The 461,373-nt window shown below is 60.6% G+C and carries 422 protein-coding genes, 8 tRNA genes, 1 other RNA gene and 1 riboswitch (1 of these 432 only partly in view); of the genes, 243 read left to right on the top strand and 188 right to left on the bottom strand.

Going from position 1 to position 461,373, the window contains the following annotated elements; translation table 11 throughout:
- The 17 genes from JNM85_02365 to JNM85_02285 form a co-directional block, all read left to right on the top strand.
- Positions 1–253 carry the end of an L-aspartate oxidase gene (locus JNM85_02365; GenBank protein MBL8086899.1) on the top strand. It extends 1,310 nt beyond the left edge of the window, so only the last 253 of its 1,563 coding nucleotides appear in the window; the start codon falls outside the window, past its left edge; its stop codon occupies positions 251–253.
- Positions 254–306: 53 nt separating this feature from the next.
- Positions 307–1,335 (top strand): LacI family DNA-binding transcriptional regulator, encoded by a 1,029-nt coding sequence (locus JNM85_02360; GenBank protein MBL8086898.1) that lies wholly within the window; start codon positions 307–309, stop codon positions 1,333–1,335.
- 33 nt (positions 1,336–1,368) lie between these two features.
- On the top strand, positions 1,369–2,214 hold the full coding sequence (gene nadC, locus JNM85_02355) for a carboxylating nicotinate-nucleotide diphosphorylase (GenBank protein MBL8086897.1): 846 nt from the start codon (positions 1,369–1,371) through the stop codon (positions 2,212–2,214).
- Positions 2,215–2,250: 36 nt separating this feature from the next.
- Positions 2,251–4,203, top strand: coding sequence for an arginine--tRNA ligase (locus tag JNM85_02350; protein ID MBL8086896.1), 1,953 nt, complete (start codon positions 2,251–2,253; stop codon positions 4,201–4,203).
- A 38-nt stretch (positions 4,204–4,241) separates the two neighbouring features.
- Entirely contained in the window at positions 4,242–6,803 is a 2,562-nt protein-coding gene (mutS, locus tag JNM85_02345) for a DNA mismatch repair protein MutS (protein MBL8086895.1), read from the top strand.
- 101 nt (positions 6,804–6,904) lie between these two features.
- Positions 6,905–7,681 (top strand): flagellar hook-basal body protein, encoded by a 777-nt coding sequence (locus JNM85_02340; protein ID MBL8086894.1) that lies wholly within the window; start codon positions 6,905–6,907, stop codon positions 7,679–7,681.
- A gap of 112 nt (positions 7,682–7,793) precedes the next feature.
- Complete coding sequence (gene flgG, locus JNM85_02335; GenBank protein MBL8086893.1) at positions 7,794–8,582, top strand: flagellar basal-body rod protein FlgG; 789 nt, start codon at positions 7,794–7,796, stop codon at positions 8,580–8,582.
- A gap of 3 nt (positions 8,583–8,585) precedes the next feature.
- Complete coding sequence (locus JNM85_02330; protein ID MBL8086892.1) at positions 8,586–9,782, top strand: hypothetical protein; 1,197 nt, start codon at positions 8,586–8,588, stop codon at positions 9,780–9,782.
- Entirely contained in the window at positions 9,779–10,390 is a 612-nt protein-coding gene (locus JNM85_02325; protein MBL8086891.1) for a flagellar basal body L-ring protein FlgH, read from the top strand. Before JNM85_02330 ends, JNM85_02325 begins: the two co-directional genes overlap by 4 nt.
- A gap of 174 nt (positions 10,391–10,564) precedes the next feature.
- The gene (locus JNM85_02320) at positions 10,565–11,758 is read left to right on the top strand and encodes a flagellar basal body P-ring protein FlgI (protein ID MBL8086890.1); all 1,194 of its coding nucleotides are present in this window, start codon (positions 10,565–10,567) and stop codon (positions 11,756–11,758) included.
- Positions 11,755–12,252, top strand: a complete 498-nt coding sequence (locus tag JNM85_02315) for a hypothetical protein (GenBank protein MBL8086889.1) — start codon at positions 11,755–11,757, stop codon at positions 12,250–12,252. Before JNM85_02320 ends, JNM85_02315 begins: the two co-directional genes overlap by 4 nt.
- Positions 12,249–12,725: a flagellar export chaperone FlgN gene (gene flgN, locus JNM85_02310; protein MBL8086888.1), complete on the top strand. Its 477-nt coding sequence runs from the start codon at positions 12,249–12,251 to the stop codon at positions 12,723–12,725. The genes JNM85_02315 and flgN overlap by 4 nt, the downstream gene beginning before the upstream one ends.
- 1 nt (position 12,726) lies before the next feature.
- On the top strand, positions 12,727–14,136 hold the full coding sequence (flgK, locus tag JNM85_02305; protein ID MBL8086887.1) for a flagellar hook-associated protein FlgK: 1,410 nt from the start codon (positions 12,727–12,729) through the stop codon (positions 14,134–14,136).
- An 18-nt stretch (positions 14,137–14,154) separates the two neighbouring features.
- Positions 14,155–15,039 carry a flagellar hook-associated protein FlgL gene (gene flgL / locus JNM85_02300; protein ID MBL8086886.1) on the top strand — a complete coding sequence of 295 codons (885 nt, stop codon included), beginning with the start codon at positions 14,155–14,157 and terminating at the stop codon, positions 15,037–15,039.
- Complete coding sequence (locus JNM85_02295; protein ID MBL8086885.1) at positions 15,040–15,507, top strand: flagellar assembly protein FliW; 468 nt, start codon at positions 15,040–15,042, stop codon at positions 15,505–15,507.
- A gap of 48 nt (positions 15,508–15,555) precedes the next feature.
- Positions 15,556–15,759: a carbon storage regulator CsrA gene (gene csrA, locus JNM85_02290; GenBank protein ID MBL8086884.1), complete on the top strand. Its 204-nt coding sequence runs from the start codon at positions 15,556–15,558 to the stop codon at positions 15,757–15,759.
- Positions 15,756–16,292, top strand: a complete 537-nt coding sequence (locus JNM85_02285; protein ID MBL8086883.1) for a hypothetical protein — start codon at positions 15,756–15,758, stop codon at positions 16,290–16,292. Before csrA ends, JNM85_02285 begins: the two co-directional genes overlap by 4 nt.
- Here the strand turns inward: JNM85_02285 and JNM85_02280 are convergent.
- Positions 16,289–17,302 carry an ROK family protein gene (locus tag JNM85_02280; protein MBL8086882.1) on the bottom strand — a complete coding sequence of 338 codons (1,014 nt, stop codon included), beginning with the start codon at positions 17,300–17,302 and terminating at the stop codon, positions 16,289–16,291. The two genes, JNM85_02285 and JNM85_02280, sit on opposite strands and share 4 nt — an antisense overlap.
- Positions 17,303–17,369: 67 nt before the next feature.
- Between JNM85_02280 and JNM85_02275 the strand changes: the two genes are divergently transcribed.
- On the top strand, positions 17,370–18,548 hold the full coding sequence (locus JNM85_02275) for a thiolase family protein (protein ID MBL8086881.1): 1,179 nt from the start codon (positions 17,370–17,372) through the stop codon (positions 18,546–18,548).
- Between the two features lie 129 nt (positions 18,549–18,677).
- On the opposite strand, the gene JNM85_02270 is transcribed toward JNM85_02275, so the two are convergent.
- From JNM85_02270 to JNM85_02250, 5 genes are all read right to left on the bottom strand, one after another.
- Entirely contained in the window at positions 18,678–19,658 is a 981-nt protein-coding gene (locus tag JNM85_02270) for a PEP-CTERM sorting domain-containing protein (GenBank protein MBL8086880.1), read from the bottom strand.
- A gap of 265 nt (positions 19,659–19,923) precedes the next feature.
- Positions 19,924–20,508: a septum formation protein Maf gene (maf, locus tag JNM85_02265; GenBank protein MBL8086879.1), complete on the bottom strand. Its 585-nt coding sequence runs from the start codon at positions 20,506–20,508 to the stop codon at positions 19,924–19,926.
- Between the two features lie 21 nt (positions 20,509–20,529).
- A complete protein-coding gene (locus JNM85_02260; protein MBL8086878.1) occupies positions 20,530–23,274 on the bottom strand; it encodes a phosphoenolpyruvate carboxylase in 2,745 nt (914 codons plus the stop codon).
- A gap of 11 nt (positions 23,275–23,285) precedes the next feature.
- Positions 23,286–24,293 carry a M28 family peptidase gene (locus JNM85_02255; protein MBL8086877.1) on the bottom strand — a complete coding sequence of 336 codons (1,008 nt, stop codon included), beginning with the start codon at positions 24,291–24,293 and terminating at the stop codon, positions 23,286–23,288.
- Positions 24,294–24,320: 27 nt separating this feature from the next.
- On the bottom strand, positions 24,321–26,129 hold the full coding sequence (locus JNM85_02250; protein ID MBL8086876.1) for a redoxin domain-containing protein: 1,809 nt from the start codon (positions 26,127–26,129) through the stop codon (positions 24,321–24,323).
- Positions 26,130–26,314: 185 nt separating this feature from the next.
- On the opposite strand from JNM85_02250, the gene JNM85_02245 reads away from it, so the two are divergent.
- Positions 26,315–28,273, top strand: a complete 1,959-nt coding sequence (locus tag JNM85_02245) for a HAMP domain-containing protein (protein MBL8086875.1) — start codon at positions 26,315–26,317, stop codon at positions 28,271–28,273.
- Between the two features lie 63 nt (positions 28,274–28,336).
- On the opposite strand, the gene aroF is transcribed toward JNM85_02245, so the two are convergent.
- The 3 genes from aroF to JNM85_02230 are packed head-to-tail and all read right to left on the bottom strand — an operon-like array spanning position 28,337 to position 31,545.
- Entirely contained in the window at positions 28,337–29,386 is a 1,050-nt protein-coding gene (gene aroF / locus JNM85_02240; GenBank protein MBL8086874.1) for a 3-deoxy-7-phosphoheptulonate synthase, read from the bottom strand.
- Complete coding sequence (locus JNM85_02235) at positions 29,383–30,495, bottom strand: histidinol-phosphate transaminase (GenBank protein ID MBL8086873.1); 1,113 nt, start codon at positions 30,493–30,495, stop codon at positions 29,383–29,385. The genes aroF and JNM85_02235 overlap by 4 nt, the downstream gene beginning before the upstream one ends.
- 45 nt (positions 30,496–30,540) lie before the next feature.
- A complete protein-coding gene (locus JNM85_02230) occupies positions 30,541–31,545 on the bottom strand; it encodes a hypothetical protein (protein ID MBL8086872.1) in 1,005 nt (334 codons plus the stop codon).
- A 99-nt stretch (positions 31,546–31,644) separates the two neighbouring features.
- On the opposite strand from JNM85_02230, the gene JNM85_02225 reads away from it, so the two are divergent.
- Positions 31,645–32,124: a purine-binding chemotaxis protein CheW gene (locus tag JNM85_02225; protein ID MBL8086871.1), complete on the top strand. Its 480-nt coding sequence runs from the start codon at positions 31,645–31,647 to the stop codon at positions 32,122–32,124.
- Here JNM85_02225 and tmk read toward each other — a convergent pair.
- Positions 32,121–32,714: a dTMP kinase gene (gene tmk / locus JNM85_02220; protein ID MBL8086870.1), complete on the bottom strand. Its 594-nt coding sequence runs from the start codon at positions 32,712–32,714 to the stop codon at positions 32,121–32,123. The genes JNM85_02225 and tmk overlap by 4 nt on opposite strands.
- A gap of 54 nt (positions 32,715–32,768) precedes the next feature.
- Here tmk and JNM85_02215 point away from each other — a divergent pair, with 54 nt between their 5' ends.
- Complete coding sequence (locus tag JNM85_02215) at positions 32,769–34,199, top strand: FAD-binding protein (GenBank protein ID MBL8086869.1); 1,431 nt, start codon at positions 32,769–32,771, stop codon at positions 34,197–34,199.
- Entirely contained in the window at positions 34,196–34,993 is a 798-nt protein-coding gene (locus JNM85_02210; protein ID MBL8086868.1) for an FAD-binding oxidoreductase, read from the top strand. The genes JNM85_02215 and JNM85_02210 overlap by 4 nt, the downstream gene beginning before the upstream one ends.
- Here the strand turns inward: JNM85_02210 and JNM85_02205 are convergent.
- The gene (locus JNM85_02205; protein ID MBL8086867.1) at positions 34,967–37,270 is read right to left on the bottom strand and encodes a response regulator; all 2,304 of its coding nucleotides are present in this window, start codon (positions 37,268–37,270) and stop codon (positions 34,967–34,969) included. The genes JNM85_02210 and JNM85_02205 overlap by 27 nt on opposite strands.
- A gap of 137 nt (positions 37,271–37,407) precedes the next feature.
- Here JNM85_02205 and JNM85_02200 point away from each other — a divergent pair, with 137 nt between their 5' ends.
- Positions 37,408–38,751 carry a phosphomannomutase CpsG gene (locus JNM85_02200; protein MBL8086866.1) on the top strand — a complete coding sequence of 448 codons (1,344 nt, stop codon included), beginning with the start codon at positions 37,408–37,410 and terminating at the stop codon, positions 38,749–38,751.
- On the opposite strand, the gene JNM85_02195 is transcribed toward JNM85_02200, so the two are convergent.
- Entirely contained in the window at positions 38,748–41,750 is a 3,003-nt protein-coding gene (locus JNM85_02195) for a caspase family protein (protein MBL8086865.1), read from the bottom strand. The two genes, JNM85_02200 and JNM85_02195, sit on opposite strands and share 4 nt — an antisense overlap.
- Positions 41,751–42,048: 298 nt before the next feature.
- Here JNM85_02195 and JNM85_02190 point away from each other — a divergent pair, with 298 nt between their 5' ends.
- Positions 42,049–43,899: an S-layer homology domain-containing protein gene (locus JNM85_02190; GenBank protein ID MBL8086864.1), complete on the top strand. Its 1,851-nt coding sequence runs from the start codon at positions 42,049–42,051 to the stop codon at positions 43,897–43,899.
- A gap of 109 nt (positions 43,900–44,008) precedes the next feature.
- Positions 44,009–44,434, top strand: a complete 426-nt coding sequence (locus JNM85_02185) for a hypothetical protein (GenBank protein MBL8086863.1) — start codon at positions 44,009–44,011, stop codon at positions 44,432–44,434.
- Here JNM85_02185 and JNM85_02180 read toward each other — a convergent pair.
- The gene (locus JNM85_02180; GenBank protein MBL8086862.1) at positions 44,431–44,994 is read right to left on the bottom strand and encodes a TetR/AcrR family transcriptional regulator; all 564 of its coding nucleotides are present in this window, start codon (positions 44,992–44,994) and stop codon (positions 44,431–44,433) included. The two genes, JNM85_02185 and JNM85_02180, sit on opposite strands and share 4 nt — an antisense overlap.
- A 158-nt stretch (positions 44,995–45,152) precedes the next feature.
- Between JNM85_02180 and JNM85_02175 the strand changes: the two genes are divergently transcribed.
- From JNM85_02175 to ychF, 3 genes are all read left to right on the top strand, one after another.
- Entirely contained in the window at positions 45,153–45,995 is an 843-nt protein-coding gene (locus tag JNM85_02175; GenBank protein MBL8086861.1) for an SDR family NAD(P)-dependent oxidoreductase, read from the top strand.
- A gap of 65 nt (positions 45,996–46,060) precedes the next feature.
- On the top strand, positions 46,061–48,148 hold the full coding sequence (locus tag JNM85_02170) for an Ig-like domain-containing protein (GenBank protein ID MBL8086860.1): 2,088 nt from the start codon (positions 46,061–46,063) through the stop codon (positions 48,146–48,148).
- 415 nt (positions 48,149–48,563) lie between these two features.
- Positions 48,564–49,622 (top strand): redox-regulated ATPase YchF, encoded by a 1,059-nt coding sequence (gene ychF, locus JNM85_02165; protein MBL8086859.1) that lies wholly within the window; start codon positions 48,564–48,566, stop codon positions 49,620–49,622.
- A 392-nt stretch (positions 49,623–50,014) separates the two neighbouring features.
- Here ychF and rpoN read toward each other — a convergent pair whose 3' ends face one another.
- The 6 genes from rpoN to JNM85_02135 form a co-directional block, all read right to left on the bottom strand.
- Complete coding sequence (gene rpoN, locus JNM85_02160) at positions 50,015–51,382, bottom strand: RNA polymerase factor sigma-54 (GenBank protein MBL8086858.1); 1,368 nt, start codon at positions 51,380–51,382, stop codon at positions 50,015–50,017.
- A gap of 90 nt (positions 51,383–51,472) precedes the next feature.
- Complete coding sequence (locus JNM85_02155; GenBank protein ID MBL8086857.1) at positions 51,473–52,855, bottom strand: diguanylate cyclase; 1,383 nt, start codon at positions 52,853–52,855, stop codon at positions 51,473–51,475.
- A 7-nt stretch (positions 52,856–52,862) separates the two neighbouring features.
- Positions 52,863–53,201: an Hpt domain-containing protein gene (locus JNM85_02150; protein ID MBL8086856.1), complete on the bottom strand. Its 339-nt coding sequence runs from the start codon at positions 53,199–53,201 to the stop codon at positions 52,863–52,865.
- Positions 53,202–53,303: 102 nt separating this feature from the next.
- Positions 53,304–55,610 carry a S8 family serine peptidase gene (locus JNM85_02145; protein MBL8086855.1) on the bottom strand — a complete coding sequence of 769 codons (2,307 nt, stop codon included), beginning with the start codon at positions 55,608–55,610 and terminating at the stop codon, positions 53,304–53,306.
- Between the two features lie 55 nt (positions 55,611–55,665).
- The gene (locus tag JNM85_02140) at positions 55,666–56,238 is read right to left on the bottom strand and encodes a hypothetical protein (GenBank protein MBL8086854.1); all 573 of its coding nucleotides are present in this window, start codon (positions 56,236–56,238) and stop codon (positions 55,666–55,668) included.
- Entirely contained in the window at positions 56,187–57,401 is a 1,215-nt protein-coding gene (locus JNM85_02135) for a PQQ-dependent sugar dehydrogenase (GenBank protein MBL8086853.1), read from the bottom strand. The genes JNM85_02140 and JNM85_02135 overlap by 52 nt, the downstream gene beginning before the upstream one ends.
- A 47-nt stretch (positions 57,402–57,448) precedes the next feature.
- Here JNM85_02135 and polA point away from each other — a divergent pair, with 47 nt between their 5' ends.
- Both polA and ftsY read left to right on the top strand, forming a co-directional pair.
- On the top strand, positions 57,449–60,058 hold the full coding sequence (gene polA / locus JNM85_02130) for a DNA polymerase I (protein MBL8086852.1): 2,610 nt from the start codon (positions 57,449–57,451) through the stop codon (positions 60,056–60,058).
- Positions 60,059–60,084: 26 nt separating this feature from the next.
- A complete protein-coding gene (gene ftsY / locus JNM85_02125) occupies positions 60,085–60,963 on the top strand; it encodes a signal recognition particle-docking protein FtsY (GenBank protein MBL8086851.1) in 879 nt (292 codons plus the stop codon).
- Between the two features lie 6 nt (positions 60,964–60,969).
- On the opposite strand, the gene JNM85_02120 is transcribed toward ftsY, so the two are convergent.
- Together JNM85_02120 and JNM85_02115 are read right to left on the bottom strand one after the other, a co-directional pair.
- A complete protein-coding gene (locus JNM85_02120; GenBank protein ID MBL8086850.1) occupies positions 60,970–64,062 on the bottom strand; it encodes a PD40 domain-containing protein in 3,093 nt (1,030 codons plus the stop codon).
- Between the two features lie 135 nt (positions 64,063–64,197).
- On the bottom strand, positions 64,198–64,920 hold the full coding sequence (locus tag JNM85_02115; GenBank protein ID MBL8086849.1) for a 50S ribosomal protein L1: 723 nt from the start codon (positions 64,918–64,920) through the stop codon (positions 64,198–64,200).
- A gap of 160 nt (positions 64,921–65,080) precedes the next feature.
- Here JNM85_02115 and JNM85_02110 point away from each other — a divergent pair, with 160 nt between their 5' ends.
- Positions 65,081–66,238: a saccharopine dehydrogenase NADP-binding domain-containing protein gene (locus JNM85_02110; GenBank protein ID MBL8086848.1), complete on the top strand. Its 1,158-nt coding sequence runs from the start codon at positions 65,081–65,083 to the stop codon at positions 66,236–66,238.
- A 69-nt stretch (positions 66,239–66,307) separates the two neighbouring features.
- Here JNM85_02110 and JNM85_02105 read toward each other — a convergent pair whose 3' ends face one another.
- The gene (locus JNM85_02105; protein MBL8086847.1) at positions 66,308–66,889 is read right to left on the bottom strand and encodes an iron-containing redox enzyme family protein; all 582 of its coding nucleotides are present in this window, start codon (positions 66,887–66,889) and stop codon (positions 66,308–66,310) included.
- A 59-nt stretch (positions 66,890–66,948) separates the two neighbouring features.
- On the opposite strand from JNM85_02105, the gene JNM85_02100 reads away from it, so the two are divergent.
- The 10 genes from JNM85_02100 (at position 66,949) to JNM85_02055 (ending at position 75,968) form a co-directional block, all read left to right on the top strand.
- Positions 66,949–67,509: a peptidylprolyl isomerase gene (locus JNM85_02100; protein MBL8086846.1), complete on the top strand. Its 561-nt coding sequence runs from the start codon at positions 66,949–66,951 to the stop codon at positions 67,507–67,509.
- On the top strand, positions 67,506–68,312 hold the full coding sequence (locus tag JNM85_02095; protein MBL8086845.1) for a nitroreductase family protein: 807 nt from the start codon (positions 67,506–67,508) through the stop codon (positions 68,310–68,312). Before JNM85_02100 ends, JNM85_02095 begins: the two co-directional genes overlap by 4 nt.
- Before the next feature lie 6 nt (positions 68,313–68,318).
- Complete coding sequence (locus tag JNM85_02090) at positions 68,319–69,536, top strand: hypothetical protein (protein MBL8086844.1); 1,218 nt, start codon at positions 68,319–68,321, stop codon at positions 69,534–69,536.
- A gap of 49 nt (positions 69,537–69,585) precedes the next feature.
- Entirely contained in the window at positions 69,586–71,382 is a 1,797-nt protein-coding gene (gene lepA / locus JNM85_02085; GenBank protein MBL8086843.1) for an elongation factor 4, read from the top strand.
- A 32-nt stretch (positions 71,383–71,414) separates the two neighbouring features.
- A tRNA-Tyr gene (locus tag JNM85_02080) sits at positions 71,415–71,500 on the top strand.
- A gap of 13 nt (positions 71,501–71,513) precedes the next feature.
- Positions 71,514–71,588: transfer RNA gene (locus JNM85_02075), tRNA-Thr, on the top strand.
- A gap of 517 nt (positions 71,589–72,105) precedes the next feature.
- A complete protein-coding gene (locus tag JNM85_02070; protein ID MBL8086842.1) occupies positions 72,106–73,917 on the top strand; it encodes a CocE/NonD family hydrolase in 1,812 nt (603 codons plus the stop codon).
- Between the two features lie 17 nt (positions 73,918–73,934).
- Positions 73,935–75,029: a Gfo/Idh/MocA family oxidoreductase gene (locus JNM85_02065; protein MBL8086841.1), complete on the top strand. Its 1,095-nt coding sequence runs from the start codon at positions 73,935–73,937 to the stop codon at positions 75,027–75,029.
- Positions 75,022–75,543 (top strand): hypothetical protein, encoded by a 522-nt coding sequence (locus JNM85_02060; protein MBL8086840.1) that lies wholly within the window; start codon positions 75,022–75,024, stop codon positions 75,541–75,543. The genes JNM85_02065 and JNM85_02060 overlap by 8 nt, the downstream gene beginning before the upstream one ends.
- Positions 75,540–75,968, top strand: a complete 429-nt coding sequence (locus JNM85_02055) for an acyl-CoA thioesterase (GenBank protein MBL8086839.1) — start codon at positions 75,540–75,542, stop codon at positions 75,966–75,968. The genes JNM85_02060 and JNM85_02055 overlap by 4 nt, the downstream gene beginning before the upstream one ends.
- Here the strand turns inward: JNM85_02055 and JNM85_02050 are convergent.
- Both JNM85_02050 and JNM85_02045 read right to left on the bottom strand, forming a co-directional pair.
- On the bottom strand, positions 75,949–76,641 hold the full coding sequence (locus tag JNM85_02050) for a hypothetical protein (protein MBL8086838.1): 693 nt from the start codon (positions 76,639–76,641) through the stop codon (positions 75,949–75,951). The two genes, JNM85_02055 and JNM85_02050, sit on opposite strands and share 20 nt — an antisense overlap.
- Complete coding sequence (locus tag JNM85_02045) at positions 76,638–77,336, bottom strand: hypothetical protein (protein MBL8086837.1); 699 nt, start codon at positions 77,334–77,336, stop codon at positions 76,638–76,640. The genes JNM85_02050 and JNM85_02045 overlap by 4 nt, the downstream gene beginning before the upstream one ends.
- Before the next feature lie 57 nt (positions 77,337–77,393).
- Here JNM85_02045 and JNM85_02040 point away from each other — a divergent pair, with 57 nt between their 5' ends.
- The 5 genes from JNM85_02040 to JNM85_02020 all read left to right on the top strand — a co-directional run bounded on the left by JNM85_02040 (position 77,394) and on the right by JNM85_02020 (position 81,855).
- A complete protein-coding gene (locus tag JNM85_02040; protein ID MBL8086836.1) occupies positions 77,394–78,125 on the top strand; it encodes an HAD-IA family hydrolase in 732 nt (243 codons plus the stop codon).
- Positions 78,119–79,135: a tRNA preQ1(34) S-adenosylmethionine ribosyltransferase-isomerase QueA gene (gene queA / locus JNM85_02035; GenBank protein ID MBL8086835.1), complete on the top strand. Its 1,017-nt coding sequence runs from the start codon at positions 78,119–78,121 to the stop codon at positions 79,133–79,135. Before JNM85_02040 ends, queA begins: the two co-directional genes overlap by 7 nt.
- 82 nt (positions 79,136–79,217) lie before the next feature.
- Positions 79,218–79,754, top strand: coding sequence for a helix-turn-helix domain-containing protein (locus JNM85_02030; protein MBL8086834.1), 537 nt, complete (start codon positions 79,218–79,220; stop codon positions 79,752–79,754).
- Positions 79,751–80,944: a glycosyltransferase gene (locus JNM85_02025; GenBank protein ID MBL8086833.1), complete on the top strand. Its 1,194-nt coding sequence runs from the start codon at positions 79,751–79,753 to the stop codon at positions 80,942–80,944. Before JNM85_02030 ends, JNM85_02025 begins: the two co-directional genes overlap by 4 nt.
- On the top strand, positions 80,941–81,855 hold the full coding sequence (locus tag JNM85_02020; protein MBL8086832.1) for a hypothetical protein: 915 nt from the start codon (positions 80,941–80,943) through the stop codon (positions 81,853–81,855). The genes JNM85_02025 and JNM85_02020 overlap by 4 nt, the downstream gene beginning before the upstream one ends.
- Here JNM85_02020 and JNM85_02015 read toward each other — a convergent pair.
- Genes JNM85_02015 through JNM85_02005 form a run of 3 tightly spaced genes read right to left on the bottom strand, consistent with a single transcriptional unit; the run spans position 81,836 to position 84,916 of the window.
- Positions 81,836–82,501: a dienelactone hydrolase family protein gene (locus JNM85_02015; GenBank protein ID MBL8086831.1), complete on the bottom strand. Its 666-nt coding sequence runs from the start codon at positions 82,499–82,501 to the stop codon at positions 81,836–81,838. The two genes, JNM85_02020 and JNM85_02015, sit on opposite strands and share 20 nt — an antisense overlap.
- Positions 82,498–84,177 carry a DUF4127 family protein gene (locus JNM85_02010; protein ID MBL8086830.1) on the bottom strand — a complete coding sequence of 560 codons (1,680 nt, stop codon included), beginning with the start codon at positions 84,175–84,177 and terminating at the stop codon, positions 82,498–82,500. The genes JNM85_02015 and JNM85_02010 overlap by 4 nt, the downstream gene beginning before the upstream one ends.
- On the bottom strand, positions 84,074–84,916 hold the full coding sequence (locus tag JNM85_02005) for a TatD family hydrolase (protein ID MBL8086829.1): 843 nt from the start codon (positions 84,914–84,916) through the stop codon (positions 84,074–84,076). The genes JNM85_02010 and JNM85_02005 overlap by 104 nt, the downstream gene beginning before the upstream one ends.
- A gap of 41 nt (positions 84,917–84,957) precedes the next feature.
- Here JNM85_02005 and serS point away from each other — a divergent pair, with 41 nt between their 5' ends.
- The 4 genes from serS to JNM85_01985 all read left to right on the top strand — a co-directional run bounded on the left by serS (position 84,958) and on the right by JNM85_01985 (position 91,684).
- Complete coding sequence (serS, locus tag JNM85_02000; protein ID MBL8086828.1) at positions 84,958–86,232, top strand: serine--tRNA ligase; 1,275 nt, start codon at positions 84,958–84,960, stop codon at positions 86,230–86,232.
- Between the two features lie 42 nt (positions 86,233–86,274).
- Positions 86,275–89,133 carry an isoleucine--tRNA ligase gene (gene ileS / locus JNM85_01995; GenBank protein MBL8086827.1) on the top strand — a complete coding sequence of 953 codons (2,859 nt, stop codon included), beginning with the start codon at positions 86,275–86,277 and terminating at the stop codon, positions 89,131–89,133.
- Positions 89,130–89,642 (top strand): signal peptidase II, encoded by a 513-nt coding sequence (lspA, locus tag JNM85_01990; GenBank protein ID MBL8086826.1) that lies wholly within the window; start codon positions 89,130–89,132, stop codon positions 89,640–89,642. Before ileS ends, lspA begins: the two co-directional genes overlap by 4 nt.
- A gap of 65 nt (positions 89,643–89,707) precedes the next feature.
- Positions 89,708–91,684 (top strand): hypothetical protein, encoded by a 1,977-nt coding sequence (locus JNM85_01985; protein MBL8086825.1) that lies wholly within the window; start codon positions 89,708–89,710, stop codon positions 91,682–91,684.
- Positions 91,685–91,736: 52 nt separating this feature from the next.
- On the opposite strand, the gene JNM85_01980 is transcribed toward JNM85_01985, so the two are convergent.
- From JNM85_01980 to JNM85_01970, 3 genes are read right to left on the bottom strand one after another with little or no spacing between them, the layout of a single operon-like run.
- Complete coding sequence (locus tag JNM85_01980; protein MBL8086824.1) at positions 91,737–92,096, bottom strand: YraN family protein; 360 nt, start codon at positions 92,094–92,096, stop codon at positions 91,737–91,739.
- Positions 92,075–92,713: a ribonuclease HII gene (locus tag JNM85_01975; protein MBL8086823.1), complete on the bottom strand. Its 639-nt coding sequence runs from the start codon at positions 92,711–92,713 to the stop codon at positions 92,075–92,077. The genes JNM85_01980 and JNM85_01975 overlap by 22 nt, the downstream gene beginning before the upstream one ends.
- Before the next feature lie 28 nt (positions 92,714–92,741).
- On the bottom strand, positions 92,742–93,752 hold the full coding sequence (locus JNM85_01970) for an NAD(P)-dependent glycerol-3-phosphate dehydrogenase (protein ID MBL8086822.1): 1,011 nt from the start codon (positions 93,750–93,752) through the stop codon (positions 92,742–92,744).
- 228 nt (positions 93,753–93,980) lie between these two features.
- On the opposite strand from JNM85_01970, the gene rpsO reads away from it, so the two are divergent.
- From rpsO to JNM85_01950, 4 genes are all read left to right on the top strand, one after another.
- Positions 93,981–94,262: a 30S ribosomal protein S15 gene (rpsO, locus tag JNM85_01965; protein ID MBL8086821.1), complete on the top strand. Its 282-nt coding sequence runs from the start codon at positions 93,981–93,983 to the stop codon at positions 94,260–94,262.
- Between the two features lie 13 nt (positions 94,263–94,275).
- Positions 94,276–96,705: a polyribonucleotide nucleotidyltransferase gene (locus JNM85_01960; protein ID MBL8086820.1), complete on the top strand. Its 2,430-nt coding sequence runs from the start codon at positions 94,276–94,278 to the stop codon at positions 96,703–96,705.
- A 269-nt stretch (positions 96,706–96,974) separates the two neighbouring features.
- The gene (locus tag JNM85_01955; protein MBL8086819.1) at positions 96,975–100,127 is read left to right on the top strand and encodes a hypothetical protein; all 3,153 of its coding nucleotides are present in this window, start codon (positions 96,975–96,977) and stop codon (positions 100,125–100,127) included.
- Between the two features lie 169 nt (positions 100,128–100,296).
- Positions 100,297–103,485, top strand: a complete 3,189-nt coding sequence (locus JNM85_01950) for a hypothetical protein (GenBank protein MBL8086818.1) — start codon at positions 100,297–100,299, stop codon at positions 103,483–103,485.
- A gap of 77 nt (positions 103,486–103,562) precedes the next feature.
- On the opposite strand, the gene JNM85_01945 is transcribed toward JNM85_01950, so the two are convergent.
- The 4 genes from JNM85_01945 to JNM85_01930 all read right to left on the bottom strand — a co-directional run bounded on the left by JNM85_01945 (position 103,563) and on the right by JNM85_01930 (position 106,883).
- Positions 103,563–105,209 (bottom strand): ribonuclease J, encoded by a 1,647-nt coding sequence (locus JNM85_01945; GenBank protein MBL8086817.1) that lies wholly within the window; start codon positions 105,207–105,209, stop codon positions 103,563–103,565.
- 78 nt (positions 105,210–105,287) lie between these two features.
- Positions 105,288–105,944 carry a sigma-70 family RNA polymerase sigma factor gene (locus JNM85_01940; protein ID MBL8086816.1) on the bottom strand — a complete coding sequence of 219 codons (657 nt, stop codon included), beginning with the start codon at positions 105,942–105,944 and terminating at the stop codon, positions 105,288–105,290.
- Between the two features lie 19 nt (positions 105,945–105,963).
- Positions 105,964–106,131 carry a hypothetical protein gene (locus JNM85_01935; protein MBL8086815.1) on the bottom strand — a complete coding sequence of 56 codons (168 nt, stop codon included), beginning with the start codon at positions 106,129–106,131 and terminating at the stop codon, positions 105,964–105,966.
- Positions 106,128–106,883 carry a hypothetical protein gene (locus JNM85_01930; GenBank protein ID MBL8086814.1) on the bottom strand — a complete coding sequence of 252 codons (756 nt, stop codon included), beginning with the start codon at positions 106,881–106,883 and terminating at the stop codon, positions 106,128–106,130. Before JNM85_01930 ends, JNM85_01935 begins: the two co-directional genes overlap by 4 nt.
- Positions 106,884–107,021: 138 nt before the next feature.
- On the opposite strand from JNM85_01930, the gene JNM85_01925 reads away from it, so the two are divergent.
- A complete protein-coding gene (locus tag JNM85_01925; GenBank protein ID MBL8086813.1) occupies positions 107,022–107,546 on the top strand; it encodes a hypothetical protein in 525 nt (174 codons plus the stop codon).
- Positions 107,547–107,608: 62 nt separating this feature from the next.
- Here the strand turns inward: JNM85_01925 and JNM85_01920 are convergent, their stop codons facing one another.
- The 6 genes from JNM85_01920 to JNM85_01895 are packed head-to-tail and all read right to left on the bottom strand — an operon-like array spanning position 107,609 to position 112,268.
- Entirely contained in the window at positions 107,609–108,808 is a 1,200-nt protein-coding gene (locus JNM85_01920; GenBank protein MBL8086812.1) for a glycine C-acetyltransferase, read from the bottom strand.
- Between the two features lie 7 nt (positions 108,809–108,815).
- Complete coding sequence (locus JNM85_01915; GenBank protein ID MBL8086811.1) at positions 108,816–109,502, bottom strand: lysophospholipid acyltransferase family protein; 687 nt, start codon at positions 109,500–109,502, stop codon at positions 108,816–108,818.
- Positions 109,499–110,590, bottom strand: coding sequence for a rhomboid family intramembrane serine protease (locus tag JNM85_01910; GenBank protein MBL8086810.1), 1,092 nt, complete (start codon positions 110,588–110,590; stop codon positions 109,499–109,501). The genes JNM85_01915 and JNM85_01910 overlap by 4 nt, the downstream gene beginning before the upstream one ends.
- Complete coding sequence (locus tag JNM85_01905) at positions 110,587–111,330, bottom strand: YebC/PmpR family DNA-binding transcriptional regulator (protein MBL8086809.1); 744 nt, start codon at positions 111,328–111,330, stop codon at positions 110,587–110,589. Before JNM85_01905 ends, JNM85_01910 begins: the two co-directional genes overlap by 4 nt.
- Before the next feature lie 9 nt (positions 111,331–111,339).
- On the bottom strand, positions 111,340–111,672 hold the full coding sequence (locus tag JNM85_01900; protein ID MBL8086808.1) for a hypothetical protein: 333 nt from the start codon (positions 111,670–111,672) through the stop codon (positions 111,340–111,342).
- Positions 111,673–111,698: 26 nt separating this feature from the next.
- Entirely contained in the window at positions 111,699–112,268 is a 570-nt protein-coding gene (locus JNM85_01895) for an RNA polymerase sigma factor (GenBank protein MBL8086807.1), read from the bottom strand.
- Positions 112,269–112,409: 141 nt separating this feature from the next.
- Here JNM85_01895 and JNM85_01890 point away from each other — a divergent pair, with 141 nt between their 5' ends.
- Positions 112,410–113,282 (top strand): hypothetical protein, encoded by an 873-nt coding sequence (locus JNM85_01890; protein ID MBL8086806.1) that lies wholly within the window; start codon positions 112,410–112,412, stop codon positions 113,280–113,282.
- Here JNM85_01890 and JNM85_01885 read toward each other — a convergent pair.
- The 4 genes from JNM85_01885 to JNM85_01870 all read right to left on the bottom strand — a co-directional run bounded on the left by JNM85_01885 (position 113,279) and on the right by JNM85_01870 (position 116,038).
- Positions 113,279–114,133 (bottom strand): hypothetical protein, encoded by an 855-nt coding sequence (locus tag JNM85_01885; protein ID MBL8086805.1) that lies wholly within the window; start codon positions 114,131–114,133, stop codon positions 113,279–113,281. The two genes, JNM85_01890 and JNM85_01885, sit on opposite strands and share 4 nt — an antisense overlap.
- A 24-nt stretch (positions 114,134–114,157) precedes the next feature.
- A complete protein-coding gene (locus tag JNM85_01880; protein MBL8086804.1) occupies positions 114,158–114,754 on the bottom strand; it encodes a sigma-70 family RNA polymerase sigma factor in 597 nt (198 codons plus the stop codon).
- The gene (locus JNM85_01875; protein ID MBL8086803.1) at positions 114,751–115,272 is read right to left on the bottom strand and encodes a DUF4446 family protein; all 522 of its coding nucleotides are present in this window, start codon (positions 115,270–115,272) and stop codon (positions 114,751–114,753) included. The genes JNM85_01880 and JNM85_01875 overlap by 4 nt, the downstream gene beginning before the upstream one ends.
- A gap of 61 nt (positions 115,273–115,333) precedes the next feature.
- Positions 115,334–116,038 (bottom strand): hypothetical protein, encoded by a 705-nt coding sequence (locus JNM85_01870; GenBank protein MBL8086802.1) that lies wholly within the window; start codon positions 116,036–116,038, stop codon positions 115,334–115,336.
- A gap of 44 nt (positions 116,039–116,082) precedes the next feature.
- Between JNM85_01870 and JNM85_01865 the strand changes: the two genes are divergently transcribed.
- Both JNM85_01865 and JNM85_01860 read left to right on the top strand, forming a co-directional pair.
- Positions 116,083–117,897, top strand: a complete 1,815-nt coding sequence (locus JNM85_01865; protein ID MBL8086801.1) for a M3 family oligoendopeptidase — start codon at positions 116,083–116,085, stop codon at positions 117,895–117,897.
- A gap of 8 nt (positions 117,898–117,905) precedes the next feature.
- Positions 117,906–118,496 (top strand): hypothetical protein, encoded by a 591-nt coding sequence (locus JNM85_01860; GenBank protein MBL8086800.1) that lies wholly within the window; start codon positions 117,906–117,908, stop codon positions 118,494–118,496.
- Here the strand turns inward: JNM85_01860 and JNM85_01855 are convergent.
- The 5 genes from JNM85_01855 to rpsU all read right to left on the bottom strand — a co-directional run bounded on the left by JNM85_01855 (position 118,493) and on the right by rpsU (position 122,930).
- Complete coding sequence (locus JNM85_01855) at positions 118,493–119,887, bottom strand: HlyC/CorC family transporter (protein ID MBL8086799.1); 1,395 nt, start codon at positions 119,885–119,887, stop codon at positions 118,493–118,495. The two genes, JNM85_01860 and JNM85_01855, sit on opposite strands and share 4 nt — an antisense overlap.
- 173 nt (positions 119,888–120,060) lie before the next feature.
- Positions 120,061–120,774, bottom strand: a complete 714-nt coding sequence (locus JNM85_01850) for a diacylglycerol kinase (GenBank protein MBL8086798.1) — start codon at positions 120,772–120,774, stop codon at positions 120,061–120,063.
- Entirely contained in the window at positions 120,767–121,147 is a 381-nt protein-coding gene (ybeY, locus tag JNM85_01845) for an rRNA maturation RNase YbeY (GenBank protein MBL8086797.1), read from the bottom strand. Before ybeY ends, JNM85_01850 begins: the two co-directional genes overlap by 8 nt.
- Positions 121,134–122,687: an HDIG domain-containing protein gene (locus JNM85_01840; protein MBL8086796.1), complete on the bottom strand. Its 1,554-nt coding sequence runs from the start codon at positions 122,685–122,687 to the stop codon at positions 121,134–121,136. The genes ybeY and JNM85_01840 overlap by 14 nt, the downstream gene beginning before the upstream one ends.
- Before the next feature lie 72 nt (positions 122,688–122,759).
- The gene (gene rpsU, locus JNM85_01835; GenBank protein MBL8086795.1) at positions 122,760–122,930 is read right to left on the bottom strand and encodes a 30S ribosomal protein S21; all 171 of its coding nucleotides are present in this window, start codon (positions 122,928–122,930) and stop codon (positions 122,760–122,762) included.
- Between the two features lie 206 nt (positions 122,931–123,136).
- On the opposite strand from rpsU, the gene JNM85_01830 reads away from it, so the two are divergent.
- Positions 123,137–126,088 carry a hypothetical protein gene (locus tag JNM85_01830; GenBank protein ID MBL8086794.1) on the top strand — a complete coding sequence of 984 codons (2,952 nt, stop codon included), beginning with the start codon at positions 123,137–123,139 and terminating at the stop codon, positions 126,086–126,088.
- 79 nt (positions 126,089–126,167) lie between these two features.
- Complete coding sequence (locus tag JNM85_01825; protein MBL8086793.1) at positions 126,168–127,265, top strand: aminopeptidase P family protein; 1,098 nt, start codon at positions 126,168–126,170, stop codon at positions 127,263–127,265.
- On the opposite strand, the gene JNM85_01820 is transcribed toward JNM85_01825, so the two are convergent.
- The 4 genes from JNM85_01820 to JNM85_01805 form a co-directional block, all read right to left on the bottom strand.
- Positions 127,255–128,079: a PEP-CTERM sorting domain-containing protein gene (locus tag JNM85_01820; protein MBL8086792.1), complete on the bottom strand. Its 825-nt coding sequence runs from the start codon at positions 128,077–128,079 to the stop codon at positions 127,255–127,257. The genes JNM85_01825 and JNM85_01820 overlap by 11 nt on opposite strands.
- A gap of 255 nt (positions 128,080–128,334) precedes the next feature.
- The gene (locus JNM85_01815; GenBank protein MBL8086791.1) at positions 128,335–129,057 is read right to left on the bottom strand and encodes a PEP-CTERM sorting domain-containing protein; all 723 of its coding nucleotides are present in this window, start codon (positions 129,055–129,057) and stop codon (positions 128,335–128,337) included.
- A 131-nt stretch (positions 129,058–129,188) separates the two neighbouring features.
- Positions 129,189–129,890, bottom strand: coding sequence for a ribonuclease III (gene rnc, locus JNM85_01810; protein ID MBL8086790.1), 702 nt, complete (start codon positions 129,888–129,890; stop codon positions 129,189–129,191).
- A 2-nt stretch (positions 129,891–129,892) separates the two neighbouring features.
- On the bottom strand, positions 129,893–131,089 hold the full coding sequence (locus tag JNM85_01805; protein ID MBL8086789.1) for a pyridoxal phosphate-dependent aminotransferase: 1,197 nt from the start codon (positions 131,087–131,089) through the stop codon (positions 129,893–129,895).
- Between the two features lie 25 nt (positions 131,090–131,114).
- Here JNM85_01805 and JNM85_01800 point away from each other — a divergent pair, with 25 nt between their 5' ends.
- Positions 131,115–132,134 (top strand): iron ABC transporter permease, encoded by a 1,020-nt coding sequence (locus tag JNM85_01800; GenBank protein ID MBL8086788.1) that lies wholly within the window; start codon positions 131,115–131,117, stop codon positions 132,132–132,134.
- Here JNM85_01800 and JNM85_01795 read toward each other — a convergent pair.
- From JNM85_01795 to JNM85_01765, 7 genes are all read right to left on the bottom strand, one after another.
- Entirely contained in the window at positions 132,127–133,260 is a 1,134-nt protein-coding gene (locus JNM85_01795; protein ID MBL8086787.1) for a rod shape-determining protein RodA, read from the bottom strand. The genes JNM85_01800 and JNM85_01795 overlap by 8 nt on opposite strands.
- Positions 133,260–133,880: a hypothetical protein gene (locus JNM85_01790; GenBank protein MBL8086786.1), complete on the bottom strand. Its 621-nt coding sequence runs from the start codon at positions 133,878–133,880 to the stop codon at positions 133,260–133,262. The genes JNM85_01795 and JNM85_01790 overlap by 1 nt, the downstream gene beginning before the upstream one ends.
- A 50-nt stretch (positions 133,881–133,930) precedes the next feature.
- Positions 133,931–134,686 carry a hypothetical protein gene (locus tag JNM85_01785; GenBank protein ID MBL8086785.1) on the bottom strand — a complete coding sequence of 252 codons (756 nt, stop codon included), beginning with the start codon at positions 134,684–134,686 and terminating at the stop codon, positions 133,931–133,933.
- Between the two features lies 1 nt (position 134,687).
- On the bottom strand, positions 134,688–135,443 hold the full coding sequence (locus tag JNM85_01780; protein ID MBL8086784.1) for a hypothetical protein: 756 nt from the start codon (positions 135,441–135,443) through the stop codon (positions 134,688–134,690).
- A gap of 2 nt (positions 135,444–135,445) precedes the next feature.
- Positions 135,446–136,585 (bottom strand): hypothetical protein, encoded by a 1,140-nt coding sequence (locus JNM85_01775; GenBank protein ID MBL8086783.1) that lies wholly within the window; start codon positions 136,583–136,585, stop codon positions 135,446–135,448.
- 84 nt (positions 136,586–136,669) lie between these two features.
- Entirely contained in the window at positions 136,670–138,355 is a 1,686-nt protein-coding gene (locus JNM85_01770) for a hypothetical protein (GenBank protein ID MBL8086782.1), read from the bottom strand.
- Positions 138,333–139,079 carry an ABC transporter ATP-binding protein gene (locus JNM85_01765; protein MBL8086781.1) on the bottom strand — a complete coding sequence of 249 codons (747 nt, stop codon included), beginning with the start codon at positions 139,077–139,079 and terminating at the stop codon, positions 138,333–138,335. Before JNM85_01765 ends, JNM85_01770 begins: the two co-directional genes overlap by 23 nt.
- A gap of 117 nt (positions 139,080–139,196) precedes the next feature.
- On the opposite strand from JNM85_01765, the gene JNM85_01760 reads away from it, so the two are divergent.
- On the top strand, positions 139,197–140,117 hold the full coding sequence (locus JNM85_01760; GenBank protein MBL8086780.1) for a MoxR family ATPase: 921 nt from the start codon (positions 139,197–139,199) through the stop codon (positions 140,115–140,117).
- On the opposite strand, the gene JNM85_01755 is transcribed toward JNM85_01760, so the two are convergent.
- The 7 genes from JNM85_01755 to JNM85_01725 all read right to left on the bottom strand — a co-directional run bounded on the left by JNM85_01755 (position 140,080) and on the right by JNM85_01725 (position 149,023).
- Positions 140,080–140,850, bottom strand: a complete 771-nt coding sequence (locus JNM85_01755) for a nucleotidyltransferase family protein (protein MBL8086779.1) — start codon at positions 140,848–140,850, stop codon at positions 140,080–140,082. The genes JNM85_01760 and JNM85_01755 overlap by 38 nt on opposite strands.
- The gene (locus JNM85_01750; GenBank protein ID MBL8086778.1) at positions 140,847–141,620 is read right to left on the bottom strand and encodes a sulfite exporter TauE/SafE family protein; all 774 of its coding nucleotides are present in this window, start codon (positions 141,618–141,620) and stop codon (positions 140,847–140,849) included. Before JNM85_01750 ends, JNM85_01755 begins: the two co-directional genes overlap by 4 nt.
- A 10-nt stretch (positions 141,621–141,630) precedes the next feature.
- The gene (thrB, locus tag JNM85_01745; GenBank protein ID MBL8086777.1) at positions 141,631–142,590 is read right to left on the bottom strand and encodes a homoserine kinase; all 960 of its coding nucleotides are present in this window, start codon (positions 142,588–142,590) and stop codon (positions 141,631–141,633) included.
- The gene (locus JNM85_01740) at positions 142,587–143,636 is read right to left on the bottom strand and encodes a threonine synthase (GenBank protein ID MBL8086776.1); all 1,050 of its coding nucleotides are present in this window, start codon (positions 143,634–143,636) and stop codon (positions 142,587–142,589) included. The genes thrB and JNM85_01740 overlap by 4 nt, the downstream gene beginning before the upstream one ends.
- A 7-nt stretch (positions 143,637–143,643) precedes the next feature.
- Positions 143,644–146,010, bottom strand: coding sequence for an MFS transporter (locus tag JNM85_01735; GenBank protein MBL8086775.1), 2,367 nt, complete (start codon positions 146,008–146,010; stop codon positions 143,644–143,646).
- Between the two features lie 45 nt (positions 146,011–146,055).
- Positions 146,056–148,407, bottom strand: a complete 2,352-nt coding sequence (gene lon, locus JNM85_01730) for an endopeptidase La (protein ID MBL8086774.1) — start codon at positions 148,405–148,407, stop codon at positions 146,056–146,058.
- Between the two features lie 67 nt (positions 148,408–148,474).
- Positions 148,475–149,023, bottom strand: coding sequence for a hypothetical protein (locus JNM85_01725; GenBank protein ID MBL8086773.1), 549 nt, complete (start codon positions 149,021–149,023; stop codon positions 148,475–148,477).
- Between the two features lie 102 nt (positions 149,024–149,125).
- Here JNM85_01725 and JNM85_01720 point away from each other — a divergent pair, with 102 nt between their 5' ends.
- Positions 149,126–149,710, top strand: a complete 585-nt coding sequence (locus tag JNM85_01720; protein ID MBL8086772.1) for a PilZ domain-containing protein — start codon at positions 149,126–149,128, stop codon at positions 149,708–149,710.
- Here the strand turns inward: JNM85_01720 and JNM85_01715 are convergent.
- Positions 149,707–149,955, bottom strand: coding sequence for a 4Fe-4S binding protein (locus tag JNM85_01715; protein ID MBL8086771.1), 249 nt, complete (start codon positions 149,953–149,955; stop codon positions 149,707–149,709). The genes JNM85_01720 and JNM85_01715 overlap by 4 nt on opposite strands.
- Positions 149,956–150,129: 174 nt before the next feature.
- Between JNM85_01715 and erpA the strand changes: the two genes are divergently transcribed.
- Complete coding sequence (erpA, locus tag JNM85_01710) at positions 150,130–150,519, top strand: iron-sulfur cluster insertion protein ErpA (protein MBL8086770.1); 390 nt, start codon at positions 150,130–150,132, stop codon at positions 150,517–150,519.
- Between the two features lie 68 nt (positions 150,520–150,587).
- Here the strand turns inward: erpA and JNM85_01705 are convergent, their stop codons facing one another.
- Positions 150,588–150,956 (bottom strand): PilZ domain-containing protein, encoded by a 369-nt coding sequence (locus JNM85_01705; GenBank protein ID MBL8086769.1) that lies wholly within the window; start codon positions 150,954–150,956, stop codon positions 150,588–150,590.
- 202 nt (positions 150,957–151,158) lie between these two features.
- Positions 151,159–152,559 carry a hypothetical protein gene (locus tag JNM85_01700; GenBank protein ID MBL8086768.1) on the bottom strand — a complete coding sequence of 467 codons (1,401 nt, stop codon included), beginning with the start codon at positions 152,557–152,559 and terminating at the stop codon, positions 151,159–151,161.
- Positions 152,560–152,695: 136 nt separating this feature from the next.
- Here JNM85_01700 and JNM85_01695 point away from each other — a divergent pair, with 136 nt between their 5' ends.
- A complete protein-coding gene (locus JNM85_01695; GenBank protein ID MBL8086767.1) occupies positions 152,696–153,850 on the top strand; it encodes a hypothetical protein in 1,155 nt (384 codons plus the stop codon).
- On the opposite strand, the gene queF is transcribed toward JNM85_01695, so the two are convergent.
- A complete protein-coding gene (gene queF / locus JNM85_01690) occupies positions 153,834–154,187 on the bottom strand; it encodes an NADPH-dependent 7-cyano-7-deazaguanine reductase QueF (GenBank protein MBL8086766.1) in 354 nt (117 codons plus the stop codon). The genes JNM85_01695 and queF overlap by 17 nt on opposite strands.
- Positions 154,188–154,216: 29 nt before the next feature.
- Here queF and JNM85_01685 point away from each other — a divergent pair, with 29 nt between their 5' ends.
- The 7 genes from JNM85_01685 (at position 154,217) to JNM85_01655 (ending at position 161,555) form a co-directional block, all read left to right on the top strand.
- Positions 154,217–155,107 (top strand): hypothetical protein, encoded by an 891-nt coding sequence (locus JNM85_01685; GenBank protein ID MBL8086765.1) that lies wholly within the window; start codon positions 154,217–154,219, stop codon positions 155,105–155,107.
- A gap of 21 nt (positions 155,108–155,128) precedes the next feature.
- Entirely contained in the window at positions 155,129–156,724 is a 1,596-nt protein-coding gene (locus tag JNM85_01680; GenBank protein ID MBL8086764.1) for an MmgE/PrpD family protein, read from the top strand.
- Positions 156,717–157,388, top strand: coding sequence for a histidine phosphatase family protein (locus JNM85_01675; GenBank protein MBL8086763.1), 672 nt, complete (start codon positions 156,717–156,719; stop codon positions 157,386–157,388). Before JNM85_01680 ends, JNM85_01675 begins: the two co-directional genes overlap by 8 nt.
- The gene (gene lnt / locus JNM85_01670; protein ID MBL8086762.1) at positions 157,357–158,802 is read left to right on the top strand and encodes an apolipoprotein N-acyltransferase; all 1,446 of its coding nucleotides are present in this window, start codon (positions 157,357–157,359) and stop codon (positions 158,800–158,802) included. Before JNM85_01675 ends, lnt begins: the two co-directional genes overlap by 32 nt.
- Positions 158,803–158,841: 39 nt before the next feature.
- Positions 158,842–159,552 (top strand): sugar transferase, encoded by a 711-nt coding sequence (locus JNM85_01665; protein MBL8086761.1) that lies wholly within the window; start codon positions 158,842–158,844, stop codon positions 159,550–159,552.
- A 51-nt stretch (positions 159,553–159,603) separates the two neighbouring features.
- Positions 159,604–160,734 (top strand): DegT/DnrJ/EryC1/StrS family aminotransferase, encoded by a 1,131-nt coding sequence (locus JNM85_01660; protein MBL8086760.1) that lies wholly within the window; start codon positions 159,604–159,606, stop codon positions 160,732–160,734.
- A 62-nt stretch (positions 160,735–160,796) separates the two neighbouring features.
- Positions 160,797–161,555: a transketolase gene (locus JNM85_01655; GenBank protein ID MBL8086759.1), complete on the top strand. Its 759-nt coding sequence runs from the start codon at positions 160,797–160,799 to the stop codon at positions 161,553–161,555.
- Here the strand turns inward: JNM85_01655 and JNM85_01650 are convergent.
- Together JNM85_01650 and deoC are read right to left on the bottom strand one after the other, a co-directional pair.
- Entirely contained in the window at positions 161,552–163,894 is a 2,343-nt protein-coding gene (locus JNM85_01650; protein ID MBL8086758.1) for an aldehyde dehydrogenase family protein, read from the bottom strand. The two genes, JNM85_01655 and JNM85_01650, sit on opposite strands and share 4 nt — an antisense overlap.
- A 3-nt stretch (positions 163,895–163,897) precedes the next feature.
- Entirely contained in the window at positions 163,898–164,875 is a 978-nt protein-coding gene (gene deoC, locus JNM85_01645; protein ID MBL8086757.1) for a deoxyribose-phosphate aldolase, read from the bottom strand.
- A gap of 50 nt (positions 164,876–164,925) precedes the next feature.
- Here deoC and purE point away from each other — a divergent pair, with 50 nt between their 5' ends.
- Positions 164,926–165,417, top strand: a complete 492-nt coding sequence (purE, locus tag JNM85_01640) for a 5-(carboxyamino)imidazole ribonucleotide mutase (GenBank protein ID MBL8086756.1) — start codon at positions 164,926–164,928, stop codon at positions 165,415–165,417.
- Here purE and nhaA read toward each other — a convergent pair.
- On the bottom strand, positions 165,414–166,718 hold the full coding sequence (gene nhaA / locus JNM85_01635) for a Na+/H+ antiporter NhaA (GenBank protein MBL8086755.1): 1,305 nt from the start codon (positions 166,716–166,718) through the stop codon (positions 165,414–165,416). The two genes, purE and nhaA, sit on opposite strands and share 4 nt — an antisense overlap.
- A 111-nt stretch (positions 166,719–166,829) precedes the next feature.
- Between nhaA and JNM85_01630 the strand changes: the two genes are divergently transcribed.
- From JNM85_01630 to JNM85_01600, 7 genes are all read left to right on the top strand, one after another.
- Complete coding sequence (locus tag JNM85_01630) at positions 166,830–167,243, top strand: biotin/lipoyl-binding protein (protein MBL8086754.1); 414 nt, start codon at positions 166,830–166,832, stop codon at positions 167,241–167,243.
- On the top strand, positions 167,240–167,569 hold the full coding sequence (locus JNM85_01625) for a hypothetical protein (GenBank protein ID MBL8086753.1): 330 nt from the start codon (positions 167,240–167,242) through the stop codon (positions 167,567–167,569). The genes JNM85_01630 and JNM85_01625 overlap by 4 nt, the downstream gene beginning before the upstream one ends.
- Before the next feature lie 6 nt (positions 167,570–167,575).
- Positions 167,576–168,940: an acetyl-CoA carboxylase biotin carboxylase subunit gene (locus JNM85_01620; GenBank protein MBL8086752.1), complete on the top strand. Its 1,365-nt coding sequence runs from the start codon at positions 167,576–167,578 to the stop codon at positions 168,938–168,940.
- The gene (nusB, locus tag JNM85_01615) at positions 168,933–169,550 is read left to right on the top strand and encodes a transcription antitermination factor NusB (GenBank protein MBL8086751.1); all 618 of its coding nucleotides are present in this window, start codon (positions 168,933–168,935) and stop codon (positions 169,548–169,550) included. Before JNM85_01620 ends, nusB begins: the two co-directional genes overlap by 8 nt.
- On the top strand, positions 169,525–170,394 hold the full coding sequence (locus JNM85_01610; protein MBL8086750.1) for a bifunctional 5,10-methylenetetrahydrofolate dehydrogenase/5,10-methenyltetrahydrofolate cyclohydrolase: 870 nt from the start codon (positions 169,525–169,527) through the stop codon (positions 170,392–170,394). Before nusB ends, JNM85_01610 begins: the two co-directional genes overlap by 26 nt.
- Positions 170,395–170,398: 4 nt before the next feature.
- The gene (locus tag JNM85_01605) at positions 170,399–171,250 is read left to right on the top strand and encodes an alpha/beta fold hydrolase (GenBank protein ID MBL8086749.1); all 852 of its coding nucleotides are present in this window, start codon (positions 170,399–170,401) and stop codon (positions 171,248–171,250) included.
- 105 nt (positions 171,251–171,355) lie between these two features.
- Entirely contained in the window at positions 171,356–172,102 is a 747-nt protein-coding gene (locus JNM85_01600) for a PEP-CTERM sorting domain-containing protein (GenBank protein ID MBL8086748.1), read from the top strand.
- An 82-nt stretch (positions 172,103–172,184) separates the two neighbouring features.
- Here JNM85_01600 and JNM85_01595 read toward each other — a convergent pair whose 3' ends face one another.
- Entirely contained in the window at positions 172,185–173,087 is a 903-nt protein-coding gene (locus tag JNM85_01595) for a zinc ribbon domain-containing protein (GenBank protein MBL8086747.1), read from the bottom strand.
- Between the two features lie 165 nt (positions 173,088–173,252).
- Here JNM85_01595 and JNM85_01590 point away from each other — a divergent pair, with 165 nt between their 5' ends.
- The 4 genes from JNM85_01590 to JNM85_01575 all read left to right on the top strand — a co-directional run bounded on the left by JNM85_01590 (position 173,253) and on the right by JNM85_01575 (position 175,682).
- Positions 173,253–173,543 (top strand): 30S ribosomal protein S6, encoded by a 291-nt coding sequence (locus JNM85_01590; GenBank protein ID MBL8086746.1) that lies wholly within the window; start codon positions 173,253–173,255, stop codon positions 173,541–173,543.
- 5 nt (positions 173,544–173,548) lie between these two features.
- Positions 173,549–173,956: a single-stranded DNA-binding protein gene (locus tag JNM85_01585; GenBank protein ID MBL8086745.1), complete on the top strand. Its 408-nt coding sequence runs from the start codon at positions 173,549–173,551 to the stop codon at positions 173,954–173,956.
- Positions 173,957–174,042: 86 nt separating this feature from the next.
- Positions 174,043–175,107, top strand: a complete 1,065-nt coding sequence (locus tag JNM85_01580; protein ID MBL8086744.1) for a bifunctional phosphoglucose/phosphomannose isomerase — start codon at positions 174,043–174,045, stop codon at positions 175,105–175,107.
- 8 nt (positions 175,108–175,115) lie between these two features.
- The gene (locus tag JNM85_01575) at positions 175,116–175,682 is read left to right on the top strand and encodes an isochorismatase family protein (GenBank protein ID MBL8086743.1); all 567 of its coding nucleotides are present in this window, start codon (positions 175,116–175,118) and stop codon (positions 175,680–175,682) included.
- On the opposite strand, the gene JNM85_01570 is transcribed toward JNM85_01575, so the two are convergent.
- From JNM85_01570 to JNM85_01535, 8 genes are all read right to left on the bottom strand, one after another.
- Complete coding sequence (locus JNM85_01570) at positions 175,679–176,533, bottom strand: M48 family metallopeptidase (protein ID MBL8086742.1); 855 nt, start codon at positions 176,531–176,533, stop codon at positions 175,679–175,681. The two genes, JNM85_01575 and JNM85_01570, sit on opposite strands and share 4 nt — an antisense overlap.
- A gap of 111 nt (positions 176,534–176,644) precedes the next feature.
- Positions 176,645–177,124 (bottom strand): chemotaxis protein CheX, encoded by a 480-nt coding sequence (locus JNM85_01565; protein MBL8086741.1) that lies wholly within the window; start codon positions 177,122–177,124, stop codon positions 176,645–176,647.
- Positions 177,125–177,144: 20 nt separating this feature from the next.
- Positions 177,145–177,510 carry a response regulator gene (locus JNM85_01560; protein ID MBL8086740.1) on the bottom strand — a complete coding sequence of 122 codons (366 nt, stop codon included), beginning with the start codon at positions 177,508–177,510 and terminating at the stop codon, positions 177,145–177,147.
- Complete coding sequence (locus JNM85_01555; protein ID MBL8086739.1) at positions 177,492–178,319, bottom strand: protein-glutamate O-methyltransferase CheR; 828 nt, start codon at positions 178,317–178,319, stop codon at positions 177,492–177,494. Before JNM85_01555 ends, JNM85_01560 begins: the two co-directional genes overlap by 19 nt.
- Entirely contained in the window at positions 178,309–179,343 is a 1,035-nt protein-coding gene (locus JNM85_01550) for a chemotaxis response regulator protein-glutamate methylesterase (GenBank protein MBL8086738.1), read from the bottom strand. Before JNM85_01550 ends, JNM85_01555 begins: the two co-directional genes overlap by 11 nt.
- Entirely contained in the window at positions 179,340–180,209 is an 870-nt protein-coding gene (locus JNM85_01545; GenBank protein MBL8086737.1) for an HDOD domain-containing protein, read from the bottom strand. The genes JNM85_01550 and JNM85_01545 overlap by 4 nt, the downstream gene beginning before the upstream one ends.
- Before the next feature lie 4 nt (positions 180,210–180,213).
- Positions 180,214–180,735, bottom strand: a complete 522-nt coding sequence (locus tag JNM85_01540) for a hypothetical protein (GenBank protein ID MBL8086736.1) — start codon at positions 180,733–180,735, stop codon at positions 180,214–180,216.
- Positions 180,736–180,737: 2 nt separating this feature from the next.
- Positions 180,738–181,364, bottom strand: a complete 627-nt coding sequence (locus tag JNM85_01535) for a chemotaxis protein CheC (protein MBL8086735.1) — start codon at positions 181,362–181,364, stop codon at positions 180,738–180,740.
- Positions 181,365–181,707: 343 nt separating this feature from the next.
- Here JNM85_01535 and JNM85_01530 point away from each other — a divergent pair, with 343 nt between their 5' ends.
- The 20 genes from JNM85_01530 (at position 181,708) to ribD (ending at position 214,518) form a co-directional block, all read left to right on the top strand.
- Positions 181,708–182,736 (top strand): prepilin peptidase, encoded by a 1,029-nt coding sequence (locus JNM85_01530; protein MBL8086734.1) that lies wholly within the window; start codon positions 181,708–181,710, stop codon positions 182,734–182,736.
- 64 nt (positions 182,737–182,800) lie between these two features.
- Positions 182,801–183,628, top strand: a complete 828-nt coding sequence (locus JNM85_01525) for a prepilin-type N-terminal cleavage/methylation domain-containing protein (protein ID MBL8086733.1) — start codon at positions 182,801–182,803, stop codon at positions 183,626–183,628.
- A gap of 83 nt (positions 183,629–183,711) precedes the next feature.
- Positions 183,712–185,598 (top strand): hypothetical protein, encoded by a 1,887-nt coding sequence (locus JNM85_01520; protein ID MBL8086732.1) that lies wholly within the window; start codon positions 183,712–183,714, stop codon positions 185,596–185,598.
- Positions 185,595–187,907, top strand: coding sequence for a prepilin-type N-terminal cleavage/methylation domain-containing protein (locus tag JNM85_01515; protein MBL8086731.1), 2,313 nt, complete (start codon positions 185,595–185,597; stop codon positions 187,905–187,907). Before JNM85_01520 ends, JNM85_01515 begins: the two co-directional genes overlap by 4 nt.
- Positions 187,908–187,920: 13 nt before the next feature.
- A complete protein-coding gene (locus JNM85_01510) occupies positions 187,921–191,067 on the top strand; it encodes a hypothetical protein (protein ID MBL8086730.1) in 3,147 nt (1,048 codons plus the stop codon).
- The gene (locus JNM85_01505) at positions 191,064–195,659 is read left to right on the top strand and encodes a hypothetical protein (GenBank protein MBL8086729.1); all 4,596 of its coding nucleotides are present in this window, start codon (positions 191,064–191,066) and stop codon (positions 195,657–195,659) included. The genes JNM85_01510 and JNM85_01505 overlap by 4 nt, the downstream gene beginning before the upstream one ends.
- A 15-nt stretch (positions 195,660–195,674) precedes the next feature.
- On the top strand, positions 195,675–202,631 hold the full coding sequence (locus JNM85_01500) for a PQQ-binding-like beta-propeller repeat protein (GenBank protein ID MBL8086728.1): 6,957 nt from the start codon (positions 195,675–195,677) through the stop codon (positions 202,629–202,631).
- Between the two features lie 224 nt (positions 202,632–202,855).
- Complete coding sequence (pilM, locus tag JNM85_01495) at positions 202,856–204,109, top strand: type IV pilus assembly protein PilM (GenBank protein ID MBL8086727.1); 1,254 nt, start codon at positions 202,856–202,858, stop codon at positions 204,107–204,109.
- Between the two features lie 9 nt (positions 204,110–204,118).
- Entirely contained in the window at positions 204,119–205,075 is a 957-nt protein-coding gene (locus tag JNM85_01490) for a hypothetical protein (protein ID MBL8086726.1), read from the top strand.
- A gap of 6 nt (positions 205,076–205,081) precedes the next feature.
- Positions 205,082–205,903, top strand: a complete 822-nt coding sequence (locus JNM85_01485) for a hypothetical protein (protein ID MBL8086725.1) — start codon at positions 205,082–205,084, stop codon at positions 205,901–205,903.
- Entirely contained in the window at positions 205,903–206,646 is a 744-nt protein-coding gene (locus JNM85_01480; GenBank protein ID MBL8086724.1) for a hypothetical protein, read from the top strand. Before JNM85_01485 ends, JNM85_01480 begins: the two co-directional genes overlap by 1 nt.
- A 34-nt stretch (positions 206,647–206,680) precedes the next feature.
- Positions 206,681–207,364: a hypothetical protein gene (locus tag JNM85_01475; protein ID MBL8086723.1), complete on the top strand. Its 684-nt coding sequence runs from the start codon at positions 206,681–206,683 to the stop codon at positions 207,362–207,364.
- Between the two features lie 42 nt (positions 207,365–207,406).
- Positions 207,407–209,059 carry a hypothetical protein gene (locus tag JNM85_01470; protein MBL8086722.1) on the top strand — a complete coding sequence of 551 codons (1,653 nt, stop codon included), beginning with the start codon at positions 207,407–207,409 and terminating at the stop codon, positions 209,057–209,059.
- A 66-nt stretch (positions 209,060–209,125) separates the two neighbouring features.
- Positions 209,126–209,647, top strand: coding sequence for a shikimate kinase (locus tag JNM85_01465; protein ID MBL8086721.1), 522 nt, complete (start codon positions 209,126–209,128; stop codon positions 209,645–209,647).
- On the top strand, positions 209,644–210,666 hold the full coding sequence (aroB, locus tag JNM85_01460) for a 3-dehydroquinate synthase (GenBank protein ID MBL8086720.1): 1,023 nt from the start codon (positions 209,644–209,646) through the stop codon (positions 210,664–210,666). Before JNM85_01465 ends, aroB begins: the two co-directional genes overlap by 4 nt.
- Positions 210,663–210,866: a hypothetical protein gene (locus JNM85_01455; GenBank protein ID MBL8086719.1), complete on the top strand. Its 204-nt coding sequence runs from the start codon at positions 210,663–210,665 to the stop codon at positions 210,864–210,866. Before aroB ends, JNM85_01455 begins: the two co-directional genes overlap by 4 nt.
- Positions 210,863–212,614, top strand: a complete 1,752-nt coding sequence (locus JNM85_01450) for a PASTA domain-containing protein (protein ID MBL8086718.1) — start codon at positions 210,863–210,865, stop codon at positions 212,612–212,614. The genes JNM85_01455 and JNM85_01450 overlap by 4 nt, the downstream gene beginning before the upstream one ends.
- On the top strand, positions 212,611–213,252 hold the full coding sequence (locus JNM85_01445) for a ribulose-phosphate 3-epimerase (GenBank protein MBL8086717.1): 642 nt from the start codon (positions 212,611–212,613) through the stop codon (positions 213,250–213,252). Before JNM85_01450 ends, JNM85_01445 begins: the two co-directional genes overlap by 4 nt.
- Positions 213,243–213,566 carry a hypothetical protein gene (locus JNM85_01440; GenBank protein ID MBL8086716.1) on the top strand — a complete coding sequence of 108 codons (324 nt, stop codon included), beginning with the start codon at positions 213,243–213,245 and terminating at the stop codon, positions 213,564–213,566. The genes JNM85_01445 and JNM85_01440 overlap by 10 nt, the downstream gene beginning before the upstream one ends.
- Entirely contained in the window at positions 213,517–214,518 is a 1,002-nt protein-coding gene (gene ribD, locus JNM85_01435) for a bifunctional diaminohydroxyphosphoribosylaminopyrimidine deaminase/5-amino-6-(5-phosphoribosylamino)uracil reductase RibD (protein ID MBL8086715.1), read from the top strand. The genes JNM85_01440 and ribD overlap by 50 nt, the downstream gene beginning before the upstream one ends.
- A gap of 133 nt (positions 214,519–214,651) precedes the next feature.
- Here the strand turns inward: ribD and pdxT are convergent, their stop codons facing one another.
- Positions 214,652–215,224 carry a pyridoxal 5'-phosphate synthase glutaminase subunit PdxT gene (gene pdxT, locus JNM85_01430; protein ID MBL8086714.1) on the bottom strand — a complete coding sequence of 191 codons (573 nt, stop codon included), beginning with the start codon at positions 215,222–215,224 and terminating at the stop codon, positions 214,652–214,654.
- A 46-nt stretch (positions 215,225–215,270) separates the two neighbouring features.
- On the opposite strand from pdxT, the gene rocF reads away from it, so the two are divergent.
- The 3 genes from rocF to ftsZ all read left to right on the top strand — a co-directional run bounded on the left by rocF (position 215,271) and on the right by ftsZ (position 218,448).
- Positions 215,271–216,236, top strand: coding sequence for an arginase (gene rocF / locus JNM85_01425; protein MBL8086713.1), 966 nt, complete (start codon positions 215,271–215,273; stop codon positions 216,234–216,236).
- Positions 216,217–217,203 (top strand): KpsF/GutQ family sugar-phosphate isomerase, encoded by a 987-nt coding sequence (locus tag JNM85_01420; protein MBL8086712.1) that lies wholly within the window; start codon positions 216,217–216,219, stop codon positions 217,201–217,203. The genes rocF and JNM85_01420 overlap by 20 nt, the downstream gene beginning before the upstream one ends.
- Before the next feature lie 120 nt (positions 217,204–217,323).
- Positions 217,324–218,448, top strand: a complete 1,125-nt coding sequence (ftsZ, locus tag JNM85_01415) for a cell division protein FtsZ (protein MBL8086711.1) — start codon at positions 217,324–217,326, stop codon at positions 218,446–218,448.
- 115 nt (positions 218,449–218,563) lie between these two features.
- Here the strand turns inward: ftsZ and JNM85_01410 are convergent, their stop codons facing one another.
- Complete coding sequence (locus JNM85_01410; protein MBL8086710.1) at positions 218,564–219,568, bottom strand: polysaccharide deacetylase family protein; 1,005 nt, start codon at positions 219,566–219,568, stop codon at positions 218,564–218,566.
- A 27-nt stretch (positions 219,569–219,595) separates the two neighbouring features.
- Here JNM85_01410 and JNM85_01405 point away from each other — a divergent pair, with 27 nt between their 5' ends.
- Positions 219,596–220,675 carry a DUF5009 domain-containing protein gene (locus JNM85_01405; protein ID MBL8086709.1) on the top strand — a complete coding sequence of 360 codons (1,080 nt, stop codon included), beginning with the start codon at positions 219,596–219,598 and terminating at the stop codon, positions 220,673–220,675.
- On the opposite strand, the gene JNM85_01400 is transcribed toward JNM85_01405, so the two are convergent.
- The gene (locus JNM85_01400; protein MBL8086708.1) at positions 220,672–221,043 is read right to left on the bottom strand and encodes an RNA-binding protein; all 372 of its coding nucleotides are present in this window, start codon (positions 221,041–221,043) and stop codon (positions 220,672–220,674) included. The two genes, JNM85_01405 and JNM85_01400, sit on opposite strands and share 4 nt — an antisense overlap.
- A 56-nt stretch (positions 221,044–221,099) precedes the next feature.
- Here JNM85_01400 and JNM85_01395 point away from each other — a divergent pair, with 56 nt between their 5' ends.
- From JNM85_01395 to JNM85_01380, 4 genes are read left to right on the top strand one after another with little or no spacing between them, the layout of a single operon-like run.
- Positions 221,100–221,993, top strand: a complete 894-nt coding sequence (locus JNM85_01395) for an alpha/beta fold hydrolase (protein MBL8086707.1) — start codon at positions 221,100–221,102, stop codon at positions 221,991–221,993.
- A gap of 19 nt (positions 221,994–222,012) precedes the next feature.
- On the top strand, positions 222,013–222,564 hold the full coding sequence (locus JNM85_01390; protein ID MBL8086706.1) for a hypothetical protein: 552 nt from the start codon (positions 222,013–222,015) through the stop codon (positions 222,562–222,564).
- Positions 222,565–222,584: 20 nt separating this feature from the next.
- Positions 222,585–223,481: a phosphoribosylaminoimidazolesuccinocarboxamide synthase gene (locus JNM85_01385; GenBank protein MBL8086705.1), complete on the top strand. Its 897-nt coding sequence runs from the start codon at positions 222,585–222,587 to the stop codon at positions 223,479–223,481.
- The gene (locus JNM85_01380; protein MBL8086704.1) at positions 223,465–224,718 is read left to right on the top strand and encodes a hypothetical protein; all 1,254 of its coding nucleotides are present in this window, start codon (positions 223,465–223,467) and stop codon (positions 224,716–224,718) included. Before JNM85_01385 ends, JNM85_01380 begins: the two co-directional genes overlap by 17 nt.
- Here JNM85_01380 and rimO read toward each other — a convergent pair.
- Positions 224,715–226,100, bottom strand: a complete 1,386-nt coding sequence (rimO, locus tag JNM85_01375) for a 30S ribosomal protein S12 methylthiotransferase RimO (protein MBL8086703.1) — start codon at positions 226,098–226,100, stop codon at positions 224,715–224,717. The two genes, JNM85_01380 and rimO, sit on opposite strands and share 4 nt — an antisense overlap.
- Positions 226,101–226,162: 62 nt before the next feature.
- On the opposite strand from rimO, the gene JNM85_01370 reads away from it, so the two are divergent.
- The 14 genes from JNM85_01370 to JNM85_01305 all read left to right on the top strand — a co-directional run bounded on the left by JNM85_01370 (position 226,163) and on the right by JNM85_01305 (position 238,027).
- Complete coding sequence (locus JNM85_01370; protein ID MBL8086702.1) at positions 226,163–227,689, top strand: MFS transporter; 1,527 nt, start codon at positions 226,163–226,165, stop codon at positions 227,687–227,689.
- A 424-nt stretch (positions 227,690–228,113) separates the two neighbouring features.
- The gene (locus tag JNM85_01365; protein MBL8086701.1) at positions 228,114–229,430 is read left to right on the top strand and encodes an adenylosuccinate synthase; all 1,317 of its coding nucleotides are present in this window, start codon (positions 228,114–228,116) and stop codon (positions 229,428–229,430) included.
- Entirely contained in the window at positions 229,427–230,893 is a 1,467-nt protein-coding gene (purF, locus tag JNM85_01360) for an amidophosphoribosyltransferase (GenBank protein MBL8086700.1), read from the top strand. Before JNM85_01365 ends, purF begins: the two co-directional genes overlap by 4 nt.
- A gap of 44 nt (positions 230,894–230,937) precedes the next feature.
- Complete coding sequence (gene pyk / locus JNM85_01355; GenBank protein MBL8086699.1) at positions 230,938–232,347, top strand: pyruvate kinase; 1,410 nt, start codon at positions 230,938–230,940, stop codon at positions 232,345–232,347.
- A gap of 58 nt (positions 232,348–232,405) precedes the next feature.
- A complete protein-coding gene (locus JNM85_01350; protein MBL8086698.1) occupies positions 232,406–233,191 on the top strand; it encodes a hypothetical protein in 786 nt (261 codons plus the stop codon).
- Between the two features lie 10 nt (positions 233,192–233,201).
- Positions 233,202–233,642 carry a hypothetical protein gene (locus JNM85_01345; protein ID MBL8086697.1) on the top strand — a complete coding sequence of 147 codons (441 nt, stop codon included), beginning with the start codon at positions 233,202–233,204 and terminating at the stop codon, positions 233,640–233,642.
- 27 nt (positions 233,643–233,669) lie between these two features.
- The gene (locus tag JNM85_01340) at positions 233,670–234,605 is read left to right on the top strand and encodes a Mu-like prophage major head subunit gpT family protein (GenBank protein MBL8086696.1); all 936 of its coding nucleotides are present in this window, start codon (positions 233,670–233,672) and stop codon (positions 234,603–234,605) included.
- Positions 234,605–234,835, top strand: a complete 231-nt coding sequence (locus JNM85_01335; protein ID MBL8086695.1) for a hypothetical protein — start codon at positions 234,605–234,607, stop codon at positions 234,833–234,835. Before JNM85_01340 ends, JNM85_01335 begins: the two co-directional genes overlap by 1 nt.
- Positions 234,832–235,107: a hypothetical protein gene (locus tag JNM85_01330; protein MBL8086694.1), complete on the top strand. Its 276-nt coding sequence runs from the start codon at positions 234,832–234,834 to the stop codon at positions 235,105–235,107. The genes JNM85_01335 and JNM85_01330 overlap by 4 nt, the downstream gene beginning before the upstream one ends.
- Entirely contained in the window at positions 235,092–235,508 is a 417-nt protein-coding gene (locus tag JNM85_01325; protein ID MBL8086693.1) for a hypothetical protein, read from the top strand. Before JNM85_01330 ends, JNM85_01325 begins: the two co-directional genes overlap by 16 nt.
- On the top strand, positions 235,505–235,810 hold the full coding sequence (locus tag JNM85_01320) for a hypothetical protein (GenBank protein MBL8086692.1): 306 nt from the start codon (positions 235,505–235,507) through the stop codon (positions 235,808–235,810). The genes JNM85_01325 and JNM85_01320 overlap by 4 nt, the downstream gene beginning before the upstream one ends.
- Positions 235,811–235,913: 103 nt before the next feature.
- The gene (locus tag JNM85_01315) at positions 235,914–236,309 is read left to right on the top strand and encodes a DUF2089 domain-containing protein (GenBank protein ID MBL8086691.1); all 396 of its coding nucleotides are present in this window, start codon (positions 235,914–235,916) and stop codon (positions 236,307–236,309) included.
- The gene (locus tag JNM85_01310; protein ID MBL8086690.1) at positions 236,306–237,505 is read left to right on the top strand and encodes a DUF4097 family beta strand repeat protein; all 1,200 of its coding nucleotides are present in this window, start codon (positions 236,306–236,308) and stop codon (positions 237,503–237,505) included. Before JNM85_01315 ends, JNM85_01310 begins: the two co-directional genes overlap by 4 nt.
- A gap of 48 nt (positions 237,506–237,553) precedes the next feature.
- Positions 237,554–238,027 carry an EVE domain-containing protein gene (locus JNM85_01305; GenBank protein MBL8086689.1) on the top strand — a complete coding sequence of 158 codons (474 nt, stop codon included), beginning with the start codon at positions 237,554–237,556 and terminating at the stop codon, positions 238,025–238,027.
- Positions 238,028–238,057: 30 nt separating this feature from the next.
- Here the strand turns inward: JNM85_01305 and JNM85_01300 are convergent, their stop codons facing one another.
- From JNM85_01300 to JNM85_01265, 8 genes are all read right to left on the bottom strand, one after another.
- Positions 238,058–239,308 carry a Glu/Leu/Phe/Val dehydrogenase gene (locus JNM85_01300; GenBank protein ID MBL8086688.1) on the bottom strand — a complete coding sequence of 417 codons (1,251 nt, stop codon included), beginning with the start codon at positions 239,306–239,308 and terminating at the stop codon, positions 238,058–238,060.
- Between the two features lie 3 nt (positions 239,309–239,311).
- The gene (gene mreD / locus JNM85_01295; GenBank protein ID MBL8086687.1) at positions 239,312–239,785 is read right to left on the bottom strand and encodes a rod shape-determining protein MreD; all 474 of its coding nucleotides are present in this window, start codon (positions 239,783–239,785) and stop codon (positions 239,312–239,314) included.
- Positions 239,782–240,447, bottom strand: coding sequence for a rod shape-determining protein MreC (locus tag JNM85_01290; GenBank protein MBL8086686.1), 666 nt, complete (start codon positions 240,445–240,447; stop codon positions 239,782–239,784). The genes mreD and JNM85_01290 overlap by 4 nt, the downstream gene beginning before the upstream one ends.
- A gap of 152 nt (positions 240,448–240,599) precedes the next feature.
- On the bottom strand, positions 240,600–241,616 hold the full coding sequence (locus JNM85_01285) for a rod shape-determining protein (protein MBL8086685.1): 1,017 nt from the start codon (positions 241,614–241,616) through the stop codon (positions 240,600–240,602).
- Positions 241,617–241,650: 34 nt separating this feature from the next.
- Positions 241,651–241,917 carry a DUF370 domain-containing protein gene (locus JNM85_01280; GenBank protein MBL8086684.1) on the bottom strand — a complete coding sequence of 89 codons (267 nt, stop codon included), beginning with the start codon at positions 241,915–241,917 and terminating at the stop codon, positions 241,651–241,653.
- Between the two features lie 18 nt (positions 241,918–241,935).
- Positions 241,936–242,256 carry a hypothetical protein gene (locus JNM85_01275; GenBank protein ID MBL8086683.1) on the bottom strand — a complete coding sequence of 107 codons (321 nt, stop codon included), beginning with the start codon at positions 242,254–242,256 and terminating at the stop codon, positions 241,936–241,938.
- A 38-nt stretch (positions 242,257–242,294) separates the two neighbouring features.
- The gene (gene purH / locus JNM85_01270) at positions 242,295–243,830 is read right to left on the bottom strand and encodes a bifunctional phosphoribosylaminoimidazolecarboxamide formyltransferase/IMP cyclohydrolase (protein MBL8086682.1); all 1,536 of its coding nucleotides are present in this window, start codon (positions 243,828–243,830) and stop codon (positions 242,295–242,297) included.
- On the bottom strand, positions 243,827–245,452 hold the full coding sequence (locus JNM85_01265; protein MBL8086681.1) for a hypothetical protein: 1,626 nt from the start codon (positions 245,450–245,452) through the stop codon (positions 243,827–243,829). The genes purH and JNM85_01265 overlap by 4 nt, the downstream gene beginning before the upstream one ends.
- 46 nt (positions 245,453–245,498) lie before the next feature.
- On the opposite strand from JNM85_01265, the gene JNM85_01260 reads away from it, so the two are divergent.
- A complete protein-coding gene (locus JNM85_01260; protein MBL8086680.1) occupies positions 245,499–246,689 on the top strand; it encodes a hypothetical protein in 1,191 nt (396 codons plus the stop codon).
- A 45-nt stretch (positions 246,690–246,734) separates the two neighbouring features.
- Positions 246,735–248,357 (top strand): CTP synthase, encoded by a 1,623-nt coding sequence (locus JNM85_01255; protein MBL8086679.1) that lies wholly within the window; start codon positions 246,735–246,737, stop codon positions 248,355–248,357.
- Positions 248,358–248,426: 69 nt separating this feature from the next.
- Here JNM85_01255 and JNM85_01250 read toward each other — a convergent pair whose 3' ends face one another.
- Positions 248,427–248,675, bottom strand: a complete 249-nt coding sequence (locus tag JNM85_01250) for a hypothetical protein (GenBank protein ID MBL8086678.1) — start codon at positions 248,673–248,675, stop codon at positions 248,427–248,429.
- 99 nt (positions 248,676–248,774) lie between these two features.
- On the opposite strand from JNM85_01250, the gene alr reads away from it, so the two are divergent.
- Positions 248,775–249,869: an alanine racemase gene (gene alr / locus JNM85_01245; protein MBL8086677.1), complete on the top strand. Its 1,095-nt coding sequence runs from the start codon at positions 248,775–248,777 to the stop codon at positions 249,867–249,869.
- Here the strand turns inward: alr and JNM85_01240 are convergent.
- The 9 genes from JNM85_01240 to JNM85_01200 all read right to left on the bottom strand — a co-directional run bounded on the left by JNM85_01240 (position 249,866) and on the right by JNM85_01200 (position 256,748).
- Positions 249,866–250,579, bottom strand: coding sequence for a C40 family peptidase (locus JNM85_01240; protein MBL8086676.1), 714 nt, complete (start codon positions 250,577–250,579; stop codon positions 249,866–249,868). The two genes, alr and JNM85_01240, sit on opposite strands and share 4 nt — an antisense overlap.
- Positions 250,580–250,614: 35 nt before the next feature.
- Positions 250,615–251,280 carry a phosphoribosylformylglycinamidine synthase subunit PurQ gene (purQ, locus tag JNM85_01235; GenBank protein MBL8086675.1) on the bottom strand — a complete coding sequence of 222 codons (666 nt, stop codon included), beginning with the start codon at positions 251,278–251,280 and terminating at the stop codon, positions 250,615–250,617.
- Positions 251,277–251,513, bottom strand: coding sequence for a phosphoribosylformylglycinamidine synthase subunit PurS (gene purS, locus JNM85_01230; protein ID MBL8086674.1), 237 nt, complete (start codon positions 251,511–251,513; stop codon positions 251,277–251,279). The genes purQ and purS overlap by 4 nt, the downstream gene beginning before the upstream one ends.
- A gap of 22 nt (positions 251,514–251,535) precedes the next feature.
- The gene (locus JNM85_01225; GenBank protein ID MBL8086673.1) at positions 251,536–253,230 is read right to left on the bottom strand and encodes a hypothetical protein; all 1,695 of its coding nucleotides are present in this window, start codon (positions 253,228–253,230) and stop codon (positions 251,536–251,538) included.
- 65 nt (positions 253,231–253,295) lie between these two features.
- Positions 253,296–253,679 (bottom strand): fluoride efflux transporter CrcB, encoded by a 384-nt coding sequence (gene crcB, locus JNM85_01220; protein MBL8086672.1) that lies wholly within the window; start codon positions 253,677–253,679, stop codon positions 253,296–253,298.
- Positions 253,676–254,062: a hypothetical protein gene (locus JNM85_01215; GenBank protein ID MBL8086671.1), complete on the bottom strand. Its 387-nt coding sequence runs from the start codon at positions 254,060–254,062 to the stop codon at positions 253,676–253,678. The genes crcB and JNM85_01215 overlap by 4 nt, the downstream gene beginning before the upstream one ends.
- Before the next feature lie 69 nt (positions 254,063–254,131).
- A complete protein-coding gene (gene cadA / locus JNM85_01210) occupies positions 254,132–256,285 on the bottom strand; it encodes a cadmium-translocating P-type ATPase (protein ID MBL8086670.1) in 2,154 nt (717 codons plus the stop codon).
- Complete coding sequence (locus tag JNM85_01205; protein ID MBL8086669.1) at positions 256,245–256,448, bottom strand: heavy-metal-associated domain-containing protein; 204 nt, start codon at positions 256,446–256,448, stop codon at positions 256,245–256,247. The genes cadA and JNM85_01205 overlap by 41 nt, the downstream gene beginning before the upstream one ends.
- 9 nt (positions 256,449–256,457) lie before the next feature.
- A complete protein-coding gene (locus tag JNM85_01200) occupies positions 256,458–256,748 on the bottom strand; it encodes a metal-sensitive transcriptional regulator (GenBank protein ID MBL8086668.1) in 291 nt (96 codons plus the stop codon).
- Positions 256,749–256,815: 67 nt separating this feature from the next.
- On the opposite strand from JNM85_01200, the gene JNM85_01195 reads away from it, so the two are divergent.
- Complete coding sequence (locus tag JNM85_01195; GenBank protein MBL8086667.1) at positions 256,816–258,039, top strand: hypothetical protein; 1,224 nt, start codon at positions 256,816–256,818, stop codon at positions 258,037–258,039.
- Here the strand turns inward: JNM85_01195 and JNM85_01190 are convergent.
- On the bottom strand, positions 258,036–258,908 hold the full coding sequence (locus JNM85_01190; protein ID MBL8086666.1) for an ATP phosphoribosyltransferase: 873 nt from the start codon (positions 258,906–258,908) through the stop codon (positions 258,036–258,038). The genes JNM85_01195 and JNM85_01190 overlap by 4 nt on opposite strands.
- 33 nt (positions 258,909–258,941) lie before the next feature.
- Positions 258,942–259,634, bottom strand: coding sequence for a phosphohydrolase (locus tag JNM85_01185; protein ID MBL8086665.1), 693 nt, complete (start codon positions 259,632–259,634; stop codon positions 258,942–258,944).
- 37 nt (positions 259,635–259,671) lie between these two features.
- On the opposite strand from JNM85_01185, the gene leuC reads away from it, so the two are divergent.
- Positions 259,672–261,060, top strand: a complete 1,389-nt coding sequence (gene leuC, locus JNM85_01180) for a 3-isopropylmalate dehydratase large subunit (protein ID MBL8086664.1) — start codon at positions 259,672–259,674, stop codon at positions 261,058–261,060.
- Positions 261,061–261,072: 12 nt separating this feature from the next.
- Entirely contained in the window at positions 261,073–261,990 is a 918-nt protein-coding gene (locus JNM85_01175; protein MBL8086663.1) for a hypothetical protein, read from the top strand.
- On the opposite strand, the gene tdh is transcribed toward JNM85_01175, so the two are convergent.
- From tdh to hslU, 6 genes are all read right to left on the bottom strand, one after another.
- On the bottom strand, positions 261,987–263,024 hold the full coding sequence (gene tdh, locus JNM85_01170) for an L-threonine 3-dehydrogenase (GenBank protein MBL8086662.1): 1,038 nt from the start codon (positions 263,022–263,024) through the stop codon (positions 261,987–261,989). The genes JNM85_01175 and tdh overlap by 4 nt on opposite strands.
- A gap of 86 nt (positions 263,025–263,110) precedes the next feature.
- Positions 263,111–264,424 carry a sigma-70 family RNA polymerase sigma factor gene (locus tag JNM85_01165; protein MBL8086661.1) on the bottom strand — a complete coding sequence of 438 codons (1,314 nt, stop codon included), beginning with the start codon at positions 264,422–264,424 and terminating at the stop codon, positions 263,111–263,113.
- A 153-nt stretch (positions 264,425–264,577) separates the two neighbouring features.
- A complete protein-coding gene (locus JNM85_01160) occupies positions 264,578–265,774 on the bottom strand; it encodes a type II secretion system F family protein (GenBank protein ID MBL8086660.1) in 1,197 nt (398 codons plus the stop codon).
- 155 nt (positions 265,775–265,929) lie between these two features.
- Positions 265,930–267,633, bottom strand: coding sequence for a S8 family serine peptidase (locus tag JNM85_01155; GenBank protein ID MBL8086659.1), 1,704 nt, complete (start codon positions 267,631–267,633; stop codon positions 265,930–265,932).
- Positions 267,634–267,692: 59 nt separating this feature from the next.
- Positions 267,693–269,525 carry a tetratricopeptide repeat protein gene (locus JNM85_01150; protein MBL8086658.1) on the bottom strand — a complete coding sequence of 611 codons (1,833 nt, stop codon included), beginning with the start codon at positions 269,523–269,525 and terminating at the stop codon, positions 267,693–267,695.
- Positions 269,526–269,566: 41 nt separating this feature from the next.
- Positions 269,567–270,952, bottom strand: coding sequence for an ATP-dependent protease ATPase subunit HslU (gene hslU, locus JNM85_01145; protein MBL8086657.1), 1,386 nt, complete (start codon positions 270,950–270,952; stop codon positions 269,567–269,569).
- A 143-nt stretch (positions 270,953–271,095) separates the two neighbouring features.
- On the opposite strand from hslU, the gene JNM85_01140 reads away from it, so the two are divergent.
- From JNM85_01140 to JNM85_01125, 4 genes are read left to right on the top strand one after another with little or no spacing between them, the layout of a single operon-like run.
- Positions 271,096–271,365 (top strand): MerR family transcriptional regulator, encoded by a 270-nt coding sequence (locus JNM85_01140; protein ID MBL8086656.1) that lies wholly within the window; start codon positions 271,096–271,098, stop codon positions 271,363–271,365.
- Between the two features lie 12 nt (positions 271,366–271,377).
- Complete coding sequence (locus JNM85_01135) at positions 271,378–272,886, top strand: tetratricopeptide repeat protein (GenBank protein ID MBL8086655.1); 1,509 nt, start codon at positions 271,378–271,380, stop codon at positions 272,884–272,886.
- 18 nt (positions 272,887–272,904) lie between these two features.
- A complete protein-coding gene (locus tag JNM85_01130) occupies positions 272,905–273,747 on the top strand; it encodes a M55 family metallopeptidase (GenBank protein ID MBL8086654.1) in 843 nt (280 codons plus the stop codon).
- 15 nt (positions 273,748–273,762) lie between these two features.
- Positions 273,763–274,521, top strand: a complete 759-nt coding sequence (locus tag JNM85_01125) for a hypothetical protein (protein ID MBL8086653.1) — start codon at positions 273,763–273,765, stop codon at positions 274,519–274,521.
- Positions 274,522–274,577: 56 nt separating this feature from the next.
- Here JNM85_01125 and JNM85_01120 read toward each other — a convergent pair whose 3' ends face one another.
- Positions 274,578–277,544, bottom strand: a complete 2,967-nt coding sequence (locus JNM85_01120; GenBank protein MBL8086652.1) for a cadherin-like domain-containing protein — start codon at positions 277,542–277,544, stop codon at positions 274,578–274,580.
- Positions 277,545–277,711: 167 nt separating this feature from the next.
- Between JNM85_01120 and JNM85_01115 the strand changes: the two genes are divergently transcribed.
- From JNM85_01115 to JNM85_01080, 8 genes are read left to right on the top strand one after another with little or no spacing between them, the layout of a single operon-like run.
- On the top strand, positions 277,712–278,317 hold the full coding sequence (locus JNM85_01115) for a hypothetical protein (protein MBL8086651.1): 606 nt from the start codon (positions 277,712–277,714) through the stop codon (positions 278,315–278,317).
- The gene (locus tag JNM85_01110) at positions 278,314–279,258 is read left to right on the top strand and encodes an HTTM domain-containing protein (protein MBL8086650.1); all 945 of its coding nucleotides are present in this window, start codon (positions 278,314–278,316) and stop codon (positions 279,256–279,258) included. Before JNM85_01115 ends, JNM85_01110 begins: the two co-directional genes overlap by 4 nt.
- Complete coding sequence (locus JNM85_01105) at positions 279,255–280,130, top strand: hypothetical protein (GenBank protein MBL8086649.1); 876 nt, start codon at positions 279,255–279,257, stop codon at positions 280,128–280,130. The genes JNM85_01110 and JNM85_01105 overlap by 4 nt, the downstream gene beginning before the upstream one ends.
- Positions 280,123–280,584 (top strand): GAF domain-containing protein, encoded by a 462-nt coding sequence (locus JNM85_01100; GenBank protein MBL8086648.1) that lies wholly within the window; start codon positions 280,123–280,125, stop codon positions 280,582–280,584. The genes JNM85_01105 and JNM85_01100 overlap by 8 nt, the downstream gene beginning before the upstream one ends.
- 32 nt (positions 280,585–280,616) lie before the next feature.
- On the top strand, positions 280,617–282,518 hold the full coding sequence (locus tag JNM85_01095) for a 1-deoxy-D-xylulose-5-phosphate synthase (protein MBL8086647.1): 1,902 nt from the start codon (positions 280,617–280,619) through the stop codon (positions 282,516–282,518).
- A gap of 24 nt (positions 282,519–282,542) precedes the next feature.
- Entirely contained in the window at positions 282,543–282,986 is a 444-nt protein-coding gene (locus tag JNM85_01090) for a response regulator (GenBank protein ID MBL8086646.1), read from the top strand.
- Positions 282,983–283,894 carry a polysaccharide deacetylase family protein gene (locus JNM85_01085; protein MBL8086645.1) on the top strand — a complete coding sequence of 304 codons (912 nt, stop codon included), beginning with the start codon at positions 282,983–282,985 and terminating at the stop codon, positions 283,892–283,894. Before JNM85_01090 ends, JNM85_01085 begins: the two co-directional genes overlap by 4 nt.
- Positions 283,891–285,306, top strand: coding sequence for a putative N-acetylmannosamine-6-phosphate 2-epimerase (locus JNM85_01080; GenBank protein MBL8086644.1), 1,416 nt, complete (start codon positions 283,891–283,893; stop codon positions 285,304–285,306). Before JNM85_01085 ends, JNM85_01080 begins: the two co-directional genes overlap by 4 nt.
- Here JNM85_01080 and JNM85_01075 read toward each other — a convergent pair.
- The 4 genes from JNM85_01075 to JNM85_01060 are packed head-to-tail and all read right to left on the bottom strand — an operon-like array spanning position 285,303 to position 291,851.
- On the bottom strand, positions 285,303–288,866 hold the full coding sequence (locus JNM85_01075; protein ID MBL8086643.1) for an efflux RND transporter permease subunit: 3,564 nt from the start codon (positions 288,864–288,866) through the stop codon (positions 285,303–285,305). The two genes, JNM85_01080 and JNM85_01075, sit on opposite strands and share 4 nt — an antisense overlap.
- A 5-nt stretch (positions 288,867–288,871) precedes the next feature.
- Entirely contained in the window at positions 288,872–290,323 is a 1,452-nt protein-coding gene (locus JNM85_01070) for an efflux RND transporter periplasmic adaptor subunit (GenBank protein ID MBL8086642.1), read from the bottom strand.
- Positions 290,320–291,609: a TolC family protein gene (locus JNM85_01065; GenBank protein MBL8086641.1), complete on the bottom strand. Its 1,290-nt coding sequence runs from the start codon at positions 291,607–291,609 to the stop codon at positions 290,320–290,322. The genes JNM85_01070 and JNM85_01065 overlap by 4 nt, the downstream gene beginning before the upstream one ends.
- Positions 291,606–291,851, bottom strand: a complete 246-nt coding sequence (locus JNM85_01060; GenBank protein ID MBL8086640.1) for an AbrB/MazE/SpoVT family DNA-binding domain-containing protein — start codon at positions 291,849–291,851, stop codon at positions 291,606–291,608. The genes JNM85_01065 and JNM85_01060 overlap by 4 nt, the downstream gene beginning before the upstream one ends.
- Before the next feature lie 108 nt (positions 291,852–291,959).
- Here JNM85_01060 and JNM85_01055 point away from each other — a divergent pair, with 108 nt between their 5' ends.
- From JNM85_01055 to JNM85_01040, 4 genes are read left to right on the top strand one after another with little or no spacing between them, the layout of a single operon-like run.
- Entirely contained in the window at positions 291,960–292,586 is a 627-nt protein-coding gene (locus JNM85_01055) for an HAD-IA family hydrolase (GenBank protein ID MBL8086639.1), read from the top strand.
- Positions 292,587–292,614: 28 nt separating this feature from the next.
- Positions 292,615–294,435 carry a bifunctional homocysteine S-methyltransferase/methylenetetrahydrofolate reductase gene (locus JNM85_01050; protein ID MBL8086638.1) on the top strand — a complete coding sequence of 607 codons (1,821 nt, stop codon included), beginning with the start codon at positions 292,615–292,617 and terminating at the stop codon, positions 294,433–294,435.
- Positions 294,432–295,244, top strand: coding sequence for a metallophosphoesterase (locus JNM85_01045; protein MBL8086637.1), 813 nt, complete (start codon positions 294,432–294,434; stop codon positions 295,242–295,244). The genes JNM85_01050 and JNM85_01045 overlap by 4 nt, the downstream gene beginning before the upstream one ends.
- A 13-nt stretch (positions 295,245–295,257) precedes the next feature.
- Positions 295,258–296,061, top strand: coding sequence for a metallophosphoesterase (locus JNM85_01040; protein ID MBL8086636.1), 804 nt, complete (start codon positions 295,258–295,260; stop codon positions 296,059–296,061).
- A gap of 54 nt (positions 296,062–296,115) precedes the next feature.
- On the opposite strand, the gene JNM85_01035 is transcribed toward JNM85_01040, so the two are convergent.
- The 4 genes from JNM85_01035 to JNM85_01020 all read right to left on the bottom strand — a co-directional run bounded on the left by JNM85_01035 (position 296,116) and on the right by JNM85_01020 (position 299,056).
- Positions 296,116–296,811 carry a PEP-CTERM sorting domain-containing protein gene (locus JNM85_01035; protein ID MBL8086635.1) on the bottom strand — a complete coding sequence of 232 codons (696 nt, stop codon included), beginning with the start codon at positions 296,809–296,811 and terminating at the stop codon, positions 296,116–296,118.
- A 146-nt stretch (positions 296,812–296,957) separates the two neighbouring features.
- Positions 296,958–298,085, bottom strand: coding sequence for an ATP-grasp domain-containing protein (locus JNM85_01030; protein ID MBL8086634.1), 1,128 nt, complete (start codon positions 298,083–298,085; stop codon positions 296,958–296,960).
- Positions 298,086–298,119: 34 nt separating this feature from the next.
- Positions 298,120–298,602, bottom strand: coding sequence for an NUDIX domain-containing protein (locus JNM85_01025; protein MBL8086633.1), 483 nt, complete (start codon positions 298,600–298,602; stop codon positions 298,120–298,122).
- A 4-nt stretch (positions 298,603–298,606) separates the two neighbouring features.
- The gene (locus JNM85_01020) at positions 298,607–299,056 is read right to left on the bottom strand and encodes a hypothetical protein (protein ID MBL8086632.1); all 450 of its coding nucleotides are present in this window, start codon (positions 299,054–299,056) and stop codon (positions 298,607–298,609) included.
- Positions 299,057–299,168: 112 nt separating this feature from the next.
- On the opposite strand from JNM85_01020, the gene JNM85_01015 reads away from it, so the two are divergent.
- The gene (locus JNM85_01015; GenBank protein ID MBL8086631.1) at positions 299,169–299,660 is read left to right on the top strand and encodes a nuclear transport factor 2 family protein; all 492 of its coding nucleotides are present in this window, start codon (positions 299,169–299,171) and stop codon (positions 299,658–299,660) included.
- Here JNM85_01015 and JNM85_01010 read toward each other — a convergent pair.
- From JNM85_01010 to JNM85_00995, 4 genes are read right to left on the bottom strand one after another with little or no spacing between them, the layout of a single operon-like run.
- Complete coding sequence (locus JNM85_01010; GenBank protein MBL8086630.1) at positions 299,657–300,364, bottom strand: glycosyltransferase family 2 protein; 708 nt, start codon at positions 300,362–300,364, stop codon at positions 299,657–299,659. The genes JNM85_01015 and JNM85_01010 overlap by 4 nt on opposite strands.
- A gap of 5 nt (positions 300,365–300,369) precedes the next feature.
- Entirely contained in the window at positions 300,370–301,884 is a 1,515-nt protein-coding gene (locus tag JNM85_01005) for a YifB family Mg chelatase-like AAA ATPase (GenBank protein ID MBL8086629.1), read from the bottom strand.
- Positions 301,885–301,889: 5 nt separating this feature from the next.
- A complete protein-coding gene (locus tag JNM85_01000) occupies positions 301,890–302,630 on the bottom strand; it encodes a hypothetical protein (protein ID MBL8086628.1) in 741 nt (246 codons plus the stop codon).
- Between the two features lie 33 nt (positions 302,631–302,663).
- Positions 302,664–302,924 (bottom strand): hypothetical protein, encoded by a 261-nt coding sequence (locus tag JNM85_00995; GenBank protein ID MBL8086627.1) that lies wholly within the window; start codon positions 302,922–302,924, stop codon positions 302,664–302,666.
- 154 nt (positions 302,925–303,078) lie between these two features.
- Here JNM85_00995 and rplU point away from each other — a divergent pair, with 154 nt between their 5' ends.
- Both rplU and rpmA read left to right on the top strand, forming a co-directional pair.
- Positions 303,079–303,396: a 50S ribosomal protein L21 gene (gene rplU, locus JNM85_00990; protein ID MBL8086626.1), complete on the top strand. Its 318-nt coding sequence runs from the start codon at positions 303,079–303,081 to the stop codon at positions 303,394–303,396.
- A 6-nt stretch (positions 303,397–303,402) separates the two neighbouring features.
- Positions 303,403–303,660 (top strand): 50S ribosomal protein L27, encoded by a 258-nt coding sequence (gene rpmA, locus JNM85_00985; GenBank protein MBL8086625.1) that lies wholly within the window; start codon positions 303,403–303,405, stop codon positions 303,658–303,660.
- Between the two features lie 57 nt (positions 303,661–303,717).
- On the opposite strand, the gene JNM85_00980 is transcribed toward rpmA, so the two are convergent.
- From JNM85_00980 to fabZ, 3 genes are read right to left on the bottom strand one after another with little or no spacing between them, the layout of a single operon-like run.
- Entirely contained in the window at positions 303,718–304,806 is a 1,089-nt protein-coding gene (locus JNM85_00980; protein ID MBL8086624.1) for a hypothetical protein, read from the bottom strand.
- Positions 304,803–305,591 carry an acyl-ACP--UDP-N-acetylglucosamine O-acyltransferase gene (lpxA, locus tag JNM85_00975; protein MBL8086623.1) on the bottom strand — a complete coding sequence of 263 codons (789 nt, stop codon included), beginning with the start codon at positions 305,589–305,591 and terminating at the stop codon, positions 304,803–304,805. Before lpxA ends, JNM85_00980 begins: the two co-directional genes overlap by 4 nt.
- Before the next feature lies 1 nt (position 305,592).
- A complete protein-coding gene (gene fabZ, locus JNM85_00970; GenBank protein ID MBL8086622.1) occupies positions 305,593–306,033 on the bottom strand; it encodes a 3-hydroxyacyl-ACP dehydratase FabZ in 441 nt (146 codons plus the stop codon).
- 115 nt (positions 306,034–306,148) lie between these two features.
- Between fabZ and JNM85_00965 the strand changes: the two genes are divergently transcribed.
- Both JNM85_00965 and dapF read left to right on the top strand, forming a co-directional pair.
- The gene (locus JNM85_00965) at positions 306,149–308,107 is read left to right on the top strand and encodes a hypothetical protein (GenBank protein MBL8086621.1); all 1,959 of its coding nucleotides are present in this window, start codon (positions 306,149–306,151) and stop codon (positions 308,105–308,107) included.
- Entirely contained in the window at positions 308,104–308,985 is an 882-nt protein-coding gene (gene dapF, locus JNM85_00960; GenBank protein MBL8086620.1) for a diaminopimelate epimerase, read from the top strand. The genes JNM85_00965 and dapF overlap by 4 nt, the downstream gene beginning before the upstream one ends.
- Here the strand turns inward: dapF and uvrA are convergent.
- The gene (gene uvrA / locus JNM85_00955) at positions 308,938–310,947 is read right to left on the bottom strand and encodes an excinuclease ABC subunit UvrA (protein ID MBL8086619.1); all 2,010 of its coding nucleotides are present in this window, start codon (positions 310,945–310,947) and stop codon (positions 308,938–308,940) included. The genes dapF and uvrA overlap by 48 nt on opposite strands.
- Before the next feature lie 46 nt (positions 310,948–310,993).
- Complete coding sequence (locus tag JNM85_00950) at positions 310,994–312,094, bottom strand: DegT/DnrJ/EryC1/StrS family aminotransferase (GenBank protein ID MBL8086618.1); 1,101 nt, start codon at positions 312,092–312,094, stop codon at positions 310,994–310,996.
- Positions 312,095–312,184: 90 nt separating this feature from the next.
- Between JNM85_00950 and fabD the strand changes: the two genes are divergently transcribed.
- The 3 genes from fabD to JNM85_00935 all read left to right on the top strand — a co-directional run bounded on the left by fabD (position 312,185) and on the right by JNM85_00935 (position 314,703).
- Entirely contained in the window at positions 312,185–313,138 is a 954-nt protein-coding gene (fabD, locus tag JNM85_00945; protein ID MBL8086617.1) for an ACP S-malonyltransferase, read from the top strand.
- Positions 313,135–313,875: a 3-oxoacyl-[acyl-carrier-protein] reductase gene (gene fabG, locus JNM85_00940; GenBank protein ID MBL8086616.1), complete on the top strand. Its 741-nt coding sequence runs from the start codon at positions 313,135–313,137 to the stop codon at positions 313,873–313,875. The genes fabD and fabG overlap by 4 nt, the downstream gene beginning before the upstream one ends.
- Before the next feature lie 390 nt (positions 313,876–314,265).
- Positions 314,266–314,703 (top strand): MerR family transcriptional regulator, encoded by a 438-nt coding sequence (locus JNM85_00935; protein MBL8086615.1) that lies wholly within the window; start codon positions 314,266–314,268, stop codon positions 314,701–314,703.
- Between the two features lie 8 nt (positions 314,704–314,711).
- On the opposite strand, the gene JNM85_00930 is transcribed toward JNM85_00935, so the two are convergent.
- A tRNA-His gene (locus tag JNM85_00930) sits at positions 314,712–314,787 on the bottom strand.
- A 97-nt stretch (positions 314,788–314,884) separates the two neighbouring features.
- Here JNM85_00930 and folK point away from each other — a divergent pair.
- The 4 genes from folK to JNM85_00910 all read left to right on the top strand — a co-directional run bounded on the left by folK (position 314,885) and on the right by JNM85_00910 (position 319,237).
- Positions 314,885–315,382, top strand: a complete 498-nt coding sequence (gene folK, locus JNM85_00925) for a 2-amino-4-hydroxy-6-hydroxymethyldihydropteridine diphosphokinase (protein MBL8086614.1) — start codon at positions 314,885–314,887, stop codon at positions 315,380–315,382.
- Positions 315,372–316,775, top strand: a complete 1,404-nt coding sequence (locus JNM85_00920) for a type II secretion system F family protein (protein ID MBL8086613.1) — start codon at positions 315,372–315,374, stop codon at positions 316,773–316,775. The genes folK and JNM85_00920 overlap by 11 nt, the downstream gene beginning before the upstream one ends.
- Before the next feature lie 63 nt (positions 316,776–316,838).
- Positions 316,839–318,113 (top strand): type II secretion system F family protein, encoded by a 1,275-nt coding sequence (locus JNM85_00915; GenBank protein MBL8086612.1) that lies wholly within the window; start codon positions 316,839–316,841, stop codon positions 318,111–318,113.
- Complete coding sequence (locus tag JNM85_00910) at positions 318,113–319,237, top strand: DnaJ domain-containing protein (GenBank protein MBL8086611.1); 1,125 nt, start codon at positions 318,113–318,115, stop codon at positions 319,235–319,237. Before JNM85_00915 ends, JNM85_00910 begins: the two co-directional genes overlap by 1 nt.
- Here JNM85_00910 and JNM85_00905 read toward each other — a convergent pair.
- Positions 319,234–321,234 (bottom strand): hypothetical protein, encoded by a 2,001-nt coding sequence (locus JNM85_00905; protein MBL8086610.1) that lies wholly within the window; start codon positions 321,232–321,234, stop codon positions 319,234–319,236. The two genes, JNM85_00910 and JNM85_00905, sit on opposite strands and share 4 nt — an antisense overlap.
- On the opposite strand from JNM85_00905, the gene JNM85_00900 reads away from it, so the two are divergent.
- The 4 genes from JNM85_00900 (at position 321,212) to JNM85_00885 (ending at position 325,052) form a co-directional block, all read left to right on the top strand.
- Entirely contained in the window at positions 321,212–322,408 is a 1,197-nt protein-coding gene (locus tag JNM85_00900) for a hypothetical protein (protein ID MBL8086609.1), read from the top strand. The two genes, JNM85_00905 and JNM85_00900, sit on opposite strands and share 23 nt — an antisense overlap.
- Positions 322,405–323,169 (top strand): GNAT family N-acetyltransferase, encoded by a 765-nt coding sequence (locus JNM85_00895; protein MBL8086608.1) that lies wholly within the window; start codon positions 322,405–322,407, stop codon positions 323,167–323,169. The genes JNM85_00900 and JNM85_00895 overlap by 4 nt, the downstream gene beginning before the upstream one ends.
- Positions 323,170–323,201: 32 nt before the next feature.
- Positions 323,202–324,053 carry a type II secretion system protein gene (locus JNM85_00890; GenBank protein MBL8086607.1) on the top strand — a complete coding sequence of 284 codons (852 nt, stop codon included), beginning with the start codon at positions 323,202–323,204 and terminating at the stop codon, positions 324,051–324,053.
- Between the two features lie 72 nt (positions 324,054–324,125).
- Positions 324,126–325,052, top strand: a complete 927-nt coding sequence (locus tag JNM85_00885; protein MBL8086606.1) for a hypothetical protein — start codon at positions 324,126–324,128, stop codon at positions 325,050–325,052.
- A 61-nt stretch (positions 325,053–325,113) separates the two neighbouring features.
- On the opposite strand, the gene mscL is transcribed toward JNM85_00885, so the two are convergent.
- Entirely contained in the window at positions 325,114–325,464 is a 351-nt protein-coding gene (mscL, locus tag JNM85_00880) for a large conductance mechanosensitive channel protein MscL (GenBank protein MBL8086605.1), read from the bottom strand.
- 123 nt (positions 325,465–325,587) lie between these two features.
- On the opposite strand from mscL, the gene prfA reads away from it, so the two are divergent.
- Together prfA and JNM85_00870 are read left to right on the top strand one after the other, a co-directional pair.
- Positions 325,588–326,667, top strand: a complete 1,080-nt coding sequence (gene prfA, locus JNM85_00875) for a peptide chain release factor 1 (GenBank protein MBL8086604.1) — start codon at positions 325,588–325,590, stop codon at positions 326,665–326,667.
- Between the two features lie 25 nt (positions 326,668–326,692).
- Complete coding sequence (locus tag JNM85_00870) at positions 326,693–327,799, top strand: AI-2E family transporter (GenBank protein ID MBL8086603.1); 1,107 nt, start codon at positions 326,693–326,695, stop codon at positions 327,797–327,799.
- Here the strand turns inward: JNM85_00870 and glgP are convergent.
- Positions 327,763–329,913 (bottom strand): alpha-glucan family phosphorylase, encoded by a 2,151-nt coding sequence (gene glgP, locus JNM85_00865; GenBank protein MBL8086602.1) that lies wholly within the window; start codon positions 329,911–329,913, stop codon positions 327,763–327,765. The two genes, JNM85_00870 and glgP, sit on opposite strands and share 37 nt — an antisense overlap.
- A gap of 96 nt (positions 329,914–330,009) precedes the next feature.
- Here glgP and JNM85_00860 point away from each other — a divergent pair, with 96 nt between their 5' ends.
- Positions 330,010–330,957 carry a WD40 repeat domain-containing protein gene (locus tag JNM85_00860; GenBank protein ID MBL8086601.1) on the top strand — a complete coding sequence of 316 codons (948 nt, stop codon included), beginning with the start codon at positions 330,010–330,012 and terminating at the stop codon, positions 330,955–330,957.
- A 69-nt stretch (positions 330,958–331,026) separates the two neighbouring features.
- On the opposite strand, the gene JNM85_00855 is transcribed toward JNM85_00860, so the two are convergent.
- A complete protein-coding gene (locus JNM85_00855; GenBank protein ID MBL8086600.1) occupies positions 331,027–331,788 on the bottom strand; it encodes a PspA/IM30 family protein in 762 nt (253 codons plus the stop codon).
- 128 nt (positions 331,789–331,916) lie between these two features.
- On the opposite strand from JNM85_00855, the gene JNM85_00850 reads away from it, so the two are divergent.
- From JNM85_00850 to JNM85_00830, 5 genes are all read left to right on the top strand, one after another.
- Positions 331,917–332,570, top strand: a complete 654-nt coding sequence (locus tag JNM85_00850) for a redoxin domain-containing protein (protein ID MBL8086599.1) — start codon at positions 331,917–331,919, stop codon at positions 332,568–332,570.
- Positions 332,571–332,633: 63 nt separating this feature from the next.
- Positions 332,634–333,578, top strand: coding sequence for a class II fructose-bisphosphatase (glpX, locus tag JNM85_00845; GenBank protein MBL8086598.1), 945 nt, complete (start codon positions 332,634–332,636; stop codon positions 333,576–333,578).
- A 27-nt stretch (positions 333,579–333,605) separates the two neighbouring features.
- The gene (locus tag JNM85_00840) at positions 333,606–334,487 is read left to right on the top strand and encodes a hypothetical protein (protein ID MBL8086597.1); all 882 of its coding nucleotides are present in this window, start codon (positions 333,606–333,608) and stop codon (positions 334,485–334,487) included.
- 5 nt (positions 334,488–334,492) lie between these two features.
- Positions 334,493–335,806, top strand: coding sequence for a fumarylacetoacetase (gene fahA / locus JNM85_00835; GenBank protein ID MBL8086596.1), 1,314 nt, complete (start codon positions 334,493–334,495; stop codon positions 335,804–335,806).
- A 3-nt stretch (positions 335,807–335,809) separates the two neighbouring features.
- Positions 335,810–337,291, top strand: a complete 1,482-nt coding sequence (locus JNM85_00830; protein ID MBL8086595.1) for a DUF2779 domain-containing protein — start codon at positions 335,810–335,812, stop codon at positions 337,289–337,291.
- Here the strand turns inward: JNM85_00830 and JNM85_00825 are convergent.
- Entirely contained in the window at positions 337,285–337,800 is a 516-nt protein-coding gene (locus tag JNM85_00825) for a hypothetical protein (protein MBL8086594.1), read from the bottom strand. The two genes, JNM85_00830 and JNM85_00825, sit on opposite strands and share 7 nt — an antisense overlap.
- 37 nt (positions 337,801–337,837) lie before the next feature.
- Between JNM85_00825 and JNM85_00820 the strand changes: the two genes are divergently transcribed.
- The 10 genes from JNM85_00820 to JNM85_00775 all read left to right on the top strand — a co-directional run bounded on the left by JNM85_00820 (position 337,838) and on the right by JNM85_00775 (position 347,312).
- Complete coding sequence (locus tag JNM85_00820) at positions 337,838–339,556, top strand: DUF5107 domain-containing protein (protein MBL8086593.1); 1,719 nt, start codon at positions 337,838–337,840, stop codon at positions 339,554–339,556.
- Positions 339,543–339,959, top strand: coding sequence for a tRNA (adenosine(37)-N6)-threonylcarbamoyltransferase complex ATPase subunit type 1 TsaE (tsaE, locus tag JNM85_00815; GenBank protein ID MBL8086592.1), 417 nt, complete (start codon positions 339,543–339,545; stop codon positions 339,957–339,959). Before JNM85_00820 ends, tsaE begins: the two co-directional genes overlap by 14 nt.
- 8 nt (positions 339,960–339,967) lie before the next feature.
- Positions 339,968–340,951, top strand: coding sequence for a Gfo/Idh/MocA family oxidoreductase (locus JNM85_00810; GenBank protein ID MBL8086591.1), 984 nt, complete (start codon positions 339,968–339,970; stop codon positions 340,949–340,951).
- Entirely contained in the window at positions 340,948–341,790 is an 843-nt protein-coding gene (locus JNM85_00805) for a deoxyribonuclease IV (protein ID MBL8086590.1), read from the top strand. The genes JNM85_00810 and JNM85_00805 overlap by 4 nt, the downstream gene beginning before the upstream one ends.
- Before the next feature lie 20 nt (positions 341,791–341,810).
- On the top strand, positions 341,811–342,806 hold the full coding sequence (lpxK, locus tag JNM85_00800; protein ID MBL8086589.1) for a tetraacyldisaccharide 4'-kinase: 996 nt from the start codon (positions 341,811–341,813) through the stop codon (positions 342,804–342,806).
- Positions 342,807–342,870: 64 nt separating this feature from the next.
- Positions 342,871–343,701 (top strand): lysophospholipid acyltransferase family protein, encoded by an 831-nt coding sequence (locus tag JNM85_00795; protein ID MBL8086588.1) that lies wholly within the window; start codon positions 342,871–342,873, stop codon positions 343,699–343,701.
- Positions 343,698–344,660, top strand: coding sequence for a glycosyltransferase family 9 protein (locus JNM85_00790; GenBank protein MBL8086587.1), 963 nt, complete (start codon positions 343,698–343,700; stop codon positions 344,658–344,660). Before JNM85_00795 ends, JNM85_00790 begins: the two co-directional genes overlap by 4 nt.
- A gap of 12 nt (positions 344,661–344,672) precedes the next feature.
- Positions 344,673–345,146: a 6-carboxytetrahydropterin synthase gene (locus tag JNM85_00785; GenBank protein ID MBL8086586.1), complete on the top strand. Its 474-nt coding sequence runs from the start codon at positions 344,673–344,675 to the stop codon at positions 345,144–345,146.
- A gap of 67 nt (positions 345,147–345,213) precedes the next feature.
- Positions 345,214–346,950 (top strand): Flp pilus assembly complex ATPase component TadA, encoded by a 1,737-nt coding sequence (gene tadA / locus JNM85_00780; GenBank protein MBL8086585.1) that lies wholly within the window; start codon positions 345,214–345,216, stop codon positions 346,948–346,950.
- A 35-nt stretch (positions 346,951–346,985) separates the two neighbouring features.
- Positions 346,986–347,312, top strand: a complete 327-nt coding sequence (locus tag JNM85_00775; GenBank protein ID MBL8086584.1) for a hypothetical protein — start codon at positions 346,986–346,988, stop codon at positions 347,310–347,312.
- Here JNM85_00775 and JNM85_00770 read toward each other — a convergent pair.
- The gene (locus JNM85_00770; GenBank protein MBL8086583.1) at positions 347,309–348,610 is read right to left on the bottom strand and encodes a dicarboxylate/amino acid:cation symporter; all 1,302 of its coding nucleotides are present in this window, start codon (positions 348,608–348,610) and stop codon (positions 347,309–347,311) included. The genes JNM85_00775 and JNM85_00770 overlap by 4 nt on opposite strands.
- Before the next feature lie 49 nt (positions 348,611–348,659).
- Here JNM85_00770 and JNM85_00765 point away from each other — a divergent pair.
- The 25 genes from JNM85_00765 to JNM85_00645 all read left to right on the top strand — a co-directional run bounded on the left by JNM85_00765 (position 348,660) and on the right by JNM85_00645 (position 373,665).
- Positions 348,660–348,736, top strand: a tRNA-Pro gene (locus JNM85_00765).
- A gap of 115 nt (positions 348,737–348,851) precedes the next feature.
- The gene (locus tag JNM85_00760; protein ID MBL8086582.1) at positions 348,852–349,595 is read left to right on the top strand and encodes a DUF2231 domain-containing protein; all 744 of its coding nucleotides are present in this window, start codon (positions 348,852–348,854) and stop codon (positions 349,593–349,595) included.
- Between the two features lie 25 nt (positions 349,596–349,620).
- On the top strand, positions 349,621–350,292 hold the full coding sequence (locus tag JNM85_00755; protein ID MBL8086581.1) for a hypothetical protein: 672 nt from the start codon (positions 349,621–349,623) through the stop codon (positions 350,290–350,292).
- Positions 350,289–350,624, top strand: a complete 336-nt coding sequence (locus JNM85_00750; GenBank protein MBL8086580.1) for a P-II family nitrogen regulator — start codon at positions 350,289–350,291, stop codon at positions 350,622–350,624. The genes JNM85_00755 and JNM85_00750 overlap by 4 nt, the downstream gene beginning before the upstream one ends.
- A 110-nt stretch (positions 350,625–350,734) precedes the next feature.
- Positions 350,735–352,486, top strand: coding sequence for a tetratricopeptide repeat protein (locus JNM85_00745; GenBank protein MBL8086579.1), 1,752 nt, complete (start codon positions 350,735–350,737; stop codon positions 352,484–352,486).
- Positions 352,487–352,610: 124 nt separating this feature from the next.
- Complete coding sequence (locus tag JNM85_00740; GenBank protein MBL8086578.1) at positions 352,611–355,052, top strand: extracellular solute-binding protein; 2,442 nt, start codon at positions 352,611–352,613, stop codon at positions 355,050–355,052.
- Positions 355,049–356,788: a carbohydrate ABC transporter permease gene (locus JNM85_00735; protein ID MBL8086577.1), complete on the top strand. Its 1,740-nt coding sequence runs from the start codon at positions 355,049–355,051 to the stop codon at positions 356,786–356,788. Before JNM85_00740 ends, JNM85_00735 begins: the two co-directional genes overlap by 4 nt.
- Positions 356,789–356,836: 48 nt before the next feature.
- Positions 356,837–357,292 carry a 6,7-dimethyl-8-ribityllumazine synthase gene (locus tag JNM85_00730; GenBank protein ID MBL8086576.1) on the top strand — a complete coding sequence of 152 codons (456 nt, stop codon included), beginning with the start codon at positions 356,837–356,839 and terminating at the stop codon, positions 357,290–357,292.
- Between the two features lie 5 nt (positions 357,293–357,297).
- Positions 357,298–359,649, top strand: a complete 2,352-nt coding sequence (locus JNM85_00725) for an endonuclease MutS2 (GenBank protein ID MBL8086575.1) — start codon at positions 357,298–357,300, stop codon at positions 359,647–359,649.
- Entirely contained in the window at positions 359,646–360,059 is a 414-nt protein-coding gene (cdd, locus tag JNM85_00720) for a cytidine deaminase (protein ID MBL8086574.1), read from the top strand. Before JNM85_00725 ends, cdd begins: the two co-directional genes overlap by 4 nt.
- A gap of 15 nt (positions 360,060–360,074) precedes the next feature.
- The gene (locus tag JNM85_00715) at positions 360,075–360,581 is read left to right on the top strand and encodes a hypothetical protein (GenBank protein MBL8086573.1); all 507 of its coding nucleotides are present in this window, start codon (positions 360,075–360,077) and stop codon (positions 360,579–360,581) included.
- A 58-nt stretch (positions 360,582–360,639) separates the two neighbouring features.
- Complete coding sequence (locus tag JNM85_00710; GenBank protein ID MBL8086572.1) at positions 360,640–361,905, top strand: adenylate/guanylate cyclase domain-containing protein; 1,266 nt, start codon at positions 360,640–360,642, stop codon at positions 361,903–361,905.
- 26 nt (positions 361,906–361,931) lie between these two features.
- The gene (locus tag JNM85_00705) at positions 361,932–363,188 is read left to right on the top strand and encodes a PD40 domain-containing protein (GenBank protein ID MBL8086571.1); all 1,257 of its coding nucleotides are present in this window, start codon (positions 361,932–361,934) and stop codon (positions 363,186–363,188) included.
- Positions 363,185–363,982: a peptide chain release factor N(5)-glutamine methyltransferase gene (gene prmC, locus JNM85_00700; protein MBL8086570.1), complete on the top strand. Its 798-nt coding sequence runs from the start codon at positions 363,185–363,187 to the stop codon at positions 363,980–363,982. Before JNM85_00705 ends, prmC begins: the two co-directional genes overlap by 4 nt.
- A 9-nt stretch (positions 363,983–363,991) precedes the next feature.
- On the top strand, positions 363,992–364,531 hold the full coding sequence (gene def / locus JNM85_00695) for a peptide deformylase (GenBank protein ID MBL8086569.1): 540 nt from the start codon (positions 363,992–363,994) through the stop codon (positions 364,529–364,531).
- Positions 364,528–365,451 carry a methionyl-tRNA formyltransferase gene (locus tag JNM85_00690; GenBank protein MBL8086568.1) on the top strand — a complete coding sequence of 308 codons (924 nt, stop codon included), beginning with the start codon at positions 364,528–364,530 and terminating at the stop codon, positions 365,449–365,451. Before def ends, JNM85_00690 begins: the two co-directional genes overlap by 4 nt.
- Positions 365,452–365,609: 158 nt before the next feature.
- Positions 365,610–366,341 (top strand): PEP-CTERM sorting domain-containing protein, encoded by a 732-nt coding sequence (locus tag JNM85_00685; GenBank protein ID MBL8086567.1) that lies wholly within the window; start codon positions 365,610–365,612, stop codon positions 366,339–366,341.
- 74 nt (positions 366,342–366,415) lie between these two features.
- Positions 366,416–367,600 carry a DUF1343 domain-containing protein gene (locus tag JNM85_00680; protein MBL8086566.1) on the top strand — a complete coding sequence of 395 codons (1,185 nt, stop codon included), beginning with the start codon at positions 366,416–366,418 and terminating at the stop codon, positions 367,598–367,600.
- A 9-nt stretch (positions 367,601–367,609) separates the two neighbouring features.
- Complete coding sequence (locus JNM85_00675) at positions 367,610–367,939, top strand: cyclic-di-AMP receptor (GenBank protein MBL8086565.1); 330 nt, start codon at positions 367,610–367,612, stop codon at positions 367,937–367,939.
- A complete protein-coding gene (locus JNM85_00670) occupies positions 367,926–368,855 on the top strand; it encodes a hypothetical protein (GenBank protein MBL8086564.1) in 930 nt (309 codons plus the stop codon). Before JNM85_00675 ends, JNM85_00670 begins: the two co-directional genes overlap by 14 nt.
- 22 nt (positions 368,856–368,877) lie before the next feature.
- On the top strand, positions 368,878–369,468 hold the full coding sequence (locus JNM85_00665; protein MBL8086563.1) for a sigma-70 family RNA polymerase sigma factor: 591 nt from the start codon (positions 368,878–368,880) through the stop codon (positions 369,466–369,468).
- On the top strand, positions 369,465–369,908 hold the full coding sequence (locus JNM85_00660) for a zf-HC2 domain-containing protein (GenBank protein MBL8086562.1): 444 nt from the start codon (positions 369,465–369,467) through the stop codon (positions 369,906–369,908). The genes JNM85_00665 and JNM85_00660 overlap by 4 nt, the downstream gene beginning before the upstream one ends.
- Positions 369,909–370,104: 196 nt before the next feature.
- Entirely contained in the window at positions 370,105–370,896 is a 792-nt protein-coding gene (locus JNM85_00655) for a hypothetical protein (GenBank protein MBL8086561.1), read from the top strand.
- Between the two features lie 83 nt (positions 370,897–370,979).
- Complete coding sequence (locus JNM85_00650; GenBank protein MBL8086560.1) at positions 370,980–372,593, top strand: PDZ domain-containing protein; 1,614 nt, start codon at positions 370,980–370,982, stop codon at positions 372,591–372,593.
- Positions 372,594–372,810: 217 nt separating this feature from the next.
- Positions 372,811–373,665 (top strand): PEP-CTERM sorting domain-containing protein, encoded by an 855-nt coding sequence (locus tag JNM85_00645; protein MBL8086559.1) that lies wholly within the window; start codon positions 372,811–372,813, stop codon positions 373,663–373,665.
- Between the two features lie 66 nt (positions 373,666–373,731).
- Here JNM85_00645 and mnmG read toward each other — a convergent pair whose 3' ends face one another.
- Complete coding sequence (mnmG, locus tag JNM85_00640; GenBank protein MBL8086558.1) at positions 373,732–375,621, bottom strand: tRNA uridine-5-carboxymethylaminomethyl(34) synthesis enzyme MnmG; 1,890 nt, start codon at positions 375,619–375,621, stop codon at positions 373,732–373,734.
- Positions 375,622–375,721: 100 nt separating this feature from the next.
- Between mnmG and JNM85_00635 the strand changes: the two genes are divergently transcribed.
- The 4 genes from JNM85_00635 (at position 375,722) to JNM85_00620 (ending at position 379,802) form a co-directional block, all read left to right on the top strand.
- Positions 375,722–377,683, top strand: a complete 1,962-nt coding sequence (locus tag JNM85_00635; GenBank protein MBL8086557.1) for a 2-oxoisovalerate dehydrogenase — start codon at positions 375,722–375,724, stop codon at positions 377,681–377,683.
- Between the two features lie 103 nt (positions 377,684–377,786).
- Positions 377,787–378,002: a DUF1232 domain-containing protein gene (locus JNM85_00630; GenBank protein MBL8086556.1), complete on the top strand. Its 216-nt coding sequence runs from the start codon at positions 377,787–377,789 to the stop codon at positions 378,000–378,002.
- 31 nt (positions 378,003–378,033) lie between these two features.
- Positions 378,034–378,984 carry an ABC transporter permease gene (locus JNM85_00625; protein ID MBL8086555.1) on the top strand — a complete coding sequence of 317 codons (951 nt, stop codon included), beginning with the start codon at positions 378,034–378,036 and terminating at the stop codon, positions 378,982–378,984.
- Positions 378,981–379,802 (top strand): ABC transporter permease, encoded by an 822-nt coding sequence (locus JNM85_00620; protein MBL8086554.1) that lies wholly within the window; start codon positions 378,981–378,983, stop codon positions 379,800–379,802. The genes JNM85_00625 and JNM85_00620 overlap by 4 nt, the downstream gene beginning before the upstream one ends.
- On the opposite strand, the gene JNM85_00615 is transcribed toward JNM85_00620, so the two are convergent.
- The 3 genes from JNM85_00615 to sufC are packed head-to-tail and all read right to left on the bottom strand — an operon-like array spanning position 379,744 to position 382,920.
- Positions 379,744–380,814 (bottom strand): CapA family protein, encoded by a 1,071-nt coding sequence (locus JNM85_00615; protein MBL8086553.1) that lies wholly within the window; start codon positions 380,812–380,814, stop codon positions 379,744–379,746. The two genes, JNM85_00620 and JNM85_00615, sit on opposite strands and share 59 nt — an antisense overlap.
- 46 nt (positions 380,815–380,860) lie before the next feature.
- The gene (gene sufD, locus JNM85_00610; GenBank protein ID MBL8086552.1) at positions 380,861–382,162 is read right to left on the bottom strand and encodes a Fe-S cluster assembly protein SufD; all 1,302 of its coding nucleotides are present in this window, start codon (positions 382,160–382,162) and stop codon (positions 380,861–380,863) included.
- The gene (gene sufC / locus JNM85_00605) at positions 382,159–382,920 is read right to left on the bottom strand and encodes a Fe-S cluster assembly ATPase SufC (protein ID MBL8086551.1); all 762 of its coding nucleotides are present in this window, start codon (positions 382,918–382,920) and stop codon (positions 382,159–382,161) included. Before sufC ends, sufD begins: the two co-directional genes overlap by 4 nt.
- A gap of 86 nt (positions 382,921–383,006) precedes the next feature.
- On the opposite strand from sufC, the gene rnhC reads away from it, so the two are divergent.
- Positions 383,007–383,675 (top strand): ribonuclease HIII, encoded by a 669-nt coding sequence (gene rnhC, locus JNM85_00600; protein MBL8086550.1) that lies wholly within the window; start codon positions 383,007–383,009, stop codon positions 383,673–383,675.
- 60 nt (positions 383,676–383,735) lie between these two features.
- Here the strand turns inward: rnhC and JNM85_00595 are convergent, their stop codons facing one another.
- Entirely contained in the window at positions 383,736–384,002 is a 267-nt protein-coding gene (locus tag JNM85_00595) for a flagellar biosynthesis anti-sigma factor FlgM (protein MBL8086549.1), read from the bottom strand.
- A 33-nt stretch (positions 384,003–384,035) separates the two neighbouring features.
- A riboswitch (cyclic di-GMP riboswitch) is annotated at positions 384,036–384,127 on the bottom strand.
- Between the two features lie 124 nt (positions 384,128–384,251).
- Positions 384,252–385,790 carry a 5'-nucleotidase C-terminal domain-containing protein gene (locus tag JNM85_00590; protein ID MBL8086548.1) on the bottom strand — a complete coding sequence of 513 codons (1,539 nt, stop codon included), beginning with the start codon at positions 385,788–385,790 and terminating at the stop codon, positions 384,252–384,254.
- Positions 385,791–385,920: 130 nt separating this feature from the next.
- Between JNM85_00590 and sdhA the strand changes: the two genes are divergently transcribed.
- Positions 385,921–387,765 carry a succinate dehydrogenase (quinone) flavoprotein subunit gene (gene sdhA / locus JNM85_00585; protein ID MBL8086547.1) on the top strand — a complete coding sequence of 615 codons (1,845 nt, stop codon included), beginning with the start codon at positions 385,921–385,923 and terminating at the stop codon, positions 387,763–387,765.
- A gap of 135 nt (positions 387,766–387,900) precedes the next feature.
- A complete protein-coding gene (locus tag JNM85_00580; protein ID MBL8086546.1) occupies positions 387,901–388,287 on the top strand; it encodes a hypothetical protein in 387 nt (128 codons plus the stop codon).
- Here the strand turns inward: JNM85_00580 and msrB are convergent.
- Positions 388,277–388,711, bottom strand: a complete 435-nt coding sequence (gene msrB / locus JNM85_00575) for a peptide-methionine (R)-S-oxide reductase MsrB (GenBank protein ID MBL8086545.1) — start codon at positions 388,709–388,711, stop codon at positions 388,277–388,279. The genes JNM85_00580 and msrB overlap by 11 nt on opposite strands.
- 116 nt (positions 388,712–388,827) lie before the next feature.
- On the opposite strand from msrB, the gene JNM85_00570 reads away from it, so the two are divergent.
- Positions 388,828–389,457 carry a dienelactone hydrolase family protein gene (locus JNM85_00570; GenBank protein MBL8086544.1) on the top strand — a complete coding sequence of 210 codons (630 nt, stop codon included), beginning with the start codon at positions 388,828–388,830 and terminating at the stop codon, positions 389,455–389,457.
- A gap of 13 nt (positions 389,458–389,470) precedes the next feature.
- Positions 389,471–390,127 (top strand): hypothetical protein, encoded by a 657-nt coding sequence (locus JNM85_00565; GenBank protein MBL8086543.1) that lies wholly within the window; start codon positions 389,471–389,473, stop codon positions 390,125–390,127.
- Positions 390,128–390,137: 10 nt separating this feature from the next.
- Here JNM85_00565 and JNM85_00560 read toward each other — a convergent pair whose 3' ends face one another.
- Together JNM85_00560 and JNM85_00555 are read right to left on the bottom strand one after the other, a co-directional pair.
- Positions 390,138–391,565: a hypothetical protein gene (locus JNM85_00560; GenBank protein ID MBL8086542.1), complete on the bottom strand. Its 1,428-nt coding sequence runs from the start codon at positions 391,563–391,565 to the stop codon at positions 390,138–390,140.
- A 281-nt stretch (positions 391,566–391,846) separates the two neighbouring features.
- A complete protein-coding gene (locus tag JNM85_00555) occupies positions 391,847–395,143 on the bottom strand; it encodes a PDZ domain-containing protein (GenBank protein ID MBL8086541.1) in 3,297 nt (1,098 codons plus the stop codon).
- A 161-nt stretch (positions 395,144–395,304) separates the two neighbouring features.
- On the opposite strand from JNM85_00555, the gene JNM85_00550 reads away from it, so the two are divergent.
- The 3 genes from JNM85_00550 (at position 395,305) to JNM85_00540 (ending at position 396,159) form a co-directional block, all read left to right on the top strand.
- Positions 395,305–395,380, top strand: a tRNA-Arg gene (locus JNM85_00550).
- Positions 395,381–395,498: 118 nt separating this feature from the next.
- A complete protein-coding gene (locus JNM85_00545) occupies positions 395,499–395,678 on the top strand; it encodes a hypothetical protein (protein MBL8086540.1) in 180 nt (59 codons plus the stop codon).
- Between the two features lie 157 nt (positions 395,679–395,835).
- A complete protein-coding gene (locus tag JNM85_00540; GenBank protein ID MBL8086539.1) occupies positions 395,836–396,159 on the top strand; it encodes a hypothetical protein in 324 nt (107 codons plus the stop codon).
- Here JNM85_00540 and JNM85_00535 read toward each other — a convergent pair.
- Complete coding sequence (locus tag JNM85_00535; protein ID MBL8086538.1) at positions 396,156–396,659, bottom strand: DUF488 domain-containing protein; 504 nt, start codon at positions 396,657–396,659, stop codon at positions 396,156–396,158. The two genes, JNM85_00540 and JNM85_00535, sit on opposite strands and share 4 nt — an antisense overlap.
- Positions 396,660–396,686: 27 nt before the next feature.
- On the opposite strand from JNM85_00535, the gene JNM85_00530 reads away from it, so the two are divergent.
- Positions 396,687–397,442 (top strand): dienelactone hydrolase family protein, encoded by a 756-nt coding sequence (locus tag JNM85_00530; GenBank protein MBL8086537.1) that lies wholly within the window; start codon positions 396,687–396,689, stop codon positions 397,440–397,442.
- Complete coding sequence (locus tag JNM85_00525) at positions 397,390–398,745, top strand: aspartate aminotransferase family protein (GenBank protein ID MBL8086536.1); 1,356 nt, start codon at positions 397,390–397,392, stop codon at positions 398,743–398,745. The genes JNM85_00530 and JNM85_00525 overlap by 53 nt, the downstream gene beginning before the upstream one ends.
- Here the strand turns inward: JNM85_00525 and JNM85_00520 are convergent.
- A complete protein-coding gene (locus tag JNM85_00520) occupies positions 398,742–399,605 on the bottom strand; it encodes an HDOD domain-containing protein (GenBank protein MBL8086535.1) in 864 nt (287 codons plus the stop codon). The two genes, JNM85_00525 and JNM85_00520, sit on opposite strands and share 4 nt — an antisense overlap.
- Positions 399,606–399,800: 195 nt before the next feature.
- Between JNM85_00520 and JNM85_00515 the strand changes: the two genes are divergently transcribed.
- A complete protein-coding gene (locus JNM85_00515) occupies positions 399,801–400,838 on the top strand; it encodes an aminotransferase class I/II-fold pyridoxal phosphate-dependent enzyme (GenBank protein ID MBL8086534.1) in 1,038 nt (345 codons plus the stop codon).
- Here JNM85_00515 and JNM85_00510 read toward each other — a convergent pair.
- The gene (locus JNM85_00510; GenBank protein ID MBL8086533.1) at positions 400,807–401,574 is read right to left on the bottom strand and encodes a ribonuclease H-like domain-containing protein; all 768 of its coding nucleotides are present in this window, start codon (positions 401,572–401,574) and stop codon (positions 400,807–400,809) included. The two genes, JNM85_00515 and JNM85_00510, sit on opposite strands and share 32 nt — an antisense overlap.
- 2 nt (positions 401,575–401,576) lie before the next feature.
- A complete protein-coding gene (locus JNM85_00505; GenBank protein MBL8086532.1) occupies positions 401,577–402,140 on the bottom strand; it encodes a hypothetical protein in 564 nt (187 codons plus the stop codon).
- Positions 402,141–402,203: 63 nt separating this feature from the next.
- Between JNM85_00505 and JNM85_00500 the strand changes: the two genes are divergently transcribed.
- The 3 genes from JNM85_00500 to JNM85_00490 are packed head-to-tail and all read left to right on the top strand — an operon-like array spanning position 402,204 to position 405,380.
- Positions 402,204–402,593 carry a cytochrome c maturation protein CcmE gene (locus JNM85_00500; GenBank protein MBL8086531.1) on the top strand — a complete coding sequence of 130 codons (390 nt, stop codon included), beginning with the start codon at positions 402,204–402,206 and terminating at the stop codon, positions 402,591–402,593.
- A 5-nt stretch (positions 402,594–402,598) separates the two neighbouring features.
- Positions 402,599–405,019, top strand: coding sequence for a cytochrome c biogenesis protein CcsA (gene ccsA, locus JNM85_00495; protein ID MBL8086530.1), 2,421 nt, complete (start codon positions 402,599–402,601; stop codon positions 405,017–405,019).
- A complete protein-coding gene (locus JNM85_00490; protein ID MBL8086529.1) occupies positions 404,997–405,380 on the top strand; it encodes an aspartate 1-decarboxylase in 384 nt (127 codons plus the stop codon). The genes ccsA and JNM85_00490 overlap by 23 nt, the downstream gene beginning before the upstream one ends.
- A 3-nt stretch (positions 405,381–405,383) precedes the next feature.
- Here the strand turns inward: JNM85_00490 and JNM85_00485 are convergent, their stop codons facing one another.
- The 10 genes from JNM85_00485 to JNM85_00440 all read right to left on the bottom strand — a co-directional run bounded on the left by JNM85_00485 (position 405,384) and on the right by JNM85_00440 (position 415,537).
- The gene (locus JNM85_00485; GenBank protein MBL8086528.1) at positions 405,384–406,634 is read right to left on the bottom strand and encodes a S41 family peptidase; all 1,251 of its coding nucleotides are present in this window, start codon (positions 406,632–406,634) and stop codon (positions 405,384–405,386) included.
- Positions 406,631–407,926: a PDZ domain-containing protein gene (locus tag JNM85_00480; protein MBL8086527.1), complete on the bottom strand. Its 1,296-nt coding sequence runs from the start codon at positions 407,924–407,926 to the stop codon at positions 406,631–406,633. Before JNM85_00480 ends, JNM85_00485 begins: the two co-directional genes overlap by 4 nt.
- A gap of 15 nt (positions 407,927–407,941) precedes the next feature.
- On the bottom strand, positions 407,942–408,379 hold the full coding sequence (locus tag JNM85_00475) for an RpiB/LacA/LacB family sugar-phosphate isomerase (GenBank protein MBL8086526.1): 438 nt from the start codon (positions 408,377–408,379) through the stop codon (positions 407,942–407,944).
- Positions 408,376–411,294: a HEAT repeat domain-containing protein gene (locus JNM85_00470; GenBank protein MBL8086525.1), complete on the bottom strand. Its 2,919-nt coding sequence runs from the start codon at positions 411,292–411,294 to the stop codon at positions 408,376–408,378. The genes JNM85_00475 and JNM85_00470 overlap by 4 nt, the downstream gene beginning before the upstream one ends.
- Positions 411,295–411,297: 3 nt before the next feature.
- Entirely contained in the window at positions 411,298–412,143 is an 846-nt protein-coding gene (locus JNM85_00465; protein MBL8086524.1) for an S-methyl-5'-thioadenosine phosphorylase, read from the bottom strand.
- 32 nt (positions 412,144–412,175) lie between these two features.
- Positions 412,176–413,033, bottom strand: a complete 858-nt coding sequence (locus JNM85_00460) for an ABC transporter substrate-binding protein (protein ID MBL8086523.1) — start codon at positions 413,031–413,033, stop codon at positions 412,176–412,178.
- Positions 413,034–413,093: 60 nt separating this feature from the next.
- Positions 413,094–413,169, bottom strand: a tRNA-Trp gene (locus tag JNM85_00455).
- Between the two features lie 115 nt (positions 413,170–413,284).
- The gene (locus tag JNM85_00450; GenBank protein MBL8086522.1) at positions 413,285–414,025 is read right to left on the bottom strand and encodes a PEP-CTERM sorting domain-containing protein; all 741 of its coding nucleotides are present in this window, start codon (positions 414,023–414,025) and stop codon (positions 413,285–413,287) included.
- A 185-nt stretch (positions 414,026–414,210) separates the two neighbouring features.
- Complete coding sequence (locus JNM85_00445) at positions 414,211–414,924, bottom strand: hypothetical protein (GenBank protein ID MBL8086521.1); 714 nt, start codon at positions 414,922–414,924, stop codon at positions 414,211–414,213.
- 4 nt (positions 414,925–414,928) lie between these two features.
- Complete coding sequence (locus tag JNM85_00440) at positions 414,929–415,537, bottom strand: sigma-70 family RNA polymerase sigma factor (GenBank protein ID MBL8086520.1); 609 nt, start codon at positions 415,535–415,537, stop codon at positions 414,929–414,931.
- A 92-nt stretch (positions 415,538–415,629) separates the two neighbouring features.
- On the opposite strand from JNM85_00440, the gene JNM85_00435 reads away from it, so the two are divergent.
- Both JNM85_00435 and JNM85_00430 read left to right on the top strand, forming a co-directional pair.
- Positions 415,630–416,049, top strand: a complete 420-nt coding sequence (locus JNM85_00435; protein MBL8086519.1) for a hypothetical protein — start codon at positions 415,630–415,632, stop codon at positions 416,047–416,049.
- 5 nt (positions 416,050–416,054) lie between these two features.
- Positions 416,055–417,758: a M3 family oligoendopeptidase gene (locus tag JNM85_00430; GenBank protein MBL8086518.1), complete on the top strand. Its 1,704-nt coding sequence runs from the start codon at positions 416,055–416,057 to the stop codon at positions 417,756–417,758.
- Positions 417,759–417,763: 5 nt separating this feature from the next.
- Here the strand turns inward: JNM85_00430 and JNM85_00425 are convergent, their stop codons facing one another.
- The gene (locus JNM85_00425) at positions 417,764–418,798 is read right to left on the bottom strand and encodes an ATP-binding cassette domain-containing protein (GenBank protein ID MBL8086517.1); all 1,035 of its coding nucleotides are present in this window, start codon (positions 418,796–418,798) and stop codon (positions 417,764–417,766) included.
- Between the two features lie 167 nt (positions 418,799–418,965).
- On the opposite strand from JNM85_00425, the gene JNM85_00420 reads away from it, so the two are divergent.
- The 4 genes from JNM85_00420 (at position 418,966) to JNM85_00405 (ending at position 424,398) form a co-directional block, all read left to right on the top strand.
- Positions 418,966–419,682, top strand: coding sequence for a PEP-CTERM sorting domain-containing protein (locus JNM85_00420; GenBank protein ID MBL8086516.1), 717 nt, complete (start codon positions 418,966–418,968; stop codon positions 419,680–419,682).
- A gap of 153 nt (positions 419,683–419,835) precedes the next feature.
- On the top strand, positions 419,836–421,293 hold the full coding sequence (locus JNM85_00415; protein ID MBL8086515.1) for a hypothetical protein: 1,458 nt from the start codon (positions 419,836–419,838) through the stop codon (positions 421,291–421,293).
- A gap of 16 nt (positions 421,294–421,309) precedes the next feature.
- Positions 421,310–422,119, top strand: coding sequence for a twin-arginine translocase subunit TatC (tatC, locus tag JNM85_00410; protein MBL8086514.1), 810 nt, complete (start codon positions 421,310–421,312; stop codon positions 422,117–422,119).
- Complete coding sequence (locus JNM85_00405) at positions 422,116–424,398, top strand: DEAD/DEAH box helicase (protein MBL8086513.1); 2,283 nt, start codon at positions 422,116–422,118, stop codon at positions 424,396–424,398. Before tatC ends, JNM85_00405 begins: the two co-directional genes overlap by 4 nt.
- A gap of 214 nt (positions 424,399–424,612) precedes the next feature.
- Here JNM85_00405 and JNM85_00400 read toward each other — a convergent pair.
- Together JNM85_00400 and acs are read right to left on the bottom strand one after the other, a co-directional pair.
- Positions 424,613–424,689 (bottom strand) — tRNA-Pro (locus JNM85_00400).
- Between the two features lie 24 nt (positions 424,690–424,713).
- Entirely contained in the window at positions 424,714–426,792 is a 2,079-nt protein-coding gene (gene acs / locus JNM85_00395; GenBank protein ID MBL8086512.1) for an acetate--CoA ligase, read from the bottom strand.
- Positions 426,793–426,847: 55 nt separating this feature from the next.
- Between acs and JNM85_00390 the strand changes: the two genes are divergently transcribed.
- Complete coding sequence (locus JNM85_00390) at positions 426,848–427,348, top strand: hypothetical protein (protein ID MBL8086511.1); 501 nt, start codon at positions 426,848–426,850, stop codon at positions 427,346–427,348.
- Positions 427,345–427,776: a GNAT family N-acetyltransferase gene (locus JNM85_00385; GenBank protein MBL8086510.1), complete on the top strand. Its 432-nt coding sequence runs from the start codon at positions 427,345–427,347 to the stop codon at positions 427,774–427,776. The genes JNM85_00390 and JNM85_00385 overlap by 4 nt, the downstream gene beginning before the upstream one ends.
- Here JNM85_00385 and JNM85_00380 read toward each other — a convergent pair.
- Positions 427,760–428,323 carry a thymidine kinase gene (locus JNM85_00380; protein MBL8086509.1) on the bottom strand — a complete coding sequence of 188 codons (564 nt, stop codon included), beginning with the start codon at positions 428,321–428,323 and terminating at the stop codon, positions 427,760–427,762. The genes JNM85_00385 and JNM85_00380 overlap by 17 nt on opposite strands.
- Before the next feature lie 35 nt (positions 428,324–428,358).
- A complete protein-coding gene (locus tag JNM85_00375; protein MBL8086508.1) occupies positions 428,359–428,676 on the bottom strand; it encodes a zinc ribbon domain-containing protein in 318 nt (105 codons plus the stop codon).
- 39 nt (positions 428,677–428,715) lie between these two features.
- Here JNM85_00375 and JNM85_00370 point away from each other — a divergent pair, with 39 nt between their 5' ends.
- Positions 428,716–430,107 (top strand): HDIG domain-containing protein, encoded by a 1,392-nt coding sequence (locus JNM85_00370; protein MBL8086507.1) that lies wholly within the window; start codon positions 428,716–428,718, stop codon positions 430,105–430,107.
- Here JNM85_00370 and lipB read toward each other — a convergent pair.
- The 3 genes from lipB to rnpB form a co-directional block, all read right to left on the bottom strand.
- Complete coding sequence (gene lipB / locus JNM85_00365) at positions 430,089–430,712, bottom strand: lipoyl(octanoyl) transferase LipB (GenBank protein ID MBL8086506.1); 624 nt, start codon at positions 430,710–430,712, stop codon at positions 430,089–430,091. The genes JNM85_00370 and lipB overlap by 19 nt on opposite strands.
- Positions 430,712–432,412, bottom strand: coding sequence for a hypothetical protein (locus tag JNM85_00360; GenBank protein MBL8086505.1), 1,701 nt, complete (start codon positions 432,410–432,412; stop codon positions 430,712–430,714). Before JNM85_00360 ends, lipB begins: the two co-directional genes overlap by 1 nt.
- 57 nt (positions 432,413–432,469) lie before the next feature.
- Positions 432,470–432,791, bottom strand: an RNA gene (rnpB, locus tag JNM85_00355) — RNase P RNA component class A.
- A 67-nt stretch (positions 432,792–432,858) separates the two neighbouring features.
- Here rnpB and JNM85_00350 point away from each other — a divergent pair.
- Entirely contained in the window at positions 432,859–433,437 is a 579-nt protein-coding gene (locus JNM85_00350) for a hypothetical protein (protein MBL8086504.1), read from the top strand.
- Between the two features lie 2 nt (positions 433,438–433,439).
- Here the strand turns inward: JNM85_00350 and JNM85_00345 are convergent, their stop codons facing one another.
- From JNM85_00345 to JNM85_00315, 7 genes are read right to left on the bottom strand one after another with little or no spacing between them, the layout of a single operon-like run.
- Entirely contained in the window at positions 433,440–434,249 is an 810-nt protein-coding gene (locus JNM85_00345) for a shikimate dehydrogenase (GenBank protein ID MBL8086503.1), read from the bottom strand.
- On the bottom strand, positions 434,246–435,340 hold the full coding sequence (locus tag JNM85_00340; GenBank protein ID MBL8086502.1) for a YqeG family HAD IIIA-type phosphatase: 1,095 nt from the start codon (positions 435,338–435,340) through the stop codon (positions 434,246–434,248). The genes JNM85_00345 and JNM85_00340 overlap by 4 nt, the downstream gene beginning before the upstream one ends.
- The gene (gene mltG, locus JNM85_00335) at positions 435,340–436,329 is read right to left on the bottom strand and encodes an endolytic transglycosylase MltG (protein MBL8086501.1); all 990 of its coding nucleotides are present in this window, start codon (positions 436,327–436,329) and stop codon (positions 435,340–435,342) included. The genes JNM85_00340 and mltG overlap by 1 nt, the downstream gene beginning before the upstream one ends.
- On the bottom strand, positions 436,308–436,724 hold the full coding sequence (gene ruvX, locus JNM85_00330; GenBank protein MBL8086500.1) for a Holliday junction resolvase RuvX: 417 nt from the start codon (positions 436,722–436,724) through the stop codon (positions 436,308–436,310). The genes mltG and ruvX overlap by 22 nt, the downstream gene beginning before the upstream one ends.
- Positions 436,721–437,485 (bottom strand): hypothetical protein, encoded by a 765-nt coding sequence (locus JNM85_00325; GenBank protein MBL8086499.1) that lies wholly within the window; start codon positions 437,483–437,485, stop codon positions 436,721–436,723. Before JNM85_00325 ends, ruvX begins: the two co-directional genes overlap by 4 nt.
- 2 nt (positions 437,486–437,487) lie before the next feature.
- A complete protein-coding gene (locus JNM85_00320) occupies positions 437,488–438,024 on the bottom strand; it encodes a redoxin family protein (protein MBL8086498.1) in 537 nt (178 codons plus the stop codon).
- A complete protein-coding gene (locus JNM85_00315) occupies positions 438,021–438,527 on the bottom strand; it encodes a DUF423 domain-containing protein (GenBank protein ID MBL8086497.1) in 507 nt (168 codons plus the stop codon). Before JNM85_00315 ends, JNM85_00320 begins: the two co-directional genes overlap by 4 nt.
- Between JNM85_00315 and JNM85_00310 the strand changes: the two genes are divergently transcribed.
- Positions 438,457–440,031, top strand: coding sequence for a proline--tRNA ligase (locus tag JNM85_00310; protein ID MBL8086496.1), 1,575 nt, complete (start codon positions 438,457–438,459; stop codon positions 440,029–440,031). The two genes, JNM85_00315 and JNM85_00310, sit on opposite strands and share 71 nt — an antisense overlap.
- Here the strand turns inward: JNM85_00310 and JNM85_00305 are convergent.
- Together JNM85_00305 and JNM85_00300 are read right to left on the bottom strand one after the other, a co-directional pair.
- Positions 440,028–440,621 carry a TIGR00730 family Rossman fold protein gene (locus JNM85_00305; protein ID MBL8086495.1) on the bottom strand — a complete coding sequence of 198 codons (594 nt, stop codon included), beginning with the start codon at positions 440,619–440,621 and terminating at the stop codon, positions 440,028–440,030. The two genes, JNM85_00310 and JNM85_00305, sit on opposite strands and share 4 nt — an antisense overlap.
- A 60-nt stretch (positions 440,622–440,681) precedes the next feature.
- A complete protein-coding gene (locus JNM85_00300; protein ID MBL8086494.1) occupies positions 440,682–441,827 on the bottom strand; it encodes a citrate synthase in 1,146 nt (381 codons plus the stop codon).
- Positions 441,828–442,010: 183 nt separating this feature from the next.
- Between JNM85_00300 and JNM85_00295 the strand changes: the two genes are divergently transcribed.
- Both JNM85_00295 and JNM85_00290 read left to right on the top strand, forming a co-directional pair.
- Positions 442,011–443,480 carry a vanadium-dependent haloperoxidase gene (locus JNM85_00295; protein MBL8086493.1) on the top strand — a complete coding sequence of 490 codons (1,470 nt, stop codon included), beginning with the start codon at positions 442,011–442,013 and terminating at the stop codon, positions 443,478–443,480.
- 82 nt (positions 443,481–443,562) lie between these two features.
- Positions 443,563–444,015 (top strand): GNAT family N-acetyltransferase, encoded by a 453-nt coding sequence (locus tag JNM85_00290; protein ID MBL8086492.1) that lies wholly within the window; start codon positions 443,563–443,565, stop codon positions 444,013–444,015.
- Here the strand turns inward: JNM85_00290 and ruvC are convergent.
- From ruvC to JNM85_00260, 6 genes are all read right to left on the bottom strand, one after another.
- Entirely contained in the window at positions 444,012–444,491 is a 480-nt protein-coding gene (ruvC, locus tag JNM85_00285; protein ID MBL8086491.1) for a crossover junction endodeoxyribonuclease RuvC, read from the bottom strand. The two genes, JNM85_00290 and ruvC, sit on opposite strands and share 4 nt — an antisense overlap.
- Positions 444,491–445,369, bottom strand: coding sequence for an FAD-dependent thymidylate synthase (locus tag JNM85_00280; protein MBL8086490.1), 879 nt, complete (start codon positions 445,367–445,369; stop codon positions 444,491–444,493). The genes ruvC and JNM85_00280 overlap by 1 nt, the downstream gene beginning before the upstream one ends.
- Before the next feature lie 36 nt (positions 445,370–445,405).
- Entirely contained in the window at positions 445,406–446,086 is a 681-nt protein-coding gene (locus tag JNM85_00275; protein MBL8086489.1) for a hypothetical protein, read from the bottom strand.
- An 86-nt stretch (positions 446,087–446,172) separates the two neighbouring features.
- A complete protein-coding gene (locus JNM85_00270) occupies positions 446,173–447,255 on the bottom strand; it encodes a class I fructose-bisphosphate aldolase (GenBank protein ID MBL8086488.1) in 1,083 nt (360 codons plus the stop codon).
- Positions 447,256–447,292: 37 nt separating this feature from the next.
- On the bottom strand, positions 447,293–448,000 hold the full coding sequence (locus JNM85_00265; GenBank protein ID MBL8086487.1) for a CoA transferase subunit A: 708 nt from the start codon (positions 447,998–448,000) through the stop codon (positions 447,293–447,295).
- A 149-nt stretch (positions 448,001–448,149) separates the two neighbouring features.
- The gene (locus JNM85_00260) at positions 448,150–448,500 is read right to left on the bottom strand and encodes a hypothetical protein (GenBank protein MBL8086486.1); all 351 of its coding nucleotides are present in this window, start codon (positions 448,498–448,500) and stop codon (positions 448,150–448,152) included.
- A 1,270-nt stretch (positions 448,501–449,770) separates the two neighbouring features.
- Here JNM85_00260 and JNM85_00255 point away from each other — a divergent pair.
- The 3 genes from JNM85_00255 (at position 449,771) to JNM85_00245 (ending at position 454,323) form a co-directional block, all read left to right on the top strand.
- Positions 449,771–452,101 carry a glycosyltransferase family 4 protein gene (locus tag JNM85_00255; protein ID MBL8086485.1) on the top strand — a complete coding sequence of 777 codons (2,331 nt, stop codon included), beginning with the start codon at positions 449,771–449,773 and terminating at the stop codon, positions 452,099–452,101.
- Positions 452,026–453,039 (top strand): hypothetical protein, encoded by a 1,014-nt coding sequence (locus JNM85_00250; protein ID MBL8086484.1) that lies wholly within the window; start codon positions 452,026–452,028, stop codon positions 453,037–453,039. The genes JNM85_00255 and JNM85_00250 overlap by 76 nt, the downstream gene beginning before the upstream one ends.
- Positions 453,040–453,402: 363 nt before the next feature.
- Positions 453,403–454,323, top strand: coding sequence for a prolyl oligopeptidase family serine peptidase (locus JNM85_00245; protein ID MBL8086483.1), 921 nt, complete (start codon positions 453,403–453,405; stop codon positions 454,321–454,323).
- 152 nt (positions 454,324–454,475) lie between these two features.
- Here JNM85_00245 and JNM85_00240 read toward each other — a convergent pair whose 3' ends face one another.
- Positions 454,476–455,348 carry a hypothetical protein gene (locus JNM85_00240; protein MBL8086482.1) on the bottom strand — a complete coding sequence of 291 codons (873 nt, stop codon included), beginning with the start codon at positions 455,346–455,348 and terminating at the stop codon, positions 454,476–454,478.
- 405 nt (positions 455,349–455,753) lie between these two features.
- Between JNM85_00240 and JNM85_00235 the strand changes: the two genes are divergently transcribed.
- Positions 455,754–456,773, top strand: coding sequence for a hypothetical protein (locus JNM85_00235; GenBank protein MBL8086481.1), 1,020 nt, complete (start codon positions 455,754–455,756; stop codon positions 456,771–456,773).
- Between the two features lie 130 nt (positions 456,774–456,903).
- A complete protein-coding gene (locus tag JNM85_00230; protein MBL8086480.1) occupies positions 456,904–458,037 on the top strand; it encodes a hypothetical protein in 1,134 nt (377 codons plus the stop codon).
- Here JNM85_00230 and JNM85_00225 read toward each other — a convergent pair.
- The 3 genes from JNM85_00225 to JNM85_00215 form a co-directional block, all read right to left on the bottom strand.
- The gene (locus tag JNM85_00225; protein ID MBL8086479.1) at positions 458,034–459,887 is read right to left on the bottom strand and encodes a TIR domain-containing protein; all 1,854 of its coding nucleotides are present in this window, start codon (positions 459,885–459,887) and stop codon (positions 458,034–458,036) included. The genes JNM85_00230 and JNM85_00225 overlap by 4 nt on opposite strands.
- Positions 459,888–459,896: 9 nt before the next feature.
- Positions 459,897–461,033, bottom strand: coding sequence for a pyridoxal phosphate-dependent aminotransferase (locus JNM85_00220; GenBank protein ID MBL8086478.1), 1,137 nt, complete (start codon positions 461,031–461,033; stop codon positions 459,897–459,899).
- A gap of 199 nt (positions 461,034–461,232) precedes the next feature.
- Positions 461,233–461,308 (bottom strand) — tRNA-Arg (locus JNM85_00215).
- Between the last annotated feature and the right edge of the window lie 65 nt (positions 461,309–461,373).

The raw sequence follows: 461,373 nt of genomic DNA, 5'->3' as shown, positions 1-461,373 counted from the left end.
GTCTGGTGTCGATCAGTTCCGCGCTCTCTATGAGGACCGCAGCCAGCCGCGGGCGATGCGGCACCGTGCATGGATCTGCTGGGCGATGGCCGAATCGGCGTTGGGTCGGCGCGAGAGCAGGGGCGCTCACTTCCGCAGCGACTATCCGCAGATTGATCATCAGCTCAAGCGTCACAGCCGGGTGATTTGGGAAGAGGAGGCGCGCGATTGGCGAGTGGAGTTCCGCCAAAATCTGATCCCAACGGGGCAGTGAGTCCAAAGGCTAGTACAATAGCACCTAACTTGCGCTAGGGATCTTCAACGACTATGAGCGAGCTGCGACCCAACCCACGTCGTCGGCCCACCCTTCAGGATGTGGCCGAGCTTGCTGGCGTCTCAATCCCCACCGTCTCGCATGTGCTGACGGGCAACGTTACTGTTCGCATTTCGCAGGAGACCCGAGCTCGGGTCCGTGAAGCGGCGGACAAGCTGAACTACCAACCGAACCGCCAGGCCCAGGCGATGAAGACCGGGCGGTCGAACCTGCTCGCGGTGTGGATGCCCATCGACCGACCGGTCGTGACCTACATGCGCTTCTTGAACGAGATTTACCAGCTCTCCCGCGAATCCAACTATGACGTGCTGGTCTATGGGCTTGGAGGGCGCGATGCGCTAACGAAAACGGGCAAGATCCCCGGCAGTTACCCCGTCGATGGCATCTTCTCGATAGATGCTGGCAAGGCGATCGAGGCGTACCGCGAGGACAATCGCAACGACCACGTCCCGATCTGTGTGTTCGGCTACGAGCTGGTTTCGAATGGTGACTCGGTCACTTGGCAGCTGGAGGAAGCGGCATACGATGCGGTGCATCGTATGCTCTCCAAAGGACGGAATCGGCCGGTCCACCTGACGGTGAAGTGGGTTGCTGAGAACTATCCCCGCGAACGAAGAAGGCGGGGTTTTTGTCGCGCGGTCGAGGAGTTCGGGCTTGAGCCGGTGCTCCTTCCGGTTCCGTCGGAATCGCCCTGGGCGGCGGAGTGCGTGATGCGCGAGTACCTCGCCTCGAACCCCGCCCCTGACTGCGTCTTTGGATTCACGGACGACCTGGCGATCGGAGCAGCGCGAGCATTGATGTCTTCGGGTGTGAGCATCCCCGCGGACTGCGAGCTCTGGGGCGTGGGGGACTATCCGGAGTCTGCCGATTTTCCGGTCCCGATCTCGACCATCCAGAACGAACTGAACGTCATCGTGAAGCAGGCTTGGATGTGGATGCTGGAGCGGATCGAGAATCCAGAATTGGAATCGCGAATCGTCGAGCTGCCAATGTGCCTGATCGATCGCGTTCGGTCTGTTTAGGGTCGACCCTCCGGGTAAAACTCAGACAGGACTATGGACTCGCTCCACCCCGCTCACTTCCGTGATTTGGTGAAGGCCGCTTTGGCCGAGGACTTGGGCCAAGCGGGTGATCTGACCAGTGCCGCATGCCTGCCCGCAGGCTCGCAGTCGGTGGGAAGTATCGTGGCGCGCAAAGCGGGCGTCGTCGCCGGACTCTGTATTGCGGCCGAGGTCTTCCGCCAAGTCGATCCCACACTGAAGTTGACCACCGAAGTCGGCGAAGGAGCAACCGTCCGAGCGGGCGAAGAGTTGATGCAGGTCCATGGTGCGACTGCCTCCATTCTTGCTGCGGAGCGCACCGCGCTGAACTTCCTTGGGCACCTGAGCGGCATTGCAACGACGACGCGTGCACTCGTGGATCGGATTCACGGGACACGAGCGCGCATCGTTTGCACCCGAAAGACGGCGCCGACCCTTCGCGCGTTGGAGAAGTTCGCGGTGCGGTGCGGCGGAGGCATGAACCACCGGTTCGGTCTGTACGACGCGGTGCTCATCAAAGACAACCACCGAATTGCGGCGGGCGGGATTCGCCCTGCGCTCGACGCGGCCCGCAAGCGCGCAGGACACCTGGTGAAGATTGAGATTGAGGTGGACGACGTCCCGCAGCTCCAACAGGCGCTTGATGGCGGGGCTGACGTCATCATGCTCGACAACATGAGCCCCGCCGAAGTCACCGAGTGTGTTCGAATTGCCGCAGGGAAGGTCGTGCTGGAGGCGAGCGGGGGCATCACCCTTGAAACCGTGCGAGCTTACGCTGAGACGGGGGTCGATCTCATCTCGGTCGGTTGGATCACCCACAGTGCCCCCAATCTCGACGTGAGCCTTGACCTGAGCACCTGACGCGTTCGGCGAGCTTCGGGTACACCCAACGGTACTTTGATTCGCAGCTTCATTTCCGAGAAAGTCGTGGCCGCGCTCTCAGCCCTGTCGGCGGAGGGCGAGATCCCTACCGTCGACGTGCAGTCGGTGGAGATCTCTGAGCCCAGAAGCCCTGAACACGGTGACTACGCTTGCAACATTGCGCTCGCGCTCGCCAAGAAGTTGGGCCTGACCCCGCCAGAGTTTGCGCACATGCTTGCCAGAGCGATGGAGGACGGCGAGGTCTTTGAAGCGATCGAGGTCGCAGGCCCGGGATTCCTGAACTTTCGACTCCAGCCATGGGTTATCGCTTCGAGCTTGGCCCCGGTGCTGGATGCTCCGGAATCTTTCTACCGATCACTCGCAGGATCCGGCCAGAGGATCAACGTCGAGTTTGTATCCGTGAACCCGAACGGTCCGATTACCATCGGCTCGGGTCGCGGCGCGGCGTATGGGAGCGCGCTTTGCAACGTATTGGCCGCGGCGGGCAACACCGTCCACCGCGAGTACTACATCAACGACGGCGTGAACAGCGAGCAGATGCGGCTCTTTGCTGCGAGCGTTCGCTACTTCGCTCAGGTCGCCAACGGCGTGGTCGGTGCCGAGTTCCCTGATGGCGGTTACAAGGGGGACTACGTGGAGGCGGTGGGCAAAGCCCTCGCTGCCCCGGACAACCCCGATGACATCGGCTGGTGGCAGCAGCAGTCCCAAGCGCAGATGCTGCATGCGCAGCGAGAGGCGCTCACCGACTTCGGTGTCGAGTTCGACTGCTGGTTTTCCGAGCAGTCGCTCCATGACAGCGGAGCGGTCGCCACCGAGATCGATCGCTTGGTCGCGGGAGGCGTGGCCGACGATCAGCCCGTGCGCTCAAAACTGAAGCTGGCCAAGGGCGGAGTCATCGCCGAAGTCGAGCGAGAAGCTCAGGTCGGTCTTGTCGATGACGAAGGGAATGCTGCAAATGGGGCGGAACCCGCGGCCAGCCCGACCCTTTGGCTTCGGTCCACCCGCTTCGGTGACGACATGGACCGCGTTCTGCGTCGCCAAGATGGACGTCTCACCTACATCTCCAGCGACGTCGCTTACCACTGGGACAAGTTCAATCGCCCCCCCAATGCCGACAGGCTGATCACGGTTCTCGGCCCCGACCACCACGGGTACATCGGTCGCCTGCAGGCTGTCCTCGCCGCGCTTCTGCTCGCCGAAGGGTTGGTCCCCGAGGGAGATGCGTTAGAAACGGAGTTGACCGAGGCGGAGGCTCAGCTCTTCGAGAGCTCAGCACAGCGAGTTCGCTGCGGAGCCGCGCTGGATCTGGCTCGCCAGAAGCTAGAAGTGCAGATCTACCAGCTCGTCCGATTCCTGAAGGACGGCAAACCCGCTCCCATGCGCAAGCGCGACGGCAACATCTATGCGCTCTCCGACCTGATGCGCGAGATCGGCACGAACGTGCGTCCGACCGGATCCAAGGACGAACAGCGCGAGGCGGGCAAAGACGTCGCACGGTTCTTCTACCTTCTTCGCTCCCACGATACGACGTTCGATTTCGACCTTGACTTGGCGGAGCGACAGAGCGACGAGAACCCAGTGTTCTACGTCCAATACGCCCACGCCAGGATCAGTAGTGTCATCGCCAAGGGGGAGGAGGCTGGGTTGGCGGCGAGCCCCGAGCATCTGCGGCTGTTGGCCCACCCCCGAGAGCTTGACCTCATCAAGAAGATTGTCGACTTGCCCGGCGAGGTGCAGCGTTGCGCCGCGGACCACGGCGTGCACCGCTTGGCGACTTACTCCATCGCGCTTGCCCGGGCGTACCACTCGTTCTACGACACTTGCCGCGTGGTACAGGTCGAAGAGCCAGCGATCAGCTCGGCGCGGCTGGCGTTGTGCGAGGCGACCCGCGCCGCGCTTCGTGGGGCGCTCGCGCTCCTAGGGGTCTCGGCGCCGGAACGGATGTCGCGCGCAGAATCGGGCGCCTAGTCGGCGAGTATCATCTGTGGGTGCGTGCTCAAACCCCCATGCTGCGCCAGTATTTCGCGCACAAGGCCGAGCATCCGGGTGTGCTCTTGGCCATGCGGGTGGGGGACTTCTATGAGTTCTATGGTGAAGACGCTGAGACCGCCGCGGCCACCCTCTCCATCACGCTGACCGGACGCGAGGACGGCTCTAACGGCCGTGTCTCGATGGCCGGTGTTCCGTTCCATTCTGTCGAGAAGTATCTCGCCATGCTTGTCCAATCCGGACACAAAGTGGCGCTCTGCGACCAAGTGGAGGACCCCAAGGCGGCGAAGGGCTTGGTGCGCCGCGCGGTCACTCGGGTTCTGACCCCGGGCACGCTCATGGACGACTCCATGCTCGCCTCGGGGCAGAACAACTTCCTCGCAGCGATCTGTGTCAGGGGCGGTCGAGCGGGACTTGCAACGTTGGACCCCTCAACGGGGGAGTTTCTGGTCACCGAGCTCGAGGGCGAGCAGTGGACGGACCGGTTGCTTCAGGAGCTCGCGCGAATCCGACCGCGCGAACTGTTGGTGAATTCCGATGCGGCGGAGATTGGAGAGTCAGCGAAGGTTGGGCTCGGCGTTGCCATGAGCGAACTGGACGCCCCTCGGGAGGACCGGGCCGAACGGGCCGTGCTTCAACGACTGGGAGTCGGAAGCCTGCGCGGATTCGGTTGTGAAGAGAAGCCCAGCGCGGTGGTGGCCGCGTCGATGATCTTGTCCTACGCCGAGGCGAACAAGCTCGATCTGGCCCACGTGGACACGCTCGCGACCTACGCGGTCGACGACTTTCTCAGCATCGATCCCGCGACGCGCCGTTCGTTGGAGCTGACCCACAACCTGTCCGACGGCTCCCGCCGCAATACGCTCCTGTCGGTCGTCGATCAGACGGTGACGGCGATGGGTTCGCGCCTTTTGCGTCGTTGGGTCGAACAGCCCGTGCTTCAATTGGATACCATACGAATGCGTCACGGTGCGGTCGAAACGTGGGTGACGCAGCCGATCGCCCGAGCCGACCTGCGCGACGCCCTGCGGCGCGTTGCTGACTTGGAACGGCTCATCTCGCGATGCTCCACGGGGTTGGCATCGCCGCGAGATTTGGGTGCGATCGCGGCGTCTCTGAGCCAATTACCCCAATTGCAAGATTATTTGGAACCCGTAGCATTTGGACGCATCGCCGAGTTGACTGCGCAGATGCAGGACCACCGCGAGCTTGCCCTCAAGCTCGGCCAAGCGCTCATCGCGGAGCCACCTCTAACGCTTCGCGACGGCGGAGTTATCCGTGATGGGTACGACCTGGAACTGGACCGTTTGCGCGGCGCAGGGAAGCAAGGCAGGGAGTACATCGCCAAACTTGAGGCGCAGGAGAAGGCGGCAACCGGAATAACGGGCCTGAAAGTCGGTTACAACTCGGTATTCGGCTACTACTTGGAAGTGTCCAAGAGGGATAGCGAGAAGGTCCCCGCGCACTACATTCGCAAGCAAACCACCGCGAACGCTGAGCGGTACATCACCGCCGAGCTGAAGGAGCACGAGAGCAGCGTGCTGGGGGCTAGCGAAAAGGCCGTCGCGCTTGAGAGCGAGATCTTCCACCACTTGCGCATGGATGTCGCCGGACACAGCGGCAGCATCCTCCGTACCGCGCGCGCGGTCGCCGAAGTCGACGTGCTGAGCAATCTGGCCGAGGTTGCCGTGCGACGTGACTATGTTCGCCCGGTCATGCACGAAGAAGACTCGATCGTGATCGAGGGCGGGCGGCACCCCGTGGTCGAGGATTCTGGCACCCAGTTCGTGCCCAACGACCTCACCGTGCTACCGCCGGGCACACCGGGAGGTATGCGCATGATGGTGCTCACGGGCCCGAACATGAGCGGCAAATCCACGTTTCTTCGGCAAAACGCATTGATCGCAATTCTTGCACAGATGGGCAGTTTTGTGCCCGCAAAATCGGCGAAGTTAGGAGTCTGCGATGCAATTTTCGCGCGAATTGGGGCAAAGGATGAACTCGCTTTGGGTCAGTCTACGTTTATGGTTGAGATGCTGGAGAGTGCATACATACTCAACCACGCGACTTCACGATCCTTGGTGGTGCTCGACGAGGTCGGGCGGGGAACGAGCACGTATGATGGGCTTGCGATCGCCTGGGCGATGATCGAACGGTTATCCGAGCAAGGCGCAAAGGTCCTCTTCGCCACCCACTACCATCAGCTTAACGTGCTGGCCGACCAGATCGATTCGATCCACAATTCCCGCGTGGGAGTGCAGGAGGTGGGCGACCAAATCCTCTGGACACACAAGGTGCTCCCCGGGGGCACCGACCGCAGTTACGGCATCCACGTGGCGCGCGCGGCCGGGATGCCCAGCTGGGTGCTCAGCCGCGCCACCGCGATCCTTGCGGAGTTGGAGCAAACACAAGAGGCGCCCCGTGCGGTCGCCCCCATCCAGAACCGGGTGCAGCTCACGCTGTTCGAGCAAGAGGAGCCCGAGGTGGTGCGACAGTTACGCGATCTGGATCTCAATCAACTGACTCCATTGCAGGCGATGCAGCTCCTCGATGGCTGGAAATCAAGCCTCAAAAACTGACCCATATTCCACATTTCCAGGTTCAGAATCCCCAAACCTAGAGTTGATTGCGAGATTCGGAGGGTAACGCTCTGGACGTACCCGCCAATAACGATGGTGGGATGAACCGAGGAATTTACGGTGCAGCAAGCGGAATGATGGCGAGTCAGCAATGGCTCGACGTGGTTTCCAATAACTTGGCGAACGTCAACACGGTCGGCTTCAAGCGTGATGGCATCGTGTTCCACGATTGGATGGAGCGATCGCTCAATTCGAATGGGGGCGCGGGAGAGCGGGTAGGCACTCTTGGCGCGGGTCCCACCGCAACCAAGATGTACACCGCATGGACGGTGGGGACACTATCCACCACCGACAATCCGCTCGACGTCGCCATCATCACGGACGAAGGTCTCTTCGCAGTTCAGCTTCCGGCGCGGCCCGGCGAGTCCGAGCCGCAGGTCGTTTACACTCGCGACGGGGCGTTTCAGTACGGCGAGGGCGGCATGCTCGTCACTCGCTCCCAACCTCCTTTGAACTCTCAGTACCCGGTGTTGGACCAGAACCTTCAACCGATCTATCTCGATCCGACGCGTCCTGCGACGATCGACGAGAAGGGTAACGTCGGCCCGCTCATTGACGGGAATGGGGCAAATGCGCAGATTGGTCTCTTCCGTGGCGATTTCACCAAACTCGGCTCGAATCTATACGAAGGGCGTGAGGTCGAGCCATTTGAAGCAGGCCGCGTCCAGCAGCGAGCGCTCGAAGGGAGCAATGTCAACACGGTCGAAACGATGATCCAGATGATCACCGTGAGCCGCGCCTTTGAACTCGCGCAGAAGGCAATCACAACGCAGGACGAAAACAACGGACGCCTCTTGGAGGTCCTCCGAGGCACGTAAACCACTTTGATTTGATCACCACCCCGATTGCCAAGAGGGCACGGGCGATACCAGGCCAGGACGGCGGACAAGCACGCGCACGACGCGCAGAAAACAGGAGATACCGCCGCTTATGATGCGTTCTTTGACCACCGCGGGCACAGGAATGATCGCCCAGCAGAATAACCTAGACGTCATCGCCAACAACCTGGCGAACGTGAACACGACCGCTTTCAAATCGCAGTTGGCGCAGTTCATGGACTTGATGTACCAAACGACGCGTGCGTCGGGTGCGCAGAACTTTGGTAACGTGGCGCTCCCCGAGCCGATCCAGGTCGGCCTTGGTGCACGTCTGGCCGCGACGGCATCGTCGTTTAAGCAGGGCGCTCTCCAATCGACGGGCAATCCGATCGACATGGCCATCGTTGGCGAAGGCTTCTTCGGCGTCGAACGTCCTGACGGCACGCTGGCGTACACGCGTGATGGTGCGTTCAAGATGGACTCTGCGGGACTGCTCGTTAACAATGACGGCTACCCTCTCGTCCCGAACATCACGGTTCCCACGGGTGCCCAGGCGATTACGATTTCTTCCGCCGGCATCGTGTCCGCGATCCTTCCCGGATCGTCGCAGCCCACGCAGCTAGGAAACGTTCGGATCACGCTGTTCTCCAACCCCGCAGGTTTGACCCGTATTGGACAGAACCTCTTCCAAGCAGGTGGTGCCAGCGGCGATCCGCAAGAAACGGAACCTGGACAAGGTGGTTCTGGAACCATCCAAAGTCAGCACCTTGAGGGTTCGAACGTACAGGTCGTCGAAGAAATGGTCCGCATGATCTTGGCGCAGCGCGCCTACGAAATCAACTCGAAGGCCATCCAAACCGCCGACGACATGCTCTCGGTCCTGAACCAGCTCAAGAGGTAATTCATGACCCTTTGTACACTTTCATTGCTTCTAGCCGCGAACGCAAACTCGCAGATCCGAGTCGATGGCGAAGGATATTTGCGCCTCGTGCGAGAGGGTCGAGTCGTCTTCGCTCGCTCGGGCTCGCTGACGGTCTCTGCCGGCAAGCTCGCCCTGGAAGGCGGCGCGACGTTCTTGCCTGCAATCAGCTACTCGGGCGACGTGAGCCAACTCGAGATAGGCCTCGACGGAACGGTGTCTGCGCACGGCGCGAAGCTTGGCCAGATCGTCCTCGGCGTCTTCGCGAGCCAACCGTCGCAGCAGCCGAGCGGCTTTTATGCGTCGCCGGACCGCCCCAGCTTGGCAAACCCAGGCGAAGGGACGACAGGCGTCATCCGATTTGGCGAAGGGAAGGCCGCCGTGCTCGCCGCGTCAAAGCCTCAGCCCCAGCCATCCGCAACCCTGAAACGAGAGCCAGTGGTCAAAGAGCCCCTGGCGAATGCAGAATCGGTTGCCGTCCCGGTCCCTCCGACCTCGGGGGTCGGGATCGGAATTCGGCGACAGAGTCAAGTGCAAACCGACTACTTCACGCTCGGACAGATCGCGGTGCTGAAGGGCGATAGCAAGCTTATCCAGATGTTGCAGACGATCGAGATTGGCGACACCCCTGCCGTGGGTGTGTTGCGCCGGCTGGATCTCGCGCGCATCAACGCCCGGTTGCGTGGAGCGGGGATTGATCTGAATCGTGTCCGCATCGGCCTGCCCGAGAATGCGACGGTGACCCGCGCGGGGCAGATCGTGACCGATGCCGACTTCGAGGCGACGGCGGTTCAGGCGCTGGAAGAGAAGTTTGGCCGCTACGGCACGCTCAAACTTGATCGCGGCCAGGGGAGCCTGACTGTTCCTATCGGCGAACGGTCGTTGCGTGTCGAAGACGCGACACCCAATGCTCAAGGCTTCCGGGTCACGGTGGCAGTGCTCGTCGAGGGCGCAGTCGTGAACCGACGAACGATCGCGCTCTTGCGCAGCGGCGTGCCGGATCCCTTGCGGGTTGGCATGAATGTGAAAGTTCTGGTCTTGGCGGGCAATGCCGCCATCGAAGTGAGCGGCCGGGTGTCCCGGGTAGGCAAGCCCGGTGAACCCGTTGAAGTGACCCTGACCGGGGGCAAGAAGCTTACCGGGACTCAGTCTGGTCCCGACTCCGTTGAGGTGAAAGCATGAAGAAGCTAAATTTTTGGATGTTGGCCATTGGGCTCCTGTCGCTGAGCCACGCGCAAGTTATCGATAAGAACACGACCATCGAAGCGACCGGTTCGCTGTGGAGCGATTCGAAGGGCAACGCCTTTGTCGATCGCACGGCGCGTTCGGTCGGCGATGTCATCACGATCATCATCAGCGAGACGAGCGTCGCCAACTTCACCGCCAATACGAACCTGAATAAGCAGGACAACAACCGTGTGAGCCTGAACCTGTTCAAGGATTTCTTGACCCGGATCATCGGTCCGCAAGTCTCGAGTGATCAGAGTTCCAACACCGGCGGCGGGACGACGACCCAGAATAGCAAGCTGACCGCCAAGCTCACCGGTGTGGTGCGTGAGGTGCTTCCGAACGGCAACTTAATCGTTGAGGCGACCCGCTCGCTAGTCGTGAACAAGGAAATCCAGACCTTCAAGCTCTCGGGTGTCATCCGGCGCGACGATGTGATGGCGAACAACACGGTCCGCAGTGAGCTCATCGCCGAGGCCGACATCCGCATGGAGGGCAAGGGAGCCATCCACGAGCGGCAACGCCGTGGGCTCGTTACTCGGTTGCTGGATTGGCTTTTCTGAGGTGGCTATGGATTCACGTAGACGCGCAATAGAACTCGCATGCCGCTCGCGGCGGCGCCCGAAGTTTGACAAGGTTCGGGTTCCCGCCACCGGCAAGCCGGACGACGTGGTGTACCGTGCCTGGTCCCCTTGCATCGACCCTCAGTGGCTCTCAATTTTTTGGAAGAAACCCGCATGAAGAAACTTATCCTTTGTCTTTGCATGGCAGTAGCTGCTAGCGTCTGCGTCGCGCAGAAGTCAGTGGCCCAGCCGAATTCGCCGGGAGTTAAGCCTGCCGGACCAACGCGGCCGCGCGAAGTCATTAGCGCCGAGCAGGTGGAGCGGAACGGCATTGAAGTCCGCGTCAAAGACATCGCTCGATTTCGCGGCGTCCGGAGCAATCAGCTCATGGGCTACGGCTTGGTCGTGGGCCTCGAGAGTACCGGCGACACGAAAAAGACGCCCTTTACTCAGACGCTGCTCGCCAATGCGCTCAAGCGATTTGGAACGCTCATTGACCCTACTCAGATCCAGCCGAAGAACGTGGCGGCGGTGGCGATCATCGCCGAGCTTCCGCCGTTCGCGACTCCCGGCAACCGGATCGACGTGACGGTTCAGAGCATCGGTGACGCTACTAGTCTCAAGGGTGGCACGCTGCTCCAAACCCCGCTGTACGGTCAAGGCGATGAGACCAAAGCGATGGCGGTGGCCCAGGGCGCGGTTAGCGTTGGCGGCATGAATGTAGGTGCAGGCGGCGCTCAGGTCTACAAGAACCACGTGAACGCGGGCAAGGTCCCGGGCGGGGGCATTGTCGAGCGCGTGGTCCCCTACCAGATGGTCTTTGGTAACCAGCTTTACCTTGAGTTGGACGACCCAGACCTCACAACCGCAAACCGTCTCTCGCAGGCCCTCGACGAAAAGTTCCCCGGTTACCTTCCGCGTGCCATCGACGGCGGCACCATCGAGATCACACTTCCCAAGGACGCAAGCCCGGTGCAAACTATGGCGCTCATCGAGGGGACGAGCGTGTACGCCGATATTCCCGCGCTGGTCCTTGTGGACGAGCGCACCGGCACCATCATCGTCGGTGGCAACGTGAAGATTGGCCCCGCGCTGATTACCCGCGGAAACCTCCGTGTGAGCGTCGCCCGCTATGCGGTCATCAGCCAGCCCGCTGCACTGAGCAAGGGCGAGACGGTGCTGGATAGTGAGTACGACATTCAGATTGAGGAGGATCGTGCACGGTCCGGTGAGATCCCGCCGTTCGCGACGCTCTCCGACTTGGCTCGACTCTTCGACGCCCTGGATGTGAGCGCGCAAGACGTGATTTCGATCCTGCAGGCCCTCAAGAGCCAAGGCGCACTCAAAGCGAGGTTGAAGATCCAATGACGACTGACATCATGACCGCAGCAGGACGTGCCCTTGCTCCCGTTGAGCGCCGCGCCATCCAAGCGGTGGCGAGCCAAGTGAAGCACGCTTTCGGTGACAAGCTCGCCGAGCTGGAGAAGCAGTACGAAGCGGGAGCCAAGAACCCGGTGATGTGGGCTTCGGATGCCGCTGGGCTTCCGCCGCTTCGCCTCTCGGATCTGAGCGCGCACCAGATCACGGAGCTGGGCAAGCTGCGCGATTCGACCGAGAAGCTGGAGGCAGTCCTCGTCAAGAAGATGCTCGAGTCGATGGATAAAGCGCTCAAGCAGCAGTCCGACGCCGGGCCACTGGGTGACATGGCCAAGGACATGTACCGCGAGAACTTCAGCGAAGAGATCGCTTCGAAGAGTCTGCTGGGTCTTTCCCGAGAGCTCTTCCAACAGCTTTCAAATGTTTATCTCGGCCAAGAGGCCGTGAACCGACCGAAAACCCCGACAACGGGAGAGAAACAATGATGAAATCAAGACACTTACAGACCCAATGGTGGGACTGGTTGGGCACCTCTGAACGGCTCATGGGGAACTTGCGCGAGCAGACCCGCGCGCTCGTCAGCCGCGATGTCGGCGCAGTCGAGCGGATCCAAGCCGAACTCGACAGCATGCTAACCCGCATGCGCGAGATCGATGAGCAAGCTGCGGTTTCCGCCCGAAAGCTGGCCGACGAGCTGGGAGTCGATCCCACTCTTCGAAGCCTGGTGGGAGCGCTGAGTCAAGCCGAAGCGCAGCAAGTTCAGTCACTGGCCAATCGAGTCCGAGCCGCCGCAGCGAGCCTGGAAACCTCGATCTCAAAGAACCGAAAGCTCATCGAGAACGAGATGACCTATGTGAACGGCACGCTCGCGCTCATTGCCAAGTCGGCCCAGGAGCAAAACGCCAAGTACGGTGGCCCCTCGACGGCCCCGGCGGTCCTTGTCGACCAGGTGGCCTAAGATGCCGAGTCCATTTCATGGCATAGAGCTGGCGTCGCGTGCATTGCGTGCGTTCCAACGGTCGTTGGACGTCACCGGTCACAACATTGCCAATGCGAACACGCGCGGCTATACGCGGCAGGTGGTCGATCTTGCGACGACCGACCCCGTTACGTATTGGCAGAACGGTGCCCGGTCGCTGGGAACCGGGGTTCAGGTCGGATCGATCAACCGCGTGCGTGACCTCTTCCTCGAAGGGCGTCTCCAAGCGGGCTTGTCGTCCAGCAACCAGTTCTCCACGATCGCTCAAGGGATCGAAGGCGTGCTCGGCGTCATGCACGAGCCGGGCTCGGATGGGATCGGCGCCGCCCTCGACAAGTTCTTCGACTCTTGGAGCGCGCTATCGAGCAACCCGTCCGAATCGGCGAACCGGATGGCCGTTCAACAATCGGGCAAACTGCTCGCGAGCCGTATCCGCGGCACGTACGAACAGCTTACGGGCTACTCCGCGAACAACACTTCGGAAATGCAGGCGCTGGTCAACCAGGTCAACAACATTGCCGAGTCGATCGCATCACTCAACACTCAGATTCGCGAACAGGTGGCAACCGGCGGAACGCCGAACGATCTTGCCGACCGACGTGACCAGGCGATCCGCGATCTAAGCGAACTCGTGAACATCTCCACCGTGCCGCTGAACGACGGAACGGTGAACGTCGTGGTCTCGCAGTTCACGCTTGTGGACAATACCGGCGCAAACGCGCTGCCCGCGAACGTGGATTCGGTCAACGGCACGCTTACGGGTTGGACAGTACCGATCACCATCCGCGGCGGCAAGCTCGCTGGGCTGATGCAGACGGCGCAGACGATCAATCGCGAAATCGGTTCGCTCGACCAGTTGGCAAACACGCTGCGCACGCAAGTCAACGCGATCCACACGTCGGGCATCAACTCCTACGGGAACACCAATGTCCAGTTCTTCAACGATGTTGCTTCGGGTCCGCAAACCGGCGCGATCGATTTCAACCTGAGTCTCGCGGTCGAATCCGACTATCAGGAGATCGTCGCGGGTGCTGGAACGGTGGTCTCGGGCACGCCCACTTACGTCGCGGGCGATACCGGTTTGGCCCGGAGCCTGAGTGCCTTGCGCGATTTGTCCATCGCCGCACTGGGCAACCGCTCGATCAAGACCTTCCATAAGGACTCGATCTCTCGGTTGGGTAGTGAATCGAACTACTACGACAACGCGGCGGGCACACAGGACGCGCTGATCTCGCAGATCACGGAGCAGCAGCAAAGTGTGAGCGGTGTGAACTTGGACGAAGAGATGTCGAACATGCTTCGGTTCCAGCGCAGCTACCAGGCCGCCGCGAAAGTCCTGACGATCTTTGACCAAGTAACCGAAGATTTACTTGGAATGCTAAGAAGGTAATCGAGGTTTTGACCCCTCATGGAACGACTGAGCACGCGCTACCAATACGATAGCTATCTGAGCAGGATCCATCAGGCCTATGGCCGAATGGCGGTGGCTCAGGACGCCGTTACGTCTGGAAAACGACCGGACTTGGTGAAGAATGACCCCGCCGGTGCGAGCTTTGTCATGCGTTCCACGAGTCTCAAAGCGGCGACCGAGCAGTACAAGAAGAACCTCTCGAACGCCAACGACTACCTTAAGTTTTCTGAAGCGGCACTGGGGGATATTCACGACCTCCTGAAGCAGGGTTACAGCCTGGCCATTCAAGGTGCGAGCAGCGCCACTGACCAGGTCGCCCGCAACACCATGGCCAAGCAGGTTGAGGCGCTTCAAACGAAGCTGCTGGAGCTTGGCAACACCCGCGGAGCCTCAGGCCAATACATCTTTGCCGGGACGATGAGTGACACGAAGCCGTTCACGACCGCGGCGGGTTCGCTGGTTTACAACGGGGACTCTGGATTTGTGAAAGTGGAGATCGGCCCCGGAGAGACGCTTGACGTGAATACGCCGAGCAACTCCATGATGCTGACCGCTTACACCGCCCTCGAAGGGCTTAGAAACAGTTTGACGGGAGGGAATATCTCGCTCTTGAGTGGGCAGGATATCGCAAACCTCCAATTAAGCATGGATGCCGTCAAGTCGGAGCGTGGAGTCGTAGGCTCTCGCCTCCAATATGTGCAGGAGCAAAGTCAACGCCACGATCGCAGGATTGATGATCTGACCAAGAGAATCAGCGATGTCGAAGATGTCGACATGGCCCAAGCGATCACCGATTATCAGCTTGCCCAAACCGTCTATCAGGCCGCGCTCCAGAGCTCGGCCATGGCGGAGCGGCTGAGTTTGATGGACTTCATTCGATAAATGAGCACTACACAACAGGCATCCACAACCCGTTTTGGCGTCATCGAGGTCTCCTCGGGCGACGTCGTGTCCATGCCCGAGGGGATCCTCGGCTTTCCCGACTCGCATCGCTATGTGGTGATCGAGCACAAGCCCGGTTCGCCCTTTCGATGGCTGCAATCGCTCGACGAGGCCGCCGTCGCGTTTCTCGTCGTCGACCCGTGCACGTACATCGCGGACTACGCACCCGAGATTGACGATCGCGAAGCCATGGTGATCGAATTGACCGCGGAATCGGCTCAACTCGTCTATACTATCGTGAACGTCCCGAAGGGTAAGCCCGAGGAGATGACATTGAATCTGGCAGGACCCATTGTGATCAACGCAGACTCGCGTCTTGCGAAGCAATTTGTTCTTGACGATTCTGTGTACTCCATCAAGTACACTCCGAGTCGTTCGGCCAACCAACCGGAGGGTGCAGCGGCCTAGAGTTGCCCTGCATTCGGTCGGGACGGTAGCCATGGAGGGCGCCGCGCCATGCTTGTTCTAACTCGCAAAGTAAACCAAAGCATCGTCATCAACGAAGAGATCGAGGTGGTCGTGTTAGAAGTCCGTGGCGAGCAAGTGCGTCTGGGTATCCGCGCACCGAAGAACGTCCCCGTCCACCGCAAGGAGATCTTCGAGCAGATTCAGGACGAAAATCGCGCCGCGTCTGAAGTCCAGCCCGAAGATATTCCTTGAAGCGGGTCTCCACACGTCTCGCCTCCATGGGTGGCCGACCAGGCCTCAAGGCTCGCGCGCGCAAACTACGCCGCACGGGTCACCGGCTCGTACGCGCTGCGCTCCTCGCCGCCTTGTGGCTCTGGGGTCTCGCGGCGATCGTGGCCGTCAGCGAAGTTTGGCTTCGCTACCAACACCCGTACTCGATCCTCACACTGTGGTATCCGGGTGCCCTCGCGGCGGCGCTGCTGATTGCGCTTGCGCTCATCGCGCCGGAGCTGGTGCCGGGCACGTACGAATCGAAGCGCGGTTTCGGACCGAACCGTCCGTTGCTAGACGCCCTCCTTCCTGCGACGTTGGCGATCGGCTGCACGGTGTCCGCGCGCGTCGCCGCCTTTGGACTGATACCTATCGGATTTGGACCGGCCCCCGAGGCCCGAGACCTCAGCGGTGTATGGCTGAATCCGACCTATGCGCTCTTCGCCTGGGTCGTCACAGTCTTGGTCTTTGCGCTCATCCTCGCGCGCCACAACGCCGCTGCGCGACGAAGCTAGGCTTCTTTCTCGACCGCGAGCGCCGCTCCGCCCAGAATCCCCGCGTCGTCAATGAGCTGAGCCGCCTGGATCGTCACGAACTTGAACAGCGACGGGATGGCGACTGCCTGTGCCGCGGCTCTGGCTGGGCCGAGCAGGTACTCCCCGGCCTTGGAAATCTGTCCACCGATCGCCACGTAGTCGGGCGCGAAGACGTTGATGAAACTGCCGATCCCGGTGCCAAGATAGGTGCCGACTTCTTGGTAAGTCTCAAGCGCGACCGCGTCCCCCTGATTGCACGCTTCAGTCAAGACTCTTGGCGTAACCTTGCTTAGATCGTCCTTCACCAGGTCTCGAACGATCGAAGTGCGCCCGCGCCGAAGCTTGTTCGTCGCGCGGCGGATGATGCTGTCTCGCTGGCAGTACGCCTCCAGCGCGCCATACGAACCCGCCGTACAGTCGAGGCCACCCTGCTGCACCACGACATGCCCAAGCTCGCCGCCACCCTGGTTCCCGCCGAGCAGCACGAGTGGTGAACTTGCTCGCCCTTGCACACTGGCGGGCGAAAGCACCACGCCACCGCCGATGCCCGTTCCGATGGTAAGCATGACGAGGCACTTGGCTTCGTTCCGGCCAGTACCGTACTTGTACTCAGCGAGCGCGGCCAGGTTGGCATCGTTGCCCATGTGGATGCGGTAGCCAGTGCGCGCTTCGAGCGGCTCGCGGACGGGGACGTCCTCCCAATAGTGGAAAACTCCGTTGACCATGATCCCGAAGTTGGGTGCCCAGCGCACGATTCCCGCAGCGTCATCGACATGGCCCGCAATGGCGAGCCCCACTGCCTTCACTGGTGCGTTGGCCGAGCCTGCCGCCTGCAGGATTGTCTTGGCGACGGCGTCCAAGATCGCTTCGGAGCCTTCTTGCGCATGGCTCGGATTCTCAAATCGTTCACCCGCCGGTTCGCCCAGCGGAGTCAGCGCCTGGGCCCGGACATTCGTGCCGCCAAGATCGATACCGATGTACGTGTGCATGCTCCGGGTCAAGTATGGCAAAGTCCTGCCTGCCATAATGGGCGATAGGACAAAGGGGACCTAACCTATGAATGAAGTTGTGATTTTGAGCGGGGTGCGTACACCCATTGGATCGTTTCAGGGAGCGCTCTCGAGCTTCAGCGGACCACAGCTCGGAAGCGTCGCGATCCGCGGGGCGCTCGAAGCTGCTGGAGTGAACGCCACCGACGTGGACGAAGTGTTGATGGGCTGCGTGCTCACCGGTGGGCTGGGTCAGGCGCCCGCTCGACAGGCCGCGCTCGGCGCAGGCGTGCCGAACTCCGTCCCTTGCACGACCCTGAACAAGGTGTGCGGCAGTGGCATGAAGGCCATCATGATGGCCGCGCAAGCGATCCGGCTCGGGGATGCGAACGTCGTCGTCGCGGGTGGATTCGAGAGCATGACCAACGCACCCTACGCACTTCCGGCGGGGCGTGGCGGATTCCGGATGGGGAACGCGACGGCGCTCGATCTGATGATTCACGATGGACTATGGGATCCGTACCACAACGTCCACATGGGCAATTGCGGCGACAAGACTTCGGCCGAATTTGGGTTCTCGCGCGAAGTGCTCGACGCGTTCGCAGGTGAGTCGTACCGACGCGCACTCGCGGCCCAAGCAGAGGGTCGTTTGGCCACAGAGATTGTTCCCGTCAGCGTGCCACAGCGCAAAGGCGACCCGGTGGTCGTCAGCACTGACGAGGAACCGGGCCGAGGCAACATTGCCAAGCTGCCCGAGCTTCGCCCTGCCTTTGGCAAAGAGGGCGTGACGACCGCCGGGAATGCGAGTTCCATCAACGATGGTGGTGGCGCACTCGTCGTCACGAGTGCGGGCTACGCCGCCTCGAAGGGGCTGAAGCCGCTCGCCCGTGTGGTGGGCTATGCGCAGCACGCCCAAGAGCCGGAGTGGTTCACCACTGCACCCGCTTTCGCGATCTCAAAGCTGCTCGAGAAGCACGGCCTCACCGTCGGCGATATCGACCTCTTCGAAGTGAACGAGGCGTTCTCTGTCGTAGCGATGGTCGTCGCTCAGAAAGTTGGCATCCCTGCGGATAAGCTGAACGTGAACGGCGGTGCGGTCGCAATTGGACACCCGATTGGCATGACTGGCGCGCGGTTGGTCCTGACGGCGATGCACGAGCTACGAAGACGCGGCGGACGCTATGCGGTCGCCACTCCGTGTATCGGCGGCGGCGAAGCCACGGCCGTCCTGATCGAAGCGCTCTGATCTAGCGCCGCCCACGGCACTCGTCGATCGCAATCAAAGGTCGATTCGGTTGTACTCTTGTGGCTGGGCCGCATGTTCCAGTTCAGGAACATGCGGCCACGGTCGATCAGCAATGATTGATTGAGTTAGTTACCGCAAGTTTCTCCGACGCGCTAGCCAACCGATCCCAACCAGGCCACTCGCCATCGCGAGCAACGAACTCGGCTCGGGAACGGCAAGATTCGCAGCGACCATATTGGCGGCGACGAATTGCCCCAGTTCACCATCGGGCGGCGGACCTGCATGGTTCCAGTTTGAGAGCGGTGCGTGGTCCGTTGGATCGTAGCCGCCCGTGTACTGGAAGTACTCATAGCGCCGGACGACGCTTTGCGTCGCATCGGCAATGGAGATTTCGTCCACCTCGGGTACTCCGCCCTCGAGAAGCGACCATTCAATCTCGGGGGTGTCCTGCGGAACAATCGTGCCAGGGCCCGAGATCAACTCACCCAAGTCAACCGGCCGATCCATCTCCCGCACATAGACTTTCATCCAGATCGAATCCGGTAGCATCGACTCGGGTACTTCGGGAGGCGGCGGCGCCACCTGGGCCTGTACTAGCGCGGCGGCACCGCCCGCGGGTGGCACGTAAGTCCAATTGGCGTTTGGTATGGACAGCGGCTTGTTTCCGATTTGTGCGTACTGCTGGTTGAGCCAGAAGAACCTCGTATTGGTCGGCTGACGGCCGACAGAGAATCCAAAGTGTTCGCAACCGGGGAGGTTGACCGCAAAGTGACCGTTGGTGGACTGACCGACCCGGGTGATCATGTAGCCACTGGGATCGAAGTTGTAGCCCTTGAAGGTGATGTGAGTCCCAAAGGTGCTACCCGTGGAGTACTCGGATTTGGTCATCTCGTTGAAATGGCTAGGATAGGTCTTGTTGACCTCGTTCGCATGAACGCCTTCGAGATCGATTTCTGCGCCATAAACATTTTGGCCGGACTCGTTGAAGACATCAAAGTTGGACATCGTGCCCTGGATGTCAACGGCAAGTGCTGGTGTGGCGAAGTAGCTGAGCACACCTGCCACGATGAGTCGAGTACTGGAGCTGCCCTTTGTAGCGGCGAGTCTCACACACCGTGTGCACTCAAACGCTCTGAGTATAGTATTCATTTTCGCTTTCCTGTTACTGGGTTCGTCCTACGAAGCAGTACATGTCAAGCGGCGTCCCTGGCAGGCGCTCACGACTTAACCGAAGCACCCTAAAGTGACGGTTAGACCTGCGGTCGCGAGCATCTAATTGTACGACACATTTGCTGGGTCGACCCTGGCATGATCAAGCGAATGACGCGAAACGGTGGCATCACGAGGTTTCGGAAATCAGGACGGCCGTCCTGAGTCACTTCACGTCCTTGAGCGCCTCCTCAAGAGGCTCGATTGGCATCCCGATGACAGTGTCGACCGAACCCTCCAGGCGTTCGAGGAACCCTTTCGCCATCCCTTGGATTCCGTACGCGCCAGCCTTGTCCATGGGTTCGCCTGTGGCGACATACGCACGAATCTCTGCGTCGTTCAGCGGGCGGAAGGTCACGTTACTTGCAGCCGTGAAAGCGTGCATGCCCCGGGGCCATCGCAGCGCCATCCCCGTCACCACCAAATGCGTGCGCCCCGCGAGCAACGTGAGCATCCGCACTGCATCGTCCACGTCGGTTGGCTTGGCCAGCTGGGTCCAGGACCCGGCTTCCTCGAAAGCCACGACCGTATCTCCTCCGATGACGAGCGAGTTCGGATGCCTCTCAAACACCTCGAACGCCTTGCGTCGCGCGAGACCTTGGGCGGTGACGTAAGGGTCCTCGTGGGTGTGTGCTTCCTCGTCCACTTCGGCAGGCACGACCGCAAACTCGGGGATGAGTCGCTTGAGCAGCTCTTGGCGTCGCGGTGAAGCCGAAGCGAGGATCACGGGGTACTTCAATCGCAAAGCCATTCCCCGCAGGTTACCAGCGGTTTAGCCTGTGCTTTGCATGGCGGCGGCGATCCCCGCCAGGGTCTGCATGAGCGCGGTCGAGACGTCCCGAGGTGGCTCGCCGTTTGCGGCATCGTACAGGTCCATGAGTGCGACCTGCAATGCGTTCAATGGCTCGACGAGGGGGTTGCGGAAGTCGATCGTTTGGCGGACCGTCCGCGCACCCGTGAGCAACTCCTCCTGCCCGACCGTTGCCAGGACTGCGGCAGTCGTGCGGTCGAGTTCGCTCATCAGAGTGGAGTGCAGCGACCCATCGGCCCTCATCCTTTTGGCCCGCGCCCCGTATCGCTTTGCCGTGGGGGAATGGGCCCGAGCGAGTTCAAGCTGAGCGTTCTCCATCACCGTCCGGAAGAACGGCCACTCGTTTGCCATCTCGCGCGCGATGGCACGCTCCGAATCGTCCGCTAGTGCCAGTGCGGAACCGATGCCGTACCAACCCACGACCCCGTATCGGGACTGCACCCAGGCGAAGTTCCATGGGATTGCCCGCAGATCGTCCAATCCCGTCAGTTGGCCGCTGCGCCGCCCGACTGGCCGGCTCGCGATGGGCAAGCGGGAGATATGCCGGATCGGCGTGGCCTGCAGATAAAATGCCCAAAACGACGGAGTCTCGAAGATGAGTTCGCGGTAAGCGTCCGCGGAGGTGCGGGCGAGTCGCTCCATCGTCCGGACGAATTCTGGCTTGGGGGCGACGCCCGGGTGGGCGAGCGTACGCAGACTCGCGGCAATGATCTGCTCCAAGTGGCGCTGAGCGAGGGTGGGAAGACCGTACCGGAACGAGATGATCTCGCCTTGTTCGGTAAAGCGGATCGCTCCCGTGAACGCACCGGGCGGTTGACTTGCAATCGCCTGGCTTGCTCGACCGCCTCCGCGCCCAACGGTGCCTCCTCGACCGTGGAAGAACCGAATGGCGATCCCATGGCTCGTGCCCACCGCACTCAGCGCCTCTTGCGCCGCATAAAGCGCCCAATTGGCCGCCAAGTAGCCGCCGTCCTTGCTGCTGTCGCTGTATCCCAGCATCACTTCCTGACTCTTGCCCTGCTCAGCGAGGTGAGCCTGCACTTCCGGGAGCTCCAGCCACTGACTGAGCACTTCCGGTGCCTGCTCCAGGTCGGTCACGGTCTCGAAGAGCGGCACGTACTCCAGGGCGTCCTTGCCCCATGGTTCCAGCCCGGCCTCCTTCGCCAGAAGCACAGGCTCGAGCCAGTCGCTGAGCTTGTGGGTCATGCTGGTGATCGTCGTGCGAATGCACGCTTTGCCAAAAGCATCGCGCGCTCGCTTGGCGACGCGCATCGTCGCCCGGACCTCTTCGCAAATCGGCGAGCCGGTCCATGTCGGGCTCACGAGCGGCCGGTTACTTGCAAGTTCTCTGTATATGACTGCTACTTTATCGCCCTCGCTCATCGCCGAGTAGCGCATCTCGGGCATGGTCACCCCCGCCGCCTCCAGCAGTTCAGTGACGGCAATCTCGTGCTGGCCACTGTGCTGCCGCAGATCCAGGGTGACGCCGTGGAATCCGAACGCTCGTGCCCGGGCGATGAGTTGTTCGAGCGGCTGGATCGGCACCCCCGGGCGGCCGACGAGGGTCGTGTGCAACCACTCCAAGTCATCGGTGAACTCGGTCTCGCTGGCGTACGGTTGGCCTACCAAATCACTTCCGTCCATGGTGGCGACGGTCGCGCGCAGACGCTGCGCGATGCACGCGAGGATCAGGGCGTAAGGTTCGCGGGCGAACTTGCCAGCGACAGCCGAGTTGATCTCCGCAAGCCGAACCGACCGCTCCAATCGCTCCCGAAACGCGCTCCCAACGGGGACGGACTCTTCGCTGAAGGTCAGTGCGTGGCTGGCGAGGTCGCATCGCTGGGCGAGCGTGTTGAGCGTCGCACGGCGATAGGCGAGGACCGCTTGCCAAGTGACGTCGGCGGTCACCTTGGGGTTGCCGTCGCGATCGCCGCCGACCCACGAACGGTAGGTGATGAGTGGCGCGGTCAGAGCGAGCGCCTCGCCATACACATCGCGCGCCGAGCGGGTCAGATCCTCGTGCAGCCAAGCGACGACGTCGTAGATGGTTCGCTCCAGGAAGTAGATCACGTTCTCCACCTCCTCTTGAACCGTCAGATCGCGGGCTCGCATCTCCTCGGTGAGCCACAGTTGCACGAGCAGCTCCTTGAGGGCGGCGTCGCGTCCGGGGTCATCTAGAGGTCGGAGCAGACTCGACTCGTCCGGCGTGGCCATCGTGACGACAATGTCCTGAACCTTATCCAGAATGGCTCTTCGGCGTGCCTCGGTCGGGTGCGCGGTGAGCGTCGGCTCCAGATGAAGCCGGGCCAAAAGCGCCTGAACCTCGGCCCACTCCATGCCGCTTGCTTTCAGCGCCGTGAGCGTGCCGCGCAGCGTGTCGGGCCGGGCGGTTTCTTGTCGTCTGCGCTCACGGTTGACCCGTACGATCTCCTTCTGTTCCAGGCTGTTGATCAGCTGGAACAGGAGCGTGAGTGCCCGCGCCACCTTGCCAACAAAGTAGGGGTCTTGCTCGCACTCGGCCCGCAATCGCTCGGCGTCGTTTGACCTGGCGAGCTCCATGAGGGCCCGCATCCGCACGGGAAACTCGGGAGACTCCTGTTCGGCAAGGACTTCTCCCAGCAAAGCATCGATCCGTTGGATGTCTTCGCTCAGGCCCGCAGAGAGGCCGAACGCCGCCGGGTCAAGCGCGAAGACGCCGGGGTTCATCGCTTGCCAGTCTACCGAGTCGCATCAAGCTTGGGACGCTTGGGAGCTTCGGCAAAAGTCCACGCCGTGGCGTACACTGCCCGCGCGACTCGCTCCATCTTGGCGAAGTCGATCTTGCCGATCTCGTCCGTGACCATGTGGTAGTCCTCATGCACGCCATCGAACCAGAAGGCGATGGGGACGTTCCGCTTCAGATACTCCCAGTGATCGCTACGGTGCGCGATCCCCTCAGGCTTTTCGGGCAGGTCGTAGTAGTAGTTGTACTTCAGCTTGGTCGTCTTGCGGTTCACTTTCTCGACGATGTCCCCGAACTCTTTACTGATCTCGCGCGAGCCCACCACGTAGATCTCGTCGGGTCCAGAGAGCTTGGCGTTCTTGGGGTTTGCGTCGCCTGCCGGTCGACTGCGGCCAATCATGTCGATGTTCAGCAAGCCGACTATTTTGTCCAGGGGCACGGTGGGGTTCGATGTGAAGTGCTTCGCCCCGAGCAGCCCGCGCTCTTCGCCAGCGTGCCAGATGATCAAAATGGACCGCTTCGGGCGTGGTCCCATGGCAAACGCGCGGGCGATGCTCAGCACCGAGGTTGTGCCTGAGCCGTCGTCGTCGGCGCCGTTGAACACAGTATCGAGCCCGGTTTTTGCCAATCCAAGGTGGTCGTAGTGCGCGCTGATCGCGACGTACTCATTCTTCAGAACGGGGTCGCGCCCCGGGATGATGGCTACGATGTTCTGGGTACGCCCCCCAATGCCACGCCGCTCGACGCGAAACGATTGGTAGAACGTCCCGAGATCTCCTGCAGGGATTGCTCCCATGTGCTTGAGTTGGGAGCGCAGATACAGCGCCGCCAGGTCAAGCCCGCGTGATGGAGTTCCCCGCCCTTCCAGCAGGTCGTCGGCGATGAACTCCAAATCCGTCTTCAGGTTCTCCGCTCGGATCAGTTCGGGCTTGCCATACGAGGCGTGCGCTGCGGCTGCGATCGCGAGTAGTGCGAGAAGACCGTTCAGACGGTGAGTGTGCATCGGCGCAGGTTACACCATGTGCAGACGTTAGGGATCAACCCGGTAGTACTCGACATAGCCCAACATCATCTCTTCCACTGACTGGTCTCCCCAGTACACCGTTTGCGTTGGATCGGGATTGGCCGGATTACCTGCGCTGTTGTCGTACACCGCGCGGCACTCGATGATCGAACCCTTGGGGACCAACATCGGATCGCGCAGCTCGTACTTGAGCTGCCAATTGAAGTCGTAGCGAGGGACCTCGCACACGACCTTGGACGTGCCATCCGGATACCGTACCGTGTACTGGAACGACTTCCCACGCAGGTGCATGTGCGGGATGAACGCGGTGATTTTTACGTCCACCGGGACGTTGAACTTGGCCGTCTCTACGTGGTCCGCGGCACCGGGCGGGATCTGGATTCGGAAGTTGAACACTCCTTGAACCCTCATTTCGTGCTTCGGCACCCCTTCCGCAAAGTGCAAGCCGAGCTTTACTTGGTCCTGGGTCGCGGTTCCGTTGGGTGTGTAGTGGATCTGGAAAAGGAGCCCGGAACCCTTTCTGAGCCTCTTCGCGAATCCGGCAGGAAAGATGCCCCAGTTCGAGCCCGGCGCGTACCCGGCGAAGAATCCCATCACGTCTTGCAGTGAGGGATTGGGATTTCTAAGGAACTTTGGATCCTTCATCCTGGCTTCCGGCACCTCGAAAACGAGCACGTGGTGCACGACCCGTCGATCGGTCGGCACGATCTCGACGGCATCGATCCACCGGTTTTCGGATAGCCCTACGGGAACGACGACGTGCTGGTAGTCCATGAACCCCTCGGCTTGGACCTTGATCGGCTTGGGGATCTGTAGGGTCATGTCCGGCTTGCCCAACGTCCAGTCATCGACGAACGTGAGCGGCAACGGCAACTCAGCCTTGTCACCCTCGCGCCGATCGCCCTCGATCCAAGTCGCCAGATCGCGCTTCTCTTGGGCAGAGAGGATTCGCTCGTGCTTCCAGGGGGATGCCGCACCGGCGGGCGGTTCTGCGACGAACCAGGGGGGCATTCGCTTGCTGTCCACCACGAACTTAATCATCGGGGCCCGTGACTTCACATCCTGAAAATTGTCCAGTCGGAAGGGGCCGATTCCACCTGAGTGATGGCAAGTCACGCAATGCCGGTTCATGATGCGGGCGACTTGGTTGCTGTAAGTCACGGATACGAGCCGGGGATTCGTGGGCGCATCAAGGAGGCAACCGGGTGCGCTGGTCGCAGGGACGTCCGGTACGCGCCCGCGCAGGAATGAGGTCACCGCCTCGTTCAGATACTCGTTCTGAGGCTTCGACTGGTTGTATCCGATGCCGTACTGGTCGTCAATCGCGCCCCGATAGATCACGGTACGCGCCTTGTCGATGAGGATGACTTCGCTCGTTGAGCGCGCTCCGATCTCTTGGGCCAGCGTCTCACTGTGGATATACACACCGCCGAGCGCGGTAGCGGCTGCCCGGACGTCAGCCGATGGCTCGGAGCTGGTCGGGTTGATGAAAATGACGTTCAGTCCCTTGGGCGCGAGGTCTCGGACCAGCCGTGTGAGCGTCTGGACGTACTTCTTGGAAACTGGGCACGTGGTGCTGGTCATTGCGATCACCGCGCCCTCTTCGCCCAGCGCACTGCTTAGCTGAATCGACTTGCCGTCTACCGACTTTGCTTTAAAGTTGGGAATCGCTTGGCCGATGCCCACGTCGTTCGGATTGACCGTGAGTGCTCCGATCCCGGAGGGCTCAGATTCCGCCCCCGTCGGTTCAGCACCCAAGAGTGCCGCGCCTATTGCCAAGGCACCTGCCAACAAGATTCCAACATGTGTCCGCATGACTGTTGCGCTCAGTATACGAGCCGATCCGAGAGGCAGCCAGACTTTGTGCCTGCCCGAGGGCGACGCTGTGATTCCTGCGTTTTCCATCACATAAATTTGTGAGGAAGGGTTCAGTCAGCTGGTATTTGAACCGACCCCATTACTAAGGCCCGCCCGCTCTGCGGAGGTCCAGCAGGATTATCATGAGTTGGTTTCAAAATTTGAAGGTTGGTAAGAAGCTCGCGATTGGATTCGCGACAGGCATCATCGGGATCGGACTCTTGGGCTCGATGTCTCTCAAGTCCGCACGCCAAGGAGCCGATGCGATCCAGGATGTCGCAGACAATCACTTGGTCCCATCCAAGCAATTGCGCGATATCTCGGACGCATACGCGGTCTCAGTGGTCGATGCCTCTCACAAGGCTCGCAATGGTGGAATGACGTACGACGAGTCACTCAAGGCGATGCAAGCGGCTAAGGAATTGATTGATAAAGAGTGGAAGTTGATTGAGAACTCGGACCCTGAACTCCTGCATCTTACGAAAGCAGAGTTTGACGAGCTCAAGCAGCTCAAGGCGGCAGCCGATCAGGCCACCGAAGAGTCCATGGGTTTCCTGAAAGCCGGAGACCAGGCGGGCCTGGCCAGTTTCACGATCCGAGACATGTATCCGAAGATCGACCCCTTCACCGGCAAGATCGGCGAGGCGGTGAACAAGATCACCGCGGGAGCATTGTCCGACGCAAAGGCTGAGGGAGATGCGCTGCCGGGAATGCTAGCTCGGATTGTTGCGATTGGATTCGGGGTAGCGCTAATCAGTGCGCTCATCGGATGGTTCATATCGAACTCCATTACCAAGCCGCTTGCCGCGCTGGGTAAGACCGCCGAAGGGATTAGCCAAGGCGATTTGAACCAGTCTATCACGTACTCCGCCAAGGACGAAACGGGCCAGCTTGCCAACTCGTTCCGCAACATGGTCGCATACCTGAAGGAATCCGCGGGCAATCTTGAGCGTGTGAGCGCAGGTGACCTCAGCGTTTCGGTCAACCCGCGTTCCAGCAGCGACCAGTTTGGTATCGCTCAGAAGAACATGGTCGCAAGCCTTCGAGACATTGTCAATGCTCTGAAGGGCAAGGCTGCCGAGACTGGTTCAACCGGTCAGGACCTGGCTCTTGCGACCGATCAGACGGCCCGCTCGGTGCAGGAGATTGCCCACACCATTGCGGAAGTGGCCACTGCGACCGACGAATCGGCCCAGACGACGCAGCGCATTGCGTCGATGAATGAAGACTTAGCGCGACTGGTGAACGATGCCGTCGATTCGACCGCTGCGCTCACCGACGCAATCAACGAAGTTCGCACCGCTTCGACGAAGCAGAGCTCTGCCGCGTCCGAAGCCAGCGACGCAGCGAAGGAAGGCGGTAAGGCTTTCGAGCTCACCTCGCAGTGCCTGGTGCAGATCCAAGATCAGGTGCAGACCAGCGTGGTCAGCGTCCAAGACTTGGGTCGCAAGCAGGAGCAGATCGGTGCGATCGTCGAGACGATCCAGGAGATCGCCGAGCAGACCAATCTACTCGCGTTGAACGCCGCCATCGAGGCAGCGCGAGCGGGCGAGCATGGTCGAGGATTCGCGGTCGTCGCCGACGAAGTCCGACGCCTTGCTGAGCGGGCTGGCCATGCCACCAAGGAGATTGCCGAGCTCATCGAAAACGTCCGTATCGGCGTAAACACCGCCGTCGCAGCCATGGATGCCACGGTTGCCGAGGTCGATCGAGGTGCTCAGCAGAGTCAGGCGATCGAGAGTAGCTATGCCCGCATCCTTGAAACGATTGACCAAGTGCGAACGATCAGTATCCAGAGCGACCAGTTGGTGCGCAGCATGGCGGATGACGCCGCGCGTGTCAACAACGTCATCGAATCGGTGGGTGAGATCAGCCAGTCGAACGCGGCCGCGACACAAGAGCTCAGCGCCATGACCGAGGAAATGTCGGCTTCGGCGCAAGAGGTCTCCTCGAACGTTCAGAACCAGAACGCACGGGTTGCCGAAATGCGAACGCTCGCGGACAAGCTCCTGGGAACTTCGACCGAGCTGGACACGGTGGTTTCGCAGTTCAATTTGGATACGACACCAACTCAAAACCCGAACATTCGGCTCGCGGCCTAATCTCGGGGGCTCAAAACAAAAGCACCTTTCCCCCAAAAAGGGACAGGTGCTTTGTGCTTTGGTTTAGGCTTCGGTTGCTACGGGCGAAACGGACATTCGCTTTCCGATCGCTTCGGCAATACGGCCAAGTGGGCGCATCAGCTCATCAAACTGCACCAGGGTGATGCTCTGCGCGCCGTCCTTCACTGCGTGGTCGGGGTTGGGGTGGACTTCGACGGTCAGACCCTCGGCCCCAGCGGCCACGGCAGCGTTGCACATGGTAGCGACCAAATCGCGACGTCCCGTTCCGTGCGAGGGATCGATGATCACTGGCAAGTGCGAGAGGCTGTGCATCACCGGAACCGCGGCCAAGTCTAAGATGTTGCGGGTGTACGTTTCGAACGATCGAATACCTCGCTCGCACAGCATGATGTTCTCGTTTCCACCGCTCGCAATGTACTCGGCGGCGAGCAGCCACTCTTCGTACTTGGCGCTCATGCCGCGCTTGAGCATCACGGGGGTACGCGACTGCCCGACCTCACGCAGAAGATCGTAGTTCTGCATGTTGCGCGTACCGATCTGCAAGATGTCGGTGTACTCCGCCACAAGCTCAACCTTACGCGGGTCCATCACCTCGGTGATGATGCGCATGTTGAACCGACGCCCGGCTTCTTGCAGCATCTCCAGCGCAGGGACACCCATCCCATGGAAGCTGTATGGCGACGTCGAAGGCTTGTAGGCACCGCCCCGCAGGATGGTGGCACCAGCTTTGGCGACCGCTTCAGCGGTGGTGAAGAGTTGCTCTTCGCTCTCGACCGTACATGGGCCCGCCATCATGACGACGCTGTCGCCGCCGACCTTAAGACCGCGGACATCGATGATCGTGCGCCCCGGTTTGGACTCTTTGGCAACGAACTTGTACGGCTTCGTGATGATCATCACGTCGTCGACAAACTCGTAGGCCTTGAGCTGGTCGATCGCGTCGACCTTCATATGCTCTGAGCCGCCGACCGCGCCGATGACGGTGCGCTCGACACCGACGATGGGGTTCACCGAGTAACCGAGCTCTTCGAGCCGGTTCGAAACTTCCTTGATCTGGGTCTCGGTTGCGCCGAGTCGCATTACGATAATCATGCGGTCACCTGGGAGGCCATCACTGCGCGGAGTGCTTGGGCAAATTTCTCGTTCTCAACTTCTGTGCCAATGCTGACACGCAGGGCGTTCGGCATCCCGAGCACGTGGCCAGACCGGACGATGATCCCGCGATGCAAGAGCGCTTCGAAGATCGGCTTGGCTGGTTGACCCATGTCTGCGAAGACAAAGTTGGCGAACGTGGGGATGGGATTTCCGCCGACCTCGCGCAAAACCTTGTTGAGCGTCTCGCGACCCGCGGAGGTGCGACGCACGGTCATCTGGATAAACTCATCATCGCCGAGCGCAGCGATTGCGGCCGCTTGGGCAAGCGAATTGACATCGAAAGGTTCGCGGGCACGATCGACGGCGTCGAGGATCGCTGGATCTGCAAATCCGTACCCCACGCGGATGCCCGCCAAGCCATAAGCCTTGCTAAAGGTTCGCAGACCGATGACCGGTCTGCCGGCGCGAATGTAGTCCACGCTGTGCGGGTAGTCCGGTTGGTCCGCGGCGAACTCGTGGTACGCCTCGTCAAGCACGAGCACCACGCCTTCTGGCAGCCGGTCGAGCAGTCGGTCAACGGCTTGCCGAGACACAATCGTGCCGGTCGGGTTGTTGGGATTTGCGACCCACACGAGCTTGGTGTTCGGACCCACGGCGTCCGCCATCGCGTCCAAGTCGTGGCGCAGGTCGGCGTCGAGTGGCACTTTGACGAGCCGGCAGCCCGCGAGATGGGCCGCGGCGTCGTACCGGACGAACGAAGGATCCCCGACGACGATCTCATCGTCGGCCGAGCCCAGGAAAATCTGGCCAAGCAGGTGGATAATCTCGTCGCTGCCGTTACCGAGCAGAACGCTCTCGGCGGGCATGCCAAACTTGGCGGCCACCGCTTGTCGCAGCGCGTAAGCGGAAGCGTCGGGATAGAGGTGAACCTCGGCTGCTGCGACTCGAATCGCCTCAATGGCCTTCGGCGAGGCTCCCCACGGATTTTCGTTGCTGGCGAGCTTCACGACTTCAGTCAGGCCGAGCTCGCGCTTCACCTCGTCGATGGGCTTACCGGGCGTATAGGGCGTCATCCCCAACACGTTCGGTCGGATTCTGAACTTCATGCGGCTATTGTACTAGGCTCAACTTGTGGAGCCCAGTAGATGAGGTTATCCCTTGGCTGCCGATTGGATCTCTCGTGCCAGCACCTCGGCGGTGCCGGGCTTAAATCCGAACCATATCCGCTTGATCGAGCCCGAATTGGTGATTTGCAGCACGAGCGGGTAGCCAGGGACTTGAGCTTTGGCAGCGGCACTCGCGAGCGTGCTTTCCTTTCCGTCGACGATTACGAGCTTCGTGGCTCCCCACGTCAGCGCTCGGAGCGCGGGAACGAGCTCTGCGCTCGGACCCAATCCTTCCGGGTCAGCGAACACCACGACCGCACCGCCGGGTTGCGCCAACGACTTGAGTGAGGCGGTCCGTCCGCCCGTCGTGACCTGCCAACCCGCCATGGTGGCGCGATCGGGCAAAGGCTCTGTGATCTCTCCCGACTCGTACGCTTCGTATCCGCTCAGATCCGGGGTCGCAAACTTGCTCGCGAGCCCATCTGTCGTCGGGAGGTACTTCATGGTGGTCACCGTCCACGACTTGGGCGACTCCGCCGGGCCCGACTTCGTGTACGCAATCTGGCCATTTGCGCGCATCCCCAACTCGAACCCCTGGTCACCCATCGGGCTCGACTCCGTGTAAGTCAGCACGGTCAGGTCCTTCGTCTTCTTCCACTTTGCGTTCTTGGGGATGTTCCATTTCGTGGCCCAAGACGCGTTCAGAACGATCAGAGGAAGGATTTCGACGTCAGTAAAGGCGGTCGCTCCATCCCGCAGCCCGATGACGCCGAGCGGAGCCGTCTGCTTGACCCGTTTGGTCAGCAGGTCCATGTCGAAAACGCCTTCGGAATTCGAGATGAGTGTGTACCGTTCAAGCCCGGAGACGATCTCGGTTCGGAGGGAATCCGGGCGACGGAAGTACAGGCGCGCGACGATCTTGGGTCGCATCACTGGCGCGATGGTGGCCTCGACGGCCAGTAGATTAGCCTTGTGCGCACGCTCTAGAGTTTGGAGCGGCGTGGCGACGGGGGCCTCGAGCAGAGCAAGACTGAGCAGAGATGCGAGCATGGTATTCGTATCGGTTCTCCGGATGACACACATGATTACCTGCTTCGGCAGATCGTTCACATGGCAATCACAGAGTAGATCATTTGATCATGGGGTTTTATGGCGAATAAGTACGTTGTCTTCAAGCTGGAATCTGAATTCTATGGCATTGCAATCGAACGAGTGGAGCGAATTCTTCCCGAGCCGACGCTGACCAAAGTGCCCAAAGCGCATCCGCATTTGCTCGGAATCTTCGACCTGCGGGGCCAGACCTTGCCCGCAATCGACCTTCGACGAAAGTTTGGGATGGCCGATCGCGATGGGACCAGCACGTACGTCGTGGTCGAATGCCCGCAGGGCCACGTCGCGGTCCGTGTCGATGCTGTCGACGGGATTGTAGAGATCGACGACGCCACGACGGACGATTCCAGCACGCTCTTTTCCGGCAAGATGGACCCATGGGTCACTGCCGTCGCAAGGGACCGTGATCGCTTGGTCGTGCTCCTGGAGCCCACCGAGGTGGCCACTCACGCCGAGTTCGTGGAACCCGAACCAGAACCTGTGCTCGCAAAGCCCGCCAAGAGCAAGAAAATAGCTTAGACCCTACGAGACTGCAAAACCTTCCAAGCCTGCTGGGCCACAAGCTCGGCAGGCTCTTCGGCATCGAGGATCACCCACCGCTCGGGCTCCCGCCGCGCTTCGGCAAGGAACCCTTCCCGTACTCGCTCATGAAACTGCAGCGGCATGCCACCCAGTCGATCGATCCCTTCTTGGCGACGCAAACCGAGCGTAGGCGGGACATCGAGGAGGAAAGTCAGATCCGGAGTCCGTCCGTCCGTTGCGATGCGATTGAGCTGCCGCAATTGTTCGATGTCGCCACCACGTGCATACCCTTGGTACACCACGGTGGAGTCGGCATGGCGGTCGCACAAGACCACCCGCCCTTCGGCCAGTGCAGGTTCGATCACTTTCGCTACGTGCTGGGCTCGGTCCGCTAAGAACAGAAACAGCTCGGCGCGCGGTACCAGCCCGTCCGATTCGAGCACCAGCTTGCGGATCTGTCCGCCAATCGTCCCCGCTCCGGGTTCGCGGGTGGTGACGCAGCCTGGGATCTTGCTCGCCAATGCATGGAGCAACGTGCTCTTACCGCCACCTTCGGGCCCTTCGAGCGTGACGAATAGACCCTTCAAACCCGCGTCTCCATGACGACATTCTATCCGCCAGCCGGTTTGCTAGAATGAGCCATGGCCCTCGCGTTGCCCCATAAAGCGCTCGTCGATGCGATGGCGCGACTGCTCCGGGCGGACCAGGTCCTCGCGGGTGCGGCCCAAGAACGAGCCTATGACTGCGATGCCTACACGGTGGACCGAAGCGCCCCGTCGGTTGTCGTTCTGCCCGAGTCCACCGAGGAAGTCGCGGCCATCGTCCGCTGGTGTGTCGAGAACGAACAGCCTTACACCCCCCGCGGTGCGGGAACGGGATTGAGTGGTGGAACCATGCCCGCGCTCGGTGGGGTGGTGATCTCTCTCAAACGGATGAACCGCATCCTGGAGATCGAATTGCCCAATCGTCGGCTCAACGCTCAGGCGGGCATCGCGAATGCCAAGATCACGGCCGCGGTGAAGGCAGACGGACTGCATTTCGCGCCGGATCCATCGTCGCAGACGGTTTCAACCTTGGGCGGAAACATCGCCGAGAACTCGGGTGGCCCGCACACGCTCAAGTACGGGGTGACAGCCCCTCACATCTTGGAGATCACGATGGTCAGCCCGAGCGGCGAGATCGTCCGTCTGAGTGCCGAAAGGCCGGGCGTCAACATTGTGTCCGTTATCGTCGGGTCGGAGGGGACGCTGGGCGTTGTGACCGAAGCCTGGGTCAAGCTCACGCCGCTTCCCGAGTCAGTCGGTACCATGCTCGCAGCGTTCAGGACCGTCCGCGATGCGAGCGAGTGCGTCTCCACTCTGATGGCGCGCGGGTTGTTGCCTGCCGCGTTGGAGATGATGGACAAGAACATCCTCTCCGCTTTGAAGGCGGCATTTGGGTTGGAGTTTCCGGAAGGGACGGGGGCGCTCTTGCTCGTCGAGTGCGACGGCGCTCCGGAATCGGTGCAGCAAGAAATGCGAATCGCACAGGATGTGTTTGCTGAGCACCACGCCATCAGTTTCTCGGTCGCCGAGGATGAAGTGGCGCGGCAGAAGCTGTGGACCGCCCGGAAGAAGGGGGTTGGGGCCATGGGCCGCCTTGCTCCCTCCGTCGTCACGCACGATGGGGTGATTCCGCGCTCCAAGCTCCCCGAGATGCTCGACCACATCTACGAGGTCAGCGAGCGCCACGGCATCGGGGTCGCAAACCTCTTCCATGCCGGAGACGGCAATCTGCACCCCATCTTCTACTTTGATGACCGAGACCCAGCGCAGATCGAGGCAGTAGTCGCCGCGGGCGAGGAGGTCATCCGTCGGTGCATCGAACTTGGCGGGAGCGTTACCGGCGAACACGGAATTGGGATCGAGAAGCTCGATCTCATGAGGCTGATGTTCAGTGAGGCGGACTTGGCTCTGCAAGCCCGCGTGAAGGCGGCATTGAACCCGACTCCGCTTTGCAACCCGTGCAAGGTTCTGCCCAATCAGCGCGGGTGCGTTGAGCATATGCGCCGATGGCGAGGGGTCGCGACTTGAGCAAGCCACTCGCGGAGTTCATGGCGCGCGCCAGCAATGTCAACTTGCTGCGTGCGGACCCTTTCACCGCTCGGTTCCTGCCGGTGCCCGCCGATAGCGCAGAGCGGCCGCCCTCCCAGGAGCCAATCTTCGATCTAAGCCCTGCCGAGTTGGTGGTCACTGTCAGCGGCGGATCTTCGATCCTGGAGGTTCAGGCTCTTCTTGCTGAGCAAGGCCTTTGCATCCCCTGGACTCCGTTTGTCGAGGGCGACTACCGAGAGTTGGACGTTCAGACCGCCCTGTTTGCGAACCTACCGCACTTGATGAGCCACCGGTACGGATCGTGGATCGACTGGGTGCTCGGCATGGTCCTAGTGCTTGCCGACGGTTCGGTGGCCAAGTCTGGCAGCCGCGTGGTTAAGAGCGTCGCTGGCTATGACATCCACAAACTCATGGTGGGATCTGCAGGCCAATTGGCGGCGATTGAGCGGGTCCACCTGAGGGTCTTTGCCCGGGTCGAATCACACTTCGAGGAGGCGTTGGAAGCGCAGCAGGTTTGCCCCTCTGGAACGCTGGCATGGGTATGTGCCCGCCCATCGGATTGGGGCGAGCTGGACTTGGAGGGCGGGGTCGCCTACGCACCGACCTATACGGCCTTGGTCAATCGGGTGCCTGCCCAGGTTGGAAATGGCGGCTGGGTCTGGCGCGAGGGCGATCGTGCGCCCCAAGACCCCGTGAGCGCAGAGATGACGGAAGCGGTTCGGCTCTCTCTGGACCCGACCGGGAAGTTAGGCGGCTCTCCGCGGCCCGAGTAAGCCCATGAGTGCGGTCTGGACGCGGTCAGGCTGCAACGGCTTGGTCATGAACTCATCCATTCCCGCCTCTAGGCACCGGTCCCTTTCCCCGTCGATCGCGTGCGCAGTGAGCGCAATGATCGGAGTCTTGGCAACCAGCGGGTTACTGTGCGCGCGAATGCGGCGCGTCGTTTCGTAGCCATCCATTTCGGGCATCTGACAGTCCATGAGAATCACATCAAAGGTTTGTTTCTTCAGTGCTTTGAGTGCGAGTCTTCCGTCCTGGACCGTTGTCACCGCGAACCCGCACTGCTCAAGGATTTTTCGACCCACCATCGAGTTGACGGGATGGTCTTCGACCAGTAGCAGGGAGTACCCGGTAGCCCAGCCGCGATCGAACGAGCCCTTTTCGCGCTGAGAGGGGGCGTCGGCGACGGAGCGTCCCTCGACTGCCTGGAGAAGTGCATCCGGGGTGAATGGATTTGGCAAGAGTGCGTCGAATCCGTTCTGCTCAGCGTGGAAGTGCACCTGAGGCGGTACGAGCAGGATGCTACGTACCGAGTGAGGCGTGTTCGAAACGATGTTGTCGAGCTCCGTATCGTAGGCTAGGATTGCGTAGTTTACAAGAGTCACGATCTCCGACTCTCCGCGAAGGCTGGTCAGGTGCGGCAAAAGCTCGTCCAATCCGTGGAGCGTAAGAGTCTCGAATCCAGCGCGCTTGAGGTGCTTCACGATGTGGGCTTCGACGCTCTGGGGGTGACCGATGAGGATCGCGTGGCGACCCGATCTCGGGGCCTTTGGCCAACGCGGCTGCGAACTCGCCTCAGCGGGACACCAGCACCAAAACTCACTTCCAGCTCCATCAGTGCTCTTGAGCTTGATGCCGCCCTTCATGAGCTCGATGAGTTGTGCGGAGATGCTCAGACCCAGACCCGTACCGCCGTACTTGCGAGTCGTTGAAGAGTCGGCCTGCGCGAACGGGTCGAAGATCTCTTTCTGCTTGGACTTAGGGACCCCAATGCCGGTATCTCGGACTCCAAACTTGAACAAAGTCGTGCCGTCCTTTGCACGCGAAGTCTTTGCCCACAGGGTGATCGTTCCCTCGTTGGTGAACTTCGCCGCGTTGGAAAGCAGGTTGGAAAGGATCTGCAAGATGCGAAGCCGATCCGCCTTGATGGTGGCCGGGATTGCGTGGTCGATCTCAACTTGGAGAGAGATCCCTTTTCGGTAGACCTCGTCGCCGATGAGAGCCACGCAGTCTTGCACGAGATCGACGATGTCGAACTCCTGGACGTCGAGTGCGAGCTTTCCGGCTCCGAGCTTGGAGTGGTCGAGGATGTCGTTCACCAAACCTGTCAGGTTCGAGGAAGTAGAGTTGATCGCCGACAACAAGCGTCTTTGCTCAAGCGGGCTGTTCTCGTCTTGCGCGAGCATGCACAGTCCTGCGAGCGCGCTCAGTGGCGTGCGGAGTTCATGGCTCATGCGAGCTAAGAAATCGGTGCGCGCATTTGCCAGTGCGACCGCCTCGCCTCGCGCCTGCTCAAGCTGTTCGGCCTGCCGTTTGAGCGCATGCGACTGGCGCTCGCCTAGCCTATGGGCTCGCACCAGCTCGATTGCGTGCAAGCGAAGTTCTTGTTGGACCGCGATTCGTCGCTCGATGTCGAGCTCCAGCCGCCGCTGGGTATCCAGTAGTTCTCGGGTCCGCAGTTCGAGCGCACCCTGAGTCTCCATCGACCGGGTGAGCTGGGACTGCAGGGCCTTCTCCTGCTTCCAAATCTTGATCGAGGCACTGCGGGTGAACGCGCTGATCCCGACGCAGAGGATCGCTTGGATCCAACACATTGCGTACTGAGAGATCGAATCGTCGACGCTCAGCAGGCCGATCTGGCTCGTCATGAGGAGGGAACGCCCGTCAAACGCGAGGGTCGGCAGCGCAGCGATGAGGATCAAACGCCAGTCGGTGTAAAAGAGGAGCAGCGTCGTACTGGTGAAGTAGAAGAAGCGGAGTTCATGCGCGGTGGCGTAGGCATGGTGACCGATCAGTGTGGTCGCACCCAAGCAAATGCTCAACACGATCCTTCCCAGCACGGGTCTCTTGGTGGTGAAGGCGATGACAATCATTGCCAGGCCGATGGCACCTAGCCACGGCGCGCTCGAGGTCTCGGATAGATGCGTGCCTCGTACTTCGGCGAACACCAGCTGGAGGAGGATGACCGCCGTGATGATCAGGTGGCGCAGCTTCTGGCCGGAATTTTGAGTCTGCTCGTGCTCGGGGTGGAAACTCAACAAACCCAGCATTTGTGCTCGTACTCGAGCGAAACTTCCTTTACCTAGGGCCGTATCCGATTGGGCTTCCAACGCTGCCATGTACTCGAAGTTTCGGCAAAAAGGGGGTGGATGCCTAGGGTCAGGCGTTCGGGGTAAACACTTCAGCGATGGGCAAGTATCTCCCCTGCTTCAAAGCGTACGATGTCCGCGGCATAGTCCCCGACGAACTGAACCCCGAAATCGCTTACAAAATCGGACGGGCGTACGCCGCGGAGGTCAAGCCCAAAACGGTCTGCGTGGGCTACGACATCCGGCTCTCGGGGCCCGAGCTCTCCCGTGCTCTGACCAAGGGCCTGAACGAGGGCGGCTCAGACGTGGTTGATTTGGGCATGGTCGGCACGGAGATGGTGTACTTCGCGACCGCGAGCTACGGCTATGACGGGGGAGTCATGATCACCGCAAGCCACAACCCGCCGCAGTACAACGGGATGAAAATGGTGCGCCACGAGAGCCGTCCGATCAGCGGCGACTCGGGTCTCACCGACATTGAACGTCGTGCCGCCGAAATGGACTTTGGCCCCGAGTTAAGCGGCTCGGTCTCGCAGCACGATTGCTACGACGATTTCATAAAGCATCTGCACGGATTTGCGGACTTTTCGAGCATGGCTCCGCTCAAAGTGCTGGCGGACGCGGGCAACGGCGCTGCCGGTATCGCCATGGAGAAGTTGATCCCCGAGGTCCCGCTGCAGGTAACCCCGCTGCAGTTCGAGCCAGACGGCAAGTTCCCGAACGGCGTTCCGAATCCGATCCTTCAGGAGTCCCGAGCAGGAATCGAAGCCGAGCTCCGCAAGGGCGGCTACGACTTCGGCGTTGCGTGGGACGGGGACTACGATCGGTGCTTCTTCCTCGACGATCAGGGCAACTTCATCGAGGGGTACTACATCGTCGGAGTCTTGGCCCAAGCGCTGCTCACCCAGTCCCCTGGCCAGACGATCATTTACGATCCGCGCCTGATGTGGAACACGCTTGACATTGTTGAGCGCATGGGAGGTCGTCCGGTGGTGTGCAAGAGCGGTCACGCGTTCATCAAAGAGAAGATGCGCGCCGAGGATGCCATTTACGGCGGCGAGATGAGCGCCCACCACTACTTCAAGGGACACTGGTACTGCGACAGCGGCATGGTTCCGCTGATCCTTATCGCCGATCTCCTCAGCAAGACGGGCAAGAAGCTGAGCGAACTGGTGGGCGACATGATCGCCAAATACCCGTGTAGCGGGGAAGTGAACTCGACCGTGGAATCGGTTCCCGAGGTCCTCGGCCGCGTCGAATCGAAGTACTCCGGCGGGAAAATCGACCGCATCGACGGCCTGAGCATGGAGTTCGATCAGTGGCGTTTCAACCTGCGCGGTAGCAACACCGAGCCTGTGATTAGACTCAATGTGGAAACCCGGGGAGACCACGCGATGATGGAAGAGAGGACCGCCGAGCTCTTATCCGAGATTCGTCGTTAGGGCTTCGCCGGAGGCGCACGCTCTACTTCGGGCGGGAAGGCGTTGACCAGCAGCCTAGAGCCCTCGGGGTCCATGAGCTCGAACACCTGGCTACGCTCGCGAAGATTGGCGTCCGTTTTGTACATCGCTTCGGGTGCAAGCTTTGCCGCGATCTCCCACCGAAACTTCCCGAACACACACGTGCCTTTGAGGTTCCCGTACTCGTCCACCGTGGCTTTGATCACCCCGGCGGGTTGATCGTCCAGCAGCAGGCTTCCCGTCACGACCCCTTTGCCGTCCACTTTGATTGCCATGGTGCCGTTCACGTATTCCTGGGCGTCGGTGTAACACACCACCTTGAACTTCAGACTGCCCTTCAGATCGGAGGGCTTGCTGACGCCCGCATAGCGGATCGTCCGCATCAACGGGTTCCCTGCGAATGAGATCGCGGCATCGTAAGCGAAGGAGTTCACTCCCGCCACGTCTTTGGCGGTGACCAAATCGTTGTAGGCGATCCCCAATGCGAAGGTATCGACGAACATCGTGCTCCAGTTGCGGGTCGATCGGAGCTGTTCAAGGCACCGTTTGGCGTTCTCGACATCGCCTAGCCTTCGCCAAGCTAGGTACCGCCACTGGATGCTCAGAGGGTCAGCATCGAGTGCCATAAGCGCCTCACGCGCGCCCTCCGTCTTTCCGTCGCCCAACTGCAGATAGACCAAGAACGCTGTGTTGATCGACTGTAGATCGCCATAGACCGGCTGCCCCTCGATCCACTTCTTTGCTTCGGCCTCCCGTCCGCGGGTGGCCAGGCTCATCGCATAGATCCAGTTGCTGCCCCACTTTTGATCTGAGACGCGGCCTTTGCTCATCGCCTTGTCGGCGAGCTCAAAATTGCCGACGCAGAGCGATCCGATGCAAAGCACTGCCCGGAGCTTGTCGGATAGCGCCTCAAGCTTCGGAGCCAAGTTGCGGTTCACGAGAAATCCGACCTGGTTGTTTCGCTCCGCACGCAGCGCCAGGCCCATGAAGGTAACCCAGACGTCGGGGTCAAACTGAAAGTCTGAGACGAACGGGATCATTGAGCCCGAATAGACACTGAGCAGCGTCCCCACCACCATAGGGTCGACGGCCCCCTTTGCAACGAGCTCCGTGAGCAAGACATCGACGGTCGGGTAGCAGCCGAGCATGATGTTCAGCGGATCGTCCGCGTACTTCTCCATCTCCGCGACCAGGTCGTCGTTCTTACTGTCTCCCGAGAGTGCGCGGGCGATCATCTCCACCAGACGGGCCTTCCAGGAGTACGGCGTCTCCTTGGCTTTTGCTAGCATCTTGTCCCGAACGACTCCCGCCGAGAGGCCGGTCAACCGCACCATCAAGATCATTTGGTCCGGGCTGATCTCCAGATCCATTGCTTCGATCAAATGAGCTTGGGCTGCCTCCTCGTTGCCCTCGGCTTTGGCGATGCCTGCCAAAAAGATCTCGTAACTGGCCTGCGGTTCCTTGGCGTTCCATTCGTTCAGAAAGTGGACCGCCTCGTCGTTTGCGCCCTCGGCCATGCACGCCGCGTAATAGCTAATGACGAGCGCAGAGTCTGGCGGGAGCACGCCGGGCTTGGAGAGTGCTTCTTTGATCGTGGCTTTCGCCGTCGCCAAGTCCGCATCCATGATCTGCATCGTGGCTTTGGCCGCGAGACGCTCCCGATCGTCGATGTTTTCAGCCTTGACGAACTCGGTTAGGAACGCGCGTTCGCCGGTGGCATCCCCGTGCAACTGGAGCATCGAGAGCACGAGCGCGCCAGTCACCGAGTCCGGTGAATCCGCCCAGAGCTTCAGCGCCGCCGCGACCCGCTCTTTGCTGGTGTCCGTCCGGCGTGGATTGCTGACGATGGCGAGCGCGCGATAGTAGTCCGAGTCGGTTTGCTTGGCAAGCTCATCGAGGGTCCGTGCAGATTCTGCGCTCCGGCCTGCGAACTGAAGAGCGAGCCCCAAGAGGTACCGACCATAGGGCGTGATCTCGCCCAGCCGTTCGGCGGTTTTGAGCAGTTCAATCGTCTCAGACCCATCGCCATCGAGGAAGATCGCCTCCGAGTAGGCGACGAGCGCGGTCGAGAGTCCGGCGACATCTCGCTGCGTCGTCTCGGCCAGGAACTCCTTGACTGCGGTCTGCGTGTCGCGACCGCTCACGTAGGCTCCGAGCAAGACATCCTGTGAGCCCTCGGTCCATGGCACGGGGCGCTGGGCCTCCTCGCCATAGTCGGGAGCCGTGTACTCGAGAACGTCCTTGCGAACTTTTTCCGCGACTGCGCTCGCCCAAAGTGAACCCGAGACCGGGTTGCGCAGCGTGGTGTCCTTCAGCGCCTCGAACCAGAAATGGGCGAAAGCGCTTCCTTTGAGTTGCGGGTACTCGTAGCTGCGTCCGCCAGGCTCACACCCGAGCATGACCGCCAAATTCGCCTTCGTCCCCAACTCCTGAAACTCTCGACCGAACTCGTTTTTCGCGCCCGACCGACATGCGTCGCAGAGAATGAGAACATTTTTGAGCCCAGCCTGAACGATGGAGGAGACGAGGTCGCGAACGGGAAGCCCCTTCTTCTCGGCGTCTTCGACCTTGGCATCGGTCGGCAGAAGATAGTCGCCCGTCTTGGTGGCGGTGCCGTGACCCGAAAAGTAGAAGATGAACAGGTCGCCGCGGTCGAGACTCTTGTCGCTGAGGACCCGCTTCAGGGTCGCTCGAATGTTCTCGGTGGTAGGCAGGTTGATGCTGTCGGCTGCGTCGGACAGGAGCGCAACCCGATCGGATTGGAACCCCATATCCTCACGCAGAACCCGAGCAAACTCCCCGGCGTCCCGGGAGGCATAGCGCAGGGCAGGTAAGTGGTCGTACTTCGATGCGCCCACGACAACGGCCCACTTGCGGGTCGGGAGGAACGGGAGTTCCCCAGTCGCCCCCGCCTGCGCCCAGGCCGCCACCGTCTGGAGCACGAGCACCAGGAGCCATCCAAATCGCTGTAGCTTCGCCATTTCTTGTGTACAGGATCCCTTAAAGTGGGCAAACGTCCCAAGTCACATGAGGTTCTTTCGAACAAAAATCTCCCAATGACTTGCATTTTTGACAGGCTATCACCAATAATGCATGTGGGATGGAGTGAATCTGTCTCCTCGAAGTTGCAGGATGCAACGAGCTGAGCACGGGCCGCGTGACTTGGTTCTCATAGGAAACTCAAGGAAGTTATGGGAATTCAGATTGCGGCCGGCCTTCGCAGCGCTCAGTTTCATCTTTGTTCTTCGAGAACAAACTACTAGGAGAACTGAGTAATAAATGAAGCGAACGCTTAAGATCTCGTTGGGCCTCGTTCTCGGTGCGGCTATGGCCGTTCCCGCGATGGCTCAAGATCAATTCCCCAACGTTCCGGCAAACCACTGGGCCTACGAGGCTCTGGAGAACCTGAAGGCTGAGGGCATCGTCGTTGGTTACCCGGACGGTCAGTACCGCGGTCCTCGCCTCGCCACTCGATACGAGATGGCCGTGGCCATCAATGCTGCCTACAAGCGCATGATGAGCATGACCGATGGTCTCGCCGAGCAGCTGAAGGCTCTCGAAGAGATGATGGGCAAGGGCGACAATGGCGATGCGATGAACAGCATCAAGGCCCTCCGAGCACAGGTTGACAGCATGAAGGGCTGGGGCGATGATGTCGCTACGCTCAAGAAGCTGGTTGAAGAGTTCGAGAAGGAACTCACTGGCCTCGGCAACGACGTTGACATGATGAAGGAGAAGCTGGGTGGCCTCGAAGGCCGCGTAGCAGCCCTTGAAGCCGTCAAGTTCCCGGTCTCGATCAGCGGCGATGCCAACATCGTCGTTTTCGCTGGCAACAGCCGCGACAAGCGAACCGGCATGAACAAGGAAGGCCGCATCGTCGGTGCAAACGACCAGGCTGGCGGTGCCCAGACCGGTCTCACCCGCGACCTGAACGTCTACCATGAGCTCGCTATCGATCTCAAGGGTACGAACACCGAAGGTCCGAAGTGGAATGCAACCCTGGTTTACGGTAACGCGATGGGCGCCAATGGCATCCTGAACGACCTCGTGACCGGTGGCGCTGACTACCGAGACAACATCAACGGTGACATGTACATCGACAGCTTTGCTGTGAACTTCGACACCAGCCTCGTTGGCGTCGATTTCAACGCAGAAGTGGGTCGAATCAAGGCGAAGATCGCTCCGTACATCCTGATGCGCGCAGACAATACCCTGTACTTCGCCAACAGCCGATGGGACGATGGCGCCTACCGCGTTGACGGTGGAAAGCTCACGTTCAACTTCGGTGGCGTGGACCTCGCCATCATGGGTGGCCGCTGGTCGAACCGAAATTCGAACAACGGCGTGGCCCTCAATGGTACGACTGGCTTCGGTACCCCGGACAACCTGCTCGGTGCAGTGATCGGCTTCAACGTCGGTACGCTCGGCCGAGTGAACGCAGCATACGTGTATCACGACTTCAATGGCGCGATCGCTGCTGCTTTCCCGAACCGACTCAACGTCATGGGCGTTGATGGCTCGTTCAAGGTTGGTGGTTTCGACGTCAACGCTGGTTACAGCAAGTCGATCATGACCCACAACACGAAGAACCTCGGCATGGATCGTCTGAACCAGGCTGCATTCGCCAATGCGACGTACAACCAGGAGAACTGGGGCGCAATGGCCGAGTACCGCAAGATTCAGCGAGACTTCGCTGCCCAGGGTAGCTGGCGCCGAATCGGCACCAACTGGAACCCGACCAACATCGCCACCTTCTACGGTACGGTGTGGTTCGCTCCGACCCAGGCAATGAAGCTTCATGCAGCTGGTGAATTCGGTAACACGATCGAGGCCCTTGGCGGTATCGCTAAGGACACCAAGATCGAGTCGCTGAACGTCGGTCTCGACTACAAGGTCAACGACGCATGGACCGCCATGCTCGGCTACGAAGAAGCCAAGGTGAAGATCACCGGTAACAACATCCGACAGCGATGGGCATCCATCGGCCTGGGCTACAACCTCGGCACGAACGCCCTCCTGAACTTCGCCTACGAGTACGGCAGCGTGAACAATCCGTTCGCGTGGGGCATGGGCGGCGCGGGTACCTACCGCGGCGGCTTCCTCACCAGCCAGCTCACTCTTCGCTTCTAGTCTCTCGAGACTCGAATCGAAACAAAGGCCCGGGGGCTTGTACCCCGGGCCTTCTTCGTGCGTATGATAAGTTGCACCCCATTCAAGGAGATGAACTCATACCATGAAAATGTCGCGCACTAAGCTTTACGTTGTTCTCGGGACCACGCTCGCACTCACGGCAATCGGTGCACCCCAAATCCGCCAGGTTATCAAGATCATCGGTGTCGGGGCTGCGGTCCAGCGATTCGGCGGTGACATCAATAACGCCATCAACAAGCTCACCAAGCACAAGGACACTGAAGATAAATTCACGAAAGTAGTTCCGATCATAAGTGTCGGTATTGGCAAGAGCTCTGCGATAGGTGCGGCCCAGGTCGTCGGGACCAAAGCACGCGTTGAGCAGGTAGTCGCCGTCGCCCAGCCCGAGACTGATCTCTTCGGCAAAGAGATTCGGATCCGCGCACTGATCCCCGTATCCAGTACTCAGGTGGACAAGGGTATCCAAGCCGTCGAAGGCGTCGGTGTCAGCGGAATTGTCGACCTCAAGCTCTAAAGCGAATCGACGAACACGCTCGCCATCATGGCGATCGATCGATTGTCTGTACGGCCCTTACTGACGACGTAAAGGCCGTACAGCAATGTCAGCACGTGCTCGGCGGTGGCGCAAACGTCCAACTCGGGTCGAAACTCTCCCGAATCCACCCCTCGCTGCAAGGCGACGCCAATCGTGTCGGTCGTCCGGGTGAAGTGATCGTGCAGCGTCTGAGCAATCTCGGGATCGTGCGAAGCGAGTTCGACCTGAGTGTTCACGCAGAAGCAACCTTTGCCCTGGCAGTTGAGGGGGACGAGCATCAGCGAGCGGATTACCTCTCTCACCGGCCCGGCTTGGGCAAGATGCTCCGCCAGCTTGGCGGCCCCTTCGTCTTGGTAACGGCGCAGCGATTGGAGGAAGAACGAACGCTTGTCGCCAAACGTGCCGTAGAGGCTCGCCTTCTGTACACCCGTCCTCTCGGTCAGATCCTGAAGCGAAGTCGCCTCGAAACCGCGCTCCCAAAACGCTTCCATGGCCCGGTTGAGAGCCTCGTCAACTTGAAATTCTTTGGGTCGCGCCATACGTTCTCTTCGTTGAGACTGTGAAACCGGGTTTGCAGGCCCGCTCATTTTGTTTCCACGATAGTCTACAGAAGAAGATCGCTCTTTTCTTCCCGAAAGTCAACAATCTAGCGATTATGGCGAGGTAACGCGCGCGTGCCATACTCGAACTCAAGAGAATGCAAATTTCAGATTCCGTGTGGCTCATCACTGGCTGTTCGACCGGTCTCGGTCGCGCCCTCGCCGAGGAAGCGCTCTCGCAGGGAGCCAAAGTCATGGCCACCGCGCGCAAGCCGGGGGTCCTCGCAGACCTCGTCCAGCGCTATCCCGATCACTGCCTTACTGCCCGACTGGACGTCACCGAAGAGGGTGCGTTCACGCCGGTTTTGGACACGATGCTCAAGGAGTGGGGCCGCTGCGACGTGCTCGTCAACAACGCCGGCTACGGCGTCGCCGGGGCGATCGAGGAAGTTGACCTCGCCCAGGTCGCCACGATGTTCGAAACCAACGTCTGGGGCGCAGTGCGCGGCATCAAGGCAGCCCTACCCATCATGCGCTCGCAAGGCGGGGGAAGGATTCTCAACATCTCCAGCGTCGCGGGTCTAGTTGCTTTCTCCGGCTCGGGCTACTATTGCTCGTCCAAATTTGCGCTCGAAGCCATCTCAGAATCGTTGTCCCAGGAGGTCGCGGGGTTCGGGGTGAAGGTCACGCTCATCGAACCAGGCCCCTTCCGAACGGACTTCACGGGTCGTTCGCTCGTCGTCTCCGATGCGATGCCGGCGTACACCGACACCGAAGTCGGGCGCAGTCGAAGTGCCCTCAAAGACATGCACGGAACCCAGATCGGCGATCCAGTCCGTGCCGCTAAGGCCATGGTCACGATGGTGGCCACAGACGAGCCGCCGCTCCGGCTGGTGCTGGGAAATCCGGGGCTCGACTACGCACGGAAGAAGTTGGAGCGGTTGGCGAAAGACTTCGACCAGTGGGAGACGCTTACCCGGTCGTGCGATTTTGACTCGTAATCGTGGCATCGCCGCGAACCTGATGTAACCTAAAGGTGTCTCTGAAGAGGGACACCTTGAATGCAATGTTGATTCGTAAGCTGCTTGTTGTTTGTGGCCTCGCCGCGTCTGCTGCCTGGGCGCTCCCGTCCGATCCTGCTCCCGATGGTTGCGGTAAGAGCGCTGCTGCCGAACGATGGGCCGAGATGATGAGCCGTAAGCGGTCGGAGGGGTTCACCACTGCCTTTCGCGCGGTGGGTGAAACGGATGTCCTGGCCAATAGCCTGAGCTTGGAGGTCACGCCGCAAACGAACAAGCGGATCGTCGGCACCAACATCATCACCGCCCGCGTGCTGTCGCCGGGCTTCAACCAGTTCCGATTTCAGCTCGACTCGAACTACACCATCACCAGCCTAAAGCTGGATGGACGCACCATCACGTTCACACGCGAAGATTCGCGCAATGTCGTCGCAAACTTCGATGTCGCGTACGGAGTGAATACGGTCTTCTCGCTGCAGATTGGCTACGATGGCCTTGCTACCGCCGTCGGTCTCGGCAGCATCGAGTTTGGGACTCATTCGGGAGCACCGTACGTCTTCTCGTTGAGCGAGCCCTACTACGCCTCCACATGGTGGCCGACCAAGGACGACAACACCGACAAGTTCCTAGCCGACGTGGCGATCACATGCCCGAATACGCTCAAGGGCGTTAGTAACGGCATCCTCCAGGGGGTGGATGTCGTGGACACAACGCGTTCGCGGTACCGCTGGAAGTCGAACTACCCGATCTCGCCGTACCTGGTCTTCATCGCGGTCACGAACTTCAACAACTTCACTGACACCTACACCCACTCGACCGGCAGCATGCCACTGGACTACTGGATCTGGCCCGAGTACGACTTGACCGCCAACCGCAACGCATGGAAGACGGCCAAGACCATCCTGGGGACCCTCAGCAGTAAGTACGGTCCGTACCCGTTCCTCAACGAGAAATACGGCATCTATCAGTTCACGTTTAGCGGTGGCATGGAGCACCAGACTTCCACCGGGATGGGTGGCTTCTGGGAGTCGGTCAACGCTCACGAACTGGGGCACCAGTGGTGGGGTGATCTGGTCACTTGCGCGACGTGGAGTGATATCTGGCTGAACGAAGGCTTTGCGACCTACTCCGAGGCGCTGTGGAGCGAGTTCAAACCGGGATCGACGGGACTCGCCGCGCTCAAGAGCACGATGTCGAGCCTCCGTCCGTCGAGCGTCAACGGCTCGGTCTATTGCTACGTCACCACCGACGTCAACCGGATCTTCAGCACGAGCTTCTCGTACCGCAAACCGGGCTGGGTTCTGCACATGCTACGGTCGATTCTGGGCGATACTGCGTTCTTCGGGACTCTCGCTGACTACCGTGCGGCCTATGGCTACTCGACCGCGGACACGGAAGATTTCATCGCTGTGGCCGAGGCGCGCTACGGCGGTTCCTTACGCTGGTTCTTCGATCCATGGATCTACGATATCGGTGCGCCATCGTACACGTATGGTACTTCGGCCACGACGGCGGGCGGCCAAACTTACCTGCTTCTACAAGTCAGCCAAAAGCAGAGCGCCAGTTATCCCAAGTTCCGCATGCCGATCGACCTACAGACGACGATCGGGGGTGTGACGACGCGGCGCAAGATTTGGAATAACGCCGTCGGCGACCAGTGGTACGTCATTCCAGTTTCTGCGACACCATCGGCGGTGAGTCTGGACCCGGACACGTGGGTCCTCGCGACTGGTTTGACGACGGCGGCCTACGTTGCCGGCCCTCCGGTGCTGGTGGCATCGACGCCTGCGCCGGGCGGGAACCTCGCGAACCGCAGCCGAACGATCACGCTCCAGTTCCAGTCGGCGGTCAACGCCACCAGTGCTGCGTTCACCGTCCGGAACAAGCTGACGAGCGAAGTGCTTCCCAAGGCATATGCCTACGACGCCACGAACAAGCGCGTAACGCTCACGCTTCCGAGCAAGATGGCTGAAGGAGAGTACGAAGTCGTCATCGCGGACACGGTGACCTCCACGGCGGGCGTCGCTCTGGACGGTGAATTGAGTGCGTTTGCTGCGACGCTCCCTTCGGGGAACGGAACTCCGGGCGGAGCGACCGTGCTGCCCTTCCGCTACGTACCAACCAAGGGAAGCTGAGGCAAAAAAATAGCCGAGTAGCGGGAGAGGACAGCAAGTGCTACTCGGCAGGTATTCGGTTTTGTTGTCGCGGCCGGTGCGATGAAGCTTCCCCGAGTCGCGATCTCCTTTCAAAGGTCTATCGGTCAAAAAGTCCCCGAAATGTGACAACAATCTTGAGAATTTTCCTAGCGAGTCATAATATGGGGGTGGAGCCAGGTTCAAAGAGCACAAATGGACGCAGCAAGATGCGGGGAGTTTGGCTACCGCTCGTCTTGCTCCTGGCGACCATGTACCTGTTCTGGGTGCTCCCGAGCCAGCTTCCTCGGCGGCCCGTCCAAGTCGAGTTTTCGGGTCGATAGCCCTCTGCGGGGTATCCTAAGACCAGCCGCCGGCACCCTCGGGTGGGCGGCGTTTCTGTGTCTCAGGTCCTCTCATGAAAGTCGGTCTCATCGGATTCAATCAATGCGGGCGAAGCTCGCTGTATCGCGCGTCGGCGCGCGGTCAAGCCAAGGGCGATGTGACCGCGGTGCCCGTGCCCGATGAGCGATTTGACAAAATCGTCGCTCAAGTCAAGCCGAAGAAGGTGACCCCCGCCACGGTCGTGCTTCACGACGATTTGGACTCGATCCAAGGCGGTCCCGGCAAGATGTTCACCCAGCGTTTTCTCGATGGCGCGCGCAAGGCCGAGGTGCTCCTGCACGTGGTTCGTGCATTTGAGAGCAACACCTCTCCCTATCATGCGGAGGTGAATCCGGCCCGCGATCAAGCGCTGGTCGATGAGGAGTTGTTACTGGCGGATCTGCAGATCGTCGAGACCCGTTTGGAGAAGTTGGCGAAGAGCATGAATGTGCGCCAAGCCGGCCATCCGGAGTACCTCGAAAAGCAGTTTTTGGAGCGGGTGAAGCCGTCTCTTGAGGAAGGCAAGCCACTGCGCGCTCTGGAGCTCGATGAGGGCGATATGGTCGTTGTACGCAACTACCAGTTCCTTAGCGCGAAAGAGATGGTAGTTGCCTTCAACGTCGGGGAGGACGAAGCCGCCGCGCCAGGAGAATCCGTCCAAAAGCGTATGCAGGAACTGGCGGCGATGGGTACCCAGAGCTTCGCAGTTTGCGCGACCCTAGAAGAAGAGATCGCGATGCTTGATGCAGCCGACCAACCCGAGTTCCTCGCAAGCATTGGCATCTCAGAACCAGCCAGTTCCAAAGTCGTTAAGGCGCTCTACGATGCCCTCGGTTTGATCACCTTCTTCACCGCTGGCGAGTCCGAAACGCGTGCATGGCCTCTGCGCCGGGGATCGACTGCACTGAAGGCTGCAAGCACCATCCACACGGATATCGCCAAGGGGTTCATCCGCTCCGAGACGGTCAGCTACGATCACTACTGCGAGTTCGGGAGCCTGGATGCTGCGTACAGCGCGGGCAAGATGCGGCTCGAAGGGAAAGAGTACGTGGTCCAGGACGGCGATCTGCTCCACATTCGCAACAAGAGCTAGGCGAAAAAAATCCCAGCGGGAAGGAGAGGACAAAACCCGCTGGGGATGCTTGTTGCTTTTGCTTTCGTCTGAGCTGCTTCTGCCGAGTAGCCACAGATCGTTTGGTCGCACCTTGATGGCACAACTCTTAATCGTTAACTCGGGCAAAACCAGCAATATCTTTAGTGGTTTTGTGGGTCATAAATAAAATCACCTAGCGGGAAGGAGAGGTCGAAGCCCGCTAGGTAAGAGAATTCAGTGTTTGCGGTTAATGCTGTTTGCGATACTCGAACCTCTATCGGGTTCCTTTTATCCGCTTCACACTCCCCGTTCAGCATTGTTTGCTAAACGCACTTCTATATCGTCGAAACGATTCGAGAATGTGACGCCTCCCCGAAAAAAGTCTGGGCAGACTACGCGGACTTGCGCTTGCGTGAACTCAGCAGCCTGGTTTTGTCCCGATACTTGTTGACAGTACGGCGGGCGATGGTGACCCCTTCCGCCTCAAGCATCTGGGCAATTCGCGCATCGCTCAGCGGGCTGTTGGGGTTCTCGTATTGCAAGATCTCCTCGATCATCTTGCTCGCCTTCAGGCTGGAGTCGAAGAAGATGTCGAACGAAACGATTTCTCCGGTTGCGATCTGAACGCATTTCTCCATCGTCGCGCGAGAAATCGTGCTTTCGTGGACCCCGATCTCGCGGGCCAGCTTGAGCCGTGTGAGGTCGTTTAGGAACTTGAACTGTCCAGTCTGGATGAATCCACCCTGTGTCCGGATGAGATGATCGGCAATCTTGAGCAGGGTCTGCGCGCGCTGCTCCAGCGCCGAGATGAAGACTTCTGCCCGTTGGACGAACGCCTTCACGTGGGCGTACTCTGCCTTCTGGATCTTGTGTTTGCCCTTGAGCGCGGCCATCTGCTCGGAGTAGGCGCGCGAGACCCTCAGGTCCGCGGCGCGGATACCCCGGACGGTGATCTCCCATCCGGACGGCGTGTGGTCAAAGACGATCTCCGCTTGAGCGCGAGAGGGCTTCGAGCCGGACCCCGTGTACTCGTACTCGTCGCCGGGATAGGGGGTCAAGCTTGACACAAGTTCAAAGGCTGCTTCGGCGAGCTGCGGCGTCACTGAGAATTGGCGCGCAACCGCTTTGGCGTTCCGGTGGACGATGTAGTCCATATTGTTTTTCAGTAGCGACCGGGCGATCTTGGCTTCAAGAGAATCGTCCCCACGGAGCTGCAAGTACAGACACTCGGCAACGTTGCGCGCGCCAACTCCGGCTGGCTCACACGCTTGAAGTCGCTGAAGTGCTGCCTCTGCCTCTTCGAGCGAGACGTTCGTCTGCAATGCAATCTCTTCTAGCGGGACGCCCAGGTAGCCACGCTCATTGACTGCGCCGATCAAGATTTCGTAAAGCTCGACTTCGGCAGGCGGTGCATCAGCCAAGAGCTGGCCGGCCAGCACGTCCTGGAGGCTATCGCGGCTAGAGGCGAAGTCGAGCCAGTCGAGCGTGTCGTCGCCGTCGGGCCGGCTTCGGTAGTTCTCGTAGTCGTGAGAGATGTCGGCATCCCGATTCAGTTTCGCGAGGATTTCCTCTTGCGAGACCGGCTCCTCGCTCTCGGAAATGCGCTCCAAGGCGGGGTTCTCTGCAAGCTCTGTCTCGATCGCGCTCTCAAGCTCTAGCGAGCCGAGCTGCATGAGCTGGCTGCCCACCAAGATTCGGGGGTCGAGCTTTGTGTTGAGCCCAGTTCGTACATCCTGTCGAAACGAGTATCCCTTTGCCATTCGATCACCGCAAGCCCCGTGGCTTATGTCCCAATTCTTGGCGGGGTCCTGTGAATCAGGACCGGGCGATATACGGGAGTTTTGCGCCGGTTACGCGGCCGCTGAGCGTAGTTCCTGCGCATGAGTGACGCGATTTCGACCGTTCTCCTTCGAGGCGTAGAGCGCATCGTCCGCTAACTTGACGAACGATTCGACGGTATCCAGGTCCGGCGAGAACGTCGCCACGCCGAAGCTTGACGTCACCTGCCTATAGGTCCACTCCTGGTCTTGGATCGCGAGTCGCAGTTGATTCGCATACTCGACGGCGTCGCTCGCTTCCATACCCGGGATCGCGGCGATGAACTCTTCGCCTCCGTACCGCGCGACCATGGCCCCAGGGGTCTGGTCTACAATGGCGCGCATGGTCGACGAAACCTTGCGGAGCACTTCGTCTCCCACAAGGTGGCCGAACTCATCGTTAAACGATTTGAACTTGTCGACGTCGGTGAGCAGGATCGAAAGCGGTGTGCCCTTCTTGGCGGCATTCTCCATTGCGGTGGTGAGGAACGCCTTGAAGGTCCGGACATTGAACAGTCCGGTGAGGCCGTCGGTCTTTGCGAGCAGGTCGAGCTTGTCGCTCAGAATCTTTAGTTCCGCATTCGTCTGACGCTGGACGGCGAGTTGGGTCCGGATCTGCTTGGTGAGCTGTCGCTCCTTCGTGAGGTCCACAAAGGTGATGGCCGATCCAACGATCGCCCCCATAGGCGATCGAATCGGGAACGTGTTGATGATCAGGCTCTTTAGCTCACCGCCGATCAGTTCGACCTGCCACGGGTAGTCGAGGATCATCTCCCCTTCGCCCGCCCGTGAGGCTAACTGAAGCGCCTTGCGACGGTGCTTGCTGGGCACGACCGAGTCGTAGAATGGCTGCATCCAGACGCTTCCGGAGGTGACTCCGAGCAGCCGCTCGGCGCGCTGATTGATTTCCATCACGATACCGGTGGGGTCAATGGTCAGACACGCGACCGGAAGGTTCTTGAACAGCTCGCTCACGCGGCGGTTCGCCATTTCGAGTACGTTGGCGAGTTGTCGGTTCTCTTCGCTCTTCTGGCGGAGTTCGGTCTGAGTACGCAGGATGCGCGCTGCCACCTTCAGGCGAGCTTGCAGCTCCTCTGAATCGAGCGGCTTGTTGATAAGGTCGTCCACTCCGGCTTCGATGGCATTGAGCCGCTCTTCACGGTGGCCCTTGGCGGTGACCATGATGAAGTAGGCGTAGTCCAAGCCTTCTGTGTACCGAAGCTCACGGCAGAGCTCAAGTCCATCCATCACGGGCATCATCCAGTCGGAGATGACCACGTCAAATCGAGACTCTTTGAAGAGCTCGAGTGCCTCCGCTCCATTCTTGGCGGTGGTCACGTGGTGCCCTTCGCGCTCGATCATGCGACCAAGGAGCAAACGTGTGGCGCTATCGTCGTCGGCGACCAGGATGTTCATAAGCGGGTTACGCTGCGTTGGATACTTCTTGCTGAGTTTCGTTCCAAGTGGCTTCTAGGTTGCGGCGAAGCGATCGGATCGCATCCCAATCCTCATCTCGTGCGGCCATTTCCACGGCACGGGCACCTTCGGCCAGCGCATAGGCTCCAACCGTCTGGCTCGTACCCTTCAAATCGTGGGCACGGCTTTGTACCCCCAGGAGGTCTTCGTGATCAATGGCCGTCTGCAGCTCGGTCAAGAGCTCCGGCACGGTGTGCGCGTACTCGGTCAGCACTTGAGTGACAAACTCGGTGTCGCCATCGGCGACTTCGAGCAGTCGGGTCAGATCAAGAAATTTGGTTTCCATGGGTAGGGTCCAACAAATTTGCTACTGAAAGTATCGGCCCTCCCCAAGAAAAACTACAGGGCTCCGAGGAACCCTGTAGCCTTCGCAACACCAAGTTGTACTTTACACGTCGCCTTCGAGCTCGTACGCGCCCGAGAGGATCAAATAGTCGAACAAATCGACCGCATCGTCGCCGTTCAGATCGGCGCGGGCATCGAATTGCGAGTCACCCAAGCCAGTCTCGTACGAGTCCGACATGATCAGATAGTCGAACAAGTCTACAAAATTGTCGCCGTTTGAATCGCCGTTGATGAGGCTGAAGTTCTGTGCGTTCAAGGTTGTGCCGTTGACGACGAGCGCGGTGCGGCGTGCCCGCAACCAGGTGCGTCCCTTGGCGGTCAGATCGTAGGTGCCGGTAAGCGGCGTGCTGATCGAGTACTGCCCGCTGGCGTTCAACGTAGTATTGATCGTTGCGACGACGGCGTTGCTACCATCGCGTAGCTCAAGCGTCACGGGTTCCCCGTTCAACCGGGCACCGGGCCAGCCCTGCAGGTCGATGGTGCCATTGATAGTGGTAGCGGCAGGAACGAGGGTGCCCATCCTTGCCGTCGCGACGTAGCTGTTCCAAGTACCCACATCCGCCGCGCCGCGGTCGGTCAGGCGAATCGTCCATGTTCCTGCGGGGTTCTCGCCCCAGAAGGCATTGGAACTGAACGTCCAGTTCATGTTCACGCCATTGTCGCTGCCTGCTTGGAGGAACAGTCGACTCGTCGTCCCGCTGGGCGAGGTCACGAACGCTTCCAGATCTCCGCGCCATGTGTGCGTGACGTTTAGCGTGACCAGCAGCTCTTCCATCGGTGCACCGCTGGCAAGCGTGAAGGTACGCGAGATTCCGGTGGCGTTGTTGTCCGGAACGGCTGCGGCCACGTTGACGGTACCGGTAGTTTGAGTCGTGAGGGTGGTGGCGGATGTGTAGAGCGCCGCCTGGTTCAGGAGCGACCCGACATCAATCATCCCCCAGCCGTAGTTCTGGTTGAATTTGAATCCGGCCGCATTGGTTTTCCAGCCGCCGTCGCTCGCTGATGTGCTGTCCGTCGGGTCGACCTGCTTCGAGCTGCGGGCGATCAGATGCTTTGCGTACCGCACGTCCGCAGCAGGGCGTCGCTCGACCAGCAAGACCATTGCTCCCGTCACGAGGGGAGCGGCCGCGGAGGTGTAGCCCATGCGGGACGTGTAGTCCGCGTTCGGGAAACTGTCTGCTGCGCCATTGAAGCCGAGTCCTTCACCGGTTCGGTCCGTCGTGAGGACGAGCAGGCCGGGCGTGACGGCGAGAAATTCGCAGCTTGGAGCCACGCAGGTAAGGCTCGCGCCATAGCTTGAGCTTGGCAGGAATGTGCCGTCGCTGCCGATCGCGCCGACAACGAGAGTCTCCGGAATGTTTCGTTCCGCGTACTTGTTGACGTCCTCGGCGATGCTGCCACGGGCATTGCCTGCCGACCGGACGTGGATTGTTCCAGCGGCGGCGGAATCGCGGATGGCCTGCGTGGTCCCTGCGGCGCTCGCGAAGATGGCTGCGGGACCGTAGCTGTGGTTCTTGACGCGAATCGCGTTGTCGCCAACGATGCTTCGGTAGCGGGTCGCGTCGGCATCCATGGTGTCAAAGGTCCCCGAATAGAAATCGAGTCGCAGCCCGGCGATGGTGCTCTTGGGAGCGACACCGACCACACCGACGGTGTTGCCGCGTGCGGCGACGATGCCTGCAACCGCGGTGCCGTGGTTGTCATCGTTGTAGCTGGGGCTCGGGTTACTGCTGCCGTTCTGGAAATTCTTGCCGTTTGTGAGCGAGATGCCGGCCGTGAGGTCCGGATGGGTGACAAGCACGCCATCATCCACGATCCCAACGGTGATCCCAAGTCCCGTAAAGTCGTTGTTCCAAGCGGGAATCACGTTAATGTCGCGGCCCGCAGTGAAGGTGTTGTTCAGAGTCCATTGCCCTGGCCACGGGGAAGACGGATTGTTGGGGAAATAGTACGGATCGACCGGTACGAAGGCGTCCTTGACGACCGTGCGCGTGGTTTCTTGGAAGACCTGCAAAGCTCCCATCGAGCGCAGGGAACTGAGTGCTCGAGTCGCACTGGCGGCGGAATCAAACGTGAGGACTGCCCAGTGGGCATCGCTGCTCATCGGCTCGTACGCGAGAGCTTTGGCCTTGCGAGCGACCGATGCAAGCGCCCTTGGGTCGGCAAGCTTGACTTGAACTCGCGAACTCGGACCGCCAGCCCAATCCGCCCACTTGGGATCCGGCAACCGCTTCTCGCGCCGGATGGCTTCCGCCTGGAAATCCGAGACCGGATTTGCCCAAGCTGGTGTAAGTGCGCTGAGACCGACAACGATCAGGGCGCATGTTCTCCAACAACCGCGTGCAGACATACGGTTCAAGTGTACGCTGGATTCGTGCCAATCCTCCGTCAATCTTTGCGGGGTCTTACCGGGTTTTTGACTTCGGCAACGGCTTGGTGTGCGTGTGAGCGGCCTTGGCGAGGTCTAACGTCACCTGACGCGAGCCAACACGGGCAGTGAGAACGGGTGCCGTCGCGGCTTTGGAGATCGACCAACGTGTTCCGTCCATCTTGACGGCGATGGGCTTTCCGCCAGCGCGAGCAGTGAGCTTCGTGCCGGGAGAGACTTCGCCTGACCAGCCGGATCGGCTCGACTTGACCCACGCCACAAAGGGCTCACGCAAGATCCAGGCTCGGTGCAAGGCGACTTGAGCATCGAGTGCCCGGGTATCGAGCTGTACCGCCCCCGGGCCGTCGGCCATCTCGCGGGTGACCTTGCGCAGCTCCGAGTCGCTGAGGTGGCGGCCGAACTCTGTGCCGTAATTCTCGCCGTTAGTGCCGTGGCATCGGGCGCAGCTTTCTTCAAAGGTCTGCATCGGACCGCGCTCAAGCGGCACGACCGCTAGGCGTACGGGAGCCGCGGGGACAAGCGCCGCCACCGCGACGATCAGCGCGCTGGCAGCCGTTCCAAGCGATAGATGGCGTTGGTGTAATCGCATGAGAAGAGGATGGAGCCCCCTGGCTCTTCGACGCAATCGACCGGACGCGCCAAGACTTCTCCGTTCGGTCCGAGCGTCTTGACCATGGCCAGAGAGCCGTAAGGCTTTCCAGTCACGCGGTCGAATAGAACCCGTTCGATGCGGTAGCCGACCTTGACCACGCTGTTCCATGACCCATGGGCTGCGCAGAACGCGTCCCCCTGCACATCGTCGCCCAATGCCCGACTCGTCGCGAAACAGAATCCATTCATCGCCCAGTGTGCGCCGAAGTTCCACTCGGGGACGACCGTCTTCCGAGCGAGTTCGATGAAGTCCGGTCGATCCTTAAACTCCAATCGCGGGATACCATTTCCAAGCACGAAGGGATGTCCGTAAAATTGACCTTCCTTGTAATGATTGAATTCATCGGGAGGAACACGATCTGTGAAGGGTTGATCTGTGCCCGTCTTCTCGCCCAGTGTCTTTCCCCAGTTGTCACTGCCATGGTCCATGCCCCAGACCTCTTGCGTCCCCGGGCGGATTCGAAGCTTCTCGGTGTTGCGCGTGCCAGACGACCACAGTTGCCGTTCGGTCGAACCATGGGGGAAGAACCACAGCTTCTGACGCATCGATTCGTATTCGTCGTTGATGTTTCCTCCGTCGCCAATGCCCGTGAAGATCCCCTTCTCAGTCACCAGCACGGGGCGCCACCAATGTCCGCCGCCGCGTGCACCCAGTTGATCTGTATTCAGAAGAAGCTCCGTCGTATCAGCGACGCCGTCTCCGTTCGTATCTTGCGATCGGTAGATCTCACCGGTTGTGGAGAAGTAGAGCCAGCCGTCATAGAAGCTCATGCCGTGGGCGGAGGGCTTGTTCTTGATGAATGTCCCCGAAACCTTATATTGATCACCGTTGCGTCGCAGCGTAAGGATGTCGCCGCGATTGGGACGACTCATGTACAGGTCGCCATTGGGCCCGAACTCCATAAATCTTGCGTTGCTCAGATCGGAGGCGACGCGCGTAACCTTGAACCCCGGACGCACCCAGAAGGCGGGGGTGTCGGCCCCAACGGCACCCGCCGCTGCCGTCACCGGCTGGCCCTCCCCGCTGCGGGAGCACGCAATCATGCCCAGGACCGTCAGCGCGGTTAGCGCCACTCCCCAACGCGAGCTTAGTGGTCTCATCTCTTTCATTATCTTACGCGGATTGAGGCGAAGGTAACCTGCCCACCATGCCCGAAAAGCGCCTCATTCTCATCGACGGGTTTAGCTTGCTCTACCGTGCCTTTTACGGCAACAAGTTCATGAGCACGACCGACGGTCGGCCAACCAATGCGCTTTATGGGTTCTGCGCCATGATCTTCCGAATGATCGAGACCGAGAAGCCGGCCGGGGTGCTCGTTGCTCTCGATGCCCCTGGCAAGACTTTTCGTCACGCGGAGTACGCGGAATACAAGGGAACGCGTCGGGAGATGCCAGAAGAGATGCGCGTCCAGTTGCCGGTCGCGCGGGAACTGATCAAGGCACTGGGTATCCCCCAAATCGAACTGACGGGTTGGGAGGCTGACGATATTGTAGGGACCCTTAGCCTCCAGGCGGAGCAACACGGTTACAAAACCACTATCGTCACGGGTGATCTGGACTCGTTGCAGCTCGTTGACGAGCAAGTCAGCGTCGTCACGCCCAAGGTCGGAGTCACCGAAGTCGTGATGTATGATCCCGCCGCAGTCCGCGAACGGTACGGATTCGAGCCCGATCAACTCCGAGATTACAAGGCGCTCGCCGGAGACACCAGCGACAACATCCCGGGAGTGCCCGGGATCGGCGACAAATCGGCCAAACTCCTCATCGACAAATTCGGCACGGTCGAGGAGATGCTCGACCGATTGGAGGAGGTCCCGGACAAGTTCCGGACCAAGATCGAGACTGCGGTCGAAGCAATCCCGAAGTGGAAAGACCTCTGCACGATTCGCCGCGATGCTCCCATCGAGTGGGATTTTGCCCAGTTCCAAGTGAGCCCTAGCCAGTACGAAGCGGCGCGAAAGATGCTGGAGTCGTTGGAATTCCGTAACTTCGTGAAGCGGCTTCCGCTCGTGTTCGCACCCTACCTGGAGGGGGCTGAGCATGCCGCATCCGTGGTAGAAACCGTGGTCGAGAGAGTCGAAGTGCAGTCGCAGCGCGATTTGCGGTCCGGCGAGGACCTCCGAAAGTGGATTGATGGCAAGCCGTTCGCCGTGGTCGCAGCCGGGCCCGACCAGGCAGGCATGTTCGATGACGGCGCGCGAACGCTCATCTTTGCGCGCGACGGCGATGTGGTTCGCTTGGACACCCAGGCGGCGGATCCCGTAGTTGCCGAGCACTTAGCGCTCGCCCGCGCGCACGACGCCAAATCCATGCTCGCACGATTGCAAGCGGCGAAGCTCAGTGAGTTGCAGCCCGTCCGATTCGACGCGATGCTGGCGGGGTACGTGCTGCAATCGGGCCGCGCGCAATACGCCATGCGCGATCTCATCCAGGGCTACCTGGATGTCGAAGCCCCGGAGAGCGCGGAGGCTTGTGCGGTCGGTCTCGACCGGCTGGAGGCCGTGATGCGCAATCGGCTGGAGCGCGAGGGTCAAATGAAGATTCTCGACGAGATCGAGGGGCCGCTCGCCCCGGTACTCGCCGAAATGGAGCGACATGGGATCGCGGTCAGCCGGGATTTCCTCACCGACTTTTCCAAGTCGCTGGACGTTCAGATCCGGGCAACTGCGCAGAAGGTGTACGAGCTGGCCGGACAGGAATTCGTGATCGGTTCGCCCAAGCAGCTGGGGGAAATTCTCTTCGACAAGCTGGGTATCCCTGGGGCGAAGAAGACCAAGACGGGATACGCCACCGGCGCAGAGATTCTACAGACCCTTGAGGGGCAGTACCCCATCGCGACTCAGGTGCTCGCCTGGCGCGAACTCACCAAGCTCAAATCGACCTACGCCGATGCGCTCCCGAGGATGATTGGGCCTGACGGGCGGATCCACACAAGCTACAACCAGACCGTGGCCGCAACCGGGCGACTCAGTTCAAATGAGCCGAACCTGCAGAACATCCCGATACGAACCGAGCTAGGTCGGCAGATTCGCCGCGCATTTGTCGCCGCGCCGGGCACTCAGCTCGTCAGTCTGGATTACTCTCAGATCGAACTTCGTCTGCTCGCCCACCTGTGCAAAGACTCGGTGCTTGTCGAAGCGTTCTCCCAGCGAGTCGACGTACATACCGTGACCGCTGCACTTATGTTCCACGTTGACGAGGCCGATGTAACCAAGGAGCAGCGTCGCCTTGCAAAGATGTTGAACTACGCGGTGTTGTATGGCGTGACCGACTTCGGCCTGGCCAACCAGTTGGGTGGTGGGTTCAGCATCAGCGAGGCCAAGCAGCTGATCCAGCAGTACAACGAACGGTTCCCGACGGTCAAGGCGTTTACGGAGTCGGTGGTCGAGGATGCTCGCGCGAAGGGATTCACGACGACGATGCTGGGTCGCCGCCGGTACTTCCCGGACATCCACGCCGCCAATCGCAACGAGCGGACGTACGCCGAGAGGCAGGCGATCAACGCTCCGATCCAGGGTGCCGCTGCCGACATGATCAAGGTCGCGATGCTGAATGTGCGCCGGAACCTGGGTGTCTGCGGCATCAAAATGCTGCTCCAGGTGCACGACGAACTGGTCTTCGAGATGACTCCAAATGAGATGGCTGCCGTCGGCCAGATCCGGAGCGAGATGGAGAATGCCATGCCGCTGGATGTGCCGACCGAGGTCGATGCCAAGGCGGGCGCGAACTGGAGCGACATGGCCCTGGTCCCTCGCTGACCCTGCCGCAGGTATCCTCTTAGCTAATGTTCAAGAGGCTGATGCAGCGTGTGGACCGGATGCTCGGTCGCGGTGTCATCGACGATGAACTGTATGAAGACCTCGAAGAGGCACTGCTTGAAGCCGACACCCACGTCCAGACCACGAGCGAAATCTTGGACCAACTGCGACGGCTGGTGCGCGACGAGAAGATCACCGATCCCGGCGACATGAAGGTCCGCCTCCGTGCAGCCATCGCGGAGCGGTTTGATCAGGGCGCGTCTACTTCCTTGATCTACGCATCGCCTGGTCCGACTGTCTACTTATTCGTCGGTGTGAACGGTGTTGGGAAGACGACCAGTATCGGCAAGCTCGCAGCGCGGCTGCGCAGGCAAGGAAAGACGGTCCTCATGGCCGCAGGCGACACCTTTCGCGCCGCCGCCATTGAGCAGTTGGAGATATGGGCGGAGCGGACGGGCGCGGAGATCGTGAGAACTCAGCCCGGGGCGGACGCCGCCGCCGTCATTTTTGATGCCATCCATGCGGCGAAGGCCCGCGGAATCGATTACGTCCTCGCTGACACCGCTGGGCGGCAGCATAGCAAGGGGAGTCTGATGGAAGAGCTCGGCAAGGTCACGCGAGTGCTCGAGAAGGGGCTGGGGCGGACCGCCGACGAAGTGCTGCTCGTGCTCGATGCGAACACGGGTCAGAACGCCATTCGCCAGGCCGAGGAGTTCACCAAATCGGCGGGCGTTACAGGTTTCATCCTTACGAAACTAGACGGAACCGCTCGGGGCGGCGCGCTGATCGGCATCTACGAGCGGTTCAAAGTCCCCGTCAAGCTCATCGGGGTCGGCGAAAAGGCCGAGGATCTGCGCGATTTTGACCGGGAATGGTTCGCGCAGAACCTCTTTGACGAGAGCTGACGCTTTCTACTTTGTCTTTTTTAGCAACGCTCGCACCGCGGCTTCAAGCTGAACATCGCGGCCTTCAAGTGCAGCATTTGGATCCCAAAGGACATTGATGTCCGCTCGGCGGCCATTGCGCTCCAGGTTCTCGCCATCAATCGTGTAGGCACCCCACGCGGGCATGCGGATGCTACCGCCGTCCCACAGTTCGGCAGCGGAAGTCCCGATGACGCCGCCACCCGTTCTCTCGCCGACCACCGGTCCGATCTTCAGACGGCGGAAGCCCTCGGCGAAGATCTCCGCATTGCTGAAGCTGTACTGGTTGATCATGAGCGCGGACGGGAGTTCCAGGCTATCGCCACGGTAGATGTTCTCGCTCATCTTCAGTTCGGGCGCATCGCGACGAGTTCGGACCAGCCACGGGGTCTTGATCAGGATGCCCAGCGCCTGCTGAGCGGTGCTGCCGCCGCCGTTGTACCGAACGTCGATGATCAGTCCCTCCTTCCCCTGCGTTTGGGTTCGGATTTCGCGCAAGAAGTTGTCTTGCACGGGCTGGCTCATGCTCGCATAGTAGACGTAGCCGAGCTTTCCGTTACTTAGCTTATCTACCAGTAGGCGATTATTTCGTACCCACTGGGCTTGCGCTAGTGGGGTCGCAGCACCAAACACGGTGGGTTTGATGAGCAGGGTCAGGGGCGCGCCATCGCGGACGATGTCGAGTGTCACCCGCTTGTTCGCCTGGCCATTGAGGATCTTGGCGATGGGGTTCGTCGGGGCCGGGCTCTGGCCGTTGACCTTCACGATACGATCCCCCGGCATCAGCGTCGATTGCGGGTGCGCGGCCGGAGACAGGGGTAGCACCGATGCGACGATGTACTCGCCGCGTGCATCCAGCGCGTTCCAATCCCACTCCACGCCGAGCAAGCCAGTTTGGTCGCTCTCGCCGCGGACCGTCTCGTCGGGTGCGGTCGCGCCCAGGTGCGAGCTGTCGAGCTCCTCCATCATCTCGCCCATCAGCGCATAGAAGTCGGTTCGGCTCGTCGTGAACGGTACGACCTTGGCGTACTTCGCCTTGATGCCGGGCCAGTTACGGTTGTTCATCGCTGGGTTGTAGTAGAACCGGTCCATCATGAACCAGATCTCGTCGAACAGAGCCAGTTCCTCTTCCCGCTGATCGACCCGAAGGTCCGCTCGGAAGTTGATGGGTACCGGTGGTGCGCCGGGTCCCGCGGCAAGCAGGCGCCCGCCGGAGACGAAGAGTAGCCGACCCGACTTGTCAAAGGTGGGGTTGCCGACCGTAGGTGGCATGGCCGGGTTGGGGACGGCCTGTCCGGTCGCGAGCGAGATGTTCGTCCAGGCCCCACCCGCAGAGACCCAGATCGATTTGCTGTCGGGGCTAGCGATGGCGCTGGCCGCGCCCTGCGTGGTCAGCCTTCGCAACCTCTCCAGGATCCCGTTCATGTCGATCTTGACCGTGACGGCGGGCTTCTCCTTTGGCTCTTCCTTCTTCGGCTCCTCCAGTGAGAGCAGGTCCTCTTCCGTAAACTTCAGGTCCTCCTGGACCAAGTCCACCACGTAGAGATCAAGGTTCTCGTACTCGTTCGCCGTGAAGAAAATGCTTCGGCCGTTCGGGAGGAATTTGGGAGGCGTCATACTCCGCGCAAGTTGCGCCACGATCCTCGAGGCTCCGGTCGCCACGTCGATCAAGTGCGCGTTAGTGCCAAGCCGATCTGTCTCCAGCCCGATCGCGATGTACTTCGAGTCGGGCGACCAACTAAACGAGTCGTTCCCCATCATTGCGCCAGCGAATCGCCCTTTGGTCAGCTCACGCCGCTTGTTGCGCGGGTCGGCGGCTTCGGTCACCATGAGCTGCCGATCGCCGCGGAAGTAAGCGACCATCTTGCCGTCGGGTGAGAGTTGTGCGTTGCCGACGTCGGTCGTATCGGCGATCCAAACCTTCTCGACGCCTTGAGTCGTCACCGTCCAAAGCTCACGCTTACCCGTTCGACCGGTGTTGAAGAGGATCGTGTTGTTGTCGAGCCAGACCGGGAGCTCGTCTTTGGCAGCGGACTGAGTGAGTCGCCGAGTAGTGCCGCCGGTGCTCGGGATCAGCCACAGGTCGCCGCGGACCTCGATGACGGTGCGTTTGCCGTCCGGCGAAACCGCGTAGTTCGAGACTCCTGCTTGGAGCTGCAACGTCGTCTCGGGGGTTGCGCGCGCATCGGCGGGGGCATCGAGCGCGATCTTGGTGGTCGTCTGCTTGGCGACGTCATAGCGCCAAAACTCGGAATCGAACTCGAATGCCACCACCTTGCCATCCGCGCTGACGCTCAGTCGGCGCATGGCTCCCTCAGTGAATTGGGTGAGCTGAGTTGGCTTGGTGCCGTCGCCGTTCATGCGCCACAGATTTGGCCAGCCGCTCCGGTTCGAGATGAAGTAGATCTTTCCGTCGGGGGCGTAGTTTGGATACAGGTCTTGCCACTCGTTGTTCGTGATCTTCCGCATGTTCCGCACCGGCACGGCGTTGTCACCGACCCAGATCTCCGCGGTGTTACTACCACTCTGGAGCGGGTTGCGCCAGCCGCCGCCACTGCTCCCCGAGCAAAACGCGATCGACTTACCGTCCGGCGAGATAGTGGGGAAGAACTCGACCTCGTAGGTGGCTCCCGTCAGGCGGATCATGTCGCCGCCCTGCAGCGAGACGCGGAAGAGGTCACTACGCCCAAACGCGCTCGTGTAGCCATAGGCGAACTTCCCGTCGGGCGAGATGTTGATCAGCTGCTCCGCCGAGCTCTCAAAGTTGAGCCGGCGCAGATCGCCACCCGACGCGTTCATCGAGAACAGGTCGGAGTTGCCGTAGCGCGTGCTGGTGAAAACGATGCGGGATCCGTCGGGGGTCCATCGTGGCTGGGTGTCCTCGGCGGGATGGACGGTCAAGCGCACGGCGTTGCCACCCTCGGAAGACGCTTTCCAAATGTCTCCCTGATAGCTGAATGCGACCATGGAGCCGTCGGGCGACAAGGCAGGGAAGGTGACTCGCTTGATCGGCTCGGCCTGAGCGCTAACGACCGCGGCGGTTGTCAGCGACAACAGGAGAGTTCGGCTAAGAAATTTCATTGGTTATCTATACCGGATGCGGCGAGGGTCCATTAGCGCGAATTTGCACAATTTCAGCGCACGAGTCTGGCAAACGCCAAACCCCCGGGGTTCCGAAGAACGAACGGGGGTTTTGGAGCGGGTGTCCGCCGGGGACTAGCCGCCCGAGGCTTTGCTTGCGACCGCGACATCAATCGGGACGCCGGGGCCCATGGTGCTGCTCAGAGTCACGCTCTGAATGTACTTGCCCTTGGCCGAGCTTGGCTTCGCCTTGATTACCGCGCCCAGAGCCGCGTGGAAGTTCTCGATGAGCTTCGCGTCGTCGAAGTTGACCTTGCCGATCGGTACGTGGATGACTCCACCCTTGTCCGCGCGGTATTCGACGCGCGTCGCGCCCTTGATCTCGCGAACGGCGGCGGCGACGGTCGAAGTCACGGTGCCGTTGCGCTTGTTCGGAGTCTTGGGGCCGAGAGCCTTCGAGATCTTGCCGATCTGGGGGGCCATCTCTTCGTGAGCGAGCAGGACATCGAAGTCCTTGAAACCGTTGGCGATCTTGGTGATCAGCTCTTCTGCGCCGACGGTGTCTGCGCCTGCCTCTTCAGCCTCTTTTGCGGCGTCACCCTTGGCGAGGACGGCCACGCGCTTGATCTTGCCAATGCCATGGGGGAGCGAAGTCGTTCCGCGAACGTTTTGATCACCCTTCTTGGTGTCGATGCCGAGCTTGATCGAGATGTCGACTGACTCGACGAACTTCGTGTTGGCGGTGGCCTTCACGAGGGTGACGGCGGCTGCCGGGTCCAGGAACTGGTCCTTGTCGACCTGCTTGGCGAGGGCAGCATAGCGCTGCGAAGTGGGGTTCTTTCGTTTTACTTTAGGCAATGAATTCCTCCGTGGTGCGAGCGACCCGAAAAAACGGGTCTCCCACAAGATGTCCCGTTATACCAGAAACCCACCCGCTCAGCCAACCTGGTATCCTAGAAACTGTAGCGCGCGGGTGCCACGGTGAGTGGTCCGGGCGCGATTTTTTGGAGGAAGTTCAATGAAGAAAACCTTTGCTGTTTTAGGATCAGGAATGCAAGGCACCGCGGCGGCCTACGACTTATCCATGTTCGCAGACGCTGAGCGAATCTTGATGGGTGACGTGTCTTTTGACCAAGCGAAGAAGGCTTGCGACCGAGTCAACTCGCTCACCGGGAAGGAACTCTGCCACCCGCACAAGGTTGATGCGATGGACCCCGCGAGCCTGGGTGGATTCCTCCACGATGCCGACGTTTTGCTCAGCTGCGTGCCTTACTGGATGCACCCGAAGGTCGCCAAGGTCGCGATCGCCAATAAGACGCACATGGTTGACCTCGGCGGCAACACCGATATCACCCACGAGACGCTCGCCCTTGACGACGAAGCCAAAGTGGCTGGTATCACCTTGGTCCCGGATACAGGACTCGCGCCCGGGCTGGTGAACTCGCTCGGACTGTGGATCATCGAGCAAATGGACGAGGCAGAGTGGGTCAAGCTGTACTGCGGCGTTCTCCCCCAGAACCCGGTCCCGCCACTCAACTACAAGCTGACGTTCAACGTTGAAGGGCTACTCACTGAGTACGACTTCCAAGCCGTGACCCTGCGAAACGGTCAGATCCACATGGTGGATACGCTCAGCGAACTCGAGACCCTCGAGATCGCCGAGTTGGGAACCATGGAGGCGTTCGTTACCTCGGGCGGCACGAGCACCGCTCCCTACACCCTCAAGGGCCGCATCCCGAACTACGAGTACAAGACCATCCGCTATCCCGGCCACTGCGCCTACATGAAGATGTTCAAGGACTCGGGCATGTGGGACTTCGAGCCGGTGATGGTCGATGGCGAGCCGGTGAAGCCGCGAAACGTCTGGTACAAGGTGTTCGGCGAGTTTCTCGCGAAGTTTGTGGACTTGGATCTGTGCGCTATCCGCGCGGTTGGCGAAGGCAAGAAGGGCGGCCAGAAGGTTCGACACCAGATTGACATCCTCGATCGGCAGTGCGAAAAGACCGGCTTTACCTCCATGGAGCGCCTGACCGGGTTCAGCATGTCGATCTACGCCATCGAGATCGCCCGCGGAAACGTCTCGCCGGGCGGTGTGCGGTACGAACAAGCGGTGACCGGCACGCGGTTCGTTGAAGAACTACAAAAGCGCGGCATTCCGCTCCGATTCTCGAACTAATCGGGACGGCAAAACAAAGAAGCGGGGCCTCTTTTGGAGGGGCCCCGCTTCTCGTTTGAGTGAGGTCGCTTAGGCGTAGTAAACGCCGTCCAGCGCGCTCCACATGGCACTGCACACGACGGCGCATGCGCCTCGAGCTCGCAGGTACTCCTCGTCCGAGAGCTTCTGCACGTGGTTGCGGAGATCGGCGATCTCGTTCACATCGGCGGCGTGGACGGTGAAGTACTCCTTCTCGGTGTCCGTGAACTTGTAGTGCTCGTTCAGGCCGTCGAGTTTGCTCTGCGACGTGAACGGCTGCTGGGCCTCAAAAGCGTACAGTGCGCCCACGGCTTCGGCATCGCCCACGAACAGCTTGCTGGCGGCGGTGACGAGAACGTCGGTCTGGGGTCGATTACTCGACTTGGGGTTGCCAAGCGCTTGCTTGAACTGTCCCCACAGCACCACGTGCTCGCGCTCTTCTTGAGCGTATTTACCGTAGCCAATGGTCTCCCAACCCTGGTCGATGGTGGCGACGAACTTACCGTACTCGGCGGCGTAGTCGGCCAGCTTTTCTTGCGGCAGTTCGCCTGCGCGCCAAGCCTGGTAGAACGGGTGGTTGTTGAGGTTGTACTGGGCCACGATGGCGTCCAATTCAGCAATCCGATCGGTCATGGTCATCATGATCCGGGATTGTACTCGAACCCCGGGGTAGCTTCGGGTACCTTTCCCACATGACTAGCCTCGCACTCGCCGCTGTCCTCCTCGCTCAGCCCTCGTCGGCCAAGGGTCCTCAGATCGTCATGACGATGAAGGGAAACAAGCAGATCGTCATTCAGACGAACCAGGGAGAATCGCCCAAGACGGTTGAGCACATCGTCGCCCTCGTCAAGAAGAAGTTTTACGATGGCATACGATTCCACCGGGTCGAGGATTGGGTTGTGCAGTGGGGCGATCCAGGAACCAAGAAAGCGCTCGATGGTCCCGAGATTGGCAACGGTGGATCGGGCAAGCAGATGAAGTTCGAAGGCAGCAAGTTCGACTTCAAGCGGGGCGCGGTCGGGATCGCCAGCACTGGTTCGAAGGTCGGAGGCGACTCGCAGATTTTCATTCTCACCAAGGACTCGGTGCGATTGAACGGGATGTACGCCGTCCTGGGCTGGGTGACCAAGGGCATGGACGTTGTCGACAAGTTGAAGCGCGGAGACACGATTGTCTCCATGCGCGTCGTGATAAAGCCAGCCCCCAGCAAGCGGCCGATGAAGCCTGCGATGAAGTCGGCCTCGGGCCGATGAGCTTCGCGGAGCCGCTTTCGACTATTTGGAAACTGCGTTACGGCGCAGAAGCACCGGAGTCGGTGCATGGATTGGAATCGTTCATGCGCCACCGGTCCGTGCGGAAGTTTTCAGACCAAGCGGTGCCCGAGTCGATGATCCAGGCGCTGGTCGCGGCGGCGCAGAGCGCATCAACGAGCAGCAACCTACAGCTCTGGTCGATTGTGAGCGTGCAAGAGCCCGAGCGTCGGCAGGCGGTCGCGCAACTCTGCGCGAACCAGAAGCAGGTGCTGACCGCACCGTGGTTCCTGTGCTTCCTCGCCGACCACCATCGACTGAAGCATGCCGCCGCTGCAATGGGCGAGCCGTGCGACGGGATCGACTACATGGAGTTCCTGCTCATGGCTTGCATCGATGCCGGTTTGGCTTCGGAGCGTCTGGCTTGCGCGGCGGAGGCAGCTGGGCTGGGAGTTTGCTACATCGGCGCGTTGCGCAACCACCCGGGCCAGGTCGCCGAACTCTTGGAGCTGCCCGACGGCGTCTTCGGAGTGTTCGGAATGGCGATTGGCTTTCCCTCCGCCGAAGCGTCCCCACAGATCAAACCGCGGCTTGACCAAGGCGCGGTTTGGTTTCGCGAGAAGTACGATGCGGAACCGGATATCGCCCCCTATGACGCCCGCATGACCGAGTTCTACGCTGCGCAGGCCATGAGTACTGACGAAACGTGGTCCAAGAAGAGCGGCAAGCGCGCAGATGGGTACCACATGTCTGGTCGCGACATCCTGAAAGATTGGCTCGCCGAGCGCGGCATGGGCCGCCGCTAACTACGCATGAAGACCCCGATCACTCGAAGTTTGATTCTGAGCCTGTGCCTGCTCGTCGCTGGGTGTGGCGGAGGCGGCACCGGCGGGGGATCGACATCCGTGGATGTTGCCACGCTGGCCGTGCGCAGCCGCTACGACGAGCTCGCCGCCACCTTTGTAGACACTCCTCCCGGCAGCGGCCTCGATCCGCTGGCCACGGGGCGAATCATTAGCGACGAGAACGCAGGGATGATTGTCTTCGCGGAGGCCCGGCGGTACCAGTACACGGGCTCAGCCCAGGCCAAAGCCCGCCTCCTCGCCGCACTGGATTCGCTCGTGGCCCGGCAAGACCTGGACAACGACGGCCACCCCGCGTGGGGTCTGGGAGTAGCCTGGGACGCCTTCGGCGACAAAACGGTGAACTCGGCCGAGCACCCGTACACCGTCACGAACGCGATCGTCCTCGAAGGCGTGCTAAACGCGATCGCCAGCGGTGCGCTCGCTTACGATCAACTCCTGGCGGCGCGCAAACTGGTGGCCGACTGCGTTCGCTGGACCATTCAGAGCACGTACTTGTCTGCGGGCTATTTCGGTTACAGCATGTTCATCGGCGACATGGTTCCGGTGATCAATGTCACGGCGTACACCGCGGGCGTCGTCCTCCGCGCGCTGGATGAGCTGAAGGCGGAGTTCACCCCCGCCGAAATCGCCGATTACAAGTCCAAAGCGGCCGCGTGCATCGATTCAGTAGTGCGTGAGGTCGTGATGGTCGAAGGCGCGCCCCAATGGGACTACCACAGCGACCAAAGTCCGTTCTGGGCGAAGCTGAAGAACCAGCCGAACGACGTGTTCCATCACGCCTACATCATTTGGGGCCTGGAGATGGCGCGCATTCACGGCGGCGTCTCGGTCCCGTTCACCCGTGCCCAGTATCTGGCTTCGCTGCAGCAGTACTTCAGGGGGGATCGTCTGTACGGCTACCCCGAAAAGTGGCCGTTCCCACTTGGGTCTGACTTTGCCAAGCCCTCGCGCGTCTGGGGTCCCGGCTACTGCGCGGGAATCGCCGCGTTTCTGGGTGACGACGCCATGTCCGACCGGTTCGTGAATGAGTGCGTGGCGACCCATGCCGGTTGGCCGCAGCCGCAGACCTTCCCGACGTGGTTCGGAACGTCCGACCCGGTGTATTACGCGCGATTCGGGGCGAACATTCTGTGGGGATTCTCGCTCCGGGCGTACCGCAACTAGCCCGCCAGGTTCGGACAACCCGGTCCGGTACAATGAGGCGGCCCCCACCATGGACCAGACTCTCATCCGGAATTTCTGCATCATCGCGCACATCGATCACGGCAAGTCCACGCTTGCCGATCGGTTGATCGAGCGTTGTGGGGCGATCCGTGGTACCGCGCAGGAGCAGATGCTGGACAGCATGGACCTGGAGCGCGAACGGGGAATCACGATCAAGATGGCTGCGGTCCGGCTTAGCTACACCGCACTAGACGGCCGCACGTACCAACTCAACCTGATCGACACCCCGGGGCACGTCGATTTCACCTACGAAGTGAGTCGCGCGCTCGCCGCCTGCGAAGGAGCACTGCTCGTCGTCGATGCCAGCCAGGGTGTGGAGGCCCAGACGATCGCCAATGCGAGCATGGCGATGAACCAGAATCTTGCGATCGTCCCCGTCATCAACAAGATTGATCTTCCTCACGCCGACATCGAGCGGGCGCGCGAGGAGATCGAGAGCGCGGTCGCCATTGACGCGACCGATGCGATCACGTGTTCGGCAAAAGCAGGCATCGGCATCGACGAGCTCCTGGAAGCGATCGTCGAACGCGTCCCGCCTCCTGCGGGCGACTCGTCCGCGCCGCTCCAAGCCCTGATTTACGACAGCCACTTCGACAGTTACCAAGGCGCGATCTCGTACGTGCGGGTCAAGTCCGGCACCATGCGCAAGGACGACAAGATCCTGATGATGTCTACCGGTGGCAAGTTCGACGTCGATTCCACCGGACACTTTGGGCCGGGTCTGACGGTCAATGACGGGCTAACCTGCGGGGAAGTTGGCTTCATGACCGCCGCAATCAAGAGTATCGGTGATGCGACCGTCGGCGACACGATCACCAGCGCCGCCAGTCCCGCGACGGAAGCGCTGCCGGGCTACCGCAGGGCGCTCAGCATGGTCTTCTGCGGCCTCTATCCCACCGACGGCGATCAGTACAACGATCTTCGCGATGCGATCGAGAAGCTTCGTCTCAACGATGCTTCGCTCCAGTACGAACCGGAGACCTCTGCTGCGCTCGGCTTCGGGTTTCGGTGTGGTTTCTTGGGTCTCCTGCATATGGAGATCGCTCGTGAGCGCCTGGAGCGCGAGTTCGGACTGGACCTCATCCTTACTGCGCCGAGCGTGGACTACCGCGTCACTGACAAGAAGGGCGTCGAGATGCACATCAGCAATCCGACGGAGTTCCCGCAGCCACATGAGCTCGAGAAGATCGAAGAGCCTATTGTCGCCGCCACCATCATGGTCCCGAACGAGTACGTCGGCGCGGTCATGACGCTTTGCCAAGAGCGACGCGGCACCTACAAGCGAACCGAGTACCCGACGCCCCAGCGAGTCATCCTGTACTACACCCTGCCGCTTGGGGAGATACTGCTCGACTTTTTCGACAAGCTCAAGTCCAACACCCGCGGGTACGCCTCGTTCGACTACGACCTCGACGGCTACTCCTTGGCCGACCTCGTCAAGGTCGATATTCTGCTGAACGGCGACCCCGTAGATGCGCTCTGCTTCATCGTCCACCGCGAGTTTGCATACAATCGAGGCCGCGCGATGGCCGAGCAACTGCGAAAAGTTATTCCGCGCCAGCAGTACGAAGTTCGGATTCAGGCTGCAATCGGTGCGAAGGTCATCGCTGCCGAGAGCGTCAAGCCGTACCGTAAGGACGTCATCGCCAAATGCTACGGCGGAGACGTCACCCGCAAGCGGAAACTGCTGGAAAAGCAAAAGGAAGGCAAGAAACGAATGAAGCAGATGGGAAGCATCGAGCTTCCGCAAGAAGCGTTTCTCAGCGTGCTGAAGGTGGCCGATTGACCGCCTGAGTATGGTATAACCTATCCGCTCGTGGGGAGATGCCCGAGTGGCCAATGGGAACAGACTGTAAATCTGTCGGCGAGAGCCTTCGCAGGTTCGAATCCTGCTCTCCCCACCAAAAAGATCGCACCGCCTTCGTAGCTCAGAGGTAGAGCATTCCCTTGGTAAGGGAAAGGTCACGGGTTCAATTCCCGTCGAAGGCTCCATCCTCTTCGTGTCCATTCCGGCCGTATGCGCCTTCCGGTGCGTTCTCTTGCGCCACGGGGGCGATAACGCCAGATCAGGATTGGCATGGCGAGCTGAAGGATGAGCACAAGCACAATGCTTGCGGTGGCCACCGCAGAAGCAAACGAGAGCAACACATCGGCGCCACTGGAACTCACGAGTTTGCCTGCTGCTGCCAAGCCCAGAGCATTTCAATAATCTACTCTTCCAACGGCGTCAGACTCGTCTGCCATGCTCTCGGCCAATTGACCAACCGTCTCACCGAATGCAGACGCATAGGATGGTTGCAGCAACATAAAGTAACTGTTGGTATGGCGACGAATGTCTGGATCTCGGAGATTTCTTTTGCAAGAGTTGCCAGATACCGCATACCGAACGTGTGCGTCCCGCACCGGTGTCCGAGACTGATTACCGGGTCGTCTCTGTAGACGACCTGCGAGGCTGCTCGTCTTCGCCACAAGGCCTATGCAACCTGCGAGTTAGCGTAAGCTAGGAGCCATGCGGTTTGTGGCCCTCCTCTCCCTCTTCCTCCTCCAATCGGCTCAGGGCGCACCGTCCGACCAGTATCAGAAGTACGAGTACATGATCCCTATGCGTGATGGGGTGAAGCTCTACACATCGGTCTACGTGCCCAAGAACCACCCCGGCAAGCACCCGATCTTGATGGAGCGCACACCCTACAGTGCCGGTCCCTACGGCAAGGAGGTTTACCCGCGCAGCGTCGATGGTGCCTCGCAGTTCGGGAAGGACGGTTTCATTCTCGCGTTCCAGGACGTGCGCGGAAAGTACATGTCGGAAGGCCAGTTCGAAGACGTGCGGCCGATCTTGCAGGGGCAAGCGAGCGACAGTAAGAAGGCAGATGAGAGTACCGACGCCTACGATACGATCGAGTATCTGATTCACAACGTCCCCGACAACAACGGACGCGTGGGCATGCGAGGCGTCTCCTATCCAGGGTTCTATGCGGTGGCAGCCGGGATCCGGTCGCACCCAGCGCTCAAGGCGATCTCACCTCAGGCCCCAGTCAGCGACTGGTGGAAGGGTGACGACGACCACCGTAACGGCGCTCTCTTCCTGCTCGACTGTTTGGAGTTCAATGCCGGCGGGTTTGGGCTGCCACGCACGGGGCCCGGTCCGAGCGAGCCGGAAGGGATCCGCATCGACCGCAAAGATCCGTACGACTTCTACCTCGCGCTCGGGGCAAACCGCCGGATCAATGAAAAGCTGATCCACGGCAAGATCCGCTACTGGAACGACGTGATGGCGCACCCAAACTACGATGAGTTCTGGCAGGCGCGGAACCTTGGCGACAAGCTTCGCGGAATCCGGTGCGCCGTACTCACCGTAGGCGGTCTCTTTGACGCGGAGGACCTCTATGGCGCCTTCAACGTGTACCGAAACGCAGAACTCTTGAACCCAGGCATCGACTGCAAGCTGGTGATGGGGCCCTGGACTCATGGCGGATGGGGGTACGGAAACGGCCGGTACCTGGATGGCCTAGACTTCCAGCAGAACACGGGAGTCCAGTTCCGAAACGAGATCGAGGCACCGTTCTTCCGGCATTACTTGCTGGAGGATGGCCCCGGGATCACGCTGCCGGAGGTCCGCATGTTTCAGACCGGATCGAACCGGTGGATGAGCTGCGACCAGTGGCCCCCGAAGCCTACCCGTGAGGTGCGTTGGTACGTGTCACCCGGCCAAGCGCTGAGCCAGAAAGCACCCGCGGAATCCGGATTCGAATCGTACGTGTCTGACCCCAGCAATCCAGTCCCGTACACGCTCCCGATGACCCGATCACGCGGCACCCGATACATGACCGAAGACCAGCGACCGTTCCAAGCCCGCAAGGACCTGCTGACTCTCCGGAGTGCGCCGCTGGACGAAACCCTATCCACCGCTGGGCCCGTGGTCGCGGACATGTGGGTCAAGACGACCGGCACCGACATGGACCTGGTGGTCAAGGTCATCGACGAATCGCCGGACGGGACGATGCGCCTTGTGCGAGCAAACGTCATGCGCGGACGGTTCCGCGAAGATCCGAGTCGTCCGATCCCGTTCAAGCCCAACACTGCCACGCGGGTCCGCTTTGAGTTGCCAGGGATTTGCCACGCGTTCCTGGCGGGGCACCGAGTCACGATCACGGTGCAAAGCTCCTGGTTCCCGCTCATGGATCGTAACCCGCAGACGTTTGCGGACATCAACACCTGCGACGAATCGGCATTCAAGTCGTCTACGATCAGCCTCCTTTACGGTCCAAATCAGGCCTCAAACATCAAGTTACTTGCGTTGTCCACCAATTCTTCGAAATAGGAGTTAAACTCGGTCCTATGCACGTCGGTGTGATCGGCTGCGGCAGTATCAGCGGCATCTATTTCGAGAATTTGAAGCGGTTCGCCGGCGTCGAGGTGGTCGCCTGCGCAGACTTGGACCTGGAGAAAGCAAAGGCCACTGAGATCAAGTACGGCCTTCAGCGTAGCGGGACCCCCGCCGAACTCCTGGCCGATCCCAACATCAGCATCATCTTAAACCTGACTCCGCCCAAGATCCACTCGACGATCACACGCGCCAGTGTCACGGTCGGCAAGCACGTGTACTCCGAAAAACCGCTGGGCCTCAACACGCAGGAGACGGGCATGATCGTCGCCGCCGCGCAAGCGAAGGGGGTCCGTGTCGGCTGTGCACCGGACACGATCCTCGGAAGCGCGGTTCAGACCGCGCGCGAACTCATCGACCGGGGCTCGATCGGCGTGCCCGTCGCGGCCCAAGCCTATATGCTCAGCGCGGGCCACGAATCGTGGCACCCAAACCCCGAACAGTTTTATGAGAAGGGTGGCGGCCCCATGATGGACATGGGACCCTATTACATTGCTTCCCTCGTGACGCTTCTCGGCCCGGTGGTACGGGTATCCGGGTCTGCCCGCGCCACTTTCGCCGAGCGTGTCGTGACGGCCCCCCAGAAACGTGGCAAGCGAATCACGGTCGAGTCACCGACCCATATCTCCGGCACGATGGAGTTCGAATCGGGCGCGATCGGGGCGATTACCACAACTTTCGATGTGATCCCCGTGCCCATGCCCCACCTCGTGATCTTTGGCACCGAAGGCACCCTCGACATGCCCGATCCGAACGGGTTCGGTGGCGTCGTGCGATTGCGCCCCAAGGGTAAGGACGATTACGACAAGATTCCGCTCAACTTTCCATTTGTGAACAATGCGCGGGGGATCGGCCTGCTAGAGATGGTGGCTGCGATCAACCGTAGTCGGCCGCACCGGGCGTCTGCCGAACTTGCCCAGCATGTGGTCGAAGTGCTCACTTCGTTCGCCGCATCCGCAGAGCAAGGGCGACATATCACTCTCGAGACAAGGGTAGACCGTCCCGCAGCCATGTCAAAGTCAAACACAGAGGATTCGATCAATGAATAAGTGGGTGATTGGAGCGATCGCGCTGGCGGTGTCCTGTTGCGGTATCGGCCTGTTCGTGGTGGCGAACGGGCTTGGGAGCAGCGTCAAGGTTGCCAAGTCGGCTCAGACCTTTACGAACCGCGAGCTTCCGCTGATTCTCAAGAATTGGGATGCGCAGCGCTTGTTTGACCTTTCCGCAGACGACTTGAAGTCGTCAAGCCCGCTCGCCGACACAAAGAAAACGTTCGACCAATTCCGCAACGATCTCGGCCCACTCGTAACCTACCGCGACGCGTTGCTACGCGGGTTGAACGCGACGTCCAACACTCAGAAAGGCTCATCGGTGGTGACCAGCCTGGAGGCTGACTGTGACTTCAAGAAGGTGCCAGCCGTAATCTCCATCAAGCTGCTCCGAGTGGGCGACAGTTGGAAGTTCGCCGACTTCCGAGTCGAGCCGCAAACCGCGGTCGGGGGCGAACCCCCGGTGACTACCGACAAGCCCGCGGAAGCGGCCACGGCGAAGTCCTCTCCATGACTTCGGAGCCGACGACCGAGCGGATTCGGGTGCGCTACGGCGAGACCGACGCGATGGGTCACGCCTACTACGCGAACTACCTGTACTGGTTCGAGCAGGCGCGCGGCGCATGGTGCCGGGCCCGAGGGTTCCACTATCGTGACCTGGAGGCGATGGGCTACTTCCTGCCCGTCGTCGAAGTCCATGTCCGGTACAAGGGCGAAGTCAAGTACGACGCCGAGATCGATGTTGAGGTCACCGTCACCGAGATCAGTCGGTCTGCGATGAAATTTGACTACGTGGTTCGCGACAGCGAGACGGGGCGCGTGACCACCGAAGGGTACACCTGGCACGTGCTCATGGGGCAACAGCGCCGGGCGATCAGCATTCCGCCAGACGTGCGTGCGATGCTCGATCGGCCGATCGTTACCGAGCCACGAGGGTGAGCTTTGCCGAGACCGGCGGGCCATCGGACAGCGGCACGTTTTGGATCGTCAGCACCGAGCGCAGGATCGCCCCCGTCGTCACGCTCACGAGGGCGCTACCCGTCGCCGAGATCGGGGTTCGTCCGCTGAGCTCTTTGGAGTCGACGCTGATGAGCACCCCCAACTCGCCGCGGAACTGCTCGGTACGCTCGGCTTTGTAAGCGAGCTTCATCGCGACGGTCCCATCCTTCTTGCTCGCAACGCGGTCGATGGCCCAAGTGTCGCCGATCTTCACCGCCTTGTAGGGGACCACCACCTGGCTGGCCAGCGCGATCCGAAGTTGATCCTCGCGCTTGCGATCTCGCTGAATATCGGTCACTTCGCCAGTCACCTTTTGCACGACGACCGTCTTGGAGACGTCGCCCAGATGCTGCTCACCGCCGGGCGTCTGGAGGACCACGTCGCGTAGGATCCGCTCCGTCTTCATCACACCCTCCTTGAGCTCCTTCACCGTGTCCAGCGCAGTGCTGGTCATCTCGATATCGGTGCCATCGCTCTTGAATTGCATCGTCATCGAGTAGGTGAGCTGATCACCGGGCTTCGCGCGGCGGATCAGGTTGTAGCTCTCGTCACCCGCATTGGGGAGGAGCAGGGCTAGGACAGCGAACGCGATGGCAGAGCGTGGGGTCGTCATGACTTCACCTGGAGCGAGATCTTCATGTCGGCGGGAGGAAGGCTGTCGCCGTAGGGGACGCTCTTCGCATCGGCGTCCATCTTCATAAGAGCGGCATCGCTAAGTCGGACCCAGACCGTCCCCTCCAGCGAGCAGGGGGCCGTCCCCTCGGTCTCCTTGTAAGTCCAACTGACCTTGGCACAGTCTGCGGACCCGATCTTCTCGGTTGCGATAAATTTCATTTGCGCCGTCGCGGTGGGGGTGCCGATCTTTGGGTTCGCCTTCAACTCTCGGGTCCACGAGTCGCCGACCTTCACCGGCGCAGTCGGGGGTAGAAATGCGCGCATCTGCTGGGTGCGGTAGTCGAGTGACGTGGACTGTCGGCCGGTCAGCTCGATCACGAGTCCGGTCAAGTCGGTCTTCGTGCGATGAGCCCCTTCGTTCGGAATGGCAATGGAGTTTCCGGCGACGTCGATCGTCACGTTTGACTCTTCAAATTCATCGACCACGAACTCCTTGTCGATGGACTTCACGGTTGAGGTCACGTCACTCGTGACCGTCAAGTCGTTCTCGTTCAGGTGGGTCTTGATCGTGAGGGCGTATTCCAGCCGGTCCCCGATCTTGGCGGTGCGCATGAGCGTGTACGACTCGGATTGAGTCGCACCGGCGAGAGCAACAAGGGCGAGGAGAGGAATCGTTCGGAGTGGGCGCATCACGTGACCTTCTGACGCCTGAGACGCCCCCGTGGTTTTTGGGGTGTACTGCGCGTCACGATGAGTATGCCCCTTGACAGGCTTTCTGCGCCCCCTTGGCAGCCGAAAGTCGTGAGCTTCGACTGCGCCGAGACGCTCCTGCGCACCCGCTGGGACCCATCCCAAGTGGCGGTCGATGCACTCACCGAAGCGGGCGAGAGCCTTCCCGTTGGCGCATACGACGCGTACCGGTCCCTCTTGGGGAAGCGGTGGGCTCATTTCCAAGAGCTGAACCTCACCGGCGACCTCGCGCAGTGCGATGCGTTTTGGGAAGTGCTCGGACGGAATTGGCTGGCCGGGTTCGGGATGGGCGAGGCCGTCGCGCAGCGCGTGTCCGAGATCGCGTGGCGGCGGATCTATGACCCGGAGGGAGACCTCTTCCAGAAGTTCCCCGATGTCGTCCCTTGTCTTGACGAGCTGCGAGATCGCGGCTACCGGATGATTGTGCTCAGCAACTGGGACCTGTCGCTGACGCGCTTCCTGCAAGTCCACGGACTGTCTCCGTATTTCGAAGTCATCGTGCCGTCCTTGCGTTATGGCGTCGAGAAGCCGTCGCTCGAGCTCTTCGAGATCGCGCGCAAGGCGGTGGGGTCCGAGCCGGGCGAGATGCTCCACATCGGGGATCACTTGATCGACGACTTCCAAGGCGCACGCGACGCAGGTTGGATGACGCTTCACCTGGACCGTGGCCGCACCGAGAGCACGCCGCCGTTCCTACATGACTTGTGTGAACTCGGGGGTTGGCTATGCTGACGCTCTCCGACTTCGACTTCGAGTTGCCGGAAGACCGAATTGCCCAGGTACCGCTGGAACAGCGCGACGCCAGCAAGCTGCTTTGTGTTGATGTCCCGACCGCCGCTATCTCGGATCGGGTCTTTCGAGACCTTCCGAACCTGCTTGAACCGGGGGATCTTCTCGTCTTCAACGATACGCGCGTGACCGCCAAGCGGCTCATCGGCCGCAAGCCGACCGGAGGGGTCGTCGAGGCCCTGCTGCTGGGCAGACTCGCCCAAGCCAATACCTACGTTGCGCTCATGCGGCCAGGCAAGCGGTTGCGCGAAGGCTCGGAGGTTCTCTTTGAAGACGTGCTGCCGTGCTTGGTCGAGTCGGACCTCGGCGATGGTCGCAAGCGCATCCGGTTTCTGGTATCCGACAGCGAAGAACATATCGAGCGGGTGGGGGCCGTCCCCCTGCCGCCGTACATCCATGAACGGTTGGAGAACTCAGAGCGGTACCAGACCGTGTACTCCCACACGCCCGGGAGTTCGGCCGCGCCCACCGCGGGCCTCCACTTCACGCAGGAGCTGATCGCGACACTGGAGTCCAAGGGGATTCAAACTGCCCGCGTGACGCTCGACGTTGGGATCGATACGTTCCGACCTGTCCAAGCCGAACGAATCAGCGACCACAAGATGCACGGAGAACGGTGTGCGATTTCAACAGAGGCGCAGGCAACAATCAATGGTTGCAAGGGTAGGATTATTGCGGTTGGCACCACAGCATGTCGCACCCTGGAGTCATTCGCTACGGGGCGGCGCAAGGTTGATCAAGGCGAGCGAGTCACCGAGATCTTCATCACGCCCGGCTACCCGTTTCAGGTTGTCGAATGTCTGCTCACCAACTTCCATATGCCGCGCACAAGCATGCTGTTCATGGTCAGCGCGCTGACGGGAGTGGAGCTCTGGCGGAGTAGCTACGAGCACGCTCTTCAGCACAATTACCGGTTTCTAAGTTTTGGCGATTCCATGTTGATTCGAACCTGAGTCTAAATTGTTGCTAAAGGAAGGAATACGAATTCTAGTATAAGGTATAACCATAAATCATGCTCTTTCGTATGATTGGAGCATGCCGCAGAAGAAAATGAAAGAGTTTGACCCGTTTGCTTATATTGAGAGTGCATTCTCGGACAGTAAGGTTGATGGCAGCAAGGTCGCGGTCGTACCGGCCGTAGATTCAACACCTTCGAACACCGTTGATGGAAAGGTACGTTTTCGCAAGCGCCAACTGAGCGCCCCGCGTCCCCGGCGCGCGAAGGTCGAAAAGGTTGGAGAGACCCTGATCAACGCGGAGCTTGAGGAGATCTGGCAGGTCCTGCCGCGCAATATCCACTTCCTTGGAAGCTTCTTTGACGACTCCGTAACCGCCAACTACTACCGAGGCGAGTTTAAGGAGAGCCGCGAAGAGCTCATTCGACGATTGCTCGACCCCGAGCTCACCCTCGAAGAAGTCAGCCGATTGCTGGGTGTTTGCCCGGCCACCGTGCGACGGTACACCAATCGAAACTGGCTGTCGCACCACCGAACCAAGGGCGGTCAGCGCCGGTTCCGCCTTAGCGGCGTGGTAAAGTTCGTGGAAACCCACGGACGCCACCCCGAAGAATGACCAACCCCCAGGATCGGCCGCTCAAGATCGCCATCTTCTCGGATAGCGCGTTGCCGATCCTGAATGGCGTCTCGGTTTCGATCGATGCCCTCATCTCCGGTTTGCGGAGTCGAGGGCATTCTGTGCATTTGTTCACTGCCGCCCACCGCGGTCACCGGGACGACGACCCAAACGTCATTCGCTTCTACGCCACCGAAACCCCCTGGACGAAGGGGTACCCGCTCGCGTTGCCGCCGTTCTATCCCATGATTGGCCGATTCCGACGGCAGCATTTCGACGTCATCCACACCCACACGCCGTTCACCATCGGGTTTGTCGGGTTGCGGTGGGGGCAATCCCACGATATCCCCGTGGTCAGCACTTACCACACGCTGTACGACAAGTACGCGCACTACATCCCGTTCGTCCCCAAACGGTACTTGCGCTACAAACTCGCTAAGCATACGAATTTCTATTACAACCAGGTCGATCAGGTCATCACGCCCAGCGCCGCCGCCAAGAAGTGGCTGGATCGGCACTCGGTGAAGAAGCCCGTCACGATCATTCCGACGGGTGCAGTTTCGGCCCTAACCGTGGACCGAGCCGAAGCGCGGTCACAACTCGGGATTGGACCGAATCAGAAGGTGTTGCTGTACGTGGGGCGCATTGCCCGTGAGAAGAACATGAGCACCCTGATCGAGGCGGTTGCGCTCGCCTTCCGCGAGGATCCGAACTTGATATTTATGCTGGTGGGCGATGGTCCTTCGCGGGTCGAGTGCATGAGCCTGGCGCAAGAACTGGGGATCGGCGACCGTGTGAAGTTTGTGGGATTCCGGCCACGCAACGAAGTAGATCTCTTCTATGCCGCCGCCGACCTCTTCGTCTTCGCGAGCATGACCGAGACGCAGGGGCTAGTCATCGCGGAAGCGATGACCCACGGGCTCCCCGCGATTGTGGTCCAGGGCGGTGGCGCAAGTGCCGCAGTGATCGAAGGGAAGAACGGGGTTGTCGTCCGCAACGATCCGGCCCAGTTCGCCCACGAAGTCGTGTCGCTGTTGCGTGACGAAGATCGATTCGAAACCATGAGCATGCACGCGCGCCACTCGGTCCGGTCCTTCACGCGCGACGACATGGTGAGTGCGGTCGTGAGCGTTTACCGCGCCGCGATGGACCCCAGCGCAGCTCCAACTCCTCAGGCGGTGCTGCGATGAAGCCAAACGCGCTCCAGCGATTCCTCGTCATCGTGCTACTGCTATTCCTGATTCGGTTGATCCTGCCGTCCATGGTGGTCCCCGTGGGTATCGCGAGCGCGCTCTCGATTGTGCTCACAATTGTCTTCGTCGCGGTGCCGATCTTGGCGCTTTACGCCGCGGCAGCGCACGTTTGGTCGGCCAAGCTGTCTGCCACGTTTTTGGCGAGCGGGGTCGCGCTCCACGCGGTCTCGTACTTCCTCATGCGATCGAGCGGCAAAGAGGGTTTCTTGCCCGCACTTTTCGATGCGAGCGCCCAGACTGGTCTGCTTATCTGGTGCGTCGGCCTTGGCTCATTGATCACCGCGGTCGTCAAGGACAAGAACCTGATTCCCCCGATGGCCGTTTTTCTCGCTGGCTTCGACATGTACATCATCTTCAAGCCGACGACCCTTCCGCGCCAGATCATCGAAAACGCGCCGGAAGTGTTCCACGCAGTCGCGGCCAAGGTTCCGACCGTGCTGCCCAGCGGTACCGGGGGGATGGCGGTTGGCCCGGGCACGTACATCGGCCCCGCAGATTTCATTTTCCTGGCGATGTTCTTCGTCGCGCTCTTCAAGTTCCAAATGCGCACTCGCGAGACGCTACTGTGGATCATGCCCGTGCTCGTGCTGTACTTGGCGTTGGTGCTATTCGGGAGTGGCCTAAGCATTGGCCCCATCAGCTTGGCGGCGTTGCCAGCACTGCTGCCCATCGGCCTGACAGTGCTACTCGTGAACTGGAAGCAGTTCGCGATGAACCAGGAAGAAAAGCTCGGGATGGCGCTGGCGACGATCCTCGCTGTGTCGCTTGCGGCGTTCGGGATCTACTCGGCAGCGAAGGCGAAGAAGAACCCGGTCGCTCCGCCCGTCGCTAGTCCAGCGAGTGAGTGAGGAGCCATTCGGCCAGTTCGCTTTTGCGGTACGCCTCATCCCACGAGTTGTGGGTCAGCTCCGGATAGAGTGTGATCTTCGCATCGCCGCCTGCCGCCTTGATCGCCTCGATTGCGTGGATGCTCCCTTCAGGCGGAACCACCGTGTCTTTCATGCCGTGGAACGCCCAGATTGGAATCGAGCGGAAGTTCTGGGCTGCTTCGGCAGGATCGACCCAGCCGCAAATAGGGGCAGCGGCGGCGAAGTGCCAGCGCAGCGACTTCACCAGCCTAAAGGTGCCGCGTCCACCTTGGCTCAGTCCGGTCAAGTACCGACGGTGGGGATCGCTCGGCCAGCGCTTCTCGGCCCATTCCAGCATCATGTCCAGCCACCCGCGTTGGTCAAACCACTCCGCGTCCATATCCGGCTTCTGCGGTGCAATGACCATGAACGGCCAGCGGTGGCTCGCATCGATGATCGCCGACGGAAGCCCAATCAGGATCTGCCGCAAGCCATCGGTCCCCGATTCCCCCCGACCGTGCAAGTACAAGATCGTCGCCATCGGACTCTTGCCATCCCACGAGGGCGGCACATAAACACAGGCATGGCGCTTGCCGACTTCCAGGTCAAAGGCGTACGCCAGAAAACCACGCTCGCCAGGGGTCATCGCTCAGATGCCTCGTGCGCGACCAACTGGAACCCGATCCGGACCTCGTAGGCACGTGGCCAAGGAAGGTCAACCGAGAGCCCGCGAATACCCCCGATCTCGTACTCCTTGGTGTCGGCGAAGAACCGCTTGCCCAGAAACTGGCTATTGAATGCGGACATCACTCGCTGGGTCATGTCTCGGCGGACGAAGCTGTTCAGCGCGTCAAACGCGGTCCCGTATGTCTCTTCCTTTTCAACTCCCATCTGCCGCTGGAGGGCGTACGCCTCGGGCCGGACGAAGCGGTGGTACTCGAAGTCGTTGACCATCCGATGCAGGAGGAACGCGCGCTGGCTGAGCTCTCGCGCCAGTGGGTCCGCATCGAATCGCCGCGCCAACAGGTACACCGTCGCGGCAGGGATCGTCGTGCCCATCGTGTTCCCCGCGGTATTCCATCCTGCATAGGCGAGCAACTTCATCCAGCGCCCGGTCTGCTGCAACGCATCAAAGAGACGCGGGTCGCCAGTCCCTGTGTAGCCCAGGTTGATGTCGGCAACCGCGACCGGGAATCCCTGGTCAATTTCGTCGATCATCTGGTTCAGAAACTGCTCGAAGTGGTCGGGCCGTGGGTCAGGCGTGTTCACGTAGAGCGAAAACTCGGCAGACTCGTCGCCGCGTGCGGCCCGCGCCCCGCTCGCCTCAAGCTGATCAAGCAGGCTGTTTTCTACGTGATCCGACTCGTACGGAGCAATCTTGTTTTTGCCGATCGAATCGGCGAAGACGACTCGGACCCGGGGGGACCAGCCGTGCTCGGCGAGCAACGACCGACACACCAATACGTTGCTGTGCTGGTCGATCCCTTCGCAGAAATAGACCTTGTCATTGACCTTCAGCCGATCCGCGAGCGATTGCAGACGCCGACTTTCTCCGCTGTGGGGGCCGACTGGCTGGGCGTCGTCTTGGCCGAGGACCATGTAGTCAAACGCCTTGGCCGCCACCATCCGCAAGAGTTCCTGCTGGACTCGGTGGTTCCGGTCGCGCGTCGCGTAGTACTGCTCGACCGCGCCACTCGGAATCCGATCTCGCAATGCGCGAGCTCGGTCCACCTGCTTCGGGGTGGGCTTGCCGCCAATCGAAGACTTGAGGATCACCAGGTCGCTGAGGGCCGTTCGCCAGTTGGCGTTCGTGGAGAGGGCCGTGGGTGCAATGCGCTGGATCGAAGTGAAAGCGTAAAACTTCGTGCCGGGGTTGGCCTTGCGCAGACCCCACAACCGCCGCAACCGCACGATTGCCGCATCGTACGCTGTAGAGTCCGTTCGAGAGGCAATGAGGCCGCCGTAGGCGATCATCTCGGTGTTCACGATCACCGATTGGTATGCGCCGAGGTCTTGGGTTGCCATCCAGCGTAGGATCTCATCGGGCTGGCCCGGAACCACGAACCGCCCGAGCATATCGGCCGGGGGCGTATCGACCTGGACGTTGGCGATCGCACCGATCATCTGGGCAAACTGGGTGGTGGCTGGCCGATCGTCCAGCGGCACGAGGAGAATCTTCTCGCGGTGCGGCTGCACCGCACGCTCTAAGAGAGAGTGTTCACCGGTCGTGATCGGGGCCTGCGCTGTGGCCATGCGGCTGGCCAGTGGCAGCCCCATCAGGGCGCACAGACTCATCCTCCAGCCGATAGAAACGCATCGCATTGGCCGTAGTGATTCTAGCCGACTCGGCGGGAGTGACGGACCACAGTTCGGCGATTTTGTCGTTCACGTGGACCAAGTACGCGGGATGATTTGACTTGCTGCGCATGGGCACGGGCGCAAGGTATGGCGCATCAGTTTCTAACAAAACGCGATCTCGTGGTGCCTTCGCGAAGACGACTCGCGTGAGCTCCGATTTCGGGAAGGTCACGGGCCCATCGACACCCAGGTAGCTACCCATTTGTAGAACCACCTCGGCCTGAGCTTCGTTGCCTGAGAAGCAGTGCCACACGCACGCATGCGTCCAGTTCCGTTTCTGAAGATGCTGAATCAGCGCATCAACGGCTTCGCGGCAATGGAACACGACCGGCAGTCCGCTGCTCTCCGCCCAATCCAGCTGAACGTCCAAGCAGTGAATCTGTTGCTCCAGAGTCGCGTAGTCCCAATGGAAGTCGAGCCCGCACTCGCCGACCGCGACAACCTTGGGGTGCCGCGCGAGCTCTTGTAGCTCGCGAAATACGTCTGGAGTGAATGTGGCCGCGTGGTTTGGGTGCCATCCGGCGGTGGCGTAGACTCCCGGGAACCGGTCGGCCATCGCGATGGCCTGCCGGGTTGTCTCCAGATCGATCCCGATGACTGTCAGCCGGTCGACGCCGGCCTCGCTCGCCTGATGGATAGCCGCAGCGGCATCCGGAAGGGCCGATTCGGTGTAGAGGTGACAGTGGGTGTCGAAGAGCCTCATGGGCGACTCGGGTTGTACCTGAGCAGGTACATTCTCTGACGATGCTGGACCGAAAACTGCTTCGAGAACACCCCGATCAAGTGGCCGCCGGCGCCGCGAAAAAGGGGATCGCGATCCCGCTCTCCGAGTGGCAAACCACCTACGATGCGTGGCGCGTCGCCAAACACGAACTGGACTCGAAGAATCAGGAGTCGAACCAAATCAGCAAGACCATCGGTCAGCTCATGGGCCAAGGCAAGCGCGACGAGGCGGAAGCCGCCAAGGCACAGACGGCCAGCTTGAAATCCACCATCAAAGAGCTTGAGGAGCAGGAGCGTCAGCTTGAAGCGCAGCTCAAGCATCTCGACTACTCGTTCCCAAATCTGCCGCACGACTCGGTGCCTGCTGGCAAGGATGAGAACGACAATGTCGTGGTGCGCACATGGGGCGAGCCCGCTCAACTTGATCACGAGCCCATGCCTCACTGGGTGTGGGCCGAGCAGTTCGACATGCTGGACCTACCGCGCGCTTCGAAGATCAGCGGGAGCGGCTTCGTGGTCTACACGGGTTGGGGTGCGCGGCTACAGCGTGCCCTGTTCAATTACATGATTGACCACCAGACGCTGCAGCGTGGTTACCGCGAGATCTTTCCCCCGTACATTGTCAATTCAGCGAGCCTGTACGGAACCGGCCAATTGCCGAAGTTTGAGGAAGACCTGTATCGGGTCGATGACGACCTCTTCTTGATCCCCACCGCCGAGGTTCCGGTCACGAATCTGTATCGGGACGAGATCCTGGAAGTGTCCCAGCTGCCATTGCGGATGGCCGCTTACAGCGCGTGCTTCCGACGCGAGTCTGGAGCCGCGGGCAAGGACACGCGTGGCATTCAGCGAGTCCACCAGTTCGATAAGGTCGAACTCGTGAAGCTGGCTTTGCCTGAGAACAGCTACGACGAACTCGAAAGCATGGTGGAGGATGCGGAGAGCGTGCTCCAAGCGCTGGGAATCCACTACCGCGTGGTGTTGCTTTGCGGCCCGGAGATGAGTTTTAGCAACGCGAAGTGTTACGACATCGAGATCTGGTCGCCGGGCATGCAAAAGTTCTTGGAAGTCTCGTCGTGTTCGAACTTCGAGACGTTCCAAGCCCGCCGCGCCAACATTCGGTTCCGCCGTGGACAGGGTGAATCGCCCGAATTCGTGCACGTGCTGAATGGATCTGGACTCGCATGTCCGCGTCTGTTCGCCACCCTTGTGGAGCAGTACGCAGAGCCGGGGTTCGGAATCCGCATCCCCGAGCCGCTGCGACCCTATATCGGTGCGGACGCCATCACGGTCTAACCCAGGCCCGAAGCAGGCTGCCAGGTAAACTGCCAGCTTCCCATGGACTGGAAGCAGACTCTGAATCTCCCCAATGCCGACTTCACCATCCCGATGAAGGCGGACCTGGCCACGCGCGAACCCGAGTTGCAGCGCCGCTGGGCCGAGATTCAGATCTACAACCTTTTGCAGGAGAGCCGCAAGGACGCCAAATCCTTCGTGCTCCACGATGGACCGCCGTACACGAACGGGCCCATCCACAACGGCACGGCGCTGAACAAGCTGCTGAAAGACTTCGTCTTGAAGAGCCGTTCGCTCATGGGATTCCGTTGTCCCTACGTGCCCGGTTACGACAACCACGGTCTGCCGATTGAGACGGCTGTCCTCCGTGCGTGGGCCGAAGAGGTCAAGTCCGATCCGGTGGCGCTGCAGCGGCTGGGCTTCGCCGAAAAGCCGGGTGAGCAGACGCTCATTAACCGGCTCAAGGCCGAGATCGTCGAACTCCGTCAGCGTTGCCGCGCGCATGCGGCGCGCTACATCGACGTCCAAACCGAGCAGTTTCAGCGTCTGGGGATCTTCGGCATGTGGGACCGTCCGTACACGACGATGGACTATCGGTTCGAAGCCGAGATCGTCCGCGTGTTTGCGCGCGCGGTGGCCCGAGATCTGATCTATAAGGGGTTGCGGCCCGTGCTGTGGAGCCCGACCAGCCGCACCGCGCTTGCCGACACTGAGATCGTCTACAAGACGGTCACTTCGAAGGCGATCTACGTCGCCTTCGAGCTGAAAGACGACCCCCACCATCGGTTCGCGCATTACCCCCGCCTGCACACCATCATCTGGACGACGACGGCTTGGACGTTGCCCGCGAACGTGGCATGCGCGTTCCATCCAGAGTATCTGTACGCAGTGCTGCGAGCCGGCGATAGGCACTATCTGGTGCTCCAGTCGTTGGCCGAACGAACCATGGCGGCGATCGGGATCACGGACTACCAAGAGTTGGCCGTGATTCCGGGTGAAGACGTCACCGACGTCACCTTCCAGCACCCGTTCCTGGATCGAGCGTCGCGAGCCGTGACCGCCGACTACGTCACCACCGAAGACGGCACCGGCGTGGTCCATACGGCTCCGGGTCACGGTCGCGAGGACTTCATCACCGGACTCAAGCACAACCTGCCCATTTTGTGCCCCGTCAATGGCGAGGGCATATTGACCGACGAGGCAGGCCCGTTTGCAGGGCTGTACTACGCCAAGGCGGTGCCGCCGATCATTGAAAACCTCAAGGAGTCGGGTGCCTTGCTAGCCGTATCGGACTACGAGCACACGTATCCGCACGCCGAGCGTGACGAGCAGCCCGTTATCTTCCGCACCACCGAGCAGTGGTTCATCAGCATGGACGAAGGCGATCTGCGCAAGACCATGCTGCGTGAGATTGAGACGGTGCAGTGGTACCCGGCCAATGCAAAGAACCGGATCGGCTCAATGATCGAGGGCCGACCCGATTGGTGCATCTCGCGCCAGCGCCCGTGGGGTGTCGGCATTCCGGTGTTCTACGGCAAGAAGAGTGGTCAACCGGTGCTGGATTCCGTGGCGATCGAAGCAGTCGCCAAGCTGGTGGAGACCGAAGGTAGCGACGCATGGTTCGTTCGCGAACCGAGCGAAATCCTGCCCGCGGGTTTCAAGCACCCTGAGACGGGCGAGACTGAATTCACGAAAGAGACGGACGTCTTCGACGTGTGGTTCGACAGTGGTTCGACCAGCCTGTGCGTGCTGGAGGGCAATGTTGAGCCTCGCTGGAAAGATCACTGGCCCGCTGACCTGTATCTGGAAGGGAGCGACCAGCATCGGGGATGGTTCAACGCCTCGCTTATCTTGGGCACGGCGTGTCGCGACGGAGCTCCATACCGCCAGGTCGTCACCCACGGCATGGTGCTCGACGAGCAGATGGAAAAGATGTCCAAGCGCAAGGGCAATGTGGTGGACCCGGTCGAGGCGTGCAATACCGCCGGTGCCGACGTGCTCCGCTACTGGGCGGCGAGCGTGGACTACCAAGACGACGTGCGCTTTGGAGAAAACATCTTCCGGCAAGCGGGCGAGAGCTACCGATCGGTTCGAAATACGATGCGGTTCTTGCTCGGCAACCTCGAAGGCTTTTCCGTGGATTCGGGCGCAGCCGCGACACACGACCTGGACATCTGGGTCATGGAGCAGACCGATTTACTGGTTGCGGACTGCATGGACGCGTACGAGCGGTACGATTTCGCCGCTGTCACCCGAGCTGTGCACAACTTCTGTGCGGTCGAATTGAGTCGCTTTTACCTGGACGCGATCAAAGATCGGATGTACTGCGACGGGCCCCAGTGGCCGTCGCGGCAGAGCGCGCAGGCGGCAAGCCTGTACGTCCTTGTGCGCCTCGTCAAGCTCCTCGCGCCGATCCTTGCCCACACGGCTGAGGAAGTCTATGGGCGACTGCCGATCCCGAATCGGCTGCCGTCGGTCCATATGGAGACTCTTGAACGGCCCAGCGAAGCACGGATCGAAGAGATCGGCGGCAATGCGATCCAGACTCGGTTCGCCCAACTGCTTGAACTGCGGGGCGAAGTCTTTGCGGCGCTCGATGCGTCCAAGTCCGAGGAATTGCCGAAGAACTCGCAAGACGTGATAGTGCGGTTGGGGGTCACCCAGGATGCGGCCGACTTGCTTGCTTCGTTTGGTGACGATCTTCCGAACTATTTCAAGATGAGTGGCGTTGAATGGTTGGTGCAAGATGCCCGTATTGAGTTCCGTGCGAGCGAGTATCTTCAATGCGATCGCAGTCGCGTTCGACGTCCGGATGTACAGGCCGTCACGCTCAAGAATGGCGAAAGCGCTAACTTGTCCGCGCGCGATGCCAAAGCCGTTTCCGAGTTACATTTCGCATGAGTGAGCCGACCCCCGTCCGAAAATCGTACTCGCCCAGTTTCGTGCTGACGGTGTTCGCGATTCTCCTTGCCGTTGACCAGGCGATCAAAGCGTACGTTCGCGGGAGTCTAGATTTGTACCAATCGACCCACGGACCCTGGCCGGGCATCTTCGAGATCACGCTGACGTACAATCGCGGAATCGCGTTTGGGCTCGCTCAAGGGGGTGGCGTATTCTTTGCCCCGGTGGCACTACTCATTACGGGGCTTTGCTTCCGCTACTGTTTCAAGAACCCGCGGGAGACATTGCTTACGCAATGCTCGATGGCCATGCTCGCTTCCGGAGCGGTAGGGAATCTCATCGACCGTCTTTGGCTGGGCAAAGTGACCGACATGTTTTGGTTGCGGATCATCGACTTCCCGGTATTCAATTTTGCAGACGCATGTATCACGACTGGGGCGATCCTTTTGAGTATCCGCTTCCTTTTTGAGCCAAAACCTAAAGTTAATGCTGAAGGTGTGGTCGTCTAACAGCCGATAACAGTAAAAAGTGATCTCGGGAACCTGAGAAAGGTACTGGGATCAGGGACAGCTGTATGGAAAAGAAGAATTTCGGAGCCGGACCTGAGTGGTTTTTCTTGGCTGCTTTGCTTGCCCCCTCGGCATTGCAAGCGTCGCACCCGCTGGGTAAGCGCATTGCAAGAAGCCTCATTGACCTGGGCGAATTGTTGAATCAAGCGATTGAAGAAGCCGAGAAGGCGGAGGCGGCCGAGGCCGTTGCCGAGCCTGAAGCAGCCGCAAAGCCCGCTGCGTCGGCGACCCCGTCGGTGAACTTCATCAAATCCGCCGAAGATGTGGACGTCGTGTCCGAGAAATCGGCCGGTGCGCCGCTCGCGACAAGCATGTTTACCGAGTCGAAGGAGACTGCCGCGCCCAAGCCCGCGCCTGTCACCCCGAAGCCGGTTGAGCCATCCGCGATTCAGACGCCCGCACCGGTGGTACCGAAGGCAGCTGAACCCGTTGTTGCCGATACGCCGAAGGCTGCTCCGAAGCCAGTTGAACCTGCTGCTGCCGCGCCTCCTGCTCCGGTTTCTCCCAAGCCCGTCGAGCCCGCCGCTGTTCAGACTCCCGCTCCGGTTGCTCCGAAGCCGGTCGAGCCCGCCGCTGCTCAGACTCCCGCTCCGGTTGCTCCGAAGCCAGTCGAGCCTGCCGCTGTTCAGACTCCTGCTCCGGTCGTACCGAAGCCAGTCGAGCCCGCCGCTGTTCAGACTCCTGCTCCGGTCGTACCGAAGCCAGTCGAGCCCGCCGCTGTTCAGACTCCTGCTCCGGTCGTACCGAAGCCAGTCGAGCCTGCCGCTTTCGCGCCGCAACCGGTCGCCGAGGCACCGAAGCCTGCGCTGGCTGCCGATCCCGCTTTCGCCGAGGCACTCAAGCCCGTCGAAGCTCCCAAGCCCGCAGCTCCTGCTCCCGCACCGGCGGTTCCGGGCGCACCCCGCACCTTGGGCGAGGCGATCCAAATGCAGAAGGTCACCCCGGTTCCCGAGTCGGCTGCCGATCTCCTGAGCCAATTTGAGGAGGCCAAGACTTCAGGCGAGTTTGTCTTGCCGAAGCCACCGAGCCTTGCCGAGACCCGCCCCGCCGCACCCGCGCCTGGCTACACGCCGCCGAAGCCGGAGAGCATGGTCCCAGGTCCTGCGGACGCGCCTGCTCCCGCACCAGCTCCACGTCCTCAAACTCCCAGCGAAATCGCGGCTGCCTTCGAGGCCGAAGAGCGTGGCGAGGCACCGAGACCTGCGGCACCCGCCGTCAAGCCTGCTTCCGAGCCTGCCGCGCGTCCAACCGCCGACGAGATCGCTGCCCGATTTGAAGCTGCCGAACGAGCGAGCGCAGCGCCTGCCCCGCAGGCTGGGCCTGCCCCCGCCCCAGCCCCGGCTCCGGTCGTCCCGATGCCCCCAGCCATGGCCGCCCCTGCGCCGACTCCGGTCGCCCCGCAAGAGGCACCGCAAGCGTACGTTCCGCCTAAGCCCGAATCGCTAGCTCCTGTCGCGCCGATCGCCCCTGTCGTTCCGGTTGCGCCTACGGTCCCACCCGTCGATGCTCCAACCGCAGCCGCCATTGAGCCGCAAGACTCTGAGACTCAGCCGACCGACTGGCTCAAGGAGCTGGGTCAGCAGTTGGGCACGCAAGAGCTCGCGGAGGAAACCGTGGGTGAGTGGGATTTCGCGAAGCGTAAGCACGCCGGTTTGCCCACCGAAGATGCGGCTGCGATTCCGCCGCCTGCGGTCGCTGAAGCCCCCAAGGGTGGCTTGTTCGGTCGCAAGCGACAGGACGATGCCGCGCTTCGCAAGGGATTTGAGACCAAGCAGCCGACAAAGTCGGGTGGGTTCCGCGCTCGTCTCGGCATGAAGGGCAAGACGCCGGATGCTCCGGTACCCGTCCCGATGGAGATGCCCCCGGTGCAAGCGGGCATGCCCCCCGTGCAGGCACCTCCGACTCCCGCTGCACCACCGGTCCAGCCCGCGAACTACCAGCGAAACCGCTTCGTCGTCCCGGATGACGTCGAAACGGCTTAACGAATCCCCGCCGAGCCTCCTCTTTCTTGATGTTGAGGGGGCTCGCCCAATGCTAGCGGTCGGTGTCCGAACCCCAAAAGCTGCCCGCGATGTGATTGATACCGTCCGGTGTTACCGTTACAAGGTCAAATCGAACTGCGTCGGGACTGAACTCGGTCTCCGCGATGTACCTGTGGGCCGCCACCGTCAACCGCCGGACTTTGTCCCCTGTGACTCGCGCTTCCGGCTGGGTCGTCGCGCTTCGAGTCGACTTTACTTCCACAAAGACCAGCGTCTGGCCGTCCAAGGCCACGAGATCCGCCTCGCCAGCGCCCGACTTGTAGCGCCGTTTCAGGACGGTCATGCCCTTGTCGGCCAAATAGTGGGCGGCAAGGTCTTCTGCTTCGGTCCCTAGCTTTCGAGGGTGAGGCATGGCTGCTCGACAAGCTCGCGCACGCGTGCAAAACTCCGCCGATGGATGGCGCACGGACCGTGTAACTGGAGCGCGGACAAGTGCTCGGGAGTAGGGTAGCCGTAGTGCTTGTGGAACCCGTAGCGCGGGTACTGGACGGAGTATTGGATCATGAGCTCATCGCGAACGTGCTTTGCGACGATGCTCGCGGCAGCGATGGTGGCGTACTTGGCATCACCTTTCACGATGGGGTGCGCGGGCATCGTCAAGCCAGGGGGCGTCCGGTCGCCGTCGATGATGACCTCGGTCGCCCGTCCGCCCAACTCGGCGATCGCGCGTCGCATCGCCTCGAACGTCGCTTGAAGGATATTCAGCCGGTCGATCTCGCCCGCATCGACCGCCGCCCACGCGATCCAGGCATCCGCTTTCAGCCGATGGAACTGCGCGGCGCGCTGTTCCGCGCTGAGCTTCTTCGAATCGTTTAACCCTCGGAGGTCAAACCGCTCGGGCAGCAGTACCGCCGCCGCAACCACCGGGCCCGCAAGCGGCCCTCTCCCGGCCTCATCGACCCCAACGATGCCGGGAGAGGCGAGGAGGTGCGGTGATCGGTCGTGGATGCGCAGCATAACAGCCTTCAAGACGAACTGCCTCCGTCATTGGGATCAACTAGTTCAAGCTCGCGAGGTCCACGGTCTCCCAGCCTTCGCGCTTGGGCATCCGATCCATGAGCATCGCGACTCCGTCGCGGGGTAAGAGCTTGCCGCGGATCACCGAATCGATCATGTCCATGATCGGAACCGGGACTCCGTTCCGGCGCGCGAGCACGGCGGCGGCTTGGGCGGTCGCCGCGCCCTCGGCGACTTGGCCGAGCTCTTCGAGCGCCTGCTCCAGTGTCTGGCCTTTGGCCAAAGACACCCCCAACCGGTAGTTGCGGCTGAGCTTGCTGTTAGCAGTGGCGAAAAGGTCCCCCACCCCGGCGATGCCGAAGAACGTCTCCACTTGGGCTCCCATCATGACACCGAGACGGGTCATCTCCAGCAGCCCCCGCGCGACGAGCGCGCCCTTGGTGTTGTCTCCGAACTCCAGCCCATCGGACATCCCGGCTCCGATGGCGAAGATGTTCTTCAGCGCACCCGCCATCTCCACGCCCACCACGTCTGCGCTCAGATAGGCCCGTAGACTGCGGCAGTTGAACGCGCCTGCCAGACGCTCTGCCACGGCCTCGTCTCGGCTGGCGATCACCGTGGCGGTCGGGATCCCCTTCATGAGTTCGATCGCCAGGTTCGGGCCGCTGAGGGCGGCGACCGATCCCCGGCCGGCGAGGTGCTCTTCGACAACGGCCGAAAGTGGTCGTCCGGTGCCCGGCTCAAGCCCTTTGCTGGCGAGCACCACGACCGGTTCGGGGTCTGTGATATGCGGTAGGACCTCACCCACTGCGCCTGAGGGGACCGCGATGATCCACGCATCGAAGCCGTTTTCGAGCTCAGATACAAGGGTGGACGTCACCCCGTCCGGTATCACGAATCCGGGGAGGTAGCGCAAGTTCTCCCGAGCGTGCGCGACCATGCTCACTTCTTCGGGATCTCGGCCTGCGAGCGTGACATCGTGTCCGTTCCGAGCGAGCAAGACCGACAAGGAAGTCCCCCAACTCCCGGTTCCGATGACGGCGGTGCGCATCCGGATAGGGTATCACACCCAAGCGACCTCGGTGGCGAACCCTTGACTTGGTTTGGTGATCCGGGTACCATGAGGCGTCTGCCAGTGCGGGCCAGAGTCTGCCGTTGTACGGAGCCTTTTGAGGAAGGCTGCTTAGAGCGGCAAATGAGACCTAGCCGTGCAGACGTTCATCAACGCAATTAAGAAACCACAGGACTAGGCTCTGACCGAGCAACTTTAATTACCGAAATGCCATTGGACAAGCAGATTAAATCGAAAGTGATCACGGATCACGCGACCAAAGACGGCGATACCGGCTCCGCTGAGGTGCAGATCGCTATTCTTCAAGCGCGGATTCTTCAGATTACGGACCATCTGCGAACCCACAAGAAGGACTTCCACAGCCGCCGCGGGCTTCTGCTCATGGTCGGTCGTCGACGACGATTGGAAGGCTATTTGCGATCCAAGGATATTGCCAAGTATCGCGAACTCATCAGCAAGCTCGGTATCCGCGAAGTCAAGCCTCGTTAAGTAGGAGGCTCCTATGATTCACAACCACGAGTTCGAGGTTGGAGGCAAGACCTTCAGCATCGAATCTGGCCGCGTCGCGAAACAAGCAGGCGGCGCTGTACTCCTCGGCATGGGCGAAACCGTCGTATTTGCGTCGGCTACCATGTCCGAAAATCCCCGCGAAGGGATCGACTTCCTCCCGCTCGTCTGCGACTATGAAGAGCGCAAGTACGCCGTAGGCAAAATTCCCGGCGGATTCATGAAGCGCGGTGGCCGACCGAGCGAGAAGGCGATCCTCGTCAGCCGACTCATCGATCGCCCTGTTCGACCGCTTTTCCCGAAAGGCCTGCGTCATGATCTGCAAGTCATCGCGATGACTCTGGCGGTGGACCAAAACTGCCCACCCGACGTGATGGCGATCAACGCTGCTGGCGCCGCGCTTGCGGTCAGCGACGTCCCGTTCAATGGCCCCATTGGTGCCGCTCGCGTCGGTCTCATCGACGGCGAATTCATCCTGTTCCCGTCGATCGAGCAGATCAAGGTTTCTGACCTCGACCTCGTCGTCGCCGGCCACAAGGGTGCCATTTCGATGGTCGAAGCGGGCGCGAACGAAGTCAGCGAAGAGACCATGGCCAAGGCGCTGAAACTCGCTCACGATGCCATTAAGGTCATCTGCACCGAGTTTGAAAAGTTTGCCAAGAAGGCCGGTAAGGCCAAGCGCGAAGTCAAGCTGCACGAAATTGATAAGGATCTCATCAAGGAGATCGAGAAGGGCAGCGGCAAGAAGATTTCGAGCGCCATCCTGAACCCCGACAAGGCTGTTCGCGAATCTGCACTCAGCGATCTTCTGAAGGAAGTCGTCGCCGAGTACAAGGTTAAGTATGCGGGCAACGATGCGGTGATCGCACAGCTTCCGGAAGCCGTCGACAAGGTCATCAAGGACACGGTTCGCAAGAACATCCTCTCCGATGACAAGCGTCCGGACGGCCGTGGTCTGCGCGACCTGCGCAATCTCGAAGCCTGTGCCGGTCTCTTGCCAAAGGTTCACGGCAGCGGCCTCTTTACCCGCGGTCAGACTCAGGTTCTCACCGTTCTGACGCTGGGTATGCCGAGCGACTCGCAGACCATGGACGGCCTGGAAGACGTGGGCGACAAGCGGTACATGCACTTCTACAACTTCCCGCCGTACTCGGTGGGCGAAGTGCGACCGATGCGCGGCCCTGGCCGACGCGAGATCGGTCATGGTGCCCTCGCAGAGCGCGCCCTCATCCCGGTGCTGCCGTTCGACGATCCTGAGTTCCCGTACACGCTTCTGCTCATCAGCGAAGTGCTCGAATCGAACGGTTCGACCTCCATGGCGAGCGTCTGCGGTTCGACTCTGGCGCTCATGGATGCGGGTGTTCCGATCAAGGCACCGGTTGCCGGTATCGCGATGGGCCTCATGTCCGACGGTAAGGTCTTCAAGGTCCTCACCGACATCCAGGGCATGGAGGACTTCTGCGGCGACATGGACTTCAAGGTCGCGGGTACTCGCAAGGGTATCACCGCCCTGCAGCTCGACACGAAGCTCGATGGTATCCCCGACTCGGTGCTTGCGTCCGCGCTGGATCAGGCCAACGAAGCTCGCATGAGCATTCTCGACGTGATGGAAGGCGAGCTGAGCGAGCCACGTGCAGAGATGAACGACAACGCACCACGCGTAACCACCGTTCAGATCAACCCGGACAAGATCGGTGCACTCATCGGTCCTGGCGGTGCGACGATTCGCAAGCTGACCTCCGAAACGGGCGCTCAGATCGACATCCAGCAGGATGGTCGAGTGCTGATCGCTGCAACCGAAGGCACGGCTGCCAAGGCTGCAATCGATGCGGTCAAGGCGATCACCGCGACTGCAGAGGTTGGCGCACTGTTCGAGAACGTCAAGGTCACTCGACTGATGGGCCGTGGCGCGATGGTGGAGTACCTGCCGGGCAAGGAAGGTCTGATCCCGACCGAACTCATCACGACCAAGCCGATCCGACGTCCAGACGATGCGCTCAATATGGGCGACTCGGTGAACGTTCGCGTCATCGAGGTCGACTCGATGGGCCGCGTCAACCTGACCGCCCTGGGTCTTGGTCAGTCGCTTGAGATGCTGGCCGGAAACGAGGATGCTGATCCGAACACCAAGCCGACCCCGAGCGACCGTGGCGGCGACCGACGCGGTGGCGGCCGAGATCGGGGCGACCGAGGCGGACGTGATCGCGGTGGCGACCGGGGAGACCGGGGTGGCCGTGATCGAGGAGACCGAGGCGGCGATCGAGGAGACCGTGGCGGCGAACGCGGAGGACGCGATCGAGATCGTGGACCTTCGGATCGCGCGGTGACGGAATCGTTCTCCAGCGAACCCGCGCCAAGCACGCCAACCGAGTTTCCAAAGAAGTCCTCTGAAGACGTGAACGCGCGGTTCCGACCGCGTCGCTAACCGTTCTCTGAGCATTGAGTGAGGTCGGGCCCCAGCGATGGAGCACGGCCTCTTCTATTTGCGCGACGTTGACCATTGAAACTTTTACGCATTTCGCAGCAATTTTCGGGATTGAACAGAGAAAACCTGCCAGAACTGCAAAAGCTGCGCTATCCTAATGTGGTGTGCTCTGCCAGCATGGATAACAGGTGGAGCGCTGATGTATGGAGGTCATGATGCATAGTTGGAAAATCCGCATAGGATTCTCGCTTCTTGCTTGTCTAGCCGCAATGGGAGCAAATGCGCAAATCGGCGCAGTTTACGGCGATCACCCGGGTGACGTACTCACGAAGTACGACGTCTTTGTGGCACCGGGAGCCGGGAAGCTCGCGTCGCGGTTGGCAAACAAGTTGGCGGATCGATCACTCGAAGTCGGTTGCGAGTCGCTCGCACCGATCGAGTCAGAACTCATTTTGGGCAGTACCCCTGCGATCGGCAGGGAACTGGCTTTGACTTACAATTTCCTGAACGCTGGCGATTTCAAGTACGCCACCGTGCGCTGGTCCGCTACGGGCGGCGCTCGGCTCTCGCGCGCGGGTGCGACCGATTCCGGCACTGCCGAGAAGGGACGTGCTTACACGTTCAACAACGGTCTGGTGATTCCCGGAGACGGCACGTACAAAGTGTCGGCGACGGCAACCATCGCTCAAGGCACCAGCAGCTACGCCCAAACCAAGTCGGTTTGGTTTGTAGTGAGCGGTGGCGACATTCAGGTGCTTGACAAGGATCCGGCAGTCCTACCGACTGGCGCGATCGGAACGGTTCCCAAGCCGAACACGGGCCTGGAAATCGTTCAGCCTGAACCGACCGCAGGTCTCCGGCCAATCCCGGCCGATGAGATCGAGGTCCCCGGAGACACGCTCTTTGGTACGGTCACTACGACCGTCACCGGTAGCCTCGTCGTTCGCGGCCCGCTGAACAACTTCGTCGGCGCGTATGGTGGCGCGGTGGATATCGTGCGCAGTTCGGATAATGCCGTACTCGCCACGTTTATCATAGACATCAACGGTAACTACTCCGGGGATGTCACGACTGCGGGGGCGACAACATGTAAGCTTCGCCTGCGTGCTCGCAACTCGCGAACCGCGTGTAAGACCGACGCGCTGGCCGACTATCAGAGCGGCTACTTCAGCTCGTTCGTCATCAACGGCGGAACCGTGGACTCGGGCGGCTGGAACTACGACGACAATAACTACAATCGCGCATTCTACGTGAATCGAGAGCTTAGCCGTGGCTGGGCGGAATCGAACTACACGCTAGGCCACGACGCCGTGTACTGCGAAGCCAAGTGGCAGAACGGTACGACTGGTGGCGCATTCTATGATCTGACTCGGATTCAACTCCGACAGGATCACTTCTTCTCGCCGGACGTCATTCTTCACGAGTACGGTCATCACCACCAGAATTCGTCGAACAGCATGACGGACTGGCCACCCAACACAGGTGGCGCGCACGGGTTCCTCGATCACATCAACGTGAACTTGGCCTGGACCGAAGGGTACGCCTCGTACTTCATGATCCAGGTTCAGAACGAGCTGACCTACAACAACAACAACCCGACCAACACGTGGTCCTTCGACCTCGAAGAGAACTGGGATGGCGACAGCACCCCGAACGGGAACAACAACGGCACCTCGAACGCCCTCGGTTACGATACCGAGTCGGCAGTTTGTGCTTACATGGCGGACCTGTTCGATAGCTTCTCCGACACCTACGACTATTCGACGTTTGGCGGCGGCCCTGGCCAAGATGTTCTTCAGAACTACAACCCGGCGGGCCACAACGTGTACGAGATTCAAGAATGGATCGACGGATTCTCCGTCCGCAACCAGCCATATTTGCCTAAGGTCTATGGCCAAGCCATGACTCATGGTATGAAGCAGGTTGCCAGCCGACCGGTCCTCGGACTCTCGGCGGGTATGGATAAGTACGCCGGTACCTGGTATTGGGCTGGCTACGGCCGCGGTTCGTACACTGCGCGCAACTATGGTTCGCAGAACGTGGCCTACAACTCGCTGTGGGTCTGGCTGCGTGGTCCTGGTAACAACGATCACGACGGCGGATCGCAGATCGGCTTTGAGGGTGCCGGGTCGCTCGCTTCGGGTGCCACGAACGCACTCTATGAGACCACCACGCAGGTCTTCCCCAATGAAGATCTGATCGGTGCGTTCACGCTGACCGCGGGTCAGTACGATAGCAGCGCGGTCTTCCGTAACCTGCTCCCTGCAGAGCCGGGAACGAACACGGTTGAGAACGTCACGGTCGTCCGCGATCCTGACGGTCCTGACTTCTGTAACGTCGACGACGGCGTGTGCGGAAACAGCCTCACGAGCTTGCCGTTCACCGCAACCACCACCGAAAGTGAGAGCTCCATCCGTGGGTTCTACTACCGAATCGGTACCGCGGTGGGTACGGGCAACATCCGTGATTGGACGTGGGTTGCTACGGGCGACATTAGCACTTGGAACTACACGGCGACCGGGCTCAGCCTCGCGCTCAACGTGAAGTACTACGTGACCGTCGCGGCGTACAACATGGACTACAACTACACCATCGGTAACGGTGACGGCGTCCTTGCAAAGGATGGGACCGCTCCGACGAGCGTAACCTGCACCGACGATGGCGCGACCACCAACAGCCTCACGCAGCTTCACTGGGTCTCGACAGCGGTTGAATCCAACGGCTGCATTGCCTCGTGGTGGTACTGGATCGAAGACGATACGACTGGCGCGGTCGTCCGCGGTTGGACCGAAGTCCTAACGGGCAACGTTACCAACTGGGACTACACCGCCACCGGCCTCAGCCTGGTGAACGGTCGAACGTACATCATTCACGTCGCGGCCGAGAACGCCTCTAACCTGTTCGGTTATGGCGATTCGAATGGTATCCGCGTCGCGATTCCTTACCAACTGACCGGTAAGGTGGTCATGCCTGGCTTGCCAGCGGGCCTGTACAACGGTCGTAACGTGTGGGTGGGTGTTGGTTCGCAATCGCCGACCAGCAAGTGGGACCAAATCTATCAGTGGAAACTGGTTCCCATGAATGCGTCGGGTGTGTTCACTGTCACCGACAATACGTGGTTCGAAGGCAAGCGCATCGCGGTTCTGCCGGGTGACGTCGCCCGATGGATGACGCGCACGAAGAATGCAACGTTGCCGACCGGTGCGAACTACAATGCGGGCACCTTTACGCTCCTGAACGGAGACTGTAACGGTGACAACTCCTGCGACTTCTTCGACTACCTGGTGCTTAGCGGCACGTACGAGAAGTCACTCGGGGACGCTGGATACAACACCAACGCAGACCTCAACCTGGACAACACGGTCGATCTCTTCGACTACTTCCTGTTGAGCGACAATTATGAGAAGGACGGCGACTGGTAAGTCGTTCTGATCATTGAAAAACTGCCCCCGTTGCCTGCTGGCAACGGGGGCTTTTTCACATTAAGGTGTAAATAGTGCTTGCAATCGCTCGAATCTGCTGTAACCTAGAATTCTAAGGGACGCCCGGGAAAAATGCTTTGTCGGGTCCCCGTTTCTTTGGAGGTCAATTATGGTTTGTCGAAGGTTCGCCGGCCTTTGGGTTGCTACGATGCTTGCCGTCGCTGCACCCTTGGGTTCTTGGGGCAAGGAAGAAGGTGGTCACTTCCACCTCTCCGCAAAAGCCTCGCCTTTAGCTCAATCGCTGGTTCGTAAGCTCAACGCTCGGATCGGCGAGTCATGCGCAGCGACTGCGCCTGTTCAGACTCAACTCGTGCTTCTCGATGACGCCGCGATCGGGGTGCCCATGCGGCTCCAGTTCGACGCGCTCAACGTCGGTGAAGCATCCAACGCCACGATCGAGTGGTTCACCGAAGGCGGAGCGGCGCTTAATCCGCGGTCGGCCACCACGCTTGATGATAAGCAGGCTGCCGAGCAAGCGCGCTCGTTCAAGCAAGCGGTGACTCTACCGGGATACGGCACTTTCAAGGTGACCGCCCGGGTTCGCTACCAGATGGAAGGCTACACGTACGGTCAAGATCAAGACCTGTACTTCGTAGCCGATGCAAATGGCGTTCGCGTAAGCCGAACGAATCCCGCACCCCTGAATGCGGCCACTGAGGCGCAAGTTCAGGCGGTGCCAGCTTTCGTCAAGCTACCGGATCCGGTGGATGCGCGCCTGTATCCGTTGCCGGAAGCCGATGAAATTCAACCGCCCGACTTCGGCCAGGTGTTCACCCAGACGACGACGGTCACTGGAAACTTCAAAACCATGGGGCCGACAGCTTCATTGGAGAACGCCTACGGTGCCCAGGTCTTCGCCATCCGACAGGGCGATAACGCCTCGATCGGCAACGCGATCGTTGACGCGGCGGGGAACTATACGATCACTGTAACGACAACAGGGAACACAAACTTCACGCTTAAATGGACCACCACCAACGGGGCGACTCAAGTCACGAACTACGGTGGTACCGAGTTCGCTGCCGGAGTCGGCGGCTATCCGTGGACAACGAACGGTGGAACGGTTGCCACCGGCGGCTGGCAGATCAACGATGGATCCTCCAACCGAGCTTTCTCGGTGCTCCAAGCCATGACGCGGGGCTGGGCCCAGTCGGTCCTGTATATGGGGCATACGCCCTCATTCGTCCAGGCGCTCTGGCAGAACGGCGGCACGGACGGTGCGTACTACACGGCGTTCACAGACAACAAGATACACCTCAAGGAAGTTGAGTGGACTTCACCTGACGTCGTGCTCCACGAGTACGGCCATCACCACATGGACTCAATCTTCAACCAGGACTACCCGCCTGGATCCGGTGGAGGGCACTCTTTCTTGGGTCACTATAACCAAGCACTAGCCTGGTCAGAAGGGTACGGCTCGTACTTCATGATCATGACCCAGAACGAGCCAACCTACAACGACAACAATCCGGGCAACTTCATCTCGTTTAACCTGGAGAATAACTGGGACGGCGACGGCGTTGCCAATGGCAACAGCGATGGCGCAACCAACAGTTCTGGGTACGACTCGGAAGCTCCTGTGTGCGCGATGCTTGTCGACATTAGCGACGGCAACCAAGACGCGTACGACTGGATGAGCGGCAACCAGGGTGTCATCGGTGACATCATGGCGAACTACTCAACCGGCGGCCACCGATGCTACAACATCGTGGATTGGTACAACGGTTGGTACGGCCGTGGTTGGGGTGCTCGTCCTCAGCTCAATGGTCAAATGATGGCCCATGGCATGCGCCAGGGCAACGATCGTCCGACACTGGGACTGTACGCTGGCGTAGACGCCTACAATGGCGGCGTCTGGTGGTGGGGCGGCTACGGGCGCATGTCTTATGACGTGAAGAACTACGGTAGCCAGAACTACGTACCGGGAAGCGGCTTCTGGGGACTCCTGCGAGATCCATCGGATAACTGGCTCTGGCCCCAGATGGGTCAAGAGTTGACGACCGCGGCGATCACTCCTGGAAGCACCAAGAACGTCTGGCTGTCTCTCAGCTTCATTGGCCCAAGCTCACCATTGTACGGCGTGTACGATGTCAGCGCGGGTATGTGGCGACAGGGTGACAGTGGCAGCGTCTGGCTCGATGCCGGCGATAGCTCAAACGTCTATCGAAACATCACGGTGCAGAGGGATACTTCTCCACCTGACTACTGCGACGCATACGATGACGGTGCTTGTCAGCAAAGCTCCTCGTCAGTGCACGTCACTGCGTACTCCTACGATTCGCAGAGCTCAATCTTAGGTTATTGGACTCGCGTGGGAAGTACGCCGGGTGCCGGCAACTACCAAGACTGGGTGTTTAACGCGTCAACTGCCACAAGCTTCGATAAGACGATTACGGGTCTTTCGCTGCCCGCGAACACTAAGGTGTACGTGACGGTGGTTGCTCGTAACGTTGAAGGATACGACACGTTCGGCTATACCGACGGAATTTGGTCGTGGGACAATACACCTCCGAACGGCATGACCGCGACGGACGACGGCATCGTAACGGGCAATGGTTCGCAGTTGCACTTCACGGCACACGCCGATGAAGACATGTGCGTCGCCGCCTGGTGGTACTTGATCTACGATCGAACAGCTGCGACGTACATCACCAGTTGGGTGCGCGTCGCCACTGGCGATGTCCGCGATTGGAACTACACGGTGACGGGTCTGTCACTGGTGCAGAACCACATCTACGACATCACCGTGTCCGCAGAGAACCTGGCCCCGCAATACGGTTACGCCACGACGGACGGCATACGCTACGCACTGCCGGTCACGTTGACGGGGAGGGCCAATCTCGTGGGCAAGGGCGGCAATGCTCCTCCGCTCGCCGGTCGGTACATTTGGGTCGGCATCGGAAGCACGGCACCATCCTATCGGTGGGACCAGGTAGAAAGCTGGAACTACGTGCCGATGGACGCTTCGGGTAACTTCTCGATCCCGAACGTTGTCTTCGGAGCCAAGCGCGTGGTGCTGTTCCTCGACTACCCGTACCACTACAAGACACGATCGGTCATCAAGTCGATCAGCTCGTCGGTCGCCACGAACGTCGGCACCATCAATCTCCTCCCCGGTGATTGTAATGCAGACAACTTTGTGGACTTCTTCGACTATCTGATCCTGTCGGCAGCCTACGAGACCACGCCGAGCGATTCGGCATGGGATCCGACCGCTGACATCAACGAAGATGGTAGCGTCGATTTCTTCGACTACCTCTTGTTGAGCGATGAGTACGACACGGAGGGTGATTGGTAAGGCGTAGACCTTGAACCCAACGGAGCGGGGGTCCGGATCGCTTGATCCGGACCCCCGCTTTTTCTTGTCTCTCGAGCCTAGATTTCCACGATGACGGGGAGTACCAGCGGCCGCATCTGGCTCTGCCGGTGGAGGATACGCCGCATGGTATCGGCCATGGCGTGCCGCACGATGTCCGGGTCCTTGATGTCCTTGGTGCTCAGCTGGTCGAGCGTGTCCACGACTGCTGCGCCCGCTTTCTGAATGGCCGACTCGGGGCCGCTGAAGCCGCGGGCTTGGACCGACAGGTCTCCGACGATTTCGCCAGCCTCCATATCCAGCGCGATCGTAAGGACCACGGTGCCGTCATTCGCCAGGTTCTGCCGGTCTCGCAGTACTTCGTCGGTCACCCCTGGGTTACCGCCGTTGTCCACAAGGACTCGTCCACACGGCACGGGCTCGCCCAAGTTTGCGGAAGTCTCCTGAATGTCCAGCGGAATGCCGTCTTCAAGGGTGAAAACGCGATGGTCGGGATAGCCCATCCCGAGTGCCATCTTGCGATAGATGAACTGGTGTCGCGGTTCGCCGTGCACCGGGCACAGATAGTACGGCCGCGTGATGTTGATCATCATCTTCAGTTCCTCTTGGTAGGCGTGACCGCTGACGTGGATGGGATGCGGCGAATCGTACACGACCTCGACGCCCATGCGGAAGAGACGGTTCACAGTCCGCCAAATCGCGCTCTCGTTGCCCGGGATGGGGCGGGCGGAGTAGATGAGCGTGTCGCCCTCACGGATCCGAAGCCTGGAGTAAGTCTCCTTGCTCATTTGGACGAGCGCTGACATCGGCTCGCCTTGGCTCCCGGTGGTCAAGATCACGATCTTGTTCGGGTCGTGCTGTGTTACTTCATCGAGCTTGATGAAGGTGTTACGCGGGATCTTCATGTAGCCCATGCGCGAGCAGATATCGACCGTCTGCTCCATGCGCCGCCCGGCAATCGCCACCTTACGGCCAGTTTCGGCCGCGACCTCGAACGCCTGCTGCATCCGGTGGATGTTGCTTGCGAAAGTGGTGATGAGCACGCGACCCTGCGCGCGGCGGTAGACCTCGCGGAGCCCCTCGGCGACCAGGGTCTCACTCGGGCCCCACCCCGGACGCTCGACGTTCGTCGAGTCGGAGACCAAACACACGATCCCTTCGTCGCCCAGCTTGGTCAGGCGCGAGATGTCGCTCAGCTTTCCGTCGACGGGGGTGAAGTCAAACTTGAAGTCACCGGTGAAGAGCACGTGCCCGTGGACGGTGTTCACGGCGATGCTCGTGGACTCGGGATAGGAGTGCGTGATTCGAATGGACTCGACCTTGAACGCACCGACCTCGACCTTGTCGCCAGGCTTCATCGGCACAAGCTTCAGCCGCTTCACATCGATCTTCTCTTCAAGCTTGTTGCGGATCATCGCGTGGGTCAGCTCCGTCGCGAAGACGGGGCAGTCCACGTGGGGTAGTAGGTAGGGGAGAGCACCGACGTGGTCCTCGTGCGCGTGGGTCAAGAATATCCCGCGCAGCTTTTCCTTGTGCTCAAGTACGTACGAAAAATCGGGGATGACGATATCGACGCCGTACTGCTCCTCATTCGGAAACGACAGTCCGCAGTCCACCATGACCATGTCGTCGCCTTGTATCACGAGGGTGCAGTTCTTACCGATTTCGCCAGCACCACCGATGGGGACGATTTTCACAGTTGACATAGACGAAGAGGTTACCCGTTGGACCTCGTGCGTCCCGAGCTTCGGTAGGTTCAGGCGAACCCATCGACAACTGCGCTGCTACGCGCCGAGGCGTACGCCGATTTGGCTGAGAATCAGCCGAACGTCCTGCTCGGCGTAGTTTTCACGGCCCATTGACCGCAAGACGCTCTGTAGCTTTTGGCCAGCATCGGACCATGAGTTCCGGACCGCCCCACGAGACATGCCCGCTTCCTCTGCTGCACCTTCATAGGCGCTCTGCATCGAGTCTTCGCCTGAGCCGAGCCGTTTGGCCACCGGAGCGAGGATTCGGGTGTGACGGGGGTTGAGTTGGGGCAGCAAGAGCGATTCGATGCGGGCAAGCGCGACTTCGACGTCTTCGCTCAAGTCGTCCGTCATCTCTTCGGCCACCAGGTAGCGTGCGTCGTCCAGCTCAACCTTCGACACTCGCTCTTCCTTGCGGCGGCCGAGGTCGATCGCCGCCATGCCCGCCATCGCGAGGATGTAGCGAGAGGCGTCGGCCCAGCTATCGGGAAGGAGATCACGCTTCGACCAGATCTTGGCGAGGGTAATGGCGACCGCATCTTCGGCGACCTGTTCGCACGGGGTGTGCTGGAGGGCGGCCCGGAGCATGCGTCGGTAGAGGTGCTTCTCGATGGGTGCAAGTGCCGATTCGTCACCGCGCTTGAGCCGCGCGATGAGGATATCTTCGTTCAGAGGAGTTTGACTGTCTGTCATCGTCTTGCTCTCTCAACGACTAGCCAGGCGACTCGGCCTCTTCGTCCGAGGTCAGTGGCATCCAAACGGCGACGACCGCATCTTTGACCAGATGCCTGACGCCGGCATCGGAAGCGACCGTGAAGCCGCTGATTGCGCTCCCTATCGCTATCGCCACCAAACCGAGCCACACAAATTGCGATTTCATTTCGACTCTTCTTTAACTCTTTCGACGAGCGGTGCGAGTTCCGGCATTCTCAGTCCGTATAGTCGCCACAGCCTTTCAAACTCTTGGACGTCCAGCGCGTACGCGCGTTCCATCGTTCCCAGAGCCTCGGTCGGGCGGTTCAAGTGCGCTTCGCACGAGGCTTTGAAGAGTGAACGCTCGATCCGCCGTCCATTATCATCGCTTTCCGATAGTCCGACCAGACTTTTTTCAAACATTGCATGGGCATCGTCGTAGCGGGCCTCTTTCCACAACCACTCCATCAGGTTGAGGTAGTTCGCGCCCAATGCCCAATCCCAGGTCTCTGCGGCGATTGGCGCGACCAGCGGGACCGCATCGGCGGGTGGTGTGCCAGCCTTGCCCGCCTCCAATTCCTGGATGAGTCGCTGCTGTTCGGCAATGAGCGAATCGGCACGGACGGTCTCCAAGCCCAGGACTCGGAGCCATTCGACGCGGGGCGACCACCCGAACTTCGTGCGGAACTCGGTCGCTAGGTTCACGAGAGTCAGGCCGTCACTCTCTTTGTGGGCAGCGAAAATCTTTGCCAGCAGCGCTTGTGCGTCGGCATCGGCCGGATCGGGAATCTGGTTTCTCAGGCCTCGGGTGATCGTGACACCAGCAGGATCGATCTCCACCATCCGCTGGTCGCCGCGCGTCAGCTCCGCTTCGGCACCCTCGTTATGGGTCTTGATGATTAGGAAATCACTCTTATCCGAGTCGACCATTACAAACATTCTAGCTAGATGAACGGAGTGCCGTCCACAGAATGTCACGTTGCGACGCCCATCGCAAGGATTTACTGAACTGTGGAATACGTCCTGCGTCACTCCCTTTTGAAGGCCCCAAGCCACCCAGGGGAATCGGAGACATCAATGAAGAAACAGACTCTCGTGCTTAGTACCATCGCACTGTTCACCCTCGGCTTCGCCCAGACCGCCGATCGACCGGACGTCCTTGCCGCCGCTCACGGTCGCGGCGCTGCGCTCTCGGAGGATGGACGACGAGGCCACATCGACTTTGAAGCCGTCCGCGTGAAGAAGGACGACAAGTCCGAAGTTAAAGGTCGCATCAAATTTGAGCAGATCGCGAACGACAAGGGACGAGCCGTGTTCATCGGCGTCCGTATGGTCGGCGAACTCAAGGTCACCGACAACAAGGCAGAACTTGCGGGTCCTGCTGTCCTTGAGACCAAGGGCGAGAACGGACCGGTCCGACTGGAGGGCCGCGCGGTGCTCATGGTCATCGACCAAGCCCGACCGGGCCAGAACAATGGCGATAAGAAGGACGGATTCCGAATCCGCTTCAAGGCCAAGGATTCGGATCGAACGTTTGAGTTTGGTGGTGCACTGCGCGAAGGCGATTTTGTCGTCTTCAAGAAGCAAGGCTCTGGCGCATAAGGCTTCCAGGAGCTACCTGATCACAAGTGGGTCTGGCCGAATCGGTCAGACCCACTTCGTTGTTAATGGGCGATGGCGAGTTCGTCGCGTACCTTGATGAATGACGCGAGGGCCTCGGCCAGATCTTCTTCCGTATGGGCCGCACTCGGCATGGTGCGCAATCGCGCTTTTCCACGCCCGACGGTCGGGTAGACGATGGCCAGCGCGTAGACCCCTGCCTCCCACAACCTTCGCTCCATTTCTTGGGCACGGGACTCATCGCCCACAAGTACCGGCGTGATCGGCGTCTCGCTGCCCATCGTATCGAAACCAGCCTCGGCCAGGTGCTCTTTCCACCAGCGCGTATTCGACCAAAGCCTACGCATCGGCTCTGGATCGTTCTCCATGACGTCCAACGCGGCGATCAATGCGGCCGCGACACTCGGCGGATGGGCGGTGCTGAAAAGGTACGGGCGGCCTCGGTTGATGAGCCAGTCCTTGAGCTGATGCGAGCCCGCGATGTAGCCACCCACGACTCCGAGCGCCTTGCTGAGCGTGCCCAGCTGGATATCGACCCGACCGTACAAGTCGAAGTGCGAAGCACTGCCTGCGCCGTTCTTGCCGAGGACACCGCTCGCGTGGGCGTCGTCCACCATCACAAACGCGTCGTACTGCTCAGCCAATCGCACGATCTCAGGGAGCGGCGCAATGTCGCCGTCCATGCTGAAGACGCCGTCGGTGATGATCATCCGTCGCGTGAAATTCTGTGCATTGCGGAGGATTCGCTCCAAGTCCTCCATGTCCTTGTGCCTGTAGACCCACCCTTCGCTCTTCTTGTAGCTGGCGGTTGAGAGGCGAACTCCGTCGATGATGCTTGCGTGGTTGAGCTCGTCGCTGATGACGACATCGGCATCGGTGAGCACCGCAGGGATGCACCCACTATTGGCGGTGAAACCGCCCGTAAAGACGAGAACCGCTTCGACCTTTTTGAACTTGGCGAGCCGCTGTTCGAGCTCATCATGAACCTGCATGGTCCCACCAATCCAGCGGACCGCTCCGGCCCCAACACCCCATTGCTCAATGGCTTCGAGCGCGGCAGCGCGCACCTTTGGGTGGTTCGCCAGGCCGAGGTAGTTGTTGCTGCTGAGGTTGATCACCTCGCGACCGTTCATGCGCACACGCCCGCCTGCGGGCGTCTCTAAGATCTTTGGAACCTTGTACAGATGGTCGTCTTTCAGGTTCTGCAGCTGTTGCCCCAGCCACTGTTCAAGGCTCGCGTTCATGTTCCCATTATGCGGGGTTTTCTGCGCTCTCCGGCAGGATCGGCGTGTGCCCCATGCGCCGCTCCGCCTCTGCTTCGAGCCGGTGCATTTCGGCTTGGACGTGCGCACGGACTTGCTCGAACTCTTCGTTCGTTGCATCGGGTTTGAGGGTGACTGGATCCCCAAAGAGCATGATCGCGCGCGCGAACGGCTTGGGGACCATGAACCGATCCCAAGTGCGGACCAACCAACGCCGATCCGAAGACACTCCGACGGGGACGATGAGCGCTCCCGACTTCTGCGCCATCATCAAGAGGCCGTCTTGGACTACTCCGCTCGGCCCGCGCGGGCCATCCGGGGTGAAAGCCATTTCCGCCCCCTTCTTAAGAATTCGGATGCACTCGATGAGCGCTTTGATTCCGCCGCGGCCGGTGCTGCCGCGAACGGTGTTGAACCCAAATCGAGTGAAGATTCGGTTCTGCATTTCGCCATCGCGTGACATGCTGATGATGGTCCAAACGCCCTTCCCCCGGAAGACGGTTGCCGCGACGAACGTCCGACCGTGCCACCCCGCGTAGATCTTCGAACCCGGCAGCCTCTGCGTCTCTTCCAGCCCCTCGATTTCGATCTTGAGACTGCGCCCGATCAGGCTCGCGACCATGTACACGGGGCCACTGAGCACATACGGGCGGACGCGGCGCCACCACTTCTTCACGGGACCATGCCCCTTTGTCGCGCGACGTCGAGCACGGGATGAAGCGGATATTCCCGTTGCAGTGTGGCCACCAGGGAGGCCATTCGGTCGGCATCCAAGCTGCGTAGCCGGGTTGCAAGGGCAAGCATCGCTTCCGGACGTTGAACATCCGATGGCGGTCCATCGATGACGGATTGGAGGAGAACGCTCGCCGCCTGCTCTTCGAACTTCCCGAGTTCGTCGGCCATCTTACAGCGGCGAATGCTTGGGAAGGTCGAGAGCGCGCCCAACTCGGCCAATCGCGGGATGAGCCCGGCCTGGGCGGCGGCGGGGCTTAGATCGAAGAGTGCGAGGATCGCCCTGCGCTCTTCGGCGTCGTCTCCCAAGCGGTGGTAGGCATCCACGAGCGACTCCCATGCGTGAACGTCGTTAGGGTGACTCGCGATTTGTGCCTGGGCTGCGGCGACAAGCGCATCGGGAGAGCGATCTTCCATTTCCATGATCGCCTTGCGCCCGCGCTGCAGGCTCGCTTGTTTGGGCGCCCCGAGGATTGCTGCCAGGCCCAGCCCAGCGAGGATCCCGCCGAGGTGCGCCCAGTACGAGACGCTGAGTTGCTCGCCGATTCGGAAAAACGCACCGAGCAATTGGAGCGCGGCCCATACGCCAGCGACTCCAACAACTGGTAGCTTGAGCTTGGGACCAAACGGCACGCGGCTCCACATGTATCGGACGCTCGCATACGCAGTGCAGCAGGCCACGGCACCGCTTGCCCCGATCAGCGGGTCGATCGTCCCTGCGTTGTGCGTGACTGCCCAATGCATCGCGACTCCGGCGAGGCCACCGAGGAAGTAAACGAGCACGTATTTGAACCCGTGTAGGGCGTCTTCGACCCACGAGCCGATGGCCACGAGCGCGAGCATGTTGCCCAGCAGGTGCATCGTATTTTCGTGGAGGAAAAGGCAGACAATTGCGTTCCGGAGGGAAGGTTCATCGCTACGGAATCCAAACTGTTGCACCCAATTCGGGTAGCTGAAGAAAAGGAAAAACGCGGCCAGGATGTTAGCCGCGACGAGAAAGAGGGTGATCCAAGGCGTGCGCTGGGCGGTCACGCCTCGTCGTACATCTCCTCGGGGATGTCCACGTTGACGTACGTTTCCTTCACGTCATCGAGTTCTTCGAGGATGTCCAGCAGCCGGATCAGCTTTCGCGTATCGTCGTCCGACGGCGTTGCCCAGTTCGTGGCGAGTCGGGCCAAGCTGACTTCTTCCGCCTGAATCCCAGACTTTGCGAGGTGGTCATTGCAGCGGTGCAGGTCTTCGATCGCGGTTTCGATGGTGAAGTACTCCTCGTCTGCGCTGACGTCGGTTGCCCCGCCGTCAAGCGCTTCCAAGGTGACAGTGTCCTCATCGAGCGTCCCGCGCGGGACGATGATCTGCCCGACATGCTTGAACTGCCAACCCACCGAGCCGTTCTCGCCCAGGCTACCGCCGTTCTTGCTGAATGCGTGTCGCAGGTCGGCGACCGTCCGGTTCCGGTTTTCGCTGTAGCATTCGACCATGACCGCCGATCCGCCGGGGCCGTACCCCTCGTACAAGATCTCTTCGTAGTCCGCGCCCTCGATCTGGCCGGTGCCGCGCTGGATGGCCCGGCTGATGTTCTCTTGCGGCATGGAGCTCGCTTTGGCCTTCTCGATAGCGACGCGCAGGCGGGCGTTCTTTTCAGGGTCGCCACCACCTGCCTTGGCAGCCATGATGATCTCACGGCTGAGCTTGGTGAACAACTTGCCTCGCAGGGCGTCTTGCTTGCCCTTGCGATGCTGGATGTTTTTCCATTTGCTATGCCCTGCCATGCTTGTGCCTCAGAGCTTTTCGAGGTCCTCGCCTCGCACGAGCAAGACGTAATTCGCATCGAAGTCGAGCTCGCCATTGTTGAATCGGGACTTGGCGTCTTCGCTGAGTTCCTTCACGACCTTGGCGCGCAGTCGCAGAACGGCTTCTTTGTGCACCGTCAATCCGACCGGTTTGGCGGACTCCTTGTCCACACGGACGGTGACCTCTTCGGGACCATAGACGTTGGCAACGACGCCCGTCAGCCCGGCCATGTGCTCGAAATAGCGGTAAGTCCGGCGATCCTCCGGCAATACCGGACGGGTCACGACACGCACTCGGTCGCCCTCAACAAAGTTAGCCATTGCTGGAGTTTACCAGCGGGGGGATTCTAGGCTCTAACGATGGCGGTCGGAAGCTCCTTGCGAAGGAGTGCCCGAGCTCGGAACAGCCAGCTCTTTATGGTTCCCTCAGGCTTGCCCATCCGTGCGGCGATCTCAAGGACGTCGAGATCGTCGAAGTGGCGCAGGCGGAGGATCTCGGCATACCGATGCGGGATACGATCCAAAGCTCCATCCACCGTTGCACACAAGTCCAGCAGAGCCGTCTGCTGTTCCGGGTCCTGCGATTCGTCGCGCAAGTTGTACTCATGAGCATCTAATTGCTCGACACGAAGCTTGCGATCACGAATCAGGTCGATGCAGCAGTTCATACAAATCCGCTGAAGCCACGGCCCAATGGGGCGTGCGGCGTCGTAAGTCTGGATGGCGCGGTAGGCACGCATCGTAGTCTCCTGAACCATGTCTTGGGAGTCTTCGGTGTTTCGTAGCTTGCGAAACGCCGCGCGATACAGGCGGGTTCGGTGAAGCTCGATAAGGGTATCGAACGCGGCTCGGTTGCCGGCTTTAGCACGAAGGATAAGGGTGATTTCCCCTTCGGTCGCACAAGTATTTTGTTTCATGTTTTTCTCCGAAACGGAGACACTTTCATTATAGCTGCATGCCCTTTGAAGGCCAGCGTTATGGGACCAAAGGACCATGTTTGGAATCCCGCAAGAACGCGGTAACGGTCCAGCTCGGTTCCGCCGACATCAAGGAATACAATGAGCGTTTGGCGGGTTGGAGCATGGGGACTGCTCGGAGCGATGGGTTTGGTGGGGACCACTCTCAAATTCGCTTCGGCAACGGGACACGATGGATTCCGAGTCCAGGAAATGGGTCGCGAGGCTTCGCGACAAGTGGATCGTTACATCCCGTACGTGCGCCAATCGTCTCGGATCGCGTACAACTTCGACCAGACCCAGCGCCTAGACGAGGTCGAATCGGTCGCTCAGATGTGGATTCGCGGCCGAGCGAACGGCGTGCTCGGAGAACTAGAGATCAACACGGCCGAGGAGTCCTCAACCGACGGGGTCAAGCGCCAGATCGTCATGGGTCGCAACGCGGTCGTGCTACTGCTATTCCGCAAGGCCGAGCGATCGGCCGATCCGACGGTCAAGGCAGACTGCTACACGCTCGCCGTTCAGGTTGCCGAAGTGATGAAGTACTCGGACCTCGCCTCGTATTCGAGCGCCATCGCGTACCAGAACAGCGCCATCCAAAAGCTGGACGGAGTCCCGCTGGGCTCGACCCACCGTGAGCGGTTGAGCACGCTGCCCGACTGGCACAGCGCCGCCGACCGCTTGGCGCAGATGACGCTGCGCGAGGCGATCCTGTTTGATGATCAGGTTCGAAAGGCGCACACGAGCACGAGCGTGCAGTCCGCCATGCGCCTGGTCCGTCAGACTCCTGCGCACATGTCGCAAGCGAAGTTGACCGTCCAGTCGCTCGTCCACAGTGGCGCAGTGAACGCCCGTGTTGCCTTCGGCACGCGTGTGTGTCTGATGCGACAGGTCATACAATCGGAAGCCCTGGCGAAGCTGGGAATTACTCCGGCTGCCAGGGCCCCGCGCTCACTGGATCTTGCAAGGAATTAAGGCGCGGAAGCGATCACACCGAGCATGTTGTTCTGCTTGGTGATGCTCAACGACTTTGGCGTGAGATCGGACATGATCGCATCGCTCAGGGTCTCGCCTCGGAACTCCCAAGTCACGGTCGATTCCAGGTTCTTCGCTGTCAGTTGAACCGGGACGCGGTACGCGTCGGACAGTGCCTTTGCCATTTCCAGCAGGGTGCCACTCCCGGCCTTCTTCGTGGAGGGAGTCTGGCCGGGGACGATGACAAGAATGGGAGCCTCGTCACCGACCAAAACTGAAAGGAGAGTCGGTTCGTTCTGCTCGTTCCGCAGCGGACTGCGGACTCGATTCTTGCTCAGGTCTATTGAAACGACGGGTTCGCCTGCCGTCCCGCGCAGGACCTTCAGGGTCGCGCCGGGTTGGGCGGGGGCGTTCACGTAAAGTTGCCCACTTTCAAACGTTAGGAGTGGCTTCTTGTTCTCGACGCTCGGAAACGCACCGGCTTGCGACGTGCTGCCGCCCTTGGAGGGGTTTGCGATGCTGAAAAGAACTCCACCGATCGCTGCGACCGCCACTCCGCCGAGGGCTATCGATCTCCACCACTGGCTAAACCAGTTCGGTTTTCGGTTTTGCTCTGTTTCCCAAACATGTCGGTCCAGCCTTGCGCTAATGCGATCGTGCAAGTCAAACGGAATTTCGATCTCTTGATGACTCAGGGTTTGGATCGATTCGACCGTCTTGACGAATGCGGCGTACTCCGCTTGAATTTGGGCATCCTCTTGGAGGCCGCGCTCAAATGCTTGGCGCAGCCCGGGCTCGAGCGTCTGCTCGTAGTACCCGCTGAAATAATCTCGTGCCTTGTTCAGGTTCATAGCATGCCTCTGGGCTGTTCGACTTTAGTCGATCTGGAAAAGTTCCTGATTTGAAATCAAAAGTTCTCGAAGACCCAATCGGGCGCGGTTGAGTCGGCTCTTGACGGTCCCGATGGGCAGGTCTAAAGACTCCGCAATCTGCTCGTATGAGAGCATCTCCACGTGATACATGATCAGCATCGCGCGCTGATACTCAGGGAGTTTCATGATCGCACGCTGTACGAGTCTCTCCCGCTCGTTCCGCTCGACTTCGATGTCGGGGGCGGCATCCGGATCTTCGATTTGACGCTCAAACTCGGAGCCTTCGTTGTCGATCACCATATCCAGGCTCGTCTGTGTCCGACTCTTGTCCTTCTTCCGAAAGTCGAGATAGCAGTTCGTGATGATCCGGTAGAGCCAAGTCGTGAATGCGCTCTGGCCGCGGAAATTTGGGAGCGCGTTGTAAACCCGAACGAACGCTTCGGCGACAATGTCCATGGCCTCGTCTTGGTTCGAAGTCAGGCGAAAGGCGTATTGGTACGCACGGCGCTCGTGTTTGCGGATCAGTTGGTCAAAAGCGTCCCGCTGCCCCGCTTGGCTGCGCTCGATGAGGAGGCCATCTTCAACTGTGCTGTCGCTCATGCGCTGCTCAGAGCCTCCGCGCGCCGCTTGGCGGCCATTTCAAGTGCTCGTCGCTCTTCGTCGGTCAACTCTCGTTGCGCCTTCCCACCCACGATGTCCTTGCAGAACACGCGGCAGTTCGATCGGCCAACGATGCTGCTCAGCACGATGCCATGCCCCAGTTCGTCGTAGAGTGCAAAAGCGAAGCTCTGCTGACCACCGACATCGGGGAATGCATCGTAGTGGACGATGCCCGTATACCGTTTGGCGGACTGCATCTTCATTTCCAACTGCGAAGCTCGGTCGCGAAGCTGCTCTAGGTCGTGATCCACCTGAATGCGTCCGCGAAGGTGCTCGTAGAGCAGACGTTCCAAGTTCTCGCCACTCGCGTCGCTGAGTAGGGACTCCCACTTCGCCTGCATCGTCCGCAGCCGGATTGCGTTCCTCACGCTTGTGATGCCGAGGCCGATCACCGCAACCAGTAGGAAGAGGATGACGAGGGCGCTGTTCTGTGAGAGTAGCTTCAGGATTTCGGTCATAGGGTGTCAACAAGGCCACACTCAGGCAGCCTAAGAGGTTTACCCCAAAAGCCGAAATCGATCAGCCCTTCGGCTTCAAGCGATCGAACTTGGCGATGCGCAGTTTCTGCGCGGTCGAGATGCGAACTTCGAATGGCCGCGCCAGGTCCTCGGGAAGCTCGATTAAGTACCAGGCCCCGAAGTAGTCACCCAGATTGTAGAGTGGCGGGCGTGGAGGGAGAGCTCTTTGCGGCTTGATCGCCGCGAGCTCAGGGATCACGTGTATCCACGAGAAGGCTTCGATCTGTGCTCGCTCGCGGGTCTGCCACGCCGAGATCAAGCGAGCAACGGGAAACTCCTTGCGGCCATCTCGGACGAGGGTAACCCTGGGATCTCGCGTGTCGGAAGCTCCGGCAGGAGCGGTGGGAACGAGGTCCAGAGTCGAAAACTTCGGGTAAGCCGTCAGCTGGACGAAGAGGAGCTGCTTGCCCATGAACTGGCGGTGGAGCTGAGTCCAGCGGCTCTGAACTTCCTCATCGGTCCACCCTTCACGAGTGGCCCAGTAGCCGGTGATGCGCGACAGAACTTCGTCATTGAGCCACAGGACGTACTCGACATCGCGCTTCTTGAATCCATCGAACCATTTTCCGATGGTCACGCGGTCCCGTTGCTCCAAGATTGCCGCGCTGTTGTTCCTTAGCGCGACTGCCTCGCCTTCGCGGAAGAGCGGCAGATCGGGCCGCAAGGGGAGCTGGGCTACGAGAGCGACGAGGGTTGAGACGAGCATAGGACTATTCAATGATCGGGAGAACCCGGCGTCATAATGAGGGCATGGCCGCACCCACATCCGCCTTGGGATCACCGAAAGTTCGCTGGGACCTGACCTCGCTCTACTCGGGCGTTGACGATCCGCAGATCGAAGCGACTTGGAAACGCGCGAACATGCTCGCCGACAACCTGGCCGCACGGTTCCGAGGCAAGATCAACTCTCCTTCGTTGACGGCCGAACTCCTCCTCGAAGCGATCCAGGACATCGAGCAGATCTCGGTGGAGTCAAGCAAGCCGCCGACCTTCGCGAACCTACTTTTCGCCGTGCAGTCGGATGACCAGAAGTTGGCGGCCTTCATGGGCGCGCAGATGGAGCAGTACTCGGCCTTGCGCGTGAAGCTCATGTTCTTCGAGCTTGAGTTGCAAGACTTGGACGAGGCGGTGCTTTCGCCGGTGATGGCCGACGAGCGGCTAACGAACTACCGACACTACGTGAGCGTGGTCCGATCCATGCGCGACCACAAGCTCACCGAGAAGGAAGAGATCCTGCTTGAGGAAGTGGCGAATGTGAGCGGGCGCGCTTGGGTACGCCTGTTCGAAGAGGTGACTGCCAACCACAGCTACGAATACAAGAATCCCGTGACGGGCGAAACTGAAGAGCTAACCGAGCCCGAGGTCTTGAACCTGCTGCGCGATGCAAATCGCGACGTGCGCCAGAACGCCGGGCATGCATTCTCCGAGGGGCTGGAAAAGCTAGAGCGGGTCATCGCCTTCTCCTACAACACAATCCTCACGGAGAAGAAGATTGAGGATCGACTCCGCAGTTTCCCGCACGCGGAATCGTCGCGCCACCTGGCCAACGAACTCGACAAGGAGACGGTGGACCTCGTAACCGGCCTGTGCCGTGCAAACTACGACCTGGTCGCCCGCTACTACCGGGTGAAGCGCGAGATTCTTGGACTGCCCGAACTCACGCACATCGACCGATATGCTCCGCTGAACGAGGCGGAAGCGGAAGTCTCATGGGAAGAAGCCAAGGAGATTGTCCTCAGCTCGTTTCGAGCGTTCAGCGGGGAGATGGCCGACCGCGCGGAGGAGTTCTTCGACAAAGATTGGATTGACGCGGAGGCACGACCCGGCAAGGGCGGCGGGGCATTCTGCAGCTACATTACTCCCGACCTTCACCCGGTCATCATGCTCAGCTATTTGAATAAGATGGACCAAGTGGGAACCTTGGCCCACGAGTTGGGGCACGGGGTCCACGCGTCGTTCAGCCGCCAGCAGACCTACGTGAACTTCCACGGGACGCTGCCGCTGGCCGAACTCGCGAGCATCTTTGGTGAGATGCTCGTCTTCGAGCGACTGATGGAGCAGGCTACCGAGCAAGATCGGCTTGCGCTGCTGGCCGAGAAGATTGAGGGCACCTTCGCGAGCGTGTTCCGACAGGTTGCGATGTACACATTCGAACAGCGCGCCCACCAAGCGCGTCGCGAACAAGGCGAACTCAGTCCGGACGAATTCGGCGCGATCTGGCAGGAAGAGCTGCAAGCGATGTTTGGCGATAGTGTGACCATGGGCGAGGAGCATCGCCGATGGTGGAGCTACGTGGGGCACTTCTTCTTCGCGCCGTTCTACGTCTATGCCTATGCGTTTGGCGAGTTGCTGACGATGTCGATCTATCAGATGGCCAAGCGCGAGGGACCGGCCTTTGCGGACAAGTACGTCACGCTGCTGAAGCGAGGCGGATCGCTGTCGCCCCGAGAGCTCATGGCGACGATCGGGGTCGATCTCCAGTCGCGCGAATTCTGGCAGGGGGGCATCGACGCCATCGAGAGCCTTATCACGCAGTTCGAATCGACCTGGTCCAAGGTGAAATAACCCGGCGCATGGCCGCGAATCTCCTCGAAGATATCAAATCAGTCGTCACCATCATCGGCTCAACCGGCACGATGGTGGTGGCTACGCTTGCGTACTTGACATACCGCCGCGGGATGAACGAGACTCACAAGTCGCGGGAACTCCACCGGTTGGACTTGCTCATGGCCGAGATCAATCGCATGATCGAGTACCGTACTGCGCGCGCACTGAACCCTGCCATGGCGTACCTGCAGAACCCGACGGAAGTCCGATGGGTACTGGAGGTCTCGAACGATCCACTCGGGGCGGACGAAGTTCTCAGCGAATCACAGGAGCGGATCCTCAGCCGGTACTTTTTTGGCGGCGCGGAGTACGGCCGTCTCGAAGCTCGCTTTCTGCGAATCCAGTACTTGGAATCGACCCAACTCGAACCGGAGACGGTCGATGCGTTCGCTCGCGACCTGTGCCTGTTCAATGCCGACTTCGATGCGCGACGGCTATTTGCTCCGCCGGACCGCCGGTTGCATGTCTTCAGCGAAATGCATCACGCATTCCGGGGTGACGAGGTGTCGCCCAAAGAGATTGCGTCGCGCTTGTGGAAAAGCTTGCGTACGGCCTAAATGACTTCTAGAGAGCCAGTCTCGAGGTTGTCCACCTTGGCCTTCTCGATGAGCAGGCTGCTGATGCGCCGCCCGTCCGTCTCGGAGACTCGGAAGGCATACCCTTCCTCGATGACCTCGTCGCCTTGCCTGGGCTGCCGGCCAAAGAGGCCGAAAACGTAGCCGCCGATCGTGTCGAACTCGTCCGATTCGAATGACGATCCGATCTGCTCGTTCAGGTCGTAAAGGTTGACCTTGCCGCTGACGATCCACCCGGCGCCGTGGGGCATGATCTCCGGGGCCTCGTTATCGTACTCATCGACGATCTCGCCGACAAGTTCTTCCACGATGTCCTCGATGGTCACCAGGCCAGCGGTGCCGCCGAACTCGTCCTGCACGATCGCGATCTGGGTGCGATTGGTGCGTAATTCGCGGAGCAAGTCGTTGATGTTCTTGTTCTCTGGGACGAAGACGACAGAGCGAAGGAGCGTTCGCAGGTTCACTGGCCGCGAGTCGTCCAGTCGGGCTGCAAGCAGGTCTTTGGCGTGGATGATGCCGATGATCTGGTCATCGGTCTCCTCATAAACTGGGATGCGGGACCGGCCGGACTCCTGAATGAGCCGGATGAGATCGGACGGTTGCGCCGTGACCGGAGCGGTGTCCATATCGACTCGTGGGGTCATGATCTCGCGCGCCACGGTGTCCGTGAACTCGAAAACCGAATGCAGGAGCTCTTTCTCCTCCTGTTCCAACTCGCCCGATTCGCTGGCCGATTCGGCAAGGCTCTTGATCTCCTCCTCCGCTTGGTTGACGACGCTGAAGCTGGCGGTCGCGCCGAACCGTGCGGTGACTAGGCTTGCAAGGGCCATCATGAGTTGGCTCGGGCCGTAGAACAGACGCGAGCAAACCGTGATGAGACCGCTCAACCGGAGGGCTACAGAAGCCGGGTTGCGCGCGGCATAGGTGCGCGGGACCAGCTCGCCCATGACGATGTTGAGCGCGGCAATGGGGATACCGACCGCAAGCCATGCCCCAACCACGGGCCAGAACTCAAGCGAACCGTCAAGTCTCCGAAGGGTGGCGCTAGCGATGCTGAGCGCCGGGACAAAACTGAAGATGACGAGCCACCACTGGACGGTCTGGCGACAAAGGGTAAGGCCTGCGACCGCTTGGGTGCGAATGGCCAGCACGGCGAGGAGCCGCTTATGGCGCGCGTCCTCTTTCTCCAGAGCCCGCACGTGGCCGTTGCGGAGGAGGCCGACGGCGATTTCAGCGGCGACAAAGAGCCCGTTCGCAAAGACCAGGACCAGAAGGAATAGGCAAGTGGGAATGAGCGCCGAGCGCGCAGCATCGCTGACAGATGCGGCGTTGCGAGCATCCTCAGCGACTGCGAGCATCGGTGCGGCTACCATGGCAGCCATCATCCCCAAGGATGCGAGGGTTTTGGTTAAGCGACCCGGCAAGGACGTTGAATCCTCCCCGTGTCGCACACGTTCTTTCGGTTTTGTCTTCATCGAAGTCGGTACGACTCTTCTTTATTGTGGCGAAAGTTTGTCATCTTCAAGAGTTTCTCGAAAAACTGGTCCTATTTCGGCAAGAATCCGAAAAGCAAAAGCGCGACAACGAGCCCAACGGTCGCGCCCAATGTGAGTTCAAAAACGCTGTGAATCTTCGCTTCCCATCGGCTTTGGGCGAGGATGATGGCAAGGAGGATGGCGATGCCCGAAACAAGCGGTCGATCGCTGATGAAGACGACCGCGCCCGCCAGGTAGAAGCCGTAGGCTGCGTGTCCGCTCACCAGTCCGCCGTGCAGCACTTGGCCGCGCTTGCCCAAACCCTTGCCGACTACGATGAGGATGAACAGTGCGAACAGACCGACGATGAACTTCGCGGCGAAGGGCAAACCGACCGTGTCTGCGCTCAAGCTCAATCGGATCCGCTCCCACGATTCGCTTCCCAGCGCAATCAGCGCGCCGACGACGATCGCCATGATCGTCGTGACCAGGACGGCCCCTGCAGCGATGTCTTTGGCAAACTTCGCAAGCGGGTGGTAGTTCGGCGAGGCGAGGTCGACGGTCGCCTCGATGGCGGAGTTGAACATCTCCGCGACGAGGACGAAGTTGATCATGAACAGCAGGATCAGAACTTCGCGCACGCGCAGGTTCATCGCCATGGCGAGCAACACCGTGACCATCGTGATGTACAGGTGCACGCGCATGTGCCGCTGGGTGCGGAAGGTATGCACGAGACCGCTGATGGCAACGCGGAAGGGATGGACGAGCTCACCAGGACTAGGCATCGTAGTGGCCAGACCTCCAGTCCGAATCCGTGGGTAGTCCCACTTGGCTCGCGATTGCGTTCATCCGTTGGATCATATCCTCTCGGTCCGCCTCTTGCTCATCGTCGTAGCCTAGCAAGTGCAGTCCGCCGTGGATGGCAAGCATGGCAATCTCGTCGCGGGTGCTGACCCCGCGCATGCGTGCTTGCAGAGCGGCGACGTCGTACGAAATCGCGATGTCCCCCAGATGTCCGGCCACGTGGGCCGGAGCAGGGAAGCTGAGGACATCGGTGGTCGATGCGACGTCGCGAAACTGTTCGTTCAGCTGAGCCATCTGGCGGTCGTCCGTGATCAAAACCGTAACCTCTGCGTGCGGGGCCTCATATGCCTCCATCAGGCGAATCAGCGCGGTGCGTATCGGCGTGACCGGCGCTCTCCGGTCGGTTTCGTTCACGATGGTGACGCGATATCGGCTCTTTGAACTCTTCATTTCGGTCGATTTCGGGATAGTGAACCCGCTCGTGGCGGATCGCCCCCAGTGAACGGGCAAAGCTGCGTTGGACCGTCTGCAAGTCGGCAAAGGTGAGGTCGCACTCGTCGAGCTGACCCTCAGCGCGGCTGTTCTCGACGATCCGTGCAATGGCGATCTCCATCTCTTCCGGGTTGCGGCTGGGGATCGATCTGCTTGCGGCTTCCACCTGATCGGCCAGGTGAAGGATCGCGGCTTCACGACTTTGTGGCTTGGGGCCGGGGTAGCGAAACAGCTTCTCAAACTCGGGGTCCATCGCCTCGCGGCCCATCCCTTGCACCGCGCGATTGAAGAAGTAGCTGATGAGAGAGGTTCCGTGATGCTGACTGATCCCGTCGATGATGGAACGGGGAAGCCTGACCGCGCGCGCCATCTCCACGCCGTCTCGGACGTGAGATGCAATGACTTGCGCGCTGAGCGCGGCGGGCATCGAGTCGTGCAGGTTCTCGCCGATTTGGTTTTCGATGAAGAAGCTGGGAGCGCGGGACTTGCCGACGTCGTGGAAGTACGCCATCGCGCGGGCGAGAACGGCGTTTGCGCCGATCTCTCTGGCGGCGGTTTCGGCGAGGTTGCCGACCATGACGGAGTGGGCATAGGTGCCGGGTGCTCGCAGACACAAGTCACGCAGCAGCGGATGATCTGGACTGCAAAGTTCCAACAAGCTCCAGTCACTTACAAGTCCGAACAGCCGTTCGAAAACGGCGACCATGAGCCAAAAGATGCTGGTGGCAGCAACCGCCGCGATCGCGGCCCAACCCATGCTCTCCAACACTGGGGCGATGGTTGCAACCATCCCGGCCGAAGTGATGGCTGCGGTCAGCGCCATGGAAACGACCATGATGGACGCCGCCCGGAGAAGATCGCTGCGCTGTTTGAGCGGGTTCACCGCGTGAACCCCGACCGCACCCGCGATCCAGCCGGTAGCGAGCATCTCGATGCTGAGTGCGCCGCTGAAGCCGAGGAGGAAGCCCGTGACAGTGAGCGCATATAGGGCGACAGCAGGGCCGATGACGGCGCTCGTGAGCATCGCTTGCGCGACGAGCGGGGTGGTCAGCAGGAATCCGGCCCCCACGATCTCGCGATTGCCCACGGTGAGCAGCAGTACGTGAACGCCGAGCATGGTGAGCAGGCTCGCCAGGAATATGATGCCCTGGCTCTGATCCCAACTCACGGTACGGCTAGGTGTGTGCCGGATGTGGAAAACAGTGAGGATCGCGGCGGCGAGCGCCATGCCGAAGTTGGCGAGAAAGGCGTGTCCAAGGAAACCGGGCGATCGGTGGGCGATCATCAGACCCGCCACCGATGCGCTCCAGACGATGAGCGTCACCGAGTGGAGAGTTCGGCGTGCGACCGGATTTCTTCGAAGCTTCGCGAACAGCTCAGCGAGCTTTTGGAACGGGCCCATGTGATAAGAGACGGACCCAATGCCGACAGAATTTCTCGGTCATGGCATTGGGCCCTGAGTTTGGTTGATCGATTACGATCGTCGCGAAGAGCGCATGCGCGCTCGGCGTCGCTTGGCGCTGGGCTTCTCGTAGTGGGCGTGCTCCTTGAGCTCGCGCAAGACGCCACTCTGCTGCATCTTCATGTTAAAGCGCTTTAACGCACTGTCAATCGATTCGTTGGGTTGTACAACAACGTAAATCAAAGTCTCACTCCTGAACGGCAGATTATACCCAAACCCGCCGCGGTGTGGTCGCGTCTGAGTTCGCGCCCCTTCGGATAATAGTTGCCACCGCGTAAAAATCTAGCATCTTTCCCGCAATCTGGCTTATAGTAACCAAATGTAAGGCGTACCGTCTTGCACATTTACGGTTGTTGCGTCGGCCCACTGGGGCTGACGGGAGGTTCTTGATGGCTTATCAAAGACGAGGCGATCCAAGAGTCGCACGAGCGCCCCAGCTCGGCGAACGGCTTCGATTGCTGCTGCTACTCGCTATTTTCTGTTTACTCCCGCTGGGAGCATGGGCTCAGACGGGTCACGGCACGCTGCAGGGGCGCGTGTTCTTCGACTCAAACGAGAACGGGGTTTACAATCCCGGTGAACCCGGCATTCCCGGCCTGCCCGTTATCATCAGCGGTCCTGGCGGTGTCTACAGCCCCATTAGCGACGCAAACGGTCGCTACATGGCGACCGACATTCCCACGGGCGCTTACTTTGTGGAAGGACCAAATCCGGACGGGCTGTATCCGACCCGCCCCGGGAACAACTCGGCAGTCGTCGATGTAGGTCCCGGCATCAAGGACGGCCCAGATTTTGGCTACATTGAGAATTGCGCCAAGATCGACGTCAAGCGGATTCTGTGGAAAACGGACGGAACCGGTTGCTTTACGATGGACGTCACCATCACCAACCTGGCACCGTATCCGATTGCCCACATCTTCACGGTCAACGCGCCGCCGGTCATCGTGACTTCCAGCCTGAGCTCGACTGCCAACTACATTCCGCTGAGTACGCCTCTGGCACCCGGCCAAAGCATCACGTTGACGCTCACCGTCTGCGGGGTGCCGCAAGGTCAACCATGGACTTGGCAGATTCAAATGCACGACCGCGAGCTCACGAAGTGCTGCGGAGCATTCAAAACAATCGATGTGCCGAAATGCGATTGCTTCCAGATCCTGGAGCAGTCGTCGGTCTGCAATGCGGACGGCAGCGTGACCTGGTGCGCGACCATTCAGAGCCTCGATCCAAACGCTCTCTTCTTCTTGCTGATCGCGCCGCCTCCCGGCATCACGATCAACCCTGCGGTCACGCAACTCAATGGCGTGCAGTACGGTGGCACCTTCACGGTGTGTATCACCATTACCGGTGCGACTCCGGGTACGACGCTTGTCTTGCCGCTCGTCCTGCGCGACAAGGCCAAGGAGTGTTGTCGAAAGGACGTTCCGATCGAGATTCCTCCATGCTTCTGTCCGCTTGAAGGGAAGTGTATGGATCGCAAGCCGATCTATCAAGACTCGATCAACGGCACGACCTATGGCGCGGCGTTCCCTGGAACCGTCGCTGTCATCACGTGCTGGGCATCGCGTCAGCAGCCCGCAGGCGCAAACTACCTGGATATGCCGGTTGTGGCGATCCAGAATCTGAACAGCTACCAAACGACCGCGGTGCCGCTCGGCGCAGATTGGGTCCCGACCGCGCTCCCGCGCGGCTACCATGGGCCGATCTCCACGGTGAATCCGATGGGGCTGTGGAATGTCCGCAACCTCGGTACGGTGTTCGGAGTCACGCTCGACAAGTACGGCAACATCTTCGTGACCCAGACGAGCGCGTTTGGCAACGACTACTTGCCGCAGGTCAACCCGGTGCACGGTCAGGTCTACATGATCCAAAACGGCACGGGTCAGATCTTCCGTTACATCGCGTTGCCGAATACTTCGCCAACGCCAAGCAATCCGGACAGCTTCCCAGAGCTTGGGAACATCTCCTACGATGGCGATCACGACCAATTGTTCGTGACCAACCTCGAAGACGGCATGATCTATCGGATCAAGGGTACCGGAGGTTCGGCAACGAGCCAGGGCACCTGGCTCAGCCGATACGATCCGGCTGACACAACCGCTGGCTGGCAAAGCGACGTGGCAGCGGGATCCCCCGCCGGCATGGTTCGCCTGGGCGACCGCGTCTGGGGTGTTCAGTACCACGGTGGGCGGTTGTACTTCGCTCGCTGGCGAGTGGACCGGGGTAACCCGAATCCATCGCAGTTCAACGAGATCTGGAGCATCGGCATTCAGCCCAGTGGTTCGAATGCTGGCGATTTCGACGCCACGCTTCAGATGGAGTTCGCCGTTCCGCACTTCCAGACTTTCAACTGGTCCATGCCGGTGTCGGACATTTCGTTTGGCCCGGACGGCAAGATGATGGTCGCGGAGCGCGGTCTGGGTGAACTCAGCTACCCAGCGCCCTATGGACAGGTCAACGTCGGCGTCCCCGAGTGGACCTATCCTTGGACGGCACACTCGGCCCGAGGCATCGAATATCGGTGCGAAGGGACGGACTGGATCGCCACGAATCTACCCGTACACCTCGGCTATATCGGCCCGCAAATCTTGTACGGTCAGAGTTCGTGCGAGTCTGCATGTGGTGGCGTGGACTATGACTACAGCACGGCCTCGGTGTCGTCGCTGCCGACCTCCGGTCGCCGCATCTGGTTCACCATCAATGGCTACTCGACCGGGACCATCGGATCACCCCCGTTCGTGTACGGTATTCAGGGTCTGCACCCCACTACGGGTGGCAACATGGCCAACAGCATCCTCAATGATGCCGATGGCGACCTGAACACGACAGCGAAGACGGCACTCGGTGACGTCGAGATTCCGTGTCCGCCAGCAGGCGTCATCGGTGGAACGATGACTCTTGTCGGGCTGGTCGGTTCCCCGCACGATCGCTATGCGCACCTGACTTTGACGGATGCGGCGGGTACGGTCGTCGGTGAGGAATCGGTACTGATGGACGCTTCGGGTCGATTCGCGTCCAACCTCACGGTGGGTGCAGGCGAGTACAAGGTAACAGCGAAGTCGAACTGCTTCCTGCGCCGAGCTCGGCTCAACGTGACGGCGGGGAATGCGGGCGAACTCTCGTTCGTGCTCTTGCCGGGCGATATCAACAACGATAACGTGGTTGATCTGTTCGATTACCTCTTGCTGAGCGAGAACTTCGATCGAAACAGCTCCGACCCCGGTTGGACAACGCCTGGCCCGTCGGGCATCTCGCCCATGGAGACGGACCTGAACGGCGACGGATCGGTCGATTTCTTCGACTATCTGCTGCTGTCCCAGTACTTCGAGGTCGTCGGCGACTAATCTCGCTGGTCTCGAGCACGGCACCCCTCGCAGGCCTCTGCCCGCGGGGGGTGCTTTCTTTTCGGATATCCTGACAAGCATGAGCGGAACCACGCGCACCCAGCGGCTTGCGGAACAGCTCGACGCGGCAGGCATCGACGCCTACTTCGCATCGACCACCACTTCGATGGGCTATCTGCATGGCCTGTTCGAGCATGGGCACGAGCGGCTGTTGACTCTGGCGGTCAAATCGTCCGGCGATGTTTGCCTCATTGCGCCAGCGCTTTCCATTTCTCAGGCGCAGCGAGTGGGCATCGCCGACATTCTCGGTTGGGCGGATAGCGAAGATCCGATGGACGCTGTCCAGACCTTGTCTCAGCGCTGGAACTTGCGGTCCGGAGTGATCGCGGTGGATGACGAATTCCACTCCTCGCACCTGCTCGCGATGCAGGAACTACTGCCCGCGGCGCTCTTTCGCGCAGGCGGTGAAGTGCTGAGCCGGATTCGGAGTCGGAAGGAGCCCGCGGAAATCGACGCCTTGCTGGCAGCCGGAAAGATTGCCGACGAGGTCTACGACGAAGTGTTGCCCGAGATCAGGGTCGGCATGACGGAGCTTGAACTGCGTGACCGCATCAACGCAAAGATGCGGGCTCGTGGCGGGACCCCAACGTTTTGCATTGTGGCGGCGGGGGCAGGGTCGGCCGAGCCGCACCACCTACCGAATGAGCGTCGGCTGGAGAACGGCGATCTGCTTCTTCTCGACTTTGGGTGCGACCTGAACCACTATCAGTGCGACATCACTCGCTGCGTCAGCATTGGAAAGGCAACGGACAAGATGCACCAGGTGTACGAGATTGTGTTGCGAGCACACGATGCCGGTAGGGCCGCAGTACGACCTGGGGTGACCGGTGCAGACGTGGATCGGGCGGCGCGGCAGATCATTGAAGATGCGGGGCATGGGCCAGATTTCTTCCATCGGCTTGGCCACGGCATCGGGATGGAGGGGCATGAGGCTCCGAACCTCGTGTCTACGAACTCGCTGCCATTGGAGCCCGGGAATTGCTTCAGCGTCGAACCGGGGGTTTATCTCGCAGGCGAGTTTGGAATCCGGATAGAAAATATCGTGGCCGTCACGATGGACGGCCACATTTCGATGAACGCGGAGCCCCCGCGCTCGCTCCCCGAACTCAGCGCTTAAAAGAGGACTTCTTTCGGCGAATCAGGTAAGCCGCGCCCATGCCCATGGCGACGAATGTCGCGGGCTCGGGAACGGGGTTCACGATGGGCTTGCTCGAGCCTTGGCTCTTGGTCCCGGTGACGAAGATGAGTCCGCCACCCAGCGGGGCCAGCAAGGCGCGTCCCAGGTCCCAGCCACTGCTGGCGATCGCCGGAGTGTTGGGAACGGACATAGCGGGCGCCTGAACCGGATCCACCGGGATGTTTGCGATATCGACCGAGGTCAACGGTGCATCCGTCCACTCCGGAACGTTGGGCTCCATCGCGATCGTATCGGTCTCGATGTTTTCGATCTTGGGAGCGTCCAGCACTTCCGGCTCGATGTTCATGCCCTCGATGGTGGCGGCCACCGGAGCGACATCGCCTACCGAAGCGACCGTGCGCGGGCCGCGAGTCATCGGGTTGCCGCAGATCCACTGAAGGATCGGTTTGCCGCTCGTATTCACCCAGATCTTGGTGCCCTTCTTCAGGAACAGGGTTTTGGAGCGCAACTCGCCCGTACTCTCTGGCGTGTTGTAGACCAGGTAGTTGCCCGACCTCTCGACCCGGCTAAGCCGAAGCGAAGAGAAATAGAGCTTTAGCTCGGACTTGGTCATGCCGAAGTGTCGCTCGTACCGATCTTGGACGACCGGATACTTGTCGATCTGCGCCACGATCTCGCCGACGGAGTTCGCTGTACTGATCAGATATGAATTGGGCGGCATCTTGGCTACCGCAACGGTTAGTAGCGTCGCTGCCGCCAATGCGGTCGCGATGCCTTTGTTCTGATATTTCATTGTCCTCTCCAAAGCGGACCAAGTTCGCGCATTCGCGAGCGATCAGCTTAACTCGGCATTGCCGAAACAAATTGCCCGTGGCATTTCTGCCTCACAGACTATTCAAGTGTACACGGTGTTCCGGATTTATCGAAGAATCTTTGCTCAAAGTCCTGGAAATACCGACATCTTCTGGTACGAGTAGGGGCCGGTAATGACCCATACAAAGGGCCGACCCGCCCAGTACAGCGGATCGGCCCTAGAAGTTCAGCGCGATTACTTGGATCGCTTGCGTCGAATTGCGACGGCAACCACACCTGCGCCCATGACGAGCATTGTTGCAGGCTCGGGCACCGGGGGAATGTCCTCGCCGCCGCTACCGCGCGGGATCAGCGCAATGAGCGGGAGAAGGAGCAATCCGCCGTAGTTGTTGCGGTGCGGTGTGGCGGGAGGCACGTCGATGATGCTGATGATCTCTTCGGGCTGGGGTACTCCCGGCTCGATGTTCGATGCGATGATGGGTGCGTCACCAGCGGGCATCGGGCTGGCGAGCAGATCGGTGTCCTTGCCCTCCACAGCCGCGCCCGGCTCGGTGTTCACCGCGACCATGCGGGGTCCGCGGGTCATCGGGTTTCCACAAATCCATTGCAGGATCGGCTGGCCCGTGCTGTCAACCCAAATCTTTGTGCCCGCTTTCAGCTTCTGCAAGCGAGAGCGCAATACGCCGGTCTTGGGTGGCACACCGTAAATGCTGTAAATCGAGGTCTGCTGGACTTTGGCAAGTCGGAGATTCGAAACGAAATCCAGAACCTCACCCTCGGTCATATGGAAGTGACGCTGGTAGCGGTCGCTCACCACCGAGTTGGATCGGATCTGGGCCTTCAACTCACCGACGGTGTTGACCGTCTTCACAAGGTATGAGTTGGGCGGCACCGCGAAAGCGATGCTTGCAAAGAAGGTCACCGCCGCGACCGTTGTGATTCTGTTGTACTGGTTCATAACATTCCTCTCCGAGTAACGCACCTCGGCACGAATTCAATTATCAGCAAAAAACTTGCCAACGGCAACAGGCTCCAGGTTACTATACGATGGAACGAGGCGAAAACCTAGCAATTCGCGCTGCATGTTTGTCAGTAGTCCTCGATGTGCTCGCGCATTCTTCGCGCTCGCTCGATCATCTCGACGGCGGCAAGCGCAGCTGCCTGCTCGGCCTCTTTCTTAGATCGGCCTGTTCCTTCTCCCATGACTTCATTGTCAAACATGACCTGCACGTGGAAGCGTTTTGCGTGCGCGTGTCCGCTCTCGCCCGCCAAGCGATACTGCGGCGTCTTGCGCCAATTTGCTTGAGCGATCTCTTGGAGCTTCGACTTGTGGTCGTTCGGGCTGACGTCGCCGGTTCCCACCACCATCAAGTACTGGTTGAGGATCTCGAGCACGAACCAACGCGCCTTCTCCAACCCAGACTCAAGGTAGATGCCGCCGATGATGGCCTCGACGACGTCGGCGAGGATGCTGGGGCGTTGCCGACCTCCCGTCGCATCTTCGCTGGAGCTGAGTTCGAGGTAGGGTGCCAATCCCAGGCGAACAGCCGTCTCGGCCAACGGGCCCTCTTGGACGACGCTCGCCTTTGCTTTGGACATCATCCCCTGATCCCAGTCCGGATGGTGCTCGTACAGGTACTGCGCCACCACCAATCCCAGAACCGAATCGCCGAAGAACTCTAGCCGCTCGTAGCTGTCCCGGACCGGGTCATTCGCAGCCGAGCGATGACGCATGGCCAGCCGGAAGACCTCTGGGTCCTTGAGCGGTATGTTGCGGGGGATGGTCTCCATGATTATCGAGGCAGCCGCTTCAACCCTTCGGCAAGCCGCTCCAATCCCTTCTCGATGGCCGCGCGGCTCGTGGCGTAGCTCAGGCGCAGATGGCCGGGGCCTTCGAAGACGCTGCCAGGAACGGTGGCGATGAGGGCCTCTTCGAGCATCCAGTCGGCAAGTTCCACGTCGGTCGGCATGCGGGGGTTCAAGTGGGCTGAGACGTCGATGAAAAAGTAGAACGCACCCTTCGGCTTCACAATGCGCACCCCGTCGATCTTGCTAAGAAGCTCAAGGCCGAGATCGCGGCGTGCGCCGAACTCGGCTCGCATGCACTCGACAACGTCCGCCGGTGTGCGCATGGCGGTAACTGCGCCCGCCTGGGAGAAGGTGGTGGGGTTGCTCGTCACCTGATCTTGCAGGTTGCTCATGGCCTGGGCGATCGGCTTCGGAGCAACGCAATAACCGATGCGCCAGCCGGTCATAGCGTAGGTCTTGCTGCACCCGTTCACGAGGATAGTGCGGTCGAGGACGTCTGAGTCGGGCCGAAATACGGACGCATGGGCTCCCTCGTAGGTGAGATGGTCGTAGATCTCGTCGCTGAGGATCCAGAAGCCGTGCTGCTTGCTGAGTTGGGCAACGGTCTGGAGCGTTACGGCATCGAGCATTGCGCCGGTCGGGTTCGACGGGCTGTTCAGGATGATCGCCTTAGTTCGGGGCGAGATCGCCTCGTGCAACTGCTCCCGCGTGGGGCAAAAGCCGGATTCAGGGGTCGTGTAGATGACGACTGCGGTGCCCCCGGCGAGCTGGATCTGGTCCTTGTAGGTCATCCAGTACGGCGCGATGAGGATGACTTCGTCGCCTGGGTCAACCAGGACCATCAGCGCATTGTAGATGCTGTGTTTCGCGCCGCAACTCACAACAATCTGGTCGGTCTCCACCGCGACGCCATGGTCGAGTTGAACTTTCTCGGCGATGGCGCTCTTGAGTTCGGGGGTGCCGCTGCTGGCGGTGTACTTGGTCTGTCCCGCCTGGAGGGCCTCAATTGCGGTCTGGCAAATCGGTTCGGGGGTGTTGAAATCGGGCTCGCCCGCGGCGAAAGAGATGACGTCCAGACCCTGTGCTTTCATCGCGCGAGCCTTGGCGGTCATCCCCAGGGTCGGCGACGGTTTGAGAGCAAGCGCGCGTTGAGCGAGGGTAAGTGTGTTCAACCCTTGCATGATACCTACAGGCATAATCGGTTCCATGGGCAGTTCTTCCGCGTCGCAAAGCAAGATCGTTGCCACTCTGGGAGTGGCCGTGGTTTTGTTGGCGATCGGTCATATGTGCCTGGGAAGTTCGGTGTGGATGTCGCCCGCCGATTGGTGGTCAGGCCTGCAACAGGGACCGCGGGCGCAGGATCCGTCCCCGATGGCAGTCATTGTCTGGTCGCTACGCTTGCCTCGCGCCCTGGCGTGCATCCTCGTTGGAGCGATTCTCGGCATGACCGGTGCGGCGTTTCAATACCTCTTTCGCAATCCGCTGGCGGAGCCGTACTTGGTCGGCGCGAGCGGCGGCGCTGCGCTCGGTGGCGCGCTGGTTCTTGTCACGGGAGCTGGCGGAATCCTGGGTGGGATCGCGCTGATGGCGGGTGCATTGGTGGGGGCACTTGCGACGCTTGCTCTAGTCCTCGTAGTGGCCAGTTCGAGCCCGGTTCGCTCGACCGCAAATCTTCTCCTGTCGGGCGTTGTCGTCGGTTCTCTTGCGAGCGCGCTGATGACGATTCTGCTCATCATGTCCGGCTCTGATGCGAACCGGATCCTCGCATGGCTGTTCGGTTCGATGAGCCAAGTACAGTGGTGGGGTATCGCTTGGTTGCTGGGGGCACTTCTCGCCATCGGCGTGAGCTTGCGGGCGAATGGGCGCGCTCTGAACGCGATCGCGCTGGGCGAGGAGTCCGCCCGGCACTTAGGGGTCGATCCGGGCCGAGTCCAGCGATTGGTGATTCTCTTTGGCGCAGCGGCGACCGCGATCTCGGTCGGCGCGGTGGGCATTATTGGGTTCCTGGGCCTCATTGCACCCCACTTGGCACGACCGTTCGCTGGCACCGACATGCGGCGACTTCTGGTTGCTTCTGCTCTGACGGGCAGCGCAGTGCTACTGCTGGCAGATGCGGCAGCGCAAAGGATGATCGGCGTGGTCGAGGTGCCGGTGGGAGCGCTCATGGCGATCTTTGGCGCGCCGATGTTGCTTGCCATCCTGCGCCGCACCCGGCTCGCTAGTTGAAGACTGATTCGGCATCCTGCCGATAGACGTTCTGCGCCAATCCAACGCAACCGAGGCAAAGCCACATGGCGGTTCCGCCGTAACTCATGAAGGGGAGCCACAGCCCCACGACCGGGGCGAGTTGCAAGTTCATCGCGAGGTTGATCAGAGTGTGGAAGCTGAGGACAGCGAGCACGCCCGCGGCGCACAGCCTGCCGAAGAGGTCGCCGGTTCGAATCAAAATCAGCCAAATGCGCGAGAAAAGCACGGCATAAGCGAACAGCACCATCCCGCAGACCACGAGGCCACCCTCTTCGCCGACCACTGAGAAGATGAAGTCGTTCTGTTGTTCCGGAACGTACCGCTTGATCTCGCCCTTCAGGAATCCTTGGCCCATGACCCCGCCCGCCCCGTAAGCCATCTCCGCCCGCAGGACTTGGTAGTCGTCTCCTTGCTCGTCATTGGAGAACATGGCCGAGATGCGGTCTGCTTGGTAGCCGTGCAACCAGCCGCTCTTACCCACGAGCAACGTGCCCCCCACCAACGTTGCGCAGACGACCACGAAGATTCCCAAAGTCCGCCACGGGATCCCTGCAATCAGGCAGAGAGTAAACCAACTGATGAAGACGACAATCGTTGCGCCGAGGTGGGGTTGCTTGAAAATCAGGAACAGGATGGGTGCGACGTGCAGGAACGAGAGGGCAAAAGTTGAGAACTCTTTCATCCGGTCGCGCCGACGATGGAAAAACGCTGCGAGGGTTATCACGGTCAGGATTTTCGTAAGCTCACTGGGCTGGAACTGGAAACCGCCAAACTCGACCCATCGCTGCGCTCCTTTGGCGTTATGCCCGGCGAAGAGCACAAAGCTCAGGAGCAGCACGTTGAGTGCGTACAGGACCGCGGCGGCACGTTGAAACGCCACCGCCGGAATGCGCCAAAAGAGGACAAATGGGACGATCCCTACGGCGGTCAAGATCAGCTGCTTCTTGAAAAGTTCGGGGGTGGGACCGCCCGAGACAGAACTGTAGACGGCGAGCAGCCCGCTGCACACTAGGATCGCCGTGGCGATCATAAGGATCCAGTCGAGTTCAAGAAAGATGCTTAGCCCGTTCGCGTTTCTTCGCGATCCGACGCGCGCAACGGCCACTAGCGGGGCTCCCGAGTACTGTAAGACCCGGCCTCACGCCGGACGATCCCCTTGCCATCTACGAACCAAAACTGCAAGCTGCGCGAGACACGCCTCGCTCCACCCGTGTCGATCGCGAGTTCCACCGCGACGCGAACACTGTCGTAGGGACCGCCGGCGACGTTGAGCGGCTCGGAAGTTGCGGAGATCTTGGCGGAAGCGGGGAAAGTCTTGCCATCGGCGACGACCTTGCCAGACCAATCGTCCATGGAGATGGTGCTCACAGGATAGCGAAGGAGCGGGATTTCGGGCCGGTAGGTCTCCGACGCCATGCTTTGCAGATAGAAAGAGCTTCGGTCGAAACGATAACGCTCGGTGTCGATCACCTCGCCGTGTGAACGGAGCACAAACTCGATCTTGTCCCCTCTCTCCGAACGGGTGACCTCGACGGGCACCTGGGCACCGGCCAGAGTGAGCACGCCCTCCTTGTACGGCAGCGCGTCCGGCTTCTTGAGCGGCACTTCCACCGCCGTGACCCTGGTTCCCGCAGTGATGTGGGCGCACCCGACCAGCCCCGCACCACTGAGGGCGAGGACGATCCCAATCCATAGGTTCTTCCGGGCGCGGTTCGGAACGGTCATTCTCCGTCTTATGCTACAGGTGGAAGGGTGGGGATTCGTGCCCCAATCACCTACTTTTTGCTTTCATCGGGTGCGGGACGTAACTCAAAGCTCACGGTGCCGGTCATTCCGGACAGTGTTTGGGACATTTCTTGCTTTATCAGCCCGACATTCTTGGCGTACCAAGATGTTCCCTTGGCAACACCCTTCTGGGCACCAACCGTGATCGTCGCATCCAGCACGACGGCGATGGTGTCGTACTCGCCCGCTTTCACCTTGACCTTCTGAATGCGGTCAATCTTCATGGTCCCGTCCAGGGTCAGTTGTTCGCCCGTTGGGCTCTTGAAGCTGGTCTTCACGGGCCAACTCTTGCCCACCTCGATCTTCGCAGGGAGGTCCAGGGTCGGAACGTCGAACTTGCTTTCGTCGGAGGCGATGACCTTCACGCCTTCCGAACTCAGCTCAATGGTATCGGTGCTATCCAGTACCCCGAGGTCCATGCGGGTCATGCTGTAGAGCGCTTTGCCATCCTTGACACTGTCCAGCTTGACCGTGACGGCTCCGTCTTCCTCGGTCGACCTCGCCGGCTGTCCGGTTCGCGTCTTCACCGAATAGTACATGCTCTTGGCTGCCCCGAGCCCGTAGTACGCATAAGCGTCGTTTTGCAGCTCGGCGGGCAACGTGTCGCCCGTCGGTGCCCCGGTTGCAGCCTCTGTCGGCTTGTTTGCTGCGTCCACCGGCGGCATGGGGGCCGACTGCTTCTTGGTGCAACCGGCCGCCACCGCGATTGCGGTTAGGAGGAGAAACCCCAATCGGACTGATTTCATGTTAGTTTTTGAGAGCCTTGCTCTTCAGGATAAACTTGGAAGCGCTAGCCGCGCCCGATCCTGAGCCCTCCTGCCAAAGGCGAACGAACCCGATCTTGGGAACCCAGAACGACGTGGTCTTCATCGAACCCTTGTCGCCCGCGAACGTCCACGTCTGAACCTGGACTGACTGGATCGCGTTGAATCGGCCGAGGCTGGTGTCTACGTCCACCGGGGCTTCGATTTTCGCAGTGAGCTCAGACGATTCTTTGCCGTCGGGGACCGGAGCGACGCCCTTCCATGTGCCCACCGCGCCAACCTTGGCGGGGAACGGCATGACGAGCTGGGGTGGCGTGAACATCTTCTTGGTCATCTTCTTGGCCGGATCGTCCATGCCGATTGAGATCTGGTAGATGCCGGTGGAGTCGACCATCCATTCCTGGCGGTCGCGCAGTTCGTTGTCCTTGTCGCGGACTTCGATTTCGCCGATCTTGCCGCCCTTACCGTTGTCGGTCACCTTGGTTACGGTGAACGTCAACTCGGTGGTGACGTTGTTCTGCTGGCCGCGCGAATCGCGGGCGGCAGCTTCGACTTCGTACACCCACTGGTTACCAACGACGAGCGGGAACAAGGACGCGTCCTGGCCGTCGGCGAGCGCGAACGGGGTGACCTTCTCGGGTGGCTTCGCGGTGTATTCGCCTGCGTTGCCGCTGCCGCATCCGGCCATGATGATTCCGGCTGCCACGAGCAGTCCGCTAGAGATGAGTTTGTACTTCACTATTATGATTTTCCTCCTGATTGGGTGAAAGCGTTGATTCTGGCGACCGCGTCCTCGGCCAGGGTCTTGTCTTGGACCTGGCTGATGGTCACAGCGGTTGACATCATTTCGTGTGCAATCTTCGGTGCTGCAATAGCTATGCCATCCACGACGAACAGCAACTGAAATCCGGGCTGATCGTGACTGTACTTCCACAGCCGGTCCCGTCCTTCCTTGGTGAGATTGATTGTGATGTCGTAGAACTTGCGGTTGTTCGGTGCGTCCCGTTCGGTGACACTTGCCCCGGCCAAGTGCGATTCGTTGACCACCGTCGTCGTGGCTTGAAGCAGCGTTTGGGGGGCATCACCAAGCCTGACGTTGTGCTTTGGGTCGATGCGTCGAGCCAAAGCACCTCGGACGTTTTCGCGCTGCTTCGGGTCTTTCGCGAGCTCTCGACGGGCTTCTTCCAGGTAGAGCCCGCGCACGGCATCCTCGCTGATGTCGGGTGGCGAGTCTTTGAGCCGGTCCGAGACCACGCGGCAGAGCGTGGGCCGGTACGTTTGGAGGACCCGCGCTGTCAGCACCGTCGGCTTACCTTCGATCTGGACCTTGACGTCCACCGGAACGTCGAGAACGATCCCGTTCTCGATCGATGAGATCGTGAATTGGTCGAGCGGGGTTCCGTCGAGCTTGATGTTGAGGTCTGCTTCTAGCTTACGCGTGAGCCCGGCATCTCCATCGAGGGCCTTCTTAAGATCTTCCGCGGTCCAGATCACACGCACGGGGGGAAGAATGTCGTCCGTGATGTCGTTCATCTTCATCACGAGCGCGCTCAATGCCTTCTCCTCGCCTGCGAGGGTCTTAAGCATCTCGCGGATGGGCACTCGGCGTCGTTCCGAGCCGGATCCAGTGTCGTTATCCGTCTTCTGCTCGCTTTCGGGGCCGGTCTCGCCGCCCTCCACGAGCTGGGCAATTTGGTTGGCGACTACAATGCGGTACCTCTTCCCGGGCTGAACGGCGATGAGATTGACGGTGCCGGGCTTGATGGGGGCCAACTGCAGCTGCCCGAGGTACCAGCCTGAATACGCACGAAAGGCGGCATAACCCAGTCCAAGGGTTGCCGCGAATCCGATCGCTATCTTCGTCGATGGATTTAGTTTCATCGTGGCAGGCCGCGCCCCGCGCAACGGAATAACATTTCCGCCGCCCGCGAGGTTCCCGCTACTAGCGATTCTACCGGACCGGCATTATTCGGCTGGATTTAGGTTTGCGTACAAGCCCCCAGCGATGTGGGCGCAGAGGTACGCGATCAGCAAGTTCGAGGGGATCGTAGCAAGCGCGGTGATGACCAGCGACTTTGAGATGAACCACGCGGCTATCCCGACGATGACGGTCGGAGTGAGGCAGAAAAGCATGCCCAGCATGGTCATCAGCGAGCGGAAGCCGCGCTGGGTGGGGTCGTCCACATCGGGGAACAGCATGAGCAGCATGCCGAACATGGCGACGAGCGCAAAGAGGAAGGGGAGCGAAGAGGCGAACCCGGCGAGGAACGCGGGAATGGTCTGCCACGATACGCAGATTCCGATCGCGCTAAGGAGCAACAGTGTGACCGTGCCGGGAATGGACTTGGCGATGACCTCCGCGAACATGACCTTGCCCGGGGTGAACGGTAGCGGCTTTTGCACATCGACACGGCGGAGCATCTCGATAAACCCTCCGGTGGACATGGAAGCGCTGATGAATGCGGTCATGATGAACCCGAGTAGCACCAGTACCATGCCTCGGTCCGGGGACTTGGCCGCCGCGCCGAGGAGCGCGGGTATGAGCACGAGTCCGCCAAGTACAACGGCAATCAGCACGAGGCCCAATCCGACTCGAGTCTGGATAACGAGTTCGCGCCACAGGATCGCGCGCAGTCCTGTCGGGTTCCAGCGATCCAGGATCTTGAATCTGCGTGCCTTGACCTTGCCGGAGCGAGCCGAGGCGGCGATCATGCCGTACATGTCGCCCTTGCGCTGGAGGTCGCGGGTCTCCGAGGTCTTGCTCGCGTTCATTGCGCCGATCTCATAAATCCACTCTTGCTGCCGACCCGCGCCCCAGAGGCCGAGCGCCCCAATCGCAGCAAGACCGACCAGACCCGCAAAGAAACCGACGCTGGACCCAGCGATTGGCGCCATTGCGATCATGGTGCACAGCCACGGCACGAAGAACACGACCTTCAGGATCGGGTTGTGCATGGCGGCGACGAAGGTACTGAACTGCGGGTCGGCGCGAAGCACCAACGTCATGACGATCAAGAAGATGAGGGGGATCGCCAACATGCCGTAGTTGAACAGCCGTCGGTTGCGGTCGCTGCGATCGTCTGGTCGCCCCAGCCTAAGGCTGACGCAGTACCCAACCGCGACCCATGCCATCGAACTGATCAAGTACGCCAGCATGCCGTAGCGAATCATTAGGGGTGCGCCGCTGGCATCGGGTAGCGACTTCACCGCATGGGTGATCTGCATCGTTGCCCGCTTATCGGAAATGAGCCACAGAAACAGCGGAAGGATGAAGACGAGGAGGCAATCGCGCAGGTAGCGGCTTACCAAAACCACGCGGCGATCGATGGGAGTGGCGAAGAGCGTGTCCACGTCTGCCTGCCGAAATCGCCCGGCGTAGTTGGTCAGCGAGAGCAGGTACATGAACATCACGGCGGTGAAGACAACGAAGACGACGGCCTCCACCATCGGCATGGTGATGTTCATTTTCGGCGCAGTCTCGGGGTCGAACGGCGAACGACGCCCCTGCGAGTTGGCACCGAAGCGGTACACGAAGAAGTAGAAGTAATACGCGACGCCAAACAGCAGTCCGATCAGCCGGCGTGCCGATTTGAATGTGCGCTTGAACCCGTTCACAAGCTGGCGAACGTTAAGGAAGATCAGCGCTTGCATCGGAGTCCTCCTTCGTGAGGTGCAAGAACATCTGCTCGAGGTCGGCGCCCTCCATATGGCTCATGGACCGCAACTCTCTCACCGTTCCTTCGGTGAGCTTCTTACCGCGGTTGAGGATCACGACCCGGTCGCAGAGTTTTTCGGCGGAGTCGAGGACGTGAGTCGAGACGAGGATGGCGCAGCCAGCCTCCTTCGCCGCAAGAAGGTCACGCTTGATTTCTGCGACCCCCTGAGGGTCGACTCCAATGATCGGCTCGTCAAAGATTAGGACGTTGGCTTTGTGGACCATCGCACAGGCGACGCTGAGCTTCTGACGCATACCCTTCGAGAGCGTGGCGACCAGTTCCTTCTTCTTTTCTAGGAGCGAATATCGCTCCAGGAGCTTGTCGCCGTGCTGCTGATAGACGTCCAGCGTGTTGTAACACATGGCGATGAACTTCAGGTGTTCATCAACCGTGAGGAGTTCGTAAAGCGAGGGGAGTTCCGGGACAAATGAAAGCGATTGTTTCGCCTTGCGGTGATCACGGATGACTTCGAAGCCGTTGATAAGGATCTCGCCGCTAGTTGGGCGCAGAATCCCGGCGATGCACCGCAGAGCGGAGGTCTTACCCGCGCCGTTCGGGCCAAGAAGCCCGACGATCTCACCCGGCTGGACGGTGAAGGACAGTTGGTCGACTGCGCGAAACTTGCGATAGTCTTTGACGAGATTGTTGACCTGGAGCATGAATGAACTGGAACGGTTTACCTGAGAGCGGTGAACTTGGTTTCACCATGTCCCACGAATGGGTCTTTCATCAGGTAGTTTGCCAGCAAGATGTCGGTTTCAGCATTTTCTAAACAGGTGACTGCGCAGGTTGGCAAGGCGGTCGTGGGGCAGTCGGCCATCATCGAGCAGATCCTTGTCGCCATTCTCGCGAACGGCCACGTACTGCTCGAGGGCGTTCCTGGCATCGCGAAGACTCTTACGGTACGCGCGCTCTCTAAGGCCCTCGCCTTGGACTATTCTCGAATCCAGTTCACCCCGGACCTGATGCCGAGCGACGTGGTGGGGACGAACGTCTTCAACTCGCGCACCAGCGACTTTGAGTTGCGTCGCGGGCCGGTGTTCACCAACGTCTTGCTTGCGGACGAAATCAACCGCACTCCACCGAAAACTCAGTCGGCGCTACTGGAGGCCATGGAAGAGCGGCAAGTGACCATCGATGGCGTGCGATACGCGCTGCCCGATCCGTTCCTCGTGTTTGCGACCCAGAACCCAATCGAGTTCGAGGGGACCTATCCGTTGCCCGAGGCGCAGCAAGATCGCTTCCTGATGAAGGTGCTGCTAAGCTATCCGTCCCCGGAAGTGGAGATCGAGGTGTATCGCCGAACGCACAACGGGTTCCGCGCTCAAAACCTGGAGGATTTGGACATCCAGCAGGTTGTCGACTCGGCAGGATTGGCCGAACTGCGTAAGGAAGTGGCCGCTGTCCGGATGGAGGATCGGATTTTCCAGTACATCCAAGAGGTGGTCGCCTCGACCCGCTCTTCGAATGACATCTTAGTGGGTGCCTCGCCGCGTGCAGGTATCGCGATGGTCGCTTGTGGCAAGGCGCTGGCCGCGCTGCGCGGCCGTAGCTACGTCATCCCTGATGACATCAAGGACAACATCATGCCCATCCTGCGGCATCGTGTCTTGCTACGCCCCGAGACGGAGATCGAGGGCCTGACCCCCGACCGAGTGCTCAGTGGTCTGATCGATCGCCAGCTGGTGCCGCGCTAAAGCACGCCCGGACGGCTCGGTACTCGTCGACGGTGTCGAAGTCCATCACCGTATTCGGATGACACCCGACGATCGCGCGGGCGTGGACACCGGTCGCGCGGAGCATCGCGCGTTCGATGTTGTGCAATCTCAACCAGCCTGCTTTGAGCCGGATCAAGTTCAGCAGCCCAAACTTGAGCGCAATCTTGGCCACTTCTTTGCGGCTATGCCGGACGCCCGCCGCGAGGTCTCGGCCCAGCGCGAAACCCTCGTGTGAGGCGGCGTAGAGTGCTCCCGCCAGCACGCGTCCCTCCGCCAAGCGAGTCGGCGTCGCCGGGGCATCGGGAAACTCGTTGCGAAACGCGTCGTACGAGGCCAGCCCGACCGCGCCCCAGGCTCCCGCGAGTTCGCAACGATCCACCGCTTCGATGAAAAACCGCAAGTCGCCCGCCGTTATCAGAGGCGAATCAGCGGGGAGCATGAGGATCGCATCGACATCGTCGAGCACATCGATACCCGCCTCGCAGTTTTCGATGGCGTTCGTACGCTCCATCACCCAGCGACCGTGCGTCACTTCGGCTTGGATCACCTCGGGTCCCACGACGGCGGTTCGATAATCGCGAACAGCGTCGAGGGTCCAAGCCAGGGAAGTGCGACCGCGAAACCTGGCTAAGGCTTTGTGCGGCGTTCCAATCTCCATCGCGAGATCGGTGGGCGCGGTGCCGCCCGCTGCGATCACAACTCCCCATCTCACAAGATCACCTTGTACGTGAACCATGCGACCATCACAAACCCCAGAACCACAATTCCCTTTCGCAGTCGATCCGGATCGACCCGCACCGCTACGCGTGCCGCGGCGTAACCTCCGATGAGCGATCCGCAGAGCATGGCCGCCAGCGGCTCCCACAGGACGAGCCCTTTAGCAATGAAGACTATGGACGCGACGAAGTTGATGATAAGTCCGAGCCAGCCTTTGAGCGCGTTAAGCGCGTGTAAGTCGTCGTCGAGCATCAGCCCAAGGTACGCGAGCATGAGGATCCCCATCCCCGCACCGAAGTACCCGCCGTAAAGGCTGATGAGAAATTGGCACGCCGCCCCACCGAGCTTGCTGATCCTGAAATCGCGCCGTTTGCCAAGTGCCCGGATCTGCGGCTGATAGGCAAGCAGGAGCGTCGCGAAAAGGATGAGCACGGGAACCGCTTGACGAAAGAGCCTTTCGGGCGTGGCAAGCAGGATGGCCGCCCCCGCAGCAGAGCCGAGCAGGGCTGGCAATATCAGATCCGGCAAGTGGTCCCGTGTCTTGTGAAGGTGCTCTCGAAACCCCAACGCGCCCGTGAGCGAACCTGGCCAAAGGGCGACCGCGTTGGTCGCATTGGCACGGAGTTCGGGAACCCCGAGGCCGACGAGCATCGGGAACGAGATGAGCGAGCCGCCCCCTGCAATGGAATTGATGCCGCTTGCGACAGCTCCTGCCACAACGAGCAGGGCAAGTCCGAGGGGATCGTGGGCGGTGAGCGCAGGCATCTGCGCCAGATTACATGGTTGGAGCCGGATGGATCTCGGTGCCCCGCTCGACTGCACTCAGTACCCAGCTTCGGGCGCGCATTCCGTGCGCGGCGAAAGCCGACTGCATGGCCTGGCCGATCTCGGCGTGACGGTCTGCGCTGAACGCGAGCAGTCCTGGGCCCGCGCCGCTGAGGACACACGCGATTGCGCCTGCCTGAAGCGCCGCGTTGCGCACCTCGGTCGCCCCGGGAATGAGCGGGATTCGGTAGGGCTCGTGGATACGATCGGCGACGCCGAGGGCGAGCAGGGCATTGTCGCCGGTGCGGAGCGCTTCGAGCACCAGCACCGCGTGACCGATGTTGAAGACGGCATCGGCCTTGGAGTACTGCGTTGGTAGCGCGGCACGGGCATCGACGGTGAGGAACTTGTAGTCGGGCACGCAGACCACGACCTTGAGCGGCGAGAACTCAACCCGGCGCACGACGGCCGAGCCGTTTGGCACGACCAAAATGAGTCCCCCGAGCAGTGCAGGAGCGACGTTGTCGCCATGGCCCTCAAGCTTGATGGCCCGTTCGAGCACGCGCTGCATGTTCTCCGTGCTCTGCACGGTTTCGAGCACCTTCTGGGCATCTCCGCGGTGGAGCGCATGCGCGGCGAGCGCGCTGGCAAAAATGAGACCCGCAAGGACGGCGGTCGAACTCGAGCCCATACCGCTTCCGGCAGGTACGTCGTTGTGGCAGCGAATGAGAATGCCGGTATCGGTCGGAAGCATGCCCGGCCAAGTTTCGTCGATCATGGTCCGCGCGACCAGGTGCGTCGCGTCAGTGGGAAGGGTGGTCGCGCCTTCGCCGACGGTCTCTACGCGCACCGATCCCGGCGCGCCTGACAGGTGCAACGAGAAGGTGTTCCAAAGGTCGAGCGCCAAGCCCATGCAGTCGAAGCCAGGTCCGAGGTTAGCGGTGGTTGCGGGGATTCGGACTTGTATCATTCGATCACGTTCATGAGCGCATCCAACGTCGGTTCGATGGCTTGCGGGAGTTTGGCGTCGCGGAGGGCCGAGTCGGGGTCTTTCAACCCGTGCCCAGTGAGGACGCAAACGATGCGCCGCCCCTCGACTTCGATTTTGCCGTGCTGAAGCGATTTCCTCAGGGCCGCGACGCCTGCCGCGGACGATGGCTCGCAGAAGATGCCGTCCGCCGCTGCGAGACAATGGTACGTCGCAAGGATCTCGTCGTCGGTGACGGACCAGATCTGGCCCGCCGATTCGCGGAGTGCCCACAGTGCCTGGCACCAGCGCGCTGGGTGGCCGATCCGGATGGCGGTCGCCAGCGTTTCCGGCTCGTCCACTGCCGCGTTTGCCAGCAGAGGCGCAGATCCGGCCGCTTGGCCGCCCAAGAGTCGGGGTGCCGACGCCGCATGGCCATCGGCGAGCGCCTCGCGAAATCCAAGCCAGTAGCTGCTGATGTTGCCCGCGTTGCCGACCGGCAAACAAAGCCAATCGGGAGCGTTTCCGAGCGCATCCACGATCTCAAATGCCGCGGTCTTCTGCCCCTGGAGCCGCGCGGGATTGACGGAGTTGACGAGCGCGATCGGCGTCCGCTCACTGACGTCGCGCACCATGCGCAGGCCATCGTCAAACGAACCACGAATCTGCACCACTTGCGCGCCGTAGGCCATCGAACCCGCGAGCTTTCCCATCGCGATCTTGCCATCGGGAACGAGAACGATGCACTTCATGCCCGCTCGAGCCGCGTAGGCAGCGGCGCTGGCGGCGGTGTTCCCGGTGCTCGCGCAGATGACGGTCTCTGCGCCGTCGTGCTTCGCCTGGGTCATAGCGGCGGTCATGCCGCGATCCTTGAACGACCCGGTGGGATTCAGCCCTTCGTACTTGATGAAGAGTTCCGCTCCGGGGCAGGCCCATTCCGCGACCCGTGGAACCGGTACGAGCGGGGTATTGCCCTCCAGCAGAGTGACGGGCTCCCCTTCAACCGTGAGCCGAGATCGGTAATGCGCGACAACGCCGGACCAGTGCATAGACACTCTATTGTAGGCGTTCGCCGGTTCGCGGGTTACCTTCAGAGTGGTCTTGTAAGAACTTTGTGCGAGCGAGCGCACCGACGAGGAACATCTCGTCGATTGGCGGGTTGACCAGGCTCAGCAACGAAGGTCCGGTCTTGCTACGGGTGAGGGCCACCAGAGCTGCATGCTCCTCTCCGTGGTTGTAGTGCCCCAGCGCGGCTCTCAGCGCGCGGTCGGATTTGGCCAACGGACCGAGCATTTCGAGAAGTGCGGCGTCCCGGGCCATTCCATCGAGCAGGAGGAGTCGGTAGAGGGGTCCCTCGACTCCAAACACGTGACTGATCCCCATGAGGCAGCGCCGCCGGGTGATGACCGAACCGCATTCGGAAGTGGTCTGCACAATGAGGGGAAGATGTTCCTCGCCACCCACGCATGCGAGGGCGTAGGCAAGTTCGCTGCACGCTTCGTCGTCATAGGTCTTGAGCGACTGCACCAGGTTGTGGGTCGCCTTGCGAATCCCGAGGGCCACGACGGCTTCGGCGGCGGCGATGCGCACGCTGGGAATTCGCGCGAGACACGCCTGGATGATCGCGTCACTCCCGTGCGCGGAGTTCAACCGGCGAAGCGCTTGCAGAGCTGCGCGCTGTAGGTCGAAGTCTTCTTCTTGGCTGGCTGCCTGTGCCAGGGCACGTTCGGCCGCGTCGCCGCCGATGCGTCCCAGTGCGTGTGCGGTGGCGCGGCGGATCTGAGATCGTGGTGAAATCAGATATCGCGAGAGCAACTCGACGCTCCGGGAATCACCCAACACTCCCAACGCTTCGATCGTCTCTTCTTCGACAAGGTCGGCGTGGTCTTCGAGTTGATGGTGCAACGCCTGTGCGGCACGCTCATCACCCAGCGATGCGAGTGCCTGGGCCGCTTGCCGACGCAAGTGCGGGGTCGGGTCGTGGAGAGACTTCAACAGGTCGTCGAGTGCCAAGGTCAGCCGGTGCTTGCCGACGTTCTCGATGGCAATGGACCGCTCTTCGATGTCCACGCTGGTCGAAAGCTGCCGGAGTTCGCGCATCCGTTTCGGGTTGGCGCGGGTGATTTCGCGAAGTGTTTGGCGCAGCGAGGTCGATCCGTACTCCTTGACTGGGATCAAGAACAAGATCGAGAGCAATCGCAGTCCGGTGGTAATCCCCAGCACGGCCATGTAGGCGCTGCCTGCTCCCATGGGCGCGCGCAACCAACTCATCACGTAGCTGCCCAGGATCGGCGAGACGCCCGCCGTGATCATGATCAGGCTCTGGCCCGCCGCAATATAGTTCGCCCGCTCCTCTGGCTTCGCCGAGGCGATCACGAGGTTGAGCTGGACCGCGCCGACGCCACCCCAAATCATGCCGCTGAAAACGTGACCCGGGATGAGGATGAGACTATTCAGCAGCAGACTGTCGGGCTGCGTAAAGAACCAGCACACGGGCGACAAGACGATGCCGATGGTCAAGATCGCGAGCACCGGCTTGTTGCCGTATTTGTCGGCGAAGAACCCCCACCAGCGCGCCATGATGAGTTGGCCTACGGCGTGCCCAAGCCCGCACAACTGGAGCACCGTGATCGGGAGTTTTAGGACTTCGATGCTGAAGGCAACGAGCAGTCCACCCATGAACGCCTGCCCAAAGACGAAGAAGAACAGGAAGAGGATGACCCGGCGGAAGAGCGGGTCGCGGTAAGGCAATGCGATGCTGTGCATCGCCGATTTGAACTGCACGGGCTGAGGATTTTCACGCACTCGGTCCTGCATCCGCGTGAAGAAGATCCAACTGATGAACGCGCAAAGCGCTCCAAGCCCGAAGACGATCGAGTAACCGAGATTCTGTTGCGAGCCCTTTTCGAAGTGGTCGATCACGAGGCCGCCGACCACGCCGACAAGCGCGCCGACGAGCGCCGCGAGCGCTCCGCGACGCCCGTAGAACCACGCGCGCGAGGTGGGCGGAATGATCTCGGCGAGCCAGTCGTTGTAAATCGGATCGACGGTCTGGCTGCTCATCCACGCGAGCGCGAGGACGGCCAAGATGAGCCCAATCCGGACCTCGTTGGGCCACGGAAGCAGCGGCAGGCCGATCAGAACGAGGTAGAAGAGCCGCCAAAGTCCGCCGCCTACCTGCACGAACTTCTTGAACGAGGCGAAGCTGCGACCCCACAGCGCACCTGGGATCTGCATCAGACCAAGGAGGGAGGGGAGCGCGCTGACGATGCCGATGATATGGTCATCCCCGCCGAGGTGCTTGATGAACCCAACCAGGAACGCGCCGCCGACGAGGGTCATGAATGCGGTCGCAAACGCGACGTCGATCATGACCATGCGGAGCGTCTTGAGGTCGTCCAGACGGTTGGGGGCTGATTGCATCAGACCCCTTCATTGTGCATCGAACCTGTCGATGATCGTTGAAAACTAGGTCGTCTTTGGTCGCAGGGCGAGTTCAAACACCTCGGCCAGAGTCCGGACCGGGTGCATGCACATTTGATCTCGGACCTCCACCGGGAGTTCATCGAGATCGGCCATGTTATCCGCGGGTAGCACCATATCACGGATGCCAGCCCGGTGAGCGGCAAGCGCCTTCTCCCGAACGCCGCCGACAGGAAGTACGTTTCCGCGTAGGGTGATCTCGCCGGTCATCGCGAGGTCCCGCCGAACTGGGCGTCCGGTCGCCGCCGAGGCAAGCGCGGTTGCAATGGTCACGCCCGCGCTCGGGCCGTCTTTTGGGATCGCTCCTTCGGGCACGTGGATGTGGACATCGTGCCGGAACGGGCCGTAGATGTCGGGATGCGCCCGGATGTAGCTGACCGCCGCCATTGCCGATTCCTTCATCACTTGGCCCAAGTTTCCGGTGAGCATCAGGTTGGGTTGCTCGGCCAGGCTTGGCATTAGGTTGACTTCGATGCTGAGCGTGTCACCACCAAACTCCGTGAATGCAAGCCCCGTCGCGGTACCCACTTCGTCTTGCGCCCCTGCTTGACCGTAGCGGTAGCGCGACCGTCCGAGGAATTCGCTCAGGTTGTCCGCATCGACAGTGACTTCCCGGACTGCACCCTCGGCGAGGCGTCTGGCAGATTTGCGACAGACGGTCGCGATCTCGCGCTCCAACGAGCGCACGCCCGCCTCACGGGTGTAGTGGCGAACGATGGTCTGGAGTGCATCGTCTTGGATTGTCAACTGCTTGCCGCGGATGCCGTGTTCCTGACTCTTCTTGGGCACCAGGTAGCTCCGTGCGATGTGGAGTTTTTCGGCCTCGGTGTAGCTAGGGAAGTGGATGATCTCCATGCGGTCGCGCAATGGGGCCGGAATGCTCTCCACGACGTTGGCGGTCATGATGAACATCACCGCGCTGAGGTCAAAGGGAAGCTCAACGTAGTGGTCCGTGAATCCGGAATTCTGCTCGGGATCGAGCACTTCCAGCAGGGCGCTCGTGGGGTCGCCGCGCATGTCCATGCCCATCTTGTCGATCTCATCGAGCATGAAGACCGGGTTTCGACTGCCGCACGTGTGGATGCCGTGGATGAGGCGGCCGGGCATAGAACCGATGTAGGTTCTGCGATGGCCGCGCAACTCGGCTTCGTCCCGAACTCCGCCGAGCGACAGACGCACGAACTTTCGGCCCAGCGCCTCGGCGATGCTGCGCCCCAGGCTCGTCTTGCCGACCCCGGGCGGCCCAGCGAAGCACAGAATCGGTCCGCGCAACGACTGGCTCAGTTGGCGCACAGCGAGAAAGTCGAGAATCCGATCCTTCACTCGTTGCAGACCATAGTGATCACGGTCCAGGATCTTGCTCGCTTCGTGAATGTCCAGGCGGTCTTCGGTCGTGATCGACCAGGGTAGATCGCACAGCCACTCCAGATACGTTCGGATGACCATGTTCTCTGGCGAGTTGGAAGCGGCGCGGTCCAGCCGGCGAAGTTCTGCAGAGGCCTTGTCCCGGACGGCGTCGGGCATCTTCGCTGCCTCGATTCGGACCTTGAGCTCTTGGCCTTCGGGGCTCAGTTCGGTGTCGCCGCTGAGTTCGTTCTGAATCGCCCGAAGCTGCTCTCGCAGGAAATACTCGCGCTGAGAGTTGCCGAGCTCTCGTTCCACCTTCGATCGCAAGTCGCTCTGGAGTTGGAGGACTTGTCGTTCACTGGCGAGGAGCTTGATGACCCGCTCAATGCGCTCAATCGGTGCGATCATCTCCAGCACCTGCTGTTTGACCGCGGGCTTTAACACAAGCTGGTTGACGATGTTGTCGGCGAGTTCACCGGCATCGTCGATGACCGGCAACAGTTCCAGCGCCTCGGTGGGGACCATGCGCCCGAGACTCGCGACGTCTTGGAAAAGCTCAATCGCCTCGCGTTTGAGGGCCTCGACCGAAGGGCCTTGGGCCGGGATCGCTTCGAGTGGGCTGCATTCGGCGACGAAATAACCCGAACGTGAATTCAGTCGCTGCACTCGGCAACGCGACAGGCCGCGGAGGACCAAGCGTGCGGTGCCGTCGGGCATGGGCAGTACTTGCATGACTTCGCTCAGGGTTCCCAACCGGTGCATGTCTGCAGCGACCGGCTCGTCCACCGTCATCTCTCGCTGACCGAGGACGAGCACAAGCCCTTCGTCCTTGGTCGAGGCGTTCAGCGCGCGGAGAGAGATCTCGCGGCCGACGAGCAACGTGGTCACGATCGCAGGGAAGTGAACGTTATCGCGGACGGGCAACACTGCGACACGCAAGGTGGACGCGGCGACCGCTTGTTTGGGCGAGCGAGATGTGGTTTTGGCCATGCAGGTTAAGGTCCTACGGATTCTGTTCGAGGAAACGAACCGCAATTCCTAGGCCAATTGACAGTTTCTACGACTTTTCGGGGGAACTGAAGGAGCGAAAGGCATCCTGGACACTGTCGTCGGTCTTGAAGACCTGATCGTAGACGAGGTCGATCATGGCAAAGATTTGAAGCAGCCCGGTGAGCCTCTGCCGGAAGCTGGCCACGTCGGCACTCTCTTCGTCCGCGGGTGCCCGCAACAGGCACTCCTGGATCGCGCCCTTGGTCGGATCGAGCTCGCGGCGCTTCCGCTCGCGCACCACGCGGGCGAAAATCTGCCACGGGTCGGCGTCGCTGACGTAGGTGTCCTTGCGGTCTCCGGGTCGTCGAAAGCGCTGGACCACGCCCCACTCCATCAGGTCGCGCAGGCTCATGCTTGCGTTGCCCCGGCTGATTCCGAGCCGCGCGATGATTTCGTCCATGCTGTGCGGGCGGCCAGTGGCGATGAGAAGCGCATGGATCTGCGCCATGGTGCGGTTGATGCCCCAGCTGGAACTCATGCGACCCCACTCCAAGATGAACTGATCTTGGGCCTCTCGCAGCCTCTTCTCGATCGGGTTCTCGCTGGGGTTGGACATGGCACTAAGTGTATCTCAGGGTCCGGTTTCTACTCGTGTCCTGATGATGATGCGTTGAAGCGCCGATAAGTCCAATACAGAGTCTTGCCCTGAGGCTTCACTATGGCAATAGATTTCCTTCAGTACATCGGGACGCGTGCGCGATGCCAGCGCATCGAGGACGCTCGGCTGCTTCGTGGTTGGGTCGTCGAGTTCGACCAGCAGTTGATTGTGTTGCGTTTTGACGCGGATCGACAGCTTGCGGTGGGCGAGCGAGTTGCGTTTGAGCTACAAGGTAGCTCCAACAACGTCTTTGCCATCGGCGAGGTCGAATCTCTGGAGGACGATCTTGTCCGGTTTAAGCTGACCTCAAACCTTCGTTTGACGTCACCCACCGAGTCAGTGAGGTTTCAGGCCACTCGGTTTGGCATTTTCTGCGATCTGACCCACGGCGACCAGAAGTACGACATGGACGTCCAAGACATTTCGTCCTCAGGAGTAGGCTTGGTCGGGTTGTTGAACATCGAGCGCGGCACCGTGGTGGACATCGCCGTACACTCCGCGCACGGCACAGTCACAGGCAAGGGCGAAGTGCGCTACTGCAAGCCCGAAGATAGCCACGGACGATTTCGGCTGGGCATCAAGCTGCACATCGAGGACCGCATCAGCCGCGGTCGCTGGCTAAGGCTATTCCCGAACGCGGCTTAGCCGCCTGCGATTCGCTTCGCCTCAACCTCATTTTTCTCGATGAAGTTCTTCCATTGAGGCGGCACGTCGGTGTCGACGAAGATGGCGGTAACGGGGCACTCGGGCTCGCACAGACCACAGTCGATACACTGGTCCGGGTGAATCACCACCTGATCGTCGATCTCATAAATGCAGTCCACCGGGCAGACCGTCAGACAGGACTTATCTTTTACACCAATGCAGGGTTCGGCTACAACGTAGGGCATGAAACTGGTTTCCTGGGGAAGAAGCTCCCGTCCCCGTATTTTAGCCGATGCTTCACGATCGTGGGGGGACCACCCTAGTGAATCTTAGGGCTTTCAGCGCAAACTCGGCTCGCGCGTTGCACCGACCGCGCTGATCAGACGTATTGAAACTATAACACGGAGTAAACTATCCCTATGGCAATCACTTTGACCCCCCGAGCAGCCAACGAGCTGAAGGACCTGATGCAGAGCCAGCAGAAGAACGATGCTGCCTTGCGCGTTTGGGTCGCAGGCGGCGGTTGCTCCGGACTCTCGTATGGCATGGCGATCGATGACAACGAACCCGAGCAGGGCGACCAGATCTTCCAGCAAGACGGCGTGAAAATCGTGATCGATCCGATGAGCCTGCACTACATGGAGGGTTCCGAAGTCGATTACGTCGAGGACGCCATGGGAGGCGGGTTCAAGATCGAGAACCCGAATGCGACGCAGTCGTGCGGCTGTGGCTCCAGCTTCGCCACCGGCGAAGAGGGTGGTCCGGGAGCAGGCGGCGGCGGATGCGGTGGCTGCGGCTGTAGCAAATAAGCCAACACCAGGCGCAAAAAGAGGGCCCAGGAGTTCGCTTCTGGGACCTTTTGATTTTGGAGGATGATTTAGCTGGCGAGTAGCTTGTCGCCCTGTTTGGCGAAAGCGTCGTGGATATAGTGGACCAAGCGCATCCGCTGCTCGGAGTGGCCCGGTAAGAAGCGGACACCGACCGAATGGAGCCCAGTATGCGGGATCTTGGCGCAGTACCGTACTTCCACGGCGGTCGTGATCGGGTTCTCGTAACCTTGTCCGATCTGCATGAGGAATTCGTCGCCCGATTCTAGCGGGACGCGCGTGCGGAGTTGCAGTCCACCGAGACTGATGTCCACGATAATCGCAGGAAGCGGCTCATCAAGCCCACTCGACATAAGGAGTGCGTACTCCAGTGTGTCGAATCGACTAAACCTTCTGCCGTCGTCAGTGTTCTGTGCCATGAATTTCTGCTCCCACCTTTTCGATCTGCAACACGTTGATCTGTGAAAGTGCCTATCGTGAATAGTGGTCTGTTGAGGCCAAAACTGGAGGGTTCAAACCCTGTCAGAGATGGCGGTTTTCAAAGCAAGCCGGTCAAAAGACGGCGCCCCTGCGGAGATCGTTCCGCAGGGGCCCTTTGAATGTGCAGGTATGGCTACCGGGTTACTTCTTTTCCGTGATCAACACGTGGTTCGTCGCCTTGTCGAACTCGATGTTCACGTTCAGTGCGTCGGAGAAGAAGCTGAGCGGGACGATCGTTCGGCTGTGATCGATGAAAGCACGTCGCTCCATCTGAACCGTTCGACCGTTGACCTTGGCGTCGGCGCGACCGATCTGCAGATCGACCGAACTCGACTTTGACTTGGCCGAGACTCTCTTCTGGGTGTTGTCCCACTTGACCTTGCCGCCTGCGTGCTCAAAGAGATGACGGAACGGCGTGAGCGCGACTCCATCCTCAACTCGCGGCATGACGTCGAAGGCGACGAGGCTGTTGTTCAGAGAGATGTTGAAGCTGGTCAGGTTCGGCAGTCGCGTCCCTTTGCCGAGCGTGAGTCGCGTGGCGTTCGTGGTCGCTGTCTGAATCGGGGCGACTGCGGCCGGCTTGACGACCGGCTTGCTTACCGTCGGCTTCACGACTGCTGGCTTTGTGACTGTCGGCTTTGCGGCGGGCGTCACAACTGGCTTCTGAGGGGCCGTTACCGTCGGTTTGGTGACGACCCGTGCTCCGGTCGGCATCATGAGTCGCTGATCGGCTTGAACCGAAGGGAGCGCCGTCGTGCGCTTCATCCCCGACGACTTGCCGATGCTTGCGGAAATCGTGGTGGAGCTAAGGCTCACGGGGAGCGGAGCCTTGACTGCGACCGTCGGCAGCGGTTTGGCCACCGGCTTTGTAACTTCGGGCTTGGGTGCCGTCGTCGGGGTGCTGGTCACGCGCTCGGTGCGACCACCGGGGTTGTTCACGTAAACCTTCACCTTGCGGGTCTTGAAGGTGTTGTTGTTTTCGTCTACCACCCAAGCCTGGACTTCGTGCCAACCGTTGGTCATGCCGGTCGTGTCCCAAATGTAGCTGTAGGGTGGGAAGTTCTTCAGCGCCTTCCACTGCTCGTCAACGAAGAAGCTGACGTACATTTCGCGGAAGTCGCGGTTGACGCCGAGTTTGATCTCGATGGCGCCTCGAACGGTCTCGCCCTGCTTGACGCCCTGGAGTTGGACGGCGCTGTGGTTCTCACCCTCGGCTTGCAGCGTCGAAGTCTGCGTGCCCAGGAGCCGTCCTTCGGCATCGTAGATGAGGACTTCGAGCTTGTTGTCGCCGTCGGTGAGGGACGTGACGTCGATGGAGAAGTTCGTCTCGCCTTCGGTGGAGTTGCCCGTGAGCTTGCGCGTACTGATACTTGCGCCGTTCAGCTTCAGCTCAATCATGGCGGCCCGCATCTTCGTGTACCGAATCGTAATCGATGGGCTGTTGACAGCCTTGTCGATGTTTATCTCCTGAACGGCCATTCCAGTGCAACTGACTGCCAGGGCAATCAGTACCGGCAAACTCTTCTTGAAAGCGATATTCATGGGTAACACCTTGGGCAGACCCCTCTCTCTCGTGGTCCGCTGTTCGCGATGGGTCCATTGTCCCACCTTTGAGGAGCAATGTCAAGGCGAAGACGTCGCAGTTCGTGGCGATGGTTCACCCGGGTACTTTCACAGGGTGGATTCCCCAAGCGCGCTGGATGCGTTCCTCCAAAACTCGCGTGAGACGCGGACTGCTCAGGCGGTGCACGCGCCCGGCGGCTCCATGCGGTGGCAGGTTCAGAACTCGTTCTGGCAAGGGGTCCCTTGGGAGTGCGCGTTGCATCTGCACGTCCCGAACCATGCGCGTCGAACCGATGTCTGTGTGCTCGAGATCACCGGCGGACCGCCCAACGGGGTGGATCTGGCGCGAGCCGGGCTTATGGCGTCTAGCATCGGCGTCCCGGTTGCAGTGCTCTTTGACATCCCAAATCAGCCGCTCTGGGAGATGCGCGAAGACGACCTCATCGCGCACACGTTCCGGATGCGCCTGGAGACGGGAGACCCCTCGTGGCCGCTGCTGTTCCCGATGGTCGATGCTGCCCATGGAGCGATGGATCTGCTGGAGCACCAGGGATTCGAATCGTTCGTGGTGACCGGAGCAAGCAAGCGTGGCTGGACGGCGTGGCTCACCGGGATCACCGCTGCGCAGCGAACGTGCGGGCTGGCACCGCGGGTCTTCGACAACCTCGACATGATGCGTCAGATGCCCGCACAGCTGGAGGCGTGGGGCACTTACAGCCCGAAAATCGATGACTATACTCGGCGCGAACTGCAAGAAACGGTGAGTACCGAAGAGGGGCGACAGCTCGTGCGCGACGTGGACCCGTACTTTGGTCTATCGCGAGTTCAATGCCCAGTCATGCTCTTTCACGGGTCCAATGACGCGTACTGGACGGTCGACGCCGCGAGGCACTACTGGGACACCATTCCCGGTCAGCCGAGAGTGCTTACCTACCCGAACGAAGATCACGGAGTTGGCGATCGAGCCTGGGACATTCCCGGTCTAACCGGGTTCCTCGATGGTGTGACCGGTGGGTTTGAACTCCCGTCTTTCGATGCAGGGATGGACGGACAGTGGAGATCGTCCCAGCCCGCACAGGTTCAGTGCTGGCGCGCAGAAGGACCGAACAACTGGTTCGCCGACTCGACTTGGACCGTAGTGGATCAGCAGAGCGGTACTTCTGGCGCATTTGAGTATCGCCCCGGCTCCGACCCAGTGGCCTACCTCTTGGTCGCGCAGTTTGAGCGGTGCCTACTCGGTTCGATCCCGTGCGTCATCCGACCGGCTTAGGGCCGGTTTCGGCGACGATGACGCTAGCGATGCCGCCGCGCACGGCGAATCGTCCGGTCACGCGCATCCACCGGGGGTTGCAGCATCCCGAGAGCTCTTCCAGGAGTTGGTTCGTCACCGCCTCATAGAAAATCCCTTTGTCGCGGAACGAAAAGTAGTAGTACTTCAGCGACTTCAATTCGATGCACGTGTCGCCGGGGATGTAATCCAGGTCGATCGTCGCAAAGTCGGGCATCCCGGTCTTAGGACAAACGCTTGTGAACTCGGGGAAACTATGGGTGATGGTGTACGCGCGGTGGGGCGCAGGGTTTGGAAACGTCTCGAGTATCTGGCTCATGGGGTGGCTTTGGGGTTAGAGTACCAGCGATGAACCTTGCGAGCCACGTGATCATGCGCCGACCGACGGGCTTCAAGTTCGATCCCGCGACCTCCGCTTCGAACTCGTTTCAGCATCCTCCCGCGGTGCCCGACGCTGAAGTGCGAGCGATGGCGTGCGCAGAGTTTGACGGAGCGGTGCAACTGCTCCGAGCAGCAGGGGTTCGGGTGACGGTGTTGGACGATCCTGCAGAAGTAGCCCAGCCGAACGCGGTTTTCCCCAACAACTGGATCAGCTTCCACGCGGGCGGGCAGGCGTGCCTGTATCCCATGGCGACCGAGAGCCGTCGTCGGGAACGATTGCCTGCGTTGCTGGAGGCTTTTGGCCCTCGTGAGACCTTCGATCTGACCCCCGCCGAAGAGTCAGGGAAGTCCCTGGAGGGGACGGGGAGCTTAGTCCTTGATCGGGCCCAACGGACGGCGTACGCCGCGCTCTCACCACGGACGGATGCCGACCTTGCGCGACGCTGGGCAGCGCACATGGGATTCGATTTGACTTTGTTCGAGACCCTCGGACCGGGCGACCTCCCCATCTACCACACCAACGTGATGATGGCCATTGGCAGTGGATTCGCCGTGCTGTGCGAGGACGTGATCTCTGACCGCCCCACCGCGAACCGGATTCGCGAACAGTTGACATATAGTGGCAAGCTTGTCGTCACGATCACCGAGGATCAAATGACCCACTTCTGCGGAAATCTGCTCGAATTAGGCGGCGCATCCGGTCCCGTCATCGCGCTCTCAGAGCAAGCATTTGGTGCATTCACGCAGGGACAACGAAAGGCGCTCGCAGAGCACGGAAAGCTGGTGGCACTGAAGATTCCTACCATCGAAGCGATCGGTGGTGGATCGGTCCGATGCATGCTGTGCGAAGTGTTCTAGAGGGGCCATAATCCCCCTAGCATGTCCACGAGCATCACTCTTTCCCGCGATTCGAATCAGGCCCTCGGGCTCGGCCAGTTTGCGATTGACTTCTTGTCCGGCAAGCTCGGCCCCGGCCCCAGTGAGGGGGTGCTGCACCGAGTCATGCTATTCCATACGGATGCGGTCCTCTGCGGCCTCTCCGCACTTGCGCTCGGTACCAACGCACCGACTCTGTTGCGCCGCGAAGCGCTCGACTATCCGGACGCACGGGGCGCGACGGTCTTCGGGTCTAGTGCAAAGGTCAAAGCCGAGAAAGCCGTCGTCGCGAACTCGTCAGCGGTTCGCGAATGGGACAGCAACGGAACGAACTTCGGCTATCGACCCGAGATGGGTCACACCGCCGGAGAATTTGGCCACAACGACTTCTATCCGGTGGTCATTGCCGCATGTCAGCAACGGGGCTTGGATGGCGCGACCGCGCTCCGAGCCATGGTGCTGCTCGACGAGATCCGCGGTCGGCTTGCTGAAGTGTTTAGCCTGAAGACGTACAAGATCGACCACGTCGTCCACGGCGCGATCGCTTCAGCTGCGATCTACGGCGCGCTGATGGGGGCGACGGCAGAGCAGATCGAATCGGCCATCGGCATGGTCGTGGCCCACAGCATTCCATGGCGCGCGATTCGCGCGGGCAAGCAGCTGAGCGACTCGAAGGGCGCGAGCGCGGCCATCTCCACTGAGGCGGCGGTGCTCTTTGCCAAGCGGGCGATGGCGGGCTTTGTTGGGCCGAAGGACATCTTCCGCAATCCGGAGGCGATCTTCCGTTTCTTCGAGCCCACCACAACGGGTGCCGAGCGGTGGAAGGAGCAGGGAGACTGCCCGTTCGACCTCGTCCTGTCCCACTCCGGCGACGACTTCGCGGTCATGGGAATGCACTTTAAGCTCGGTCTGTACGAGCATCAGTCAGCGGGCGCGCTGCAGGGTGCGATCGACTTGGTCGCCAAGAATCCGCACCTTCTGGCGAACGGGGGCGCAGCGATCCAAAAGATCCGCATCGTTGCGTACGAGCCCGCATTCGGCATCATCGGCAACCCGATGAAGCGAAACCCCACCACTCGGCAGAGTGCCGACCACTCGATGGCGTATATCGTCGCCACGCTGCTGCGCAAAGCGTGCGACCACGTAGCTGCCGAAGGGACGTTGCCGTCTGGAGGGGGCGCGAACGACGCGATCTGGAAGGCGCTGATGCTTTCGCCGTACGATTATCAGGTGGCGGACACGGCCATCCACCACCCGCAGACCCGGGCACTCATGGATAAGATCGATTTTGTCCACGGTGGGGCCGAGTACGACGCCAAGTATCCCGAGGGGATCCCCACGTCGATCTCCATCTCCGACGGGGCGCAGGAGTTCGACAGTGGGTTTGTGATGTTCCCCGGCGGGCATGCACGCAATACCACCGCTGACCTCAGCGACATCCTCGACCATAAGTTCCAGTTGCTCGGATCTCTGGCAATCGACTCGGACGCGGACCGCACTGCGTTCCTAACCAAGCTTCAGTCTTTGGGCCGGTGCTCGGCGGAAGACCTCGCGAAGATCTTCGACGTTGCGATCACCGACCGACCCGGTTATGAATGAGCGCAAACCGCTGCTGGTTCTTTACATCGTCCGGCACGGCCAGACGGCGTGGAACCTTGACGGTCGTGCGCAAGGGCACTCCGACATTCCGCTCGACGAAGAGGGATTTCAGCAAGCTCTCCAGGTCGGGATGGCGTTCGAGGAAGTTCCGCTGGGGCTCGTCATCACCAGCGACCTGCAGCGTGCACGGCAAACCGCGGAGCAGATCGCTGGCTCGGCACGAACCTCAATGCGCAGCACGCCCGATCTGCGCGAACGCTCGTTTGGCCGGATGGAAGGGCGTCCATACCAGGAGATTCGCGCTGCGTTCCAACTCTACGAGACCGACCCCGATTGCGATCCGCTTACGACGCGCATTGGCGACGGGGAGTCGCTCGTGGACGTCTGGTACCGTGTCGAGCGGTTCGTCAATGAGCTCGATGAACTCGCCGGACACATCGCCGTCGTCTCACACGGAGGTACATGCGGGGTCTTGCTCGCGCAACTCCTCGGGGGAACCCACGCAACCGCGCGTTCTTTTCGCTTTGGCAACACCGCCATCTCCGAAGTCCATCGGCAGCCTGACGGCCACTGGACGCTGACTCGCTACGCCGACACCGCGCACCTGGAATTGGCCAGCGCCCCCATGATCGATGCGAATCATACAGCAGATCCTAAAGCATAAGGCGGTCCCCACGCTGGTCTCTGCCGCGCTCATGCAACTGGCATTTGCGCCAATGAACCTGTTTCTGCTGGTGTTCGTCGCGTTGGTGCCGTGGTTGCATGCGCTTTCTGATACTGATCGCCGTGGCGCATGGCGGTCGGGGCTGCTGTTCGGGACCGTTTTCTGGCTGGTCCAATGTTGGTGGATCGTTCCGTTCGTCGGTCGTTGGACGGGCTCTGTCGGGATGGCTCTCATCCCGTGGTTGCTCATCCCCCTGCTCGTGGTGTGGTTCTTTGGTCTGCTGGGGATTATGCTCCACGCCTGCATCCAGCGGGATTGGTTGCTCGCGATCCCGCTCGCATGGGGTGGGATCGAAGCGCTTCGCTCGACCTTTCCTGGGTTGGCGTTCCCGTGGGGGCTCCTGGCCAGTCCCCTGACCGGGATTCCGTGGTTGATCCAGAACGCGTCGTACGGCGAAGTGTTCTTTGTGTCCGCGTGGGTGGCGCTCGTGAACGTGATCGTCTGGCAACTGTTCCAACGGCCGGATCGACAGCGCTTGATGACCCCCATCCTTGTCTGTGCCGCCCTCCTGCTTCTGTCGGTCGTGCGGTACTCGCGGGAGGTAGTGGGTGATCGGGTTGTGGTGACTATCGGGCAGCCCGGTGTCGATCTAGCGTTTGGGGATCCCGCCAGTTCGAATGCCAAGGCGCTGCAAGCCGCACGCGAGATCGTCGCGCAGGCGTCGGGGAACGGCAGCCGATTTATTGTGCTGCCGGAGGGGATCGCGGCGCAGGGCGCAGATATTTCGCCAGGCGCAACTGTGCCAGTGCTGTACGGGGGCGTCCGCGAGGAGAGCGGAAAGAGCCACCAAAGCGCATTTGTTCGGCTGCCCAGCGGCGAGGTCCAGTGGGCGGATAAGACGCGGCTGGTCATGTTTGGGGAGTACGTGCCGTTTCGCAGGCAACTGTCGTTCTTGAAGGGTTTCAACTTGCCGAGCGCCGATCTCTCCCCCGGTGCGACGGCTCAGTCCATCGAGATTGCTGGCTTGCGGGGCGGCGCGCTGCTTTGCTTCGAGGGGCTCTTCCCGGACGTGGCTCGCAAGATGGCCGATCAGGGGTCGCGATTCCTGGCCATCATGTCGATCGACGATTGGTATGCCGGTACCCCCGCCATCCCGCAGCTTGCGGACGGCGCGATCTGGCGGAGCATCGAAACCGGATTGCCGACGCTTCGCTCCGCGAGCACTGGCGTGTCGCGGGTCATCGACGCCAAGGGACATGAGATCGTGCGCGCGCCGCTGGGGGCGAACGTGGCGATGCGCGCTGAGGTGGTGATGCCAGCAGGCTCTGACACGTTCCGATTTCGACACTTCTTCGGATGGTTTGGGCTGCTTGTCGGGCTGGGCGCGCTGTTGCTCCCGAAAGAGCGTCCTTAACCTAGTTTGGTAAACTCATAGACTCTGTGTGCGAGTCCTATGGCCAAGCGACTTTTTGACCTCGTTTTTTCCGCAATCGGTTTGATCGTGTTCTCCCCGATCCTCTTGCTGACCGCCCTATGGATCAAGCTCGATTCGAAGGGGCCGGTCTTTTACCGCGGCGAGCGCACGGGTCTGAACGGCGTCCCGTTCCGGATCTTTAAGTTCCGCAGCATGGTCACGAACGCGGACAAAATTGGGGGTCCGAGCACCGCCGACACCGATAGCCGCATCACCAAGTCCGGCAAGTTCATTCGCAAGTTCAAGCTAGACGAAATCCCGCAGTTCATGAATGTATTCATAGGGGATATGAGCTTCGTTGGACCTCGGCCCGAGGTGAAGAAGTACACCGACATGTACACGCCCGAGGAGAAGCCGATCCTCGACCTCCGGCCCGGGATCACTGACTGGGCGAGCATCTGGAACAGCGACGAGGGCGCCATCCTCGCAGGACTGGAGGACGTGGATGCCGGGTACGAGCAGTACATCCGTCCGGGCAAGCTCAAGCTGCAGCTGTACTACCGCGCGAACCATACGGTGATGGGTGATATCAAGATTTTGATGTACACGGCGCGGCGCATTTTTGACAAGAGCTTCTATCCGAGCGAGATCGACGCGGTCGTCCCGCGGTTGGTGCCAGTGCTGGACCAGCAGCGTATGACCCATGCGGCTGTCGAGCTTTCGGAGAGCGCCCGCGAACCGCAGATCTAGGCTAGTCCAGCCTCCATCAGCTATAATTGCCTGTAACTATTCAGGTGTTTTATGGCTTTTGCGACTGAGATCCGTTCGGTTCCGTTTTTCAACTACCCCAAGGCGTTCGGCGAGTTCGAAGAGCAACTCGTCGCTATCTTCCGCGATGTCCTCGGACGCGGCGCGTTCATCATGCAACGCGATCTCGCCGACTTTGAAGCGAACCTCGCCAGCTACCTCGGCGTGAAGCACGCCGTGGGCATGGCCAATGCGACCGACGCGCTGATGCTTGCTTGGCGCGCAGCCGGGCTGCAGCCGGGCGACGAAGTCATTTTCCCCAGCCACACGATGGTCGCCTCGCCTGCTTCCGTGGCACTTGTGGGTGGCGTGCCGATCCCCGTCGACTGCCGACTTGAGGATGGGCTCATCGACCCCGACGCGATTCGCGCTGCCATCACTCCTAAGACGCGCGCGATCATGCCGGTCCAGCTCAACGGGCGAACCGCCGACATGGACGCGATCCAGGCCATTTGCGATGAGCACGGGCTGATGATCGTTGAAGACTCGGCGCAGGGGCTCGGCTCACAATTCAAGGGCCGATACGCAGGAACCTTCGGCAAGGCGGGCGTCTACAGTTTCTATCCGGCCAAGATCCTCGGCTGCATGGGCGATGGCGGTGCGCTTGTCACCAATGACGACGCAATTGCCAACACCGCGCGGCTGCTGCGCGACCACGGTCGTAACCACGACGGCGACGTCACCATGTGGGGACACAACTCGCGACTGGACAATCTCCAGGCCGCGTTCCTCGACCTCCAGTTCAAGGACTACGCGGAGATCATCCGTCGCCGCCGCGAGATTGCCTCGATCTACCAGGCTCGATTGGGAGATCTGGAGCAGATGCAACTCCCGCCCGCACCCGTCGAGGGCGGCGACCACCTGGACACCTACCAGAACTACGAGATGCAGGCAGATCGTCGCGACGAGCTCAAGGCGCACCTGCGTGAGATGGGCATCGGAACCCTCATCCAGTGGGGCGGCAAGGCCGTGCATCAGTTTGAGAAGCTTGGTTACAGCGGCTATCGACTCCCGAACACCGAGCGGTACTTCGAGCGATGCATCATGCTGCCCATGAACATGACGCTAACCGATGACGAAGTGAACTACGTTGCCGATCACGTCCGAGGTTTCTACGGCGCGTGAACGCGGCCCCGCCGATCGAGACTGAGGGCCTCGCCAAGAGGATCCGGATCCACGCATTGCGTATGACAAGCCGGGGCGGAAGCTCGCACATCGGGGCGGTCCTCAGCATGACCGACCTCGTTGCGGTGCTCTATGGACATGAGCTTCGCGTCGATCCCGCAAACCCGACTTGGGCGGATCGGGATCGGTTCATCTTGAGCAAGGGGCACGCAGGCGCGGGAGTGTATGCCGCCCTAGCTGAGCGCGGGTTCTTCCCCGTCGAGCGGCTTGAAGGCCACTATCAAAACGGCAGCGACCTCAGCGGTCATGTGACGTTCCTCGGGATCCCCGGGGTGGAGCTTGCCACAGGCTCACTCGGTCACGGGCTCGGCGTTGGGTGCGGGATGGCCTATGGCGCAATGCTCGATGGCAGGCGGCACCGGGTCTTCGTGCTCCTGAGCGATGGCGAGTGCGATGAGGGTTCCAACTGGGAGCCGATCCTGTTCGCTGGGCACCACAAGCTCGACAACCTGATCGCGGTCGTGGACTTCAACAAGATCCAATCCCTGGCTCCGGTGGCGGATACGCTACAGCTTGAGCCGTTCGCGGACAAGTGGCGCGCCTTTGGCTGGGCCGTGTATGAATGCGACGGCCACGACCACGCGGCGATCAAGGCTCAGTTCGAGGCGATGCGCGCCGAGACGGGCAAGCCCAAGGTGCTCCTCGCGCACACGACCAAAGGCAAGGGTGTCAGCTTCATGGAGAACACCGTCCTGTGGCACTATCGCACGGCGCGGGGCCACGAATTCGACCGCGCGCTCGCTGAGCTCGAAGCACTCTAAGCTCCGTAAGGAGTCCAGATGTTCTTGACCTGCACCGAGCGTCGCAAGAACTCGCGGCTTGGGCGGGCGTACCAGTCCACCGGCTTCCCGAGACTGCACCACGTTTGCTTCAGGTTCGCCGCGCTCAGCTTCTCGATCGCGGTACCCCCTTCAGCATCTCCGAAGTGCCAGATTGCCTGAATCGCTTCGTGCTCGGCCAAGGTCTTGACGAGCTCGGCATGCGTGCCGGTGACGATGTTGAGCACACCGGCTGGCACGTCGCTCGCTTCAATCACGCGGATGAGCTCGCACGCGGGGAGCGGGTTGTAGACGCTCGGGACTGCGACGACGGTGTTACCCTGCGACAGGAGCGGCAGCACCGTGGACAGAAATCCCAGCAACGGGCTCTCCGGCGGACAGATCACCGCGCACGAGCCGATCGGTTCGTTGCGGGTGTAGACCAGCGCACGCATCGGGACACAGTGGACTTTGCCGTCGTTCTTATCGGCCCAAGCCGCGTACCACATGCAGCGCTCGATCGAGGCGTCCATCTCGCGATGGGCATCCTCGGCACTTGCTCCCAGGGCCGTCAGTGCATTGACCATCTGGTCGCGTGCCGCCGACAGGTTCTCGCCGAGGTAGTAGAGAATCTGTGCCCGTGCATGACTGGTTTGAGAAGCCCATGCACAGGCGGTCGATTCAGCAGACTCCACGGCGTTGCGAAGGTCTTTACGGTTGCCACGTGACACCGCCACCGGGCCGTGCGCGGTCTCGTATATCAGCGAGTATCCGCCGTCTGGGCGCGCCTGTTTGCCAGCGATGTACAGCTTATGTGTGCGGTCCATCTCCCCTTGGGGCGCTTCGCCGGGGTTCGTCGTGGCTAGCGCGGGTGCCGACACCGTTGCCGGGCGGGGACGAAGGTACTCGTACATCCCTTCCTTGCCGCCTTCGCGCCCGAATCCCGACTCCTTGTAGCCGCCGAATCCGCTGGCCGCATCGAATTGGTTTGTGCAATTGACCCACACCGAACCAGCCTTCACACGCGCGGCCATGTCGTGTGCGACGTTCAGGTTCTCCGTCCAAATGCTCGATGCAAGGCCGTAGACGGTGTTGTTCGCCAGCGCAATCGCCTCGTCCGGCGTACGGAAAGTCATGGCGACTAGGACGGGACCGAAGATTTCGACTTGTGCCACCGTCGAAGCGGGGCCTACATTCGTGAGCAGCGTCGGCGGGTAGAAGCATCCGACGGTTGGGCACTCGGAGACTTGATACAGTTCGGCTCCCTCGGCAACGCCTTGCTGCACAAGCTCGTCGATGCGCTGCCGCTGGATTGGATCGACGACGGCACCGACATCGACCGCCTTGTCCAATGGGTCGCCGACCCGCAGAGTGGCCATGCGCGCTTTCAACTTCTCGATGAATCGGGTTGCGATCCCCTCTTGGACCAGCAGGCGCGAACCGGCACAGCAGACTTGCCCCTGATTGAACCAAATGGCATCGACGAGGCCCTCGATTGCGCCGTCATGGTCGGCGTCTTCGAAGACGATGAAAGGCGATTTGCCGCCCAGCTCCAGGCTGAGCTTCTTGCCCGTGCCTGCTGTGGCGGTGCGAAGAATCCGTCCGACTTCGGTCGAACCTGTGAAGGCGATCTTGTCGATGCCTGGGTGCTCGACAATGCAGCGTCCGGTCTCGCCGTCGCCGGTAATGATGTTCACTACGCCGGGTGGGACTCCGGCTTCCGTGCAGAGTTCGGCGAATCGCAAGGCGGTTAGCGATGTGAACTCGGCTGGCTTGAGGATGACGGTGTTGCCTGCGGCGAGCGCGGGAGCGATCTTCCATGAAAGCATCAGCAGCGGAAAATTCCACGGGATGATCTGCCCGCAAACGCCGACTGCCTCGTACTCCGGGAACTCCGATTCGAGAAGCTGCGCCCAGCCTGCATGATGGTAGAAGTGACGCGCGACGAGGGGGACGTCGATGTCGCGGGTCTCGCGGATCGGCTTGCCATTGTCCATCGATTCGAGCACTGCCAAGTGGCGCGTGTGTTTCTGGACGGCACGCGCGAGGGCGTACAGCACCTTTGCTCGGCCGGCGCAGCCGAGCGCCTGCCACGGGCCCAGGGCTGCGCGTGCGGCGTTGACCGCTTCATCGACTTCTGCATTGGAGGCCTGTGCAACCTGGGCGATCTCTGCCCCGTTCGCGGGGTTGTTGGAGGGGAAGTGGTGGGATGCTTCGCGCCACGAGCCCCCGATGAACAACCCAAACTTGCGGTTGTGGCCTTCGAGCCAAGCGTTCACGACCTCGGCACCTTCGGGTGCGGGTCCGTATTCCATAGTGGTAAGGATCTCTTTGATGCTCATGGCTTAACCCAATGGATGGCGATGGTTGGCCGAGTAGCGGCCTGTGACGTAGTGCTCAAGCTGTCGCTCGATGTCGGTGAGGAGGGTGCTCGCGCCGAGGCGGAACAAGTCGGGCTGCAGCCACTCGTTTCCGAGTTCCTCCTTCATGAGGATCAGCCAATCGCTCGATTGCTTCGCGGCGCGAATCCCGCCTGCGGGCTTGAACCCGACGCGGTATCCGTGGCGTGCCTTGAAAGCGCGTATCTGCCGCGCCATCACGAGCCCGAAGCCCAATGTGGCGTTGACGGACTCTTTGCCCGTGCTCGTCTTGATGAAGTCGCTGCCTGCCATCATGCACACGAGGCTGGCGCGGGCCACATTGGTGAGCGTCCCGAGCTCGCCAGTCGCGAGGATGGACTTGAGATGCGCGTCGCCACACGCCTCGCGGAACTGCTGCACTTCGTCGTAGAGCGCCTGCCAATCGCCGGTCAGCACATGTTGCCGACTGATGACGATGTCGATCTCTTTGGCCCCCGCCGCGACGCTGGCCTGGATCTCGTGGATCCGCTCCCGAAACGGGCTCTGGCCGTGCGGAAATCCTGCGGCGACGGCCGCAACTGGGATGTTCGTTCCTTTGAGCGCCTTGACCGCAGTCTCGACGTGCGCGTGGTACACGCAGACGGCGGCCACAGTGAGCTCACCGGGCTCGAACCCGAGCGCAGCCGCGAGGTCGGCTCGCATCGGCATGCGCGCCTTGGCGCATAGACGTTGGACAGTCCCGGGAGTGTCGTCACCTGCGAGGGTCGTCAGGTCCATACACGTGATGGCGCGTAGGAGCCACGCCGCTTGCCAATCCTTCTTCACCGTTCGGCGACCCGCCAGCGTTTGGACGCGACGATCGACGGCGCTGCGGTTTACGTGCGTCGATTCGACCCAGTCGAGATCGAGGGGCGACCCTGGGTTTCGCGCGTGTGTGTGGGCATTGAGACCGGTCAAAGCCATGGCAACATTGTAGCGTGAATTTGCGCAGGGGCCACGCCATACTGGAAGAGATGAGCACGGCGCGCGTAGGGATCATCATGGGCAGCGAGAGCGATTTGGAGACAATGCTCGATGCAGAGGCGGTGCTGCGAGACTTCGGCATCCCATACGAGACCGATGTCGTCAGCGCCCACCGGACTCCTGACAAGATGGTGGAGTACGCGAAATCCGCGCGGACACGTGGGCTCAAAGTGATCATCGCGGGGGCCGGCGGCGCGGCCCATCTGCCGGGCATGGTGGCGAGCATGACCACGTTGCCTGTGATTGGTGTCCCGGTACCCACCAAAGCGCTGAGCGGGGTCGATTCGCTCTACAGCATTCTGCAGATGCCGGGGGGCGTGCCTGTCGCCACCGTGGCCATCGGGAACTCACGCAACGCCGGGCTACTTGCGGTACAGATGCTGGCGGTTCACGAACCAGAACTGGCTTCGCGGCTGGAGCATTTCCGGCAGGACCAAGTCCAACTTGTCCATGCGATGAGCACCCGCGTGAAGGATCGTTAGTCTGCCGCGCGTCGACCGCGCACTGAGCTCTTGAGCCAGAAGTAGCCGATTAGCCCGGCGATGAGCGACCCGCTCAGGACGCCGATCTTCGCATCTCCCGCAAGCGTGGGAGCATTCTCGAACGCCAGTGACGTGATGAACAGCGACATGGTGAAACCGATGCCCGCGAGCATGCCGGTCGCGGCGACCATGCGCCAAGTCACCCCCCGCGGCAGAGCTGCCAAACCGAGCTTTACGGCAAGGAGGGTGAACAAGAAAATTCCTACCGGTTTGCCAACCAGCAGGCCGAACGTCACGCCGTGGGTGACGGGATCGGTGAGAGCCGTTTCGAGTTGCGAGCCGCTGACCGCGACGCCAGCGTTGGCGAGGGCAAAAACGGGCATGATCGCGTAGGTGGACCAGGGGTGGAACGCGTGGAGCATGCGTTGCAGCGGAGTGCTCACGTGCTCAATGTCCATCTCCAGCGCGTGGAGCACCGAGTCTTGCGTCTCGTTCAGTAGTTCGGTCTTGCCCGATGAGCCCGACTGTGCGAACTCGGTGACGAGGTTTTTGGCCCGGGCCACGAACTTCGCGGAGTCGACGCGCGCCTGCGCCGGGATTACGAAGGCCGTTAGCACGCCCGCAATGGTCGCGTGGACCCCACCCTTGAGCACGAAGTACCACATGAGCGTCCCGAGCAGGCCGAACGCCATCATGCGACGGACCCCCGCCCAGTTCAGCAGCCACATGAGTCCGTAGATCGCGAGCGCGACTAGGAGCGAGGTGCCATCAATCTGAGTGGTGTAGAAGAGTGCGATGACAAGGACCGCTCCCAGGTCGTCCACGATGGCTAGCGCAGCGAGGAATACCTTGAGTGCGAACGGTACTCGGCTGCCGAGGAGGGCAAGGATGCCCAGTGCAAAGGCGATGTCGGTGGCCATCGGCACACCCCACCCGATCATGCCCGGCTTACCCAGGTTGAACGCGGCGTAGATTCCCGCCGGAACGAGCATCCCTCCGAGCGCGGCGGACATCGGGAAGGCTGCGCGCTTCAGACTCGTGAGTTCGCCGACGAGGATTTCGCGCTTGATCTCCAGACCAATGACGAAAAAGAACACCGCCATGAGTCCGTCGTTGATCCACAAGAGCAGCGGCTTGGCGAGCTCAAACGTGCCGACCTTGATCGCGACCGGCGCCTCCCATACTCCAAAGTAGCCCGGAGCCCATGAGGAGTTCGCGAGAAGGATCGCCAGCAACGCGCAGACGAGCAGCATGATGCCGCCCGAAGCCTCACGCTCTGCGAACGCTTGAAACGGCCGCAAAACACGCTCAATTGGGCGTGGTTCCAACCCTGGGGAGGGTGACGCGCGCAGCACAGCCCATTAATACCTGAATTGCGGTGGGTCCTCTCGGGAGACGGTACACTCCCGCCTATGGCTGAAGTCGGTTCCGAGGTGGTGCGCCACGCACTTAAGACCGCTCGCGAGTTCGGGTTTCGCTCCGTAACCTTGCGCCAGGGCGAGTTTAAGTTTTCGGCTGTTATGGACCCCGACGCGGAGCCAGAGTCTGCTTCGCTTGACTTGTCTGAGGCCAATGCCGCCGTTGAAATGGGCCCGCTGACCAAGGAGATCACCTCCCCGTGCGTGGGTTACTTCGGGAACGGGAGCGAGCCGCTGAAAGTCGGCGGTAAGGTCACTTCGGGCGCGATCGTCGGAGTCGTCCAGGCGGTTGGTTTGGACAACGACGTCGTATCGAAAGCCGAGGGTGAGGTCGTAGAAGTGTTGGTGAAGGATGGAGACCCGGTGGAGTACGGCCAGGTCCTCGCCAAGGTGAAGGTGAGCTCATGAAAGTTGCTGCGCTGATCCTGCTTACGGCCGCCTGTTTGGCAGGCTGCGAGACCGAGAACAAACGGAAAGACCAAGTTGGCGAAACGGTGGTCGGCCAGTCCATCGCTCGGGCAAAGGACGAAGTTTGCACGAGCAACCTGCGCACGATCCGCCAGGCCCTGGAGGTTTACAAGACTTCCGAACCGGACGCGACGAACCCAACCGACTTGAGCGTCTTGCGACTTTCCAAAGCGACTTTTGAGTGTCCGATCGACCACAAGCCTTACAAGTACGATGCGGCCGAAGGGACGATTCAGTGCAAGCATTTGGGGCACGAGGGGTTCTAAGCGCAGATGTTCAAACGAATCTTAATTGCCAATCGTGGGGAGATCGCCTGTCGGGTCATTCGCGCGTGCCGCGAGATGGGCATTGAGTCGGTCGCCATCTACTCGAAGGCCGATGCTGATTCGACCCACGTGCGCATCGCCGATCGAGCAATCTGCGTCGGCGAGGCGACCAACGGCGATAGCTACCTGAACCTGCCAAACGTGCTTATGGCGGTTGAGATCAGTGGCGCGGAAGCCGTCCACCCCGGTTACGGTTACTTCAGCGAACGCGACAATTTCGCGGATGCGCTTGCAAGCATCGGAGTGAAGTTCATCGGTCCGCCCGTCGAAGCGATCCGCGCGATGGGCGACAAAGCGCGAGCCAAGCAGGCCGCGATCGCTTCCAAGTGCCCGGTTGTGCCGGGGAGCGAGGGCGCGGTTGCGACGGACGCCGACGCGATGAAGGTTGCGGAGAAGATCGGCTATCCGGTGCTGCTTAAGGCAGTCGCCGGCGGCGGAGGGCGGGGGATTCGGCGCGTCGATTCGGCGTCTGATCTACCGAAACTGTGGAAAATCGCTCAGAGCGAAGCGCAAGCGAGCTTTGGCAACGACGAAATGATCGTGGAGAAGTGCGTCGTCGAGCCGCGCCACGTCGAGATCCAGGTCATTGGTGACGAGTTCAAGAACATGGTTTACCTGGGCGAGCGCGAGTGCTCAGTCCAGAATTTGCGGCACCAGAAGATCGTCGAGGAAGCGCCCAGTTCCGCGGTCGATCCGCGCGTTCGCAAGGCGATGGGCGAGGCGGCAGTCCGAGTCGCGCTCGCTGTCGGCTATGCCAACGCGGGTACTGTCGAATTCTTGCTCGACAAGGATGGGAAGTCGTTCTACTTCTTGGAAATGAACACCCGCCTGCAGGTCGAACACCCGGTCACCGAAGAGATAACCGGTCTGGACTTGGTCAAGTTGCAGATTCTCATCGCTGCCGGGGAGAAGTTAGGATTGCGACAAGCGCAAGTTTCGCTCGAAGGCCACTCGATCGAGGCTCGGATTACCGCTCAAGACCCCGACAAGGACTTCGCGCCGAGCACGGGCCGTATCACTCGCTGGGACGCACCCGGCGGACGCGGTATTCGCATCGACACGCATGTCTATGCAGGCTTTTCGATCAGCCCGTTCTACGATCCGATGATCGCCAAGCTAATCGTGACCGGTAGTGACCGCGCCGATGCTATTCGCTTGTTGCGGTCCGCACTTCACGAATTTCACGTGGAAGGGATCGTGACAAACATCCCATTCTTGCGCCGCTTGGTGGAACACCCCGACTACGTCTCTGGGCAAGTGAACACTGCCTTTGTGCCCAAGATGCTGGCCGAGGTGCCATCAAATGCCTGAACCATCGCAATCCGAAACAAAGCTTGTAAGAAGTCGCCGCGCCTCGCGGGAGGCTGCGATCCAGGGCATCTACGCCATGACGATCAGTCAGATCCCGCCGGACGAGGCTCTGCGGGTGGTACTGGACTACGAGTCGTACGCCCCAGAAGCGCTGGAGTACATCAAGACGGCGATCTTTGGCGTCGCTACCCGCAGGCAGATGCTGGACGACAAGATCACCCCGCTCCTAGCTCCTGGTTGGGACTGGTACCGCGTGGCGATCTTGGACCGGGCGATCCTGCGCTTGGCGGCATACGAGCTCTTCTTCATGCCGAAGCTCTCGCCCAAGGTGACGATCAACGAAGCGGTGGTGCTGGCCAAGCTCTACGGTAGTGTCGAGAGCGCGCGTTTTGTGAACGGCTTGCTTGCCAAGCTTTTGCTCCAGTCGCCCAAGGCCGATTGGTCCGCGCCCGAGGAGGAGGAGCCTGTCGCTGAAGATGAACCCGTCGTGCCGTCGGACGACGAAGAACTGGAAGAGCTCGTCGCAGAAGGCACTCCGCAGTACGACGAGATGGTAAAGGCGGGCGCGTGGACTCTTCGAACGAATGACTCAGACAACGATGACCGCTAAAGTCCTTGACGGAAAGGCGCTGTCCAAACAAGTGCGATCCGAGCTCAAAGTTCGGGTGGATTGGCTGCGTGCGCGCGGCGTGACTCCCAGACTGCATGTGGTTGTCGCATCTCAGGACCCCGCTAGCCTCTCGTACGTGCGGATGAAGCGCAAATGGTGCGAGGAGGTCGGAATCGAGAGCACGCAGTACGAAGTGGATGACCACTCGGAACAGACTGCGCTGATCGACCACATTCACGGGCTCAACGCCGACCCGGCGGTGCACGGAGTGTTGATCCAGCATCCGCTCCCAAAGCACCTGGATGAAGAGGCGGCGCTCGAAGCTTTGGGCGATACAAAGGACGTGGATGGCATCACGCCCCAATCGCTTGGCCGACTCGTCGGCGACATGCCCGGATTTCGGTGCGCAACGCCAATGGGGATGATGGCGATGCTGGACCACTACGGGCTAGATGTGACCGGCAAGCGGGCGGTCGTGATCGGGCGGAGTGTCATCCTGGGCAAACCCGCGGCGCTCATGTTGCTTCAGAAGAATGCCACGGTGACGATCGCGCACTCCAAGACTGTGGAATTGCCCGAGCTCTGCCGTACGGCGGACGTGCTCGTGGCAGCTGTGGGTCGCGCCGAGATGGTGCGCGGGGACTGGATCAAGCCCGGCGCAATCGTGCTGGATGCAGGCTACAACAAGGTCGAAGGTCGGTCTGCCGACGTCGGGGATTGTCACTTCGAATCGTGTGTCGAAGTGGCAAGCTGGATCACCCCCGTACCGGGCGGTGTTGGACCGATGACGGTCGCGAGTCTATTGAGCAATGCAGTGGTGGCGGCGGAAAAGTCGGTCTCGTAAGATCGTGTGGGTTCTCCTACTCGTTCTGTCCGTCTATGGTGGCGCGTGCTGCGCGCTGGCTTGGTTCTATGTTTCGCATCGCTCACCGGGGGGTGCACCCGAAGTCGCGGGCGTTTCGTCCGTATCGATCCCTCTCCCAAAGTACGCACTACCGGTGTTTGCGTCGGACAGCCTGCTTCAAGACCGGTTCGATGGCTCTGTCGTGTTCGTGATGGTGCACGGGTATGGGGGCTCGCCTCGCAGCTGGCAGGCGCTGGCGCGGGAGTTCGTCGGCAACGAATCGGTAGCCGTCGTCCTCCCGTGGATGGCCGGGCATGGGGAGAATCCTTGCTCCCGAGTGGGGTTCGGGCGGCCCGAAGCGCAAGAAGTCATCGGGACCGTCAAGTGGGTTCGCGAGAAGGTTGGCCCTCGACCTCGGATCGTCCTGGTTGGGGTCTCCTTGGGTGCCGCAGCATGCTGGCTGGCTTCTGAAGACCTAGAGGACGAGGTCTACGCGATCGTTAGCGAGAGCACATTTGCTTCACTGGATGAAACTTCCGCTCGGTGGCTGGACCTGGTGATGCCCAAAGGCTCAATCGTCCTGCGACCCGTTCTTTGGATTTCAGAGCTGCTCTCGGGGAGCCGAGCATCGACCGTGCGGCCAGTTGATGCGGCAGCGAGTTGGCGTGGTCGGCCGGGGCTGATCATCCACGCACAGGACGACATCCTCATGCCACAAGACAATGCGGATCGCCTGGCGGCCGCGAGCCAGCTGAAGGTCTGGGTGGTTCCCCACGCCGGGCATGCCCAGGTCGTGAAGGTCGCCGCGCCAGAATATGCTCGCCGCATCCTCGAACTTGCTGGCACAAATTACTAGGTTCTAGCGAATCTGAGATTTGATGCCACAAAACGGGTCCCGTCGCGCCGATAGTACTTGGCGGTCCGATTCTGTTGACCGCAAGGAATGCAAGGAGCAAGGGAAATGTCAAGAGTTTTCGCGACCGTAGGACTGATTGCGGCCAGCTTGGGTGCTCAGGCTGTCATCGTCACGCAATGGAATTTCAACTCAAACCCACCGGACTCTTCCACGTCAACTGGCAGCTATGCCGCTAGCGTTGGCACGGGTACGGTCAGTGCGCTGAACTGCACGGCCGATTTCGCCAACAACGGTGGTGCGCTCGGGACGGGCAGCGGCGACACGACTGTAGCCGACAATACCGCGTTGCGCACCTACAACTACCCAGCCCAGGGCACGGGAAGTGGTACGGGTGGTATCCAGTTCACCATCAGTACGCTGGGCTATGGCTCGCTGTCTCTTGACTTTGGTCGCCGACATGACGCGGGCTCTTCGCGGTGGATACGCGTTCTTGCCGATGCCGGTTCGGGCTTCTCCACCCTTGCCGATATCGAAAACCCAGGCACGGAGAATAACTGGATTGCGACTTCGGTCAATCTCTCGAGCTTCAGCAATCTGAACAACAAAGCCGCTGTGACGTTCCGGATCGTTACGATCTTTGGCAATGTCGGCTCGATCACCGGTGCAACCGGTTATGCCACGACTGGCAACGCGGGATCAGGGCCGGGCGGTTCTTCGTACTCGGTGACGAATACATCCGGCAAGATCCGGTACGAAATGTTGACCGTCAGCGGCACTGCCGTACCCGAACCAGGCACGTTCCTCGCGCTCGGAGTCGGAGCGCTCGCGTTGCTCCGCAAGCGACGCAGCTAAGTCTTCTCTAGAAAACCGTCAACGCAAGACGCTACGGCCCGTCTTCGGATTTTCCGAGGCGGGTTGAGCGTTTTTTGGGGGGTCAGAGGCCGCCCATCGACTTCAGCATGCCACCGTCGCCGCCGAAGTCGTCGCTGATGGAGAACCAAGCTCGCTCATCGTAGCGCTGGCAGATGGACTCAACTTCGTCGTTGGCCTTGCGGGCGGCTTGTTCGATGTCTTTGCTCGCGCCCTTCATCCCTTCGAGAGTCGAAACAGCACTCGCTGGGTCGCTGCTGGCGTGGTCCAAGATGTCCAGCAAATTCAAAATCTGCGCACCCGTTTCGCGGACGGACTGGTCGTACGAGTCGTGGAGCGCTTGGCATTCGCCGGGCGGAGTCTTGGTGTTCAAGAAGTCGAGGACCGCGCGCCAGTCGCTGCGCATGGCGGCGAAGTCGACCTTCAGTTTGTCGGCGGGCGACTTCGGGTCTTCGCCCAATGGATCCGAATTCATGATGTCCTTCAGTGCATCCAGACCGCCGCCTGCCATGAGTTCTGTCATCTTCACGCGCACAACCCCGAGGTGCTTCAGCGCGATCTGCCGCCGCTGTTTTTCCGTCGCCTCGACGTGCAGCAAGTACTGGCGAACGTCTTCGGGCATGCGCGTGCGCGAGGGTGCGGGCGCCTTGGTGATCCCGGACTCGGGTGCGGCCTGGGCTTGGGTGAGTCCAGACGCAGGTTGGGCCGTGGCTTGCGTGACGCCGCTGCTGCTGGGTTTAAAGACTGCCTTCAGGAGTCCCGCAGAGCCGAAACCGATGGCGACGATCCCAAGCAGAACGGCGATGGCGAGTGGCCACCCTGCTCGGCGGGCCGTGGGTGTCATGACCGGGCGGCTCACTTGCGGAGTCTGGTAGGTGGCCGCGGGCCCAGCCAAGTTTGCGCCGCAGTTGCTGCAGAATTTGGCATCGACGGCGTTAAAGGACTGGCATTGCGGGCATCGTTTCATGGGGCATTCTGGGGCGCTGTTGCCAGTATGAACGCATTTCAGACCCGAAACGTGCTCAGGATTTCGGATCGAATGAGGTATTCTTAGCGATTGCCGAAAGGCTCTCTGCTGCCCCTGTGGTAGCCACCAAACGAGTCAAAGTCCATAGGGAGCATCACAAATTCCATGTCACGTAAGTACGAAGCGTTCTATATTGTTGCACCGAGCCTCAACGACACCGAGGTTCAGGCGATCGCCGATCGATTCAAGGGCGTCGTCGAGGCCCAGGGTGGTACCGTCGAAGCCGCTGGCAAGTGGGAAAAGCGCAAGCTTGCCTACGAGATCAACGGCCACAAGGAGGGCAACTATGTCCTCATGAACTTTGAAGCAGATGCCAAGGTTCCGCAAGAGCTGAATCGCCAGATGCGCAACAGCGATGACGTGATCCGTCATCGAATCTTCCTCCAAGAGGCATAAATCAGATGGTCAATCGCGTCGTTCTCGTTGGGCGTCTCACTCGCGATCCCGAGGTGCGAACCACCACGGGCGGCAAGTCAGTCGTCGATTTCTCAATTGCTGTTCAGAAGAAGATCAAGCCGCAGGACGGTTCGCCGGACGCCGATTTCTTCCGCGTCATTGCCTGGGACAAAACTGCGGATTACGTGGGCAACTACCTGACTAAGGGTCGGCTCGTCTCGGTGGACGGTCGGTTGCAGGCCCGGAAGTACACCGCAAACGACGGCACCAACCGTGAGGTGGTGGAGATCGTAGCTGAGAGTGTGCAGGGGCTGGACCGAGCCCGCGATGATGCCGGAACCCCGGTTGCTGCGGCCGTCACTCAGAGCCCATCCACAGGGGCCGACGAGTACGATCCGTTTGCAGACGAGTAAGCGGCCCTTTCGAACCTGATTCGCGACTCCTGGTGACTGTGGTCCCCAGGAGTCGCGCCGTTTAGGCTGGGGGTAACCTTACGGGGATGCCGCACGATCTTGACCAAGAATTTTACGTTCTCCGCAACGACCCCAAGGGAATGTACCGTCTCACCTGCGAGTTCGGGACCCAAGTCCAGAGGGCCAACGAGATCGCGCAGGCGAGCAGTTTGCCCGATTGGAAGGCGACTCCCGACCACGTCCTGCTCACGGGTTTGGGCGGTTCCGCAGTCGGCGGCGACTTTGTTCGTGCGCTGTTTGATCACGGAGCCAAAGTCCCATTCATCGTCAACCGCGAGTACACGTTGCCCACTTACATCGGGAGCGGATCGCTGGTGGTCGCCAGCAGCTACAGTGGCAACACCGAAGAGACGCTGAGCGCCTACAGCCAAGCCAAGCGCAGCGGCGCGAGCATCCTGTGTGTGACGAGCGGCGGCAAGCTGGCCGAACTCGCCAAGGCCGACGGTTTCCCAGTCGTGCTCATTCCAGGTGGACAGCCTCCGCGCACGGCGCTCGGATTCAACCTCATCCCCGTCATCGTCGCGATGGAAAAGCTCGGGCTGATTCCGGCAAATGACATGGGCGCGCTCGTTCAGCACATCAACGACTGTGTGGCGAAGTGGTCTATCGGCGTCGAGGTCGAATCGAACCCCACCAAACAGCTTGCGCTTGCTATGCACGGCAAGGTCGGAACGCTCTACGGACTCGGCAACTGGCAGGGGATTGTGGCGAACCGCTGGAAGGGTCAGATCAACGAGAATTCCAAGAACATGGTCTTCGCCAACGCCTTCCCCGAGCTCAATCACAACGAAATCTTGGGTTGGGTGCAGGCCGACGGCCAAGGCGTGGCGAACTGGCTGACGGTCGTTCTGCAGGACGGCACCGAGAGCGCAAAGATGAAGAAGCGCGCGGAAGTCACGTCGCGGCTGATCCAGGGCGTCAGCGAGATCCACACGGTGACCGCGCCGGGCGGAACGCTTCTTGAGAAAATGATCGGACTTACGCTCTACGGCGACTTCGTATCGCTGTATCTTGCGGCGCTGAACGACGTCGATCCCGAGAACATTGACCACATCAACACCCTGAAGGGTGAACTGGCAAACGTGCCCTAGGAGTAAACATGGCCCTTGCCCACGCGAACGACTCGGTCTTGATGGTTGTCGATCTGCAGCCTAGCTTCATGGCCCCGATGCCGGGTCGGGATGAAGTCGTGATGCGGGCGCGGTTTTTGGTCCAAGTGGCGGCGGCGATGAACGTCCCGATCCTCGCGACCGAGCAGGTGCCGGCACGGATGGGGCACACTGACGAGCGGATCTTGGAGGTACTCCCCGCGACAGCCACGGTGTTTCCGAAGACGGCTTTCAGCGCTTGGCGGGCGACGGGCGTCGACCTGGAACTCCGAAAAATGCGGCGTAAGCAAGTCGTTCTGGTCGGCGCGGAGACGCACATCTGTGTGACCCAGACGGCCCACGATTTGATCGAGCACGGATTCCAAGTGGTGCTTGCCACCGATGCGATCACCGGGCGAGGCGCAGAGACGCGCCGCACGGCATTGCAACGGATGGCAGCCATCGGCTGCATAGAATCGCACACGGAATCGGTGACCTACGAGTGGTTGGAGAGTTCGGAGCATGCGGCCTTCAAGACCGTGCTCGGACTCGTCAAAGCCGCCGCTCTGAGCGGTTAGGCCGCGCTCGTTTCCTTGCGATAATCACCGCCGAGAATGCGCTGGTAGTCACCGCTAAGGAACCAGCGCTCAAGCTGCTGGGCACGGTGGACCGGCATCGGGTGCGTGGCGGTCCAGTTGCCAAAGACCCACAAGAACATCTTGCCCATCGAATCTGCAAAGCTCATCTCTTGGTAGGCCCGCGCCTGCTCCATGAAGGCGTCACGATCCAGCTCGTGTTGCAATCTCGACGGTCCGGCGGCGAGCATGATGTTCACGTCGACGGACGTTTCTAGATTCTGGGAGACAAGCAGGCCCGCGCGATCAGCGGATACTTCTGCCTGACGGGACCATTCGGACAATGCCATCATGAGCGCCATCCCAGCGACGTCGGACAGACCCAGGGTGCGGCGACCAAGCATCTCCAGCAGCGGGGCGAGGATGCGTGCGATGGAGAAGTACAAGATATGGCCAGCTTTGATATGGCCAAGCTCGTGCCCGATCAGATGGTAGAGTTGCTCGTCTGAAAGGGCATCCACCGCGGACGAGCGCAGGGTGATGTACGGGCGTTCGACGCCGCCCGCGAAGGCGTTCGTGAACGGATTGTTGGTCACGTACAACTCGGGCTCGGGCATATCGAGTACGTCGCACGATTCGCGCAGGATCTGCCAGAGCGTGCGGTACTGTCGTGGACCACAGCGGACGGCCTGGCTCATATTCCAGCAATACATCCAGCGATCAGCGCCGATCTCATGGAACTTCTGAACGACCGTAGGGAGCAGCGGCACTTTGTTCAGCGCTGCGATCGCACGCCGGTCCGCGTCCGAAACGAACGCCGATGCTGCAATGTCCGGAAACCGTTTTCGTTCCATGGTTACAACCGGTATACGCCATTTTGCAGCTCACTGGCTGCAGTCCTACAAAAAACCAGGACCTCCAGACATTTCCGCCCGGAAGTCCTGGAAACCGAGTTGTTCAGCGCGTTAGGCTGCTTGCGCGGCCACGCGCTCCTTGACACTGAGATTGATTTCGAGCGACCCGACGCCTTCGATCGCGAGGGGGATCACGACGGTCGGCACATCAAACGTGTTGATCTGGATGTCTTGTCCACAAATCAGACTTGGGGGCGTGATGTCGCACACGAGCCCACTCGCTGAAAGCTGCGAGAGGCTGTTGCCGCTGATCATGTTTCCGAGCTCCGCGAGCGAGCTGGTGAGCAGTTCCTGGGTGAGCTCCATGCCGCCAAGCATCCGCGATGCGACGCTGTTGGCAGTGGGTTCGTCCATGCTGAAAACCACCTGCCCCTGCAAATCGCCCGTGATGCCGCACGTGACGTTCATCCACTTGGATGTGAACATCTGGGGGCGCGCCGTCACCGCCTCAAGCTTGGGCGCTACGGCGATGAGCGTGGTAAGGACATCCGAGGCACCCTTAACAAATGGATTGATGTAGATCGCTTTCATAAGGTGTTACGGTCGTGATCTCAGGCAGCCAGTTGCTTGCGGACAGCCTCGACGACGCGATCAGGCTGGAACGGCTTGACAATGAAGTCCTTAGCGCCCGACTGAATGGCGTCGACAACCATGTTCTTCTGGCCCATGGCGGTGCACATGACGACCTTGGCATTCGGGTCCGCAGACCGAATCTCCTTCAGCGCCTGAAGTCCGTCCATCTCGGGCATGGTGATGTCCATGGTCACGAGATCGGGCTTGAGCTCCTGGTAGAGCTTGACGGCCTCAACACCGTTCTGAGCTTCTCCCACGACCTCGAAGCCGTGCTGGGTCAGGATGTTTTTCAACGTGACTCGCATAAACAATGCGTCGTCGGTGATTAAGATGCGGTTCGCCATGATGTATCCCCCAATGATTGGTTGCTTGCTGATGGTTTCTGATAGAAGAAAGGAATCTTTTGATCAAAGCCGATGTTCTGAGCCCCGAATATTCGCTCGGTGCTGCCGACGAAGAGAATTCCCCCCGGCTTCAAAGCGTCGAAGAACCGACGGTACAGCTTGTCCTTGCACTCGTCGGTGAAGTAGATGACGACGTTCCGGCACATGATCAGGTCAAAGCCGGTGTCGAATCGATCCGCGAGCAGGTTGCCCGTCTTGAAACTCACGAACTTCTTGATCTCGGGCTTGGCGGTGTATTCGCCGTCGTCTCCCGTGAAGTACTTATCGCGGAGCGCAGGCGGCATTGCATTCACTTCATTGCGTTTGTAGGTGCCGTCGCGGGCCTGCTTGAGCGCAGCCTGATCGATATCCGTGCCGACGATAGTGTGCGGACCCTTGAAGTACTCGGCGAAGAGGACCGCCAAGGAGTGCGCTTCCGCGCCGATGCTGCAACCCGCGCTCCATGCCTTGATGCGGCTCGTCTTCTTGAGCAGCAGCGGCAGGATCTGGGTTCGCATCTCTTCCCACTTTTCTGGATTTCGGAAGAGTTCGCTTACGTTGATCGCGAGTTTGTCCAGCAGCCACTCCATCCCGTTCGGGTCGGCCAGTAACGACTTCCAGAACTGGTCGAGGGTCTGAACCTCGCGGGTCTCCATCATCGTCATGATGCGGCGCTGGATCTGCCCAGGCTTGTACTGGAAAAGGTCCAGACCCGACTTGGCCTGCACGTTGCGATAGAACGTGTCCCACTGCGTCTGATTAGGAAGCATTCTCGAGTCTCTCCTTCAGGCCAGCGGTGATCGCCATGGCCATTTCGTGTATTGGGAATTCAGCGGTGATGCCGCCTGCTTCCTTGGCGGCGCGGGGCATGCCGTAGATCGTGCACGTTTCGGCCGATTCGCCGTACACGTGCGAGCCTGCTTTACGCAAGGCACAAGCTCCGGCGGTGCCGTCGTGACCCATGCCGGTGAGGACAACTCCCAAGAGTCGGCGTCGGTACACCTCGATCGCAGAATTGAACAGGTGGTCCGCTGCTGGCCGGACACCGTGGATCGGCGGATCTTCGTTGAGCTCGATGAGCCCACCCTGACGGACGAACATATGCTGGCCGCCCGGGCAAATCAACGCCTGACCGGCTTCGACTCGGTCACCCGATTTGGCTTCGCGAACCGGCACATTGCCGATGGCATTCAGCCGCTGGGCGAGGCTCGCGGTGAATCCGACGGGCATATGCTGCACTACAAGGATCGCGGCCGGAAAATTGTGGGGAAGGCTGGTCCAAAGGGCGCTGAGCGCTCGCGGTCCGCCGGTCGAGCTGGCGATCACGACAACTTGGTCGGTCCGCCCACCACGGAATTTGACAGCCGGGCACGTGCGGAACGCTGACGGTCGAACGCGGGCTTCGCTACAGGCTCGGAGTTTTCCGATGAGCTCGTCACGCACTCCCAAGAAGTGGATGCTCGAGCTGCTTTGCGGCTTGGTCACGAAGTCGATTGCGCCCAATTCGAGGGCCTTCATCGTGGAGGTCGCTCCCTGGGTCGTGATGCTGCTGACCATGAGGACGCGAGTTGGGCTCGCCTCCATTATGTGCTGCAGGGCCGTCAGCCCGTCGCAATGCGGCATCTCGACGTCCATCGTGATGATGTCGGGCTTCAGCTCCGCAGCGAGGCGGATCGCTTCGTTGCCATTTGCGGCGGTGCCCACAATCTCAAAGTCCGATTCGGTCTTGATCCAGTCAAGCAAGACCCGGCGAATGAAGGGCGAATCGTCAACAACAAGTACTCGTTTCTTCATGCTGCTTGGAGCTCTTCAAACATCTTCTCGTAGGCCTCGTACTGAGTCACGAATTCGCTGATCACATCGTCGAGGTCGTCGGGCTCGATGCCCAGTCGCTCAAGCGTGCTCTCACAGAACCGGTATTGCATGCCGTCGCCGCCCAATCCAAAGCCCATGAGCATAGTGATGTAGTCGCCGAAGTGAACGCAGTCGACCAATAGGGTGCGGTCCTCGCAAGCATCCGGGTCGTGGTGGTACTTGATCGCGTTGACGATCTCTTTGGGGAAATTCCAACTTTCAGCCAGATGCGCGCCCACTTCTGCGTGGTCATATCCCAGGAGCATGCGCTCGACTTGGATGAACGACGTGCGCTTGGCCTGAGCAAGCTGGAGCATCTTATCGGTCTTGTTCTCGAACCACACGCTGAGCGCGAGCTTGCCGATATCGCACAGAAGACCCGAGGTGAATGCTTGCTCTTCCAACGGCGAGTTTGCGCGTTTTGCGGCCAACTGCGCGCCGATGGCGACTCCAAAGCTGTGCAGCCACAGCTCCTTGGTACCGAGTTCGTACCCCGGAACAGGCTTGGTCATCCATGGGTAGCTGCTGGCGACGATCGCCAGGTTGCGAACGGTCCGCATACCCAGAACGACGACCGCTTCCGACAAATTGCCGACGCGGCGCGACAGTCCATAGTAGGCGCTGTTGGCGAGCCGGAGAATGCGCGCGCTCAGGGCCTGGTCGGTGCTTAGAATTTGCGCTACCGAACTCGCGGTCGAGGTGCTGGACTCGGTCTCCTGCAAAACCTTGAGTGCCGCCGCGGGAATCGACGGGAGGTCGGTCGTACGCGAGACGATTTCTTCGATTGTGATCAGTTGTTCTGACATGGTCTTATGCTGCGCGCGCTGACATGAGGTTCAGCTCCGCTAAGATGCGCTCTTCTTGATGCAGTGTTCGAACTTTGACGATGCCGCTGACGGCATCAAAATTGAGAGTGCGGCCCATCGTGCCTCCTACGTCCGTAGCATGCGGTCGAAGACCCAATTTCCGTGTCATCTGTTGCACCATTTCCGCGTTGCGACTCCCTATTTGGAGATTGTTGGACGTTTGTTCTCCGAACTTGAACACCTGTGCGCCGCCCGCATAGGCGCATCGAAGGAGGCGTGGATTGGCCCCCAGTGCGGCCATTTGGGCGATCAGTTCGTCGATGGCGAGGTCGGCATATTTGCCCACCTTGTCGACTGGCTTGCCCTTGAAGTGCTCAGGCAGCATGATGTGTACACAGCCGGAGACTTCGGCCCGGGGATCGAATGCCGTGAACCCGATGCAGCTACCCAGTCCAATGCACTGGTACAGAGCGGGACCCTTGGCAACGCACAGGTCGCCCATCCCCACGTTCATAACGTCGGGCATGGTTAGGCCGCCTCCGAGATTCCCAGTCGATTCAGAATGACTGTCAATCCTTCGATGTCCGCAAAGAAAATGAAGAAGCCCGAGACTTCGACGTCTTCATCCGTGAGTCGCGCCTCGATGGTAATCGCCAGATGTTCGGGCTCGGCCGCTTGGCACATCATTGCGTAGCCAAGTGCGGCCGCCATTTCGACTCCGAGTTGAGGCGGAGTGGCATGCAGGCGCAAGTCGGTCATCTCGGAAATGGCGTTCAGAAAACTTGAGTTGAGGATGTTCCCGAACTCCAGCATCATCGAGACGTGGAGTTCGTCGATCTGGTCGTACCCGGCTGGCTCGGTCCCGAGCACCATCTTCCAGAGCTGTTGGGCGCTCGCCCAGTCGAAAACGAACGAGGCGTAACCGTGGACGTCGCCCTCAATGGACATGACCGTTGCGACGCATAGCTCTTCAGGGCCACCGACGAACTCGGATAGAGTCGCGACGGGGACGGAATCTAGGTTCGGGATACTGATGTGGAAGGTGCGCCCGGTCAGGTCGGCGAGCGATGTCATCGCTTTGCCCAGCCCTATGTTCGCGATCTCACTGATCGCAGAGAAAGCGACCGGCCCCAATTTTTCGATGTTTGAACTCATATGTGCACCCTGAAACCCGTCGGGAAGGCCCCAAACCTTCAAGCAAGAGTTGGATTCCACAGCCCGGTATCGTGCTGGCCCGCACGAATACGAGGAAGAAAAAAATAGTTGCTGCGGGAACTGGACCAGTCGGGGGGTGGTTACTTTTGATGGAACGAGCGCAGCAACAAGCCTCTAACTCCTGAACACAACACATCCTCTCTCCCTAGGAGGCGGAACCTCGAAAGAAGTCCCGCCTCCTTTCCTTTTGATTCCGGCAAAGCATCCCACCGGTGCGCCATACTTCCTGAACGGTGGGGGCGAGGGAACGCACCGCTAAGCGGTATGAGGGGAATGCCTAACTATGTTTCCTGAGTGGACATGGGTCGTCGGCCTTATGATCGGCGCGAGCATTGGCAGTTTCCTGAACGTAGTCATCTACCGACTGCCGCTGGGGCTCTCCATTCAGGAACCCAAGAACAGCTTTTGTCCCAAGTGCAAGGCGCGCCTCACACTCCCCGATCTCATCCCACTGTTATCGTGGCTCGTGTTGCGAGGCCGCTGCCGCCACTGCCAAGTCGGTATCCCCGCGCGGTACTTTATTGTCGAACTCGTCACAGGGGTGCTCTTCGCACTGTTCTGGTGGCAAAACCTGATCGCGGGGTCTGATCCCATTCGGGCACTCTTCCTTTGCGCGCTTGCGGCCGCGCTGGTAAGTGCGTTCTTCATCGACGTGAAGTACTACATCATCCCCGACCAAGTGAATGCGGCCATGCTGATCATCGGGCTCCTTTACAACGTGAGTCTCTTTGTCGTCGGATCGCCACGCGCGATGACCTGGGGCATGCCGAGTGCGATCGCGGGGGCGCTGGTGGGGACGCTTACGATTTGGTTCATCACCTTGCTCGGGCGACTGCTTTTTGGCAAGGACGCCATGGGTCACGGCGACATCAAGATGGCACGTGGGTTCGGAGCGGTCCTTTTCCCGGCTGCCACGGGCATGACCATTGGCCTCGCGGTTATCGTTGGTGCCGTGGGGGGAATTGCGCAGTTGCTGGTGCGGAAGGCGCAGGGCGTCAGCGACGAGCCCGCGGGGGACGAGGACGAAGAACCGTACGAGCCAGAGTCGATTGCGTCGATCTTCAAATGCGGGCTTGGGTACTTGCTGGCGATCGACGTGGTCGGACTCTTTCGACCAAAACTGTACGAATCTTGGTTCGGAGAGAACCCTTACGCATTGGAGTCAGTCGAAGAGGAAGACGATTTCGTGGGACTTACCACGATTCCTTTTGGACCCTATCTGGCCATCGGTGCGGTGCTGGCCGCGCTCTTCGAGCCGCAGCTTGCCACGATGATCGAGACGTACATTTACGGCCCCGGTCGCACTTTGTAATTTTCACGGGAACACAAGAACATTGAAGCTAGTCGTAGAGTCACGGAGAATTGGAACGAGGGTTATGAGAACGCGCGCATTCACTTTGCTTGAGCTGCTTACCGTCATCGCGATCATCGCGGTGCTTGCGGCCATTATCACGCCGGTCTATTCCAGGACCAAAGTGAGCGCCAATCGCAGCAGTGACCTGTCGAACATGAACTCGCTGCGCTCGGCACTCCAGGTCTATCGTGTGGACCAGGGTGGCTACCCGCCTGCGCTCTTGGGTTACGTCACGCTGTACGAAGGCACTTCGAATGTCATCCCCGCCAATCAGCTGCGCACCTACCTGTATCCCAAGCGCGTGGAAAGCATCGACACGTTCCGCCCCGTACCGCTTCGCGCTGCCCAGACCGACATCACTTCCGCCGTGTGGCCCAACGCTGATTCTCGCGCGGTCGGAACTGCACCTCAGATTGACCTGAACGGTGACAACAAGGTGGACAATACCGACGATGTCGTCGGCTCGCGCCAGGCTTTTGGCCCGACGCGGACCGTAACGAGCATCCCGCTTGATGCCGCATCCACTCCGCTTCAGTTCTATCGCGTTTCGGGTTACGACGTGGCGCTCACGCGCAACGGCTCGGGTGGGACCCGCACGGAACTGCGCTATGCACTGTTCTGGACTCAGCAGGGCCTCGGCACCGGTAGCGCGAACGACGATCCGCGTCAACTTGGGTACAGCGACCCGCCCGAGGGGACGGTCATCACCTGGAACAGCTTCTACCGAGAGTACGGGTCAACCGGGTTGCCCGAACGGGCGAAGTTGGACGTGGTCCTCTTCCTCGGTGGCGGCGCGAAGCCATTCGACTCTCGCGAAGTCTTCGATCGGTCTTGGCGCATCATGCCCTGACGCCTAACTTGTCCCTTTCCCATGAGATTTTTTGACTTGGATCGACTGAAATGACTGGTACCACACTTCAATCCAGAAGCCGGATGCGACGCGGCACGAGCCTCATCGAGCTGCTCGTCGTGATCGTGGTGTTCCTCATCGGGATCTTGGCCGTCGTGCAGATCTTCCCGCGAGGCTTGGGCATCTTGCGTCAGTCACGCGATGCGACCATGGCAAACCAACTTGCACGTACGGAGATGGAGCGCCTGAAGGGACTCTCCGAGCAACTTCCTGAAGCGATTGTCGCGAACAACGACAGCAACACCGCGACGGGATTCTTCGCGGACATTGACGTCAATGCCACGCTCAATGACGGCGTGCCCACTGGCACGACGGCGCTACAGCAAGACGGAACTTTGGTGTCGGGCTTCGGCACTGGCCCCTGGCAATACTTCACCTCTGCCAATCGTTTCCGCGGAATCATCGGCGAGGGTCGAGTGATCCCGGCTCCCCGCTTCATCCCGCAGTCTTCTGGCGCGCTCTATGGCTCGCTGATGATCCTGAACTTTGCGCCGATCAGCGTCCCCACCGTCGCCGCCAACGCGCTGCAGGTGTACGGCAACAACCTCGCAACGCGGGAGACGGACAACATCCTCCGCGAGAGATTCCGCGACTACGTGTGTCTTTTCGACGATGAGAACAACCTGATCTACCTGCCGCAAGGACCGTACCGAGCCCCGTCCTTCAATCGCTCGTTCCGAATTTCGCTGACTTACTTCGTGAACAACGGCGGCAATCAAGAGGCGCGCTCAAGCGTTTTCACTGTCAATAACATCGCCTCGGCGACGGCTCCGAACTCGCGGTTCTACACCCAAGTGTCGCTGGCGAGCCTGATTCCGGGCTACGTCCGCGCCGACTGGGACTCGCTGCGAGTCGCGCGGCTGTTCCAGTCCGTAGCGACGTTCACTGATGCAGTCGCAAACCCGTCGCTGCTGGATGACGCGGTCTACGAGTACATTCCGCTGAACTACGGACTGGGGCAATTGCTCTTCAACCCGTCGGGCTTCGAGTACAAGGAGATGCGCGGCCGTGGGCGGCTGCCGCTCGCCGCTCGGGTGGACTATAACGCCCTGGACTGGCGGATCATCCGCGACGACTTCCGCGTTCCCGCCAATTCGCCGTATCTCATCAAACTTTCGCTCAATGCGCTCAAGGTGCAGGGCAACCAGGATGCCGACGGCAAAACCTACAATGGGATCCAGCTGACTTCCGGCGGACGCGACGTGGTCGTGATGGACATGGAGACCGGCGCGCTCTACGAGCCGAACTCCTACAACGTCGACAAGTCAAACGGCATTGTCCGCATGATCGACGTGGACAACAACGCAGCGAACGGCCTCTCGGCCGACGTGATCTTCCCAGGCCAGGCGACAGCGGTTCGTGCTGACGACGTCAAGGGACGCCCGATCCGAGTTCTGTACCGGGCCAAGGGTGAGTGGGCGGTGCAGCCGATCAAGGGTGCGACCACCTACCTGTCGGCTTGGGGCCCGCGCATCACGTGGGACCAGTGCTTCCCTGGATTGGCGGACGGCCTGAGCGGCCAAGCGTTCCGCATCTACTTCCCGCTGTCCGACGTCGGCAAGCGCGTGACCATCGGTGAGATCTACTTCCGCGATGGCGTGAACCCGGCGGTGCAAGTCATCCGAGATCAGGAATTCATCATCGGACCTCCCGCGACGGGAGATCTGCGACTCGGAACGATCGATATTCGACCCAGCGCTGGCTCGGGTGCGGTGCTCGACTTCAGCTACGGGTTCGCGGTCCGACGAGTACGCGGCTCGAGTGTCAGCGTCCGCGTGACCTATAACCCACAGTTCATGACTTTGAAGGCAGATCCAACGCAGAATCTCTCGGAACTGGAAGTGTGGTTGCGCGGTCAAAGGCGAAGCGAGACCGAGACCTTCCTCACGAAGACCGGAGTGGACCAATGACGAGACGACCCCGCGTATCCGGCGCTTTTACGCTCATCGAACTTCTGACGGTAATGGCCATCACGGGCATTTTGCTCACGATCATCACGCTGCCAGTGGTACAGAGCTTCAACTTCACCCGGGCTGGTCAAGGCTTTGCCGACGCGCAAGATCGCGCGCGCATTTTGATCGACCAGGTGACCCGCGAGGTCTCGAACGCTGCGGGAGTGCGCGACAACTCGGGCGACCTTGGCTCGATTGACGTCGTTGTTCCCGGGCTTAACACCCAGCCTGAGCTGATCCGCTTGGCCTACAGCAAGATCGATATCTTGGTGCCGAGTGCTGGTGAGCCCTTGCGCGGGCCGAGTGGTGCTCTGCTCAACCCGAACTTGCTGATCAACCCGAACGGGAACCCAGACGACCCTGCCAACTGGCGAGAGGACCCGACCTTGCGCACGCCGGTCGGACAGGTCACGTTGCCGACGGCCCAAGGGTTCCGCATGGTCCGCTACTTCATCGGCCTACGCGATCCATTCGGCGTGACGCCAGCGACGGGGGTGCGAAACGAGCAGATCGGTGCCCGCTACAACAACCCATACGATGCGATCCTTCAGCGCGGCGCAGGGCAGGACAACCTGTACGTGCTCTACCGTGCGGACGTGGACTACAAGACTTACAACCGAGCGCTGGATCGATGGGAGATCAACGCCAGCCTATTCCCGGACCTGAACGGGGATGGCGTCCTCGACCTCGACGATCCAAGCTTCTTCCGGCAGTACGGTGCAACCGAAACCAAGCCGGGCGGTGGCGCATACTCGGCCGCCGAGCGGACCGCCAAAGCCGACCTAATCAAGCGCTGGCGGGCACGGTCCCGCGTCGTGACCGAGCTCAGCCGTTACGACATGATCCAGCCGATTTACGACAAGGCGACGTTCCGCGCACTTTACGATGGCAACGTGCCTCGCATCTTGTCGCTGGTTCAGTTCCGCCCGGGTCGGGTGGCAAGCGAACCGGTTGAAGGTGGTGTCGTTGTTCGCAGCGGTCTGGAGTTTGACAATGCCGTGAAGATGGGACCGGATGTCATGCGCACCAAATTCGGGGCGTGGGCTAACTCGGTCATCCGCATGTGGCCGAGTCAGTACAACGGCGCCGCACCTTGGACGAATTTCGGCACGTGGCAGCCGGGTACTCCGTATCTGATCGGCCGCGAGCGAATCGTCAGTGGCCAAGCTGTTGGCTATAGCCTCTACGATTTCCCAGGAACGGGTGCCGAGCTCACCGCCGGCACCGAGACGTTCGACATGTCGGCCTATGGCGCGGCCGCGGGTCGCGATCGCAACATCGTCCCCGCCACTGCTGCCGTGAACTTCCCGTTCACTTACGCTGTGAACCAGGCCAACGGCCGTAGCGGCTGGCTGGGTGACGCAGCGATGCGATCGCGGTTTGTGCCGTTCGTTGTCGATCCGAGCTCGGGTCAGGTGAAGGCAAGCTTTGGAATCGAAGAAGTCGGCACGACCGTTGTAGCCGGTGTGACCGACAACCGCCCAGTGACGACCGGCGGTGCGGAACTGATTCCGAGCCAAGCAGGGCCAAGCGCACCGGGTGACTGGACGCAGGTGGTGAACCTGCCGAGCAGCCCCACGTCCCAGATCAACAGTCGATTCAACGTGCTGTGGAACAACTGGACGGCCCTCTGCCCGAACCTCGACAAGAGCGACTTCTGCAAGCGATTTGTGGACCTACGGTTCTTGCCGTGCGCCGATGGCACCGTGAGCCCCCTGCACCCGACGCAAGGGTTCGCACGGGCACGCATCGTTCCCGGGAGTGAGGTCGTGATTGGCCCGAACCAGATCCCTGGACCGAGCTACGGTGCACCCATTCGGTACACCCGCGTCGGCGCGGACACGAGCGGCAACGTCAACGTCGGCCCGAACCAATACTTCATCAACTACGTGGACCGACGCGATCTGACTCAGGCAGCGTATGCCGAGCTTGGCTACCCGGGCATCTTGAGTGACCCGACGACCTATGATCCGACGAACTTTGCCTACGCAGTACTGCAACCGCGGTTCAAGGCAGGCTACCTGGAGTTCAATTCCGATCCGCAATCGCCGATTCCTGCAGGCCCACCCACCGGACGCGCCTGGAACATCTCGGTGAGCTACCGCTTCCAATTCACAGAGTCCACGGATGTGTTCGCGGTTGATTACGACACGCGGCAACTGATGGACGTGAACTTGACGATTCGAAACTACTCGCAAAGCAACCTGCCGAATGCGCAGAGTGTGAGTCTGCGGGGTTCAGCGACGGTGAGGAACTTCACCCGCTAAGTAGAGCTTGGACATGCATCAAGAGAAACAGTCGATTCGAACTCACCGACAGTCGGGGCAAACCCTGATCATCGCGTTGCTTGTCTTGGGCATCATGCTCATTCTTGGCTTCGTGTTTGCGGGACTCGTGAGCCGCAACATCACCCAGACGGGGCGATCCAAGCAGCGTACGGTCGCCACAGACCTCGCCGAGGCTGGCGTTCGCTATGCACATTCGCAGCTCTTGACGAGCGCTCTGGGTGCCGACTGGCGGCCGGTTCGTACCGGACTGACGCCCGTGGGCGGATTCGTGCGCGATCCGGATGCGCTGTATCTCCGTGATGGAACGAACTACGCGATCCGACCCGGGCTCATCGACAAGGGTGGCCCGGACGGCCTTGGACCCTACACCCGCATCGACTTCGACAGGGGCCGCTCGCTGGTGCGCGTTCGCTACGCTCCGGCTGATTGGTCGCTCTTCGATACCCCTTCGGGCGCTCTGCGACAGCCCGGAAAGGCGCGCAACTACATCGTGATCGAGTCGATTGGTCGCGCGGGCCGCGTGAATCCAAGCGACCCCACGATTGCGTCCACTCCGGCGATTCAGGTCACGGGCTTTGCAAATGCGGCTGAGTTCCTCGCCGCGCTCGGCAAGGCGCGCGGACTCGACGCCTCGCTGAATGCGACTTCACGCAAGCAACTCGCGTTTGCAACGATTGGCATCACGGAGACCGCGCGGTTTATCACCAACAAGTTTAAGACCAGCAATGCGGCTGATTTGGGTTCGCTCACCGCGGCGGTTCCCGGTGACGAGGGGCTTGGCATCAATTACGACGGCCGTCCCGTGCGGATCGTCAGCCAGTTTGGTGGGCTGGCCACCAGCAGCGCTGGTTACTCCATTGGCTCTGGTTCGCTCTACAGCAATGCGGATGTGACAATCCACGGTCGATCGCAAGTCTTTGTAAACTCCGACTTGGGCGATATGTGGGCAGTTGCCGGGACGATTCGGCCGCAGAACAACGCCTCTGAACTCGACTTCACCGTCATCAAGAACGGTGCGGTCGTTTCGGGCGGAGGCTTTGATCCGATCCGCAGCGGCAACGAGCTCGACAGCCGTACCGGCACCTTTGAGACCCTGCGCGGTGTCATCCGCGACGGATCGCGCGACACAGACCCGAACGGGTACGCACGCAGCATCCCGCGCAAGGAGCCGCCATCAATCCTTCAGGTCGATCCGGCGACGAACATCCAGCGCTACATTACCCTGTCGCGCGACAGCGGCCGAATCGTCTTCGGACGAAACACGGGCCGGCTCGGCTACGGCGAAGGGATCTACGTGGTGGCCTCGGCGAACGAGCGGGGCGACGCGCAGGACGAGGACGAGCGGATTCGTTCCGGCAGCGCCCGCAGCGTCATGCAGGACTGGCTGAACCCGAACAAGGCGGCCACGAGCAAGACAGGCGGATGGGTCGGACCTTACTATGTTCCGCTGGCTGCATACCTTCGACTGAACGCAAACGGCTTTGAAATCACCCGCGACAGCCGCTCGGGTCAGCCGACCTGGCGACGACCGGACGGCTCGGATACTGGTAGCTACACCGCTCGGTTCCGGCTCGTCGGACTCGGTGCTGGGACCTATGTGATCAATAGCGTCGTCAGCCCTGATCTGATGGAGGTCAACGACGCTCAGCTCACCGGCGCACTGCAGAATCGAGTGCTGGCAGAAGGATTCCCGTTCAATGGCGTGCTCTATTTCGAGGGCGACGTCCGCGTCCGCGGCGTCATCCCCACCGATAGGCAGGTCACCGTCGTGTCGATGGGCTCCATCTACATTGATGGGAGCATCACCAAGGGCGTGACTTCGCCGTCGAATGGCTCGGTCATCGGCAACCCGTCGAAGTCGATGTGCGCGCTTCTGGCCAAGGACTACGTCTGTGTGAACACGACACAGTTCTTCGGCCCTGGTCCGGACCAGACACTGACCTCTAAAAACGCCACCCCCGGAGTACTGACGCAGAACGCGGTTGAGGTGACCCCCGACGGCATCACGAGCCGACTCCGGTTGCAGACGCAGTTCCTACTGAACCCGGAGACCGATGCGTTCACGGGCTCGCAGGCAAACAATCCGTCCACCTGGAGATCGTACGCGTCGCGCTATGCCGAGGCGAACTCGAACGCCCCGATCGCCAGCAAGCTGCTGATCTCGCACGCTGCTGACGACGGGGGCCCTGCGTTCTTGAACCTGAACGTCTTGCCGCACCCGTTCGCAGGTGGCGCGGTCAACCCGCTCGCCTATCAGTTTCCTAGCTACTTAGACGAAGCGACCCGAACGCCGCAGACGTTCAACGAACTCGTCCGACCGTACTACACGCCCGCAGGAACCACTCCCGTGAACGTGCCGCTCTACGGTCTAGGAACCCCCGGTCGCAATACGTACCCGACGTTTGAGACGATTTCGCTTCCGCTTGCCGACCAGACTTCGGTCGATACGGGTGGTCGAGTGGTCTCCGGTGTGTTCACCTCGCTCGCGCTGCAAGACGAGACGGAGTTTGAGCTCTCGCTCGACGGTATCGCGGGTCTGAAGTCCTCGAACTACGAAGTCGCTCGCGTCGCCGTGACTCCCTACGACATCCAGATCGACGCGATCTGCTATGCCGAAGAGGGTTCGTTCTTCGTCATTCCTGGTCTGCCGTTCAACATCGACCCGAACGACACACGCGCTCGCTTTGAGAATCGTGTGACGGCTATCGGCTTGGCCGCCGCCCAGCAAGAACGGTTTGATGACTTCGGCGCGATGCCGGAGAAGCCGTTCTTCAATGAGCCGATGAACGTCCGCGTCAAGATCAACGGCAGCATCAGCGAGAACATGCCGGTGCCCATTTCCGTTCAGGCCGCTTGGCAGCGACTCTGGGGTTGGATGCCGCGAACCGTGGCCGCGACGGGCAAGCTGATCCCGCGCCAGCACGTTCCGGCTGGGTTCGACATCACCGTCACCGACGGCTCCGTACCCAACGTGCCGAACCTGATCCTGACCTACGACTCCGCGCTGGGAACGGCCAGTGCTTCGAGCGATCCGAACGATCCGATTCGCACAACACCTGACGGTCGGTGGGTGCTCCCCGCCGCTCCGCGGCTGCCGGTCAGTAGCCAACTCGCCTACTTTGGTGAGGTCACGCCATGACAATCCATCTGAAGAGTCTTTTCGTCCTCGGGGTTTCGATCCTGTCCACCGCTGCTGCGCTGGCTCAGCAATCGTTCGCCACCACCTCCGTGCAAATTCGCGCGGGGGTTTTGGTCGTTCAAAACCCGGTATCAGGCATCGAACTGCCCTCGCCGACTCCGCACGTGTGGTTTGCCCTCGACCGTGATCGGGCGATCAAGCCCGCGAACTGGTCGTTTGACAATCCGCGTTCGACCGGGATCGTGAGCCGAGCGATCAACAACCGCTGGAGCGGCAACACAATCGGTTTGGGTCAGCGGATGACCAAGATGCACGCAGGCTACTGGGAAGTTAGCCTGAACGATGCCAGCGACAACGTGCTCTCGCAGTACGACATCTTGCTGATGAGCGTGAATTCGCGCCTCGGCTTATCGCCCAAAGACCGCGAGAAGCTGCGCCGCTATGTGGACCAAGGTGGTCTCTTGTGGATCGACGTGACCGCGGGTGCGAGCGCGGATACTGCCAACCCAGCCCCGATTCCATTTGCCATCAAGAGCGCTTCGGGCCCGCTGTTCTTGGACGTCAGTCACCCGATTCTGAGTACCCCCAACACCTTGACCATCGACGAGCTGACCGCACTGCGCGGTGCATCGACGCTGGCTACGGGGCCGATTACGACGCTTGGCGCATTGGCACAGAGTCAAAGCTGGATCCAACCCGACTCGTTGAATCCACGCGCGGCCGTGGACGTGGCCGCAGACTCGAACGTGATCTCGACCGCGCAACTGGGCGAGGGGACGATGATCATCTCAACCGCGGGGATCGCCTCGGTGCTGAACCGAGCACGCGCGGGCACCACGGTGACGGCAAACACCGGTTTCACCTCCGGCGCATCCGTACGCGATGCCTACTACGCTGTTGCAGCCAAACTGGTGGTCAATATTCTTTCGCTCAACACGACCTACCCTGCACCTGCGGGCGGTTCCCGAAAGATGCTTTCCACCGCGGTAGACGTGACTGCGCCGCTCATCCAACGGTTCCAGCATCCAACGGTCCCGACCCCCGGGACGACGGCGGTCCATGCGCACGGCATGGTGTTCATGGTCAGCGGCGGTAGCCTGATTGCCCTTGACAACGACCCCGACAAGGACCTAAATGGCGACGGTGATCCCGACGATGGAATCCAAAACGCATTCGGTTCGACTTCGGACGTGCTTTGGGTAGCCAATGGCGATTTCGCGACCTCTCCGGTTCTGGCCGATGTGCCTGGCCGTGGGCAACTCATTTTCGTTATGAGCTCGACGGGGACGGTCCAGGCCTACGCGGTCAACCCCGCTTCGCTTGCGGCTCCCGCATTGGTTTATAGCGTCGCGGCTCCGGGCGCGATCCAGGGCGGATCGAAGGTCAGCGCACCGACGATCCACGAAGGGCTTGGCTACGTCGGAGACACGGATGGCTCGGGCCGAGGTCGCATGTGGGCGTTTGACGCCCGCACCGGAGCGATCCTCCCGGCGGCAACCGGCGGACGCCCGTTCTCGCTGGAGAACTCTCCGCGCATGGGTCGTCCGAGCAATAGCCCCACCGTGGGTTACATTCCGATTATGGATAACTCGGGTGGCGTCGATCGCGTGGTGTACATCCCCACACAGAAGGACGAGCCGACTCGAACTCCGGCTGGTTTGACGAGCGTCTGGGCCGGTGCGCGCGGCGAGAGCCCGGTGGCCGTTATTGAGAATGCGGGCACGCTTGAGATCACGACCCGCGCTTCGCTGCAGCAGTTGCCCATCTACGATGCCCCAGGCACCAGCTTCGGCGTCAAGATTTCGCTCATCTACAACGATGGCCGACCCGTTGCCGATAGCCTTTTGGCGATCGCTCTCACTGGGGCTCCGGTCGTGAACGGTTCGCAGAACGGCTCGATTCAAGTGCCCGTCAACCTCGCGGGTGCCGGACTCTCGATCAGCGGCCCAACGCCCAACTGCTCAGTCCGCGTGGACTACACGCTCGACTGGGCGGCTCCGACAACCGGCAGCCTGGGCGCGGCAAACTCGGATCAGTTCGTTCGCGGCAACCTGCAGTTCCCAGATCAGAGCATCCCACGCCGTGACGTCATTGGCAACATCGCGCTGACTTCGGTGGGCAACGTGATCGCGGTGACTTCGCCGCCCGCGAACTCTTCCGGTTACACGGGTGGGTCCGTCTTCGTCATGCGCGAAGAGGGCCGCGGCGACTTCCGCATGCTCTACCGCTGGGAGCTTTACGATGACGTCGCCTTGACGGTCAACGGCAGTTCGAAGAACTACGGCCCGTCGTTGGTGGACTATGACAATCTGCTGAACATCCTGCCTTCGTTCCTGAACACGAAGCTTGAGAACAGCCGATTCATCGGTGGCCCAGTGGTTCGTGGCGATACCGCCTACTTCGCGGTGGCCACCACCAAGAAGGTCTTTGGTCAGCCTGCTCCGTGTACCGCGTTGATCGCGCTTGATGCGAACCCGCAGACGAGTGAGCTGATCCTGAACAACCTCGCGCTGAACTTTGTGATCAGTCAGCCCGATCCGGGTCGTACGGAGACTGCGAGTCCGCAGACTAACTTCCTTGCGGCGGGTGCATACATCTACGAGCAAGACGCTTCGCAGCCGGGCCGACCGGGCCGGTTGCGCATCAACAGCTTTATGCAGACCACCCGGGGCCGGATCCGCGATTGTCTGGCGATCAACCTTCCGATTGTCATCCGACAAGCGGGCCAGAGCGAGATCATCGTCGAACCCGAGATGGCGCAGTCCGACGGGTACTTCATCCCCGGCAATGCCGCGGGCCGATGGAATCCGCTCAAGTGGTACACGGTGTTTACGGGCTTGCAGGCTTCGGGCAACGCGATGATCGCTGGCGACACGTTGTATGCCGGCGGGCCGAGCCTGATCCCCGCGATCATCAACACGGGCAATCCCTTCGGGGCCAGCCAGGGCCTGATCTTCGGAATCAACACGCGCATCGCGCCCTCCGACCTCATTTCGCCCAGCACGGCGTACGCTTGGATGACCACCGCGGGCTACAAGCCTCGACCGTGGCAGCGATACCTGAACCAACTGTACGGATCGAACCCGTCGGACATCCGACCGTCGCCGTACATCGTGTGGCCCTCGTTTGCGGGCGTCCGCAATCAGACCGATCTGCAGATCCGCTTCAATCAAGCGGTTCTTGGGACTGCGACGATTGACGGCATTGCGCTCGGTGACGGTGCGCTCACGGCTTGGGGGAGCGGCCGCACCCTCGGATTCACGCGCGGCGACTTCTTGATTGCCGATGAGGGCCGCATCCTTCGCGTCGACGCTGCGGGCAACCCAATGTGGGCTTCCGACCAATCGATTGCGAGCGGTGCTGAGATTCCGGTGAACTACGCCAACACGCGGGCGCAAGTCTCGAAGGCAAGCCGGGTCTACTCATTCGGTGCCAGTGGCTACCTGGTGGTGGACACGGGCAACGATCGGATTGTACGGCTTGACTCGTTGGGCCAAGAGCTTCGCACCTTGAGCGCGATGCGACTCGACCCGAATTTCCGACCCGATGGTGTGGGCCGAAACCCGAACCCAAGCCTGCGGCTTCCGCGAGACGTGGTGACGTACACCAGCATCGTTAATGCGGCGAACAACCCATTCACGAATGCTCAGACGACTGAATATTGGCGTCACTGGCTGATCGCCGATTCGGGCAATGCCCGAGTGATTGAGCTGGTGGACCGCTACTCGTACAATGCGGCCACGAAGCGGGTCGGCAGCGTCGTGACTTACACCGACCCTGCAACCGGTGTCACTCCCGGTTTGGGCATGCTGCTGTGGCACACGCGCTCTGAACTGTCTGGCCGCAACTACGCATACAACAGCATCGGACGTGTTTACTACGACGACGGCGCGGGCGGACGCAAGCCAGTTTATGCATTTGGGTTTGGCAACGTCGAGCCGGGCAGCCGCTCGGTCGGCCTGAACACGACGGAAACGTCGGTCGACGTCCAGACGGGCAACGGTGGAATCGTCCTCTACGACCCCGCGGTGGGCTCGTCTGAGCTCATCACGAACTACGCATCGCCCGATATCCCTGCGAACACGCTCTGGAATCCGACTACCGGTATCTTCGATGCCGCCGCTGTTGCCGGGTCCCAGACGAAGAAGTTTGCGGGGCTGAACTCGGTGACATTGCGCTATGACGGTGCGGGGAACCTGCAAGTCATGGTCGCCGACGGCTCGGGTGTCGTTGAGCTCCAGAAGTTGGCGGGCAAGTGGACCGCCGTCTGGATGCTGCCGAAGCGGGCGTACACCGCCATGCGACGTTCGCCGTCCAACGTCCTTGCATTCACCAACCCGAAGAGCTTGACCGCGATGTACGCACGCCACCTCAGCAGTGGGGAAGTCATCGTCGTGAACGGTTACAACGGCCAAACACTGGGATCGACCTCGCTCACGGACTTTGCCGGTGAAGTGCTGATGATCCAGTACTCGGACTACAACCTGACCGCACTGAACCTTGGGTTCTCGACTCAGTCCATTCGTTTCGAACTGCCGCCGATCAACGGCCTTCGATCTTTGCAGACGCCGGTCTTTGCTGACCGGCCCTGATCGTGAAGTATTGCTATGAAAGCCAAGTGGAATCTTGCAGTTAAGAGTGGTTTCGCACTCGCGCTCGTCGGTCTCGCCGCCTTGTGGGTCGGCGCAGAATCGACGTACCCCACGTTTAGGGGCGATAGTGCGCGGACCGGTCTCCAGGTGGGTGACGTGCAGAACGATACTCCTGGACGGCTGCGGCTACGGTGGTGGGACCCCGTACGCGCGATTCAAGCAGACCTCGACAACTGGGAGACCTCTTCGGGCGTTGCTTTCAACCCCGCGGATTGGCTTGCGCCGACCGGCGAAGTGCGTGCTTTCAACGCAACTTTGAAGAACCCGATTGTGGGTCGCGCCGAATACAACTACTCGTACACCACTCCCGCGCAAAACTCGGAAAACCCCAATGTTCCGGCGACGGGCACCGCCAATACGTTTGAATGGCGATTCTCCTCGGCCATTGGAAAAGACTATCAGCTCTTCGTGAACATCCCGGTCGGACCGACCGAAGTCTTGGACGCGGGTGCGCCGCTCGGACCGGGGCTTTACTACCCGCAGCGGTACTTTGTGTATGAGATCGTCGGCGTTGAGAACGAAGCCAATCCGGGCAACCCGGTGGTCGATGTTGTTGATACGGACGCGGGCGGCGGCGAAACTCGCCTGGGTAACGGCGGCTTGGCGACCGATCGCACCTTCCGCGCCACGGGTGCGCAGATCACGATTCGGCTGCTGAACACGGTTCCGCGGACCGGGACTGGCGAACTTACGGATACTCGCCCCGCGATCGTGGTTTACGCGGACTCGGCCCGTTCGGTCCGAGCGTTGGATACCGTCGGCGAGACGGTGGCCGCTCCGGTTTTGGGGCGCATCACGGCGGGCGGACAGTTCCCGCTTCGCACCCTGGGTACCCGCAACGATCCAACGAGCCTGCAAGTCGGATCCTCGGTTGAGAACTACGCGCTCGGCATCGTTTCGAGTTACAACCACAGCGGTCTCAAGGTTGATGCGACTGAGCCGAACCCGGGCGGCGTCACGCGACGCAACATCGTCTGGTCCTGGCCCGCGACCCGGCAGCTAGCCGATACCACGTCAGAATCCGATCGCTATGTTGCTGAGAAGCGAGATTGGATTCTTGGTGCGGACATCGGCGGCCTGAGCCGAGCGACCCAATCGGTGTCGATGGACAACCGGTCTCACGGCGTACAACTCGGTGCTGGTTTCGGCCCAGATAATGCGGTGGCCGGATTCCTTGGGATCGACTACGCCTCGGTTCCGGCGATTGCCGCTTCTCCGACGGCGCGCGCGTTCTATCGCCCCAGTTTGCCCGCGGGCGAGTACTCGATTGATATGTGGGTGCCAGGTGCAAACTCGGCCCTGGCCCGTGCAGCCCAGGTCGAAATCTACCGCGGCGGTTTCCTGATCGGATCCGCGACGGTCGACCAGACGACGAGCGCACGGTGGGCTCGGCTGAGCATCAGCGGTGTCTCCGTGTTCGAGAGCGACGAGGCCGCGACCTTGTCGGTCGCCGTGACGAACCAGACCACCAATGCAGCCGACGTCGGACGCACGGTGTTGGCCGATGGCATTCGCTTTGTCCGCACGGCGGACCTGAGCATCCGCTCGACTCCGCTCTTCACGCGCATCCCGGTTCAGACCTCGAGTGGTCTGGCGACCCGAGACGTTGCGATCGTCGCGATGGAGAACGGACGCATCTACTGTTTGGATGCGGACGGGCTCAAGTCCGGCCCTAACTACACGGGCAAAACTGAAGTCTATTGGGTCTGGCCGAGCGAGAAGCCCGCTAGCAGCGACCCGAACAAGGTCGTGGGAATCGACGGACCCGATGGCATCGCCCAGATGCCGACTGGCTTCGACGTGACCTCGGCGGCAGTCGCCGAAGTGCAAACTGGCCCGCTGGCGACCGACACCGAATTCCTGCTGTACATCGGCTCGAAGAATGGCAAGGTTTACTGTCTGGACACCCAGGGTCGCGGCGATGGCACCACCACGCGACGTTGGAGTTGGCCGGATGACTACCCAGCCGCCCCATCGGCGCTGAACGTCGGCCCCATCACGGGTTCGGTGACGGTCTCGACCACCTCGAGCGGCGGCGGCCCAGCGACGGCGACAGTCTTCGTCCCGACGCGACTTGGACGACTTTATGCGCTCGACGCGGCAGGTTCGACCGCCACTCGCACGACGACGATCACTTGGCAGTACCCCGCCGCAGCGGCTCCGCTCGGAGTTGGCTCGATCACGATGTCTCCCGCGGTGGCATTTGGCAAGATCTTCTTCGGTGCGGGCGACTCGAAGCTCTACGCACTGGATCAAAACGATCCAGAGGCGGACGGTGACGGCAATCTCGTCTGGAGCACGGACGGTACCGGCACGATCAACCTCTTCGGAGGCTTCGAGTCGAGTTCGCCGGTTGTGGTCCCCGATGCGATTGTGGATGGCCCGGGCGGTATGCCCGATACCCTCTATATCGCCAACCCGAACAGGTCGCTGTACGCATTTGATGCCAACACGGGTGGAGTGCTTTGGAGTACGAGCGAACTCAACGCCAGCCCCTCGGGCTCGCTCGGGTTTACGTACATGAATACGCTTCAGAACTCGGGCGCGCAGGACTATCCGACGGGCGCACCGCCTTCACCGCAGGGCCGACCCGTGGTGATGGTGCCGATGCTCACCGGCCAGATCAAGGGTTACTTCGCACGAACAGGCGACACGAACCGGCTTTCATCCGGACCGGCGGCAACCGGCCTGCGCGACGCGGGTGGTTACAAGCTGGAAGGGACACGCGCGACATCGCCTGCCTTCGGTGGCAAGCCGCTTGGTTGGACGCCGCCTTCGGCTGCGTTCGATGAGGAGTACGGCTTCATGTACGTGGCTGATGCGCTCGGAACGATGTACGCGTTTGGCGACGATCCCGACTTCGCGGACGGCGACCTCGCTCTGACGCCCGGCGACTCGCCGGTGGCCGAAGAGATTCCACCGAACGACCCCACCATCGATATCCTGAACGGCATCACGCTGAACAGCCGATCGACGCTGCTGCTGCCTGACGACTATCAGAAACTGTGGCAGAAGTTCGCGAACGGTACGCCGGTTGCTTACGCTGAGATTCAGGCGCTGGCCAATACTTCGGGGGCGATCAAGTCGAAAGTCACCCGTACGGCATTTGAGTACGGCGAGACCTTGTACGTGATGGTCTACAACCTTCCGGAAAACCCGACCGGCACCACGACCTATCAGGTCCAGGCCGAAGTCACGGCCACAAACTCGGCAACGCGCCGGCAGTTCGGTCCGACCTACGCAGTCACGGGCACGACTCCCGATCTGGGCACGGTCTCGCTGATCGCGATCCCGTTGCGCGGGACGGGTACGAGCGGACTGGCTCCGGGCAGCATGACGATGCGCGTCTCAGCGGTGGCCACACGCCCCAATCGTGGATCGGCGAATGCCACGTTGCTCAACGCGAACTATGCTCCTTCGCTCACTTACACGCTCGCGAATCCGTTGGCGATTTCCAGGCTGAGCGGCGGGGCTGCGGGTGGCACGAGCGACTCCATCGGTGTTACGCTCAATCCCGCTTCGCCTGAGGTGCTTCAGAACGGTTCGTTCGTCTCGAATAACTTGCGGATTATCCGCCAAGGGTTCGGCGACTCGGTATTCAACGTCCTGAATTACCCGATCAATTTCGTCAAACACGGTACGACCGCCGAGAGCGTGATGTTCGTGCTGGACCGCAGCGCGATGTCGCTGCTGAACGGCTTCGGCAAGGGTCTGACTAACGTCCGATTCCGAGGCGGAGACATGGTGTGGAAGCTCACCGATGCGAACGATAATCCGGTCGCAACGGACTTCCGCATCAAGACGCTTGATCCTTCTTACTTCGCCGGCTATGAGGATGCTCCCAATGCCGAGGACTCGAACACGAGCCTTGACTACCCGAACATCCGCCGCGACGCGCTGACAGTCGCTGCCAAGCCGAACGGCCTGGCACAGAACCCGGTCTTCCAGCCCGTCGAACTCGAGGGCGCGATCTTCGGCGATGTCGAGCGCGAGACCTACGAGACGGACGTCGCGACGTACAACGCGGGTCTGACGCGCGTGTTGCGTCCGACCGAGTTCCAACTCCAGTTGGATGTGCCGAAGTACCAGCCGCCGACCGCCCAGTGGTACGAGAGCCGGAACCGGGTCTACATCGATCCAGGCGGAACGAGTATCTCGCAATTCACGAAGGACTCGGCGTTTGCCTACCGTGAGTATCGCGGTGCTGCGTACGTGGCCGTCGATGAGCGGCTGAGCACGACATCGCCGACGGTGGACCTCGGCCCGATACCGCAAGGTGGCATCTACCTTCCTGGTCAAGATCCGCGCTCGAATCCGTTCTTGATGAACGATGCGACGTTTGGCTCCGCGGGCTCGTACACGCGCACCTTCACCGTTTGGAATGAAGGGAACGTGAACTTGCTCAACGTACGGGTCGGAAAGGACATCCAGAACGACTCGCGAGCACGCGTGCTCGGTAGCCCAAGCCTGAACTTCAATGCGTGGATGGACACGGTCCGTCACCTGCATTCGGACTTGGACGAGTCGCTCACACCCGTTGCCTACAACCGCAAGCGGATTGTGCAAAAGTCGCGAGTCGGGGATGGTGTTCCCACCCGCCTGCGATTGGCTCCGCCTCGTCGTGGCAACGTCAACTTGGGCGTCGCCGACTCTGGCTTCCCGCCGATTGACGATCCGAAGCTGACGGTTTCGGTCCCGATCGGTACGCCGGTGGGCAAGTACCGCCAGGACATCTACGCCTTCGAAGACACGATCTTCACGGCGGGTGGCATCCCGACGATTGGCGTGCTGTCCGGAGCCGGAAGCAACGCGATCTACGAGTCGTACATCGATCCGGGAATCCGGCTGTCGTTCGAAGTCGTTGAGGCACGCATTACCAATCGAAACACCCGCAAGAGTGGTTCGATGGTCGATGCGCTCACCATTGCCAATGACCACCGATTCATGTGGGCGAACCAAGAGCCTGCCGGATACCGAGACTCTTTCGGAAACTTGGTCGTGGTCTTCAGCTCGAACCGACAGAGCACGGGCGGCGGCCCTGGTTGGACTCAGCGGCTGAGAACGCAGAGCGATTCGGCGGCGCAAGCAACCTGGTCGCTGTATGCGGCTTCGCTTCGCGGCGACGCTCCCTCGGGCGCGATTGCTCCGAACCCGACCAACGACCTCGACCAGTGGGGCTCGGCTTCGAACCAGCGATGGTTCATCCAGAACCAGACTCCATTCCCGGGCGGATCGTACGAGGCCCTCTTCGGAGTTGGTCCCAATACGACGATCAACCCGTCCACGGTTCGCTTCGGCATGCCCGCATTCCCAGCAATGGGTGCGTACAACCCGCTGCAGAACTTCCCGGGTCGCGGTCTGAACAACTCTGTCTACCTGACGTTCGTGGGTGAAGCCTCGGCCACGACGGCCAACGGCGAGACCGTTCGGCTTTCGCAGTTGTTCATCGCAACGGTGACTACGAACGCCAATGGCCAGGTTACGATCAACAACGTCACACCGCTCGCGGTGGGCGGCTCGACTGCGCTGGAAGGCGCAAGGATCGGCCGACCCTCGATTGTCCAAACAGGCAGTACCGCCACCGTGTTCTTTACGACCACGTCGGGTGGCTTGCAACAGTTGAACTGGGCGGTCTACACGAACGGCGGATGGGTGCGATTGGGCAACAGCGTGCTGGGCTCGCTTGCGATCAACTCGTCGTTCGAGACCGTTGGCTCGGTGAGCGCGATCTTGCGCAACGCCTTGGGGGCGGTGCCTGGACCTCAGATCCAGCTCTCGTTTACGGGCAAGCTCCGCGGCAAGTCGAACTCGGAAGTCTATCTCGCAACGATGAACTGCAACAACGCGGGCGTACCGCAGAGATTCGCAGGCTCGTTCTTGCAGGTCTGGGCGACCCGGACCGACGATCTGATCTACGATCGAATCACCGGCGCGTACTGGAGTCGAGGCGTGGAGCTGCGCAGCGATGCGACGGACACGAACGGCACCGTGGAAGGCGTGATTGCCAACCCGCTGAACAGCGAGTTCATCGATGTGCTGCGGCGAGTCAACGGCGGCTACGAGTCGATCTTGGACAACAACACGCGGCAGTACGACGCGTCGAGTCGGCTCCTGATCGTGGATACGATCTTTGGCGGACAGGCGCAGATCGACCTAAGCAACGGCTCGGTCAAGCTCGCTGGCGCGTTGGTGCCCACCAAGTCTACGCTCATCCTACGGTCCACCCCGCGCTTTGCGCGGATCAGCGAATCGGAGGCTCAGAACTACTCGGGCGTCAACATGGTGTTCGACGATCGGTATCAGACTGAGCTGCCCTACGCAGCGTCCGAGTCGTTCACGTTTGGTGGCGGATCGTTGTTCGACCCTGCAGCGAACCAGATGCGAGTCGATCGGTACATCTTGTCGTACTCGCGAACGGCGACTCAGGGCGGAGCCAACACCGGTGTTCGTCCGTACCTCCGTACGCTTCGACACGGTTTCCGGCTTCCGAGCCTGCCAGCGCTGAACTCCTCGGGCTTGCTGGTGCGCTTCTCGGTAAGCGGTATGGCCTCGGGCTCGTTCTATCAGGTCGATCCCGTCCGCGGAAACATCTACGTCACGTCTGAGAATGAAAGCCGAGTGCTGACCGTTCGATACACGATCATCGATTCGAACGGGAATCAGCAGCGAGTCCAGACCACCCAGCGTGTCGGATACGTCGGCGAAATGGACGAAACCCCGATCCCGGTCAGCGAGCCAGGAACCGAATCGTCGATGACGCTGATGCTCGATCCGTTCTCGGGAGCGTTCAGCGCACCGGGCCTGGGGCGACCTGGGCTATGGTGGATGCTGTGGTCCAGCACTCGCGACGGCTCCCCGGACGTGTTCATGCAGACGTGGGCGCCGGTGATCAACTCGCAGCCAGGCAACTAGTTGCTCAGGTGAGGCACACGCTTCAGGGCCGAGAGATTTCCTCTCGGCCCTGTATCTTTTGAACCTGGGCAAGGCGTCAAAGAAGCCGAGAGTCACGGTTCGAACGATTCAGGTCCCCTCTGGCGTCTTTTCCAAGTCAGAGATTCAGCCTGTGGTCGTTGACACACCTGAGACCCCAGTAGTAAGATAGGGGGGCCTCATTAAACCGTGGCGCGGATTGGAGTATGCCGAAAAAGCTAAACACTGTTCTCGGAATTGACATCGGGAGTCAACAGATCAAGATCGCGGAGGTCAAGATGCAAGGTCGAGAACCTGCCATCACCGCGCTCAACATCGGCCCGACTCCGGAGGGGACGGTGGACAGCGCGGGCGTTTACGATTCCGATGCCGTTGCCGCCGCCGTCAAGTCCCTCGCCGCGGACGCAGGGGCAAGCGCCCCCTTCGCCGTCGTGTCCATCGCTGGTCAGGCATCCGTCCTGGTACGCACGCTCGAAGTGCCCAAGATGACCTCAGACGAGCTGAAGGAGACGATGAACTACGAAATCAGTCGTAACATCCCGTTCGCCGAAAGCACGATAGAGAGCGACTACCGGGCGTACCCGAACGACGATCCGAATTCACCCAACATGGATGTGGTCATGGCGATCGCGCCGCAGTCGGCGATCCAAACCATGATCCAGGTCGTGACCAAGTCTGGACGTAAGCCGCACGCAATTGACGTCGAGCCTCTGGGCCTGGCTCGAAGCGCGATGATGAGCTACGGCGGCGCGGGCGCAGGCAAGACGATGTGTGTGGTTGATATGGGCCACAATACGACCTCCATCAACATGTACAAGGACGGGCAGCTGATGATGCCGCGGCAAGTGCCGATCGGTGGCTACCACATCACGCGCGCTTTGGTGGACAATCTTGGCATCAACGAAGCCGAAGCCGAGACGTTGAAACAGAGCCGCGCCAGCGTCCCCAACAGCGCAGGTATTGGCGGCGGATACGGCACACCCGCTGCGCCGGCCTACGATCCTTTTGCCTCGGACCCTGCGCCCACCATGCAGATGCCGGCGGCAAATCCTTACGCCGAGCCGTACGCGGCCGATGTTCAAGCCGATCAGACGACCGGTGAATTCGTGCCGCCACCTCCCGTTCCGGATGCTGCGCCAACGGACGATGTAGAGAGCACACGGATTTACAATGCAATGGCCGCGATCCTTGAGGAGTTCTACTCTGAGCTCCGCCGATCGATCGACTACTACCGCAGCAAGGGCGGAGACGTCGATTCCATCTATCTGTGCGGCGGCGGCGCAAAGCTTCGCGGACTTTCGGAGTACCTTGAACGCATGATTGGGCTCAAGGTTCAGGATTACGATCCGCTCAAGGGGCTCAGCCTCTCCGGTCGCCGACTGGATATGAATCAGCTAGATTCGCACCGATCGGAGTTCGCCATCGCTGTCGGCAACGCACTTCACATCGCTTTTGATTGACAAACTACGATGAAGCTTAATCTTCTCCCAAAATATGTGACTCAAGGCGCGCGAGGCCGAACCTTTCTTGTCCTCGGCTTGTTGCTCGCCATCGGCGGCGCGGCGCTTGCTGGCTTCATGAGTGTCTACTCATCGGGCAAGCGTGAGGCGGCGAAGGTCGAGATGGACGAAGCAAAGGTGCAAGCCGATGCAGTCGTCGCGCTCGCGCAATCTGCGGAGGCGAAGGCCGCCCAGGGTACCGAGGTCAAGCGAAACCTGGACCTGTACAAGGCGATGACCGCGCAGAACACCAAGTACACGGAATTCTATCGCTCCATTCAGCCCTACATCCCTTCTTACATGCGTGTGAACGCGATGTCGGTGCGACCGGCTTCTGAGACGGGTTGTTTGTTGACCGTTACCGGCGTCCTGCAGACTTACCAGCAGTATGCAGACACTGCGCTGGCGCTCCTACGGATCCCCGGCGCGGTTCAGGTCAGCCGCTCGACTTTTGATTTGAACGACACGTACGTCCCTGGGTTAGACGCGACGGATAATATTGGTCTTCCGCACCTCGTGAAGGCCGGAAGGATTCCGCCATTTATGCGTCCGGACGGATCCAAGGGGCCGGATGAGCGGATCGCCTACTTGGTCGAACAAGCCAAGGATGCTAACGACGGGTTTACCGGCGCGGGCAACTTTGGAACGGGTACCCGCGATGCCAAACGCGCTATGCCGAAGTGGTCTGAAGTCACCTTTGGTGTCGTGCTGAACATGGATCCTTCGATCCCGGCCGACAAGCAGCTGAACTACGATTTCCGCACTCCGGTGCCACGTGCCTCGCTGGCTCCGGTAGGCCCTGGCTCGGCCGCTCCTCCTGCCGCGGCAGGGCCCGGACTGCTCCCGGCGGGTGGTGCTCCACCTGCGGGTGTACCGGGCGGTGGCCCAGGCCGACCTTCGCAGGGCGGTTCTCCGGAGGATCGATAAACGACCATGCTTAAGAACTTCAATCCTCTGACCTGGCTCCTGAGCGGCTTGCTGCTGTGCGTCGGGCTACTGGCGATCGGTTTCTTCATGTTCTACTCACCGAACATGGCGGAAGCGAGTTCGTACACTGAGACGACCGCTGCCTACAATAACGAGATCGCGAAGCGTGGCGCAGCTCAACGACGCGTCAAGGACGCCGAAGCGAAGCTTGCGGCTCTGGACGAAGAGTGGTCCGGCGTTGTGGATGCCAAGACGCCGCCCGCCTCGCTGGTGAAGGGTGGTATCGATCTCTCGGTGAACCGATGGCAGCTCGTCAAGGACGCGCGAAGCTTCCGCAATAACATTCAGCTTGCGGTCAATGCCCAGGTGAAGAAGGGCGGAGTTCGGGTGATCACCGGTCCGGTCGTTCCGAACTTCTCTCAGTCGGCTCGGGACATCGTCGAAACCGGTTTCAACTATCCCGCACTCAACTTCCCAGTGGTCGTTTACGATTTCGGCACGATTGTGGTGGAAGGTACGTTTGATCAGATCGCCGAGAACGTAGAGTCTTGGAGCAATCTGCCGAACTATATGGCAGTGACGGACGGTCTCAGTCTTACTGGTACTTCTCCCGTGCTTCGAGGTACCTATCGGTTGAGCATTGTCGGATTCCTGCGTGCTACGAAGGTCGCTCCCCCTGTGCCGGAGCTCGCTTCGAGCGACAATCAGAATAGTGGGCCCGGTGGCGGCCCGACGGGTGGCACCGAAGGTGGCGCACCTGCTGGCGGTCCTCCGCGAGCATCGGAGACTCCTGGTCGACCTGGAGCGCAGACGACGGCGGCAAACTGATGAAACTGAAAAACTTTGCTTTGATATCGTTTCTCGCGACGACCGCCCTCATTGGATGCGGCGGCGGCAGCGACACGGCAACGACGACCACTCCTCCAGGTCCGGCGACTCCGGGTGCGCCGCCGGCGTTGGCTCCGGGGCAGCGGTACGCATTCAAATCTGATGCCGGTATAACCCTGGACCAGTCGGCACCAGATATGACCGAACTGCGCGAACTCGCCGGCAGCAAGGTTGGCGAACCGCGCAAAGACCCCTGGTCGCTGCTCGCTTCGGAGACGAAGTTTGAGTCAACCCAGACCGTCGCTCGGCTAATGGAAGGTCTTGGAGGATTCTCGGATCTGTACGCTCCTACCACCGAACAGGTCGACCCGAACGAAGGGACCCCTCGAATTGTTCCCGCGCCTCCCGGACTCCGGTTGGCGGGCATCATTTTGGCAAACGGCGTGGCCGCGTTGCTGGAGATCAACGGCCGATTGGTCGAGATTCGACCTGGCACCCGGCTCAATAACGGTGAGTGGGTGGTCGTTTCGATCGATAACGAAAAGGCGGTTCTGCGACGCACGACGAAGGACCTGCCGCACGAGATCGTAGTTCCACTCGCAAGCCGACTGGATGTCGGAGGCGGTGGAGGCGAATCGGGAGGCACAGGCGGTGGCGGCGGTGGGCGTCGCGCCGGCGGTGGCCCGGGCGCGGATACCCGTGACAGTGGTGGCGGCGGCGGAAACGCGACAGCCGGTGAGTAATCGCGATAGAATTAAGACACAAGGACCCATGACTATGAAGAACCTCTGGAAACTCGCAGCAATCGGCGTGCTCAGCACGATCCTGATTGGTGCCCCCATCAAGGGCACGGCTCAGATCGACCCGGCGAACGTGAGCGTCCCGGCACTGGAACTCCAGCAAGCCGACGTCCGCGATGCGCTTCGGCTCCTGTTCAAACAGGTCGGAATCCCGTACTCCATCAACTCCGATGTGCAGGGCGAAGTGACGATCAGCATCACGTCTCCGACGCCGTTTGAGACGGTTCTTCGCAACATCTTGAACCAGGTTAATGCGACCTATCGAGTCGAAGGTGGCATCTACACGATCATCCTGAAGCCGCAAGACACAGGCTTCGGCGGTGGTACGGACACCACGGCTCCGATCACAACGACGACCACGACCAACATGCCGCAGCGAATCCAAATTCGCCACGCAGACCCGCTCTTGATCATTCGACTGATCAATGCCGAGTGGGATCCGACCATGCAGCCTGAGAACTCGGTCATCGTTTCCGGTGGCTTCGGCGGCGGCGGTGGTAATGGCGGCGGCGGCGGCTTCGGTGGCGGCCTCGGTGGCGGCGGCGGCAGCGGCGGTCTCGGTGGCGGCGGCTTCGGCGGCGGCGGTGGCGGCTTCGGTGGTGGCGGCGGCGGCTTTGGCGGCGGTAGCGGTGGCGGCAGCGGCGGTTTTGGCCGAGGCTAAATCAGGTAATGTCGCACGAGATTTGGATTTGACAGTAGAGGGATGAAGACGACTATGACGTTCAATAACGTGGCAAAACGACTGACTCGCGGAGCGGTACTCGCTCTAGCGGTGGTTGGCCAGATCGCATGGGCTCAGGTTAGCGGGCTCGCCAAGCGGGTGGACATCTTCCTGAAAGATGCAGACCTGCTCCAGGCAACTCAGATGCTGACTCGACAAACTGGCCTTCAGTTCGTGATTGCCCCGTCGCAGACTCCGTATGAGAAGGTCAACCTTTCTCTGTCGGGCGTGACTGCTGAAGAGGCGATCAAGTACATCTGCGAAGCTGCCGGCTGCTGGGCAGAGCGCGACGAGAATGGCGTCTTCGTGATTCGTGCGGGCCAGCGGCCAGCACGGTTGGCGAACAACCCTTCGGGAACGGCGATCAAGCGACCGATGAAGATCGAGCGCATCAAGATCATGAACGCCGACGTGCGCCACGTCTATGAAGCGATCTTCCAAGGCATCGCCCTTGATCCTGACCGCGGTCTCAAGGAAGTCAACACTTTCCAGATTGATCAGCGTGGAACGACTCAGATCCCGACCTCACAGGTCATGATTGGCGCAGGCGGTTCTGCGGTCATGAGCCCCGGCAACGCACTTCCGGTGAAGGGCGACAAGGGCACGCTTCCGACCGACTCGGGCAGCTTCCAGAACAGCGGTAACGACATTCAGCTTCCGGGAGAAACGGCCAACCAGGTCCGCGGCGGCGGTGGTGGCGGTAACGGCGGCGGTGGCGGCGGCGCGGGTCTTGGTGGCGGTGGCGGCGGTGGTAACACCGGCCAAGGTGGCGGCGCGATCCAGGCAGGCACGGGCTTCGCTCCCGATGGGCTTCAGCGCGTCACGTACGATCCCAGCGACAACTCGCTGATCGTGCAAGGCGACGACGAAGCGATCCAGCAGCTGCGACAGCTCGTGGCGATGTTCGACACGGTGCCCAAGCAGGTCATCATCAAGGTCGAATTCATCACGACCAGCCAATCGGTGGCTCGATCGCTGGGTATGGACTGGCTCTACCAACGCGGCGCGGTGAACGCTGGCAACCGACCGGGCACCTTCGCTCGCGTCGGCGACCCGATCTTCATCAACTACGCCACGGGCAACATCACGACGCGACTCCGAACCATCCTTTCGGATGGCCAGGGCAAGGTCGTCAACGCTCCGCTTATTCGAACTCTGAACAACCAGACCGCGTTCGTCACGCAGCAGAACCAGACCACGATCTTCTTGAACCAGACGATCAACGGCGCGGGCGGTATCCAGACGAACTCGGTGCCTCAGCAGATCACGATCAATACCGGCTTGGTGGTGCGACCTCGCATCAACGATGACGGCTATGTGACCATGTATCTGAACCCGACCATCGCTGACTTCGGTCAGTTGAAGCGCGGCCCGGACGGCCAAGAAATTCCCGACATTCTGACGCAGACTATCGGTGTCGTAGCCCGCGTGAAGAGCGGCCAGACGATCGCCCTCGGTGGACTGACTCGAAAGGCAACCACGACCTCCACGTCGCGATTCCCGATCCTGTCTGATCTCCCGATCATCGGTCAGCTGTTCCGATCGTCGAACACCCAGCGCAGCGACTCTGAGCTCCTCATATTCGTCACCCCGATTGTGGTCGAAGATGATCAGATGGGCGGTCTGGCTCCCTAATCCGTCGATTTCGACGCGATTCTCTGGCGCGGTGGGGCACTTGCTCCACCGCGCCGTTGTTTCACAATGAGCAAGATGCAACAAAGTTGGATTCTAATCGGCATGATGGGGGCCGGAAAATCCATGGTAGGTCGCGAACTCGCCAAGCTCAGCGGGCGCTCGTTCGCGGATACCGATGTGTTGCTCCAGAATCGCTTTGGACGCCCGGTATCGCAGATCTTCGCCACCTACGGAGAGCAGACCTTCCGGGATCACGAGACTTCGATCTTGCGCGAGATGCAGCCGGAAGGGATGGTGCTCGCGACGGGGGGCGGAATCATCCTTCGAGAGGAGAACTGGCGGCACATGCGTCGCATAGGGCTGATCATTTACCTGGACGTGCCCCGCGAGCGGCTGATTGAGCGACTGACCGTGAGCCGCAAGAAGCGCCCGCTCTTGGAGGTCGAAGGCTGGGAGCAACGGTTCGATGAAATACTGGAGTCGCGCTTGCCGATCTACCGCCAGGCCGACCTGTGCATGCCCATCGATCGGGACAACTCTGCCCAGGTTGCCCAGGCGCTCCTCACCAAGCTGGAGAAGATGAAGTGATCGTCCACCACTCGCGCGGATCCTATCCCATCGAAGAGCAGCACTTCGCCGAGTTTCTTGGAAGCTTGCCCGCCGAGCAGCCCGTCTTCATCGACTCCTCGGTCGCCGCGCTTTGGGGGCATCACCTTTCGCACCGCTTGGTGTATGAAGTCGCGTCGGGCGAGACTTCCAAGTCGATCTCTGAATTTGAGCGGTGTCTGGAGTGGTTGGCCGAACGCAGGGTCACTCGCGACGCGACGCTGGTCGCGATCGGCGGGGGCGTCGTTGGCGACCTCGTCGGATTCGTGGCAGCCGCGTACATGCGTGGCGTGCAAGTCGTCCAAGTTCCCACCACGCTTCTCGCCCAAGTCGATTCCTCGGTCGGTGGCAAGGTCGCGGTCGACCTTCGCGGCGGCAAAAATTTGGCCGGTGCGTTCCATCCTCCGGTTCGCGTGGTGGTTTGCCCGGACGCGCTCGGCACCCTCGCGCCTCGGCAGCTCATCAATGGCAGCGCGGAGGTCTGGAAGTACGGCTATATTGCGGATTCGGCGCTGCTGGAGGAACTGAGACGCGCTCCCATCGCACCCGGCAATCCGAAAATGGGCGAGTGGGTATGGCGCAGCATCGACATCAAGCGGAGGATCGTGGAGGAGGACGAGTTCGAAACGACCGGATTGCGGGCGACTTTGAACTTCGGTCACACGATCGGTCATTCGATCGAGGCCGAGCTCGGGTATCAAGATTTGCTCCACGGTGAGGCGGTCGCCATTGGCATGGTCGCGGAGGCGCGTCTTGGCGAAGCGCTGGGAATCACTCCCCCCGGGACAGCCGGGGACATTGAGCGCGACATGCTCTCGCAGGGGCTACCGGTTGCGATTCCTGCGGTGCTGGATGGCGAGCGGCTGCTGGCCCGGATGGCCAGCGACAAGAAGGCGACCCAATCCGGTCTCGCATTCAGTCTGATTGCCGGGGCCGGAGCGTGTAAACTTTGCAGCGAAGTCGACGTTCGGGCTGTGCGCCGACTGTTGGGCCTACCATGAAGATTTTCCGTCTCGTTTTGGGCACCCTTGCTGCCGTCCTCTTGGTCGGGGGATACGCGGGCAGTCAGGTTGCGGTATGGACGGGGACCCAAGCCGAATGGACACGTCGAATGGACTCTGCGCCGATGCCCTTACTGAGCGCATTGCTGGTCTTGGGTGCAATGGTCGCCGCGTTCATCAAGCCTGAGGAACCAGCATGATCGGCACCCTGCTGCGCATCCGCTATGAAGTCATCCAGGAACTTGAAGAGGGTCCCATTTTCCACGCCTACCGCGTGCGAGACCGCGTGGCAGGCAGGGAAGTCAAAGTCCGGATGATTCAGCCTCCGTTCAGCGAGGAGCCGGCGTTTCTGGACCGAGTGCGCGAAGTGATCTCGATAAGCAGCGCCCTTCAGCATGGCTCCCTTGAGCGGCTGATGGAATTGGACGAGCACGAGGGCCAACCCTTCATCGTCAGTGAACTCCCGCCGGGCACGCAGCTTCAGAGCAAAGTCCGTAAGCTCGCGCCGTTCTCCGCTCACGTGGCTATTGGGACCGCAATCGGGGTTTGCGAGGCGTTGAGCGTGCTGCACTCCGAGAACCAGTGCCATGGCGACGTCAGCAGCGCGAACGTTTTTGTCACCCAGGAGGGCAAGGTGAAGCTGGGACTGCCTGGCATGTGGTCGGCCTACGCGAGCAGCCGCACCGCCGCAGCGATCGTGCTCCCCGAGATGGCTCCCTACATGGCGCCCGAAGTCTCGCAGGGGGCGATGCTGTCGCCGCGTTCCGACATCTACGGAGTCGGCGTGATGCTGTTCGAACTGCTGACCGCTAAGTACCCCTTTAGTGCAGACTCGCCGAACTCGATGGCGGAGAAGCACGCAACCGCACCGGTTCCGAGTCTGCGGATGTCCAACCCCGGTGTGCCCGCGATCCTCGAAGAAATCGTCAAGAAGGCGATGGCCAAATCGCCCAACGATCGGTACCAGGACGCTCAAACGATGCTGAGCGACCTCCGGGTACTGCAAGACGCACTGCGCTTTGGGAAGCAGATTTCTTGGCCGATTCGCACGACCGGCCCCACGCCCGCGCCGACACCCGAGCCTGGTCCGCAACTGGTCGCGCCAAAAATGAGCGTCATTCAGAAGGAGCCGCGCGAGGCTCGGCCAACCAAGAAAGAAGAGGAGATCGATTTGAGCGATTCGTTGCCACGGTGGCTCGTTGCGCTGGCGTATCTGGCCATGCTGGCGATTCTCGCGCTCATCGGCGTTTACCTTTTCTGGAACGTCACGTCTCCCAAGCTCGTGCGCGTACCGAACCTGGTGGGCCAGAACGCGATACAGGCGGGCAAGGACCTGGAAGACCTGGGTTTGAAGCTCAAGGTCCAGGAGGTCGTTAGTGATAAACCGGAGGGTCGCATCTTGGAGATTGATCCGCCCGCGGACACTCGGCAAAAGAGCGGCGAGACGATATACGCCAAGGTCAGTGGCGGCCGGCGAATCGTGGAAATCCCGGACGTTCTAGGGCTTGAGGTTCGCGAGGCTCGTGATCTGCTCACAAAGTCGAATCTGAAGGTTGAGGTGAAGGAGGTGCCGAGCCGCGACTTCAGCAAGGGGCAAGTCGTGCGGCAGAATCCGAAGCCAAGGACCCAGATCGAGAAGGGATCGACGATTCAGATGTTCGTGAGCAACGGTTCGCGCGGATCGAATGAGCCGTCACGCGGAGAGCGCCGCGGATACGAGATGTCGTTCACTCTGACTGCGCCCATCGCCGTCCGCGTTCGCATCGATATGATCGACGACAACGGGACCGAGCAAGTCTATGAAGAGGACCATCAGCCGGGCGACGTCATCACAGTCCGCACCGCAGGCTACGGTGACAATGTTGTTTTCAAGATTTTCTATGACGGGGAGTTTGTGGCACAGCGCAACGCGCCGAAGGAACAGGCAGACGCCGAGGCTCGAACATGAAGACGCTTCTGGCTCCTTCGATCCTGAGCTTTGACCCGGCGGAATTTCGGCCGCGGATCGAAGAGGTGTGCGGGCTGGGGGCAGACCTGATTCATTTGGATGTGATGGACGGTCAGTTCGTGCCACCGATCACCTTCGGAGCGGACTTGGCGAAGCGCGCTGTGGAGATCGCGAGTTGCCCGGTTGAGGCCCACCTGATGACGATGACCCCTGAGCGGCATTTCGAGGCGTTTGCGAATGCGGGCTGTTTTCGCATCATCTTTCACGTCGAGGCGGTCATCCACTCGCACCGACTGTGCTCCGAACTTCGCGCGATGGGGATTGAGGCAGGAGTCGCGATCAACCCGAGCACGGATGTCGAAGCTTTGCGCCCATTGCTGGACGTGATGGACATGGCACTGGTCATGACGGTGAATCCTGGATGGGGTGGCCAAGCGCTGATCCCGTCTTGTTTGGAAAAGGTGCAGCGCCTCAGAAGTTGGCGGCCAGACCTGCCGATCCAGGTAGATGGCGGAATAGACGACACGACCGCGGCGACAGCCAAGGCCGCCGGCGCGAATGTCTTTGTCGTCGGTAGCTACCTCACCCGTGGTCCCATGGAGAGCGCCGTACAGGCGTTGCGATCGGCATGGCCCTGAATCGGTGGACGACCGCGTTCTTGCTGTTGAGCGTCGGGCTGCTGATCGCCTGGCCTTGGGTCGTCGGTCCTGCGCCGAACTCAAATATCCGCGCGGTCCTGATCCAACACGGCTTGCGCATGGTGGTGTACTTCGGCATTGTGTGCACTTCGTTCCTGGTCACGGCGTACCTGGCGCTGCTGGTCGCACGGCAGACCCGGCGCGAGTACATGGAGGACACCGTAGACAACTTCAAGCACTTGGTAGAAGGGAGCCTCAGAGATCATGAACGACCACGCACATTGGACGATGATGCGGCAGGCGATCGACCTTAGTCGCCAAGGGTTTACTGCGCCCAACCCCCACGTCGGCTGCGTGATCGTCCGCGACGGCGTCGTTGTGGGGACCGGATTTCACGACCATGCGGGTGGAGCCCATGCCGAAGTGGTCGCGCTCCAAGCAGCGGGTGAAGCGGCACGCGGAGCCGACGTATACGTGACGCTCGAGCCGTGCGTGCACCACGGACGAACACCACCCTGCACCGAGGCCCTGATCGCGGCGGGAGTGCGCCGGGTGTTTGTCGCGGTCGCAGATCCGAACCCGCGCGCCGGAGGCGGAGTCCAAGTGCTCCGCGAGGCGGGGATCGAAGTCGAGGTCGGGCAGTGCGGCGAAGAGGCAGCCGCTGCGAATGAACCGTTCTTGTTTGCTCACCGCGAAGCCCGTCCGTTTGTAGCGGTCAAGGCCGCGATCACGTTGGACGGTTACCTTGCCCGACCCGATGGGACAAGTCAGTGGATCACCGGTCCCGAGGCGCGTGAGGAGGGGCACCGGCTGCGTGCCCGCATGGGCGCGGTCTGCGTCGGCCGGGCGACCGTCGAGCAGGACAACCCGGCGTTGACGGCGCGCGTCCCGGGGGTGGTCAACCAACCGCTGCGCGTGATTCTCGACCCGACGGCGATGCTCCCAAGGACAGCCACTGTATTCGCGGACGAGAACCATTGGCATGTGACCGGGAGTGTCGACCTACACGCCATCCTCGCGGGGCTGAGGGAGCGCGGACACATTGGGTTGCTCGTGGAAGGTGGGGGCCACACGATCGGCTCGTTCTTGCGCGCGGATCTGGTCGATCGGATCCACCTCTTTGTCGCGCCGACACTGTTCTTGGAGGGTCGAACTTGGACCGGTACCGGACCGGCGGTTGACATCACTGAGCGGTTCAAGCTGAGGAGAACTCATAGTTGGGGCCCCGACATAGAGCTTGTGTACGAGCGACTCAACGGACAGTAGACCGCTCGGTAAAAAATTGAGAATAGTCTGGAACAACTACTGTCGCATCGTGGTCAATGATTCGGAGCACAGACTCTTCTCTCCAAATACCCCACGGCCCCGTCGCTTCCCCTCAGCGCGGGGCCAAACTCTGTTAGAGCCCCAGGAACCAGGCGTGCAGACGCGTGTCATCCGTTAGTTCTGGATGGAATGAAGTCCCGATCACGTGGCCTTGGCGCGCGGCGACGCACTTGCCGTCGTAGTGTGAGAGTGCCTGAACTCCGTCACCGAGCCGAGTGATGATCGGTGCGCGGATGTAAACGCCGAGAACGGGTTCGGGCAACCCCTCGAAATCGACCGAATCCTCGAAGCTGTGCACCTGGGCCCCGAAGGCGTTGCGCCTTACCGTCACGTCCAGCAGCGAGAGGCTGTATTGCTCGTGGCCCTCAATCTCGTTGGCAAGCAGGATGAGGCCCATGCACGTGCCCCAGATGGGCATTCCGGCTCGGACACGCTCGATGAGCGCATCCCCGAGGCCAAACCGCTGCATGAGCATGCCGACCGTGGTGCTCTCGCCGCCAGGAATGATGACGCGATCGACGCCTTGGAGGTCCTCGGGAGTCTTGAGCCCGCGGATATCCATGCCTGGGTCCAGCGCACGAAGCGACTTAACATGCTTCTCGAAGTCGCCCTGGATGGTGACAATTCCGACGGTGGTCTGGCTCATGGACGTGGTGGACGCCCGAGAGTGTACCGAAGTACAATGAGCCTGCATGTTGGACCTGATCGGCGTTCCGTTTGATCTGTGTGGCCGATCCCGGGGGAGCGCACTCGGGCCCGTCGCCATGCGCATTGCCGGACTGCACGAGGCCCTCACTGACTTGCGGCTCGAGTGGCGAGACCTCGGCGATCTGGAGACCGAACCGGACCCGGAACCAATTACCCAGGACGGCCTACGGAACTTCGCAGGCGCGGTGTCTTCGTACGAACTCGTCAAGCAGACGGTTCGCGATTCGATTTTGAGTGGGAACGTCCCCGTCGTGATGGCTGGTGATCACAGCAACTCCATCGGTTCGATCTCGGGTGCCCTCGAAGCGACGAACGGCGAACTGAGTGTCCTCTGGATCGATGCTCATGCCGACCTCAATACCCCCGAAAGCTCGCCCAGCGGCAACCTCCACGGGATGCCGGTGGCCGCGCTGCTTGGCCTGCCTGCGAACTCGGATGGAATCCTGGGAGCCCAGTGGCGACACCTGATCGAGTGCGTGATCCCCATGACGCGGCTGAAACGGGACCACATCGCGTGGCTCGGCCTGCGCGCGGTGGATCACGGCGAGCGGATGATTATCTCGACACTCTCGGGCTGCTTTGCGACGACGATGCAAGACATCGACCGTCATCGCGTGGACCGAGTGGTGGATGCGTTTGTGCACTGGATGAAGGCACGCAAGGGCCAAAAACTTTGGATCAGCTTTGATGTGGACGTCTTGGACCCGGTGTTTGCCGGAGGGACGGGCACGGCCGTGATGGGAGGGCTGAGCTACCGGGAGGGCCACTTCCTGGCTGAGCTGCTGCATCAAGCCGCTATGACGCACGACATAGAACTCGTTGGGTTGGATGTCGTCGAAGTGAATCCGCTTCTCGACGCCAACAATATGACGGCCAAGTTTGCGGTCGAATGGCTTTGCTCGCTCTTCGGCAAGCAGATCCTTGAGGGGCATGACCGCGTTCAATTCTGACCTTGCGCGGTCGGTGATTGTCGACGTGCTTCGGGCCGAAGGTCGCGCTCTCAACGAACTTGCTGCATCGATCGATCCCGCTTTCGTGACGGCCGTCCAGTGGCTCGTCGAGTGCCCGGGCCGGGTCATCACGTGTGGCATCGGCAAGTCGGGACACATTGCTCGGAAGACGGCGGGAACGCTCAGTTCGACGGGAACGCCCTCGCTGTTCCTTCACGCGGCGGAAGCCGTCCATGGCGATCTGGGCAAAGTCACGGCGGACGACATCGTGCTGCTGTACTCGCACAGCGGCGAGACGGATGAAGTCGTCAACCTCTTCGTCCCGTTGGGGGCGATTGGTGCACGAACGATCCTGATGACTGGGCGAGCCGAATCAAGCGCGGGCCGAGCAGCGAGCTTGGTGCTCGATACGGGCGTTCGGGAAGAGGCGTGTCCGAACAACCTTGCGCCGACGACTTCGACCACCGCGATGCTCGCGCTCAGCGACGCCCTCGCGATCGCCGCGATGACACTGCGCGGGTTCACGCGTGAAGATTTTGCCCGGTACCACCCGAGCGGTGCGCTAGGGAAGCGGCTGCTGCTGACGGTCGGAGACGTCATGCGCTCGGGCGACGATGTGGCCATGGTTCAGCCTGCCGATGCGGTCGTCACCGTTATGCGGGCGATCACCGCGGCGGGTGCCGGTGCGGCGTGCGTCGTCGATGAACGGCGGCACTTGCTCGGGTTCATTTCCGATGGCGACCTGCGGCGATGGTTCCTCGAAAGCGAAGACCCGCGTTCGGGTACAGCCTCGGACATGATGAACCCCACCCGCTGGACGTTGGAGCCGGAACTCATGGCCATCGAGGCCCTAGAGGTGTTCCAGAACCTTGCGAAAAAGGTGGGCGAGATGCCCGTCGTCGATGCGGACGGCACCCTACTGGGGCTCCTCGTCCTCAAAGATTTGCTTCGCTGCGGCATCGTTTGAGTGCCGGTATTTTCCTGCGGCTTTTTGGCCAGAGCAGGCGTCCTGAATGCAACTGCCGACCACGGAAGGCATTTATTTGAACTTTGTATGGACGCGAATATTATGCAGGACCAGGAAAATATGCAAGCGATTAACCTCTTTGATATGCAGGCCACCATTAAGGTGATCGGCATTGGCGGGGCAGGCGGCAACGCCGTGAACCGCATGATTGCCGAGAACGTAAGTGGTGTTCAGTTCGTCAGCCTCAACACAGACGCCCAGGCGCTGGATAGCAGCCAGGCGGGTGTGAAACTTCAGATCGGTGAGAAGGCAACTCGCGGCCTTGGTGCGGGCGGTGATCCCAGCGTGGGTGCCGCTGCGGCCCATGAGAGTGAGAAGGCAATCGCCGAGATCCTCGCCGATACCGACATGGTCTTCATCACGGCCGGTATGGGCGGTGGTACAGGCACCGGTGGTGCACCCATCGTCGCCAAGATGGCGCGCGAGAAGGGGATTCTGACCGTCGGCGTCGTCACCAAGCCGTTCCTCTTCGAGGGCCCTCGCCGACGAAAGCTCGCCGCGGACGGAGCCGAACGACTGCGCGCCGAAGTCGACACCATGATCACGGTGCCGAACGACCGGTTGCTGAACGTGGTGGACAAGCGCACGACGATGCAGCAGGCCTTTGCCGCCGCGGATGACGTACTGCGCCAGGGCGTCCAGGGGATCAGTGACATCATCTTGCTGCCCGGTCTCATCAACGTGGACTTTGCCGACGTGTGCACGGTGCTGCGCGAAGCCGGAGTGGCGCTCATGGGTATGGGGCGAGGTATGGGCGAGCAGCGCGCGCGGTTGGCCGCGCAGACTGCCGCGAATAGCCCCTTGCTGGAGACCAGCATCTACGGCGCAAAGAAACTGCTGGTGAACATCACCGCGGGCAAGAACTTCAGCATCGGCGAAGCGCACGAAGCGATGGAGTATCTGCAACAATACGCCGACCTGGAAGATGCGGAAATCTTCATGGGCCACGTGACCAAGGAGACCGAGCACGACGAAGTCTTCATCACGGTGCTCGCAGCGGGCATGCCCGAAGGTGCGCAGCAGCTTGATCCTCAGGTCTTCATGGGGAACGCGGGTGCCGTCCGCTCGGAAGTCCGGGTTGCACCGGTCGCTTCGGGGATGACCTCGGCTCCTCCGCCGATTACGATGGACGAGATCGACTTGGACATCCCGACCTTCTTGCGGAGGCAGAAGCTCGGAAGCTGAGGGGCTGTTGCCCCCTCGCCATCCGATGAATCACGTCTTTTGAACGCAACGTACTGGTCCAACACTAGCCCCGCCCAAAAGTGGCGGGGCATTTTTTTGTGTTCAACAGGGGTGATTATGGCCTTGCGCTAGCGGCAGATGGTTTGCCTTCTGAGAAAAGCTCACTCAAAGTGACAAATTCGTAGCCTTGCTCGTGGGCTATTCGGACGAAGTCGGGCAGCACCGCGAACGTCTGTCGTGCTCCGTTGTGTAGCAAGTAGACCGCGCCAGGCTGTAGGTCCCGCACCATGCGACCCAGGAGCACGTCTTGCGCAGGCTGTTGAAAGTCGAGCGGGTCGCTCGTCCACAGCGCCGTCTTGAGGCCTGCTCGGCTAGCTGCCCGGTAGACCGCGTGGTCACGCTTGCCACCGGGTGGGCGGCACCAGACGGGGGTCACGCCGCACGCATCTCGGATCGCTAGGTTGGCGGCCATGTAGTCGACCGAGGCATCCTCGTACGACACTTGGCTGAGCGTGGCGTGGCTGAAACTGTGGTTGGCGATTTCGTGTCCGGCGACCGCGATCGCGCGTGCCCCCTCCGGGTAGCGGCGTACCATCTTGCCGACAAGAAAGAATGTTGCGCGTACGTTGACCGCGCGGAGCGCGGCGAGGGTCTCGGAGTTGTTGGGCTCCTTGGGGCCGTCGTCGAACGTCAGGGCGATCTTCTTTGCGCCCGTGGGTCCGCCATAAATGACCCATATTCGGGGCTCGGTGCGCGCATCCGTCGCGGGTCGGGGGGCTTCAAATTCACGCTTCGCACTGATCCAATACGGGTCTGAGCGTTGCATGACCGCAAGATTCTTGAGTGGCAACATGGTGCCAGTTCTGTCCACGGGGAAGTGCGACCGGTCGACGACCTGACCGTCCTCGATCTGGACAGAGCGGGAGCTTAGCCAGGCGGCCCAGGGTCCCATGGAGGCATGCGCAACAACCGTCACTGTGAGCGAAATGCTCAGAGTGCAGAGCTTGAGGCTCGCGGCGGGTGTAATCTTGCGCATACGGTGGACCAATCCATGCAACAGCACGGGGATCATGGGGGTTCCGGCGACGCTGCCGGAGAGCCGTCGATGTTGACCGCTCAAAAGGAGATCATACCTTCGGTAAGATTGTTGTCCCTTGATGTTTTCCGGGGGTTCAACATCGTACTGATGCTCCTCGTGAACAACATCGCACTGGACGTCTACACCCCCGACCAGCTCATGCATGGCCCCTGGAATCAGGGGATGCGAATCGCCGATCTGGTCTTTCCGTGGTTCCTCTTGTGTGTGGGGCTGAGCATCCCCTTCGCAGAGGCGGCGGCAGTAAAGCGAGGGTTTACCGAGCGGGATTTAGTGCGTCGCATCTGGAAGCGCGGGGCGGTGATTTTCTTCTGGGGGTTGGTGCTGAGCAGTGCGCTGGAGAAGAAACCGGTCTTCACTCTGGGCGTCCTTCAACTTATCGCGCTGGCATTCGTTGCGGGGTCATTCATTTGCCGTTTGCGCCCGCGGACGCAAGCCATCCTGTGCGGGGGATTACTCGTGGGTTACGGGCTGTTTGCCAGCCTCACACCGTTCCCCGGCGGCCCCGCGTTCGAGGAGGGAGCGAACGTCTTCAATTGGCTGAACTCACTGAGCTTCTTTGAGGTCACCCGCCTCAAAGGGTTAACATCGGTGATTCCGACCGCCCCGCTCGTGGTGATCGGCGCATGGGCGGCGGGGGTCGTGCGGCGCGAGGACTTAGATTTCCCAGAGAAGCTTCGGTGGCTGGTGACGCGTGGGGCGGCGCTGATGCTGGCGGGCGCACTGTGGAATTTCTGGTTGCCCTACAACAAGCCCGTTTGGACGCCATCTTACATCCTCATGTCGGGTGGGCTCGGGCTGGTCGTCCTGGCGGGGTTTTTCGCCTGGTTTGATGGATCGTGGGAGCGACATCGTTCTGCGCAGGCGGAGGGGGCGCGTGTCTGGGTGTACTTCGGCTCCAACGCCTTGCTTGCGTACGTCCTGCCCATTCTCGTGAAGCTGCTGTGGTTCAAAGCGTGGACGCTCCCGAGTCCATCGGGACGAGCCGAGATGCACGCAGCGGCCCTGGAGTGGCTGAAGTTGTGGTTCGGGCCGATCTGGGGCGGCAGCATGTACACTGCGGGGTACATCGGAGCGTTTTGGCTACTCTTCGCGTGGTTCTACCAGCGTAAGCTCTTCCTGAAGGCTTAGAGCTTCCAGTCGGACGCCGAGCCTTCCTCGATTTTCGAGAAGTACACCACGGTGACGGTGTGCGCGGGAGTTACGAACTCCTGGTAAACACGACCGAGCAAGCCGATCACATCGTCTTGGTTGCGAAACTCGGGGTTCTCTCGCTCGATATCGCGGGGTGACAGCTCCATGATGGGCTTGACTTCGACACGGTCAATGACGCCCGTGTAGAGCTTGCGCTTCGTTCCGTAGCGGGGGCCAACCGTAATCCAGATGATTTCGCCCGCGCGATACTTATCGCTTTTGTCGCCGAGTCGAATTGTTGCAGTCTTTCGCCCCTTGTGCAAAATGTCTTCGTAGATCTCGGAGTAGAAGTTAAGGGCTAGCATGTTGGGTCCGAAACTATTGTAGCCAACCGACGGTCGGATCTTCAGGTGTCTGACGGATGATTTGGGTAGTCGTTGCGATCTTGCTGTATGTTGCGATTCAGGTGGTGGCCGTCTTGGTCAGCATCCGGCCGTATCGCATTCCCATATTCCACTCGCCCGGAGCACTTGGCGCACCCCAGGAATCGGTCGAGTTTCAGAATCCGGACGGGATCATGCTGCGCGGGTGGTGGAGCGAGACTCCCGGTGCACTGGACGTGGTCATTCTTGTCCACGGCTACATGATGAACCGGTCCGAATCGGCCGCGGTGGCGCACTGGTTCTGGAAGCGCGGCTTCAGTACGCTGTGCATCGATCTGCGGGCCCACGGCCGAAGCGGAGGGAAGCGGTGCGGATTTGGCTGGCACGAGCGGGCCGATGTGGAGTCTGCGATCGACTGGGTGAAGGCGAAGGTGCCCGAAGGACGCGTGCTACTGTGGGGCTCAAGTATGGGCGCGGCGGCGTGTGCGTTTGCGACGCTCGATCGCCGAGGCGTAGTGCATGGGCTCATTCTTGACTCCGCGTTCTCGCGGCTGCTGGACGCGGTTTCGGGTTGGTGGGTGTTCGTCGGAGGCAAGTGGCTGTCGATTTTCTTGTGGCCAACCCCACTGGTGGCGCGGCTGATGCTCAAGTTCTCCCCGAAGGACGTCGATGTCGCCCACGCGCTCGAAGCGGCGGGGGAACTGCCCATTTTGCTCCTGCACGGGACCCACGATACGTTGGCCGATCCCAGCCAGGCGAGTCGAAACTTCAACGTTTTGGGTTCGCGGGGTGAACTTGTTTGGTTCGAAGGGTGCCAGCATGCCGAGGGTCGCTGGGTCCATCCGGAGCAGTATTACGCGGCGATGGACAAGTTTTTGACCGACTATTCTTTCCTACCGCAAGCATCTGCCGACGAACTTCAACCGTCTTAGCGTAGTCATACTTAAGAATGTGGAAGTTGCGGACAGCGTGGTCCGCGAGTTCCAAGAGACCTTTATGGAAACCACGCATCTACATTGGCAGTTGGGGCACTTGATGCTTCTGAGTCGAACCGCCCCCGACCACCTCGCCACGATCCTCGAACGGTTCTTCGCCTCTGAGCCCGATGTGCTGGAGGAACTCACCTTGTCGGCGGTCGCGCACGAGGACATCACCGTCACCGAAGCCGCGGGCGTGCTCCGGGTCTCGGAGGAAGAGGTCATCGGTCGCATGGTACGACTACGGCAACAGGGCCGAGGACAATGCGCCGTGCTGAGAGCCGACGACGACCATGGATTTGCCCGGCTCGCAGACTCGGGCTTGGCGGTCTGGGAACTCGTGCGGGAGCATCGACGCCTGGGCTCTTTTGGAGCGCTGCCTGAGCATTTCCCCTCCGTACGCGAAGCCGATCTGACCGCCGCGATTGCGTACGCAGACGCGAACTGCGAGGAGATCGAGGAACAGATCCGGCGCTACGAGGACCTGCGGGCGCTCCAGCGGGCGCAATTCTCCGATCAACCCTGACGGACTGACATAATGGGAGCATGGTGATGCTCTCTGGGGCGGCCCTCGCGGGCTTGCCGGAACCCCGTAGCGGCAAGGTCCGCGAGGTCTACGATCTGGGCAGCGAGGTTCTGATTGTGTCGACTGACCGCATCTCGGCGTTTGACGTGATCATGCAGACCGGGGTGCCCGACAAGGGGCGCATCCTGAACCAGATGTCACTTTTCTGGTTCGACCGCTTGCACGACATCTGCCCCAACCACGTCATCGCCTCCTCGGAGCGCGAGATCCGCGCGCGGGTGCCGCAGAGCGCAGAGCCTCTGATCGGGCGGACGACGATTGCCCGTAAGGCGACTCCGTTGCCCGTAGAGTGCGTCGTGCGGGGCTACATCACGGGCTCGCTTTACAAGGAGTATCGCGCGGGACAGACAGCGATTGCGGGATTGCCTCAGGGCCTACTTGACGGTTCCCGACTCGCGGATCCGATCTTCACCCCTTCAACCAAAGCGATGAGCGGACATGATGAGAACATCTCTTTTAACCAAATGGTTGATACAGTGGGGCGTGAGGTCGCGGAGCAGGCTCGGGATTGGACGCTGGAACTGTATATCCGGGCTCGCGACCACGCTGAAAGGCAAGGGCTGATTCTGGCCGATACCAAGTTTGAATTCGGTCTAACCGAGGATGGACTGATCCTGATCGATGAGGCGCTGACCCCCGACAGCTCGCGGTACTGGGAGGCCAGCCTTTGGAAACCCGGTGGAGCGCAGCCAAGCTTTGACAAGCAGTTCCTACGTGACTATCTGGAGTCGATCGGCTGGGCGAAAACTCCGCCCGGGCCAGAGCTGCCTGACCACGTCGTGAGTCAGACGCGCGCAAAGTACCTGGAGGCCTTCCGGCGGATCGTGGGCCGGGAGTTGGATGCGGCTACTCTATAACCTGCTGCTGACGCTGCTTTCGCCGCTTTGGGTGCCGTGGATGTTGATGCGCGCTCGTAGGCGTGCAGACGGGCCAGATTGGCAGGAGCGCACAGGGAATCTCCCTTTTTCGCTGCCTGCTTCCAAGCGGAGGGTGTGGTTCCACGCCGTGTCGGTTGGCGAGGTGGTCGCCGCGCTTCCGATTCTCAAGGCGCTGCGGGCCAACGCCAACCCCCCGGAGATTGTCCTGAGCGTGACGACTTCGAGCGGACACTCGACTGCGCAGTCGCAGGCCGCAGAGCTCTACGATCGACTCATTTACTTTCCGATTGATGTGCCGCGATTCGTCCTCGCTTCGCTCATGCGTGTGCGACCGAACGTGGTCGCCGTGATGGAGACGGAACTGTGGTTGAACTTCCTGTGCATGGCGAAGGACCTGGGCGCGAAGACTCTGCTGCTGAATGGGCGGATCTCGGACCGGGCGTACCCACGATCAATCAAGGTCCGGGGCTACTACCGTGCGCTATTTCAGAGCCTCGATCAGGCGCTGGTGCAGACGGAGGTCGATGCCCAGCGGATTCGGGACCTGGGTGCGCGCGAGGTGCGGGTCCTGGGAAATTGCAAGTTTGACCAAGGCGCGATGGTGCCACCGGGCGCGCGCGAGCAGTGGCGCGACATTCTTGGGTTACAGCCCGGGGAACGGGTCGTGGTGATCGGATCGACGCGGGGGACCGAGGACGAGGATTTCGTACTGGAGGCGCTGCGGAGCGTCGACCTGACCGGGGTGCGGATCGTGCATGCCCCGCGCCACCTGGAGGCGGCGGTTCAGCTGGCGGAGAAGACCCGCGCGCAGTTTGGCAAGGTCGCATTGCGGTCCAAGGGTGAACGGGGGCCGCAGTTGATCCTGGACACGTTTGGAGAACTGTCGGCTGCGTACTCCATTGCCGACGTGGCCATCATCGGTGGGGGCTTCGCGAACCTGGGCGGGCAGAATCTAATCCAGCCTCTGGCGGCCGGAGTGCCGGTGTTGCATGGCGTGCACATGCAGAATTTCGCCGAGGTCTCGGCGATGGCGGGAGCGGCAGGCTGTGCTCACGCGTGCGCGACTCCAGCAGAGTTGGCGAGCATGTTAACCAAATGGTTAAACGGTCCCGATGAACGGGCAGAACTCGGGGCTCGCGCCTCGGCGCTTGTGCAAGCGAACCTTGGTGCGAGTCAGCGGTACGCACAGGCGATCTTGGAGGCGCTCGGCAGCTAGACCGGCGGGCGTGGTTTGGCCATGCGCAAGCTGGTGAGGGGTCGCTTGTTTACGGGTGCGGTGCCGATGGGAACGGCCATCAGGTCGTAATCTGTCCCTTCCGTGACGGTCACATCCATGAACAGCCCTGGGGTGTGCTCGCCTTGGACGTAGACCCAGCCGTCGATTTCGGGCGCATCTCGATGCGAGCGGGCGGCGCTCCACCCGTCGCGTCCCTCTTCGATGAGCACTCGTAGGTTTCGGCCCTCCCACGCTCGGTTCTTCTCGCGGGAGATCACTTGCTGCAGCCGCATGAGCCTGTCGTAGCGATCCCGCTTCACCTTGGTCGGCACCTGACCGGGCATATCGTAGCTGGGGGTGCCGGGTTCGCGCGAGAAGAGGAACGCTCCGACCCGGTCGAGCCGAGCCTCACGGGTGAAATCGAGCAGAGCCTTGAACTCTTCCTCCGTCTCGCCGGGGAAGCCGACGATGTAGGTGGTTCGGATCGCGACGTCGGGCATCGCGTGGCGGACTTTCTCAAAAACTTGGAGGTAGCGTTCGCCTTCCCAGGGCCGCTTCATGCGGCGCAGGGTGTCAGGGTGGACGTGCTGCAACGGGATGTCGATGTAGGGCACGACCGATTTGAGCCCGGCCATCGCCTCGATCACCTCGTCAGTGAGGCGATTCGGATAAAAGTACAGCAGACGGGTCCACTCGATGCCATCGATCGCGTCGAGCTCTTTCAGGAGCGTCGGGAGCGTGAACTTGCGGTATAGGTCGTAGCCGTACTGGGTGACATCTTGGGCGATGAGGTTTATCTCGCGCGCTCCCGTGCGGGCGAGGTGCCGGGCCTCTTCCAGAACCCGTTCCATCGGCTTGCTTTGGTGCTTGCCGCGGAAACTCGGGATGGTGCAAAACGTGCACTGGTGGTCGCACCCCTCGCTCACCTTGAGATAGGCGGACCAAGGTCGCCCGGTGCGGGCTCGGGTGGTAACGTCGGCCCAGCGGTGGTGTGGCGGTTCAACTTCAAGAATTGGTGCCGAGGCGACGAGCGTGTTTGCGACGATCTCACTGAAGCGGCCCATCTGACCCACACCGATGTAGGCGTCCGCGCCGGGGGCCAGTCGGACGAGTTCTTCGCCCAGCCGCTGGGCGAGGCAGCCTGCGACGATCACCTTGCCGTGTCCCTTCGTCCGTACCGCCTTCTTGATCGCCTCGATCGATTCTTGCTTGCTGGACTCCAGGAATCCGCAGGTGTTGATGATCGTGACTTCGGGGTTGGCGGCAGATCCGTCCACTCCCATGCCGGACTGGCGGAGGACGCCCGCGATTTCCTCGCTATCGACCTCGTTCTTGGCGCATCCGAGGGTGATAATGCGCGCGTTCTTGGGTTTTTCCGGCATGAACTTGATTATGACCGGCCTCTAGCGTTGCGCAGGATGCGGCTGCATGCGCAAAATGGCCCATGTCTGCCGTGCTAGCACCCGACGAGCGACGCAATCTGCGGCGCGTGATTCTCGCTTCGTCCGCGGGGACGCTGATTGAGTGGTACGACTTCTATCTGTTCGGTGCGCTGGCGACGATCTTGGCGGCGAACTTCTTTCCGAAGGGGAATGAGACCGCGGCCTTTCTGAGCGTTTTGGCGACCTTCGGCGCGGGCTTCGTCGTGAGGCCCTTTGGGGCGCTGGTCTTCGGTCGGATGGGCGATCTCGTCGGGCGCAAAGTTACGTTCCTGCTCACGCTCGTGATGATGGGTGCGTCCACGTGCGTGATCGGCTTGCTGCCGACCTACGAGACGCTCGGGGTTGCCGCGCCGGTAGTGCTGGTGTTGTTGAGACTGCTCCAGGGTCTGGCGCTGGGGGGCGAATACGGCGGTGCGGCAACGTACGTCGCCGAGCACTCGCCTGTGGGGCAGCGGGGCCACTTCACGAGCTACATTCAGACGACGGCGACCTTGGGGTTGTTCGTCTCACTGGCGGTCATTCTCATCACGCGGGTGTCGCTGGGTGAAGCGGCCTTTGGGCAATGGGGTTGGCGCATCCCGTTCCTGCTGAGCGCGGTGCTGGTGTTTGTCAGCTACCTGATCCGGCGTCGCATGGAGGAGTCTCCTCTCTTCGCGGACATCAAGGCAGCCGGGACGACGAGCAAGAACCCGTTACGCGAGAGCTTTGTCCAGCCGGAGAACCGCCGCTTGGTGCTGCTCGCGCTGTTTGGGGCGACTGCGGGGCAGGGAGTGGTTTGGTACACCGGGCAGTTCTACGCTATGACGTTCCTGGAGAAGGTCATGATGATCCGCCCTATGACGGTCAACATGATCGTGGCGGTTGCTCTCTTGCTGGCGACGCCGCTCTTCGTGGTGTTTGGTCGGCTGTCTGACCGGGTCGGACGGCTGAAGATCATGATGTTCGGGTGCGCGCTGGCCGCTCTGCTCTACATTCCGATCTATCAAGCGATGCTGTTGCAGGTTGCGCCCGCAAAGATCGAAGTCGGTGTTGCGGGGACCGAATTCAAAGTGGATCGGGCCGTCGATCCGGTCACAAAACAGGTGATCGGGGTGGAGCAGAAGACCGAGCGATGGTCGAACGGCTTGGTGCGGACGACCAAGACGCCAGTGACCCCCGACGAGCCGCATCGTGCCTTGCCCAAGGAGAAAGCAAAGGTGGAGATTCAGCCACCACTCGCGGTTTGTATTACGCTGGGCGCACTGATTTTCATACAAGTTGTTTTCGTGACGATGGTGTACGGCCCCATTGCCGCGTTTCTCGTCGAGATGTTCCCGACACGCATCCGCTATACGTCCATGTCGCTGCCGTATCACCTCGGCAACGGGGTCTTCGGCGGGCTGGTGCCCGTCATCGCGACCTACCTGCAGACAAGCACGAAACAGAACCTAGCGGGACTGGGTTATCCGATCGCAATTGCCGTGATGACCTTGCTCGTGGGGACGTGTTTGATCCGGCACGACTCGGTGCATCCGGGGGACCCCGCATAAATGCGAGATTTGTAACGCGTGGCAAGCATCGGCGAACGATCTTGTCACATTTTCCTTGTCATCTGGTCCGGGTTTGCATTAAGATGGATACACAAATGTTCTGGCTGGGATGCAGCCAGCGTTGGTATTCGGCTTGAGGACCTTCAGCACCATGCTGTTCCTTTCTGGCAATTGCTCCTTTCATTGCCTCATCCGTTTTGCCTGCGCTTGGAAATGCTTCGGGCGGACGCTTGTACCATTCCCATAGCGTCCGAGTCTGCTGGATAGCGGATTCGGGCTTGAAGCCCGACTACTCTGGGGCATATAGCGCTTGGAGAGTATTTTGGGGTGAATTGAGCCCTGCGCGGCCAGTCTGCGTAGGGCCTTTCCTTGTCCGAAGGTATCCTTCACAGGGCCAGAGGCCCCCTGGAGAACCACACTACTCATGCCCACCCTCGTGATCGTCGGTGCCCAATGGGGCGATGAAGCTAAAGGAAAAATGGTCGATTGGCTGGGATCGGAATCCCACGTCGTCGTCCGCTACAGCGGTGGCAACAACGCCGGGCACACGGTCATCGTTGGGGATCAAGTTTACAAGTTTCACCTGCTCCCGGCGGGCATCTTGCACCCCGACTGCACCGCAGTCCTCGGCAGCGGCATGGTCATTTGCCCCCGAGGACTTCTCGAAGAGTACGACCGAACGGCGGCGATTTCGCAACCTCTCGGAACGCTGAAGATCAGCTCGGCTGCCCACGTTGTTTTTCCCTACCATCGGTTGCTGGACCAGTTGGAAGAGGAGGCTCGTGGCGCGAACAAGATCGGCACGACCTCGCGCGGGATCGGCCCGGCCTACCAAGACAAGGTCGCCCGCATCGGCATCCGGATGGGCGAGTTCGTCAATCCCGAGCATTTCCGCGAGCGGTTGCGCGATGTGATGGCGGTGAAGAACCGGCTGCTAGGGATGTTTGGGAGCGAGTCGCTGGATTTCGAGGAAGTCTATGCCGAATACAGCGCGTACGCCGACCGTCTACGGCCGTTCGTGTGCGACACGGACTGGGACTTGCAGGAGGCGGTCAAGCGTGGCGACCGGATCCTGTTCGAGGGGGCCCAAGGGACCTTCTTGGATCTGGATCACGGGACGTACCCGTACGTGACCAGCAGCCATCCGACGTCTGCGGGAGCTTGTCTGGGGACGGGCATCGGGCCGCGCGATATCCAAAACGTACTGGGGGTCTGCAAGGCGTACGCGACGCGCGTCGGGAGCGGGCCATTCCCTACGGAACTGGACGACGCGACCGGCGAGCAGATCCGGGCGCAGGGCCACGAGTACGGAACGACGACTGGACGTGGGCGGCGTTGCGGCTGGCTCGACTTGGTCGCGCTGCGGCAAAGCTGCCGGCTCAACTCAATGAGCGGCTTGATCGTCACGAGGCTGGACGTTTTGAGTGGCATTGGACCGCTGCAAGTGGCCACTGGCTACAAGCTTGATGGGGCCGATGTCCCGTTCTTGCCTGCGGACGTCGCGGACCTCGCCCGAGTCGAGGCGCAACTCCAGCCCATGGACGGTTGGGACGGCGATCTCCAGTCAGCGCGAAAGTTGGAGCACCTGCCGGAGGCGACTCGACGGTACTTGAGGTTCATCGAAGACTTCTGCGAGACTCCTATCGCGGTCCTGAGCGTCGGCCCGGATCGGGAACAAACCATTCTCCTGCGTCCCGACTTGATCTGGGGCCCGCAACCGGTCGCAGCGGCAGGGGTTTGAGTTACACTACGGTGGTGCCGCACGACCTAGACGACGATCGACTGAAGGAAGAGTGCGGCGTACTCGGACTCTTTACGCCGCATGACGAGGCGGCTCGTCTTGCATTCTTTGCCCTCTTTGCCCTACAGCATCGCGGCCAGGAGTCTGCCGGGATCGCGGTGAGCGACGGCGAGACGGTTCACATGGAGAAGGGGATGGGCCTGGTCAGCCAGGTCTTCAACGAAGAGACATTGGCACGCATGCCCGGGCACATCGCCATCGGTCACACTCGATACTCCACGAGCGGCGCAAGTGTTTTGCGCAATGCCCAGCCGATCTACTGCCAGAGCCTGGTGGGAGAGATCGCCGTCGCGCACAACGGTAACCTCATCAACGCGGGCGAAATCAGGGAGCAGTTGCTAGCCGATGGAATCGAACTGGAGACCACGGCGGACAGCGAGGTCATCGCGCGGCTCATCGTTCTGCACTTGGACCAAGGGCCGGAGCATGCAGTCGCGACGGTGATGCGATTGCTGAAAGGTGCTTACAGCGTGACCGTCCTGACACCTGATCGGATCATGGGCTTCCGCGATCCTAACGGGATTCGACCTCTGTCAGCAGGCACGCTCGGCGACGGCTACATGATCGCGAGCGAGTCGTGCGCTTTCAACCCGATTGGGGGGCAAGTGACGCATGAGCTTGGCCCCGGGGAAATGGTGATCATCGATGCGCAAGGGATGCGGTTTGCCCAAGGTGCTCCTCCCGTGCGCCCGGCAATGTGCCTCTTCGAATTCATCTACTTTGCGCGGCCCGACAGCCGCATGTACGGCGAATTGCTCTACAGCGTGCGCGGGCGGATGGGCGAGAATCTGGCTGAGGAACACGCCGTCGATGCCGATGTGGTGATCCCTGTGCCCGACTCCGGGATTCCGGCTGCGCTTGGCTACAGCCGGAAATCAGGAATCCCATTCTGCGAAGGGATGACCAAGAGTCGGTACATCCACCGCACGTTCATTCAGCCCGACCAGCGGATGCGCGAGCTCGGCGTGCGCATGAAGCTGACTCCCTTGGTCGATCACATCGCGGGGAAGCGAGTGATCCTCGTGGACGATTCGATCGTGCGCGCGACGACCACGAAGCAGATCGTGCGGATGCTCTTCGAGGCGGGTGCCAAGGAAGTCCATGTGCGGATCACCGCGCCGCCCATCAAACACCCGTGCTTCTACGGGATCGACATGGCGAGCAAGGGCGAACTGGCCGCAGCGATCATGACGATCGATGAGATTTGTACGCACATCGGGGCGAGTTCTTTAGGTTATCTGAGCATTCCGGGTGCGGTGCGGGCGGCCGGACGTGACGAGAATCACTTTTGTCTGGCTTGCTTCAGCGGCGAGTATCCGATCCCTGTTCCCGAGCAGATAACCAAGCTCGCGTTCGAGCAGCCACCCGATGTCGGACAGATCGCGACATTCCACAGTCGGTAAGATAACTCGAAGGATCGGGGCGGTGAACCGAAAATCCCATTAGCATGAAGCGTCGCACCAAGATCGTATGCACACTCGGCCCCGCGGTGGACTCCCAAGGGCACATCTCAAACCTGGTCGACGCGGGGATGAACGTCGCGCGGCTCAACTGCAGCCACGGCGATTGGAGCGCCAAACACCAGTGGGTGGACTGGATCCGGAAGCACGACACCGAGACGCGGCATATCGCTTTGCTGGCCGACCTTCAAGGCCCGAAGTTCCGCATCGGCACGTTTGAGGGGGGCGGGATCGATGTCCACGCCGGACAGTCCCTGACTGTGGGGCGCGAGCCGGGCTCGATCATCCAGGTGCCCGGCGATGAGATTTTCGAAGCGATGCAATCCGGCGCGCGCGTGCTCATGGGCGACGGCGACGTTGAGCTCAAGATCGGTTCCAGGTCGGGTGAGCAGTTTGAAGCCAAGGTCGTCAACGGCGGGCGGATCAAGTCGCGACAAGGAATTACCCTGGTGAATCGAGCGTTCGCCGTCCCTGCGCTCACCGACAAAGACCGCGAGGACGTGTACGAAGCGGCCAAGGCCAATGTCGACTTCATTGCGCTCAGCTACGTCCGGCATGCCGCGGATCTGCGCGAGCTGCGACGCTTGGTCGATCAGTACGATCCAAGCATCCGGTTGTGCGCAAAAATCGAGACGAAAGAGGCGCTTCGGGATATCGACGACATCTTGAAGGTGGCCGACCTGATTATGGTCGCACGCGGCGACCTCGGGTTGCAGATGGATCTGGAGGACGTGCCAATGGCTCAGAAGCACATCATTGCGCGCTGCAATCGCGCTGGCAAGCCGGTCATCACCGCCACCCAGATGCTGGAAAGCATGATTACCAACGCTCGGCCTACACGGGCCGAAGCCACCGATATCGCCAATGCGATCTTGGACGGCACCGACGCGGTGATGCTGAGCGGCGAAACTGCGGCGGGGGCCTACCCGATCGAAGCCGTGCGCACGATGCACCGCATCGCGGAAAAGGCTGAAGCCGCATTTGACCACGCCGAGCGTCTGCGAGAATGGCAGCCGACGGCACAAGGTGCCGAGCTCTTGACCGAGGCGGTCGCACACGGGGCCGTCCAGCTTGCTCAAACCGTCCGGGCCAAGGCGATCGTGACCACGAGCACGAGCGGTCTCACGCCGAGAATGGTGAGTCGGTTCCGGCCTAAGTGTCCCATCTACTGCGCCACTTGGAACGACCGAACGAAGGCCCACCTCAGCATCCAATGGGGCGTCGAGACCGTACGCGTCGATCTTCCGCCCTCAACCGATGAGGTCATGCACGCGGCGGTCAACGCCTTCATCCGGCACAAAAAACTAAAGGTTGGAGACACCATCATCGTGACCGCGGGGGTCCCTGCCGGGCAGGTCGGAAACACGAATCTGATTTACGTCGAAACCGTCAAATGAGTTGACGTTTGTCTGCTTTAACACCTATTCAACGATCCTAACAATGGAGGAACGATGAATGCCTAAATCCCACGATTTGCCGCCGGAGTTTGTGGCGCGCGAAGACTGGATCTCCCGTCGGGCCAAGCTGTTTCAGACGGGCGTGTTTCTTGACAAGGGCGTGACGATCACCCAGGAGACGCTGCAGACGCTAGAGGGTACGTTCAGAGACCCCGTCCCCGTGCTCATCGAACATGCTCGCTCACCGCTGGAACTCGGGTTCCTGACCCAGGTGAGTGCGGAAGGGGAGGAGCTCTTCGGGCTCGTCCAGCTCACGCCCGAGGCCAATGCGCTCATTGAGCGTTCGGGAGCGAAGTCGCTGTCCCTCGGCCTCTCAAACGACATGACGAACATCCGCGAGGTCAGCCTCGTCAGCGTGCCGCGCATCCCCGACGCCAAGCTTTTCTCTGCGGAGGACGTGTGGTTCACCGGCGGGCTCGAGAGTGTCGATTGGCAAGCCGAGTACGACCGAGCGCGCAAGCGCGGGAATGACTCGGAGACCGATCGACAGATTGACCAGTGGCTGAAGGAGGGGAAGTTGATCCCTTCGCAGGCCGCATTCGCCAAGGCACTGCTACGATCCGGTGATGCGGTCGAATTTGGTGGTCAGCCGACCGCCCTCCGTGATCTGCTCATCGCGATGATCGAGCGGCAGCCGCCCCATGCGGCGTTTCATGAGGTCGCTCCGGGCGCATCCGGTGCGCCTGCCACGGACCTTGACCCCGAGGAAGCCGCGTTCTATCGCCGGTACTTCCCCGAAATGGACTTGAACACGATCGCAAAGCGCAAGCGCGATCAACACTGAAGGAGGCCATATGGCTCAACTCACCCAAGGGTACGAGGCGTTCGAACGCCCCGGCCTCGTCGTCGCGTACAAGACTGCGGCGACTCGAATCTTTAAAGGGGCCCTCGTCGGGCTCAATACGTCGGGCTATGCTGTGCCGATGGCGCATGGGACCGCGTCGCTCAAGTTTGTGGGCGTGGCCAATGAGACGGTGGACAACCTTGCGGGCGCCGCCGGTGACAAACAGATCACGGTCACCAAGACCGGCTCGTTTGTCTTCAAGCCCGCGTCCGGCTTCTCACCGGCCGTCGCCGATCTCGGCAAGGAGGCCTATGTGAACACTGACTGGGAAGTCCAGGTGGTGACCACTGGCCTCACCAACAACTACAAGATCGGCACGCTCGTGGCGCTCGAAACCTCGTCGGCTGGATTCGCCGGGGTCCGCGTTCGCATCGACAATTATTCGGTTTAACCATTTGGTTAGACTCAAGGAGGGTCTATGGCTCTTACTAGAAGTGACATCCCCGACCTGCTATTGCCAGGTTTGAGGGCAGAGTTTGAATCGGCGTACCGCAGTGAAGTGGACGAGAGCATCGCCCAGCGGATCGCCACTGTGATCCACACTTCGACTCCGGTGCAAAAGTATGCGTGGCTGGGTTCGACCCCGCCGATGCGCGAGTTCGTGGACGAACGTCGTCCTTCCGGACTCAGTGCGTACGCGGTCAGCATCGAGGACAAGGTCTTCGAATCGACCATTGCGGTTGAGCGAAAGGCGATTGAGGACGATCAGATTGATCTGATCCGACTGCGGATTCGGGATCTGGCATACCGCGTGGCGCAGCATCGGCATCACATGGTCATCCAAGCGCTGGTTTCAGGGTTCGACGCAGCGGGCTACGATGGAGTGTCGCTGTTCTCGGGTCAGCACCCGGTGGGTGGAAGCACTTGGTCCAATAGGACCAGTTTGGCGCTCTCCACCAATGCGCTCGCCGACGCTATTAACCAGATGATGACGGTTCCGGACGACCAGGGAATTCCGCTGGGGATCGTGCCCGATACGCTCGTTGTTGGTCCAAAGCTCCAGTGGCTAGCGTCGGAGATCGTGGACAGCCCGGTAGTGGTGTACAAGGGTAACGCTACCGACACCGCAAGCGCGACCAACTATCTGAATGCGTTCCAGGGGAAGGTCAAGGTCGTTGTTTCGCCCTATCTGACGGGAGGCGCCGACGACTACTGGTACTTGCTTGATACAAAACGTCCGATTCGTGCGGTGATCTTGCAGCAGCGGTCCGATGTGCCCGTGGAGTTTGCAGCACTGGACGCCAGTTCCAAAAGCGAGTCGGCGTTCATGCGCGATCGTTTCTTGTACGGAGTTCGGGCGCGGTACAACGTTGGGCTGGGCCTCTGGCAAACCGCATTCGGAGGACAGATTTGATGCGCGGCCTATGGGATCGGATCTGTCGAGGTGCCTCGGGAAGCGCCTGGTCGGCGGTGGCTCAGGCGGTGGCCCAGCTTCAGGCCGTTGAGCGATCGGCCACGGACCTCGCCGCCACGGCCCGAAACGACCCGGAGGTGCAAGCGAAGCTCGCGGCCCTCCGGCGAGAGTTGGAGACGCTGCGTGCAAGGACGATGGCGCTGGCGCGGGCGTTAGGGGTCGCGCTATGAGCAAAGACCTGTGGCTGTTTCTTGGTGCGGTGGTGAGCGCGACATTCGCCATCGCACGTCTGAGTCTCATTCAGCAGCGTGCCTCCGCCGAGCAGATGATGGAGTTCCTGGACCGGCTCGTGGAGCGTCAGGGACACCAGTACGATCGTTTGGGGGCGGCGCTGGAGTCGCTTCAGGCGGGCATGGTGGAAGTGAATGTGGTTCTACGCCGATGGGCCGACGCGATGCGCGCACAATTCTCGTCCGGAGGTGACCCGTGGGAGTCTCCGTAAGCGTTGCCGCAGTCCAGCAGCGGCTCTCGCTTGAGTCCGCCGAGTACGTGAGCGAGATCAATGGACTGATCAGTGCTTGGGTCCCGGTGTTGAACTACGCCATCGAGCCCGTCTATGTGGCGGACACGGGGAACTCGGGGCTGCAGTCGACCCTGAACTTGGCAGCTCTTGAACTCGTGACCGCCGACATGCTCGCGGTGCTGATCCGGGTTCCTGGGCTCTTTGACGGAATGAACGTGGGTGCGCTACAGGTCACCGCGAAGGACCTTCACGACGATGTCCGCGCGATGCGCGAGCAAGGTTGGGCACGATTGTCGCCCTTCTTGCGCGCCGATCCAGAATTCGCTCGGACGGCCGCAGTGCTCATGGCCAAGGACAAGCAAGGGGCGGTGGCCCCATGAGCGCGGTGCAACGGCGGTTCAAAAAGGTGATCGAGCAGCACGGCGAGTCGATCACTGTGGGAGGACAGCCCGCCACTGCGGTGGCGGTGCCGATCTCGACCTCGCAAGCGCGTATCTACTTGCCTGACTCCGAGTTGGGAGTCACGACGAGCCGCCCGTTCATGACGGTGTACGTCCCGGAGGGGAGTCCGGGCAGTCCCGGCGATACCCTCGACATTGATGGGTTGGCGTACGCCGTTCAGCGTGTGGTGGACCTGCGCTACCGTGGAGAAACGGTCATGAAGATCCTTGTCGCCGTATGACGCAACTCCCAGGAGGTTCAGATTCTTAAGAATTTCGGCCTATTCTCTTGAGAAACTCAACCCTCTGTGCCAGCAACGGCGTAATACTCAACATGGAGGCACGATGAAATCTTATCAACATCGACCGATTCCTAGTAAGGACCCGATCTCTGGAAAGCCGCTCGCGATCACCGAGCTGCAGACCATCGACGGGGATGTGACGATTCGGTCCCGGTTCGACATCCCGCGGATGTTGCAGCTTGACGAGGAGCAATACCATCTTCTCGAAACGTTTCTGCGATGTCGCGGCGTGATCAATGCCGTAGAGCGCGAATTGGGCCTGAGCTATCCGACCGTCAAGGCGCGATTGGACGCGCTGCTCCAATCGTTGGAGTTGACCCCTGTCGAGAAGCCCGAGAAGAGCCCGAACCCGGAGAAGTTGCACGTGATCGAGGCGTTGGAGCGGGGCGAAATCACCGCTCAAGAGGCGAAAGAGCGCCTGCGTGGAGTGAGTTCATGAACAAAGAAGAAGTACGACGCATTATGAAACTGGTCCAGGAGGGCAAGCTCTCGCCCGAGGATGCCGCCGAGCTCATGGAGGCCTTCGACGGCACCAGCGACGGAGCCGCCGAATCGACTGAGCAGACCACGAACACGACGCCTCCACCGCTGCCAAACGACGCCAAGGATCCTTTTGCCGGGATCATCGAATCGATCGAGAAGATTGGTAAAGAGGTCGCGAAGTCGGTCAACTGGCAAGACGTCGCGTCGCAGGTGAAGACCGGCGTGACCAAAGGCCAAGAGGCAATCAAGCATGCGGTCGAAGGCGTGAAGCAAGGGCGCATTAGCTTTGATATCTTTGGCGCGACCGAACGCAAAGACGTCGAGCTGGAGTTCGAGGTTGCCGAGGGAGGGCTCGTGAAAGTCGAAAACCGCGTGGGCGATGTCCGCGTGATCGGTGGGGCCGAGAAGACCAAGCTCATCGCCCGTGCCAAGGTGCGCGGAGGAGTGGCCGAGGAGGCTAAGAAGCGAGCCGAAGAGTATTCGCCGGTCATTGAGCAGAACGATGGATCGGTCACGATCCGCCACCCGGACAGCTCCGACATCACAGCGGATTTGGAGATTCATCTCGCGGTGAAGGCACATGTGGACGTCCGCGGACAGGTCGGTTCGATCGACGTGGACGGGACGCACGGACCTTGCCGAGTCGCCAGCAACAGCGGTGACGTCAAGATCAGCGGCGTCGAGGGCGCGGTCGAAGTCACGACTTCGCACGGAGACGTATTTCTCAAAGACGTGACCGGCACTACGGTGGTGGTCGAGGACAAGAGCGGCAGTGTCAAGCTGGAAAACGTGACTGGAGCTTTGAACCTACGCACGGCGTCCGGAGATCTCTCGCTTGTGAACTGCTCTGGTAGCTCGATCAGCCTGGAGGCCGTGTCGGGAGACATCTCGATGGACCTGAGCACTCCGATCTCAGGGACGGTGACGGTCCGGTCGGTCCAAGGGAACGCGTCGATCGGCATCGCGGACGGCTCGGACGTGCGGGTGACTCTGTCTACCCTGCGCGGGACCGTCGATTGTGTGTTGGACATGCAGGACGTCCAGCGCGATCAGCGCCGTATCACCGGGACGCTCGGTGAAGGTACGGGGACGCTCGACGTAAGCGCAATCACCGGCGACATCACTGTTCGTCAGCGCATCCACAGCGCTTGATGCGCTACCTGGGGGGCGGGAAACTGCCCCCCGGGATACACTTCGGCCATGAGATGGTGGCTGATGAAATCCGAGCCCGATACCTACTCTATCGACGACCTTGAGCGCGATGGGGTGAACATGTGGGAGGGGTGTCGGAACTACACGGTCCGGAACTTCTTCCGCGACCAGTTTCAGCCAGGCGATCTCGCCTTTTTCTACCACTCCAACCTCGCTCCGACTGGCATCGTGGGGGTGATGGAGATCGTGCGGGGCGGATACCCCGATCCCACGCAGTTCGATCCCACGAGCGAGTACTACGACCCTAAAGCTCCGCCCGACGGTTCGCGCTGGATGGTCGTTGACGTGAAGTTCGTGAAGAAGTTTCCGCGGGTCATATCCCTTGCCGAGATCAAAGCGACGCCTGAGCTGGCAGCGATGCTGGTGGTTCAGCGTGGCCAGCGTTTGAGCGTGATGCCGGTGACCGAAGACGAGTGGCGCAAGGTCGAAAAATTGGCGGAGGCCCCGCCGAAGAACGGCTGAGCCTCCTGAGTTTGCGGTTCCTCTGAGAGATCAGGGGAAGATGCCGCGCTTCATCGTCGCGTCGGAAACCCGCTTGACACCGATCATGAGCGCTGCGGTGCGCATATCGGTCTTGTGGGTCGCCATCATGCTGTGCACGTCGTGGTACGACCGGCGCATGATTCGCTCGAGGTTTTGATTCACGGTGCCTTCGTCCCAGAAGAAGTTCTGGAGGTCTTGCACCCACTCGAAGTAGCTGACGATGACGCCACCAGCGTTGGCCAAGATATCGGGAACTACGAAGACGCCCTTATCCGAGAAGATGTGATCTGCATCGGGAGTCGTGGGGCCGTTGGCACCCTCGACGATCAGCCGCGCCTTGATCTTGCCCGCGTTGTCCTTGTGGATTTGCTGCGAGATTGCAGCCGGGATCAGGACATCGCAATCCAGCTCAAGGAGTTCCTCGTTGCTGACCTGCTCGGCATCGGTGAATTCGCGAATGCCGCCTTCCTTGCCGTTGTACCGGTGGTACAGATCGTCGATCGGCAGGCCCTTGGGATTGTAGATACCGCCGCGGGCATCGCTGACACCGACCACGATCGCGCCGCGCTCGGCTGCGAGTTTTGCCGCGACCGCACCGACATTGCCGAAGCCCTGCACGACGATTCGGGCACCTCCCAGGTCCATATTCATTTGCTTGGCAGCCTCTTCGGCAGCGACGATGACGCCGCGACCGGTGGCTTCGACGCGTCCTTCCGAACCGCCGAGTTCTATGGGCTTGCCCGTGACGATACCGGGGACTGTGTAGCCATGCTGCATGGACGAGGTGTCCATGATCCATGCCATGACTTGGGGATTGGTGCCTATGTCGGGGGCGGGGATATCGCCGCGCTCACCGATCACGATGTTGATTTCGGTCGCGAAGCGGCGCGTGAGCTTCTCCAACTCTCGAATCGACAGGCGCTTGGTATCGACTTTCACCGATCCTTTGGCACCGCCATAGGGGAGATTGGCGACTGCGCACTTCCAAGTCATCCACATGGCCAGGGCAGTCGTTTCTTCGACGTCCACGTCGGGATGGTAGCGAATACCGCCCTTCGTAGGACCTCGGGTCAAGTTGTGTTGAACTCGATATCCCTCAAAAACTTCGACTTCGCCACTGTCCAGCACGACCGGAAAATTAACGATCAGCTGTCGCTTCGGGCGGGCCAAAACATCTCGGAGGCCCGAGTCAAGATCTAAGAGCTCAGCGGCAACCGAGAGTTGCTCGCGAGCCATCTCTAATACTGATTTTCCACTCATAGATCAAACCTTCTTCGGCTTGCCCACGTTCCTGGTGACCAGGTACACGGGCAGGGCGAGCACGCCGTTGTAAATCGCCATAGATATTGTATCTTTTAGGAACTCGCCGATGCCGGGGGGCGCGGCTCCAAACATGAACGCGATTCGGGCAACGATCGTCGTGGCCATGACCGTAAGCGCGGTCAGGACCGGACCAAACTCCAGTCCGGATTGCCGGGAGAGCGAGACGACGAACCCGGTGATGCTGCGACTGAGTATGTAGTGGGTGGTATTCGCCCCCGCCATTGCGCCTTGCACGAGCCCGGCGAAGAATCCCAGCCCTGCCCCTGCGGACGGTCGCGTGCGAAGCGCAAAGCAACCCAGGAACACGAGCAGAAAGTCTGGGCGAATGCCCCAGAGGTTCAGGCTCGGCGCCAGCCCGAACTGCAGGATGGCTGCGCCGATCATCCAAACTACGATTCCCAGCGGCCCGCTCATTTCAGGACAAACACCTCGCGGGATTCACCGAGCCGAGTCATAGCGGCCACGCTTACTTTGCGGCTGCCGTAATCCTCGTCTTTTCGGACCTCGGTGACGCGCCCGATCGGGATACCGCGGGGGGTCTTGTCCGAATAGCCGCTTGTGACAACCAGATCGCCAGGCTCAATCTCTGCCGAAGTCTCGACGAACTCAAGCACCAGCCGCTCTCCGCCTTCACCCCGGAGCAAACCGGCGATGGCGGGTGCGGTGGGGTCGTTGCGGCTGAGGACCATCGCACCGACGCGGAGTTGGAACGAGCTGATGAGGTCGATCTGGCAAGCATTGGCACTCACGGCATCTACGACGCCGAGCAGACCCGTCCCGGTGATGACCGGCATGCGTCGTTCGATGCCTTGTTTGGAACCTACATTGAGCGTCATCCGCAGTTCGGTGGGGAAGTAGCCGGTGACGACGGCGGGAACCCGAGTCTTGCCGACGGTGGGAGGGAGCTTCAGAAGCGCGTTGAGCGACTCGATCTGATCTTCGAGTTCCGTTACCCGCTCGTTGTATAGATCGGCAGCCGCCTTGGATTGGCGAAGATTGGTGACTTCAGCGCGGAGGGCACCAGCGCGAAAAACGCTGGAGGTCCAATCTGACATTCCGATCAGGCTGGATCGCATCCACGAGGAGGGGCCACCGACCAGGGCTTGAACAGAACTTGAAAAAGGGTCGATTCGGCCCGCACTGCGCGCCGAATTCTGCACACGGCCGAGCAATATCCCGAGCAGAATACACACCCCCAGCCAGGCGAAATCTGAGAGTTTTGTTCGATCTAACCTTTCGATGCTTTCTCCAGCATGCGCCGAATCCTAGGGCTATCGTGGACTAGCTCCAGCATTTTGCCCGTGCCGATGACGACGCAGTCGAGGGGATTGGGTGCGATGTGCACGGGCATTCCCGTTTCCAAGGAGATGAGCGTATCGAGTCCTCGGAGAAGGGCCCCACCTCCTGCGAGCATGATGCCGCTGTTCATGGCATCAGCGGCGAGCTCGGGGGGAGTCGCTTCCAAGGTCAGCTTGATCGCTTCGACGATGATGCTGACGGGCTCTGCGATGGCTGCGCGAACCTCTTCGCTGCTGATGGTCGCGCTGCGCGGCAGTCCGCTCACCAAGTCGCGACCCTTGATGCTCATCGTCAATTCTTGCTCAAGCTTGTAGGCGCTGCCGATCTCCATCTTCACCTGTTCCGCGGTTCGTTCGCCGATGAAGAGGTTGTAGGCCCTGCGCACGTAGCTGACGATGGACTCGTCGAGTTCATCTCCCGCCACGCGGACGGATCGAGAGTGCACGATGCCAGCGAGCGAGATCACGGCGACTTCAGTCGTGCCGCCGCCGATGTCCACGATCATGTTCCCAATCGGCTCTTCGATGGGCATGCCCGCGCCGATCGCCGCCGCCATGGGCTCTTCGATGACGTACGCTCGGTATGCGCCAGACTTCTTGGCCGCTTCGATGACCGCCAGCCGTTCGACTTCGGTGACGCCACTGGGGATGCCGACGACGACGGTGACGAAGAAGGCGGGTCGCCGGGCCGCGCGCTTGATGAACTCGCGCAGCATGTACTCGGTGCTGTCGTAATCGGCGATGACGCCATCGCGGAGCGGGCGTGATGCGACGATGTAGGCGGGGGTTCGACCGAGCATCCGCTTGGCCTCTTCGCCGACGGCGAGCAGTTCCTTGGTGTCCTTGTTGATGGCGACGACGCTGGGTTCGCGCAGGATGATGCCGCGTCCGCCCAAATGGACAAGCGTGTTGGCGGTGCCGAGGTCAATTCCGACATCGCGCCGCATTCCCGCCGTTAGCGACGAGAAAAATCCGCGACCATTACTCTTCATCCGTTAGGGCATCTCCTGAACTCAACCGTTTGGCCAGCGTTTCCTGGCCCAGTGCGGATAGCACGACTTCGCTACCCGAAGTGAAGATCACGGTCTTCGTCCGGCGCCCCTGAGTTGCATCAATGACTGCACCCGTTTTGCGCAATGTCTGGATTAGCCGACGCATCGGCGCGGAGTCACAACTGATCAGCGCTACAATTTTGTCGGTCATCACAAAATTGTAGAACCCCACGTTCAAGACGGGAGGTACGGGCATTGATCGGTTGCGGCTGCCTTACCGGCCTTCCGTCGTCGAGAAGCCGAGGCCGCCCTTGCCGCCCGCGTCAGAAGTGCTGGACAGTCCGCCGCCCGGGCCACCGCCGGGAGCACCGCCGCCCGCGAGGCTTCCGCCTCCTCCTCCTCCCTGCTGATCCGAGCCGCCAGGCAAGCCGTTAGCCATCGTTAGTGCAGGTGCGGGAATTTCCACCTTAGCCGTGGGGACCACGGTCGGCTTTGCGGGAGTTTCCGGTGTTCGGGCCTGGGTCAGCGCAACCACCACCATGCCAATCGCGAATACGCCGCAAACCCCAATCACAATCCAGTCGTTCTGTTTCATCGGTAATAAATCCTTTGACGCTCTATTCTACAAGAAACTTAGTGCCTAAAGTGCCTTATGCCCGTGAAGACGAGCGCGATTCCGTGAGCGTTCGCGGCGTCAATCACTTCTTGATCCTTTTTGCTGCCGCCGGGCTGTACGATCGCGGTGATTCCCGCGCTTGCCGCGGTCTCGATACTGTCAGGGAATGGGAAGAACGCATCGCTGGCGAGAACCGCCCCCTGCGAGAGTTCACCCGCTTGCTCCAGTGCGAGCCGAACACTGCGCACGCGGTTCATTTGCCCGGCCCCCACACCGAGTAGCCGCTCGCGGTTTCCGATCACGATGGCGTTGGACTTCACATGCGGGACGATCGCCCATTGGAGTCTCAGTGCGGCCATTTCGTCCTCGCTCGGAGTGCGCGCGCTGACCACTCGCCACGGTTGCGCGGGATCTTCGTCCAGCGACTGGACGAGAACGCCGCCCCGGACCGATCGGAAGGTCAGGTCAGCATCGTTGCTCGGCAACGCGGCGATGATGAGCCGCACGCTCTGGCCCCATCCCGCGCGGGTCTCGAACAACTCGCGTGCTTCGGCGGTGAAATCCGTGCCGATGACGACTTCGAGGAAGTTGCCCTTCTGCGTCATCGCTTCTGCAGCGACGCGATCGACGATCCCTTTGAACGCGGCGATCCCGCCAAATGCGCTGATCGGATCGGACTCGCGCGCGCTGTTGTAAGCCTGCCCGAAGTCCGTGCCGACTGCGGCACCACACGGGTTGCCGTGCTTGATGATGGCGCACGCATTCGCCGGTAAGTCGGCCACCAACTCCCACGCGGCGTCGGCATCGAGGATGTTGTTATAGCTGAGTTCTTTGCCCCAGATCTGCTTGCCCGAGGCGATGCCCGGCTTGCCAAACGGATCGACGTACAATGCACCTTCTTGGTGGGGGTTCTCGCCGTAACGCAGGCCGATGGATTTGCGCAGTCCCAGGGTCAAGGTATCCGTGAGCTCCGGCTCGCCCGCGACGCGTGAGAAGTAGCGCGCAATCATGGAGTCGTAGAACGCGGTGTGGCGGAACGCCTTGGCCATGAGTCTCGGCTTCAGGGCGTCGAGGCTGCCAGCTTGGATTGCTTCGACAACGAGGGCGTAATCGTTTGGGTCGACCACCACCGCGACGTTCTCAAAGTTCTTGGCGGCGGCGCGGATCATGGCTGGCCCGCCGATGTCGATGGACTCCACCGCTTCGGCAAGTGAGTGCGGCTGGGTGACCATCGCTTCGAAGGCGTAAAGGTTTACGCAGAGCACTTCAAACGGCTCGATCTCGGCCGCTTCCATCTGGGCGCGATGATCGGCGATCTGGACGTTACCGAGCAACCCTCCGTGGACCCGCGGATGGAGCGTCTTTACCCTGCCATCCAGCATCTCCGGAAAGCCAGTGACGTCGGCGACGTCCCGGACTTCGAGACCACTGTTGCGTAACGCCGTTGCGGTGCCGCCGGTGCTTACAAGCTCGAATCCGAGATCGGCCAGAGCACAACCGAACTCAAGGACACCCGACTTGTCGGTGACGGAAAGAAGGGCGCGTTTGCTCATGGGGTAGTAGGGGGTTTGGTTTCGGGATGCGAGGTCGGTGGACCCTGCTCAGGCTGTTTGGGGAGCCCATCAGGACCGATCGGTGGGTTCGGATCAGGGGTCGGTTTGGGAACGACGGACACGGTCTCTTCGCGGGTGACGGTCAAGCCTTCGGCGTCATAGGCTCGGAGGACGATCTTCGATGTCTTGGCGATGGCGATGACTTGGGTTCCACTCAAAGTCGTCAGGAGCTCCGGCACGCCGTTGATGACGAGTTCGACGCGCACGGCGTTCAGCACTTGCCAACTCACGGTTACGGGCTGAGTCGTATCTTGGACCTCTTGGGGAATCGCCTGGAAGGCGATGATCCGGGCGACGCTCGCCTTGACCCCCTTGACGCTTACGGTCGCGCGATCTGTCTGGCCTGCGGCATTGAACACGGTCAGGGTGAACTCATTGTTCCCTTCCTGAGAGATCACGACTTCCTTCTGCACGGTCTTGAGGCGCGGGTCCAACTCCAGATCCTTGGGTTCAAGAACGACCTTGGTCACCGCGTCGTTGATCGAGTAGGAGAGGATGACCGGCTCGCCGACGTTCGCGGACTTCTTACTCACGGTGAATGATAGGATTCGCGGCTCAGGAGTCGGTGGCGGCTCGACCACGGACAAGGTTCGTGTGACCGCACTGCTGACGCGCCGTCCATTGGCTGCGATCGCCTGGATCACGTACTCCTTTGCTACCTGAGGCTTGAACTCGAATGAGCCCGCTGCCGTCAGCGCTTTCTTAAGCGGCGCGCCATCCACGGTGATTTCGATGCTGGTCGCGTATTCGGTCCGCCACGCGATATTGATCTGCTGACCCAGTTCGGAACTCTCCGGGCTCACGACGAAATCGCGGATCTGCGGGGGCTTGGGGAAGCTGACAATCCACGCGCCGACGATGAGCAGCACGGCAAGCACGACGAAAAAGGCACCAGGCGAAGCGAGCGCGCGCTGTTCGAGCTGGCCTTGGGCCGTTGCGACCACGGACGGATTGGAACTGCTGCGCGCGGTGACGGTGAACCCAAAGAGGCGACTGTTGGCGAGGAGCGGGCGTCGCTGGCTGCTAGCGAGGACGCTGACCGTCCGTTCTTGTCCTGGTCCGACGGTCACGGTGGGTGGGTCAAATTCAAACGCGCATTGGTCATCGACGTCGGTTGCGGTCAGTTGCACGGTGTGCTCTGCGTTGCCAAGATTGATGACGGTGACCGAGAACTCGCACGATTTGCGAGCGGGAGTCAGGACGCCCTTCTTCGGTTGGACATCGACGCTGAGGTGGTGAAACGCTTCGATCTGCAACGACGCAGGAGTCGAGACCGCCTCACCCGTTTCCAGAGATCGAACGCGAATGACAAAGGCGTAAAGTCCGGCGACATTCTCGCTGCTGCGCCGTGGATTGAGGAAGATCGATTCCTTGATCGTCTCGCCCGGCTGGACGGTCACGGTGCCGACCGGGATGCTGTACCACTCGACATCGAGCCCCTCGATGACGATCTCATAGGTATCAGCCTGCTCCCCCGAGTGCGTTATTTCAAACGCCATCGGTTGTTTCGAGCCCGCCTCGACACGCACGAGGTCATGGGGCAAACGTACTTGGAAGCTCATGAGGTACCCGTCATTATGGCAGGTTAGACAGGGGTACCCTGAGCTCATGTTCGCGACTCTGTTGGGCTTGCTGGCTGCCGTTCACGGCTGGAGTCTGCAGGGTGCAGAGGCATCGCTTTTGCCGCCAGAGCCGTTGCCGCTCGGTGGGTACACGGCACGTCAAGGCGCGAAGTTCGTTCCCGGTGGCGACGACCTTCGGTGTCGCGTTCGGATTGTGGGTGAGGGGAGCGCGCGAGTGGCGTTTGTCAATCTCGAAATGCTCACTGTGCCGGAGAGCTTGGTGCGCGAGGTGAGAGCCCGGATCGGACCGGATTTGCCCCTCTTTATGGGCGCGACGCACACCCACTGCGCGCCCGACAGCCAGATGCTGAACGAGCGGATGAACTTCGACGTTCCGGGGATCGCCCGGTTTCAGCGCAAGTGGCTGAACTGGGTGGCGGACCGAATCGCGGAGACGATCAATGAGGCTGCCACTGCCCCGAGACAAGTGGGGTTGACAGGCACGATTGATGTGCGGAGATTGACTCTCAACCGTGGCCGTCGCAGGCTTGCCCAACCGAGCTCGCTCGCAGTGACCTTTAGCTTCGGCGGTGCCAAGACCATCTCGACGTACGCCGCGCACGCGACGTTGTACAACGAGACCGAACTTCGAACGCGCGGGGACTGGCCGGGTGAATTCATGCGAATGGGCGCGGGCCTGATGTTTCCCGCGTCGATCGGTGACGTCTCGCCCAAGTCCGAGGGAGCGACCGCTGCAGAGCGCGTCCACCGGATGGCGACTGCTTTGGCGGACGTCACAGGGCGTCATGAGACCCAGCGACTCGACGACCGACTCAAGGTGGTCAGCACTCCAATCAGCTTGCCCGCGCCCGCGCCGCACCCAGATTTTGCGCGTGATTACAAGGTGGTGGACGGCATCGCGAAGCTCGTGGTAAACGCTTTTGCGCCCAAGGAAGCCTCCCTTACAGGCGTGCGGCTGGGATCGTGGGTGCTGCTGGGGGTGCCCGGCGAGCCGAGTGCCGAACTGGGCAGGCAGCTTGAACTCATGGGCAGGAATCGCGGATTCGCAGGTGTGGTCGTCGTGAGCCATGTCAATGGTTGGGCGGGGTACATGCTCTTGCCCGAGGACTATGACCGCGGCGGCTACGAGGCGACGCTGAACTTCTACGGCCGCGATTTCAGCAGCCGTTTGATCGATGCCGCCCGTCGTTGTTTTGAAGCTCTGCGTACCCCCTGAGAAGAGGCCGCCGCGGGGTACAACAGACGTTGGCGAGGGAAGGGCATGGCGACGAAATATATCTTTATTACGGGCGGGGTTGTGAGTTCGATTGGCAAGGGAATCGCGGTGGCGAGTCTCGGGCGCCTTCTGCGAAACCGCGGCTACACCGTCGCCCCGCTCAAGCTTGATCCGTACATCAACGTCGATGCCGGCACCATGAACCCCTTCCAGCATGGTGAGGTGTTCGTCACCGAAGACGGCGCGGAAACGGACCTCGACCTCGGCCATTACGAGCGTTTTATGGACGTGAGCTGCTCCGCAGGCAGTAGCGTCACCACCGGCAAGATCTATCAGAAGGTCATCGAGGCCGAGCGACGCGGGGACTACCTCGGCGGCACGGTCCAGGTCATCCCTCACGTCACAAACGAGATCAAGCGCAGCATCATCGCCCTTGGCAAAGAGCAAGAGGCGGACGTGGTGATTGCGGAGATCGGCGGCACGGTCGGTGACATCGAAAGCTTGCCGTTCCTTGAGGCGATCCGGCAGATGCGCAAGGAAGTCGGCCCCGAAAACACGATGTACTTCCATGTGACGCTTGTGCCGCAAGTCGGTCCGTGGGGCGAGATCAAGACCAAGCCCACGCAACATAGCGTCGGTGCCTTGCGCGAGATCGGTATCTCGCCAGACGTCCTCATCTGCCGTACCGAAGTCTCCATGCCGGACGACGTGCGCGAAAAGATCAGCCTCTTTTGCGACGTGCCCGAGCGCGCGGTCATTGAATCGACCAATGCCGAAACCATTTACGAGGTCCCGCTGAAGTACGAAGCGGCCGGGTTGGGCGAGCTCGTCGTCGAGCGATTGGCTCTGGAACAACGCGCAGCGAATCTGAACGAGTGGGAGAAGATCGTCCAGACACTGAAGAACCCGCAACGCCGTGTCTGCATCGCGGTGGTTGGCAAGTACACCCAAAACGGGGACGCGTACAAGTCAATCTCGGAAGCGCTCATCCACGCAGGGATTCCCAACCAAGCGGCGGTGGAGCTGCTTTGGGTGGAGAGTGACCAGCTCGAATTGGGGCTGCCGCACGAACAAGTTTTCGGAAACATTGACGGCCTGGTTGTTGCGCCGGGGTTTGGTGGTCGCGGCATCGAAGGAAAGGTCGAAGCCGTGCGTATGGCACGTGAGACCGGATTGCCGTTCCTCGGGATCTGCTACGGCATGCAAATGGCGGTGGTCGAGTTCGCGCGAAACGTCTGCGGACTGACCGGAGCGAACAGCGAAGAAGTCGATCCAAACACGCCGTACCCCGTGATCCACCTGCTGCCCGACCAGAAGGGCGTGATTGACAAAGGGGCAACGATGCGGCTCGGGAGCTACCCCTGTAACCTGGCCTCGGGATCGCTCTCGGCGGAGGTCTACGGCGATACCCGCATCACGGAGCGACACCGTCACCGGTTCGAGGTCAACAACGATTTTCGGGAGAAGCTCATTGAGCACGGAATGGCCATCTCCGGTGTATCGCCAGACTATCGACTCGTCGAGATGGTCGAGATCCCCGGCCACCCGTTCTTCGTGGGCACCCAGGCGCACCCCGAGTTCAAGAGCCGCCCCAACCGACCCCATCCGCTCTTCAGCGGTTTGATCGCAGCGGCCGTAAAGCGACAGGCGAAAGTCGGCATCGCGTAAGCCAGTCCGGTCAGAAAGCAAAAAGCACTCCCCGAGCGTTTCGCCCAGGGAGTGCTTAATCTTTTCAGCTTAGGCTTCGGCTTCGGCTTTCTTGGCTGGCTTCTTGGCAGCTGGCTTCGCAGCGCCATCCTTTGGCGCGGCAGCCTTCTTGGGGGCAGCGGCCTTCTTCGGAGCAGCCGGAGCGGCTTCTGCCTTCGGGGCCGGAGCGGCCTTGGCCTTGGGCGCGCCCTTGGCGGCCTTCGCCTCGGCGATCAGTTCCTTAATGCGCTGCTCTTTGCGGCGCCACTTCTTTTGAAGCTCTTTGTTTCGAATTCGCATGCGGTCGTACTCAGTCCTCGATTAGGATATCAGAACAGGACTATACCTCAACGCACCCCTACGTCAGCATATGGGACAATCAGGCGAGTATCGCCGCCCATGAATCCCTACCCCCGCACCTGGATCGAAATCGACCTTGCGAGCCTGGCTCACAACCTAGGTCTAGTGCGTGAACGGATCGGGCATCATGCGAAGATTGCGCTAGTGGCCAAGGCCGACGCCTACGGACACGGGCTCGTCCCGATCGCGAGGTTCGCCGTTCGTAATGGGGCCGACTGGATTGCGGTGGCGACGGTCCAAGAGGGGATCGCACTGCGTGATGCGGGGATGAGCTGCCCCATTATCGTGCTCTCGCCGATCCTGAATGTCGAAGCCGATCAAGCAGTTTTCTACGACTTGATCACGATGGTCGAGCATCTGGACCTGGCACGGGCGCTTGGCCAAGCGGCGGTGACCCAATCGAAAACTGCCGTCGTCCACATCCCGGTCGATACCGGTGTGAATCGTTTCGGCTGTACCGTCGCGGAAGCTGCAAAGCTGCTCGGCGAACTGCGCGCAATTGACGGGATCCGAGTCGAGGGGATCGGTACGCACTTCGCCGACTCGGGGCAGAATCCGGACCGTACCCGGGCACAAATGGGCGAGTTCGCGGCTCTCCTTGCCACCATCGATCAATCCGAGCTTCTGGTCCACGTCGCGAATAGTGCGGGGGCGACGCTCTATGACGATCTTCGTTTCGACCTCGTTCGCATCGGGATTGCGGCTTACGGTGTCGATCCGTATGGGATGTTCGGGGGGAGAGCCCGTCCCGTTCTAAGCTGGCGTGCGCGCGTCATGAGCATGCGCGAACGACCGGCAGGCACGTCGGTCAGCTACTCGGGCACACACGTCTTGACCCGCGAATCGCGCATTGCGACCCTTGGTGTCGGCTATGGTGATGGCTATCCGCGGTCGCTCAGCAACCGGGGATTCGTGATGTTCGGTGAGCGGCGCGCCCCGGTGGTGGGTCTTGTGTGTATGGATCAGATTCTGGTGGACGTCACCGATTTGCCGGAAGTGGGACTCGGCGCCGAGGCAGATCTCATCGGGAGCGAGGCGAGTGTCGAGACGCTGAGTCAGCTCGCCAACACCAATGTACATGAGATCGTGACCCGGATCATGTCCCGGGTTCCGAGACGGTACCGGCAGCCCTAACGCCGTGCGGCGACGAGAATGCGTTGCCACTTCTCGGTGAGGATGTCGGTGGACACGCCGCCCTTGCCTCGACTGGAGTGGACGAAGTAGCCGTTCCCAAGATAGATGCCGGTGTGGCCAATCTTGTTGCGCTTCTTTTCCCAGAAGTACAGGCGATCGCCCGGTTGCAACTCTTCGTAGTTGCGAATCGGCTTCCCAACCAGGGCCTGCTCGGACGCGGTGCGTGGCAAGCTCACGCCGATCTTTCCGAAAAGCTGCTTGACGAACCCGGAGCAGTCGATCCCTTTGTTCAGGTCGTTGCCGCCCCAGACGTAGGGTGTGCCCTGGTAACGCAGCCCGTACTGAGCAATGGCTCCTCGGCTCGTCGAAGAGCCGACATCACGACCGGAGGCCGTCGGCTTTTCCGCCGACTCGGTGGTCACGTCGTAGGGCAATCGGGCAATGGCGTCGGCCTGCGCGTAACCTAGGACTCCGGTACGCATCACAACGCCGATCCAGTTCGAATCTTTGGTTGAGCGGATGATCAAGTACTCGTACGGCTTGGCAGAGTAGTAGACCCGGCTCTTGGTGCTCATGCGCGAGTAGATCTTGATCGATTCCAGCGCTTGGCCAAGTTTGCCAAGCGTGACGTTTGGGGCGGACTGAGCAGACGAGAATGCCGTCGTCGCCACCGTGATCGCTATCAAAACCGCTTTCGAATTCACACGCATGCTCTTCAGAGTTTCGGAAGGATTATGCCATCGCTTTAGACAGAAACGGCTGTAAAAGCTCGGAGTATTTGGAGTCCGTCCGTGCTCCCGAGGATCGCTTTCGTCGCTCGCTCAGGGTGCGGCATCATTCCAAGCACGTTACCCCGTTCGTTGAGTATGCCCGCGATGTCGCCTACGCTCCCGTTCGGGTTGCCCTCTGGTGAGACGTACCGGAACGCGATTCGGTTCTCGCTTTCCAGTCGTGCCAGGGTGACGTCGTCGCACACGTACTTGCCTTCGCCGTGGGCGATAGGGATGTGGATTGTGCCCGAGACGCCGGTGGTCCAGGGCGAGGTTCGATTGACGGCCTCCAGACTGACGGTTTTGCAGATGAAGTGCTCATCCTCGTTTTGGACCAAGATGCCGGGCAGCAGGCCCGACTCACACAGGATCTGAAAGCCGTTGCAAACGCCGATTACGAGTCGCCCGTCGTCGGCAAACCGCTTCACTGCGTCCATGATGTGCGACCGCGCGGCGATCGCGCCGCAGCGCAAGTAGTCGCCGTAGCTGAATCCGCCGGGGACGAAGACGGCGTCGAATCCGTCGAGCGACTCGTCGTCGTGCCAGACGTACTCGGCCTTGACGCCGATGTCTTCGCGGAGAGAGTAGAGAGCGTCTTGGTCGCCGTTGGAACCGGGAAACTTGGTGACGGCGACTCTCACGCGCCGACGACCTCCATCGAATAGTCTTCGATCACTGGGTTTGCGAGGAGCTGCTGGCACATCGACTTCACGCGCTCCTCGTCGTACGACTCCACTTGCAGTTCGATGAGCTTGCCGATCCGCGCGTTCTCGACTTCGGCAAACCCGAGCTTCTGCAGCGAACTTGCGACGGTGCGGCCCGCCGAATCGAGCAACGAAGGTTTGAGGGTGACGTACAGTCGCACGGTGACCATAGCGCCATTATGGCACCCGGGTTCAGGCAGCGAGATCGTCAAGCTCGCGTGCGGGGGCGAGTGTCAGCGGCGAGCGTGCTCCGAGATCAACGGTGACCGTCGTGAAATCGATCCCATAGCGCGTGACACGCACGTTTCGCGGACGAATCTGGTTCGCCGTCCACTGAGTTTCGTGGCCCGTGACCATGAGCGTCAGACTGTTCAGAGCCAAGTCGCTCTGGAGGGTAATCGACCCGCGAGTATCGACAGTCCATTGCAGGTGGCGGCGCGCCCTCTGGAAGAGGATCAGGGTGTTTGGCAACGTCCACTGAAGCCGATACTGCTTTGCGAGCAGGAAGACCTGCTTCATCGAGATCGGTCCGTGCACGTTCTGGTACATGCGGACCTGCATCGTCACGTTCGCGCACCCGTGGCGCATCGCGGTCTGCCGGAAGATCGCGTGCATGGTGGATGTCGGGGTCGTGTGTCCAGGATCGTACACAGTCACCGGCAGTTCCAGAGTCAGGTATGCCGAACCGTCTCGCTTGCGGGGATAGAACGGGTGGCAGGTGCCGAACGCGAAACCGGCTGAGCCAGGCTGACGTCCGCCTTTGGCCACACTCAGGCGGGCCCCGGCCCCGTCCGACATGGCGTAAAACTCGTTGTACCCTTCCCAGCCTCCGTCGCGTATGCTCGCCGTGAGCAAGGCGGGGGTGCCGCTGGAACGGCCAATCAAAAGATACTGACTGCGCATGGCAGCGTCGGACCAATGCTCGCCGGGGACGTAGAGAAGCCCGACCTCATCGTCCCATCGCCGGATCATGCGATACGTCTCAAGCGGATAGCCCGGACTCGGTACCAGCCAGTTGCTGGGGACCGCGCTCACGTCCATGATCTGCTTCATCCGAAAAACGTGGTCGGGGTCAAAATCGTCGCATTCGACGTTGATCATGGCGATGCCTTCGGCGTTGTCGGGCCAATACCAGGCGATGGCCGCCGACTTGCCGCATTCGGCCGTAGCCCGCAAGATCCACTTCAGGACCAGCTCTTTAAATGCATCGGTGTGGGGAGTGCCGAAGTACGGAGCTTGGTTGTGCTCGGCATGCGAGCGGTCGCGATTGAAGTCCAGCGCGATGCCGTCTTCGGCGCGCAGAGGGCCCTGTCCAAACTTGACGGTCCCGTCATTCGGACCGACGCCCGCGGTGGCGACGCCGACGCCCTGCTGGTAAAGCGAAACGGTGCGCCCCAGATCACCGGCGACGAAGTAAGCCGCGCCGCGGCCCAGCACGCGGTGGCTGAAACCGCAGAAATCTGGCCCGCATTGGGCGAGCATCTCCGAGGCAGTGGTGGCCGCCAGGACGCCGCCCGCGATCGCAATCTCGCCGACCTCTTCGGGCCAGAAAAGAGCTGCACCAGACAAGGGCTGTAGGTGCGAACGACCGATCGCCACGTGCTCGAACGGCAACAGACCCAAGACATTTTGAAGTTCCCACGTCGAGCCGACGCAGAGGAGCTGGCCGCCGCGCTCAACCCAGCCGCCAACCGCCGAGTTCATCGACTCGGTGACGGTTCCGGGGCCGAACAGAACGAGGACGTCGCACCCATTCAGGACCGTCTCATCAAGAGTTTCCGCCCATTGCGCCATTAAGCCCCAATGCTCCACGACCTCACGCACAAACCCCTGGTTGGGGTCCGCCGGTGCGCAGTGGAGGACGATTTGGGCAAAGTCGGTGGGCATAGGATCCCTGTCTCCCCGTGATTATCGGCCCTTCCTCGCACGATCACCAGGGTTCTGGCGGCAGCTCAGGCGAAGGTACGTGTCATCGCGATCCAGCCCGCCCAAACGAGCAGGACCCCAAGCGTCACACTCCCGATCGCGTAACCCAGAAATGGCACCCAATCGCCGCGCTTGATGAGCGTTAGTGACTCCAGCCCGAAGGCGCTAAAGGTGGTGAAGCCTCCCAACACGCCGGTGATCAGGAGCACGCGCATGTCGGCGTTCAGAGCCGACGTTCTTTCGGCAAATCCGGCGACGAGCCCGATCAGCAGACACCCGAGCAAGTTGACGGTCAGGGTGCCCCAAGGGAAGTGGGAGTTCGGCATCATGCGAAGTACCATGCCCCCGAGCCCGAGTCGGCCCATCGCACCAAAGAACGCCCCAACCCCTGCCAGCAAGTAGGGCTTCACCGAGTGTCCTCGGGTATCCGAGACGAGGACTGGGTCGAGTCTTGCTCGATGACGATAGGTGCCCGCCGTTGTGCGCCACAACTTCGGAAAACAGAGAAGCCGATGCTCAGGACGATGGCGATGGCATACCACGACATAGGGCCCAGGCGAGTCAGACGCTTGAGCTCGAGCCCGAAGCTTCGAGCCGCGGTCTCCGGGCGAAAGGCAATCTGGTTCCGCGAGCACTCGGTGCACCGCGTGCCCGCTGGGCTCAGGACCGTGCACCTCGTGCAGATCGGGCGGTCGCACTTGCCGCATCGGAGCGCGGTCTTCTCACGGGGATGCTTGGGACATGCGACGAGGTCTGTGTTTGCGGTCGGTTCGACGATCTGCGTGAAGTCCAAACCACAACGTCCACAATAACGGTTTTCGCCCTCGTTTTCCCTACCGCAGCGGGTACAGACTCGCATGCATCAGAAGTTACCCGAGCGCATAAACCCGCGCAAGCGCAGGCAATTAGCGACGACGGAGACGCTGCTCATGGCCATGGCCGCAGCGGCCAGCATTGGGTTCAGCACGCCCCAGGCCGCGAGGGGGATCATCACTACGTTGTAGGCGAACGCCCAGAACAGGTTCATTTTGATGGTGGCGACGGTAGCGCGTGCAAGCCGGATAGCGACGACGACGCGGCGGGGGTCGCTACCGAGTACCGTCATGCTCGCCGATTCAATGGCAATATCGGCTCCGGAGTCCATGGCGATGCCCACATCGGCCATCGCAAGGGCAGGCGCGTCGTTGATTCCGTCGCCCACCATGATCGTGGGGCCGTGCTGCTTGAACCGTTCGATTGCGTCCCCCTTGTCGGTCGGGAGCACTTCCGCCTCGAACTCGTCTATGCCGAGGTCGGCACTGAGTCGTTCTGCCACTGCGCGACGATCGCCAGTGAGCATCGCGGTGCGGATACCCATTTGCTTGAGTTGCTGAATCGCCTCGGCGGAAGTCGGCTTGACCGCATCGGTGAATTCAAAGACTGCTGTTCGGATGCCGTCACTGAGCCAGACTTGGGTACCGGTCGGGCTGCCGGACTGCTCGGGTGCCGCGTAGGTTTGCCGCCCCATGCGCCAGGTGTTGCCCCCGATGGTTGCTTCGATACCGATACCGTGAGTGGCGTGGACGCCGGTTGTGGGCAGGAGTTCCAACTGGGCAGCCTGCGCCGCTTCGCCGATGACGACGCCGAGCGGGTGGGTTCCGTGCGCCTCGATGCTGGCCGCGATCTGCAGGGCCTGCGTCTCGGACCACGGCCCGAAGACTTGCGCCCGGTCGAGGGTCGCGCGCCCTTCGGTGAGCGTCCCAGTTTTGTCAAAAACGACGGTCGTCACTGCCGCCGCTCGTTCCAGCACTTCGCCATCTCGGATCAGCACTCCCAACTGCGATCCGCGCCCCATCCCCGTGACGAGCGCGGTCGGGGTCGCCAACCCAAGCGCGCAAGGGCAGGCAATGATGAGCACTGCAATGGCGGGACTAAGCGCGCCGAGAAGACTCTGGCCGCTCGCCGCGTGCACGGCGAAAGTGATGACCGCGATGACGAGGACGATGGGCACAAAGATCGCCGCGACCCGATCGGCCAGCGACTGGAGTGGTGCCTTAGAGCCCTGGGCGCGGGCCACGAAGTTGGTGATCCGCGCGAGGGTGGTCTCGCTCCCCACGCGCTCAGCCTCCATCACCAGGCTACCGTTCAGGTTCACGGTGCCGCTGATGAGTCGGTCGCCCGCTTGCTTGGCGATGGGGATCGCCTCGCCGGTGATGCTTGACTCATCGACCGATGAGGTGCCCTCGCGGACGGTGCCATCGACCGCCACCCGGTCGCCGGGGCGCACGCGGAGGAGGTCGCCAAGGACGATGCTCGCGGCGGGAACCTCGGAATCCCCCTGCGGTCCGAGCCGAACCACTGTGTCCGGCGCGAGCTTCAGCAGCATCTGCATGGCTGACGACATTCGCCGTTTTGCGCCGTGTTCCAGATGCCGTCCAAGGAGGATCGCCGCGACGATGACGGCGGCAGTCTCGAAGTAGATGTGGTTGCTCTCGTGATGTCCGGCCTGGGTGAAGAGAGCGACCACCGATCCGACCCACGCCGCGCCTGTACCGACGGCCACCAGAGTGTCCATCGTCGCGGTTCGGTTTCGCAGTGCGGCCCACGCCCCCTTGAAGAAGCCGCTACCGAAGTAGAAAACGACGGGAGTGGTCAACAGCAGGAGGGCAATATTGGCCCATTCGGGCCGCGGGTGCCACGCCATTGAAAGCGCGATGATGATCGCGGTGAGGAAGCCGCAGACAACCAGGCGGCCTACCGGGTCTTTGCTAGGCGCGGGGGCCTGTTCGACGGGCATCGCGCCGTAGCCCGCCCGCTCGATAGAGCCGATGAGCGCCGCGACATCAAGCGACGATTCGTGCGAGATCCGGGCTTCGTGAAGCGCGAAATTAACGCTGGCTTCTTGGACTCCAGGGAGTTTGGCAAGGGCCTTCTCGACCCGGCGTACGCAGGCGGCGCACTCCAAGCCGCGGATCGCCAGCCGCGTGACTTCGGTCTCAGGCGGGTTGGGCGTCGTAGCCTTCCTCCTGCAGAGCACGAATCAGCGCGCTCGGATCGGAGACGGTGCCGACCACGTTTGCGGTGGCCGTGGTGAGGTCAACGGCAGCGCTTTCAACCCCTTCGACGGACTCAAGCGCCACGGTGACCGCGCGGACGCAGTGCTGGCAACTCATGCCGGAGACTTGAAGCTTAATACCCATGAGTGTATTTTACCGCATCAGTCGGCTGAGGACTTCCTCTAGTTCGTCCATAAGCTCATCCTGTGTCATCGATTTTGCGGTCGGGTGGGCGTCCTTGTCTTGGTGCGAGGCGATGCAGTGTTGGATGTGATTGGACGCGACTGCTGCCGCAACTTGGTTCAAAGCAGACGTAGCCGCGCTGATCTGGTTGAGCAGATCGCAACAGTATGCCCCCTCCTCGACCAAACGTCGAAGACCCCGGACCTGGCCCTCCACTCGGGCCAGGCGGCGATCCAGCGTACGGCGTTCCGTGTCGTTCACAAATCCATGATACCCCAATGGGTATATCTGAGCCCTCGCGAACCCTCCTGCCGAGTAAACTCAAGCTATGAAGGTTTTGATCGCAGACAAGTTTGAGAAGGTGGGGATTGAGGGGCTCCAGGCGCTCGGTCTGGAGGTCATCAGCAACCCCGATTTGAAGGACGCCGCCCTCGGCGAAGCGTTGCGCGAGACCGGCGCAGAGGTGCTTGTGGTCCGCTCGACGAAGGTCAACGAGAGCATGCTCGACGGCACCAAGCTCGGCCTCATCATTCGGGCCGGTGCAGGCGTGAACACCATCGACGTCGCCGCCGCATCGAACCGCGGCATCTACGTTGCCAACTGTCCCGGCAAGAACTCCCAAGCCGTGGCCGAACTCGCATTTGGCCTGATGCTCGCGGTGGATCGCCACATTCCTGACTGCGTGGCGGAGCTTCGCGACGGACGCTGGAACAAGAAGACCCACTCGAAGGCACGCGGCGTTTACGGTCGCACCCTTGGTCTGATCGGCATGGGCAAGATCGGCCAAGAAATGATTCCTCGCGCCAAGGCGTTCGGCATGAACGTGGTCGCCTTCAGCCGCTGGATGAACCCCGAGGTCGCCGCCGTACTTGGGATTGGCCGGGCCGCCACTCCGGTTGAAGTCGCGCAGAGCGCGGACATCGTCTCGGTCCACGTCTCGCTCACCCCGGAGACTCGCGGACTGCTCGGCAAGCAGTTCTTCGACGCGATGAAGCCCGGTGCGATTTTCATCAACACCAGCCGATGCGAAGTGGTCGACCAGGCTGCGCTCGAAGCGGCGCTCAAGTCAGGCAAGATCAGCGCGGGGCTAGACGTTTTCGACGATGAACCGAGTACCGGCGAAGGCGAGTTCAACGGCTCGATCAAAGCAGTGCCAAACGCATACTGCACGCACCACATCGGCGCGAGCACCGACCAAGCGCAGGATGCGATCGCTCGTGAGACGGTCCGAATCGTCAAGGAGTACCGCAAAACAGGCATCGCGCCGAACGTGGTGAATGTGCTCACCCAGGGCTCGCCCGCCACCCACTTGCTGGTCGTGCGGCACTTGGACCGACCGGGCGTCCTGGCGCACGTCTTCGCCGTGCTCAAGGATGAGAGCGTGAACGTCCAGGAGATGGAGAACATTGTGCTCGGCGGGGCGCAAGCGGCGATCGCGCAGATCGCGTGTGACAGCGAGCCGTCAGCCGCAGCACTGCTGCAGATCAAATCGAACGACAACGTCTTCGACGCGAGCGTCGTTGCGATTGAGCGCGTTCCGGCGACTGTCTAGAAGATCACTTTGTTGAGCGGGTACTCCACCAGTCCGGTGGCACCCGCTCGTTTGAGCCCAGGGATCAGATCTCGCACTTGCGATTCCGGCAAGATCACCTCGGCGGCGATCCAGTTCGGGTCGGCGAGGGGCGATAGTGTCGGATTTTGCAGGGCGGGTAGCAGGCCAAGAATCTCTGCTTGATTCTTGGTCGGGATGTTCATCTTCAATCCGACCAACTTGCTGGCGTTCATCGCGCCGGTGAGGAGGATTTCCAGCGATTCCAGTTTCTTCTGTTTCGCGGGATCGGACCAAGCCAAGTGGCTACAGACAAGGCGGGTGGTCGAAGTGAGTAGCGTATCGATGATGCGCAGATTGTGGGCCCGGAGCGAGCTGCCGGTTTCGGTGTTGACGACGATGGCGTCGACAAGCGACGGGACTTTGACCTCGCACGCGCCCCAGCTGAACTCAACACGCGCCTGGGTTCCCTTGTCGGCGAGGAAGCGGTTGGTCAAGCGGACATATTCTGTGGCGACGGTCTTGCCCGCCAAGTCCTCGGCCCGTTGATAGGGCGAGTCGTTGTGGACGGCGAGCACCACGCGGATGGGGTTGGTGGTCAGCTTGCTGTAGCGCAGTTCGCAGATCTCGTGCAGGTCCACGCCGCAGTCGGTGACCCAATCGTAACCGGTGAGCCCCGCGTCGATGACGTTGTTGGCGATGTAGATCGGGATCTCTTGCGGGCGAAGGAGGATCGGCTCGATCTCGGGGTCGTCGACGACCGGTTGATAGCTGCGTGAGGAGACCTTGAAGTCCCAACCTGCTCGGCGGAAGAGTGCGAACGTGGCCTCTTGGAGGCTGCCTTTGGGAATGCCGAGCTTCAAAGTGGTCATAGGGGGATGTCCGAAAGGGTACCCGCCGGACCCCTACTCCAGGTTGACGCCGTTGACCCGCAAAGCGAATCGGTAGCCGAAGACATCTGCGCTGCGGCGGCACATGACCATGCGGGTGAGGAAGATTTCGAAATACTCCATGACCGATGCCGAAGTGCTATCGATGTCCAGGGTCAAGGTAAGGACTTTGGCGTCGTTATCCATCTCGACGCGGCTCTTGTCGACGGCAAAGTTGACTCGGTCGTGGATGTCAAAGGTCTCGACGATGGGGTTCTGCACCCGGCTGCGGTGGACGTCGCTCTTGTCGGCGATCACAAGAGCCGCAGACATAACGCTGACCGGCGTGCCGACAAGCTCCTCGTGGTTGCCGATGGCACCCAGGATCGGGGCCATTTCCGCGGGGTCCATGCCCATTTCGTTGAGGAGCGTGAAAGCGATGTTGGCACCCGAGATCGGGTGATCGACGCGGTTGATGACGTTGCCGATATCGTGCAGGTAACCCGCGATTTGTCCCAGCTCGCATTCGCGCGCGCTACAGCCCAGGTTCTCCATGATGTACCGCGTGATGCTGCTGACGATGCCCACGTGTCGGTGGCCGTGCTCGGTGTAACCCATGGCACGCATCACTTCGTTGGCCCCGTCGATGAGAGTTCGCACCTTGGGGTGGCTGCGCACATCGTTCAGGGTGATTCGATTCGGAACTTGTTCAAGCTGGAGATTCGCCATACACGTGCCTTGCAGGCTGTAAGGATACAATAATCTTATGAGTCGAACGTTGTTTGACAAGGTTTGGGACAGTCACGTCGTCACCGAGTTGCCAGGGGGCGGAACGTTGCTGTACATCGATCGCCATCTCGTCCACGAGGTGACGAGCCCCCAAGCCTTTGACGGCTTGCGTGAGCGCGGTCGCAAAGTCCGACGTCCCGATCTCACCTTTGCCACCGTCGATCACAACGTGCCGACCGATGGTCGTGCCATTGATGAGAGCACGCTCAGCGGTCAGCAATTGGCCGCTCTCACCCGCAACTGCCGTGAGTTCGACGTTCCGCTCTTCGGATACGGTGAAGCGCGTCAAGGCATTGTCCATGTCATCGGCCCGGCGCTGGGGATCACGTTGCCGGGTTGCACCATGGTTTGCGGCGATAGCCACACCAGCACTCATGGGGCCTTCGGCGCACTTGCATTTGGCATCGGTACCACTGAGGTCGAGCATGTGCTCGCCACACAGACCCTGAGGTCGCCCCAAAAACCCAAGGCACTCGGCATCGACATCGCGGGGCCGATCCCCCACGGCGTGTGCGCCAAGGACGTGATCCTGGCGATCATCCGCAAGTTGGGGGCCGCTGGCGGGACGGGATACGTGGTGGAGTACTTCGGCAGCGCAGTTCGAGGATTGCCGATGGCAGGACGCATGACGATCTGCAATATGAGCATTGAGATGGGAGCGCGTGCGGGGATGATCGCCCCCGATGCGACCACGTACGAGTACGTCGCGAGCGACGACCGACCGTTTGCCCCGAAGGGCCGAGAGCTCGACGAGGCCATCGAGTCATGGGGGAAGCTCGCCACCGATCCCGGCGCAAAGTACGACCGTCTGGAATCGCTGGCGGTGAGAGACCTGAAGCCGCAGGTGACCTGGGGTACCACGCCCGCCATGACGGTTTGCATCGACGAGCCGATCCCCGCGCCGCGCGACGCAAGCGAGGAGCGCGCTCTGAAGTACATGGGGTTGGAGGAAGGGACCTCGATGCGAGACTTGTCAGTAGACGTCGTCTTCATCGGATCGTGCACGAACTCGCGGATCGAGGACTTGCGAGAGGCGGCGGAGATCACCCGCGGTCGCAAGATCGCCTCGGGTGTCCGCGCGATGGTCGTCCCCGGTAGCCAAGCGGTCAAGGCGCAAGCCGAGAAAGAAGGGCTCGACGCCATCTTCAAGGATGCGGGCTTCGAATGGCACCGCGCCGGCTGCTCCATGTGCCTGGGAATGAATGGCGACATCCTGCGACCCACTCAACGCAGCGCGAGCACAAGCAACCGTCCCTATGAAGGGCGACAAGGCCCCGGTTCACGCACGCACTTGGTTTCGCCGATGACCGCGGCCGCCACGGCTCTCACCGGACGGTTCACCGACCCGCGCACGCTCCTGGGCTAAACTGGCCTCAGAATGGCGCGCACCCTTCTGATCGGGACCCATAAATTTACGTGGCGTGAGTGGCTCAAGCGTGAGCAACGCCAACGTGATTTGCTGGTGCTCGACCCCAGTGACGCCGCGAACGGGGCGCTCGCCCGCGTCGGCATCGCGCGAGGAGGGAAGCTCGCGGACTATCGATTCGTCGGCAGCCTCGATGCCACTCGAAATCCGCTTGCGGTCGTCCAAGCCGCAGTCGAGCTGTCCCCGCTCCTTGGTCCCGACGCGATCATCATTTCGCCGAACTATCGGGGCCAGCCGGTCGCCCGGCAACTGCTTCAGACGCTAGCGCAACTCCTTCGGCCCGATGAGATTCTCGTGCCCGACGGTGCCAACATCCCGATGGAGGGCTGGCCAGTGGGACCCATCGTCGAGGACGTGGAACAGGCTTTCCCCGAGATGGTCCAGGCGGCGCAACGTCGTGCCCGCTGGCTGGAGATGATCGAGCACAGTTCCGACCACGTCCTCCCGTTTGATCGAATCACCATCAGCGGCACGAGGTTGGGTAGCGGCGAGCCGCTCTCTCCTCAGCAACTGAGCGCCGCCGGGATCGAAGGGCTGCTCTGGGCCGAGAAGACGGGCACGAACCTGCTCTTGGTTTCCAAGCGCGACATGGGTGATCGCCAGATCGGTATGGCACTCAACCTGGCGCACGCATCCAAGGCGGTGGTCGTGGACCCGATGGACTACTCGGGGCGCGTGTGCAGCTTTGCGCGGCAGGACGGCGAGGACTTCGGGATGGGGATGATCGAGGAGATCAACTTTGTACACGGTGAGGTTCGTGCGTTGGTGATGTCGGTGCCGCCCGCTCCTGTACGGATCCTGAAGATTGGGACGCTGATGATCGACTCGACTGGGCGGGAATTAGGCGACGACCGGCCGTGGGCGATCTAGACCGCGTCCTGAAAATCGATCACGATTTTGCCTGCCATCCCCTGACTCAGAGTCTCCATTCCTGAAGAGATATCTCTGAAGTTGATATGGTGGGTGATGATCGGCGAGATGTCCAATCCGCGGTTCACAAACAGGTCCTCCATCTGCTCCCAAGTGCCCCAGAGTCGCCGACCGACGATCCCCTGCACATCCAGTCCTTTGAAGATGATCTCGTTGATATCAACAGAGTGTGCATTGTCAGGATAAACTCCAAGCAACGAGATCCTGCCGCCGGGGCGGGTGTGGTGGATTGCAAGTGCCAGGGAAGAGGAGTGACCAGACATCTCAAGAGTGGCGTCGACGCCGGTGGGGGCCATCTCGCGGAGGGCAGCGGGGACGTCCTCGGTCAGCGGGTTCAGGGTGCGATCCAGCCCGACGCTCTTGGCCAACTCCAGCCGGTAGGGACTCACCTCGGTGCCGATGATCTGGCGCGCGCCCATGGCCCGACAGACCGCTGCGGCGAAGAGCCCGATGGGGCCGAGGCCCGTAATGAGGATCGTGCGCCCCTCGACGGGGCCCGCGAGCGCAGTGTGCACGCCATTGCCCACTGCATCGAGCATTGAAGCTGCTTCGCGTGGGATGGAGTCTGGAATCTTGCGTGCATTGGCTGAGGGGATGACGGCGAACGCGCCAAATCCGCCATCGACGTCCACTCCCAGAATCCGCGTGTTCACACAGACGTGGCCTTGGCCCGCGAGGCACTGGGGGCAGTAGCCGCAGACGATGTGCGACTCGCTGGCGATGAAATCTCCGGGCTGGTGGGTGGAAACGCCGTCGGCGACCTCCACAACCGTGCCGCAGAACTCATGACCGATGATGCGGGGCGGGTGGATTCGGTGGGCCGCCCAGGGGTCCCATTTGTAGATATGCAAGTCCGTGCCGCAAACCGAACCTCGCTCGATTCGGACCTTTACGTGGCCCGGTCGGAGCGTTGGCTCCTCGCGTTCGATGATCTCGACGCCGGGGCCGGGTTGCGTTTTTGCGATGACTTTCACCGGTTCGATTGTACCGGGGACACAGCAAACGGGCCGCACCCAATCGGAGAGGTGCGGCCCGAGCCATCGAACAGAGCGACTTGGATTTAGGCGGCTTTGCGCTTGCGCTTGCCCGTCGCCTCGCCCACGGAGAGAGTGAGCACGGGCGCCTCTTCGACTTCTTCCTTTCGGATTGCGGCGATGATCTCTTCTAGCGAACCTGCCTGCATCGGCGCGACGACCGTCGTCGCGTCAATCGTGATCGGTCCGCTGGGCGCGCGCCGGTTCTCCAGCCAGTCCTCGAACTTGCGAATGAGGCGCTGGACGACGACCTCCGTCGAGACGTTCGTGCTCGGCAAGATGACCGCGAAGCCAAGCGGGCCGAATCGACAGACCACGTCCAGTCGTCGGACGCACTCCTTCAGTTGCTCGGCAGCGTCGACGAGAAAGTCACGCACGCACGCCTCACCGTAGTAGGTCTTCAGATCGCGGATCCCTTCGAACCGGATACCGACCACCGCCAAAGGCGAACCTGAGTGCGACGCGCGGTGCAGTTCTTCCCCCACTCGCGACCGGAAGTAGTCTTCGTTGTAGACGCCGGTCAGGTTGTCCACCACGGTGTCTTCCAGCGTGTCGGCTTGGCGCTTGAGCACGCGGTCGCTCGCCTCTTCGTTGGTGAGGATGCGGCGCAGCTTGCCCAGCGACTGGCGCAGGATGTGCGAAACGTAGTTGCAGGAGATCCCCAGTCGATGGGCGATCTCGGTTTGGTTCATCGATTCGAAGTGGAAGAGAACCAGCACTTCGCGCTCCAAGTCTCGAAGCTGCGTGATGGCGCGCTCCAGTACGACTCTATCCTCGACCGCAAGCTGGGTCGAGCTGAAGTCGCTCGCGTCCAAGTTGTCGATTTCCGATGTGCCTTCTTCCTCGCCGCTCGCCGATTGGTCCAGCGAGGCTAGCTTGAGCATTTCCTGGGTCTGGAAAACTTCTTCGACTGCAACGGCCGAGATGCCCAGTTCGTTGGCGATTTCGTCCATGCTCGGCTGGCGACCCAACTGCGCTTGCAGCAGGTTGACGGCCTTGTTTACGCGGTGTCGCAATTCTTGCAACCAGGCTGGCTGGCGAATTGTTTGGGTTCGATCGCGCAGGTAGTGCTTGATCTCGCCCGCCACCAGGTGGGTTGCGTACGTGTTGAAGCGGACCCCCGTGGACGGATCGAACTTAGACAGCGCGTTCAGGAGCCCGATGAAGCCGACCTGCATGAGGTCGTCCTGCTGCTCAAGCCCCGAGAACCGTCGCGCTATGCGCTCGACTAGCCCCGAGTATTGGACCATGATCATGTCTTTCAGATCGGCCCGAGGGTTCGCGATATATCGAAGTACAAGACCCTCCCGGTCCTGGACATTAGATGATTGTTCAGACATCGATTCACTCCGTTGATTGATGATTTGAGAGGCGAGCCGGACTCCGTTCCGACTGGTGCACGATCTTGCCATCCTGGCGTGATCGGACACCGCTCTCTGTGTGTTCTCGGCGCGACTTCCTCCGGCGCGCCCACGGCTAGGTTTTGAGTTCTGTTACTTCATTTCGTTGACGAGCGTGAAGACTGGGGTCATTACCGAGATGGCGATGAATCCAACGATGCCACCCATGAAGATGATGAGCAGCGGCTCGATCATCGAGGTCAGGCCCTTCACGGTGGCCTCAATTTCGCCGTCGTAGAAGTCTCCGACTTTGACAAGCATCTCGCTCAGGCGGCCCGATTCTTCACCCACGTCGATCATGTGAGTGACCATGCTAGGGAAGAGTCCGCATTGAACGAGCGGGACCGCGAGGCGGTTACCTTCGCGAATACTGTTTCGGGTGTTGTCCACCGCCGCGGTCAAAACCGCGTTGCTCAGCGTCTCACCCACGATTTCGAGGCTGCGCATCATCGGGACGCCCGAACTGAGCAGGGTACCGAAGGTGCGGCAGAATCGAGCGACGCTCATCTTGAGCGAGAGGTCACCCATGACGGGCACCTTGAGCTTGAACCAGTCCATCTGGTACGAGCCCTTGGGAGTCTTGGCCCACGTTTTCACACCGAAGAAGAAGCCGCCGGTGATGAGTAGGATGATCCACCAGTTGGCGTTCATGAAGTCACCGAAATTGAAGAGCATCTTGGTGACGGGCGGGAGCTCGACGCTCATACCCGAGAAGATGTCTTTGAACTTGGGCAACACGAAGCTAAACAGTGCGAAGAGCATGATGACCGAGAACGCGAGTACCAACGTGGGGTACATCATCGCGCTCTTGATCTTGCCTTTGATTTCGGCCTCGTACTCAAGGAACCCGGCGAGACGGTCGAGGATCGTGTCCAAGATACCGCCGATCTCCGCGGCGCGGATCATGTTCACGTAGAGCTTGCTGAAGACTTTGGGATGCTTGGCGAGCGCTTCGTTCAGGGTCAGACCGGCCTTTACGTCCGCGGTCACGCCCTCCAGCGTTTGCTTCAAGATCGGGTCCTTGCTCTGACTGGTAAGAATGTCCAGACAGCGCAAGATCGGGATACCGGCATCGATCATCGTGGCGAACTGCCGACTGAAGACGACGAGTGCCTTGGGCTTGATTTTGCCCATCGCCTTCTTCGAAGCGCGCTTAGTGACTTCGATGTGCAGGCAATGCAGCGACTGCTCTCGGAGTCGCGACAGAACGACTGCTTCGTTCTCGGCCTCCATGACCGCCTTGAACTGGCGGCCGCTAGTGTCCATTGCGGTGTAAAGGAAATGTGGCATCCGGTTTGCTCCTGGTATCTGCAAGCCCCTCAGGCATCACCATCCATGTGATCAGGACTTACAGCATGATTGTCTGGTTCTGTGGCGTGATCTTTAGCCTTGTCCCCGTTCCGCTCTAGGAAAGCTAGTACAAACCCTAGAGCAGAATGTAGTTTTTACTGGGAGGCTGGACGCACCTCAATCGCGCAGTTGTCGGTGCGACCATTGAGCGTTGCTGTGAGCGTTGCGAGAGTTGTTGCTTGCACGTTTGCCGCGCGAATCAGCACAAACCGCACGCGCTCGCCGCGCCGGAAGGTGATCTGGGCCGGGTGCTCCAGAGTGCCAGGAGTTGAAGTGAGCCCCATCACGAGGGAGCCCTTGGCTGCCGAGGTCAAGCTGATGCGGAGTGTGGTCGCGCGACCCGAGGCCAACGTGCGGCGCGAGGCGCGCAATTCGGCCAACTGTGGTGAGAGGAGTCTTACGTTGCTCGTTGCGGTTCCGTCATTCGTGGTCGCGGTGAGTACCACGTCTGAATCGGCCGTCACCGAGTAGGTGCGGAGGGCGACCACTGCTGAGCGAGTTCCCGCTCGCACTACGACGCTTCGCGCGGGGATAAGTGAAAGGTCGGACGAACTGACGCTCACCGTCGTGCCACCCGCGGGCGCAGCGGTGCCGAGCACGATGCGCATCCGCAAGAGGCTGCCGCCAGCGATCTCAGTCGCAGACTCCAGGCGCACCGCCGGGGCCGTGTCCTCGTGGAGCGCCCGGAATGCGTTGATGCGACCGGTGCGAACCCACTCGCCCACGTAGTCAGAGTGTGCTTCGATGCGCTCCATGACTTCGGCGGGGGTCGCGCCGTCCCCGAGTTTGGTCCAAACGAGCGCCGCAAGCGCAGCGACATGGGGGGTGGCCATGGACGTTCCGCTCTCAACGACGTAAGAGTCACCCTCGGTGCTGAGGATGTTTTGCCCCGGTGCAGCGACATCGACCCAACTTGGGCCCCAGTTGCTGAAATCGGCTCGCGTGTCTTGGGCGGTGGTCGCAGCGACGGAGACGACCTGGGGGATCGCCGCCGGGTAAGCTGGCACGTTTCGTCCGGTGTTTCCCGCCGCGGCGACGACGATGACATTGCGTTCGATGGCGTACGTCACCGCCTCGCGCATCGCCTGGCTGTTGCCCTCAGAGCCGAGGCTCAGAGACAAGACCTTTGCGCCGTGATCGACGGCCCATCGGATTCCATCCGCGACGTCGCCCACGTTTCCGCTGCCGCTGGCATCCAAGACACGCACCGGCATCAGTTGTGTATTGGGCACCATGCCCGCAATCCCGATGCCGTTGTCCGACCGTGCGGCGATAGTGCCCGCGCAGTGAGTGCCGTGGCCGTTCTCATCGAGTGGGTCTTGATCAAAGTCGATGAAGTCCATACCCGGCCCAATCCGGCCCACGAGATCCGGGTGGTTACGGTTGACCCCAGTGTCGATGACGGCGATCATGGGGCTCTCCGTGTTGGGAAGTCCTACCCACGATTCAAACGTTTGGATTTTGGCATGCGCCCATTGATTGACGATCTGAGGATCATTCGGCGTGTCGAATGCGGTCACCGTGTAGTTCGGCTCTGCCCACGCGACTCCGGGGAGTTTGGAAAGCACTTCTGCAACTTGGGTGGCGGACTGTCCGATCGGAAAGCTGATCCGCGCGAAGCTGCCAGATTGACGGCTGACTTGCCATGATCCCTGCATCGCGGCCGTGTAGGCGGCGGTGATGACCGACGGTGGTCCTGGTCGTAACTGAACCAGCACGTCGTTGGGAGCGGGCTGAGCAGCGGCGAGAACGGCCCCCACCGCCCACGTCGCAAAGAGTATGAATCCCCGGTTGCGCATAGTTAAGGCCGTTCCGCGAGAGGAACGGCCTTAGAACCACACGAATTACCGGGCGAGGGTCAATCCCGCTCTATTTCGGTCAGCACTTCTTCCAGGTTCGGTTCGTTGCCGACGGCTTCTCGGATCTGCCGAGCGATTGCCTTGGCTTCCTCGCAGCGGCCGGTGCGTTTGGCAGCGAGCGCGAGGTTGATGCCCACCGCGACCGATCCCTGGACTTGCGTCATGGCGAATCGGAGCATATTGTAGGCGTCTTCGTGGCGCTCTTGGCCACCAAGTGCCGCCGCGAGCTCTGCGTAAGCCGGTTCGCAACCCGGGAATAGGTTTATGAGTCGCGTCGAAGCGTCCTCAGCATCGGCCCACTGCTCGGTGCGGTTGAAGCAGCTTGCGATGAGCAGCCACATCTTCCAGTAGTCCGCCAGCCAGTTGCGCATGGGCTTGAGCAAGCGCAGTCCGCCCTCAAAGTCGCCCTTCTCCATGAGGTTCTTGGCCGATTCGACGGTCTCGATGCGCTTCGGCTGCTCGAGTTCGGTGAGCCAGGCGAGCGTTTGGGCGCGCGTGTTGGGATCAGGGTTGCTGCCCAGCACGTCTTTGAGGATGCGCGGGACTTCAAATTGGCGTCCGGCGGATTGCAACGTCTGAGCGTACTCGATGAGCAGCGGGATCTCGTTGGGGGCCACGTCCAGGCAGTCCTCGTAGAAGTCCATCGCTCGGTCGAATTCTTGGTTGTTCGCCAGGAGCGGGGCGTAATACCGCTTGATGATCAGGTTGTCCTCGACGGTTTCGAGGGCGAGGTCAAACGCGCGGACCGCATCTTCAGCCTGTCCGGTGTTATGCAGCGAAATGGCGTACTTGGCGTGGGCCTGTGCATTCTGAGGATTCTCGTCGATCATGCCCTTCCACAGGGCGGGCACTTCGTGAGCCCGGTTCGTATCGGCCAGTACCTGCGCCAGGAAGTCCATGCTTGGCTTCTCCGGACCTTCCATCTCCACTGCCTTTCGGAAGTTGCGTTCGGCGTTGACGGGCATCCCCATCTGGCCTTGGACGATGCCGAGGCGAGTCAGGAATGCGGGTTCTTCCGGCTCGAGCTGGGAGGCCTTCTCCAGGGCATTCGAAGCTTCGGTGAGGTTGCCCATGGCCGAGTAGAGCTCGCCAAGCGCGAAGTAGGCGCGACCGTCATCCGGTGCGGTTTCGATGGCTGCCTTCAGTTGAGATTCGATCTCTTGCGGGTTGCCGATCTGGAAGTTGCTGCACGCGCGTCCAAGCTGGATTAGCGTAATGTAAGGCGCTTCCCAGTCCGGATCGAGTTTCGCGCTTTCCAGCAGTTGCTGCATGGCGGGCGTCGGCGAAAACTCTTCCGCGACCTGGCCCTGCGTCTTCTCGATGTACTGGAGCGCGTCGTAGCTCTCCAAGAACTTCAGGAACGCCGCGCCGCTCTCGGTACCAAAGATGTTTGCGTTGTCGTTTAGCTCCTCGGGGAGCTTGGCTTCAGCCTGCTTGGCGAGCTCTTCGATGGTCTCGCGAATCGGCTTAAACGCTTCGCTCTCTTCAAAGTTGAATTCGTGCGTTGCAATCGGGTCTTCGTTGCCCTTCTCAAAGAAGCGGATGTTCAGTTGGTAGGTGCCGTCCTTTGCTATGAGCAAACCGTCCATGGCTTTGTCCGCGCCTGCCTGCTCAAAGAACTGAGAAATCATCTCGTACTCGTTCAGGACTTCGGCCGCGTTGACGTTTGCGAAGCGGGGAGGATTCTCGTTGACTCGCAACAGGTAGTTGACCGCATTGACCTCGACACCGGTGTTGTTACGCACGATGTCGCACGCAAAGTTAGCGATCTGGCGTGCGAGAGCGGGCGGGGTATCTGGCCCCGCATTAAACGGAAGAACGGCAATCGTCATCGTACGATAATTGTACCCGTCTGGGGGGTCTGGACCCGGAGCTACAGCATGGCGCGAGTCTGGTCCAGGTTCCGCATGATCGGGCCCAGGATTTCCCTGACTTTGGCGCAGTCGAAGCGCACCGATTTCTCTTCCACTTCCGGTGCTGCAAAGGCGATCTCTTCGAGCAGCTTCTCTAAGACGGTGTGCAACCGGCGGGCCCCGATGTTCTCGACCTTCGAGTTGACTTCCCACGCCACGTGGGCGATCTCGTCCAGCGCATCGTCGGTGAATTCGATGGTGATGCCGTCGACCGCTAGTAGCTTGGTGTACTGCTTGGTGAGCGCATTCTTCGGCTCGGTGAGGATCTTCTTGAAGTCGTCTTCGCGCAGGGTTTCGAGCTCGACGCGGATCGGAAGCCGGCCCTGGAGCTCAGGGATCAGGTCGCTCACCTTGGAGATCGTGAATGCCCCCGCGGCGATGAAGAGGATATGGTCCGTGCGGACGGGCCCGTACTTCGTGGGGACGGTGCTTCCTTCGATGATTGGGAGCAAGTCGCGCTGAACGCCCTCGCGGCTGACGTCGGGGCCAGAGCCGCCGGACTTGCCGCCTACCTTGTCGATTTCGTCCAGAAAGATGATGCCAGTTTGCTCGGTGCGTGCGATGGCGTCGCGGGCGAGTGAGCTCTTGCCGACGAGCGAGCGGGCCTCTTGGTCCACCAAGACCTCCAGCGCTTCGGCGACCGACATCCGTTGGTAGCTGCGTCGATTGTTGCCGAGCGATGGGTTCAGTGCAGCCATGTCGAGCCCCATCTCCTCCATGCCCCCGGGCGTGAAGACTTGCAGGAAGTTCTGTCCGCCGTCGTCGGTCTCGATTTCGGTCATCCGCTCGCGGTGCTCCCCACGATCGATTGCGGCGACCAACTCTGCCCGGAGTCGCTCACGCTCCTCGAAGCTCACGGGCTCTTGGTTCGTCTCCGGGTTGTAGCTGTAGTCGGCCAGGTTGGGATACACCTCGTCCTCGATCGATTCGGCAATCCTTTCGAGCGCGCGCTGCCGCGCTTCGGCGGCGACTTCAGTCATCCGTTCGTTCTCCACCAGGCGATAGGCTGCGCCGACGAGATCACGGATCATCGACTCGACATCGCGCCCCACGTAGCCGATCTCGGTGAACTTTGTCGCCTCGACCTTGATGAACGGTGCGCGGGCGAGTTGGGCCAGTCGGCGGGCGATCTCGGTCTTACCGACTCCGGTGGGTCCGCTCATGAGAATGTTCTTTGGGAGCACGTCCTCTCGCTCGGCGGCAGGCAGGTTCTGGCGGCGGTAACGGTTGCGAAGCGCAACGGCAACTGCCCTTTTGGCCGCCGCTTGGCCCACGATATAGCGGTCCAGCTCCGCGACGATCTGGGTAGGTGTGAGCGCTTCAATCGGCAGGGGCATGGTGGTCATTGTGGCGCATCGTCGGGGTTGATCGGGTCCAACTCGCGGCGAATTGAGGGGCGCACTCTTCAGAACTTGTGCCCAGCCGCCAATACAAATACCGGTAGACCACTCAAAGGGTTGCCGTTGGAAGGGAGAACGACCAGACAGCCATGTCCACGCCAGGCCGCAAAACGAAAAGCAACCACACCGTTAGCATTAGCGGTGCAAGCAAGATTACGGGGATTGAAGTCCACACCTTGCGCTATTGGGAACGAGAATTCGAAGAGTTCTTGAACCCGCTGCGCACGGCCGGTGGCCAACGCCGCTATCAGACCGAGGACATAGAGACGATTTTCACCCTCAAGCGACTCTTGCGGGAAGAGATGTTCAGCATCGCTGGGGCGCGCAAATCGCTGCGGCGTCCCGGGCGCGCAGCCTAACGGTTGAGCACCATGTCCAAGCCTGCTCTCGGCATCAGTATTCTCGTGATGTCGGCCCCGCACGATCGGGTGACCGCCGCGCTTACCGCGCAACTACGCCCAAACGATGAACTCCTGTTCATCCCTACGGCAGCTCCTTCGCTCCTTGATCCCACCATCGCCGAAGCGGGTGCGAAGTGTGTTAATCGGCACATACTGCTCGTTCACGCCAATGAGTGCTTGCAGCCTTCGCTGGAAGCGCTGCGTACCGAGCTCACTCAAAATCCTGACGGACACCGTTCGGTAAGCGTCCTCTTACCTCACGTCGCCAGCGACCTTGCGATTCGTCGCCCCGAGTTGCGAGTGATCGACGCCGAGGATTTGGACGAGGAGATTCGATTTGCTAGCTGCATCCGCTTTGCAACCGACCCAGTGATGCGCCACGACGCCTCGCATGCCCTTCGGCACCGGCTGATGTTGTCGCTCGAGACGGTCGAGGCCTACCCGCACTCGGCCACTGCCTGGCTCGATTCCGCCGGACTGTATCTGGCATTGCGCCAGTGGAGCAACGCAGAAGCGTCGGCTCGTCATGCGCTCTTGCGTGCCAGCGAAGAGCAATCGTTGGACGCCAGCCAGATCATCGCCCATGCGATGTTTCGGATGCTGCGCTATCGCCAGCTCAACGAGCACCTGCGGACCGCCCGCCTTACCGACCAAGAGTCCGCCCCCGCGCTGTACTATGGTGCCCGCGCGCATTTGGTCCAGAACCACATCACGCTCGCGCACGATCTGCTCGATTACAGCCTGAAACTGCCTTGGGATGGCCGATACACGTCGCCCGATCACGCGGCCGAAGTTGCGCGGCAGCTGCTGCGCGCAGAGATTCACGTCCATACCTTGCGCGACCAGGAAGCCCTGGAGGCCCTCAACGATTTGCCCGACACGGCACTCCTGCAGTCAAGCGCGGCGCTGAGTATCACCCAGATTCTGAAGCGGGTCGGAAAGCCGCTAGAGGCGCTGCACACATTGCGCCCGGCGCTGTCCGATCGTGACTACGCTCCGGTAGCCAACCGGCTAGCGGGCGAGCTCCAGTTCGAGCTCGGAAACTACCTCGAGAGCGACCATCACTACGAAGTAGCTTGGGATGCGGGCGAGCAAAACCCGGACCTGTTTGTGGCGTGGATCAAGACGTGCGAGGGTCTGGCAGATCCCGAGCGGATCCAGTCGGTTTACGAAAAGTACTCGGTCATCGGCCACACGAGCGTTCCAATGTTGGTCCAATGGGGTCGCGAATTTGACGAGCGAGGCGAGACCGACAACGCCCGAAACTGCTTTGCCGAGGCGCTGAGGCGCGCGCCCGATCAACCCGACTTGTACTTCTCGCTGGGCGATCTGCTGATGCGCTCGGGGCAAGTGGGAGACGCGGCATTTCTGTTCGAATCGGGGTTGAAACTCCGCAACGACGAAACCGCCCAGGTGTCGCATCGCCAGTGCCTTCAGGAGCTTGGACTGGGACACCGGTCGGACGACCGCGCGGCCTGAACGGTATCCTGCTGGCCGATGAAGGTCTATATCTCCGCGGATATCGAAGGCGTGACGGGACTCGTTTCGTGGTCCCAGTGCGGCCGCCCAAACTCAGATCACTACGACTACCAGTGGGCACGCGCACGTCTGACGGAAGACGTTAACGCGGCGATCCGAGGGGCCCGCGCAGGCGGTGCGGAGCACGTGGTGGTGAAGGATAGCCACGGGAACAGCAAGAACCTGCTCATCGATCAACTTGAGCCCGGCATCGAACTCGTGTCAGGCCACGGTGCACGCCAGGGCGGCATGATGGTTGGCATCGATCGCACGTTTGCGTGCGCAATGCTCATCGGCTACCACGCGATGGCGGGCACGCCGAACGCAATCATGGAACACACCCTGACAGGTTACGTCCACCGCATGTGGATCAACGGCATGCCCTCGGGGGAGATCGGGCTGAGCACCGCGCTGGCGGGATGTTTCGACGTCCCGGTGGTCTGTATCTCGAGTGACCGCGCAGGTTGCGAAGAGGCTGCTGCTTTGATCCCGGGCATCGCGACTGCGGTCGTGAAGGAAGGGTTCGGACGGTTCATGGGGCGGGTCTTGCACCCAGCCGAGACCGGACCGATGATCGAGGAGGCCGCGAGGCATGGAGTGGAAGAGTGCGGGCGTTTCGATCCCTGGTTGCCAGACGTGCCCACCACGGTACGCATCGAGTTCAACCGAACCGAGGAAACCGACGCGGCGTTGAAGCTGATCGGGACTCGACGGCTCGACGGCTACACGGTCGAGTACACCGGCGATTCTTGGGCCGAGGTGCACCAGGCCGCGTGGCAAATCATCAGTTTTGCCGACCTCGGCCACGGGATGGACCGCTAGCTCGTCAGTAGAATCATGAAAGCGAGTTCGGCGCGAAGAGCCGTGTCCTCTGATCCCGTGACGTTCGGGATCATTGCGGTCAGCTTGGTCCTGTTCCTGGCCGTCTGGTTTCGCGCCTTTGATTGGACGGCGATTTACCCCTCTCTGATGTTCGTTGGACAAAACGCCAGCCAAAGCCCTTGGGTCATGCTCACGTACTGGCTCGCACCGACCTCTTCCATCCTCGCGCTCTTGCTCGGTTCATTTATCCTTTGGCAGTTCGGCGGCCAGCTTGAGACACAGCTCGGGTCCAGGCAGTATGGGCTCATGCTCCTGGTCTGGTTGACCCTCTCAGGCGCGGTGGGTTTCGTCGCATCGATGCTTGGTGTCCCGGTGGTGATGGGCGGGATGACGATGCTCGTTTCGTTCGCGGTCATGATTTGGTGCGGCCGATTCCCGACCGCCAGCATCAATCTGTTCGGTATGTTGCCCGTTCCGGCGTGGGGGATCGCTCTCCTGACAGCGGTCATCTCACTGTTGCAGCAGTCGCCACCCCTTGCCGCCGTCCTGGTGACGGTTCCCGTGGTGCTCTCGTACTACTGGGCGCTGGACCGATTACCGATTCCGTTCAGTGCGACGCGCAAGCATGCGGGCACTACGTTCAAGTTTTCCGCCGATCCCAAGCGACAAGAGAGGGCGGAACGCGAGTACCTGGACAAGGTGAAGGATCGTGAGAAAGAGCGTGCCGAACGCGAGAGACTTCGAAAGCTCTTCGAGGGAGGGCAAGAAGACTAAAGCTAGCCCGCGATGACCGAAGTCACGCGGGCTAGCTCGCTGGTTGTTGGCGAACTCTAGTTGCCTTCTAGGTCGTAGCCGGCGCTCAAGATGAGATAGTCGAAGAAGTCGACCGTATTATCTCCGTTGAGGTCGGCCCGGGCATCGTAACCCGAGTCCCCCAGTGACTTTTCGAACGTATCGCTCATGATGAGGTAGTCGAAAAAGTCGATTTGGTTGTCGTTGTTCACGTCTCCGTTGATCAGGCTGATATTGGCCGTGGCCACGGTCGTTGAGAAGTTCACACTTGCCACCGTGCCTCGCAGCCACTTCTGGCCCTTGATCGCCACGTCGTAGTTGCCCGACAGAGTCGGCGGAACCAGATTGATCACAAACTGGCCACTGGCGCTGAGGGCTACGTTGAACGTGTAGAGCGGAGCGGGCGAACCCACCGTCCGGATCTGGACCTCGACTGGCTGCCCAGTCACAGGAGCCGTCCAACCGGAGAGCGTGACCGTGCCCAACAGCTGAGGTCGCGGACCGACCGTGATCTGCACGGTGGTCGACGGACTAAACAGCGCCGAGTCGCTCGCGCGGTAAGTGAAGCTATCCACACCCGAGAAACCAGCGTTCGGGGTGTAGGTGAAGCTACCGTTCGCGTTCAGCGTCAGGGAGCCGTTCGCCGTGGTCGTGAGCAGAGCCGCGGTCAACGTGTCGAGTTCGGCATCGGTGTCATTGCCCAGCACGCCCGGAGCCCCGATATTCAGGGTGGTTGCGTACGGCGTGTTGTAGCTATCCGCGACACCGCCAGGCGCAGTGTTCTTCTGGATCACGAACGTGGACGAGGCCTTCGACCAGCCCGATCGGTTGTAGCCGATTTGAACGTTCTGATTCGAGGGTGCGGCCACCGTCGTGATCGCAAAGTCCGCGCTCGTCGCACCGGCAGGCACCACGACCGTGCTCGGCACCGACATGTACGAGCTCGCTTCAGTCAAGTTGACGGTAAGACCTCCCGCCGGAGCCGGATTGGCGAGCAAGATCGTGCCTGTGCCCGTAGCACCCGACTTGATCGTCGCGGGCACCGTCATGTTGACGGCCGCGCTCTCATTGATCGTGATGCTCGCATTGTTGATGTCAAAGAAGATGTTGTTAACTCCTTGAATCTTGATGCGACCCGTGGTGGTGTTCACCCAGGGAACGGTGATCGAAGCGCTACCCGAGTTGGCGGTTGAGGCCAGTAGCGTCGTTTCCGCGCCAGTGAAGAAGCTTGTCCCACCATTTGTGGACATCGTGATGTTTACATTTGCAGTGGCACCGGATCCGCCCACCGTCCAAGCGACGGGGACCGTAGCACCCGGGACCCATGCCGTAGCGGAATTGGCGGTATCCACGGTGAATGCCGTACCGGACATGGTGACCGAAACGGACTTCCATTCCAGTTCACCGCCGCCGGCGCGGTTGTCACGCACGCTCACGCGGAACGGGATCGTCCGCGTTGTCGTGGCGAGCGTCTCGTAGTTCGCCACGGCCGTGCCCAAAATCGTCGTCAGCTTCGGGAACACCCGGTAACCGACAGTGACGGGCTTGATGCTGCGGAAAAGCGGCGTGGTGGCGTACTGCTCCCAGCAGTACGTCAGCGCATCGCCATTGGCGTCCGTCGCCGACGCCGAAAGCACGAACGGCGTGCTCAACGGAATCGTGTAGCTGGTTGCCGGAACGGTGACGACCGGGGCACTGTTACCGTTTGCAGTCGAGGTGCCCGTTGCCAAGGCGCGCAGCGTGAGCACCTCTTGGTAGCTCACGTGGTGGAAGTAATCGTCTGAGTTGCTTTGGACATTCTGGCCCGTGCAGATGCCTGCGTAAGCCATGATCGTCGAACCGCTGCCTGGCTCGAAAGCGGTAGACGGATTGCCGTTTCCAGCACAGCTTCCTGTTGTCCCTGCGAATGTGTGGTCTCCGTTGAACTGGTGACCCAATTCGTGTGCGACGTAATCGATATCAAATGCGTCGGTCGTCGGAGGGCTGCCGGTAGTCGCGCCGCGAGCCTTTTGGCCGGTGACCCCGACCACGCCGAGTCCAGCGACACCGCCACCTCCGGTGCCCATGATGTGTCCGACGTCGTAGCTTGCGTTACCTACGTTCGTGTCGCAGCGGGTCTGGTTCTGTCCAAGGAGGGTCGAGACGTTTGAGTTCGTAAATCCGTCCGTGGCCGGGTCGAGCACTGCAGGCTCGGAAGCGGGGCCAAGGTACACGGCATTGAGCCGGATGGAGAAGTCTCGCTCGTAGATACCGGTCACGCGGTTGATCGTGACGCCCATCGCCGATACGGCCGCCGCCGAGCCGGTCCCAGTATTCGAACCGAAGTAGTTGCAGTACTCGCCGGTGGCGTTCATCGCCAACCGGTACGTCTTCAAGTTTGCGCCAGTGGCCATCGGGAAGAGGTCGCCTGACCCCTCGCGCTCCGAGTTGATGAAGTTCTCGTCGAACTCGGTAACGTAGCACGTCCAACCGGGGATCCTTGAGAGGTTCTCGCGGTTGTACACCACGTAATCGCGGGTGTTACCAACGGCGATTGGATCGATGTACTCCGTGCCGTTCGGGCTGAAAACCATGGCGTGGAACCCGAGTGCGGTGACACTGATTCGGCCGTTGCGTGTCCGGTCATCGAGACCTTGGACGAGGTACGTCTTGATGTAGGGGAGCTTGGCCTGGAGTTCCGGGCTCAAAATCGACGATTCAGCGACGGCGAAGCGTTGCCAGGTCCCGTCCGAAATCGGGAGCGTGATCACAGCGGGGCTTGAGAAGAGACCCACCGCCCGCTCTTCGGGCGCATTCGCAAGCGACTGCCTTAGCGTCGCGAGATCTAGCGAATACGTTTTGGCGTCGCTGACGCGACCAAGGATGGTGCTCTTCTCAGCAAGCTTGCTGGTGACCTTGAGGTCTTTCCAGCCCTTGATTTGCGCAAACGAAGACGCCCCGGCAAGACATGCAAGGACGACCAAGAAAATCCGGGAACCTGCCCGGTTAAGTTGGGATGAGTTCATGATAGCTATCTTCACTCCGGTCGCCCATGAAGCGACGGAAAGTATTTCAAAGAGTGTACGGCAAGTTACAGCAATATCAAAGCCAAACCCACCCCACACTCGAATCAGACATACTCGTAGACATGGGTAAGGAACCCAGTAGTTCGCACGATTTTTCAGGACGACGCGTGCACTGGATCGTCAAGGTCCTCCTCGGATTCCACGTAGTGGCCATCTCCTTGTGGTCCGTTCCCATCACGGACAAGCGATACACCGCTTTCACTGACCCGAACTCCACGCCCCGTCAGCGAGCCACCGCACCGACCCCGTCCTTGGTCACTCGGTTTCAAATCTGGAACGACACGACCATTCGGCGCGATTCATTTGTCCGGAAGTACTTGCTGGGTTCGGGGACTTGGCAGTACTGGGACATGTTCGCCCCCGATCCCATGAGCATGGACATTTGGGTGGACGCCGAGATCGAGTTTCTGGACGGCAAGAAGGTCACGTATCCCTATCCCCGCATGTCGCAAATGTCGTACCCCTTGCGGTACGTGAAGGAGCGGTACCGCAAGTTCATCGAGCGCGGACACCTCGAGGACTATTCCGTTCTTTGGCCCAGCATCGCCAAGAGACTCGGAAAGCTGGCCAAGGCGGAGTACAACCAGCCGATCGCGTCGGTCACACTCGTGCGACATTTTCGCAAGCTGAATGGACCGGGCAAACCCATCGGACCATTTCAAACCTTTAAGTTCTATCGCTACGAGTTCACGGGGTCCGAGGCCAAGCCATGAAGAAGGCGCTCTCTGATCTGAACACTGCGATCTTCGGCTGGGGCTCACCCGTGACTTTGGGGTTCTTTCGGGCGGTCTTCTGCTCGCTGGTGACCATCAATCTGCTGATGATCAGCATCGACTTCGGCGCATGGTTTACGGAGGATGGGTACGTTCCCGCCGGGCTCGCCAAGGTTTGGCAGGGGCGTGACTGGTTCTTCTCACCGCTGACGAGTGTGACCGACTCGCGCATTACGATGGCATTCATGATGCTGGTGATCGTAGCCGGTGTCTTGAGCGCGCTCGGGCTGTTTAGCCGAGTTGCGACGATTGTCCTGGCGGTTGGCATGGTCACGCTGCATCACCGGAACCCGTACATTCTGCACGGAGGCGACACGCTGATGCGGTCGGTGTGCATTTACTTGGCCATCGCACCCAGCGGGCTGGCTTGCTCGCTCGATCGGATGCTCATCCTGCGCAAGAACCCAGAGGCACCACTGCCCGCAATCTCTCTGTGGCCGCAGCGGTTGCTTCAGTACCAATGGGCGCTCGTCTACCTCACGACCGCATGGGCAAAGGCGTACGGACACACATGGCACGATGGCACAGCCGTTTGGTATCCGCCGCAGATCAGCGAGTTTCACCGGTTCAACGTCCCTGCGTTCATCGATCAGCAACCGATGATGGCAATCCTGACTTACGGCACGCTGATCGTGGAGGTGGCGCTCGCGACGCTTGTTTTCTCGCGACCATGGCGCAAGTGGGTGCTCCTGAGCGGAGTTTTGCTGCACCTAGGTATCGAGTGGCGACTGAATATCCCTCTCTTTGCGTTCCTGATGATGAGCGGCTACTTGACGTTCTACGAAGGAGAAGAGATGGCCGGGTGGCTCAGGCGCATGAGCGAGCGATACAAGCTCCTTCGATGGGTGCCGAGTTGGATGGGTCAGGAGCAAGCCATTTGAGTCGCCTGGGTGACCTATTCCGCTTCTCGAGGCCGGCTGGCCCCGGGTTCGGGCTGAGCAAGGGGTACTACCTCACGGTCATGGTGCCGCAGGCCCAACTGCCGACCCCGCGCCAATTGGTGAACCCGAAAGGTGAAGGAGGTGCGGTACCCGGGTTTATCGTTCCCGAGGTAGGTGATAAGTCTGCGCTTGACGTCAGTCTCAGTCGTGGCCACTTTGCCGTGGCGAGCAGCGATCGCAAGAGCGTGCTCCGCATGACCGTGTTCAGCCGCGACGAAGCCCGGTTCGATCCGGATGTCTTCTTGCGCTCGGAATTCGCGCAGAGATTGGATCCCGAACTGCGCAGCCGTCTTGCGGCGACGTGGAGTCTCATTCAGTTGACGCTGCATTCACACGACGCAGCCGTTGTTCCAACATTGATGTTCACCTTGCAGTGCGCCCACCGCGCCGCGCTCCTAACGCAGGGCGTCATCGCCGATCCCCTTCGCGAGTCGTACGAGTTACCCGAAGAAATGGTCCTGGACGGCTTCGCCATCGATCAGCATGTAGGGGTCGTGGTCGCAAGCGGCGACGGCATGTTGGTGCTCGAAACCCGCGGTATCAGCAAGTTTGCGTTGCCCGAGATTCGGCTTTCGGCAGTTCCGCCGGACTTGGTGCCGCTTGCCCAGGCGTTTCTGCTGAGTCTGGCCGCCACGCACTTCCAGCGTGGGCGACTCAACGTGGAAGACCACGTCGGTGCCGCGCGCGCTCGTTTCCTCGTGGCCACCGCGCCCACAACTCCAGGGCAAACCCCAAAGGTGTTGGAGCTCGTTCCGCTCGACCACACCACAGTAGCCGATTGCCTCGCGGCTTGGAGAGAAGAGCATGAGTAAGATCGACTTGGACGTCCTGCGTGCGAGCGATCTTTCCGGGCGAGCCCTTCGTCAACGTGCCATGGAGATGCTCGACGCGCTCGCGGGCTACGACTGGTCCGGGATCTACCGATTGGAAGCAGGCACCTTGGTCCTCGACGCCTACGTTGGAGCCGAGACGGACCACACGCACATCGCTGTCGGGGTCGGAGTCTGCGGCACTGCGGTCGCCGAGAATGCGAACCAGGTCATCGACGACGTCCGGAACCTTTCGAACTACTTGGCCTGTAGCACCCAGACACGGAGCGAGATCGTTGTACTCATCCGGCGCGGAGATGAGGTCCTCGGCCAAATTGATATCGACGGACACGAAGTTGGCCGATTCACCGTTGAAGATGAAACGCACTTGGAGGAACTGGCAGCACTCCTCGCCCAACGATGGGATGAACCCGCTGCACCGTTTCCGTCGGTCTGAACCGTATAGCTTAGTAAGCGGAGCCCCATTTTATGAACTCATATGAATTGCTTTCCCAGATTGTTCAACCCACTGACCTACACAAACTAAGTGACAAAGAGCTCGGCCAGGTGGCCGACGAGCTTCGCCAGTGCATTGTCGAGAGGGTGAGCAAAACTGGGGGGCACTTCAGTTCGAACTTGGGAACGGTGGAGTTGACCGTCGCCATGTACGCGGCTTACTCGATTCCGCCCGACAAAGTGGTTTGGGACACGGGCCACCAAGCTTACCCCCACAAGATGCTCACTGGCCGCATGGACCGGTTCGATACCCTCCGCAAGCACAAGGGGCTGTCCGGGTTCTTGAAGCGAGAAGAGCACGAACTCGACGCCTTCGGCGCGGGACATGCAGGCACTGCGATCTCAGCGGCCCTCGGTTTTGCTGCCGCGCGCGACCGGCTGGGCACCGATGAACGCGTGATTGCCGTCGCCGGAGACGCCGCGATCTGCAGCGGCATGAGTTGGGAAGCACTCAATCACGCGGGGGAGATGCGCACCGACTTGGCGGTCGTTTTGAACGACAATCGCATGTCGATTGCCCCCAATGTCGGCGCTCTTACGACCCACTTCACGAGGCTCCGCTCGCGCCCGCTCATCCAGGACTGGGCTCAGCGCGCAAAGTCCGTGGCCGAGCGCATGCCGAATCCGATGCAGCGCGTGGCCTCTGGTTTGCGTCACAGCATCACCCACTATTTCGCCCCTGAGCCTACGGGCGCGATCTTCGAGGAGATGGGATTTGAGTACATCGGCCCCATTGACGGTCACGATCTGCCCACGCTCCTTGAGATCTTCCGGAACGTCCGCGAACTGAGCGGCCCCATCTTCGTCCACGCGATCACCGTGAAGGGGAAGGGGTACAAGGTCGCCGAGGACGATGCTCGCAAGTGGCACGGCGTCACTCCGTTTGATGCGAAGAACTGCGAACTGACGCGCAGTACGGGGCCCGTGACGTATACGCAAGCCTTCGGCGAAGTAATGTGTGAACTGGCCGAGGCCGACCCGGCAGTCGTGGCGATCACCGCGGCCATGCCCGATGGCACGGGACTCAATCCGTTTGCGGAGATGTTCCCGGATCGTTACTACGACACCGGCATCGCCGAGCAGCACGCAGTTACGTTTTCGGCGGGGCTCGCTGCAGGCGGCATCAAGCCGTTCTGCGCGATCTACTCCACGTTCTTACAGCGCGGATACGACCAGGTGCTGCACGATGCGTGCATCCAGCACCTCCCGGTCCGGTTCTTCATGGACCGCGCAGGGCTGGTGGGCGACGATGGCCCCACGCACCACGGTGCATTCGACGTCAGCTACCTCACGCACATTCCCGGCATCGTGGTCCTGGCCCCGCGCGATACGACGGAGTTGAAGGAGATGGCGCGATTCGCTGCCGGGTACCAGGACGGCCCGCTGGCCGTGCGCTACCCGCGCGGAGCTAGTGACGATCGTCTCCCGGAAGCGCGCACGCCGATTACCCTGGGCAAGGCCGAAGTGGTCCACGAATCTGCGAACGCTCAGGTGACCATCGCCGCGCTTGGGAGCATGGTGAGCGTCGCTTGGGAGGCGGTGGAGCAACTCCGAGCCGAAGGGATCGAGTGCAACGTAATCAACGCTCGGTTTGCCAAGCCCATCGACATGGAAACGATCGCCTTCTTTGCTGAGAAGACGGGATCCTTAGTGCTCGCGGAAGAGAATGTGCGCACGGGTGGGTTCGGCCAGCAAGTGCGCGATGGACTGCAGGAGCTGGGCCTCGGGCACATACGCTCGAAGATCGTAGCGTTGCCGGACCACTTCGTGGAGCACGGCGCACAACCGCTGATTCGCGCCGAAGCGGGCATTGGCCCAGACGCGATCGTCGCCGCGGTGCGAAGCGTTATCGCAAATCAGGTTCGAATGCGCTAGACCCGGTCGGTATACTTGGTCACAATGCCCACCGCACTTGTGATCGATGACGAAGATGCCGTACTAAGCTCCATCAAGCGAAGGCTTGAGCGCGCCGGCTTGACCGTCACCGCGGCGAGCTCTGCCGAGGAAGGGATGCGTCTGCTCAACGAGGCTGAGCACTCCTTCGACGTGATCATCACCGACATGAGCATCGAGACTCCGGACTCGGGCATGAGAGTTCTGAATTCCGCGTTTGAGCGCGACCTCTTCGCCGAGGTGCTGGTCATGACCGCGTACGGCAACGTTGCGAACGCAGTAGAGTGCATGCGGCGCGGCGCATTTGACTACGTCGAGAAGAACATGCCCGGCGTGGACGTTTACGAGTTGCTTGCGATGAAAGTAGAGAACGCCTTGGAGCGGCGACGCCAAGATATGCGCACCATCGAACGGTGGGAGCGCGTTGCGAAAGCCGTCAGCAAGCAATGAACCTGCGCCGATGTACCGCCGCAGCAATGCTTGCGGTCTGCCTCGTCGGTTGTTCTTCGAGCCCTCGCGTGGCGGTCGAGCCAGCAATCGTGACCGCGACCACGCTGCGAGCCGCTAGCACGCCTCCCCCGAAGCCGCCGGAACCGGCGCGGGTGACCAGCCGAAAGGCCAACAAGATGGGCGTGATCCCGATTCTGATGTACCACCGCATCCTGCCAACGGACGGACCGTACGATCGCTCGTACGCCAATTTCCGCAAGGATCTGGAGCGATTGTATCGCTTGGGCTATCGACCGATCACGCTCGCCCAGTACATCGACAAGAAGATCGACATCCCGCCAGGAGCTTCGCCGGTCGTCATCACGTTCGACGACTCAGACCCCACGCAGTACGCCACGCTCAAAGACGGCTCGCTCGATCCCAATTGCGCGATTGGGATCATGAAGGGGTTCGAGAGGCAGTACCCGGACTTCCGAGCGCGCGCCACCTTCTTCGTGAACCCCTATCGACTGTTCGGCAAGATGGAGCAGGGGATCCCCAAACTGAAGCAGTTGCAGGCATGGGGATGCGAGATCGCCGCGCACACCTGGCGCCACAGCAATCTCAGCAAACTGACCGACGCCGAGATCATGGCCGATTTTGATAAGACCAACGGCTTCCTTCGCCAGCACGGGCTGACGGTCCGGACCCTGGCGCTCCCCTACGGGATATTCCCCAAGAACCGCGCGCTGCTCAAGGACTATGAAGCCGTCGTGCTCGCTGGGAGTGGACCGGCCCGCTCTTGCTATGACCCCAAGCGAAGGCTACTGAACTTGCCCCGCGTCTGGGCCTATGACGGTCCGCTGGGCATCAACGATTGGTTGACGCGACTGAAATCGGGCAAGACCAAACCATTCGTGCAGCCATGACACGATCCGAACTCCTGGCCATCCTTGCGGACTCGCCGCTGATCGCCAGCGTCCAGGCCAGCACGGGCCCCTTGGAGCCGCCAGCCGCACTCCTGCCACTCGCCAAAGCTTCGGTGCAAGAAGGGGTGCGCTTCCTGCGATTGCAGGGGCTCGAAGCTATCGCGCTGATACGGTCAGCCGCAGGCGTTCCTACGATTGGTCTGGTCAAGCGTGAGTATGCCGACAGCCGGGTGTACATCACCCCTACCCTGGCCGAGGTGGACGTGCTCATCGAAGCTGGCTGCGAGGTGATCGCGCTCGATGGGACCATGCGCTACCGCCCCGGAGATGCCCAGCTTTCGGACCTCGTCCGTCGCATCCACGAGGCGGGGCGGCTCGCGATGGCCGATTGCGACACGCTCGCCTCGGCGATGGCTTCAGCCCGCGCCGGAGTGGACCTCATCGGCACCACGCTCGCGGGATATACCGAGGAGAGCAGCATGATTCCTCCCGGGCCAGCGATCAGTCTGGTGCGAGAGATTCGCGCTCGGACCGACATCCCGGTCATCGCCGAAGGTCGTTATGCGCAGCCTTGGGAAGTCTCCGCCGCGCGCAGAGCGGGTGCGTGTGCGGTCGTGGTCGGGGGAGCACTCAACGACCCGATCAAGCAGACGCGAGTCTTTTCGGCAGCGGCGGCCAATCCGCACGAATCGGTGATGGCGGTGGACATAGGCGGTACGTGGTTGCGCGCCGCTCGATTTGATACCAACTGGCAGATGATCGACCTCGAAAAGGTCGAGCTGCCGCAGGAGCGCGATGCGCGCACCCACTGGATTCGCGAGGTCGCCGAGAAATGGAACGTGCGGCGAATCGGCATCGGAACCGGTGGCACCGTCGCGCCTGGAACCACCCGAGTCGTTGAAGCGAAGCCGATCATCCCCAACCACGTAGGAACGAACTTTGCAGCCGCGCTCCCGGACCACAAGGTGGTCGCGCTGAACGATGGATTGGCCACCGCATGGGGACACGCCTGCCACGCCGACTTTGCCGGCATACGTGTCGTGACATTGGCCCTGGGAACGGGTGTCGGATGCGGCGTGGTGGACCGAGGCAAGATTCTGATGGGGCCGCAGGGTGGCTATCCGCGCCTGAACGATCTCGCGCTCCCGGATGGATCGACCTTCGAAGACGCGCTCGGAGGGGCGGCTCTGACCCCGAATCCCTCGGCCGAGCAGCGTCAGCGCGCTCAGGCAGCATGCGACACGGCCCTACAGATCGTCCGCACGATCTACTATCCCGAGGCGATTGTTGTCTGCGGCGGCGTCGGGCTCAGCGACTGGCTTGAGCTGGACGCCGCCAGGACTCCGTTCGGTCCCCATGCGGGACTCTACGGGGCAGCCGCGCTCGCGCTCTACCCCGGTTGGCGAGATTAGCTTGCGCTCGTCTCCGGTTCAGTCTGCTTCTTGGCAAGTCGCTGTCCAAGATCATCGAAGATCGTGTACGAGCACGGGATGACCAGCAGGGTCAGGAGCGTCGAAAGTGCGATACCTCCGATGATGGTGATGCCAATGGTCTCGCGGAACTCAGACCCGCGGCCGATGGCAAGTGCGACCGGGAGCATGCCCAGCAGCACTGCCAAGGTTGTCATCGTAATGGGCCGCAGCCGGGTCGGACCGGCTTGCGCGATCGCATCGTGCCGATTCATACCTCTGCTCCGGAGCGTATTCGTGTAGTCCACGAGCAGGATGGCGTTCTTACCAACCAGACCCACAAGCGCGATCAAGCCGATGAATCCGACGATGTTGAGCGACTTGTCGGTGAGCACCAGCGCAAACAGGGCACCGACGAGTGCCTGCGGCTGCGCCAACTGGATGATGAACGGCGATAGCAGGTTGTCGTAGAGCGAGGCAAGGAGCATGTAGACGAGCAGCAGCCCGACGAACAGCGCACTCATCAGGTACTGGCTCTCACGTTGTTGCACGTCGGCTTGGCCGAGTGGCTTGAGCACAACGCCGTCCGGCATAAGCTTCTCCTTTTGGATCAGGTCGTTGATCTGCTGTTGAACAGTGCCTGCCGCCTTGCCAGGCAACAGGTCTGCGGTGACCTTTACTTCCTCCTGGCGATCGCGGCGTTCGATCTTATCAACACTCGTTCCATCGCGACGAGTCGTCACGCTATCCACGAAGATGGGGTTGCCTTGCTGGAAGGCGATCGGGACTTGGCCGAGGAGGTCCGGGTTGTTCCGGTCTCCCAAATCCATCATCAGCCGAATGTCATACTCTTGGCCAAGTACCCGGAACCGCGTGTCGGTGTTGCCTTCGTAGAGGGCGCGCAGAGCTTGGGAGACTTCGCCGACGCTCAAGCCGGCGTCTGCCAGGCGCGGTCGGTCGGGGACAACCTGAACTTCGGGTTTGCCGCCCTTCGAACTGATGTCCACGTTGATGACCCCCTCCACCGCGCCTTCGGCCAGTCGATCTTTGATCTTGTTGGCGGCGGCGAGGAGCTTCTCGCGGTCGTCACTTCGGAAGGACATCTGGATGGCCGCGCCAAAGCCGCTGGCATCCGAAGCGGAAACAGTGACGTTGGCACCGGGGACGCGCCCGATCGCTTCGAGCATGTCGGCGGCGACGGCGGTGTCTCGGCGGGTCCGGAGTTTGCCCTCATGCTTGACCCAGAACATAACGGAGTCGAGGAGCGCGGTCTTGTCGTTGAGCGTGATGTCGACCTGTGCGTAGTTCGTACCTTGGTCGGCCGCGGAGTTTCCGCCGCCCTTCTGTCCGACGCGCGACACCACGTAGCGAGTGTCCGGGTGCTTCATGACGATGTTCTCGATCCGCTCGACGACTTTCTTGGTGGCGTCAAGGCTCGCCCCGGGCGGGAGTTGTACCGTCGCGGAGACCTTGCCGCCGTCGGCGACGGGGAAGAACTGGAACTTGAAGAGTTGATCCTGCTTCCACTGGCCGTAAGCAAATCCGCCGATGGGGAAAAGAGCGAGGATCAGTCCGAAGCCAATCGCGTTAGCAACCATACGCGTCCGGATGAGCGGGCGATTGATGTTTGCGATCAAAGCCGCGAGCCCCATGATCAGGAGCGCGACCACCAAACTAGCAGGCGGCGTGAGCATGGGCTTCATCCCGCTCCCTTCTGGCAACATTTTGCCGATAATGCTGAGCGGCCCCAGGCCAAAGAAGAACACGAACAGCGTCCCCCAAATGGCGAACTTCTGGACACGCTTGCTCCAGTAGCTGATGCCCATCGCGACGAGGCAGAGGGCGACAGATGCCACGATACCGCCCATGATCATCGGCATGATGTCGCTGAACTTCTTGGCGCTGCCAGCGAACATGAACATGATGATCCCGATAAGGGCGATCCACCCCATGATGAACACGAACCATCGGTGGTTCAGCGACCACTCCAGCGATCGGCGATACGAATGTTCGGCGCGGCCAAAGATCTGCTCGAACCGACGTGCGAACTTGCCTCCAAGTGCTTCGGCGTCTTCGCCCTGGCGGTACCAGCGCGAGGCCAGCATCGGCGTCACGGTGAACGACACGAAGAGCGAGAGCATGACCGCGATGGCAAAGCCGATGCCCAGCGGTCGGAAGAACTGTCCGACCACGCCGCCCATGAATCCGACCGGGAGGAACACGACGACGTCTGCGAGCGTGATGGCGATGGCTGCGAGGCCGATCTCAGATCGTCCGTTGATGGCCGCTTCCACCGGACCCTCTCCCATCTTGAGGTGACGATAGATGTTCTCCAAGACGACGATGGCATCATCGACGAGAACACCAACGGCCAGCGACAAGGCGAGCATGGACAAGTTGTTGACGGTGAAGCCGAACAGCTTGTAGAACATCAACGTCGCGAGCAGACAGACCGGAATGGCGATGGCGACGATGATCATCCCTCGCACGTTGTGCAGGAAGAGATAGACGATGGCCGCGACCAGCAGGATGCCGATGATCAGGGTCAGGTTGAGGTCGAACAGGGACTCCTCGATGCGGGTGGCTGATGCAAAGGTCTGGACAAACGTGACGCCGTACTCATCCTTGAGCTTCGGCAAGAGCGCGCGTGCTTGCTTCGTAATCTCAATCGCGTTGCCGTCGCGAGCTTTGAGGATGCCGATGGTGATCGCATCGCTTCCATTTAGGCGGCTGAAGCTGCGGCGCTCAGCAACGGCATCGCGTACCGTCGCGATGTCGCCCAGGCGTACCGAGGTCGCACGGCCCTGCCGGTCCGGAGACTGGATCGACAGCACCATGTTCTCAATGTCGGCGACCTTCTTGAACTCGCCGAGGACGCGGACCGAGGTCTCGCGGTCGGTGCCGACCATGCGGCCCGCTGGAGCGTTCAGCGATGCTACCGCTAGCGCCCGCTGGACTTCGGTGATCCCGATTCCGTACGTCAGCAATCGATCGCGCTTGAGCTGAACTTGAATCTCGCGAATGTCGCCACCGGTAACCGTGACTGCGGCGACGCCCGGAATCTGGCCGAATCGGTCCTTGACCTTCTGGTCCATCAGGTCGCGGAGCTGCTGGCTGTTGAGGGTGTCCGAGTTCACCGCCAACGTCAGGACCGCACCCGCCGAGAAGTCAAACTTGGATACCGTGGGCTTCTCAGCATCACGCGGAAGCTCGCCGACAATCCCGTCCACCTTGGCCCGGATGTCGCTGAGTGCGGTGTCCATGTTCGTGCCCACGTTGAAGTTCAGCACGACGACCGAGACGCCTTCCTGCGAATTCGAAGTGACTTCCAAGAGGTTGCTGATGCCCGCGACCGCCTCTTCGACCTTGCGCGATACGAGGGTGTTCATCTCCTCGGGGCCCGCGCCAGGATAGATGGTCGTGACGGTAGCCACGCCGAACGAGACATCCGGATTCTCTTCCTTGCGCATCGAGAAGTAGGCGTTGAACCCACCGAAGATGCACAAGAGCATCAGCATCAGGATGAAAACGGGTCGCTCGATGGCGATTTTTGTAAGTCCCATCTTGGTTAGCCTTTGGATTCCTTGGCTGGCGCGTCGAGTTTGACTTCAGCGCCGGGGCGTAGGCTCGTCTGACCTTCGATGACCAACGCCTCGCCGGGTTGGATCCCCTCGACTTGGAGCTGGCCGTCTCGTTGCGAGACTACGGCGACATCCTTGCGGACCGCCTTCAGTTTCTGTATGACGAAGACATACCGGTCTGAACCGCTACCCAGCACCGCGCTCATCGGAACGGTGATTGCTTGCACGGGCGTGCCGAGCTGAATGCTCGCAGTCCCGAACATGCCTGCCTTCACGACACCCGCCGCCTCCACCGAGATGCGAACCTTGAAGAGTCGTCCGGTCTGAGTGGCGACTGGGTTCACCGCGACGACACGCCCCGGGATCGGATCTCTGCTCGAGGACTTGACCGAGATCTGGACCGCCAGTCCGGTGGTCATCTCGCTCACTTGGTCCTCGGTCACGTCGGCTTCGAAGTACACGCTGCCGGTATCGACGACTCGCAGGATCGGGGTGCCCGGACCCGCGTAGGTGCCTGCTTGCATCGGCCGCCCGGACACAGTTCCTGAGAAGGGGGAGCGGATGTTGGCATCGCTCATGGCCGACTGCGCGAGGGCGAGTTGCTCAAGCGCTCCATCGAGCGCCGCGCGAGCGGATTGGACTGCGTAGGTGAACTGCACGTCCAGGGCCTTGTTGGCGCGTTCCGAGCGTACAGCCTGCTCGGCGGCCCGAACCTCTTGCTCGACGGCGGTGATGTCTTCGGTCCGTGCGCCGTTCGTCAGAATTCGTTCACCTTCCATCGCCTGCTCGTACTGGGCGAGCGATGCGGCGTACGCCGCCCGGCTTCGGTCGGCTTGACTCTGAGAGATGGCTCCCTGTGCGAGGAGCTCGATATCGCGCTCCATCTCCTTGCGTGCGACTTCCATGCCGGTGCGCGCGGCTTCAACGGCGGCGCGCGCTTGTTTGCGTTCCTCGGTCCGGGCTCCCGAGCGGATCTTCTCCAAAGAGGCTCGCGCTTGCTTGAGTCTCGCCTCCGCGGCTTGCAGCCCGGCGCTCGTGCGTTGGGGGCCTTGCTTGGCGGTGGCGAGCGCCTGGTTGTATTGCGCCCTCGCCGCCGAGACCGCCGCCGTTGCCTGGCGGACACGCGGTCCCAAGTCAGTGGTCTCTTGCCGCGCCACGACTTGGCCCGCTTGGACCGGATCACCGTCTTTGACCAGGACGGAAACCAGTCGCCCGCCGATCTTCGCGCCGACTTGGGCGTCGAGGCCGGCGACGAACTGTCCGGTCACTTCAATGGTGTTTTGAAGTTGGGACTCGCGAACAGGGAGGGTCTGAACCAGCACCGACTTGTCGTTCAGATTCTCCTGCGTTCGCTTGGCCTGCTGTTGCGACTCGCGGTCAACGCATCCGGCCATGGTCACTGCCAGAGCCAGCATCATCATCCATCGGATTGATTTCATTCTTTGTTCCCCTGTTGCTTCGGCGCGTTGGCCGTTGAAAAGTCGTCGCGTCCCGTCGCCTTCTGCAGCGCACACCAGGCGGTCAGCACGTTGTAGTTGGCGTTGTAGAGTGCCAGCGAGGCTCGGGTCGAAACCTCCTGGGCGGTGGTCACGTCGAGCAGGATCCCGCGGCCGCTCTCGAAGAGCACATTGGCGATCCGCAGAGCCTCTGCGGCTTCTTTCGTTTGCTGCTGCGCCAACCGCTGTTGCTCCTGAGCGGTGATGAGCTGGTTGAGCGCGACTTGGACTTCCAGCGAGACGCCCAACGTTGTCTGTTGCAGCGCTAGCTCGACCTGAGCCTCGTCTTCCTTTGCCTCGTTCACCCGGGCGCGAGTGAGTCCGCCGTCGAGCACCGGCCAGTTCAGGGTGAGAGAACCCGAGACCGTGTTCTTGCGCTGGAACGCGCCTGCATCGACGACGTGCTGCGCGCTGACGCCGACCGTAAGGTTCGGTGCCAGGCCGCGCTCACGAATGCGCCGGATGTTCTCCAGCGACACTTTCCGGTACTGAAGTGCGATGAGCTCGGGCCGATTATTCAAGGCGATGCGGACCGTTGCGTCACGTTCTGGTACCGGCTTAGCACCCGGTTCGATCTCGGCGACTTCGTAGTCGGTCTCAATCGGTCGGAACAGCAAATTGTTGAGGAGCTGCTTCGCCGTTTTCAGCCCGTTCTCCGCCGTCACGAGGTCGGATTGAGCCTGCGTGAGCGCAGTTTCAAGCCGAACGACGTCGAATTGAGCGACGCTGCCAACCGCGAACTTCTGGCGACCGATGTCCAGTCGACGCTGCGAGTTCTCGACCGCTTCCGAGTTCGTCTTCACCACCCACTGCGCGCGAAGCACGGAGTAGTACGCGGTCCGGACGTCAGCTCGCAAGGTGTTGGCGGCGGAATCCACACCGGCCTGCTGCGCACGAACGGCGAATGACGCCGCGCGCACCGCGGTGCTGATCGAACCCGAAAGGTCCAAGTTCCACGTGAGTTGTGCGCCGACGGTCTTGCTGTCGTTGCGCCCGCTGAAGGGCTGTTTGGAGTCGTAGCGAGTGTACGTTCCTTGAAGCCCGCCCTGCGGCAAGGTACCAGCTTTTGCCTGGTCAACTTGCGCCTCGCTCTTGCGGACATTGGACTGCGCGATCTTGATGGCCGGCGAGTTGCTGAGTGCGGTCTGGATGGCAACGTCCAGCGTCAAAACTGCGCCGGGTTCGGGTCCGAGCACCGTGGCTAGCACTGCATAGATAAGCAAATTCATGGGTTATCCTCGTCGGCGGTTTTCGATTTCAGGTTCTGCAATCGTGCGTTCATTTCTTCAAAGAACCCCATTGTCTCTTCCAGCTTGGCGACCATCAGCCCGTTGTGTACCGGATGCCGCAGGATTAGCAATTTCTCGCCTGGCTTGATGTCCAGGTCTGCCCGTGCCTCGGCGGGGATGACGATCTGTCCGCGCTCACCGACGGTTACGGATCCGTAAAAGCATTCACCAAGATCTTTCATGCACATACCCACCGCAGAAAATATGGCGTGGCATGTATTTCATACCAACGCTCCAGTTCCTACCTTAGCATGCTTCTGCAGATTGTTGCCAGTGGGTAGAGTCTCGAGATGGTCGTCTTCGATCTTGGCGGGGTCCTAGTGCACGTGGCGCAACGATGGCGTCAAGCCGTCGAGAGGGCCGCATTGCCGACCCAGACGCTCCAAAACCTCGATGTCCCCCTCGATCACTGTCCTCAGTTTGTCGATTACCAGGCGGGCGCAGTGGGCCAGAGTGCCTACCTAGAGAGTCTCCGCGGATACCTCGGTTTGGAGTCCGAGCTGCAGGCGCTGCTCGCCCACGATGGGATTCTGCTGCGACCGACCCTCGGGTCGCTCGACTTCGTCCGTCAACTCCACGCAGCGGGCATCCGCACTGGTTGCCTTAGCAATACGAACGCTGCTCATTGGGACGTGATGTCCGATTCCGCCAACTTCCCGGCGATCGCCATGCTGCAAGTCCCCGGGCTCTCGCACGTGATGCGCCTAGAAAAGCCGAGCCTACAAATCTATCGCGCCTACGAGGCTCTCGCCGGGGTCGAAGCCGACGAGATTCTCTTCTTCGACGACCTCGCCCCGAACGTCGCCGGGGCTCGGGAGGTGGGTTGGGACGCGGTACGGATCGACCCCGAGAATGGGCCCGTCGAGCAGATGAAGGCGGCCTGTCGTGAGCGCGGATTGCTGAGTCCAGTACAATAGGGCCTCCCCCGCGATGATGGCCCAACCGATGACTTCACGATTTATGGACGCACTTGCCCGCGGAGTGCTTGTTGGCGACGGCGCCACCGGAACCCGACTGCAAATGCTGGGGTTCGACAAGACCCCCTACGACCTGGCGTGTCTGCTCGATCCCGATCTCGTGCTCCGGGTCCACCAGGAGTATTTCGCGGCGGGAAGTGACTTCGTCGAGACCAATACTTTTGCTGCAAGCCGCATCCGTTTGGAGCACACGAACTGGGACGTACGCGAGCTGAACCGCCGCGCCGCCGAAATCGCGCGCGAGGCGGCAGGTCCGGACAAGCTCGTGGTCGGAGCCATTGGGCCTGCAGGAAAGGCGCTCGCTCCCATCGGAACGCTCACCCACGAACAAGTGTACGAATCGGTGTTCGAACAAGCCCAGGCGCTGGCCGAAGGTGGTGCCGACGCGATCTTGCTGGAGACCTACATTGACCTCGACGAGATCGCCACTGCCGTCCGCGCGGTCCGGGACGCATGTCCGCTCCCGGTGATCGTGAGCAAGGCGTTCATCGAAGATGGTGAAGCCTTGAGCGAGGGACTGCCGGGGATCTGTGCCGCCAGGATCGCACAGATGGGCGTGGATGCCCTCGGTGCGAACTGTGTTGTGGGACCCCAACGCATGGTGGATATCGTGCGTCAACTCTCCGAGGCGACGGACTTGCCGGTGATGGCCTTCCCGACCCCCGGGCTCCCCCAATTGGTGAAGGGGACCGTGGTGTACGACACCAGCCCCGAGTACTTCGGAAAGGCGTGTGCCCGGTTAGTCGAAGAGGGTGCGGCCATTGTTGGCGGCTGCTGCGGTACGTCGCCCGACCACATCCACGCGTTGCGCACTGTGGTCGAGGCGGGCATTCGCAAGAAGCAAGCGCGACCCGCGACAAGTGCCGAGCCGCGTGCTGCCAAGCCACTCGTGCAAGCCGAGCCGACCCGTCTAGCCGAACGACTGGCCCAGCGGCAATTCACCATCGCCGTCGAGATGGACCTGCCGCGCGGCCTGAACGTCCAAAAGGTGCTCGACGGTAGCAAACTGCTCGCCGAACGAGGCGCACACTTGATCGACATCTCGGATGGCGCGCGAGCGCGGTTGCGGATGAATCCGCTTTCCGTCTCGAAGATCATCCAAGATTCGGTGGACGTCGAAGTGATGATGCACTTCGCCTGCCGCGATCGAAACTTGCTCGCGGTCCAGGCCGACCTGCTTGGGGCACACGCTTTGGGAGTCAAGAACATCCTTGCGGTCACCGGCGACCCGGCCAATATCGGCGACTACCCCAGCGCGACGAGCGTTTACGACGTCGATAGCATCGGCCTGGTCCGGATCCTCAGCAGATTCAATGACGGGATCGATTTGGCGGGCAACACGGTTGGAATGAAATGCGCATTTACCATCGCGATCGCCTTCAATCCGCTGGCCCACGACATGGTCCTAGAGTTGGACCGGCTTGCACGCAAGGTGGATGCGGGAGCCCACGTGATCTACACTCAGCCGATTTTTGAGCCCGAACACATCGACCGCGCGATCGAATGTGCCGTGCGTGCGGGTCTGCCCATCTTCGTTGGGGTGCTGCCGCTACGATCGTCGCGCCATGCAGAGTTCATGCACAACGAGGTGCCGGGTATCGAAGTTCCTGAGCGCTTGCGCGCCAAGATGGCCGCAGCGATTGATGATGAGCAGGCCATGAACTTTGGGATCGAAGAAGCTCAGGCGCTGGCGAGCAAAGTCCGGAGCCAGGCGCAAGGACTGTACTTGATGCCGCCGTTTGGAAATCCGACCATTGCCGTGCGGGTGATGGAAGCTGTGAACGAATGAGCGTCACGCGTCGCCAGGTTTTGGGAATGGCGGCGGCAATGGCGGGAAGCGCTAGCCTGGGATACTTCGGCGAGTCAAGCCACGAATTGCGCGTTGAGCGGCGGACGCTCGAACTGCCGCGCTGGCGCGCCAACGGTTTCAAGGTCGCGGTCATTGCCGATATCCACTGCAATACCCCCTTCGAGCGAGATCGAGCGATCCAGGCGGTGCGCCTCGTAGAACCTGAGAAACCGGATGTCCTGGTCATGCCCGGTGACTTCCTAAACAAGGTTCATGCCCCCAACCTGAGGTACCTCCGAGCGGTGATGGAGGAAGTTGATTCGCTTGGGATCAAGACCTATGCCACGCTTGGGAACCACGACTATGGTTCGAGGGGACCGGAGATCATCAGCGAGGTCATCAATCGCTCCAGTGTGGAGATGCTCTCGAATCAGTCAGCGGTTTTCCAAGGCGTGACCATCGCCGGCATCGACGACGGAGTTTACGGAATGGACCGTCACGACCTCTTCGGAAGCGAAGCCCCCGATTCGCTTATCACACTCTTCCACGAGCCGGATTTCGTCAGCCGGATCGACCCGCGAACGAGTCTCATGATCGCCGGCCACTCGCATGGTGGCCAAATCTGTTTGCCATTCGGGTTGCCGATCTTCTCGCCCTACGGGGCGCGGCGGTACATCTCCGGTTTCTATCCCACCGCCCGCGCGCCGCTGTTCGTGACTCGCGGGGTTGGGACCTCGGTTACGCTGAATGTTAGGCTCTATTGCCCGCCGGAAGTCAGCATCCTGACCCTTAACTCAGCTGACGGGTAACCTCAAAGACAGCATGAAGTTTGCGAAGGCACTAGGGACGGTGGTCGCAGCGAGCGCAGGTGCGTTGCTGTACGGCGCACTGGTCGAGGTCAATCGGCTGGAGTTGACTCGACGCACCCTGATACTTGCGGATTGGCCGGAGGCACTGCGCGGGTTCCGAATCGGCCTCATCGCGGACTTGCATCTGCGCGACCACGGGACGTTGCAGCTCACCCAACGCGCCGTCGATATCTTGCTCGACGAGATGCCCGACATGGTCGTCATCGCGGGCGATCTGGTCAGCTGCTGGACGCCCAAATCGGAGGCGCTGTTGCGGCAAGCCCTTGATCCCCTACTGATGATGGACGGCAACGTCGTGGCGATCCCTGGGAACCGCGACTACTACGGCGCCGATGCGTCCAATCTGGTGCCGGTGCTGGATCACCTCAATATCCACCTGCTGCGAAACGAATCCTGGACTCACCAGGGGATCACCTGGCTCGGAATCGACTCGGCCAATGTGGGCGAGGCGGATCCGATCGGGGCGATGGAGACGATCGAGGGGCCTGAGCCGGTGATCGCGTTGTGGCACGAGCCGGATCTCGTCGAGTGGCTTCCCGAAGGGTGCGCGCTTATGCTCAGTGGGCACTCGCACGGAGGGCAGTTCACGACTCCCTGGGGCTGGGCACCGATCCGCAGCCGGAACGGCTCGAAGTACCTGCGAGGATTCTTCCCCGATGCGCCGACTCCCCTCTACGTGAGTCGAGGGCTGGGTACTACCGGTCCGCCGAGCAGGCTCTTTTGTCGCCCCGAAGTGACGATCCTTACGCTCAAATGAAGCAAATCGCCCGCCGTGAAAATCACCGCGGGCGACCTGCCGTTCTTTAGAGTATTAGGCTCGATTCTTGCGTCGGCGAGCGAGCATCGCTGCGCCAACGGCAATCGCGAAGATGGAAGCGGGCTCGGGAACCGGAGTAATGAGGTCCTGAGTGCCTTGACCGCTGAGAAGCAGGAGCTTTTGTCGCTGGGTAGCTGCACCTGTTGCGACGTTCATCAGCCAACCCTGGGCGATCTGCGAAACGGGATCCAATTGGATTCCGCTCATCGAAGCGTCGCGATCACGGCCAACGAGGTTTCCGCTTGCATTGGTGAGCGAAAGGTCGTTGTCGAATGCGATCTCCCAAACGGCGAGTTGGAAGGCAGCGGACTTCTCGGCGGTGTTCACGAGTCCGAAGTAGCTACCCCAAAGTCGCTCCATCGCATCGGTGCGGCCGCTGTTGAAGACCACGCCGCCCGGCACGGTGGACGAACCAAGAAGTGGAGTGACGTTCTGGTGGGTCGTGTTGACACCGGTGTTGATGAACTCGCCGAGCTCCACGCAGTAGGCGTTGTAAGTGGCCGGGACGAGCGTATCGGTACCGCCGGTGCGCGTACCGTTCCACTGGACCGTGCCCTGGTCTTTGTTCGCGCTGCTCAGCGTGAACTGGACGTTCTTGCCAAACGAGCTGGCGTAGGTGGCCGACAGCGTGCCTGCGTAGGCAGCAGAGGTGACCGCAGCAACAAAGCAAATCGAAATGAGTGATCGCATTCTTTCCTCTCACTGGACCTGGCAGATACGCCGGTCACTCACCTAAGAATACTGGAGCGCCGGGTTCGGGAGCTCAGCTTGTCGGCTGTTTGGACAACGAAGTATCCAAAACCTGGTAGTTCTTGCGGTCTCGTCCGTCGGGAAAACTACCGACGAGCTGCTTCTTCGGGCTGGCACCATGCCGCGTAGAACGCATCGCGCGCGGACTTGACCCGGGCCAATGCGTCCGGACCTGTCGCGTTGATATGTCCCATTTTGCGACCCGGGCTCGACTTGAGTTTGCCGTACCAGTGCACAGCGACTCCTGGGTCGTGCTCCAAGGCCGCTTGAAGGCCCGACCGCCAATCGCGGGCGTCGAGTTGTCCCAGCAAATTGGCCATCGCCGTTGGCACTCCGTCGAGCGGGGGCAAAGGAAGTCCCAGGCTGAGCCGAACGTGGAACTCAAACTGCGAGGGGCCGCCCCAATCGAGTGTGTAGTGGCCTGTGTTGTGTGGGCGCGGAGCGATCTCATTCACGGACAGCTTGCCGTCGGCAGTTTCAAAGATCTCGACTCCGAACAGTCCGTAACCGTCGATCGCCTCAACGGCAGCTTTGGCAATCTCGCTTGCGTCGGTCTCGGCGGGGAAAACGACGTCGCAGACGAAGTTCTTCTGCGAAGTCTCGACGGTGGGGAAGCAGCCGAACTCTCGGTGGGAGCGATAGACCATGACCGCCAGTTCCCGCTTGAACGGTACGAACTCTTCGGCAAGCCAGTTGCCATCGTCGATCTCGCTCGCTTGGTCGGCGAACTCCCGGGCATTCTCGACCATGCGGGTGCCCCGGCCATCATAGCCGCCGAATCGAGCCTTGAGCACCATGGGGAATCCGATCTTGGAGATTGCGTTGGTCCCATCAAGCTGGACCGCGACGGCATGGGGGCTTGGGACCCCCGCTTTGTGTAGCGCCTCGCGTTGTTTGAGCTTGTCTTGGATGATCGCGAGGGTTTCGAGACCGGGCGTAAGTATCTCAGGCTCACGGTGACAGAGTTGCAGAGCTTCAGCGATCGCCCCTGCGGGAATGAACTCATTCTCCAGCGTGACTCTGCTACAGTTCGCGATCATCCCGGCAAGGGCTTCGGGGTCATTGAGCTTGGCGACCGCTCCGGGTGCGACCATGCCCGCAGGAGAAGGGTCCGCAGGATCAATGCTGACGCAACTCAGGCCCATGCGCTGCGCGGCCATGATCGACATACGCGCAAGCTGCCCCCCGCCGAGGAATCCCAGATCGAACTGCATGGACGCGGTTTACCCGCAGGAACCCGAAATTGGCTCACTCGGAGCGGAACTCGAGGTGCCTTTGGAGCACCTCGCGAGAGTGGATGAAGACCTCTTCCATCAGAGGGTTCCACTGGTGGTACATGCCGGGGAGCTCGGCGAAATCGGTAAGTCGCCGACCATGGGACTCGTTTGGGCATCCGATTTCGATCAAATCGACCACTTCGGCGACGAAGACGTCGGCCCAGCGGATCTCCGACCGTTCGGTGATTCGGTAGCAACCGATGTACTGAAGGTCGCGCAACACCGCGCCAGCTTCCTCTGCGGCTTCGCGGTGCGCTGCTTCAAACGGCTCTTCATAAGGCTCGACACGGCCGCTGGGTATACACCACCCGCGATCCTCGATGTCGCACAGGAGGATTTGTTCGCCCTGCCAAGGGAAGACCAGTGCCGCAAAAGCGCGCAACGGGGCCTGGAATGGAGCGGGGAAGAACTCCAGTCTTTGCTTACCGTATCGACCCGAAGGGAACCGTTTCAAAATCTCAGTTCGCGATGACGACCTTGCCCAGCACTTGATTCGGCGAGAGGGGGCCAAATGCCCGACTATCCTCCGATTCTCCGCGATTATCCCCTAAGACGTACAAACTGCCGGGTGGGACACGATACGGCCCGTTTTCGATTCGCCAGTCGCGGGGAACGTTCAGCCAATCGACCTCGTCACCGCCCATCTTGTAGACGCGCTTGATGAACGTCTCGCCCCCCGGTTTAAGTCGGAAGACGATGATGTCGTTCCGTTCGATGGGGCCGACGAGCCAGTAGGCGCTAGAAGCGAGTAGGCGTTGGCCGCTGCGGAACGTCGTCGCCATGGAGTTTCCGGAGACCTGAACGGTGACGACACTTCTCTGGAAAAGGAGTGCCCCGGCCAGGAGGAAGAGCATGACCACGCCAAATCCCGTTAGCCAGCGCTTCTTGATTGGTTTGCGAGCTTCCATGCTGTTCAGTCAGTCTAACCCAAATCATCGGTGACTACGGTTCCGAACGCAAGGGGTCCGAAGTCCCGGCAGGGGGCACTTTCGATGGCCGCCGCGAGTATAACGACATAAGATGAAGATGCTCACCCGAACCCTCTTGCCCGTCCTCGCTCTCGGCATGTCTGCGCTCGCTATGGCCACTGAGGCCGATAAGAAGGCGATCATGGCCAACTATGCCGCCTATGACAAAGCTCTGAACGCGCGCAAGATCTCCCCGGTTAAGGCAATGCTGGCATCGGACTGCACGTTTAAGCCCAAGAACGGGCAGCCGATCAAGGCTGCCGATGCCCTTCAGGCGATGGAAGCGCAGTTCAAGATGGCGAAGTCCATTTCGAGCAAGACCACCGTGAAGAGCCTGAAGATCACCGGAAACACGGCCACTGCCGTCACGGTGAACGTCGGTACCGTCGTGGCGGTCAACCCGAACACTAAGAAGGATGTAAAGTTCGCCATCCGCACGGAGTCGGTCAACAACTGGGTAAAGCAGAACGGTAAGTGGCTCATGAAGCTGGTTGAGCAGAAGGCCATGTCTGTCACCCAAGACGGCAAGCCGATGGGTCGCTAAAAGGACTTGAACCGGTGCTTCAGGAGCGTCCAGAACGCTTCTGGGGCATCGGTCCAGCGGATCTTTTTCCCCGCCTCTTTGGACCGGGGTTCGTACGAGATCGGGACCTCGTCGATCTTTTCCTTCAGTCGGAAGCTCTTCGCGGTGACTTCGGGGCAAAACTCGAACCGGTGACACTCCAAGTTCATCCGCTCCAACAAATCCCGCCGAAACGCCTTGTAACAGGTCGCCTCGTCTGTCAGTTTCTTCCCGAAGAGTAGCGCCACTGCCCACACGAGCAGGACGTTGACGATTTTGTTGGGTAGCGCCATGCCCTGGGGGTAGCCCTTTTGAAATCTGCTTCCGTAGACGACTCCACTTTGGCCGTTTAGGATCGGCTCGATGAGCTTCGGCAGCTCTTCGGGGACGTACTCCAGATCCGCGTCTTGGATGACGACGACCTTGCCGGTCGCGAGCGCGAGTCCCTGACGAATCGCCGCCCCTTTCCCGCCTCGTTGCGGGTTGGTGATGATATGGACCCGGTCGTCGTACGTTGCGAGGATCTCGGCCGTCCGGTCGTCGCTTCCGTCATTGATGACGATGATCTCGGCCGCGACCGGGAGTGCCAACAGACGATCAAGCAACTCCGCAAGGGTGTGCTCTTCGTTCAGTGCGGGTACCAAGATCGAGACATCGGGGTTCGGCATACCGTGATTCGTTGACACGCAATTCACGTGCCTTGTTCACGATACTGGACCGCTTCGGCCAAATGTTGCTTCACGATGCAATCACTCTCGGCCAAATCGGCGATGGTGCGCGCCACCTTCAAGATCCGGTCAAAGACCCGTGCGGAGAGGTTCATCTTGTGGATGACTTGCCTCATAAACGCCTCCGATTCGGCATTCAGCTCGATGGTGTCGCGAATCTCGCGCGGCGACATCTTGGCATTCACGCGTGCGTGCCCCAATCGTTTGGATTGCTTTTCTCGGGCGCGCAAAACTCGCGCACGGATCGCCTCGGACGACTCGCCCACGGTGGTCCCCATGAGTTCGTCGGGCTTCAGCCGGGGGACGGTGATGTGTAGATCGATCCGATCGAGCAGCGGCCCACTGATCTTGGCTGCGTACTTGCCGCAGAGCGCGGGCGAACTCACGCACTGCGCTTCGGGGTACCCCTTGAAACCACACGGGCACGGGTTCATGGCACCCACCAGGATGCACTCGGCGGGAAACGTCTGGGTGTCCTGAACGCGGGCGACGGTACTCACGCCGTCTTCAAGCGGCTGGCGCAAAGACTCGAGTACGCCTCGGTCGAACTCCGGCATCTCGTCCATGAAGAGGACTCCGAGGTGGGCGAGCGAAATCTCACCCGGCTTCGGGTTCTTGCCCCCTCCGACCACGGCGGCGTAGCTCGCGGTGTGGTGCGGCGATCGGAACGGACGCTCCCAAATCAGACCTTCGCGATTCCCCTTTGCGCCGCTCGCCGAGTAGATGCGGGTGACTTCGATACTCTCTTGCAGCGACAATTGAGGGAGGATGGTGGGCAGTCGTCGCGCGAGCATGGTCTTGCCCGAGCCCGGAGGGCCGACCATCAGCACGTTGTGCCCGCCCGCGGCGACGATCTCAAGTGCGCGGATGGCGTGCCGCTGGCCCTTCACGTCGCCAAAGTCAATATCGTATTGGGGGGCGGCATCGCGCTGCGCTTCGGTGAGGGCGCACGGCTGGTAGAGCATGCTGCCATTCAGGATCTCCGCGACTTCGGCGAGCGTCTGAACGCCGTAAACGTCGATCCCGGTCACAACCGCCGCCTCAAGTGCGTTCGACTTGGGCAGGATGAGTCGCTTCTTGCCTTGGGCGGCCGCCATGAGGGCGATATTCACTGCACCGTCAATGTTGCGGACGCTCCCATCGAGCCCGAGCTCACCCACGATGATCGTGTCGCTGAGTTCATCGACCGCGGTTTGGCCGCTGCCCGCAAGGATCGCGGCGGCGATGGTCAGATCGAGAATCGAGCCCTCTTTACGCACGTCGCCGGGCGCCAGGTTCACCACCATAAGCTGGTTCGGAGTGCGGAAATCGCTGTTGCGCAGGGCGCTGCGAATTCGCTCGGCGCTTTCGGATACCGCCTTGTCGGGCAGTCCGACAATCCGAATGCCAGGTTCGCGGGTCGCGACAAAATCGACCTCTGCAAGAACCGAGAGCGCTTCGATGCCGTTGAGCGTAGCGCCATGCGCCTGCGCGACCATAGTCCCTATTCTCGCACGACGGGCTTCGGTTTTGTTGCGGGGTTTCGGGCAATTAGGTTCCAGGTAAGGTGCAGTTGGTAAGTGGTCGCGTCCCCGCCGGGGATGTACGCGCGGGGGAGCTGGAGATCGAGACCGACCAGCGCGCCGTCGTCCAGGCGTACGGTGATCGTGCCCTCGGCGGTCAGCGGCTTGGGTGAAGAGTCGGCAAAGGACGCGCGCAAGACGGCTTGCGTGGGTTTCTCGACGGGTAGCAGTTTGATCAACTGGAACGTCCCCTGGAACACCGGGAGGTCTTCGTCACTGAACAGGTTGTACGCATGGGTCCATGTGTCGCCGATTCCGACTGGTACCTGGTTCAGCGCGGGTGTCGCGAGCGCGGCATAGAAGACGTCTAGCGGGTTATCGGTCGCGACGACGCTTCGGATGGCGAGGGCCCCTTGGGGTGTGCGGGTTTCGCGGGTCACGCCGGGCTTCATGTTGGTCGGAACGTCCAACTGTTCGCCGTCGATCGACTCCTTCAGAAGCGTGTAGCTTGTTTCGACTCCGAAGCGACCCTTCGAGTCACGCTGGGAGATTCGGGTCGACACTCGATCGACCCGCTCGTACGTCTCGGTGCCGTCGGTCGATTTGAACGCCATCGTTCGTTCGTAGGTCGCTTTGTCGTTGAGTGCGGGCTTAAAGACGAGTGTCACTTGCTCGCGAGGAGGGGCGAGCGCGGCAAGACAAACGAGTGTGGCGAGCGTCATGGTCGAGAGTTGGACGACCGAGAGCGACGGATGTCACCGTGAATCGAGACGCTTCTCTCCGGGCTTGAGATAGCCGCGCGTTCGGGCCGCCTCTTCACGGCCTGCGGGACTTTGCAGCCGCGCGCGGTCCTCAGAGAGTCGGGCCGCTTCGGCTTGCGATTGACGCATGGATGCGTCGGCGGCCCTGGCTGATTCGGCCTGCTTGTGACGCTGCACGCGGGGGGCAGAGCTGAAATAGAGACCCACGCCCACGGCGGACGCGAGAAATACTACGGCGAGAAGTCGTTTTGCCATCCTTTGCAAGCTTTCCTCTGGATGGATGGTAGCACAGTTCAAGGCGGAAAGCCGCTCGAATCGCTTGCAGCCGCCCGCGAGTCTGTGTCATACTTTCGAATTGCGACTCGGACGCTTGTCTGACTCGACAATCCCGACGGGAATTTTTGGAACCATGTACGCAATTGTTAAGACGGGCGGAAAGCAATACAAGGCTGAGAAGAGCGAGCTGATCATCGTTGAGAAGATCGAAGGCGAGCCAGGAACGAAGATCGACCTGGATTCGGTCGTGATGGTCTGCGACGGCGCGAAGGTCAAACTCGGCTCCCCGTTTGTGACCGGTGCCAAGGTGACGGCTGAGATCGTCCGCCAAGCCAAAGGCCCGAAGATCAACGGCTTCAACTACAAACCCAAGAAGAACGAGCGCAAGCGATGGGGTCATCGCCAGCCGCAGACGACCCTGCGCGTGCTCGAAGTGGTGGGAGGCAAGTAACGACTCATGGCACATAAAAAAGGTCAAGGCTCCTCGCGCAATGGTCGCGATTCGAATTCCAAGCGGCTCGGTGTGAAGCGCTATGCAGGACAGGTCGTGAAGGCTGGAACCATCCTAGTTCGTCAGCGTGGCACCCAGTTCCACCCTGGCGCAAACTGTGGCCGAGGCAACGACTTCACGCTCTTCGCGCTTGTCGATGGCATCGTGAAGTTCGAAGGTCCGGACAACAAGCGTCGCATCAGCGTCTACGCCGATCAGGCTTAACCCCGCGCGCCGCGCGAACCAAGTCCCGCTTGAGACTCCGGTCTGATGCGGGATTTTTTATGCCGACTGCGCCATGTCGATGGCGAGCTTCACCGCTCCCGAGATTCCCTCGGTCGGACCGAGCACCTCGTTGAGCTCCGCGAAGGCCGCAAGCTGCTTTTCGGGATTGCGGAGGAGTGAGTCGAGCTCGTGGCGAATCCGGGCAGGGGACGCCTGGTGCTGCAGCAACTCCGGAACGACCTCACGCTGCATCAGTAAGTTCGGCAGCGCGATGAACTCAAACTTGGGTTTGCGCAGCCGATACTCCATCTCCATCAGGCGCGATCCTCGGTAGACCACGACGCTGGGGCACGCCACGAGCGCCGCTTCCAAAGTTGCGGTGCCGCTGCAAACGACGGCGACCCGAGACGACGCGAGGGCACGTGCCGCCCCCTGAGTCTCCCAGTGGACCTCGGTCGGGCCACCCATCGATTCCCACTTGGCCCTGAGCGCGCCCGCATCAATGGAGGCCGCGACGGCCACGCGGAACGGACCGGGAAGACCTGCGATGGCGGGAATGATCGCCTGCAGGTTGTACTTGACCTCGTGGGTCCGGCTGCCGGGGAGAATGGCGATGCCCGTGCGTGCCTCGGGAGAAACGATCTCGGCGAGCATTTCTTTCAGCGGGTGGCCGAACCAGTGCGCGTTTGCGCCCGCATCCTTGAGGAGCTGGGCTGACCAAGAGAACTGAGTTACGATCGCGTCGGTGATCTCGGGCAGATGCTTGCCTTGTTTGCCCCGTCGCCAGCTCCCCGGGGGAGCGAAGTACAGGACCTTCCAGCCAAGCGCCTTTGCGGACCGTGCGAGACTCACGTTTAGGTAGCCAAAGTCGATGGGGATGAAAAGGCCCGGAGGCCCCTGGCTCAGCGCGCGGACCATCGGACGCGACTGCTTGTAAACGCGCGGTCCGACTCTCACTGCTTCCAGGATGCCAATGGCCCCCCAGTCCGAAGAGTCTGCCAGCAACGGCACGCCCGTTGCCGCGAGCTTTCGCCCGCCGATACCAGTGATCGATTCGAAGGGCGCGTTGGAGGAGTGAAGACCCTGTACCAGCGCAGCGGCGTAAGCGTCTCCGCTCGCCTCGCCCGCGGAGATCAGCAGCCTCATGGCTGGTCTTGGCGACCGTTCTTACCTGCGGCAGAGCGCTCGGCGAACTTGACCAGCTCCTCGACTTCCGGAAGCTGGTTGACTTCTCGGAGGACAACCTCGAGCGCGTGCCGGAACGAAAGCTGGCTCTTAAACATGAGCTTGCAGACTTTGTGCAGCGCGAGGCGGGTCTCTTGGCCAATGCCCAGCCGTCGAAGGCCAATCGCGTTGATATCGTAAACTTGTTGATCCATGCCGCCCGAGATCATGAACGGCGGACAGTCCTTCACAATCCGGCTCATGCCCGCCACGAAGGCGGCGCGCCCCACTCGGGCGAACTGGTGCACACCGGTCATGCCCATGATGCTGGACAGACTCTCGACCGTGACGTGGCCCGCCAATCCGACGTTGTTCGCGATGGTGATGTCGTCCATCAGATGACAGTTGTGGCCCAAATGGACAAACGCCATGAGGAAGCATCGGCTCCCGACGACGGTGGAATTCCCCTCGCCCGTGGCGCGGTGGATCGTGACGTACTCGCGGAACGTATTGTCCTCGCCGATGCGCAGGAAAGTCGGCTCGCCGCTGTACTTTCGGTCCTGGGGATCGCCTCCGATGACCGCGCCTTGGCAAACCGTATTGCGCGCACCCATAGTGGTGCCATTCCGCACCGTCGCATACGACTCCAGCTTGCACCCGTCACCCAGCACTGCCCCGGCTTCAACGTGGCAAAACGGTCCGACCTTGACTCCGGATCCTAGCTCAGCTCCGGGTTCAACGACGGCAGTCGGGTGAACTTCAGTCACTTTAGAGTCCCTGCCCCCTGGACAGTTTGAAAGTCAACTCGATGGACGCGGCGACTTCACCATCCACCCGCGCGGTCCCTTTGATGCGACCGACGCCACTCTTGAACCACATCAGCTCGACTTCGCTCAACAACTGGTCGCCCGGTACCACCGGTCGCCGAAACTTGACGGCATCGATTGCGCCGATGACGGGGACCAGCCCCGCGAACCTCTCTTCGGAGAGCAGAATCACTGCGCCTGCCTGGGCAATCGCTTCGATGATGAGCACGCCCGGCATGATGGGCAAGCCTGGGTAGTGGCCCTGGAAGAACGCCTCATTCATCGTCACATTCTTCAAACCGACGCACCGTTTGCCCGGTTCGAATTCGACGATTCGGTCGACGAGCAGCATCGGGTAGCGATGCGGCAGATGCTTCATGATCTCGGTTACGTTCATCGACATAGGCGTTCTCAGAGTGGCTCTGGACCGGCCCGATGGTACCCGCTAGGGGTGCATCCGGCGAAGCATCAACCCGAGTCGAACGCTACGAGCGTAGTTTGCCGTAGAATGTTTCATTGTGTCTTCGCTCGATGTGCCTTGTACCAGTCAGCAAGATATCTTAGAGGCGCTGGATCGTCTTGCGCCCGATGCGCCGTTCCTTGCGCTTGGGCAGACCATCTTCTGGGATGAGCCGGTCAAGGCTGGCGTCGCCGCCCGAGCGCGCGAGCTTGGCCACGAACGTCGCTTTGTCGCCGGGATTCACGACGCGGACTATTTCGCCAAGCTGCCAGGGAAGATCGGCGAGCCGGGTTACCACGCTCTCCCGCACAATGACACCACCACCCAGTCGCTTTGGAGCGCCGCCGCCGAGTTCGCTCAACTGTTCGGCTCGGAGACGGTCATCACACGCGACGCCCTGACCGCGGCGGGTATTCGCCTGCACCGCTTGCAGAACGCGCGTCCCGGAATTCTCGACACCGCCACCGAAGCGTGGGGCTGGCGGGGGATCGCAGCGGTAGACCAAGAAACGCACGTCGTCGCGGAAACGCCTCTGAAGGCTGTCCTGCCCGAGATCCAGCGGACTTTGGCATGGGCGCTCGGGGCGACGGTCGACCAGCTCGCCGGTTCGTCCCAGGCAAAAGCCGTCGGCGCGGCCGACGCACTGAACGATCTGGTCCTGCACGCTGCGACGAGCACGGATCAATCGCTCAGCAGCTACTACGAGAACCTGCTGCCGTCGCTCTACCGCTTTTCATCGGGCGACACCGGCCCCATCGAAACGACGACCACAACGAAGCTGCTGAAGTTCAACACCTTGACCGCGCAGCAAGATCGGTTCTTGCTACTTGAGCAATTTCTCAATCCCGTAACCCGCGGCGAGGCAGTTAGAGCGTACAACGAGACGGTCGCGGGTACCGAGGTGTACCCGCTGGATCGGTTCGGCTCATGGGCGATCCCCTTCGATCTGATCGTGCCTGGCCGCGGTCGTGGTACCGTGCGAATTGCTCCCAAAGCGGTCGTCATCATGACGCCCGAACCGCTCTTCATCACGCTCAAACGTCCGGTGACCTGTGCCCGCGAACTCGCCCAGGCGATCGAAGGGAAGTTTGGTGCGGACTGCGCGCTGGTGGGTAAGGCGATCACCCTCATCGGGATGCTCGCCCGCGAGTTTGTGTTTGTCTTCCATGAGGGGGCCAGCATGTACGTCCGCCACTCGCGGGAACTGCATAAGCGGCTGTACCCCGAGCCCCCCGAGAAGCCGCTCCACCCGATTCTGCGCGTTCGGCTGGAACCTTGGGATGCGCTCCACGTCTGCAGTGCCTGGTTTCGGGTGCCCCAGCCGATGCAGCAGGCGTTCGGCGGCGACGAAATGTGCGCGCCGAGCTTTGCTGCGCGATGGCGGGATGTTGCGGCGGAGCAACGTGCACTCGTGGAAGAACTCCCGACGCTGCGTAGCCCGGTGCAGTTCATCCGCTGGCTCGCGCAACGCGGCCTGGGAAGTTGGCGATTCCTGAGCGACGAATACGCGCGACTCCATGCGGAGTTCGAAGCGATGAGCTTAGAAGTGCAGCAATTGCGAACCGAACGGCAGCGTGTGATGGGTCTGGTTCGGGCTGCCCGTGCACGCCGGAACGCGCTGGAACACGAGAAAGGACGGCACTGGCGCACGGCCATCTTTGAGAAAACTCCGTCGGAAGCCGACCTTGCGCACCGTGCCGAGCTTCAAACACAAATCGAAGCTGCCGCCACCGAAGCAAAGGCACATCTCGACGAGTGGCGGCAACTCCGTGCGGCTCAAGAGACGATCGTGGGCAGCGATCGGGTCCTGGAAATCCATGCGCAACGGCGAAACATTGAACTTGAAGCGGAGCTCAAAAAACTAAAATTGGCCCGACAAGCGATCATCATCTCCTGGGGACTGCAGCGCGCGGCTTGGCGACCGAGCGCATGGTGGTTCCCCATGGTCTGTCCCAGCGGACTGTGGTTCCGCGAGACCCACGAGCAAGCTACCTATTCTCTCGAGCCCCTACGATGAGATCCGTGCACTTCTGGAAGTACCAATCCGTCGGGAACGACTTCGTACTCGTGATGGCGGACGCGGTGGTTCGGCTGCAGACGCGTGGGGTCGCGATTGAAACTCTGTGCACTGCGACGTGCGATCGGAACTACGGGATCGGTTCCGATGGTCTGCTTGTTCTGGAGCAGCGGGACAACGGGCTGTTCCTGCGCATGTTCAACCCGGATGGGAGCGAAGACTTCTGCGGCAACGGGATACGCTGCGCGGCGGCTCTCGCGAGGAGTCAGGGGTGGGTACAGGATCGGTTCCCGATCGAGCACTTCGGGCGCGAGGTGTCGGTCGAGCTGCTACCCGATGGCCGTATCGCGACCACTCTCGAACCAGCTTCGTTCGATCCGCACCAGGTGCCCATCCTCTCGGACCGAGAACTGTTCCTGGGCGAGATCGAGGCGGCGGGAAAGGTCTGGGTGGCATCCGCGATTTCAACGGGAACGGCCCATCTGGTCATCCCAATTGCCACGCCGCTGAGCGATGCCGACTTTGCACGGGTTTCGCCTGAGTTGGAGCATCACCCACTGTTTCCTGAGAGGACGTCGATCATGTGGGCACAAGAGATCGCGCCTGCGCACCTCAAGCTCAGGATCTGGGAGCGCGGAGCAGGCGAGACTCTTGGGTGCGGCACGGGCTCGGTGGCGTCCGCGATCCATTGGATGCGGATCAATGGGCAGGGCGGCGAAGTGACGGTCGAGAACCCGGGCGGGACGCTGCTCGTCTCTGCCGATTCGTGGCAGTCCGCGCCCGTGGTCACCGGTGAGGCGTTCGAGACGTTCCAGGGCGACCTTACACCGTCATTTCTTGACGCGCTTGGTGGCTCTCGGTTTGCGGGTTGTTGCTGACGCGCTCGGCTCGTAGTCGCTCCCTCCCTCGGCGACCATCGCAGCGACAACCTTAGGGAGTGTGAGTGGATCGGGCGTGCGAGGCTTACGTCGGTCCGAGGGAACTTCGATGCGATCGCTGCCGGACAGGTACCGCGCGGTTGGTGAATCGTGCTTGAGGAACTCGTCTACTGGTCCTTGGTTCACCACGTAGCCGCCATGTTCGCCTGCGCCGGGACCCATGTCGATGAGCCAGTCGGCGGCGAGCATCGTGTCTTCGTCGTGCTCGACGACGAGCACGGTGTTTCCAAGGTCCCGCAGCCGCACCAAGGTGTCGATCAGTCTCCGATTGTCGCGCTGGTGGAGACCGATGCTCGGCTCGTCCAAGATGTAAAGACATCCCATCAGTCCGCTGCCGATCTGCGTCGCGAGCCGAATCCGCTGGGCTTCGCCGCCCGCGAGGGTCCGGGCGTTGCGATCCAGCGTGAGGTAGCCGAGGCCAACATCCTTGAGGAAGCGCAGTCGCTTGCCGATCTCCTTCACCGCACGCTCGGCGATGACCAACTGACGCTCGTTCAGCTTGCCCGCGAGACCCTCGAAGAACTCCACGGCATCGTCCACGGACATGGTCGTCACCTGGCTCATGTCGTTCTCGGCGACGCGTACTGCGAGGACTTCGGGCTTCAGGCGCTTGCCATGGCAGGTCGGACACGGCTTGGTGCTCATGTACTGCGACAAGTCGTTCTTGACCCACTCACTCTCGGTCTGGTCAAACCGCTTTCGGAGGACCGCCAGCACGCCATCCCATGTGTAGTTGAAGGTGCGCTCGCGCGAGCCGTAGCGCATCGTGACCCTAATCGGGTCGGGGAGACCGTTCCAGATGGCGTCGAGATGCGCCGGTTCTAGGTCGCGCAGTCGTGCGCGGGCGTCAAAACCGACCGTTTTGCCGACTGCGTCCAGCACATCGGGCCACCAGTCTTTGGTCTCGCCCGACTTGTACACGAACGGTGCGATCGCTCCATCCCGTACGATCTTGTTCATGTCCGGCGCGATCAGCATTGGGTCGAACTCGGTCTTGGTGCCTAGGCCCGTGCAGTCAGGGCATGCGCCGTACGGCGAGTTGAACGAGAACATGCGCGGCTCCATCGCAGGCATGCTGAAACCGCACAGCGCGCACGCGTACGCCTCGGAGAACAGTTCGTCAAACCATCCGTCTGGGCCCGGCACGGCCGTCTTACGGATGACGTCGGGGACAGGATCCGAAAACTGGTAGCTGAGGCAGACGAGTCCCTTGGCCATCTTCAGTGCGGCCTCGATCGAGTCGGTCAGACGGCGGTCGATCCCCTCTTTCATCACCAGTCGGTCCACGACGACCTCAATCGTGTGCTGCTTGTACCGGTCCATCGGGATGTCGTCGGTGACTTCGTAGCTTTGGCCGTCGACCCGGACTCGAACGTAGCCGGCACGCTGGGCGTCCTGAATGACCGACTTGTACTCGCCTTTCCGGCCGCGGACGAGCGGAGCAAGGACCTGCAGCCGTGTGCCCTCGGGCAGAGAAAGCGTGGCCTCGGTGATCTGGTCGGTGGATTGCCGCTCGATGGCCGTCCCGTCATTGGGGCAGTGGGGGATTCCGACGCGCGCGAAGAGGATGCGCAAGTAGTCGTAGATCTCGGTCACGGTGCCGACGGTGGATCGTGGGTTCTTGCTCGCGCTCTTTTGGTCGATCGAGATGGCGGGCGAGAGTCCATCCACGTGGTCCACATCGGGCTTATCCATCTGGCCCAAGAACTGGCGCGCGTACGCACTCAGACTCTCGACGTACCGGCGCTGGCCCTCGGCATAAATGGTATCGAAAGCCAGGCTGGACTTGCCGCTGCCGCTCAGGCCGGTAATGACCACGAGCTTGTCGCGCGGGATTTCCACCGTGATGTTCTTGAGGTTATTCTCTCGGGCCCCGACGACCACGATTTTATCCTGCGCCATAAGGAAGAGAATAGCACAGGATAGGTAGACACTTGCTCCCGTTTTGTTAGCTGAACTTCAGTACCGAAGCGATGACGTGATCGATCTGCGCTTCGGTCAGGTGCTGATGGATGGGCAGGCTCAGGACTTCCAGCGCGGCGCACTCGGTCTCGGGCAGGTCGCCGAGGCCGTATCCAAGGAACTTGTACGGCTCATGGAAGTGCAGCGGGACCGGATAGTAAATCATCGAGTCGATCTCCAGTCCCTTCAAGTGCGCCTGCAACTGGTCGCGCTTGGTTGAACGCAAGGTGTACTGGTGCCAGGTGTGGTTGTTTCCTTCCAAGGTCTTAGGCGCGACGACGGAACTGTCTTCGAAGGCGGCGTTGTACTTTGCCGCGATCTCTTGGCGTCGCGCGGTCCATGCCTCCAGTCGGGTCAGTTTGTGCCGCAGCACCGCTGCCTGGATCTCGGCCATACGGCTGGTGTAGCCGATGGAGTCGTAGTAGTACCGCTCCTTGCCCATACCGTGGATGCGCAGGGATCGGCAGCGCTGGTTCATCTCCTCGGAGTTGGTGAGGACCAGTCCGCCATCCCCCGCCGCGCCGAGGTTCTTGGTTACGTAGAAGCTGAATCCTGCCGCGATCCCGAAGTTGCCCGCATAGGTGCCGTGGTGGTGCGAAAGAATCGCTTGCGCTGCATCCTCGATGACGAGCAAACCGTGCTGATCGGCGAGCGGCTTGATCACCGACATATCGCACATCTGGCCGAACAGGTGGACCGGGCACAGGGCCTTGGTCCGATCCGAGATCGCTGATTGGATCAATGCGGGATCCATCTGGAAACTGACCGGATCGATATCCACGAACACCGGTCGTGCACCTACTTGTAGGATCGCCTCGATTGTCGCTACAAATGTAAACGCGGTGGTGATCACCTCGTCGCCGGGGCCAATGTCGGCCGCTTGCATGGCGATACGGAGGGCGTCGGTGCCGCTGTTCAGCGCGATGCCGTACTCGCACCCGTGTAACGTGGCGATCTCATTTTCGAGTTCGCGATTGTGCGTGCCGACGACGTATGCGCCGGTGCGGAGAATGTCGAGGACCGCAGATTCCGTTTCGCTCGCCACCTCGTTGTGCTGAGCGGGAATATCGAGAAAAGGTACGCGCAACGTTGTTTCCTGCCTTAGACGGGACTCTGTCCCCGATCCCGATTGTATCTTATGCGGGCCCCGCTAGATTCGGGGGTACAACTTCCCGCAATGGTAGCGATCACATTTCCAGGCCAAGGCTCGCAGAGATCGGGCATGGGCAAAGAGCTGTTCGAAGCCTCCAGCGCGGCAGCCCGCATCTTCGAGCGGGTTTCCGAATCCACGGGTCGCGACATGGCCAAGCTCTGCTTTGAGTCGGACGAAGACCAATTGCGGCTCACCCAAAACACTCAGATCGCGCTTTACACGTGCAGTGTCGCGGCCTGGGCAGCGCTTCTCGAACGTATCGATGCGCGGGCGATCAGCTTCTTCGCCGGTCACAGCGTGGGCGAGTACGCGGCGGTCGTCGCTTCGGGCGCGCTCTCAGTCGAAGATGGCGCTCGGTTGGTCCAACGCCGCGGCGATCTCATGGCGGCGAGCGGAGCAGTGCGTACAGGCGGCATGGCGGCGGTGATCGGAATGTCCGACGCCGATCTGGCAACCGTCTGCGAAGAGTCTTCGAACGACACGGAAGTCGTTGTCATCGCCAACCAGAACAGTCCTGGACAATTGGTGATTTCCGGCGACCTCGACGCGGTCAGCCGAGCCAGTGCGCTCGCCAGCGAACGAGGCGCGAAGCGGGTACTCCCTCTCAATGTCAGCGGCGCGTTCCACAGTCCGCTCATGGAAGAGAGCGCGGCGGCGCTCGCCGAGACGTTCAAGACGGTGAGCCTTCAACCGATGCGCACCCCAGTCGTCTGCAACGTCACCGCCGCCCCCAACAGCGATTCGAGCCAGTGGCCGGACCTGCTCACCCGGCAACTGAAGAGCCAAGTCCTTTGGCAGCGCAGCGTCGAGCGGATGGTCTCTGAAGGCGTTTCGCTCTTCGTGGAGTGCGGGAGCGGGGAAGTGCTGACGTCGCTGCTTAAGCGGATCAGCCGCGACTCGGACGGTGCTGTGGTGGTGGATGGTGCGACTCGGGATGCGGCCGCCGAATCAATCTCGTCGCGTGGGGTGAAGAGATGAGTCTGGAAGGAAAGTTAGCTCTGGTAACGGGCGCAAGCCGCGGCATCGGTCGCGAGATCGCCCTCCAACTGTCCCGGAACGGGGCACAGGTGGCATGCGTTGCGACGACGCTCAAGAACTCGCAACCTACGGCTGACCTCATTTTGCAGAACGGTGGCAAAGCACATGCGTTCGCCGCGGACGTGTCGCAGCCGGACCAAGTAGAACAGCTCTTTGCGGATGTGGCCAAGACGCTTGGAGATCCTCTCGTGCTCGTGAACAATGCTGGTATCACGCGCGACACGTTGCTGCTTCGCATGAAGGACGAGGATTGGCAGCGGGTGCTGGAGGTCAACCTCTTCGGGGCATTCCAGACGATCCGTGCCGCAAGCCGCGCCATGATGAAAGCGCGTTGGGGTCGCATCGTGAACGTCGCGAGCGTGATTGGGCTGCACGGAGGTGCAGGTCAGGCGAATTACGCAGCGAGCAAGGCCGGACTGATCGGTTTGACGATGAGCGTCGCGCGCGAGCTTGGAAGCCGCGGGATCACGTGCAACGCGGTCGCTCCCGGTTTCATTGAGACCGAGATGACCCAGGATTTGAGCGCCGAGATGCGGGAGAACGTGGTGAAGTCGGCTCCGCTCGGGCGGCTCGGTACGCCCGAGGACATTGCGCCGGTAGTCGCTTTCCTGGCTTCCGATGCGGCGGGATACATCACCGGGCAGACCCTCACGGTCGATGGCGGACTGTATCTTTAATAGGTTTAACACGCAAGTTGAGCACCGCAGTGGCATTCGAAACGTAGAAAGATGATGAGAAACAGCCACCAGAGTGCAAGTTCTGGCTTGATTTCTGCGAACAACGTGGGGCGGCAAGTAGATTGGCGGGTAATTTCTAGCTAGTTTATTTGCAGTCCAACAATTTGAGGGAAAATAGAGCATGATAACGGTGTTGCACCATTGTCTTGGAACCTATAGACATGGATGCTCGCCAAAGACAGAGGCCGAGGTTCACGGGAGATAGAATCTCGCCTTACGAGAGAACAACATATGTCGCTTCTATCTAGTTACCGACGCTACGCACCATATACCGCGGACAAACTCATCAATTCCGCTAACGCAATACTAGGTTCGCGAGCCCTACCCCTCATGACCAAGCGCACGCTGCGCTTCTACACCACACAAGGGGTGGTGCCTCGTCCGCTCGGTTCGCCGAAGTTTGCTCGGTACGGCTACGACCATCTCCTCTCCCTTCTCGCCTCCCGCGCTCTGCAGGATCAGGGATTGAAGCTGGAGCAGATCAAGCACGAGCTCTCAGACCTCTCCCGTGGTCAGGTGTCGCGCATTGAATCGGTCGTGGAAGACTGGCTTACTCGCAACGAGATGCCCGAGCTTTCGGATTCGGTTCGAGAGGCCATCGAGGCCTACGAGCCCAAGCACGAGTCGAGTATCGGGGGTGCCATGACACGCACGCTGCAATTGACGCCGCATTCGATGCTGGTAATGGGTGCAAACCAACCGATTCAGCAGGAGCTCAGTGCCATCATGTCGGCGCTTGAAATCTTGGTCAAGAGAGCTGCGCGGTAAGGAAGATTTGGGGCGGATGACGGGACTTGAACCCGCGGCCTCCTGAGTCACAGTCAGGCGCTCTAACCACTGAGCTACACCCGCCGCGCAGGGGGTAGTTTACTCAATTACAGGTGCCTGAGACTAGTTCATCGCTGCTTCCGCTGGGCTGGAACGAATCGTAGGAAGGTAAACCCGGGCAGTGGTTCCCATCTGTATTGCCATCGGTGCGAATCTGGGTGACGCCGAGCGGACTATCTCGGCGGCGGTAGAGTTACTCCGAGGTCAGTTCTCCTCGCTCCAGAGCAGCTCGATTTACGCGTCTGAGCCCATGTACTTCACGGACCAGCCGAGCTTTATGAATGCTGTGTGCGTTGCGGAGACCGACCTTTCTCCTCTTGAAGCATGGCGTCGATTACGGCAGCTTGAGCTTGAGCTTGGCAGGACCGAGACGTTCTTCATGGGCCCACGCGAGATCGATCTCGATCTCATCGCCTACGGTTCATTGCGATATGTTTTCGCGTTCGAGGACCGCTCCGAACTCATCGTCCCCCACCCGCGTGCGACAGAGCGGCGATTCGTCCTAGAACCTGTCGCCGAGATTGACCCCCGATTCGTGCTACCGGGATGTGGGGTGATCTCGGACTTGCTACTCAACCTTACGGACCCGCCGATCCGTCTTCATACACATGCAGTTTGAGTTCGAAGGCACGGAGCATGCGGGGAGCCCGGTCCGTGGCGTCGTCGATGCCACGAGCGCAAACCATGCCGTCGAAATCCTGACCCAGCGGGGAGTGCTATTGAAAGCCGTGCGGCCGCTGACAGGCATGACTTCGCCCAGAGTTGTGGCGACCGCTTCAGTGTCTCCAGCTCCCGTTGCACAACGGAACGTGTTTCGTTTCAAGACTTACGGGGCGGGTGACGCCCAGGTTACTGGGGTGGAGCACGTCACCCGCGCCGAGCACGCAGCGTCCAAGCTTTTGGACGAGGGGAAGACTCCCTGGTCTTTGGTCGATTCTGCGGGACGTGAGTGGATTGATCAGCATTCGCGCGCTTCGGATCGGCAACTTCACGTGCTCTTTGCTCAGCTCGGGGACCTGCTCCGAGCCGGATTCACTCCCTTTGACGCGCTGAGCAAGCTCGCTCAGAACTGCCCGTTCCCTGCGGTGACACAAAGCCTCACCCACGCGAGTCATTGGGCAGCCGAGGGTGGCCGAATCAGCGATGTACTCGCCCTGTATCCTGGCATCTATCCGCCTGGCCTGGTTGGGATGATGCGCGCGTCCGAGTTGGGTGGGTTCTTGCCCGAGGGCACGAACCTCATTGCGGAGCAGTCAATGCGCCAGTTGAAGTTCCTGAAACACTTTTGGGTCGTGGCGTTCGCCGTGGTGAACATGGTCCTCACGCTGCCACTTGGACTCGCATTTCCGCGTGCGATGACCCAAGCCTACCGCGCCACTGAAGCGGACACGGGAGGTTCGGCGCTCACGGTGATCGCGAAGACGCTCTTCGACATGATGCTCTTTACGGTCCTCCCGATTACGATCGCGGTCTTTGCCATCCTGTGGCTCATCGCACGGTGGCTTCTGCATCCCAAGCGATTACCCCTACGGCATCGCCTGACGCTGAAGCTCCCGGTGATCGGCCGCCGGGCAACCCACGAGAGTGTGGGCACTCTGTGTTGGACCTTAGCGAAGCTGAGCGCGCGAGGCATATCGCCCCGACAGTCTTGGATCGCTTGCTCCGAGGCCGTCCCAAACTTCGAACTTAGAACGAGATTGCTTTCGGTGGCCAATGGGATGGCTGATAGCATGACTCTTAGCCAAGCCGTCGCCAAATCTAAGGTCGTCGCACCGGAGTACGCGCTTATGGTCCAGACTGGCGAACTCACCGGAGAAGTTTCTCAGGTTTTCGACCGACTAAGCGCGATCTCTGACCAGTCCCGAGAGCATAGCGAACTTGCCGCCAAGGGGCTCGGCTGTTCGCTGGCGATGAACTTGATGATTCTCGCCGCTGGCATTGTGCTGATCGTAGTGGTGTATTGGTGGTTCAAGACCCTTCCCGCGCAAGTGCTCGAAGGTCTGGAGCCGTAAGCTCCCGAAAAAGCGTAGAAACCTTACACAACCTAGCAACTTTATCCGACAATCCGAGTAGCCATGCCCATCTTTGAATACCAAGCCATCGACCCCACTGGCCGTCCGATCCGCGGGACCGTCCACGGATCCACGCTTGATGCGGCATCGCGAGATCTTGCGGACAGAGGCTACGCGGTATCGGAAGTGCATATTGCCGGGGACGATCGAGCCCCGCGACCACAGCCCCCGACTGCGACCTCCGAAGCATCCCTGCCTGATGGCTATACCCAGCGTAACGCGGTCGTCACTGAGGTGCTTGCTCCCATTTTCGGCCGGGTCGGTCTCGCCCCGTTCTCCTTCTTTTTCCGTCAGCTGGGCACGATGCTGGACGCTGGCGTCAATCCGCGCCAGGCGCTGGAGACGCTCGGCCGTCAGTCAGCCTCGCCCAAGCTTAAGTCCATCAGCAAGGAGATGGCGAACTATGTCGAGGCAGGCCACCCGATGTCGGCTGCGATGCAGAAATACGCCGAGGTGTTCAACCCGCTGACCATGAGCATCGTCCGTGCGGGGGAAGAGGGTGGATTTCTTGCCCAGGCTTTCACCCAGATCGCCGACTACGCCGACCGAGAGATTGCGCTCCGCAATCTGATTCGACGGGTGACGATCTATCCCAAACTCGTGATCGCTGCGGCGATTGTCATCTTTCTAGCTGCGAATGAGATTATCAAGTCTGTAGCCCCTCAGTCGCCGATCCGGTTGACTTCTCCTCTCACGAACATCGGTGTTTGGATAGTGTTGCTGCCCGTTCTGATCGGCCTGTTCCTCTTCCTGCGCGTCGGCTTGCATAACCCCCGGATCAAGTACAACTGGGACCTGTTCCTGGCGTACCTGCCTGGCATAGGAAAGACCGTGCGCCAATTCTCGATGGCAAAGTTCGGGCGCGCTCTCGGAGCGCTGTACCGAGCTGGCGTGCCCATCCATCGCGCGTTTCAGCTGTCGGCGGACGCCACTGGCAATGAGTACTTGCGAGCGAAGATGTACCACGGCCTCGCCCCGCTGCAAGAAGGTGGTGGCATTGCTCAAACTCTTCGCGCGACAGGCGCGTTCGACGAAATCGTGCTCAACATGGCCGACACAGGCGAGCAAACCGGGAACTTGGACGGCATGCTGCAAAAGGTCAGCGAGTATTACGAACAAGAGGCCGAGACGCGGGCGACCCAGCTCGGCTGGATCTTCGGAGTCCTGTGCCTGCTGGCGGTCGCCGTCTACGTCGGATACGTCTACATCACCAATCTCGCCGGGATCGGCGGACACTACCAGGAAATGGTCGACACAGCCATGATCTGGGGAGGCTAGTGCCGAAGAATCACTACCAGACACTGGGTGTCCTGACAACCGCCACCGAAACTCAGATTCGGGTTGCGTATCGCAAGCTGGCGGCACAATTGCACCCGGATCGGAACCCATCGCCCGAGGCGACTGAGATGTTCATCGAGGTCAACCGGGCGTACGAGGTGTTGATGGATCGGGCAAAGCGCCGTGCCTACGACGCGGAACTCCGGGCGGCAAACGCCCCCAAACCCCGGTCTCAGGCAAGCCGGGTTCAGCGCGAGGCAGACATCCCGCGCCCGCCAAAGAGCGGCCCTGCGCCGGACCCACGGGTCCGATTTGCGAATCAGAGTGTCAAGACCGCGACCCCCGAGATGCTGCGACTAACGAGCCTCCTCGCAAAGGGTCGGTTTCTTGATGCCGAGCGGCTCGCGCGCAAGATGCTGGAGCAGGATCCGGCTCATCCGATTCCATACGCGGTGCTCGGCGATGTCTTCCGGTTCAAAGGCGAACTCAAGAAGGCAGCCGAGATGTACAGCTTCGCCGCTCAAATGTCTCCCGGCAATGCGATGTACCAGCAAAAGCACGAACAAGTGCTGGAGGCGATGACTCGGGCGGCGGTGCAGGTGACACCGGGTGCACCGTCGGACGCTGCGCTTGCCAATGCGGCGGTCGCGCCGGTCGTCGTCACCATCCTCGCTGCATGCTACGTTGCGCTCGGCCGCGAGCCAGCGCTCTTCCGCGGAGTCCCATTGATTGACACCTGGACGCTGGGACTCGTCGGCATGCTACTCATCTCCGGGATCGTCACGGGGGCCTCACTTTCGCTGTCGCGGAACCTTGAGCCGTTCGTGATCCAGCATGGCTCTGCACTAAGCCGCATCTCGCCCGGCTTTATGATCGGTGCAATCGCCGCGCTGAACTTTTGGGTGGCGGCGCTTTTGTACTTTGTGATCGCGGTCACGCAAGACTCCTTTAACCGAACGACATCGCGGACGATTGGGACCACCGCTGGCATCACCCTGGTCCTCTCGCTCGCGAGCGCGTACTCGCCGGGACTTGCCGCCGAGCAGACGCTACTGTGGGGCGGCAACGTGATCTACACGGGCCTGCTTTGCGGCTGGATGTTCAGCGACAGCCTCCGCGCTTAGCGATCCCAGAAGATTCCCGCTTGGCTCTCGTTTGCGGGGGTGCGGCGGTCGGTCCAATTGGGGAGTCGCCGTGCGTTCTGCGCCCATGTCATCGCGGCGGGGTAAATGTCGTTTCCTCCCCCGTCCACAAACACCCCGAGGGTGAGCGCTCGCTCGCGCAAACTCCCCTTCGGCGCTTCGGACGAACGGCCAAGCGTAATCCCCGAGGTCTCGTAGGTGTCATCGCCGCTGGAGTCCATGCAAATTCCCATACCGTTCGCATTCCCTGCGCCGAGGCTCAGGTTCGGGGCTTTGTACTTGTCGTTACCTCCCCAGTTCATGAGGAAGCCGACTCCAAAATCGTGCCCAATTCCCTGAGCGCTGCTCATGGTCGCGGTCAGTTGGTCGTCGCCGCCGCCGTCTTCGAGCACGCCGATGCCAAAGTGAGCGGATGCGCCTTGGACGTACCAGGCCCCCTCGTAGTTGTCCTTGCCGCCTTCGTCCCAGAGCATCCCGCAGCCTTCCCAATAGCCGACGCCTTGGCCGAAGACCGCGCACGTATACGCATCATCCCCATCTTCGTCCAGCAAGACTCCGATGCCACCGCTGAGGCTGTGACCGTCGAGGTAGTCCGCGCGCCGCCCGCTGGCCGCGCCCTGCGACATGCTCATGTTCTGTTGCGCGCTCTGCGGGGAGGGGAACTCCACCATGTCCACATTGGCTTCGAACTTGTCGTCGCCGAGACGGTCCATCAGCATGCCCATGCCGAGCACTCCGCCGAACCCCTGGCTGTACGTGAACGATCGGTAGGTGTCGTTGCCTTTCCAATCTTCGAGCACGGCCACGCCGAACCGAGCCGAGCCCTGGCACGAGCTGTAACCATCGTACGTGTCATCGCCGGTCGAGTCTTCCAAATACGATGCGCCCATGAAGCTGGATGCGAGTCCCGGCCGATGCGAACGGTAGAGGTCCTTGCCGTCCGAGTCGATGAGCACCGACACTCCACACAGCGCGCTCGCCGGGCCGTAAGGCCCTGCCGCCTTTCGTCCAGAGTACGAGGCGATCGGCGTATTGGCAAGAGCGGGATCGCTGACGTAGGCGTCGTTTCCTGCGGTATCGATCACCGCGCTGAACCAGTTCAAAACTGAGCGGTTGCTTGCGCCGTTGATGTAGGTGTCGGATCCACCCGTGTCGATGACAAGCAGCGTCGGCTCGTTCGGGTAGGTGTCGTTCGTTCCACCACTCAGGACGATCTTGCCCCAGTAAGTGGGGATGGTGACCTTGTACTTTGCGCTGGGATCTGTCGACTGGATCACGACTTGGGCATGCTTGGTCGCGGCCACGAGGTCGCCGCCCGCTGCGAGCAGGTATCGCATATCGACCTTGCGGTAGAAGTTCAGGTCGCTCTGGTTTTGCTCGGCGTCTGCGGTTTCGATCTTGTCTTGGATAGCGCGGTCGAAGAGCTTGGAAAAATCGGGGGCATCGGCAAAGGTCGCACGTCGATAGCCGATGGACTGCATCGCGACCTGGAGGACCACAGCAGCTCCTTCTTGCACGGTGCCCGGGACGCCACCGAGGTCAGGGATCGCTCCGTTCAGCAACCCCCGCTTCTTCATGCTCTCCAGGGTTGCCCGCAGCGCATTAGCTTTGATGCCCGCGTCAATGGCGCTTTGGATGGGATTGCCCAAGAGGGACCGCTGCGTGCCCACGCCGAGCATGCGGCCCGCAGTCGCAAGGGTCTCGGACGGATCGGCGACGTTGCCCTTGAATTGCCGCTTCCACTGCTCCGCGTAGAAGGGAGTGCGCCACGGATTTTCGTGGCAACTGCGGTAGAAAGGGGTCTGGAATTCCGACTCCTGGTAGAAGCGCATGATGCCCGTATCGAATCGCGCACTGAGCTTGTCTAATCCCGCCGTCCCGAGCGCAATGTCCAAGTCGTTGTCTAAACTGGGTGGAAACGTGGCGGCGCTCAGGCACGGAAGTGCGACTAAGGTGATGAAGGCAAGTTTGATCCTCATGATGCTAATGGGGGTTCAGTTCATTGTTGCGCAGGAGCCACCGGTGACGCAAGCTCCTCCGCCGATTGCGTTCTTGCCGTGGCAAGCGGGCCGCAGCGACGAAGTGACCCGCGAATACTCAACCAGCTTCCCCAGCGCGTACTCAAGCGGGATCCCCGAGAACGACACGGTGTACGTGAGGGCGCTGCTTCCCGCGGACTCGGTCGGTCAAGTTCCGACGGTCATTCTGCTCCACTACTGGGGCGCATCGGACCAACGGCTGGAGGAGCGGCTTGCGGCGCGATTGAATCGCCGCCGTGTCGGAGCGATTCTGATCCAGCTTCCGTACCACCTTTCGCGGACCCCTGCGGGATTCGCCAGTGGGGCGCTTGCGATCCAGCCCGATCCGGTCAAATTGCGCCAGACCATGATCCAGTCGGTCCTAGACATCCGGCGGACCATCGATTGGATGGCGACGCGGCCCGAGATCGACTCATCCCGCATCGGCCTCTCCGGCACAAGTCTGGGGAGCATCGTCGGGAGTTTGGCCGCGGGTGTCGAGCCGAGGATCACCCACATGTGCTTCATCTTGGGTGGCGTTGATCTCGCCAAGATGCTCTGGAATAGTTCCAGGGTGGTCTCCCAGCGTGAGACCCTGCGGCGGAGCGGGATCACGGAGTCGAGCCTGCGCGAAGCGTTGAAGCCAGTCGAGCCCTCGGAGTATCTAGGCAGCGCGGCCCCGCGCCCGGCGCTGGTCATTCGGGCTCAATTCGACACGGTGGTGCCTTCCGAATGCACCGACCAGCTCGTCTCTCTTCTCAACGATCCTCAGGTGATCGTTCTAAAGACCGGGCATTTCGGCGGAGTGTTTGCCGAGCGCCCGATCCTCAATGCCGTAGCGGAGTTCTACCAGCAGAGATTCTTCGGGGTCGGGCGCGCGACGCTCACGCGAACCCTTTCTGCACCGACCATCCGGCTGGGATCGCTCTACGATGGCGTCGACCGTTTGCAGGTGGCAGCGTCGGTCGATCTCTGGCGATCGAACGCCAAGGCAGATCAGTTCTTCTCCGCAGTGCTGAGCCCACGCGGTCCTCGCTTGTATCTGGGCACTAACCTCGGGGGTGGACTGTCATTGGGGGCGATCGGCACCCCCAAACGGGTCAGCTTTGGACTCTTCTGGAGCTTCGTGCTATGACGGCGGCTAGTTGGACGGCCATCGGGCACGAAAACGTGGTCGAGACCTACAGTGGTTTGGCCGCCTCCGTCGTCGGCGTTCGCGAGGCGCAATTGGACGGTTGCCGACTCTTTACCCACAAGACTCCCCTATCCCTGTGCAACTTCGCGATTGACTTCCGTACGACCTCCGAGGAACTCGGCGAGCTTGCCGATCAGCTCGCGCAGCTCAACCGGGAGCGACCCCACATGCGGATATTTGTGGTTGACGGCGATCAGCCCGCAGGCATCGGTCGTGCGCTCACGGATTGTGGGCTGACGAAGCTTGGTGTACTGACGCAGATGGTCTATTCGGAGCAGGCAGGACCGAGCATCGAATTGGTATTGTCCTCGAACGAAGAGGAACGGACGCGGCTGGCCAAGTTCATGGTGGCAAACTTCTTTTGGAGACGGGAAATGGTTCTGCGGACCACCATCGTCGAGGCGACCGTGAGTTCGCCGCACCAGTTGTACGGCGCGTGGATCGGTCAGGAGTTAGTGGGCGCGGTGATGCTCAGCGAGACCGCACGGTCGATGGGCTTGTACAATCTTTGCGTCGAGCCTCGACGCCGAAAGCGAGGGGTCGGAACTAGAATTGTGCAAGCTTGCGCGCAAAAAGCGGATACGCGCTCGAAGGCGCTCGTACTACAAACAGAGGCGCGACTCGTGCCTTGGTATGAGAATAACGGATTCAGATCGTTCGGTTTTGTCGAAACTTATGGCATTGGCAGCCGAATTCTTTGATAGACTAGAACAGATAGGACATTTGGGCGACTATGAAACGCGCCTTCACACTGGTAGAGCTTATGGTGGTGCTCGTGATCGTCACGATCTTGAGCGCATTGCTTTTGCCTGTGTTCCGCTCCGCGAGAGCTAGCGCTCTCTCTGCCGCTTGTTTGGCTCAGGCCAAATCAGTCGTTGCGGGGCATCTACTGTATATGTCGGATTACGACGACCGTTTCGTTCCCAGTTCTTATCGCGGACCCAATGGTGGAGACCCGATCACCGACCGAAAGTGGCCTCAGCTGCTCCAACCGTATGTGAGAGGATACAGTAGCTTTACGTGCCCGGAAGATCACGAGATCAGACCAACTGTCGAAAGCGTCTTCAATGCCGACCTCTCGCTTGCGGATCCAGTGACCCGCTCCTACGTGATCGCCCAGCGTACGAACTACGGTTACAACGGCGTCTTCCTCGCTCCAATGATCCAGTCCGACCGAGGGTTCATCGCCGTACCGACGAGTTACTCAAGCCTCGCCTACCCGGCCGACACGGTTCAGTTAGTCGATTCAGTATGGGATGTGGTGAATGGTCGCCCGACCGGTGGCGGACGCTATTTGATCCAACCGCCGTGCCGCATCCGAATCGAGTTCGGCCGTGAGATCGACGGAAGCATTGACCAGGCGGGCGGGCTCGGAGAAGTAATCGGCTGGAACCCGGGTCAGTCGCCCTCGGAGGACTCCTACGGCGGTGCGTGGCCCTGGCACAGTGGCATGCTCACCACCGCGTTCGCCGATGGGCACGTGCAAAAGCTGCGCCCCGCAGCGCTTGAGAACGGGTGCGAAGTCCGCAAGAATTGGATGGGCAGTATTCGCAACTCCAGCCTGTACCTGTACGACCTCGAATAGGTATCTCGCACTCTCCCAGGTTCAAAAGTGCCATAATTGGCGAAGCCTTACGGCAAACCTAGGAGAATTTTCATGATCAAAGTCAGCATTATCGGCGGTGGTGGCCGCGTGGGTTCGGATGCCGCTTACGCGCTCCAGTTGGGTGGCATTGTCCGCGAAATCGCGCTCGTCGACGCCAACCGCGACATGGCCGACGGCGAGGCCCTCGACTTACGCCACGGTAGCGCGCTCACCAGCAGCCAGATCATCACGAGTGGCGACTACGACGTAGTCAATGGCAGCGACTGTGTGGTCATCACCGCGGGCCTGCGACGCAAGCCGGACGAGAGTCGACTTGAACTGATCAACCGCAACGTGGGCCTGTTCAAGCAAATTCTCGAATCGCTCAAGGGGTGCAAGCTCGCCGACGGGGCGACGATCCTAGTCGTTTCGAACCCAGTTGACATCCTCACCCACCTGGCCGCTAAGTCCGGAATTCTGCCCGAGCGCCAAGTGCTTGGTTTGGGCACCGTGTTGGACACGTGCCGATTCCGATCGCTGCTTGCAGACCACTTCAAGGTCGGAGCCACCGACGTCAAGGCGCTCATCCTGGGTGAGCACGGCGATTCGATGGTGCCCATCTGGAGCACCGCTACCGTGGGTGGCGTCGGCCTCGCGAGCATTAAGGGCTTCAGTCAGGATGTCGCGAACGGTATCTTCGACTTCACGAAGAAGTCCGGTGCGGAAGTCATCCGACTCAAGGGTGGTGCCGGTCGGGCCGTCGGTGTATCGATCAAGGAAGTCGTCGAGGCGATTGCGCTCGATCAGGGCCGATTGCTGCCGGTATCCGCCGTTCAAAGCGGAGCGCTCGGCATCAGCGATATCTCGCTGTCGCTTCCTACAGTCGTCGGTCGCCACGGTGTTGTGAGCATCATGGAGCCAGCGGTCAGCGATACCGAGAAGGAGCTGCTGCAGAAGTCGGCCGCAAGTCTGAAAGAGGTCTTCGCCCAGATTCAGTAAGCGAAAGGAAGCTGAGACGCAAGTTGGCCCCAGAGAAGAGTCTCTGGGGCCAACGCTTTTGTTAGCGAGCCTTTAGCGCGTCGCGAATCTCGGTCAGGAGATCGACCTCGCTGGGACCAGCGGGTGCCGCTTCGACCGGCTTCTTCATCTTGTTGGCCGCCTTCACGATCATGAAGACTGCAAACGCGATGATTAGGAACGAGATGATCTCATTGATAAAGTTCCCAACAGCCATTGGGCCGAGCTTGAACGACTTGAACCCTTCTGGACCCGATGGAATAAGTGGGGTGATCAGGTCCTTCACGCCTGAGTCGACGATCTTGCCAAATGCACCGCCAATGACCACACCAACGGCGAGGTCGAGAACATTCCCACGATTGATGAAATCCCTGAATTCAGACACCAGTGACATACAATCCTCCTCCGAACGAACAAACGTTGTTCGCACGAACAGACGACGCACGGACACCGATTGAATCTGCAACCATGGAAATCAGGACACGAAACCAGGCGTAGGTACAATTGAACCTGCCTTATGCTTGCCAAGCTAGAAGAAATTGAATCGCGATTCGATCAGATCGAACAGGCTCTGCAGGACCCGCAGGTCGCCCGCGATCCGAGCGAACTTAAGCGGCTGGGCAAAGCACGGTCCGAACTGGTCGACATTGTCGAAGTGACCCGCCGCTACCGGACGATCCTGCGCGGAATCGAAGATGCGGAGGAGTTGCTGGCAGACCCTGAGATGCGGGTGCTTGCGCAAGAGGAGCTCCCGGACCTGAAGCAGCGGCGTGCCCAGATCGAAGAGGACCTAAAGGTCATGCTCCTGCCAAAGGATCCCAACGACAGCCACTCCGTCATCGTGGAAATCCGACCCGCAGCGGGTGGGGACGAAGCGGGAATCTTCGCGGGCGACCTGTTTCGCCTGTACTCGCGGTATGCAGAGCGCCGCAAGTGGAAGACCGAGGTCGTCGAGATGGACTCGGACGGCATGAACTCGTACTCAAAGGTTGTCTTCACGATCGATGCAGTCGGGGCGTATTCGCAGTTAAAGTTTGAATCTGGAGTCCATCGCGTCCAGCGGGTCCCAGCCACGGAAAGCGGCGGCCGCACGCACACTTCGACGGTTACCGTGGCGGTGATGCCCGAAATCGAAGAAGTTGAGCTCGAAATCCGGGACGACGACCTAGAGGTCAGTACCTTTTGCAGTAGCAGCGCCGGTGGCCAGCATATGCAGAAGAACGAAACGGCGATCCGTATCATTCACCGTCCGACGGGCACGGTCGTCACGTGCCAGGACGAGCGGAGCCAGGCTCAAAACAAGCTGAAAGCGATGGCCGTTTTGCGCGCCAAGCTCTATCAACTGGAAGAGGACCGCAAGGCAAAGGAGCGTGGAGACATGCGGCGCGGACTCATCGGAAGCGGTGATCGGAGCGAGAAAATCCGAACCTACAACTACAATCAGAACCGTATCACCGACCACCGCATCGGCAAAGACGTCCACAATATCCCGGCATACATGGACGGGGACATCCAGGAGATGATCGATGCACTCATTCAGGACGACCAGGCTAGAAAGCTCAGCGAAGTAGGCCAAGAGCCCTCTCTGCAACGATAAAGAGCCAGAATCAGTTTGGTTGTCTATGAGCTCAACGGAAACAGGTTTCGAGAAACACTACCGCCCAACCGCGTTTTGGGTCATTTCGGCGCTCATCTTGCTGCTAAGCATCCTCCTGCTGCAGCCTTTCTTTGCGGCCATCGCCTGGGCAATTGTGTTGAGCGTGCTCACCCACCCCGCTTACGCCTACTTCAACAAGCGGATGCACTCTAACCTGGCCGCGACCTTCACCGTGCTTGGCACGCTTGCGGTGATCATTGTCCCGCTGGTGCTGATTGGGCTGATGCTCTTCACGCAATTCAGTGGCACCGTCGCCGAACTCCAAGCGGCAACCACCGCGAACGCGGGGACTGTGCAAGAGTCGGACCCTGGGCTTGGCATCGCCAAGACGATTTCGAACCTGGCCACACCGGTCGTCGAGCGCTTCGGCGTCAAGTTCGACATCATGAAATGGTACGGCGAGAACCGCGGCGAGATCACATCGCAGCTTTCGACGTTCGTCCCGCACTTCGCCAAGACGCTCGGTTTTGGGATTTTCACCCTGGTCGTGGCGATGCTCACGATGTTCTTCATGGTCCGTGATGGGCACAGGCTGCTTGAGCCCGCACTGGATTTGTTGCCGATCCCCAAGCCAAAGGCGCGTGCACTCATCGATCGCATGGGCAATACGATCCGTGCCGTTTTCGTGGGGGTTGTGCTCGTTGCGGCGATTCAAGCGGCCATCGCCACGACGACCTACGTGCTGTGCGGGGTGCCGTCACCGTTTCTGTTCGGAATCGCAACTTTCATTCTGTGCGTGATCCCTCTATTGGGCGGGCCGGTAGTTTACGTCCCGCTTTCCCTGATGCTGCTGTCGCAGGGCAAGACGGTCGAGGGAATCGTGCTGCTCGGCGTCGGATTTGGCATTGTCAGTCAGGTGGACAACTTGCTTCGACCGTTTGTGATCGGAGCGAAGGTGCAACTCCACCCGATGGGGATCTTCTTCAGCCTCCTCGGGGGTGTGCTCGTGTTCGGGCCGGTCGGCATCATGGCCGGACCGGTCGTACTCACGGCACTGATCGGCCTGCAAGATGTGATCCGAGAAGCGCGCGGGGCTCATACGCCGCTGGACGACGTTGAGTCCGTAGCGTAGATTTCTTGCACGTAGTCTTCCAGCATCCGACGGGTTGAGAACGCGTACAAGCTCGTCGCAATCGATCCCTTCATTATCTTGACCCAGTCAAGAGGGATTCCTGCCGCGTCCCGCTTGGCATAGCGGGGAAGGACGTGCTGCTCGAGCGTCGCAAGGAGGCTCTCGCCGTCGAAGCGATCCTGCATTCGCAGATTCCGCTGGTCGGCGCGTTGGCCCACCGCGAATCCGTTCCCCTCTTCACACGCTTCGTCCCACCAACCGTCGAGGATGGACGCATTGGGCACGCCATTGGCGGCGGCTTTCATCCCGCTAGTGCCGCTGGCCTCAAGCGGGCGACGTGGGTTGTTGATCCATAGGTCCACGCCTTGGACCATCGCCCGGCCTACCGCCATGTCGTAATCTTCGATGAGGAAGACCTTGCCACGGAATCGCGGGTCCTGCGTGAACCGATACACTTCGGCGATGAGCGCTTGGCCCTCGGTGTCGGCCGGGTGGGCTTTGCCCGCGAAGACCACTTGTACCGGCTGGTCGCGGTTGTTCAGGATCCGCATCAGCCGCTTGGGATCGCGGAAGAGAAGCGAGGCCCGCTTGTAGGGAGCGAATCGGCGCGCGAAGCCGATGATAAACGCCTCGGGGTTCAACTGTTGGGTGAGTACCCGTAGTTCGTCCGGTGATCGCCCATGCCTTGTGAACTGCCGCAGAAGCCGTGAGTTGGCTAGTTCAATGAGGACTCGCTTCTGCTCGCAGTGCGCTTGCCAGAGGTCCGCATTGGAGATTTCATGCACGCCGTCCCAGGTGGCGCGTGCGTCCTTGCGCTCTTTCAATTTGAGATGGGTACCGCCGAGGATATCAGCTCCGGCACGTTCAAACGTCTCGCGCATGTGCGGCCCAAGCCAAGTGGGCATGTGGACGCCATTGGTCACGCCCGAGACGCCCAGCCCAACCACGCTTCGCCAAGTGTCGTTGGCGGTGCGGCCATGGAGCAGGCTCACGCCGTTGGCGGCGCGCGAGAGTCGCAGAGCGAAGGCGGTCATGTCGAAGACCTTCGCGTCCCCGTCGTCGCCGATTCCCAGCTTCAAAAGAGCCGGCGGGCGGATGCTGCACCCTTCGAGCATCGGGACGAGCGTGTGCTTGACGAGCTTGGCGTCGAACCTCTCATTACCAGCCGGCACGGGCGTGTGGATAGTAAGCACCGACTGGCTGCGGATACTTCTTTGCGCTTGCGCAAAGCTTGCGCCGGTCGTGACCGCTTCGCGGAGTCGCTCGACGAGAAGAAGGGCGCTGTGGCCCTCGTTCATGTGATAAACCGAGGGCTCGATCCCTAGCGCGCGGAGTACCCGCACGCCCCCGACACCGAGGATCAACTCTTGGATGAACCGCATGTCCCGGCCACGCATATACAGCTGGGCGGTGATGGCGCGATCTGCCGCGTCGTTTTCGGAGACGTTGGTATCGAGTAGTAGCAGCGGCGTGCGCCCGACTGAGACCTTCCACACGGCGACGTGGACGTTGCGGCCAGGCATCTCGACTTGGATGGTCAGCGGCGTGCCGTCACGCGGGTGGAGGACACGCTCGACTGGACAGAGGGCCGCGTCGAATTCCGGGTACAGGTGCTCTTGGCGTCCGTTGGGATCGAGAATTTGGCGGAAGAACCCGAGCCGGTAAAAGCAGCCGATCCCCACGAAGGGCAGCCCGAAATCGGACGCTTCCTTCGTATGGTCGCCCGCCAAGATTCCGAGTCCCCCGGAGTATTGCGCGAAGCTCTCGTGTAGGCCGTACTCGGCGCAGAAGTAGGCGACGGGCCGGGTGTGCTCCATGCGGGCGGGCGCAGCGGGTTGGGTCGCGAGCATGGCTTCGAAACGCCTGGCGACCTCGTTCAACAACTGCATGAATGCCGCATCCGATGCGAGATGATCGAGATGGGTCGATTCAGCGAGGAGCTGGACGGGCCCAATTCCGGCATCCCAGCGTGCGGGCGCGATCGATCGGAAGAGCGCGACAGCACCAGGATCCCAAGTGCTCCAGAAGTTAAAGGCAAGCCGCTGGAGGTCGGCGAGCTCAGCGGGTACGCAAAGGGTCGAATGAGGTGCCGTTTTGATCGAATCGAGAAGCATGGATCACCACCGAGAATACGTATTCAGTATGTCACGCACAGGACGGACTCCGCAAAATCACCATGCTGAATCGATGGCCAAGGCGTCTTCAGATTGATGATCACCGCAGTAATAACCACCGCGCTCTTGGCGCAGCAACCGATCACGGTCAACCGCCGACAAGTGCTCTCGGGCCTTCAAGTTCTGAATGTGTGCGCCGCACCCAAGGGAGCTACCTTTGCGGCGAGCATGGAGGACAGCTCGGTCCGCATTTTCGATGCCGTATCTGGGCGTACCGTTCGGTCCTTTGTCGGCCATCCTCAGCCGGTGTACGGCCTCGGCTTCAACCCGGCGGGGACGATTCTGGCCACGGGCGATGAGACCGCGCGCATCTACCTTTGGAACGTGAAGACCGGCGCGAAAATCCGAGAGTTCACTCGGACTTCAGCCCATACGCGCGGGGTGATTTCAATCAGCTTCAGTTCGGACGGCAAGCGGCTGGTGACCTCGGGGCGGGACGACTTTTTGATTGTATGGGATGTGGCCACTGGCAAGCCACTAAAGAAGATCCCCGGAGGGGGTGCGAACGTCGCTTCCGCCGCCTACAACCTTAAGAACGGCAACTTCTACGCGGCGACGCTTGGCCAGGGTCTCATGGTGTATCCGAAGGCGGGTGGCCAGAAGTCGTACGGCGGCCACAGAGGGCTCGGCATCTCAGACTTTGCCATCAATGCGGCTGGGACGCGCGGAGTGACCGGCGGGCGCGACAACGCCGTCACGGCCTGGGACGTGATGACGGGCAAATCGCTCGGCACCATGGCGGGCCATGACGATATGGTCATGCATGTGGCAATCGCCCCGAACGGTCGCGTTGTCGCAAGCAGCAGCATAGACCGGACGGTACGCATCTGGAGCTTGAGCGGATTCAAGCCCGTCGGCAGGCTGGACGATCAGTCGGCCGTGGGTGCTCCGCTCGCTTTCACTGCGGACGGGAAGTACATGATCTCCAGCACGGTGAGCGACATGATTCAGATCAACACCGTCAGCCCATCGCAAGCAAAGTAAGTCGCACAAAACAAAATGGGCGGTCTGGATCGATTCCAGGCCGCCCATTCTCGTTTGGGTAAGAAACTCTTACGACTGACCCTGATTCAGCTTCTTCTCCAGTTCGTCGAGTTGGGCATCGACATCGGTGGTCACCTCGACGGTGCCAGCTTCGGCGACGGTTGGGGTTGCGACGCCAAGTCGCTCCTCAAGCTTCTTTAGCTCTTCTTCGGCGGCCATGTCCATCGCCTGGTCTTCCATGCTCATCATCTTGCCCTGTACGCTTCCGCTGAACATCTCGGTGCGAGCCGAAGCCTCGGCCTGCTTGTTCTGGATCTTCTCGCGTGCGGCGGCAAACGAGCCTTCGTATTCGCTCTCGAAAGTCAGACCCTGCAGCGCTTTGGTGATTGACTCTTGAATCTGCGCCTGCTTCCATTGGGCCTTCATCGCAAGGGCCTCGGCGGTCTTTTTGCGAACTTCCTCTTCCTGGCGCTTGATGGCTACCTTCACCTGCTCGACCGTCTCGAGTGCAGCAGCGTACGTTCCCTTGAGCTGCTCTACGGCGGTGTCGGCGCTCTGCTTCTCGCGCATGAACTGGCGAGCGAGGTCGCGGTTGCCTTGCTTGAGGGCGACGGTCGCTTGCTGCTCCAGTTGTGCGCTGCGGCGGGTTTGCTCGTCGAGCATCGTCTGGAGCCGGTTCTTCTGAGTGATGGCCTGCACGGCCTTCTCCCGATTCTGACGAAGGGCCTCGGACATGTCGCGTCGAGCCTGATCGAGCATCAGCTCGGGGTCTTCGAGTTTGTCCATGCCTCGGTTAAAGAGAGCTTTTAGCCATGCAAAGAATCTTTTCAAAACGGTGTTCCTAGCCCGGCGACGCTGCGGCGGGCTAGCGTCAATTATACACACCCCCCACTTGGCTAGGTTGCAGGAGTAGGACCGGCGAGGTACCCATAGGTTCGGATATGCTCGTAAGTGGACCTATGCGAAGCCTTTTTTTCGTCGCTTGTCTGTGCATCCTCGGAGGCTGTTCGTCGCCCCCGGCCGATGTGACCCAAGAGCGGCACAGCTCCACGGACCCGAAATCGGCAATCGTGGATCCGAGCGTTGTCCACCCGGTGACTCCGGACATGAAGAAGACGGCGTTCCTGCAGGCGGGCGCGACCGCTCCGGACTTCAAACTGCCCGACGAGAACGGCAATCCTCAGTCCCTGGATAACCTTGCGAAGGGTAAGCCCGCGCTGCTCTATTTCATCCAGAAGGACTGTCCTTGCTGCGTTTCCGCCGAGCCGTTCATCGAGCAAATTGCCAAGGCGTACGGGGATCGAGTGGCGGTGATCGGGATCGCGAATACGATCCCGGAAGAAGCCGCAAAGTGGAAGCGGCTGAACACGTTCCCCGCGCCCATCTTGAGCGATCCCGACTTGATGATCATTCAGAGCTACAAGATCGCCACCGCCGCCTACAGTGTGGTGGTGAGCAAGGATCGTAAGATTGTCGAGGTCTTTCCCGGGTACTCGCGGACCATGGTGCAAGCGATGTCGGACGTGCTCGCGCGGCAACTGGGCGAAAAAACTGGCCCGCAAATCGACCTGACTGGGGCACCGGACAAGCCGGCTGCGGGTTGTACGTTCTGAGGGGGCGCGACCCGATTCGTGCTACCCTTGTAGCAACACTTTGCCGAACAAAGGGGTTCGAACATGAAGAAGGGTAGTTTTGATCTTGAGTTTCTGTCGGTCACCGAAGCCGCCGCGCTTGCGTGCGCGCGCTGGGTAGGGAAGGGGAAGCGGGATGAGGCAGACGATGCCGCCTGCACCGCCATGCGCCAAACGCTGAACGAGCTGCCGATGTGCGGCACGATCGTCATTGGTGAGGGCGAGCGCGACGAAGCGCCGATGCTCTACATCGGTGAGAAGCTCGGCGGTGGCGAAGGGCCAAACGTCCATATCGCCGTTGACCCGCTGGAGGGAACCAACCTCTGCGCGAACGGGACCCCGAACTCGATCTCCGTTCTCGCCGCCTGTATCGAAGGGAGCGGCAAACTCATGCACGCGCCCGACTGCTACATGGAGAAGCTCGCTGTCGGCGCAGAGTGTCGGGGCGTGATCGACATCACCGTCCCGCCGCGCGTCAATCTCCGCCTCATGGCCAAAGCGCTTGGCAAGGAAATGGACGAACTCACGATCGGCATCTTGGAACGACCCCGGCACGACGACCTGATCAAAGAAATCCGGGATGCGGGTGCGCGCGTTCACCTCATCCCAGACGGAGATCTGAGCGTTGCGATTGCGGCGTTGGACCCCGATAGCGGCGTCGACGGTCTAATGGGCATCGGTGGCGCTCCCGAAGGTGTGATCTCGGCCGCGGCCGTCCAGTGCATGGGTGGAGAAATCCAGGCCCGTCTGAAGTTCTCAACGGACGAGCAGCGACGTCGCGCCGAGCAGATGGTCGAAGGTGACATTGACCGTGTTTTCAACACCGATGATCTGGCTTCTGGCGACCTGATTTTCTGTGCGACGGGCGTTACCAGCGGCGACATGCTGAAGGGCGTGCGGTACGGTCGCGACTACGCAATGACCGAATCGATCGTCATGAATTCGGCGACCCATACGGTCCGCAGAATCGCGACGATGCACCGGGATTGAGGCCCCCCAAACAGGTACCTTCTAGGCATGAATCCGCCGATTCGTGCCTTGTTGCATAGCGTTTTCGATTATGCGGGCCTTTTCCCACCGGCAGCCTTGTCGATGGATTCGGCCGTGCACGAATACGCCCAGCTGCGCACGAGCGACCAAGCCTGGCTCGTCCGGCGCATGGTGTGCCCTATTGCCTGGCTGAACGACTTCTGGGCAGAGGCAAAATCGGTTGCGAACTCCGACGATCCGTTCCGACTAACGGTGCTCGGGACGTCGATTGAGGGGTTCCGTCAGGACCTGCTGGCGATCGAGATGTTCGAGGCAGGTGCGAAAGGCGCGGCCTACGTCGAGGGGTACGAAGTCAAGGGTCAAACGGGCGAAATGAGTGCGAAGCAGCTGGACCATATCGCCACGGCGGGTTTCGAAGAGGCGTTCGTGGAGGTTCCTCTGGGCGAGGGATTTGAGGAGTCGCTTCACATGCTCGCGGAGGCCGATACGCTGGGCGCGAAGGCGCGGGTGGGCGGACTGGAGGCGGCGGCCTACCCTGCTCCGGATCAGCTCGCTTCGTTCATTCAGGAGTGCACCCAGCTGGACCTCACCTACAAGATGACCGCGGGCCTGCACCATCCGGTGCGCCACAAGCACCCCACCCTTGACGCGTGCGAGCATGGGTTCCTTAACGTCCTCATCGGCGGTTGCTTGGCGATGCAGCACGATTTGTCGCGATCCGAACTCGCTGCGCTGCTCGAAGAGACCGCCATTGACGCATTCCGGTTTGATTCGGAGACGATCGGTTGGCGAGAGCACTCCGTCACCACTTCCCAAATTCACGACTTCCGGCAAGTCTTTGCTTCGATTGGCTCGTGTTCGATCGACGAGCCCAATGACGATCTCAACGCCTTCGGCCTCCTCAACTAACGACCATGGAACGCTTTATCATTCCCGCCAATGCCCGCACCTGGGTCGATGTCTCTGCCGGGTCTGATTTTCCGATTCAGAACCTTCCGTTCGTGACCGGACAGCGTAAGGACCGCAGTGCCGAGGAAGGGCTGTTTGTGGGCGTGGCCATCGGCGACTACATCCTAGATTTCCAGCCGATTCTCGATAGCGAACTGACCTCGTACATTCCGTTAGGCACCGAACTTGCGGCCTTCCGCCAAGAAGAGTTTGCCGAGAATATTCGCGCCTTCGATGCGTTCTTCTCTCCGACGGTCTACGACCTGCGAGAACTGCGCAGTTTTGCTTTTGAACTGCTCCGATTTGATCGGGTGTTCATCCGCGACCACGAGGCAATGCAGCAGGCCTTGATCCCGCAATCGGGTGTGTGGCTCGATCCGCCGGGCGCACTGCGGGCGTTTGTGGATTTCTATTCAGGGATTCATCATGCCAGCAACGTAGGCAAGATGTTCCGCCCCGACCAGCCGCCGCTACTCCCGAACTATAAGCATTTGCCCATCGGCTACAACGGCCGGGCCAGCAGCGTGGTGACGAGTGGCGAGAACATCGTGCGTCCAAATGGCCAACTGAAGCCCGCCGACGGTCCGCCCATTTTCGGACCGACTCGCGAACTCGACTTTGAACTTGAAATGGGGTTCTTCGTCGGAGAAGAGGTGAGTCTCGGTTCCAAGGTGGGGATTGAGGATGCTGAGTCGATGATCAACGGCCTTGTCATCGTGAACGACTGGTCCGCGCGCGACATCCAGCGGTGGGAGTACCAGCCGCTGGGACCGTTCCTTGCCAAGAGCTTCGCCACGAGTATCAGCCCGTTCCTTGTCTCGCTCGATGCGCTAGAGCCGTTCCGAGTGCAGGGCATGACCCAGGACCCTGCGCCACTGGAGTACCTGCGGACCAAGGGCCCGTGCCACTACGACATCCAGCTTGAGGTCTCGTTGCAGACCGAAAAGATGAGCGAGGAACAGGTGATTTGCCGCAGCAACATGAGTTACCTGTATTGGTCCATGACCCAGCAATTGGCGCACCAGCTGAGCAACGGCACCCCGATTGAGCCGGGCGATCTGTATGCTAGCGGGACCATAAGCGGACCCGAGGAAGATCAGTTTGGTTCGATGCTGGAGTTGAGTTGGCGCGGGACCAAGCCGCTCGTCATGAAAGAAACGGGCGAACAGCGGTCGTTCATCGAGGACGGGGATACGGTCGTCATGCGCGCTTGGGGTGAGAAGGACGGAGTCCGCATCGGTTTCGGCGAAGTGCGAAGCACCATCGAGCCAGCGCTGTAACGCATGTTCGTCCTGAACAAACGGCTGTACATGATCGCTCAGGACTGCGCGAGGAAGGTCCACTACGCGACCTACCACCGCGAGCTTCAGCGTCCACCCGATGCGAGTCTGCAACAACGATTCGCCGAAGGGCGGGAAGTGGGCATGGTTGCGCGCCGGCTTTTCCCCGGCGGGATCGAGGCAATGCGGGTTGACCGCGACATGGAAGCGGGCATGGCGCGGTGCTTCGAATTGATGGAGCAAAGGGTGCCGCTGTTCGAGGCGACCTTCGTGCACGACCGTCGGATGGCGCGGGTAGACATCTTGGAGCCTGTCGAGGGCGGATGGCGTATCGTCGAGGTCAAGTCCGCCGGATACGACGTGGAGAAGGCCGAGGTGAAGGGCACCGCGACCGTGGACATCACGTTCCAATACGAAGTTCTGCGACGAGCCGGGGTGCCAGTCGTTGGTTGCGATCTTCTCATGTTTGACAAGGCATACGTCTACCCCGGCGGCGAGCATCGATTGGAAGATCTCTTCGTGCGGGTTGACGTGACCGGTCTCGCCGAAGAGCGAGGACCGGAACTATGGGATCGGTCGGACGAGGTCCTCGACATCCTCGCCGACGCGGAAATGCCCGCGGCGGAGCTTAAACCCGCCTGCAAGGAGTGCGACTTTCGTGAGCACTGTGTGGGCGAGATCCCGATCGACAGCATTCTCTTCCTCCCGGGCCTTACCGCGAGCAAGTTCAAGAGGTTTCAGGACTGCGGCAAGTCTTCGATCACACAGCTGAGCGAAGTAGAAGTCACGCCGACCCAGAAGCTTGCGTGGGGAGTTTTCCAGACGGGTGAGGGGTTCAACTCGCCTAACCTAACGCGTCGACTCGCAGAGATCGAGTACCCCGCCGTTTGCGTCGACTTCGAGGCGGCGAAATGGGCTATTCCACGGCTTCAGAACACCCGCCCGAACCAGCAAGTGAGCGTACAGTTTTCGGCCCATCGGTTAGATTCAGAAGACGCGATTCCCGTTCATAGCGAGTTTCTTTGGCGAGAGCCGGGCGACCCGCGAGAGCCATTCGCGTCCGCGCTGCTCGCGGCCGTGGAAGGCTCAAAGACCCGCGTGGTGTACAACTTGACGTTCGAGCGTTCTCAGATCCAGGATCTGGCCCGGGACCACGTCGCCGGTGCAAGTGCGCTACTCCCCTACTTCGAGTCAGGGGTGGTGGACTTGCTTGCGATTGTTCGCGAATGCATTTATCGTCCCGGGTTTCGCGGCAACGTCCGGCTCAAGACGGTGATCGGCACTCTCATACCAGAGCTTGGGTACGGCGATCTGGAGATCCGCGATGGCGGGACGGCCCAGGCGATGTACGCAGAGCTGATGTTGCCCGAAACGCCGCCCGAAGTCGCAGACGACATCGCGGCGAACCTGCTTGAGTACTGCAAACGGGACACAGAAGCGCTGATCGCGCTGATCCGCGAGCTGCAACGAATCGCGAACTACTGACCCGTCGGTGGCGTTTCTACGGGATCTCCGGTGCCGGGGTCGCCCGCGCTCGATGCACCCCCGCTTCCTCCGTCCTGAGGGATCGGGTCGGCCACGGGCTCTTCTGGCGGTTCTTCCGTCGGCTTCGGCTTGCTCCGCTTCTTTGGTTCCGAAGGCTCGATATCGATGATTGGCGACTCATCGAGAACGGAGCCCGGGTCCTGGGAGTCGACTGTCCTCGGTCGAGGCGCAGTTCTGGGCAGGGGCGGTGCCTTTACCAGCTTGATTTCGATGTCGGTTGGCGGCTTGAACTTCGAAGACGGGACGACTTCTTCGTCGGTCGCCACTGCTGGGCCCTGCGACGCACGCTGCGTGGCCTGGGCGACTGTACCCGTCAGCCGATCCTTAACCGATGGCGGAGCCGTGTTCACCCAGATCGGGCCGAAAACGGTGTATCCGACAAATCCCAAGGCGGCTGGAATAACCACCCACTTCGTGATGCCCCACGCGATGCGAGCGCCTGTGCTCATAATCTCACCAAAGCTATTCTAGCCGAGATTGTTCCCGATGCCACTTTCAGAATCGACACATGAATTCGACGCGCCCGCACTCCAAGCGATTCCGGCATCGACGGGAGAGCGGCTTAGTTCGTATCCGCACCTGCCTTTGCGACCGACTGGCGAGCGTCAGCGACTCATCGTGCGGACGGTCGAACTTGAGAATCGGTTGACCCGAGTAAAGATTTGCCCAGACCTAGGCGGACGCATCGTCGAGTGGTTCGACAAGCGGACCGGCACCGCCATCGTGGAGCTTCCTTCGGTCTTGCCGGTCGATCAGGCCGGACGGCGTGGGGCCTCCAGCCCGATAGGGATCCAGTGGTACGCGGGAAACTCCGACCGAGCCAACGCAATGGGGCCGGTCGATTTCCAACTCCATGAGGGCGAACAGGGAGATTCGACCGTGATCCTCCACGAGTTGGTGGTCGGTGAGCCGATCGGGGTGCACGTCTCGCTGACGCTCGGCGCGGACGACGCAGGTTTGCGCGTGGCCATGCGGCTGCAGAGCCGTACTTGGGATGCGTACCCGGCGGGACTGGGCTGGATTCTGCCCGCATTCGGGGAGGCCCTTGAGGGCGGGAGCGGCTACGCACTTTACGATGCTGACGAGCGCAGAGGGATCTCACTGAGCGCAGAGCCAGGGACGTTCTTGCCCGCGGAGGGAACAAGAGTGGCCATCCTGGATCCTGCGATGCACGCACTCGGTCCGATGGGATGCAGCGCGGCGGAGTGTCGGCTTGATCCAATCTCCGATTTGCCGTCGCTTGATGCGTTGGGGGCAGGGGTTTTCTTATCGCTCGGCGAGTCGCTTGAGGTTCAGTCCTCGGTGCCCATTGAGCGGGGGACGGCATACCTTCAGACGGCAACGGGCGAAGCGTTCTCATCTCCGCTAACGCTCGATCCGGCATCTAAGTTTCGCGTGAACCTGGTGGGTGGGCTCGCCAACCCCCAGGGCGTGCGGATCCATGACGCGTCGGGGTCCGAAACGCTTTGCTGGCCCGTTCGCTCGGCGGCGTCGGCTCCGCGACTCGGGAACCAAGAACTCTTTGAGATTGGAGCGTTGCTGCGTGACCCGGAGACCGCTCCGCTCGCGGCGCTGGCGAAGCATCCGGCCGCAGGTTATGGCGTCGCATTGGCGCGGGCCCGGCGCCAGATCGAGGCGCGGAACTGGTCGGCAGCGCGCGACTGCTTATCGACCGCGCTGGAAGTGGGGAGCGACTCGGTGATTCCGTGGTGGCTCTTTGCGACTGTCCAGCGTATGGCAGACGACGAGGCGGACAACGGCCCGCTACTGAATGCCCACTTCCTGAGTCCATTGGAGCCGGTTCTGCGGGCAGAGGCGTTCCTGACGCAGCCGCAAGCGATGGGTGCTGAGCCGAGCGCCCTGGTGGCCCCCGTCGCGCGCGACCCCGAGGCGGTCCTGGACGTCGCTTGCCTCCTGCTGGAGCTCGGGTGGTTCGACCAAGCGCATCGCTGGATCGACGAATGCTTGCGCCATGCTGAGGTCCCGATGCTGCGCGTGCTGCTGGCCTGGGCCTACCGAACTCACTCGCGGATGGAGAGTGAAGCCGGCGAGCAACTGCGACGCGCATCGTCAACGGGGATCCAGCCGCCGTATCCTTGGAGGGCAATGGAGATCCGCGCGATTTGCGAGCTTCGCCAGTTCTTGCCCGATGATCCGGCAATCGCGGCTTGGTCGAGCTTGCTTGAGGATCATGGAGTCGTTTGACGTCTTTGGCGAGGAGGCGATGGTCGCGCTCGGACGTGTACTCGCGCGCCGGTGGGCGGTCGGGGACGTCGTTTTCTTGCATGGCGAGTTGGGGGCGGGAAAGTCGACCTTGGTGCGTGGTGTCGTTGCGGAATGCGGCGGTCCGACCGTCCTCCGCTCGCCAACGTACAACCTGGTGCAGACCTTTGAGACGGATCCACCGATCCTACACGCTGACTTGTACCGTGTGATCAGTTGGCAGGGGATCGGGATTGAGGACCTGATCGAGGACCATCTTAGCCTGATCGAGTGGCCCGACCGCATGGTGGGGCTCGTTGCGGATACCGAGGCTTGGCGCATCGACATCGAGTTCCTGGAAGAGGGCCGCAGAGTGTCCGTCCGCGCCCCGAAAGTCTCGGGTTAAATGGTTCTATGAACCTTCGCCTCGGCATTCTGTCAGCTGCCCACGTACACACCGCGAGCTATGTAGATTGCTGCAAGGCGATCGAGGGTGCAGAGTGCCTCGGGGTCTGGGACGACAATCCCGAGCGCGGCTCCTCTTTCGCGGCAGCGCACGCGATCCCGTTTTTCGGCGACATGAATCACCTCCTGGACGCCTGCGACGCGGTCGTCATCACCGCCGAGAACGTCCACCACGTCGAATTGGCGACGTGCGCCGCCGAGCGAGGCAAGCACATTCTTTGCGAAAAGCCGCTGGCAACGACGGTGCGGGACGCCCACCAAATGGTTGAGGCGGCGAAAGCGGGTGGGGTGACGCTGATGACCGCGTTCCCGTGCCCATTCTCACCAGCATTTGCCAAGGCATTGGACGTGGTCCAACGAGGCGTTCACGGTCCGCTTATGGCGATCTCGGCGACCAACCGTGGCACTTGTCCGGGAGGCTGGTTTGTAGACCCCGCTCTGAGCGGCGGCGGCGCGCTGATGGATCATGTGGTTCACGTGGCAGACCTCATGCGCCGTCTGCTTGGGAAGAATGCGACGCGGGTGCACGCTCAGACGGGCAACCAGATCCACCAGATGGTTTGTGAGGACACGGCGATGCTGACCCTGGACTACGGGTCGGGCGTTTTTGCTTCGCTGGATTCGAGCTGGTCGCGATTGCCGACCTACCGTACCTGGGGTGACGTCACTCTGAACCTAGTCTTCGAGGCGGCGGTCATTGAACTCGACCTGTTCCACCAAGAGGTTCACCACTACGGTGCGGGCTTGGTCCCGCACAAGACTCATGGGTTCGGCTCGAATTTGGACATGCTCATGGTTCAGGAGTTCGTCTCTGCGATCCGTGAGGGTCGCCCCCCGAGCGTCACCGGTGAGGATGGGCTAGAGGCTGTAAGGGTCGTCGAAGCAGGGTACCGAAGCGTCCAGTCGGGACAACCTGAGAGCCTCGTCGCGTGAAGCTCTTCGGGGCACACATGCCCACCGGTAAGGGACTCGGTGCGGCCGTGCGAGTCGGCAAGTCCATCGGATGCACTGCCGTCCAAGTCTTCACCAGCAGCCCGAAGATGTGGTCGTCGAAGCCGATCACTGAAGAGGCCATCGCCGAGCTCGCGGCCGCACTCGCCGAATCCCAGATGGGCCCGGTGGTGAGCCACGACAGCTACCTCATCAACCTCTGTGCGCCCGCGCCGGAGACCAAGGCAAAGAGCATCGAGGCGCTCGCTCGCGAACTCCACCGGTGCGGCCAGTTGGGCATTCCGTACGTCGTTTCGCACATGGGGGCCCACATGGGGCAGGGCGAAGAAGAGGGGCTACGGCAGGTGGCCGCGGAAACGAAAGCGATTCTGGCGGACGCGCCACCCGGGGTCACCCTGCTGATGGAGACCACCGCAGGTCAGGGTAGTTCATTGAACTGGAAGTTTGAACACCTGTCCGAGTTGTTCTCGGCGACCGGTGCGCCGTCGAATTTGGGGGTGTGCCTCGACACTTGCCACATCTTCGCCGCGGGCTACGACATCCGCACTCAAGAGAGTTATGAGGCGACCTTTGAACAATTTAACCATTTGGTTGGCATTGGCCGACTGAAGGTCATCCACTGCAACGACAGCAAGAAACCGCTGGGATCGCGAGTCGATCGGCACGACCACTTGGGTGAAGGCGAGATCGGCGAGACTGCGTTTCGTCTCCTGGTGAGCGATCCAAGGTTCGACGGCGTGCCGATTCTGGTTGAGACCCCCGACGCGGAGACGATGCATGCCGTGAACGTTGGCAAGCTTTGGTCGTGGGTCGAAGCCTGAAATCGGTACCATTCATCCCAGTGTCCAATCGTTTCACCGAATCGCTCTTCCGGCCGGGCTTCACGGCGTGGGTACTGCTCCCTTGTACGGCGCTGTACTGGCTCGGTTGGCGAAGCTACGAGGCGATCTACCGTTTGGGTCTCAAGCACCCACAGCGGGCCCATCCCGCCGTGATTTGCGTGGGCAATCTTGTGGTCGGCGGCTCGGGCAAGACTCCGTTCACCCGCTGGCTGGCCGAACAACTGACTGCGCGCGGTTACTCCGTTGTCTTGAGTCTGAGCGGGTACGGTTCGCCGCGAAGCGTAGCGGCTACCCTCGCTCCCGAAGGGGAACTTGATCCTGCGGAGTGGGGTGACGAACCGGCGCTGATGCGCAGCTACCTGCCAAGCGTTCCAATGGTGGTGGGGCGTCGGCGCGTTTTGGCAGCACAGATTGCGGCCGAGCGGTTTCCGGGCTCGGTGCTGCTGCTCGATGATGGTTACCAACACTTGCCATTGCAGAAGGATTTTGCCTTGATCATGGACGTCGGTACTCCGGTGCGCTATTGTCTGCCCTCCGGCCCTTACCGGCAGCCCGCACGGGACATTATCCGTGCGGACGTGGATGTCCATCGGCAAATGGACCCGGCTCGGGTGCAGACGCTCAGTCGTCGCGATGGTTCACGGGTTTCAACCGATTGGTTAGCTGGGCGATCCATTTCGCTTCTCGTCGCCGTGGCCCAGCCTTTCTGGGTTCAGTACGCGATCGAAGAGCTCGGCGCACGCATGACGTATGGCCAGTTCTTGGACGATCACGATCCGCTCACCGCGCCAACCCTTCTGAAGGATGTTCCGCGGGATCGCCCGCTTGTGGTGACGGCGAAGGACTGGGTGAAGCTGCGACGGCGCACGGACCTGGCAGGGATCGAAGTGATGATTTTTGACTACGAGTACGAGTTCCCCGAGAATCTCGTGGAAAATCTTGTGACACGGCTCGACAGTGAGCTCGCTGCTCGGGGGGTGCAACCCGTTGGGTAAGTCCCTGCGAAGGCGGGTGGCGTCGCGAGTCGGGGGTGCGGCCCTGCTGTGGTTGCAACGGCGCATGGAATCCACGCCGTATGAGAAACTCGAAGTCCAAGGACGCCGGATCGGGCGGATCATCTGGAAACTCTCCTCCAAGCACCGAACTCGTGCGGTCGCGAACCTGACCTTGGCCTACCCGGAAATGCCCGCCGCGGAACGGCTGGCGCTGGCCGAGCGAGTTTTGGAGCACTTCGGGATCGTCACTGCCGACTTCCTCGCCGCATCCAAGCGCACGGAGGAGCAGTTCTACGCGACGACCGATGTGGAGGGCTGGGAGCACTTCGAAGAGGCGTACGCGATGGGCAAGGGGATCGTGCTGATCACGGGCCACTTCGGCAATTGGGAGCGCATGTCGGAGTACGTCACTCGACGGGGGTTCGTGCTAAGCGTGGTAGCCAGAGATGCCAGCGATGTGCGTATGAACCAAATGGTTAACAACCTTCGCTCGCATACCGGGACGAGAGTGATTCCGCGCGGCAACGCGGCGCGACCGATGATCGAAGCGCTGCGTCGAAACGAACTTGTTGGCATATTGCCCGATCAGAACAGCGACGAGATTTTCCTGCCGTTCTTCGGGCACCCGGCCGGGACGGTGTTGGGTCCGGGTGTCATCGCCGAGCGAACGGGCGCACCAGTTGTACCGATGTTTTGCGTGCGCACTGGACCTGGGCGCTACAAGATCATCGTGCGACCCATCGTGGTGCCGCCCCCGCCGACGGACACGAAAGGCGAATCGACAATGCTCGCAATCCACCAAGAGCTGGAGGCGACGATCCGAAAGTATCCCGAGCAGTGGCTGTGGTTCCACGACCGATGGAAAAGCGCCCGCCAGCGGGGCCTGACCCCATGAGCGCCGCGCCGCGCGTGCTGGTCGTGCGCTTTAGAGCGATCGGCGATTGCGTCATGACCGCATGGCCTGTCACCGCGCTGCGTAGCCGGTGGCCGCAAGCCACGATCGTTTGGGCGACCGAGCCCTTGTGCGCTCCGGTGATTCACGTTCCCGCCCTGGCTGACGAGTTGGTCGTCTTCGACCGCGCTGCTTGGAAGAAGAGTCGGTGGTCGCCCGGCACTTGGATCAATCAGGTGCGGACCTACCTGGGTCTGCGGCGCTACAAGTTCGACATCGGGTTTGACTTTCAGGGTCACAGCAAGACGGCTCTCGCACTTCGGCTTGCGAGCCCGGTCCACCGCTTCGCGATGCCAGGAACGGACGCGCTGGCCCGTCGTTTGAACCCAACTCAGATCCCAAAAACGCAACCTAACCATATGGTTGAGCGGATGATGGCGCTCGTTCGCGAGGCAGAGTCGTGTCCGATGCCCAAGTTGCCGATGCTGCCGGAACTCGACCGTCCGGACGTAGGCTTGCCCGCCCGGTACGTGGTGATCAACACCGGCGCAAGCGCGCAAGACAAGCTCGTGCCGCTCACCGTGTGGACCCAGCTTGCCGAGGCTCTTCAGGCCCGGGGGGTGGCAACCGTTGCGATTGGCGGACCCGCCGACGCGCCTCTCCCCGCTGCGACGCTTGATCTGGTCGGCAGAACGTCGCTCGTCGAGTCGGTCGGGATTGTCCGGGGGTGTATGGCGCACTATAGCGGGGATACGGGGACTGGTCACCTAGCGGCAGGGTACGGGCTTCATGCGCTTTCAGTCTTCATGAGCGACCGCAACTCGCCGTCCCGCTACCGGCCTTTCGGTCCTCACGGCGCGGCGGTCGAGGCGTATCGGGATCCCGGCTTGTTGTCCGCAGCGGCACTTCTCGAGCCTATCCGCGAGTTGTTGGATGGGACCGCCAACGCCAGTCTCAAGTAAACTCCTTGGTTCATGGGAACCTACCGACTGTGCAAGCGATTCACCGTCGAATCCGGGCACATGCTGAGCAAGCACCCGGAGGGTTGCCGCTACCCGCACGGTCATAGCCGCACCATTGAGGTCGTGCTGAGCTCCAAAACACTCAATTCCCAGGACATGGTTGTCGATTTCAAGGCGCTCAAACTCGCGGTTTGCGACTACATTGATCGCTTCGACCACCGTACGATGATCCACCGGGACGATCCGCTGCTCAGCTCGCTCCAGTCGATCCATCCCGACAGCGTGATCGTGTGTGACGAAGACCCCACCACGGAAGTGATGGCGCGCATGATTTTTGAGCACGTCCAGGCCGTGCTCGTGACTGGATTCTCGGGCACAACGAACTCGGGGATAACCTATACCATCGATCCAGGCCGTGTGAATCTTGAGCGCGTCCGCGTCTGGGAAACGGCCACGAGTTGGGCCGAATACGCCGCCGAAGACTGAAACCTGGCAACTCCACCGGTCTCCTAAGAATGCGAGGGGGCCGAGATGAAACCTGGAGAAGCTACGGATGGCAGCAAAGAACCTTGGAGACCTACTCGTATCTCGGCGACTGATCACGCCCGAACAACTGGCGCATGCGAGGGAACTGCAGCGTCGGATGCCCCAGAGTTTGGGGACGATCTTAGTCTCGCAAGGTGTCGTGACCCAGGATTTGGTGCTCAAGGCGATGGCTGCCGAGATGCACGTGGGGACGTGGGACCTGAACAAGGATCGTCCATCGCGCGACGCGCTCAGTCGGTTGCCCGCGTCGGTATGTCGACAGCATCGATTTTTGCCAGTCCAACTGCGCGGCGACTTGCTGATCCTTGCGATGCATGCCCCGACGGATGCCGACGCGATCGAACTCGCCAAGAACATAACGGGGCTGCGCATCGAACCGGTGTTGGCGGCTTCGGATCGGCTTGATCAGTTCCTGGAGACGCTGCAGGAAGATGGTCGCGACACATTCCAAATGGAGAGTCACGTGGCTCGCGCGATGACCGAGTTCGGTGGCCGCGAGGGTGGTGACGAAGCGACACGGGCCGACCTCGCCGAAGAGGACACGCGTCCCGTGGTGGGGTTGGTGAACGAGATCCTCACCAACGCAATCCGAATGCGCGCGAGCGATATCCACCTTGACCCCTTGCCGGGGACCGTCAACTTGCGCTTCCGGATGGATGGGCAGTTGATCACGATCCGGGACATCCCGTCCGATCTACGCCAGATGCTCAGCACGCGCATCAAGATCATGGCGGGAATGGATATCGTCGAGACCCGGCTGCCTCAGGATGGGCGCATATCGGTGACACTCGACGGTCGGTCGGTCGATTTGCGCGTGAGCAGTTTCCCCAGCATCCACGGCGAAAGGATGGTCATGCGAGTGCTGGACCGTCAGGCGAGCATCAAGAAGCTCGACGACCTCGGCTTCGACAAGGAGTCGCTGGCGCTCGCGCGCAGCCTCATCCACAAGCCGTACGGGCTGTTCCTGGTGACCGGTCCGACGGGCAGCGGCAAGACGACGACGCTCTACGCCGCGCTGCAGGAACTACGCAACGGGACGAACAACATCATGACTTGCGAGGACCCGGTCGAATACGAAGTGACGGGGATCGCGCAGAGTCAAGTGAACGAGAAGGTCGGTCTGACGTTCGCGGAGCAACTGCGGGCGATCCTGCGCCAGGACCCAGACGTGATCTTGGTCGGCGAGATCCGGGACCAGGAGACCGCCGAGACCGCGATCCGCGCCTCGCTGACTGGCCACATGGTCTTTGCAACGTTGCACTGTAACGACGCGCTTGCCGCGGTGCCCAGGCTACTGGACATGGGGGTCGAGCCCTACTTGCTGAGCACCTCGCTCGTCGGGGTGATGGCTCAGCGTCTGGTGCGAAGCTTGTGCCCCGACTGCAAAGAGGAGGCGAGCTTGGGCGCAAACGATGTGGAACTGTTCCGGCGCGAGCTGGGCGCAGTCTCGGTACCGAAGACGTACACGTCCAGCGGTTGTGAGTCGTGCTACTCGACCGGCTTCCGAGGTCGTCAAGCCGTCATCGAACTGCTGCCCGTGAATGCCACGCTTGCGGGGCTGATCGCCGAGAAGGCGCGCATGGATCGGGTCCGCGCGGTCGCGGATGAGTGCGGCTACTCCACACTCCAGCAGGATTCGCTCCGGCGCGTGCTCCGGGGCGAAACCAGCCTGGACGAGGCACGCCGAGTGGTCTTCTTCGATTCGTTGCCTTCGGCTCCGTCCAGCTTGCGCGCAGCAGCCTAGGCGAGGGAGTATCATGGGGGCGCGGAACTGCATCTATGCGAAGTGGGCGCGACTGGGTCGGGAGTTTGGTGGGAATCGGTACCTTCGTACTGGGCATTGTCCTGCTTGCCGTGACTTTCAAGATCGCTATAGAACTGTTTAGCACGCCTCCCGAGGTGGCCGTCGGCATTAAGAAGGGCGAACCCATCGACGTCGGTGCGACTGCGCGGCTGGGGATGTGGCTGACCATGCGGGTGGTGATGCTGCTCCTGATGTGCTTCATCAGCAGCGTGATCACGAGTCGGGGGATCAAGCTGTATTCGGCGCGGCGCGAGGCCGCACCAGACCCAGCTCCGACTCCGACTTCTAGCGAACCCAGCTAATCCAGAAGCGCTGGTTCCGATTTCGCTTCCCAAGTGCTCACGCACGTGGCGATGACCATGTCTCCAGTGACGTTCAAGACCGTGCGGCTCATATCGAGGATCCGGTCGATCCCCAGACAGAGTCCAATCGCTTCGGCTGGTACACCGATCTTCACGAGGATGATCGCGATCATCGGCCAAGCACCGCCCGGGACGCCCGCGGTGCCGACTCCAGCGAGGATGGCCAGGCCCATCACCATCGCCTGCTGACCCAGGTCGAGCGACACCCCGAAGAACTGAGCGAGGAAGAGGATGGTGATGCCTTCGAAGAGCGCGGTGCCGTTCTGGTTGGCGGTTGCACCGATGGTGAGGACGAAGGAGCTGATGCTGGTGGGTAGGCCGACTTGGTCGCGTGCGGTGGTGAGTGCAGTCGGGAGGGTGGCGTTACTGGAGCTTGTGGCGAAAGCGGTGAGCATGACCTCGCGGATCGACCGGAAGAAGGCGATGGGCGAACGGCGCGCGATGAATTTGAGGGCGAGGCTGTACACGCCGAACTGGTGGATGGCGAGAACCGCGAGCACGAGCAAGGCGTATTTGCCGAGCGCGAGGAATGCGGAGACCCCAAGGGTCGCTGCCGTACCAAAGATGAGCGCGAACACGCCGATGGGCGCAAACGACATTGCCATCTCTACGATCTTGAGGCTGATGGCGAAGAGCCCTTCCAGGAAGGCTCGCACGGGCATGGCCTTCTCTTGTTCGATACCGGCGAGGGCGATCCCGAAGATGAGGGCGAACACCATGAAGGGCAGGATGCCGCCCTCCAGCGCCTTGACCGCCGAATCGAGCGGGTTTCTGGGGATGAGATCCACGATGGTGTCCGCGGCGGACTTGGCTTGCTTGGCCTGATCGACGTTCTTAGTCACATCGGCAGAGGGCGCATAGTGTGAGATCAGCTTCTGCCGCTCGGCCTCGGGCAGCCCATCGCCCGGACGCACGAAGTTGACGGCAGCGAGACCTAAAACGACTGCGGTACCGCTCAGCAGCAGGGTCAACGCGAGGGAGCGCAAGCCAATGCGGCCCACGCGGCTGGCCTCGCCAATCTCGGCCACGCCCAGCACCAGTGCCGAGAAGAGGAGAGGCACCACGACCATGAAGATCATGTTCAGGAAAATCTTGCCGACGGGGCTGCTGAAGTTCTTGATGAAGCTCTGGAGACCTGGGTGGTCGGACCCAAGCGTCATCTGGCACACGGCTCCGACGAAGGCTCCGAGAAGGAGAGCCCACAGAACCCTCGCATGCTTGCCGCGTGGCGCGTTCATGGGGACCATTCTAGCGCAATGGCGACCGGGTATCATCAGCGCACTTCACCGGGATGTAGCTCAGTTTGGTAGAGCGCTGCGTTCGGGACGCAGAGGTCGTGGGTTCGAATCCCGCCATCCCGACCAATAGGTTCAAAAACGCAAGTTTGGTTGTCAGGCATCCTAACCTGACCTGTTGTCAAATTCGACAATTCAGCATTTGTTGCGAAACTCGCGGCTTCAACGTTGTATTCTGCGCCTCATGCGTCTCGTGATGATCGTGGCTCTGGCAGCCCTGAGTGCGTTCGCCAACGCAACTCCCAAGATCCGGGGCGATTTTCTCCGGGTGGCCAAGGTCAATGCTGGCTCGGAGATCGAGCGAGTGGAGTGCATTCTTTGTCACGTGCGCCCGCCGCGGCGCAATGCTTTCGGTCGCGCAGTCTACGATGAGTTAAGGCGGCAGCCCGGTGAGCGCGTCACCGAGGAGTTGATTCGAGCGCTTGCGCTCAAAGACTCAGACGGCGACGGGGTCAAGGACATGGATGAGATCAACCAAGGCAGCCTGCCGGGCGATCCCGCTTCGAAGACTCCCAACGGTGGTGGCAAACAACCGCTGATTCCAGCTCACTCGTTCCACCCGCTCATCATCCACTTTCCGATCGCGCTGTTCCTTTTTGGCGCGTTCCTGGAGTTCCTGGGCAAGCACCGCGGCTCCGAGGAACTGCGTCGTGCGGCGCTGTGGAATCTCGGATTTGGCGCAATATCCTCGGTCGTGGCAGTCGCAACGGGTCTGGTGGCGCTTTTCCGCGAAGGGCGGGGGTTTGAGGGTATCGCCCTCACACATTTGATCTTAGGAGCGAGTTCCGCACTCTGTATGGTCGGGCTGGTCCTATGGCGTCGCAAGCAGATCCTAGACACCGGACTTTACTGGGCGCTGCTGGTGACGGTGGCTGTGCTGACCGGGGTCGCAGGTCACTTCGGCAGCATGATCGTCCGTGGGAGCTGAACGGGCATAATGGGGGAGTCCTCCCATGTACGTCACCCCGTACTTCCCCGAGCCTGAAGCGGTCGCTGGCAACATTGCGGCGGAGAATTACGACGTGCGTCTGGCGTTCATCCGGCGCGTGATGTTTTACACGTGGTGCTCGGTGGCGGGACTCTGCGCGGTATCCGCCTTTCCACTGCAGGCGGTGCCCAGCGAGACCAGTTGGCTTCTGGTGCTGGGGGGATTGCTGCTGCTGACTGCCGCGCGGCGTTGGAAGAGCGGGGGAATGGCTGACCGGCTGAGCGCGTGGATCGTGTTTCCTATTACGCTCGTTGCGCTTGGCCATGCGCTGGACTCATGGACTGCCTTCGGACACCTACCGACGATCTTGCTCGTTGCGGTGACGGTCGCGTCGCTGTACGTCCTGCTGTGCAAGCGAGATCTAAGCTTCCTGGGGATGTTCATGCTTGGGTGGCCAGCAACGATTGTCATCCTGTTCATCGTCGGTGAATGGTCAGGAACCGCCTGGTATGGACTGCCGAGCATTTTGATCGCGACCGCCGTGCTGTTCTTTCTGGTGTACGACCTTGCGAGCTTGCTCCAGCGACGTCGAGCAGGCGAAGAGGGGCTCGCGATGGTGGACATCTACCGAGACACGCTCAACTTCATCACCTACGGGTTCCGCGTGATCCACCACTGGAGGAACTTCAAGCTGTGATCCGGGTCACGTGCTTCTTGCGTCCGCATAAGCTGGAAGAGGTCAAGACGGCGATCGCCGACATTGGGGTGGGCGGCATGACGGTGAACGACGTGCGGGGGCGCGGGAACTCTGCCGAGCAGGCATCGCTACTCGGCGGCAATGTGATGGCGCTCCCGGTGCGGTCCAAGCTCACGGTGGTGGTGGAGGATGCGGACAAGGCCGAACTGGTGGTTCAAGCGATCCTTGAGAATGCCGGTACGGGGGCTCCGGGGGACGGAAAGATCTTCTTAGAGCCGATCGAAGATGCGATCCGCATTCGTACCGGGGAGAGCGGCCCCGAAGCGGTGTGATTTCCTGTGCGCGTTTGAGCGGAACTGCGGGCTAAAATAGGCGTTAGTAACGGGGGTGTCCCCCAAACGCCATTATGCGCAAACTTATCCTTTTTCTAGCACTAGCCCCCGTGGCAGCGTTGGCTTCGTCGGGGATCACCGCGACGTGCAACATCGCGGACGGAGCTACCGTGGGCGGCGAAGTTGCCTTCTCGATCGAGGCCACGTCCGATGCCTTGATTTCGGGGGTCGAATACTACGTCAACGGCGAGATCCGAGGTAGCGACGACAGCACTCCCTACGAGTTCAAACTTGATACGATTCGCGAGGCCGAGGGGCCGATCAAAGTCAAGTTCCATATTGGGGCGACCAACGGCGATCAAAAGGACATCATGCTGAACCTGGTGATCGACAACGGCCTGGGGAAGGGTGCCGAACACTGGGTCACAGAGGCTGAGAACGCCGCGGTCAACAGCAAGTGGGATGACGCTATTCGCTATGCCCGCGTCGCGCTGAAGGCCAAGCCGAAGTACAATCCGGCGCGCTTGGTGCTTGCTCGGTCCTACTTCGGGCGAGGCACGCTGGACCTGGCGCAGAAGTACGCGGAAGATGTCTTGATTGACGACCCCGCGAACCTGATGGCTCGCGACCTCTCCAGCGCGATCAGTCTGCAGAAAGCGTTCGTGGCGGGAAGCGGCACGCGCGACCGAAACGCAGCCTTGCAGGCGCTCAAGAGCGCGCTGGTCAGTGCAGCGCAGAGCCGTATACAAGTTTTTGAGACTCAGCTGAACAACCTCGGACCGACGACCGATGCCAACCGGCTTCAAGTTGCGAGCATCGCACTGCGCGCTGGACGTTACTCGGTCGCGATCGACGCACTCAAAGAGGTCTATCTGCGCGAATCGGACAATCCGGCGCTGGTGAACCGACTGATGTATGCCCAGATCCGCGCCGGGAAGTTCCAGGATGCGATCGGCACCGCGACCCAGTACATCCGCCGTGGGACTCCGAATGGCGAAGGGTATGGCCTCCTGGCGATCCTCTTCGACCGCGCGGGCGATGCAGGCAACGCCGCGGAGTACGAGCGGCAGATGGTCCTGAACGATGCGAGCGCACTAGGCGTACGACTCACCCAGGCTTACCTGGCGACGATCCGCAACAACGTGGAGGGTCTGCGCCGATTGTCGCAGCAGCTCGACTCGACGGTGGGTGAGAACGCCTTCGTCTCGTACTACTCGCAGATCGCGCGCTACCGGGCGGGCGACTACAGCGGCAGCAAGACGAGCTTCGAACGTGCGGCGCTGGCCGATCCATCGATCCCGGACCTGTACATTCAGCAAGGGAACCAGGCGTTGGAGATCGCACTGCAGCCGCAGACAGAAAAGCAGAACGTGGGCTACTACCAAGATGTGACGAGGGCTTACTACGAGGCCGCACTTGCGGCCAAGCCTGAGAGCTTCCAGGCGTTTACCGGTTTGGCGCTCGTGGACCTCATGCAAGGGAAGACCGACGCCGCGATCAAGAATGCCAAGCTCGCGATCTCAGCGGGCAGCGAGTATGCCCCGGGTTACTACGTTGCAAGCCTTGCGTTTGCCACGGTCGACCAGAACCTGACTCGCACGGAGCAGTCGGTGCAGAACCAGATCGCACTGGCCCGCAACAACCGGTTGAATGAAGAAGTGGACAAACTCACCAAGCAGCTGGCCACGGTTCGCTCGATGATCGACAGCAACCGACGGGAGCGAGATGCCGCGGTAGCGGGCTACCAGCGCAACGACGCCAAGAACCTTCGCGGGCTTGGGATTCCAGACCTTGCGCGCGCCTTCGGGTACTTCGCCCGTTTCGGTCGTTTGCCGCTGATCCAGTTGAAGCCGCTCCAGTAGTTGGTGGCTCTCGCGCCCCCCTCGGCCTGTGGCCGAGGGGGGCGTTTGTCTTTGTGGATCAAAATCCGGTGAATACGAATTCTAGGTTCGACAAATCGCTGCGAAAGATGTAGAATGCAACCAAATGAACGGACGCCGGTGTCGTGTTCTATTCGGTCTGCTCTTGAGCGCGCTGGCGTGCTTGGTGCCTCTACGGGCGCATGCCGAGGTGCAGAAACAGGACATTATTGTCTGGGGCGAGTCACTCGGTCCCGATTCGAAAGGCTTTGAGGCACGGTTGAAGGCCTTCGAGGCCGAATACCCTCAGTACCGAGTTAAGGTTTTGAGCATGGGTGCGGGCGAAATGAACCCCCAAAAGCTCATGACTGCCATCGTGGGCAATGTGCCGCCCGACGCGATTCGGCAAGATCGGTTTACCATTTCGGATTGGGCGAGCCGCAACGCGTTCATGCCGCTCGATGACTTTATCGCTCGCGATGCGAAGATCGATCCGCGCACGCCCACCCCCGACAAGTACTATCCCGCGCCTTGGAACGAGGCGACCTACGAGGGGAAGGTCTACGGGATCCCAACCGAGGCGGACGACCGAGTCCTGTACTACAACAAGCGGGTCTTTGCCGAGAACGCAGATGCACTGCGCAAGGCAGGTCTCGATCCGACCCGACCTCCTCGCACCTGGAGCGAAGTTCTGGCCTACGGCAAGGTCTTGACCAAGTTTGGCCCCAATGGAGAACTTGAACGAGCGGGTTGGGTGCCGAACTACGGCAACACTTGGCTCTACCTCTTCAGTTTCCAGACGAACGCTTCGTGGATAAGCCCGGACGGTCGCACCTGTACCATGAACTCGCCAGAGACGCGCGAGGCGCTCCAGTTTATGGTGGATGGCTACGACCAACTCGGGGGCTATGCCGAGGCGCAGAAGTTCCAATCGACGCTGCGTGGAGGGCCCGACGACCCGTTCATCACTGGACGTATCGCCATGAAGGTCGATGGAGACTGGATCATCAGCGGTTTGGCAAAGTACGGGCCGGACCTCGACTTTGCAACCGCCCCCGCCCCCATTCCCGACGACCGCTACAAGGGCGTGGGTCGCTACGCGGGCGAGAAAGACAAGTTCATCACCTGGGTGGGCGGTTTCTCGATGGCGATTCCGCGCGGTGCTCGCAATGCCGAAGGTGCGTGGCAGTACATCAAGTTCATGTCGAGCTTGGAGGCGTACCGCATCGACTTACGCGCGCAGGGCGACTGGGAGAGGCGCCGCGGGCGGGTCTGGGTTCCCCGGATTCGGGCACGGATCGAACAGAACGTGGCGAACCTCACCGAGTTCGCTCCCAAAGGGCCGAACTTCTTGCAAGCGATGCGCACCCACGTGGAGATGATGCCTTACGCCAGGATCAGACCGGCTACTCCCGTCGGCCAAACGCTGTGGGATGAGCAGGTCCGAGCCATGGAATTTGCCGCTCTGAAGCAGAGGACTCCCGAGGAAGCACTCGAAATTGCCCAGAGCGTCGTTCAGCGCGATCTCGATGAGGTCTACGCCAAGGACAATTACCCCAAGGTGAGCATGGCGATCCCAGCGTGGATCGGTGTGTTCGGTGCGGTCGTGGGACTGGCGATCTTCGTCGCTCGGTACAAGGCCCAGGGCTACGGTCCGCTTGCGCGCCACGAATCAAGGTGGGGATTCATCTTGATCGCTCCGTGGCTCGTAGGCTTCCTGGGGCTGACGCTCGGTCCCATGTTGGCCTCGCTGTTCTTCAGCTTTACGCAGTACAACGTCCTGAGCGATGCCCACTGGGTTGGGCTGCAGAACTACCAAGTGATGCGGGAGGACAAGCAGGAACTCCTAACCAAGGCGTTCATGAACGTCATCTACCTGGGCGGCGTCGGCGTCCCGCTGGGGATCATCACGGGGCTGGCCATCGCGTTGTTGCTGAACTCTGCGGTTCGCGGGATGAAGTACTACCGCACGCTGTTTTATATGCCCAGCATCGTTCCCGCCGTTGCCACGGTGGTGCTCTGGATCTTCATCCTCAACGCAGACCCGAAACGTGGTCTGATCGCCGGAGCGTGGACGAACTCGATCACGACCTGGTTCGGGGTCGCGCCTCCTGGGTTCTTGAGCGTGGCAGAGTGGACCAAGCCATCGCTCATCTTGATGGGACTTTGGGGAGCAGGCGGTGGCATGATCCTTTGGCTTGCGGGCCTGAAGGGGATCCCCACGACCCTGTATGAGGCCGCGTCGATCGACGGCGCCACGCCGAAGCAGCAGTTTTGGAACATTACGATTCCTCAGCTTTCGCCGCTTATCTTCTTCAACACGGTGATGGGATTCATTGGTGCGCTTCAACAGTTCGACACGGCGTACATCATCACTGGAGGAACGAGCGCAGGACCGTCCGACTCACTCCTTACACCGGTGTATCTCTTGTTCAATTCGGGGTTCAGGGCGTTCAAGATGGGTTACGCCAGTGCGCTCGCTTGGGCGATCTTCGCGATCATCATGCTCATCACTGCACTGCAGTTCTGGCTTAGCAGACGCTGGGTCCACTACGAGGGGTTGAAATGAATCCGGGTCTGTTTTATGTTCTGGGGACGCTGGCGACTTGGTTTGGGTTTGTCCTAGTCTTCCTTGCCATTGCCCACTTGATGCGGATGGTCTTCCGCCCAATCGGTTATTCGCCGGAGACGGCCCAACGCGGGGTGATCATGAACGGCGTGGTGGGCGGAGCGCTCTTGCTTGTCTCCCAGGTGGTTCAACTGCCTTTGGGTCGAGAGGCTCCGTCTGGAATCCACCTGCCGATTGCCTGGGTGCTCATGCCTTGGTCAGGCTGGCTTGCGCTGGTTTCGGTCTTCTTTATCATTGCTCGGCTTGTGCAATCCACGACAGCGATCACCGCCGCGGAGCGCTCAAAGAAGCTGACGGCAGCAGGGCTTTGGTTGGTCGCGGGTGTGATAGGAGTGTGGCAATTCTCCAAGAGCGGCGAGCAAGCGACCTACTTCCGCGGCGCGATCCCGATGTCCGCATCATTCGTTGCCTGTTCGATCGGCTTGGCCATAGCCGCCGCAGCCGCCATGGCTTGGACGAGCAAGCGCACGGCGACTCGCGGCATCACCAAGAATGTGCTCACCGTGGCGGCCCTGGTGGTCGGGTCCATTATCTTCGGAATCCCATTTGCCTGGCTACTCCTGAGCAGTTTCAAAGAAGACAAGGACATCGCACAGGCCGATGCGCTCCGGTGGCAGCCTTTGGTGACTCGGCAGATGGACTACATGGATCCGAAGAGTCCGCTCTTCGAAACCAAGATCGACGGTCAGACCGTGCAAGCCGCGATCATGGAGACCGTCGCGCCCGGGCGGGTGAAGATCGATATCAACAAGCCCATGGCCATGAGGGGGCAAACAAGCATCGTCGATCGGTCCTCGCTCAAAGAGATTCCGAAGCAAGTGCCGATGGTGACCAGCACCGTGCAGGGCACTCCCGTGACCGGATTCGTGACCGAGGAGTTCGAAGACGGTCGCCGGCGCATGCAGATCACATCCCCTGCCTCGATGAAAGGGCAGGAACTGGTGGGCGTTGCTTCGGAGATCAAGGACGTCCGCGAGCCAGGGCTGCGGTGGCAGAACTACCCCGATGCGCTCGACTTTCTTCCTCCCGACACCGCGAAGGGCCTGCTGTACCTGAAGAACACGCTGATCCTAGTCGTGCTGACCGTTCTTGGTGTTCTCGTGAGCAGCACGATGGTGGCGTACGCCTTTGCTCGTCTGCGGTTCTACGGAAAGAACTTCCTCTTTGGTGTAATGCTTAGTACGATGATGCTGCCGGGAGCGGTCACCATGCTGCCCCAGTTCCTCATCTACAGAAGCATCGGGTGGATCGACACGCTCTATCCGCTCTGGGTGCCCGCGTTCTTTGCGGGGGCGTTCAACGTTTTCCTGTTGCGTCAGTTCATTGCGCAAATCCCCATGGAGCTTGAGGATGCGGCCAAAGTGGACGGCTGTACTTACCTTACGACGCTGTGGCAGATCATGGTCCCGCAGATCAAACCTGCGCTTGCAGCCATTTCGGTCATGACCACGCTGGGCACTTGGAACAACTTCATGGGACCGCTGATCTACATCAGCTCGCCCGACAGGATGCCGATTGCTTACGGGCTGCAGTTGTACAGCAGCAGCCGGGGTGGGGAGCCTGCGCTCCTGATGGCCGCTACGACGATGTCCGTGCTGCCGGTTATCCTGTTGTTCTTCTTCGCCCAAAAGTACTTGATCGAAGGGGTGACGCTCAGCGGTCTTGGCGGTCGGTAGCGCACTCTCGTTCGAGTTTGGCCCTTCAGCACGCCATACTAAGAGAGGATGGTACGCATTGAAGCGCAAATGAGCGCGGCAGGCAAGCGCGTGGGCGTTGTGGTCAGCCGCTGGAACGAGTTGGTCACCAAGGAACTCCTTGAGGGGGCTTTGGAGACGTTGCGCGCGCACGGCGATCCGGAAGTGGTTTTGGTACAAGTCCCTGGCACATGGGAGATTCCGCCCGTCGCAAAGGCGCTCATTGAGAGGCGCGAATGCCACGGCGTCGTCGCCCTGGGTTGCATTTTGCAGGGGGCCACGACGCACGCGGCACTCCTAGCGGGCGATGTGAGTGGCGCGCTCATGAACCTGCAGACGAGCAGCGGCCGGCCCATTACCTGGGGGATCTTAACCCCCGAGAATCAAGAGCAGGCGCTAGAGCGAACCGGCATGAAGCTCGGTCACAAAGGTCGGGAAGCCGCTGGCGCTCTGGTTGAGATGATGAGCCTGCTCGACCAGATCTAATCGCCATGTCCACCGACCCCCTCCCGCACGCCTATCGGGTTCTCGAATTCGACCTCGTGCGTTCGCGCGTGGCGGAACACTGCGAGACCGAGATGGGGCACGAACTGGCAGAGCGGGTCACGCCGCTCTTCAATCCTAAGGGGATCGAAGAGTTGATCGCCGAGACGGACGAGGCGTCGCAGCTTATGGACACGGACTCGGTCCCGTCCCTCGGTGGGTTGCGAGATGTGCGGGAAGCGGCCCGCCGTGCCGCCAAGGGCGGAACGCTGGATGGCGTGAGTTTGTATCGGATCGGCGTGTCCTTGGGGGTCATGCGCAGCCTGCGGACCGTGTTACGGGGGAAGTCGGACGGGTTGCCGAGGTTGTGCGCTATGGTTGAGGAACTCCCCGAGGCCCCCAAGACCGAGGCTCGCCTCATCGAGTCCTTGGATGGCGACGGAGAAGTGCGCGATGAGGCGTCCCCGGCTTTGGCGAAAGCCCGGCAAGCGAAGAAGCAAGCCGCGAGTCGGATGCTTGATCGGATTCAGAGTTACGTAAGCGGCAAGACCCGAGAGTGGCTCAGTGACGCGGTTTACACCACACGTGAGGGGCGCTACGTTGTACCGGTCAAGAGTGAGCACCGGGCTAAGGTCCGCGGCATCGTGCACGATTCAAGCGCGAGCGGCCACACCGTCTATATCGAGCCTGACGATGTGGTTCAACTCGGCAACGCGTTGCGTCAGGCCGAAGGTGCAGAAAAGGCGGAGATCGCGCGAATTCTGGACGAGCTTTCAAGTCGAGTCGGGGCAGACGGCGATGCCATTGCCCACGGCGTGCACAAGTGCGGCGAGATCGATTTCATCTTCGCAAAGGCCCGGTACGGGCACGCAGTGAATGGGTGTATTCCCAAGATCACGGGCGGTCACCACTTGCGGATCGTCGAGGGGCGGCACCCGCTGCTTGATCCGTCCATCGCTGTGCCGCTGTTCATCCACCTTTGCGACGGGCACGACGGCTTGCTGATCACCGGGCCGAACACCGGAGGCAAGACGGTGAGCATCAAGACGGTGGGACTCTTCGTGCTCATGGCGCAATGCGGCATGATGCTCCCCGCCCGCGAGGTGGACTTGGGACCGTTTACCCAGGTGTGGGCGGACATTGGGGACGAGCAGAGCTTGCAGCAATCGCTCTCGACCTTCAGCGGCCACATCCGCAATATCGCGAACGCGTTGCAGCAGTTGGTGCCGGGCGGGCTGGTGCTGCTCGACGAAGTGGGCGCAGGAACGGACCCCGCGGAGGGCTCAGCGCTGGCCAAAGCGATCCTGCTAAGCATCCAGGAATCCGGCGGTAAGGTCATGGCGAGCACACACTATGGCGAGCTCAAGATCTTTGCGTACAACACGCCGGGCTTTGTGAACGCGGCGATGGAATTCGACCTCAAATCACTGCGCCCGAGCTATCGGCTCATCATGGGGGCACCCGGGGCGAGCCACGCCTTGCGCATCGCCGAGCGGTACGGCCTCCCCAAGGCAGTGCTGGATAGAGCGCGGGATACTGCGGGGACTCAGCATCAAGAAGTGTCGGCAATGCTTGAGAGGCTCGAGGAGGCGCAGAAGCAGGCCCAGCGTGCTCAAGGGCAGTACGACAAGATTGCGCATCGGCTGAAGCAAGTCGAAGCCGAGGCGGAGCGAAAGCTGGCCGAGGCAAAGGAAGCCAAAGCAAAGGCGAGAGCCCATGCGGCCGAGACGATCGAAGACACATTGCGAGAGCTGCGACTGGAGGCGAACGAGATCTTCGAGACGCTCAAGAAAGACCGTCGGCCCGAGGCTTTTGATCAGGCTCGCTCGAAGTTGAAGCGGCTCCAGGAACGGGGTGGATCGAGCGCGAAGGGGCTCAAGCCGGAACCGATGCTTGAGAAAGCAGCCGCCGAAGTGCACAAGGGCGACCGCGTGAAGATCACCGGGCACACGCAAGTCGGCACCGTGCTGGCCGAACCTCGCGATGGTAAGGTGCAGGTGCAGATGGGGATGATCAAGATGAGCTTCCCCGCCTCGCAAGTCGAACGCGCGGATGCCGAGGTGGCAGTTCCCAAAGCTGTTTATCGCGAGAACTTGGGACTGAAGAAGGTCCAATCGGCCAGTATCGAATTGGTGATGATCAAGATGCGCGCGGAGGAGGCCCAAGAGGTGCTCGACCGATTTCTTGACGATTCCATTCTCGCAGGCCTGCCCAACGTTCGGCTCGTGCACGGCAAGGGTGAGGGTATCTTGCGCAAGATAACGCACGAAACGTTGCGTCGCCATCGTGGGGTCCGGAGCTTTCGCGAAGCCGAGCCGAACGAAGGGGGCGCGGGCGTGACGATCGCGGTGTTGACATGATCCCAACTGACCTCTTTGACGCTGCCGTGGTGGTTCGCGATAACGCGTACGTGCCGTACTCGGGTTACCGGGTAGGGTGCGCGCTACGCGGTTCCAACGGCACGATCTACACGGGCTGTAACGTGGAGAACGTCTCGTATGGGGCGGCCATTTGCGCGGAACGCTCTGCGATCATGACGATGGTTTCCCAAGGCTGTACGGAGATCATGGAATTGGTCGTCGTGACTGAAGACGGAGGCACCCCTTGCGGGCTCTGCTTGCAGGTGATCGCGGAATTCATCTCGCCTGCGGCAGTGATCTGGTGTGCGGGATCGACCGGTCATTTCGAGCGGTACTCGTTCGCGGATCTCATGCCCAACGCATTTCGATCGGACCGTGTCGGTCGCGCGACTGATGCGTCTGCTGAGTAAGCTATGGTCTTGCTCATGAATCGACGCTCGCTCGCTGTTTTGTTCGGCCTCGCGGCCATCGCGGTCACCGGTTGTGGTGGCGGCGGAGGCACTTCGGGTGGTGGCGGAGGAGGCGGGGGTGGCACCGACTTCAACATCATCGCCGCTGGAGGGAGCGGAGTGAATTCGGTTATCCTGCGCGGCCGTGTGGTGGACAGTGATTTCGGCACGCCGATCGGAGGTGTGCGGGTGGACCTTTACAGCGCCACGGGCTCGGTTCTCGGCTCGAACACGTCGAACAGCCAGGGTTATGTGGGATTCCAGACCAATGTCACCGCCGCTAGCGTGCACATCGTGCGATCTTCGGTGAACACCACGGCCTACTTCGGGACTTACCTTTACTCGGGGAGTTCCTACAGCATGAGCGTGCCCACATGCCGCGCGGGTCTTGGAGTTCTTGCCCCGGGGTCGGACATTACCTTGCCCACACTGCAGCTGATTCCGACCACCAGCGTTCCTCCTTTGCCTCCGACTTGTCCGTAGGTCGGGACTTTCGATGTGGGCCTTCGCCGTCATTCAGTAGAATACGGTCTGGCCCGCGATGAACGACCTCCGAACTTTAGGATCCGAGAGCGATGCCCAGGTGACTCCTGCCATGCAGGACGACATCCGGGAGCTTATTGCCATTGCGACCAAGCTGCGTGAGGATGCGGGCGGCGAGCTGGACGATGCGGCTCTCGCCGCGGTAGCCGAAGCCACCGGCGCACCGCTAGAGGTGGTCCGCGTTGCGATGATCTCGGCGCAACCCACCGAGAAGCGTAAGCGCACATTCATCGATCGGTTCAAAAAGTTCACGCTGTCCCTAGATCCCACCGTCCGGTCGCTGGTGACCTCAGCGTACTTGGGGGTCGGTTGCGGAGTCTTGGTCGGTGCAGGCAAGGCGCTCTCCGATCAATCGGGCTTCCTGGGGATCTTGGCGATGCTGTGCTTGCTCGGTGCGGCGTATAACGCGGCAATCGCAAAGGACGTCAAGACCGCCCGACTGGCGGGCGGCATCTTCGGGGCGGTGCAGTTCATGGGGATGGGGCTTGCCTACGCACTACACAATTTCCTCAGCAAGGAACCGGACATTTCCGGTAAGAGCCCGACACTGCTCGTTGCATTTGGCGCGATCGGCTTTGTCGTGGGCCAAGCCGCCTTTCACGCTTGGAACCGGCGCGGTGCGCGCCATGGTTTGGCAGAGCCAGCGGACGAACGTCGCAAGCTACTGGCTCAGCTGGTGGAACTCCAAGACAAGCTGCGAAGCAATGAGCAGACGATCTCGTTCCTCAGCTTGGACGTGGTGGGCAGCACTCGGATGAAAGAGTTAGCGGACCCGCTGGCGGTCGAGTTTACGTTTGGCGAGTACCACCGGTTCGTGGAGGTGGTTGCACGGAAGCATGGCGGCTCAATTCACTCGACTGCGGGCGATGGCGTGATCGTTGCCTTTGACTCACCATGGCAGGCGTTCCACGCTGCGCGGAATATCCTGGGCGGAATGCCGGAGCTCAACATGTACCGCAACAAGATCGGCATGCCGATGCGGTTGCGGGCGGGGATCCACCATGGGTCCGTCGTGCCGCAGGGCGAGGGTCTGCACAATATCAACTTCGCGCACGTGATCGACATCGCGTCTCACCTCCAAAAGGCCGCGCCCGAGGGCGGGATTGCCGTGTCCTTGGCGGCGGCGAACTTGTTGCCTGGCGGTGCCGAGTCCGTAGGCCCGGAGAAGGTGAATGTACAGAACGTCGATGCCCGCATTTGGACTCCGCGAGTCACGGCGATCCCCACAGCTCCGGGGGCTGAACCTCCACCGTTCCAAGCGTAAGCCAGTCGTCGGGTATCACTGAACCCGTGACCAAGAAAGTCGCTACCCGTACAGTTGCCGGACTCTTCACCCTCGCTGGCCTCATGGCCTTCTATCGCTGGTATCAGGGGTTCGTCGTGGACCCAGATTTGGGCACCGTCGATAGTGCTGGCTGGATCGCGGCCATCGAGATGACTCCGAGCGGTTCCAAGGCGGTGCTGATCAAGCCCGACGGGACTAAGGTCGATAACCCCGGCTATCGCGATGGAGTGAACGATAAGGACGTCGCGTGGAGTCCGGACGGAAATCGTTTGTTCTTCTCAAGCGACCGGGAGAAGGGAGTCTTCCAGATCGCGCGCTGGAACCCCTCGAAAGGGAACGTGGAAGTTCGCTCGGTCGGCTCGCGCAGCAAGGCGCGGCTGAACTTTTCGCCTCCGGGTTACGTTTCGACACCCACGACAGGGCTTATCGTCGCCGGCGGCTTTGTGCTGGAGTTCGACCCGCGCGGGGGCACGACCCGCCAAGTATTGCCTCCGACCACCGGGGTGGTCGCGACCGGAGAAGAGGGCGGTTCGCAAGGACAGTTCGATGCTTACTACCGGAACTTGGGCCAGTCGTTCCGCGAGGCGAAGTACGGTAAGGATCGCAAAGGCGTCTTTGCGGTGATCAGGCGCGACTTGGGAGAGGCGCTGATCTACCAGCCCCTTGAGCTGATCGAAGATGCTAAGGGGAACGTGAGCCTGCCGCGGCCACAGGGAATCGTCGCGGCCGACTCGATTGAGTTTGACGTCAACTCGGACGGGCTGTTAGCCTACACCGTACGTGGATTCCGATTCTTCGACCCGGCCAACGCACCCGAGGCGCAGAAGCGGAATGGGGAACTCGTCCCTCCCTACCGGAACGCGCTCTTCACGCTCGACGTGAACGCGCAGTCGGTGACGCCCATGCCCGTCTTTGTAAGCCCCGACGACGAGATCGCTGCCGGGCAAGTCGTGTTCAACCCGACCGGTGGGACGCTCCTCTTTCAATCGGGCCGCGTGAACAAACTGTCCCAGTTCGAGGTTGCGGGGATGCTCTCGGTGGTGGTCGATGGAGAAGGTCTGAAGTCGGCGCAGCAACTCACGCGCGGCTTGGTCTCCGACTTCAGTTGGAGCCCCGATGGGAACCGAATTGTCTTCGTCATGTCAAAGGACGGCCAGCGGGGTCTCTATACGATCAAGCCCGACGGAGCGGCGCTTGAGCCCCTGGGCTCTCTCAAAGGCGACTTCGACGATCCCAAGTTCAGCCCGGCAAAACCCAAGTGACGCGTCGGGAGTGGCTTGCCCAAGCTGCGGATCGTCTGGCACGGCAGGGGTTCGAAGCCGCTCGATTGGAGGCGGAATTGCTGCTGTGCTTCGCCGAAGGTCGCAGCGGGGACCGGGCATGGCTGATCGCGCACGATCTTGAGCCGCCAACTCCCGCCGCAGACCCACTCCTGGAGCGACGCGCGCGGCACGAGCCGCTGGCGTACATCCTGGGCACGCGCGAGTTCTTCGGCCGGAGCTTCCGGGTGGGTCCTGGGGTGCTGATCCCTCGGCACGAGACCGAGATTCTTGTCGAGCTCGCGTTAGACCTGATCGATTTGCACGGGGTTGGGCGCGTTCTCGATCTCGGTACAGGCTCGGGTTGCATAGCGATAACTCTGGCGGCGGAGCGTCCCGTCTCGGTGACTGGGGTGGACATTTCGCGTGCGGCGCTGGAAATTGCGCGCTTGAATGACACTCTCGGGACGGTCCACTGGATCGAGCACGATGGAATTCCCGCGCGATCGTTCGATCTGGTCGTCTCCAATCCCCCTTACATCAGCGTCCATGAAAAGTTGTCCCGCGAAGTCAGCGAGTACGAACCGGCCGAGGCGCTGTTCGCGGGTGACGACGCGCTTGGATTCTACAAGCGGATCGCGGAGGCGGCGACGGGCTGCAAACGGGTGGCCGTGGAGATCGGTCGCGGCCAGCACGATGCAGTCGCCGCAATCTTTGCTCAGCAGGGCTGGCGGTTGGAACAGTCGCGGCGCGATCTATCCAAGGTGATTCGGGCGCTGGCGTTCTACCTGCCATAATCGCTAACTATGGAGATCGTCGTCCCGGACGAGTTCAAATACCTCTACGTGACCTCGGCGGAGCGGCCGGTGGTCAAGATTCCGCACCCGGTTCTGCGCCAGAAGGCGGAGGATGTGCAGGAAGTCACGAACAAGATCAGCAAGACCATTGATGAGATGCTGCGGGTCATGAAAATGTCAAACGGGATCGGGCTCGCTGCGCCGCAGATCGGCGTTGGCAAGCGGATTATCGTCATTGCTCCAGAAGGCGTCAAGCCGACCGTGCTCGTCAATCCGGTCATCACTTCATCGGAGGGCGAGATCGTGGGTCAGGAGGGGTGCCTCAGCATTCCAGGCTTGTACGGCGATGTACAACGACGCCTGAAGCTGGTCGTCGAGGCGTACGATCGGAAGGGCCGACCGGTCGAGTACGAGATGGAAGGGCTACCCGCCCGTGTCGTCCAGCACGAGGTCGATCACTTGGATGGGGTGCTGTTCATCGACAAGGTGGACGTCGCCACGCTTCACTGGTCGCATCCGGGTGGCGACGACGACCTCGACATCGAATGAAGCTTATTTACTTCGGGACCGCGCATTTCGCGTTGCCGACCCTTCGTGCCATGGCGGAGCACGTTGCGCTGGTGGTCACTCAGCCCGACCGTCCGAGCGGTCGCGGCATGCGCCTGCAACCCACGCCGGTCATGCAACTCGCTCAGGAGCTAGAGCTACCTGCGATAAGCCCCGAGCGTTGCCGTGCGCCGGAGGTTGTGGAGCAGTTGCGGAGTCTGGAGGCGGACGCTTTGCTTGTTGCCGCCTATGGGCAGATTCTGTCTGTCGATGTTTTGGAGAGCGCTATGCGCGGTGGGATCAACTTGCACGGGTCGATCTTGCCCATGTACCGCGGCGCCGCACCCATCCAGCGCGCTGTGTTCAATCAGGAGTCCGAAACCGGGGTCTCGCTCATGCAGATGGATCGGGGCATGGACACCGGCGACGTCATCGACATCTGCCGAACCCCCATCGGTTCGGACGAAACCTATGGCGAACTGCAGGATCGGCTGGCGGTGATGGCGGCGGACATGGCGACAGCATGGATGCCGCGCATCGTAGCGGGTGATTACCCACGGAAGCCGCAGAACTCGGATATGGCGACACTGGCCCCTAAGATCGAGAAGTCCGAGGGCGTCCTGAGCGTGGCCCATCCGGTGCGGAAGGAGTATGCGAAGTTCCGAGCGTTCTCACCCGCACCGGGGGCGACGCTCATGACCGTGCACGGACCGTTGAAACTCATCCGCGTGCGAGCAACCGATGAATCTGTGCCGATTGGCACAGTGGTCCGGGAGGGCGGCGAGTGGAGACTTGGGTTCGCGACAGGCAGCCTGGTCTTGCTCGATGTTCAGCCCGCCGGGAAGCGGCCAATGCCCTTCGGTGACGTGGCAAACGGGTGGCGATTGAATTCAGGGGACCTGCTTGCGAATGCGATTCCATGACAGATTCCACGTACTGGTAAGAGGATGCGCAGGCATAAATGCTGGTTTGATCTGTACAGATTTCCTTTTAGAAGTACCCCTGGGATATCATTAGCTTTGAATCCATTCTATGTTTGGCACATCGCTGTGCCGTTAAGTGGGAATTCAAGGGGATACAAATGAACTTGTTGCAAACCAAAGCACTCGTGGTCTTCGCTGCTGCCGGCATGGTGGTCGGTGCGAATGCTACGTTCCGAACAGTCACCGTAAACAACCCGCCGCAGAACAACGCTGGCGGAAAGATCAACTCGGTCACCGCCACGACGACGGGCACCGAATTCTCGTGGTACGCCAACTTTAGCAATAACCCGAGCGGCAAGATGACCAACGGCTATTGGGTCGTGGTTAGCCCGGGCGCAAACCCGAAGGGTCACGCTGGCGAACTCGCAATTTTCTACATGGACGCTTCGGGCGCCACTCCGACCCTGACGGCCTATGCCTACAACGGTCAGAACGGCAACAGCTCGTGGGCAGTGCCCGGCGACAAGATCCTGTCGTCCAAGCGCGCTTCGGACCTTCCGGACATCCTCGACCTGACGAATCAGACCGAGTCCAACGGTTCGAAGACCATCGGTTTCAAGATCAAGAGCGCGAAGGTGAACAACTTCGTTCCGGCCAACCCGGGCAGCACGCCCTGGACCGGCGCAAACTTCGGCAACGAAATCGGCATCTGGTTCCACCCGGTCGTCGAGCTCTCTTCGGGCTACAACAGCTCTGGCTTCTTGACGAAGTGGAACTACAAGGCGGAAGGTTGGTACGATGCTGAGCACGTAAAGACCGTTCCCGAGCCTGCAACCCTGGGCGCTCTCGCTCTTGGTGCCGCAGTCGTTCTCCGACGCCGCAAGAAGTAATTCTGCTGCTTCAGAGATCTGTGCAGGTCCGGCGTGCTTCGCACGCCGGACCTGCTTGCGTGTAAGCTCTCGCAATGCAAGTGCAGACCGGCCTGGACAGGCTCTTGGAACATGGGATGGAGCCCTTGGCAGGGCACCGAGTGGGGGTCGTGTGCAACCAGGCGACGATCGCCTCGGACTATCGACACATTCTCGACCATTTGCTTCCTCATCACCAGAACGGAACCTTCGAGATTGCTCGCGTGTTCGGCCCGCAGCACGGCATCTGGGGCCACACCCAGGACAACATGATCGAGTGGGAGGGGTACATCGACCCGGTCACCGGACTGAATTTCGTGTCTCTCTACGGTGAACACCGCGAGCCTACGGAGGCGATGCTCGAAGGAATCGACCTAATGATCATCGATGTGCCGGACATCGGTTCACGTTACTACACGTTCATTTGGACCACCGCGCTGTGTCTGAAGGCGTGTCGGGCGCACGACATACCGGTGGTGATCCTCGATCGCCCCAATCCCATCGGTGGCACCCAAGTGGAGGGGACGATGCTGGCGCGCGAACTGGATTCGTTTGTGGGCCTGTACCCGATCCCCACGCGTCACGGCATGACGCTGGGTGAAGCGGCGCGCTATCTCGCGAGGACGGAATTTGCCGGAGTCGAACTGGACGTAGTCACATGTCTCGGCTGGAGTCGCGGTCAGTACTACGACCGGACTGGGTTGCCGTGGGTCATGCCATCTCCGAACATGCCGACTGTCGATACCGCAGTGGTGTACCCTGGCATGTGCCTGATCGAAGGTACCCAGCTGAGCGAGGGACGAGGCACGACGCGGCCGTTCGAGATCTTCGGCGCGAGCTATCTGCGTGGGCGGGAACTCGCCGACGCATTGAATGGGCTGGGGCTTCCCGGGGTCCACTACCGACCGGTAACTTTCCAGCCGACTTTCCACAAGTTTGCCAACGAGGTCTGCGAAGGGGTCTTTATTCACGTGACCGATCGAAGCGCGTTTGAGCCGGTGCTTAGCGGCATTGCCTGCATCCAAGAAGTCATCCGGCAGGCAGGCGGAAGCTTCCAGTGGCGTCCGGCCCCGTACGAGTACGTGTGGGATCGCGAGCCGATTGACATCCTCGCGGGGCAACTGTGGGTGAAGCAGGCGATTGAGGACCTCACACCGATCTCGGACATTCGCGAGCGGATGCGTGCGGAGACCGGCACCTTTCATTCCGACTGGGCGGAAACGCTCCTCTATCCAGCGTAGAATGAGGGCATGAAGCTGTGTGTGTGCGTGGTGCACAACCGGGACAAGGCCAAAGTGACGGACGAGCTGATCCGAGCAGGGTTCAAATTCACCATTATTGGCTCGACGGGCGGATTCTTGCGGGAAGGGAACACTACGTTCCTGATCGGCTTCGAGGCGGCCGACGAGGCGACTCTCTTGGATGTGATCAACAGCAACTGCTCGACCCGGGAGCAAGTGGTGAACGCGGCTCCATTCGACGCGAGCCCAGCAGGGGCCTTTCTGAGCACTCCTGTCAAGGTTCCAGTGGGCGGCGCGGTCGTGTTCATACTGCCGGTGGAGCGATTTGAACGATTCTGATCGCGAGCTCATCGCGCGGCTTGGTCGGAGCCCCGCGCATGCGGTGCTGTTCTACTCCGCCGAAGGTGGAGACACGGGTGCGTGCGCCGAGGCTCTAGCGATGGCATGGGCCTGCACCAGCTCGGTCGAAGGGAAGGCGTGCGGCGAGTGCTTGTCTTGTCGGCAAGTGCTGTCAGGCGGCTCGATGGACCTGTTGCATGTGGCTCCTTTTGGTCCGAGTCGATTGATCAAGCTTGAGCAAATCTCCGGACCGCGTGCTCGTGATTCGGATGTAACTCCGCTTGCTGAATTCATCATGCGGGCACCGATGGTCGCCCGCAACAAAGTCGTGTTCATCGAATCGGCGGACCGGATGAACTCTGCGGCGGCAAACTCGCTGTTGAAAACCTTGGAAGAGCCTGAGCCCAGGGTCAAACTGGTGCTCACGAGCGAAGCCGTGGGGGCGGTCTTGACGACGATTTTGTCCCGCTGCTTGTGCGTGGCGCGGGCGCTCGAGCCCGCAAGCCAGACGCTTACCGAAGCGGAGCGGATCTTCACTGAGGGTGCGCCCACACTCCTCGTGCAATTCAGAGGTCAGGCGAATGCTTACGCCACGCTCTTCGGGTTCTTCGAGTCACTTCAGAGTGCACCGCACATCGCGATGCTGGGGCTGGCGGACCGCTTCCGCGCGCTTTCCCAGGACTTCGACGAGAAGCAGTTCTCGGGGGTGCGGGGTGTGAATGTGGAGCTGTTACGATGCTACGGTTTATGGCTGAAAGCCCGGCGGCCCGAGGATTTGGGGCTTCGGCGACGTGTCCACGAAGCTCACCGTCGCGTGCTGGGCAATGGGTCGATGGCTCTGCAGACGGACCCGCTCTTTTACTGGGTTGGCCAAAAGGACCATTCAAAGGAACTTGCTTCGCGTATGATAGAGTAGTTCTTTCAAAAGAGGCGTGATCGTGCTCACGAGTTTGTTTAAGTCAAAAGCTAGTACCGAGGTCCGGAGTGCAGGGCACTTCGAGTCCAAGATGCGCGAGGCAAGTCGCCAAGCGTACGCGCTAGCTTTTCGTTTGACTTCAAATTCGCACGACGCAGAAGATCTAGTTCAAGAAACGTTCATTCGGGCGTTCCGATTCTTCCACCGCTACGACGAGTCGATGCCATTCGCCAGCTGGGTGTATCGCATCATGACGAACGTGCACATCGACAACGTGCGCAAGAAGTCTCGGTTGAAGACCACGAGTCTTGACCATGCCGGTCAGGATCAGACAGCTCAGTGGGAAGTCCCGGACGATACGTTGACCCCCGACCGAGAGATGATGGACTCGTCGATGGAGGAGCCGGTACAGTTGGCGCTCCGATCGATGACTCCGGAATTTCGCACCGCCGTTATCATGGCGGACGTCGATGGGATGGCCTACGAAGAGATCGCTGAGATTATGGAGATCTCTATCGGCACGGTGCGCAGCCGCATCCACCGAGGGCGCAAGCAGCTTCGGAAACATCTTGAACATTCCTGCCCCGATCTCGTCTCCCAGGTGAAGGAATGAACTGCGCAAAGTTTCAGGCGTTGATGTCGGCCTATGTCGATGGTGAGTTGGGTGGTAAGGAAATGCTCGCCGTCCGAGCGCACATTGAGCGTTGTCCGGCATGTGCGGCGGAGTTGTCGGCCACTCGCGAGGTGAAGCAGGCGCTCAGTTCGATGGGATCTGTGGAAGTGCCTGAGGGCTTTGAAGATCGGCTCGTGAACGTCGTGATGTCCAAGCAACGAGGACCTCTGCAATCCGTGCCGACCCGTTGGAAAGTCGCGATGGCAGGTACGCTCGCAACTGCAGCCGCGGCAGTCATTGTCGTTCAAGCTATGACGCATTCGAACGCAGATGTCTCTCTTCCCACCCCGAAGATTGCACAAGAAGGATCCAGTGCCGCCGTGCCCACGGACGTCACGGGCCCGCAGCCGCCACTGTTCCTTGTGGCGAATGGCCAATAGTTTTTGCACACTAGCGCGTACTGCGGTTTTCGTACTCGGGGTCGGGAGTGCAGTCTGCATTCAAGCGCAAAGCACTCCGTCCGTTGACACCGTTCTACGCAAGCTGGTAGAGCGCCCCCGGGGCATCTCCTACACCTCCGTCCAGCAGTTCCAAAGCCTGGGGTCCCGGTCGTTCTCTCGGAAGATTCGGCTCGAAATGGATCGTTCGGGTACGTCGCGGTCCATTGTCTTAGAACCGCTGACCCAGCAGGGGACGATATCCATCGACGACACGAAGCTTGTGCACGACTACCTGCCGGACACGAAACAGGTCTTCGAGTACGCCAGCCAGCGAAGGTACGAAATGCAGGCTTCCAAGCGCGCCGCGCTCATGAAGCAGAACTACACCTTTGAGCTGCTGAAAGGGTCACTGGTTGCTGGGCGGCAAACCTACTTCTTAGCAGCCTCGCCCAAGAACGCCGAGCTTCCCGCCCGTAACTTCTGGCTCGATCGAAAGACGATGATCGTCTTGCGCGCGAATCAAGAGGCTCCGGATGGGAGCCTTTTTACCACGCTAGATACGTTCTCCATCCAGTATTCGACGACAGACGTGCGCACGATCCGAGTGCCCACCACCAACAGCTCGTGGCGAGAGACCAAAGTACCTGTGCCGGTTGACGTCAAGTCGATTGGGGAAGCGAACAAACTTCAGGGGATGGACGTGCGGATGCCCAAGAAGCTGCCGCTTGGGTTCGTGCCGTACATCTTCCTGTGTCAGAGGGTCGAGGACAAGCCGATCCTGACATCGGTGCTGACCGACGGCATCTCGCTCGTGATTCTGCACACGGTCCGACGCGCGGATATGTCCGTGATGTCCGGCCGCGTTCCGGATGGGACTCCGTCTTTCACGGCCCGATCGATGGTTTTTTTCTTGGTAAACGACCTGCCCGCTGCGCCCCGGCAGGTTCTGCTTCGGTCGTTTATTGATGCAAACAGTGGGTCCCGGTAGGACCTTCGGGAACTTCCGAGAATTCGATGCGCGTTGGATCGTTTACACGCCGAACCTAGGCGGTACCCCTGTAAGGTGAATCGATGAATAACAACGAACGATGGATGACACGACCTCTCGCGCTGGCAGCTGCTGGCGTTGTCCTTGGCGCGGTCGCGGCCGGCGCGTACTTTTCGAGTAAGAACCCTGTGACTCGGACTTCTGCTCCGTTCGCTGTGGCTTCGAAGCCGATCAGCTTCGTCAACAACAGTGCCGCCTATAAGAGCCTGGAAGATCTTGACGGCGCGTTTGCCGATCTCGCCGACTTCGTATCTCCTGCGCTCGTGCACATCAAGTCGGGATCGCCTGCAGACAACTCTCCTCAGCGCTCGTTTGGTCGCGCGGTCGAGCAAGGTTCGGGCGTGATTTACCGAGCGGACGGCTACATCGTGACGAACGACCACGTGGTCTCGGATGCCAACGGGGTGGTGACGGTCATTCTCAACGATGGACGCGAGCTTGAGGGCAAAGTGATCCGCGGCAACGATCCGTCGATTGACATTGCCGTCGTCAAGGTCAGCGCGACCGATTTGGTCGCCGCCAAGTTTGCTGACAGCAAGACCGTGCGCCCGGGCCAATTCTCGCTCGCCTTTGGTGCACCATTCGGAATCGAGAATACGGTGACGGTCGGGCACATCAGCGGCCTGGGACGAACCAATTTCATCGGTGATCCGAGCATTCAGACCGTCCGGAGCTATACCGGTCTGATTCAGACAGACGCGCCGATCAACCCGGGCAACTCGGGTGGTCCGCTCGTGAACATTCACGGCGAAGTCATCGGCATCAACACGGCGATTGCGAATGGATCGGGGGGCATGGGGCAGTCGGGCAACGTCGGCATTGGCTTTGCGATCCCGAGCAACAGCGCCCAGCAGATCGCGGACATCCTCATCGAGAAGGGCAAGCTCTCTCGAGCCTACATGGGAGTCGCTCTCCGCGATTTGAAGCCGTTTGAGAAGAAGCAGTGGAACGTTTCAGGTGGTGCCTACATTGAGCAGGCACCGGCGGACGGGCCGGCGGCGAAGGCAGGCTTGAAAGACGCCGACGTGGTGACGGCGGTGAACGGTGAGCAAGTCCTCACCGAAGTGGACCTGCGCATGAAGATGTATGCCATCGATCCTGGTGCCAGGGTGACACTGAACTACCTGCGAGACGGTAGCGAGAAGAGCGCGCAGATCACCGTTTCCAAGGTGCCTGAGGCCGTCGCGATGAATCAGCCGCGACAAAACACGCCGCAGACCACCCCTCGCCAGAACGATCCGAACAGCGATTTCTTCGACCAGTTCCGCCAGGATTTTGGAGATCGGCTGTCGCCCAAGGTCGCTCCTCCTGCAGATGCTCCGCCGGCAGCCCGTGATGGGAAGCCGAGGCTGGGAGTCAGCGTTGGTGATGTGACGGCGGACGTCCGCACGCAGTACAGCATCCCCGAGACGGTCAAGGGTGCCGTCGTCCAGTCGGTGGAGCCCGGTTCCGTGGCCGCTCAGCTCCGATTGCAGCCGGGAGATGTCATCACACGCATCGACGGCAAAGCCATAGGATCGGCTGACGAACTCGTTGCGGCTATCCGTGCCAAGAAGTCTGGTGATGCCGTCTCGGTCCGATCAGAGCGCTACGCCAAGGGTGCTTCGGCGATGACGGAGACGACGGTTCGACTGTAATAGACCTCACAGAAAATCAGCAAGAAACGCCTCGGAGGGACGAAACTCTGGGGCGTTTTTGTGGATGTTGCAACACGAAACTTAAAGTTCTAGGGCGGAAACCCGTAAAAATACTCGTGACGTAATATGCGCATGAATGCTAAACTTATCTCAGTTTCAGGAGTTGTCCTGGGACATCATGCCGGAGGACACCGGCTTGTACAGTGGAGGTATTCAGGTGAAAAAAGTTCTTTTGAGCTCTATGCTCGTTTCTGTTGCTGCGTCGATGGCATTCGCTGCCAATCCCAGCACCGTTAGCCTTTCGACCGCCGGTCCGAACTGGGTCTACACCGAGTTCTATCCGACGATGAACACCCCGGGTTCGACGACCCAGACCCCGACCGGTCACTACAACCCCGGCGCAAGCCTTGACATCGTCAAGGACGGTCTCAACGCGTTCATGTGGAACGTGAAGGTCCAGGGCGAAGGCCGCGAGTACCAGGCTTTCAACGAGATCGCTGCAAGCGGCTCGGGCAACATGGCCAGCAAGACCTACGGTATCTGGGGCGTTAACCAGCAGACCACGATCGGCACCCTGAAGCTGGACTACAAGCTCGTCGCTCTGAGTGCGACTGAGTCGTACGTTCAGATCATGTGGACGCTGAAGAACACCGCTACGACTTCGCGATCGTTCGACCTGTACTCGTTCAACGACCTCGATGGTCCTGAGAACGCACAGTCGGATGCGGGTTCTTACGGCAACAACATCTTCACGTTCAAGGGCAACACTGGCAGCATGTACGCTAGCTCGTACGGCTACGGCGTGACCAGCTACGAAATGGGCGCAGCGCTCGGTTCGGGCTCGGTCAAGGATCGCTTGACCGACAACTCGGTCACCGGCATGCTGAGCAACTCGGTTGCACAGAACTCGGGCGACCTCCAGGGCACGTTCCACTACGCCATGAACGTTGGTGCAAACCAGTCGATCTCGGGCACGATCGTCCGCGGCTACAACGTGGTGCCGGAGCCGGCCACCTTCGTTGCCCTCGGCGCTGCTTTGCTCGGTGTGGCTGCCCGCCGCCGCAAGAAGTAAATCCACCTCTCGGATTGACTTCCAAACAAGCTGGCCCCGCTCGAAAGAGCGGGGCCAGTCTTTTGTTCAGTTGCGTCGGGCAAGGGTGCCGACGAGCAGCGCGATGTCGGCGGGTCGGACCCCCGGGACGCGCGCGGCTTGGCCCGCGGTGGTGGGCTGGTGCCGGGTGAGCTTCTCGATGCACTCGTAGCTAAGCCCCCTCAGCGCCGCGTAATCAAATCCGGTGGGGATCAGCACGTCGTCCAGCTTGCGCGACTGCAGCGCAAGGCGCTCCTGAATTTGGATGTACCCCTCGAAAACTGCGGCGAGTTTCACTTGCTCGCGGACTTCGTGATCGAGGCGGGGTGAGCCCTCGCGCGACCGAACTTGGACTCCACTCAGCGCTTCGAGTTGTTCAAATCCGACCTCGGGTCGTTTGAGGAGTTCGAAGAGGGAAGTGCGGGTCTTCACCGGGAGCAAGCCGACCGCGGCGAGCGACTCGGTATCGTTTGGTCCGTAGGTGATCTGGGCGAGCTGCTCGTGGTGCTCCTCGATCGCCTCGGTCTTGCGGCAGAATCGCGCCCAGCGCTCTTCGTTGCACAGCCCAACCTCGCGGGCGAGCGGCGTAAGCCTTCTGTCGGCGTTGTCGTTGCGCAGCAGCAAGCGGTGCTCGGCACGGGCGGTGAGCATGCGGTACGGGTCCTCGACCCCCTTCGTCACAAGATCGTCTACCATCACGCCGATGAAACTCTGATCGCGGTGGAAGGTTACCGGCTCCTCTTCTCGCACGAGCCGGGCGGCGTTGATCCCAGCCACGATCCCTTGACCCGCGGCTTCCTCGTAACCGCTCGTTCCGTTGACTTGCCCTGCGAGGAAGAGACCACGGCATAGCTTGGACAGGAGTGCCGGCGTCAGCTGTGTGGGGTCGACCATGTCGTACTCGACCGCGTATCCCGGGCGCATCATGTGGCAGTTTTGAAGCCCGGGGATGGTGCGCAGGGCTGCGAGCTGGACCTCGGCGGGCATGCTCGTGCTGAACCCTTGGACGTACATCGATTCCGAGTCCCACTCTTCTTGCTCAAGGAAAACCGGGTGGGAGTCCTTGTCGGCGAACCGCACGACCTTGTCCTCTACGCTCGGGCAGTAGCGCGGTCCGACACCTTTGATCTGACCGCTAAACATCGCACTCTCGCCTAGGTTGTTTCGCAACAACTCGTGAGTTGCTTCGGTGGTCCGTGTCTGCCAGCACGGGAGCAAATCGCGTTCGGGGAAGTTTGTGTCGTGGAGAAAGCTGAACGGACCGGCCTCGGCCTCGCTCTCCATGGTGAGGACCTGGGCGAAATCGATGGTCGACTTGGCGATGCGCGGGGTGGTGCCGGTTTTGAAGCGGCGCATGTGCACGCCCAGATCGCGCAGGAACGAAGGGATACCGGTCACTGCCTGGTCGCCATGGCGCGCCGCGACGGTCTGGACGCGACCCTCGTGGCACAGCCCGTTCATGAAGGTGCCCGTCGTGAGGATGACCGCTCGGGTGACGATGCGCGTGAGCGCACCGCTCGTTGGATCGGCGACCTCGACGCCGACCACCGCGCCGTTGTGAGTGAGGATCGATTCTGCCCGGGCCTCGAGGACGGTCAGGTTCTCCGTGCTCGCGAAGACTTGCTGCATAAACTTGGGATAGCGGTCCTTGCAGACGTGGGCGCGGAGTGTCTGGACGGCGGGGCCTTTCCCGGTTCCGACGCGGCGGATGTGCGTGAGCGTGTGATCGGTGGTCACTCCCATTTGGCCCGCTAGCGCATCGACTTCGCGGGCGATGTGGCCCTTGGCAGGTCCGCCGACGCTGCAATTGCACGGCAAATGGCCGATGCGATCCTTGCGCAGGGTAACGCAAAGCGTCCTCCGACCCATACGGGCGGCGGCGAGAGCGGCTTCGATGCCTGCATGGCCAGCACCGACAACAACGACTTCGAACTCCATCGAACCTGAAAGCGATGGTACCGCGCGGGGTCAGCGGGTATCCTATGGCTTAGTGACATGACCGTGTTTCAACGGCGAAACGTAGGAGTTTTTTCCATTTATGTCTGCTAGCCTCAAGTCTCTCAACAAACTCGCGCTACTGCGCTTGATGGTCCTTAGCCGCGAGGGTGACCGCCGCGAGGGGATCCTTCTTCGACAATCGAAAGGTTGGTTCCAAGTCAGTGGGATGGGCCACGAGGCGCTCGGCGTTCTGCAAGAGTCGCTTCGGCCGGACGACTGGATCTTCCCGTACTACCGTAGCCGCGCTTTGATGCTGGCCCGTGGGCTTTCGAACTACGACCTGGCGCTTGCTTACTTTGCCAAGGCCGAATCGAGTTCGGGTGGACGCCAGATGCCCGGCCACTACAGCTCGCGCGAGCACAACGTTTTCAGCGTTTGCACCCCGACGGGTGGATCTTTGCTCCCCGCGTGCGGCACTGCTTGGTCGATGCAGCTCGAAGGGAAGGACGGCGTCTGTTTGGCGAGCGTCGGCGACGCGGCCAGCCGCCAGGGCGAGTTCTACGAAGCCTGGGCGTTTGCAGTCCAAGAGAAGTTGCCCCTGATCCTCATGATTGAGGACAACAAGTACGGCATTTCGACTCCGACTGAGAAGTTCATGGCGCTGAACTTCGGTGGCGTGCTGAGCGAAGAACTGGTCGTGAAGGTCGATGGCCGACGCGTGGACGAAGTCCACAGCAAATTTGCCGAGTGTGTGGCAAAGGCTCGTCGCGGCGAGGGCCCGACCCTCATGTGGGTGGATCTGGACCGACTTAGCTCCCACACCAGCAGCGACGACCACAGGGTGTACCGAGAGCTGGATGACATCGAGGCGATGAAGGACCGGGACCCGATCCTCTTGCTGAAGAACGAGCTCATCGAGGCGGGTGAGCTCACCGAGGCCGACTACGAAAAGATGGTCGCCGAGGTCACCGAGATCGTCGATGCGGACTATCTCCGGGCAGAGAAAGCTCCGGATCCCGAGGCGAGCAAAACGATGGACCACAACTGGGGCAACGATGTCCCGGCCGTGCGGCCGCCGATTGAGCCAGGCGCGATGACGATGGTGGACTCCATCAACCGCACCTTCAAGAAAGGCCTGGAGAACGATCCGAGCTACATCTTCTTTGGCGAAGACGTCGAGGATCCGAAGGGCGGCGTTTTTGGCATCACCAAGGGGTTGAGCGAAACGTTTCCCAAGAACGTCTTCAACTCGCCGCTCGCGGAGGCCACGATCATGGGCGTCGCGGTGGGTATGGCGGCGTACGGCCTGAAGCCGGTCTTCGAACTTCAGTTCATCGACTTCTTCCCACCCGGATGGAACCAGATCATCAGCAACATCAGCACGTTGCGATGGCGCAGCTTCGGCGACTGGAAGTGCCCGATGACGATTTATGCTCCGTACGGGGCGTATCTTCCGGGCGGCTCGCTGTGGCATAGCCAATCGAACGAGGCGTTCCTGGCGCACACGCCGGGACTGCGCGTGGCGATCCCATCGACACCCGAGGATGCGGCTGGCTTGCTGTGGACGGCGATGAACGGAGACGACCCGAGCTTCATCTTGATCCCCAAGCACATCTTCCGCAAGCGCGTGGAAGTCGGCTCGGTCGAGCCGGTGCCGTTCGGCAAGGCGCGCATCGCGCGGGCGGGAACGGACGTTACGATCGTCTCGTGGGGCAACACCTTGGAAGTCGCGGAAGCTACCGCCAACGAGCTTGCGGGCGAGTGCAGCATCGAGATTATCGACCTGCGCAGTATCGTGCCCTGCGACTACGACACTATCACCGAGTCGCTCAAGAAGACCGGGCGACTGGTTGTGGTTCAAGAAGATACGCGCACTTGCGGCTTCGGCCAGGCGGTCATCGCGGAAGTCGTCGGCAATCCGGAGCGATTCGGTTTGCTGTTCGCTTCTCCGCAGCTCGTGAGCCGTGACGACGTCCACATCGGCTACAACCCGATCTACGAGTACGCCGCACTGCCCGACGTTGAGCGGGTCGTCGCCGCCGTTCGTATCACCATGGAGTAACCAGGCGAGTTATCCGGGCTCATCTTGGGCCCGGGTCAAGGTCCTAGGCCCTTGGATCCCGGCAGTCTCGGTTGTCGTCGAACTAAACAGGACGATGCAATCGATGAACTCTTCTCCTTGGCGGGCGTGGCTGCCTCTGATCAGTGCGCTGGTTTATGGCGTGTCCCCGCTCGACTTGATCCCTGATGTGCTGCCCCTGCTAGGGCTCGCGGACGACGCCGTCGTCATCGTTGCGATGGTATTGCTGGCCCTCTTTCAATTGCGACGCAATCGCAAGATGCGCGCCGCCCCGATTCCTCAGTTGCCGCCTCGCCGCTGACCGGCAAGGGAGCAGGTAGAATCGACCCGCTTTGAAGCTGGTCCGTGCAGTCCTGCTCCGATTACTCTATGGCGCGCTAAGCCTGCTGTTCATATCTCTCATCACCTTTGCGGCTGCCGAGATGGCACCGGGTGATGCGGCCCGAATGATCGCAGGTGAGAAGGCGACGCCCGATGCCATTGCGCGAGTCCGGACGGAACTCGGCATGGATCGTCCCGCCCCCGAACGGTTTGCCCGATTCGTCGTGGGAGCTGTGCAACTGGATTTTGGGAACAGCTTCTACGGTACGCGCGAGCCGGTGATCGATACCCTCAAGCGCGCGCTACCGATGACGATGCGGATTGCAGGCTGGGCGATCCTCGTAGCGGCAATCGTCGGGATAGGACTCGGTGCGCTTGCGGCGATCTGGGAAGGAAGGTGGCTGGACAAGCTCGTCCTCACCTTGAGCACGTTCGGCGTCACGATACCGAACTTCGTGCTCGCACCGATTTTGATCCTCATCTTTGCGCTCAAACTGGACATGCTTCCGATCAACTGGACGGAGGAGCGGGTCGCGAGCGATTTCTACTATTTGGTGTTGCCCGTGCTGGTGTTGAGTCTGCGACCGATGGCGACGCTGACGCGCCTCACGCGCGCGAGCATGATCGACGTCCTGAATCAGGATTTCATTCGGCTGGCCATCGCCAAGGGGGTACCCAAGTTCAGGCTTTACACGCGCCATGCGCTGCGCAACGCGATCTTCCCCTCGGTGACGGCACTGGGAACGAGCTTTGGCTTCCTGCTAACTGGCTCGTTCATCGTGGAGACCGCGTTCACCCTGCCAGGTATCGGACGATTGGCAATTGAATCGATCCAGAAGCGGGACATCCCCATGATCCAAGCGACGACTTTGGTGGCGGGCTTCCTGTTCGTATTCGTCAACCTGCTTGTTGACTTGGTATTGCCGCTGCTGGATCCGCGAATCCGGGAGTCGCAGGTATGAAGCGCCTGGGCAGTCTGTTCTGGATCGGTTCGTTCTTCTTTGGGGTCGTGTGTCTGTTCGCGGCGTTCGGTCCGATGATCCGACCACCCTTCGATGAGCGGGTGGCTCCGCCGTACTTGCCGCCGTCTGCCCAGTTCTGGCTAGGGACGGACGAGCAGGGACGCGACATCGCGGCGCGGCTTGCGATGGGCGCGCGGGTCTCTCTGCAGATCGGACTCACGGTGCAGATGTTGGCGTTGCTGCTTGGCGTGACGCTGGGGATTCTCGCGGTCTATGGTCCGCCGTGGGCGCGGTCGGTGATCCTCCGGCTGACCGATGGCATGCTGGCCTTCCCCGACATCTTGCTCGCGATCCTCATCTTGGGGATTTGGAGCTTCGGGATGCTGCCGGTCATTGTCGCGCTGGCGATCACGGCGTGGCCGACGGTGTTGCGGCTCGTGCGTGCGCAAGTTGCGACCTTGAAGGATCGGGAGTTCATCGTCGCCTCGCGCGCTCTCGGGAACTCATTGCCGCGGGTGGTGTGGCACCACGTCTTGCCGCAATTGTGGGGGATCTTGCTCGCAGTGAGCATGGTCGATCTCGCGGGCATCATCCTGGCCGAGAGTTCGCTCAGCTTTCTTGGGATCGGCGTCCAGCCTCCGACGCCGAGCTGGGGCAGCATGATCAACATCGCGCGTCAGGAGATGCTGAACCCCGCACACCAGATTTCGCTGCTGTGGCCGTGCCTAGCCTTGAGCATCACCGTTTTCGCGCTCAACTTCATCGGGGACGCGTTGCGGGCTTGGGCGGACCCGCGGTCACGGTCGCGGCGCGCTTAAGGGGCTTCTTCTTCTTGGGCGGCGCGATGGGCGGTTTGCCGACGAGCTTGTCGAGTGCTGCGAGCTCTTCAGCGCGGGCCTTGGCGGTCTTACCGGCGACAAACGTGAGCTTGCCGCCCCGGATGTCGCACGGCATGCCGGTCACCTGGGTGACGCGGCTCCCCTCGAACCGAATCTCATAAAGTGCGGTGCGCGCCGGGAGTGGCGACACAAGATTGCCCAGCGAGTACAGGATGGGCTTTTCCTTGTAGAACTGTTTGCCCTGGAGGACGTGCGGATGCGCCCCAAGCACCACGTCTGCTCCCGCGTCGATCCACGCTTTGGCGAGCGAGATTTGGTACGGGATCGGGTTGGGTGTCCGCTCGATGCCCCAGTGGAGGGCGACGAGCACGACGCTGGCGGCGCGACGGGCTGCCGCGACTTCATTCGTGAGTCGTTGGCGCGCGGATTTGCTGACGGTCCCACCGAGGTTCAAGGTTGCGATGCCTGCGCTCTTCTCGCCCGCGGGACCGCATTTGGCCATTGCTCCGTCGGTGACGAACGCCAGGTAGGAGATCAGGGCGACGCGAATCCCGTTGCGCAAGGTGATGATTGCGGCGCGTCGCGCCGCGGCCCGGTCGGGTCCCGCGCCCGCGTACCCGAGCCCAGCCTTGGTGAGCGCAGTGGTCATCTGGGTGAGTCCGGCGGCGCGGTAGTCCATCGCGTGGTTGTTGGCGAGGCTGAAGACATCGAAGCCCGCGGCCGTGAGGTGTTTCAGGTGTGCCGGGTCGGCTTTGAGGATGAACTGCGAACGGGCTTTCACCTCGGCAGCGGATTTGAAGGGCGTGGCCGCGCGCTGATCGGTGAGCGGGATTTCGAGGTTGGCGTAGGCCAGGTCCGCGTTGCGAATCACGCGAGCTACTTGGTCGTCGAATGGGCTGGCCTTAGGAGAGATCCCGTTGAGCATCAGGTCGCCCCCGGCGATGAGGGTCCAGGTTGGGGCGGTCGCAGCCAGAAGCGGGAGGACGTTCACACCGGTACAGACGATGCATGCGCCGCGTCTGTACCGTGCGCGTAACCTAGAGTGCGAGCGTCTTGAAGAGCAGCGCTTCGAGCTCGCTGCGCATTCGCTCGTTCTCAATCTTCTCGATGACTTCGGCCGCGAAAGCATAGACCATCAGGGCCTCTGCGTGGCTGCGCTCGATTCCGCGCGATTGCAGATAGAACAGCGGAGCCTGATCGAGGTAACCGACGGTCGCACCGTGGGTGCACTTGACGTCATCCGCGAAGATCTCAAGCTGGGGCTTCGTGTTGATCGTCGCCTTGTCGCTTAGGAGCAGCGTCTGGTTTGTCTGCTTAGCGTCGGTCTTCTGTGCGTCCTGGTGCACATAGATCTGGCCGTTAAAGACTGCGGTCGAGCGGTCGGCGAGGACGTGCTTGTAGACTTCGAAGCTGTCGCAGTGCGGGTAGGCGTGGTCGAGGCGGGTGTGGTTGTCCACCAACTGCTCGCCGCCGATGGCTACGACGCCGTCCATGCGGCTGTGCAAGTTCGATCCATTCAGAAAGACGTTGATGTCGTTCCGAGTCAGCTTTGCGCCGAAGGTGACGTTGAAATTCAGGTAGGTGCTGTCAGCCTCTTGTCGAACCTCGATGGCGGCGATGTGGGTCGAAGCGAGGGGTTCGTTCTGAACCTTCACATGCTCCAGGTGACCATTCTCGGCCACAAAGATCTCCGTCACCGCATTGGTGAACGTCGCTCCCTGGCCGTGGACGGCATAGCTCTCGAAGACGGTCGCCTTGCTGAATGCGCCGGAGCGCACGAGGAGACGGGGCGCGGAGTAGCTGGTCGCATCATTCGGGTCGGTGACGGCGATGCGGATCACATGGATCGGGGCTTCGATCTGCGCGTTCTTGGCGATGTCAATCACCGTTGCTTCGACGAAGGTCGCGGTGTTCAGCGCGGCAAAGGTCGATTCGTGGATTCGCGCCAGTGCGCCGAAGTCCTGTAGCGTCATCGCGCCATCCTCTTGGATCGCCTGCTCGATGGTGCGGACGCGTAGTCCTGCGGGGAGGTTCCGGCTGCTCAGCGAGGCGTCGATCTGACCATTCACGAACACGAGCCGGATCTCGTCGGACGCTTCGTAGACTAGGGCGTTGACCTGGCCCACGGTGAGCGTCGGTCGGCCGCCTTGCAAGAAGTACGCCTCGGACAGGTCTCGCAGCGACGTGTACTTCCACGCCTCATCCTTGGTGGTGGGGATGCCCAGCGCGGTGTGTTGCTCCCATCCTTCGGCGCGCAGAGCAGCGAGGGCGGGGAACAGGTCGGCGTCAAACTGGATACCGTTCAAGGGCGAGATGGTCCGTTCCAGAGTCAAGCTCATCGAGATCCTGCCGCCACTTCCGACTCGAGCCAGCCGTAACCCTTCTCTTCCATTTCGAGGGCGAGGTTCTTGTCACCGCTCTTGACGACTCGGCCATCCATGAGGACGTGGACGTAGTCGGGCACGATGTGGTTGAGCAGGCGCTGATAGTGGGTGACCACGAGGAACGCGCGGTCCGGGCTGCGGAGGGCGTTTACGCCGTCAGACACGGCCTTCAGCGCGTCGATGTCGAGCCCCGAATCGGTCTCGTCGAGGACCGCGAGCTTGGGTTCGAGCACGGCCATTTGGAAAATTTCGTTTCGCTTCTTTTCGCCACCTGAGAACCCTTCGTTCACGCCGCGGCTGAAGAACGACGGATCGAGGTCCATCAGCTTCGCCTTCTCCTTGGCGTAGTTCATGAACTTGAGCGAGTCCATCTCCGGCTTGTCTTGGGCCTTCTGCACCGAGTTGTAGGCGGCGCGCAGGAAGTATAGGTTGGTGACACCGGGAATCTCCACGGGGTACTGAAATGCGAGGAAGATCCCCTTGTGCGCGCGCTCGTCTGGCGACATCTCGAGAATGCTCTCCCCATCGAAAAGGATGTCCCCTACCGTGATCTCGTAGTCGGCGCGGCCGGCGATGATCGACGCCAGAGTGGACTTGCCGGAGCCGTTCGGGCCCATGATCGCGTGGACTTCGCCCGGGTTGATGGTGAGGCTTACGCCCCGCAAAATTTCTTTGTCGTCGATACGCGCGTGAAGGTTCTTGATCTCAAGCATTTGGAGAATTCCCTGGTGTTCTCACCGTTCTACGCAGCCGTAAGTCGGCCGGTGAGCGGTGGGGACAGAATCTTTACTATTTTAGCATGATTCAGGGACCGACGCGCTTCGGGTACAGTCCCGGCGGCGTGGATGAAGGGCATATCGGTGTAGACGAGAGCGGCAAGGGCGACTTCTTCGGACCTCTGGTGGTGGCCGCGTGCTACGTCGGTCCGGAGCACTTGGCCGAGTTGGACGGCGTCATGGACTCCAAGAAGCTGACGGACAAAAAGGCGTTGGCGCTGGCGCGGATCATCGAATCGACCTGCCCTCATACAGTCCTGGTCGTCGGCCCCAAGCGGTACAACGAGTTGTACGCCGAGATCAAGAATCTGAACCGTCTCCTGGAATGGGGGCACGCCAAGGTCATCGAGGAAGTGCTGAAGCAACGGCCCTGCAAACTCGCGATCAGCGACCAGTTTGCCGATCCCCGCGGACTACGGCGCAAGTTGACGCTCAAAGGGCTCGATGTCGAGTTGCGGAGCGAAGTCCGTGCGGAGGCCGATATCGCGGTGGCGGCGGCCTCGATCCTCGCCCGTGCGGGATTTCTCCGGACACTCGAACGGCTCAGCGGCGAGTTCGGAATAGAGATCCCGAAGGGGGCCTCACCTCCGGTGATCGCGGCTGGCAAGCGATTTGTGCAAATGCACGGGGCATCGCGGTTGCACGAAGTCGCAAAGATGCACTTCAAGACGTCGGCCCAAGTGCTGCGCTAAACACAAACGCCCTTTACCGGTGGGCAAAGGGCGTCGTGGGCGGACCTTTCGGTTCGCGTCTTATTTGACTCGATCGGCGATGGCTCGGCGGACGATTGCGTCGGCAATCTCTTCGCCTGAGACTTGGTACGCACCCGCGTCGATGCGGGCCTTGAGCTCCACCACCCGGTCCTCGCGGTCGGGCATGACCATGATCTCTTGTGTGAGCTGCTTGATCAGCGGCTCGTCGCCGGCACGGGGGGAGGGCTCGAAGCCTTCCTCGCTCTCAATGAGAGCGAATCCACCCATGGCGAGTACTTTCTTAAGTTCGGTGTCTGAAATTTGCATTGGGTCCTCCGTTTGGTCCGCACGCTTGTTCAGACAGGCATCCCGGCTGTCTCTCGCTGGATTCCAGCTTTGAGATCCTAGGCTTTGCGTTCAAGGGGTCGCCCCCAAGAGTGCCTTTTTCTGTCGGTGGGTCCTATTGACCCAATTTTTGTATCGGTAGCCCAGAAAAAATCTTTAGGGGAAATATCGAAAATTCTTTCTGGGCGCGAGATTCAGGTTCAAAGAAAGCGAATGCACATTCTGTGCCGCTCACGACCCTACGGTGATGCGGCCCTCCGGTTTCAGGTCGAACGGGCTCTTACCCTTCACGTAATCCATGAGGGCATCTGCGTCGACGATGCCGGTATCGAGCCGATAGCGATTGGCGTTCTTGAGCGGATCCATGAAGTCGCCGCCGCGGGCCATGAAGTTGTTCGTTACCGCTCGGAGGATGGCGTCGGGAGCGAGAGGCTTGCCCTGGTACAAGAGCTTGGTGACCCGATCGCCCACCGCCCGTTTGGGATCGAATCGGTACTTAAGGTCGCTGGAGACGTGGACGTAGCCGCCCCGCTCGAGCGCGATTTCCAAGCACTGCTTCAACTCCGCGCCGGAGATGTCGACGAGAAAGAGAGTGTTGCCAAACGGCTGGACGATGAGGACGGATTCGACGGTGATCTTGCCCGCTTCGAAGTTGGCGCGGATACCACCAGAGTTCATGAGACCGATCTGTGCACCTGCTCGCCGGGTCGTCTCGACCATCGAGTCGGCGATGAGATTCCCCATGAGTGACTCGGGAGCATCGGGTGTCCCCGCGCGCGCGATGGTCGTCTTGGTTTCGCCGAGTACGTTCTTACGCATGACGAGGATCGGCGCAGAAAAGGCGTCAATCATCGACTTGATCGCGAGGTCTTCGGGGACGCTCTTGTCGAGCACGATCTGCGAATCTGTGGAGCAACTCTTGACGTGCCCTGCGCCATCGAACGTAATTTTGAGGTTGCCCAGGACCTTGCCCCACTCATTGGCTTGGGCGACGATCACCCGCGTCCCTGCCGAGTCTTTCGCCTCGGTCGGGTAGGGACCCAGTGGCTTCCCAAGCGGCGATTCGGTCGAGCCGAGAAGAGTGTGGCTGTGCCCTCCAAGGATGACGTCGATGCCGCGGAGCTTCGGCGCAAGGGCGAGATCTTCTTGGTACCCCAGGTGCGAGAGCAGAACAATCTTATCGATCTTCTGCGCCGTGAGCGCATCGATTCCGGCTTGGACGCTCTCGACCAGTGGCTTCATCTTCACGGTTGGGCCGGGGCTGCTGATGTTTGTGGTGTCGGGGGTGATGGCTCCGACCACTCCGATCTTGGTGCCGTTGACTTCGAGCACGGTGTACGCCTTGACTTTGGCTGCCAGGCGCGGCTCTTCGCTGAGGTCGAGGTTTGAAACGACGATGGGGAACGTGGCGCGCTCGGCGAACTCGGTGATCGCGCCGGGGCCGAGGTCAAACTCGTGATTGCCGAGGGTCATCGCGTCGTACCGCGCGGCATTGAGGTAGGCAAGGTCGGCAAGGCCGGTGTATTGCCGGAAGTAGAGGGTCCCCTGGAAGACATCCCCGGAGTGGAAGAGGAGCACGTTCTTCTCCTTCTTGCGGACTTGGTTGATGGCCGTCATTTGCCGGGCAAATCCACCGTAGGTTTCGCCTTTGATGGTGGTCGATTCGAGGCGTCCGTGGGTGTCGTTCACGTGCAGGAAAGTCACGGTGAAGTCCTTGCCCAAAGCCACACAGGACAGGGCCGCCATGAGCCAAACAAGGGAGCGTTTCATGTCCTCAATCTACACGACTGGGATCGGCCATTGCACGATGGCGAGGGTTGCTGCGCGGGTAGCATAGGGGGAGTTAGTTATGGCGAGTTCACGAAGTGTGATTGTCGTTGGCGGAGGCCTTGCGGGGCTGATGGCTACGTTGAAATTGGCCGAAGCGGGGGTGAACGTCAAGCTGTTCAGCATCGTCCCGGTCAAGCGCAGCCACAGCGTATGTGCCCAGGGCGGAATCAACGGAGCCGTGAACCTCCGGGGAGAGGGCGATTCGCCCTATCTGCACTTCGAAGACACCATCACCGGTGGCGACTTCTTGAACCACCAGCCACCGGTCATGCGGATGGCCGAACGGGCACCCGCCATCATCTTTCTGCTTGACCGCATGGGTGTCCCGTTCAATCGCACGGCCGAAGGTCTTCTGGCGTTTCGCCGATTTGGTGGGACGCTGAAGCATCGCACGGCCCACGCCGGAGCCACCACTGGGCAGCAATTGCTCTACGCATTGGATGAGCAGGTCCGCCGCTGGGAGTCGATGAATCGGGTCCAGAAGTACGAGGGCTATGAGTTCACGCAGCTAGTTAAGGACGGTTCTGGGAATTGCCGCGGAATCGTGGCTCAGAACTTGAGGACGATGGCCATTGAGAGCTTTGCCGCCGACGCCGTAGTGATCGCAACAGGCGGAAACGGGGTCATCTTCGGGCGCACGACGAACTCGATCATCAACTCGGGCAGTGCGGTCAGCATTTGCTATCAGCAGGGTGCAGTCTACGGGAACCCGGAGATGGTGCAGATCCACCCGACCGCGATTCCAGGCGAAGACAAATGCCGCCTGATGAGCGAATCGGTGCGTGGCGAGGGCGGACGACTTTGGACCCCGCGCGATCCGCACGATTCCCGACATCCGTTGGAGATCCCAGACAAGGATCGATGGTACTTCTGCGAAGAGTTGGACCCGGTCTACGGCAATCTGCTCAGCCGCGATCTGGTCAGCTTCATCATCTACTGTGTTTGCCGCATGGGCAAGGGTGTCGAAGGGAAGCAACAGGTCTATCTCGACATCACGCACCTCCACAACAGCCGCGGCGGCCCCTACACGCGCGATCAGATTAACGACAAGCTCGAAGGGGTCTTGGAGATCTACGAGAAATTCATGCGCGTGGATCCGATCGATAACCCTATGAAGATCTACCCGGGCCAGCACTACACGATGGGCGGCCTGTGGGTCGATTACGAGAAGGGTCACGACACGGCGCTCGACGAGAACAGTGCACGGAACCAGCAGACCAACATCCCTGGACTCTTTGCGGCGGGCGAGTGCGAATACCAGTACCATGGCGCGAACCGGCTTGGCGCAAACGCGCTCCTGACATGTTTGACTGGCGGTGAACTCACCGCGCTGGGAGTTCAGGCTTACTTGCGGGACCTGCCTGCAGCCGGCGAGGACTTCAGCTCGGCGGCTTTGGAAGACGCGCGCAAAGAGCAAGAAGCGCAATACAACGGGCTGCTCAGCTCGACGGGCACTGAGAATCCGTACGCTCTCCACGCCGAACTTGCCGATGTCATGTGGAACAACTGCGGCATCTGGCGACGGCAGAATGACTTGCTCAAGGCTCGGGACTCGCTCAGCGATCTCGCAGCTCGCGCCAAGCAATGCAAGGTGATCGATCGCGGGGCTTGGACCAATCAGGCCGTACCGTTCGCTCGCGGCCTCCAGCACATGATCGAAATGAGCAAAGCGATCGTTGGCGGGGCGATCATCCGCGACGAGTCTCGCGGTGCACACTTCAAGATGGACACCCCCGAGCGCGATGACAATAAGTGGCTCGTGACAACGAAGGCCAAGTGGACCCCGGGCAACCCTGAGTTCGATCTGTCCGAGAAGATTGAGTGCAATACCATGGCCCCGCGGCCGCGTAAGTACCGCATCAACCAGATCAAGGTCGTTCGCGAGATCATGGGCGAAGAAGCTCTAACGCAATAGGGTTTGCCTGGATTGCACTGACGCACCTGCGATTCTAGTACAAGCGAAATCCAAGTCAAAGGTCCTGTCCGGAAACGGATCGGGGCGCAACCTTCGTTCTCTGTTCAAGCCCTGAGGGGGGCAATGGAGCTAACAGTGAAGAAGAGCACTTTGATTCTGTCGATCGCGATGATGATGTTCCTGGGGGTGCCGATCCGTGCGCACGCGGGTCAGTCACCGACGATTGGGTCGGTGTACTTGACGGTGGACACGCGCGACCCGATCATCCCCGTGCTAGAAGCTGCCTTGAAGTTGACCCCTGCTCAGAAGCGCACGAACGGGAAGCTCGTCGCTGCCGCTCGCAAGCGCCTGGTTCTGGCTGGCGATAACGTCGTGCAATGGAACCTGATTCGCCAGGCTTATACGGCGGACTTGCGCAAGATTCTTACTAAGCCCCAGAACGTGAAACTCGACGCGCTTCTCAGCCCCTCCCCACCGAGGAAGGGCCGAATCGGCTTCAAGTCGACGACGGCTAGGGAGTAGCTTCGGGCTTCGCCTCCTCAAAGGTGAGGCACTCGGAGTTGATGCAATAGCGTAAACCGCTGGGTGGTGGACCATCGTCGAAGACGTGACCCAAGTGGCCGTCGCACCGAGCGCAGAGCACCTCTTTTCGGAGCATCCCGTAGGAGCGGTCCTCGTGGAACCAGACGTTCTCTGTGTTGTACGGCTGGAAGAAGCTGGGCCAACCGGTGCCGGAGTCGAACTTTGCATCCGACTTGAACAGCGGAAGATTGCAACCCACGCAGTGGTAGACGCCGGTTTTGTGGTTGTCGTAGAAGACACCACAGAATGGGCGCTCGGTCCCTTGGGCGCGAAGAATCCGAAACTGTTCGGGGGTCAGGCGCGTCTTCCATTCCTCGTCGGAGAGGATCAGCTTGTCGGGTCGTTGAGGGCTTTCAGTCCGCATTTTTGATTGTTCCTTTGCCACCGGCTTTGGGTCGTGCTGCGTTGTGAGTAGCAGCGCCGCACCTGTCAGTCCAGCAAGCGAGAGGAGTATTAGAGTAGTTTGCACTGGCGTCACCAATGGAGTCCAATTCCTTATCCTACGTCGAATGGGCGCAAAATGGCGCTCACGCCCCGCTATTGATCTTAGCGCACGGCTACGGAAGTCACGAGCAGGACCTCTTTGGGTTGCGAGGCGAGCTTCCGCTGAGCTTCAACATTGTGAGCCTGCGGGCACCGCTTCACTGTCCCATGGGAGGATATGCGTGGTTTCAGATTGAGTTCCAGCGTGAGGACTTTGGGTTCAGTCAGGGGGAAGCCGAGCGCGGTATCCGGGCCCTGGAGCAGTCGATCATCGAGCACCGGGACCGGCTCGAAGCGACTTCCGTACACTTGGTGGGATTCAGTCAAGGCGGGATGATGGTTCTGGCGGCGGCGTTACGCGGTGCGCTAGATGTGCAGTCGGCGGCGGTGCTCAGCGGTCGCTTGCCAGATTCGTTGCTCCCGGTGGAGGTGGTTGCTGCACCTGCGATCCTGGTTCAGCACGGGAAGTACGACCCCGTAATCGACGTCGCCGAGGCGCGGCGGTGCCGGGAGTGGCTGACTAAGAAGGGGCTGGCTCACGACTACCAGGAGTATCCGATGGCGCACAGCATCAGCCGGGAGAGTTTGGACGACTTGTGCGCTTGGCTCATGGCGCGTGCCGAGTGACGAAGGGCGTACAATGCCACTCATGAGCGGCGAGCCCATTTGGTCAGTTGGTCGCAAGTGGATGGGGAACCTGATTCCCGCGCTGTTCTCGGTTCCAGTGCTCATCCTCGCCCTGTGGCTGTACCAGAAGCAGGGTTTCTCGAGCGCGACTTGGGTCACGTTGTGTGCATTTCCAGGCGTCGCTTGGGTGTCGGTGGGGCTCTTTGGGCTCTACGCCAATGAAGCGATGCGCGAGGCGATGGCGCAGCGACTGCAGCGTGCCCGGGCGATCCGCCGAGATGCCATCGTGTTTGTGGGGGCAGCGACACCCGCTTATCGGAGCGCGCTCGATCCACACGAAGACGTCGGTTTCTTGATCTTCGACCCGGACGCCCTGGAGTTCTTCGGCGAGAAATTGCAACTCACGATCACCCGGGAGCAGATCCAGGCTGTGAGGCTGCGCATGAACCCGCACTCCGTATTGGGCCTCGGTGGGTGGGTCTCGATCGAAGGCCTGTTTGGTGGTGAGCCCGGACGGTTCCTGATCGAGTCACGAAACCGCGGCACACTCTTTGGAAACCGATGGGATCGGCGTCGCCTACTGGCCCGCATACGCGCATGGCACGAGAGCCAAAAAGAGAGTGACCCGAGTTCCGAAGAACCCGGGCCTGCTACTCGGCGTGTGCAGTAAGTCGAAAGACTTAGCCGCGGAGCAAGGCGAGAACCGACTGGGAAGCCGAGTTCGCCTGTGCCAGCATCGAAAGACCACTCTGCTGCATGATCTGCAGCTTCGTGAACTTCGTCATTTCCTCAGCCACGTCAGCGTCTCGAACAGCGCTGTCAGCTGCCGACAGGTTTTCCTTCGCGATGCTGAGCGAACGGGTGTTCGACTCAAGCACGTTACGAACGAAGTTACCGATCGAACCTCGGCTGCTACCGACCGAAGTGATGGCGCTATCGATCGAGGTCAGAGCCGTCGAAGCACCGGAGACCGTCGTGATGTCCAGGCCAGAGACGCCGAGCGTTGCCGCCGACGTGTTTGCCAGCGAGAGCGAAGCGGTCTGACCCTGGTTTGCACCGATCTGGAACTGAGCCGAACCGGCGGCGATCGAGGCGATGCTCGTGAGAGCACCGGTCGTGGTCGCGCCAACATCGGTCAGTTTGAACACGTTGCCCGAAGCGTCGTTGAACGTCTTGCCGTCCGCCGTGCTTGCCGTCAGTGCACCCGTGGTGGTACCGGCGGTGGCCAATGTGAACGTCGCGACGGCATTGACGCCTGCAGTACCCGAACCGAGGGTGCGAGTGCCTACGGCGGCAAAGCCGAGACCGGCAGTGTCGTTCGTGATCTGGATCGAGTTACTTCCCGTTCCGTAGTTGGTCGCAGTGAAGACCATGTTACCGCCGGTGATGGCGACCTGAACTCCAGTGTCTTCCGAGCGGGAATTGACCGCATCCACCAACTGCTGGTTCGTCATGGAGGCATTGACCTTGAAGTTAATGCCGTTGATCGCCAAGTTACCGTCTGCACCCACAGCGTTCGCGGCCACTGCAGCACCACCTGTGACGGTCGCCTTGACTGCGGCTGTTGCAACGTTCACGTTCAGTGTGTCGTTCGCGGTGACCGAAGTCTGGGCCGAGCCAAAAGTACCGCCGATCTGCACCGACTGGAGTCGAGCGGCGTTGACGACGTTGGCGGTGATGCCTGCACTACCGTTCAGCAACTTCTTCGATCCGTACTGCGTATTGGTCGAAATTCGATCAATCGAGCTGAGAATCGAGTTCAGCTGGTTCTGGTTTGCCTGCTTCTGGCTGGTCGAGAGCGTTGCGTCGTTCGAGTTTGCAACGGCAAGAGCGCGAGCGTCGTTCAGGAGCTGGTTCACCTCAGCAAGGGCGCCTTCGGCAGTCTTTGCGAAGTTAACGGCATCCTGGTTATTGCGAAGTGCCTGGTCGATACCCCCAAGCTGTGCGCGGAGTCCTTCAGAGATCTGGAGTCCCGCAGGATCGTCCGCAGCCGAGTTGATTCGGAGACCGCTAGACAACCGAGTCATCGTATTGTTAGCGCTTGCGCTGGTGTTCGCAAGGTTGCGAAGCGCGTTCATGGCCTGGACGTTGGTATTGATTCGAAACATAGTTGCTGATTCCTCCGTGATTCTGCGACCCGGTCTCCCGGGATCATCCTTGCGAAGCGATGCAGACGATTGCTCGGCTGCGGCAGTCCTCCTGACACGCTCGCTTCACAGAGGTCTTTCAACACATGCGGGGTTTGCGCCTAAGTATTTATGCGTGCACAACCCCAGTTCTGCAACAATTACCAGGTACAAACCGGCGGAATTACCGGGGCACACGCATAGACTGCGCATAAAAAAGCCCCTGGTGGCTAAGCACCAGGGGTTGACGGGTTCCGAACGGCTTAGTTCGAGACCTTGGTCGTGTTGGGGAAGTCAGGGCGCTTGCGCACTGGCTTTCCGCGCTTGGCGATCTCCTTGAGCAGGTACTCCACGCCCTTGGCGATCTGCGGATCCTGACCCAGCGCGCGGTCGCGAGGAGTCAGGTCCACCTTGATGTCGGGATCGACACCGGTGTTTTCGGCGATCCACTTACCGGTGGTCTGGTCGTAGATACCAAACTCCGGCGCGTAGATGAAGCCGCCATCCACCAGCGGTGCCGGAGAGGTGATACCGACCAAGCCACCCCAAGTGCGCGTGCCGATCAGCGGACCGATCTTGTTGCGCTTGAAGAGCCATGGGAACATGTCGCCGCCCGAGCCCGCGTACTCGTTGATGAGCATGGCGTAGGGACCATCCAGAGTCTGGACCGGGAATCCGACGTCACCGCTATTGCGCTGACGACCGAACGCCTGGTAGGAACGCATGATCTTCTCGAAGAAGTACGTGGGGATCATGCCTCCGCCGTTGTACCGCTCGTCGATGAGGATCGCTTCCTTGTCCGACTGGGAATAGTAGCCCTTGATGAACCCGATCATGCCCTCCTGTGACGTGTTCGGGACGTGCAGGTAGCCGATTCGTCCGCCGCTGAGCTTGTCGACCAGCTTGCGGTTCGCTTCCACCCAGTCTTGGTAGCGGAGTTCACCGTCATTGGCCACCGTACGCACCGTGATCTTGCGCGAGCCATCCATGGACGGCTTGCTGTTCACGGTCAGGACTACGGTTCGACCGGCCTTGCCTTGCAGCAGCTCATGAGGACCCATGTTTCCGTTGACCGCCTGGCCATCAATCTCAAGCAAGAAGTCGCCTGCCTTCACGTTCAGACCTGGCTCAGTGAGCGGGCCGCGCATGCCGGAATCATACGAGTCGCCTCGATAGATCTTCGCGATCTTGATCTTGCCGTCAACAGTTTCGAAGTCTGCGCCAAGAAGCCCGTATGGGATCTGAGGTCGGGTCAACGTGCCACTGTCGCCGCCACCCACGTAGCTGTGGCCGGTGGCGAGCTCGCCAATCATCATGCCGAGCACGTAGTTTAGGTCCGCACGGTTGGAGACGTACGGCAAGTAGGCTTCGTACTGCTTACGCTTGGCGTTCCAGTCCACGCCAACCATGTTGGGATCGTAATACGTGTCGCGGTAGTGCCGCCAAGAGTCGTTGAAGATCTGTCGCCACTCGGTGCGCGGATCGATCATGGCTTCGACCGCGTCGGTATTGACCCGACCCTGACCGGGCTGATTGCCCGCGGCCACTCGGCCGAGGAAGATCTGGGGCCCCAGGGCGTAGGCAATCTGGGTTCGATTCTGGTTGAGGCTGAGGTCGGTGAATCCTTCGAGGACCGTTGCTGGCTGTCGCGAGTTGAAGTCGAACATCAGCATTTGGCCATTGTTGAAGGTTGCGACGCCGTTGTTCAAACCTACGACAGCAACGTAGTTGCCCGCGGGCCACGGGAGTGCGAACACTCGATCGGACAGACCCTCAAGATCAATCTTGAGTTCCTTCGGTTTCTCCTCAGACTTCTTCTCGTCGGCCGGAGCGGCAGGTGCCGGGGTTGCCGGGGTAGCCGGAGGCGCGGTTTGGAATGTTGCCTCCTCCTCGCCTGCCGTCATCGAGAACGACATGGAAGCTCCACCTTCGGACTTGGCCTTTGGCTTGGTCTCTGGTTCCTCGTCGCTCTCGCGAGCCAACGGGTTACCGAGGTCCGATGTGAGCGTCATGGCATAAACACGTGAAGCGTTGGTGAAGTTCAAAGCGAACTCAAACGCGCCAGGCGTGGGGTTGAACGTTCGTGCCGACGTGAAGTAGAGGTACTTCCCGTTCATATCGAACGAAACGCTGCCATCGCTATAGTAGCCTTCGGTGACCTGAGTGGCCTTGCCAGTACGCACGTTGTAAAGATAGATGGAGCCCTGTAGGTTCTCACCAATGTTCACATAGGCGATCCAGCTGCCGTCGGGCGCCCAATCGTAGGTCGTGGCGTTGCCATAGAGGTCCGAAAACACCTTGGTTGCCCGCTTGGTGGCGACGTCCAGCACCCAAAGCTCATTCTTCTTGCTGCTGAAGCTGATCTTCTTGCTGTCCGGCGAGTAGCGCATGGACTGGACGTTGAATCGACCGCCAGAAGTCAGCTGCTCGGCTTTGCCGCCGCGCTGAGGCATCGTGTAGATCTCGTACTCACCGGTGGCGTCGCTGATGTACGCGACCGACTGTCCGTCGGGCGACCACATCGGCAGTCGCTCACGGTCGGTCGGCGAATTCGTCATGTTCCGTGTTTCGCCGGTGCGAGCGGGAACGCTGAAGAGCTCACCGCGAGCTTCGACAACCAGCCGCTTGCCACTGGGCGAGAGCGCCATGTTGCTGACGTTGTTGCCGAGCTTGCGCAGGCTCGATCTGATGAGGATGCTGTCAGTCTCGACTCGCGGCAGGATGGCCTTGACTGCCTTGGAGGCGATGTCGTATCGATAGAGGATGCCGTCCCGCTCGAAAACGATCGTCTTTCCGTCCGTCGAGGGAATGCGAATATCCGCGTCGGCAAACTTCGTCAGCTGGTCAGCCTTCTTGCTCTTCAAATTGTACTGAAAGAGGTTATGAGTTCCTTCGACCTTGTCGCTGACATAGTAGATGTTGTCGCCCACCCACATGGGGAAGTAGTTCTGCTCACGCCCGGTGGGGAGCTCGCTGTAGTCCTTCGTCTCGAAGTTGAAGATCCCGATCCGGCCCTGGGTGCCGCCGCGGTAGCGTCGCCAGTTGAACGTGAACGAGTTGTTGCGGTTGAACGCAACTGACTTGCCGTCCGGGCTGAACGAACCGACCGAAATCTCTTCGAGCGAGGTCTTGACCGGTTGACCGCCCTTACTGTCTACCATGAACAGGATCGGCGCGAAGTTCATCTGGTCGGTGCTGGCGTAGCCGATTTTGCCATCGGCTGTCCAACCAACGATTGCTGCTGGCGCGGGGCCGTAGGTCAATCGCTTGGGTTGGCCGCCATCAATTGACATCGTATAGAGCGCTAGCGGACCATCGTAGCTGCCAAGGAAAGCGATCTGCTTGCCATCAGGCGATATACGAGGCATCGATTCTGCATTTGGGTAGGTCGTGAGACGGACAGCCATACCGCCGTCGAGGCCGCATTTCCATAGGTCGCCGCCGTAGGTGAACACCACTGTGTCGCCGTGGACGGTTGGTTGACGAAGAAGCCGAATTTCTGACCCGCCAGCTTGGCCCAAGGTCAGCGCGGACGTAGCCGCAATGAGTGCAAGTGTCAAAGTTCCTCCTCAAGCTCGGCGTGATTCCAGCCACGCCAAAGGCACCGGCCCCTTGCCGGTGTAGTTCCGGTAAGGCTACCAGAGGAACCGGCGCTTTGAGTTCCCGGATCTGATAGAAAGGAACTTAGTCCTGCCACTTAGGTACCTTTAATCGCGGAGACGCCCCCGTAGCTCAGGGGATAGAGCAACCGCCTTCTAAGCGGTGGGCCGTTGGTTCGAATCCAATCGGGGGCGCCAAACTGTTTGGGTGCAAAGTGGGTCAGAGTTGGAACCGAGCGAACCGGGTTCGGCATCCCGTTTGACTTCGCGCAAGATGGCGCTACCCCTTGTACGGACCCCGCCGTTGGCTACTCGTGTGGTTGAGAAAAGGCTGCCCGAGCTTGACAGTCGCGAGATCGCGAACGGATGGAGTTCCCATTCCGGATGGACTGAAGCGGAATGGCAGACGGCGGCGAGCGGGCTGGTCGCCGAGTCGAACGGGATCGGAGGCAGCATCCACACCGTGCTCGAAGGGGAACCCGCGATCAAAAAGTGAATCACGATTGACGAGCACACGAACGGCTTATCGAACCTGCCCGCGCAGAAACTGCAGTCGATAACTTGCTTGTCTAAGATCGTGGTTCAAAGTGCATCTACTTCGGTGTGCCAAGGCATCGCGGTTGACGGCGGGGGGCTTGTTCGCCGGAAGCTCCATGTTTCCTTCTCCAAGAGTTCTCCAATCCGTCTCGTCGCGTCAGACCGTCACCGTCAGTTCGGAATCGCTAGTGCGGCTGGGCACCGACCGTGCTCGAACGGCGATCTACGTCTCCAGTCAATCGGCCGACAGTGAGATCTTGTTGTTCTTCGTTCCGGAGGGTGGGGCGCAGCCTGCTCGGCAGGTCGTTGATGCCGACTACGTCTTGCCCCAACTTGGGAAGGTGTTCTTGCCGTTTGGGAGCGCGGTGGACGTCTATGCGTGCCTGCCCAATGCGGTCGGCATCACCGATGCGCTCACGGTGATCGAGTTTCAGGGTTAGAAGAGCGATCCCTGGTCGAGCCCAGCCCATAGGCGGGTCTCGGATTGGGGCGCAGTGGATCCGTCGGGGAGGATGTGGACCAACTCTAGTCCGCGGAGTCGGAGCGATTCGCCCAAAATGCGTCCACGGTGGCACTCGTGCGGCTGAGCGCAGCCGCACATCAAGCACATGCGGCGGTCGGTCGACTCGGCGGCCTTCATCACCGCTTCGATTCCTTGAATAAACCGAGCGTCCTTTGCGAGTTTGTCCCGATCAAGCACTCCTTCGGTGTGGACTTCGGGCCAAGTCGGCTTACCACCGATCCGGTCCCCCATGAAGACGTACTTCATTCCTGCCGCTTGTACCTTGTGCGCGAAGTCCTCGCCGCGAAAATCCTCTTGGTAGCGCGAATAAGGATTTGTGCGCACATCGACCAGGTGGGTGAATCGCCACGGTTCAAGCCGACCAAGAAATTCTGCCCAGTGATCGGCTCCGTAACCTATGGTCCACACCGTCTCCATAGTCGCATTTTGGGCCAGAATGCACGCATGAGAATCAGTCTCCTTCTGCTCGCCATGGGCGCAACTACCGTAAGTGCGGTCGCAGCCGACTTTTCCTACATGGACGGAACGTCGTCCATGACGGGGTACCTGGCGACACCCAAGATGAACACCAAGAGCAAGGGGGCGGTGCTGATCGTCCACGACTGGAACGGTCTCGACGCTTATGAAAAAATGCGCGCGGACCTGCTTGCCGCAAAGGGCTACGTTGCGCTGGCGATCGACGTCTATGGCACGGGAATTCGGCCCAAGACGGTCGCCGAGTGCTCGACCGAGGCAGGGAAGTATTACCGCGATCCGAACCTGTTGCACCGCCGGTTGGCCGCCGGGCTGAGGGCCATCCAAGGCGTGAAGGGTGTGGATAGCAAACAGATCACCGCGATCGGCTACTGCTTCGGCGGAACGGCGGTACTGGAGATGGCTCGCGCGGGGATGACGGTCAAGAACGTGGTGTCATTCCATGGCGGGCTAGCACCGCTTTCCAAAGGGGTCGATCCGATCAAAGCCACCGTCTTTGTGTTCCACGGTCAGGCCGATACGTTGGTGCCGGAGGATCAGGTGAAGGCGTTCACCGCGGAGATGCTCTCGCTGAAGGCGAACCTGAAGTTCGTGTCGTACCCTGGTGCTAAGCACGCGTTTTCGGTGAAGGGGTCGGACAGTTTGGGCGTCGCTGGAGTCGGCTACAACGCCGATGCGGACAGGCGCTCGTGGACGGAATTACTCAAACTGCTCTCCGAGAAGTAACCGTACGTCCCGGTCCTCCGGCCCCCGGGTTGGTATCCTCAATCGCATGGATGCCGATCGCTTTCACGCGCACGTCGCGGACCAGTTCGCCGAGTACGTAAATCCCTATTTGGGCAAGCTCATGAACTTCGCCGGATTCGGGGTCGAGATGCGGGCGGAAGGGTGCACCATCTGGGACCACGAAGGGCGCGAGTATCTGGACTGTCTCGGTGGCTACGGCGTGTTCTCGGTGGGCCACCGGCACCCGCACGTGGTTGCCGCGGTGAAAGACCAACTGGACACCATGCCGCTGAGCAGCAAGGTGTTCTTCGGCGCAGTGGCGACCGAGCTTGCCGAGCGGCTGGCACGGATCTCGCCAGGAAATCTGCAGTTCACGTTTTTTAGTAATAGCGGTACGGAGGCGGTTGAGGCCGCTCTGAAGTTCGCGAAGGGCGCGACCGGACGCAGCAAGATCGTCTCGACCCACGGCGGGTACCACGGCAAGACGCTAGGCGCGCTGGCAACCACAGGCCGATCCAAGTACCAAGATATGTTCCGACCGCTCATGCCGGGCCCAGTGTTCGTGGAGTATGGCGATGCCGCGGAGATGGAGCAGGCGGTCGATGACGAAACCGCGGCGGTGATCATTGAGACCATCCAGGGCGAGGGCGGCATCCACGTTGCGCCCCAAGGGTATTTGACGAAGATCCGGGAGGCGTGCGACCGTCACGGCGCGCTGATGATCGCAGACGAAGTGCAAACGGGACTCGGTCGATGCGGCTACATGTTCGGCTGCGAGAAGGAGAGGGTCGCTCCGGACCTGATGTGTCTGGCCAAAGCGCTTGGCGGTGGGGTCATGCCCATCGGCGCGACGCTCGGGACCAAGGCAGTATGGGATGCGGTCTACGGAAAGAATCCGCTCATGCACACGAGTACCTTTGGCGGCAATCCGCTCGCTTGCCGCGCTGCCCTGGCAACCTTGGATGTGATCGAGCGGGAAGGATTGGTTGAGCGCAGCCGCGAGCGCGGGGCCCAACTGATGTCCGGCCTGAAAGAAGTTCAAGCCCGCTACTCGGAACTGATTCACGAGGTTCGTGGCGAGAGCTTGATGATCGGGGTCGAGTTCACTCAGGACGAAGTTGGCGAACTGACGGTTGCGCAGATGACGAAGCGCGGGCTGATCGCCGCTTACACGCTGAACAATGCGCGTGTGATTCGCTTTGAGCCGCCACTCATCATCACGGCTGAGCAAGTCGACTTTGCCGTGCGTATTTTTGGTGAAGCGCTGGCGGAGACGGCCGATCTCCTCGCTTCGTTGGTCTAGGCTGCCGGGCGGGCGACTCCCGCGAACCGGGATTGCAAGTACTCCAGGGTCTGCTGCGCGACGTCGTCGTAGAATTCGCGCTCGGCGGTGTATCGCTCGGCGATGGCGAGAGGCAGGACCGACATGGCGGGCCACTGCTCCCAGGTGGCGTTGTTTTGGCTGGATAGCCAGTCGGCAATCAGCACGACCGCCAGCAGATCATCGTCGGGTTCCAGAGTGTCCTGATCGAACCGGGCGAGCATCCCAGAGAACTCGCGTTGCAGACGCCAGTTAGTTGCGAAAATGGCCCCGAGGGAGTGGATGGACTCGGGGAAGGAACAAGAAAACGCGACATCGAACGACGTACCGCATTGGCGGGCGAAACTGGAGACGGAGGTGAACACTTCCGGAGCGAGCTTGGCAAGCTCAATCGTTCCGATATCGTGGGCGGCCCCGAACATGTAGGCGGTATCGGGAGAGACGCCAGGGAGTGGGCGTATCGTCGCATACGTGCGGCAAAAGCTGCCGACAAACGCGCAGTGCCGCAAGAACCGGGCGCGAGAGAACGGGATGCCTGGTAGGTCCTCGCCCACGCCTCGCTGTAAGAGCGCTTGCGAAATGAACTGGAGAATCCCCGCAGTCTTGGCACCCCGCACGGCTGCTTCCAAAGACATCATCCGGGTCTCAGTCGTCCGGTCGAGGATCCCGTGAGTTCGCAAGAATCGGACGCCCGCGACGAGGTCCGCCTGGAGTGCCCGAACATACAACTCGCTGGGCGCAGACGCTTGAGCTAGATGGCGTAACACGCTGATCGTCCGAGGTGCGATGAGCAACTCCGGCGGTCGTCGCGCCATAAGCTTTAGGCGGTCAATAGAGATCATGCGTGCTCTAGGGCGATCAAGAACGCCCGTTGGGTAGCGGATGCAGCGGCGCAGTGTGGAGGCCAGCTCTTACGAAATCGGTGTAACATGCGCCCACCTGCACGCTCTTCTATGTTCTCGGAATGCGCATAGAGTTCTTTACTCTCATGGCGACATTTTCTTGACATAAAGAGCGCAATGCAAATCCTAGGACCTATGAACCCGATCGACGACTTTCGAAGTGATACCGTAACACGTCCGACGCCCGAGATGTTGGACGCGATGGCGTCGGCGCAAGTGGGCGATGACGTCCTTGGCGATGACCCCACGGTGATCGAGCTGGAGAACGAGGTTGCAGCGATGGCGGGGATGGAGGCCGGAGTCTTCGTGCCGAGCGGGACCATGGGGAACCAAATGGCGATCGCGACTTGGACGACTCCGGGCGATGCGGTGATTGCCGAGGAAGACTCGCACGTGTTCTTCTACGAAGGCGGCGCGCCTGCGCTGTTCGCGGGAGTCATGAGCCGTGGGATCGCCTCGGAACGCGGAGTCCTGGACCTCGACGAGGTCCGAAAGCGGATCACCAAGAAGAGCTTCGTCACACCGGGATCGACGCTGCTGTGCATCGAGAACACGCACAATCGCGCGGGCGGGACCCTGACTTCATTGGGGCAGATGGCGGCTTTGAGCGGATTGGCCCACGAATCGGGCATGAAGGTTCACTTGGATGGTGCGCGCGCTTGGAATGCTCACGTCGCGCTAGGAGTTACGCTGGCGGAACTGACCTCGACGGTGGACTCCGTGACCCTATGCCTCAGCAAGGGACTCGGGGCACCGGTGGGGTCGGTGTTGTGTGGTGGCGGCGAGTTCATCGCCGAGGCGCGGAACTGGCGGAAGCGGTTCGGCGGTGGAATGCGTCAGGCAGGCATTTTGGCAGCCGCAGGTCAGGTGGCGGTCCGTACCATGGTGGACCGTCTCGCGGAAGATCACGACCGCTCGAAACGGCTGGGCGCGGCGCTTCAGGGCGTCTCGGGCATTCGCGTTTGGACGGATCGCATCGAGAGCAACATGGTGATGGTCGAAACCCCTGGGCCCGCCGTGGAATGGATGAACCGGCTACGCGAACTGGGCGTTTGGACGATGCTCCCTGCGGAGCGTCGCATCCGGCTTGTCCTGCATCACCACATTACCGACAAATCGCTGGAACGGTGCGTTACCGGGTTCAAGACCGTGGCGCGGCAGCTTGTCCGGTGAGGGCGTGTTGCTTGAGTCCTTCGTAGGCGACCGATGCGAGCCGCTCCAGGTTTACGACGTCTTCACGGTTGTAATCGACAAGGACTTTGAGAGACTCCTCATAGCCGCGGCGGTACTCGCTCCATAAGCGGATGGCGTCGCGGCCATTCATGCCGTCGACTTCGCTGCCGCGTGCGATGCCCAACTGTCGTTCGATCTTCTTGAGCCCGCCGGAATAGCCGATGCGTTTGAGGGCATAGCACAGGTCGAGATGAATCTGCTTGAAGCGGTATCCCTTGAACCGTCGCTCCAGCATCGGTAGGTCGAAGCCGGTACCGAAAAAGGTGACAATCATCTTGAACTGCTCGATGATGTCGAGGAACGAGTCGAGGTTGTCGTCCTTGATCAGCGCGGTGAACTCTTTGCCATCGTAGAGCCCCACGACGGTGACTGATTGGCCAAACCGTCCACCGTCGGTCTCGATGTCCAGATAGACACAGGAATCTCGAAAATCGGGCCAGGCTCGCCAGGCTTCTTGTTGGCCCAGGCACTTACGAAAGTAGTTGGCATCCTGGTTTTCCAGCGCCCGGACCGACTTGCGTAGCTCTTGCAGGGTGGGCTCGGTGCCAGCGGTGCCCAGCGAGAACTGATCCGGGGTCGCCAACAGACTGTCCCAGTCCGAACAGCCTTGGGACCACAGACTTCGTTCAGTCTCGCGGCCGATGCCCGGGATATGGCAGAACGTCTGCCTGAGCAAACCTAATCCTTGCGCTCGCGTGGAGTTGGGCTAATCGATTCCTCCTTGGGCCGAGGCAGCGGAATCTCTTGTGTGCCTCCGGTGAACCAATATTCCTTGTCGCTCGGGTCGTCGTACCAGAACTGCCCGGTGACAAGTTCGCCAGTCTTGGGGTCCTTGAAGAATTCGCTAATGATGCGGACCCGTCCGTGACCGAACCACGTGGCCTTCAAATTCTTGCCGAAAAATTGTGCACTTCGCCACTTCCCGACGAACACCATGCGCCCCTCGCCGAAGTAGACGACGCGTCCGCGGCCTTCGTACTGCTTGCGGATCTTGCCGAAGGTCTGGACGTTTGCGCCCGGTTTGAGGTTGAGCATGACCGTTCCGCGAAACGTCATATCGACGCGACCCTGGCCGTCCAGCAGCTTGAAACTGCCCACTTGAGTCTCAAAGTGGAGCGTCCCTTGGGGGTCCGTCGTCCCGGGCACTCCGGAGCGAAACGCTTCGGGCGCGGGCTGGGTCGCGGCGAGCGCCACCAACGCTGCGCCAAGCAACACTGCAAATATCCTCGGGGTCCACGTCATGAAGAGCCCTATTGTATCTCATCCAGGGGAGAGGTCTGATCGCGTACAATAGCCTAGGAATTCATGAAGAAAAGCGTGATCTTGAGCTCCGTACTGGCGAGCGTCGCCCTCACAGCGATGGTCTCCGCATTCTTGATGACCGCGAACCCTACGGTCACCGTCGATCAGGCGGTCCGATCGAAGGGCGAGAAGGTCTATCTCGCCGGCGAGATCGTCAGCGGCTCCATGATCTCAAAACCGCGCGCGCGCTCGATCACGTTCACCTTGAGAGATGACCACGGGAAGCTCGTCACGGTCTTTCACGAGGGGCACGCTCCCGCAAATATGGGCACGACCACTCGGGTGGTAGCCGTCGGTTCGTACCATGACGGGTCGTTCAAGGCAGAGAAGCTGATGACCAAGTGTCCGTCCAAGTATGAATCGGGCAAGCCCGAGAGCTTGAACAAGGCCTAAGCTGAGTGGATCCCCACAATCACGTTGAACTGCATGCCCCTGCGCAGTGGGCCATGACCTTGGGGCTAGTGGGCCGCGGGTTCATCACTCTTTCGCTGGGGGTCCTCGTGCTGTCTACGGTGCTGTGGCTGCTCCAGGGCAAGCGCCCGAGTTTGGCGCGCTGGGCCGCTTGGAGCTTCACGCTCGGCGGCAGTTCATTTTTCGCCGCGTTCGCAGTGCTCGGGATTCTGATTCAGACCCATCAGTTTCAGTACAGCTATGTCTTCCGGCACACCGATACCACGCTGGAGAAGCCGTACCTGATCGCCGCCATGTGGGCGGGGCAGGAGGGAAGTTTCCTGCTGTGGGCGCTGACGAGCGCGCTCTTCGCGATGCTGGCGGTGCGCAAGCTCCCGGACTACCGGCGGTGGTTTAGCGTTTCTTCGGCGATGTTTCTCGCCGCGCTCGCGGGGATTCTCGCGTACGAGTCCCCGTTCAAAGTCGAGATGATCGACAATCGGCTGATGCCCCCGGAAGGGAGCGGCATGACGCCCGCGCTGATCAACTACTGGATCACCATTCACCCGCCGGTGATCTTCCTCGGCTTCGGTTCGCTGATCGTTTTGTTCTCGCTGGGATTTGCGGCGCTGGCCCAGGGTGACTCGAGCAAGTGGGTGAGCTTCGCTCGTCCCTGGGCGCTGGTTTCCGCCACGCTGCTGGGAATCGGCCTGTGCATGGGCGGATTTTGGGCTTACGAGACGCTCGGGTGGGGCGGATTCTGGGCATGGGATCCAGTCGAGAACACAAGCTTTGTCCCTTGGCTGTGGACCGTGGTGCTGATCCACGGGCTTCTTCTTCAGACCACCCGCGGTACCGGTCGGAATTCGAACCTGTTCTTGGCCGGCACCGGGCTACTTACGTTCATTTACGGCACGTTTTTGACCCGTTCCGGAGTGTACGGTGACCAGAGCGTGCACAGCTTTGCCGAGATGGACGCGGGTGCGCGTTGGGTCTTGATCGGCATTCTCGGCGTGTTTGGGTTGGGCTACCTGGGAATGTGGCTCAAGCGCATCCGCTCATGGCAAGAGTTGCAGCCGGAGACCGAGCCGTCGTCGTTTCTCAGCCGTGCGGGCGCGTTCGTCTCCGCGCAGTGGTTGTTGCTGGCGATGGCGATCGGCGCGGGCGTCGGCATGAGTATCCCGGCGTTGTTCGTGCTGCAAGGGAAAGCGCCGAAGGCAGTCGAGGAGGCGATGTACAACCGGATCCTCGTCTGGATTCTGATTCCATTGCTCCTGGGGATGGCGATTGGACCGTTCTTGAGCTGGCGAGGGTCCTCGCTGAAGGTCGTACTGAACCGTATTGGTCGATCTCTTCAGGCTTCGTTGGTGCTGCTCGCAGGCATGATCCTATGGCTGAAATACGGCGTGCACAACGAGTTCAAGCCTGCGCCAGAGGATTCGCTTTGGGCCCCGTTCGGTTTCACCATCCCAGTTACCAACTGGATTCTGTTCTTGTCGTGGCTTTGTTTGTTCACGCTATGCGCGAATATGTCCAAGTTGCTTGAGCTAGGGCGGCGCTCGAAGGGTGGCATCGGGAGCATGCTCACGCACGTTGGCGTGGTCGTGGCGGTTCTGGGCCTCATCGTAAGCCGTGGGCTCCAACGCAAGGAGCAGACGGTCATCCAAGCAGGAACACCCGGCTTTGCACTGGGCTATGTCATCAACCTCAAGGATGGCGATGCCCGCGACTATTCCAAGCGCGGGAACAAAGTCGATTTCGAGTTTAAGAGCTTGAGTGGCGAGAGGTTTGATTCCAGCCCCGAGCTGTACTACTCCTTCTCAGGAGAGGGCGAGCCGACGCCGACGGTCCACCCGGCGATCCATGTGAACGGGACGCACGACATCTACGTGGCCGTCTATCCCATGCAGTTTGAGGCCGGGGAACCCACAACGCTCAAGAAGGGTCAAAGCTTGCAGGTGGATGACACGACGGTGACCTACCAAAACTTCCGACGCGAAGGTGAGGCGGGGGTGATGGGGACCAAGTTCTTTGCCGACCTCTTGGTGCAGACCAAGGGGAGCGACGCCGTCAAGGTCAGCCCGGGAATGGCGATCACCGATCAGGGACCGGAGCATTTCCGAGCCGACGTAGGCGGCTTGACGATCGCTCTGGACCGTATGGATGCGGCCACGCAAGACGTCACACTCCAGGTTTATTACCAGAATCCGCTGTTCCCGCTCGACGTGTACTACAAGCCCATGACCTTGTTGGTGTGGGTAGGGGCTGGTATCATGACCTTAGGCGGATTTTGGTCCGCTTGGTACCGCCGTCGCAACGGAGCGGCCGGCTCCGGCGCTAATAAAGATGTGGGTTCGAATATAGAGCCCCAAGATAGGGCAGGCGAAGGACACACTTCAAACACAAATGCGGCTCTCACAGATTCTTAAGGCGAAGCTTCATCACGCGCGCGTAACCTATGCAAACCCCGACTACGTGGGCAGCATTGAGGTCGATCGTGCGGTTCTCGATGCTGCGGGCATCGTGGATGGCGAATTGGTGCACGTGTGGGCTGTCGATCACGACGCTCGGATTATCACCTACGTCTTCGGGGGCGTTAGCGGGGTCGTTGGGTTGAACGGCGGCGCAGCGCGGTTTTTCCAGCCGGGCGACCGGGTGATCATCGCGGCCTTCGATTTGACCGATGAGCCGATTGAACCCAAGATGCTCCTGCTGGACGAGGAGAACCGCATCGTCAAGCACCTGGAGCCCTTCCGCACCGAACTGCAGGAAAAGCTCCCGGTCTACTAATCGTTAGCGCTTGCTGGCGATGACCTCAAGTGCCTTCTGAAGCTGATTATCCCGCTCGGGGTTGCCCAGCATGGTGTTTGGCCCGAGGTTGAGCTTCACTTCCACATCTGGCTTGAGTCCGCCGCTGATGTAGCCGCCCTCATCATCGACCTTGCGCATGATGTCGTGCCCGCTGGGCAAGAAGTACTTCGCGATAGTGACCTTGGCAGCGGCTCCATCGGGGAGGTTGAACATCCGCTGGACCGAGGCCTTGCCGTAGGTGTGTTCGCCGACGAGCGTCGCGAGGCGGTAGTCGCGGAGAACTCCTGCAAAGATCTCGCTGGCGCTTGCGGAATCCTCATTGACCAGTACAACGACGGGATAAGCCAGGTCCATGCGCTCGTTCATCGGCGTGTACACCGGCTCTTCCTTGTAATCGCGACCGACGGTTCGGACGACGAGCTTGTTCTCGGTGAAGATCCCGAGCATCTCGGCGGCGGAATCGAGCAGGCCGCCGGGGTTGCCGCGGAGGTCAATGATGAGCCCGTCGATCCCTTGGGCATCCAGGTCTTGGATCTGAGACCGGAACTGCTTGGGGGTCGTCTCGGCGAAGCCGTAGACCATCACATAGGCCACGCGAGTGCCTGGCAAAATGAGCCCGTCGGCGGTCGGAATGTTGATCCGTTCGCGCCGAATTTCCAGCTGCAGGGTTTTGCCGCTGCTCGGGCGTAAGATGGTCAGCTTGACCCGAGTTCCTTCGGGCCCTTTGATGAGCCCGACAATCTTGTCAATCTCCATGCCCGCGACTTTTGTCGCGCCGACGGCAACGATGATGTCACCGGGCTGGAGTCCGCCCGCCGAAGCCGGGCTGCCTTTGAAAACTGTGGCGAGCTTCGCCCCTTGGGTATCGCCTGAGAGCCGTGCGCCGATGCCCGCGTACGTGGCGGAACCACGGGTCTCCTTCAGAAAGTCCTCCGTGAACTTAGGGTTCATGAAGACGGTGTGGGGATCTCCAAGCGAGGCCATGGCCCCTTCCATGGCGTGGTACTTCAATTCGATCGGGTCTAGCGAGCGGTAGTAGCTCGTTTCAATATCCTGATATGCACCCTTAAAGAGCTCGGCCGGATCGACCTTGGTCGGCTCCTGCTTGCGGAGTGCCGAGGTGAGCGCAGACATCGTAAAATCGCCCTTCTGGAAGTCACGGCCCATATAGCCGAGGAAGAGTCCTGAAGCGATCACGAGAGGGACGGTTACAGTTTTGAGGACCGGATTCACGGGCGCACCTCCCTTTCGGCGCGGGCAACTTTGGTGTCGAGCACCGGATGGAATTCGCCCACCGGGAGCGTGTATCCGCTTCCGTCCGGCAACAAAACGGTTTTGATGATTGCTTTCTCGCCAGCAGTTGGGCCGCCGACGATCTTGGCGAGCTTCCGTGATTGGAGTGCGAGGGCAAACACCTCGGCTGCTCCGCGAGTGGACTTATCGACGATCAGTGTCAGGTCGAGCGGCGTGGTGCGCTGTCCCTGGGACACTAGCCGTGTTGGCTTTGCATTCTTATCGGTGACAATCTCGCCGTAGACACCCGCGGGGGCGACTAGGTCGAGCATCTTTTGAAGTGTCTCGAAACTTCCTTGCGTGCTGTTGCGCAGATCAATGGTGAGCGCTTTCTTGTCATCGAGCCGGGATGCCAGTTCGCGGTCTGCGCCGTCGAAGAAGCGGACTTCAACGGCGTCGCCGCGCTCCTGGATCGGTTCCCACGTCTGGCGTGCTTTGGCGATTTTGGCGTTGAAAACGTTTGTGCCACGTTCCCACTCCACCGTGGACTCGCCGGTCGCGCCGAGCGTGAGGTGATCCTTTACTCGCAGCGGGGTCGTACTATTGGTGAACCGGTCGCTGATGCTGCGAAGCCTGAGGTTCATCGCATTTTCGTCGAGCTTCGACTTGCGGACCGTCTCGATTTCCGAGCGGAGCGACTCGACCATGGCCGTGCTGAGGACGGTCTTGCCGTCTACAGCGATGATCTGATCCCCAATTTTCAGCCCGGCCTTTGCCGCGTTGCTGCCGGGGACGATTGCGCTGACGACGACATTCGGAATCAGGGTGGCCGAGTCCAGGTCCTCAACCCCCTCGCCCTTGAGCCGCTTCTTAAGCTTCTCAAGCGCGGTCGGATCGAATTCAAACTTGAGCTCTGCGCCGATCCCTTCGAACTTGCCGTGCATGGCGTTGGCGAACGCCTCGAACTGGGTCTTATCCATGAAGGTGGCCAGGGGATCTTGCAGACTCACGACCATGCCCTTCACTGCGCCGATCGCCAGTTTCTCCGTCGCTTCCGGCTTCTCGACGTACTGGGCTTGCAGAAGCTCGATCAGCTTGGCGAAGTAAACCGACTCAGGGATGTCAACGCTGTTTGACTGCGAGTCGGCCATGAGCACGACGTGATTGGCTGAGTTGCCCCAGTCGATCGATCCGTTGGTGGATTTCTCCCGCAGGACCGCGCCGGTGAAGATAGCTCCGGCCGCGAGGAATCCCAGCGCGAATGCAAATAGCTTTGAAGTTCCTTTCTGCATGAAGACTCCGATAACCTAAATGGCTGCATCGAGCTTACCGACCCGACGCTCGTGACGCTCCGCATGGTCTTCCGGAGCCTTCAAGAACGCGGTGAGGATCTCGACCGCCCGCTCTGCTTCTACTAAACGCTCACCGAGGCACAAAACGTTTGCATGATTGTGCAAACGTGCCAGTTTTGCCGATTCGACATTCCAACAGTTGGCTGCGCGGATACCAGGATGGCGGTTTGCGCGTATGCAAATGCCGATGCCACTGCCGCAGATCAGCACCCCGAGTTCGAACTCACCCGAAAGGATTCTCGGTGCGAGATCGTCGGCAGCATCCGGGTAGTCGTACGGGTCTTCGCCCATTGCACCGACCTCGACGCATTCATGACCATCCCGCCGCGCGGTGTGGACGAGCACGCGGCGTAGGGTGTGGCCCGCATGGTCCGACCCGAAGATGAGTTTCACGGCAAGGGCCTCGCTGCCTCGCGCACTTCGGGTGCTGGGCTCGTTTTCCATGCGGCGCGCAACGCTGGGGAGATGGGGACGTTGCGCGCGACCATCAGCTCAAGCAGCTCGAGCTGGACGCGCGGGTCCCGATCGTCGAGCACCGGGCTCAGGTCGTCCAAGCCGACCTCCTTGGGGCCTTTGGTGAGGGCGCGAAGCGCGGCAGCGCGAACGTCGGCGACCCGGTCCCCCAGTGACTGAAGGATGAGGGCATGGGCAGCGGGACTTGGCTTCTCGGCCAGGCCATCCAATACGCGGCGACGGACGGTTGGGCTCTCATCGCGGACCACTTTCATGGCTTCAAGCTTGATCTCCTCGTCTACCGCATCGAGCAAGCGGATGGCGGCCGAAGCTCGGACCTCTTCGCTGGGATCGTTGACGGCGGCGTAAAGAAGGCGCCGTGCGGCGAGGTCAAAGCCCGCGTTGGCGGTGCGGACCACTGCCAAACGAACGTTGGGTTCAACCTCACGGAGGAAGGTGATCGCGACGATGCTAGCCTCACGTGTTTGGATGGAGGCGAGCGCCTCGACCGCGGCGCGCCGGACTCGCCAGCTCTTCGCGGCATAGGCCAAGCTGATCGCCCCGACGTAGCTCGCGTCCTTGGTGCCGGAGAGCGCTTGAATCGCACCGAGGCGAGTGTGATCAAACGGACCGATCTCCAGCGCACGGCGGAGTGCGCTCCAACTCTCGTCGGTGCCTTGGTTGGCGAGCGCCTTGGCGGCGGTGATCGAAACCCACGGTTGCCCGGATCGAAGTGCACTAACGAGGCCGGAGACGAGCGAAGGTGCCTTGACGCGCGTGAGTACATCGGCAGCGGCGATAGTTCCGCGGCGATTGGGGACTTCGAGAAGATCACCTAACAACTTGATATCGGATTCGGTCGCGGTCCCTGGTTCGATCGCACCTGCCCGCTGGATCATCGAGAGAAGATCAGCGTCCGGTGGCACGGCTGGGGCAGAGAGGTTAGATTTGTCGGAGTCGAATCGGATCGCAGAGATCTCAAAAGTGGCTGGCTCGACCAGCTGCCGCTCGAAGTACTCGTAGTAGGGTTGCGGCGTGATGGCCAGAGTACGGATGGCAGAGCTTCCGACGCGCTCAAGCATGTCAGAGAGATCGACACGGACTCGTTGCCACGTGTTAAGCGACTCGACTGCAACCGACTGGGTCACCTCTCCGCGCTCCTCGGCTCCTACGGGCACATCCACTGGCGGACCGAGCACGAGCCACCCTCGACGACCGTTGGCGAAGTCGATTTGGACCGCGAACGGATCGCGACCGGAAGCCCGGAACCAAAAATCGATGACAGGACGCGCGGCACCATTGATGACCGGCGGCATGCCTCCGGCGAACCAAACTACGCCGCCACGGTAGAGACCGCGTTCGCTGACCACGAGGATCGGACCGCGGTCCGCGTCCATCGCCTTCTCGACTCGGAGCACGCCTTCCGTTCGAATGTTCTCGGGGAGCGAATCGACGTAATCGAATGCGGGAGGCATCGGAACGGGCCGGAGCAGCTGGCTCGGGTCGCCCACGAAAACCCAGCGCTTCTGATCGTCTTGTCGCAGCCCAGGGGTGGGGTCTGCTTGAGCCATGCGCGCGAGGACATTGGGCGCAGCAAAGAGACTCGCGTCGGCCGGAACCGCGCTTTCGGCTTCGAAGAGGACGGCGGCTTGTGTTCTGCCGACCACGAGGCCCATCGCCTTGAGACCGTACTGCGGCGCGGCCAGCTCCGTGATGGCGCTGGCCTTCTGGAGCGGGACGAGCATCCGTCGGCCATCGTGGACCACGTCTTCGCTTGCGCCGTCCAGCAGGGCGCTGACGCGATCTGGACTGTTCTTGAGCCAGTTCGTGGTGGACTCAAGGTTGAAGCGGGGAAGCTTGGAGTAAGGATCGTCGGCGACGCTGGCCCAACTGCCTGCCGCTTGGCCGGAAGGGTACTTCCGGGCCAAGTAGCCGGTCCCGCCGAGCGGACCGAGGTCCATGATCGCGGGCCACATGGCGTCGGTGACGAATTGCCGGGCGTGGGTGGCGAACGGATTGTCGATCCCGCCTGTGATGACGGGCAGCGCGTAGCCTGAGCGAGCGGCACGCCAAGTGAGCTGGCGAATCCAGCTTGCGTACAATGTGAGCGCGAGACGATCGCCGTCAGCGAGCGGAGACCGGACGTAATAGCCGACCGCGCTGACGGGCATGCTGCGCACGCTCATGAGAGGGACCGGATCGGAGAGCCCGGCGTGAATGCAGAGCACGCCGTGATACGGTCCGCGGTAGATCCCGTCTTCTGCCTGGAAGTTGTAGTCGTTGAGACGGGATTCGAGCACGTCGGTGACGAAAGCGCGACCGAACGCCGGCCCCGAGTCGTTGGTGAGCTCCATCCGCTCGGCATCGTCATCGACCGTGATGTCGAATTCAAGGTTGATCCGGCCGAAGGTTTGCCCCTTGACCATTGCGCCCAGTCGTGCAAGCGATTCCTTGATCGTCTCGATCTGAAACGGCTCGATCACGCCACGACGGAAACTGTAATTGGCTGGGCCCCGTTTGGCGATGAGCTCGCCTCGCGTAAAGAGGAAGACCTTCGTCTTCCAGGTGATCGTTCCTTCGCTCGCGTCGCGGTAGCTGCTGAACCCCTTGGCAAACTCGCCCCAGCCGCCGTCGGCCATGCGTCCACCCATGAGTGCGCCGTCCGCGCGAAGCGGGAAACGGAGGTTCCCGAACTCGGCGTACGCGCCGCCGGGGCCGTCCAGTCCGGCGAGTGGGAAGGTCACGGGGACCTTGTCGGGGCCGACACTGTAGGTTCCCAGGTCCAATCGCGCAGCGGGCTGCGTTTGGCTCGCGAGCATGCTGGAGACGGCGAGAATGGACCAGGGAGTTGTCATGACTTATTCAAAGAGACGGATATCGAACTCAGAAGCCGCATGTCCATCGCCGCGGCTGAACTGCAGTGTCTCTCGAGCTCCGAGTGCGTCGAGGTCCTTGGGGAACTTGCCAACCAGATCGATGACCACGTTGCGGATCCTCTCCGAGTTCTGATTGAAGATTTCCAGGACGCTGTGTGCATTCACGGCCTCGGTATCGGCAACCAGACCCGCGTCGTAGTCGGTGATCAATGCGATGTTGACGACCGCCATGCCCAGTTCTCGGCAGAGATACGCCTCAGGGTACTGGGTCATGTTGATGACCTGCCATCCGGCGTCGGTGAACCACTTGCTCTCCGCCTTGGTACTGAATCGCGGGCCTTGAACGACGACCACAGTTCCGCCGTCGTGACACTCGATGCCGTGGGCCCGGATGGTCTCGACTGCCAGCTTGCGCAGGACGGGATCGTAGGTGTCGGCGGGAGAAACGTGGGAAACGATCGGACCATCAAAGAAAGTGTCGATGCGGCCGGTGGTGCGATCGACGAATTGGTCACAAACGACGAAGTCGCCTGGCTTGACGTGCTGCTGGAGTGAGCCTGCAGCGCACGGCGAAATGACGGCTTTGACGCCTACGCGGCGCATGGCCCACACGTTGGCGCGGTAGTTGATCTTATGCGGCGGGATCGTGTGGCGGCGACCGTGGCGGGGAAGAAAGGCGACCTTACGTCCGTTCAGCTCGGCCAGAAACAGCGAGTCGCTCGGGGGGCCATAAGGAGTGTCGATTTTGACCTCCTTGACATTATCAAGAAGACTGTAGAAGCCTGAGCCTCCGAAAATGCCGATCTCGGCGAGCGGTGCGTTTGCCATGCTAGTTGGTGTGTTTCTCCTGGGTTGATGAGTTACTTGGCCGCGCGGGCAGCGGGCAGAATGCGGCTAATCCCTTCGATCAGTTTGTCAAATCGGGAGCCAGCGCGCAGAAGCACGTCAGCGTTGAGACCATAAACTTGGTTCCGCTTGACGGCGGAGGTCGCGGCGAATCGTGGGTCCTTCAGAACCGTGCTTGCTTCGCCAGCGACGAGGATGAGTTCTGGATCGCCCGAAACAATGGCTTCGGGCTTGAGGGCAGTAAAGCGATTGCTGTCGTCGCCGAGGAGTTCGCCACCACCCTGGCGGATGACGTCGGCGAGCAGCGACTTCTTGCCCGCTGCAAAGAGCGCGCCGGGTCCGTCACCTGAAAGGACGAGGGTGCGAACGAGGGGTGTTGGCGCGGCGCCACGGGCTCGCTCAAGCGCGCCGTAGACCTTGTCGCTGTATTCGGACATGGCCGTCTCGGTGCCCGTCAGTTTGCCGAGCTCAAGGAGCCAGTCGATGTACCCCTGAACAGTCTGCGCGGCGAACGGTAAGAAGTTGGCTTTGGGCGCAGCGGCTTTCATCTGCGTCACGTCTGCATCCGAGAACAGGTTGGCATCGTAGACCACGAGGTCCGGTGCAACTTTGGCGAGCTTCTCGTAGTCCGGCTTGACGGTCGCGAGGACGGGCACCTGCTCCAAGCCGGTGGGCGGGAAGTTGCACGCGGCGGTCCGTCCGGCCAGCATTTGCGGCATGTTCATCGCGACGATTTCGGTGACGCTCGGGCTCAGCGAGACCAGCTTCTTGACCGGTTTGGGGTTTGGCTTCCCCCCTTGTACTGTCGGCTCCGCGCACCCGGCAAGGGCGATGAGACAACCGAGGAGCGCAACTAGAACACGAACGCGCATTCGTCAATTTTGGCCGAAGCAGGTTCAAAATTGCTGGCGAAAATGCGTGCGAGAGGGAAATGGCAGGGGCAACAGGACTTGAACCCGCGACCTACGGTTTTGGAGACCGCCGCTCTACCAACTGAGCTATACCCCTGCGGAAGACCTCTATTTTACCTTACGCTGGTTCAGAGGGTTGCGTCACCAGAACGCGCGCCGAGCACTAGGCTCAGGCGCGCGGTTCCGTTTGCGCTGACGTGTCTAAGGAAGACTTATCGCTTGCGGCGTCGCAGCGCGAATGCGCCGAGGGCCGCAGCCATAGCGGCCATGGTGCCCGGTTCAGGAACGGCATCGAACGTCGGTCGATCGAATAGCAGATCCTGGAAGCTGCCGTTGTTAAACTGGGCAAATCCCACCGAGTAGATCGAACCTGAGAACGAACCGCTAACCAGGCCGTTGATCGAGAGGTTGTTCACGTCGACCACGCGCAGAGTGTAGTTTCCACCACCGAACTGCAGCGAGTAGCTGAGGGTTCGACCGCGAAGCTCGACCCCAAGGTTGATCGTGTTACCGTCGCTGAGATAGACCTTCTGGTTGCCGGTGGAGGGCGTCAGACCCCAGGCCAGGATTTGGCCTGCACCGAACGTGGAGCCAACGGACGACTTGACGTTGAACCCCGAGAAACCCTGGGAGTTGTCCACGTTATGTCGGCCGATGACCGTGTAGAAGCCAGCGCTTAGACCAACCTGGAGCGGGCGACCGACAGAGTAACCGCCGCCGTTGAACAGGCCGAAGGAACGGCTGTCGCCGTCGACGCTGGGGCCGATGTAGCGTCCGCCGCCTGCCTGGAATTGCACCCACGGATTGTAGCCGGTGATGCTATTGTCCGTAAGCTGCCAGCCGTCGTTGTACGTCGGGTGGTCGGCGTTATCGGACGCGATGATGATGGCTTGGCTCGCCGCTGCGGCGCACATGGCCACAACGATCAACAGCGCTTTGTGCTGAGAATTCATTTGCTCTTTACTCCCTGTGGTTGCTCAAGACGCACCCCCTTCGGGCGCGCCAAATGTTCCAATCTCCTATCTGCCCGCAAGGCTTGACTTGTGACACTTCGGAGGCGGAAGCACAAAAAAATTGACCTGATCGCGTTGGCGTTGCGATCAGGCCGTTATGAAAGGAGCTTTGTTGGAGGAGAGGGTTAGAGTTCGTCGACCACGCGCTGCAGCTCGTCGTGGGACCGGTTGCCTAGCAACAGGAATGCAGCGTTGTCTTCAGTCCAGAACAGGCAGTTGTTCGAGCCGATGACGCCGCGCCGAGAGTTCGTGCGTGGGTCGCGCCAAGTTCCGTCCACGGCGACTGCACCACTCACCCGGAGCAGTCGCATCTGGCCGCGCTCGTCACGGATGTCGTAAACCTGCACGATCCGGCCATCTTGCATGCGCTGCTCGACGAAACCGACGAGTTCAAGTGGAGTCTTGGCTTCGTGGTTGCCGAGTCGGTCGGAAAACCATGAACGGACGCTTTCCGGGACGATGCTGCTGGTGTTAAGGCCCGCGGCGTAGCTGGCGACATCGCTCGTGTGGAGGGTGTTCTGGCTGCCCACACGATTCATGATGCCAGCCCCGACGAGGAGGAAAAAGAGACACGCTGCCATTTGCCAGGAGTACTTGCTGACAAAGTGCTGCGCGTTCGACGCTCGGTCGATCTCATCGAGGCGCGACTTGCAAAGGGACCAAGTCTCGTTGCACATCTCGCCCTTGACGCACCGCTTCAGGGTCGACTTGAGAGCGAGTGCCTGTTGGTACTCGGCTTCGAGTCGGGGATCGGCGGACATCTTGGCGAGCGCGGCGTTGCGCTCTTCTCCTTCGAGTTGGCCATCGGCCAAGCTATGCATCAATTCAAAATCTTTCATTGCGTTAGTCGGAGTCCTCGGAGAGTGCTTCTGTTTTCAAATAACCTTCGGCGCGGGCGTGTGGTTCCAGCTCGCGGCGCAAAATCGCTCTTCCCCGTGCAATTCGGGAGCGGACGGTACCGATTGGAACCTGAGTGGCTTCGGCGATCTCCTCATATGAGAGACCCTCCACATCGCTGAGCAAGACTGCCATGCGAAAATCTGCCGGTACTTTTTCCAGGGCCTCTTGAACTTCGCCGCCCATCAGGTGGTCGAAGACCAACCGCTCGGGCGATTCGCTCGGGTCCGCGACCGGCTCGGCGGTGTTCTCGTCTTCAAACGAAACGGTGCTGCCGGATCGCAGCTTTTGTCGGTAGCGGTTGATGTAGAGGTTGGTGAGGATCCGGAGGATCCAGGCCTTGAAGTTGCGTCCGTCGAACCGGTCGAAGGCGTCGTACGCCCGGACGATCGCCTCTTGAGTGAGGTCTTGGGCGTCCTCGCGGTCGCGGGTCAATCGCAGTGCCGTCCCGAAGAGCGAAGGGAAAACTTCTTCGGCCAACCGCTCAAAGCGATCTCTTTGGGGATTTCCCTTTCGGAACAGCATCACGGCGGGCAGTTTACCTGTCAGGTTCATCGAACTCAGAGTGTCGGACGTGGCCTTGTCCAGGTCCGTCCTTGCTAACCTCGACCGTGAGCTGGCGGTTCCCGACCCAGTAAAATGGTCCTATGACCCTGAACGAATTCGTAGCCCAGAAGAAACGTGCGCTGTGGAACGATTTGCTTGAGGGTCGTGATCCCAGCGAGGGGGAGTTCGAGTCTTCTGTGCTGTCTGAGGCTCGGGCGCTTGGAGTCCAGCCGCAGATCGGCAAGGCGTCCTTCACTCCTCACACGATGACGCTTGAGTTCATCTATTCAGGGACCGGAGGTTCGACGATGATCGTGCCGGTGACACTCGACGCGCCGGACCGGATCGTGTTCCTGCCCGTTCCGGATTGGGTGGTGCAAACCATATGGCAAGGCGAGGTGGACGGATCGTTCCAGTTCGCCGCGCAAGCCATGCAATACGTCGACCAGTTCATCAACGAGCTTAGCGAAGAAGAAAACACGAAGTGGTTCGGACCCCGCCAAGCGTCCCGGCGTGAGTAGACCGCGTGGGTAAGCTTGCCGCCATGCAAGCCCTTCCCGAGAATTTTGACGCAGCGCGCGACCTTAGCTGGCCGACCTATGCGCCCGCATTTGATGCCCTCCTCGATACGGACCTGAACGGCGAGGATGTGAATGCGTGGCTGGCGGAATGGACCAAGATCGAGAACCTAATCTCGGACTTGCTCAGCCGCATCTACGTGGCCATGACCGCCAACACCGCCGACGAAGTCGCGACCTCGGCTTACAGCACGTTCTACAAGCAGATTTTTCCTGAGCAGCAGCGCGCGAGCCAGGCGTTGAAGGAGAAGCTTCTGGCCAGCGGCGTCACGCCTGCGAACTTCGAGATTCCGCTGCGCAATATGCGTTGCGAGGCGGCGATCTTCCGTGCCAAGAACGTCGAGCTTAAGGCCAAGGAATCCGAGAAGTCGACCGAGTACGGCGAGATCGTCGGTGCGCAGACCGTCCGCTGGGAGGGCGAAGAGATCACCCTGACCAAGCTGGAGATGAACCAACTGAACTCCGACCGCGAGGTTCGCGAGCGAGCTTGGCGATTGGGGATGGACCGGCGGCTGGAAGATCGATCGAAGCTCAACGCGTTGTGGGCAGAGCTGTTGGACCTGCGCGTGCCTCAGGCCAAGAACGCGGGATTTGAGACTTACACGCAGTTGCGCTGGCAAGAAATGCAACGGTTTGACTACACGGAAGCCGACTGCGAATCGTTTCGCAACGCGATCGAGAAGTCGGTTGTTCCGGCAGCGAAGCGGATCATTGAACGCCGACGGGCGAGGCTCGGGCTGGACAGCGTTCGGCCATGGGATCTGGGATGCCCCGAGCATGGACAGCAGCCGCTCAAGCCTTTCTCCCAGGTTGCGGACCTGGAGCAGAAGGCAAGTGCGATCTTCCGGCAGGTGGACCCGGTGCTCGGAGGCTACTACGACGCGATGCTTGCTGAGGACCTTTTGGACCTGGGCAACCGCAAGAACAAGGCACCGGGCGGCTATTGCACCGCGTTCCCCGTATCGCGTCGACCGTTCATCTACATGAACGCAGTCGGGAAGCACGGAGACGTTCAGACGTTGCTCCACGAGGGCGGCCATGCGTTCCACGTTTTCGAGTCGGCGGTGCTGCCTTATCACCAGCAGCACGAGGTCAACACGGAATTCGCCGAGGTGGCTTCGATGAGCATGGAGTTGCTCGCCGGACCGTACCTGGACGAGTCGTACGGCGGCTATTACATTGCTGAGGACGCCAAGCGAGCGCGCCAGGAGCACCTCGAGAAGCTCGTGCTTTTCTGGCCGTACATGGCGGTGGTGGACGGATTCCAGCATTGGGTCTATGCCGATCCGCAGCGGGCACGGGACAGTGCTCAGTGTGACCGCGCTTGGTCCGAGCTTTGGGATCGGTTCATGGGCTTTGAGGATTGGAGCGGGTTGCAGGCCGAGAAGGAGACCGGCTGGCACCGCAAGCTCCACATCTTCGAGATTCCGTTCTATTACGTCGAGTACGGCTTGGCGCAGTTGGGTGCGGTCCAGGTCTGGCGCAATTCGCTCGAGGACGCACCCAAGGCGATCGCAAACTACCGTAGCGCGCTGGCCCTCGGCGGTACGGTGACCTTGCCGCAGTTGTTCTCGGCAGCGGGTGCGCGGTTCGCGTTCGACGTGGATACGGTCCAGTCGGCTGTTGATCTCATCGAGTCCAAGCTCGCGTAAGCGGGCTAGGAGACGACCGCCGGCTTCGCGTCTTCACGGGCAAGCAACTCCCTCAGGAATTTGCCCGTGTAGCTGCCCGCGGTTGCGGCGATGGCTTCCGGCGGTCCTGATGCGATGACTTGACCCCCTCCGGTGCCGCCTTCAGGCCCCATGTCGATGATCCAGTCTGCCGTCTTGATGACGTCGAGGTTGTGCTCAATGACGAGGACGGAGTTCCCCTGGTCCACCAGCCGTTGCAGCACGGCAAGGAGTCGGCGGACATCGGCGAAGTGGAGGCCGGTCGTGGGCTCATCCAAGATGTATATCGTGTTACCGGTGGCGCGTTTGCTGAGTTCGGCGGCGAGCTTGATTCGCTGTGCTTCGCCTCCCGAAAGAGTTGTAGCGGGTTGTCCAAGGCGAACGTAGCCGAGACCGACTTGCTCAAGCGTTTCGAGCTTTCGGTAGATCTTGGGGATCGGCTGGAAGAACTCGCACGCCTCCTCGATGGTCATTTCAAGGACTTCAGAAATCGACTTACCCTTGTACTTGACTTCAAGCGTCTCGCGGTTGTAGCGCTTGCCCTTGCAGACTTCGCATGGGACGTAGACGTCGGGCAAGAAGTGCATCTCGATCTTGATGATGCCGTCACCTTTGCACGCCTCGCACCGTCCACCCTTGACGTTAAAGCTGAATCGCCCGGTCTTGTAGCCCCGGATCTTGGCATCGGGAGTCATTGAGAAGAGGTCGCGGATCATGTCGAACGTACCCGTGTAGGTCGCCGGATTCGAGCGCGGCGTTCGCCCGATGGGTGATTGGTCGATGTCGATGACCTTGTCCAGTTGCTCGTGCCCGTCGAGTCCGTCGTGGGGCTCCCAAACCGAGCGAGTGCCGAAGAGTTCGTACATCAGCCGGGGGAACAGGGTGTCCTGGACGAGCGTGCTCTTGCCACTGCCGCTCACGCCGGTGACGCACACCATTAGCCCAAGGGGGATGGAGACATCGACGCCCTGCAGATTGTTTCCTCGGGCGTTCCGGAGCACGAGCCAGCCGTTGCTTGACATGTGGACGTAAGTATACACATCAGATTCGTAGCGCGCCACCGGGGAGTTAAGAAATCGTGATCCTTCTCGCCGGACTGTCCCATTTCGGCGCTGATCTGACGATATTGCTATGGTCACGCTGGGGAGTACCGGTGGGTCCAATGTCTGTAGGAGTGTTATTTGAAAGGATGAAAAAATTTGTAATCTTAGGATTAGTCGTTGCTGCGGGTGCAGCGCACGCCCAGCACGTGGCGTACTGGACGTTTGACCAGTTCACGACCAACTCAAACTCGTCAGGCGTCGGCCGACTCGACAGCACAGCTGCAACGTTCCTCGCGGCGAACGTTTCGTCAAGCCTTACCTCGAGCGCGACATTCAACACGGTCATTAACAGTGCAACGACCAACGGTCAGGTCGGTACCTTTACTGGCACCGTACTGAGCGACCCGCGAGCCGTCCCGGCGGCTACCGGGGCAATCGTTATGCGCGGAACGAACTCCGGTTCGGGTTCGCCGATCGTGAACGGTCAGACGATCAACTTCCTGCTCACCGCAACTGGTGGCAAGAAGATCAATCTGACCCGAGTCGCGTTTGATTATCGCCACTCGTCGACGGGCTTCTTGACCTCGACGCTTTCGATGAAGGTCAACGGCGGCGCCGCGACGCTAGTTGCAACGGGTTGGAACTCGACAGCGAGCACGTTTACTGCAGTCAGCTCGACGATCGCCGTCGTGAACGCGACGACCGTTGAGTTCATCTACACGTTCACTGGTGGCACGGGTGCAAGCGGTGCCAGCCGCCTGGACAACGTCCAGATGATCGGTACCGTCGTCCCCGAGCCTGCATCGTTCGTGGCCGTTGGGATTGGCGCAGCACTGATGCTTCGCCGCCGGTCCAAGAAGTAAGTTCAACGTCACCCCAAAGCACTGCGCGCGCCCGGATTCGTCCAGGCGCGCGCTTTTATGTTGGCCCTCGTAACGTTCGGAACTTGATTTGCGTCTGAATGGTTAGATTTCACCATCGAAGCACCCCTTGGACGGGGTAAGGTACTGTAGAACATGAAGCGATTTTGTGTTATTGGACTATGCTTTAGCATCGGCGCGGTCGCCTTTGCCCAGAGCACCTTTACTATCCGGCGCCCCGCGAGCGGTTCGATCGTTCGCGAAGTGGTCAAAGTACGGATTCCGAAGGGAGCGATCCCACCCACGGGCTACGTTGGCATCATGGTCAACGGCAAGTTCTTGGAGGCAGTGACCCCGGTCGGCAAAGAAGACTACGAAGGCGATGACTTCGTGTACAAGCTAGACACGAAGGGTCGCCAGCTTCCGGACGGCAATCTGAACATCGAAGCGGTCCTCTATGCAGACTTTGGCGATGCTTCGCGCGCTCTCAACCGCTCCTCGGTGCGCCTTCGCTTGGACAATCGCAACAGTTTGGCACCCCCCGCTGGCGGCTATAAGCTGCGGTACAAGATGACGCCCGGCGCCCAGTACACCTACAAGCTGGAGATCCGTCAGAGCGTCAGCATGATGAGCGAGGCTCAGGCTCAGCTTGGGGGTCGTGCTCCTGACCTCCCGCAGGGCGGCTTTAGCACACGGTATCGCTACACCTTCGACAACGCCTACAACATGGGCAACGGCAAGCGCGAAGGGCTTGTCCGGATGGAGATCTTGCCTGACAAGGGCAAGGACTACGCCATGCTCCCGCTGCAGGGCGACCCCGAGATCAAGCGACGTCCGAAGAATCAGTTCTATCCGATCTATATGCGGGTGACCGACACGGGTCGTGAGATCTTCGGTCGTTCTCCCGCATACATCCCGATGGAAGGCTCTTCGACTGCGAATGAGAAGCAGTACATCTTCGGCAACTTCCCGCTGCCGATTCTGCCGACGACAGGCGTCAAGACTGGCGATGCCTGGTCGGGCGCGATCGTGCAAAGCGGGATGAACATCGAGACTGTTTACTCGCAAGAGAAAATCTCGAATCCGCAGCCAGCGCGAGGCGTCCTGGAATCGATTGAGTGGGAAGGCGGCAGACCCTGCGCCAAGATCCGAACTCGAATCGCGACTGGAACCAAGGCGAACGATGGAAACCAGGCGGAGATTGAAGAGATCTATTGGTTCAGCCTCGCCGACGGCATGGTCACGCGGCTTGAGCGCAATCAGGTGACGACGCAGCGTATTCGGACCGCGGGTGGCGGCGGTGCCGCCCAGGGCGGCGGCCAAGGCGGAGCAGCCGGTGGTGGTGCTCGCGGTGGTCGCGGAACAGATTCGGCATCGGGTCGTGAAGGTGACCGATCGATGGGGCCGGAAGGTCCTGGCACGCTCAACCAGCGGTCGCCTGACGGTAGCGGCGAACGGGGCGGCGGTGACCCGCGCGGTGGACGCGGCGGTAACGGCGGCGGCGGCGGTGTTGGTCAGGGCCAGCCTGGTCGGGGCGGCGGTGCTGGCAACGCCAATCGGGGCGGCGTCCGGATCATCAAGAGCCGACAACAGTTCCTCCTGACGTTGGAATAGGCACCGAACGGTGTCCATGCTGACCGAATGGCTACAGAAGCGAAACTCATCGGAACACGATCCCGATGAGTTTCGTGCTCCTTTGGGGCAGCACATCGATGAACTCCGATCGAGAGTACTGCGCATTTTTGCGTTCCTCATCGTCGGGTGGGTGATCGGCTACTACATTCAGACTCCCATCTATGATCAGCTGATGGGTTGGGCGCGATCGACGATCCCTAAGGGGGTCGAGTACAAAGAGGCGTTCAAGAACCTGGTGGACCCCTTCATGCTCAAGATGAAGTTTGGGTTCTTCGTGGGACTGATCCTAGTCTTTCCGTTTGTCGCGGTGCAACTTTGGGGTTTCATCAAGCCGGGACTCAAGACGAGCGAGCAGCGTCCTTTCCGCATCGTCGTGCCGGTGAGCCTCATCCTGTTTGCCATGGGGTCCGGGCTGTGCTATCTGATTTTGCCGACCGCGCTCCAGTGGTTCTCAAGCTACGTTTCCGACTACTCCGGGGCAGTGCTGTACCAAGAACCGGGCACCCTAGTCTTCTTCATCGTCAAGATGATGCTTGCCTTTGGGTTGGCGTTCCAGCTGCCGGTGGTGGTGTACTTCTTGGCGAAGATCGGCCTACTGACGGTCGAAGGACTCTTCGCCTACTGGCGGCAGGCGACGGTAGGTATCTTCTTCGTCTCGATGATCATCACGCCGAGCAACGACCCATTGAGCATGATCGTAATGGCCATCCCGATGACGGTGCTTTACGTGTTGACCATTTTGGCCGTGAAGTGGACGTCCAAGGACGTCACGCGCGATCCCGTGCTTGACGCACTGGACGGATGACCCACGAACAACTGCTCAACGAGTTCCTGCTCGTCGAATCGATTGCCAACTCGACCCGAGCCATCCGGTCGTTTCCGGCCCAACCGGGCTCATCGAACCCGCTGCCTGTTGACCTCACACCGCCTGTCACCCACGCACTGACCCAGCTTGGCATTGCGCATCTGTACGACCATCAACGGAAGGCGTACGAGCTGCTTCGGGCTGGCCAGGATGTCGTCGTCGCCACCGGCACCAGCAGCGGCAAGTCGCTCTGTTACAACTTGCCGATCTTGCAAGGGCTGAGCGAAGAGCCAGTCGCCCGTGCGCTGTACTTGTATCCGACCAAAGCGCTGGCGCAGGACCAACTGGGCAAGCTGGCCGACTTGTCGCGAGGACTTGACTTTCGCGTCGCGACGTTCGATGGCGACACTCCGAAGTCACAGCGCGCGACGATTCGCAAGTCGGCGCAGGTGGTGCTCACAAACCCGGACATGCTGCACCTCGGTATCTTGCCGCAGCACGAGACATGGCGTGCGTTTCTGCGTTCTCTCCGCTACATCGTCCTGGACGAAATGCACACCTATCGCGGCGTCTTCGGGTCGCACTGCGCTTGGGTATTGCGGAGGCTCCTGCGCCTGTGCGCGTGGTACGGTACGCGGCCACAGATCGTCGCCACCAGCGCAACCGTCGCCGAGCCGGAGCTGCTTTTCACGGCGCTTACTGGGCGCACGGCCGAACTCATCGAGATTGATGGGAGCCCGCAGGGGCAGCGCACGCTCTTCCTGGTGGGCTCGCTGGAGGGGCAGGACGACCCGGACTCTGGGAACGTCCGAACGGCAGCGCTCGTCACCAGCCTTGCCCAGCGAGGTATCAAGACGATGGTCTTCTGCCGCGCTCGGTCCACGACCGAGACGGTTCTGCGCATGGTGCGGAAGCGGCTCGGATCGCCGGCGGCGGAGCGAGTCGAGTCGTATCGTGGCGGCTACACCGCCGAGCAGCGTCGCTCCATCGAGCAGCGGTTCTTTCGGGATGACCTTGTCGCGCTGATCACCACGAACGCAATGGAGCTGGGTGTCGATGTCGGAGCGCTCGATTCGGTGGTGATGAACGGCTTGCCAACCTCAATTGCGAGCTTTTGGCAGCAGGTGGGCCGCGCAGGCCGCGGCGGCCGAGACTCCGTTTCGGTGGCCATTGCGCGCGATGACCCGCGTGAGCAGTTTCTCCTGGCGCATCCGGACCTCATGGTTGGCGCGCCCATCGAGCCCGTTGTCATAGCCCCGCAGAACCCGCACATCGCCAGGCAGCAGTTACGCTGCGCAGCTCACGAGCGGCCCATCTCGCCTGATGAACTGGTTGCGATGGGGGTTGGGGCTCCGGCGATGGCGGATGAGCTAGTGGACTCCGGCGACTTGCAATGGAGTGCGGGGCGCTACTTCTACCCCTCGCACGACTCGCCTGCCGGGAACGTGAACCTGCGCGGAGGGGGCGCGGACGTGGTCACGCTGTTGGTGGGGACGACGCCGCTGGGGACGATGGAGCGCTGGCGAGCGACGATGGAGGCCCATGAGCACGCCATCTACCTGCACCAGGGGCAGAGCTACCGCGTGGTTGAGCTCGATCTTAGAGCCTCGGTGGTCCGTCTGGTCCGCGAGGACACGGAGCTCGCCACCCAGGCGGTGGCCCAGACCGTGGTCGAACCGAGAGTCGTCTTGGGTTTCGAGGAGTTTCGCGGGTTCCGGCTGGAATTGGTCTCGATGGATGTGACCACAGCAGTGGTCGGGTATCGCGTGCTGGACGGTCGGACGGGAGCGCCCGAGCAAGTGCATCCCCTGGATCTCCCGGCACAGACGCTGCGCACGGTCGGCTTGCACTTGCGAATCCCAGTCGACTTCGAGCAGGTGGAAATGGGGCTGGCACAAGCGATCCACGGGGTGGAGCATGCGCTTGGCTCGCTCGCGCCCATCTTTGCAGGATGCGACCCGAGCGACCTGGGCACGGCATGGTACTCGATCTTCCCGGACACGCTGCAGGGCGCGGTATTCCTGTTTGACTCGTTTGAAGGCGGGCTGGGCCTGTGCGAGCGGTTATTGCGCTCCAGCGCGGCTTGGATGGAGGCTGCGTTCGAACTCATCGCCAAGTGCGACTGCGCGGAGGGGTGCCCCAGGTGCCTGATGTCGAGCCGCTGCGAAGGTCAGAATCGCGAGCTGGACAAGGCAGGGACGCTGCTGCTGCTGGAGCGGCTGGCGGGGACGAGCTTGCTGGAGTTTAGGCGCAGCCGCCGGGAGAACAACGCAGACTAACGCGGGGCAGGTTCCCAGGCAGCTATCGCCGTCGGATCAACGGAAGACGGTTGGCCATACGTTGAACCTTGCCGCCCGAGTAACGTAAGTCGCTCAAATCAGAGCATGAGAGCCGGCCCGGTGAAGGGGTGTGAACCTGGTTATCCTGGTTTGCAGGCCTGACAAGCGCGATGGGAATCGGTGTCGCCCACAAGTGCATTCCAGGTTGAAAATATGGTCGGGGCGACGGGATTTGAACCCATGACCTCTTCCCCCCCAGAGAAGCGCGCTACCAAACTGCGCCACGCCCCGCGACCAGCAGAAACTATACCCCGACTAACCTTCCGAGCTCTCGTACTTGTCCTTCAGCGAGTTGACGACGGCGGGATCGGCGAGCGTGGTTGTGTCTCCCAGCGCGCGGCCTTCGGCCACGTCGCGCAGGAGTCGGCGCATGATCTTTCCTGAGCGCGTCTTGGGTAGGTCGCCCGAAATGATGATGTCGTCGGGTCGCGCGATGGGGCCGATCTTATGGGCCACATGGTTCTTGAGTTCCGCCACCAGTGCATCGGGACCGATGTTGTGTGATTCGATGTAGCCCGAGCGGATGATGACAAACGCGGCGATTGCCTGACCCTTCAGGTCGTGGGTCTTGCCGATCACGGCGGCTTCGGCCACCGCCGGGTGGTCGACGAGCGCGCTCTCGACCTCCATGGTGCTGATGTTGTGGCCCGCGACGAGCATGATGTCGTCCACGCGGCCCAGCAGCCAGAAGTAGCCTTCCTCGTCCACTTTGGTGCCGTCGCCCGCGAAGTAGTAGCCGGGGAAGCGCGACCAGTAGGTGTCTTGGAACCTCTGCGGATCGCCCCAGATACCGCGGAGCATCGACGGCCAGGGTTGCTGGATGGCCAAGTACCCGCCGCGCGCTTCGCCGGTGGCGGGGGCTTCGCCGCCAGTCGCGCATGCGTAGTAGCCAAGCGCGCCGTGGACTGGCGTGACTTCATTGCCGTTATCGTCCAGGATCACGGGTTGGACGCCAGGGAATGGCTGGGTGGCGGAACCGGGCTTTGTCGCCGTAATGCCCGGCAGAGGCGTGATCATCATCGCGCCGGTTTCAGTCTGCCACCAGGTATCGACGATCGGGCAGTTGCCGCGGCCGATGTGCTCGTGGTACCACATCCAGGCTTCGGGGTTGATAGGTTCGCCGACCGATCCCAGCAGCCTAAGCGAGCTCAAATCGCACTGGGCGGGGTACTCCGCGCCCCACTTCATGAAGGCGCGGATGGCTGTGGGGGCGGTGTACAGGATCGTCACTTGGTGCCGCTCGACCATCCTCCAGAATCTGTCCTTGTCCGGCGTGTCGGGCGCACCCTCGTAGATCATTACAGTGGCGTGGTTGGCCATGGGGCCGTAGACCACGTAGCTGTGTCCAGTCACCCATCCGCAGTCGGCGGTGCACCAGTAGATGTCGGTGTCTTTCAGGTCGAACACCCAGTTCGCGGTGGCGGTCACCCCGGTCATGTACCCGCCGGTGGTGTGCATGATCCCCTTGGGCTTGCCGGTCGAGCCGCTGGTGTACAAGATGTACAGGAGGTCTTCGCTGTCCATGGGCTCGCAAGCGCATTCGGTGCTCTGGGGGGGAACGATGTCGGCCCAGCGGACGTCGCGGCCCTCGACCCAAGTGCCTTGGTCGTAGTCACGGACAGTCCAACCGTGGTCGGAGGTGCCGGGCTCACCGGCCCGGCGGAAGACGAGCACCTTCTCGACCGTCGGCGCGCCCATGCTGATGCTCTCATCGACGGCGGCCTTGAGCGGGACGATCGCCCCGCGACGCCAGCCACCGTCGGCAGTCACGACGACTTTGGCTCCGGCATCGTTGATCCTTTCGTGGAGTGAGTCCGCTGAGAATCCGCCGAAAACGACGCTGTGCGCTGCTCCGATGCGGGCGCAGGCGAGCATGGTCATGGCGAGCTCGGGGATCATCGGCATGTAGATGCAGACGCGGTCTCCCTTCTGCACGCCGAGTCCCTTGAGCGCATTGGCGAGCCGACTGACCGACTCCAGCATCTCGGTATAGGAGATGTGGCGGATGTCGCCTGGTTCGCCTTCGAAGACGACGCATGTCTTCGCACCCAGCCCAGCCTGGACGTGGCGATCCAGGCAGTTGTAGCACGCGTTCAACTTGCCCCCCAGGAACCATTTGGCGTTGGGTCGATTCCACTCGAGCACGGTATGCCAGCGCTCAACCCAGTCGAGTTTCTCAGCCCACCGCTCCCAGAATGCGAGCGGATCCGCAAGTGCCTCGGCATACACGGCCGGGTCGTTCACGTTTGCCAGCTTGGAAAACGACTCGGACGGAGTGAAGATGCGAGACTCTTGGAGCAGGGTTTGAATGGTATCGGACACCGTTGACCTCATTTCAGCAGAGCGCTGAGCGTGCAGGCATTTTAGCGTAAAATTGCCGACATCACACATGATTACCCTTGAAGTCAGCCTGGAACAGTTCGTGATCGAGCTGAAGGAACGCATGCCCAAGGAGCGCGCTTACTTGCGCGAGCACGGGGGCGTGGTTTTGCTCACCGCAAGTCGGGCGGAAACAGGGATGATCCTTCGAGCCCAATCCGGGCTCGCTCGCGCTGAGCTCGATGCGAAACTGCTGGCGGCCGGAATTACGGTGGAGCATGGCGCATGGTCGGACGGAGCACTGGATGACAGCACGCAGGATTTGGGGACGGTGCACGTCGCGGCGGTCGGGTACGAGAGCGGTGAGAGGCGAGCCGGGGTCTGGATGGATGCCTATCCCAAAGAGCCGACCGTGCAAGAGGTGCTGAACAATCTCTACGATGAATTCATGGAGAACGGGGAAGTCGCCGAAGTGAGCTTCGAGGACTTCCTGCGGATTGCGCAGCCGAACGTGGTGATCCTCTCGCCCGACCAGATCCGCTACCACACGAGCAACAAGCTGGGCGGATGAACATTCGCACCGTCGCTCATAACTCGGCAGACTACTGGCGTGCCGTCGATTTGCGCCGTAAGGTGCTGCGCACCCCACTCGGGCTGGACTTCACTGCGCACGAGCTTGCCCACGAACTGCACGAAGTGGTTTTTGTCGCGATTGATGAGGGGAAGCTGCTAGGCTGTCTGCACATGGTGCCGAGCAGCGAGGCGCACGTCAAAATGCGTCAGGTCGCGGTGGAGCCATCGGACCAGGGACAGGGGATCGGGCGAGCGCTCATCACGGAGAGCGAACGGTGGGCAGTCCGCCAGGGGTACGAGTCCATCGTCTTGCATGCGCGCAGCACGGTGGTCGCGTTCTACGAATCGCTCGGTTACCACGCCGAAGGTGACCCATTCATGGAGGTGGGGATCGCCCACCGCCGGATGGTCAAACGTTTGCCTTAGGGCCGAATCGACTTTTGCGTTCGCCACGGAGCTTGTAGCACCGACGGCATCGCGCCTCGTATGCTTCCGTCGCACCGATGAGAACGATCGGGTCGTGGGTGTGGGCGGGTTTGCCGTCGATCATGCGGTAGGTGTGGCTGGCGGTTGCGCCGCAACACATGCAGATGGCCCGCAGTTTGACGACCTCGTCCGCGACGGCCATGAGCTGGGGCATGGGTCCGAACGGCTTGCGGCGGAAGTCCTGATCCAGGCCACCGACGATCACTTCAACCCCGCGATCGGCGAGCGCGATGCAAAGTTCGACGATGTCCATGTCGAAGAACTGAACCTCTTCGATGACGAGCACTTCGACGTCCGGATCGACGGCTGCGTAGAGTTCGTCGCTGGTCCGCACAGGTACCGCTTCGTGTCGTACGCCCATGTGCGTCACCACACTCGACTCGTCGTACCGCTTGTCGATGCTCGGTTTGAAGACTTGGACCCGCTTCTTGGCATAGAGCGCGCGACGAGCCCGACGGATCAGCTCTTCGCTCTTACCGGCGTACATGCTGCCGCAGATCGTGATCAAACTGCCGCAGTGCTTCAATCCTCACCCTCCTGGTCAGCTTCAAACATCTCTTCCATCTCGTCGGACATATCGTCATCCATCGCTTTGCCAGCCTCGCGCAGCAGGTCGCGCGCGCGGCTCGCCGAATCGGGTTCGCCCATCACGTCGAGCTGATCCACGAACTCGTCGATCCGCGTGTCTTCATCGCGTCCACGGACGAAACGGCTCACGAGCTTGCGCAAGTCGGTGCTCTGGCAGTGCTCGCAACGCAGCTCCTGTGCATCGGCCGTCATCCCAACCAGCACTGTGACCTTTCGACCGCAGGACTGGCAACGATACTCGTACAGCGGCATTCATCGCCATTATGTGTGCTCCGGTGGCCCGGCTGCATAATGGGTTCTGTGGCGGTGGCCGAACTCCTAGCTCACCCGGCGTTGCAGGCGGTCCGCGAGATCGCGGCGGGGACGAGCTTTGCCGATAGGGTGTGGATCGTGGGCGGAGCTGTCCGGGACTCTTTACAGGGGCGCGGAACCAATGCGGACCTGGACTTGGTGACCGAAGCCGACCCGTGGCCTCTGGTCGAGTTGCTGGTGGAGCGGGGGGTAACCCGCTCGACTCCCGCGCGGTTCGAGCGGTTTGGAACCGCCATGGTCCAGATCCAGGGCCTGCAGTTGGAGTTCGTGCAGGCACGAACCGAGAGCTACGGCCGGGACAGCCGCAAGCCGGAGGTGAAGGCGGCGACTCTCGCCGAAGACGCCCTGCGCCGTGATTTCACAGTCAACGCGGTGTATCTAAATTTGAGTACGGGGGAGCTCTTCGACCCGACCGGAGGGCAAGCCGATCTGGACATGGGCGTGCTGCGCACGCCGAAGGAGCCGGGCAAAACGTTCGACGACGACCCCTTGCGGATGCTGCGTGCGGTCCGGTTTCGGTGGAAGATCGGCCTTGGCTACGCCCCCGGCCTTGAGGACGCGATCGAGGCGCACGCACCGCGCTTGCAGATCGTGAGCGCCGAGCGCATACGCGAAGAGTTCCTGAAGATGCTGCTTGCAGCGGACCCAACGGGGGCGATGCGAGACCTGATGCGGCTCGGACTCATCCGCGAGTTCGCGCCGGAACTGGTACCGATGGATGGCTGCACGCAGAACGAGTATCACCACCTGGATGTGTGGGAGCACACGTTGCTGGCCGTCAAGAACTCGGCCCCGGACATGCTGCTGCGCCTAAGCACGCTGCTGCACGACGTGGGCAAGCCGACGACGCGCTCGGTCGAGCCGGATGGCCGGGTACGGTTTCTGTCGCACGAGGTCGTCGGGGCAGACATTGCGGCGGAGTTCATGCGTCGGCTGCGGTGTTCGAATGACGAGATCGGCGCGGTGAAGCTGCTCGTACGCAATCACATGCGGCTGGGCACCGCGAGCAAGTTCTCGGCGAGCGGGATCCGGCGGGCCATGCGAGACCTCGGGGACCAACTGGAGCGCTTGTTCCAGTTGATGGATGCCGATGCCGCAGCGTTGAAGCCGGGAGTCCGCGCGCTGAACATGGACGCCCTCCGCGCACGCTTCGAAGAAGTCAATGCAACCACCCCTGCGGCAAGCCTGAACAGCCCGTTGTCCGGCGGCGAGATCATGCAGCTCACCGGGATCGCTCCCGGTCACAAGATCGGCGTGGCAAAGGCTCACTTGGTGGAGATGGTGCTGGAGGGGACGCTTGACCCCTCCGACCGAGAGGCGGCGATCGCTGCACTGATGGCGTGGGTCGAGACTCAGCCGAAGACCGATTGAAATGCGGTGAGGGTCGCGGCCTTGGCCTCTTCCAGACTGACCTCTCGGCCAAGCTCCTCCGCGAGGGACGTCACGCCGTACCCCTGGATTCCGCAGGGCACGATCAGGTCAAACTCGTGGAGAGGGTTGTTGACGTTCAGGGCGATGCCGTGCAGGCTCACCCAACGCTTGATCTTGACGCCGATGGCCGCGAGCTTGCGGTCGCCGATCCAGACGCCCGTGTGGGGAGCGAACCGCCGCGGGGTGAGCGCGAACTGAATGGCTACGAGCATCATCGTTTGTTCCAGATCGCGCATCCACCGGTGGAGGTCACGCCCGTGATTCTGGAGGTCAAAGATCGGGTAGATGGTCAGTTGCCCGGGGCCGTGATAGGTCACGTCACCCCCGCGATCGGTCTTCTCGATCGCGATCCCACGTTCGGCGTAAGCCTCTGGGCTGAGAAGCAAGTTCTCGGGGTGGAAGCTGGCACCGAGGGTGAGGACGGGATCGTGCTCGACGAAGATGAGGGTGTCGGGCTGCGTACCGCTTTGGACAGCGCCAAGGACCTGCAACTGGTCGTCCCACGATTGGCGATAAGAGCGGCGTCCCCAGTCGGCGACTTGCATCAAATCTCGAACTTCGCCTCGGCCACCGCATAGACCGGAAACCCATCGACGATGCGGTCCAGGGAGTCGAAGACAACGCTCGGGAGGTCGGCCTTGACCGGTTCCGTGACGGCGATGCCTCCAAGGGGACACGCCGCTTCCACGTGCGCGGCGATGTCGATCACTTCGGTGAACTCGACCTGACGAAGCGCGCCCTGTATCTCGCCTGCGTGTAGCCCGATGCGCAGTTCGAACGGTGCTTTCAGTCGATTGACATGGGCGTTAAAAATGGCGATCTCAGACTGGATGGCGCGCGCGGCCTGCATTGCTGAGTCGCTGGATGGAAACTCGATGATCGCGCCGTCGCCTGCCGTTGATTGGACCGAACCGAGGAATCGCGCGGCGACACGATCCAAGAAGACTTGGTACTCGCGGAACGACCATTCGGCTTCGAACGGGTCCGCGTTGGACTTCATGACGCTACTCCGTGCCGCATCGACGACCATGACGCACACGTGCTGCGACTGCGGTCGGAGTTTCCATTCGATTTCGAGGATCTCCGCGAGAACGACGGAGGGGTCGTTCTCCTTCAGACGTCGCTGCTTCGCGGCGTTCGATTCGATGAGGGCGGCCAGTGCGCCTGCCATCGAGATCAGTGCCATGAAAACGGCGGACACGAGCCCATTGATTTGCTGCGAGTGTGGAACCCGGTAGAACGAGTACGGTCCAATCGGGATGAATTGGATCGTCAGCCCCACCCCGGTGAAGAGGAGGGCGAGCAGGAGTGCGCGCTTGGGATTCCCAGCAATGAACCCAATGAAAAAGTGGACAACGATGGTGAGAAACGCCAGGCCAAGCATCACGAATGCCACCGGGTTCACCTCGCCCGCGCGTGGCCGCAAGACTCTCCCTTCGGGGTCCAAGATCAGTCCAACGACCGCGGAAGCGATTTGCAGGGTTACCGCGGATCCGATGGTGATTTGAACCGCCTGACGACTGGCGGCGGCCAGGAACCCGCGTAAGCCACTCGTGGGAGCAGCGGCTTGGACTTCAGGCGACTCTTGTAGTTTGGTTCGGAGTTGGAACAACCGTTCTAGAGACTCCTGGCGCGTCATGGACGCCTTTGCGCGCTCATCATTGCGCACGCGCTGGTAGCCTCCGAGCACGGCGGTAGGGACGGCGATGAACGCGTACATGGGACCGAGGATGAAGAACACGATCATGCCTTCCCAGAAGTTGAATCTGAACGGATTGATTGCGATGAACCCATCGAGACTGTAGATGGCTGCAAAGGTGAGCGCCGCATACACGGCATGTCGCACCATCCCATGGCGGAAGATACAGAGGAACTGCAGCCCAATGGTGCCGAAGCCTACGAAGATTCTTAGTGCGATCACCCACCATGGCGAGGTGACGTGCACCGCTTTCAATATGTCACCGATTGCCGATACCGCAAGGACAATGAGCGTGGTGAGCGCAACGAACTTGACAGGATTGTGAGTGAGGCGGCGCCACAAGTTTATGATCCAGCCGAGCGTTGCGCTGGGCGGGGCGACCGGCGTCGATCGGATCGCGCCAAGCTGCTGAGGGAGACTGGAGAGCATGTCCCGAACGAAATCTTCGGGTAGGTCAAACTGTCGCGCAAGCTCGGCCGGCTTGCGGTTTCGCTCCTGAGGGTTCTGCCTCAGGTGAGTCACGAGGGGCTCAATGTTTGGCGGCATCGGTGGACAGTAGTACGATTGTTGCGGCTCGTTGGGGTCCTGAATCTTCTAATTCTTCGATCGAGTTGGCCTATAAGCCGGATTCTGTTTTTGTGTGACGATTTATCTGCGCGGCCAACCCGGAGGCTCAGCGAGCCACGTCAACGCCTCCCTATTTGGCCTTGCTTCCAGCGGGGTTTGCCCAGCCGCTCGGTTACCCGAAGCGCTGGTGAGCTCTTACCTCACCGTTTCACCCTCACCCCGGCAAGCCGAGGCAGTTTAGTTTCTGTGGCACTTTCCATCGGGTCACCCCGTCCCCCGTTTCCGAGGGCGCTGCGCTCTGCGAAGTCCGGACTTTCCTCTCGAGGTCGAAACCGCGAGCCGTCACCCGGCCAACTCACCCACCATGATACTTGCTTTGAGGCTGAAGCTTGTTTTTTGGGGCCTTTTGCTGGTTCAATGACCTAGTGGATGTCACCACGGATCCGGTGGTAACGGAGGACGGAGCAGGGATGCTCCCGCCACATTCCTCCCGCAGGGCCGGAAAAGTCAAACGTGCTGTCCTCATCTTCCTTTTGCTTGTACTGGTCGGGCTAGGCTATCTTGCCGTGCGTTTGGGCCCCGATCTGCTGAGCGCCTATCGCGCAGGCTTCTTTGAGGCACCTCCGGAGAAGGTCGCGTATTCGGCGGACCGAAAGCAGAACCTCGTTGCGCTCCATGCTGCCATCATGCGCTACCACGACAGCGAGCAGGTGTTCCCCAAGGGCGCGGGCTGGATGGATGCCATCCGGCCATTCCTCGATACCGGTGAGCTCAAAGACGGCGAGTCGCTGAAGAAGCTCCACCGCCCAGGGCTGCAGACGGGCCAATACGGCTACGCGCTGAATTCGGCCGTGCTGGGCAAGTACAAAGACGACCTGAAGCAGAAGGGGAGTGCGATCCTGCTTTACGAGTCGAAGGCCCGGACCAAGGATGGCACGGGCGATCCAGCAAGCGACCGCGAGGGTCTGGCGATCACGGTGGACGGCACAGTTCTCGAAAAGTAAGGTTAGGGTAAGGCCCGAAGCATCACGTCGCGCGGGGCGATGACGTCCAGCCACCACTCCAGTGACCGAGCTCCCTGGGCCACGAGCATTGCCCGCCCATCAATCACGCGGCAACCCGCGAGTTTGGCATCGGAGAGGAACGGCGTGAGCTCTTGCCGGTAGACAACATCGTAAGCAACCACTCCCTTTGCCGGTTTGCCCCAGGCAATGTCGAGCGTCTCCCCCGAGAGCCCTGCGCTCGTAGTGTTCAGGATGAGCCGGTGGTCTCTCACCGCCGGGTGATCGAGGATTTCGGCAGCGACCGAGATTTCGTCCAGCAGCCGCTCGGCTTTGGACCGGGTTCGATTGTGAATTCGAATGGCGTAGCCGGCGCGATAAAGCGCCCGGCAGAGGGCCCGAGCGGTGCCGCCCGCCCCGAGCACGAGCACGGGACCAGGGGGAGGGATGTTGAGCTCATCGAGGGTATCGATGAATCCGGGAGCGTCGGTGTTGGTCCCTGCGCGGTCCGGGAGGCGCAAGGTGTTGATCGCACCGTACGCGTGGCTCTCCGGATCCATGATCTGGGCCCATCGCCAGGCAGCTTCCTTGAGCGGGACTGTGCAGTTGACCCCGTAGTATCCGAGGTTGCGCAGGTGCTCGATGGCTTCTGCGAAATCGTCAAGTGGGATGTGGATTGGCAGGTAGTCGTCGGGGCGCCCCAGCGATCGGAGCGCGGCGGTTTGCATCACGGGCGACCAGGAGTGGCTGATCGGATCTCCGACCACGGCAAACTGTGCACGCGGCGCCTTCCGCCAGTCCACCCCGGGGTTCATTGGGGAGCTCTCCGGCGAAAAGCGTACAATCGCTGACCCGTAAAGTTCCAGATCGCGACGACGAGGGTGGCGACGATCGTGGCGAGCCACCACGACTGTTGCTCGTTGCCCTTGGCCACGCGGTTGATGAAGCTCGCGATGAGGACGTTCAGGGCCATACCGATGAACGACACAACGAGGAACTTGACGAGCTGCTCTTTCCGATCCTCTTGCCCACGAATCCCGAAGGTCCACTTGCGATTCCAGTAGAAACTGTTGAGGATGGCGAGCCCCGCGGTGAAGACCTTGAAGACTTGAAATGAGGCGTTGTGCGCTTGCCAGGGGGTGGGCGCAGTGCCGTGCAAAATCGTCTGGAGCCAAACGCCGAACGCGTGACTGAACCGGTCGCTGCCGTACGGGATGTAGAACATCAGCAGCTTGTGGAGCCCGGCATCGATCATAAACGACGATCCGCCCACCAGGCAGAACTTGAAGAGCTGTCGGACAATGCGCCGCTGGAAGATGCCCTCGGGCCGGACGATTGGTAGGTCGTCTTCTTCCTCTTCGATGACCCGGTACAGATTCTTGCGGATGGCTTTCTCAAGGACGCGGTTGGCGCGGGTGCCAATGAACTCTCGCTTGTGGATGCGGTTGACCCACAAGCCGGTGACACCCGAGCGATTTGCGCCAAGAATGTCGGTCAAGAGCTGATCCCCGATCATCACCGTGTGGTCCGGGGTCGTTTGGAAATCGCTCATCGCCTCCAAGAACATCGCGCGACTGGGCTTGAATTTGCCGAACTTGTAGTCGATCCCGAGCTTGTTGGCCAGACGTTCCAGCCGCTCAGGGTTGCGCGTATTGCTGATGATGCAGAAGTTCAGGCCGAGCTCTTTGCCGTGCGCGATCCAGTCGATGCTGGATTGGGGCATCTCCTCGCTTCGCCAGGGGAGAAGGGTGTTATCGACATCGATGAGGATGAGGCGAAAACCCTCACCGGCGAGCTTGGCGAGGTCGATATCGAGGATCGACTGGAATGCTTCGGCAGGACACATCGGCCGGAGTACGCCCGGCGCATCGTCTCGCTCAAATCGTCCAGTTCGAAAGTTCTCCATCAGCCTCGGGTTGCGGCGCGTGCTTTGCGGATGTTCGCCAAGTGCTCGGCGTAGGTGCGTGCGAACAGGTGGCTCTGATCCGGCAAGGCTACATAGTAAAGCTTATCCGTTGTTGCGGGTTTGAGCGCAGCTTCGATGCTGGCCAGCCCGGGTGATCCGATTGGCCCGGGGGGCAGCCCCGGAATCCGGTAGGTGTTGTAGGGGGAATCGACCTTGTTGACGACGCCGGGACCCAGCACCTGCCACTTCTGGAGTGCGTAGAGCACCGTTGCGTCGATCTGGAGCGGCATTCGGATGCGCAGCCGATTCTCGATGATGCCTGCGACTTTGGATCGTTCGTGACTCTTTGCGACTTCGGCCTCCACCATCGAACCAATGACGAGAGCGCGGTGCACCTTGTTCGGTTCGTTTACGAGCGGAATGACCCGCTTCCCAAACGATGCGAGCTGTTTGGCGATGAGCTGCTCCGCCCCGTCATCTGGGTCCAAGTGATAGGTGTCCGGGAAGAGATAACCCTCCAGCGTCTTTGCGGGAAGTTTGAACTTCACCTGCTTTTGGAAGCGGGCCGGATCGTTGGCGAGGGCAATGTAGTCTTCGGCTTTGCAGAATCCCTGCGATTCTAGGCGTTCGGCCACCCGGCGGATCCACCAGCCTTCGGGGACGCGCACTGCGATTTGGAAAGGGGTCTGCAGTTGCGTAAAGATGGTCGGGATCTCTGAGCCGGGAATGACGCGGTACGTGCCGGGGGTCAACTTTGGCTTGAGGCCTTTGAATCGAACCATCAAGCCGACTGCGGCGGCGCTGTTGATGGCCCGCTTGTCTTCTAGCTTGGTGAGCACCGCGCTGAGCCCATCGCCTTGCGCGACCTTGATGAGCACGGGGTCAGCCTTCGGCGCGGGATCGCTGCCGCGGATGTACCAAGAGACGGACATCGCGATAGCGCTGCCGAATAGGAGCGAAGCAAAGATCAGAGGTTTCCTGGTTCGCATTGCAGAAAGTATCGTTCGAGTATGCCGCAAGCAGCCTCGCTGTCGATGCGTTTCCGTCTTGCCGCGGCCTTGAATCCCATCTCTGCAAGATTCTGGTTCGCTTCGACGCTCGAGAGCGATTCGTCCACGGTCTCAACGTTGAGGCCCAGGGCACGGATATGATCGGCCAGCATGAGGCAGATTCGCTCCATCCGCATATCCTCTTCGTGATACGGCACGCCGAGCACAACGGTTCGAGCTTCCTCTTGCCGCGCTAGATCGGCAATCATGGCCGCGTCCCGCTTGAGTGTGCCGGTGGGAGCGATGGGGCTGCGAGGGGAAGCGACATGACCGGACGTTTCGCCGACGGCAACCCCGATGCGCGCACGTCCAAAATCGATGCCGAGAACCCTCAAGCGGGTCCCCGAAACGCGGCCACCAACTGGTCGTGGAAGACACCGCTACTGCTGATCGCATCGGTGCCCAGCGTCGGATCGCCATTGAGCCGGGTGAACGTGCCTCCCGCCTCGCTGACGATGATGCTCATGGCACTGATATCGTAGTGCTCCACGCGCGGATCGATCATCGCGTCCACCCGGCCGGTGGCGACGAGCGCATGCCCATAGGCATCGCTCCAGGTGCGGGTCGCGAGGACTTGGTAGCTCAGCTTCTCGAACGCCTGACTCACGCCGCGCTCCGCAGCAGTCTTATGCCCGCCAATGCACAGGGTCGCGTTCTCTAGCTGCGTGTTCGAAGAGACGCGTGCCGGGCGGCCGTTCCAATGCGTTCCGCCGCCTAGCTCGGCGCAAACCAGCTCGTCCAGCGCAGGGAAGTAGGCGATCCCGAGCTTCACTTCACCTTCGATTTCGTAACTGAGGAGCGTTGCGTAGAGCGGGACGCCACAGATGAACGACTTGGTGCCGTCGATGGGGTCGATGACCCAGCGGCGATCGGCGGTGCCGGAGATCCCGTGCTCTTCGCCATAGATCCCGTCCTCGGGGTAACGCTCCCGGATCGCGTCGCGAATGAGCGTTTCGGCGTGTCGATCGGCGACGGTGACAGGGCTCATGTCGCGTTTGCGATCGACGGTGACCGAGGACTGAAAATGTGCGCGAGTGGAGCGACCGGCCATGAGGGCGGTCTCTATCGCGAATCGCATCCGCTCGGAGTAGGGCATGGTTAGGGGTAAGCGCAGGGGGTCGGGGGCTGCTCGGGGGCAGAGTTCAGGTCGATCTTGGCAGGCTCGGACTTGAGCAAACGTGCGATTTCCGTGTTGATCTCAAGCCACTGGGTTCGCGCAAGCGAGGGCCACTGCTTGATGATGTTGCTATCGCGGTCAACGAGTGCGGCGGCCGGACCTGCGGTGAGCGAGTACCGCTTGGTGAAGGTCGCGTCCCAATCGGGGATGGTGACGAAGTCCGGCCTTTGGGCTTTGATCCACTCGGCGGTCTGGAGGTCGGTGCCAGCGTAAAGTGCGAGCACTTGCAGCCGGTCCTTGTACCCCTTCGAGACTAGGTTTACGAATGGCTTAACCTCTGCGCTGCCCACGCAGTCGCGCGGCAGAAAGAGCACGAGCACGGGTCCCTGTCGTAGCGAGTCGAGCAGCGAGTAGTGCAATAGCGAGATCGGCTCTTTGCCCTTAAACGGTGCAGCGGGGTTCGTGAGGGGCTTGGCGCAGCCTACGAGCAACAGCGCGACCCAGATCGACCACTTCATGCGGACGAAACCTCTTTCTTGCGCGCGGGAATGGCAAGCCAGAGCCAGCCGAGAATAAAGCACGCGCCACCGAGGGGGGTGATGGCCCCGAGCCAACGTGTATCGGTGATGGCGAGCAGATAGAGCGACCCGGAGAACACGAGGATCCCGACAAGGAAGAGCGTCGCCGCTATTCGGCCAGGTTTGAAGTCGAAGCGGTCGGCGAGCGCCGCGGTTACGAGCGCCGCCAAAGCGTGGAGCTGGTGGTAGTGAGTCCCGGTGATAAAGATCGCCATGTTGGCGGTCGAGAGCGAATCTCGAAGCGCATGGGCTCCGAACGCCCCGAAGATCACTCCGAGCGCTCCGACGACTGCGGCCAGTTGGAACTGTCGACTCACGGAACTTGAGGTTACCCGCGAGTATGTCCGGCACGCGGCAGTCGGGTATGCCAAAATGACCTCTGTGAGCACAAAAGATGGGATCACGTCGCGCGCGACCAACTTCAGCGACTGGTACAACGACATTGTCGAACGCGCTGGCTTGGCAGAGCACGCGCCGGTCCGCGGCTGCATGGTCATCAAGCCGCACGGTTACGCGATCTGGGAGCTGATCCAGCGGTCGCTCGATGACATGTTCAAGGCGACGGGCCACTCCAACGCCTGCTTCCCGCTCATGATCCCGAAATCGTTCCTAAGCAAGGAGGCGCAGCACGTCGAGGGTTTCGCGAAAGAGTGCGCGGTGGTCACCCACTACCGGCTCAAGACCGACCCGAATGGAGGCGTGATTGTCGATCCTGATTCCAAGCTGGAAGAAGAGTTGATCCTGCGACCGACGAGTGAGACGATCATTTGGGATGCATACCGAGGTTGGATCCAGAGTTACCGGGACCTGCCAGTGCTGGTCAACCAGTGGGCGAACATCATTCGTTGGGAGCGCCGAACCAGACTCTTCCTGCGCACCACCGAGTTCCTGTGGCAAGAAGGTCACACCGCGCACGCCTCTTACGAAGAGGCGACCGAAGAGGCGCTCACGATGCTTGAGGTCTACCGCCGCTTTGCCGAGGATTGGTTGGCCGTACCGGTACTCACCGGGATCAAGACCGAAGTCGAAAAGTTTGCTGGGGCCGACCGCACGTACTGCATCGAGGCTTTGGTGCAAGACGGTCGGGCGATTCAAGCGGGTACGAGCCACCATCTCGGTCAGAACTTCGCCAAGGCGTTCGACGTTCAGTTCACCAATTCGGAAGGTGTGCGCGAGTACGTGTATGCAACGTCGTGGGGAGTTTCGACGCGACTTATCGGAACGCTCATCATGGCGCACTCGGACGACAAGGGCCTGATCGCTCCGCCGCGACTGTCGCCGATCCAAGTCGTGATCGTGCCGATGGGTAAGGACGACGCGACCCGCGAACAGACTTATGCCGCCGCCGACGCTCTAGCGGCAGCACTGACGAAGACCCTGTGGAGCGGCCCCGCAATGAGCCGGGCACAGCGCGTGGTGCCGACGCTCGGCGAGGCGACGCCGTCCGGTCTGCGCGTGAAAGTCGACAAGCGCACCAAGGAATCGCCCGGTTTCAAGTTCAACGACTGGGAACTGAAGGGGGCTTGTATCCGGATCGAGCTCGGTCCGCGCGACCTAGAGGCGGGTACATGCATCGTGGTTCGCCGCGACGTTGGCGAGAAGCTCACCGTTGAGATGGCCCAGGTGCCGCAGATCGTATCGGAGCAACTCACCGCGATGCAGACCGCGCTCTATGAGCGTGCGCTCGCCCTGCGCCATGAGCAGACCCGCCGAGTGGATACGTGGGCGGAGTTTGAGAGCGCGTTCGAGGGCGAAGGCGGGGCCGGACTCATTCTCGCCCACTGGGACGGCACCGACGAGACTGAGAACCTGATTGCCGAACGAACCAAGGCGACGATACGGTGCATACCGCTCACGCCGATGGACCCTGCCGACAACGAACCGGGGCTGTGCGTGATGACGGGCAAGCCGAGCAAACAGCGCGTGATCTTCGCGAAGGCGTACTAAGTCTGATCGGGCCAGAGGAAGGCGTGAGCAGGAGGCAACTCTGCGCCTTGTAGCGCCTGGAGGACCTCATCCGGATTGGAGACTGAGATCACTGAAGTGCGGTTCGCGGGCGAGATGAACCCGGCCGTGACTCCTTGGTCGAACATTGCGAGCATCGGGTCGTAGTAGCCGTTTGTGTTGAGCAGTACTATGGGCTTACGGTGGATCCCAAGCTGTTGCCACGTGATCATTTCGCACAGCTCTTCGAAGGTTCCGAAGCCACCTGGTAGGGCTAGAAACGCGTCCGACCGACGCTCCATGAGCGCCTTCCGCGCGTGCATGCTCGGGACGATGATCAGCTCGGTGACAGACTCTGCGACTCCTTCGCGCTCTTGCATCGCCCCGGGGATGATGCCGACGACCTCGCCTCCCGCCGCGAGCGCCGCACGCGCGGTCGTGCCCATGAGCCCGAGCCCACCTCCGCCGTAGACAAGGGTGATACCATGCTCCGCGAGCAACTGTCCCACAAGGGTCGCTGCTTGAGAGTAGGCCGGATCGAGACCGGGGCTAGATCCGCAGAAAACGCAGACAGATCGAAGGTTGTGGTTCATCAGAGCCAAAAAAGCCGTGCGCGCTGAAACCAGAACGCACGGCTTGGGATTGGGGCGCGATTAGCGCTCGGAGACAGGGATAAAGGCCTCGCTCGTCGGTCCTTCGTAGATGCACTTCGGTCGGATCAGTCGGTTGTTGTCCAACTGCTCGATCATGTGCGCGCTCCAACCGGAGACGCGAGCGATCACGAAGATCGGGGTGTAGAGGTCGATGGGGATGCCGAGCACGTAGTATGCGTAAGCAGCAGGGAAGTCCACGTTCGGGTAGATGCTCTTCTCCGATTCCATCACTCCCTCGAGGATGTCCGCGATGCGGCTCCACTTGCCCTGGCCCTTGCGCTCGGCGAGCTCCTTGGCAATTTTCGAGAGGTAGATCGCGCGCGGGTCTCTCTTCTTGTACTCGCGGTGGCCGAAGCCCATGATTTTCTTCTTGTTTGCGAGGGCGTCGCGGATCCAGGCGTCAGCGTTGTCTTCCGAACCGATCTCCATCAGCATGTGCATGGCTTCTTCGTTTGCGCCGCCGTGGAGCGGGCCGCGAAGAGTGCCAATGCCTGAGCTGATGCCGCTGTACAGATCGCTCAGAGTGGCGACCGTCACGCGGCAAGCGAAGGTTGATGCGTTGAATCCGTGCTCGGCGTAGAGGGTCAGCGAACTGTCGAGAACGTGCGCGGTCTCGGCGACGGGCTCTTCACCGGTCACGAGGTAGAGGAAGTTTTGGGCGATGCTGTGCTCGGCACGGGGTGCAAGCGGCTCCAGGCCCTTGCGGATGCGGTGGCTGTTGCCGACGATGGTGCTCGCCTTGGCGATGATGCGGACGGCTTTGCGGACGTTAGCATCGGGGTCCGTCGCTGGCGCTTCGTAGTCGGGGTCGAACGGAGCGTAGACGGCGAATCCGGTTTTGGCCAGATCCATCGGGTGCGTCTCCTTCGGCATTGCTTTCAGCGCGGTGTAGACGGCCTCGGGGACCTGTCGCTCCCGGGCGAGCAGGAGCTTGAATGAGTCCAGCTCGTTGCGGTTGGGCAATTTGCCCATGATGAGCAGGTAAGCCGTTTCTTCGAAACTGCCCTGACTGGCGAGATCATGGACGTTGTACCCACGGTAAACGAGGGTGCTCGTTTCGCTGATGATGTCGCTGATGGTGGTGATGCCGCCGATCACTCCTTCGAGACCAGGGCTGTAGTTAGGGTAAGTCGTTGTGGCGCTCATAAATTTCGTACCGATTCCTTGCTCACATCAGTGTAAGAAGGCAGGGAGTAAAGGCCATCACAATGGCCCAGACAATTGCTATAGAATACCCATTGAGGCACCCTAGTTGAGTGTAGAACGCTCGCCGCCCTGGGAAGGAAATCGGCAATAGGGGCCGAAGATAGTGCTTGGAGGATTCTGTCTATGAATGTTAAGCTAACTTTGGGTTCTCGGACCTATGTAATGGCCGCCGCAGCGGCGCTGGTCCTGTCTGGATGTGCAGGTGGTGGTGTCACAGGCTCGTCCGGTGGAGCGCAGACCGCGGTGGTCGCGTTCAATAACAGTCTTCTCGACGCGGTCAAGGTGACTGCGCCGGGTCCCACGGTGACGTCACGGGCAATGGGCATGACCTACACCGCCATGTACGATGCGTGGGCAGCGTACGATCCGGTCGCAGTCGGCACTCGGCTGGGGGGGGCGCTCCGACGACCCGCCAACGAATTCACGGTTTCGAACAAGCAGAAGGCTGCAAGCTACGCCGCATACACAGTTCTAGTCGATCTGTTCCCGACTCAGAAGTCCCGGTTTGACGCGGTGATGTCCTCCTATGGTTACGATCCAATGGACATGGGGCCGACCGACGGCGCTGGCGACATCGGCGTTCGCGCAGCGCAAGCCATTTTGACCTATCGCCATGCCGACGGTTCCAACCAGCTCGGCAACTTGGGCGGCGGTGGAGCTTACAAAGATTACACGGGTTACACCCCGGTGAATACCGCGACCCAGGTGAACGATATTGGCCACTGGCAGCCCCCGACATTCGTGATGCCGGACGGATCGATCCGCCGCCCGTCGTATCTTACGCCGCACTGGGGCAACGTGAAGACGTTTGCCATCACCAACCCGGCGGCGCTTCGCCCTGTAGCTCCCGCAGCGGTAGGCACGCCCGAGTTTCAGCAGCAGGCGGACGAGATTCTCGCTACCACAGCGAACCTGACCGATGAGCAAAAGATGATCGCCGAGTACTGGGCCAAGGGGAGCGGAACCGAGTTTCCTCCGGGTCAGTGGGGTGGCTTCGCGGCGAGGATCTCAGCGCGCGACAACCACTCGCTGGATGACGATATCAAGATGTTCTTCATGGTCGGCAATGCCGTTATGGATGCAGGCATCTGCTGCTGGGAATCGAAGCGCTTCTACGACTATGTGCGCCCGATCACCGCGATCCGTGAGCTCTATCGCGGGCAGGACATTACGTCTTGGGGCGGGCCAGGCAAGGGAAACATCGTGATGAAGGGCGAGAACTGGTTGCCTTATCAGCCTGCAAGCTTCATCACACCGCCATTCCCCGAGTACACCAGTGGACACAGCGCCTTCAGCGCTGCCGCCGCCGAAGTCATCAAGCGGTTCACGGGGAGCGACTCGCTGGGGATGTCCGTGACCTTTGCGCCAGGATCTTCGGAGACTGAACCCGGAGTCACGCCTTCGCGACCGATCACCCTATCGTGGGCGACGCTGAGCGAAGCAGCGGACCAGGCGGGCATCTCGCGACGCTACGGCGGGATCCACTTCGAGGACGGCGACTTGCGGTCGCGCGTACTGGGTCGCTCTGTGGGCGCAGCGGTCTACCAGAAGTCCATGGACTACATCGAAGGGCGCGGTACGCCGAACCCGTAACTCCACCTGGAAGTTCGTCAAATGGCCGCCGGAGGATTTTCAGGTGACCATTTGTTTCGCCCGTTCGGTAGTCTCCCACCCAATGAGTGACGTGAGTGTTCGGATAGCGACCGGGAATGACCTGGAAGCATTGGCCAGGCTGTTCGATGGGTATCGACAGTTTTATGGTCAGCCCAGTGACCTCGCGGGCGGGCGCGAGTTTCTTTCCGAACGGCTGGCGAACCTCGATACGATGGTGCTGATCGCGCTCGCGGGCGACGTCCCCGTCGGATTCGCGCACCTCTTTCCGAGCTGGACGTCGGTCGGGATGCGTCGGATCTGGATTCTGAACGACGTGTTTGTTGCGCCCGAAGCCCGGGAACGCGGGGTGGGGCGAACGCTCATGGTCGCCGCTGCAGAGTTTGGGAGGCAGACCGGTGCGGCGCGGATGATCCTGCAGACTGCAAGCGACAACATGATCGCGCAGTCGCTGTACGAAGATTGCGGCTGGGAACAGGATAACGCGATGATCGAGTACCGGCTCGAGCTGGACTAGCGTACGGCCGCGCGGATCCGCAGAGCGTGGGTGATGGCGATGGCCAGTGCGTCGGCGACGTCGTCCGGTTTCGGCTTCTCGGTTAGGCCCAGGAGCTTGGTGACCATGAACTGAACCTGCAATTTCTCGGCGGCCCCGTTGCCGACGACCGAGAGCTTGATCTCCGGCGGCGTGTACTCGGTCCACTCAATGCCGAGTTGGGCGGTGACTAGGAGTGCAACCCCGAGCGCCTTACTGACGTCCAGAGCCGTGGTCTTGTTGTTCGTGAAGAACAGCCGCTCGGTGGCAATCATGTCCGGTTTCAGCCGAGCGCACAGGTCCGTGAGTTGTTGCTCAATGAGCAGGAGTCGGTCAGGCAGCGAGATCGTGGGCGTCTTGATGAGACCGTATTCGACGGGAATGAGTCGCGAGCCCTCGCGATCGATGATTCCGAACCCCATGCGCTCCAGGCCGGGATCAATGCCGAGAATCCGCATTAGGCTTGGACTGGCTCGGGCTCGTCGGGCTGTTCGGTCGGCACGGCTGCCCGCAGCTTGCTGAGCTTTGTCTCGAAGGCGTCCAGTGCGCGACCTTCGAGCGAATGCGCACCGCCGGTGAGCATTTGAGAAAGCGCTTCGCACTCTGCTCGTGAGAACCGCACGCTGCCGAGGATGTGCTCCTCAAACGCTTCGTACGCCAGCGGCGCGACCGCCTTTGCGCATTGCGCGAGCGCTTCAGCGTAGACCCGGATTTCGTACTGAGCGTGCGAGTCGAGACGGAGGGCGAGAAACCGGAGCAGGTTGTGCAGATCGATCTGCCAGTACCACTCGGTGTAGAGGCTGAGCGGGAGGTTTGCGCGGGCGATTTCGCGGGCCAATCCCGACTCGATCATTCCTTCGTAGTGTCGGTAGATGAGGGCCTGATCGGCGCGCATCTCGTCCAGCATCGCCGAAACGGTGTCCGCAGGCAGCGATTCGTCGCTCCGGGCTTGCTTGTTGTCCGAACTCTGGCCCCGCATCAGTCCGGGTTCGGGGACGTAGAATTCATCGCGCATCACGCTGTATCGCCCCGAAATCTCGTTGAGCCGGGCGGTGCGATGGCGCACCCATTGCCGCGCCACGAAGATGGGCATTTTAGCGTGGAAGGTGAGGACCACCTGCTCGAACGGCGAGGTGTGCTCGTTCTTGAGGAGGTAGTGGATGAGGCCGCGATCTTGTCTGACCGTCTTGGTCCCCGCGCCGTAGCTCACGCGTGCGGCTTGCACGATGCGTTGGTCGCCCCCGAGGTAGTCGACCATACGGACGAACCCCTTATCCAGAACCGGAATTTCTACGTCGAGGAGTGCTTCCGCCTCGGGAACGATCAAACGGGCCATGGGTCAATTCTGGCACTTTTCGGTGCCAAACGCTGGCTATTCGTCCCGTCGGGATCCGGGTACCCCGCGGCTGGTTTGCTTGAATTCTGGGCCGCCGAGATCCTTGAACGCGGCCTTCTGCCCTTCGGACAGCATTTCTCCGATCTTGGTCGAAATCTCGCGGGCCATGTTGATCGGGTCGCTGGGGTTGGTCCCACCGTCAGGCGATTTGAGCGCAGCCTGGTAGTCCTCGCGCAGCTTCCTGTTGGCGGCGTTCATCATCGCCTTGATCGAAGCGCGTTGGCCATCATCGAGCCCAACCGCTTTGGCGATTTCGAACTCGGTCAGGGCGATGTAGCCGTTGACCTGCATAAAGATCTGGTCCATGCGCTTGCGCTGATCGGGTCGCAACTCGCGCATCATGGCGTCATCCATGTTCAGTTGCCATCGTCGGTATGCCCCTTCGGGATCGCCGGATCGCATCCAGTCTTCCTTTCGAACCTTCATGGTCGCGGTGACGACGCTACGAGCCTGGTCATCGGACATGCCGAGGTCGGTACGAGCATCGCTGCGGAGTGCCAGTTGGAATCGAGGGGTCGGCACGACGAACCGCAACACCGGCTTGCGCGTGCCTTCGGCGTCCTGGCGTCGGAGGCCGCGTTCGCTGGGATCAGGCTGGGCCTGGGCGAGTGTGACGAGGCCGAGCAAGCAAATACCGATCAATGGGAGCGTCTTCATGGATATATTCCAATACCTAGGATACAACGGAACTAACGAAAGGCAGGAGTTTGTGGTTCCTGCCTTTCGAACGCCTGACGACAGGGTTAGGCGACGGTGATCTTCTCGCAAAGGTAGACGTCTTGGATCGCCTGGAGAAGTTCGACGCCGACTTCGAACGGCTTCTGGAACGCCTTGCGGCCCGAGATCAGTCCGCTTCCGCCTGCACGCTTGTTCACGACGGCGGTCATGATTGCGTCCTGCACGTCGTTCGCTCCGCTCGCGCCACCCGAGTTGATGAGCCCCGCGCGACCCATGTAGCAGTTGGCGACTTGGTAACGACAGAGGTCGATGGGGTGGTCGGAAGTCAGTTCCGAGTAGATTCGCTCATCGAGCTTGCCGTAGCTGCTCCCGCCCGTATTGAGGGCCTTGAATCCGCCGTTGTTCTCAGGCAGCTTCTGCTTGATGATGTCGGCTTGGATGGTCACACCCAAGTGGTTGGCCTGGCCGGTGAGGTCGGCGGAGAGGTGGAAGTCCTTGTCCTGCTTAAAGGCATCGTTGCGGAGGTAGCACCACAGGACGGTGGCCATACCCAGCTCGTGGGCGCGCGCAAACGCCTCGCTCACCTCGATGATCTGGCGGCCGGAGTTTTCCGATCCGAAGTAGATGGTTGCGCCGATCGCCACCGCACCCATGTTCCAAGCCTGCTCCACCTGGCCGAAGAAGATCTGGTCCGCCTTGTTCGGGTACGTCAACAGCTCGTTGTGGTTGAGCTTGACCATGAACGGAATCTTGTGCGCGTACTTGCGGCTGCACACGCCGAGCACACCAAGTGTCGAACAAACCGCATTGCATCCGCCTTCGATCGCGAGCCGGATGATGTTCTCCGGGTCGAAATACATCGGGTTCTTGGCGAAGCTGGCTCCGGCGGAGTGCTCGATCCCCTGGTCTACGGGCAAGATGCTGAGGTAACCCGTGCCGCCCAGTCGACCGTGATTCGCCATCATCTGCAGGCTGCGCAGTGCCTGGTTGTTACGATCCGAGTTGACGAATACTCGGTCGATGAAGTCTGGACCGGGCAGGTGCAAGCTCGACTTGTCTACGGTCTTGGACTTGTGGTCGAGATAGTACGAGGCCTGGTCGCCCAGCACCTTCACAATTTGATCGAATCCCATCGTTGTTGCCGCCATTGTTGTGTTTCCTCCGACTCGGTGAGTTCCTTTGAGTTTAGCTCGCCGAGCGCGGACGCGTCGTGACCCGCTCGATGCGCTTCTCGAAATGGACTCCTTGCAGAACCTTGTTCACGTAGATCCCTGGGGTGTGGATTTGGTCGGGATTGAGCGCGCCGGTCTCGACGAGCTCTTCGACCTCGGCGATGCAGACTTTGCCCGCGGTCGCCATCATCGGGTTGAAGTTGCGCGCAGTTCGGCGATAGATCAGGTTGCCCGCTTGGTCTCCCTTCCAAGCCTTGACAATGCTGAGGTCGGCGACCAGACCGGTCTCCATGACGTACCAATGACCGTTGAATTCGCGCGTCTCCTTGCCCTCGGCGACGAGCGTGCCATAGCCCGTACGCGTGTAGAAAGCGGGGATGCCCGCGCCACCCGCTCGGACCCGCTCGGCGAGGGTGCCCTGGGGATTGAACTCCAGTTCGAGCTCGCCGCTGAGGTACTGCCGCTCGAACTCGGCGTTTTCGCCCACGTAGCTGCTGACCATCTTGCGGATTTGGCGGGTTTGGAGCAGGATTCCCAGGCCGAACTCATCGATGCCGCAGTTGTTGCTGATGACGGTGATATCCTTCACGCCGCTCTCGCGCAAAGCGAGGATGAGATGCTCGGGAATGCCACAGAGGCCGAAACCGCCAGCCATGATCGTCATGCCGTCGAACAGGTGGCCAGCGAGCGCTTCTGAGGCTGTCGAAACGACTTTGTTCATGCCTCCTATGGTAGCTCACGGAGAGTGCTATAAACAAAGCAGGGTGCCCGTGAGCACCCCAACGCATGATAGCTATTGAACGAAGATTTCTCTTCGAATGAACGACTTCAGTATGAAACCGCGCCCCCTGGCGCGCAACCGCAATCGTGCTAGGAATCGGCTGAGACTGGTAGTTTGCGGAGTGCCAAAATGTCGGCGAGCTTGTGGGTGAGGGTGGAGTTCGAGACGACGTGATCGCACTGCGCTTCGCGGCCCGCGCGCAGAATGTCCGACTCCTTGTGCCCCGCGTGTCCAACGGTTACGATGTGGGCGTCGTGGAGCGCCTGGATGAAGCCTGGGTCGCGGAAGGACTCGACGCCGAGGTTGAGGATCGCGAGCTGCACTTCGGACGAAGGAGCGGTCGCGGTCGTAAGCACCTCCGGCTCGTGGCCGAGCGCGGTCACCCCGTTCGCGAGGCGCACGCTCCAGAGCAAGTTGTTTTCGTAAATGGCAATGCGCATGGTGGGGTCGCGGGCTCGGGGCCCTGGCTCATTGTAGCTGAGTTGGTGGGGAGGCCACGAAACCTGCTCAGGATCAGTTGTTCTCCCTCGTGCATGACGAGCTGCACGCCTTAGGAAGTGGCAGGCGTGTTGCGCGGCATAGTGCATGAACGCCCAACCGACAATGGGCAACGACCTGGAGGGAAAATGAATGGTGTGCGGCCCAACAAGGTCGCCAACCGAAGTCGCGGTTCTAAGACCTCACCCGCAGATTAATGGCGAAATGATCAACTACCTCTTCGATGGCCACGGAAACACAGTGGCGACGTTGGTGAAGAGTGGTAGCCCGTATGGTTTAACGATCGATGGGTACAGCGACGTTTGGGGCTCGTTCTGATGGGCTCGGGGCTTGTGAATCTACAGGAACGCTATTGTGCAAACTTGGTTCACAAGTGCGATCTTGAGCTTGACCAAATCTCCATGAGGGCTCAGTATTATGTGCCTTGTAATGGGAGGTTCATTAGCGATGACCCCGCGTTGGATAGAAAACACTGGTACGCGTACCATGGTAACCATTCGGTAAACCGTGTGGATGAACACGCGAGATTGCTTATTGAACTTTCTATGCAACGCTTCGCCACCGGATTCATGATCTTCTTCTTGTTTACTTCTATTGGAAATCTGTCAAAGGACACCTTACTTCGTGTGCCAACGGTCGTTGTTGGTGCTTACTCGGTACCGTGCGACTCCGCCAAGAGCCTAGGGGAGCTCCAATCGAGCACGCGGACGATCAATTGAGACAGAGGCTCAAGCAACGTCGCCTGAGCCCGATCAAGACAGGAACAGCCGGGAGGAGGCCTAAACCGCCCCGAGTTCGACTCGGAAGAAATCCACGGGTGAGATGCCGTCGACGCACCGGTCGTGACGCGACGTGCCCGGACGGTCTGAAATGCCGGGGTCCCCACTGCCAAAGCACCGGGCGCTGATTCACGAATCGACGTTTCGAGACACCGTCAGCCAGGCTGTCTCCCGCTGCAGAGGAGAGGCAAGAGCTCGCCTCTCCATGCCGAGACCCGTTGATTTGACCGCCAAAGAACTATGCGAGACCATCCGATCGGAGGTGGGGGAGGAGGGCAGTGGCCAGTTTGTCAGCTCGTGAAAGTACGCTTGCAAAGAGGCCACTTGGTGGGAGTTTTTGGATGACCCACTGGGAGAACTTACCGTTCTCCAAACAAATGTTTAACTTGGAGCATCTTGTAACACGAGGGGACAGATCCGAGTACCCTGCAGTATGGACCCCCCAATTCCTCTCAATCATTTTGCCCGTGTGGCCATCCTCGGGACCCACGAGCCAAGACGATGTGGCATCGCCACCTTCACAACAGACCTTGCGGCTGCGATCAGGCAAGCGGCTCCGAAAGTACAAGTCGACGTGATGGCGATGTCGGATGAGGCATACGATTATCCGCCAGGAGTGGTTGCCCACATCCCAGTCGCAGACCGCAGAGCTTACTCCCTAGCCGCCGAAACTCTTAACCATTCACACTTTGATGTGTTGTCTATCCAACACGAGTACGGCATTTTTGGTGGCCAATGCGGCGCCTATCTTCTCGACTTACTGAAGAAAGTGGACATACCTGTTGTCACCACGCTCCACACAATCCTGCGACACCCAACTGATGACCAAAGGGCGGTCCTCGACGAGATTATTGAGCTTTCGGACCGGCTTGTCGTCATGAGCCATACTGCCCGCGATTTGCTATCGGAGGTTCACGGTATCGACCTGAAGAAAGTAGACTACATACCCCACGGAATCCCGAAAATCTCACCGACTGCGGGACGGGCACTAAGAGCCAAGCTCGGCGGTAAAGGCCCGATTCTTTTGACGTTTGGCCTGTTGTCTCCAGACAAGGGGATTGAAGACGTGATTCGCGCTCTCCCGCGATTGTCTTCCGAACATCCGGACACCAAGTATCTAGTTGTAGGAGCGACTCATCCCCATATCAAGGCGACCATGGGTGAAAAGTATCGTCAAGGCCTTGTTGAGCTCGCGAATGAACTCGAAGTGTCGAACCACGTCGAGTTTGTCGACGAGTTCGTTTCGATCGAGCGGCTGGTTGAGTATCTATCGGCGACCGATTTCTATATCACGCCCTACCACAATCCAATGCAAATCACTTCGGGGACGCTTGCCTATTCGATGGGTGCTGGAAAAGTGGTGATTTCGACTCCTTACGAGTACGCCAAAGAGGTGTTAGCAGAAGGCAGAGGCGTCATCGTGCCGTTCCGAAACCCCGGTGCGATCGCCGACGCCGTGTTGACGAGTTGCTCGCACGATGCGGACCAATTTGAAATGAGCTTCCGGGCCCGAGAGTATGGATCTCGAATGTACTGGGATCTAGTGGGAAAGCTCTATGTCGAATCGTTGAACCGAGCCACTCAGGAGTTTACACCCAAGTTTGTCGTCTCTCCTTCCATTCCTGAGGAACGATACTTGCACACCGAGCCCAGCTTGTCCCACTTCGAGACGCTGACGGACGATACCGGGATCCTCCAGCATGCCACTTTTACCATCGCGAATCGCCAAGAAGGCTATTGCGTCGACGATAACTCGCGTGCTCTCCTTTTCACTCTGCTCCTCGAGACTCGGGACAGCTCCAACGCGAAGTTAGCCAAGATGCAGTCGCGATTCCTCTCGTTCGTCGCCGATGCCTTGAACGAGAGAACTGGGAGGTTCCGGAACTTCATGAACTTTCAACGTGAGTGGCTTGAGGAAGCTGGATCAGAAGATTCCCAAGGGCGGACAATGTGGGTGCTCGGAGAGACAGCCAAGCGAAGTCGTTGCCCTGAGCGCGCTGTCTTTGCTTCGAAGCTCTTTCAGTCTGCCGTCAAACCGCTACAGGATTCACGCAGCCCTCGGACGTGGGCCTACCTCATCCTTGGAGCGGCCGCCCTCTTAGAGGGACAACCAAACGAAAAGTCAGCCCGATCTTTGCTGGAGTCCATGGCGGGTCGTTTGCACAATTTGTTTAAACAAATCGCACACCGTGATTGGATGTGGATTGAGCCGCGTTTGGCCTACGCAAATGCTCGTATCCCGCAGGCAATGATCCAGGCTGGCTATGTCTTAGACCGTGAAGAGTTGCTGAACGACGGGCTTGCATCGCTGAAATGGTTGCTTGCTCGGCAAACAACTGAGAATGGCGATTTCGCTCCAGTCGGGTCCGCTGGTGCGGGGCCATCGGAGTTCGGTAGCGTTCAGTTTGATCAGCAGCCCATCGAAGCGGCCAGCACAGTGTCCGCTTGCCTCACCGCCTATCGAGTGTCTGGACAACCTCAGTTCCTTGCTGATGCAACCCGCTGCTTTGAGTGGTTCCTGGGGCGGAACGTTCTCGGCCTGACCCTGGTGAACCCGGAATACGGGGGCTGTTTTGACGGGCTGCAGCGAGACGGCGTCAACCGAAACCAGGGCGCAGAGTCCACCTTGTCCTACTTGACGGCCTTCACCGAACTTCGAACAGCAAGCGAAGATCGCGACAACCAACGATTCTCAGGAGAGACCTTATCAAACACCAACACTATCCCAACCTATTTGTTCGGTCCAGCAGCAACCCTATCCTGACCGCAGCCGACTGGCCATACCCGGCGCATAGCGTCTTCAATCCCGGGGCCACCCGACTTGCCGATGGAAGCACCCTGCTCCTATGCAGGGTTGAAGACCGGCGGGGTATCTCCCACCTCAATGTCGCGAGATCGCCGAACGGAGTAGATCAGTGGACCGTGGCACCCGCACCGTCATTTGAATCGGACCCAGATCAGCATCCCGAGGAGCTTTGGGGCATCGAAGATCCCCGCATTACGTACGTCCCGGAGATGGATGAGTATCTGATCGCCTACACGGCCTTTGGAAAAACGGGACCGGGGGTGTGTCTTGCCACGACAAAGGACTTTGAGACCTATGAGCGGCTCGGGCTGGTGATGCAGGCTGACGATAAAGATGCAGCCGTGTTTCCGAGGCGCTTTGGCGGAGAGTTTCTTCTGATCCATCGCCCATCCACTTCGTTGGGTGCCCACTTGTGGCTCTCTGCATCGCCAGACTTGCGAAACTGGGGTGGACACGACGTCTTGCTCCCTGCCCGACGCGGGGCGTGGTGGGACGCAAACAAAGTCGGGCTCGGTCCACCTCCGGTTGAAACTGATCAGGGTTGGCTCGTGATTTACCATGGCGTTCGGACCACGGCGTCTGGGTCGCTCTACCGCATCGGACTGGCACTGTTTGACCTCGAAAATCCGGCGATCTGCGTGAGACGTAGCCAATCCTGGGTCTTTGGACCAGAGGAATCCTATGAAACCGTCGGGGATGTGCCCAATGTCGTCTTCCCGTCCGGTGTGACGGTTGGAGACGATGGAGACACGCTCTTCATTTACTACGGAGCTGCAGACACGTCCATCTGCCTAGCCAAGAGTAGCAAAAAAGCTCTACTCGACTGGCTAGATTACGACGGAACCGACTACATGGGAGAGGCCGGTCAGGCCGCAGAACGGACTTCTCCGACGTAACTTGTGCCGCAGTCAGACAAGAACCACAGAGTGTTGGACATCGAAGTGAACGCACTTGGCACTCTGTGAGGCACTCTTCGCACCGGGGCCTGCCGGTCGTGAGCGTTTGCGAGCTCTGGTTCCGCTAGATGCGCTCGTTGGTGCGCGGGGCACAAGGGGTCACGCAACCTCGGGGGGAATCGAACCCCCGACGCCCTCCTTAGGACTGAAGAACAATACGTTGAAAAACCTCTGATTTGAGTCTACAGTGGTCTCGGGAGGTCTCCCAAAATCCAGGGGCTAAGAGAGACCTAATGAGAGACCCATTATGAAACTGGAATTTGTCGCAACGAACATTGATCGGAAAAAGCCGTCTTCGAAGGCATGAGCAATCTACTCATCGCGATGTGCCTGGTCTCGCTGCATTCGGGTCCCATAGAACGCGACATTTCCGAACTTGTTTACAAGTCTATCGATGGTCGAGAGACGAAGGCCGTCCTTTCGATTCCCAAGGGCGCAGGGCCCTTCCCGCTCATCGTGACCGTTCACGGGGGCAACACGGAGAAGTCCTACGGTTACCTGCGGACGATGGCGGCGCCGAATCGCGTTTCATCAATCGTGAACGACTTCAACAAAGAGCCGTGGGCAATCCTCGCCGTGAGCTACCGAAACGGCATTATGAACCTCGGCGATGAAGACGTGATCGCGGGAATCCGGTTTGGCATGGGCCTCCCCAACGTAGACAGGAGCCGGGTCGCGTTGGTCGGCGGAAGTCAAGGCGGATACAAGGTGCTCCAAGCAGCAATCAGGATGGGCAAGGAAGTCCGATGTGTCTCCGCAGGATCGCCGTGGATGGTCGATCCCGTCACCTATATGAAAGGCGATGTCTTGAAGCCTCCGTTCTCCCTCATTTCTCCCGATGTGCGAAGTAGCCTGGCCGAACAGGGGAAAGCACTCTACAAGCAAATATTGAGGCGAGAAGGTACTGAGGACAAGGCCCAAGCTTTCCTACGCGAACACTCGGCATTGGAACAGTCATCCAAAATTCGAGTCCCCCTCTTGTTACTCACCAGTCACGCCGACGAAAGTGTGCCGCACGTTCTTGTCGAACCTCTTTGCACGCGGATGAAGAACCAGGGGCAGCGGGTAGAGATGTTCACGGTCGCCAAGTCACCTCACGGCTTCTATTGGGGGCGTGTGGAGGGTGCCAGAGCCGGACAAACCCAGAAGTCTGAAACACAGGAGCAGGAGGAGCGCAAAACCTCTGCGAAAGTCATCTCGTTCTTGAAGGTGAACTTGAAGTAGCCTCCGCCTCCGCCAAATCTGTACGACTTTATGATCGTCGTGTCGAGTGTGATTCGGGGATCAGGCGTCAAGTTAAGATGAATCCAGGTTCAAAAGAGTGGCGGCCCCGGAAGGGATCGCCCCTCCTCCTCTCGAGCAAGCACGTTGGGTGTCTATTGCGGCGGCTTCTCGGGAGGTTGGAGATGCTCAAAGTCCATCACGAAGTCCGGCGTACCCCGACGGATAGCTGCGAGCGAATAACGTTCGATCGCCCCTCGCCTCGCGACGAGCAGGTCTCCCTTGGAGTCCCAGGTAGCCCAATCCACCTCCGGATCCAAAAGGTCGGACCCCTCGAGCTGAAACTCGAAGGTGTAGCCTCCGATCAAGTAGCCGCGATAGAACATTCGAAGGCGAGGATGTTGAGGAGTGGGCTGCCACGACCATCCGGGATCGTCCAGACAGACCGTGGAATAGGTGCTTTTTTTCAAAGCAATCCGGACTTCTTTCCCGCACGGTCCCTCGCGCTTCCACCCGTCGCGCTCGAGCCTGTAGAATAGAATTGGAAATACTTCACCACCAGAATCCTTTCTTTCAATTGAAAATGGGACCTTGCCCGACCCGTTGAACTCGCTGAGCGAGCGATTGTAGCTGGTCATATCATTAGCCCGAAGCGTCTTGGGATCCGAGAAAAATCCACCGCCGGCCCACGTTCCCAAGTTAGGAACGTCTACGACGGTTTTTAGTCGTGGCGGCATGCAGATTCCGTTCCACGTCTCTCCCCCTCCGCCCAGGGCCAGGTAGACCATCCACGCACCATCCCAAGAGAGGTCACACCGCTCGGCATAAATGCGACCGTTGAACCAAGACCCGTACTCGATACTGTCCGTCAGGGTTCCCCACGAAATGATGTGGAAGAGTTTGGTGGGCTTGCGCCGGATGACCACGGCCTTGGGGGCCTTGTGAGCGCGCAGAATGTGCAACCGAGCGGTTGTTCTTATCGTGGTCCACGCCTTCGGAAGGTCCTTTTCCTTGGGATGATCGGCCATTTCCTTCCTTCCGAGCGTACCCTTGGCGGCCCCGGATGGAATCGAACCCCCGACGCCCTCCTTAGGATTGAAGAAAATACGGTTGAAAAATTTTGATCTGAGTCTACCGGCGTCTTCCGTTGCGGCCGCCATATTAAACTGACCAGTTGGTTCCGTAAATGAGGACAAGGTCCGTACACATTTCTAGTGTGATCTAGGGAGCCAGTTGGTCCCGTCGAACCATCCCTTTCCAAACACTGGAGCGGGTCTTGCAATGCTTAGCCAACAATTTGCTTGGCAGACTTCGCGAAAAGAGGATTGAGTTAGACCCAAACAACGGTCGCCCTTAGACCCCGTTTAGCTAAACCACCCGCTTCACTGAGTTCTGGGCAAACTTGCTGTAGGGTTGGTTAGAATGACTAGGAGATGACAAACGAAGAGGCACAATTTGACTCATCCCAAGCTCAGGCTGCACCGGCAGAGGCGGCGGCGGTAGCGATGGATCACTCGAATGAAAGGGTCGAAGCATCGAACTCTGAGACTTTGACCGCCGTGGGGCAAAGGATCTCAAGCGCTTGGCTAGAAGCAAATACGCGTGCTCAGTTGGCTCATGCAACACGATCTCAGTACGCAACTGTTAGCCTGGCTGGTATTGGACTAATTACCAGTATATTTGCGAAAGCACAACAAACCTCTCTGGTCGTAGTGGTTCCCGCGGTCCTTACACTGCCGATCCTATCTATCGTTTTCTTGCTGTGGTACAACTATCACGCGATTGCAACCCGATTGCTGTATTGCCATTTAGCTGAGTTAGAGGCATATGCTTGTCTAAGAGGGCTAAATATTCCCTGCTGGCACACGAACAAAAACTACCAAACGGACGTTGTGCACGCAAGAACTTTGTCTAACTACGGGTTGTATATCCTAGTAATCGGCTCACTTTTGCCAGTTATGTTCGTCGGAGACGCATTCGCTTCCGTTGGGACCGCAGTTTCATCGGCAAGTGTTGTTTACTTGGCATCTCTTTTTTCGCGATTGAAGCGACTTAAGGAGCGGGCACGCGAAGAGAGTCAAAGTGTTGCCGAATCAGTAAGAACGGGTCATGAAATGGCACAGAACGCATTAGCGGCGAGTTCATCTGAACTCGACCCTGCTCGGCTGCTTGGCCATTTCTCGGAGGCGGATCGTGCTCTGGAAAATGCCAGAGTCCTATCCGAACAAATAGGATCTCTCGAAAAGCAACGTACGAAGGCTAGCGCGCTATGCATGTTGCTGATTTGCTTGGGATGTGGGCTTACCTTCTGGGAGTATTCTCAACACGGCGCACCCGAGGTTGTTGTTGTACTTCTAAGCGTTGTCGCTGGGAGCCTAACCGGGATGTCGATTCAAATCCTTGCATACGGACACGCAAAACGAAAGGCGATCTATGCGGCAAAGTTCGGGTAGTGCCTCAGCTCAATCCGAGCCTATGATGGCCCGCCGATTAACACGCAAGATATGTGAACGGCCCGACTGTACGGTTCGTATAGAATACGAACTTGCACCGAACAATCGTTTCATGTCAGTATAAAGCGAGATGAACGCAGCATCCGAACAAAATTGGCAGGAGGCCTCGCCAAAGACCGAAGGAGAGCGAAAATGGAATCGGGATGTTTGGTCTCCCGCCACAGTCTTTGCTTACGACTCCGTATCTTTGAAGAAGTTGAAGGAGCAGACGCTACCTGCCAGGACAGAATTTTTCTTGTGGGACCGTCAGGCAAATGAGCTAAAACGTAAGCACCAGCGCGATGCGTCCTGGTTTTTTTACGCCGCAATTGTCATTCTATCAATTTCATTCTTGATCAGTCTTTGGCTCGGCATTGGTGTCCTTTCGCTTGGGTACATTCTCATTCGACGACTTCGGCCGTTTAAGGACGATTGGATTAGAGTGCGAATCAGCACCGAGATTACTCGGGCTTGGCTCGGTGTACAGACCGCTCGTTGGATGCTGGGTAGGGCCGCGCTCGTAGAAGTCTCGGACCTTGATCGGGACTGGGATGCTCTCAAAGTGACTCTCGTTGACGGTTCACAGGAAAAGGACGCATTTCGGACAAACCCGAAAATTTTTGACCATGCCGTTGGGCTGCATGCACTGAAGTCGGAGCTTGAGCGGAACCGTGGCAGACTAAGTGCAACTCCCGAATTCTTGCAGGCAGCGCAGTTCTATTACGAACACCGCCCTACTGTTCAGATTGCTTACTTGAATAACGGACTCGAAGAAGCTCAAAGACGGGTAGCAGTTCGTACCGCTTACGGCAAAGTCATTTTTTTTGGATCACTAGGCTTCGGAGTTCTTGCTCTCATTTGCTCTTGGAAGCCAGAACTGTGGGAGGTATCGGGCACGTATTTAACAAGCACGAGCATAGCAGGACTCAAAGAGCATTCAGGGGAGGTCCTAAAGAAGATCGCGATGTTTGGCTTGGCATGGAGCGGGTTGATGAGGATGCGGCTCAATGCCACGGGAGCAAAAGCAAACATCGTCCGGAACGTCGAATACCTAAAGAAGTGGGAAGGACTGACCTCTAAGTGGGACCAAGCTGGAAGAACATCCTTGAATACTTCGGCTGAATTGGAAGCATGGGTTGAGTTGGCAATTGAAGGCGAGACGCTTGGACTTCAGGAGCATCATCGATTTGTCTTGGATATGGACGCAGCGGAGCACCAATTTTAGGGGCGGGGTTGCAAAAGCTTGTCCAAGATTGCTGAGTCGGGTCGCCTCCGACTCTCGGAGTACAACAATAAATCTTCACGTTTAAGGTGCCCCGACGCGATCATTGTTGCCTGACCGTAAGCTTGAATCAGTGCCTTTACAATTGTATCTTCGCTTGAATGGTCGTCAAGATCAACACCGCTTAGTTGGAATCCGCTGTCTGCAAGATAATTTCGTATCATCTCGTCGCGAAGATCTGAGAATGTGTCCGATTCGTATGCCTTGTTCGCAAATTCTATATTATCGTAAACCAATACAATGAGTATGTGCCTAGGGCTACTTTCCTCAGACTCTATTTTTACACCTGTATGATGGTCAAAGCGTTTCTTATTTAGATCCGTCGCGCCGTGCCAGAGAGAATATCGTTTTGGGGCATCATTGCCTCCCGTCTTGACTAGTTCATCGAGCTTCTTGTGTAAGGAATCCAAGGCTTTAGGAAGCAAAGAATCTGCGTCGGGCCATACTAGCCGTACCATATGTAGAACATCCTGGTCGACGTTTTTTGGCAACACTTTATTGATTAGATTGTCGTGCGTTTCGTGTTCATAGAATTTTATGACGTTCCCCGTTGTCTCATGCGTGCTCTGCGTACTGAAAAGATCTTTAACTAGATCGATCTTGACCGCCAGGTCTCCCGCGAATTTCTTCGAATTAGAGCCTTGATTCTGTCCCAGGATTTTGATGTGATAGAAGCGGTTCGGAGTTAGTATCGCTAAATACCACTGCTCTTTCCCGCTCTGAGAATACTTAACGAACGCCATGTCAAACGTAGGGAGAGCAAACAAGAAATCTGGTTGTTGACTCATTATTTCGGAGTCGAATAACGCTTCATACACAACTTGTCGATATTTTGTTAGCGAAGTCAACAAGACCTTTCCGCCAGGTCCAAAAGTGTCGAGTTGCCTTTTAAAAACGCCGCGCTCTAAGTGTTGCCTGAGTCCATCTTTGCTTTGGAAAACGAAAAGCCGTCCAGCCTCTTTGCCATTGTGCAACTTAAGATAAACATCGGTCAGTTGATTGCTCTCTTCATCGGTCCAGAAACTGCTTACGGATTCTACAGATATACCGTAGATTGCCTCTGCCTCATAAAAGAACGCAGAAGCCACTCGTAGGAAACTAGCTTCATGGGACACCTTTGAGACGAAGTGATGCCCTACTTTGCTGCCACCGAGGAGTTTCAAGTCGCTTGCTCTTTCTATCGCGTCTAACATGGCTTGGGAGAACGCGCGTTTTACAAACTTTGGAGTATGGGTATCGAGTGAGTGTTCAATAAGTAAGCTCTCGGCACGATGCAGCCTCGACAACACTAAGCGGTAATGATCTCCGTCAAACTGTTGATTGATTTCCGTTAAGCACTGCTTCCATACATGCGCCAGGTGTTCTGCCTTGCATTGATCCAAGGAACAATCATTGTGCACTTCCAGAAATCCTTGAGTTGCGAGAGTCTCGAACATCTCGAGTTTTTCATTTACTTTAAACCTAACGAGAATCACTGGAATATGATAAGCGCGTGCGTACCCAATTTCCGTTGCTACGTTTGGAGATTGTCCTGCGATATCATCAAGAAGCACTATGATAACATCTGCGTCCCGGACCGCTTCGCGGTTTGTATCGGCAAGTGAACGGTCTGTCGAAAAAGAAACTTCCGAGTAAACGTAAGCGGCATACTCATCATCTTTGATCAAGGTCTTCAGTTCCTGAGCTACTCGGGTTCCTACGGGGCCAGCGAATGACAGAAAAATGTGGAACTTCTTGTCATCAAGAAAGTACTTTCCATTCGCCTCACTAACGGATTCTTGAAAATTACTCATTGTTTTTCATTACAGTGATGCCAGTTCGCGGTCGGTGACAGCGAAGCAGAATCTTACGTACTGACTATTCGGGTCGTTTGCGAAAAACGCGCTACCAGGTACCCCGGCGATTTTATGTGTCTCGATCAAGTGCTCGTTGATTGCTACAGCGTTCGGCAGCCCGAGACATTCGCAGTTTGTTAGTACATAGTAAGCTCCGTCAGGGAAAGTGGGGACGAAGCCCATGCCTGAAAGTGCATTGCAGAGAATTTCGCGCTTTGATTGAAACCGACCCTTGAGTTCTAGGAATAGCGGCCAGTCATTCGTCAAATCAGCAACCGCGTGTTGCAAGGGAGTTGGTGCGCAAACATAGTTCATTTCATTCGCGATTCGGATACGGCGAGCGATCTCGGGAGGCGCAATCGCATATCCGATGCGCCAACCTGTAATAGCGAGAGTTTTACTGAATGCGGAGATGGTTACGACATTTGAGGCGATCTCTTCGATGGATGCCGGGCTTACGTGCTCCTTTCCGTCAAATGTGATGAACTCATAGACTTCATCTGAAATCATCGGGATGTCATGTTCCAGACAAATTCTCCCAATTGCGAGCAGTTCTTCGTTTGTAAAGATCTTTCCTGTTGGGTTGTTTGGTGTGTTGACGATTACGGCCCTTGTTCGGCTCGTGATTGCGGCGCGAAGTTCATCTGGGTCAAAGTGCCAGTCCGGGCGGCGTAGCGGAACGACCTTGGGAACTCCCCCGAGCATCAAGACAGCTTTCAAATGGTAGTTATAGAAAGGCTCGAAGAGGATCACTTCGTCACCCGGATCCATGAGGCTGTGAAGAGTGCAATGCAATGCACCAGTAGCTCCGGCAGTGACAACCAGGGTTCCACTCAGTGGATCAGGATCGACCATGACGCGGTTGAACTCTAGAGACTTCTTTGCTATCGCTTCTCGGAGTGCTGGGACTCCCGCGGTCGGAGAGTACGTATTGTATGACGTCTTTGACTTTCCTGTGTCCATTGCTTCGCGGGCGGCATCGGCAAGGCGATCAAAGTAAGGAGCGGGCTCAATGAAGCAGTTCCCCTGTGCCAGGTTAATACCCTGAGCTTTCTCTATGATTGAGGTCCATTTGCGAATGTCAGAAGGCTCGATGCCCTCCATGTGCGAGGAAAGTTTTACCATACTGCCTGTAATGCTACACTATTATTGATTGGCAGGTTGACTGGCCTCGGTTGTTGTCATGCCTATACGGTCGGAGCTTTCACCTCTAGTATTGCGCCCGTAGGACCGTTTTTGAAGTTTTCACGGGTTGACCGCCTGAAGTACGGCTCTGACTGGGGCGGGTCGTGGTTCAAAATAGTGGCGGCCCCGGAGGGAATCGAACCCCCGACGCCCTCCTTAGGACGGAGGCGCTCTATCCACTGAGCTACGAGGCCGCGAGGCCCCAGTATATCCCTCGCGGGTTCAGGGGTTGAAGAACCAGCTCACCGCAGGCAACAGG

The organism is Chthonomonas sp. (assembly GCA_016788115.1).
Lineage (GTDB): Bacteria > Armatimonadota > Fimbriimonadia > Fimbriimonadales > Fimbriimonadaceae > UBA2391.
This window is presented reverse-complemented; position numbering and strand designations above follow the sequence as displayed.

Excerpts from the sequence above, each read along its gene's own strand:
- JNM85_01470 (MBL8086722.1), top strand. The coding sequence starts at position 207,407 with ATGAAGACGACTATGACGTTCAATAACGTGGCAAAACGACTGACTCGC.
- JNM85_00315 (MBL8086497.1), bottom strand. The coding sequence starts at position 438,527 with ATGTCGTTGTACCAGTCGCTGAAGTTGGTCGCGCGCGACGTGATCCCA.
- JNM85_01600 (MBL8086748.1), top strand. The coding sequence starts at position 171,356 with ATGTCAAGAGTTTTCGCGACCGTAGGACTGATTGCGGCCAGCTTGGGT.
- JNM85_01870 (MBL8086802.1), bottom strand. The coding sequence starts at position 116,038 with ATGCTCGTCTCAACCCTCGTCGCTCTCGTAGCCCAGCTCCCCTTGCGG.
- JNM85_01850 (MBL8086798.1), bottom strand. The coding sequence starts at position 120,774 with ATGCCTAGTCCTGGTGAGCTCGTCCATCCCTTCCGCGTTGCCATCAGC.
- flgN (MBL8086888.1), top strand. The coding sequence starts at position 12,249 with ATGATGAAATCAAGACACTTACAGACCCAATGGTGGGACTGGTTGGGC.
- JNM85_01065 (MBL8086641.1), bottom strand. The coding sequence starts at position 291,609 with ATGAATTTGCTTATCTATGCAGTGCTAGCCACGGTGCTCGGACCCGAA.
- mutS (MBL8086895.1), top strand. The coding sequence starts at position 4,242 with ATGCTGCGCCAGTATTTCGCGCACAAGGCCGAGCATCCGGGTGTGCTC.
- JNM85_00785 (MBL8086586.1), top strand. The coding sequence starts at position 344,673 with ATGGGAACCTACCGACTGTGCAAGCGATTCACCGTCGAATCCGGGCAC.
- pyk (MBL8086699.1), top strand. The coding sequence starts at position 230,938 with ATGAAGCGTCGCACCAAGATCGTATGCACACTCGGCCCCGCGGTGGAC.
- JNM85_02280 (MBL8086882.1), bottom strand. The coding sequence starts at position 17,302 with ATGCACACGTACATCGGTATCGATCTTGGCGGCACGAATGTCCGGGCC.
- JNM85_00860 (MBL8086601.1), top strand. The coding sequence starts at position 330,010 with ATGATCACCGCAGTAATAACCACCGCGCTCTTGGCGCAGCAACCGATC.
- JNM85_00470 (MBL8086525.1), bottom strand. The coding sequence starts at position 411,294 with ATGACAACTCCCTGGTCCATTCTCGCCGTCTCCAGCATGCTCGCGAGC.
- JNM85_01140 (MBL8086656.1), top strand. The coding sequence starts at position 271,096 with ATGTCCACGCCAGGCCGCAAAACGAAAAGCAACCACACCGTTAGCATT.
- JNM85_00760 (MBL8086582.1), top strand. The coding sequence starts at position 348,852 with ATGCGTCTCGTGATGATCGTGGCTCTGGCAGCCCTGAGTGCGTTCGCC.
- flgL (MBL8086886.1), top strand. The coding sequence starts at position 14,155 with ATGGAACGACTGAGCACGCGCTACCAATACGATAGCTATCTGAGCAGG.
- JNM85_01515 (MBL8086731.1), top strand. The coding sequence starts at position 185,595 with ATGACGAGACGACCCCGCGTATCCGGCGCTTTTACGCTCATCGAACTT.
- JNM85_01485 (MBL8086725.1), top strand. The coding sequence starts at position 205,082 with ATGCTTAAGAACTTCAATCCTCTGACCTGGCTCCTGAGCGGCTTGCTG.
- flgG (MBL8086893.1), top strand. The coding sequence starts at position 7,794 with ATGATGCGTTCTTTGACCACCGCGGGCACAGGAATGATCGCCCAGCAG.
- JNM85_01055 (MBL8086639.1), top strand. The coding sequence starts at position 291,960 with ATGGTCGTCTTCGATCTTGGCGGGGTCCTAGTGCACGTGGCGCAACGA.
- JNM85_01630 (MBL8086754.1), top strand. The coding sequence starts at position 166,830 with ATGGCTGAAGTCGGTTCCGAGGTGGTGCGCCACGCACTTAAGACCGCT.
- JNM85_02260 (MBL8086878.1), bottom strand. The coding sequence starts at position 23,274 with ATGAACCCCGGCGTCTTCGCGCTTGACCCGGCGGCGTTCGGCCTCTCT.
- JNM85_01955 (MBL8086819.1), top strand. The coding sequence starts at position 96,975 with ATGGGAGCAAATGCGCAAATCGGCGCAGTTTACGGCGATCACCCGGGT.
- JNM85_01445 (MBL8086717.1), top strand. The coding sequence starts at position 212,611 with ATGAAGACGCTTCTGGCTCCTTCGATCCTGAGCTTTGACCCGGCGGAA.
- JNM85_00405 (MBL8086513.1), top strand. The coding sequence starts at position 422,116 with ATGACCCACGAACAACTGCTCAACGAGTTCCTGCTCGTCGAATCGATT.
- JNM85_01720 (MBL8086772.1), top strand. The coding sequence starts at position 149,126 with ATGGCAATAGATTTCCTTCAGTACATCGGGACGCGTGCGCGATGCCAG.
- JNM85_01535 (MBL8086735.1), bottom strand. The coding sequence starts at position 181,364 with ATGAGTTCAAACATCGAAAAATTGGGGCCGGTCGCTTTCTCTGCGATC.
- JNM85_01785 (MBL8086785.1), bottom strand. The coding sequence starts at position 134,686 with ATGAAATCAGTCCGATTGGGGTTTCTCCTCCTAACCGCAATCGCGGTG.
- fabD (MBL8086617.1), top strand. The coding sequence starts at position 312,185 with ATGGTAGCGATCACATTTCCAGGCCAAGGCTCGCAGAGATCGGGCATG.
- fabZ (MBL8086622.1), bottom strand. The coding sequence starts at position 306,033 with ATGTCGATGAACGTAACCGAGATCATGAAGCATCTGCCGCATCGCTAC.
- ftsZ (MBL8086711.1), top strand. The coding sequence starts at position 217,324 with ATGCAAGCGATTAACCTCTTTGATATGCAGGCCACCATTAAGGTGATC.
- JNM85_02325 (MBL8086891.1), top strand. The coding sequence starts at position 9,779 with ATGAAGAAGCTAAATTTTTGGATGTTGGCCATTGGGCTCCTGTCGCTG.
- nadC (MBL8086897.1), top strand. The coding sequence starts at position 1,369 with ATGGACTCGCTCCACCCCGCTCACTTCCGTGATTTGGTGAAGGCCGCT.
- JNM85_02015 (MBL8086831.1), bottom strand. The coding sequence starts at position 82,501 with ATGACCCCTGGCGAGCGTGGTTTTCTGGCGTACGCCTTTGACCTGGAA.
- JNM85_02070 (MBL8086842.1), top strand. The coding sequence starts at position 72,106 with ATGCGGTTTGTGGCCCTCCTCTCCCTCTTCCTCCTCCAATCGGCTCAG.
- JNM85_01775 (MBL8086783.1), bottom strand. The coding sequence starts at position 136,585 with ATGAAACTAAATCCATCGACGAAGATAGCGATCGGATTCGCGGCAACC.
- JNM85_01120 (MBL8086652.1), bottom strand. The coding sequence starts at position 277,544 with ATGAACTCATCCCAACTTAACCGGGCAGGTTCCCGGATTTTCTTGGTC.
- queF (MBL8086766.1), bottom strand. The coding sequence starts at position 154,187 with ATGAGCCAGATACTCGAGACGTTTCCAAACCCTGCGCCCCACCGCGCG.
- JNM85_00540 (MBL8086539.1), top strand. The coding sequence starts at position 395,836 with ATGTTTCCTTCTCCAAGAGTTCTCCAATCCGTCTCGTCGCGTCAGACC.
- JNM85_01020 (MBL8086632.1), bottom strand. The coding sequence starts at position 299,056 with ATGGAAGCTCGCAAACCAATCAAGAAGCGCTGGCTAACGGGATTTGGC.
- JNM85_01925 (MBL8086813.1), top strand. The coding sequence starts at position 107,022 with ATGAAGAAACAGACTCTCGTGCTTAGTACCATCGCACTGTTCACCCTC.
- JNM85_01420 (MBL8086712.1), top strand. The coding sequence starts at position 216,217 with ATGACCGCGTTCAATTCTGACCTTGCGCGGTCGGTGATTGTCGACGTG.
- JNM85_00730 (MBL8086576.1), top strand. The coding sequence starts at position 356,837 with ATGGTACGCATTGAAGCGCAAATGAGCGCGGCAGGCAAGCGCGTGGGC.
- JNM85_01705 (MBL8086769.1), bottom strand. The coding sequence starts at position 150,956 with ATGGCACAGAACACTGACGACGGCAGAAGGTTTAGTCGATTCGACACA.
- JNM85_01385 (MBL8086705.1), top strand. The coding sequence starts at position 222,585 with ATGGTGATGCTCTCTGGGGCGGCCCTCGCGGGCTTGCCGGAACCCCGT.
- queA (MBL8086835.1), top strand. The coding sequence starts at position 78,119 with ATGCTGACGCTCTCCGACTTCGACTTCGAGTTGCCGGAAGACCGAATT.
- JNM85_01655 (MBL8086759.1), top strand. The coding sequence starts at position 160,797 with ATGACAAGCCGGGGCGGAAGCTCGCACATCGGGGCGGTCCTCAGCATG.
- JNM85_00230 (MBL8086480.1), top strand. The coding sequence starts at position 456,904 with ATGAACGCAGCATCCGAACAAAATTGGCAGGAGGCCTCGCCAAAGACC.
- JNM85_00275 (MBL8086489.1), bottom strand. The coding sequence starts at position 446,086 with ATGAAGACGCTCCCATTGATCGGTATTTGCTTGCTCGGCCTCGTCACA.
- JNM85_01320 (MBL8086692.1), top strand. The coding sequence starts at position 235,505 with ATGAGCGCGGTGCAACGGCGGTTCAAAAAGGTGATCGAGCAGCACGGC.
- JNM85_00715 (MBL8086573.1), top strand. The coding sequence starts at position 360,075 with ATGAATCGACGCTCGCTCGCTGTTTTGTTCGGCCTCGCGGCCATCGCG.
- JNM85_00530 (MBL8086537.1), top strand. The coding sequence starts at position 396,687 with ATGAGAATCAGTCTCCTTCTGCTCGCCATGGGCGCAACTACCGTAAGT.
- JNM85_00740 (MBL8086578.1), top strand. The coding sequence starts at position 352,611 with ATGAACGGACGCCGGTGTCGTGTTCTATTCGGTCTGCTCTTGAGCGCG.
- rpoN (MBL8086858.1), bottom strand. The coding sequence starts at position 51,382 with ATGGCAAAGGGATACTCGTTTCGACAGGATGTACGAACTGGGCTCAAC.
- JNM85_02190 (MBL8086864.1), top strand. The coding sequence starts at position 42,049 with ATGAAGCGAACGCTTAAGATCTCGTTGGGCCTCGTTCTCGGTGCGGCT.
- JNM85_00535 (MBL8086538.1), bottom strand. The coding sequence starts at position 396,659 with ATGGAGACGGTGTGGACCATAGGTTACGGAGCCGATCACTGGGCAGAA.
- alr (MBL8086677.1), top strand. The coding sequence starts at position 248,775 with ATGAATCCCTACCCCCGCACCTGGATCGAAATCGACCTTGCGAGCCTG.
- JNM85_01960 (MBL8086820.1), top strand. The coding sequence starts at position 94,276 with ATGATTCACAACCACGAGTTCGAGGTTGGAGGCAAGACCTTCAGCATC.
- rimO (MBL8086703.1), bottom strand. The coding sequence starts at position 226,100 with ATGCCGGAAAAACCCAAGAACGCGCGCATTATCACCCTCGGATGCGCC.
- JNM85_01290 (MBL8086686.1), bottom strand. The coding sequence starts at position 240,447 with ATGCGATCCAGCCTGATCGGAATGTCAGATTGGACCTCCAGCGTTTTT.
- JNM85_00790 (MBL8086587.1), top strand. The coding sequence starts at position 343,698 with ATGAGCGCCGCGCCGCGCGTGCTGGTCGTGCGCTTTAGAGCGATCGGC.
- pilM (MBL8086727.1), top strand. The coding sequence starts at position 202,856 with ATGCCGAAAAAGCTAAACACTGTTCTCGGAATTGACATCGGGAGTCAA.
- JNM85_00635 (MBL8086557.1), top strand. The coding sequence starts at position 375,722 with ATGTCTGCTAGCCTCAAGTCTCTCAACAAACTCGCGCTACTGCGCTTG.
- uvrA (MBL8086619.1), bottom strand. The coding sequence starts at position 310,947 with ATGGCGCAGGATAAAATCGTGGTCGTCGGGGCCCGAGAGAATAACCTC.
- JNM85_01790 (MBL8086786.1), bottom strand. The coding sequence starts at position 133,880 with ATGACCGTTCCGAACCGCGCCCGGAAGAACCTATGGATTGGGATCGTC.
- JNM85_00255 (MBL8086485.1), top strand. The coding sequence starts at position 449,771 with ATGGACCCCCCAATTCCTCTCAATCATTTTGCCCGTGTGGCCATCCTC.
- JNM85_01090 (MBL8086646.1), top strand. The coding sequence starts at position 282,543 with ATGCCCACCGCACTTGTGATCGATGACGAAGATGCCGTACTAAGCTCC.
- purE (MBL8086756.1), top strand. The coding sequence starts at position 164,926 with ATGAGCACGGCGCGCGTAGGGATCATCATGGGCAGCGAGAGCGATTTG.
- JNM85_00445 (MBL8086521.1), bottom strand. The coding sequence starts at position 414,924 with ATGAAAGATTTTGAATTGATGCATAGCTTGGCCGATGGCCAACTCGAA.
- lon (MBL8086774.1), bottom strand. The coding sequence starts at position 148,407 with ATGGCCAAAACCACATCTCGCTCGCCCAAACAAGCGGTCGCCGCGTCC.
- leuC (MBL8086664.1), top strand. The coding sequence starts at position 259,672 with ATGAGTCGAACGTTGTTTGACAAGGTTTGGGACAGTCACGTCGTCACC.
- JNM85_01030 (MBL8086634.1), bottom strand. The coding sequence starts at position 298,085 with ATGCAGTTCGATCTGGGATTCCTCGGCGGGGGGCAGCTTGCGCGTATG.
- cdd (MBL8086574.1), top strand. The coding sequence starts at position 359,646 with ATGATCCCAACTGACCTCTTTGACGCTGCCGTGGTGGTTCGCGATAAC.
- JNM85_01135 (MBL8086655.1), top strand. The coding sequence starts at position 271,378 with ATGTCCAAGCCTGCTCTCGGCATCAGTATTCTCGTGATGTCGGCCCCG.
- glgP (MBL8086602.1), bottom strand. The coding sequence starts at position 329,913 with ATGCTTCTCGATTCGATCAAAACGGCACCTCATTCGACCCTTTGCGTA.
- JNM85_01330 (MBL8086694.1), top strand. The coding sequence starts at position 234,832 with ATGAGCAAAGACCTGTGGCTGTTTCTTGGTGCGGTGGTGAGCGCGACA.
- msrB (MBL8086545.1), bottom strand. The coding sequence starts at position 388,711 with ATGCGGACTGAAAGCCCTCAACGACCCGACAAGCTGATCCTCTCCGAC.
- flgK (MBL8086887.1), top strand. The coding sequence starts at position 12,727 with ATGCCGAGTCCATTTCATGGCATAGAGCTGGCGTCGCGTGCATTGCGT.
- JNM85_01820 (MBL8086792.1), bottom strand. The coding sequence starts at position 128,079 with ATGAAATATCAGAACAAAGGCATCGCGACCGCATTGGCGGCAGCGACG.
- JNM85_02105 (MBL8086847.1), bottom strand. The coding sequence starts at position 66,889 with ATGACCGATCGGATTGCTGAATTGGACGCCATCGTGGCCCAGTACAAC.
- rnhC (MBL8086550.1), top strand. The coding sequence starts at position 383,007 with ATGATTCAGGGACCGACGCGCTTCGGGTACAGTCCCGGCGGCGTGGAT.
- JNM85_02225 (MBL8086871.1), top strand. The coding sequence starts at position 31,645 with ATGGCGAATAAGTACGTTGTCTTCAAGCTGGAATCTGAATTCTATGGC.
- JNM85_01450 (MBL8086718.1), top strand. The coding sequence starts at position 210,863 with ATGATCGGCACCCTGCTGCGCATCCGCTATGAAGTCATCCAGGAACTT.
- JNM85_00235 (MBL8086481.1), top strand. The coding sequence starts at position 455,754 with ATGACAAACGAAGAGGCACAATTTGACTCATCCCAAGCTCAGGCTGCA.
- JNM85_00360 (MBL8086505.1), bottom strand. The coding sequence starts at position 432,412 with ATGCCGCCAAACATTGAGCCCCTCGTGACTCACCTGAGGCAGAACCCT.
- fahA (MBL8086596.1), top strand. The coding sequence starts at position 334,493 with ATGGAACGCTTTATCATTCCCGCCAATGCCCGCACCTGGGTCGATGTC.
- JNM85_00225 (MBL8086479.1), bottom strand. The coding sequence starts at position 459,887 with ATGAGTAATTTTCAAGAATCCGTTAGTGAGGCGAATGGAAAGTACTTT.
- JNM85_01550 (MBL8086738.1), bottom strand. The coding sequence starts at position 179,343 with ATGAAGAAACGAGTACTTGTTGTTGACGATTCGCCCTTCATTCGCCGG.
- ribD (MBL8086715.1), top strand. The coding sequence starts at position 213,517 with ATGAACGACCACGCACATTGGACGATGATGCGGCAGGCGATCGACCTT.
- JNM85_00260 (MBL8086486.1), bottom strand. The coding sequence starts at position 448,500 with ATGCGCATTGCCATTTACGAAAACAACTTGCTCTGGAGCGTGCGCCTC.
- tsaE (MBL8086592.1), top strand. The coding sequence starts at position 339,543 with ATGGAGTCGTTTGACGTCTTTGGCGAGGAGGCGATGGTCGCGCTCGGA.
- JNM85_01075 (MBL8086643.1), bottom strand. The coding sequence starts at position 288,866 with ATGGGACTTACAAAAATCGCCATCGAGCGACCCGTTTTCATCCTGATG.
- JNM85_01050 (MBL8086638.1), top strand. The coding sequence starts at position 292,615 with ATGACTTCACGATTTATGGACGCACTTGCCCGCGGAGTGCTTGTTGGC.
- JNM85_00840 (MBL8086597.1), top strand. The coding sequence starts at position 333,606 with ATGAATCCGCCGATTCGTGCCTTGTTGCATAGCGTTTTCGATTATGCG.
- JNM85_02315 (MBL8086889.1), top strand. The coding sequence starts at position 11,755 with ATGACGACTGACATCATGACCGCAGCAGGACGTGCCCTTGCTCCCGTT.
- JNM85_01590 (MBL8086746.1), top strand. The coding sequence starts at position 173,253 with ATGTCACGTAAGTACGAAGCGTTCTATATTGTTGCACCGAGCCTCAAC.
- JNM85_01855 (MBL8086799.1), bottom strand. The coding sequence starts at position 119,887 with ATGGTAGCCGCACCGATGCTCGCAGTCGCTGAGGATGCTCGCAACGCC.
- JNM85_00905 (MBL8086610.1), bottom strand. The coding sequence starts at position 321,234 with ATGAGGATCAAACTTGCCTTCATCACCTTAGTCGCACTTCCGTGCCTG.
- JNM85_02250 (MBL8086876.1), bottom strand. The coding sequence starts at position 26,129 with ATGCGGACACATGTTGGAATCTTGTTGGCAGGTGCCTTGGCAATAGGC.
- mscL (MBL8086605.1), bottom strand. The coding sequence starts at position 325,464 with ATGTCACTGGTGTCTGAATTCAGGGATTTCATCAATCGTGGGAATGTT.
- JNM85_01125 (MBL8086653.1), top strand. The coding sequence starts at position 273,763 with ATGAAAGCGAGTTCGGCGCGAAGAGCCGTGTCCTCTGATCCCGTGACG.
- JNM85_01060 (MBL8086640.1), bottom strand. The coding sequence starts at position 291,851 with ATGAAAGATCTTGGTGAATGCTTTTACGGATCCGTAACCGTCGGTGAG.
- JNM85_01225 (MBL8086673.1), bottom strand. The coding sequence starts at position 253,230 with ATGCCCACCGACTTTGCCCAAATCGTCCTCCACTGCGCACCGGCGGAC.
- JNM85_01005 (MBL8086629.1), bottom strand. The coding sequence starts at position 301,884 with ATGGTCGCGCAGGCGCATGGCGCTACGCTCAACGGCATCGAAGCGCTC.
- JNM85_00915 (MBL8086612.1), top strand. The coding sequence starts at position 316,839 with ATGCCCATCTTTGAATACCAAGCCATCGACCCCACTGGCCGTCCGATC.
- JNM85_01800 (MBL8086788.1), top strand. The coding sequence starts at position 131,115 with ATGGGCAGTTCTTCCGCGTCGCAAAGCAAGATCGTTGCCACTCTGGGA.
- JNM85_00390 (MBL8086511.1), top strand. The coding sequence starts at position 426,848 with ATGATTACCCTTGAAGTCAGCCTGGAACAGTTCGTGATCGAGCTGAAG.
- JNM85_00565 (MBL8086543.1), top strand. The coding sequence starts at position 389,471 with ATGCCACTCATGAGCGGCGAGCCCATTTGGTCAGTTGGTCGCAAGTGG.
- JNM85_01440 (MBL8086716.1), top strand. The coding sequence starts at position 213,243 with ATGGCCCTGAATCGGTGGACGACCGCGTTCTTGCTGTTGAGCGTCGGG.
- ychF (MBL8086859.1), top strand. The coding sequence starts at position 48,564 with ATGAAAGTCGGTCTCATCGGATTCAATCAATGCGGGCGAAGCTCGCTG.
- JNM85_01175 (MBL8086663.1), top strand. The coding sequence starts at position 261,073 with ATGGCGCGCACCCTTCTGATCGGGACCCATAAATTTACGTGGCGTGAG.
- JNM85_00680 (MBL8086566.1), top strand. The coding sequence starts at position 366,416 with ATGCAAGTGCAGACCGGCCTGGACAGGCTCTTGGAACATGGGATGGAG.
- JNM85_01250 (MBL8086678.1), bottom strand. The coding sequence starts at position 248,675 with ATGCGAATTCGAAACAAAGAGCTTCAAAAGAAGTGGCGCCGCAAAGAG.
- JNM85_00995 (MBL8086627.1), bottom strand. The coding sequence starts at position 302,924 with ATGGCAAAACGACTTCTCGCCGTAGTATTTCTCGCGTCCGCCGTGGGC.
- JNM85_01860 (MBL8086800.1), top strand. The coding sequence starts at position 117,906 with ATGGCCGCGAATCTCCTCGAAGATATCAAATCAGTCGTCACCATCATC.
- JNM85_01510 (MBL8086730.1), top strand. The coding sequence starts at position 187,921 with ATGCATCAAGAGAAACAGTCGATTCGAACTCACCGACAGTCGGGGCAA.
- def (MBL8086569.1), top strand. The coding sequence starts at position 363,992 with ATGGAGATCGTCGTCCCGGACGAGTTCAAATACCTCTACGTGACCTCG.
- JNM85_00340 (MBL8086502.1), bottom strand. The coding sequence starts at position 435,340 with ATGGAGAACTTTCGAACTGGACGATTTGAGCGAGACGATGCGCCGGGC.
- rocF (MBL8086713.1), top strand. The coding sequence starts at position 215,271 with ATGTTGGACCTGATCGGCGTTCCGTTTGATCTGTGTGGCCGATCCCGG.
- JNM85_02120 (MBL8086850.1), bottom strand. The coding sequence starts at position 64,062 with ATGAAATTTCTTAGCCGAACTCTCCTGTTGTCGCTGACAACCGCCGCG.
- lnt (MBL8086762.1), top strand. The coding sequence starts at position 157,357 with ATGCGAATCATACAGCAGATCCTAAAGCATAAGGCGGTCCCCACGCTG.
- JNM85_02215 (MBL8086869.1), top strand. The coding sequence starts at position 32,769 with ATGGCCCTCGCGTTGCCCCATAAAGCGCTCGTCGATGCGATGGCGCGA.
- JNM85_01080 (MBL8086644.1), top strand. The coding sequence starts at position 283,891 with ATGACACGATCCGAACTCCTGGCCATCCTTGCGGACTCGCCGCTGATC.
- JNM85_02135 (MBL8086853.1), bottom strand. The coding sequence starts at position 57,401 with ATGAGACCACTAAGCTCGCGTTGGGGAGTGGCGCTAACCGCGCTGACG.
- JNM85_01950 (MBL8086818.1), top strand. The coding sequence starts at position 100,297 with ATGGTTTGTCGAAGGTTCGCCGGCCTTTGGGTTGCTACGATGCTTGCC.
- JNM85_01735 (MBL8086775.1), bottom strand. The coding sequence starts at position 146,010 with ATGCAATCAGCCCCCAACCGTCTGGACGACCTCAAGACGCTCCGCATG.
- JNM85_00525 (MBL8086536.1), top strand. The coding sequence starts at position 397,390 with ATGCGGACAGGCGCTCGTGGACGGAATTACTCAAACTGCTCTCCGAGA.
- JNM85_01725 (MBL8086773.1), bottom strand. The coding sequence starts at position 149,023 with ATGTCCAACCCCAGCGAGAACCCGATCGAGAAGAGGCTGCGAGAGGCC.
- JNM85_02055 (MBL8086839.1), top strand. The coding sequence starts at position 75,540 with ATGACTTCGGAGCCGACGACCGAGCGGATTCGGGTGCGCTACGGCGAG.
- JNM85_00655 (MBL8086561.1), top strand. The coding sequence starts at position 370,105 with ATGGATCGTTCGGGTACGTCGCGGTCCATTGTCTTAGAACCGCTGACC.
- aroF (MBL8086874.1), bottom strand. The coding sequence starts at position 29,386 with ATGATTATCGTAATGCGACTCGGCGCAACCGAGACCCAGATCAAGGAA.
- JNM85_01585 (MBL8086745.1), top strand. The coding sequence starts at position 173,549 with ATGGTCAATCGCGTCGTTCTCGTTGGGCGTCTCACTCGCGATCCCGAG.
- JNM85_02200 (MBL8086866.1), top strand. The coding sequence starts at position 37,408 with ATGGGCAAGTATCTCCCCTGCTTCAAAGCGTACGATGTCCGCGGCATA.
- JNM85_00325 (MBL8086499.1), bottom strand. The coding sequence starts at position 437,485 with ATGCCCTACTCCGAGCGGATGCGATTCGCGATAGAGACCGCCCTCATG.
- JNM85_00420 (MBL8086516.1), top strand. The coding sequence starts at position 418,966 with ATGAAAAAATTTGTAATCTTAGGATTAGTCGTTGCTGCGGGTGCAGCG.
- JNM85_01940 (MBL8086816.1), bottom strand. The coding sequence starts at position 105,944 with ATGACAGACAGTCAAACTCCTCTGAACGAAGATATCCTCATCGCGCGG.
- JNM85_00830 (MBL8086595.1), top strand. The coding sequence starts at position 335,810 with ATGTTCGTCCTGAACAAACGGCTGTACATGATCGCTCAGGACTGCGCG.
- JNM85_00900 (MBL8086609.1), top strand. The coding sequence starts at position 321,212 with ATGAAGGCAAGTTTGATCCTCATGATGCTAATGGGGGTTCAGTTCATT.
- JNM85_00370 (MBL8086507.1), top strand. The coding sequence starts at position 428,716 with ATGGGTTCTGTGGCGGTGGCCGAACTCCTAGCTCACCCGGCGTTGCAG.
- JNM85_01455 (MBL8086719.1), top strand. The coding sequence starts at position 210,663 with ATGAAGATTTTCCGTCTCGTTTTGGGCACCCTTGCTGCCGTCCTCTTG.
- JNM85_02005 (MBL8086829.1), bottom strand. The coding sequence starts at position 84,916 with ATGAGGCTCTTCGACACCCACTGTCACCTCTACACCGAATCGGCCCTT.
- JNM85_01685 (MBL8086765.1), top strand. The coding sequence starts at position 154,217 with ATGAACCTTGCGAGCCACGTGATCATGCGCCGACCGACGGGCTTCAAG.
- sdhA (MBL8086547.1), top strand. The coding sequence starts at position 385,921 with ATGGCTACGTTGAAATTGGCCGAAGCGGGGGTGAACGTCAAGCTGTTC.
- JNM85_00620 (MBL8086554.1), top strand. The coding sequence starts at position 378,981 with ATGAAGCGCCTGGGCAGTCTGTTCTGGATCGGTTCGTTCTTCTTTGGG.
- JNM85_01680 (MBL8086764.1), top strand. The coding sequence starts at position 155,129 with ATGTCCACGAGCATCACTCTTTCCCGCGATTCGAATCAGGCCCTCGGG.
- JNM85_00795 (MBL8086588.1), top strand. The coding sequence starts at position 342,871 with ATGGAATCCACGCCGTATGAGAAACTCGAAGTCCAAGGACGCCGGATC.
- JNM85_01040 (MBL8086636.1), top strand. The coding sequence starts at position 295,258 with ATGAAGTTTGCGAAGGCACTAGGGACGGTGGTCGCAGCGAGCGCAGGT.
- JNM85_01195 (MBL8086667.1), top strand. The coding sequence starts at position 256,816 with ATGAAGGTTTTGATCGCAGACAAGTTTGAGAAGGTGGGGATTGAGGGG.
- JNM85_00240 (MBL8086482.1), bottom strand. The coding sequence starts at position 455,348 with ATGGCCGATCATCCCAAGGAAAAGGACCTTCCGAAGGCGTGGACCACG.
- JNM85_01380 (MBL8086704.1), top strand. The coding sequence starts at position 223,465 with ATGCGGCTACTCTATAACCTGCTGCTGACGCTGCTTTCGCCGCTTTGG.
- JNM85_01875 (MBL8086803.1), bottom strand. The coding sequence starts at position 115,272 with ATGACCGAAATCCTGAAGCTACTCTCACAGAACAGCGCCCTCGTCATC.
- JNM85_00660 (MBL8086562.1), top strand. The coding sequence starts at position 369,465 with ATGAACTGCGCAAAGTTTCAGGCGTTGATGTCGGCCTATGTCGATGGT.
- JNM85_01085 (MBL8086645.1), top strand. The coding sequence starts at position 282,983 with ATGAACCTGCGCCGATGTACCGCCGCAGCAATGCTTGCGGTCTGCCTC.
- purS (MBL8086674.1), bottom strand. The coding sequence starts at position 251,513 with ATGGTCACCGTGCGACTGTACGTCACCCTCAAACCTTCGTTGCTCGAT.
- JNM85_01930 (MBL8086814.1), bottom strand. The coding sequence starts at position 106,883 with ATGTTTGTAATGGTCGACTCGGATAAGAGTGATTTCCTAATCATCAAG.
- JNM85_00290 (MBL8086492.1), top strand. The coding sequence starts at position 443,563 with ATGAGTGACGTGAGTGTTCGGATAGCGACCGGGAATGACCTGGAAGCA.
- JNM85_02195 (MBL8086865.1), bottom strand. The coding sequence starts at position 41,750 with ATGGCGAAGCTACAGCGATTTGGATGGCTCCTGGTGCTCGTGCTCCAG.
- JNM85_01530 (MBL8086734.1), top strand. The coding sequence starts at position 181,708 with ATGTTTCCTGAGTGGACATGGGTCGTCGGCCTTATGATCGGCGCGAGC.
- JNM85_02050 (MBL8086838.1), bottom strand. The coding sequence starts at position 76,641 with ATGACGACCCCACGCTCTGCCATCGCGTTCGCTGTCCTAGCCCTGCTC.
- JNM85_01035 (MBL8086635.1), bottom strand. The coding sequence starts at position 296,811 with ATGCGATCACTCATTTCGATTTGCTTTGTTGCTGCGGTCACCTCTGCT.
- JNM85_00920 (MBL8086613.1), top strand. The coding sequence starts at position 315,372 with ATGCAGTTTGAGTTCGAAGGCACGGAGCATGCGGGGAGCCCGGTCCGT.
- mreD (MBL8086687.1), bottom strand. The coding sequence starts at position 239,785 with ATGAGCGGGCCGCTGGGAATCGTAGTTTGGATGATCGGCGCAGCCATC.
- JNM85_02090 (MBL8086844.1), top strand. The coding sequence starts at position 68,319 with ATGAAGACCCCGATCACTCGAAGTTTGATTCTGAGCCTGTGCCTGCTC.
- JNM85_01865 (MBL8086801.1), top strand. The coding sequence starts at position 116,083 with ATGGCCGCACCCACATCCGCCTTGGGATCACCGAAAGTTCGCTGGGAC.
- rplU (MBL8086626.1), top strand. The coding sequence starts at position 303,079 with ATGTACGCAATTGTTAAGACGGGCGGAAAGCAATACAAGGCTGAGAAG.
- JNM85_00465 (MBL8086524.1), bottom strand. The coding sequence starts at position 412,143 with ATGGCAAACGCACCGCTCGCCGAGATCGGCATTTTCGGAGGCTCAGGC.
- JNM85_01525 (MBL8086733.1), top strand. The coding sequence starts at position 182,801 with ATGAGAACGCGCGCATTCACTTTGCTTGAGCTGCTTACCGTCATCGCG.
- JNM85_01280 (MBL8086684.1), bottom strand. The coding sequence starts at position 241,917 with ATGCCCGTACCTCCCGTCTTGAACGTGGGGTTCTACAATTTTGTGATG.
- JNM85_01840 (MBL8086796.1), bottom strand. The coding sequence starts at position 122,687 with ATGGGCCCGTTCCAAAAGCTCGCTGAGCTGTTCGCGAAGCTTCGAAGA.
- JNM85_02060 (MBL8086840.1), top strand. The coding sequence starts at position 75,022 with ATGAATAAGTGGGTGATTGGAGCGATCGCGCTGGCGGTGTCCTGTTGC.
- JNM85_01335 (MBL8086695.1), top strand. The coding sequence starts at position 234,605 with ATGCGCGGCCTATGGGATCGGATCTGTCGAGGTGCCTCGGGAAGCGCC.
- JNM85_01275 (MBL8086683.1), bottom strand. The coding sequence starts at position 242,256 with ATGAAACAGAACGACTGGATTGTGATTGGGGTTTGCGGCGTATTCGCG.
- JNM85_00300 (MBL8086494.1), bottom strand. The coding sequence starts at position 441,827 with ATGAGCGCCACAACGACTTACCCTAACTACAGCCCTGGTCTCGAAGGA.
- JNM85_01665 (MBL8086761.1), top strand. The coding sequence starts at position 158,842 with ATGGCCAAGCGACTTTTTGACCTCGTTTTTTCCGCAATCGGTTTGATC.
- JNM85_01000 (MBL8086628.1), bottom strand. The coding sequence starts at position 302,630 with ATGACGCTCGCCACACTCGTTTGTCTTGCCGCGCTCGCCCCTCCTCGC.
- JNM85_00460 (MBL8086523.1), bottom strand. The coding sequence starts at position 413,033 with ATGCGCGTTCGTGTTCTAGTTGCGCTCCTCGGTTGTCTCATCGCCCTT.
- JNM85_01700 (MBL8086768.1), bottom strand. The coding sequence starts at position 152,559 with ATGAATATCGCTTTCAAGAAGAGTTTGCCGGTACTGATTGCCCTGGCA.
- JNM85_01310 (MBL8086690.1), top strand. The coding sequence starts at position 236,306 with ATGAACAAAGAAGAAGTACGACGCATTATGAAACTGGTCCAGGAGGGC.
- JNM85_01490 (MBL8086726.1), top strand. The coding sequence starts at position 204,119 with ATGAAGCTTAATCTTCTCCCAAAATATGTGACTCAAGGCGCGCGAGGC.
- JNM85_01595 (MBL8086747.1), bottom strand. The coding sequence starts at position 173,087 with ATGAAACGATGCCCGCAATGCCAGTCCTTTAACGCCGTCGATGCCAAA.
- JNM85_02320 (MBL8086890.1), top strand. The coding sequence starts at position 10,565 with ATGAAGAAACTTATCCTTTGTCTTTGCATGGCAGTAGCTGCTAGCGTC.
- JNM85_01480 (MBL8086724.1), top strand. The coding sequence starts at position 205,903 with ATGAAACTGAAAAACTTTGCTTTGATATCGTTTCTCGCGACGACCGCC.
- JNM85_02110 (MBL8086848.1), top strand. The coding sequence starts at position 65,081 with ATGAAGAAAACCTTTGCTGTTTTAGGATCAGGAATGCAAGGCACCGCG.
- JNM85_02255 (MBL8086877.1), bottom strand. The coding sequence starts at position 24,293 with ATGCACACTCACCGTCTGAACGGTCTTCTCGCACTACTCGCGATCGCA.
- JNM85_01475 (MBL8086723.1), top strand. The coding sequence starts at position 206,681 with ATGAAGAACCTCTGGAAACTCGCAGCAATCGGCGTGCTCAGCACGATC.
- JNM85_02245 (MBL8086875.1), top strand. The coding sequence starts at position 26,315 with ATGAGTTGGTTTCAAAATTTGAAGGTTGGTAAGAAGCTCGCGATTGGA.
- JNM85_01970 (MBL8086822.1), bottom strand. The coding sequence starts at position 93,752 with ATGCGCACCGCCGTCATCGGAACCGGGAGTTGGGGGACTTCCTTGTCG.
- JNM85_01805 (MBL8086789.1), bottom strand. The coding sequence starts at position 131,089 with ATGCAAGGGTTGAACACACTTACCCTCGCTCAACGCGCGCTTGCTCTC.
- rpmA (MBL8086625.1), top strand. The coding sequence starts at position 303,403 with ATGGCACATAAAAAAGGTCAAGGCTCCTCGCGCAATGGTCGCGATTCG.
- JNM85_01770 (MBL8086782.1), bottom strand. The coding sequence starts at position 138,355 with ATGCAAGCGCTGATCTTCCTTAACGTTCGCCAGCTTGTGAACGGGTTC.
- JNM85_00650 (MBL8086560.1), top strand. The coding sequence starts at position 370,980 with ATGAATAACAACGAACGATGGATGACACGACCTCTCGCGCTGGCAGCT.
- JNM85_00435 (MBL8086519.1), top strand. The coding sequence starts at position 415,630 with ATGACCCTGAACGAATTCGTAGCCCAGAAGAAACGTGCGCTGTGGAAC.
- JNM85_02235 (MBL8086873.1), bottom strand. The coding sequence starts at position 30,495 with ATGAAGTTCAGAATCCGACCGAACGTGTTGGGGATGACGCCCTATACG.
- maf (MBL8086879.1), bottom strand. The coding sequence starts at position 20,508 with ATGGCTTTGCGATTGAAGTACCCCGTGATCCTCGCTTCGGCTTCACCG.
- JNM85_02145 (MBL8086855.1), bottom strand. The coding sequence starts at position 55,610 with ATGTCTGCACGCGGTTGTTGGAGAACATGCGCCCTGATCGTTGTCGGT.
- JNM85_01675 (MBL8086763.1), top strand. The coding sequence starts at position 156,717 with ATGAATGAGCGCAAACCGCTGCTGGTTCTTTACATCGTCCGGCACGGC.
- JNM85_01885 (MBL8086805.1), bottom strand. The coding sequence starts at position 114,133 with ATGAACCTGAACAAGGCACGAGATTATTTCAGCGGGTACTACGAGCAG.
- JNM85_00870 (MBL8086603.1), top strand. The coding sequence starts at position 326,693 with ATGAGCTCAACGGAAACAGGTTTCGAGAAACACTACCGCCCAACCGCG.
- JNM85_02180 (MBL8086862.1), bottom strand. The coding sequence starts at position 44,994 with ATGGCGCGACCCAAAGAATTTCAAGTTGACGAGGCTCTCAACCGGGCC.
- JNM85_00385 (MBL8086510.1), top strand. The coding sequence starts at position 427,345 with ATGAACATTCGCACCGTCGCTCATAACTCGGCAGACTACTGGCGTGCC.
- JNM85_01395 (MBL8086707.1), top strand. The coding sequence starts at position 221,100 with ATGATTTGGGTAGTCGTTGCGATCTTGCTGTATGTTGCGATTCAGGTG.
- JNM85_01985 (MBL8086825.1), top strand. The coding sequence starts at position 89,708 with ATGGAAAAGAAGAATTTCGGAGCCGGACCTGAGTGGTTTTTCTTGGCT.
- JNM85_02340 (MBL8086894.1), top strand. The coding sequence starts at position 6,905 with ATGAACCGAGGAATTTACGGTGCAGCAAGCGGAATGATGGCGAGTCAG.
- JNM85_00375 (MBL8086508.1), bottom strand. The coding sequence starts at position 428,676 with ATGCCGCTGTACGAGTATCGTTGCCAGTCCTGCGGTCGAAAGGTCACA.
- JNM85_01935 (MBL8086815.1), bottom strand. The coding sequence starts at position 106,131 with ATGAAATCGCAATTTGTGTGGCTCGGTTTGGTGGCGATAGCGATAGGG.
- JNM85_01765 (MBL8086781.1), bottom strand. The coding sequence starts at position 139,079 with ATGCTCCAGGTCAACAATCTCGTCAAAGACTATCGCAAGTTTCGCGCA.
- serS (MBL8086828.1), top strand. The coding sequence starts at position 84,958 with ATGCTGGACCGAAAACTGCTTCGAGAACACCCCGATCAAGTGGCCGCC.
- JNM85_02230 (MBL8086872.1), bottom strand. The coding sequence starts at position 31,545 with ATGCTCGCATCTCTGCTCAGTCTTGCTCTGCTCGAGGCCCCCGTCGCC.
- JNM85_01520 (MBL8086732.1), top strand. The coding sequence starts at position 183,712 with ATGCGACGCGGCACGAGCCTCATCGAGCTGCTCGTCGTGATCGTGGTG.
- JNM85_00710 (MBL8086572.1), top strand. The coding sequence starts at position 360,640 with ATGAACGACCTCCGAACTTTAGGATCCGAGAGCGATGCCCAGGTGACT.
- JNM85_00380 (MBL8086509.1), bottom strand. The coding sequence starts at position 428,323 with ATGTACGCCGGTAAGAGCGAAGAGCTGATCCGTCGGGCTCGTCGCGCG.
- JNM85_00505 (MBL8086532.1), bottom strand. The coding sequence starts at position 402,140 with ATGACGTGGACCCCGAGGATATTTGCAGTGTTGCTTGGCGCAGCGTTG.
- JNM85_00295 (MBL8086493.1), top strand. The coding sequence starts at position 442,011 with ATGAATGTTAAGCTAACTTTGGGTTCTCGGACCTATGTAATGGCCGCC.
- JNM85_00935 (MBL8086615.1), top strand. The coding sequence starts at position 314,266 with ATGACCAAGCGCACGCTGCGCTTCTACACCACACAAGGGGTGGTGCCT.
- JNM85_00630 (MBL8086556.1), top strand. The coding sequence starts at position 377,787 with ATGAACTCTTCTCCTTGGCGGGCGTGGCTGCCTCTGATCAGTGCGCTG.
- JNM85_00415 (MBL8086515.1), top strand. The coding sequence starts at position 419,836 with ATGAAGCGATTTTGTGTTATTGGACTATGCTTTAGCATCGGCGCGGTC.
- JNM85_01255 (MBL8086679.1), top strand. The coding sequence starts at position 246,735 with ATGGCGACGAAATATATCTTTATTACGGGCGGGGTTGTGAGTTCGATT.
- sufD (MBL8086552.1), bottom strand. The coding sequence starts at position 382,162 with ATGAGCTTGACTCTGGAACGGACCATCTCGCCCTTGAACGGTATCCAG.
- lspA (MBL8086826.1), top strand. The coding sequence starts at position 89,130 with ATGAGTGAGCCGACCCCCGTCCGAAAATCGTACTCGCCCAGTTTCGTG.
- JNM85_01150 (MBL8086658.1), bottom strand. The coding sequence starts at position 269,525 with ATGACGATTGCCGTTCTTCCGTTTAATGCGGGGCCAGATACCCCGCCC.
- JNM85_00675 (MBL8086565.1), top strand. The coding sequence starts at position 367,610 with ATGAAGCTGTGTGTGTGCGTGGTGCACAACCGGGACAAGGCCAAAGTG.
- JNM85_01825 (MBL8086793.1), top strand. The coding sequence starts at position 126,168 with ATGAGCGGAACCACGCGCACCCAGCGGCTTGCGGAACAGCTCGACGCG.
- JNM85_00500 (MBL8086531.1), top strand. The coding sequence starts at position 402,204 with ATGAAGAAAAGCGTGATCTTGAGCTCCGTACTGGCGAGCGTCGCCCTC.
- JNM85_01505 (MBL8086729.1), top strand. The coding sequence starts at position 191,064 with ATGACAATCCATCTGAAGAGTCTTTTCGTCCTCGGGGTTTCGATCCTG.
- JNM85_00735 (MBL8086577.1), top strand. The coding sequence starts at position 355,049 with ATGAATCCGGGTCTGTTTTATGTTCTGGGGACGCTGGCGACTTGGTTT.
- JNM85_01650 (MBL8086758.1), bottom strand. The coding sequence starts at position 163,894 with ATGAGCATCAAAGAGATCCTTACCACTATGGAATACGGACCCGCACCC.
- JNM85_00480 (MBL8086527.1), bottom strand. The coding sequence starts at position 407,926 with ATGCAGAAAGGAACTTCAAAGCTATTTGCATTCGCGCTGGGATTCCTC.
- JNM85_02065 (MBL8086841.1), top strand. The coding sequence starts at position 73,935 with ATGCACGTCGGTGTGATCGGCTGCGGCAGTATCAGCGGCATCTATTTC.
- JNM85_01185 (MBL8086665.1), bottom strand. The coding sequence starts at position 259,634 with ATGGCGAATCTCCAGCTTGAACAAGTTCCGAATCGAATCACCCTGAAC.
- JNM85_00755 (MBL8086581.1), top strand. The coding sequence starts at position 349,621 with ATGTACGTCACCCCGTACTTCCCCGAGCCTGAAGCGGTCGCTGGCAAC.
- JNM85_01580 (MBL8086744.1), top strand. The coding sequence starts at position 174,043 with ATGCCGCACGATCTTGACCAAGAATTTTACGTTCTCCGCAACGACCCC.
- JNM85_01305 (MBL8086689.1), top strand. The coding sequence starts at position 237,554 with ATGAGATGGTGGCTGATGAAATCCGAGCCCGATACCTACTCTATCGAC.
- JNM85_02020 (MBL8086832.1), top strand. The coding sequence starts at position 80,941 with ATGAAGCCAAACGCGCTCCAGCGATTCCTCGTCATCGTGCTACTGCTA.
- JNM85_01160 (MBL8086660.1), bottom strand. The coding sequence starts at position 265,774 with ATGCCACATTTCCTTTACACCGCAATGGACACTAGCGGCCGCCAGTTC.
- JNM85_01070 (MBL8086642.1), bottom strand. The coding sequence starts at position 290,323 with ATGAAATCAATCCGATGGATGATGATGCTGGCTCTGGCAGTGACCATG.
- JNM85_02275 (MBL8086881.1), top strand. The coding sequence starts at position 17,370 with ATGAATGAAGTTGTGATTTTGAGCGGGGTGCGTACACCCATTGGATCG.
- acs (MBL8086512.1), bottom strand. The coding sequence starts at position 426,792 with ATGAGGTCAACGGTGTCCGATACCATTCAAACCCTGCTCCAAGAGTCT.
- JNM85_02140 (MBL8086854.1), bottom strand. The coding sequence starts at position 56,238 with ATGCGATTACACCAACGCCATCTATCGCTTGGAACGGCTGCCAGCGCG.
- lipB (MBL8086506.1), bottom strand. The coding sequence starts at position 430,712 with ATGCAAGTCGCCGACTGGGGACGCCGCTCTTATCGCCAATCGTGGGAC.
- JNM85_01370 (MBL8086702.1), top strand. The coding sequence starts at position 226,163 with ATGTCTGCCGTGCTAGCACCCGACGAGCGACGCAATCTGCGGCGCGTG.
- JNM85_01345 (MBL8086697.1), top strand. The coding sequence starts at position 233,202 with ATGGCTCAACTCACCCAAGGGTACGAGGCGTTCGAACGCCCCGGCCTC.
- JNM85_01815 (MBL8086791.1), bottom strand. The coding sequence starts at position 129,057 with ATGAACCAGTACAACAGAATCACAACGGTCGCGGCGGTGACCTTCTTT.
- fabG (MBL8086616.1), top strand. The coding sequence starts at position 313,135 with ATGAGTCTGGAAGGAAAGTTAGCTCTGGTAACGGGCGCAAGCCGCGGC.
- JNM85_01750 (MBL8086778.1), bottom strand. The coding sequence starts at position 141,620 with ATGCCTGCGCTCACCGCCCACGATCCCCTCGGACTTGCCCTGCTCGTT.
- JNM85_01465 (MBL8086721.1), top strand. The coding sequence starts at position 209,126 with ATGAGCAAGATGCAACAAAGTTGGATTCTAATCGGCATGATGGGGGCC.
- JNM85_01045 (MBL8086637.1), top strand. The coding sequence starts at position 294,432 with ATGAGCGTCACGCGTCGCCAGGTTTTGGGAATGGCGGCGGCAATGGCG.
- thrB (MBL8086777.1), bottom strand. The coding sequence starts at position 142,590 with ATGATACAAGTCCGAATCCCCGCAACCACCGCTAACCTCGGACCTGGC.
- JNM85_00425 (MBL8086517.1), bottom strand. The coding sequence starts at position 418,798 with ATGTCAAGCAACGGCTGGCTCGTGCTCCGGAACGCCCGAGGAAACAAT.
- ruvC (MBL8086491.1), bottom strand. The coding sequence starts at position 444,491 with ATGCGGATTCTCGGCATTGATCCCGGCCTGGAGCGCATGGGGTTCGGA.
- erpA (MBL8086770.1), top strand. The coding sequence starts at position 150,130 with ATGGCAATCACTTTGACCCCCCGAGCAGCCAACGAGCTGAAGGACCTG.
- JNM85_00560 (MBL8086542.1), bottom strand. The coding sequence starts at position 391,565 with ATGTTTCGAATCAATACCAACGTCCAGGCCATGAACGCGCTTCGCAAC.
- JNM85_00320 (MBL8086498.1), bottom strand. The coding sequence starts at position 438,024 with ATGAAGTGGTCGATCTGGGTCGCGCTGTTGCTCGTAGGCTGCGCCAAG.
- JNM85_01555 (MBL8086739.1), bottom strand. The coding sequence starts at position 178,319 with ATGCTTCCTAATCAGACGCAGTGGGACACGTTCTATCGCAACGTGCAG.
- JNM85_01920 (MBL8086812.1), bottom strand. The coding sequence starts at position 108,808 with ATGAACGCGAGCCTTGAACAGTGGCTGGGGCAACAGCTGCAGAACCTG.
- JNM85_01620 (MBL8086752.1), top strand. The coding sequence starts at position 167,576 with ATGTTCAAACGAATCTTAATTGCCAATCGTGGGGAGATCGCCTGTCGG.
- JNM85_00895 (MBL8086608.1), top strand. The coding sequence starts at position 322,405 with ATGACGGCGGCTAGTTGGACGGCCATCGGGCACGAAAACGTGGTCGAG.
- JNM85_01625 (MBL8086753.1), top strand. The coding sequence starts at position 167,240 with ATGAAAGTTGCTGCGCTGATCCTGCTTACGGCCGCCTGTTTGGCAGGC.
- JNM85_01205 (MBL8086669.1), bottom strand. The coding sequence starts at position 256,448 with ATGGGTATTAAGCTTCAAGTCTCCGGCATGAGTTGCCAGCACTGCGTC.
- JNM85_00885 (MBL8086606.1), top strand. The coding sequence starts at position 324,126 with ATGATCAAAGTCAGCATTATCGGCGGTGGTGGCCGCGTGGGTTCGGAT.
- JNM85_01300 (MBL8086688.1), bottom strand. The coding sequence starts at position 239,308 with ATGAGTGGAAAATCAGTATTAGAGATGGCTCGCGAGCAACTCTCGGTT.
- JNM85_00440 (MBL8086520.1), bottom strand. The coding sequence starts at position 415,537 with ATGAACCTGACAGGTAAACTGCCCGCCGTGATGCTGTTCCGAAAGGGA.
- JNM85_00515 (MBL8086534.1), top strand. The coding sequence starts at position 399,801 with ATGAACCCGATCGACGACTTTCGAAGTGATACCGTAACACGTCCGACG.
- JNM85_00690 (MBL8086568.1), top strand. The coding sequence starts at position 364,528 with ATGAAGCTTATTTACTTCGGGACCGCGCATTTCGCGTTGCCGACCCTT.
- csrA (MBL8086884.1), top strand. The coding sequence starts at position 15,556 with ATGCTTGTTCTAACTCGCAAAGTAAACCAAAGCATCGTCATCAACGAA.
- ybeY (MBL8086797.1), bottom strand. The coding sequence starts at position 121,147 with ATGGAGGCATATGAGGCCCCGCACGCAGAGGTTACGGTTTTGATCACG.
- JNM85_02025 (MBL8086833.1), top strand. The coding sequence starts at position 79,751 with ATGACCAACCCCCAGGATCGGCCGCTCAAGATCGCCATCTTCTCGGAT.
- JNM85_00775 (MBL8086584.1), top strand. The coding sequence starts at position 346,986 with ATGCGAAGTGGGCGCGACTGGGTCGGGAGTTTGGTGGGAATCGGTACC.
- JNM85_01100 (MBL8086648.1), top strand. The coding sequence starts at position 280,123 with ATGAGTAAGATCGACTTGGACGTCCTGCGTGCGAGCGATCTTTCCGGG.
- JNM85_01945 (MBL8086817.1), bottom strand. The coding sequence starts at position 105,209 with ATGTCAACTGTGAAAATCGTCCCCATCGGTGGTGCTGGCGAAATCGGT.
- JNM85_00890 (MBL8086607.1), top strand. The coding sequence starts at position 323,202 with ATGAAACGCGCCTTCACACTGGTAGAGCTTATGGTGGTGCTCGTGATC.
- JNM85_02360 (MBL8086898.1), top strand. The coding sequence starts at position 307 with ATGAGCGAGCTGCGACCCAACCCACGTCGTCGGCCCACCCTTCAGGAT.
- JNM85_00280 (MBL8086490.1), bottom strand. The coding sequence starts at position 445,369 with ATGGCCCGTTTGATCGTTCCCGAGGCGGAAGCACTCCTCGACGTAGAA.
- mnmG (MBL8086558.1), bottom strand. The coding sequence starts at position 375,621 with ATGGAGTTCGAAGTCGTTGTTGTCGGTGCTGGCCATGCAGGCATCGAA.
- purH (MBL8086682.1), bottom strand. The coding sequence starts at position 243,830 with ATGAGCAAACGCGCCCTTCTTTCCGTCACCGACAAGTCGGGTGTCCTT.
- deoC (MBL8086757.1), bottom strand. The coding sequence starts at position 164,875 with ATGGCTTTGACCGGTCTCAATGCCCACACACACGCGCGAAACCCAGGG.
- JNM85_02030 (MBL8086834.1), top strand. The coding sequence starts at position 79,218 with ATGCCGCAGAAGAAAATGAAAGAGTTTGACCCGTTTGCTTATATTGAG.
- JNM85_01570 (MBL8086742.1), bottom strand. The coding sequence starts at position 176,533 with ATGGAACGAAAACGGTTTCCGGACATTGCAGCATCGGCGTTCGTTTCG.
- JNM85_02095 (MBL8086845.1), top strand. The coding sequence starts at position 67,506 with ATGAGCTTCGCGGAGCCGCTTTCGACTATTTGGAAACTGCGTTACGGC.
- JNM85_00850 (MBL8086599.1), top strand. The coding sequence starts at position 331,917 with ATGCGAAGCCTTTTTTTCGTCGCTTGTCTGTGCATCCTCGGAGGCTGT.
- JNM85_02170 (MBL8086860.1), top strand. The coding sequence starts at position 46,061 with ATGTTGATTCGTAAGCTGCTTGTTGTTTGTGGCCTCGCCGCGTCTGCT.
- prfA (MBL8086604.1), top strand. The coding sequence starts at position 325,588 with ATGCTTGCCAAGCTAGAAGAAATTGAATCGCGATTCGATCAGATCGAA.
- JNM85_02155 (MBL8086857.1), bottom strand. The coding sequence starts at position 52,855 with ATGAACATCCTGGTCGCCGACGACGATAGCGCCACACGTTTGCTCCTT.
- JNM85_01265 (MBL8086681.1), bottom strand. The coding sequence starts at position 245,452 with ATGAGCTTCCAAGTACGTTTGCCCCATGACCTCGTGCGTGTCGAGGCG.
- dapF (MBL8086620.1), top strand. The coding sequence starts at position 308,104 with ATGAGATCCGTGCACTTCTGGAAGTACCAATCCGTCGGGAACGACTTC.
- JNM85_00570 (MBL8086544.1), top strand. The coding sequence starts at position 388,828 with ATGGAGTCCAATTCCTTATCCTACGTCGAATGGGCGCAAAATGGCGCT.
- JNM85_02100 (MBL8086846.1), top strand. The coding sequence starts at position 66,949 with ATGACTAGCCTCGCACTCGCCGCTGTCCTCCTCGCTCAGCCCTCGTCG.
- JNM85_01610 (MBL8086750.1), top strand. The coding sequence starts at position 169,525 with ATGACTCAGACAACGATGACCGCTAAAGTCCTTGACGGAAAGGCGCTG.
- JNM85_01165 (MBL8086661.1), bottom strand. The coding sequence starts at position 264,424 with ATGTCTGAACAATCATCTAATGTCCAGGACCGGGAGGGTCTTGTACTT.
- JNM85_00305 (MBL8086495.1), bottom strand. The coding sequence starts at position 440,621 with ATGAACCACAACCTTCGATCTGTCTGCGTTTTCTGCGGATCTAGCCCC.
- JNM85_00270 (MBL8086488.1), bottom strand. The coding sequence starts at position 447,255 with ATGGCGGCAACAACGATGGGATTCGATCAAATTGTGAAGGTGCTGGGC.
- rnc (MBL8086790.1), bottom strand. The coding sequence starts at position 129,890 with ATGGAGACCATCCCCCGCAACATACCGCTCAAGGACCCAGAGGTCTTC.
- JNM85_01905 (MBL8086809.1), bottom strand. The coding sequence starts at position 111,330 with ATGGCAGGGCATAGCAAATGGAAAAACATCCAGCATCGCAAGGGCAAG.
- pdxT (MBL8086714.1), bottom strand. The coding sequence starts at position 215,224 with ATGAGCCAGACCACCGTCGGAATTGTCACCATCCAGGGCGACTTCGAG.
- JNM85_01130 (MBL8086654.1), top strand. The coding sequence starts at position 272,905 with ATGAAGGTCTATATCTCCGCGGATATCGAAGGCGTGACGGGACTCGTT.
- glpX (MBL8086598.1), top strand. The coding sequence starts at position 332,634 with ATGAAGAAGGGTAGTTTTGATCTTGAGTTTCTGTCGGTCACCGAAGCC.
- JNM85_01900 (MBL8086808.1), bottom strand. The coding sequence starts at position 111,672 with ATGGCTAACTTTGTTGAGGGCGACCGAGTGCGTGTCGTGACCCGTCCG.
- sufC (MBL8086551.1), bottom strand. The coding sequence starts at position 382,920 with ATGCTTGAGATCAAGAACCTTCACGCGCGTATCGACGACAAAGAAATT.
- JNM85_00770 (MBL8086583.1), bottom strand. The coding sequence starts at position 348,610 with ATGAACGCGCCACGCGGCAAGCATGCGAGGGTTCTGTGGGCTCTCCTT.
- JNM85_01260 (MBL8086680.1), top strand. The coding sequence starts at position 245,499 with ATGTTCGCGACTCTGTTGGGCTTGCTGGCTGCCGTTCACGGCTGGAGT.
- JNM85_00345 (MBL8086503.1), bottom strand. The coding sequence starts at position 434,249 with ATGAACCCCGGGGTGGACTGGCGGAAGGCGCCGCGTGCACAGTTTGCC.
- JNM85_01500 (MBL8086728.1), top strand. The coding sequence starts at position 195,675 with ATGAAAGCCAAGTGGAATCTTGCAGTTAAGAGTGGTTTCGCACTCGCG.
- JNM85_02150 (MBL8086856.1), bottom strand. The coding sequence starts at position 53,201 with ATGGAAACCAAATTTCTTGATCTGACCCGACTGCTCGAAGTCGCCGAT.
- JNM85_01015 (MBL8086631.1), top strand. The coding sequence starts at position 299,169 with ATGAAGATGCTCACCCGAACCCTCTTGCCCGTCCTCGCTCTCGGCATG.
- ileS (MBL8086827.1), top strand. The coding sequence starts at position 86,275 with ATGGACTGGAAGCAGACTCTGAATCTCCCCAATGCCGACTTCACCATC.
- JNM85_01400 (MBL8086708.1), bottom strand. The coding sequence starts at position 221,043 with ATGCTAGCCCTTAACTTCTACTCCGAGATCTACGAAGACATTTTGCAC.
- JNM85_01095 (MBL8086647.1), top strand. The coding sequence starts at position 280,617 with ATGAACTCATATGAATTGCTTTCCCAGATTGTTCAACCCACTGACCTA.
- ftsY (MBL8086851.1), top strand. The coding sequence starts at position 60,085 with ATGTTCAAGAGGCTGATGCAGCGTGTGGACCGGATGCTCGGTCGCGGT.
- hslU (MBL8086657.1), bottom strand. The coding sequence starts at position 270,952 with ATGACCACCATGCCCCTGCCGATTGAAGCGCTCACACCTACCCAGATC.
- JNM85_00685 (MBL8086567.1), top strand. The coding sequence starts at position 365,610 with ATGAACTTGTTGCAAACCAAAGCACTCGTGGTCTTCGCTGCTGCCGGC.
- JNM85_02010 (MBL8086830.1), bottom strand. The coding sequence starts at position 84,177 with ATGCGATGCGTTTCTATCGGCTGGAGGATGAGTCTGTGCGCCCTGATG.
- JNM85_01880 (MBL8086804.1), bottom strand. The coding sequence starts at position 114,754 with ATGAGCGACAGCACAGTTGAAGATGGCCTCCTCATCGAGCGCAGCCAA.
- JNM85_00825 (MBL8086594.1), bottom strand. The coding sequence starts at position 337,800 with ATGAGCACAGGCGCTCGCATCGCGTGGGGCATCACGAAGTGGGTGGTT.
- JNM85_01365 (MBL8086701.1), top strand. The coding sequence starts at position 228,114 with ATGCCCACCCTCGTGATCGTCGGTGCCCAATGGGGCGATGAAGCTAAA.
- JNM85_01980 (MBL8086824.1), bottom strand. The coding sequence starts at position 92,096 with ATGCCTCACCCTCGAAAGCTAGGGACCGAAGCAGAAGACCTTGCCGCC.
- JNM85_01890 (MBL8086806.1), top strand. The coding sequence starts at position 112,410 with ATGAGCGTTTGGCGGGTTGGAGCATGGGGACTGCTCGGAGCGATGGGT.
- JNM85_00520 (MBL8086535.1), bottom strand. The coding sequence starts at position 399,605 with ATGATCTCTATTGACCGCCTAAAGCTTATGGCGCGACGACCGCCGGAG.
- JNM85_01190 (MBL8086666.1), bottom strand. The coding sequence starts at position 258,908 with ATGACCACTTTGAAGCTCGGCATTCCCAAAGGCAGCCTCCAAGAGGCC.
- JNM85_00590 (MBL8086548.1), bottom strand. The coding sequence starts at position 385,790 with ATGAAACGCTCCCTTGTTTGGCTCATGGCGGCCCTGTCCTGTGTGGCT.
- JNM85_02330 (MBL8086892.1), top strand. The coding sequence starts at position 8,586 with ATGACCCTTTGTACACTTTCATTGCTTCTAGCCGCGAACGCAAACTCG.
- JNM85_01350 (MBL8086698.1), top strand. The coding sequence starts at position 232,406 with ATGCCTAAATCCCACGATTTGCCGCCGGAGTTTGTGGCGCGCGAAGAC.
- JNM85_00220 (MBL8086478.1), bottom strand. The coding sequence starts at position 461,033 with ATGGAGGGCATCGAGCCTTCTGACATTCGCAAATGGACCTCAATCATA.
- JNM85_02185 (MBL8086863.1), top strand. The coding sequence starts at position 44,009 with ATGTCGCGCACTAAGCTTTACGTTGTTCTCGGGACCACGCTCGCACTC.
- tatC (MBL8086514.1), top strand. The coding sequence starts at position 421,310 with ATGCTGACCGAATGGCTACAGAAGCGAAACTCATCGGAACACGATCCC.
- JNM85_00310 (MBL8086496.1), top strand. The coding sequence starts at position 438,457 with ATGACCTCTGTGAGCACAAAAGATGGGATCACGTCGCGCGCGACCAAC.
- JNM85_00450 (MBL8086522.1), bottom strand. The coding sequence starts at position 414,025 with ATGAATTCTCAGCACAAAGCGCTGTTGATCGTTGTGGCCATGTGCGCC.
- JNM85_01545 (MBL8086737.1), bottom strand. The coding sequence starts at position 180,209 with ATGTCAGAACAACTGATCACAATCGAAGAAATCGTCTCGCGTACGACC.
- JNM85_02040 (MBL8086836.1), top strand. The coding sequence starts at position 77,394 with ATGAGTATGCCCCTTGACAGGCTTTCTGCGCCCCCTTGGCAGCCGAAA.
- JNM85_02205 (MBL8086867.1), bottom strand. The coding sequence starts at position 37,270 with ATGCTGGGTTTGTTGAGTTTCCACCCCGAGCACGAGCAGACTCAAAAT.
- JNM85_01110 (MBL8086650.1), top strand. The coding sequence starts at position 278,314 with ATGAAGAAGGCGCTCTCTGATCTGAACACTGCGATCTTCGGCTGGGGC.
- JNM85_01155 (MBL8086659.1), bottom strand. The coding sequence starts at position 267,633 with ATGCGCAACCGGGGATTCATACTCTTTGCGACGTGGGCGGTGGGGGCC.
- tadA (MBL8086585.1), top strand. The coding sequence starts at position 345,214 with ATGGCAGCAAAGAACCTTGGAGACCTACTCGTATCTCGGCGACTGATC.
- JNM85_00725 (MBL8086575.1), top strand. The coding sequence starts at position 357,298 with ATGTCCACCGACCCCCTCCCGCACGCCTATCGGGTTCTCGAATTCGAC.
- JNM85_01240 (MBL8086676.1), bottom strand. The coding sequence starts at position 250,579 with ATGCGTGTGAATTCGAAAGCGGTTTTGATAGCGATCACGGTGGCGACG.
- JNM85_01830 (MBL8086794.1), top strand. The coding sequence starts at position 123,137 with ATGGCTTATCAAAGACGAGGCGATCCAAGAGTCGCACGAGCGCCCCAG.
- JNM85_01340 (MBL8086696.1), top strand. The coding sequence starts at position 233,670 with ATGGCTCTTACTAGAAGTGACATCCCCGACCTGCTATTGCCAGGTTTG.
- JNM85_01895 (MBL8086807.1), bottom strand. The coding sequence starts at position 112,268 with ATGAAACAAAATACTTGTGCGACCGAAGGGGAAATCACCCTTATCCTT.
- JNM85_01740 (MBL8086776.1), bottom strand. The coding sequence starts at position 143,636 with ATGCACTGGTCCGGCGTTGTCGCGCATTACCGATCTCGGCTCACGGTT.
- JNM85_00595 (MBL8086549.1), bottom strand. The coding sequence starts at position 384,002 with ATGCAAATTTCAGACACCGAACTTAAGAAAGTACTCGCCATGGGTGGA.
- polA (MBL8086852.1), top strand. The coding sequence starts at position 57,449 with ATGCCCGAAAAGCGCCTCATTCTCATCGACGGGTTTAGCTTGCTCTAC.
- JNM85_01560 (MBL8086740.1), bottom strand. The coding sequence starts at position 177,510 with ATGGCGAACCGCATCTTAATCACCGACGACGCATTGTTTATGCGAGTC.
- JNM85_00810 (MBL8086591.1), top strand. The coding sequence starts at position 339,968 with ATGAACCTTCGCCTCGGCATTCTGTCAGCTGCCCACGTACACACCGCG.
- nusB (MBL8086751.1), top strand. The coding sequence starts at position 168,933 with ATGCCTGAACCATCGCAATCCGAAACAAAGCTTGTAAGAAGTCGCCGC.
- JNM85_02175 (MBL8086861.1), top strand. The coding sequence starts at position 45,153 with ATGCAAATTTCAGATTCCGTGTGGCTCATCACTGGCTGTTCGACCGGT.
- JNM85_01315 (MBL8086691.1), top strand. The coding sequence starts at position 235,914 with ATGAAATCTTATCAACATCGACCGATTCCTAGTAAGGACCCGATCTCT.
- JNM85_01540 (MBL8086736.1), bottom strand. The coding sequence starts at position 180,735 with ATGCCCGACGTTATGAACGTGGGGATGGGCGACCTGTGCGTTGCCAAG.
- mltG (MBL8086501.1), bottom strand. The coding sequence starts at position 436,329 with ATGCGAACCAGGAAACCTCTGATCTTTGCTTCGCTCCTATTCGGCAGC.
- JNM85_01660 (MBL8086760.1), top strand. The coding sequence starts at position 159,604 with ATGGCTTTTGCGACTGAGATCCGTTCGGTTCCGTTTTTCAACTACCCC.
- rpsO (MBL8086821.1), top strand. The coding sequence starts at position 93,981 with ATGCCATTGGACAAGCAGATTAAATCGAAAGTGATCACGGATCACGCG.
- JNM85_00490 (MBL8086529.1), top strand. The coding sequence starts at position 404,997 with ATGCGGCTCTCACAGATTCTTAAGGCGAAGCTTCATCACGCGCGCGTA.
- JNM85_01565 (MBL8086741.1), bottom strand. The coding sequence starts at position 177,124 with ATGAAAGCGATCTACATCAATCCATTTGTTAAGGGTGCCTCGGATGTC.
- JNM85_02295 (MBL8086885.1), top strand. The coding sequence starts at position 15,040 with ATGAGCACTACACAACAGGCATCCACAACCCGTTTTGGCGTCATCGAG.
- lepA (MBL8086843.1), top strand. The coding sequence starts at position 69,586 with ATGGACCAGACTCTCATCCGGAATTTCTGCATCATCGCGCACATCGAT.
- JNM85_00820 (MBL8086593.1), top strand. The coding sequence starts at position 337,838 with ATGCCACTTTCAGAATCGACACATGAATTCGACGCGCCCGCACTCCAA.
- JNM85_00245 (MBL8086483.1), top strand. The coding sequence starts at position 453,403 with ATGAGCAATCTACTCATCGCGATGTGCCTGGTCTCGCTGCATTCGGGT.
- JNM85_00265 (MBL8086487.1), bottom strand. The coding sequence starts at position 448,000 with ATGAACAAAGTCGTTTCGACAGCCTCAGAAGCGCTCGCTGGCCACCTG.
- JNM85_01575 (MBL8086743.1), top strand. The coding sequence starts at position 175,116 with ATGGCCCTTGCCCACGCGAACGACTCGGTCTTGATGGTTGTCGATCTG.
- JNM85_01715 (MBL8086771.1), bottom strand. The coding sequence starts at position 149,955 with ATGCCCTACGTTGTAGCCGAACCCTGCATTGGTGTAAAAGATAAGTCC.
- JNM85_00980 (MBL8086624.1), bottom strand. The coding sequence starts at position 304,806 with ATGAGGCTGCTGATCTCCGCGGGCGAGGCGAGCGGAGACGCTTACGCC.
- JNM85_01285 (MBL8086685.1), bottom strand. The coding sequence starts at position 241,616 with ATGCGGCGCGATGTCGGAATTGACCTCGGCACCGCCAACACGCTTGTC.